Annotated in this window: 426 protein-coding genes, 10 tRNA genes, 5 pseudogenes and 1 riboswitch (2 of these 442 only partly in view); of the genes and pseudogenes, 278 read left to right on the forward strand and 163 right to left on the reverse strand. The window is 54.6% G+C overall.

Annotation, left to right across the window (positions count from 1 at the left end):
- A protein-coding gene (locus IDM49_RS00565; RefSeq protein WP_190724648.1) for a DJ-1/PfpI family protein crosses the window boundary here: on the forward strand, positions 1–204 show its end. It extends 417 nt beyond the left edge of the window; the window shows 204 of its 621 coding nt (coding positions 418–621); the start codon falls outside the window, past its left edge; the stop codon is at positions 202–204.
- Between the two features lie 83 nt (positions 205–287).
- Here the strand turns inward: IDM49_RS00565 and IDM49_RS00570 are convergent, their stop codons facing one another.
- Positions 288–2,459 (reverse strand): 5'-nucleotidase C-terminal domain-containing protein, encoded by a 2,172-nt coding sequence (locus tag IDM49_RS00570; protein ID WP_190724649.1) that lies wholly within the window; start codon positions 2,457–2,459, stop codon positions 288–290.
- A 220-nt stretch (positions 2,460–2,679) separates the two neighbouring features.
- Between IDM49_RS00570 and IDM49_RS12165 the strand changes: the two genes are divergently transcribed.
- From IDM49_RS12165 to IDM49_RS00585, 4 genes and pseudogenes are all read left to right on the forward strand, one after another.
- On the forward strand, positions 2,680–2,925 hold the full coding sequence (locus tag IDM49_RS12165; RefSeq protein WP_228008122.1) for an SDR family NAD(P)-dependent oxidoreductase: 246 nt from the start codon (positions 2,680–2,682) through the stop codon (positions 2,923–2,925).
- A 12-nt stretch (positions 2,926–2,937) separates the two neighbouring features.
- Positions 2,938–3,504, forward strand: a pseudogene (locus IDM49_RS00575) (SDR family oxidoreductase); the annotation flags it as partial.
- Positions 3,505–3,526: 22 nt separating this feature from the next.
- Complete coding sequence (locus IDM49_RS00580; protein WP_190724650.1) at positions 3,527–3,895, forward strand: nuclear transport factor 2 family protein; 369 nt, start codon at positions 3,527–3,529, stop codon at positions 3,893–3,895.
- Between the two features lie 297 nt (positions 3,896–4,192).
- Positions 4,193–4,399, forward strand: coding sequence for a cold-shock protein (locus IDM49_RS00585; RefSeq protein ID WP_168615242.1), 207 nt, complete (start codon positions 4,193–4,195; stop codon positions 4,397–4,399).
- A 263-nt stretch (positions 4,400–4,662) separates the two neighbouring features.
- Here IDM49_RS00585 and IDM49_RS00590 read toward each other — a convergent pair whose 3' ends face one another.
- Positions 4,663–5,652: a sucrase ferredoxin gene (locus tag IDM49_RS00590; RefSeq protein ID WP_190724651.1), complete on the reverse strand. Its 990-nt coding sequence runs from the start codon at positions 5,650–5,652 to the stop codon at positions 4,663–4,665.
- 181 nt (positions 5,653–5,833) lie between these two features.
- Between IDM49_RS00590 and IDM49_RS00595 the strand changes: the two genes are divergently transcribed.
- The 5 genes from IDM49_RS00595 (at position 5,834) to IDM49_RS00615 (ending at position 10,346) form a co-directional block, all read left to right on the forward strand.
- The gene (locus IDM49_RS00595; RefSeq protein WP_168615244.1) at positions 5,834–6,235 is read left to right on the forward strand and encodes an RNA-binding S4 domain-containing protein; all 402 of its coding nucleotides are present in this window, start codon (positions 5,834–5,836) and stop codon (positions 6,233–6,235) included.
- A gap of 103 nt (positions 6,236–6,338) precedes the next feature.
- Positions 6,339–6,872 (forward strand): GNAT family N-acetyltransferase, encoded by a 534-nt coding sequence (locus IDM49_RS00600; RefSeq protein ID WP_190724652.1) that lies wholly within the window; start codon positions 6,339–6,341, stop codon positions 6,870–6,872.
- Positions 6,873–6,967: 95 nt separating this feature from the next.
- On the forward strand, positions 6,968–7,444 hold the full coding sequence (locus IDM49_RS00605) for a pyridoxamine 5'-phosphate oxidase family protein (RefSeq protein ID WP_168615246.1): 477 nt from the start codon (positions 6,968–6,970) through the stop codon (positions 7,442–7,444).
- A 169-nt stretch (positions 7,445–7,613) separates the two neighbouring features.
- Positions 7,614–9,014 carry an MATE family efflux transporter gene (locus IDM49_RS00610; RefSeq protein ID WP_228008123.1) on the forward strand — a complete coding sequence of 467 codons (1,401 nt, stop codon included), beginning with the start codon at positions 7,614–7,616 and terminating at the stop codon, positions 9,012–9,014.
- Between the two features lie 174 nt (positions 9,015–9,188).
- Positions 9,189–10,346, forward strand: coding sequence for a DUF308 domain-containing protein (locus IDM49_RS00615; RefSeq protein ID WP_190724653.1), 1,158 nt, complete (start codon positions 9,189–9,191; stop codon positions 10,344–10,346).
- 145 nt (positions 10,347–10,491) lie between these two features.
- Here IDM49_RS00615 and IDM49_RS00620 read toward each other — a convergent pair whose 3' ends face one another.
- Complete coding sequence (locus IDM49_RS00620) at positions 10,492–13,386, reverse strand: YhgE/Pip domain-containing protein (protein WP_190724654.1); 2,895 nt, start codon at positions 13,384–13,386, stop codon at positions 10,492–10,494.
- A gap of 50 nt (positions 13,387–13,436) precedes the next feature.
- Positions 13,437–14,057 (reverse strand): TetR/AcrR family transcriptional regulator, encoded by a 621-nt coding sequence (locus IDM49_RS00625; RefSeq protein ID WP_190724655.1) that lies wholly within the window; start codon positions 14,055–14,057, stop codon positions 13,437–13,439.
- 275 nt (positions 14,058–14,332) lie between these two features.
- On the opposite strand from IDM49_RS00625, the gene IDM49_RS00630 reads away from it, so the two are divergent.
- The 5 genes from IDM49_RS00630 to IDM49_RS00650 all read left to right on the forward strand — a co-directional run bounded on the left by IDM49_RS00630 (position 14,333) and on the right by IDM49_RS00650 (position 19,836).
- The gene (locus IDM49_RS00630; RefSeq protein ID WP_190724656.1) at positions 14,333–14,836 is read left to right on the forward strand and encodes a mycothiol transferase; all 504 of its coding nucleotides are present in this window, start codon (positions 14,333–14,335) and stop codon (positions 14,834–14,836) included.
- A gap of 181 nt (positions 14,837–15,017) precedes the next feature.
- Positions 15,018–16,511 carry a DUF1846 domain-containing protein gene (locus tag IDM49_RS00635; protein WP_190724657.1) on the forward strand — a complete coding sequence of 498 codons (1,494 nt, stop codon included), beginning with the start codon at positions 15,018–15,020 and terminating at the stop codon, positions 16,509–16,511.
- 210 nt (positions 16,512–16,721) lie between these two features.
- Positions 16,722–17,645, forward strand: coding sequence for an SPFH domain-containing protein (locus tag IDM49_RS00640; RefSeq protein WP_190724658.1), 924 nt, complete (start codon positions 16,722–16,724; stop codon positions 17,643–17,645).
- A gap of 428 nt (positions 17,646–18,073) precedes the next feature.
- The gene (locus IDM49_RS00645; RefSeq protein ID WP_190724660.1) at positions 18,074–19,108 is read left to right on the forward strand and encodes an HNH endonuclease signature motif containing protein; all 1,035 of its coding nucleotides are present in this window, start codon (positions 18,074–18,076) and stop codon (positions 19,106–19,108) included.
- Positions 19,109–19,143: 35 nt separating this feature from the next.
- Positions 19,144–19,836, forward strand: a complete 693-nt coding sequence (locus IDM49_RS00650) for a PDDEXK family nuclease (RefSeq protein WP_190724661.1) — start codon at positions 19,144–19,146, stop codon at positions 19,834–19,836.
- Between the two features lie 4 nt (positions 19,837–19,840).
- On the opposite strand, the gene dcm is transcribed toward IDM49_RS00650, so the two are convergent.
- Both dcm and IDM49_RS00660 read right to left on the reverse strand, forming a co-directional pair.
- Complete coding sequence (gene dcm, locus IDM49_RS00655) at positions 19,841–21,118, reverse strand: DNA (cytosine-5-)-methyltransferase (RefSeq protein ID WP_190724662.1); 1,278 nt, start codon at positions 21,116–21,118, stop codon at positions 19,841–19,843.
- 106 nt (positions 21,119–21,224) lie between these two features.
- Positions 21,225–22,820 (reverse strand): Sau3AI family type II restriction endonuclease, encoded by a 1,596-nt coding sequence (locus tag IDM49_RS00660; RefSeq protein ID WP_190724663.1) that lies wholly within the window; start codon positions 22,818–22,820, stop codon positions 21,225–21,227.
- A 322-nt stretch (positions 22,821–23,142) separates the two neighbouring features.
- Here IDM49_RS00660 and IDM49_RS00665 point away from each other — a divergent pair, with 322 nt between their 5' ends.
- Complete coding sequence (locus tag IDM49_RS00665; RefSeq protein WP_190724664.1) at positions 23,143–24,717, forward strand: hypothetical protein; 1,575 nt, start codon at positions 23,143–23,145, stop codon at positions 24,715–24,717.
- Positions 24,718–24,797: 80 nt separating this feature from the next.
- Here IDM49_RS00665 and IDM49_RS00670 read toward each other — a convergent pair whose 3' ends face one another.
- The 4 genes from IDM49_RS00670 to pdxS all read right to left on the reverse strand — a co-directional run bounded on the left by IDM49_RS00670 (position 24,798) and on the right by pdxS (position 28,135).
- A complete protein-coding gene (locus tag IDM49_RS00670) occupies positions 24,798–25,397 on the reverse strand; it encodes a PIN domain-containing protein (RefSeq protein ID WP_190724665.1) in 600 nt (199 codons plus the stop codon).
- Positions 25,398–25,447: 50 nt separating this feature from the next.
- A complete protein-coding gene (locus tag IDM49_RS00675) occupies positions 25,448–25,903 on the reverse strand; it encodes a helix-turn-helix domain-containing protein (protein ID WP_190724666.1) in 456 nt (151 codons plus the stop codon).
- A 229-nt stretch (positions 25,904–26,132) separates the two neighbouring features.
- A complete protein-coding gene (gene pdxT / locus IDM49_RS00680) occupies positions 26,133–26,741 on the reverse strand; it encodes a pyridoxal 5'-phosphate synthase glutaminase subunit PdxT (RefSeq protein WP_190725365.1) in 609 nt (202 codons plus the stop codon).
- A 476-nt stretch (positions 26,742–27,217) separates the two neighbouring features.
- A complete protein-coding gene (pdxS, locus tag IDM49_RS00685) occupies positions 27,218–28,135 on the reverse strand; it encodes a pyridoxal 5'-phosphate synthase lyase subunit PdxS (protein WP_190724667.1) in 918 nt (305 codons plus the stop codon).
- Between the two features lie 154 nt (positions 28,136–28,289).
- On the opposite strand from pdxS, the gene pdxR reads away from it, so the two are divergent.
- The 3 genes from pdxR (at position 28,290) to IDM49_RS00700 (ending at position 30,960) form a co-directional block, all read left to right on the forward strand.
- Positions 28,290–29,750, forward strand: a complete 1,461-nt coding sequence (pdxR, locus tag IDM49_RS00690) for a MocR-like pyridoxine biosynthesis transcription factor PdxR (protein WP_190724668.1) — start codon at positions 28,290–28,292, stop codon at positions 29,748–29,750.
- A gap of 145 nt (positions 29,751–29,895) precedes the next feature.
- Positions 29,896–30,462, forward strand: a complete 567-nt coding sequence (locus tag IDM49_RS00695; RefSeq protein ID WP_190724669.1) for a hypothetical protein — start codon at positions 29,896–29,898, stop codon at positions 30,460–30,462.
- A gap of 48 nt (positions 30,463–30,510) precedes the next feature.
- Positions 30,511–30,960, forward strand: coding sequence for a hypothetical protein (locus IDM49_RS00700; protein ID WP_168615257.1), 450 nt, complete (start codon positions 30,511–30,513; stop codon positions 30,958–30,960).
- A gap of 96 nt (positions 30,961–31,056) precedes the next feature.
- Here IDM49_RS00700 and IDM49_RS00705 read toward each other — a convergent pair whose 3' ends face one another.
- The 7 genes from IDM49_RS00705 to IDM49_RS00735 all read right to left on the reverse strand — a co-directional run bounded on the left by IDM49_RS00705 (position 31,057) and on the right by IDM49_RS00735 (position 37,013).
- Positions 31,057–31,515, reverse strand: a complete 459-nt coding sequence (locus IDM49_RS00705) for a hypothetical protein (RefSeq protein ID WP_190724670.1) — start codon at positions 31,513–31,515, stop codon at positions 31,057–31,059.
- On the reverse strand, positions 31,505–32,119 hold the full coding sequence (locus IDM49_RS00710; protein ID WP_190724671.1) for an Asp23/Gls24 family envelope stress response protein: 615 nt from the start codon (positions 32,117–32,119) through the stop codon (positions 31,505–31,507). The genes IDM49_RS00705 and IDM49_RS00710 overlap by 11 nt, the downstream gene beginning before the upstream one ends.
- The gene (locus IDM49_RS00715) at positions 32,116–32,691 is read right to left on the reverse strand and encodes an RNA polymerase sigma factor (RefSeq protein ID WP_168615260.1); all 576 of its coding nucleotides are present in this window, start codon (positions 32,689–32,691) and stop codon (positions 32,116–32,118) included. Before IDM49_RS00715 ends, IDM49_RS00710 begins: the two co-directional genes overlap by 4 nt.
- 159 nt (positions 32,692–32,850) lie before the next feature.
- Positions 32,851–33,627 (reverse strand): Asp23/Gls24 family envelope stress response protein, encoded by a 777-nt coding sequence (locus IDM49_RS00720; protein WP_190724672.1) that lies wholly within the window; start codon positions 33,625–33,627, stop codon positions 32,851–32,853.
- Positions 33,628–33,824: 197 nt separating this feature from the next.
- Positions 33,825–36,080, reverse strand: coding sequence for a heavy metal translocating P-type ATPase (locus IDM49_RS00725; RefSeq protein WP_190724673.1), 2,256 nt, complete (start codon positions 36,078–36,080; stop codon positions 33,825–33,827).
- A 327-nt stretch (positions 36,081–36,407) separates the two neighbouring features.
- A complete protein-coding gene (locus IDM49_RS00730) occupies positions 36,408–36,626 on the reverse strand; it encodes a cation transporter (protein ID WP_190724674.1) in 219 nt (72 codons plus the stop codon).
- A gap of 57 nt (positions 36,627–36,683) precedes the next feature.
- Positions 36,684–37,013 (reverse strand): metal-sensitive transcriptional regulator, encoded by a 330-nt coding sequence (locus IDM49_RS00735; RefSeq protein ID WP_168614361.1) that lies wholly within the window; start codon positions 37,011–37,013, stop codon positions 36,684–36,686.
- Positions 37,014–37,143: 130 nt separating this feature from the next.
- Here IDM49_RS00735 and IDM49_RS00740 point away from each other — a divergent pair, with 130 nt between their 5' ends.
- Entirely contained in the window at positions 37,144–39,243 is a 2,100-nt protein-coding gene (locus tag IDM49_RS00740; protein WP_190724675.1) for a glycoside hydrolase family 15 protein, read from the forward strand.
- Between the two features lie 122 nt (positions 39,244–39,365).
- Here IDM49_RS00740 and IDM49_RS00745 read toward each other — a convergent pair whose 3' ends face one another.
- The 5 genes from IDM49_RS00745 to IDM49_RS00765 all read right to left on the reverse strand — a co-directional run bounded on the left by IDM49_RS00745 (position 39,366) and on the right by IDM49_RS00765 (position 47,045).
- The gene (locus IDM49_RS00745; RefSeq protein ID WP_190724676.1) at positions 39,366–39,728 is read right to left on the reverse strand and encodes a hypothetical protein; all 363 of its coding nucleotides are present in this window, start codon (positions 39,726–39,728) and stop codon (positions 39,366–39,368) included.
- Between the two features lie 421 nt (positions 39,729–40,149).
- Positions 40,150–41,112: a bile acid:sodium symporter family protein gene (locus IDM49_RS00750; RefSeq protein ID WP_190724677.1), complete on the reverse strand. Its 963-nt coding sequence runs from the start codon at positions 41,110–41,112 to the stop codon at positions 40,150–40,152.
- Positions 41,113–41,224: 112 nt separating this feature from the next.
- Positions 41,225–42,331 carry an ABC transporter ATP-binding protein gene (locus IDM49_RS00755; RefSeq protein WP_190724678.1) on the reverse strand — a complete coding sequence of 369 codons (1,107 nt, stop codon included), beginning with the start codon at positions 42,329–42,331 and terminating at the stop codon, positions 41,225–41,227.
- Positions 42,332–42,540: 209 nt separating this feature from the next.
- Complete coding sequence (locus IDM49_RS00760; RefSeq protein WP_190724679.1) at positions 42,541–43,950, reverse strand: MFS transporter; 1,410 nt, start codon at positions 43,948–43,950, stop codon at positions 42,541–42,543.
- Positions 43,951–43,976: 26 nt separating this feature from the next.
- Positions 43,977–47,045: a glycoside hydrolase family 2 TIM barrel-domain containing protein gene (locus IDM49_RS00765; RefSeq protein ID WP_190724680.1), complete on the reverse strand. Its 3,069-nt coding sequence runs from the start codon at positions 47,043–47,045 to the stop codon at positions 43,977–43,979.
- A 246-nt stretch (positions 47,046–47,291) separates the two neighbouring features.
- On the opposite strand from IDM49_RS00765, the gene IDM49_RS00770 reads away from it, so the two are divergent.
- From IDM49_RS00770 to galK, 3 genes are read left to right on the forward strand one after another with little or no spacing between them, the layout of a single operon-like run.
- The gene (locus IDM49_RS00770; RefSeq protein WP_190724681.1) at positions 47,292–48,059 is read left to right on the forward strand and encodes a DeoR/GlpR family DNA-binding transcription regulator; all 768 of its coding nucleotides are present in this window, start codon (positions 47,292–47,294) and stop codon (positions 48,057–48,059) included.
- Complete coding sequence (gene galT, locus IDM49_RS00775; protein WP_190724682.1) at positions 48,056–49,183, forward strand: galactose-1-phosphate uridylyltransferase; 1,128 nt, start codon at positions 48,056–48,058, stop codon at positions 49,181–49,183. The genes IDM49_RS00770 and galT overlap by 4 nt, the downstream gene beginning before the upstream one ends.
- Complete coding sequence (gene galK / locus IDM49_RS00780; RefSeq protein ID WP_190724683.1) at positions 49,180–50,487, forward strand: galactokinase; 1,308 nt, start codon at positions 49,180–49,182, stop codon at positions 50,485–50,487. Before galT ends, galK begins: the two co-directional genes overlap by 4 nt.
- Before the next feature lie 142 nt (positions 50,488–50,629).
- On the opposite strand, the gene IDM49_RS00785 is transcribed toward galK, so the two are convergent.
- The 4 genes and pseudogenes from IDM49_RS00785 to IDM49_RS00800 all read right to left on the reverse strand — a co-directional run bounded on the left by IDM49_RS00785 (position 50,630) and on the right by IDM49_RS00800 (position 52,037).
- A complete protein-coding gene (locus tag IDM49_RS00785; protein ID WP_190725366.1) occupies positions 50,630–50,923 on the reverse strand; it encodes an addiction module antidote protein in 294 nt (97 codons plus the stop codon).
- Between the two features lie 39 nt (positions 50,924–50,962).
- Positions 50,963–51,178 (reverse strand): annotated as a pseudogene (locus tag IDM49_RS12510) (type II toxin-antitoxin system RelE/ParE family toxin); the annotation flags it as partial.
- 125 nt (positions 51,179–51,303) lie between these two features.
- A pseudogene (locus tag IDM49_RS12515) lies at positions 51,304–51,552 on the reverse strand (HepT-like ribonuclease domain-containing protein); the annotation flags it as partial.
- 74 nt (positions 51,553–51,626) lie between these two features.
- Positions 51,627–52,037: a nucleotidyltransferase family protein gene (locus IDM49_RS00800; protein ID WP_228008124.1), complete on the reverse strand. Its 411-nt coding sequence runs from the start codon at positions 52,035–52,037 to the stop codon at positions 51,627–51,629.
- 285 nt (positions 52,038–52,322) lie between these two features.
- On the opposite strand from IDM49_RS00800, the gene IDM49_RS00805 reads away from it, so the two are divergent.
- Positions 52,323–53,936 (forward strand): ABC-F family ATP-binding cassette domain-containing protein, encoded by a 1,614-nt coding sequence (locus IDM49_RS00805; RefSeq protein WP_228008125.1) that lies wholly within the window; start codon positions 52,323–52,325, stop codon positions 53,934–53,936.
- A 186-nt stretch (positions 53,937–54,122) separates the two neighbouring features.
- On the opposite strand, the gene IDM49_RS00810 is transcribed toward IDM49_RS00805, so the two are convergent.
- The 5 genes from IDM49_RS00810 to IDM49_RS12375 form a co-directional block, all read right to left on the reverse strand.
- Positions 54,123–55,442, reverse strand: a complete 1,320-nt coding sequence (locus IDM49_RS00810) for a M48 family metallopeptidase (RefSeq protein WP_190724687.1) — start codon at positions 55,440–55,442, stop codon at positions 54,123–54,125.
- A 783-nt stretch (positions 55,443–56,225) separates the two neighbouring features.
- The gene (locus IDM49_RS00815; RefSeq protein WP_190724688.1) at positions 56,226–57,365 is read right to left on the reverse strand and encodes an acetate/propionate family kinase; all 1,140 of its coding nucleotides are present in this window, start codon (positions 57,363–57,365) and stop codon (positions 56,226–56,228) included.
- A gap of 455 nt (positions 57,366–57,820) precedes the next feature.
- The gene (gene pta, locus IDM49_RS00820) at positions 57,821–59,935 is read right to left on the reverse strand and encodes a phosphate acetyltransferase (RefSeq protein ID WP_168614378.1); all 2,115 of its coding nucleotides are present in this window, start codon (positions 59,933–59,935) and stop codon (positions 57,821–57,823) included.
- A gap of 319 nt (positions 59,936–60,254) precedes the next feature.
- A complete protein-coding gene (locus tag IDM49_RS00825) occupies positions 60,255–61,250 on the reverse strand; it encodes an MFS transporter (protein WP_190725503.1) in 996 nt (331 codons plus the stop codon).
- On the reverse strand, positions 61,193–61,633 hold the full coding sequence (locus IDM49_RS12375) for an MFS transporter (RefSeq protein WP_190724689.1): 441 nt from the start codon (positions 61,631–61,633) through the stop codon (positions 61,193–61,195). Before IDM49_RS12375 ends, IDM49_RS00825 begins: the two co-directional genes overlap by 58 nt.
- A 238-nt stretch (positions 61,634–61,871) precedes the next feature.
- Between IDM49_RS12375 and IDM49_RS00835 the strand changes: the two genes are divergently transcribed.
- The 3 genes from IDM49_RS00835 to IDM49_RS00845 all read left to right on the forward strand — a co-directional run bounded on the left by IDM49_RS00835 (position 61,872) and on the right by IDM49_RS00845 (position 62,856).
- Complete coding sequence (locus IDM49_RS00835) at positions 61,872–62,180, forward strand: thiamine-binding protein (protein WP_168614381.1); 309 nt, start codon at positions 61,872–61,874, stop codon at positions 62,178–62,180.
- 119 nt (positions 62,181–62,299) lie between these two features.
- Complete coding sequence (locus IDM49_RS00840; RefSeq protein ID WP_168614382.1) at positions 62,300–62,530, forward strand: YlcI/YnfO family protein; 231 nt, start codon at positions 62,300–62,302, stop codon at positions 62,528–62,530.
- 8 nt (positions 62,531–62,538) lie between these two features.
- Positions 62,539–62,856: a type II toxin-antitoxin system PemK/MazF family toxin gene (locus IDM49_RS00845; protein WP_190724690.1), complete on the forward strand. Its 318-nt coding sequence runs from the start codon at positions 62,539–62,541 to the stop codon at positions 62,854–62,856.
- Between the two features lie 50 nt (positions 62,857–62,906).
- Here IDM49_RS00845 and IDM49_RS00850 read toward each other — a convergent pair whose 3' ends face one another.
- Positions 62,907–63,551: a GNAT family N-acetyltransferase gene (locus IDM49_RS00850; protein WP_190724691.1), complete on the reverse strand. Its 645-nt coding sequence runs from the start codon at positions 63,549–63,551 to the stop codon at positions 62,907–62,909.
- 46 nt (positions 63,552–63,597) lie between these two features.
- Here IDM49_RS00850 and IDM49_RS00855 point away from each other — a divergent pair, with 46 nt between their 5' ends.
- Positions 63,598–64,494 (forward strand): spermidine synthase, encoded by an 897-nt coding sequence (locus IDM49_RS00855; protein WP_190724692.1) that lies wholly within the window; start codon positions 63,598–63,600, stop codon positions 64,492–64,494.
- 98 nt (positions 64,495–64,592) lie between these two features.
- On the opposite strand, the gene IDM49_RS12170 is transcribed toward IDM49_RS00855, so the two are convergent.
- The 3 genes from IDM49_RS12170 to IDM49_RS00865 form a co-directional block, all read right to left on the reverse strand.
- Entirely contained in the window at positions 64,593–64,898 is a 306-nt protein-coding gene (locus IDM49_RS12170; RefSeq protein WP_228008126.1) for an Ltp family lipoprotein, read from the reverse strand.
- A 5-nt stretch (positions 64,899–64,903) separates the two neighbouring features.
- A complete protein-coding gene (locus IDM49_RS00860) occupies positions 64,904–65,497 on the reverse strand; it encodes an Ltp family lipoprotein (protein WP_228008127.1) in 594 nt (197 codons plus the stop codon).
- A gap of 213 nt (positions 65,498–65,710) precedes the next feature.
- Positions 65,711–66,130 carry a YchJ family protein gene (locus IDM49_RS00865; RefSeq protein WP_190724693.1) on the reverse strand — a complete coding sequence of 140 codons (420 nt, stop codon included), beginning with the start codon at positions 66,128–66,130 and terminating at the stop codon, positions 65,711–65,713.
- 156 nt (positions 66,131–66,286) lie between these two features.
- On the opposite strand from IDM49_RS00865, the gene IDM49_RS00870 reads away from it, so the two are divergent.
- Positions 66,287–67,054 carry a fructosamine kinase family protein gene (locus IDM49_RS00870; protein WP_190724694.1) on the forward strand — a complete coding sequence of 256 codons (768 nt, stop codon included), beginning with the start codon at positions 66,287–66,289 and terminating at the stop codon, positions 67,052–67,054.
- 89 nt (positions 67,055–67,143) lie between these two features.
- Here IDM49_RS00870 and IDM49_RS00875 read toward each other — a convergent pair whose 3' ends face one another.
- The gene (locus IDM49_RS00875) at positions 67,144–68,625 is read right to left on the reverse strand and encodes an NCS2 family permease (RefSeq protein WP_190724695.1); all 1,482 of its coding nucleotides are present in this window, start codon (positions 68,623–68,625) and stop codon (positions 67,144–67,146) included.
- 336 nt (positions 68,626–68,961) lie between these two features.
- Here IDM49_RS00875 and IDM49_RS00880 point away from each other — a divergent pair, with 336 nt between their 5' ends.
- The 5 genes from IDM49_RS00880 (at position 68,962) to IDM49_RS00900 (ending at position 74,886) form a co-directional block, all read left to right on the forward strand.
- Complete coding sequence (locus IDM49_RS00880) at positions 68,962–69,339, forward strand: DUF2218 domain-containing protein (protein WP_228008128.1); 378 nt, start codon at positions 68,962–68,964, stop codon at positions 69,337–69,339.
- 288 nt (positions 69,340–69,627) lie between these two features.
- The gene (locus tag IDM49_RS00885) at positions 69,628–70,404 is read left to right on the forward strand and encodes a transposase family protein (protein WP_190724528.1); all 777 of its coding nucleotides are present in this window, start codon (positions 69,628–69,630) and stop codon (positions 70,402–70,404) included.
- Positions 70,405–70,783: 379 nt separating this feature from the next.
- The gene (locus tag IDM49_RS00890) at positions 70,784–71,926 is read left to right on the forward strand and encodes a hypothetical protein (protein ID WP_190724696.1); all 1,143 of its coding nucleotides are present in this window, start codon (positions 70,784–70,786) and stop codon (positions 71,924–71,926) included.
- Between the two features lie 78 nt (positions 71,927–72,004).
- A complete protein-coding gene (pelF, locus tag IDM49_RS00895; protein ID WP_228008129.1) occupies positions 72,005–73,717 on the forward strand; it encodes a GT4 family glycosyltransferase PelF in 1,713 nt (570 codons plus the stop codon).
- A gap of 38 nt (positions 73,718–73,755) precedes the next feature.
- A complete protein-coding gene (locus IDM49_RS00900; protein ID WP_228008130.1) occupies positions 73,756–74,886 on the forward strand; it encodes a putative glycoside hydrolase in 1,131 nt (376 codons plus the stop codon).
- Between the two features lie 148 nt (positions 74,887–75,034).
- On the opposite strand, the gene IDM49_RS00905 is transcribed toward IDM49_RS00900, so the two are convergent.
- From IDM49_RS00905 to IDM49_RS00915, 3 genes are all read right to left on the reverse strand, one after another.
- Positions 75,035–75,604: a YagU family protein gene (locus IDM49_RS00905; protein WP_168614391.1), complete on the reverse strand. Its 570-nt coding sequence runs from the start codon at positions 75,602–75,604 to the stop codon at positions 75,035–75,037.
- A gap of 374 nt (positions 75,605–75,978) precedes the next feature.
- Positions 75,979–76,248, reverse strand: a complete 270-nt coding sequence (locus IDM49_RS00910) for a hypothetical protein (protein ID WP_168614392.1) — start codon at positions 76,246–76,248, stop codon at positions 75,979–75,981.
- A gap of 225 nt (positions 76,249–76,473) precedes the next feature.
- Positions 76,474–77,040, reverse strand: coding sequence for an LGFP repeat-containing protein (locus IDM49_RS00915; RefSeq protein WP_190724698.1), 567 nt, complete (start codon positions 77,038–77,040; stop codon positions 76,474–76,476).
- 406 nt (positions 77,041–77,446) lie between these two features.
- Here IDM49_RS00915 and IDM49_RS00920 point away from each other — a divergent pair, with 406 nt between their 5' ends.
- The 4 genes from IDM49_RS00920 to IDM49_RS00935 all read left to right on the forward strand — a co-directional run bounded on the left by IDM49_RS00920 (position 77,447) and on the right by IDM49_RS00935 (position 82,232).
- Complete coding sequence (locus tag IDM49_RS00920; protein ID WP_190724699.1) at positions 77,447–78,850, forward strand: FAD-dependent oxidoreductase; 1,404 nt, start codon at positions 77,447–77,449, stop codon at positions 78,848–78,850.
- Positions 78,851–78,981: 131 nt separating this feature from the next.
- On the forward strand, positions 78,982–79,707 hold the full coding sequence (locus tag IDM49_RS00925; protein WP_190724700.1) for a class I SAM-dependent methyltransferase: 726 nt from the start codon (positions 78,982–78,984) through the stop codon (positions 79,705–79,707).
- A 493-nt stretch (positions 79,708–80,200) separates the two neighbouring features.
- Positions 80,201–81,538, forward strand: coding sequence for a TrkH family potassium uptake protein (locus tag IDM49_RS00930; protein WP_228008131.1), 1,338 nt, complete (start codon positions 80,201–80,203; stop codon positions 81,536–81,538).
- Complete coding sequence (locus IDM49_RS00935) at positions 81,531–82,232, forward strand: potassium channel family protein (protein WP_228008132.1); 702 nt, start codon at positions 81,531–81,533, stop codon at positions 82,230–82,232. The genes IDM49_RS00930 and IDM49_RS00935 overlap by 8 nt, the downstream gene beginning before the upstream one ends.
- Positions 82,233–82,323: 91 nt before the next feature.
- Here the strand turns inward: IDM49_RS00935 and IDM49_RS00940 are convergent, their stop codons facing one another.
- Entirely contained in the window at positions 82,324–83,652 is a 1,329-nt protein-coding gene (locus IDM49_RS00940) for a D-arabinono-1,4-lactone oxidase (RefSeq protein WP_190724701.1), read from the reverse strand.
- A 263-nt stretch (positions 83,653–83,915) separates the two neighbouring features.
- Here IDM49_RS00940 and IDM49_RS00945 point away from each other — a divergent pair, with 263 nt between their 5' ends.
- The 5 genes from IDM49_RS00945 (at position 83,916) to IDM49_RS00965 (ending at position 86,429) form a co-directional block, all read left to right on the forward strand.
- Positions 83,916–84,509: an LGFP repeat-containing protein gene (locus IDM49_RS00945; RefSeq protein WP_190724702.1), complete on the forward strand. Its 594-nt coding sequence runs from the start codon at positions 83,916–83,918 to the stop codon at positions 84,507–84,509.
- Between the two features lie 245 nt (positions 84,510–84,754).
- A complete protein-coding gene (locus IDM49_RS00950) occupies positions 84,755–85,765 on the forward strand; it encodes a universal stress protein (RefSeq protein ID WP_190724703.1) in 1,011 nt (336 codons plus the stop codon).
- 334 nt (positions 85,766–86,099) lie between these two features.
- A tRNA-Glu gene (locus IDM49_RS00955) sits at positions 86,100–86,172 on the forward strand.
- 53 nt (positions 86,173–86,225) lie between these two features.
- Positions 86,226–86,299: transfer RNA gene (locus tag IDM49_RS00960), tRNA-Asp, on the forward strand.
- A 57-nt stretch (positions 86,300–86,356) separates the two neighbouring features.
- Positions 86,357–86,429 (forward strand) — tRNA-Phe (locus IDM49_RS00965).
- Positions 86,430–86,701: 272 nt separating this feature from the next.
- Here the strand turns inward: IDM49_RS00965 and IDM49_RS00970 are convergent.
- Positions 86,702–87,502 carry an exodeoxyribonuclease III gene (locus tag IDM49_RS00970; RefSeq protein ID WP_190724704.1) on the reverse strand — a complete coding sequence of 267 codons (801 nt, stop codon included), beginning with the start codon at positions 87,500–87,502 and terminating at the stop codon, positions 86,702–86,704.
- Positions 87,503–87,515: 13 nt separating this feature from the next.
- Positions 87,516–87,719, reverse strand: a complete 204-nt coding sequence (locus tag IDM49_RS00975) for a DUF6440 family protein (protein ID WP_190725504.1) — start codon at positions 87,717–87,719, stop codon at positions 87,516–87,518.
- Between the two features lie 127 nt (positions 87,720–87,846).
- Here IDM49_RS00975 and IDM49_RS00980 point away from each other — a divergent pair, with 127 nt between their 5' ends.
- From IDM49_RS00980 to IDM49_RS00990, 3 genes are all read left to right on the forward strand, one after another.
- Positions 87,847–88,920, forward strand: coding sequence for an enoyl-CoA hydratase/isomerase family protein (locus IDM49_RS00980; protein WP_190724705.1), 1,074 nt, complete (start codon positions 87,847–87,849; stop codon positions 88,918–88,920).
- 168 nt (positions 88,921–89,088) lie between these two features.
- Entirely contained in the window at positions 89,089–89,469 is a 381-nt protein-coding gene (locus IDM49_RS00985) for an MmcQ/YjbR family DNA-binding protein (protein ID WP_190724706.1), read from the forward strand.
- A gap of 29 nt (positions 89,470–89,498) precedes the next feature.
- On the forward strand, positions 89,499–90,269 hold the full coding sequence (locus IDM49_RS00990) for an enoyl-CoA hydratase (protein ID WP_190725371.1): 771 nt from the start codon (positions 89,499–89,501) through the stop codon (positions 90,267–90,269).
- Between the two features lie 123 nt (positions 90,270–90,392).
- Here the strand turns inward: IDM49_RS00990 and IDM49_RS00995 are convergent, their stop codons facing one another.
- Positions 90,393–90,983, reverse strand: a complete 591-nt coding sequence (locus tag IDM49_RS00995) for a GNAT family N-acetyltransferase (RefSeq protein ID WP_168614404.1) — start codon at positions 90,981–90,983, stop codon at positions 90,393–90,395.
- Between the two features lie 89 nt (positions 90,984–91,072).
- On the opposite strand from IDM49_RS00995, the gene IDM49_RS01000 reads away from it, so the two are divergent.
- The 3 genes from IDM49_RS01000 to IDM49_RS01010 all read left to right on the forward strand — a co-directional run bounded on the left by IDM49_RS01000 (position 91,073) and on the right by IDM49_RS01010 (position 94,608).
- Positions 91,073–91,366, forward strand: coding sequence for a DUF6457 domain-containing protein (locus IDM49_RS01000; protein WP_190724707.1), 294 nt, complete (start codon positions 91,073–91,075; stop codon positions 91,364–91,366).
- On the forward strand, positions 91,366–92,199 hold the full coding sequence (fdhD, locus tag IDM49_RS01005; protein ID WP_190724708.1) for a formate dehydrogenase accessory sulfurtransferase FdhD: 834 nt from the start codon (positions 91,366–91,368) through the stop codon (positions 92,197–92,199). Before IDM49_RS01000 ends, fdhD begins: the two co-directional genes overlap by 1 nt.
- Before the next feature lie 90 nt (positions 92,200–92,289).
- Positions 92,290–94,608, forward strand: a complete 2,319-nt coding sequence (locus IDM49_RS01010) for an FdhF/YdeP family oxidoreductase (protein ID WP_281727782.1) — start codon at positions 92,290–92,292, stop codon at positions 94,606–94,608.
- Between the two features lie 166 nt (positions 94,609–94,774).
- Here IDM49_RS01010 and IDM49_RS01015 read toward each other — a convergent pair whose 3' ends face one another.
- Entirely contained in the window at positions 94,775–95,233 is a 459-nt protein-coding gene (locus tag IDM49_RS01015) for a universal stress protein (protein WP_190724709.1), read from the reverse strand.
- 4 nt (positions 95,234–95,237) lie between these two features.
- Positions 95,238–96,650: a CitMHS family transporter gene (locus IDM49_RS01020; RefSeq protein WP_190724710.1), complete on the reverse strand. Its 1,413-nt coding sequence runs from the start codon at positions 96,648–96,650 to the stop codon at positions 95,238–95,240.
- Positions 96,651–96,929: 279 nt separating this feature from the next.
- Between IDM49_RS01020 and IDM49_RS01025 the strand changes: the two genes are divergently transcribed.
- The 5 genes from IDM49_RS01025 to IDM49_RS01045 are packed head-to-tail and all read left to right on the forward strand — an operon-like array spanning position 96,930 to position 100,218.
- Entirely contained in the window at positions 96,930–97,253 is a 324-nt protein-coding gene (locus IDM49_RS01025) for a hypothetical protein (protein ID WP_190724711.1), read from the forward strand.
- Positions 97,253–98,173 carry an FAD:protein FMN transferase gene (locus IDM49_RS01030; RefSeq protein ID WP_190724712.1) on the forward strand — a complete coding sequence of 307 codons (921 nt, stop codon included), beginning with the start codon at positions 97,253–97,255 and terminating at the stop codon, positions 98,171–98,173. Before IDM49_RS01025 ends, IDM49_RS01030 begins: the two co-directional genes overlap by 1 nt.
- Positions 98,174–98,183: 10 nt before the next feature.
- On the forward strand, positions 98,184–98,747 hold the full coding sequence (locus IDM49_RS01035) for a ferric reductase-like transmembrane domain-containing protein (RefSeq protein ID WP_190724713.1): 564 nt from the start codon (positions 98,184–98,186) through the stop codon (positions 98,745–98,747).
- Entirely contained in the window at positions 98,744–100,003 is a 1,260-nt protein-coding gene (locus IDM49_RS01040) for an NADH-ubiquinone oxidoreductase-F iron-sulfur binding region domain-containing protein (protein WP_190724714.1), read from the forward strand. The genes IDM49_RS01035 and IDM49_RS01040 overlap by 4 nt, the downstream gene beginning before the upstream one ends.
- An 8-nt stretch (positions 100,004–100,011) precedes the next feature.
- Entirely contained in the window at positions 100,012–100,218 is a 207-nt protein-coding gene (locus IDM49_RS01045) for a ferredoxin (protein WP_190724715.1), read from the forward strand.
- A 98-nt stretch (positions 100,219–100,316) separates the two neighbouring features.
- On the opposite strand, the gene IDM49_RS01050 is transcribed toward IDM49_RS01045, so the two are convergent.
- Positions 100,317–101,759: a glyceraldehyde-3-phosphate dehydrogenase gene (locus IDM49_RS01050; protein ID WP_190725372.1), complete on the reverse strand. Its 1,443-nt coding sequence runs from the start codon at positions 101,757–101,759 to the stop codon at positions 100,317–100,319.
- A gap of 408 nt (positions 101,760–102,167) precedes the next feature.
- Between IDM49_RS01050 and IDM49_RS01055 the strand changes: the two genes are divergently transcribed.
- From IDM49_RS01055 to IDM49_RS01145, 19 genes are all read left to right on the forward strand, one after another.
- Positions 102,168–102,341, forward strand: a complete 174-nt coding sequence (locus IDM49_RS01055; protein ID WP_190724716.1) for a hypothetical protein — start codon at positions 102,168–102,170, stop codon at positions 102,339–102,341.
- A gap of 58 nt (positions 102,342–102,399) precedes the next feature.
- Positions 102,400–103,344, forward strand: a complete 945-nt coding sequence (locus IDM49_RS01060) for a carbohydrate kinase family protein (protein ID WP_190724717.1) — start codon at positions 102,400–102,402, stop codon at positions 103,342–103,344.
- A gap of 78 nt (positions 103,345–103,422) precedes the next feature.
- Positions 103,423–103,941: a YbhB/YbcL family Raf kinase inhibitor-like protein gene (locus IDM49_RS01065; protein ID WP_190724718.1), complete on the forward strand. Its 519-nt coding sequence runs from the start codon at positions 103,423–103,425 to the stop codon at positions 103,939–103,941.
- Positions 103,942–103,959: 18 nt separating this feature from the next.
- Complete coding sequence (locus tag IDM49_RS01070) at positions 103,960–104,802, forward strand: Cof-type HAD-IIB family hydrolase (RefSeq protein ID WP_190724719.1); 843 nt, start codon at positions 103,960–103,962, stop codon at positions 104,800–104,802.
- A gap of 128 nt (positions 104,803–104,930) precedes the next feature.
- On the forward strand, positions 104,931–105,758 hold the full coding sequence (locus IDM49_RS01075) for a glycerophosphodiester phosphodiesterase family protein (RefSeq protein WP_190724720.1): 828 nt from the start codon (positions 104,931–104,933) through the stop codon (positions 105,756–105,758).
- A 199-nt stretch (positions 105,759–105,957) separates the two neighbouring features.
- Positions 105,958–106,185 carry a hypothetical protein gene (locus IDM49_RS01080; RefSeq protein WP_190724721.1) on the forward strand — a complete coding sequence of 76 codons (228 nt, stop codon included), beginning with the start codon at positions 105,958–105,960 and terminating at the stop codon, positions 106,183–106,185.
- 13 nt (positions 106,186–106,198) lie between these two features.
- Complete coding sequence (locus IDM49_RS01085; RefSeq protein WP_193836660.1) at positions 106,199–106,609, forward strand: hypothetical protein; 411 nt, start codon at positions 106,199–106,201, stop codon at positions 106,607–106,609.
- A 373-nt stretch (positions 106,610–106,982) separates the two neighbouring features.
- Positions 106,983–107,285 carry an urease subunit gamma gene (locus IDM49_RS01090; protein WP_168614412.1) on the forward strand — a complete coding sequence of 101 codons (303 nt, stop codon included), beginning with the start codon at positions 106,983–106,985 and terminating at the stop codon, positions 107,283–107,285.
- A 9-nt stretch (positions 107,286–107,294) separates the two neighbouring features.
- Positions 107,295–107,732: an urease subunit beta gene (locus IDM49_RS01095; protein WP_190724722.1), complete on the forward strand. Its 438-nt coding sequence runs from the start codon at positions 107,295–107,297 to the stop codon at positions 107,730–107,732.
- 17 nt (positions 107,733–107,749) lie between these two features.
- A complete protein-coding gene (gene ureC, locus IDM49_RS01100; RefSeq protein ID WP_190724723.1) occupies positions 107,750–109,465 on the forward strand; it encodes an urease subunit alpha in 1,716 nt (571 codons plus the stop codon).
- 12 nt (positions 109,466–109,477) lie between these two features.
- Positions 109,478–109,969: an urease accessory protein UreE gene (gene ureE, locus IDM49_RS01105; protein ID WP_190724724.1), complete on the forward strand. Its 492-nt coding sequence runs from the start codon at positions 109,478–109,480 to the stop codon at positions 109,967–109,969.
- A 3-nt stretch (positions 109,970–109,972) separates the two neighbouring features.
- Complete coding sequence (locus IDM49_RS01110; RefSeq protein WP_190724725.1) at positions 109,973–110,662, forward strand: urease accessory protein UreF; 690 nt, start codon at positions 109,973–109,975, stop codon at positions 110,660–110,662.
- 194 nt (positions 110,663–110,856) lie between these two features.
- Positions 110,857–111,471: an urease accessory protein UreG gene (gene ureG / locus IDM49_RS01115; protein WP_168614417.1), complete on the forward strand. Its 615-nt coding sequence runs from the start codon at positions 110,857–110,859 to the stop codon at positions 111,469–111,471.
- A 6-nt stretch (positions 111,472–111,477) separates the two neighbouring features.
- Positions 111,478–112,344 (forward strand): urease accessory protein UreD, encoded by an 867-nt coding sequence (locus IDM49_RS01120; protein WP_190724726.1) that lies wholly within the window; start codon positions 111,478–111,480, stop codon positions 112,342–112,344.
- A gap of 18 nt (positions 112,345–112,362) precedes the next feature.
- On the forward strand, positions 112,363–113,244 hold the full coding sequence (locus tag IDM49_RS01125; RefSeq protein WP_190724727.1) for an urea transporter: 882 nt from the start codon (positions 112,363–112,365) through the stop codon (positions 113,242–113,244).
- Between the two features lie 22 nt (positions 113,245–113,266).
- Complete coding sequence (locus IDM49_RS01130) at positions 113,267–114,346, forward strand: FecCD family ABC transporter permease (RefSeq protein ID WP_228008134.1); 1,080 nt, start codon at positions 113,267–113,269, stop codon at positions 114,344–114,346.
- 15 nt (positions 114,347–114,361) lie between these two features.
- Positions 114,362–115,342: an ABC transporter substrate-binding protein gene (locus tag IDM49_RS01135; protein WP_190724728.1), complete on the forward strand. Its 981-nt coding sequence runs from the start codon at positions 114,362–114,364 to the stop codon at positions 115,340–115,342.
- Complete coding sequence (locus IDM49_RS01140; RefSeq protein ID WP_190724729.1) at positions 115,339–116,112, forward strand: ABC transporter ATP-binding protein; 774 nt, start codon at positions 115,339–115,341, stop codon at positions 116,110–116,112. The genes IDM49_RS01135 and IDM49_RS01140 overlap by 4 nt, the downstream gene beginning before the upstream one ends.
- A complete protein-coding gene (locus IDM49_RS01145) occupies positions 116,109–116,822 on the forward strand; it encodes a class I SAM-dependent methyltransferase (protein ID WP_190724730.1) in 714 nt (237 codons plus the stop codon). The genes IDM49_RS01140 and IDM49_RS01145 overlap by 4 nt, the downstream gene beginning before the upstream one ends.
- A gap of 95 nt (positions 116,823–116,917) precedes the next feature.
- Here the strand turns inward: IDM49_RS01145 and IDM49_RS01150 are convergent, their stop codons facing one another.
- Positions 116,918–118,261: a uracil-xanthine permease family protein gene (locus tag IDM49_RS01150; protein WP_168614423.1), complete on the reverse strand. Its 1,344-nt coding sequence runs from the start codon at positions 118,259–118,261 to the stop codon at positions 116,918–116,920.
- Positions 118,262–118,635: 374 nt separating this feature from the next.
- Here IDM49_RS01150 and IDM49_RS01155 point away from each other — a divergent pair, with 374 nt between their 5' ends.
- From IDM49_RS01155 to IDM49_RS01200, 10 genes are all read left to right on the forward strand, one after another.
- A complete protein-coding gene (locus IDM49_RS01155) occupies positions 118,636–121,701 on the forward strand; it encodes a Na+/H+ antiporter subunit A (protein WP_190724731.1) in 3,066 nt (1,021 codons plus the stop codon).
- Positions 121,698–122,297, forward strand: coding sequence for a Na(+)/H(+) antiporter subunit C (locus IDM49_RS01160; RefSeq protein ID WP_190724732.1), 600 nt, complete (start codon positions 121,698–121,700; stop codon positions 122,295–122,297). Before IDM49_RS01155 ends, IDM49_RS01160 begins: the two co-directional genes overlap by 4 nt.
- 3 nt (positions 122,298–122,300) lie before the next feature.
- Entirely contained in the window at positions 122,301–123,896 is a 1,596-nt protein-coding gene (locus IDM49_RS01165; RefSeq protein ID WP_190724733.1) for a Na+/H+ antiporter subunit D, read from the forward strand.
- Complete coding sequence (locus tag IDM49_RS01170) at positions 123,896–124,552, forward strand: Na+/H+ antiporter subunit E (RefSeq protein WP_190724734.1); 657 nt, start codon at positions 123,896–123,898, stop codon at positions 124,550–124,552. Before IDM49_RS01165 ends, IDM49_RS01170 begins: the two co-directional genes overlap by 1 nt.
- On the forward strand, positions 124,549–124,887 hold the full coding sequence (locus tag IDM49_RS01175; RefSeq protein ID WP_190724735.1) for a monovalent cation/H+ antiporter complex subunit F: 339 nt from the start codon (positions 124,549–124,551) through the stop codon (positions 124,885–124,887). The genes IDM49_RS01170 and IDM49_RS01175 overlap by 4 nt, the downstream gene beginning before the upstream one ends.
- Positions 124,888–124,890: 3 nt before the next feature.
- Positions 124,891–125,292 carry a monovalent cation/H(+) antiporter subunit G gene (mnhG, locus tag IDM49_RS01180; RefSeq protein ID WP_168614429.1) on the forward strand — a complete coding sequence of 134 codons (402 nt, stop codon included), beginning with the start codon at positions 124,891–124,893 and terminating at the stop codon, positions 125,290–125,292.
- Between the two features lie 569 nt (positions 125,293–125,861).
- Complete coding sequence (locus IDM49_RS01185) at positions 125,862–126,575, forward strand: FecCD family ABC transporter permease (RefSeq protein WP_403215226.1); 714 nt, start codon at positions 125,862–125,864, stop codon at positions 126,573–126,575.
- A 2-nt stretch (positions 126,576–126,577) separates the two neighbouring features.
- Positions 126,578–127,348 (forward strand): ABC transporter ATP-binding protein, encoded by a 771-nt coding sequence (locus IDM49_RS01190; RefSeq protein WP_190724736.1) that lies wholly within the window; start codon positions 126,578–126,580, stop codon positions 127,346–127,348.
- 17 nt (positions 127,349–127,365) lie between these two features.
- Entirely contained in the window at positions 127,366–127,653 is a 288-nt protein-coding gene (locus IDM49_RS01195; RefSeq protein ID WP_190724737.1) for an ABC transporter substrate-binding protein, read from the forward strand.
- Positions 127,607–128,434 (forward strand): ABC transporter substrate-binding protein, encoded by an 828-nt coding sequence (locus tag IDM49_RS01200; RefSeq protein WP_190724738.1) that lies wholly within the window; start codon positions 127,607–127,609, stop codon positions 128,432–128,434. Before IDM49_RS01195 ends, IDM49_RS01200 begins: the two co-directional genes overlap by 47 nt.
- A 43-nt stretch (positions 128,435–128,477) precedes the next feature.
- Here the strand turns inward: IDM49_RS01200 and IDM49_RS01205 are convergent, their stop codons facing one another.
- From IDM49_RS01205 to IDM49_RS01215, 3 genes are read right to left on the reverse strand one after another with little or no spacing between them, the layout of a single operon-like run.
- The gene (locus IDM49_RS01205) at positions 128,478–129,311 is read right to left on the reverse strand and encodes a glycosyltransferase family 2 protein (protein WP_190724739.1); all 834 of its coding nucleotides are present in this window, start codon (positions 129,309–129,311) and stop codon (positions 128,478–128,480) included.
- Entirely contained in the window at positions 129,305–130,300 is a 996-nt protein-coding gene (locus IDM49_RS01210) for a glycosyltransferase (protein ID WP_228008135.1), read from the reverse strand. Before IDM49_RS01210 ends, IDM49_RS01205 begins: the two co-directional genes overlap by 7 nt.
- Positions 130,297–132,417: a glycosyltransferase gene (locus tag IDM49_RS01215; protein ID WP_190724740.1), complete on the reverse strand. Its 2,121-nt coding sequence runs from the start codon at positions 132,415–132,417 to the stop codon at positions 130,297–130,299. The genes IDM49_RS01210 and IDM49_RS01215 overlap by 4 nt, the downstream gene beginning before the upstream one ends.
- 162 nt (positions 132,418–132,579) lie before the next feature.
- On the opposite strand from IDM49_RS01215, the gene IDM49_RS01220 reads away from it, so the two are divergent.
- On the forward strand, positions 132,580–133,572 hold the full coding sequence (locus IDM49_RS01220; RefSeq protein WP_228008136.1) for a WcbI family polysaccharide biosynthesis putative acetyltransferase: 993 nt from the start codon (positions 132,580–132,582) through the stop codon (positions 133,570–133,572).
- Positions 133,569–135,881, forward strand: a complete 2,313-nt coding sequence (locus IDM49_RS01225) for a glycosyltransferase (protein WP_190724741.1) — start codon at positions 133,569–133,571, stop codon at positions 135,879–135,881. The genes IDM49_RS01220 and IDM49_RS01225 overlap by 4 nt, the downstream gene beginning before the upstream one ends.
- Positions 135,882–135,902: 21 nt before the next feature.
- On the opposite strand, the gene IDM49_RS01230 is transcribed toward IDM49_RS01225, so the two are convergent.
- A complete protein-coding gene (locus IDM49_RS01230) occupies positions 135,903–136,694 on the reverse strand; it encodes a glycosyltransferase (RefSeq protein ID WP_190724742.1) in 792 nt (263 codons plus the stop codon).
- 305 nt (positions 136,695–136,999) lie between these two features.
- Between IDM49_RS01230 and IDM49_RS01235 the strand changes: the two are divergent.
- Both IDM49_RS01235 and IDM49_RS01240 read left to right on the forward strand, forming a co-directional pair.
- Positions 137,000–137,578: pseudogene (locus IDM49_RS01235) on the forward strand (alcohol dehydrogenase catalytic domain-containing protein); the annotation flags it as partial.
- A gap of 242 nt (positions 137,579–137,820) precedes the next feature.
- Positions 137,821–138,003 (forward strand): hypothetical protein, encoded by a 183-nt coding sequence (locus tag IDM49_RS01240; RefSeq protein WP_190724744.1) that lies wholly within the window; start codon positions 137,821–137,823, stop codon positions 138,001–138,003.
- A gap of 237 nt (positions 138,004–138,240) precedes the next feature.
- On the opposite strand, the gene IDM49_RS01245 is transcribed toward IDM49_RS01240, so the two are convergent.
- The 3 genes from IDM49_RS01245 to IDM49_RS01255 all read right to left on the reverse strand — a co-directional run bounded on the left by IDM49_RS01245 (position 138,241) and on the right by IDM49_RS01255 (position 142,693).
- Positions 138,241–139,569 (reverse strand): MFS transporter, encoded by a 1,329-nt coding sequence (locus IDM49_RS01245; protein ID WP_190724745.1) that lies wholly within the window; start codon positions 139,567–139,569, stop codon positions 138,241–138,243.
- Positions 139,570–139,841: 272 nt separating this feature from the next.
- Positions 139,842–140,825: a class 1b ribonucleoside-diphosphate reductase subunit beta gene (gene nrdF / locus IDM49_RS01250; RefSeq protein WP_228008211.1), complete on the reverse strand. Its 984-nt coding sequence runs from the start codon at positions 140,823–140,825 to the stop codon at positions 139,842–139,844.
- Positions 140,826–141,208: 383 nt separating this feature from the next.
- Positions 141,209–142,693 carry a peptide MFS transporter gene (locus IDM49_RS01255; RefSeq protein WP_190724746.1) on the reverse strand — a complete coding sequence of 495 codons (1,485 nt, stop codon included), beginning with the start codon at positions 142,691–142,693 and terminating at the stop codon, positions 141,209–141,211.
- 314 nt (positions 142,694–143,007) lie between these two features.
- Here IDM49_RS01255 and IDM49_RS01260 point away from each other — a divergent pair, with 314 nt between their 5' ends.
- Positions 143,008–143,163 carry a hypothetical protein gene (locus IDM49_RS01260; protein ID WP_168614358.1) on the forward strand — a complete coding sequence of 52 codons (156 nt, stop codon included), beginning with the start codon at positions 143,008–143,010 and terminating at the stop codon, positions 143,161–143,163.
- Between the two features lie 79 nt (positions 143,164–143,242).
- Here IDM49_RS01260 and pgm read toward each other — a convergent pair whose 3' ends face one another.
- Both pgm and IDM49_RS01270 read right to left on the reverse strand, forming a co-directional pair.
- Positions 143,243–144,880, reverse strand: coding sequence for a phosphoglucomutase (alpha-D-glucose-1,6-bisphosphate-dependent) (gene pgm, locus IDM49_RS01265; RefSeq protein ID WP_190724747.1), 1,638 nt, complete (start codon positions 144,878–144,880; stop codon positions 143,243–143,245).
- Between the two features lie 461 nt (positions 144,881–145,341).
- Positions 145,342–146,724, reverse strand: a complete 1,383-nt coding sequence (locus tag IDM49_RS01270) for an NAD-dependent succinate-semialdehyde dehydrogenase (RefSeq protein ID WP_168614446.1) — start codon at positions 146,722–146,724, stop codon at positions 145,342–145,344.
- Between the two features lie 371 nt (positions 146,725–147,095).
- On the opposite strand from IDM49_RS01270, the gene IDM49_RS01275 reads away from it, so the two are divergent.
- From IDM49_RS01275 to pabB, 3 genes are all read left to right on the forward strand, one after another.
- Positions 147,096–147,425 carry a rhodanese-like domain-containing protein gene (locus tag IDM49_RS01275; RefSeq protein WP_190724748.1) on the forward strand — a complete coding sequence of 110 codons (330 nt, stop codon included), beginning with the start codon at positions 147,096–147,098 and terminating at the stop codon, positions 147,423–147,425.
- 119 nt (positions 147,426–147,544) lie between these two features.
- Entirely contained in the window at positions 147,545–147,913 is a 369-nt protein-coding gene (locus IDM49_RS01280) for a DUF4190 domain-containing protein (protein ID WP_190724749.1), read from the forward strand.
- A gap of 221 nt (positions 147,914–148,134) precedes the next feature.
- Complete coding sequence (gene pabB / locus IDM49_RS01285) at positions 148,135–149,694, forward strand: aminodeoxychorismate synthase component I (protein WP_228008137.1); 1,560 nt, start codon at positions 148,135–148,137, stop codon at positions 149,692–149,694.
- Positions 149,695–149,789: 95 nt separating this feature from the next.
- Here the strand turns inward: pabB and IDM49_RS01290 are convergent, their stop codons facing one another.
- A complete protein-coding gene (locus IDM49_RS01290; RefSeq protein WP_228008138.1) occupies positions 149,790–150,200 on the reverse strand; it encodes a DoxX family protein in 411 nt (136 codons plus the stop codon).
- Positions 150,201–150,341: 141 nt separating this feature from the next.
- Between IDM49_RS01290 and pyrE the strand changes: the two genes are divergently transcribed.
- The 3 genes from pyrE to IDM49_RS01305 all read left to right on the forward strand — a co-directional run bounded on the left by pyrE (position 150,342) and on the right by IDM49_RS01305 (position 153,535).
- Positions 150,342–150,923: an orotate phosphoribosyltransferase gene (pyrE, locus tag IDM49_RS01295; RefSeq protein WP_168614449.1), complete on the forward strand. Its 582-nt coding sequence runs from the start codon at positions 150,342–150,344 to the stop codon at positions 150,921–150,923.
- A 68-nt stretch (positions 150,924–150,991) separates the two neighbouring features.
- Positions 150,992–151,726, forward strand: a complete 735-nt coding sequence (locus IDM49_RS01300; RefSeq protein ID WP_190724751.1) for a TrmH family RNA methyltransferase — start codon at positions 150,992–150,994, stop codon at positions 151,724–151,726.
- Positions 151,727–152,074: 348 nt separating this feature from the next.
- Complete coding sequence (locus IDM49_RS01305; protein WP_228008139.1) at positions 152,075–153,535, forward strand: MFS transporter; 1,461 nt, start codon at positions 152,075–152,077, stop codon at positions 153,533–153,535.
- A 136-nt stretch (positions 153,536–153,671) separates the two neighbouring features.
- Here the strand turns inward: IDM49_RS01305 and IDM49_RS01310 are convergent, their stop codons facing one another.
- The gene (locus IDM49_RS01310; protein WP_190724752.1) at positions 153,672–155,549 is read right to left on the reverse strand and encodes a family 43 glycosylhydrolase; all 1,878 of its coding nucleotides are present in this window, start codon (positions 155,547–155,549) and stop codon (positions 153,672–153,674) included.
- Positions 155,550–156,015: 466 nt separating this feature from the next.
- On the opposite strand from IDM49_RS01310, the gene fbaA reads away from it, so the two are divergent.
- From fbaA to IDM49_RS01330, 4 genes are all read left to right on the forward strand, one after another.
- Positions 156,016–157,041 carry a class II fructose-bisphosphate aldolase gene (fbaA, locus tag IDM49_RS01315; RefSeq protein WP_168614452.1) on the forward strand — a complete coding sequence of 342 codons (1,026 nt, stop codon included), beginning with the start codon at positions 156,016–156,018 and terminating at the stop codon, positions 157,039–157,041.
- A gap of 359 nt (positions 157,042–157,400) precedes the next feature.
- Positions 157,401–157,817, forward strand: a complete 417-nt coding sequence (locus tag IDM49_RS01320) for a DUF3151 domain-containing protein (protein ID WP_168614453.1) — start codon at positions 157,401–157,403, stop codon at positions 157,815–157,817.
- A gap of 131 nt (positions 157,818–157,948) precedes the next feature.
- Positions 157,949–158,101, forward strand: a complete 153-nt coding sequence (locus IDM49_RS01325; RefSeq protein WP_190724753.1) for a hypothetical protein — start codon at positions 157,949–157,951, stop codon at positions 158,099–158,101.
- 104 nt (positions 158,102–158,205) lie between these two features.
- Positions 158,206–158,505, forward strand: a complete 300-nt coding sequence (locus tag IDM49_RS01330) for a hypothetical protein (RefSeq protein WP_190724754.1) — start codon at positions 158,206–158,208, stop codon at positions 158,503–158,505.
- Positions 158,506–158,594: 89 nt separating this feature from the next.
- Here IDM49_RS01330 and IDM49_RS01335 read toward each other — a convergent pair whose 3' ends face one another.
- A complete protein-coding gene (locus tag IDM49_RS01335) occupies positions 158,595–159,053 on the reverse strand; it encodes a hypothetical protein (RefSeq protein ID WP_190724755.1) in 459 nt (152 codons plus the stop codon).
- Between the two features lie 205 nt (positions 159,054–159,258).
- Here IDM49_RS01335 and ald point away from each other — a divergent pair, with 205 nt between their 5' ends.
- The gene (ald, locus tag IDM49_RS01340) at positions 159,259–160,344 is read left to right on the forward strand and encodes an alanine dehydrogenase (protein ID WP_190724756.1); all 1,086 of its coding nucleotides are present in this window, start codon (positions 159,259–159,261) and stop codon (positions 160,342–160,344) included.
- Between the two features lie 183 nt (positions 160,345–160,527).
- Here ald and IDM49_RS01345 read toward each other — a convergent pair whose 3' ends face one another.
- From IDM49_RS01345 to IDM49_RS01370, 6 genes are all read right to left on the reverse strand, one after another.
- A complete protein-coding gene (locus tag IDM49_RS01345; protein ID WP_190724757.1) occupies positions 160,528–160,944 on the reverse strand; it encodes an APC family permease in 417 nt (138 codons plus the stop codon).
- A 77-nt stretch (positions 160,945–161,021) separates the two neighbouring features.
- Positions 161,022–161,483 carry a G protein-coupled receptor family protein gene (locus IDM49_RS01350; RefSeq protein WP_190724758.1) on the reverse strand — a complete coding sequence of 154 codons (462 nt, stop codon included), beginning with the start codon at positions 161,481–161,483 and terminating at the stop codon, positions 161,022–161,024.
- Positions 161,484–161,573: 90 nt separating this feature from the next.
- Complete coding sequence (locus tag IDM49_RS01355; protein ID WP_190724759.1) at positions 161,574–162,041, reverse strand: hypothetical protein; 468 nt, start codon at positions 162,039–162,041, stop codon at positions 161,574–161,576.
- Positions 162,038–162,514, reverse strand: a complete 477-nt coding sequence (locus IDM49_RS01360; RefSeq protein WP_190724760.1) for a hypothetical protein — start codon at positions 162,512–162,514, stop codon at positions 162,038–162,040. Before IDM49_RS01360 ends, IDM49_RS01355 begins: the two co-directional genes overlap by 4 nt.
- 257 nt (positions 162,515–162,771) lie before the next feature.
- Positions 162,772–163,692 (reverse strand): hypothetical protein, encoded by a 921-nt coding sequence (locus IDM49_RS01365; protein ID WP_190724761.1) that lies wholly within the window; start codon positions 163,690–163,692, stop codon positions 162,772–162,774.
- A 43-nt stretch (positions 163,693–163,735) separates the two neighbouring features.
- On the reverse strand, positions 163,736–164,527 hold the full coding sequence (locus IDM49_RS01370) for a DUF6318 family protein (RefSeq protein WP_168614462.1): 792 nt from the start codon (positions 164,525–164,527) through the stop codon (positions 163,736–163,738).
- Between the two features lie 367 nt (positions 164,528–164,894).
- On the opposite strand from IDM49_RS01370, the gene pheA reads away from it, so the two are divergent.
- The 3 genes and pseudogenes from pheA to IDM49_RS12180 all read left to right on the forward strand — a co-directional run bounded on the left by pheA (position 164,895) and on the right by IDM49_RS12180 (position 166,906).
- Positions 164,895–165,848, forward strand: a complete 954-nt coding sequence (pheA, locus tag IDM49_RS01375) for a prephenate dehydratase (RefSeq protein WP_190724762.1) — start codon at positions 164,895–164,897, stop codon at positions 165,846–165,848.
- Positions 165,849–165,994: 146 nt separating this feature from the next.
- Positions 165,995–166,105: pseudogene (locus tag IDM49_RS12520) on the forward strand (type IV toxin-antitoxin system AbiEi family antitoxin domain-containing protein); the annotation flags it as partial.
- A 444-nt stretch (positions 166,106–166,549) separates the two neighbouring features.
- A complete protein-coding gene (locus IDM49_RS12180; RefSeq protein WP_228008262.1) occupies positions 166,550–166,906 on the forward strand; it encodes a DUF559 domain-containing protein in 357 nt (118 codons plus the stop codon).
- A 77-nt stretch (positions 166,907–166,983) separates the two neighbouring features.
- Here IDM49_RS12180 and IDM49_RS01385 read toward each other — a convergent pair whose 3' ends face one another.
- Positions 166,984–168,084, reverse strand: a complete 1,101-nt coding sequence (locus IDM49_RS01385) for a diacylglycerol/lipid kinase family protein (protein ID WP_190724764.1) — start codon at positions 168,082–168,084, stop codon at positions 166,984–166,986.
- Positions 168,085–168,238: 154 nt separating this feature from the next.
- Between IDM49_RS01385 and serS the strand changes: the two genes are divergently transcribed.
- A complete protein-coding gene (gene serS, locus IDM49_RS01390) occupies positions 168,239–169,543 on the forward strand; it encodes a serine--tRNA ligase (protein WP_190724765.1) in 1,305 nt (434 codons plus the stop codon).
- Between the two features lie 240 nt (positions 169,544–169,783).
- Here serS and IDM49_RS01395 read toward each other — a convergent pair whose 3' ends face one another.
- Positions 169,784–170,983: a globin domain-containing protein gene (locus IDM49_RS01395; RefSeq protein WP_190724766.1), complete on the reverse strand. Its 1,200-nt coding sequence runs from the start codon at positions 170,981–170,983 to the stop codon at positions 169,784–169,786.
- Between the two features lie 653 nt (positions 170,984–171,636).
- Between IDM49_RS01395 and IDM49_RS01400 the strand changes: the two genes are divergently transcribed.
- Together IDM49_RS01400 and IDM49_RS01405 are read left to right on the forward strand one after the other, a co-directional pair.
- Positions 171,637–173,607, forward strand: coding sequence for a beta-glucoside-specific PTS transporter subunit IIABC (locus IDM49_RS01400; protein ID WP_190724767.1), 1,971 nt, complete (start codon positions 171,637–171,639; stop codon positions 173,605–173,607).
- 27 nt (positions 173,608–173,634) lie between these two features.
- The gene (locus tag IDM49_RS01405; protein ID WP_190724768.1) at positions 173,635–175,077 is read left to right on the forward strand and encodes a glycoside hydrolase family 1 protein; all 1,443 of its coding nucleotides are present in this window, start codon (positions 173,635–173,637) and stop codon (positions 175,075–175,077) included.
- An 85-nt stretch (positions 175,078–175,162) separates the two neighbouring features.
- Here the strand turns inward: IDM49_RS01405 and IDM49_RS01410 are convergent, their stop codons facing one another.
- The gene (locus IDM49_RS01410) at positions 175,163–176,740 is read right to left on the reverse strand and encodes an FMN-binding glutamate synthase family protein (protein ID WP_190724769.1); all 1,578 of its coding nucleotides are present in this window, start codon (positions 176,738–176,740) and stop codon (positions 175,163–175,165) included.
- 207 nt (positions 176,741–176,947) lie between these two features.
- On the opposite strand from IDM49_RS01410, the gene IDM49_RS01415 reads away from it, so the two are divergent.
- From IDM49_RS01415 to IDM49_RS01425, 3 genes are all read left to right on the forward strand, one after another.
- Positions 176,948–177,892, forward strand: a complete 945-nt coding sequence (locus IDM49_RS01415; protein WP_190724770.1) for a metal ABC transporter substrate-binding protein — start codon at positions 176,948–176,950, stop codon at positions 177,890–177,892.
- A gap of 103 nt (positions 177,893–177,995) precedes the next feature.
- On the forward strand, positions 177,996–178,724 hold the full coding sequence (locus IDM49_RS01420) for a metal ABC transporter ATP-binding protein (protein WP_190724771.1): 729 nt from the start codon (positions 177,996–177,998) through the stop codon (positions 178,722–178,724).
- Positions 178,725–178,767: 43 nt separating this feature from the next.
- On the forward strand, positions 178,768–179,592 hold the full coding sequence (locus IDM49_RS01425; protein WP_228008212.1) for a metal ABC transporter permease: 825 nt from the start codon (positions 178,768–178,770) through the stop codon (positions 179,590–179,592).
- A 157-nt stretch (positions 179,593–179,749) separates the two neighbouring features.
- Here the strand turns inward: IDM49_RS01425 and IDM49_RS01430 are convergent, their stop codons facing one another.
- The gene (locus IDM49_RS01430; protein ID WP_190724773.1) at positions 179,750–180,424 is read right to left on the reverse strand and encodes a metal-dependent transcriptional regulator; all 675 of its coding nucleotides are present in this window, start codon (positions 180,422–180,424) and stop codon (positions 179,750–179,752) included.
- Positions 180,425–180,631: 207 nt separating this feature from the next.
- Between IDM49_RS01430 and IDM49_RS01435 the strand changes: the two genes are divergently transcribed.
- The 6 genes from IDM49_RS01435 to IDM49_RS01460 all read left to right on the forward strand — a co-directional run bounded on the left by IDM49_RS01435 (position 180,632) and on the right by IDM49_RS01460 (position 187,845).
- Entirely contained in the window at positions 180,632–181,480 is an 849-nt protein-coding gene (locus tag IDM49_RS01435) for a Cof-type HAD-IIB family hydrolase (protein WP_190724774.1), read from the forward strand.
- Positions 181,481–181,661: 181 nt separating this feature from the next.
- Positions 181,662–182,630, forward strand: coding sequence for a pyridoxal-phosphate dependent enzyme (locus tag IDM49_RS01440; protein WP_190724775.1), 969 nt, complete (start codon positions 181,662–181,664; stop codon positions 182,628–182,630).
- 128 nt (positions 182,631–182,758) lie between these two features.
- Entirely contained in the window at positions 182,759–185,452 is a 2,694-nt protein-coding gene (locus IDM49_RS01445; RefSeq protein ID WP_190724776.1) for an FAD/NAD(P)-binding protein, read from the forward strand.
- A 356-nt stretch (positions 185,453–185,808) separates the two neighbouring features.
- The gene (locus tag IDM49_RS01450) at positions 185,809–186,360 is read left to right on the forward strand and encodes a CE1759 family FMN reductase (protein WP_190724777.1); all 552 of its coding nucleotides are present in this window, start codon (positions 185,809–185,811) and stop codon (positions 186,358–186,360) included.
- Entirely contained in the window at positions 186,357–186,731 is a 375-nt protein-coding gene (locus IDM49_RS01455) for a thiol-disulfide oxidoreductase DCC family protein (protein WP_190724778.1), read from the forward strand. Before IDM49_RS01450 ends, IDM49_RS01455 begins: the two co-directional genes overlap by 4 nt.
- Before the next feature lie 190 nt (positions 186,732–186,921).
- The gene (locus tag IDM49_RS01460; protein WP_190724779.1) at positions 186,922–187,845 is read left to right on the forward strand and encodes an AEC family transporter; all 924 of its coding nucleotides are present in this window, start codon (positions 186,922–186,924) and stop codon (positions 187,843–187,845) included.
- Positions 187,846–187,947: 102 nt separating this feature from the next.
- Here the strand turns inward: IDM49_RS01460 and IDM49_RS01465 are convergent, their stop codons facing one another.
- The 3 genes from IDM49_RS01465 to IDM49_RS01475 form a co-directional block, all read right to left on the reverse strand.
- Positions 187,948–188,553, reverse strand: coding sequence for a recombinase RecJ (locus IDM49_RS01465; protein ID WP_168615525.1), 606 nt, complete (start codon positions 188,551–188,553; stop codon positions 187,948–187,950).
- Positions 188,554–188,656: 103 nt separating this feature from the next.
- Complete coding sequence (locus tag IDM49_RS01470) at positions 188,657–189,376, reverse strand: hypothetical protein (protein WP_190724780.1); 720 nt, start codon at positions 189,374–189,376, stop codon at positions 188,657–188,659.
- A 68-nt stretch (positions 189,377–189,444) separates the two neighbouring features.
- Positions 189,445–193,188: a TM0106 family RecB-like putative nuclease gene (locus tag IDM49_RS01475; RefSeq protein WP_228008140.1), complete on the reverse strand. Its 3,744-nt coding sequence runs from the start codon at positions 193,186–193,188 to the stop codon at positions 189,445–189,447.
- A 1,044-nt stretch (positions 193,189–194,232) separates the two neighbouring features.
- Between IDM49_RS01475 and IDM49_RS01480 the strand changes: the two genes are divergently transcribed.
- Positions 194,233–195,345 carry a CAP domain-containing protein gene (locus tag IDM49_RS01480; protein WP_190724781.1) on the forward strand — a complete coding sequence of 371 codons (1,113 nt, stop codon included), beginning with the start codon at positions 194,233–194,235 and terminating at the stop codon, positions 195,343–195,345.
- 310 nt (positions 195,346–195,655) lie between these two features.
- Here IDM49_RS01480 and dacB read toward each other — a convergent pair whose 3' ends face one another.
- Positions 195,656–197,029 (reverse strand): D-alanyl-D-alanine carboxypeptidase/D-alanyl-D-alanine endopeptidase, encoded by a 1,374-nt coding sequence (gene dacB, locus IDM49_RS01485; protein WP_190724782.1) that lies wholly within the window; start codon positions 197,027–197,029, stop codon positions 195,656–195,658.
- A gap of 161 nt (positions 197,030–197,190) precedes the next feature.
- Between dacB and IDM49_RS01490 the strand changes: the two genes are divergently transcribed.
- The 20 genes from IDM49_RS01490 to IDM49_RS01585 all read left to right on the forward strand — a co-directional run bounded on the left by IDM49_RS01490 (position 197,191) and on the right by IDM49_RS01585 (position 218,384).
- A complete protein-coding gene (locus IDM49_RS01490; protein ID WP_190724783.1) occupies positions 197,191–198,357 on the forward strand; it encodes a zinc-dependent metalloprotease in 1,167 nt (388 codons plus the stop codon).
- Positions 198,358–199,620, forward strand: coding sequence for a tRNA lysidine(34) synthetase TilS (tilS, locus tag IDM49_RS01495; RefSeq protein ID WP_190724784.1), 1,263 nt, complete (start codon positions 198,358–198,360; stop codon positions 199,618–199,620). It begins immediately after the preceding gene.
- A gap of 128 nt (positions 199,621–199,748) precedes the next feature.
- Positions 199,749–200,300 (forward strand): hypoxanthine phosphoribosyltransferase, encoded by a 552-nt coding sequence (gene hpt / locus IDM49_RS01500; protein ID WP_190724785.1) that lies wholly within the window; start codon positions 199,749–199,751, stop codon positions 200,298–200,300.
- 368 nt (positions 200,301–200,668) lie between these two features.
- On the forward strand, positions 200,669–202,723 hold the full coding sequence (gene ftsH, locus IDM49_RS01505) for an ATP-dependent zinc metalloprotease FtsH (protein ID WP_403215231.1): 2,055 nt from the start codon (positions 200,669–200,671) through the stop codon (positions 202,721–202,723).
- On the forward strand, positions 202,723–203,313 hold the full coding sequence (gene folE / locus IDM49_RS01510; protein ID WP_190724787.1) for a GTP cyclohydrolase I FolE: 591 nt from the start codon (positions 202,723–202,725) through the stop codon (positions 203,311–203,313). The genes ftsH and folE overlap by 1 nt, the downstream gene beginning before the upstream one ends.
- 90 nt (positions 203,314–203,403) lie before the next feature.
- Positions 203,404–204,294: a dihydropteroate synthase gene (gene folP, locus IDM49_RS01515; protein ID WP_190724788.1), complete on the forward strand. Its 891-nt coding sequence runs from the start codon at positions 203,404–203,406 to the stop codon at positions 204,292–204,294.
- Positions 204,295–204,558: 264 nt separating this feature from the next.
- Positions 204,559–204,978 carry a dihydroneopterin aldolase gene (gene folB, locus IDM49_RS01520; protein ID WP_168615516.1) on the forward strand — a complete coding sequence of 140 codons (420 nt, stop codon included), beginning with the start codon at positions 204,559–204,561 and terminating at the stop codon, positions 204,976–204,978.
- Positions 204,975–205,481: a 2-amino-4-hydroxy-6-hydroxymethyldihydropteridine diphosphokinase gene (gene folK / locus IDM49_RS01525; protein WP_168615515.1), complete on the forward strand. Its 507-nt coding sequence runs from the start codon at positions 204,975–204,977 to the stop codon at positions 205,479–205,481. The genes folB and folK overlap by 4 nt, the downstream gene beginning before the upstream one ends.
- On the forward strand, positions 205,478–206,008 hold the full coding sequence (locus tag IDM49_RS01530) for a DUF3180 domain-containing protein (RefSeq protein ID WP_190724789.1): 531 nt from the start codon (positions 205,478–205,480) through the stop codon (positions 206,006–206,008). The genes folK and IDM49_RS01530 overlap by 4 nt, the downstream gene beginning before the upstream one ends.
- A gap of 68 nt (positions 206,009–206,076) precedes the next feature.
- A complete protein-coding gene (locus IDM49_RS01535; RefSeq protein ID WP_190724790.1) occupies positions 206,077–206,733 on the forward strand; it encodes a PH domain-containing protein in 657 nt (218 codons plus the stop codon).
- Positions 206,734–208,311 (forward strand): PH domain-containing protein, encoded by a 1,578-nt coding sequence (locus IDM49_RS01540; RefSeq protein WP_190724791.1) that lies wholly within the window; start codon positions 206,734–206,736, stop codon positions 208,309–208,311. It abuts the gene before it with no gap.
- A 199-nt stretch (positions 208,312–208,510) separates the two neighbouring features.
- On the forward strand, positions 208,511–209,407 hold the full coding sequence (locus tag IDM49_RS01545; protein WP_190724792.1) for a Rossmann-like and DUF2520 domain-containing protein: 897 nt from the start codon (positions 208,511–208,513) through the stop codon (positions 209,405–209,407).
- A gap of 33 nt (positions 209,408–209,440) precedes the next feature.
- Entirely contained in the window at positions 209,441–210,361 is a 921-nt protein-coding gene (gene panC / locus IDM49_RS01550) for a pantoate--beta-alanine ligase (RefSeq protein WP_228008141.1), read from the forward strand.
- A gap of 99 nt (positions 210,362–210,460) precedes the next feature.
- Positions 210,461–211,918, forward strand: coding sequence for a lysine--tRNA ligase (lysS, locus tag IDM49_RS01555; RefSeq protein WP_190725379.1), 1,458 nt, complete (start codon positions 210,461–210,463; stop codon positions 211,916–211,918).
- A gap of 108 nt (positions 211,919–212,026) precedes the next feature.
- Positions 212,027–212,224 (forward strand): hypothetical protein, encoded by a 198-nt coding sequence (locus IDM49_RS01560; protein WP_190724793.1) that lies wholly within the window; start codon positions 212,027–212,029, stop codon positions 212,222–212,224.
- Between the two features lie 199 nt (positions 212,225–212,423).
- Positions 212,424–212,783, forward strand: coding sequence for a histone-like nucleoid-structuring protein Lsr2 (locus tag IDM49_RS01565; RefSeq protein ID WP_168615509.1), 360 nt, complete (start codon positions 212,424–212,426; stop codon positions 212,781–212,783).
- A 399-nt stretch (positions 212,784–213,182) separates the two neighbouring features.
- A complete protein-coding gene (locus IDM49_RS01570) occupies positions 213,183–215,843 on the forward strand; it encodes an ATP-dependent Clp protease ATP-binding subunit (RefSeq protein ID WP_168615623.1) in 2,661 nt (886 codons plus the stop codon).
- Between the two features lie 214 nt (positions 215,844–216,057).
- Entirely contained in the window at positions 216,058–217,011 is a 954-nt protein-coding gene (locus IDM49_RS01575; RefSeq protein WP_190724794.1) for a type IV toxin-antitoxin system AbiEi family antitoxin, read from the forward strand.
- Positions 217,012–217,170: 159 nt separating this feature from the next.
- A complete protein-coding gene (locus IDM49_RS01580; RefSeq protein WP_190724795.1) occupies positions 217,171–217,794 on the forward strand; it encodes a hypothetical protein in 624 nt (207 codons plus the stop codon).
- 71 nt (positions 217,795–217,865) lie between these two features.
- Positions 217,866–218,384, forward strand: coding sequence for an amino-acid N-acetyltransferase (locus IDM49_RS01585; RefSeq protein WP_190724796.1), 519 nt, complete (start codon positions 217,866–217,868; stop codon positions 218,382–218,384).
- Positions 218,385–218,397: 13 nt separating this feature from the next.
- Here IDM49_RS01585 and IDM49_RS01590 read toward each other — a convergent pair whose 3' ends face one another.
- Entirely contained in the window at positions 218,398–219,369 is a 972-nt protein-coding gene (locus tag IDM49_RS01590) for an A/G-specific adenine glycosylase (protein WP_190724797.1), read from the reverse strand.
- Between the two features lie 69 nt (positions 219,370–219,438).
- Here IDM49_RS01590 and IDM49_RS01595 point away from each other — a divergent pair, with 69 nt between their 5' ends.
- Positions 219,439–220,278: a hypothetical protein gene (locus IDM49_RS01595; RefSeq protein WP_190724798.1), complete on the forward strand. Its 840-nt coding sequence runs from the start codon at positions 219,439–219,441 to the stop codon at positions 220,276–220,278.
- A 71-nt stretch (positions 220,279–220,349) separates the two neighbouring features.
- Here IDM49_RS01595 and disA read toward each other — a convergent pair whose 3' ends face one another.
- The 3 genes from disA to IDM49_RS01610 all read right to left on the reverse strand — a co-directional run bounded on the left by disA (position 220,350) and on the right by IDM49_RS01610 (position 224,165).
- Complete coding sequence (gene disA, locus IDM49_RS01600; protein WP_190724799.1) at positions 220,350–221,420, reverse strand: DNA integrity scanning diadenylate cyclase DisA; 1,071 nt, start codon at positions 221,418–221,420, stop codon at positions 220,350–220,352.
- 43 nt (positions 221,421–221,463) lie between these two features.
- Positions 221,464–222,867: a DNA repair protein RadA gene (radA, locus tag IDM49_RS01605; protein ID WP_190724800.1), complete on the reverse strand. Its 1,404-nt coding sequence runs from the start codon at positions 222,865–222,867 to the stop codon at positions 221,464–221,466.
- Positions 222,868–222,932: 65 nt separating this feature from the next.
- Positions 222,933–224,165 carry an FUSC family protein gene (locus tag IDM49_RS01610; RefSeq protein WP_228008143.1) on the reverse strand — a complete coding sequence of 411 codons (1,233 nt, stop codon included), beginning with the start codon at positions 224,163–224,165 and terminating at the stop codon, positions 222,933–222,935.
- Between the two features lie 341 nt (positions 224,166–224,506).
- Between IDM49_RS01610 and pstS the strand changes: the two genes are divergently transcribed.
- From pstS to pstB, 4 genes are all read left to right on the forward strand, one after another.
- On the forward strand, positions 224,507–225,622 hold the full coding sequence (gene pstS, locus IDM49_RS01615) for a phosphate ABC transporter substrate-binding protein PstS (RefSeq protein ID WP_228008144.1): 1,116 nt from the start codon (positions 224,507–224,509) through the stop codon (positions 225,620–225,622).
- Between the two features lie 114 nt (positions 225,623–225,736).
- Entirely contained in the window at positions 225,737–226,711 is a 975-nt protein-coding gene (gene pstC, locus IDM49_RS01620) for a phosphate ABC transporter permease subunit PstC (RefSeq protein ID WP_190724801.1), read from the forward strand.
- A 3-nt stretch (positions 226,712–226,714) separates the two neighbouring features.
- The gene (pstA, locus tag IDM49_RS01625) at positions 226,715–227,815 is read left to right on the forward strand and encodes a phosphate ABC transporter permease PstA (protein ID WP_168615614.1); all 1,101 of its coding nucleotides are present in this window, start codon (positions 226,715–226,717) and stop codon (positions 227,813–227,815) included.
- Between the two features lie 74 nt (positions 227,816–227,889).
- On the forward strand, positions 227,890–228,669 hold the full coding sequence (pstB, locus tag IDM49_RS01630; protein ID WP_168615613.1) for a phosphate ABC transporter ATP-binding protein PstB: 780 nt from the start codon (positions 227,890–227,892) through the stop codon (positions 228,667–228,669).
- A 227-nt stretch (positions 228,670–228,896) separates the two neighbouring features.
- On the opposite strand, the gene IDM49_RS01635 is transcribed toward pstB, so the two are convergent.
- The 3 genes from IDM49_RS01635 to IDM49_RS01645 all read right to left on the reverse strand — a co-directional run bounded on the left by IDM49_RS01635 (position 228,897) and on the right by IDM49_RS01645 (position 231,556).
- Positions 228,897–229,907 (reverse strand): inorganic phosphate transporter, encoded by a 1,011-nt coding sequence (locus tag IDM49_RS01635; protein ID WP_190724802.1) that lies wholly within the window; start codon positions 229,905–229,907, stop codon positions 228,897–228,899.
- Positions 229,908–230,525: a DUF47 domain-containing protein gene (locus tag IDM49_RS01640; protein WP_168615611.1), complete on the reverse strand. Its 618-nt coding sequence runs from the start codon at positions 230,523–230,525 to the stop codon at positions 229,908–229,910. It abuts the gene before it with no gap.
- Between the two features lie 335 nt (positions 230,526–230,860).
- Positions 230,861–231,556 carry a hypothetical protein gene (locus IDM49_RS01645; RefSeq protein ID WP_168615625.1) on the reverse strand — a complete coding sequence of 232 codons (696 nt, stop codon included), beginning with the start codon at positions 231,554–231,556 and terminating at the stop codon, positions 230,861–230,863.
- Between the two features lie 137 nt (positions 231,557–231,693).
- Between IDM49_RS01645 and IDM49_RS01650 the strand changes: the two genes are divergently transcribed.
- The 6 genes from IDM49_RS01650 (at position 231,694) to IDM49_RS01675 (ending at position 236,712) form a co-directional block, all read left to right on the forward strand.
- Positions 231,694–231,766, forward strand: a tRNA-Lys gene (locus tag IDM49_RS01650).
- Between the two features lie 193 nt (positions 231,767–231,959).
- Complete coding sequence (locus IDM49_RS01655) at positions 231,960–232,763, forward strand: MOSC domain-containing protein (protein ID WP_190724803.1); 804 nt, start codon at positions 231,960–231,962, stop codon at positions 232,761–232,763.
- A 57-nt stretch (positions 232,764–232,820) separates the two neighbouring features.
- Entirely contained in the window at positions 232,821–233,654 is an 834-nt protein-coding gene (locus tag IDM49_RS01660) for an arylamine N-acetyltransferase family protein (protein WP_190724804.1), read from the forward strand.
- Positions 233,655–233,756: 102 nt separating this feature from the next.
- A complete protein-coding gene (locus IDM49_RS01665; protein WP_228008145.1) occupies positions 233,757–234,266 on the forward strand; it encodes an asparaginase domain-containing protein in 510 nt (169 codons plus the stop codon).
- A 175-nt stretch (positions 234,267–234,441) separates the two neighbouring features.
- A complete protein-coding gene (locus IDM49_RS01670) occupies positions 234,442–235,431 on the forward strand; it encodes a hypothetical protein (protein WP_190724805.1) in 990 nt (329 codons plus the stop codon).
- A 756-nt stretch (positions 235,432–236,187) separates the two neighbouring features.
- The gene (locus tag IDM49_RS01675; RefSeq protein ID WP_190724806.1) at positions 236,188–236,712 is read left to right on the forward strand and encodes a hypothetical protein; all 525 of its coding nucleotides are present in this window, start codon (positions 236,188–236,190) and stop codon (positions 236,710–236,712) included.
- Between the two features lie 67 nt (positions 236,713–236,779).
- On the opposite strand, the gene IDM49_RS01680 is transcribed toward IDM49_RS01675, so the two are convergent.
- From IDM49_RS01680 to IDM49_RS01690, 3 genes are all read right to left on the reverse strand, one after another.
- On the reverse strand, positions 236,780–237,559 hold the full coding sequence (locus tag IDM49_RS01680) for a transposase family protein (protein ID WP_190724807.1): 780 nt from the start codon (positions 237,557–237,559) through the stop codon (positions 236,780–236,782).
- Between the two features lie 269 nt (positions 237,560–237,828).
- Positions 237,829–238,548 (reverse strand): VTT domain-containing protein, encoded by a 720-nt coding sequence (locus tag IDM49_RS01685; protein WP_228008146.1) that lies wholly within the window; start codon positions 238,546–238,548, stop codon positions 237,829–237,831.
- A gap of 108 nt (positions 238,549–238,656) precedes the next feature.
- Positions 238,657–240,183 carry an MFS transporter gene (locus IDM49_RS01690; RefSeq protein ID WP_190724808.1) on the reverse strand — a complete coding sequence of 509 codons (1,527 nt, stop codon included), beginning with the start codon at positions 240,181–240,183 and terminating at the stop codon, positions 238,657–238,659.
- Positions 240,184–240,305: 122 nt separating this feature from the next.
- Here IDM49_RS01690 and IDM49_RS01695 point away from each other — a divergent pair, with 122 nt between their 5' ends.
- The 11 genes from IDM49_RS01695 to IDM49_RS01745 all read left to right on the forward strand — a co-directional run bounded on the left by IDM49_RS01695 (position 240,306) and on the right by IDM49_RS01745 (position 251,402).
- A complete protein-coding gene (locus IDM49_RS01695) occupies positions 240,306–242,552 on the forward strand; it encodes a RecQ family ATP-dependent DNA helicase (protein ID WP_190724809.1) in 2,247 nt (748 codons plus the stop codon).
- Between the two features lie 9 nt (positions 242,553–242,561).
- Positions 242,562–243,077 carry a tRNA adenosine(34) deaminase TadA gene (tadA, locus tag IDM49_RS01700; RefSeq protein ID WP_190724810.1) on the forward strand — a complete coding sequence of 172 codons (516 nt, stop codon included), beginning with the start codon at positions 242,562–242,564 and terminating at the stop codon, positions 243,075–243,077.
- Between the two features lie 162 nt (positions 243,078–243,239).
- Positions 243,240–243,896, forward strand: coding sequence for a TetR/AcrR family transcriptional regulator (locus IDM49_RS01705; protein ID WP_190724811.1), 657 nt, complete (start codon positions 243,240–243,242; stop codon positions 243,894–243,896).
- Between the two features lie 72 nt (positions 243,897–243,968).
- A tRNA-Ser gene (locus IDM49_RS01710) sits at positions 243,969–244,056 on the forward strand.
- Positions 244,057–244,242: 186 nt separating this feature from the next.
- Positions 244,243–244,881, forward strand: coding sequence for a uracil phosphoribosyltransferase (gene upp, locus IDM49_RS01715; protein WP_168614685.1), 639 nt, complete (start codon positions 244,243–244,245; stop codon positions 244,879–244,881).
- Positions 244,882–245,373: 492 nt separating this feature from the next.
- Positions 245,374–246,165 (forward strand): winged helix-turn-helix domain-containing protein, encoded by a 792-nt coding sequence (locus IDM49_RS01720; RefSeq protein WP_190724812.1) that lies wholly within the window; start codon positions 245,374–245,376, stop codon positions 246,163–246,165.
- 93 nt (positions 246,166–246,258) lie between these two features.
- Positions 246,259–247,053, forward strand: coding sequence for an alpha/beta fold hydrolase (locus tag IDM49_RS01725; RefSeq protein WP_168614683.1), 795 nt, complete (start codon positions 246,259–246,261; stop codon positions 247,051–247,053).
- 196 nt (positions 247,054–247,249) lie between these two features.
- Positions 247,250–249,241: a BCCT family transporter gene (locus tag IDM49_RS01730; RefSeq protein ID WP_190724813.1), complete on the forward strand. Its 1,992-nt coding sequence runs from the start codon at positions 247,250–247,252 to the stop codon at positions 249,239–249,241.
- 181 nt (positions 249,242–249,422) lie between these two features.
- Positions 249,423–250,319 carry a sulfurtransferase gene (locus tag IDM49_RS01735; RefSeq protein WP_190724814.1) on the forward strand — a complete coding sequence of 299 codons (897 nt, stop codon included), beginning with the start codon at positions 249,423–249,425 and terminating at the stop codon, positions 250,317–250,319.
- Positions 250,319–250,756 (forward strand): SufE family protein, encoded by a 438-nt coding sequence (locus IDM49_RS01740; RefSeq protein ID WP_190724815.1) that lies wholly within the window; start codon positions 250,319–250,321, stop codon positions 250,754–250,756. Before IDM49_RS01735 ends, IDM49_RS01740 begins: the two co-directional genes overlap by 1 nt.
- Before the next feature lie 112 nt (positions 250,757–250,868).
- Positions 250,869–251,402 (forward strand): SixA phosphatase family protein, encoded by a 534-nt coding sequence (locus tag IDM49_RS01745; RefSeq protein ID WP_190724816.1) that lies wholly within the window; start codon positions 250,869–250,871, stop codon positions 251,400–251,402.
- A 153-nt stretch (positions 251,403–251,555) separates the two neighbouring features.
- Here IDM49_RS01745 and IDM49_RS01750 read toward each other — a convergent pair.
- The 3 genes from IDM49_RS01750 to IDM49_RS01760 form a co-directional block, all read right to left on the reverse strand.
- Positions 251,556–251,644: transfer RNA gene (locus tag IDM49_RS01750), tRNA-Ser, on the reverse strand.
- 178 nt (positions 251,645–251,822) lie between these two features.
- The gene (locus IDM49_RS01755; RefSeq protein WP_190724817.1) at positions 251,823–253,292 is read right to left on the reverse strand and encodes an FGGY-family carbohydrate kinase; all 1,470 of its coding nucleotides are present in this window, start codon (positions 253,290–253,292) and stop codon (positions 251,823–251,825) included.
- Positions 253,293–253,479: 187 nt separating this feature from the next.
- A tRNA-Ser gene (locus tag IDM49_RS01760) sits at positions 253,480–253,570 on the reverse strand.
- A 150-nt stretch (positions 253,571–253,720) separates the two neighbouring features.
- Here IDM49_RS01760 and IDM49_RS01765 point away from each other — a divergent pair.
- The 4 genes from IDM49_RS01765 to IDM49_RS01780 all read left to right on the forward strand — a co-directional run bounded on the left by IDM49_RS01765 (position 253,721) and on the right by IDM49_RS01780 (position 257,371).
- Positions 253,721–254,731 (forward strand): NAD(P)H-quinone oxidoreductase, encoded by a 1,011-nt coding sequence (locus IDM49_RS01765; protein ID WP_190724818.1) that lies wholly within the window; start codon positions 253,721–253,723, stop codon positions 254,729–254,731.
- Between the two features lie 87 nt (positions 254,732–254,818).
- Complete coding sequence (locus tag IDM49_RS01770; RefSeq protein WP_228008147.1) at positions 254,819–255,016, forward strand: YbdD/YjiX family protein; 198 nt, start codon at positions 254,819–254,821, stop codon at positions 255,014–255,016.
- Between the two features lie 326 nt (positions 255,017–255,342).
- Positions 255,343–255,828: a dehydrogenase gene (locus IDM49_RS01775; protein WP_168614675.1), complete on the forward strand. Its 486-nt coding sequence runs from the start codon at positions 255,343–255,345 to the stop codon at positions 255,826–255,828.
- Positions 255,829–256,201: 373 nt separating this feature from the next.
- Positions 256,202–257,371: an acyltransferase family protein gene (locus IDM49_RS01780; RefSeq protein ID WP_190724819.1), complete on the forward strand. Its 1,170-nt coding sequence runs from the start codon at positions 256,202–256,204 to the stop codon at positions 257,369–257,371.
- 72 nt (positions 257,372–257,443) lie between these two features.
- Here the strand turns inward: IDM49_RS01780 and IDM49_RS01785 are convergent, their stop codons facing one another.
- Both IDM49_RS01785 and IDM49_RS01790 read right to left on the reverse strand, forming a co-directional pair.
- Positions 257,444–258,079: a response regulator gene (locus IDM49_RS01785; protein WP_190724820.1), complete on the reverse strand. Its 636-nt coding sequence runs from the start codon at positions 258,077–258,079 to the stop codon at positions 257,444–257,446.
- 139 nt (positions 258,080–258,218) lie between these two features.
- Positions 258,219–259,547 carry a sensor histidine kinase gene (locus tag IDM49_RS01790; protein WP_190724821.1) on the reverse strand — a complete coding sequence of 443 codons (1,329 nt, stop codon included), beginning with the start codon at positions 259,545–259,547 and terminating at the stop codon, positions 258,219–258,221.
- A gap of 201 nt (positions 259,548–259,748) precedes the next feature.
- Here IDM49_RS01790 and IDM49_RS01795 point away from each other — a divergent pair, with 201 nt between their 5' ends.
- From IDM49_RS01795 to IDM49_RS01805, 3 genes are all read left to right on the forward strand, one after another.
- Positions 259,749–260,840, forward strand: a complete 1,092-nt coding sequence (locus IDM49_RS01795; RefSeq protein WP_190724822.1) for an ABC transporter permease — start codon at positions 259,749–259,751, stop codon at positions 260,838–260,840.
- 214 nt (positions 260,841–261,054) lie between these two features.
- Positions 261,055–261,783 carry an ABC transporter ATP-binding protein gene (locus IDM49_RS01800; RefSeq protein ID WP_190725384.1) on the forward strand — a complete coding sequence of 243 codons (729 nt, stop codon included), beginning with the start codon at positions 261,055–261,057 and terminating at the stop codon, positions 261,781–261,783.
- 202 nt (positions 261,784–261,985) lie between these two features.
- Positions 261,986–262,837, forward strand: coding sequence for an HpcH/HpaI aldolase/citrate lyase family protein (locus tag IDM49_RS01805; protein ID WP_168614670.1), 852 nt, complete (start codon positions 261,986–261,988; stop codon positions 262,835–262,837).
- A 73-nt stretch (positions 262,838–262,910) separates the two neighbouring features.
- On the opposite strand, the gene IDM49_RS01810 is transcribed toward IDM49_RS01805, so the two are convergent.
- Entirely contained in the window at positions 262,911–263,141 is a 231-nt protein-coding gene (locus IDM49_RS01810; RefSeq protein WP_168614669.1) for a hypothetical protein, read from the reverse strand.
- Positions 263,142–263,236: 95 nt separating this feature from the next.
- Positions 263,237–263,311: transfer RNA gene (locus IDM49_RS01815), tRNA-Thr, on the reverse strand.
- A gap of 225 nt (positions 263,312–263,536) precedes the next feature.
- On the opposite strand from IDM49_RS01815, the gene IDM49_RS01820 reads away from it, so the two are divergent.
- Positions 263,537–264,235 carry a DsbA family protein gene (locus IDM49_RS01820; protein ID WP_190724823.1) on the forward strand — a complete coding sequence of 233 codons (699 nt, stop codon included), beginning with the start codon at positions 263,537–263,539 and terminating at the stop codon, positions 264,233–264,235.
- A gap of 74 nt (positions 264,236–264,309) precedes the next feature.
- Here IDM49_RS01820 and IDM49_RS01825 read toward each other — a convergent pair whose 3' ends face one another.
- A complete protein-coding gene (locus IDM49_RS01825; protein ID WP_190724824.1) occupies positions 264,310–264,639 on the reverse strand; it encodes a DUF202 domain-containing protein in 330 nt (109 codons plus the stop codon).
- A gap of 5 nt (positions 264,640–264,644) precedes the next feature.
- Positions 264,645–265,019, reverse strand: a complete 375-nt coding sequence (locus IDM49_RS01830) for a YidH family protein (RefSeq protein ID WP_168614666.1) — start codon at positions 265,017–265,019, stop codon at positions 264,645–264,647.
- A 196-nt stretch (positions 265,020–265,215) separates the two neighbouring features.
- Here IDM49_RS01830 and IDM49_RS01835 point away from each other — a divergent pair, with 196 nt between their 5' ends.
- The 5 genes from IDM49_RS01835 to IDM49_RS01855 all read left to right on the forward strand — a co-directional run bounded on the left by IDM49_RS01835 (position 265,216) and on the right by IDM49_RS01855 (position 268,920).
- Positions 265,216–266,016 carry a carbon-nitrogen hydrolase family protein gene (locus tag IDM49_RS01835; RefSeq protein WP_168614665.1) on the forward strand — a complete coding sequence of 267 codons (801 nt, stop codon included), beginning with the start codon at positions 265,216–265,218 and terminating at the stop codon, positions 266,014–266,016.
- 28 nt (positions 266,017–266,044) lie between these two features.
- Positions 266,045–266,725, forward strand: a complete 681-nt coding sequence (locus IDM49_RS01840; protein WP_168614664.1) for an SDR family oxidoreductase — start codon at positions 266,045–266,047, stop codon at positions 266,723–266,725.
- Between the two features lie 84 nt (positions 266,726–266,809).
- The gene (locus tag IDM49_RS01845; RefSeq protein ID WP_190724825.1) at positions 266,810–267,130 is read left to right on the forward strand and encodes an acylphosphatase; all 321 of its coding nucleotides are present in this window, start codon (positions 266,810–266,812) and stop codon (positions 267,128–267,130) included.
- Between the two features lie 18 nt (positions 267,131–267,148).
- On the forward strand, positions 267,149–268,093 hold the full coding sequence (locus IDM49_RS01850; RefSeq protein WP_168614662.1) for a cation diffusion facilitator family transporter: 945 nt from the start codon (positions 267,149–267,151) through the stop codon (positions 268,091–268,093).
- Positions 268,094–268,119: 26 nt separating this feature from the next.
- Entirely contained in the window at positions 268,120–268,920 is an 801-nt protein-coding gene (locus tag IDM49_RS01855; RefSeq protein WP_190724826.1) for a spermidine synthase, read from the forward strand.
- 31 nt (positions 268,921–268,951) lie between these two features.
- Here the strand turns inward: IDM49_RS01855 and IDM49_RS01860 are convergent, their stop codons facing one another.
- Complete coding sequence (locus tag IDM49_RS01860; protein ID WP_190724827.1) at positions 268,952–269,206, reverse strand: hypothetical protein; 255 nt, start codon at positions 269,204–269,206, stop codon at positions 268,952–268,954.
- A 1-nt stretch (position 269,207) separates the two neighbouring features.
- Between IDM49_RS01860 and IDM49_RS01865 the strand changes: the two genes are divergently transcribed.
- Positions 269,208–269,732, forward strand: coding sequence for a hypothetical protein (locus IDM49_RS01865; protein WP_190724828.1), 525 nt, complete (start codon positions 269,208–269,210; stop codon positions 269,730–269,732).
- Between the two features lie 109 nt (positions 269,733–269,841).
- Here the strand turns inward: IDM49_RS01865 and IDM49_RS01870 are convergent, their stop codons facing one another.
- The 3 genes from IDM49_RS01870 to IDM49_RS01880 are packed head-to-tail and all read right to left on the reverse strand — an operon-like array spanning position 269,842 to position 270,882.
- Complete coding sequence (locus tag IDM49_RS01870) at positions 269,842–270,228, reverse strand: DMT family transporter (protein ID WP_168614659.1); 387 nt, start codon at positions 270,226–270,228, stop codon at positions 269,842–269,844.
- Positions 270,228–270,659: an EamA family transporter gene (locus IDM49_RS01875; RefSeq protein ID WP_190724829.1), complete on the reverse strand. Its 432-nt coding sequence runs from the start codon at positions 270,657–270,659 to the stop codon at positions 270,228–270,230. Before IDM49_RS01875 ends, IDM49_RS01870 begins: the two co-directional genes overlap by 1 nt.
- 28 nt (positions 270,660–270,687) lie before the next feature.
- Positions 270,688–270,882: a hypothetical protein gene (locus tag IDM49_RS01880; protein ID WP_168614657.1), complete on the reverse strand. Its 195-nt coding sequence runs from the start codon at positions 270,880–270,882 to the stop codon at positions 270,688–270,690.
- 357 nt (positions 270,883–271,239) lie between these two features.
- Here IDM49_RS01880 and IDM49_RS01885 point away from each other — a divergent pair, with 357 nt between their 5' ends.
- A complete protein-coding gene (locus IDM49_RS01885; protein ID WP_190724830.1) occupies positions 271,240–272,040 on the forward strand; it encodes a di- and tripeptidase in 801 nt (266 codons plus the stop codon).
- Positions 272,041–272,149: 109 nt separating this feature from the next.
- Here the strand turns inward: IDM49_RS01885 and IDM49_RS01890 are convergent, their stop codons facing one another.
- Both IDM49_RS01890 and purB read right to left on the reverse strand, forming a co-directional pair.
- The gene (locus IDM49_RS01890; RefSeq protein WP_168614655.1) at positions 272,150–273,037 is read right to left on the reverse strand and encodes a hypothetical protein; all 888 of its coding nucleotides are present in this window, start codon (positions 273,035–273,037) and stop codon (positions 272,150–272,152) included.
- Between the two features lie 88 nt (positions 273,038–273,125).
- Positions 273,126–274,568 carry an adenylosuccinate lyase gene (gene purB, locus IDM49_RS01895; protein WP_190724831.1) on the reverse strand — a complete coding sequence of 481 codons (1,443 nt, stop codon included), beginning with the start codon at positions 274,566–274,568 and terminating at the stop codon, positions 273,126–273,128.
- Positions 274,569–274,774: 206 nt separating this feature from the next.
- Here purB and IDM49_RS01900 point away from each other — a divergent pair, with 206 nt between their 5' ends.
- The 6 genes from IDM49_RS01900 to IDM49_RS01925 all read left to right on the forward strand — a co-directional run bounded on the left by IDM49_RS01900 (position 274,775) and on the right by IDM49_RS01925 (position 282,394).
- Complete coding sequence (locus IDM49_RS01900) at positions 274,775–275,302, forward strand: hypothetical protein (protein WP_190724832.1); 528 nt, start codon at positions 274,775–274,777, stop codon at positions 275,300–275,302.
- A 39-nt stretch (positions 275,303–275,341) separates the two neighbouring features.
- Positions 275,342–277,348 (forward strand): hypothetical protein, encoded by a 2,007-nt coding sequence (locus IDM49_RS01905; protein WP_190724833.1) that lies wholly within the window; start codon positions 275,342–275,344, stop codon positions 277,346–277,348.
- A gap of 41 nt (positions 277,349–277,389) precedes the next feature.
- The gene (locus IDM49_RS01910) at positions 277,390–278,517 is read left to right on the forward strand and encodes a histidinol-phosphate transaminase (RefSeq protein ID WP_168614651.1); all 1,128 of its coding nucleotides are present in this window, start codon (positions 277,390–277,392) and stop codon (positions 278,515–278,517) included.
- Positions 278,518–278,728: 211 nt separating this feature from the next.
- Entirely contained in the window at positions 278,729–279,880 is a 1,152-nt protein-coding gene (locus tag IDM49_RS01915; protein ID WP_190724834.1) for a thiamine pyrophosphate-dependent dehydrogenase E1 component subunit alpha, read from the forward strand.
- Between the two features lie 11 nt (positions 279,881–279,891).
- On the forward strand, positions 279,892–280,884 hold the full coding sequence (locus IDM49_RS01920; RefSeq protein WP_190725385.1) for an alpha-ketoacid dehydrogenase subunit beta: 993 nt from the start codon (positions 279,892–279,894) through the stop codon (positions 280,882–280,884).
- Between the two features lie 16 nt (positions 280,885–280,900).
- Positions 280,901–282,394, forward strand: a complete 1,494-nt coding sequence (locus tag IDM49_RS01925) for a dihydrolipoamide acetyltransferase family protein (protein WP_190724835.1) — start codon at positions 280,901–280,903, stop codon at positions 282,392–282,394.
- A 616-nt stretch (positions 282,395–283,010) separates the two neighbouring features.
- Here IDM49_RS01925 and IDM49_RS01930 read toward each other — a convergent pair.
- From IDM49_RS01930 to IDM49_RS01955, 6 genes are all read right to left on the reverse strand, one after another.
- Positions 283,011–284,042 (reverse strand): hypothetical protein, encoded by a 1,032-nt coding sequence (locus IDM49_RS01930; RefSeq protein ID WP_190724836.1) that lies wholly within the window; start codon positions 284,040–284,042, stop codon positions 283,011–283,013.
- A 2-nt stretch (positions 284,043–284,044) separates the two neighbouring features.
- A complete protein-coding gene (locus IDM49_RS01935; protein WP_190724837.1) occupies positions 284,045–285,322 on the reverse strand; it encodes a sensor histidine kinase in 1,278 nt (425 codons plus the stop codon).
- Between the two features lie 44 nt (positions 285,323–285,366).
- Positions 285,367–286,080, reverse strand: coding sequence for a response regulator transcription factor (locus tag IDM49_RS01940; protein WP_190724838.1), 714 nt, complete (start codon positions 286,078–286,080; stop codon positions 285,367–285,369).
- Between the two features lie 278 nt (positions 286,081–286,358).
- Positions 286,359–287,231, reverse strand: a complete 873-nt coding sequence (locus tag IDM49_RS01945) for a hypothetical protein (protein ID WP_190724839.1) — start codon at positions 287,229–287,231, stop codon at positions 286,359–286,361.
- A 7-nt stretch (positions 287,232–287,238) separates the two neighbouring features.
- Positions 287,239–287,883, reverse strand: a complete 645-nt coding sequence (locus IDM49_RS01950) for a sugar O-acetyltransferase (RefSeq protein ID WP_322745986.1) — start codon at positions 287,881–287,883, stop codon at positions 287,239–287,241.
- A 6-nt stretch (positions 287,884–287,889) separates the two neighbouring features.
- Positions 287,890–288,036 carry a hypothetical protein gene (locus tag IDM49_RS01955; protein ID WP_168614644.1) on the reverse strand — a complete coding sequence of 49 codons (147 nt, stop codon included), beginning with the start codon at positions 288,034–288,036 and terminating at the stop codon, positions 287,890–287,892.
- A gap of 118 nt (positions 288,037–288,154) precedes the next feature.
- Here IDM49_RS01955 and IDM49_RS01960 point away from each other — a divergent pair, with 118 nt between their 5' ends.
- The 4 genes from IDM49_RS01960 (at position 288,155) to IDM49_RS01975 (ending at position 292,970) form a co-directional block, all read left to right on the forward strand.
- Entirely contained in the window at positions 288,155–289,879 is a 1,725-nt protein-coding gene (locus IDM49_RS01960) for a long-chain-fatty-acid--CoA ligase (protein ID WP_190724840.1), read from the forward strand.
- A gap of 329 nt (positions 289,880–290,208) precedes the next feature.
- Positions 290,209–291,063, forward strand: coding sequence for a MetQ/NlpA family ABC transporter substrate-binding protein (locus tag IDM49_RS01965; RefSeq protein WP_168614642.1), 855 nt, complete (start codon positions 290,209–290,211; stop codon positions 291,061–291,063).
- Positions 291,064–291,240: 177 nt separating this feature from the next.
- Complete coding sequence (locus IDM49_RS01970) at positions 291,241–292,296, forward strand: methionine ABC transporter ATP-binding protein (RefSeq protein WP_228008148.1); 1,056 nt, start codon at positions 291,241–291,243, stop codon at positions 292,294–292,296.
- Complete coding sequence (locus tag IDM49_RS01975; RefSeq protein ID WP_190724841.1) at positions 292,296–292,970, forward strand: methionine ABC transporter permease; 675 nt, start codon at positions 292,296–292,298, stop codon at positions 292,968–292,970. Before IDM49_RS01970 ends, IDM49_RS01975 begins: the two co-directional genes overlap by 1 nt.
- Positions 292,971–293,073: 103 nt before the next feature.
- On the opposite strand, the gene IDM49_RS01980 is transcribed toward IDM49_RS01975, so the two are convergent.
- Both IDM49_RS01980 and IDM49_RS01985 read right to left on the reverse strand, forming a co-directional pair.
- Positions 293,074–293,781, reverse strand: coding sequence for a hypothetical protein (locus IDM49_RS01980; protein ID WP_190724842.1), 708 nt, complete (start codon positions 293,779–293,781; stop codon positions 293,074–293,076).
- 39 nt (positions 293,782–293,820) lie between these two features.
- Positions 293,821–294,537: an HAD family hydrolase gene (locus IDM49_RS01985; RefSeq protein WP_190724843.1), complete on the reverse strand. Its 717-nt coding sequence runs from the start codon at positions 294,535–294,537 to the stop codon at positions 293,821–293,823.
- A gap of 97 nt (positions 294,538–294,634) precedes the next feature.
- On the opposite strand from IDM49_RS01985, the gene IDM49_RS01990 reads away from it, so the two are divergent.
- The 11 genes from IDM49_RS01990 to IDM49_RS02040 all read left to right on the forward strand — a co-directional run bounded on the left by IDM49_RS01990 (position 294,635) and on the right by IDM49_RS02040 (position 307,912).
- Positions 294,635–295,222: a histidine phosphatase family protein gene (locus IDM49_RS01990; RefSeq protein ID WP_168614638.1), complete on the forward strand. Its 588-nt coding sequence runs from the start codon at positions 294,635–294,637 to the stop codon at positions 295,220–295,222.
- Between the two features lie 26 nt (positions 295,223–295,248).
- On the forward strand, positions 295,249–295,851 hold the full coding sequence (locus IDM49_RS01995; RefSeq protein WP_168614637.1) for a histidine phosphatase family protein: 603 nt from the start codon (positions 295,249–295,251) through the stop codon (positions 295,849–295,851).
- On the forward strand, positions 295,851–296,297 hold the full coding sequence (locus IDM49_RS02000) for a VanZ family protein (protein WP_228008149.1): 447 nt from the start codon (positions 295,851–295,853) through the stop codon (positions 296,295–296,297). The genes IDM49_RS01995 and IDM49_RS02000 overlap by 1 nt, the downstream gene beginning before the upstream one ends.
- Before the next feature lie 129 nt (positions 296,298–296,426).
- Complete coding sequence (locus IDM49_RS02005; RefSeq protein ID WP_190724844.1) at positions 296,427–297,218, forward strand: DeoR/GlpR family DNA-binding transcription regulator; 792 nt, start codon at positions 296,427–296,429, stop codon at positions 297,216–297,218.
- On the forward strand, positions 297,215–298,177 hold the full coding sequence (locus IDM49_RS02010) for a 1-phosphofructokinase family hexose kinase (protein ID WP_190724845.1): 963 nt from the start codon (positions 297,215–297,217) through the stop codon (positions 298,175–298,177). Before IDM49_RS02005 ends, IDM49_RS02010 begins: the two co-directional genes overlap by 4 nt.
- A 69-nt stretch (positions 298,178–298,246) precedes the next feature.
- Positions 298,247–300,388, forward strand: coding sequence for a PTS fructose transporter subunit IIABC (locus IDM49_RS02015; protein WP_190724846.1), 2,142 nt, complete (start codon positions 298,247–298,249; stop codon positions 300,386–300,388).
- Positions 300,389–300,435: 47 nt separating this feature from the next.
- On the forward strand, positions 300,436–302,133 hold the full coding sequence (gene ptsP / locus IDM49_RS02020; protein ID WP_190724847.1) for a phosphoenolpyruvate--protein phosphotransferase: 1,698 nt from the start codon (positions 300,436–300,438) through the stop codon (positions 302,131–302,133).
- A gap of 125 nt (positions 302,134–302,258) precedes the next feature.
- On the forward strand, positions 302,259–302,537 hold the full coding sequence (locus IDM49_RS02025; protein WP_168614631.1) for an HPr family phosphocarrier protein: 279 nt from the start codon (positions 302,259–302,261) through the stop codon (positions 302,535–302,537).
- 282 nt (positions 302,538–302,819) lie between these two features.
- Positions 302,820–303,920, forward strand: coding sequence for a lipid II:glycine glycyltransferase FemX (locus tag IDM49_RS02030; protein ID WP_190724848.1), 1,101 nt, complete (start codon positions 302,820–302,822; stop codon positions 303,918–303,920).
- A 168-nt stretch (positions 303,921–304,088) separates the two neighbouring features.
- The gene (locus tag IDM49_RS02035) at positions 304,089–306,173 is read left to right on the forward strand and encodes a threonine/serine exporter family protein (protein ID WP_190724849.1); all 2,085 of its coding nucleotides are present in this window, start codon (positions 304,089–304,091) and stop codon (positions 306,171–306,173) included.
- Positions 306,170–307,912 (forward strand): threonine/serine exporter family protein, encoded by a 1,743-nt coding sequence (locus tag IDM49_RS02040; protein WP_190724850.1) that lies wholly within the window; start codon positions 306,170–306,172, stop codon positions 307,910–307,912. Before IDM49_RS02035 ends, IDM49_RS02040 begins: the two co-directional genes overlap by 4 nt.
- Before the next feature lie 78 nt (positions 307,913–307,990).
- Here IDM49_RS02040 and IDM49_RS02045 read toward each other — a convergent pair whose 3' ends face one another.
- The gene (locus tag IDM49_RS02045; RefSeq protein ID WP_190724851.1) at positions 307,991–308,668 is read right to left on the reverse strand and encodes a uracil-DNA glycosylase; all 678 of its coding nucleotides are present in this window, start codon (positions 308,666–308,668) and stop codon (positions 307,991–307,993) included.
- A gap of 65 nt (positions 308,669–308,733) precedes the next feature.
- Between IDM49_RS02045 and IDM49_RS02050 the strand changes: the two genes are divergently transcribed.
- The 8 genes from IDM49_RS02050 to IDM49_RS02085 all read left to right on the forward strand — a co-directional run bounded on the left by IDM49_RS02050 (position 308,734) and on the right by IDM49_RS02085 (position 318,055).
- Entirely contained in the window at positions 308,734–308,982 is a 249-nt protein-coding gene (locus IDM49_RS02050) for a DUF3263 domain-containing protein (protein WP_190724852.1), read from the forward strand.
- Between the two features lie 112 nt (positions 308,983–309,094).
- Positions 309,095–309,694 (forward strand): LytR C-terminal domain-containing protein, encoded by a 600-nt coding sequence (locus tag IDM49_RS02055; RefSeq protein ID WP_190724853.1) that lies wholly within the window; start codon positions 309,095–309,097, stop codon positions 309,692–309,694.
- Between the two features lie 354 nt (positions 309,695–310,048).
- Complete coding sequence (gene groL / locus IDM49_RS02060) at positions 310,049–311,671, forward strand: chaperonin GroEL (protein WP_190724854.1); 1,623 nt, start codon at positions 310,049–310,051, stop codon at positions 311,669–311,671.
- Between the two features lie 302 nt (positions 311,672–311,973).
- Complete coding sequence (locus IDM49_RS02065; protein WP_190724855.1) at positions 311,974–313,056, forward strand: SGNH/GDSL hydrolase family protein; 1,083 nt, start codon at positions 311,974–311,976, stop codon at positions 313,054–313,056.
- A gap of 252 nt (positions 313,057–313,308) precedes the next feature.
- Complete coding sequence (uhpT, locus tag IDM49_RS02070; RefSeq protein WP_190724856.1) at positions 313,309–314,718, forward strand: hexose-6-phosphate:phosphate antiporter; 1,410 nt, start codon at positions 313,309–313,311, stop codon at positions 314,716–314,718.
- A 147-nt stretch (positions 314,719–314,865) separates the two neighbouring features.
- Positions 314,866–316,182 (forward strand): MFS transporter, encoded by a 1,317-nt coding sequence (locus tag IDM49_RS02075; protein WP_228008150.1) that lies wholly within the window; start codon positions 314,866–314,868, stop codon positions 316,180–316,182.
- Between the two features lie 11 nt (positions 316,183–316,193).
- On the forward strand, positions 316,194–317,324 hold the full coding sequence (rlmC, locus tag IDM49_RS02080) for a 23S rRNA (uracil(747)-C(5))-methyltransferase RlmC (RefSeq protein ID WP_190724857.1): 1,131 nt from the start codon (positions 316,194–316,196) through the stop codon (positions 317,322–317,324).
- Positions 317,325–317,362: 38 nt separating this feature from the next.
- A complete protein-coding gene (locus IDM49_RS02085) occupies positions 317,363–318,055 on the forward strand; it encodes a type 1 glutamine amidotransferase domain-containing protein (RefSeq protein WP_190724858.1) in 693 nt (230 codons plus the stop codon).
- Between the two features lie 103 nt (positions 318,056–318,158).
- Here IDM49_RS02085 and IDM49_RS02090 read toward each other — a convergent pair whose 3' ends face one another.
- Both IDM49_RS02090 and IDM49_RS02095 read right to left on the reverse strand, forming a co-directional pair.
- Positions 318,159–318,467 (reverse strand): cupin domain-containing protein, encoded by a 309-nt coding sequence (locus tag IDM49_RS02090; RefSeq protein ID WP_228008151.1) that lies wholly within the window; start codon positions 318,465–318,467, stop codon positions 318,159–318,161.
- A gap of 195 nt (positions 318,468–318,662) precedes the next feature.
- On the reverse strand, positions 318,663–319,349 hold the full coding sequence (locus IDM49_RS02095) for a VanW family protein (protein ID WP_228008152.1): 687 nt from the start codon (positions 319,347–319,349) through the stop codon (positions 318,663–318,665).
- A gap of 409 nt (positions 319,350–319,758) precedes the next feature.
- On the opposite strand from IDM49_RS02095, the gene IDM49_RS02100 reads away from it, so the two are divergent.
- Genes IDM49_RS02100 through IDM49_RS02110 form a run of 3 tightly spaced genes read left to right on the forward strand, consistent with a single transcriptional unit; the run spans position 319,759 to position 322,322 of the window.
- Positions 319,759–320,415 carry an isochorismatase family protein gene (locus IDM49_RS02100; protein ID WP_190724859.1) on the forward strand — a complete coding sequence of 219 codons (657 nt, stop codon included), beginning with the start codon at positions 319,759–319,761 and terminating at the stop codon, positions 320,413–320,415.
- A complete protein-coding gene (locus IDM49_RS02105; protein WP_190724860.1) occupies positions 320,412–321,179 on the forward strand; it encodes an SDR family oxidoreductase in 768 nt (255 codons plus the stop codon). The genes IDM49_RS02100 and IDM49_RS02105 overlap by 4 nt, the downstream gene beginning before the upstream one ends.
- 48 nt (positions 321,180–321,227) lie before the next feature.
- Entirely contained in the window at positions 321,228–322,322 is a 1,095-nt protein-coding gene (locus tag IDM49_RS02110) for an isochorismate synthase (protein ID WP_228008153.1), read from the forward strand.
- Between the two features lie 3 nt (positions 322,323–322,325).
- Here IDM49_RS02110 and IDM49_RS02115 read toward each other — a convergent pair whose 3' ends face one another.
- Positions 322,326–323,102: a 4'-phosphopantetheinyl transferase family protein gene (locus tag IDM49_RS02115; protein WP_190724862.1), complete on the reverse strand. Its 777-nt coding sequence runs from the start codon at positions 323,100–323,102 to the stop codon at positions 322,326–322,328.
- Positions 323,103–323,186: 84 nt separating this feature from the next.
- Between IDM49_RS02115 and IDM49_RS02120 the strand changes: the two genes are divergently transcribed.
- On the forward strand, positions 323,187–324,200 hold the full coding sequence (locus tag IDM49_RS02120) for an RNase H family protein (protein WP_168614612.1): 1,014 nt from the start codon (positions 323,187–323,189) through the stop codon (positions 324,198–324,200).
- 137 nt (positions 324,201–324,337) lie between these two features.
- On the opposite strand, the gene IDM49_RS02125 is transcribed toward IDM49_RS02120, so the two are convergent.
- The 4 genes from IDM49_RS02125 to IDM49_RS02140 form a co-directional block, all read right to left on the reverse strand.
- The gene (locus tag IDM49_RS02125; protein ID WP_168614611.1) at positions 324,338–324,628 is read right to left on the reverse strand and encodes a WXG100 family type VII secretion target; all 291 of its coding nucleotides are present in this window, start codon (positions 324,626–324,628) and stop codon (positions 324,338–324,340) included.
- A 229-nt stretch (positions 324,629–324,857) separates the two neighbouring features.
- The gene (locus IDM49_RS02130) at positions 324,858–326,321 is read right to left on the reverse strand and encodes a sensor histidine kinase (protein WP_168614695.1); all 1,464 of its coding nucleotides are present in this window, start codon (positions 326,319–326,321) and stop codon (positions 324,858–324,860) included.
- A gap of 13 nt (positions 326,322–326,334) precedes the next feature.
- Positions 326,335–327,039, reverse strand: coding sequence for a response regulator transcription factor (locus tag IDM49_RS02135; RefSeq protein ID WP_190724863.1), 705 nt, complete (start codon positions 327,037–327,039; stop codon positions 326,335–326,337).
- 98 nt (positions 327,040–327,137) lie between these two features.
- Positions 327,138–327,371 carry a hypothetical protein gene (locus IDM49_RS02140; RefSeq protein WP_168614609.1) on the reverse strand — a complete coding sequence of 78 codons (234 nt, stop codon included), beginning with the start codon at positions 327,369–327,371 and terminating at the stop codon, positions 327,138–327,140.
- Between the two features lie 131 nt (positions 327,372–327,502).
- Here IDM49_RS02140 and IDM49_RS02145 point away from each other — a divergent pair, with 131 nt between their 5' ends.
- Together IDM49_RS02145 and IDM49_RS02150 are read left to right on the forward strand one after the other, a co-directional pair.
- A complete protein-coding gene (locus tag IDM49_RS02145) occupies positions 327,503–328,057 on the forward strand; it encodes a DUF3027 domain-containing protein (RefSeq protein ID WP_190724864.1) in 555 nt (184 codons plus the stop codon).
- A gap of 180 nt (positions 328,058–328,237) precedes the next feature.
- The gene (locus IDM49_RS02150; RefSeq protein ID WP_190724865.1) at positions 328,238–329,593 is read left to right on the forward strand and encodes an MFS transporter; all 1,356 of its coding nucleotides are present in this window, start codon (positions 328,238–328,240) and stop codon (positions 329,591–329,593) included.
- 127 nt (positions 329,594–329,720) lie between these two features.
- On the opposite strand, the gene serC is transcribed toward IDM49_RS02150, so the two are convergent.
- Positions 329,721–330,842 (reverse strand): phosphoserine transaminase, encoded by a 1,122-nt coding sequence (gene serC / locus IDM49_RS02155; protein WP_403214750.1) that lies wholly within the window; start codon positions 330,840–330,842, stop codon positions 329,721–329,723.
- A 260-nt stretch (positions 330,843–331,102) separates the two neighbouring features.
- Between serC and IDM49_RS02160 the strand changes: the two genes are divergently transcribed.
- From IDM49_RS02160 to IDM49_RS02170, 3 genes are all read left to right on the forward strand, one after another.
- Entirely contained in the window at positions 331,103–331,795 is a 693-nt protein-coding gene (locus IDM49_RS02160) for a metal-dependent transcriptional regulator (RefSeq protein WP_168614605.1), read from the forward strand.
- Between the two features lie 522 nt (positions 331,796–332,317).
- A riboswitch (cyclic di-AMP (ydaO/yuaA leader) is annotated at positions 332,318–332,459 on the forward strand.
- Positions 332,460–332,464: 5 nt separating this feature from the next.
- Positions 332,465–333,067: a C40 family peptidase gene (locus tag IDM49_RS02165; protein ID WP_168614604.1), complete on the forward strand. Its 603-nt coding sequence runs from the start codon at positions 332,465–332,467 to the stop codon at positions 333,065–333,067.
- Between the two features lie 249 nt (positions 333,068–333,316).
- Complete coding sequence (locus IDM49_RS02170; RefSeq protein ID WP_190724867.1) at positions 333,317–333,553, forward strand: hypothetical protein; 237 nt, start codon at positions 333,317–333,319, stop codon at positions 333,551–333,553.
- Here IDM49_RS02170 and IDM49_RS12185 read toward each other — a convergent pair.
- Both IDM49_RS12185 and IDM49_RS12190 read right to left on the reverse strand, forming a co-directional pair.
- Positions 333,542–334,057, reverse strand: a complete 516-nt coding sequence (locus tag IDM49_RS12185; protein WP_228008154.1) for an HD domain-containing protein — start codon at positions 334,055–334,057, stop codon at positions 333,542–333,544. The two genes, IDM49_RS02170 and IDM49_RS12185, sit on opposite strands and share 12 nt — an antisense overlap.
- 99 nt (positions 334,058–334,156) lie before the next feature.
- A complete protein-coding gene (locus tag IDM49_RS12190; RefSeq protein ID WP_228008155.1) occupies positions 334,157–334,453 on the reverse strand; it encodes a DUF4031 domain-containing protein in 297 nt (98 codons plus the stop codon).
- Positions 334,454–334,653: 200 nt separating this feature from the next.
- On the opposite strand from IDM49_RS12190, the gene IDM49_RS02180 reads away from it, so the two are divergent.
- Positions 334,654–334,726 (forward strand) — tRNA-Arg (locus IDM49_RS02180).
- Positions 334,727–334,884: 158 nt separating this feature from the next.
- On the opposite strand, the gene IDM49_RS02185 is transcribed toward IDM49_RS02180, so the two are convergent.
- On the reverse strand, positions 334,885–335,553 hold the full coding sequence (locus IDM49_RS02185; protein ID WP_190724868.1) for a hypothetical protein: 669 nt from the start codon (positions 335,551–335,553) through the stop codon (positions 334,885–334,887).
- A gap of 89 nt (positions 335,554–335,642) precedes the next feature.
- Between IDM49_RS02185 and pcrA the strand changes: the two genes are divergently transcribed.
- The 4 genes from pcrA to sucD all read left to right on the forward strand — a co-directional run bounded on the left by pcrA (position 335,643) and on the right by sucD (position 341,531).
- Entirely contained in the window at positions 335,643–338,342 is a 2,700-nt protein-coding gene (gene pcrA, locus IDM49_RS02190) for a DNA helicase PcrA (RefSeq protein WP_190724869.1), read from the forward strand.
- A gap of 103 nt (positions 338,343–338,445) precedes the next feature.
- Complete coding sequence (locus IDM49_RS02195; RefSeq protein ID WP_190724870.1) at positions 338,446–339,057, forward strand: aminomethyltransferase family protein; 612 nt, start codon at positions 338,446–338,448, stop codon at positions 339,055–339,057.
- A gap of 355 nt (positions 339,058–339,412) precedes the next feature.
- A complete protein-coding gene (gene sucC, locus IDM49_RS02200) occupies positions 339,413–340,579 on the forward strand; it encodes an ADP-forming succinate--CoA ligase subunit beta (RefSeq protein ID WP_168614598.1) in 1,167 nt (388 codons plus the stop codon).
- Positions 340,580–340,613: 34 nt separating this feature from the next.
- Entirely contained in the window at positions 340,614–341,531 is a 918-nt protein-coding gene (sucD, locus tag IDM49_RS02205) for a succinate--CoA ligase subunit alpha (protein ID WP_168614597.1), read from the forward strand.
- Between the two features lie 456 nt (positions 341,532–341,987).
- On the opposite strand, the gene IDM49_RS02210 is transcribed toward sucD, so the two are convergent.
- The 5 genes from IDM49_RS02210 to IDM49_RS02230 form a co-directional block, all read right to left on the reverse strand.
- Entirely contained in the window at positions 341,988–342,482 is a 495-nt protein-coding gene (locus IDM49_RS02210; RefSeq protein ID WP_190724871.1) for a hypothetical protein, read from the reverse strand.
- 287 nt (positions 342,483–342,769) lie between these two features.
- Positions 342,770–343,399, reverse strand: coding sequence for a transposase family protein (locus tag IDM49_RS02215; protein WP_190724872.1), 630 nt, complete (start codon positions 343,397–343,399; stop codon positions 342,770–342,772).
- A gap of 360 nt (positions 343,400–343,759) precedes the next feature.
- Positions 343,760–344,497, reverse strand: a complete 738-nt coding sequence (locus tag IDM49_RS02220) for a hypothetical protein (protein ID WP_190724873.1) — start codon at positions 344,495–344,497, stop codon at positions 343,760–343,762.
- Positions 344,498–345,084: 587 nt separating this feature from the next.
- A complete protein-coding gene (locus tag IDM49_RS02225; protein WP_068169058.1) occupies positions 345,085–345,621 on the reverse strand; it encodes a type 1 glutamine amidotransferase domain-containing protein in 537 nt (178 codons plus the stop codon).
- Positions 345,622–345,865: 244 nt separating this feature from the next.
- Positions 345,866–348,538 (reverse strand): excinuclease ABC subunit UvrA, encoded by a 2,673-nt coding sequence (locus IDM49_RS02230; RefSeq protein ID WP_190724874.1) that lies wholly within the window; start codon positions 348,536–348,538, stop codon positions 345,866–345,868.
- 296 nt (positions 348,539–348,834) lie between these two features.
- Between IDM49_RS02230 and IDM49_RS02235 the strand changes: the two genes are divergently transcribed.
- Together IDM49_RS02235 and IDM49_RS02240 are read left to right on the forward strand one after the other, a co-directional pair.
- On the forward strand, positions 348,835–350,034 hold the full coding sequence (locus tag IDM49_RS02235; RefSeq protein ID WP_190724875.1) for a glutathione-independent formaldehyde dehydrogenase: 1,200 nt from the start codon (positions 348,835–348,837) through the stop codon (positions 350,032–350,034).
- 195 nt (positions 350,035–350,229) lie between these two features.
- Positions 350,230–351,309: an alkene reductase gene (locus IDM49_RS02240; RefSeq protein WP_168614590.1), complete on the forward strand. Its 1,080-nt coding sequence runs from the start codon at positions 350,230–350,232 to the stop codon at positions 351,307–351,309.
- A 126-nt stretch (positions 351,310–351,435) separates the two neighbouring features.
- Here IDM49_RS02240 and IDM49_RS02245 read toward each other — a convergent pair whose 3' ends face one another.
- Complete coding sequence (locus IDM49_RS02245; protein WP_228008217.1) at positions 351,436–352,089, reverse strand: tyrosine-type recombinase/integrase; 654 nt, start codon at positions 352,087–352,089, stop codon at positions 351,436–351,438.
- A 385-nt stretch (positions 352,090–352,474) separates the two neighbouring features.
- Between IDM49_RS02245 and IDM49_RS02250 the strand changes: the two genes are divergently transcribed.
- Positions 352,475–352,942, forward strand: a complete 468-nt coding sequence (locus tag IDM49_RS02250) for a transposase family protein (protein WP_193836668.1) — start codon at positions 352,475–352,477, stop codon at positions 352,940–352,942.
- A gap of 222 nt (positions 352,943–353,164) precedes the next feature.
- Here the strand turns inward: IDM49_RS02250 and IDM49_RS02255 are convergent, their stop codons facing one another.
- The 3 genes from IDM49_RS02255 to IDM49_RS02265 all read right to left on the reverse strand — a co-directional run bounded on the left by IDM49_RS02255 (position 353,165) and on the right by IDM49_RS02265 (position 355,954).
- A complete protein-coding gene (locus IDM49_RS02255) occupies positions 353,165–354,313 on the reverse strand; it encodes a VIT1/CCC1 transporter family protein (protein ID WP_190724878.1) in 1,149 nt (382 codons plus the stop codon).
- Positions 354,314–354,680: 367 nt separating this feature from the next.
- Entirely contained in the window at positions 354,681–355,187 is a 507-nt protein-coding gene (locus IDM49_RS02260) for a Dps family protein (protein WP_190724879.1), read from the reverse strand.
- A 104-nt stretch (positions 355,188–355,291) separates the two neighbouring features.
- Positions 355,292–355,954, reverse strand: coding sequence for an HAD family hydrolase (locus IDM49_RS02265; RefSeq protein WP_190724880.1), 663 nt, complete (start codon positions 355,952–355,954; stop codon positions 355,292–355,294).
- 82 nt (positions 355,955–356,036) lie between these two features.
- Here IDM49_RS02265 and IDM49_RS02270 point away from each other — a divergent pair, with 82 nt between their 5' ends.
- The 7 genes from IDM49_RS02270 to IDM49_RS02300 all read left to right on the forward strand — a co-directional run bounded on the left by IDM49_RS02270 (position 356,037) and on the right by IDM49_RS02300 (position 364,666).
- The gene (locus IDM49_RS02270; RefSeq protein WP_190724881.1) at positions 356,037–356,582 is read left to right on the forward strand and encodes a hypothetical protein; all 546 of its coding nucleotides are present in this window, start codon (positions 356,037–356,039) and stop codon (positions 356,580–356,582) included.
- A 349-nt stretch (positions 356,583–356,931) separates the two neighbouring features.
- Entirely contained in the window at positions 356,932–359,526 is a 2,595-nt protein-coding gene (clpB, locus tag IDM49_RS02275) for an ATP-dependent chaperone ClpB (RefSeq protein ID WP_190724882.1), read from the forward strand.
- A 169-nt stretch (positions 359,527–359,695) separates the two neighbouring features.
- Entirely contained in the window at positions 359,696–360,643 is a 948-nt protein-coding gene (locus IDM49_RS02280; protein ID WP_228008219.1) for a Sir2 family NAD-dependent protein deacetylase, read from the forward strand.
- A 210-nt stretch (positions 360,644–360,853) separates the two neighbouring features.
- Positions 360,854–361,495 (forward strand): DUF4956 domain-containing protein, encoded by a 642-nt coding sequence (locus IDM49_RS02285; protein ID WP_190724883.1) that lies wholly within the window; start codon positions 360,854–360,856, stop codon positions 361,493–361,495.
- A 54-nt stretch (positions 361,496–361,549) separates the two neighbouring features.
- Complete coding sequence (locus tag IDM49_RS02290) at positions 361,550–362,398, forward strand: polyphosphate polymerase domain-containing protein (protein ID WP_322745987.1); 849 nt, start codon at positions 361,550–361,552, stop codon at positions 362,396–362,398.
- An 88-nt stretch (positions 362,399–362,486) separates the two neighbouring features.
- Positions 362,487–364,115, forward strand: a complete 1,629-nt coding sequence (locus IDM49_RS02295) for a carbohydrate-binding domain-containing protein (protein WP_168614873.1) — start codon at positions 362,487–362,489, stop codon at positions 364,113–364,115.
- Between the two features lie 338 nt (positions 364,116–364,453).
- Positions 364,454–364,666 carry a DUF3073 domain-containing protein gene (locus tag IDM49_RS02300; protein WP_190724884.1) on the forward strand — a complete coding sequence of 71 codons (213 nt, stop codon included), beginning with the start codon at positions 364,454–364,456 and terminating at the stop codon, positions 364,664–364,666.
- Between the two features lie 230 nt (positions 364,667–364,896).
- On the opposite strand, the gene IDM49_RS02305 is transcribed toward IDM49_RS02300, so the two are convergent.
- A complete protein-coding gene (locus tag IDM49_RS02305; protein ID WP_190724885.1) occupies positions 364,897–365,892 on the reverse strand; it encodes an FAD-dependent monooxygenase in 996 nt (331 codons plus the stop codon).
- Positions 365,889–366,134 carry an FAD-binding protein gene (locus tag IDM49_RS12385; protein ID WP_190724886.1) on the reverse strand — a complete coding sequence of 82 codons (246 nt, stop codon included), beginning with the start codon at positions 366,132–366,134 and terminating at the stop codon, positions 365,889–365,891. Before IDM49_RS12385 ends, IDM49_RS02305 begins: the two co-directional genes overlap by 4 nt.
- 193 nt (positions 366,135–366,327) lie before the next feature.
- Between IDM49_RS12385 and IDM49_RS02315 the strand changes: the two genes are divergently transcribed.
- Both IDM49_RS02315 and IDM49_RS02320 read left to right on the forward strand, forming a co-directional pair.
- On the forward strand, positions 366,328–367,398 hold the full coding sequence (locus tag IDM49_RS02315) for a phosphodiester glycosidase family protein (RefSeq protein ID WP_190724887.1): 1,071 nt from the start codon (positions 366,328–366,330) through the stop codon (positions 367,396–367,398).
- 20 nt (positions 367,399–367,418) lie between these two features.
- A complete protein-coding gene (locus tag IDM49_RS02320) occupies positions 367,419–368,567 on the forward strand; it encodes a GtrA family protein (protein ID WP_190724888.1) in 1,149 nt (382 codons plus the stop codon).
- Positions 368,568–368,632: 65 nt separating this feature from the next.
- On the opposite strand, the gene purM is transcribed toward IDM49_RS02320, so the two are convergent.
- The 3 genes from purM to IDM49_RS02335 all read right to left on the reverse strand — a co-directional run bounded on the left by purM (position 368,633) and on the right by IDM49_RS02335 (position 372,101).
- Entirely contained in the window at positions 368,633–369,775 is a 1,143-nt protein-coding gene (purM, locus tag IDM49_RS02325; protein WP_190724889.1) for a phosphoribosylformylglycinamidine cyclo-ligase, read from the reverse strand.
- 35 nt (positions 369,776–369,810) lie between these two features.
- Positions 369,811–371,505 carry an amidophosphoribosyltransferase gene (gene purF / locus IDM49_RS02330; protein WP_190724890.1) on the reverse strand — a complete coding sequence of 565 codons (1,695 nt, stop codon included), beginning with the start codon at positions 371,503–371,505 and terminating at the stop codon, positions 369,811–369,813.
- A gap of 236 nt (positions 371,506–371,741) precedes the next feature.
- Positions 371,742–372,101, reverse strand: a complete 360-nt coding sequence (locus IDM49_RS02335; RefSeq protein WP_190724891.1) for a hypothetical protein — start codon at positions 372,099–372,101, stop codon at positions 371,742–371,744.
- Between the two features lie 173 nt (positions 372,102–372,274).
- Between IDM49_RS02335 and IDM49_RS02340 the strand changes: the two genes are divergently transcribed.
- Positions 372,275–372,829: a hypothetical protein gene (locus IDM49_RS02340; protein ID WP_190724892.1), complete on the forward strand. Its 555-nt coding sequence runs from the start codon at positions 372,275–372,277 to the stop codon at positions 372,827–372,829.
- Between the two features lie 119 nt (positions 372,830–372,948).
- Here the strand turns inward: IDM49_RS02340 and IDM49_RS02345 are convergent, their stop codons facing one another.
- The 4 genes from IDM49_RS02345 to IDM49_RS02360 form a co-directional block, all read right to left on the reverse strand.
- Complete coding sequence (locus IDM49_RS02345) at positions 372,949–373,332, reverse strand: sterol carrier family protein (protein WP_228008157.1); 384 nt, start codon at positions 373,330–373,332, stop codon at positions 372,949–372,951.
- On the reverse strand, positions 373,332–374,336 hold the full coding sequence (locus IDM49_RS02350) for an asparaginase (protein WP_190724893.1): 1,005 nt from the start codon (positions 374,334–374,336) through the stop codon (positions 373,332–373,334). Before IDM49_RS02350 ends, IDM49_RS02345 begins: the two co-directional genes overlap by 1 nt.
- 212 nt (positions 374,337–374,548) lie before the next feature.
- The gene (locus tag IDM49_RS02355) at positions 374,549–377,530 is read right to left on the reverse strand and encodes an MMPL family transporter (protein WP_228008158.1); all 2,982 of its coding nucleotides are present in this window, start codon (positions 377,528–377,530) and stop codon (positions 374,549–374,551) included.
- 44 nt (positions 377,531–377,574) lie between these two features.
- Positions 377,575–378,252, reverse strand: a complete 678-nt coding sequence (locus tag IDM49_RS02360; RefSeq protein WP_190724894.1) for a TetR/AcrR family transcriptional regulator — start codon at positions 378,250–378,252, stop codon at positions 377,575–377,577.
- Positions 378,253–378,485: 233 nt separating this feature from the next.
- Here IDM49_RS02360 and purD point away from each other — a divergent pair, with 233 nt between their 5' ends.
- Entirely contained in the window at positions 378,486–379,769 is a 1,284-nt protein-coding gene (gene purD / locus IDM49_RS02365; RefSeq protein ID WP_190724895.1) for a phosphoribosylamine--glycine ligase, read from the forward strand.
- Between the two features lie 85 nt (positions 379,770–379,854).
- Entirely contained in the window at positions 379,855–380,784 is a 930-nt protein-coding gene (locus tag IDM49_RS02370) for a phosphoribosylaminoimidazolesuccinocarboxamide synthase (RefSeq protein WP_168614860.1), read from the forward strand.
- A gap of 78 nt (positions 380,785–380,862) precedes the next feature.
- On the opposite strand, the gene IDM49_RS02375 is transcribed toward IDM49_RS02370, so the two are convergent.
- Positions 380,863–381,570, reverse strand: a complete 708-nt coding sequence (locus IDM49_RS02375; protein ID WP_190724896.1) for a FadR/GntR family transcriptional regulator — start codon at positions 381,568–381,570, stop codon at positions 380,863–380,865.
- 100 nt (positions 381,571–381,670) lie between these two features.
- Positions 381,671–383,350 carry an L-lactate permease gene (locus IDM49_RS02380; RefSeq protein ID WP_190724897.1) on the reverse strand — a complete coding sequence of 560 codons (1,680 nt, stop codon included), beginning with the start codon at positions 383,348–383,350 and terminating at the stop codon, positions 381,671–381,673.
- 553 nt (positions 383,351–383,903) lie between these two features.
- Here IDM49_RS02380 and IDM49_RS02385 point away from each other — a divergent pair.
- The 5 genes from IDM49_RS02385 (at position 383,904) to IDM49_RS02405 (ending at position 390,392) form a co-directional block, all read left to right on the forward strand.
- Positions 383,904–384,701 (forward strand): (Fe-S)-binding protein, encoded by a 798-nt coding sequence (locus tag IDM49_RS02385; RefSeq protein WP_190724898.1) that lies wholly within the window; start codon positions 383,904–383,906, stop codon positions 384,699–384,701.
- Positions 384,701–386,320, forward strand: coding sequence for a LutB/LldF family L-lactate oxidation iron-sulfur protein (locus IDM49_RS02390; protein ID WP_190724899.1), 1,620 nt, complete (start codon positions 384,701–384,703; stop codon positions 386,318–386,320). Before IDM49_RS02385 ends, IDM49_RS02390 begins: the two co-directional genes overlap by 1 nt.
- Positions 386,320–386,961 carry a LutC/YkgG family protein gene (locus IDM49_RS02395; RefSeq protein ID WP_190724900.1) on the forward strand — a complete coding sequence of 214 codons (642 nt, stop codon included), beginning with the start codon at positions 386,320–386,322 and terminating at the stop codon, positions 386,959–386,961. Before IDM49_RS02390 ends, IDM49_RS02395 begins: the two co-directional genes overlap by 1 nt.
- A gap of 190 nt (positions 386,962–387,151) precedes the next feature.
- The gene (locus IDM49_RS02400) at positions 387,152–388,156 is read left to right on the forward strand and encodes a hypothetical protein (RefSeq protein ID WP_190724901.1); all 1,005 of its coding nucleotides are present in this window, start codon (positions 387,152–387,154) and stop codon (positions 388,154–388,156) included.
- An 88-nt stretch (positions 388,157–388,244) separates the two neighbouring features.
- Entirely contained in the window at positions 388,245–390,392 is a 2,148-nt protein-coding gene (locus IDM49_RS02405) for an MMPL family transporter (protein WP_190724902.1), read from the forward strand.
- 221 nt (positions 390,393–390,613) lie between these two features.
- Here IDM49_RS02405 and arsB read toward each other — a convergent pair whose 3' ends face one another.
- Positions 390,614–391,669 carry an ACR3 family arsenite efflux transporter gene (gene arsB / locus IDM49_RS02410; RefSeq protein WP_168614852.1) on the reverse strand — a complete coding sequence of 352 codons (1,056 nt, stop codon included), beginning with the start codon at positions 391,667–391,669 and terminating at the stop codon, positions 390,614–390,616.
- Positions 391,670–391,828: 159 nt separating this feature from the next.
- On the opposite strand from arsB, the gene IDM49_RS02415 reads away from it, so the two are divergent.
- Both IDM49_RS02415 and IDM49_RS02420 read left to right on the forward strand, forming a co-directional pair.
- Entirely contained in the window at positions 391,829–392,161 is a 333-nt protein-coding gene (locus tag IDM49_RS02415; RefSeq protein ID WP_168614851.1) for an ArsR/SmtB family transcription factor, read from the forward strand.
- Positions 392,154–392,564, forward strand: coding sequence for an arsenate-mycothiol transferase ArsC (locus tag IDM49_RS02420; RefSeq protein WP_168614850.1), 411 nt, complete (start codon positions 392,154–392,156; stop codon positions 392,562–392,564). The genes IDM49_RS02415 and IDM49_RS02420 overlap by 8 nt, the downstream gene beginning before the upstream one ends.
- Before the next feature lie 101 nt (positions 392,565–392,665).
- On the opposite strand, the gene IDM49_RS02425 is transcribed toward IDM49_RS02420, so the two are convergent.
- The 6 genes from IDM49_RS02425 to IDM49_RS02450 all read right to left on the reverse strand — a co-directional run bounded on the left by IDM49_RS02425 (position 392,666) and on the right by IDM49_RS02450 (position 401,658).
- Positions 392,666–392,742 (reverse strand) — tRNA-Pro (locus tag IDM49_RS02425).
- Positions 392,743–392,902: 160 nt separating this feature from the next.
- Positions 392,903–394,618 (reverse strand): D-lactate dehydrogenase, encoded by a 1,716-nt coding sequence (gene dld / locus IDM49_RS02430; protein ID WP_190724903.1) that lies wholly within the window; start codon positions 394,616–394,618, stop codon positions 392,903–392,905.
- 114 nt (positions 394,619–394,732) lie between these two features.
- Positions 394,733–396,547: an ABC transporter ATP-binding protein gene (locus IDM49_RS02435; RefSeq protein WP_190724904.1), complete on the reverse strand. Its 1,815-nt coding sequence runs from the start codon at positions 396,545–396,547 to the stop codon at positions 394,733–394,735.
- On the reverse strand, positions 396,547–398,370 hold the full coding sequence (locus IDM49_RS02440) for an ABC transporter ATP-binding protein (RefSeq protein ID WP_322745988.1): 1,824 nt from the start codon (positions 398,368–398,370) through the stop codon (positions 396,547–396,549). Before IDM49_RS02440 ends, IDM49_RS02435 begins: the two co-directional genes overlap by 1 nt.
- Positions 398,371–398,571: 201 nt before the next feature.
- A complete protein-coding gene (locus tag IDM49_RS02445; RefSeq protein WP_190724906.1) occupies positions 398,572–399,525 on the reverse strand; it encodes a metallophosphoesterase in 954 nt (317 codons plus the stop codon).
- A 15-nt stretch (positions 399,526–399,540) separates the two neighbouring features.
- Positions 399,541–401,658, reverse strand: coding sequence for a transglycosylase domain-containing protein (locus tag IDM49_RS02450; RefSeq protein WP_190724907.1), 2,118 nt, complete (start codon positions 401,656–401,658; stop codon positions 399,541–399,543).
- 177 nt (positions 401,659–401,835) lie between these two features.
- On the opposite strand from IDM49_RS02450, the gene IDM49_RS02455 reads away from it, so the two are divergent.
- The 3 genes from IDM49_RS02455 to IDM49_RS02465 all read left to right on the forward strand — a co-directional run bounded on the left by IDM49_RS02455 (position 401,836) and on the right by IDM49_RS02465 (position 403,623).
- Positions 401,836–402,036, forward strand: a complete 201-nt coding sequence (locus IDM49_RS02455) for a hypothetical protein (RefSeq protein ID WP_168614844.1) — start codon at positions 401,836–401,838, stop codon at positions 402,034–402,036.
- Positions 402,037–402,140: 104 nt separating this feature from the next.
- Positions 402,141–402,617 carry a RidA family protein gene (locus tag IDM49_RS02460; RefSeq protein WP_190724908.1) on the forward strand — a complete coding sequence of 159 codons (477 nt, stop codon included), beginning with the start codon at positions 402,141–402,143 and terminating at the stop codon, positions 402,615–402,617.
- Positions 402,610–403,623 (forward strand): NUDIX hydrolase, encoded by a 1,014-nt coding sequence (locus IDM49_RS02465; protein WP_190724909.1) that lies wholly within the window; start codon positions 402,610–402,612, stop codon positions 403,621–403,623. Before IDM49_RS02460 ends, IDM49_RS02465 begins: the two co-directional genes overlap by 8 nt.
- 122 nt (positions 403,624–403,745) lie before the next feature.
- On the opposite strand, the gene IDM49_RS02470 is transcribed toward IDM49_RS02465, so the two are convergent.
- A complete protein-coding gene (locus tag IDM49_RS02470) occupies positions 403,746–404,423 on the reverse strand; it encodes a Crp/Fnr family transcriptional regulator (RefSeq protein WP_168614842.1) in 678 nt (225 codons plus the stop codon).
- Positions 404,424–404,732: 309 nt separating this feature from the next.
- On the opposite strand from IDM49_RS02470, the gene IDM49_RS02475 reads away from it, so the two are divergent.
- Positions 404,733–405,917, forward strand: a complete 1,185-nt coding sequence (locus IDM49_RS02475; protein WP_190724910.1) for a MarP family serine protease — start codon at positions 404,733–404,735, stop codon at positions 405,915–405,917.
- A gap of 11 nt (positions 405,918–405,928) precedes the next feature.
- Here IDM49_RS02475 and aroQ read toward each other — a convergent pair whose 3' ends face one another.
- Positions 405,929–406,366: a type II 3-dehydroquinate dehydratase gene (aroQ, locus tag IDM49_RS02480; protein WP_190724911.1), complete on the reverse strand. Its 438-nt coding sequence runs from the start codon at positions 406,364–406,366 to the stop codon at positions 405,929–405,931.
- A 159-nt stretch (positions 406,367–406,525) separates the two neighbouring features.
- Positions 406,526–408,457 carry an acetate--CoA ligase gene (gene acs / locus IDM49_RS02485; RefSeq protein WP_190724912.1) on the reverse strand — a complete coding sequence of 644 codons (1,932 nt, stop codon included), beginning with the start codon at positions 408,455–408,457 and terminating at the stop codon, positions 406,526–406,528.
- A gap of 227 nt (positions 408,458–408,684) precedes the next feature.
- On the opposite strand from acs, the gene nth reads away from it, so the two are divergent.
- On the forward strand, positions 408,685–409,581 hold the full coding sequence (nth, locus tag IDM49_RS02490; RefSeq protein WP_190724913.1) for an endonuclease III: 897 nt from the start codon (positions 408,685–408,687) through the stop codon (positions 409,579–409,581).
- On the forward strand, positions 409,571–410,320 hold the full coding sequence (locus IDM49_RS02495) for an NUDIX hydrolase (RefSeq protein ID WP_228008160.1): 750 nt from the start codon (positions 409,571–409,573) through the stop codon (positions 410,318–410,320). The genes nth and IDM49_RS02495 overlap by 11 nt, the downstream gene beginning before the upstream one ends.
- A 9-nt stretch (positions 410,321–410,329) precedes the next feature.
- On the opposite strand, the gene IDM49_RS02500 is transcribed toward IDM49_RS02495, so the two are convergent.
- Positions 410,330–412,093, reverse strand: coding sequence for a bifunctional 3'-5' exonuclease/DNA polymerase (locus IDM49_RS02500; protein WP_190724914.1), 1,764 nt, complete (start codon positions 412,091–412,093; stop codon positions 410,330–410,332).
- Positions 412,094–412,234: 141 nt separating this feature from the next.
- On the opposite strand from IDM49_RS02500, the gene IDM49_RS02505 reads away from it, so the two are divergent.
- The 6 genes from IDM49_RS02505 to IDM49_RS02530 all read left to right on the forward strand — a co-directional run bounded on the left by IDM49_RS02505 (position 412,235) and on the right by IDM49_RS02530 (position 416,308).
- Entirely contained in the window at positions 412,235–413,668 is a 1,434-nt protein-coding gene (locus IDM49_RS02505) for a CpaF family protein (protein WP_193836670.1), read from the forward strand.
- Positions 413,665–414,399, forward strand: a complete 735-nt coding sequence (locus tag IDM49_RS02510) for a hypothetical protein (RefSeq protein WP_190724916.1) — start codon at positions 413,665–413,667, stop codon at positions 414,397–414,399. Before IDM49_RS02505 ends, IDM49_RS02510 begins: the two co-directional genes overlap by 4 nt.
- A gap of 3 nt (positions 414,400–414,402) precedes the next feature.
- A complete protein-coding gene (locus IDM49_RS02515; protein ID WP_190724917.1) occupies positions 414,403–414,984 on the forward strand; it encodes a type II secretion system F family protein in 582 nt (193 codons plus the stop codon).
- 200 nt (positions 414,985–415,184) lie between these two features.
- Positions 415,185–415,442: a DUF4244 domain-containing protein gene (locus IDM49_RS02520; RefSeq protein WP_168614833.1), complete on the forward strand. Its 258-nt coding sequence runs from the start codon at positions 415,185–415,187 to the stop codon at positions 415,440–415,442.
- Positions 415,443–415,550: 108 nt separating this feature from the next.
- On the forward strand, positions 415,551–415,946 hold the full coding sequence (locus IDM49_RS02525; RefSeq protein WP_168614832.1) for a TadE family type IV pilus minor pilin: 396 nt from the start codon (positions 415,551–415,553) through the stop codon (positions 415,944–415,946).
- Entirely contained in the window at positions 415,943–416,308 is a 366-nt protein-coding gene (locus tag IDM49_RS02530; protein WP_168614831.1) for an Rv3654c family TadE-like protein, read from the forward strand. The genes IDM49_RS02525 and IDM49_RS02530 overlap by 4 nt, the downstream gene beginning before the upstream one ends.
- Before the next feature lie 21 nt (positions 416,309–416,329).
- Here the strand turns inward: IDM49_RS02530 and IDM49_RS02535 are convergent, their stop codons facing one another.
- Complete coding sequence (locus IDM49_RS02535; RefSeq protein WP_190724918.1) at positions 416,330–418,735, reverse strand: DEAD/DEAH box helicase; 2,406 nt, start codon at positions 418,733–418,735, stop codon at positions 416,330–416,332.
- A gap of 67 nt (positions 418,736–418,802) precedes the next feature.
- On the opposite strand from IDM49_RS02535, the gene IDM49_RS02540 reads away from it, so the two are divergent.
- Complete coding sequence (locus tag IDM49_RS02540; RefSeq protein WP_228008161.1) at positions 418,803–419,261, forward strand: pyridoxamine 5'-phosphate oxidase family protein; 459 nt, start codon at positions 418,803–418,805, stop codon at positions 419,259–419,261.
- A 91-nt stretch (positions 419,262–419,352) separates the two neighbouring features.
- Here IDM49_RS02540 and IDM49_RS02545 read toward each other — a convergent pair whose 3' ends face one another.
- Together IDM49_RS02545 and IDM49_RS02550 are read right to left on the reverse strand one after the other, a co-directional pair.
- Complete coding sequence (locus tag IDM49_RS02545; RefSeq protein ID WP_190724919.1) at positions 419,353–419,580, reverse strand: hypothetical protein; 228 nt, start codon at positions 419,578–419,580, stop codon at positions 419,353–419,355.
- Positions 419,580–420,161 (reverse strand): phospholipase A2, encoded by a 582-nt coding sequence (locus IDM49_RS02550; protein ID WP_190724920.1) that lies wholly within the window; start codon positions 420,159–420,161, stop codon positions 419,580–419,582. The genes IDM49_RS02545 and IDM49_RS02550 overlap by 1 nt, the downstream gene beginning before the upstream one ends.
- 164 nt (positions 420,162–420,325) lie before the next feature.
- Between IDM49_RS02550 and IDM49_RS02555 the strand changes: the two genes are divergently transcribed.
- The 5 genes from IDM49_RS02555 (at position 420,326) to trhO (ending at position 423,812) form a co-directional block, all read left to right on the forward strand.
- On the forward strand, positions 420,326–421,342 hold the full coding sequence (locus IDM49_RS02555; protein WP_190724921.1) for an NADP-dependent oxidoreductase: 1,017 nt from the start codon (positions 420,326–420,328) through the stop codon (positions 421,340–421,342).
- Between the two features lie 199 nt (positions 421,343–421,541).
- Positions 421,542–421,796: a type II toxin-antitoxin system Phd/YefM family antitoxin gene (locus IDM49_RS02560; protein WP_168614825.1), complete on the forward strand. Its 255-nt coding sequence runs from the start codon at positions 421,542–421,544 to the stop codon at positions 421,794–421,796.
- Position 421,797: 1 nt separating this feature from the next.
- On the forward strand, positions 421,798–422,223 hold the full coding sequence (locus tag IDM49_RS02565) for a type II toxin-antitoxin system VapC family toxin (protein WP_168614824.1): 426 nt from the start codon (positions 421,798–421,800) through the stop codon (positions 422,221–422,223).
- Positions 422,224–422,338: 115 nt separating this feature from the next.
- Complete coding sequence (locus IDM49_RS02570) at positions 422,339–422,812, forward strand: GyrI-like domain-containing protein (protein WP_190724922.1); 474 nt, start codon at positions 422,339–422,341, stop codon at positions 422,810–422,812.
- 106 nt (positions 422,813–422,918) lie between these two features.
- Positions 422,919–423,812 carry an oxygen-dependent tRNA uridine(34) hydroxylase TrhO gene (gene trhO, locus IDM49_RS02575; RefSeq protein ID WP_190724923.1) on the forward strand — a complete coding sequence of 298 codons (894 nt, stop codon included), beginning with the start codon at positions 422,919–422,921 and terminating at the stop codon, positions 423,810–423,812.
- 146 nt (positions 423,813–423,958) lie between these two features.
- On the opposite strand, the gene IDM49_RS12390 is transcribed toward trhO, so the two are convergent.
- Both IDM49_RS12390 and IDM49_RS02580 read right to left on the reverse strand, forming a co-directional pair.
- Entirely contained in the window at positions 423,959–424,093 is a 135-nt protein-coding gene (locus IDM49_RS12390) for a hypothetical protein (protein WP_265578802.1), read from the reverse strand.
- 51 nt (positions 424,094–424,144) lie between these two features.
- Entirely contained in the window at positions 424,145–424,636 is a 492-nt protein-coding gene (locus IDM49_RS02580) for a pyrimidine dimer DNA glycosylase/endonuclease V (protein WP_322745989.1), read from the reverse strand.
- Positions 424,637–424,684: 48 nt separating this feature from the next.
- On the opposite strand from IDM49_RS02580, the gene IDM49_RS02585 reads away from it, so the two are divergent.
- The 6 genes from IDM49_RS02585 (at position 424,685) to proC (ending at position 432,246) form a co-directional block, all read left to right on the forward strand.
- Positions 424,685–426,346, forward strand: a complete 1,662-nt coding sequence (locus tag IDM49_RS02585; RefSeq protein ID WP_190725395.1) for a DUF7059 domain-containing protein — start codon at positions 424,685–424,687, stop codon at positions 426,344–426,346.
- Between the two features lie 4 nt (positions 426,347–426,350).
- Positions 426,351–426,758: a pyridoxamine 5'-phosphate oxidase family protein gene (locus tag IDM49_RS02590; protein ID WP_168614821.1), complete on the forward strand. Its 408-nt coding sequence runs from the start codon at positions 426,351–426,353 to the stop codon at positions 426,756–426,758.
- Positions 426,759–426,982: 224 nt separating this feature from the next.
- Entirely contained in the window at positions 426,983–429,763 is a 2,781-nt protein-coding gene (topA, locus tag IDM49_RS02595; protein WP_190724925.1) for a type I DNA topoisomerase, read from the forward strand.
- 137 nt (positions 429,764–429,900) lie between these two features.
- Entirely contained in the window at positions 429,901–430,281 is a 381-nt protein-coding gene (locus IDM49_RS02600; protein ID WP_190724926.1) for a hypothetical protein, read from the forward strand.
- A gap of 132 nt (positions 430,282–430,413) precedes the next feature.
- Positions 430,414–431,205, forward strand: coding sequence for a sugar phosphate isomerase/epimerase family protein (locus IDM49_RS02605; RefSeq protein WP_322745990.1), 792 nt, complete (start codon positions 430,414–430,416; stop codon positions 431,203–431,205).
- A 192-nt stretch (positions 431,206–431,397) separates the two neighbouring features.
- Complete coding sequence (gene proC / locus IDM49_RS02610; RefSeq protein WP_190724927.1) at positions 431,398–432,246, forward strand: pyrroline-5-carboxylate reductase; 849 nt, start codon at positions 431,398–431,400, stop codon at positions 432,244–432,246.
- Positions 432,247–432,589: 343 nt separating this feature from the next.
- Here proC and IDM49_RS02615 read toward each other — a convergent pair whose 3' ends face one another.
- Together IDM49_RS02615 and IDM49_RS02620 are read right to left on the reverse strand one after the other, a co-directional pair.
- Positions 432,590–433,261: a potassium channel family protein gene (locus tag IDM49_RS02615; protein WP_190724928.1), complete on the reverse strand. Its 672-nt coding sequence runs from the start codon at positions 433,259–433,261 to the stop codon at positions 432,590–432,592.
- On the reverse strand, positions 433,254–434,651 hold the full coding sequence (locus IDM49_RS02620; protein ID WP_228008162.1) for a TrkH family potassium uptake protein: 1,398 nt from the start codon (positions 434,649–434,651) through the stop codon (positions 433,254–433,256). Before IDM49_RS02620 ends, IDM49_RS02615 begins: the two co-directional genes overlap by 8 nt.
- Positions 434,652–434,789: 138 nt before the next feature.
- Between IDM49_RS02620 and IDM49_RS02625 the strand changes: the two genes are divergently transcribed.
- From IDM49_RS02625 to IDM49_RS02685, 13 genes are all read left to right on the forward strand, one after another.
- The gene (locus IDM49_RS02625) at positions 434,790–435,998 is read left to right on the forward strand and encodes an acetoin utilization protein AcuC (RefSeq protein ID WP_228008163.1); all 1,209 of its coding nucleotides are present in this window, start codon (positions 434,790–434,792) and stop codon (positions 435,996–435,998) included.
- A gap of 180 nt (positions 435,999–436,178) precedes the next feature.
- Positions 436,179–437,807, forward strand: coding sequence for a metalloregulator ArsR/SmtB family transcription factor (locus IDM49_RS02630; RefSeq protein WP_190724929.1), 1,629 nt, complete (start codon positions 436,179–436,181; stop codon positions 437,805–437,807).
- A 48-nt stretch (positions 437,808–437,855) separates the two neighbouring features.
- Entirely contained in the window at positions 437,856–439,772 is a 1,917-nt protein-coding gene (locus IDM49_RS02635; protein ID WP_190724930.1) for an FCD domain-containing protein, read from the forward strand.
- Between the two features lie 269 nt (positions 439,773–440,041).
- Positions 440,042–440,137, forward strand: a complete 96-nt coding sequence (locus tag IDM49_RS02640) for a 30S ribosomal protein bS22 (RefSeq protein WP_104307205.1) — start codon at positions 440,042–440,044, stop codon at positions 440,135–440,137.
- A 126-nt stretch (positions 440,138–440,263) separates the two neighbouring features.
- On the forward strand, positions 440,264–440,524 hold the full coding sequence (locus IDM49_RS02645) for a glutaredoxin family protein (RefSeq protein ID WP_190724931.1): 261 nt from the start codon (positions 440,264–440,266) through the stop codon (positions 440,522–440,524).
- 33 nt (positions 440,525–440,557) lie between these two features.
- Entirely contained in the window at positions 440,558–441,235 is a 678-nt protein-coding gene (locus IDM49_RS02650; RefSeq protein ID WP_190724932.1) for a histidine phosphatase family protein, read from the forward strand.
- 72 nt (positions 441,236–441,307) lie between these two features.
- A complete protein-coding gene (locus IDM49_RS02655) occupies positions 441,308–441,913 on the forward strand; it encodes a TlpA family protein disulfide reductase (RefSeq protein WP_168614811.1) in 606 nt (201 codons plus the stop codon).
- A complete protein-coding gene (locus IDM49_RS02660) occupies positions 441,897–442,652 on the forward strand; it encodes a cytochrome c biogenesis CcdA family protein (RefSeq protein ID WP_403215241.1) in 756 nt (251 codons plus the stop codon). The genes IDM49_RS02655 and IDM49_RS02660 overlap by 17 nt, the downstream gene beginning before the upstream one ends.
- Positions 442,653–442,670: 18 nt before the next feature.
- The gene (resB, locus tag IDM49_RS02665) at positions 442,671–444,263 is read left to right on the forward strand and encodes a cytochrome c biogenesis protein ResB (protein WP_190724934.1); all 1,593 of its coding nucleotides are present in this window, start codon (positions 442,671–442,673) and stop codon (positions 444,261–444,263) included.
- Positions 444,264–444,333: 70 nt separating this feature from the next.
- A complete protein-coding gene (gene ccsB, locus IDM49_RS02670; protein WP_190725398.1) occupies positions 444,334–445,362 on the forward strand; it encodes a c-type cytochrome biogenesis protein CcsB in 1,029 nt (342 codons plus the stop codon).
- A gap of 253 nt (positions 445,363–445,615) precedes the next feature.
- Complete coding sequence (locus tag IDM49_RS02675) at positions 445,616–446,632, forward strand: hypothetical protein (protein WP_190724935.1); 1,017 nt, start codon at positions 445,616–445,618, stop codon at positions 446,630–446,632.
- Between the two features lie 191 nt (positions 446,633–446,823).
- On the forward strand, positions 446,824–447,921 hold the full coding sequence (locus IDM49_RS02680) for a hypothetical protein (protein WP_190724936.1): 1,098 nt from the start codon (positions 446,824–446,826) through the stop codon (positions 447,919–447,921).
- 57 nt (positions 447,922–447,978) lie between these two features.
- Positions 447,979–449,088 (forward strand): hypothetical protein, encoded by a 1,110-nt coding sequence (locus IDM49_RS02685; protein ID WP_190724937.1) that lies wholly within the window; start codon positions 447,979–447,981, stop codon positions 449,086–449,088.
- Between the two features lie 40 nt (positions 449,089–449,128).
- Here the strand turns inward: IDM49_RS02685 and IDM49_RS02690 are convergent, their stop codons facing one another.
- Positions 449,129–449,551, reverse strand: coding sequence for a PLD nuclease N-terminal domain-containing protein (locus tag IDM49_RS02690; protein WP_210729606.1), 423 nt, complete (start codon positions 449,549–449,551; stop codon positions 449,129–449,131).
- A gap of 61 nt (positions 449,552–449,612) precedes the next feature.
- Here IDM49_RS02690 and IDM49_RS02695 point away from each other — a divergent pair, with 61 nt between their 5' ends.
- Positions 449,613–449,891 carry a DUF4229 domain-containing protein gene (locus tag IDM49_RS02695; protein ID WP_168614805.1) on the forward strand — a complete coding sequence of 93 codons (279 nt, stop codon included), beginning with the start codon at positions 449,613–449,615 and terminating at the stop codon, positions 449,889–449,891.
- 79 nt (positions 449,892–449,970) lie between these two features.
- Here the strand turns inward: IDM49_RS02695 and IDM49_RS02700 are convergent, their stop codons facing one another.
- Together IDM49_RS02700 and IDM49_RS02705 are read right to left on the reverse strand one after the other, a co-directional pair.
- A complete protein-coding gene (locus IDM49_RS02700) occupies positions 449,971–450,891 on the reverse strand; it encodes a 1,4-dihydroxy-2-naphthoate polyprenyltransferase (RefSeq protein WP_190724938.1) in 921 nt (306 codons plus the stop codon).
- A gap of 126 nt (positions 450,892–451,017) precedes the next feature.
- Positions 451,018–452,208 (reverse strand): AMP-binding protein, encoded by a 1,191-nt coding sequence (locus IDM49_RS02705; protein WP_190724939.1) that lies wholly within the window; start codon positions 452,206–452,208, stop codon positions 451,018–451,020.
- Positions 452,209–452,432: 224 nt separating this feature from the next.
- Between IDM49_RS02705 and IDM49_RS02710 the strand changes: the two genes are divergently transcribed.
- Genes IDM49_RS02710 through IDM49_RS02720 form a run of 3 tightly spaced genes read left to right on the forward strand, consistent with a single transcriptional unit; the run spans position 452,433 to position 456,696 of the window.
- Positions 452,433–455,297 carry a class I SAM-dependent DNA methyltransferase gene (locus IDM49_RS02710; protein WP_228008164.1) on the forward strand — a complete coding sequence of 955 codons (2,865 nt, stop codon included), beginning with the start codon at positions 452,433–452,435 and terminating at the stop codon, positions 455,295–455,297.
- Positions 455,298–455,323: 26 nt separating this feature from the next.
- Positions 455,324–456,511 carry a hypothetical protein gene (locus IDM49_RS02715; RefSeq protein ID WP_190724940.1) on the forward strand — a complete coding sequence of 396 codons (1,188 nt, stop codon included), beginning with the start codon at positions 455,324–455,326 and terminating at the stop codon, positions 456,509–456,511.
- Positions 456,512–456,555: 44 nt separating this feature from the next.
- A complete protein-coding gene (locus IDM49_RS02720) occupies positions 456,556–456,696 on the forward strand; it encodes a hypothetical protein (protein ID WP_190724941.1) in 141 nt (46 codons plus the stop codon).
- A 117-nt stretch (positions 456,697–456,813) separates the two neighbouring features.
- On the opposite strand, the gene IDM49_RS02725 is transcribed toward IDM49_RS02720, so the two are convergent.
- The 4 genes from IDM49_RS02725 to gluQRS all read right to left on the reverse strand — a co-directional run.
- Positions 456,814–457,767, reverse strand: coding sequence for a 1,4-dihydroxy-2-naphthoyl-CoA synthase (locus tag IDM49_RS02725; RefSeq protein ID WP_190724942.1), 954 nt, complete (start codon positions 457,765–457,767; stop codon positions 456,814–456,816).
- Positions 457,768–457,915: 148 nt separating this feature from the next.
- Positions 457,916–459,412, reverse strand: a complete 1,497-nt coding sequence (gene putP, locus IDM49_RS02730) for a sodium/proline symporter PutP (RefSeq protein WP_190724943.1) — start codon at positions 459,410–459,412, stop codon at positions 457,916–457,918.
- 208 nt (positions 459,413–459,620) lie between these two features.
- Positions 459,621–460,553, reverse strand: a complete 933-nt coding sequence (locus tag IDM49_RS02735) for an EamA family transporter (protein WP_190724944.1) — start codon at positions 460,551–460,553, stop codon at positions 459,621–459,623.
- A protein-coding gene (gene gluQRS / locus IDM49_RS02740) for a tRNA glutamyl-Q(34) synthetase GluQRS (RefSeq protein WP_168614481.1) crosses the window boundary here: on the reverse strand, positions 460,546–461,373 show its 3' portion. It continues 129 nt past the right edge of the window; 828 of the gene's 957 nt are visible here — the last part of the coding sequence; its start codon lies off the right edge, out of view — the gene reads right to left on this strand; its stop codon occupies positions 460,546–460,548. Before gluQRS ends, IDM49_RS02735 begins: the two co-directional genes overlap by 8 nt.

Consider the following 461,373-nt stretch of genomic DNA (forward strand, 5'->3'; position numbering starts at 1 on the left):
TTTGGGGAAAACGTCGAATGGAAATCTTGCGCTCGCTGGGTGCACGACAGAAATCGGTGGACGTCCTCCGGTGTTGCCGCGGGTATGGATATGACGGCGGCTCTTATCGCCCATGAACAAGGGCAGGACGTTGCGGACGCCATCACGCGACGCATCGAGCTTAATGTCTCGCGGGATTCAGAGAACGACCCGTTCGCCGCCTAGAATACACGCAAGGGGTCACTCACCCTTTAAAAACAGCGGGTTTTTGAAGGGTAAGTGACCCCTCGGCGGTGTAGAAGAAAAAGCTAGGCCTTCTTGCGGCGGCTCACCATCAATGCTGCGCCACCGGTCAGGAGCAACAGGGCGGACGCGATAAGGACGCCAGCCACGTGCGCGCCGGTATGCGCCAACGCGCCACGCGAGATAGCGGAGGAACTCGCGTCCTCACGTGCCACAGTGGCGGAGTCATCCTGGTTCACAGTGACAGGCTGGGGCTGACCTGCAGCGGAATCCGCGTCACCCACAGAAACCGAAGGGTCTTTGCTTTCTGCCGATGCTGGAACAGGCGTTACAACCGAAGAATCCTCACCGGGTGCTACCTCAGACGGAGCGGGTGCAGGCTGGCTGGGGTCAACCTCGCTAGGAGCGGGCATAGGTTCGCTCGGTGCCGGCTCGCTCGGAACGGGTTCCTGTACAGCCGCGCTGGTGCCAACAGTCCAGCTCTGCTCAAAGAAGTCAGCCGGATCAATGGTCTTGTGCTCGATCGCCCAGTCAATCATGAGGTCACGAACAGCCTTCTGCTCCTCATAAACAATGGGTGCGTTCGTCACGTGCGGGTAACCCGAGCCGCCCGACCAGCGGTAGTTGTTCACGGCGAGAACCACGCGCGCATCGTCTGCCAGTTCGGTACCGTCGGCAAGAGTGAGGTTTTCAATGCGCTGCCCAACGGGCTTTGAAATGTTGATGTGATAGTTGACGCCCGAGAGAATATCGTAGGAATAATCGGGAATACCGCGGGTGTCGCCGGGATAAATCTCGTTGGTCACGGTTGACCAGTCCGCAATCTCAGCGCCGGGCTCCTGCTGCTTGTAGTAGCGGGCGGAGTACTCCAGGTAGTCCTTAATCTGCGCGCCGGTCATCTCAACACCGTAGAGGGTGTTGTCATAGATGTAGAGACCAGCCATGTCGGCAATAGTCACGTCGCCCTGATTGAACACGGCGGTGCGTGAGAACGGAGATGCTTCAGCCAGCACCGGCAGGCCCTCGTACTGGGTGCCCTTCAACGCGCGGGTAAGTTCATCGGTTTGGACGCGGTTAATAAAGTCGACAATCGCGGTGTCTTCCCACGCGCTGGTGGCCGCTGGCATCTGTTCGGTGGACTGTGCCACCACAGTCTGCACCCACTGCTGAGTCTGTGAGTGATAGGGTTCAATTGCCGCAAGAACCGCGGGATCCTGCGCAAAATCAGGGGCGTTCACAGCGGTAGCGGTGGGTTGTGCGTCATCAGACCACAGCACCTCAATATCGCCGTCAGCCTCTTTCACCAGCGGGATCTGAATATCAGAGAGAAAACGCGCCCAGTAACCGGGTTGCGTAAACAGTACGCGCTCGCCGTTCATATTGGTGAAGTACTCCTGTACCTTGTCGGTACGGTGCGAGTGCCCACCCACCACAACGTCAACGTCGGTGGACTGCTCAGCAACAGATTTTGCAACGTTTTCGGTGAGATCCGCCTGGTTGTAAACGTAACCGTCGGCGTCTAAGCCGGTGTGCGCCAGTACGATGACGACGTCCGCGCCCTCAGCCTTCACCTTCGGTGCCCACTGCGCGGCGGTGGCTGCGGCGTCCTTAAACTCGAGGTTGCCGCTGACGGTTGCCTTGTCCCAGGTACTCACGCCCGGGGTGACAACGCCAATAACGCCGACCTTGACCTCTTCACCGTTCACGGTTTTGGTGAACATTTCGTAGGGCTTGTAGGCGGGTTGACCGGTCTTGACGTCGATAACGTTTGCGCCGAGCAACGGCATATTGAGATCGTCAACGTACTGCGCCGATGCCTCGAGTCCGTAGTTGAATTCGTGGTTGCCGACCACACCCGCGTCGTAACCTAGCATGTTGAAGACGGACGCCATGGGGTCGGTGGTCTCAGCGATGCGGTGCTGCTGGTAGTAGCTCGCCAGGGGAGTGCCCTGGTTGGCGTCGCCGTTATCAAGAAGCAGGGTTGACTCGGCGCCGCGTTCGGTACGCAACTGTTTGATAGCGGTTGAAAGGTGGTCCATGCCCAGCGCCTTAGCCGAATCTTTCGCGCCGAAAGTTTGGCCGGTGAAGTAGTCGTAGTCAACGGCGTGGCTGTGGACATCCGTGGTGGCGAGAACGGTGAGATTGCCGATGCGAGTGTCACCGTCAGCGGCGTAACCGGGTGCGAGCGAGCCGGTGGCAAGGCTCAGGCCCAGAATGAAAGCAAAAGAGCGCTTCATGAAAGGTTCCTTCAGATTCCTCAAAAGTGAAAGATGTGTGCCCTTTTATTATGCCTGGTGAGGGCGGTAGATTCTTGTTTCCGCGAGGGGTCTCCACAGCTTATCTGCGCGACTAGAGCGTCTTTCCAGAGTCACCCCATCAACAAAAATATTCGTAACATCCACCTCTGCCGTAAAAATAAGAGTTGAATAAGAAAAAAGCATATTTCAAGGAGCTGCCATGAAAAACGTTTCAGTTCTTATCGGTGCAGGTTCTATTGGCGAGGCAATTATCCGCCGCATAGCTACAGGGCACACCGTCATCGTCGCAGACCTCAACCGCGATAACGCGCAACGCGTGGTAGAAACCCTGCTCAACGCTGGCTTCGATGCGCAAGCTACCACCGTAGACCTTGCGCAACGTGCATCCATTCAAGAACTCGCTGACCTCGCCAGCTCACTCGGAGCCGTCACAAACGTCATTTAGGCAGCGGGAGTCTCCCCTTCTCAGGCGCCGGTTAACACCATCTTGCGTGTTGATCTCTACGGCACCGCTGTCGTCCTAGAAATCTTTGGCAGCATTATTGCTGAAGGTGGTAACGGCATCGTTATTTCATCGCAGTCCGGGTATCGCATGCCAGCCTTGAGCGTGGAACAAGACGCTCTTTTAGCAACTACCCCCGCAGAACAACTGTTAGAACTCGACTTCGTCACCAGCGTCAACGACACCCTCCATGCCTACCAAGTATCCAAGCGCGGTAACGGTCTGCGCGTCAAAGGCGAATCACCACAGTGGGGCAAGCGCGGCGCTCGTTTGAACGCCATTAGTCCGGGCATCGTTTACACGCCGCTTGCTCGCGATGAGCTTACCGGTCCTCGTGGTGAATGCTATCGTCGCATGCTCGAATTATCGCCAGTAGGACGCGGCGGAACACCCGATGAGATTGGCGAACTAGCGGCCTTTATCTGCGGCCGCTACGGAGGATACATCTCCGGCAGTGACTTCTTGGTGGATGGCGGAGTTACCGCGTCTTGGTTCTACGGCGACCTGAAGCCTGAAAAATAAGACAACCTGTTAAGAGAAAGGTATGAACGACAAAAACGAGATTCTGCATGTTTACCGCGAATACCTTGATGCGATGGTTGCCGGGGGCACTGAAAAAATCGCTGAGTTTATTACCGACGATTTTGTGCTGGTGCATATTACCGGGTACGAACAGCCCGGTGAAGAGTGGCTTCGAGAGATGGGGCAGGGGCAATTCATTTATCACGGCGCACGTGAGCAGACTGAACCTACCCTTACCGTATCGGGGAATTCAGCTCAGCTGAGCAGTCGCATCATCACCGATGCTACCGTCTATGGCTCCCGCAACAACTGGCATCTTGCTTTCACCATTGATTTTGTGCAACAGGGCGGAAACTGGTTGCTGGCGCGCAACCAGGCTCGCACCTGGTAGGCGGATTTTGCCTGGGCAGAGAGCTAAAAACTTCCGCGAGAGGGGTCACTTATCGTTCAAAATCAGCGGGTTTTCGAACGATAAGTGACCCCTCGCGGGTACGGTGGAGGAGACATATCCCTCTTAATGCAAAGAATCCTCAAAAATAGCGTAGGCTGAGAGTGTGCCCACTGGTTGGTGTAGTAAGTCTTTGAAGCTTTTTGTTTTTTGTTTTGCGTTTCATCTTCTTGGAAAAAGATAGGGCACACCTTTCGCGTTTGAGGTTTGAGCGCACTTTTCCAAAAGGAAGAAATACATATGGCTACTGGCACCGTAAAATGGTTTAACTCCGAAAAAGGCTACGGATTTATCCAGCCCGATGACGGCTCAGAAGATTTGTTCGCGCATTTCTCCGCGATTAACTCAGGCGGTTTCCGCTCACTCGAAGAGGGCGACTCCGTAGCTTACGACGCTGAAAAGGGCGATCGTGGCATGCAGGCAGCAAATATCACTGTTCTGCGCTAAAGCATTTAGCTTTTAGGATTTCTCATGCTCGACCATCCCGCCCGGGGTGGTCGAGTTTTTTGTTTAAGGTGACCACAAAAACATCACTGTAACCACGTAAACGTCAAAATACTCCCTTAAATGCGCTGATTATGATGGTTTCGTGGTCACTTTGGACGCCGGAGCTGGGGGAGGGTATGGACGCCGGGATGCGGCGGGCGCTAGGGCCGGGGCGTGGACGCGGGTGTTCGGGGGCGTTGTGCCTGGGCCTTGCGGGTGCGGGATTATATGGGACGCACTTCGAGGACTTCCACGCTCTTGCCTGCCTTGGGTGCTTTGCCGCACGATGCGTAGACCTCTGGCAACTTCTGGACGCGGGTGCTCACCAGCCAGCGACGACCGTCGAGGTGGGTGACGCGGGAATAGGTGAGCGTCGCATCCTGTGTACTTTGATCGATCTGCGAGCCTAAGTTTGCAGAAAAACTACCTGTTGCGGTTTGCGTTTCACGTGAAACATTGAGGTGTGAAACCAGTGGGAACTCGCCGCCCTCTGCCAATAACTCGCGAACGGCAATCTCGGCAGCCTGCTCGGGTGCCGCGTACATAGAGCGCCCGCGCAGCCCGTCAAGGGCGGGAGCCTCACCTTCACGCATCGCGCCGAATGCGGCCCGCGCGTTGTCGGCCGTTAGGCGGCCGTAGGTGTACCCCGAGGGGAGCATGATAGAGACCGGCGCAAAGCGGTGACCGCCGGTGTGCGAACACTCCCAAGCATCGCCAGGATGCTCCGCGGCAAGCTCGCCGGCAATCGGGCGTCCGACAATGGCGCAGCAGCGATCACGCTTAGAATGTGCGCAAACCAAAGCTAAGGGGTTGTTTTTGACGATAATTCCGGGGATGAACTCGGGCTGATTCAATGAAAGCTCCAAGAGGTCCTCTGGTTTTTCAACCGTCATTTCGTAGAGGAGGTTCAGTTCAGCCTGCGCGATGAAGACTTTCCGCGGCGTATCCGTGGCGATTTGCCCCTCGCGTCCGGGCTTGCGGATGAGCAGAAACCGTGCGCCTGCATCCTTCATCTTTTCTGACAGGGCGGCGGAAAGTTCATCACCAAAAACACTGCCATCGAGCACGTCTTTGCCCCAGCCGCCGGGGTGCTCGAGCGCAACCCAAAGTTTCTCGGTGGACGCCGTGCCAGCAAGGGGTTCTGCGTTGAGCAGAGAGCAAGAATCTGCCGGTCGAAGGGGTGTACGGATGCTGCGCGCGGGTAGGTCAGTCATGTTTTCAGTCTAGTTCCACGAAGTAACCGGCGAAAAGTTGATCCTCAGCGGGCGGTGCTGATGCGAGCGTTGACCCGGCGTTTTTCGCTTGAACCGGCGGTTGGTTATAGCCGGTTCGCCCGAAAGCGCCGGGTCAATAATGTGCCTGCCCGCACTGTGCCGCATCCACTAGGCTTGAGGTATGGCTGAAACAACCAAGCAAAGCACTGAACCCCAAAAGCCGGCGCGCGTGGATGCGTGGCTGTGGTCCGTGCGCGTTTTTAAGACGCGCGGGTTGGCAACAGATGAGTGCAACGCCGGGCACGTGCGTGTGAACGATGAGCACGTGAAACCCTCGCAGAAACTCAAAATCGGCGATATTGTGCGCGTGCGCTACCCGGGCTGGGAGAAGGTTCTGCGCGTTGAAAAGATGATTTCTAAGCGCGTGGGCGCACCGGTTGCGGTCACCTGCTACGAGGACCTGTCGGAGCCGCGTCCTTCGTACTTCAGCGCGGGTGTTCCGCGACGCGACCGCGGCACCGGACGTCCTACCAAGAGCGAACGACGCGAGCTCGATAAGCTTCGCGGCTACGAAAAGTCATAAATTATGCTGACAGCCGGTGTGAGGTAGCCACTAGATATACCCTCACATTCTTTGTTAGTGTTGTGCGCCTTGCCCGTTACCCGGCGAATCGAAGGATGATTGAATGAACATTACCTACCGTTCCGCAACACCCGATGACGCTCTTGCTGTGAGCGAGCTGGCGCGCGAACTTTTTCCGGATGCCTGCCCGCACTTTATTCCGGTGGATGCCATTGAGGAGTTCAACGATGACAAGCTGAATGAGACCGTGTTTGCGGAATTTTTGGATCAGTCCGAGCGCATGATTATTAACCTTGCGCAGGGTGAAGACGGAAAACTGCTGGGCTACACCCTGCTTGATACTCAGCCTGATCCTGCCGAGCTGCTTGATACTGTTGATAAGAACTCTGCCTACCTCAGCAAGTTCTATGTGCACCCGGATGCGCGTGGCACCGGGGTCGCCCACGAGCTCATGGACCGCGTGGTTGACGATGCACAGCAAGCGGGTTTCGCGTCCGTTTTCTTGGGTACCAACATTTACAATGAGCGCGCTAACGCTTTCTACGCCAAAAACGGGTTTGAGATTGTGGGGGAGCGCATCTTTCCTTTTGCTCCCGGTATTGACTGCACCGATTACGTGCGCGCCCGCGTCCTTTAAATCTTTTGCGTTCTGACAAGGTGAGTCTTGCGCCGCGATGTAGTGACGCGCGGTACAGTAGGACAGTAAGCATACGTTTTATCTAAGGAGAGAACATGTCAGACCTGACTCAGAACGACGTTGTAGAAACCATGCGCGGTGAGCGCTTTGTTATGATGACCTCGGTATCCCCCAGCGGCAAGCTTGAATCGCACCCTATGGTTCCGCAACAGGTAACCGACGACGCCGATGTCTGGTTCTTTATCGGTTTGCAGGGCGAGCAGGCTCAGCAGCTTCGCCAGAACCCCTCAGCTAACCTCGCTTTCGCAGAGGCCGGCTCATGGCTGTCCGTTGCAGGCACCGTTGAGTTTGTAGACGACCGCTCAAAGATCGATGAGCTGTGGAGCGACAGCGTTGAAGCCTGGTTCGACGGTGGCAAGAGTGACCCCAACCTCGGACTGATTCGTTTCAACGGCGAATCCGCACAGTTCTGGGGCAGCCGCGGCGGCAAACTGGCGATGCTCTCATCCATCGCCAAATCTAAGATCACCGGCGAGCGTCCTTCGGGCACCAGCGGAACAGTAGAGCTCTAAAGCCACACCGCATCGGAACATAGTGAAGACCCCGCGTCCTTTATCAGATCAGGACGCGGGGTCTTTTGCATCTTGCGCTCGGTGGGATTGTCTGGGCGAAGAAGTAACGCTCCTTACGAACGCTACCGCAACAATGCACACCCGCCTCTCTTGAAACTAGAGTGGAGACGTGAGCATCAAACCCAAGACCCCGCAAAGCCAGCCCACCGCGCAAGAAGGTAGCACCGCGTCCAGCCGCACACCCGCGTCCTTCAACCGGCAGATTCTCGCCCTGGCAATCCCTGCTTTCGGCGCACTTATCGCCGAGCCGCTGTTTGTCATGGCTGACTCTGCAATTATCGGGCACCTGGGCACGCCGCAACTTGCTGGGTTGACACTGGGCTCAACCGTGGTGCAAACCGTCATCGGCTTCAGCGTTTTCTTGAGCTACTCCACCACTCCTGCGGTGGCTCGTGCCTTCGGCGCGGGCAATCTCAAGCAGGCATACACGGCAGGACGCGACGGCCTACTCACCGCCTTGCTGCTGGGCGTTCTCGTGGGCGGTATTTTGTGGATATTCGCTCCTGCAATCGTGACAATTTTGGGCGGGCAAGGCGATGTTCACGGCTTTGGCGTGGACTATTTACGCTGGTCAATGCCCGGTTTACCCGCCATGCTCGCGGTGCTCGCTGCTGTAGGCGTCCTGCGCGGAATGCAAGACACCAAAACCCCGCTTTATGTGGCAACCGCCGGTGCTGTGCTGAATGCGGCACTCAACTGGGTACTCGTGTACCCGGTAGGCATGGGCGTGGCAGGCTCAGCGCTGGGCACCTCGGTGGTGCAATGGCTCATGGCTCTGGTTCTCGGAGCAATGGTGGTTCGCGGTATGCGCGCGCACGGCGTTCCCTTCGCGCTCCACGGCAGCGGTGTGCTCGGCGTGCTGAAAGTAGGATCCTGGCTCATGTTGCGCACACTCTCCATGCGCATTGCCCTGCTCGCCACCGTCTTCGTCGCCACCGCACAGGGCGCAGAAAACCTCGCCGCCTACCAGCTCGTGCTCACCTTCTTCAACTTCCTCGCCTTCGCCCTCGACTCCCTGGCCATCGCCGCCCAAGCACTACTCGGCAAGGAACTCGGCGCTCGCGACCTCACCCTCCTTGAAGAACGCGACGCCGTAGTCCATCTCAAAAACCGACTGGTGCGCTGGGCACTCGGCTTCGGCGTGGTGACCGCGCTCCTATGCCCACTCATTGGATTCTTCGCAGCCCCACTCTTTACTGCCGACCCCGCCGTGCAATACCTCTTCGCGCGCGCCCTACTGGTGGTCGCCGTAGGGCAGCCACTCGCGTCCTACGTCTTCATTCTCGACGGCGTACTCATCGGCGCACAGGACGTACGGTACTTGGCGCTCGCATCCTTAGTGAACGCGGTGGTTTACCTGCCCATGCTGGTTGCGGTTTACCTGGTGTTCTCGGGCGATGCGACGGCGGCGGGTTTTGTGTGGCTGTGGATTAGCTACGCCATTGGCTACATGGGGATGCGTGCGCTCACCTTGGGGTATCGCGCGCGTGCGGGCGTATGGATTAAATGAGGGCGCCGCCGCGTCACTCCGTCGTAACTTTCCGTGGATTTGCGCTGTAAAAACGCCGAAATTACAACGCAAATCCACGGAAAGTGAAATGTGCGAGGTTTATTAACCCGTAAAGAATGAAAACTTTATAAAAAGCTTTCAGTTTTCTTTCAGCTTCACCCTACAATGTGAGCTATGAGCGAGAATCAGAACAACCCATTTTCTTCAGACACCCCCGATAACAGCGCGTCAGATCTAAACTCCGACACGCAACACACCACCGGCGGAAGCTACTCAGCGAACTCAGCGCAGAATTCAGCAGAGGGCTTCGGCTCATCATCCACCGAGAACCCGGCACCTAGCGAGCAGGGTTTTTCATCATCTCAGGGTGCTTACGGCCAGCAGCAGGACGCTTACTCCGGCCAGAGCCCCTACAGCAGCCAGGCATCCACCAGCCCCTACAGCTCTTACAACAGCCAGCCGAACGGTCAGTCAACCGCCGGCCAGTACGGCGCATCCGCCTATGGCGCGCAGAACACCGGCGGCCAGTACGGTAACCAGAACCCCTACGGCAATCAGTACAACGGCACTCAGGCTCCTGCAAAGAAGCAGAAGAACGTGCTCGGCATTGTCTCTATCGCACTGTCAGCTCTCGGCCTGATTCTCGGATGCGTTCCGGCTATCATGTTCCTCGGCTGGATTCTGTTGTTCGCAGGTTTTGTCACCGGCATCGTGGGTCTCTTCCAGAGATTCAAAGAAAAAGTCACCCCGATTATCGGCATTGCGCTCTCAGTTCTCGGTTCGATTATCGCGGGTATCGTTTTCTTCTTTGTCGTTGCAGGAGCAGTAGCGGACGCGACCTCATCCTCTTACGAAGAAGTTGAGTCAACGCCTTACGCATCCGAATCCTCGTACTCTTCACCCAGCGTAGCTGCGACCGAAGAACCCACTGTTCCCGAGGGCGTCCTTGCTTTTGGTAAGACCGCTGAATACAACGACGGCCTGAAAGTTACTATTTCAGAGCCCGCCGATTTTACGCCTAGCGACACCTCAGCAAGCATCGGCGATGACTCGGTGCAAAACCACCGCAAGTTCACGATCACCATTGAAAACGGCACCAAAGAAGCTTACGACCCCACCTCGGTTTATCTTTCGGGTAACTCCGGTGGCAAAGAAATGTCTAAGGTGTTCGACTCTGAACAGAACATTTCAAGCGGCCCTGAAGGCAAGATTTTGCCCGGCGACAAGGTCTCTTACGACGCTGTATTTGGGGTTGCAGATCCCGAGAACATTACTTTGGAAGTAAGTCCTGATTACGATCGTGAGAGCGTTATCTTCACCAACAAAAAGTAAGCATCTTCGCGATTATATAAAAGTGCCCCTCACGTTATAAGCGTGAGGGGCACTTTTGCGGAGGAACCAACTTTCTGTGGATTTACGCTGTTGTCTATAACGCGAATCCACACAAAGCGAGGCTGGCAACGGGCCTGTTGGGCCGCTAAGCCTTCACCAGCTTACGAGTGGTATCGGCGTTTCCAGACCACGCGCGTCGTTCTTTGCGCTGGCGAATAAATGCCGCCAGCCACAGCAGAGCAAGACCGATGAGCGACCACACTACCATTACGGTGATACCGTGAGCCACGCCGATATCGCCGCCAGCAATGAAGGAGCGGAATGCCTCAACCGCGTAGGTGAGAGGTAGCCACGGGTGCATTGCTTGGAAGAAACCGGGCGCGGTTTCAATGGGATAAGTACCGCCTGCGGAGGCCAGCTGCACTGCAGTGAGGATGAGAGCTAAGAAGCGTCCCGGAGGGCCTAGCAGTGCAACTAGTGCCTGGTTGATGGCGTAGTAGGTCACTGCGGTGAGTAGCACGAACAACATGAGACCGCCGAGATCGTGCACCTTCACATCAACTACCGAAACCAGAATGCCGACCATCACGAGACCCTGCACCAGACCCATGAGCACTGAGCGCATGTAGGAGCGCAGTGCGCCAAAGAGCGCTAGCTTGTCGTGGCGTACATGGCTTGACGTCAGCGCCGGGAACATGAGGAAGAACGCGATTGCGCCAACCCACAGCGATAGTGCCATGAAGTAGGGTGCCAAGCCGTGACCGTAGGTGGGTACCTCGTGCAGGCGGGTGGACTCAACCTTGACGGGATCGGATGCGACGCCCGAGAGATGGTCAGATTCGCTGTTGGTGTAGGTGGGTACCTGGTCTTTGCCTTCGGCGAGACCACTGGCAAGATCGTGTGAGCCACCGTTGAGATCGCCCAAGCCGGAGCTCAAATCTGCTGAGCCTTGCTCTGCATCTGATGCGCCGTCGTTCAGGCTTTGTGTGCCGTCGGCAAGGGTGTTTGCGCCGGATGCGAGGTCGCCGGTTCCTGTTGCCAGGCTGTTAGCGCCTCCGGCGAGAGTTCCTAGACCGGAGTTCAGTTCGATTGCGCCGCCTGCTACTTGTGAGGTGGCGTCCTTGAGCTTATTTGCACCGTCAGAGGCACTGGACACAGCGTCGCTGACCTGCCCCATTCCGCCGGAGAGCTGGCTGACTCCGTCGGCGAGGTTGTCAGCGCCGGTGGCGAGGTCGCCCGTGCCGGTGGAGAGCTGGTTGGCGCCAGTAAGAAGATCACCGGTTCCTGCTGAAAGCTTGTCAGCGCCGGTGGCGAGGTCGCCCGTGCCGGTGGAGAGTCGGTCTGCGCCGGAGGCGAGGTCGCCGGTTCCGCCGGCGAGCTGGTCGGCACCCGCGCGGGCAGAGGCTACGCCGTCGCCCAAGGTGTTAATACCCTCGTTGAGTGACTGTGCGCCGGTAGCTAGATTGCCTGCACCGTCGACCAGCTGACTTGTTCCTCCTGCCAACTGTTGTGCGCCACCGTTGAGGGCCGCTAAGCCAGTGCCCTGCTCTGCGGATCCGGCGAGGTCGGTTGCACCAGTGTTAAGTGCTTGCGCACCGTCGTTAACGTCTTTCGCACCATCCGCGAGCGTCTGCGTCCCTGCGGCAAGAGCTGCTACTGCAGCTTTACGCTGCTCATCGTTCATCGCATCCCAATTAGTGAGTAACGACTGCGCGCCGTCGTTGACGCCGGTTGCGCCCTTAGACAGGGTGTCCGTTCCTGTTGCTAAAGTGCCTGCGCCAGCTGCAAGTTCCTGCGAGCCGTCATAGGCAGTTTGAGTTCCGGCGGCGAGCTTCTGCGCGCCGTCATCAACACCCTGTGCGCCTTCCTTGAGAGCGTTTCCACCGTCGCTGAGTGCCTGTGCACCAGAGGTAAGAGTTTCACCCTCGGTGCCGTTGACCTTAGCGTCCATATCCTGCAGACCCTTATCGAGTGCCTGCGCTCCGTTGTTAACGTCATTGGCGCCGGTTGCCAACGATTTCGCGCCATCATCGGCTGAGTGTGCGCCGGTTGCCAGTGACTTTGCGCCATCATCGGCACTCTTCACGCCGGTTGCCAGCTGTTTCGCGCCGTCATCGACGGTGTGCGCGCCATCTGCCAGTGCCTGCGCACCATCGTTGAGCTGCTGCGCCTGTGCTGGCACCTCAGAGAGCTTGGTGTTGAGTTCACCCAAGCCGCTTGCTAAATCCGATGCGCCCTGGTTGGTTTGTGTTGCACCGTCGGCAAGAGTGGCAGAACCTGTTGCGGCATCGTTCGCGCCGGTTGCCAGCTGCTGTGCCCCATCGTTAGCGGATGCGGCACCGTCGGCGAGATCGTGTGCGCCGTCGTTTACTTGGGTTGCACCGGATGAAAGTTCACCCAAGCCAGAGTTTAGTTGTACTGCACCATCCTCTGCGCTTTGAGTGCCGTCAGCGAGCTTGTTGGCACCGTCAGAAGCGTCAGACAGGCTGCTGTGAATGTCGTTAAAACCGGTGTAAATGTTGCCCAGGTACTTCTTGGCGACCTCGGAATCCAGGTTGTTTTCAAGCGACTTAGCGATGGATGCGCTGATGCTGCCCATGACCACGTTTGAACCGTCGTTGGAAGTCACAGTAATTTGCGCAGGGGTTGCTGTCGATGGGTCATCGTTGCCAATCGACGTCGTGTTCTGTGAGAAGTTCTCCGGAATGCGCAAAACTGCGTAAACGTCACCATCCTCTAATGCCTTTTCGGCATCCTCCTCGCTCATCTGTTGCCAGTCGAGGTTGCTCTTCGAGGTGGAGTTCACGAGTTCCTCGGTGACAGTCTGGCCGAGGTTTACCTGGTCGCCTCCGTTAGGTGGAGTTACCGCACGGTCACTGTTGACTATAGCAGCGGGCACGGTATCTAGATTGTTTGTTGGATCAAAAACCGATGAAATCAGCATGGCTGAATAAATCATCGGCACCAGTGCAATAGCGAAAAGAACGATAAGTTTTTGCGCTAGACTGCGAGATTTAATCGATGAAATTTTCTTTCTCATCTCATCTCTTTTCTTACTTCTGTAAATTTTGTCTCTGTTAAAACTAAAAATTAATTGGCGTATTCGGGATAGGCAGTGTTGAAGTCTTCTTGGCTCACGCCTGCAGAATGTAGCAACAGGATTCCCACGTGGTCAGCCAGTTCTTCAGGATGAATCTCAGTGGATTCGTCGAGGATGCGTCGCGCCAACAACCAGACCACTCCGGCGCTCATAAAGTGCGCCTGTTCGAGGGGGGATACCGGACTTTTGCGTGTGCGTAGCACCGGACCCATGGGAGAGCGGTCAAGGATCTTGTTGGCAATCATTTCGAGAACATCGTTGGTTGCTGTGTATCCGCCTACTCCGCGTAGAACGTTAATGTAGAACGTCCTGTTCTTGTTCATTTCAGCGAGCATGAGGCGAAAGTTGGTGCGCGCAAACTGAGCCCATGACGTATTGAGGGTAATCGGTTGCGTGGCGTTGAATGTAGCGTTCAGGCGGTCTTGCGTTGCCGCCTGCACGAGTGCTTTCATGTCTCCGAAATGCTGGTAGAAGGTGGGTCGGCTGACGCCGGCTTCTTTCACCATGTCACTCACATTCAGTTCGGGTGAGGTTGAAGAGTCAAGGATGCGCGTCATCGCGTCAATCAGTGCTTGGCTGCTACGTGCGGTGCGAGGATCTTGACCTGTCATCGCTTTACTCTTCCTGGTTGCTCGTGATGGTTCTGTCGATTTATCAACACCACTAATTTACACCTGTAAGAAAAATGTGCAAGCTGGAGGGGTGTTGGAGCGGTAAATGAGGTCAGTTGCACAATAACCGGTGATGTAACGCGCATACGGGAGTAGGGTTGAAGAAGCTGGGTAACTCCTAGGATTCCGCTTATCTGCTGAGGTTTTAGCTACTTGTTGAGAGCGAAGCGTCAGGCGTGCCAGCTAGATATCAACGCAGACAGAAAGAACACCCCATGAATTCAACAGATATTCTGCTCGACCTGGCGTCGCGTCCCGGTCAGGCACTGGAAACGCTCGCGTCTAGCCTTACCCCCGAATTGCTTAACGCACACCCCGGCGATCACGACAACTCGGTAGCGTGGTTGCTGTGGCACACCGGGCGAGAGATTGATGTGCAGCTTTCTATGCTTTCAGGGGAGGGCGAAGTGTGGTCAGCTCAAGACTTTAAAGCCCAGTTTGACTTGGGTGAACTCGGTGACGGCGTGGGTTACAAGCACTCGCCCGAGGATGCTCGTGCCATCGTCGTGAGCGATGCTCAACCGCTTATCAAGTACGTTAACGCGACGTTGAGCGCGCTGGTCGCTTACATTAAGACCCTCTCTGAAGCTGACCTTTCCGAAGTTATCGACACCTCGTGGGATCCGGTTGTAACCCGCGGTGCGCGTCTAGTCAGCATCGTTGACGACGCTGCTCAGCACATCGCACAGGCTGCCTACATTGTGGGTATGACGCTCTAAAATCGCGCCTAGAAAGCCCTCGATGACAGTGCGCATCGCCGACCAAAATATTGCGGTGCGCACTTTTTAAACCCCAATTTAGGGTGCTGCATTAATAAGGATGCGACGCTCTCGCTCGCGTGTACAAGATAACGTCCACAGGCATTTAGCCCGTGAAAATCGCGTGCTATGCTTGAATTCCATGGTGAATAAAATTGGTTTTGACCGTGAGAAATACATCGAGATGCAGTCGGCGCATATTCAGGAGCGTCGCGAGCAGCTAGGTGGCAAGCTTTACCTCGAAATGGGTGGCAAGCTTTTTGATGATATGCACGCATCACGTGTGCTTCCGGGCTTCACTCCCGACAATAAGATCGCAATGTTGGATAACATTCGCGACGAAGTTGAAATTCTTATCTGCATTAACGCCAAGGATCTCGAGCGCCAGAAAATGCGCGCTGACTTGGGAATTTCCTACGAAGATGACGTTTTGCGTCTGGTAGATGTTTTCCGTGACCGCGGCTTCTTGGTAGAACACATCGTCCTTACCCAGATGGAAGACGATGACCGTAAGGCTGTTGCATTCAAGGAACGCCTTGAACGTCTTGGCCTCAAAGTTTCACGCCACCGCGTGATCCCCGGTTACCCCACTAACACCGATTTGATCGTGTCAGAAGAGGGCCTGGGTCGCAATGAGTTTGCTGAAACTACCCGTGACCTGGTGGTCGTTACCGCACCCGGTCCCGGCTCAGGCAAGCTCGCAACCGCACTTTCGCAGGTTTACCACGAACGCAAGCGCGGTGTTGAAGCCGGCTACGCAAAGTTCGAGACCTTCCCGATTTGGAACCTGCCGCTGGAACACCCCGTCAACCTCGCATACGAAGCTGCAACCGTTGATCTCAATGACGCCAACGTCATTGATTACTTCCACCTGACTGCGCACGGCGAATCAACCGTCAACTACAACCGCGACGTAGAAGCATTCCCGCTACTCAAGACCATGCTGGAAAAGCTCACCGGCGAAACCCCCTACCAGTCACCGACTGACATGGGCGTTAACATGGCCGGCAACTGTATTACCGACGACGAGGCATGCCGTCACGCGTCTGAACAGGAAATCATTCGCCGCTACTTCAAGGCACTCGTTGATGAGGCACGCGGTGGCTTGGACTCAACCCAGTCAGACCGTGCAGCTGTTGTCATGGCGAAGGCAGGCGTTAAGGCTACTGACCGTGTGGTTGTTGAGCCCGCTCGCAAGCGCGAAGAAGAAACCTCACTGCCCGCAGCGGCTATCGAACTGCCGGACGGTAGCGTCGTCACCGGTCGCACCACCGACCTGCTCGGTTGCTCATCCGTGATGCTGCTGAACGCTCTCAAGCACCTTGCTGGCATCGATAAGGACGCACACCTGCTCTCACCCGAGTCGATTGCACCTATTCAGGCGCTCAAGACCGACCACCTGGGTAGCGCAAACCCGCGTCTGCACACCGACGAGGTGCTGATTGCGCTCTCCGTTTCGGCATCAACCGACGAGAACGCACGCGCAGCACTCGAGCAGCTCAAGAACCTGCGCGGATGCGACGTTCACACCACCACCATCCTGGGTTCAGTGGACGAAGGTATCTTCCGCAGCCTCGGCGTGCTGGTAACGTCAGACCCGAAGTTCCAGCGCAAGAGCCTGTACCAGAAGCGCTAAGGTAGGGGCGACGCCGCTGGCTGGTTGGCAGCGCGACTAACCCACCCGCATCCGCCGAGATCCTGATTTATCGACGAGATCCTGCTTTAAAACAGGATTTCGTCGATAAACCAGGATCTCGCTGTTTAAAAGAGAGCTGACGGTTGAGGCAGTCTTAGCCGCTAGGTAGAGTTAAGAGCGTAATATGACCCTACTCACGTAAGGAAAGGCATGTTCGCAATCGCCGGTTTTACCTTTGTTTTAATCATTCTTGGCATTCTCGCTGTCCTTCTGCTGATGAGCGTGCTGGTGGTGCCGCAATCCGACGTCTACGTGATTGAGAAGCTCGGTAAGTATCACCGCACCCTGTTTTCCGGGCTGCACTTTCGCCTGCCGGTGGTGGAACGCGTCGCCTACAAGCAGACCCTGCGCATCAAAGAGCTGGATCTGATGGTCGCCACCAAAACCAAAGACAATGTTTTTGTACAGGTGCCCGTGAACGTGCAGTACTTTGTGAACGAGAACGAGCAGGACATTCGCAACTCCGTCTACCGCCTGTCAAACCCCGAGAATCAGATGCGTTCTTACATTCAGCAGAACATTGTGGGCTCGCTGTCCAAGCTTGATTTGGACGAGGCATACGGCTCCCTGCATCAGGTCGGTTTGGCGTTGCAGGGCGAACTGACCGAGAAGATTGGCGAGTACGGTTACGTCATTAAAGACACCAACGTCATCGACGTTGAGCCTGCGCCCGAGGTGAAGGACGCGATGAACCAGGTGAACACATCCGAACGCAAGCGCCAGGCGCAGATTCTTACTGCCGAAGGTAATAAGGCGGCGGCGATTCTTGAGGCAGAGGCAGAGCGTGACGCGCGCCGTCTGCGCGGTGAGGGTATCGCGCAGGAGGGTGATGAGATCGCTAAGGGTATGAAGGAACGCATCGACAAGCTCAAGGATGCGGGTCTGACCGCTGATGCTGCCGTGGAGTGGTTGAAGTTCAACGACGGTATCGCGGTGTACACTGCGCTGGCCTCCAGCAATAACGCGAAGGTCATCATGATGGACAACAACCTAGGTCCGAACTCGGGCCAGCCCATGACGTCCGAGGACATTACGCGCAGCATCATCCGCGCCGACGAGGTACAAGGCAGGTAGCCCGCTGGGCCGATGCTGACCTGCTAACCCCTGGTGTTCCGCTCATCCGCTGAGTGTTTAACTACTCGCCGTGAGCGAAACGCCAGGGGTTTGTTGTGTGCGGACGCTGGTAGTTAGGGGAGGATGCTCGGCAGTCAGGCACGCCGTCACCAGCAGTCCCTCTCGCTCTTCACTCGCGCGGGGCGCTCGGAAGCGATTCACGCCAGCCCCGAGCCAGCTGGCGACGCACGCACCTGGCTACCTCCCCCGCCTGGCCGCCTCGACCCCGCCGTCCTGCCGCGTCGCGTCCTTATCTGACCTTGAACCGGCGTTTTTCGCTTGAGCCGGCGATAACCAACCGCCGGTTCAGCCTAAAAACACCGGGTCATTTTATGCGCCGCTCGGGCTGCCGCCTGGCATCACGTCCACGAAAAACCTAAGCTGCTTGTATGAGCACGCAGTTTACATCGCACCCTGAAATCGTTTACCCGCGTATTGCGGTGCCCGTCGAGTATGAGAACCGAAACGTGTGGCTGTTTCGCGCCTTGGATGATGCCGATAACCGCCGAGCGAAATCAGGTCTCATCTACGAAGATGATGTAAACAGCCAATATTCTTATAGCAACAATGTGCCCAACAGCAAACGGGTTGCTAAGGGCGATTTGGTGCTGGTGCGTGACAACCACGTTCTTTTTGGTGCCGCTGTTATCCAAGAAATTACAGAGCAAGAAACCACTCGTGAACAGTTACGTTGCCCTATCTGCAATAGCGCGAAGCTGTATTGGCGACCCAGCAAGAATGACTGGCGATGTGACGGCACCTGTCTTCGCCTCAATGGCCTATCGGCGGACGCTCGCAGTACGACTGAGCCTATAAGAAACACCGTCGCTAATACTTCTTACACCGCCTACTACGGTGATACATGGTCGGAGCTCTCAGGTGCCATGGTCGCGGGCGAGTTTTCTACGCTTTCAGATAAGTGGAACCCTCAGAACAGCATTGTGCAGCTTAACCCTGTGAAAGTTTTGGCGTTCTTTGACCGGTTGAAATTTTCGATTCGTGAGCAAATAGACGTAAAGACGGATGGGCTACTGGCGTCCGGTGGCTTTACTGAACGTACAGTGCGGACGCGGCGTGGTCAGACTCAGTTTCGAGCGCATCTTTTTGGCCGGTTTGGCTCTACATGTGCATTTACCGGCCCTTGTTACTTGGCAGCTTTGGACGCGGCACATCTCTACTCGTATGCGCAGGTAGGGGAGCATCGAGCTGGTGGTGGTCTCTTAATGCGTAGAGACCTGCACTCCTTATTTGATAGGGGTCTGCTAGGCATTGATAATCACCAAAGAATCACTATTCACGAAGACCTAACAACAACGCAGTACCGACCACTACTTGGCGAACGACTAAAGGTAGATATCGGGGAACAAGAAAAAGCGCTCCTCGCTAGGCATTCCGAGGAGTTTAAATTAAATCTAATGGTATAATTCTAAAGTTTTTAATTAATTTATAAGGATAATATATGAAATATGTTCTGCATTCCCATCGGTACGGTTTGGAAATTATCAATAATAACGAAGAATTTTCGCCTGTTTTTGAAGAGCTCCTTCAAGTAATCAAAGACTTGGATGAGGAAAAATTTATATCTGATTTCAAGAATTGGTTAAATAAAAATAAATCTGGGAAAAGCGTCTCTACTCTTATTAACGCATATTTCAAAGAAGAACTTCCAAAGTTTGGATGGAAAAAAGAGCCCCAAATATTTAAAGACCCCCTATATCAAAAGCAAGAAGGAAGCCGAGGAAATCCATGGAGACTTGATTTTTCCTATAAAGATATATTCTCAATGGAGGTGGCTTTTAATAATTCAGGGTCAATTATGGCTAATTTGATTAAGCCTGTCTTGGCTTCTGAATTGAATCACGTGGAGAAGCAATTCCAAACTAAAATAGGGCTTGTTATTGTAGCCACGCAAAATTTCAAAAGTTTAGGTGGTTTTGATAAAGCTGTTGGCACTTTTGAAAATTACATTCTCCACCTAGCTCCGTTGATGAATCAGCTTACTGTGCCAATGGTGGTTATTGGATTAGACTCTTTTGATACTTTTAGAGTTCTACCTAAAGAAAAAGGTGTTAGAGAAATTTCCGAGGTTGTTATGTTAAAGACGAATCAGAGTATAGAGAGTACAGTGCTGGAAGAGTTGAATAATAACTGATTATCTATTTCGCTCTCAGGGTGTGACGTCTGTAAATTACCTGCCCAATAGCATGTGGAATGCCCACTACTAGTGCGTTGCCCATGCAGAACGCGCGGTGTCCATCGGTCATGCCTGTATTAGTCCACCCGCGCGGGAAGCCTTGGATCTGATCCAGTTCATCAGGTACCAAGCGGCGGTAGCGGTCAGACTCGGGTTGCTGAATGACATGCTTGAAGCGAGAAGCCCCTGCTCCACCTTCGCCGGTTAGGATTGTGCGAGCAGGACGGTCTAGAGGATCAGGGAAGGACATTCCGCCCTCGGCGTAGGTGTACTCAAACCCGGTGGCCTTATTCACACGTTTTTCTTTTTTTGCGCCCTTCAAGTACTGCCAAGATGCGACCTTCTCGGGGTTGATAAAAAATTGTTCAGGCACTTCGTGCTCGGGAATCACGATATCGCTAAGTGTCTTTACGGGGCCGTCGTAAGATGCAAAAACCTTAGCGGTGTAAACCTTGCCATCTTGCATCACGCCTGAGTCCTGGAAGCGGGAGACCTTATCGCTAATTCCAAAATGGTTGCTGACTTCATAGGGGTCAGCTCCAATTTCGAAGGCGTTAACCCGTTCAACTCTGTCAGTGATTGGGAAAGCTTCGGCGAATACACCAATGTGGTTATTTACTTCCTCAAGATCCCACTTATCTTCAGTAAGTTCAGCGTAGATATAGACTCGCTTACGCTTCTGCGCAAAACCATATTCAGCTGCGTTAATGACTCTCCACTCAACGCTGTAGCCCAACGAGTAGAAGCAGGAGAGAATAATTGCAAAGTCGCGTCCACGCTGTTTTGAAGGTGACTTCAGAAGGCGGTCAACGTTCTCAAGAACCACATAACGAGGTCTCTTCATCTCAAGCGCTCGGTGAATGTCCCACCAGAGGACGCCCTTTTTGCCTTCAATTCCGTGAGATTGGGAGAGCGGCTTGGTGACAGAGTAGTCCTGGCAAGGAAAGCCTCCGCAGAGTAAGTCTGCGTCGGGGATTTCCACAAGTCCTGCTTCTACATCGTTAAGAACTTTATTGATATCCTCGTTGACAAAGTTTTCCGAGCCAAAACGTCGAGCGTAGCAACGTGCTGCAAACTGGCGGGTAGGGGTTCCCGGTGGTTCCCACTGGTTGGCCCAAACAGTTTCAAAATCACCAGCTGCAGGGAGCTCAAAGCCATCTTTCTGGTAACCCTCGAAGCCCAAGCGGAAACCGCCAACGCCCGCAAAGAGTTCGATGATGCGGATAGGCTTCTTAGTCACTGAAGGTCCCTTTCGTAGGTGGTATTTCTAGAGTATAGATCAGAACCTGTGTTCGGATCAAGTATTTAAGGTGAGATCCTCGCCATGTTCCCTTAAAAATACAGAATCAGCGAAGCAGCCCAGAACTAGAAATTACACATTTGATGTAATCCTTGTTCAGCCAGAGAGCTTGCCGTGTCATGTACTGTCCATCTGGAAGTCGTTCGGCATCGCGCTCTACATTTCCAACCTCTTTACCGTCTGCAAATCTGTATGCCGCTTTGTTAGCACTGGGGCGTAAATGGCATACAGGGTGTTCAGATGCATTCAGAAAATTGTTTGCCCAAGAAGATTTTTGAGGAGTGAAAACCACGCCTTCATTTGCTTTTCTTGCCGCGTCTTTCCAATATCCGTAGGCGGTGAGAGTTTGGTTCTCGCTAAACGCCTCGCCTCCTACATCTGACATCGGAACGTTCCAAAACATACCGCCCCTAAGAACGTATACACCTTGTTCACTCTCTTGGAATACGATGAACATATATTTAGGCGTTGTAAGCATCTCGTACCAGTCGGTATCTTCCCACTCCATGCCATCGGCAAACTGCGAGAACGATATTGTTCCCAGCTTGATATCTTCAGCAGGCCGAGATGCTCTGTTGAGGCGAACAACGCGAACAGCGATGCCAGCTTTTTCGAACTCCTCAATTTTTCCAGTTTTCGAGCCTAAAATCCGCATAGCTAGGCTTCTATAGCCTGATTTATTAATGCCATTTTTCTCAGTCAATAGCTCGACATCTGGAGCAATTTCATCGCAAATCTGTTGTGCTTCCCAGCCCACAAATTTGTTGACTTTTGACAGAGCAATTTCTTCGAGGGAGCTATGGTCAAGGTCCGAGGGTGATTCAATAAGTTTATCCGCAGCATCTTGCTCTTCCTTAAATTTCTGAACAACAGCAGTCATGTATGACTGTTTGAAAGAAAAGGCTCTAGATTTGGCGGGGATAAATTCTTCAGTGCCATCCTTATGGGTGAAAGGGTAGAACTGCGAGCGTAGGCTTCTTTTAGCGGTTGCACCTTTAGTGCACGCTCCCAGATATTTTGTAAGACCCTCGCTCAGCTCATGAGCTCGCCCTTCTCGGATGTACGAAGAAATAATGCGATAATCATCCGCAATAATTTTTAGATCTTCGGGGGATGGTGCAAATAGGTTGACCATCTTAATTTTCTGTAGGTCTTTTGAAGGAAGCGAGCGATCCCGTTCGTAATTAACCAGCAGAATATTCTGACTTTTTGCGGCGAGGGTGGAATCCTCGTACTCCTCAGCGATTTCTTTATTGTTGGGAATCATGGAGAGCACTAAACGCTCTCCAGCCTTTAACGTTTTAATCCCTTTTTTCTCCCCGCGCTGGGGCGTATAAGGCTCAATAGGCGATACCTTAAGCTCTACTCCCGCCTCTTTGAAGTCTGGCTCAGCTAGCGAGTTCGCGGTATAGCCGAAGTAGTGTTCCTCTAAGAGATTGCCCATGCCGCCTTTGCGGTTAGCGTCGTTGTATGTGGCTTCGGGAAGCAGCGTGTGAAAGCCCAACTCTACGACCTCTTTAAAAGTGCGGTCTCGCAGAAGCTTGGCATACTCCAAAATCTCCTGAGCGTTAGCAAAGTTAGCTTTTTTAAGCTCAGTGAGCTGATTTAGCATTTGTTGCTTGAGCTTATCGTCAATCATCATTTCACCTGCCGTGAGAAAAGAACTTTTAATTCCATTCTCTATCAGTTACTTGTAGATGTCTTGAGTCTCAAAAACGCCTGTAGCGAACTGTAAATAGTTGCTGTCGATTCTCCGCGTAATCAGAGACGCCCCTCAACTTTCCGTGGATTCGCGCTGTAAAAACGCCGAAATTTTAGCGTAAATCCACGGAAAGTGGGTGAGGAGGGCATTAAGGGATCGTTACGTCCCACCTAAATCCCAGTATTTCTGCGTTACCTAATAATCTAGGATAATGAGTAAAGACGGCGGAAGCTCCCCTTGTTTATAGGCAGAAAGAGTACAGATGGATACTCAGGAAGATCCCTATCCTAAAGTATGGAACCTTAAAACCTTTAACATCGTCATGGTTTCTATAGGCTCTGTAAGTCTGATCGTAGCTTTCATTTCGCTTTTGAATCGTGCGGCTCTGGGGCTCGTAATTGGAATCTCTATCGCCTTTTATGCCTGGGTGATTTATTACTTGGTGAACAAGCCCAATAAAACACGCCGTGAAACCTGGCAGCGTCATCGCCATGAATATCTAGTTGCGCGAAACAACCTCTACCGCTTCATCGCAGCATCCGAGAACTTTGCTTTGGAGCAGCTCGTTATTCGGGGTGAAGAGAACCAGCGCAGGTTTGAACGCGCAACCTCAAAGATGATGGAAAACGCCCTTGAGCTCATCCCCCAAGACCAGGCCATCGAAACAGCTCTCGATGAGCACGACCCCTTTGTCGATGAACCACTCACATACTACCGCCGGAACGCCCAGCTCATCTGGCACCAATGGCAACATGTGAAGATGAATGCGGCGTTTTGGTCTGGAAGTTCCCACCTAGATGAGGCAATAGCTCCTTTGGGTGAAGGGCTGAAAGAAGCGAAGGTCCGCATCATGTTGCTACAGCATCACATTCCTGTTGAAGCACGGTATTTCTTCGAAGACCGTTTCGACGAGTTGAGTGCTGCCATTCGCACGATTGAGCAAGCCACCGACGCCTTGCAGCGAAAAGAGAATCGAGCTGAACACGAGAAACTCCTGGTGGCGATGGTGGATGCTTTACGCTGCGGAACCGAAGCCACCGAAGCGATTCTGTCACATCTTAAGTTGCTTAAGCACGTCCACGTGGTGTCACCTCAAAACCCTGACGGAACTATTGCGACCCTACCTGATGAACGCACGCGCCTAGAGAGCGAAGACTACGTGCGCCTGCGACAAGGACTCTATCGCATCAATGCTACCTTCGCTCAGATGAAGCCTCACCCCGACTACGATTTCACCCGTATCGACCGCGAAATATCCCCCTTTGCCCTGCGATTCAATAGGTTCTGGAGGTGGTGGCAAAAGTTTCGTGAAATCGAGGTTTTGGAAAGAATAAGCGTTCTTATGATGGCTACTTTTGCGGTCCTCTTTACCATACTCGGTATAGAGCTAATAGAAAGCGGGCCCAGTAGCAAGAACGACTTTAATATAAGCATGGTATTGACGCTGATTAATGCCGGAATATTCTTTTTTGTAGCTCGCCACTTCTCAGACCGACTTGCTGAAAGCTATATTCAGGCATCAATTTTCCGGTCAACAGACAGCGCTTTGGAACTCCTACACGGGAATCTGTCTGAGATGATGCTGGGTCTGGACGATGAGCGTCTGCGCTCCCTCGTGCTATTTCAAACATTTGAAGCTGAAGGTGAATGGCCGCGCGTATTGACCGGTGACAAGCGACAAGCCTTGAAAGAAGAGGCTTTAGCGGATGCCTGGCGCGAGACTTTAGAGCTTACATCCATGCCACAGAGCGATAAGGACTACCGCTATATCGAGCGGGTTGAAGCCTTGGACGCGCAGGTGGTTGATCTCATGCACAACCGGCCGGGGAGAATTTAAGTTTCTTCCCACTTTCCGTGGATTTGCGCTGTAAAAATGGCGAAATAACAGCGCAAATCCACGAAAAGTGCAGGGCGGGGTTAAACCAAGCGTAAATAAACTTTTGAATGGATAAATTCGGCAAATTGTGGAGCTCCTGCTAGACGAAGACTCTCGCAAAGATTGGCGTCACGCTTCCGTTTGAGCGCATATTTCTCCTGAGAGAGGTACACCTTTTCGAAAGGTACTGTCGTGGGTAAAAACTCAACCAATTGCATCAAGAAATCGTCAGCGCTCAACGTCTCGTAAGAAAGAAGGTCTTCGCCGGTATGGGAGCATCCGAAATTAATCAACTTCTTATCGTTGGTGATAAGTGCGTCAACACCGGAAAACTCAGCGGCGGCATGCACATGTAAATCGTGTTCGTCGGGGTAGCCAGCGACTGGTTCAACGGGGAAGCCCTCTACTACCTCAAAGATGCACTCCCGAATTTGCTTGACTACTACCCGTCTAGCCTCGTCAGTAGAGGCCGGGTGCTGTTTACGCCAGTGATATGAGTATTCATCGATGACACCCTGTGATGTGTAAACCCTGAAAAATTCGTTTTCTGTTTCAAGCGACAGTAAAAGAATCCAGTCGCGCAACGTTTTGCTGTGCAGAATGTTGGCGTCTAAAAACACGGTATAAACATCGAGGCTCATAGGTAAAAATCTAATACCTATGAGCCTCGCGTTGTTTTTATTACAGTGGTTTAGTTTTCTAGCTCTGCTTCAAGTTCTAGCAGGTTTTCGAAAGCCTGCTTTTGCTTCTGGGTCTTTTCCTTGAGCAGGCGCGCCCTGTACGCGTCTGCATCTTGCGTTTTAATGCGGGTGTGTGCTCCGACCTTGTGCGCGGGAATCTCGCCCTCACGAACAAGTTTCATCAATGTGGGTCGAGAAATCCCGATGCGCTTTGCTGCGACGGTTGTCGTGAGGTCATGCGGCACAGCCTGAACTTTCGCCTGTCCACCCAGGCTGATGATTGCCAGTGCGTCCTGAAGAACGGTTAGAAGTTCCGCGCTGATTTCACTGGAGCCTTTGCCTTCGATGCTGACCGTGACGGACGCGTTCTTATTGTGCTCTGTGAAAGCTAAAAGAGTTCCGGCTTCTCGTGCTGCCTTTTTGCTGGGTGCAAGAGTAGTTGTTGTGTTGAGAGCTGTGATACTCATGTCGGATCCTGCTTTCTTGTGTTAACCCCACCTTAAACAATTAAGTGCAATAAGTGCAAGACATTTCAGATATTACACTTATCTCAATTTCGACTTTCCGTGGATTTGCGCTGTAAAAACGCCGAAATTCCAGTGTGATTCCACGGAAAGTTGGTGGGTGAGTAGAGGGGGCACAGGGGTGCCAAGACGCGCTGGATGTTCGGGGCGTCGCATAGGCAGGCGTCGCGTCCTATGCCAGCCCCAGCAACTCCTCATGCACCGTGGTATCACCCGTCAGCTCGGGATGGAAGGAAATACCAATAATATTTCCCTGGCGCACGCCAACAATCTCACCGTGATAGCGCGCGGTTACCTCAACACCTTCGCCTACCGAAGACACCCGCGGCGCACGAATAAACGCCGTCTTCACGGGCAAAACCTCTCCGGCAGGAGTACGCCATTCCAGCAGAGCTTCCGCCGAATCAACCTGCGACCCAAATGCGTTGCGTCCCACCGAAATATCAAGCACACCCAGCGACTGCTGCCCCGGCGCCGGATCATCAATCTCCCGTGCCAACATAATCAGCCCGGCACACGTGCCGAGCGTTGGCAAGCCACCGGAAATTGCGCTCTTCAGAGCATCACGAACACCAAGGATGCGCGTCAACCGATCAATCGTGGACGACTCCCCGCCGGGTAGGACGAGCGCATCCAGCCCCTGCAACTGCTCCGCCTTTTTGACCAGCACAACCTCGGCACCTAACCCGCGCAGCGTCTCGGCGTGCTCAGAAACCCCGCCCTGCAAGGCGAGAACGCCGATGGTTTTGCCAGTGCCGGGAAGGTGAGATTCAGACAAGATGCCTCCAAAGGGGATGCGAAAAAACTTGGAATTACAAAAATTTTGGACGGCGCAACTTACCCGGCCGGGAGCTAGGTGGGTGTGCCGTCCTGGGCAGAGAAACGCAGACTAGCCAGAGAAAGATGAAGAGACTAGAAACTTTTTCTCTCTCCCTCTTCCCTTTCTCGGAGATGTGGCTGATGTGCCGTCCTCCGAGCTGTGACGATAGCGAAAGTAGCCAATGGGGTGGTGCCGTGAGAAACGAGCGGGCTCCGTCTGCTCACGTCGTTCAAAGGTCGCCCAGCGACCGACGACGACTGAGCAGGGGCACACCCGCGAGTTCTCACGGCACTATCACCTACCAAACCAAGCTAGAACCTTACTGTGTCAACCCACCTGTTCAGGCATTCGCTTCGCTCATAGCTTCTCGCCAGACCGCTTTGCTGTGTCTGGCGCTGGCAAAGAATTTTTATTTCCTCGCTAGCTCGGAAAATTCTTTACCAGCCACGTTCCGCCAGACGGTGCGGCGCAGGAAGATCCGCCACATTAATACCGACCATCGCCTCGCCCAGACCACGGGACGCGTCCGCCACCGCCACCGGATCATCAAACTGCGCGGTCGCTTTCACAATCGCCTTCGCGCGTGCTTCCGGGTTGCCTGACTTGAAGATGCCCGAGCCAACAAAAACGCCATCCGCGCCGAGCTGCATCATCATCGCCGCATCCGCCGGAGTAGCCACGCCACCAGCCGTAAACAGCACCACGGGTAGCTTGCCGGTGCGCGCCACCTCAAGCACGATGTCGTAGGGAGCAGCCAGTTCCTTAGCCTTCACGTAGAGCAGATCGGGTGATACCGCGTAGAGCGCCTGCAACTCAGCGATCTGAGTCTTGATGGTGCGGATGTGCTTGGTTGCCTCAGAAACGTCGCCGGTACCAGCCTCGCCCTTCGAGCGAATCATCGCGGCACCCTCAGCAATACGACGCAGCGCTTCACCCAGGTTGGTCGCGCCGCACACGAACGGCACCTTAAAGCCCTGCTTATCAATGTGGTTTACGTAATCAGCGGGGGAGAGCACCTCAGATTCGTCGATGTAATCGACCTTCAGCGCTTCAAGAATCTGCGCCTCAACAAAGTGGCCGATGCGAGCCTTCGCCATGACCGGAATGGAAACGGCATCGATGATGCCCTCGATCATATCTGGGTCACTCATGCGAGCTACACCGCCCTGCGCGCGAATATCCGCGGGAACGCGTTCCAGTGCCATGACGGCTACCGCACCCGCGTCCTCCGCAATCTTTGCCTGCTCGAGGGTTACGACGTCCATGATGACGCCGCCCTTGAGCATGTCTGCCAAGCCGCGCTTGACCAGGGGTGAGCCGGTGATGTTTTCGTTGAAATCTTTAGTCTCAGTCATGGTTTCTATTGTCTGCGCGTCAGGTGGTCTAATAATAGAGCCAGAATCGCGCAAAAATTTTAGACCAGCACCCCGAGAGAAACCACATATCCTTCAAAATTTGCCCCAAAATTGAACGATAAGTGCCCCTTCTCAAAAAGAACTAGAAAGACCCATGCCTCGCACCTCTCGCCCTGCCGAACTTCCCCTGAATATCAGCAAACACAGTGGTCAACCACTGCCTGCCCAAATCGCTGAGCAGGTGCGCGGTCATATTATTACTGGCACCCTCAAACCGGCGGATGCTTTGCCCTCCTCGCGTGCGCTCGCTACTAGGCTCGGGGTCTCGCGCGGCAGCGTTGTGGCGGCCTTTGAGCAGCTCAGTGCTGAGGGGTACGTGCAGACATCGCGGGGTGGAACCTTTGTGACGGCGGATTTGAAATTACAAAAAATCTCACCGCAATCTCCGGACCAAAGCACTGGGCCAGGCCGCGCTGAGTCTTCAACCGCGTCCTTGAATCTGCTTCCCGGAACCCCCGACACCTCGCTCCTTGCCAGTGCTGCCTGGCGTGCTGCCTGGCGAAAAGCCGCCGCTGAGCCCGGTAGCTCATACCCCGCAGTGGGCGCCACTTATCTGCAAGAACAGCTGGCGGAGCACCTGCGCGTCATGCGTTCCGTGGTGCGTGAACCGCACGAAATTCTGGTGACCGCCGGTGCCCGCGACGCCTTTCGCCTGGTGCTCTCAGCTATGCGCCGCCAGCGTCATGACCGCCCGTTGCGCATCGCTGTGGAGAACCCCGGCTACCCGTCGCTGCATAAAATCCCGGCGGCTTTCAGCCACGAGATTGTGCCCATTGACGTGGATGAACACGGCCTCAATCCCGCGCACCTGCCGCAGAACCCGCGTCCGGATATCGTGCTGGTAACGCCCAGTCACCAGTACCCTCTGGGGGCGTCCATGCCGATTGTGCGGCGTCTTGAGCTCCTGGAATGGGCTAAGAAAAATGATGCTTTTATCGTCGAAGATGACTACGATTCTGAGCTGCGCTACGTGGGCGATCCCCTGCCCGCTCTCGCAGCGCTGGACCGTCAAACCGGCCACGATTGCGTGATTACTCTGGGGTCTTTTACAAAGACTCTTACGCCCGGTCTGGGTTTGGGGTATTTACTTGCCCCGCCGTCCGTTATGGCTGAGGTTGCGCATCTTCGCGGGGTACTCGGCTCGCCGGTCTCGTCTATCACGCAGGATGCGATGGCCTCCTTTCTCACGGATGGCGGCGCCCGACGCCACATTGCCCGTATGCGCCGTGTGTATAAGGGACGCCGCGATACGCTGCTTGAGACGTTGACATCGGAGCGAACCCCGGACTGGGTCAAGGTACTACCCATGGACGGCGGTCTGCACGCGGTGCTCGAGTTCACCGGTCAACGCGCCACCCCTCTTGCGGAACGTGAGTTTCTGCGCCGCGCTGAGCAAGAGAACCTCACGGCGGCAACGCTGGGGGATTACTGGGCGCACTCTGGCGCACATCAAAGCGCGCGAAAGTTCGGCGCGGTCATTGGCTTTGGTGGCATCAGCGAACGCCACCTGCCCCGCGCACTGGAGCTGACTACCCGCGTCCTACGCTCGCTGTAAACCCCTAAACCTCTCCACTCACCAACTTTCCGTGGATTTGTGCTGTAATTTTCGCGTTTTTACAGCGCAAATCCACGGAAAGTGCGACCGAGGACGCCGCGCACCGGGGTCGCGCGCTCGCATCGTAATCACTAAGCTAGTACCCGTGACTTCTTCAAACCTTGCTCGTTCTTTGTTCGTACCCACCGTTGTGATGGCGCTGGTCAACCTTGTGTTTGGCCTGGTGACGGTCTTTTGGCAGGTGCCCACGCTCACCGGTGCGGCGATTGCGCTGGGTCTTTTCTTTATCGGTTTGGGCGCGGCTAATTTTATGACCTCAACCGCTGTCGGGGCTTTTGATGCGGAATTCGCTCCCGTGGTGCAGGCGCTCAAGTCGGTGGCGCTGCTTCAGCTTGCCGGTGGCGTGTTGACCATGATTTTGCCGCATACCTCACTGTGGGTCATTGTTGTTGGCTCGCTGGTGCTGGGTATTAGCGGTGTGCTCACCATGTTGTTGGGTTTGCGTGGCAAAGATGCTTTGCCCGTTGATAAGGACTGGCGAATCGCCGGTTTTGTGCTTACCGTTGCTGGTGCGCTCATTCCGGTCATTGGTGATCTTGGTGCGAAAGCAATTCTGGGTGTTTCTGGTGGTGGCGCGCTGATTGCTGGCATTTTCATGATGATTGGTGCCCTCACTGTGCGCAGTGACGCGAAGAAGATTGAGGCGCGCTAGCCCTGCTTTCGCTGTAGAGTAGGTTATGCACATTTTGGAGGGATTTTTGTGGTAGAGAAGCAGCGTTCAGGCGGTTTTAAAGAGCAGGTTAAGGGGCCGCTGATTATTGCGGTTGTACTGGCTGTTGTGGCGTTTTTTGGCGTCTTTATTTTTGCAACGGGCGGTACTCAGAATGCTCCGCAGTACTCGCTGTCGCTATCTGTTGCTGGTGCGGTGTTTATTGTGACGCTGGTGTTGTGCGCTACCCTCATGATGATTGAGCGCCCTAATGATGAGCACCTGGGCCAGGGCACCGGTATTAATCGTTCGTCTGCCAAGCTGTATGCTGAGGCGAAGGCTAAGCGTGAGGCTGAGGCGCGTAAGAAAGCTGTTGCTGAACGCGCTACGGGCACTGCTGATTCTGCAACTGGCGCGTCTACCGCATCTGCAACCAAAGCTACTACCCAGCAGGACGCGGCATCCGACTCACAGCCCCGCGCCAACGGGCAGGAGCGCTAGATTTACGGGCGCATCGCGTGCCTACTGCCTATAGAGAGCATAAAACCTCGGTTCTCTCATCGGTGAGAGGACCGGGGTTTTCTAGTGTAAAAAGCCTTAGTAGTTGACGGCTTCTACGTGAACGTAGCGTTCATCGTCTACATGCTGGCGTACAGCCTCGGCCACGGAGCGAACGGTGCGCGGCACATCGGCATCGGCGCTGAGCCCCACGCGCACAGCAACGGTGAGGTTCTCTGATCCTGCGCCGGACGCGCTCTCACTCACCGGAGCCTCAATCAGCGACTTCACCGCGTCCGCTACCTTGCCAACTGTCGTGGTGGCAGACTGCTGGCTCGTGTTGAAGAAGTCGCTTTCTTTGTTTCCCTTGGCGCCTTCTTGGCCCTCGCGCACAGCGGCAGCTACCGCGCGTACGGTGCCACCGATAGCTCCCTCATGCGGATATATTTGCTCCACCCCGTCTACGGCAAGAATTGATTCGCGAATCTTCACGCGCAACGAATCGGGGGCTTCACTGCCACTTTCTGCAGGTTCAATATGCAGAGTGTCATGGGGCATGGGGGCTGTCCTTGAGGTTCTTTGTGGCTTGTTCAATGTCGAAGGAGTGCATGTCTTCGACGGTGATGTTGATCTGCTCAACGTTCAATTCGCTAATACGTTCTAGTTCTTTGCGAACGCGTTCACGCAACTCGCGCGTGATGTCTGCGACGGAGCTACCTTCGCGAACGGAGGCTGTAATCTCAACGTTAATAGGTGCGCGAGGTGCTTCGACATCGCCATCAAGGCGGCAACGGCTCACCAGCGCGCCGGGTAGGGATTCACCGGCACGGCGAATGGCTGCAATCACTGAACCTTCGGTCTGCGTGAGCGTATCAAGCTCGTGGTGAGCGGTCAGCGGAATCGAGCGTCCTGCCTTGGTCTCAAGAACAAGGTTGCTCAGCATGGTATCTAACCAGCTGCTGTCGCTGGCCTGTTTGTTTACTTCCTCGGTCACGAGGTCATTGGTTACGCGTTCAAGACGTTGCAACGCTTCAAGACGTTGTGTACACGTTGGGCAGTGGTGAATATGCAATCCCGTCAGCAGGTGCTGTGGGGAGTGATTGCCGGAATGTTCATCTTCAAGCCAGTTGCTCAGGGTCTCTAACGGAATGTGGGTGTTCATGAGTCCCACCCCTCCATTTCCTGAACTAGTTTGATGCGTGCGCGGGCTAGCTTTCCGCGGACGCTCGCAGGTGAGATATCGAGTAGCTCAGCGATTTCTTGGTAGGACGAGCCACCCACCTCACGCATCACCCAAATTTCTTGCGACTGTTTGGGCAGAGTTTTGAGGGCTTTGGCAAGCGCACCGATTTCTGAGCCGGTGATGGCGCTTTGTTCGGGCGTTTGTTCCTTGGCGTGTGTTTCTGCCACGTCGTCGATGGGAACGTTGGGTTTGCGAGTACGGATAAGGTCAATAGCTTTTCGGCTGGTAAGCGTCATGAGCCAGCTTCGCACCTTCGCTGCGTCTTCGAGGGTGTCTAGCTTGCGCCAAGCTTGGATGAAAGTTTCTTGGAGTACATCGTCGGCATCTGCCGTACTTCCGGTGAGTCGAATGGCGTATGAACGCATGGCGGGTGCGTGGCGGCGAATGAGTGCCTGGAAGGCGTACTGGTCGCCTGCGACTGCACGCGCACATAACAGTGCATCGGGTAGTTCGACGCCTGTACTTGCGGTGGGTGCAGGGGAGGGTGTCATCGATGCTCCTCCTGTGCTTTTCCAGTTACGTTATGATTCGTCCTCACGAGTAAATATTTTAGCTCACGAGGTGGGCATCATGTGGGGTGTATGGGATGGGGCGGTGGGAGGTCTCGAGGATATCCGTCACTGCGGCTGCATGAAAATTAAGACGAAAGCTTATGCGGTTGGGTTTAATGTACCTCCTGACTCACCGGAGATAGTTGAAATTTTAAGCTCCACTGTGTTGGTGGCGCGTCCAAAGTTCTGGCGCAATGCAAAGGTTAGTGGGGTGCGAACACTTTCGGCGTACTTTGAAAGAGACTGTTCAAGAGCTTGAGCCTGGGTGCCGCGGGTACGGGCAAAATCTGAGATAAGAGCGTGGGCTACCGGGGTGTTTACTGTAGCTGACACTGCATCTGACGAGTCGCTGATTTTTACTTTGACGTCGCTAGCGGCGACATCCAGCATCGTGGCGACTGTATGAGAAGTGCAGTAATCCAAAACCTGCTGAGAGTACGTGATGTTCACGCGAGATGATCCCTGGCCGGCTTCTACCTGCGAGCCGTGTTTGGGCGTGTAAATCTCGCTGTCGCACGCGCTGGTTGCCGAGAATACATGAACATCTACTGCGGTAACGGGCAGCCCGGTGGTGTATTCAATGGCTTCAAGGACGCTAGTGCCCGCCTCCATTGCCACCGCGTAGGGTTTATGCGGAACAGCGACAGAGAGCTGAATATCTACAGTGAGTGCGTTATCGCCTGAGCTCACATTCACCGTGGTTGGATTATTCTCGCTGTGCTTGTTAACTAGGTCGCGGATGCGACCAAAGGCACTGGCGGTGGGGTTGGACTGACTGCTGATTCCGTGCACGTCTTTAAGCGCAAGTTCACCGATTTTTTCAAGGACGGCGTCGGGAATGTCAGTGGTTCCGCCCGAGGCGACGAGTGTAGCCATGACATGCTCCTGAAAATACTGGGGGAGTTATTGAGTACGTATATTTATAAAGGAACGGCGCTGGGAGAAGCGGTAAGTGGAAGGTGCCTGCCCCAGCGCCGTCTCTTAGTTAGACGCGACGGACTATAAAAATGTCACGAAAAAGTTAATAATTTAACTAAGTGAGCGTAGTTACGCGTTCTTTACTGTTGAGTAGCTCACGGCTTCCACCAGGTGAGGCGCAAGGAGTTGAGCACGACAAAGACCGAGCTGAATGCCATCGCCGCACCCGCAATCATGGGGTTAAGCAGGCCGAGCGCAGCAACCGGGATCGCCACTACATTGTAGATAAACGCCCAAAACAGGTTGGACTTAATCAGGCGCAGGGTGGCGCGTGAAAGCTTCAGCGCTGTGGGCACGGATGCGAGTTCGCTGCGCATCAGCGTCATGTCGGCAGCTTCCATGGCAACATCGGTGCCCGAACCCATTGCAATGCCGAGATCAGCCTGTGCCAGTGCGGCCGCGTCGTTCACGCCGTCACCCACCATGGCAACGGTCTGACCGGCATCCTGCAGTTCACGAACCTTCGTGACCTTGTCCTCGGGGCTGACCTGCGCAAAGACATCGCTCTCATCAATACCCACCTGTTGCGCTACCGCCTGAGCCACCGGCAGGGCGTCGCCAGTCAAAAGAACCGGACGCAAACCCAACGCTTTGAGCTCCGCAATGGACTGCGCAGAATCAGGCTTGGGGGCATCCTGCAAACAAATAATGCCCACAGGTTTACCGTTGACTGCCACAGCCACGGTTGTAAAACCTTCGTGTTCCTTAGCTGAGATGAGCTCTCGCTGATAATCGTTGAGAAAAGCCCGACGCTCATCCAAGAAATCTGCCTTGCCCACAACAACGGTGCGCCCATCGGCGAGAACCGCGCGCACACCGCCCCCTGCATAGGACTTGAAATCCTGCGACTCAGGGAGGGTACCTCGCGCCGAACCAGCCGCCGCAATAGCGCGCGCAATCGGATGCTCACTGCGCTGCTCAACCGCAGCCGCGGGGGCAAGAACCTCAAGATAAGGATCAGCATCAGAACTAAACGCCTCAACCTGTATGACCTCAACATCACCCGTGGTCACAGTGCCGGTTTTATCAAGAACGACGGTGTTAACACCGCGGGTATCTTCAAGCACCTGCGCGCTTTTAATGAGGATGCCCAGCTGAGAACCGCGTCCTGTACCCGCCAACAAAGCGGTAGGAGTCGCCAGCCCCAAAGCGCACGGGCAGGCGATAATCAGCACCGAAACACCGGCAATAAACGCATCAGAAATATCGGGTGAAACCAGCAACCACACGACGAAAGTCAGCGCAGCAATCGCCAAAACGATAGGAACAAAAACAGAAGAAATACGGTCAGCCAAACGAGCGATAGGAGCCTTGGAGGACTGCGCCTCAGACACCAACTTACCCATCTGCGCCAGCGTCGTCTCACTACCTACGCGAGTGGCACGCACCGTGAGTGCGCCAGAAACGTTGACCGTCGCGCCCGTAACAGAACTACCCGGGCTCACCTCAACCGGAACGGACTCACCGGTCAGAAGCGACTCATCAATCGCAGAACTACCCGAAAGCACCACGCCGTCCGTCGCAATTTTCTCGCCGGGACGAACCACAAACTCATCATCGGGCAGAAGATCCTTCACCGGAATACGGATCTCTTTGCCGTTTTGAATCACGGCGACATCCTTAGCGCCCAAGTCAAGAAGCTTACGCAGAGCCTCAGATGAGCGTCGCTGCGTGCGCGCCTCAATAAAGCGTCCCACCAGCAAGAACAGTGCGACCATCGTTGAAGAATCAAAGTACAAATTATGGTCGTGAGCGCTCATGCCATCGTGACCGGCATGAGCCGTCACATACGGGTAAGCAATGAGGCTGACCAGCGAAAACCCGTACGACGCAATGATTCCCAAAGACACCAGGGTGTCCATCGTGCCCGATAAATGACGCGCATTAATCGCCGCCGAACGGTGAAAAGGCCACGACGCCCACGTCACCACCGGTAGCGCCAGTAGCGCCACCACCCAGCCCCAGTGCGGAAACTGAAACACTGAAAACATGGTGATGCAAAAAACCGGAACCGCAAAAATTACAGCCACCCAAATACGCTTCTTCAGCATCTCAGGAGAATGCAAAGACGTCGTATCAAGCTCAGGCGACGAATCTTCATCATGCTTAACTGACGCTGAATACCCCGCCTTCTCAACGGCCTGCACAATCTGGTCATCGCTGATGCTCGCCGGCACAATCACGCGCGCCGACTCCAGCGGAAGGTTCACCGACGCGTCCACGCCCTCAAGCTTGCGCAGCTTGCGCTCCACACGCCCCACGCAGGACGCGCACGTCATGCCACCCACGTTCAGGTTAAGGACGCGGGTCTCAGGTTGTTGCAGGATGTCTTGGGGTGTCGTGCTCGACATGATTCCTTCTCACGATGCGTAGGTAGGGGAAATATCTAGGGGACGGTCTCATTAATCAGCACGCAGTCGCCAGCAGCCCCTCTCGTGGACTCGCGCTGGGCGCTCGCCACGATTCACGCCAGACCCGATGCCAGCTGGCGACGTTGCGTGCTTATTGATGCGAGAAGGTCCGGCCTTCGTCACTTATGCGGGGCGCACTTTGGTTGGCGCTCAACTGGCTCCGGTTGCCGAGGTCGCGCACTCCTTGGGCGCAGTCGTCCTAGCGTGCAAAAGCGGTGAGCCACTGCGGTTACACGCACTAGCTAACCGGTTGCCAGCGTTGTTCTGTTAGTTCTGAACGACGTCGTAGCCGGCTTCTGCGATTGCCGCGTTGATGGCGGTGTCGCTGACGGGCTCAGTGTGCTCGATGGTTACGGTTGACTCGCCGTCTTTGACGACGTCAACCACTACTGACTCAACACCTTCTACCTCTGAAACCTCTTCGGTGACGCTCAGTGCGCAGTGGTTGCAGGTGAGACCGGTTGCTTTGACGACCTTGGTAGCCATGATTTTCTCCTTCGGAGTGGGGTGCTGGCGGGTGCCAGCGTGAGTACATCTTGTGAGCTAGCTGCGCATCATGCGGGAGATTGCTGCGGTTGCTTCGGCGATTTTTTCGTCGACTGCGGCGGAGTCTCCGGTGCGTTCTGATTCGTGCGCGGCTTCAACCACACAGTGGCGTAGGTGTTCTTCAAGAAGACCGGTTGAGACTGAGTGCAGTGCCTTATTGATGGCGGCTACCTGCGTCAGAATGTCAATACAGTATTTGTCTTCTTGTACCATGCGCTCGATACCGCGCACCTGCCCCTCGATGCGACGCAGACGCTTGAGGTAGGCGTCCTTGTTGTCGCTGTAACCGTGGGGGCCGTGTTCGCAGCCGTTGTGTGTTTCGCTCATGCTTCCACGTTATACCCCCTGGGGGTATGCTTGCAAGGGCTTTACGAACTTTTCCGCTACGTGCATTCCCCACTTTATAAACACACACCGCACAATTTCGTGAATACACCCGTTTGATAGGCTTAAGAACATGGCTTCTTATATCGAGGACTACGCTCTACTGTCTGACATGAATACCGGTGCGCTCGTCTCGCGCGCCGGCTCAATTGACTGGTTCTGCGCCCCGCGTTTTGACTCCGGTGCTGTTTTCGCTGCCCTGTTGGGTGAGCGCGATAATGGGCGCTGGCTACTGGCTCCGCTGGAATCTATGAACCCCACGCCGGTTGAGGAAATCCGCATCGAGCGTAGCTATCGCGAGAACACCTTCGTACTGCAGACGGTGTGGTCTGTGGGCGATGCGAGCGTGCGCGTTACCGACTTCATGCCGCTAGCTGCCGGTACCTCGATCGTGCGAAATGTGGAGGGGCTCACCGGTGAGGTCACCATGTACAACGAAATCGCGATGCGTTTTGATAACGGTAAAACTCAGCCGTGGGTGACGCGCTACGATGGCGCGCCGGACGCCAACGGCAACACCAACCCTGAAGAATCAATGCTGGTGGGCATGGCTGGCCCGCACGCGCTGGTGTTCCGCGGCGATGCAATGCCCGACGGTGAGCCCGATCAACACGCTGGAACTTTCACCGTTACCGCAGGTCAGAACTATGTTTTCACCCTGTCATACTTTGCCTCCAACCAGAATCCGCCCGCACCGATTGATTACCCCACAGCACTGAACTACGCGCAGGAACAGTGGCGTGAATGGTCAGGTTTGTACGTGGATGAGGTTCCCGAAACTCCCGAAGCACCAGCTGAGGTGCCCGCTGTTGAAGAGAACACTCATTACGGTGACGGCGAGGACGTCGACACCAACCGCATCGCGCAGGTTGAGGCACCCGCTACCGATGTGTCGGTAGATAGCAATTCGATTGCTGTCACCCGCGAGGTAGAAACCGAAGTTCTTGAGCCTTCCACCAACACCACGTCCTTCGAAATCGATGCCGCAACCTACGAAGAATTCGCGCAGACCAGCGTCAACCCGATTGTTGAGCAAGAAGAAGATGACGCCGCCTTCGAGGCTGAGCTTCGCGAGGCACGCCTGCGTTCGCTCCTGGTGCTACGCGCTATGATTTCACGCGAAACCGGCGGCCTGGTGGCATCCGTAACGACCTCACTGCCCGAGGTCTTGGGCGGCAAGCGCAACTGGGACCACCGCTTTGCCTGGCTGCGCGATGTCGCCATGGCAATGGACGTGACCCTCGCCCACGGTCACGAACGCGAAACCGCGCAGTTACGTAACTGGCTGCTACGCGCGCTCGCCAACAACCCCTACAACCTGCACGCGGTCTACGGCGTTGCCGGTGAGAAGGACGACCTTGACCGCCGCCTTGCTCTTGCCGGTTACGAAGGTGCTCAACCGGTGCGTTCGGGTAACGGTTCGCACAGCTACTTCCAGGGCGACGCGCTGGGTCAGGTGCTGGCAACTTTCGCGAACCTGCGCCGTCACGGCGTGGGCGAAGACCACCTCTCATGGCCCTTGCAGCAGGCACTTCTCAACTCAGCTGTTGAAAAAATCGGTAGCGAAGACCGCTCTATCTGGGAGATGGCGGGCGAGCCGCACATCTTCACCCACTCACAGGCTATGCTGTGGGCTGCGTTCGACGCCGGTGTTACTGCCGTTACCGAGCACGGCATGACGGGCGATGCGCAGGCGTGGGCTGAGGCTCGCGACCGCGTGGCAGAAGAGATTTTGGAGCGCGGCTACAACGAAGAGCTGAACTCCTTTGTGCAAACCTACGACGGGGTGCACGTGGACGCGTCCCTGTTACAGCTTGCTCAGATTGGTTTTGTGGCGTGGGACGACCCTCGCATGGTGGGCACGGTAGAGCGCATTGAAGACGAACTCATGCACGAATCCGGCCTTATTTACCGCTATATCAACCGCGACAGCATCGATGGATTTGAAGGGCAGGACAACCCGCACTTCGGTGCTTCGCTGTGGTTGGCGGAGCAGTACCTGCGATCAGGACGCGCCGAAGACGGCAAACGCGTCCTGCGCACCGTGCTGGCGTTGTCTAACGACTTGGGGCTGCTCAGCGCGTCCTACGATTTTGAGGCCCAGCGCATGACGGGCAACTTCCCGCACATCATCCCGCATATCGCGCTCATTCGCGCAGTGGAAGCTGTCTAAGCTTCGTAAGCTCTCACTTTCCGTGGATTTGCGCTGTAAAAACGCGAAAATTACAGCGCAAATCCACGGAAAGTGAAAAGGCAGACCTTTTACGTGCCTCTCAGCTAAAAACTGCGCTGATTTTAGCCGTTATCATTATCTGAATCGGTGCCACCATCGGTGTCTGAGCCGTTAGCATCGTCCTTCTCAAAATCAATGGGGTCGTTATTATCGCCATCGCCATCGGTGGTGTCGTGGTCGTTAGTATCATCGCTGTCGTTAGCATCGGGTGACTCGGTTGCATCATCGCTATCGTCAGCTTCCGGTGACCCCGATGCGTCGTCGTTGTCATCGTTGGTTGCGTTGGTGGATGCGGGTGCCTGCGTGGTTTCTTTATCGTCGGGTTCGTTGGTATCTGAGTCGGACGAGCCGCACGCTGCTAAGCCGAGGCCCAGCACAGTGGTTGAAAGGGCGATCATGAGTTTGCGGGTCACTGGGTTTTGCACGGTTTCTCCTTTGAACGCGTCTGTGACTCTCTTTACACTACCGGGTGAATCGACGCGCTAACAAGGGTGCTGAGTAAATAGTCTGGGTGCTACCTGCACGCGCATCCTATTTTCTCTGACTGCCAGCACGTAGTTGTCTGTGCATGTGAGCGAGCCGCACCTTCCCCTGCCGGCAGGTGCTTACTCTAAGAAACATCAACCCGTAAGTAGGCAGGAAATCTCGTGCAAACATCATTTTTAGCAACCCTCAAGTCCGCAGTATCGAACAGCCTCCCACATCGCGCGGTGTGCCGCAAGGGTTGTGGGTCAGTGAGCCACTCGGCAAAAGAACCGTTTTCGCTGTCATCCGCAAAAGCTCAGCAACCGACCCCGCGGTCTCAACTATTTTGGATATTCTGCGGGAGATGGATCCAGCCCGGGGCTAGGCCTCCAACTGTCGCGCGTACCTGGACGCCCGCGCCGCGCAGATCATCAGCTGAACCTGGTGAAAAAGCATCAGCGGCAAAATCAGCAGACCCACGGACGCGCCGCCAAAGATAATCACTGCCATGGGCAGGCCGGTCGCCAGCGACTTCTTAGTGCCGCAGAACTGCATAGCGATGCGGTCAGGGCGGTCAAAGCCCAGCTTCTTGCCCACAAAATTAGTCAGCCACAGCATGACCTCAACCAGCACCACATTAATAATGATCAGCGCAATCAGCTGAGGAATAGAAACACGCGCCCAAATGCCGTCCACAACACCCTCCGAAAAGGCAGAGTACACCACCATCGCAATGGAGAGACGGTCAATATTCTTCGTCAGCTTATTCTTTGCAAAAGGAGCCGCCCACTTGCGCAGAAGCTGACCCAGCACAAACGGGAGCAACAACTGAACGGCAACATTAATAAAAACATCCCCCGAAATCGCAACGTGATCAGAGCGCATCAACAGCATCACCAGCAGCGGGGTAATCACCACGCCTAAGAGGTTGGACGCGCTCGCCGCCACCACCGCACCGGCAACGTTACCGCGCGCAACGGATGTAAACGTTACCGAAGACTGCACTGTAGAGGGAACGAGGCTCATAAAGAGCAGTCCGAGGTAAAGTTCCTGCCCAATCACGTGCTGTAGCGGCCACATGAGCAGCCCGACGATGGGGAACAGGACATAGGTGAAGGCAAGAATGGAGCTGTGTAGCTTCCAGTTTTTCAGACCCGCCATGGCTTCTTGGGGCGAAAGACGCGCACCGTAGAGAAAGAACAAAAACGCGATGGCGATCTTGGTGGCAACCGAGAAACCATCGGCAAACTCGCCGCGTGCAGGAACGATAATCGCGAGGATCACCGCACCGAGAATCATGAGAATCAGCGGGTCTGGTGCAGAGAGTTTAAAACGGGAAGCCATGCTTACCAGTGTAGTGATAGATCGTCAGGGCTTTAACGCGTAACCCCTAGCGTTTCGCTCACTTGCTGGGACTTTAAGTCCTTGTGGTGAGCGAAACGCTAGGGGTCGCTGTCTACAGCTCCAGGTTCGCGCCGGTTTCGGGGTCGAAGAAGTGCATCTTACCTGAAGTCGCCAGCCACACGTTGTCGTAGCGCGCCGCGCTGCGTCCGGGCACACGCAGAATTGCCTGGGCAGGACGGTCGGGCGAGGTCTGCTTGAGCGTGACGTCCTGGTGGCGGGACAACACGGCGTAAACGTAAGCATCTGCACCTAGCTCTTCGACCAGGTCAACGTGTGCGCGAATGCCTTCGCCCTCACGCGTCATCACCAGGTCTTCGGGACGCACGCCGATGCTGATGCGATCCCCGGTGAGCTTTGAGCGCATCTCGGGTGAGATCGGAACGACGCTCTTGCCAAAGTGTGCGCCCTGCTCGTCCACGGGGCAGGAGAAGATGTTCATGGACGGTGATCCGATAAAGCCTGCAACGAACTCGTTGGCGGGGTGGTCGTAGAGGTTACCCGGGGTGTCTACCTGCTGCAGGACGCCCGCGTTCAGCACTGCCACGCGATCGCCCATGGTCATTGCTTCGGTTTGGTCGTGGGTGACGTAGACGGTGGTGGTGCGCAGCTGGCGGGTGAGTTCTGAAATCTGGGTGCGCGTTTGCACGCGCAGCTTGGCGTCCAGGTTGGAGAGGGGCTCGTCCATGAGGAAGGCGCGGGGCTCGCGCACGATCGCGCGTCCCATTGCAACGCGCTGACGCTGGCCACCGGAGAGTGCCTTGGGCTTGCGGTCCAGGTATTCGGTGAGGTCCAGTAGCTTGGCGGCTTCTTCAACGCGGCGGTTGATCTTGTCTTTGGGGAACTTAGCAACCTTGAGCGAGAAGGCAATGTTCTCGCGCACGGTCATGTGCGGGTACAGCGCGTAGTTCTGGAACACCATCGCGATGTCACGGTTCTTAGGCGCGGCGTAGGTGACGTCTTCATCGCCGATGGTGATGCGTCCGGAGGTGACGTCCTCAAGGCCAGCGAGCATACGCAAGGTCGTGGACTTTCCGCAACCCGACGGGCCCACAAGCACCAGGAACTCGCCGTCAGCGATATCCAAGTTCAGGTTGCTCACCGAGGGGCGCTCCGCACCGGGGTACTGGCACACAACGTTTTCAAATTTGATTCCAGCCATGGTTCCCTTTCGCGCGAATAGTCTCTTTAGGGTATCAAGACGCGACTTCGGGTCGCCGGTTTTAGCTAAACCCTGGCGTTCCGCTCATCCGCTGGGACTTTAACTCCTTGTAGTGAGCGGAACTCTAGGGGTTAGGGCCAGGGGAGTTAGTTGGATTTAAACGAAAAGGGTGGATGTCTAGAGGAAGGCATCCACCCTTTTGTACGTTACTAGTTATCTAGCATGGTGTATTCAATGACGGGATTGTCTCGAAGTTCCTTATTTGCTTTTTCAACCTTGAGGCGAGTGAGCAAGAAGAGAATGATGAGGTTAATGCCGGCAGGAATCCAGAGATACATGATGTACAGCATGCTAATAGCTGATTCAGACTGCTCAGGAGCATTAGCTACGTAGCCACTGATAGATAGCAACCAGCCTGCAAGGGCGGTACCTACACCGCCACCAATTTTCACACCGAGTGAGGTAGCTGAGAACATGGTGCCATCAATGCGCTTCTTCTTGGAGAGGAAGGTGTACTCGGATGCCTCTGCGATGAGAGCGTTGATGGTTCCCTGCAAGGGGCTCATGCCGATGGACGCAATACCTGAGAAGACCAGCATCAGCGGGATGTTGCCCATGTAGGCTGCGACGATTACCAATGCGCGTGCGATGAATGCAACAACGTAGCCTAGGACGTTGATCTTGTACATGCCGTTGAACTTCTGAACCACCATAGGTGTGAACAAAAGACCAATAATCAACGGGACATTGATTGCCCATGCGAAGGGCCCAAGCAAGGTCGCATCGCCCAAGATGTAGGTCATGAAGTAGATGCCCATGCTGAGTGTGGTGTTGAAAATCTGGTTCAGCAAGAACACCGCAAGGATCAGCAGGTAGAACTTGTTGCTCACAAGTAGGGTGAGGGACTCTTTGAGACTGTACTTCTCAGGTACAGGGTTGTTCTTTTCTCGAATAATCGGGATTGCCTGGGTTTCCTCTTCCAGAACAGACTTGGGCAGTTCCTTGACAGAGAAAACAGAGAGGGTGTTTACAGCCAGGCCAATGAGCGCGTAGATAATAGCGATGGTTCGCCATCCTTCAGCTCCACCACCGAACATCTGGACGCCCTGCACTGTGATGCTCTGGATAAGCAAGCTGGTGCCGAATGCGAACATGAAGCGGATTGAGCCCATCTGCACGCGTTCGTTACCGTTCTTGGTAATCAGCGAGGTAAGAGCTGAATAGGCAATATTGTTCGCGGTGTAGAAAACACCGTTCAAAAGTGTGTAAGCAATGAAGAACCATGCGTACTGAGCGAACTGACCCATGGACGTGGGAATTGCGAAGATTGCGATAATCATCGCTGCGCAACCGAAGTAACCCCACAACATCCATGGACGAGCCTTACCCATACGAGTGTTGGTCTTGTCGATCATTGCACCGAAGAAAAGATCTGAGATTCCGTCAAAAATCTTCGAAGCAAGAATCAAGGTACCGATGATACCCGGGTTCAAACCGACGGTGTCGGTCAGGTAAATCATCACGAAGGATGCGAGGAACGCGTACACCACGTTGCCGGCAACGTCGCCGGAACCGTAGCCCACTACGTTGTACCACCGAAGGTATTTCTTTTCGTTCATTGTTTTGCCTTTGATTTATCCCTGTTTTATGCAGAGGGAATGAGTGTGAATTCGAAGGTGAAGTTTTCTGGATTGAGTCTGTAGGCCTCTAGAACCTCAGGGCCACAACTGTTAGAGCCGATACCGTTGTGTGCGTAATCGATGCAAAGAACAGTGGCGTTCTCTTCGCGTAGCTCAAAGTTGTGTGCCTTTGTGCTTAGCTCCTCTTGAGAGAAATGAGAAGCATTGAAGGAGAACGGATTTTTTGAAGCTACAGAGAACTTTGAGGCGTTGTTTGAGAGCTCAACATAGTCACAGTCGAAGTGACTGCCGTTCTCTTGGGGTTTGATGTAATCCTCATGTAAGTCTGAAACCGAGGCTGTGAAAACATCGTGATAACTTGCCTGGTGTTTATCGACATAGCTCTCGTGTGGTCCCATGCCGAAGTATTCAACCTGTTGTAGTGACTTATCTAAGAACAGGCGCACCCCGAAACGAGGAAGCACCGGGAACTGTGGTGATCGGTATGCTTCGAACTTGGCCGTAATTTTACCGTCGTGTGCCACATGCCAGAGGACAGTGCCCTTCACAATGGGCTGCACCGTGGGGGCAATAACCCCGAAAGCGCAACTGATGATGATGCCATTGTCGACAGGCTGATATGAGCTGAAGTAGGAGCGGGAGTACGCTTGCTCGTAGTGAGCGGCCTTCCACTTGAGCTTCAGATACATATCGTTGTCAGTGGGCGCTCGCCAAATATTGATGTTCATCGGCTCAGTAAACAAATCTTTCTCGTCTACAGTGAGCTGGCTAAATACGCCTGAGTTTCTGTCAAAAGTGTAGCTAAACCCCTCACCAACGATCACGTATTCGTTAGCGGTATCTTCTACCTTGAGATGTGGGGCGCTGGTATTTGTTTCTAAGAGCTCTAGAGCTTTGTGATGAGTTGAAACAAGTGTAGAAATTTCTACTTCTTCGCGACCGAGGAAGTGCCCTGCAGGTAGAAGCGGGAGATCCTTTTTAAGGACGTATTCTATGTGTAGGTAGCACCTGCCTGCAGTCAGTTCTGGCATATCAAGCCGAATGGTTTGTTGCTCGTGAGGCAACAGGGCAGACTCAAAGGAATAGGTGCCTTCTGAAACTACGGATCCATCGCAGACGAAGAAGTACTTAAGCTCGATTGCTTCTTTCGCGTCGGTGAAATCAAGGTAGTTCTTGAGTGTTACATGACCCGAAGCTGCGTTGAAGTCGGCGACGCGTAGTGGTCGGTACACGTTGCGGTATTCCAATAGGCCTGTGTGAGGGGTGCGATTTGGGTAAACAAGCCCATCCATGCAGAAGTTTCCGTCATGGATTTCCTCGCCGTGGTCTCCACCGTAGAGGTACATATCCTTACCGGTGTGCTCATCTTTACCCGCATATATAGCGTGGTCGCACCATTCCCAGACGAATCCACCGCACATAGCAGAGTTTTCATCGATAACCTTAAAGTAATCTTCAAAATCTCCAGGGCCGTTGCCCATCGAGTGCGCGTACTCTACAAGCAAGAAGGGCTTATCGGGTGAGCTTGCAAGGTACTTTTCAATATCCTCGAATGGAGGGTACATGCGGCTGTAAAGATCGATATTCGAGTAATCGTATTTACGGCGCTTATCGTCGTAATATGCGCTTTCGTACTGTGTGATACGTGTGTTGTCGTACTCCTTGACCCAGGCCAGGGACTTTTCGAGTGTTACACCGTAGCCACACTCATTACCTGCTGACCAAGAGATGATGCTGGGGCGGTTCTTCTCGCGGATAACGCACAGTTGTACGCGATCCATGGTGGGCTCAGTCCACTCTGGGTTATCTGATATAAGCTGATTCCAATGCTTCACCTGATTTTCGAAGGAGTCATCCTCGAGGTACTGAAGCATAGTGCCGTGACTTTCATTGTCAGCCTCGCTCATTACCAAAAAACCATACTCATCGCACATTTGGTAGAAGTAGGGTGAATTGGGGTAGTGACTACTGCGGATTGCATTGAAATTATGTTGCTTGATGATCTCAAGGTCTCGCTTGATGTGCGCGTAGTCTACGGCAGGTCCAACTACGGGATCGGAGTCGTGGCGGTTCACTCCGCGGAAAGTAATCGGCTGACCATTGAGAAGGATAACGTTGCGTTCGATGCGAACGGTGCGAATACCTACACGTTCAGTGATGATTTCATGTGGACCTTCGATGCTTAGCGTGTAGAGATAAGGATTCTCAGGGTTCCACAGGTGGGCATCTTGAATATCAAAAGTTGCAGTATGCGAGAAACCATTATTTTCTGAGGTTTCTGCTAGCTCACTATGGGCGATTTCTTGGTCTTCAGCATCCTTAAGCACGAGCTTTACAGGGGCCTCGTCGTTTAAGAATGCGGCGGAGAAGTTAATGGTCGATGCGCCGGTCTTTTCATCAATATCAGTGGTGATGAAGTAATCGAAGACTGCGTCGTGGGGTCGATTTAAGATATAGACATCGCGGAAGATTCCACTCATGCGGAATTTATCTTGGTCCTCTAAATAAGAGCCATCGCACCATTTCAGAACAAGTACGGCAAGGCGGTTGGTGCCGTCCTGCACAAGCTCTGAAATATCAAACTCGCTGGTGGCATGCGAAACCTGACTGTAGCCCACATATTCACCATTGAGCCAAACATAGAAGCATGAATCAACACCTTCGAAGTTCAGGTGAGCTAATGGAGCTGTCTCATTCTTGGAATATTCGAACTCAGTGACATAAGCGCCACAAGGGTTCTCAGCGGGAACAAAAGGTGGATTCAGTGGAAAGGTGTAGCGGATGTTGGTGTACTGGTGGGCATCATATCCCTGAGTTTGCCAAGTTCCTGGTACCTGAATGTCTTTAAAAACTGAGAGGTCTTGTTCGGTTTTATAGAAATCGAAATCAAGGTCGCGTACTGAGCCGAAGTAACGGAACTTCCATGTTCCATTGAGGCTAGTGAAACGATCGGATTTTTCTCGATGCGCAACTAGGTCATCACGGCGAGTAGATGCGGGAATGTAGTAGGCCCTCGCGTCCAGAGTATTTTCGTGAAGTGCGCGAAGATTCTCAAAGTGGTTTGGAACAATCATGGGAGCCCTTTCTCCTCTGATCTGGTGGTTCTACTCAACGGCATTCAAGAACACCAATTTGTTTATTTATGTTCACTATAGTTTAATCGTGTGGTCTTTAGTTTAAAAATGTTTAATTATGACTCGGAAAAATTTTTTCAAAGTTGGAACGTGGTCATTTTGAACAAAAATGGCGGATCTTGTGTTTGTTTATGTTCCTTTTTGTTAGACTGCGAATGTATAGATGCGTTCTGAAAGAAGGTGCACATGCTCGCTCAACAGCGCCACAACGCCATCATGGCGCAGGTTCATGCCAAGGGAACCGTTCAGGTTCAAGACCTTGCCGAGTCGCTTGATGTTTCAACCATGACCATTCGCCGCGACCTCGCTGAACTCGACGAGTTGGGCGTTCTCACCCGCGTCCACGGCGGTGCGACTCTTGTAACCTCTGCCCACGAACCGCAGTTTGCCGAAAAGATGGCAATCAATGCGGATGCGAAGACCGCCATTGCGCGCGCGGCATTGGGATTAGTGCACAGCTCGCAGTCCATCGGTATCGCGGGCGGTTCTACCTGCACCAAAATTGCCCAAGAAATTACGGCGCAACCCGAGCTCACCGACATCACCGTCGTCACCAATTCGCTGCAGGTGCTTAACATCTTCCATTCAGACCTCAAGCCCGGCGTCAAAACCCTGCTCACCGGCGGTGAGCGCACGCCCTCCGACGCCTTCGTTGGTCCCATCGCGGACGCGGCGCTCAGCACACTGTCCACCGACATCCTCTTTATGGGCGCCCACGGCATCGGCGAAAAAGGCCTCTTCACCCCCAACTTGCACGAAGGCCACACCAACCAGGTCTTTATGAAATCCGCGCGAGAAGTCGTTGCCGTCTTTGACGCCACCAAGTGGAGCGTCACCGGCCTGATGCGCTTTGCCCAATGGCGCGACGTCGACACCGTAATCACCAGCAACACCATCACCGACGAGCAGCACCGCGTGCTCGCCGACAACGTCAACAAGGTAGTAGTAGCATGAGCCACCACCCCGTACGCATCACCCGCAGCACCCTCGCCGACGGCCGCGAAATCCTGTTCTACGACGACTCAGAACCTTATGTTTCCGGCGAAAAGGTCCGCAAAATTAAAGACCCTCGCCCGCTGGATGCGCGTGAGCTACCACCGGTAGAAGCTGCGTCCATTCGTCGTGACCCGCTGACCGGCGAATCCGTTGCCATCGCCGCGCACCGCAACAACCGCACCTTCATGCCACCGGCTGATGAGGACCCGCTTGCACCTGCTGGCCGCGGTAGCGTCCCCGGCGAAATCCCCGAAGATAGCTACGATGTGGCCGTCTTTGAGAACCGCTTTCCCTCGCTACAGGGGCCGCTGGAAGTTCACCGCGATGACGATCTTTTCTTCGAAACCACCCCGGCAGGACGCTGCGAAGTCGTCTGCTTTACACCCGAAACTGAGGGGTCATTCGCGTCCTTAGGGTTCAAGCGCGCCCGCACCGTCGTTGAGGCGTGGACGCACCGTACCCGCGAACTCTCCGCCAACCCGGACATCGCGCAGGTGTTCCCCTTCGAGAACCGCGGCAAAGAGATCGGCGTGACCCTGCCGCATCCGCACGGGCAGATTTACGGCTACTCCTACCTGCCGTCCTACACTGCTGCCGTGGCGCGTCAGGCAGAAAAATACGCGGCAGATAACGGGGGAGCAGACCTGCTCGGCGACCTGCTGAATCAGGAACTGGCCGAGGGTACTCGCATCGTTGCAGAAACCGAACACTGGGTAGCATTTGTGCCTTTCGCCGCTAAGTGGCCGGTAGAGATTATGGTTTTCCCGCGCCGCGCAGCCCGCGATTTCACTGAACTCACGGACGCTGAAAAGGACGAACTCACCGAGCTCTACCTCGACATTCTGGGCCGTCTGGACCGCTTCTTCGACGGCGTCACCACCCTGCCCTACATCGCCGCCTGGCACCAGGCGCCCACCCGCGACGGCGAGCACATCTCGCGCATGTATCTGCGCGTCTTCTCGCTCATGCGCTCACCCAACAAGATGAAATTCTTGGCGGGCAGTGAATCCGCGGTCGCCGCCTGGATTTCTGACACCACACCCGAGCGCATTGCCACACGTTTTAAGGAACTCGCATCATGACTGAACTCGTTTGGAAAACCGCCCAAGAAACCGGCGCACACGTAGCGCGCGTGCGTCAGGCTTTCACCGATGAATTTGGCGTTGAGCCCGCGCGTGTTTTCTCCGCGCCCGGCCGCGTCAATCTGATTGGCGAGCACATTGACTACAACGGAGGCATCGTGATGCCTCTTGCCCTGCCGCACCGCACTTTTGTGGCTATTTCACCGCGCACCGATGGTGTTCTGCGCGTGACCTCAACTCAAGATGGTAGCGAGACCACCGAGATTGCGGCGGATGCGGTTGCCCCCGGTGCTGTGGATAGCTGGATTGCTTACGTGGTGGGCGTGCCCTGGGCCATGCGCGAACTGGGTCTTCTGGGCGAGGTAGCCGGCGCTGACATTGCGGTGGATTCGGATGTTCCACTGGGCGCTGGACTTTCGTCGTCGGCAGCTCTGGAGTGTTCCGTTGCGCTGGCGTTTGACGCTCTGGCTAGTGAAAATGACTCTGACCGCGAGTTGCTGGCTGCCACCGATGACGGACGCAAGCAGCTGGCAACCGCCTGCATCAAGGCTGAGAACGACATTGCCGGTGCGAATACCGGCGGCATGGATCAGTCAATTTCTCTGCGCGCGTCGCAGGGTTCTGTGCTGACCATCGACTGTCGTGATTTTGCGACCACCAAGGTTCCGTTGGATCTTGCCGCCGCTGGCCTCTCCCTGCTGGTGATTGATACCCGCGCACCGCACCAGCTCAACGACGGCCAGTATGCTAAGCGTCGCGCTGGTTGTGACGCGATGGCGGACGCTTTCGGTGAGGAATTTTTGAGCTCGTTGGTCACCGATGGCACTGAGATTACCGGTGACGTCGGGGGCGCTGTGGATCGCTGGCGAGAGATTGTTTCCGCTGGTGGGGTAGAGGTTCTCGGTGAATACACCGTTGAAACCGCTGAGGCTCTGTTGCGTCACGTGCTGTCTGAGCAGTTGCGCGTGGTTGAGACCATCAAGCTCTTTGAAGCCGGTGAGCCCACCGCTAGCACCTGGTCGAAGCTGGGTGAGCTGCTGACTGCCTCGCACGCGTCCTTGCGCGATGACTATCAGGTGACTTGCCCTGAGCTGGACGTCGCCGTGGATGTTGCGTTGGACGCTGGTGCGCTGGGCGCGCGCATGACGGGCGGCGGTTTTGGCGGTTCGGCGATTGCGCTGGTGCGTGCTGATGAGCAGGACGCGGTAGCCCACGCTGTGCGCGAGGCGTTCGCGTCCCGCGGTTTCAACGAGCCACACTTCCTCAGTGCAACTCCGGAAGAATCAGCCCGCGAAGAGCGCTAAAACATCGGCTAGATACCCGTCAGAATGGCTGGGTGGAGATTTTCCGAGCGAGGAAATAAAAACCTCCACCCAGAAAGCCTGTCTCAGGAACCTCGCCCACCGATTATTCGCACGGATGAGATCTTAACCGCGAGAGGAAAATTTACGCTGCCGCTCTTTCGCTAACCTCTAGTTGCAAGTCGAGGGCGTTGAAAATCTTGAGGATGGTTTTCCAAGAGGGGTTCCCTCCAGCGCTGAGTGATTTGTAAAGAGATTCTCTGCCCACGCCAGCTTTTTCAGCAATTTTAACCATGCCTTGTGAGCGCGCGATATCGCCTAGAGCCGCCTGCAGCACTGCGGATTCCCCGGTTTCGAGTGCTGCGTTTAGGTAGGCGATGATGTGTTCGCGAGTTTCGAGGTGTTCGGCAGCATCCCACGGTGAAAGATTGGTACTCATTGGCTCTCCTGGGGTTCTTGGGCTAGGTTGTAGGTCTTTGGTTTGGCTTGTTTTGCTTCCTCCAATGAGCAGAAGCATCATTTGTTGATTTTTGAGGGTGTAATAAATCCTGTAGCCGGGGCCGGCGTGAATGCGGAGTTCGCTTACTCCATTTCCTAGCGGTTTGATATCGCCAACTACCCTTCCTGCAAGTAGACATCGCGTGAGAGCGATATCTATTCGGGCTCGCCCCTTTGTGTCTTTTAGTTTCGACACCAGCGTTTGTAGGTATCGGTCTGCAGGATTTCCCTACGCTTAAATGTATCCTGTGAGATACAGTTAAACAAGGGGCTCGTGCGTCTGAAGGGGGCTGCGGATAAGAAAATCTCCCGTTGAGGAAACTAGACTTCTTCGGTCCGCTGCTTTTTCAAGATGCTGATAAGATTTGGCAACTCTTCAATAACGGTCGCTCGAATCGTAGCTGGGTCGACCACTGCATAACCGTGTGCAATACGGTTACGCATTCCTCGCATATAGTGCCAATTCTTTCCAAAGAGATTTTCTTTAGTGTTTTGGGGAAGTTTATTGAGTGAATCTAAGGCGGCCGACAGTCTCATAGAGATTGCGTCTAGGTACACTGAATCATCAAGGTTTTCCTGAGCATACTTTTCTACCTAGCTCAAATGGAGAAGAGCCTCGTTGACTATTTCTTTTTCAGTTCTGCTCATAGCCTCACTGCCTGTTGGATAATGCGGTCTTTGAGGTCGGGGCGGCTGGTGTGGTCGAAAACAAGATCCACGCGTGCGCCTACTATTTCACTCAGATGACTTTCAATCTCTGCGATTTTCATGAGGCCAAACGTGTTTGTTGTGGTCGCTAAAAGATCTATGTCTGATCCTTCATGATCTGCCCCAACTGCTAGTGAGCCGAAAACTCGTACATTGTGTATCTGGTTCTCAGCTAAATAGCTGAGAATCTGTTTGCGATGTTTCCTGAGTTTTCGTGAGAGCGGCGAAGTTCCATGAAAGTGTAGGAGGCGAAAGACTTCGGGCTGGCTAAGGTTCGCGGCCTGTGCGATAGCGCGTTGTGATAAACCATCAGCATAGGCTTCGCGGATGCTCGCAGTGAGTTGCATACGTCCTTCGGTTATTAAATCTTCGGCGGTTTGAGTTCGCTGTTCGAGGACTGGAAGCTCCATGAGTATATGAAAGCAAAACCTATCGCACGAGATAAGAGGATTCCCTAAACCCCTTGCCACTGTCTGAGACCCATGTTACTTTTGAGGTGCTTTATTCCCTACGAGAGGCAATCCCTTGGATTCACAAACGCTTTCTGCATAAGTAGCTAAAGCGTGCCCGCGCCTTAGCTGAAATCTCTAGCTGATAGGCGTTTTGTGATGTCCACTTTTAATGATTGCTCTGTGTCTTTTTCTCACCTGTCATTCACATGGCAGGACGGCACCCCTTGTTTCTCCGACCTAGCCGGCGCTTTCAGTGCACCCCTGACGGGCCTGGTTGGAGATAACGGCAGCGGTAAATCAACGTTTCTCAAGGTGCTCGCTGGGCTCATTCAGCCGACGTCGGGTGATGTGCAGCGTCCTGCGCGAGTTGCTTATCTACCGCAAGATCTCGGGCTTGATGCGAACAGCACGGTTGCCGATATTTTTGGAATTACAAAAATTCTTGACGCCCTGACCGCCCTAGAAAGCGGCGACTTTTCCAATTTTGTGTACGAGGCAATCGGCGATAAGTGGGACGCTGGTGAGCAGATCATTGTCGCGCTGGCCAGGGCAGACTTCGCCCCGGTTACAGGGCTCTCGGATGCGGAGGTCTCAGAGTTTCTCCGGCGCCCCCTCTCAACCTTCTCAGGCGGCGAGGCTGTGGCTCTCGCGCTCACCGCAACACTCGCGTCCTCACCGGACTTTCTGCTGCTCGACGAACCCACCAACAACCTCGATTCGCACGCTAAATCCAGCCTGATAGAGCAGCTGCACCACCTGCCCTGCCCGGCAGTCATCGTCAGCCACGACAGAGACCTCCTTGCGCACGTCGATGAAATCGCTGAGCTTTATCAAGGAACCCTGCGCACCTTCACCGGCAACTACGAGAGCTACGTACAGGCCCTTGAAACCGAGCAGCACGCGGTCCAACGCACAGTTCGCGACGCGAAAGCCCAGCAGCGCAAAGAAACCAAAGAACGCGCCGACATGCTCACCCGACTGGCACGCGACGAGCGACGCGGTAAAAAATTCGCTGCCTCAAAACGCAAACCCGGCATGGCAATGGGGCTCGACAAAAACTCCGCGCAGCGCACCGCGGTTAAACGCTCTCAACAACACGAGAACTCGGTGGCGGATGCGCGTCGGGCAGTTGAGTACGCGCAGAGCCAACTGCGTGAGGACGCCTCCATCTATATCGATCTACCCGAAACTACTCTGCCCACCGGAAAGAAAGTTCTTGAACTATCCCTTGCTTGCGCAAGTGAGGAGAACCTGCCCGAGAGCATCATTCTTGAAGGGCCAGAGCACCTGCGAATAACTGGTTCTAACGGCAGCGGTAAAACGACCCTGTTCAACCACATCGCTCACGAATCCGGACTCACCGCTCCAACGGACCGGCCCGCGTCCTACACTGTCGCCTACGCGCTGACATCGTGCGGGTACTTGCGTCAGTGCATCAACCTCGCGCCGGATAAGACGGTGCTAGAAACTGTCGCGCAAACCAACATCACCGCCACCGAGCAGTACCTGCGAGACCAACTGGCGCAACTGCAATTCAAACGCGACCGCGTTAACGCCTGCATCAGCGAGCTCTCGGGTGGTGAGCGTTTCCGTGTGGAGCTCGCACGCATCCCGCTGAGATGCCCCGCCCCGCAGCTACTGTTGCTCGACGAACCCACCAACAATCTCGATATTTCCTCGGTCAACTGGCTGGTGGACGCGCTGTCCAGCTACGAGGGGGCGCTGGTGCTGGTGAGCCACGACGAGGACTTTTGTAACCGCGTCCGTATTGATAGGACGTTGCACTTGCCTTAACGCGACAGGGGAGCGATGTGCCACTTTTGAGGTAAAAAGTGGTACATCGCTCCCCTCTCACGATTAAAATCTCATCCGTGCGAATAACCGGTGGGCGAGGTTCCTGAGACAGGCTTTCTGGGCAAAGATTTTTATTTCCTCGCTCACTCGGAAAATCTCCACCCAGCCCCTATTACAGCGAGTGGGCTAGCGGTTATCTACTTGCTGGTCAGGACCTCCCTGTCCCTGTTGCCCTGGGTATTCCCGGGCGCGCTGCTCGCGCAGATACGGCGGCACCCATTCGGTGTCGAGCATGTCGGCGACGCGTCGGTCGCGCTGGCTCGCCGGAACCTTCGACTCCACGCGGGCGATGCCGAAGTGCTGGTTTTCTGGGTTCTCCGGGTAGATGCTCATGTAGTCGGTTGCCTGCATGGGATCAGCCCAGGTCTCTGCGGGCTCAGCCGCGGGAACCATCGACAGCGGGTAGGGCGGGTTGCTCTTGGGACGCCAGATGATGCGGCCGGGTTCTGATCGGTCGCGCAGTGCATGTGCGCGCCATGTGTTCGAAGGATGCGAGGCGCCCAGGTTCGCGAACCAGGTGAAGAAGCCGCCCTCGTAAACCGCGCGGTTGGCGTACTCGTCGAAGTTGACCTCGTTCATCAGGTACTTGCCGGCAGCCAAAACACCGATAACTTCGCGTGAGCCCTGCGGGCAGTAGCGGTAGCCAAAGTTGTCGGCGGTGTACTCCTGAGTACGCGATAGAATCGCGCCGGCGTAGGGCAACTGAGAGAACAAAGAAGTGAAGATCAGGCGGAAATAGCTGGTGTGACCTGCGGCGATGTGTCCGACTTCGTGCCCGATAATAAAGCGCAGCGCGTTGGGATTGCGTGGAGCCCCACCGATTTCAAAGAGGTCTGAGTAGATTACGATAAAACGGCGGTGCCCGTGGCCGGACGCGAACGCGTTGATTTGCCCGTTGCCCAGCTGAATGTAGGCGTCCGGGACGCGACGTAGACCGGCTGCACGAGCTGCTTCAACTACCATCTGGTAGGCCTCGGGAAACTGCGTGGGCGTAATGCGCACACCTGTTAGGCGAATCTGCGCGTACATAACTGCGCGCGCAAAGAACAGCAGAAGCGGCAAGTAAACCGCCAGCAGAGCCAGCTGAAGCATCAGTCCAATGTTGGATGCTGAACCGGTTTCGGAGTCCACATCGATAGCCTGCAGATCAGGAATAAATGAGGTCACAAAGTACACCGCCACACCAATGTAGGCAACGAGCGTGATGCTGTACGCCGCGATCAGCCAGGGTAGCTCACCGGGGTGGCGTAGCGCCTTGATGAACTTGAAAGGCAGAAGCGTCTGAAAGCCAAACAGCTTAGGCGCCGGTAGCGGCGACATCGGGTTTTGGCGTGTGTCTTCGGGCAGCCAGCCGCGCGAAAGGTCGTTCGGCAAAGGCGTGGTGAGTTCATCGGTGTTTGCCGGGGGACGGTGGCCGCCCTGCTGGGGGCCTGGCTGGTTGCTCATGAATATCCTTAGAACAGTTTTGTGGCTGTGAAACTGGGACTAAGTCCAATCTATAGAGTGCGCGCGCAATATCCAAAGAGGTTGCCCTGATTTACTTCTTGCGGACGATATCCGAAGAACCCGGCGTCCTTATGGATCTTCAGAGCAATAGTTCTTGAGGACGAGGGGTGCTCTACGAATTGCAGTTACTTAAAAACTTTTAAAAAGTTTTTCGTTTTTGCGTCATGAAACCGGCCAAACCCGCTCTTTAAGGGTGACGGCGTCAAAACCGTCAAAAAATCGTCAATAGGGAACGTGCCCGATCTGCGGTGAGAAAAGCCTTCCTGGTCTTGGATCAACCCGGTGAAAAGCATGATGCGCTACCAAGTGCTGATGGTGGTGCATAGAGACGAACAAATGAGGATTTGCGTTAGGGGAAAATGCTGAACCTCATGTGCGCACTATATCGAGCTGGGGAACTCGATGCGCGCAAGCATAAAGCCCGCTTCTTGGGGAAGAAAGCGAGCCACATAAGCAGGCGCTATTTTGCTGGTAGTGCCTAGCACCGGTGACGAACAGCGTCGTTCGCTGCCGGTGCATCAAGTATCGGATATTTGGGAATCTACCCGATATATGGAACGCCGCAGTCTGGGGAGTCTGCGGCGTTCCGCTTTTTTAAGGCAAAAAATTACCCGGATCCGTGCTTTATACCCGATTTTTTCGGGTAATTTGCACGGATCCGGGTAATTTTTTCGTCCCGGGAGCCCTAGGTAGGACACCGGGCGCGACGCTAGTAACTAGCGACTAGCTGTTTACAACCTCAACGGTAGCCTCAGCGATAGCTTTCTCCTCGTTGGTAGGAATAACCAAAACGGGGATCGCTGAGTCCTCAGTTGAAATAATCTGAGGAGCGTCGCTACGAACCGAATTCAACTCGGGATCAAGCTTGATGCCCAAAGCACCCAGGCGCTCACCAACAAGTGCGCGGAACGGTGATGAATTCTCACCAATACCCGCGGTGAATACCAGAGCCTGTGCGCCACCAACAGCAACATGGTAGCCACCAATGTACTTAGCCAGGCGGTAAGAAGTCATATCCAGTGCGAGCTTTGCGCGTTCGTCACCTGATTCCATTGCCTCAACTACAGCGCGCATGTCGTTGTTACCAGCAATAGCGAGCAGGCCTGACTCCTTGTTAAGAATGTGGTCCATCTTTGCGGGGGTCAACTCAGGATCACGCATCATCAAGGCGGTCAGAACTGAGGGATCAATATCGCCTGAGCGTGTACCCATGACCAGGCCAGCCAAAGGAGTGTAACCCATGGAAGTATCAAGGCACTTGCCGCCCTGGACAGCGGTAATGGACGCACCGTTACCTAAGTGAGCGATAATGCCGTTGAAGTCATCACGGTTGATGCCCAAGAACTCGGCAGCGATACCGGTCACGTAATCGTGTGAAGTGCCGTGTGCGCCGTAGCGGCGTACACCGTAATCGGTGTAGAACTTCTCGGGCACAGCGTAACGGTATACGTGCTCAGGCATGGTCGAGTGGAATGCGTTATCGAAAACAGCTACCTGGGGAACACCGGGGTAGGTCTCAGTTGCAGCCTTGATACCCAAAACGTGGGCAGGGTTGTGCAGGGGAGCCAGTGGTGAGAGGTCGTCAATCTTCTGCAGAACATCTTCATCGATGAGAACGGGCTCAGTGAAGATGTCGCCACCCTGAACAACGCGGTGACCAATTGCGTCAATGGTCTTACCGTGCAGGGGCTCTTCAAGGTTCTTCGCCATGATTTCCAGAGCCTCAGTGTGGTTAGGAATCTTGGTACCGATGTTCTCAATCAGACCCTTAGCAATGACCTGGGTGTCTTCGATTGAACCTTCGGTATCACGAACCTGGTACTTCACAGATGAAGAACCGCAGTTAATAACGAGTACGAGCATGTATTTACTCCTTGATAGTTGATACCAGCCGGTAGCTGGCGGTAAAAGATTTTGGGTGAGGAAGCGGTTGAAATTCGACAGCAGCGACAAGCGCTCAAGCTCAAACATTAAACGCGGACGCGGTGGTCGAGTTTAATTTTCGGAGCGAGACAGTGCGGTGATAGTTCAGCGTCCGCGTTTAAAACTCGCAGTCGCACTTGTCGCTGCCTGTCTCACTGACCGTTGGTACCCCAATATCTTTTCCCTTGTGAGAAGAAGAGATATTGGTCTTTCTGCGCACCTAGCTGTCTCCTGTGACGGAGGCGAAGTGCGTTGCGGGGGCTCCGTCCGAGCCTGCTGACTAGGTCGCCCAGCGATCTTCATCAGCAGGCGAGGGGCACACCCCCGCAATGTACTTCGCGCAGTCAATAACCCGCGTCCTTACAGGCAAACTCTGCCCTTTGAACCACAGTTGATTAAAGGGTCTGAGCCTGAATAGCAGTAATCGCCACGGTGTTCACGATGTCCTCAACGGTACAACCGCGTGAAAGGTCGTTCACGGGCTTGCGCAGACCCTGCAAAACGGGGCCGACTGCAACTGCGCCTGAGGTCTGCTGAACGGCCTTGTAGGTGTTGTTGCCGGTGTTGAGGTCGGGGAAGATGAACACGGTTGCCTGACCCGCAACATCTGAGTCGGGCAGCTTGGACGCTGCGATGGATGCGTTGGATGCTGCGTCGAACTGGATTGGGCCTTCGAACGCGAAGTTGGGGTTTGACTCGCGCAGCTTCTCAGTTGCCTCAACGACCTGCTCAACGTCTGCGCCGGCGCCTGAGGTGCCGGTGGAGTAGGAGAGCATTGCGACCTTGGGGTCAACACCGAACTGGCGTGCAGTTTCTGCTGATGCTTTTGCGATGTCTGCGAGCTGGTCTGAGTTGGGGTTGGGGTTCACAGCGCAGTCGCCGAAGACGAGTACGCGGTCTTCCATGAGCATGAGGAAGACGGATGAAACAACCTTGACGCCTTCGCGGGTCTTGATGAATTCCAGTGAGGGGCGGATGGTGTTCGCGGTGGTGTTGACTGCACCGGAGACCATGCCGTCGACGAGGCCCTTGTAGACCATCATGGTACCGAAGTATGAGGGGTCAGACATGCGGTTGCGTGCACCTTCGAGGGTCATGCCCTTGTGTGCGCGCAGTTCTGCGTAGGTTGCTGCGAAGTCTTCAGCGTATTCGTTGTTGGTGAGGTCGATGATGCGGATGCCCTTGTCGCCTTCGTTTTCAGCGATGGGCAGGTCGATACCTTCCTTCTGGGCAACTTCGAGAATCTGCTTCTTGTCGCCGAGCAGTACGATGTCGCAGAAGTCGCGGCGCACGATGATTTCTGAGGCGCGCAGGATGCGGGGGTCCTGACCTTCGGGTAGTACGATGGCGCGGCGGTTGGAGCGTGCCTTTTCGATGAGGTTGTGCAAGAAGCGCAAGGGGGTCATGGACGCGGGGCGCTCAAGTTCGAGGCGCTCGAGCAGCTCGTGCTCGTCGACGCGTCGTGACCATTCACCGAGAGCTGCCGCTACCTTGCGGGGCTGGCCGAGTGAGAGGTTGCCGTGTACGCCTGCTACTGCGCGTCCTGACTTGAAGGTGTCGAGGTCGGTGCGGAACACGGGGAAGGGTGAGCGCTCAACGAGTGAGCCGATCACTGAGTCGGGTGAGACGGTGTCTTCGAATCCGCCGGTAAGCAGCATACCTGCCGGTGCGGGGAAGCTCGGTGACAGTGCTGATGCCAGGGTTGCAACCATGACGTCGGTGCGGTCGCCGGGAACGATGACGAAGTCGCCGTCTTCGAACTGTGCGAGGAAGTTTGAGACGGTCATCGCAGCGATCTTGATGTCGTGGATGTCGCGGTCCAGCATCTCGTCTTCGATGGTTTTGGTGTTGAGGTCGAGTGCGCTCACAACTTCGCGGACTGAGGGCTGCGCGATTTCGGGCATCTCGGGCAGGACGTAGACGGGACGCTTGGAGGGGCCGCGCTTGACGCTCTGCTCTACTTCTTCAACGAGTTCGGGTGCGCAACGGTTGACCATGATAGCCAGTACGTCGACCTTAGCGTCGTGCAACTCGGTGCGTGCAACGTCTACCGCGTTGTTGATGTCTGCAACTGATGAGTCCTGCGCGCCAACAACAGCGATGACGGGTACGCCGAGGTCGCGTGAGAACTCGGCGTTGAGGTCGAATTCTACGGTTGCTGCGTTGTGCGCCATGAGGTCAGTGCCGTCGATGATGATGACGTCGCAGTGCTCAGCCATTTCACCGTAGACGGACACAGCGATGGATGACATTTCCTCGTGGTTGCCTTCAGCGAGAAGTTCGCGGCAACGTTCCAGCGAGACACCGCCGCGTGCCTGCTTTTCGCTGAGGTTGAAGTTCTTGCGCATGAGTTTGACCATGGGGTCTTCTGATTCCACGGTGCCGTTGAAGACGGGGCGGAAGAAGCCGACGCGGTCTGCGCGCTTGATCAGTGAATCAGCAAGACCGAGCGCAACCAGGGACTTGCCTGACTGTGAGGTCATTGCGGATAGGTAAATGCCAGTAGCCATGTAAAAACATCCTCATAGCGTTGTGTGCTGCGCGTGTTTGCGTAGCCTGTGTTGCCATCGCGCCGTGAGACGTTTTTATGTAAAGACGTGAGTCAAGGCGCGAGAGCCTTCTTGTCATTGTTAATGCTACTTATACATAAGCGTCAGGTGGTAGGTTTCGGGCTGTTTGGGCGTAAAAGGTATATGGTGTTGGGCACGGTATCTACCACTGTTTTGGCAGAAGCCGGAGCGTGCAAGCACAAAAAACTGATGCCCCATATTCTTAGGAAGAGCATGAGGCACCAGTCTTTATGCAAGTAATCAGTGGTTATGCAGTCATTTAGCTACGCGGACGCACTGTGGCAATCGGCATGGTGGTGGTGTCCAGCTTGGGGTTCTCAAACTGGGTGCGCACCAGCTCGGATGCCTCTTCTTCGGACGCTACGGACGGGAAGGATCCGAGCAGGTTGCGTCCTGCGCTTTCCTTGTAGAACGTTAGGCCGATGATGCCGATGACGCAGGCAAACATCATGTAGTAGGCACCCGCGTAGTTGGTGTGCCACCAGCTTTCCAGCACGGTCACCACAGAACCAGCGGTTGCACCCAGCAGGGTCGCTGACAGGTTGAACATGAGAGCCATTGCGGCGTAGCGGTGATGCGTGGGAAAGAGTGAGGGTAGGGCGGAAGGCTGCACTGAAATCTGGAACATCAATACCAGGCTCATGAGGAACAAGCCGATGAGGGTCGTCCACACGTGTCCCAGCATCATGAGCCAGAACGCTGGAATGTCCAGAATCAGACCTAAGATGGCGCCGGTGAGCATTAGGGTCTTGCGTCCTACCTTGTCAGATAGCAAACCGAAGAACGGCAAGCATGCTGCCACCAATAAGAAGATAGGAATGAGCAAAATGTTGCCGTGCAGGGTGGCATAGCCCAGATTATCGGTGAGGTAAGAAGGCATATAGGTTGCAAAAATAAAGCCGGTGACCTGCGCACACATGACTAGCGCAGAACCAATAAGTAGCTGCGGCCAGTACTCTTTGCAGATAGTTTTCAGGCTACCGCGCTTTTCTTGCTGAAGTTCAGCGTTGTGCTCTTTGGCGGCCTCGAAGGTTGATGATTCCTTGACTCGGGTACGCAAAACCAGGCCGATGATGCCCAGCGGCAGAGCGGCCCAGAAACAGATGCGCCAGCCGAAGTCCAGCATCTGCTCGGGGGTAAGCATGAGCTCAACGATGGTCGCTAGGGCAGCCGCAGTCGCAAAACCGATGTAAGAACTCATGTCCAAGAAGGACGTCCAGAACCCGCGTCGACGATCAGGCGCGTACTCAACCACAAAAGTCGTTGCGCCCGCGTACTCACCACCGGTTGAAAAACCTGCACAAACTTGAGCAAAATCAGGGCGATAGGTGCCGCCATGCCCCAAGTTTCATAGCTGGGAATGCAACCAATCAAGAAGGTACCCAGCGCCATCATGATAATGGTGAACGCTAGAACCTTGCGTCGGCCAATTTTGTCGCCGAGCGGGCCAAGAATAAAGCCACCCAAAGGACGCACGACGAAGGTCGCCAACAGGGCGCCGTAGAAAGCGAGCTTTGCCCAGGGATCACCGAAAGGGAAGAAGAGGGCAGTCAAGGATGCGCCGAGATAGGAGTAGACGCCTACGTCGAACCACTCCATGAAGTTGCCGAGCAGAGTTGCTCGTACGGCCTTCTTCATGTCCTCGGGGTTGACGACGTTAATGTCTTCTTGCTGTAAAACAGAGGGGTGCCACCGTGGGCTGCTGTGCTCATCGAGTAGCTTTCTTTTTTACGAATAAGGACATACGGATAATACCGTGAGCGTGACGTACAACAACTATAAGCCGTGTTTATGAATCATGAATTGTCTTTTATGACCGTGAACTAGGTATTCATGAGGTGTTTACGCTACAGCCACTAGGGCATAGTCTTAGAACATGTTGTTTGCATTTTCAGTAGCGCCCATGACTACGGGCGAAGACGGTTCAGTTCACGACGCAGTTGCCGCAGCTGTGAAGGTCGTACGCGAGTCCGGTTTGCCCCACGAAACCACCTCCATGTTCACCACTATCGAAGGCGATTGGGACGAGTGCATGGACGTTATCAAGCGCGCCACCGACGCTGTGCGAGCTTTTGGTTCTCGAGTCTCACTGGTTGTGAAAGCTGATATTCGTCCCGGCCATGATTCCGGTGAAATTCAGGGCAAGGTAGACCGCCTCGAAAAGGCGATCGCTGAGTCGGAGTAGCTTATCTTTTAGCCAGCCTGGCCGACATAACGTTGAGGTAAGGACGCGGTGACACGGGTAGTCGGTTCAGCGCGTCCTTCCGCCTTTCTGGGTGAATCCCATTTTGGTATTCTTGGGTTATGACTACTCAAATTGCCGTTCGCTTGCCCGATGACCTGGTTGAGTTTCTCGACTCTGCAGTCGCACATGGTGAGGCCCCGAGCCGTGCCGCTATTGTGGCTGAGGCACTCGAGCAAGAACGTCGTAAATACGCCGCACGAGCCGATACTCAAATTCTTCAAGAACAGGGCACTGAAGATGATCTCGACGATTTAGTTGCGTGGACTGCTTCATCGGCAGTTATTGATTAGGTTTGAGCATGCGCGAAATATGTCTGGTGCACCTCGATAAGACCCGCCCTGCTCTAGTTCTGACCCGCGAGCCAACTCGATTTGTGATGTCCAAAATAACAATCGCCCCTATCACTTCAACGGTGAAGGGGCTTTCAAGCGAGGTTTTGCTAGGTTCTCAGAATGGTCTTAACCATGAGTGTGTTGCGTCAATCGATAACATTTTGACTGTTCCCGCTTCAGCTTTAGGGCGCACCATCGGCTACTTAACAGAGACTCAAGAGAAAGACTTGACGCGTGCTGTCGTTTTGGCTTTTGACCTGCGGGTTCCTTTATCTGAAGGATAGGTAGGGCGCGGTGGCACGGGTAGTCGGTTCACCGCGTCCTTACGCAACACCTACACTGTGATGCCGCGGAACATCCGCCCGGTGTGCGCGATTTTCTCTGGCGGGAGCGTGGCCGCAATTTCAGGTTCGGGTGACCACGCGCCACCGCACTCAAAGAACGTTCCCTCTAGTGAGAACCCGTTTTTCTCATAAAACCGGACGCCGCGCTCATTGCCGCGTATCACCCACAGGTAGGCGTCCTCGTCCGGGTAAATCAGCGCATCAAACATCGCCTGCCCCAACCCCGTGCCGTGGGTAGACGCCAGTGTGTAAAGCTGCGTGAGCTCGCGCGTGCCTTCGGGTACAGGCGTCACCGGCATGTAGGATTCCCAGCTCAACGGGCCGGGGCGAGACAGCCCCAAGCCCACCGGGTTCTCCCACTCCAAGCTTGCACCCACAGCGCAGGATAGCCCGCCTGACGGCGTCCACCCCGGAACCTCGTAGGCAAGCCAGGCGCGGGCACCGGGTGCGGCGATATTTTCGGCGAACTCCTCGAGTAAGTTCGCCTTGTCTGCGCGGTGACGAGCCGCGAACTCCGCGTCGGTAATATCACTGTAGGTCTCACCCAGGCAACGAATCTGCAGGTCAACGTACTTATTGGCATCCGCCTCGGTCACGGCATCGAGTACATACCTGCCGTTGCATACAAAACCCACGAGCTCTCCTTTTCCCTGGTCTTTACCTATAGCGTAGGCTTATTTCGTGGCTAAACGTAGAAGAAAACCCAAAAAGCAGCAGACTCCTGAGCACGGCCCGGTCGAAGGTACCTACCAGATTGATACCGGCGTCGCCGAACTCATCGAAGACGACTACACCCCCGACGGCTGGGTGTTAGAGATCAACGGCATGGAATCCTCACACATTGTGTTGGGACGCCCGCGCGAACTCGACTTTGAATACATGCGCTGGCTGGCTGCCGTCATTGAACCCTACGTTGATACCCACCTCGACGCCGAAAAACTACGCATCACTCACTTGGGCGGTGGCGCGTGTTCTATGGCGCGTTACCTGGCGGATGTCTACCCCAAATCGCGCAACACCGTGGTCGAGTTGGACGGCAAACTTGCCGACTACGTGCGCGAATGGTTTGAGCTACCCAAGGCACCCCTGGTGAAGATCCGTGTGGGTGAGGCACGCGCGGTGACAGAGTCTTTCGCCCCGCAATCCCGCGACATTATTATTCGCGACGTCTTCGCCGGCTACATCACCCCTGAGCCGCTGACCACTTTAGAGTTCACCCAAATTGCCGCGTCCTCACTGGCAGAGAACGGTTTGTACATTATCAACTGTGGTGACAACCGCGATCTGCAGGGCGCACGTGCTGAGGCCGCTGCGATTGCGCAGGTTTTCCCGCACACCTGCATCGTGGCTGACCCTGCCATGCTCAAGGGCAGGCGCCGCGGAAACATTATTCTGGCGGGCTCCTTCTCGCCTCTGCCGCTGGATGGGGAAGTGGCGACCGCCGCCATCGCCAAGCGACTGCTGGGCGGTGGCGTCCCCGCGCAGTACAAGGACGACGCATGGGTGCGTGATTTCGCGCGCTCCGGCAAGATGCGACGCGATCCGGCGGCAGACTTAAGCGCCGAGACTGCACTTTAACCCGGTTTTTGAGTGAAAACCCGGGTTAAAGTGCATTCTCGGCGTGGGGCTAGTCTCTAGATGTTCAGAAACGACGGTGTATTTGAACGCTAGCTGGACTAGAGATTAGCTATTGCATACTCAGCCTGTTCAGGAGTGAACTGCTCACCGTATTCACTGGTGAGCTGGTCACGAATAGCCTCGGGAGACATATTCATTTCTTTTTGATAGTTCTTGGCAGATTCCAACGCTTCAGCATTCCAGTCAGCTTTGACAGTATCAACTGCGTAACGGGCCTGCTCGGGAGTGTACTGCTCACCGTATTCACTGGTGAGCTGGTCGTACAGGCCGTTATATGAGAAAGCCATCGTGTCAAGATAATTCTCTGCGCTACCTAAAGCTTCAGCATTCCAGTCAACCTTCACATTATCTACCGCGTACTGGGCGGCTTCGGGGCTAAATTTTCACCGTATTCGCTAGTCAACTGCTTGTAAAGGCCGGCTGATGAAAAATCCATAAAGTCTATGTAATCGTTAGCTTTACCGAGAGCAGATTTGTATTCAGCTGAAACTCCTGATGAGTCCTCTGCCGCCGTAGTAGTGGGAGCTTCACTGGGTTCTGGAGTTACAGTGGTTGCTGAATCAGTTGGTGGCACAATTGCTTGAACCGGGGTTTCTGATATTTCAGCAGTTGGCTCGGTGGTTTCTTCTTCAGTTGGTTCTGCTGTCGGGAGCGAAGATTCTATTGTCTGCGAGGGGGTTACAGGAGAAAGCGAAGTAGTTGCGACACTTGATGCGGTTTCATTGTGTGAAGAACCAGCTGCTGCAATACCTAAAAGTAATAGTACGAATAAAATTGGGATAAGAACTAATACCGTCACACCAATAAGAACCCAAAACCATACTTTTTTATAAAAAGGTTTTTTCGGAGGCTTGGAACCATTGAGAAATTGAGGGTTCTGGTAGGGGTTGTACTGCTGGTTGGTGTGATTGCCGCCCAAGTTATCGGGGGATGAGTGCTCCATAGAGATTTCCTTGATGGATAAAGGGATACATTATGCATATTTATTTATACACTAGTAACTTATTTTTCTAGCGTTTTACCTCAAAAGGAATATCAAAGTCTTCACATTTGGAAATCTGCGCGGAATGATTTAATTGATAGTAAACTACCGAGGCTGCACTTTAACTCGGTTTTTGAGTGAAAACCCGGGTTAAAGTGTATTTTCGGCGTGAAACTAGTCTATATCTCCATCCACGTAGAACCACGAGCCGTTTTCCTTAACAAACCGCGAGTTCTCACGTTGCACACCCTTCACCTTTTCCTCCGCCGGAACACCCGGAACTGAGCGGTAAAAAGCGGCAAAGCGCACCGTTCCGGCGGAATCGAAAACTCCACCGGTCGCGTCCTCAATATCCAGACGGTACCAGCGCAAAGAATTATCAAGCTCAAGGTCTGCAGGACGCGTACTGGCATGCCAAGTGGCGCTCAGATAGTCAGTGTCGCCTACCGCAAACGCGGTGAAGCGGGAGCGCATCAAAGCCTCAGGAGTGGGAGCAGTGAGAGTGCCGGATTCAGCGAAAGCGGTGTGAAAACGCGCGCAACAGTTGCCGTAGGTTTCGCCCGTTCCGCAGGGGCAGCGAGTGTCTGTGTTCATACCTCTAATCTAACGCAACCGTACTAAGTGGCTTTAAACTAACTTTCCGTGGATTCGCGCTGTAACTTTTACGGTTTTACAGCGCGAATCCACGAAAAGTTTCGCGCGAGACGAGAAAACCCTGCATTGCTCACCATTCTGTAGTTCAGTGGAGATATGGAAACTTTTATCAAACACGGCTCCGAACGCGCGGTAGCCTGGGAAGCTGCCGGGCTCACCTGGCTGGCAGAAGCCACTGCTGATGGCGGCGCTCGCGTGGCGCAGGTGGTCTCGGCACAGGGAGATACTTTAGAAATCGAACGCATCCAAGAAGCAACACCGTCCAAGCGGGTTGCCGGAGACTTCGGCGCGCAACTTGCCCGCACACACGCATCCGGCGCTGATGCTTTCGGGGTGGGACCCACCGGTTGGGCGGGCGCCGGACTACAAGGCCCGGCAGGTAACCAGCTCAAACTACCGCTGGGCACTTACGAAAACTGGGGTTCCATGTGGGCGGATGCGCGCATCGCCCCGCTGGTGCAGAAAGTAAAAGATTTTGGAAAAACCGAGCAGGCAGCCTTCGACCGGCTCAGCCAGCGCCTGCGCGACGGCGACTTCGACGGATCCTACGGCAGTAACTCCCAGCCCGCCCGCATCCACGGCGATTTGTGGGCAGGCAACCTGCTGTGGACGTCCTCTGATGCCGTGCTCATTGACCCCACGCCTTACGGCGGTCACCCCGAAGATGACCTGGCAGCGCTCGCACTTTTTGGTACTCCGTACTTGCGCGAGATTATCGCGGGCTATGAGCAGGTAACCCCTTTGGACGCCGGTTGGCAGGAGCGCGTGGAGCTTCACCAGCTGCACCTGCTGCTTTTGCATGCCGTACTTTTTGGTGGCGGGTACACGGCCCAAGCCCTGAGCGCGGTTAAAAAGTACTCTTAAAACAACTTTCCGTGGATTTGCGCTGTAAAAACTCGATTTTTACAGCGCAAATCCACGGAAAGTAAGAAAACCGCACGGGGGAATCGGCTTTAGCCGTGCATCCAGCCCTCAATCACGCCCATTCCAAAGAAGATGAGGAATGCGAGTGACACGATGTACATAATCGGGTGTACTTCTTTACCGCGACCCTGAATGAGGCGGATGAAGGAGTACGCCACGAAACCCGCACCAATGCCGTCAGCAATGGAGTAGGTGAAGGGCATCATCACGATGGTCAAGAACGCGGGAATACCCAGGCCCCAGTCAGCCCAGTCAATATGGATTGCCTGGCGAACCATCAAGAAACCGACAACAACGAGTGCCGGTGCAACAGCTTCAAAGGGCACAATGTTGACCAACGGTGAGACGAAGACCGCGAGCAAGAACAGCACGCCGGTGACGATGTTGGCAAGGCCGGTGCGTGCGCCTTCACCAATGCCGGTTGCTGATTCAACGAAGATCTGGTGTGCGGAGCTGGATGCGCCACCACCGAGAACTGAACCTGCAGCGTCGATAAGAAGGACGCGGTCGATGTTCTCGATTTTGCCGTCTTCGGTCATGGTGCCGGCTTCTGCGGCGAGACCAACGGAGGTGCCCATTACGTCGAAGAATACAGCGAGCAGGATCGCGAACATGAGCATGGTTGCGCCGAGGCCGCCGAGTGCGCTGCCTGCGAATGCGCCGGTCATATCAACTGCACCGATCAGTGAAAGGTCGGGAACGCCCAGCCACTGGGTGGGAATCGCGGGAACCATGAGTGACCAGCCGGTTGCTGAATCCATGGATGAACCTGAGGGTGCTACCTTCTCGATGATGATAGCGAGAACGGTGGATGCGACCACGCCGATTAGAATCGCACCGCGCACGTTGCGGATGAACAGTGCGATGGTCAAGAAGAGACCAAACAGGAAGATGAAAATCGGCCAGCCAATGAGGTGACCGCCAGCGCCGAATGAGACGGGGACGGTGGTGCCAGCAGCATCCGGCATGCGGCGAACAACGCCAGCGTTGACCAGGCCGATGAGCGCGATGAACAGGCCAATACCCACAACAATTGCGGTCTTAAGCGACTCGGGGACAGCATCGAATACTGCGCGGCGGAAGCCGGTGAGAACCAGAATCGCCATAATAATACCTGCCCACACGACCAGACCCATGATTTGCGGCCAGGTGAGGTTGGGGTTGGTTGCAATGGTGGATGCCAGCAGCGCGTTAACGCCGAGGCCCGCAGCCATCGCGAAGGGCTGCTTAGCCCACAGACCCATGATGATGGTCAAGATGCCCGCAATCAAAGCGGTAACAGCAGCAACGCGTTCGACACCAAGGGCGTTGCCGGCAGCGTCCGGGCCCAAGCCAAGAACCAAGGGGTTGAGCACAACAATGTATGCCATTGCGAAGAAGGTTGCGAGACCGCCGCGAATTTCAGTGCCGACGGTTGAACCTCGTTCAGAGATTTTAAAGAAGCGATCCAGCCCGTTTTTGGGGGCTGGTGCTGAAGCGGAAACATGAGCCGCGGTGTTCTCAGAAGCCATTCGTGAAAATCCGTAGATACTCGTTGGGTGTGCGCCCAAAAATGAAGATAGCGTCTACCCGTGAGACCTGAGAATCAGGTGCGGCACGGTTGACGCTGTTAATTACCTGTTAATCTTACGGGCGAAGAAGGGGTGCAAGATACCGAAAAGTAGCTTATGCGGTGTGTTTGTGCTTACGTATGCGCGGTGGGAGAAGCCGGTGTTTGGCAGGCCGCATCCAAAATGTTTAGTTTTGAACTATGAGCTTTGTATCAGCTACTGAACTACCCTTTATTGGGCATCGGTACCTGCTGTAAGCTCGCTCAAGTGAATGAAGATTTACATAAGGAGCAAATCTTGAGCGATCATTCCGAGAACACCGGCGAGGTTATTGCACCCGAGGATTACCCCGCAGTTGAAGAACTTGAGTTTACGGGTGAAACAATCGTCGACACCGCGCGTCCTGAACGCTACGCAAAGCAGCTAGCATCTCACTTCGGCGCGAAGCTTCCCAGCGAAGACATCGAATACGGAACCCGTCTGACTTTTAACCGCGACGGCATTTTTACCGGCTACGCAGACGTGCTGGTAGAGCCCATCGACGGCGTTGACCATCTCAAGCTCGCGGTATACGCGGCCGATGCTGAAAAGCGCGAAAAGCTGGCGGCTATTGTGGGTGGTCACTTGGAGCGTTTTGGCGAGCGTAATCAGCTAGAAGTGCACTGGGAGTTTTAGCGAATACACCCTCGGAGTGCGGTGGACACCGACGTCCGCTTTGCCTCGGGGTGTTAAAGCAGTGGGGGCGGCAGTTATAACTGCCGCCCTTTTTTGTTCCCATATTCAGGAGGTAGCGGGCAATATGAACTATTTAGAATTATGAATCAATAAATGTCGAGTCTAATTGAGGCTTATTCAAAAGTAAGAGCACACCCCACACCCACCAACTAGACAACGGCCCCACCAGCGGCAAAAATATGAGCGTTAAATCTCTACAAATAACCTCAAGCCATACCGGAAGAACCGTTGCAACACCAGCGTACAACCGGCCTCACCGCCACGCAATTCACCACGCTCCTCACAGCCCTCACCCACCACCTCACCTGGGCAAAACCAAGCGGAAGACCACCAGCCCTCACCCAAACCCAAGCCCTCAAAATCACCTTGCTCTACCACCGCCACAACCTCACCGAAGAACTCCTCGCAGAACTTTTTACCGTCTCACAACCGACGGTTTCACGAGCTATCAACACCATTGAGAGGGCACTGGAGAAAATCCTCACCCCACTGAATCGCCCTCTGGGCGAAAGCCTCAAAGCACCAGGATCCTTGGTCATCGACGGAACCCTGATACCCACATGGAATTGGCGTTCACTAGGTAAAACAAACTTCTCAGGCAAGCATAAACGTGCTGGTTTCAACCACCAAGTTATCTGCACCCTAGGTGGTAGGCTCCTGGCAATTACCGACCCCTTACCCGGAGCGAGGCATGATGCTTACGCTTTTAGAGCCCATGGACTTGATCAGTTATTAGACTCTTCGACTCTGGCTGATAAGGGTTATGTTGGTCTGGGGTTAGCCACCCCGGTCAAGCGTAAGCCTGGACAGCGGTTTAATGCTGAAGTGAAGAGGAATAATCGGCTGCTCAATCGCCTGAGGTCAGTGGTGGAGCGGGTCATCGCTCACATTAAGACCTGGCGGGTTCTGCACATGGGTTTCAGACGGCCGTTGAGCTCGTATCAGCGGGTGTTCTCGGTAGTTCGCGGGTTGGTGTTTTTGGCGGCTGGTGGGACTTTTGAATAAGCCTCATTCAACACATGCCTTTATGTGATTTTGTCCCCTTTAGCAGAGGTTTCCGTGGGCGCTTCTGTAAAAATCCATTCCCTCAATGTGGGCTGTTTGATGTTTATTTAAAGTTTTTTCTCCAACCGCTAGAGGGTTAGAAAAAACCTAATGAAACCTCAAAGCTTTTTGTTTTTTCAAAAACAGTACCCTGTTTTTAAAGAACTTATTTTGGCAACCATCGATTGATGCCAAAACCAAGAGAGAGACCAGTATAGTGTCCACTGCTATCATTTCCGGCACTCAAAAGCCGAAATTAAGCTTTAAAAAAGCTAAGTTTTTATACCAATTTTTGCTATATCTGTCGCCGGTAATTCTTCTTACGGCTATATTTCCACTAGTGACGCCGAGAATAGCTCACATACAGATTGGTGGAATTGCCCTTTCGCAGATTATTCTTGCAGTTTCTATCACCGTTCCTTGGATGTCTCAGAGCGTATGCTTGCCTGTCTACCGCGCGATGGATGACCTCTTGGGCGAAAGAAACATGGATGCCTGCATGCGAAGGTTTGCAGAATATTGGGTCACCACTAACCTTGCAGTTATCCCGATTCTAGTTTTGTTCTCGTTGCCTTTCTTCTTCGCCCTGAACTGGAGCCTTTCAGCGTTAGCCGCATACTTGATCTTGGGCTATCTGAATATGGCGTTTAGTCAGTTGCTCGTTATCGCTAATCTCCCTACAGATAGTCGAGAAACATGGGCTTATGCTTGGGTCGCCTATGCCTTTGCGCTGTTGGTATTCCCCACAGTGTGGTTTCTTCCTCCCGTGATGGGTATCCTGGTTATGCTCTTTGTCTTGCGAGGTCAGTTTCGTTACTTAGGAGCCTTTAAGCGTCTAGATTTACGCGTTGTCTCTCGAGAAATGTTGCGTGGATTTTTGATGGGAACAGTGCTGTGGGCAGATAAATACATTCTGTTCATCGCTTTAGGCGGCACTATGGATGTCATTGCTGTCTACATGGGACTGGTCCCTGCCGTTATCGCTTATAACTACTTCTTTGCTGCTGAGGCTTCCAAGATTGACCGTTCGGTAAACCAGCTACGTTCTGTTATTGAAAATAAGGGTTACCAAGAGGTAGAAGTTCAGTCTGCTGTAGTTGAGAACCGTGTTGTTAACTCCACTCGTCGAACTTTGATTTTGGCAGCAGTGAGCTCCATTATCGTAGCGATTCTCATGTATTTTTTGACCCCTGCCTCGTTCACTCTAGCCGTTTCAGTCATTATCGCGTCATGGTTGTTCTTAGCGGTAACAATTTTCTGTTATCAAATTGACTACTTAGGGTCATACGTACCCCCTCAGGTAGTTGGGCTTGCACATCTTTTGTTATGCACTGCGGCTTTTCAGCTTATTCCGCACTCCGGAGCTTACTTCATCATCATGGCAGGGGAAGCCATGCTGGTAGCTGTGAGCTACGTGATCTTCCGTCGGACGTGGAGGACTCCGGCTTACGACCTTTTCTGGCGTCATGCGATGACTTGGTAAATCGTTACTACATAACTTCATTTTTAAATTATTGCTAAGGGGACAATAGTGACCGCGAATGTATACAAAGAGCTCAGATTGCCATCATCGGATGGTAAATACACTGACCCGAATTACCCAGACGTCGATGTTGCCATTGTTATGGAGTCAACCTATCCCTTCCTCAAAGGAGGGGTCTCTGCTGTAGTCCATGACATCATTGAGACGAACCCAGATCTAACATATGGAATTATCCATATTTGTTGGGATTCGAGCTCACCCAACAAGGATCTTTACGGCATGCCGGACAATGTTTTGTGGGTTAAGACTGTCTTCTTGAGCCTTGAGGAGCACAAAGAGGAATTCGGCTTGCCCGTGAGAGATCTTAAAATGAACTCACGCCAGCGCACGGCTGTCTCTTACGAGATTATTGACGCTTTACTAGCACTTTCTGAGAATGCGGATGTTAATCCCCTCTGGGATATCTACGACCGGATGTTTGCCGATAAGAGCCGAGAATTTCCAGGCTGGGTATTACTCGGAACTAAAGAATTTATGAAGGTTTTCTTCGAGCGTATGCCAATACCTTCGATGAGTTTCTCTGAGGTATTCTGGCTGCTGCGCACCTTCTTCTCGCTTCTGTATGCGCTTTTGCATGATCGTATGCCCTACGCCCGTGTTTACCATGCGCACACCACAGGCTATGCTTCGCTGATTAGTGCAGCAGCAGCGCGTGATAACGGTACTAGCTTCTTGCTGACCGAACATAATCTATATATTCGCGATACAGTGAATACTCTGTTGGACCGTAATATGTCTCTCCCTGTTGCCGTGGGCGATGAAGATATTTTTGATCTAACCCCAGAACAACGTGCATGGGTTATCTGGTGGATTCAATTGGGTCGTTTCTGCTACCCGAGTGCAGACCTTATTACCTATCTCTATCCCAAGGCTATTGGCGAGGCTCAAGGGCTCCACGGCATGGAAGAAAAATCCATTATTTTACCCAATGGCATGTTGCTTTCAGACGTTAATGAGGCTTACGCTCTTCGTCGTTCTGCCCGCGAGAAGATTGAATTGCAGGGCAAGAATCATCACTGGAAATTTGTTTTTATTGCCAGGGTTGTTCCTATCAAGGGGCTTATTGACCTCATCGATACAGTAGAGATGCTACGAGACGAAGGCTATAACCTACACATTGATTGTCTCGGACCAACGGAGCATGTGCCTTGGTATTACGATGAGTGCCGTGAAGCAATCGCAGCTAAGGGGCTGGAAGACTACTTCACCTTCCACGGTACTGTAAATGTGCGTGAGAAACTGGGTGAATTTGATGCATTGGTCATGCCTAGCTATAACGAAGGACAACCAATTGTGGCGTTAGAAGCAATGAGCGCGTCTATCCCAGTTATTGGTTCTGACGTAGGCGGAATGTCTCAGCTCATTGACGATATCTTGGTCGGTGATGATAACGAAATGGTAGAGCGTTGCGGTATTCTTACTCGAGCGGGAGACTCCGAAGGTTTCGCTCATGCGCTCAAGCGTGTGATGGATAACCCCGCCTTCTACGAGCAACTGTGTATTAACGCACGCGAGCGAGTATCACGCTTTTTCCAGCTTCACACCGTGATGGAACGTTATAACATGATTTACCGTGACTTAGGCAAATTACCCCCTAAACCTGAACACGAAGGAATGTCCATGGACGCTGTCCGCAGTATCCCTGCCGATGAGCGTGAGCAGCAGATTTCCCTTTTGGAAAAGTCGTCTGACTTGCATACTAGCTCTGAACGCGTCTCTGTAAGCTCATGAAACCATATCTTCCGAGCGTAGCAACAAAAGGATTATGGGTGCGCTATGGTGGTCAGCCCATTACCTCCAAGCAAATTGAGTTCGCCGCCCGTCATTACACCGTGGCTTTGCTTCAGCCTGAGTATACGGATGTAGTTGCACGCCTGAAAGAAATTAACCCAGCGATGACGGTGCTTTGCTATAAGTGCCTCTCTTCTACACGTAATTACGAAACGGAGAGTCCTTTTACATCGGGGGTTTCTTTTGCTGAGGCAGAAAAGGCTGAAGCAGAAGGACAGCAGTGGTTTGCTCGCCGTCTTTCAGGGGAACGTATTGAGTGGCAAGGATATCCAGGTCACTTTCAAATGAATGTGTGGAATCCTGAATATCGACGACGCTGGGTGAAGAATATCTGCGCTGAGCTTGAAAATTCATCTTTTGACGGGGTGTTGGCTGATAACGATATTTATGGAGACTACTACGGGATTAACGTACCTATTCGTGATGCTCGTAGTATGGACCGTTTTCATAAAGGATTAGACCTTCTTATTAGAGACGCTGGCAAAGCCCTTAACGCTCGAGGCAAGATTATCGTGCCCAATATTGCAGAGTCACGTATGGCTCCTGGTAAATGGAAACGTCATAGTGCCTACGGTGGTGGATTTGAAGAGGTCTTCTTAGGATGGTCTGCTACTGAGTTTCTGAATCAGACATCAGCTCTTGCTCAAATGAAAGAGATGATGGAAGATTTCAGCGCTGTTGAAGTTGCAACATCTTCTGGTGGGGTCGAAAAACGCCCACGTTTGACTTTATTGCGTGCATCCACTGACGGCGAGGACACACACCCTAACTTTATGGCCGCGCTTGCAGCTCTCTGGGTTTTCAGCGGCGGACAGTGGAGTGCGTTGAGCGCAGGGTCTCATGATGGTCACAATGGAACACCCTGGTTAGAAGAGTTAACTTGGGATCTTGGTGCTCCCATAGGGCACCCTCAGCCGGTTAAAGGCGCTTGGATTCGAGAACTTGAGCATGGTTGGGCGGCAATAAATTTGACCAATCACGAATCTGGTCAGATTTCAGTTCCCAAGGAGTTATTTGCCGTCGAAGGAACAGCGCCAGCGACTGTAGTTCTTCCTCCGCATGGTGGGGTTGTTTATCGGACTGAGGACGCGGGTATTGCTCTGACCTAGGTATTTTCAGGTGATAAGTGAATCAGATGAGTCGTGTTAGCACGATTGGCGTCTTGCTTTCATAAATTACAGAGAAGCAGTGGGGGCGGCAGTTATAACTGCCGCCCCCACTGCTTTAAGATTATGAAGATTTTAGTGCACGATGTCTTTAGCGAACGGACGCGCGTTCGAGGGGAACTTCAGCATCAGGTTCGTGGGTGATGCGATTGCGCAGGTCGCGGCGCACAATTTCAATGGACCACATCCACACAATGTGACCGAAGGACTCAGAGAAGTGCTCGCCGAAAGGCTGGTTCCATGGCGCGGGCACGATGCCCATTGCCGGCATGATGACTACGTGGAAGGCGATGTAAAGAACGATGCCGACTGCGGCGCCCTGCCATAGTTTGATAGCAGGCCAGTACTCAGCAATGACGCAGTATGCGATAGCAAAGAAAATCGCGAAGCCGAAGTGAATGACGAAGCTCCAGTAGGGGAGCTCATTGCCCAAGTATGAGTAGGTGGCGTGAGAGGTTTCGTGCGACATGCCGAGCATTTCCCACAGTGCCTGAGGAGGGTTGGTGGCGTTTCGCTCCGGGGTGCGCGGAGGGAACGGAATCTCCCAGCCGAACTTTACGATGGCGGAGAAGATGCCCGCGATAAGACCAACAAGTACTGCCGTTCCCAGTCGACGACGCACGGGGTCGGTAATGGTTTTGAGAGTGCATGATGACGCCATGAGTACTCCTCGCAAGCTGCGCAATAGTGCGTGATTGGTATCAAGAATAAAACAGGTGATAACCTCGAATAAAGATCAGTAGATGCCCAATATTTTATATGCATTATTTAGAATATAAACAGGTCAAAAGCTCATTAACTGCCATATTTTAGCTGGCTAGGGTGAATGGCTGAAGGGCATTATGACCTTAACTATTTTTGAGGCTAAAGGCCATTTCAGCCCTAAAACCAGTATCACATCGACATTTTTCATATAACGGACGCTGGCGTCTCTTGATGTGGCCCTATATGGCAGCGCAAAAGTTTCGGGGCGGCGGCTTAAACAAGCCACCGCCCCGAAACTTCTCAATCATCGGTTCTACTGAACCGAGCGTCCTACCAATTCATAACCTCAGACTCCACGCCCATGATGATGCGGTCGCCGTCGCGTCCTTCACGCAAAAACTGAGTCATGCGATGGGGTGCGATGGCGATGCAACCCCACGACTGGTAGGTATCGGCGGTGCTACCAGAGCCGCTGTACTTCACGGTGTGCAACATAATTGCAAAACCTGCGTTGCCCGACGGAACAGACCCATCAGGGTTGCGGTTGTAATCAATCAAAATGCCCTGACGGTACTCGCCGCGAAGGGAGAAGTTCCACATGTTCTCATTGGGGTAGCCGAGATTAATGTCTTCAATGTACTTGTTGTAGTACCAGGTAAAGCGGTCGCCGCCCCAACGGGATGTGGGGTTGAGGGTGTGGTAGCCGCTGAATCCGCTTCCGGGGTTAGAGACACCGTAGGGGTTTGAGAAACCGAAGGATCCAGTAGGAGAGTAGGCCCCTGCGGTATTGCCAGTAACACCTGCAGGCAGAAGCTCGCCGGTCTCTTAGTCATCGATGCGTTTCCCCGGTGCGAGGAAGCCGCTTTCACCATATGCCGCGGTGGTCTTCCACTTGAGCGTGTACATGCCGTAGGTGTTTTCACAGGAGTAGAAAGTGCCGTGTGAGCCTACCGGGTCATTGCGATAAGCGGAGTATCGAGGTGCTAGCGCGAGAGCAACCTGACGCGCACCTTGCGGAGAGTACTTTGAGCGTCCGTTATTGAGGGGTACACATTTTTGAGCTTCGTGACCAATCGCGCCACCGCCGAAGTTATCCCAGGTGACTACGCCGTACTGGAATTTTTGGTAGCAACGGCCGTTGGTGCAGGTCTCTTCGGATGTGGGGTAACCGTAGCGTTGCGGGGTGTCTACACCGCCAGTACGGAAGTTGCCGTTATTCGCCCAGTAGCTACCGATAGCACCACCAAAGTTGACGTAGTGAGTGCCGGTGCCCCAATTGGTCCAGTACATGGCGTCGAACTTGCCAGCGGGTGTCTTGAAGAGCTGTTCGACCGCTTGACCACCTGAGAGCGATGCTTCATCACGAACAGGTATGCCGTATGCGGAATTCATTCCACCTGCTTTTTCCTAGGTGCTACGAACGGCGCCCCGCATCCGGCAAGCGTCGTGATGGCTAGGGGCGCCTGTAGCGGCTGCAAAAAAAGGGGAGGGCGGGGCATATGGTCACCTGAGATCTAGTGAGGGGATTGACTCACATTGTCCACTAATATGGTTATAAGTGACGCACAACTCACCGATAATTCGTGTAAGAAACCCCAAGAATTTTTGAGCCGCTGACCTTATCTGAAATCGTGACTCAAGTTAACGAACGTCAAGTATTTTTACGTCAAAGTTAAGCAAACCTAAGTTTTATGTCACTGTGCCTGCAACAGGCTGACCCTCACGTGTACGTCCTAGTAAACTGGGGAGCAATTGTCTAAAGAATTCATAGCCCCATGCGGGCTTGAAAGGAATTATTGTGTCTGAAGCTCCACGCCCGTTGCGCGTTGCTGTTATTGGTTCAGGTCCTGCCGGTATTTATGCAGCCGACATCTTGACCAAGTCTGAAGAAGTAAAGAACGGCGATGTTCCCGTAGCCATCGACATTTTTGACCGCTACCCTGCACCGTTCGGCCTGATCCGCTACGGCGTGGCTCCCGATCACCCGCGTATTAAGGGCATCATCACCGCCCTGCACAAGGTGCTCGACCGCGGCGATATTCGCTTCTTCGGCAACGTGGAATACGGCAAGGATCTTTCACTTGCTGACTTCCAGGAGCACTACGACGCAATTATCTTCGCAACCGGTGCTATCAAGGACGCTTCACTGGACATTCCCGGTGTGGAACTCGACGGCTCATACGGCGCATCGGACTTCGTCTCATGGTACGACGCTCACCCCGACTACCCCCGCACCTGGCCGCTGAACGCCAAAGAAGTGGCGGTTATTGGTAACGGTAACGTAGCGTTGGACGTCGCTCGTATGCTGTCAAAGCACGCTGATGATCTGCTGGTCACCGAAATTCCCGACCACGTCTACGAGGGCCTTAAATCATCACCCGTTACTGACGTTCACGTCTTCGGACGCCGTGGCCCCGCACAAATTAAGTTCACCCCGCTGGAGTTGCGCGAGCTGGCGCACTCACGCGACGTTGACATTGTGCTCTACGAAGAAGACTTCCAGTTCGACGACGCCTCAAAGGAGGCAATGAAAACCAACGGCCAGGTGAAGGTCATGATGAAGACCCTCAACGGCTGGTTGGAGAAGCAGAAGGAAGAGGAGCAGACCGCATCACGCCGTCTGCACCTGCACTTCTTGCAGTCACCCGTTGAAATCAAGGGTGAAGACGGCAAGGTAACCGGACTGAAGATGGAACGCAACGAGCTCAACGGCAACGGTGGCGTTACCGGTACCGGTGAGTACGTTGAGTACCCCATGCAGGCTATCTACCGCGCCATCGGCTACTTCGGCTCAGAGCTGCCCGACGTTGGCTTCGACGTTGAGCGCGGCGTCATCACCAACGTTGAAGGACGCGTCATCGACGACTCCGACGTGCCCGTACCGGGCCTATACGCAACCGGTTGGATTAAGCGCGGCCCCGTTGGTCTGATTGGTTCCACCAAGTCAGACGCGCTGGAGACCGTCACCCACCTGCTTGAAGACCGCGATGACCTGTACACCGCGTCTGAACCCGATGCTGAGAAGTTCACCGAATTCTTGGACTCCAAGGGCATCAAGTACACCACCTGGGAAGGCTGGCACAAGCTGGACGAACACGAGAAGGCACTCGGTGAGCAGTCCAAGGATGCCAACGGTGAGCCCCGCAAGCGCGTGAAGGTGACCGACCGCGACGAGATGATCCGCATTTCACGCGGTGAGTAACCTCTAGGCTCGAAAACTTACTCCCAAAGTGTGTTTGTACTGACGCTAGTGTCAGTACGTTCGCACTTTGGGAGTAATTTTTTGCGCCGGACATGTTTATCCGCGCGGAAGTGCTCTGTCATACTACGCTTATGATCTATAACAATTCCCACCTCGCTGCGATTTACGACGCTGATAATCCTGACGGCGAAGATCATGATTTCTTTCGAGCAAAAGCTGAAGAGCTCACAGCCCTCCGCATCGTAGATTTAGGATGTGGAACCGGTCTTCTTACCACCACATTGGTTTCACCGGACCGCTCTGTAGTGGGGATTGACCCTGCGGACGCGATGCTTGATGTTGCACGCGCGCGTCCTGACGGTCAGCAGGTGGAATGGCTGCAGGGTACAGCAGAGCTTATCCAACCAGCATCAGTGGACTTAGCCATCATGAGTGGAAATGTCGCTATGCATATTTTGAGCGATGAATGGCATAAGACGCTGGGACATATATCGAAGGGTCTGCTGAAGGGCGGCAACCTCATTTTTGAGTCTCGTAACCCTGACGCAGAGGCCTGGAAAAATTGGAGTCACCAGGTCACCCGGGAGACACCAATAGGCTTGCTTCAAGAATCGGAAGAAACGACCGAACCGGATGAGCACGGGATAGTCACTATGAAGTGTCACTATAGGTTTCTTGAAGATAACTATGAACTTGATACGCAACAAAAGCTACAGTTTCGTTCCCATCAACAAATTGTTGAGGACCTTGAAGCTGTTGGGCTCGTCGTAACTGCATCCTATAAAAATTGGCATCGTGAGGATTTCACTGGCGGATTGGAGCAACCGCTTATGGTTTTCGCGGCAGAGAAAGAATAAAAGATGCCCTCAATATGAATTCATATTGAGGGCATTGTTCTCACCAAAACATTCAAAGAGGTGGGGCGCAGACTGGGAGCCTGCGCCCCTTTCTATCTCTAATCGTCTTTCTTGAACCAGCTACGAATGGTGTCCGCAGAACCTACAAGGTTCTTGACAATCACCGATACTGAGACAAGAATCAGAGCTAGAGATGTAATGTCGGTCCAAGACATTACGCCTCCTTTATATATTTTTAGTGAGTGCGACCCCGGTTCGAGCTGGGGCCGCATTTTTATTGTATGACTCATTGTTGAACGCTGAGAAACTTACTCCCAAAGTGTGTTTGCACTGACACTAGTGTCAGTACGTTCGCACTTTGGGAGTAATTTTTTTGCCCCGGACACGTTCACCCGGACGCGGCTCTCAGCCGACACTCAGACACGAAAATTTCTGCATCCGCAAAATCCGTGTTTTACGTGAAAACCGCGCGGGCTGCCCTAAGATATCCTCTGTGCCGATTTCACCACGAGTAAATCCTCAGCGCAGCGTCTTTCTCGGATTCCTCACCGTTATCCTTGCCGGTACGCTTCTGCTTCTTCTGCCGATTTCGCATTTGCAGCCGTCAGCGCACAGGATCATCGATAATCTTTTTACCGCAGTTTCTGCTACCTGCGTGACGGGTCTATCTACCGTCGACACCCCTAAGTATTGGTCAACTACCGGCTTGGTCATCATTATGTTGCTGATTCAGGTGGGTGGTCTGGGCGTCATGACGCTGGCAACCGCTATTGGCGCGTCCATTCAGCGTAACCATATGACGTTGAATGCCAAACTGAAGACGTCCGCCGAGGTGCGCGGTAATGGCTTGTTCAATATGCGTAAAGCTGTGTTGCGCATCATTAAAATTTCGCTCATGTTTGAGGCTGCTGGTGCTCTTATCATGTCTTTGCGCTTTTATTTCGGTTACGGAATGAGTCTCGGGGACGCCCTCTGGCACGGTGTTTTTCATGCGGTTTCGGCCTTCAATAATGCGGGTTTTGCCTTATATTCCGATAATCTGATGAGTTTCACTGACGACCCTGTGATTCTATTGACCATTAGTCTTTTGATTATTTGTGGCGGGCTGGGTTTTCCGGTTCTGATGCAGCTTCGTAAGTACGGCGCTCACCGTCACTTTTGGAATATGGGCACCAAGCTGGTTCTCTACGGCACAGCTATTTTGCTGGTAGTTGGCACTGTTGGCGTGGCTGTTATTGAGTGGAATAACCCTGCCACTCTTGGCCCCATGAACGTCTGGGAGAAGCTCCTGAACGCTTTCGCCCAGTCCGTTTCGACGCGTACTGCCGGGTTTAATAACCTCAATATGGGTGCCCTTCACCCCTCTACTCTCATGTTCATTGATTTGTTGATGTTCATCGGTGGTGGTCCGGCAGGTACTGCCGGCGGTATCAAGATCACGACTTTTGGCGTCCTCTTTTTCATTCTTCTGACTGAGATGCGCGGCGATGGCGCGGTAAACATTTTCGGCAAGCGTTTGTCGCGCTCTGTTCATCGCGAGGCGATTACTGTTGTGCTGTTGAGTGCCGCGCTAATTTTTGCCAGTGTGTTTGTGCTTCAGCTGCTGACTAATTTCACGAGCGATCAGATCGTTTTTGAGGTCGTCTCAGCCTTCGCAACCGTTGGTCTGAGCACTGGTATCACGCCCGTCATGCCCGATGCCGGGAAGATTATTCTCATTATTCTTATGGTGGTTGGACGCGTTGGCCCCGTGACCGCTGCCGCTGCTTTTGCGTTCCGTCGCAAGGCTGTCTACTACGAATTCCCTAAGGAAAGGCCGATCATTGGTTAGTAAAAAGAGACTCGCGTTCTTTAACGCCGATATGACGGGCGAGAAGAAGACCGTTGCGATTATTGGCCTGGGACGTTTTGGGCAGTCTATGGCGCTGGAGCTGATGGCGGACGGTGCTGAGGTGCTGGGTATTGATAATGACCCTAACGTTGTGCAGCAGATGAATAATCGCCTCAGCCATGTGGTGCGTGCTGATGCGACTAATCCTGAGGTGCTGGAGCAGCTCGATATTCTTGATTTTGATCGCATTGTAGTGGCGATCGGTAACCATCTAGAGTCCAGTATTTTGGTGACTTCTTACCTGTTGCGTCAGGGCGTAACGAACATCTGGGCGAAGGCTGTTTCTGAGCAGCACGGCATTATTTTGCAGCAGCTGGGCGTTGAAAAGGTTGTATTCCCTGAGCGTGATATGGGTAAGCGTGTTGCGCATCTTTTGCAGGGTGGTTTGCAGGAATACATTCAGATTGACCGTAATTGTGTGACGGTGATGTCTTCTGCACCGCGGGTATTCGTGGGCAAGGACGTCCGCCCCCGCCAGCTTTTGCAACAGTATGGTTTGGCTTTTACCGCTTTTAAGGATGCGCGTGGGCAGTGGCATCATTTGCCGGAAAGTATGCGCGTTGAGGCAACGGATACCGTGGTGTTTTCTGGGCCGCCACAGCAGGTGGAGCAGTTCGCGCGTCAGTACCTGTAGGTCTGATCTTAAAAAGTTACTCCCAAAGTGTGTTTGTACTGACGCTAGTGTCAGTACGTTCGCACTTTGGGAGTAACTTTTTGCCCCGGTATTACTGACCGAGCAACACTTTCTCCAAATAGTCGTTCAAGAAGATGCCTTGCGGGTCTAAGTGATCGCGTAGCCTGACGAACGCCTCGAAGTCGGGGTAGACCGCAGAGAGGGACGTGGCGTCCTGGGTGTGTAGCTGTCCCCAGTGTGGGCGTCCGCCGTAGTCTTTGAAGATTTCTTCGATGAAGGTGAATTCTTCAAGATAGGGTGCCCGCCAATATTCTCGAACTGAAATATAGCCGGTAGTGCGCCCGTTTGCGGGGGAGAGCGGTAAATCGTCACCCGCTGAGGTCCGTACTACCAGCGGGTAGGCGAGTTCGCCGCGCATATCGCCCAGCTTTTCGCGCAGTTCGTCGAGCACAGCCGGTAGATGTGCGATATCGAAGGCGTATTCCATGTTGTTTTGGCGGACGCGGCGACGCACGGTGAAGACCTGCGGAGCCAGATCAGCGTAACGACGGTTGCCTTTGCCCCAGTTGGCAATGACGTTGAGAGCTTTCTGCGTTGAGGGCGCTTTTGCGCCGAGCATGAGCATGCCTTCGTGTACGCCGTTATTGAGCAGTAAATCGCCGCCGTGACGACGCGCGCGGGAGAGCTGTGCGTAGTGCGGCTCGTAGCCGTCGGGCATAAGCGGCAGGCGGGTGAGGCGTCGCGTCCTAACATCGGATGCGCCGGGGAACCAGCTGAATTCGTAGTGGTCGGCGCCGCGCGAGCGTTCTTCGAAGGCGGGCACAATTTTGTTGTAGTCGTGGCCGCGTTCTGCCGCGTGCAGGCGAAAGAGCGGAACAACGTTGAAAGTTAGTTCGACGATAATGCCCAGCGATCCTAAACCGACCAGCGCGGCTCTAAAAATCTCGGGGTTTTCGTCTGCTGAGCAGTGAAGTAGTTCGCCGTTGGCCGTGACCATGCGCAGCGCAGCTACCTGCGTCGCTATAATGCCGTAGCTGATTCCGGTGCCGTGCGTGCCAGTTGCAACTGCACCCGCGAGACTCTGTTCGTCCAGGCGTCCGAGGTTTTCAAAAGCTAGACCGTAGTGCATGAGTGCTTTGTTGGCGTCGCGGACGCTGGTGCCCGCTAAGAAGGTGGCTGTGCCGGCTTCGCGGTTCACGCGGGTGATGCCGGTGAGAAAGTCTAGACGGACAAGGGTTCCTGAGGGCTGGGCGATTGCCGATGAACTGCGGGAGTAGCCAATAACTTTGATGCGGCTCTTGCGTTCGCGGGCATCTGCAACGATGCGCTGGAGTTCAGCTACAGAGCGCGGTGTAAGAATCTGGCTGACTTCGGCGGCGTGCTGTTTTCCCCAGGTAGTCCAGGTGTGTTCCGTGCTCATAGTGCCTCTCCAAAACGGCGCTGTTTGTGTACTTGTTCTCTATTGTGACACTGAAAAATCGGTACGTGTTGATGAATTTTAGGATTTCTCTATGAGTCACAATTTCGGCACGAAATGATAACGATTTGGTAACGAAACCCTGAAAATACGCTCCCTATAGAATCACAATTCAATTAATACGGTTTCACTCCTTTCAAATGTGTGATGCACTGGAGATAAGTGGAAAAGAACTTATTTGTCGATACCAAAGAAGAGAGGCAAAGATGAGCATCTTGGCACACTCCGTAAAGAACATGAAGAAAATGGCTGGCGTAGGCGCTACCGTTGTTGCTCTTTCAGTAGGTGGCTTCACCGGCGCTCAGGCTACTGAAATCGGTACCGCACCCCAACAGCAAGAGAACGTTACCGGCGTCGCTAACGTTACTTTCCAGCCCATTGATGGCGGAGCTGTTGTTTCTAATGGTTTCAGCTCTCACGCTGTTACCGGCGATATTTACAACGCGTGGATCACTGCTGGTTACCCCACCGCTTTGTCGGGTACTCCCGTGCACTTCCTGCTTCCCTACACTTATCAGGTAGCTGTGGGCGATGGCGTCAAGCAGTCGTTCTCCAGCGAGGGTGGACGCGGCGTTTTCTACGCTAACCCCACTGCAGGTGCGCACTTTGTTGATGTAGATACTGCTGCTGGTCAGTTCTACGAAATCAACGGTGGTGCTACCGCATATGGCTTCCCGACGGGTGAGGTTGTTCAGACTGAAGGTCAGACTATTTTGCCCACCGAATACGGTGCAATCAGCGCGACATTCCAGAACGGTCAGATGGTGGGAACCTTTATTCCTAACCCTGCCGGTAACTAGTTGTTACTTCGAGTAACCCCTGTGGTGGCGGATGCAAACCCCAAGTGTCCGCCACCATTTTTATATCTTCGTTTCAATGCGTGTACTAAATATTCGTGCAAATCATCGTCACTATTTGTCATAGACGTGCTTGCGCGCCCACCTCAGGGTGGACGGGACTACACTGGAATGAGATAAAAGATTCTTGCGACCGGCTAATTCGTAGAGATCGCAAGGGACAATAATCCACGGGAGGATGTCACACCATGAGTGAACTTTCATTTGGTCGCCAGGCAGTTGCAAACCGTTCTTCTGAGGCTGAGCTTTCGAAGATTTCAGGCGAGATTATTGTTGGTCTCGACGGCTCTAAGCAGAGCTACGGTGCGTTGCGCTGGGCTGCTCACGAGGCTAAATTGCGCAACATTCCTTTACGCGTGGTGACTGCTTACTCCCTTCCTGTATTCACCGGTAGCGGCTTTGATGCTGGTTATTCAGTTATTGATGAGGACGCGCTGGTAGAAGGCGTCGCTCAGATTCTTGACGAGGCAAAGGACCGCTTGGGTGCTCTCGGCGACGAAATCGATCTGCGCGTGAGCGTGCAGACCGGCGACGCATCCGCCATCTTGCTGGAACTTTCCAAGAACGCTGAGCTCGTGGTCGTTGGCTCCCGCTCGCACGGTGCATTCTTGGGACGCCTGCTGGGTACCGTCTCAACCTCACTACCGGCGCACTCACACTGTCCGACTGTAGCTGTTCCACACGCTTATGCAGACAAGATTGCTGAAAACCCAGAAATCCTCGATGAGCGTCGCCCCGTTGTCGTTGGTTCTGACGGCTCTGATCAGGCGCGTCTGGCTATTTTGAAGGCAGCTGAAGAGGCATCACGACGCGGCGCCAAACTGGTTCTGGTCAACGCGCTCGCACCGTACACCGGGGCTTTGAACTGGGTGCCGGCGGCTGTCGACTTTGAGGCAATTTACCGTGAGGTCGCCGCGCTTCAGCGTAAGGCAGCGGAATGGATTCGCGGTTACTTCCCCGAGCTTGAAATTGAGTTCAAGCTCATCGACGGTTCTGCTTCGCAGGTTCTTATCGAAGAAGGCAAGACCGCTGAGCTCATGGTGGTCGGTACCCGTGGACGCGGTGGCTTGACTGGCATGGTTCTCGGCTCAACCTCGCAGGGCGTCCTGCATCACGCACCGGTGCCGCTGATGGTTGTTCCCGAGATGGAGGACGAACGCGTCGACACCGCGCCGGAGGCAGATGTTACTTGGGGCTAATGCCTCTTTAGGCGTAAGCTGAACATAACAAGCAGGGAAGTCCCGCCGGAAAATCAAGGTTCTTGAGGCTCCGACGGCGCTTCCCTGCTGTTGTTTTAAAAACTTTGAAAATTTTTTTGAGAAAAAATTTATTTCGAAAAATATTGCTCTGACTAGGGGAAATAATTTTCTTACAGCTACGAAAAGTACGTTTTTTGTGGGCTGGCGCACTGAAAATTCACTCTTTTGGGTGGTGCTCGTTCATTTTCGATTTGCGCGATGTTTTTTTCTCCCGTAGAGTATTACTTGTTCGAGCGACGAACTGAAGAAATTCAGGGCGTCGTGAGTGAACTAGGCCCCCATCGTCTAGCGGCCTAGGACGCCGCCCTTTCACGGCGGTAACACGGGTTCAAATCCCGTTGGGGGTACTGTGAATCTTTTAGATTCACGGCCTTATTCAAAGCTTCGGTTTTGAATGTTAGGCCCCGTAGCGCAGTTGGTTAGCGCGCCGGCCTGTCACGCCGGAGGTCGCGGGTTCAAGTCCCGTCGGGGTCGCTCCGACCGCGTATTCTTCACTGAATCGCGGTTGTGGCATATCTAAGTGATGTGCCTGGCTCTGTAGCTCAGTTGGTAGAGCGTACGACTGAAAATCGTAAGGTCACCGGATCGACGCCGGTCGGAGCCACGAACCTATTCCCCAGGCTTCTACAGTGGGAATAGGTTCTTCCCATTTAACGTGGTTTTTCTTTTAGCCCTAGTGGCCGCCTGGTTGAGGTGGTGCGCCGGGGCTTTTTATTTAAGTTTCGCTCTTTTTTGCGCCGAGATCCTGATTTATCGTCGAAATCCTGATTTAAAACAGGATTTCGACGATAAATCAGGATCTCGGCGGTTTGGGGCGCGGTTTATTGGGGGGGGGTATGGTGACGGTTTAGGGTTTGGTTAAGTGCACGCGAGTAACTAGCCCAGCTCCACCACCACGGGCGTGTGGTCGGACGCGCCCGCCCCTTCGCGCTCGTCGCGGTCAATGAAAGCGCCAGTCACGCGCGAAGCCAGCGCGGGGGAGAGTAGCTGAAAGTCGATGCGCATTCCCTCATTCTTGGGAAAACGCCCCGCCTGGTAGTCCCAGTAGGTGTATTCACCGGGCGTGCGCTCACGCACGGGATCAACCAGCCCAACCTCGTCCAAGAACGCATTGAAAGCAGCTCGTTCTGGTGCAGAAATGTGGGTGAGCTCGTTATCCAAAAAGTACTGAACGTCCCACACATCTTCGTCACGCGGGGCAACATTCCAGTCGCCCACTAGGGCAAACTCTGCCGACGCGTCCTGCTTCAGCCAATCTGCAGCGTTAGCGCGCAGGGCGTCCAACCATCGCAACTTGTAGTCCATATGCGGGTCAGTGAGGCCACGCCCGTTAGGGATGTAGAGGCTCCACACGCGCACCCCGCCGCAGGTTGCGCCAATCGCGCGAGCCTCTAGCACCTCGTCCTCGCCAGGCTTGCCGAAGACGGGCTGATTCTCAAAGCCGCGCTGAACATCCTCAAGCCCCACGCGCGAGGCAATCGCCACGCCGTTCCACTGGCTCAGCCCAAAATGAGCCACCTCGTAGCCCATGAATTCAAAAATTTCTGAGGGAAAGTTGGCGTCCGTGCACTTGGTTTCTTGGATGGCGAGCACATCCACATCGCTGCGTTCTAGCCATTCTTCAACACGGTCGGCGCGTGCGCGCAGGGAATTGACGTTCCAGGTAGCAATTTTCATAGGGTTAACCCTACTAGGTGCGATCTTCGGCGCCAGCTACCAGTGGTTTACCGTCGGCGTTGAGTAGGGGAGTGACAGCAACTCCAGTATTCTCGCGTACCACTAGGTATTGCACTCCGGTGTGGGAATCGGTGAGAACGCGAAGTCCACCGGTGATTCCTTCCTGCTTATCATTCAGAATGAATCGTTTATCTGCGGAATCTGTTTTATTGAACATAGTTTCTCCTCAACGGTAAGTATTGACCACGCTACCAATCAACACGTGAGTAGCACCACCTACTTGCGCCACTTTGTCCGGTTGAAAAGCTAGTCTTGAAACAAAGAACAAATACTAAGGAGAGATAGTGTCTGATCAAGCAACGGAGCTGGTGCTCACTGAAACTCAGAGTTCACTAGGCGTTATTACCCTTAATCGTCCGCGCGCTGTCAACGCGCTGAACTATGAGATGCTCAAAGGGGTGGATGCTGCCCTCACCGAGTTTGAGAAGGACGACGCTGTCCAGGCGGTTCTGATTCGCGGCGCCGGTGAGCGCGGTTTGTGTGCCGGTGGCGACGTGGTCTCGCTCTATCGCGCCATTGAAAAAGAAGACTACGAGCAGGGTCAGGAATACTTTCGTGTGGAGTACACGCTGAACCACCGCATCGCGAATTTCTCGAAGCCTTACATTGCTTTCATGGACGGTCTGGTGCTGGGCGGTGGTGTGGGAGTTTCTGCACACGGTTCGCACCGTATCGTCACCGAAAATACTAAGGCAGGTATGCCCGAGACTGTCATTGGCTTCAGCCCTGACATTGGTGGCCTGAACATCTTGGCGCGCGCTCCGCATAATTTCGGTACGGCGATGGCGCTGACCGGCATCCATGTAGGTGCGGCGGATGCGATTGCGGTTGGCCTCGCGGACTATTTTGTTCCAGCGGATAAGCTCGAGGACCTGCAAAAGTCGTTGACCGAGGTATCCAGCGCCGAGCAGGTCACCGAGGTTATGGAGAAGTTCGCGCAGGACGCGGGTGACTCGCCGTTTGAAGAAAACAAGGAATGGATCGAGATTGCCTTTGGCGAGGAAACCCCGCAGGAAATCGTAAAAGCCCTCGAGAAGGCGGCGCAGGGTGAGTCCACCGGTCTTGCTGAAGAGCTGTTTGCCGCGATTTTGCGCAACAGCCCCACCGGAGTGAAAACCGCGCTCAAAGCCATTCGCCTGGCGGAAAAGCAGAGCCTGGCACAGACCCTCGAACAGGATTACCTGACCTCCTGCAACGCCATGCGCGCACACGATATGCGCGAGGGAATTCGCGCGCAGGTGGTCGATAAGGACCGCAACCCTGTATGGCAGCCCGCGTCCTTCGATCAGGTCAGTGACGAGCTGGTGGATAGTTTCTTTGAACCCATTGACGGTGCGAAGGAGCTGAAACTGGGGTAGCAAGGTCTTCACGAGCCGAAGAGCGGGTAAGCGTAGTGGCGGCGATCTGGCTGGGGCTGGCATGAATCGCCGTGTGAGCGAAGCGAACCTGGCGAGAAGGTTAGTTCGCCGCCGCTATGCTTACCGCTCCACTAACCTCTACCTGTCCCTGACACTGCGAAGGACATCATGCACGCAGAAGAACTCCATGAGCTATCGAGTGAGCGAGCGACTGAACTGCCCGCCACTGAGATGACGCATCCTTTTGGCGAAGACTGGGACGTGTGGAAGGTGCGCGGCAAGGTTTTTATGCTGCAGACGGAGGTAACTGGCACATCGCAGGTGATCCTCAAAGTTGACCCCTTTGACGGGCAAGCCCTGCGCTCGCAGTACGAAGATATTGCGCCGGGTTACCACATGAATAAGAAACACTGGATTTCTGTTTATCCAGGTGAGAGCGTAGATAAAGAGCTGTTGAGGGATTTGGTGACGGAGTCCTACGCGCTGGTGGTTGAGAAGCTGCCTCGTCGTGAGCGTCCTGTTGATTCCGCGTCGTTCAGAATCGAGTAGCGGCACCAGCTTGCACTGAAGGAGAGATGATGTACGAGAATATTCTGACTGAAACCCGCGGACGTGTGGGTGTTATTACCCTGAATCGCCCGAAAGCTTTGAACGCGCTCAATGAGGCGACTATGCGTGAGGTAGTGGCCGCGGCTACTGAGTTCGACGCGTCGCCTGAGGTTGGCGCAATCGTCCTGGCCGGTAGTGAGAAGGCTTTTGCGGCGGGCGCCGATATTAAGGAGATGGCTCAGCAGTCGTACACCAGCATGTACGCCTCTGATTGGTTTGCGCACTGGGATCGTCTGACGGCACTGCGCACTCCAATCGTGGCAGCAGTTCGCGGCTATGCCCTGGGCGGTGGATGCGAGCTTGCTATGATGGCGGATGTGCTGGTGGCTAGTGAAAACACTAAGTTTGGGCAGCCCGAGATTAACTTGGGCATCATTCCGGGTATGGGTGGTTCGCAGCGTTTGACGCGCGCCGTCGGCAAGGCGAAGGCAATGGACATGGTGCTGACCGGACGCATGATGGACGGCGTCGAGGCTGAGCGTGCCGGGTTGGTGTCACGCCTGGTGGATGATAAGCAGATTCTGCCTATCGCCCTCGAGATTGCCGAAACCATCGCGGGCAAGTCTAAGCACGCGTCACAGGTTGCGAAAGAGGCAGTGAACGCCGCCTTCGAGACCACGCTGACGCAGGGCGTCCTCTTTGAGCGCCGAACCTTCCACTCGCTCTTTGCCACCGAAGACCAAAAAGAGGGTATGGCTGCCTTCGTTGAGAAGCGCAAGGCGGACTTCAAGCACCGGTAGGAAAGACGAATTTACTTTTGTTTTAGCTTCAGTTGGACATCGACTGACAATATCCCTTAAACGCCAGCCCGCGCCATTGCCAGTCGACGCCCAACTTACGCAGCGCACCGTCATAAGCTAATCCTAAAGATACTTCTCTAATCGTGTGTTTAGCAGGTTTTGCACTGCGGGCCATTCGTCGCGCACGATCGAGTACTGCGCGGTGTCGCGCAGTGAGCCGTCGGGCATGCGTCGGTCATTACGCAAAATTCCGTCTAAGGACGCGCCGATAGCCTCGATGGCGGCGCGCGATTGCATGTTGAATTTGTGGGTTTTGAAGTTTACTGAAATGCACTCAAGCTCTTCAAAGCAGTGCGTGAGCAGCAGTAGCTTGGATTCAATGTTGGTGCCGGTGCGCTGGGCGCTCGCCGCATTCCAGGTATAACCGATTTCAAGGCGGGGTGCTTCGCGCAAAATATCCGCCAAGGACGTCATACCTATGACCTTGTTGTCATGCAGTCGACGCGTAGCAAAGGGAACCATCAGACCCGCGTCCAAAAGCGCCAGGCGACGTTTGATTTCCGCTTCCATCCCCTCGGGCGTGGGCACGGTGGTGTACCAGATCTTCCAGACGTCACCGTCAGCACTTGCTTCTTGTAAGTCTGCGAGGTGATCGAGTGAAAGTGGCTCAAGCTGAACAAGCGAGCCGGTGAGGGTAACGGGTCCAATTTCCATAGTCTGACACTATAAAACTCTGTCGGGCTTGGCACGCAGGTTACGCAACGTGTTTATGACTATCTAGCTTTCACAGTAAAGTAAGGTGCATGAGTAAAGATTCAAATGAGCTGGTTGAAGCACGGCTGTTCCTCACCACTGTTGCGCAGCATCTTGACCTTGATCCTAAGACTGTTCAGGACGCCATGCCCTTCCTGCTGGGTATGACCAAAAACGTGGCTCACAAGGCGATACGCCCTGCCGCGCCTTTGACGGCTTTCCTGGTGGGTTTGGCTACCGCGCAGGCATCCGACAGTAAAACCTCTATTGATGTTGAGGTGGTGCGCGCGCAGATCGTCAAGGCAGAGGCAGCTATCGAAGAGTGGATTAGCGAGCAGAACTGATGGGCAGAATTAACAAATCAGTTTCAACCACCAAGGTCACACGTAACGCTGATGGCACCTTTAACTTCAATAAGCGCGCGGACGCTGTCACCGCCGAGGAGCCGCTGGAAATCCGTCTGAGCGGTACGACGATTACCACCACCATGCGCACGCCTGGTCACGATATTGAGCTGGCGCACGGCTTTTTGCACTCCGAGGGCATGATTAAGTCTGCTGCAGAGGTTACCAATGCCCGCTACTGTGCTGGCGCAACCGGCCCTGACGGCCAGAATACCTACAACGTACTGGATGTAACGCCTATTAGCACTGTTCGTGCACCTGGCTTGGAAAACCTGCGCTTGACGGTCACTAACTCGGCCTGCGGTATCTGCGGCTCAACCTCAATCTCGCAGATTATGGATAAATCCCATCGTCCCATTGAGCCACTGGCCTTAGACCCAGGGCTCATTCTGGAACTGCCGAATATCCTGCGTGACCAGCAGAAACAGTTCAAGCGCACCGGCGGTATTCACGCGGCGGGCGTCTTCGAATCTGATGGCACGCTGATCGTTGCTCGCGAAGATATTGGACGCCACAACGCAGCAGACAAAGTCATTGGCCACCTGATGCTCGAAAACACCTTAGACAAGCCAGGACGCATCCTGGTGATGAGCTCACGCGCATCCTTTGAGCTGGTGCAAAAGGCCATCATGGCAGGATTCTCTGCCTTGATTACTGTTAGCGCGGCGTCATCACTCGCCGTTGACTTAGCGCGCGAAGCAGGTTTGACGCTGGTAGCTTTTGCCCGTGATAACCGCTTTAACCTCTACTCCGGCGAACTCATTGAACAGTAAACTGTCGCATTTTAGTAAGTCACTCTTGTAATCTTTAACAACACGCAACCAAGAAAAGTCATACCACCACAACCCTGTTAGGTTAGAGCTATGAACGCTCCACTAGAATCAAAGAATATGCCGACGGTGAGTCGCGTTAGTGCAATCGCTAACGAGTACGACCACCCCAAAGTCGGTCACCGCGTCAAAGCGGCAGCAGGCACTGGCGGTGTCTTGCATGCAATGCAGCATGCGGTGCCCGCTCGTGGCCTTTTGCCCCTGATTAATATGAACCAGCACGGTGGCATCGACTGCCCCGGCTGTGCCTGGCCCGAGCCTAACCAGCAGGAACTTAATTTTGTTGAATTCTGCGAAAACGGTGCTAAGGCTGTTGCAGAAGAAACCACCCCCGACCGTGCGGGTGCTGACTTCTGGGCAGAATACAGCGTGACCGAACTGCGCGATAAGACCGACCACTGGTTGGGCAAGCGTGGACGTATCACTGAGCCGTTGCTCTACGATCGCTCATCGGGTGATGACCACTACCGCCCTGTTTCTTGGGAAAAGGCTTTCTCGCTGATTGCTGACCAGCTCAAGCGCACCGACCCCAATAAGGCTGTTTTCTACACCTCAGGACGCGCGTCCAACGAGGCAGCATATGCCTTCCAGCTTTTGGCCCGCCGCATGGGTTCTAACAACCTGCCCGACTGTGGCAACCTCTGCCACGAGTCAACCGGTACCGCTTTGAGCCAGACTGTTGGCCTAGGCAAGGGTTCTATCACCATGAAGGATTTGGAGACCACTGATCTCTATATCTCTATTGGTCAGAACCCCGGCACCAACCACCCCCGCGCGCTGACTACCTTCAAGAAGATGAAGGAAAACGGCGGCAAAATGGTTGTTCTCAACCCCATGCCCGAGACCGGTCTGATGAAGTTCAACGAGCCTCAGTCCATTAAGGGTGGCCTTGGCATCTCAGAGAAGCTCGCTGATGAGTACCTGCAGGTTCGTCTGGACGGTGACCGCGCTTTCTTTCAGCAGCTCAGCAAGGAACTGATTAAGCGCGATGCTCTCGACTGGGTATTCCTTAACCGCTTCTGCTCAGGCTATGAAGAGACCATTGAGCACATCAAAAACCTGGACGACGCTGAACTTGAGCGCGGCTCAAACATCTCTAAGGCTGAAGTCTCAAAGATCGCTGACATGGTAGAGAAGGCCGACTCAGCAGTTGTTGGCTGGACGCTCGGCGTCACCCAGCACAAGAACGCTGTTTCAACCCTGCGCGAAGTTGTGAACTTCTTGCTGCTCACCGGCAACATGGGCAAGCCCGGCGCAGGTACCGCACCCTTCCGCGGCCACTCCAACGTACAGGGCAACCGCACCGTCGGCATCTGGGAAAAGATGCCCGACCGCTTCATGAACGCCCTGCAGGAATACTTCGGCTTTGAAGTACCCAAGGAGCACGGTCTAGATACCGTTCAGTCACTGCAGCAGATGCGCGACGGCAACAACCAGTTCTTCATGTCGCTCGGCGGCAACCTGGTGCGCGTCGCATCCGACACCACCGCCTGCGAAAACGGCATGAGCCAGCAGGAAATGACCGTTCACCTTTCCACCAAGCCCAACGGTTCACATGCGTGGCCCGGTGAAAAATCACTGATTCTGCCTGTTCGCGCTCGCACCGACCTCGACATGCAAAAGTCAGGTCCGCAGAAGGTTACCGTTGAGAACTCGGCTGGCGTGGTGTCAGCATCCATCGGTAAGCGCACCGCTAACAAGGATCTTAACCTCAAGTCAGAGGTCGATATCATCTGCTCCGTTGGCCGTGAAACCTTTGGCGATGACTTCTGGCAACCCATGATTGACGACTACGGTGTAATCCGCGATGCTATCGAAGGTACTATTCCCGGTTTTGAGCGCTACAACGAGCGCATCGAAAAACCCGGTGGCTTCTACCTGCCCAACGGCCCGCGTCAGCGTGTCTTTAACACCGATGACGGTCGCGCGCACCTGACCATTAACCAGACCAACGTTCTTGACGTTCCTGAAGGCCACCTGCTGATGTCGACCGTGCGTTCGCACGATCAGTTCAACTCAACCATCTATGGTTTGGATGACCGCTACCGTGGCGTTCGCGAGGGTCGTCGCGTGATTTTCATGAACAAGGAAGACATTCGCGAACTTGGTTTAGCTGACGGCGAGCTGGTAGACATCGTTTCGGTGTGGTCGGACGGCGAGCGTCGTGCACCTAGCTTCCGCGTGGTTGAATACGATCATGCTAAGGGCTGTACCTCAACCTATTTCCCCGAGGCAAATGTGCTTGTACCCCTGGACTCAGTTGCAGAAGAATCAAACACCCCGGTCTACAAGTCGGTTTTGATTCGCCTGGAATCCTTGGGCAAGAACGCTAAGGATCTCGAGAAGAAGTAAGCTCTTCTTGCGCTGAAAAGTGCCCCACTGCGGTATGCAGTGGGGCACTTTTGCGTTTGCCGGTGTTTTGCGCAAAAAATTACTCCTAAAATGCGTTTGTACTGACACTGGCGTCAGTACAAACGCATTTTGGGAGTAACTTTTGCGCCGGATGCGTCTCAGGACGCTAGCGCAGGCTGAGTACCGGGCATTCCGCATCCAGTAGGATGCGTTGCGCTGAGGATCCCAGGAGCATCTTGAGCATGGGGGAGCGCTTGCGAATGGAGAGCACAATCAGCTCAGCGTTGTGCTCGTTGGCGACATCGAGAACCTGCTGGCCGACGTCCGACGCCGGGCGGAAGATCTCGAATTCCAAGCCCTCAGCAATGAGCGCACGTGCCATCTTTTTGACGCCTGACACCTCAGAATAGTTGGGTGAGGTTTGGTCGTCGGCTGAGAACATCACTACGCGCACAGCAGCTTGGCGGGTCTTTGCCTCGCGTACAGTTTCTTTGACGACCCGGGCAGAGGCGTCCTCGCGGTAGCCGAGCACTACGGTTTTCTGAGCATCACCGATGCGTTCGGATGCGGCTACCTGGTAAGACGGTTCCGGTGTTTTAGCTGGTCGTGAGTAGAAATCTGGCATGGGGCTATCCTGCCATAATTACGCCGGTGAGAACACCGACAGCTAGCATGACCAGTGAGACGATAACGCCGCGCCACAGCACCTTCTTGTGGTGGTCGCCGAGCTCTACACCTGCCAGTGAAACCAGCAGGAGAATTGCCGGTACCAGCGGTGAATTCAAGTGAACGGGCTGACCGGTGATGGACGCGCGTGCCATGTCAACGGCGGGAATGCCGTAGTGTGACGCGGTTTCAGCGAGCACCGGAAGGATGCCGAAGTAGAAGGCATCGTTGCTCATGAAGAAGGTCATGGGAATGGACAGCACGCCGGTAACTACTGCCAGGTAGGGGCCCCAGCTGGTGGGGATAACGTCCACAAGCCACTGCGCCATCGCGTCCACCATGCCGGTGCCTGTCATGACGCCGGTGAGCACGCCTGCCGCCATCACCATAGCGACAACGGAGATAACAGCTGATGAGTGCGACGCGAGCTCATCTGCCTGCTCCTTGAGCGAGCGGAAGTTGACGATCAGCGCGATGGCGGTACCCATCATGAAGAGGTAGGGCAGGGGAAGGTCATCCATGATTAGCAGAACCATGATGGCCACGGTCAGGGCAAGGTTAAACCAGAAGAGTTTAGGACGCAGGGTGGGGCGGTTGGGGTCAAGCGCGGTACCCACGAATGAGTTGTGCTCAGTGGAATCCTGGTTGATAGTGAGCGCCTGGGTAGCGGGGCCGGGCTCATACGCTGCAGCAGAGCCGGCAGCCTGATTAGGAGCAATATCGGCAAGAGCCGGGTCGCTCTGCCACGGGCCATTACCGCTGGCACGCAGACGACGACGCTCCATCACGCCAAGGTGCCATGAGAAGGCCAGAACGACTAACAAGCCAACGATGAGCGACGGTACCATCGGTGTAAAAATAGAGTTCGCATCCACCTTCAGCGCGGACGCCGCACGAACAGTCGGACCACCCCACGGAACAATGTTGAGCGTACCGTTGGTCAAACCGGCAACACAGGTCAGAACCACCGGCGACATGGAAAGACGCTGGTACACAGGGAGCAAAGCAGCCGTCACCACGATGAAGGTGGTGGAGCCGTCGCCGTCCAACGACACGCATCCGGCAAGCACGGCAGTACCCACAACAACCTTGGCGGGATCATTACCCACAATCTTGATAATGAACTCAACGAGCTTATCGAACAAACCAACATCAATCATGATGCCGAAGTAAATAATGGCGAACAGCAACAGTGCTGCGGTTGACGACATGTCTTCGATGGCGTCCATGACCATATCGCCAATACCCATACCTGCCCCTGCAAAGAGGCCGAAAACGGTGGGTACGATGATGAGCGCCAAGATGGGGGAGAGCTTCTTGGTCATGATCAGCGTCATGAAGACGAGAATCATGGTAAAGCCTAGAATAACTAGCATTTTGCTAGGCCTTTCGTACGTGCGTGTAATGCGGCTCACCGAAAGTGAACTCGGGTCAGTTTATGTCAATGTGAGGTGGCGTACAACTTGCGTTAAGAATGTGGACGTAAAAAATTACTCCCAGAGTGCGTTTGTACTGACGCTAGTGTCAGTACTTTCGCACTTTGGGAGTAACTTTTGCGCGGACACCTCAGTCATAGCTAATTCATAGCTTCAACATAATGCTCATATAGCTTCGATTTTTACCCTTGAAACATACACGCGGTGTTGAAAGGGAAAATGATGAAAGTTAGGACGCGCGGCAAAGCTGCCTCGGCAGTAGCGGCAACAGGTATTACGGCACTGAGCTTGGCAGGTGCCGGTGCGCTTTCTGCTAACGCCTACGCCGACATTGTGCAGCAGGATGACACAACGCAGAGTTCGAGTGCATCGAGCTTTTCAGACCAATACTCCCAGCAGTACTCACAAGGGTCGCAGAGCACCCAAAGCGGTAGCACTGAATCTGACAGCTCTCAAAGCGGTAGCTACTCCAATTCTCAGCAGTACGTACAGGCTCCTACCACTCGTGGCGGGCAGGCTATCGGACGCAGCTCGGGGTCATAATGCTTACCCGCAACTGGATGCAGTGGACCAGCGAATGTAGCTTTGCGCTAGCTGTCGACCGCAACAATGAGTCTCTAGCAGATTCTGCGCAGGAGATTATCTCGCGTATCAGCCAGCAGGTTGAAATGACGTGCAACCGCTTTGACGCCAGTAGCGAGATGAGCCGCATCAATGCCGCAGGTACCGGTAGCTATGTGCTCAGTAGCGTCCTTGCCGACGTTATTCGTGAATCACTGGCAGCTTCGCACCTGACTGAGGGTGCTTTCGACCCCCGCGTGCAGCCTGCTCTTGAAGAGCTCGGTTACACCTCACACGGGTTGCTCGTGAAGGCAACGCATCAGGGGTGGAAGGCGACTGCTATCAGCGAAAAAACCCTTGATGAGAGCGTGCAGCTCACCGGTAACCGCCTCACCCTTGCCGAAGGCACCGCCCTCGATCTCACCGCCATGGCGAAGGCATACACCGCAGATCGTTGCGCCCGCGAAATTGCGCAGCAACTCGGTGTTCCGGTGTTCATCAATTTGGGTGGAGACATTGCCACAGCGGGGTCTAGCAATTACCCGTGGCTCATCAAAATTCAGGATTTAGACACGGACCCCTGCGAGTACGTAGAACTTATCAACAACGCCGCCATTGCAACATCGAGCACCCAAAAACGCCGGTGGGTGGCAGATGGACACGCCTGGCACCATATTATCGACCCGCGCACCGGTCTCTCGGCGCATCCTTATCTCAGAACAGCGAGCGTCATCGCAGGTTCAGCTACTGTAGCCAACGCCTTGAGCACCGCCGCCGTGGTGTGGGGTGAGGACGCCGCCGAGAACCTTGAACGCGGTGGATACTCGGCGCGGCTGATGGCCTCATCTCACGCAATAACCCGCACACACTGGCATCAGCCGGTCACAGATTTAGTTTCGTAGGAGCACAACGATGAGTAATGAGATTCTGTGGGATATTGGCCGGGGCACCGGTGTGGTTGCCAGCGTGCTCCTGACCGTAACCGTGATGCTGGGAATTTATGGACGCTCCGCCCGCACCTTCCTCGGGATTCCACGATTCGCGATGATCAGCATTCACCGCACCGCGTCCCTCTTCTCGGTAGTGTTCACCCTCGTGCACGTGCTCACGGTGACCCTTGACCAGTACACCAACCTCACCTTTATCAACGCTTTTATACCCTTCATCAGTAGCAACGAACCTCTCTGGTACGGGCTAGGCGCCATCGCCTTAGACCTTCTACTGGCAATCTCAGTCACCGGAATGTTGCGCTCTTACATCGGGGAGAAAACCTTTCACGCCGTTCACTGGCTAGCGTATGCCAGCTGGCCCATTGCCATCATTCACGGTCTCGGTGCCGGTACTGACTCAAGCTCAGCCTGGTATCTTCTGCTCACCGCAGCCTGCCTGCTAGCCGTCGGCGCAATGGCGGCCTGGCGCGTCCTACCCCGCTTTAGCGACTACTCTTACGCCCGAACAAAGGAGCGCGTACTGTGATTACCAACCTTCCGGCAAGCGTCAAAATTCGACCCAGCATCGGCGCACCTCGCCTTTTCGCAGCGGGCCTCAGGGCTGACTCCCACGCGCATGCTCGAGTTTTTGGTCAGATGCCGCAACGCTCTGCCGCTGAACTACTGGCAGAAATAGAAGCCTCAGGCCTTGACGGGCGCGGCGGCGCAGGATTCGCTGCCTACCGCAAACTAGTGTCTACAGAACCGCGCAACTCCACCGTTATTATCAACGCGGCTGAAGGTGAGTACCTCTCATATAAAGACCGGGTACTTCTCGAAAACGCTCGCCACCTTGTCTTCGACGGCGCACAGTTAGCCGCGCAAATGGTGGGAGCAACCCGCATCGTTTTGTTTGCCCGCGCCGAGTCAGTCTACGCTGTTGCCGCGGATGCGAAAGCCCGTGGAATAGAGGTTGTTGAAGCCCCCGGAACCTTCATCTCAGGTGAGGCATCTGCCGTGGTCAACGCTGTTCTCACCGGAACGCCCAAACCCTTTGACCACGTCAAACACCTCAATACCTCTGAGAAAACCGGAACGGGCTTTCGTACCCGACGCCGCGGACCGATGCTGGTACACAACGCAGAAACACTAGCGCACCTAGCGCTGATTGCCAGGTACGGTGCCGCCTGGTTCCGTGCAACCGGCGGTACCGGAACCCGCCTGTTTACTGTCTACGAACGTGCGATAACTAACGGCAACGGCAGTCACGATATCGCTCACGTGGTGGAAGCACCCGAGGGAATCACCGTGACAGCACTGTACGAGAAGCTCGGGCTCTCTTTCGCAGATAATCCCGCAGTGCTCATCGGCGGACTCCAAGGACGCTGGGCCGAACCTCACGACTACGCGCAACCGTTAGGAACAGCGGGCATCCCCACCGCCGCAGGAATCATCTACCCGCTACTACCCACCGAATGCGTGCTGACTGAAGGCACTCGCGCGGTAAACTACCTTGCTGCCCAAAACGCCCAACAGTGCGGCCCCTGCACTAATGGACTGCCCGCGCTCGCCGACGTTTTAGCTGAGATGGCGCATCCTTCGCTGAGGTATTCACCCGACCAGCTCACAGGGCGCATACAGCAACTTCAAGTTCAGCTGGCAGGACGCGGCATCTGCAAGCATCCGGACGCCACCGTGCGCTTTGCCCTGCACACCGCCCAGTTGGCTGCCCGCGAGGCAGAGCTTCACGCTCATGGGCAGTGCAGTGCCCAACAGGTTCGATCACTAGTAGCAGTCGGCTAGGAGGCCATATGTCAGCTCAGAAACTTCACATTGACTGGGGAAAATGCGCAGGACGCGGGCACTGCATCGAACTGCTAGAAGAGAAGCTACGTGCCGACGAATGGGGTTACCCTTATTCACCGGAGGGCTCAAACATCGCTATTTCTGAGGAGCTGGCGGACTCGGCTCGGGAGGCTGTGGCCATGTGCCCTATGCAGGCGTTGAAACTGGTTTAGGTTTTGCGCAAAAAGTTACTCCCAAAGTACGTTCGCACTTTGGGAGTAACTTTTAGGCAGGACGCGCCGGATGTGCCGGGCGCCTCAGAAGGCCGGCTTTACAGCTCCTCGGGCTTAGGGAAGACCGGGGTGGTGCGTCCTGACATGGTCTCAAGCACGCGGATAACCTGTGATGAGTAGCCGAACTCGTTGTCGTACCAGACGTATACGATGACGCTGACGGGGGTGACGATGGTTGCGAGGCCGTCGACGACGCCCGCTGCGCGTGAGCCTACGAAGTCGGTGGAGACAACCTCGTGTGAGTCGGTGTAATCGATCTGGCGGCGCAGTGGTGACTTAAGTGCTGCTTCGCGCAGGATGGTGTTGAGTTCGTCCTTGTCAGCGGGCAGTTTATCCAGCTGCAGGTTGAGGATTGCCATGGAAACGTCCGGGGTAGGAACGCGGATAGCGTTACCGGTGAGCTTGCCTTCAAGCTGCGGCAGGGCCTTGGATACAGCCTTCGCCGCACCGGTCTCGGTGATGACCATGTTCAGTGCTGCGGAGCGGCCGCGGCGGTCGCCCTTGTGGAAGTTGTCGATCAGGTTCTGATCGTTGGTAAAGGAGTGAACGGTCTCAACGTGGCCGTGTACTACACCGTACTCATCGTCCAGTACCTTGAGGACGGGGGTGATTGCGTTGGTGGTGCAGGATGCTGCTGAGACAACGACGTCTGAGTCTTCGATGGTGTCGTCGTTGACGCCGCAGACGATGTTCTTCATGCCCTTGCCCGGTGCGGTGAGCAGTGCGCGCTTGACGCCCTTTGACTTCAGGTGCTGGCTCAGCGACTCTTCGTCGCGCCAGCGTCCGGTGTTGTCTACAACGATTGCATCCTTGATGCCGTAGGCGGTGTAGTCAATGTCTGACGGGTCTGATGCGTAGATGAACTGGATGGGGGTGCCGTTGGCGATGATGGTGTTGGTTTCTTCATCAACGCGGATGGTGCCTTTGAAGGCGCCGTGCACGGAGTCGCGGCGAAGCAGCGAGGCACGCTTGTAGAGGTCGATGTCTGAGTTCTTGCGAACAACAACTGCGCGCAGTGCTAGGTCTGAGCCAGATGAACGCTCGAGCAGGATGCGTGCGAGCAGGCGGCCGATGCGTCCAAAACCGTAGAGAACAACGTCCTGGGCAGGCTGAGTATCGGTGCCCTTCTTGCCTACGACCTCGGAGAATTCTTCGCGCAACCAGCCTTCGAGGTCTGAGGATTTTGATGCCTCAAACTTGTGCCAGAGAGCTGCAATATCAACGGATGCTGCGCCGAGTTCGAGGCTACTGAGAACCTGCAGCATCTTGAGGGAGTCAGCCGGGTTGAGTTCAACGGTGTCAATCTGACGGGCAAAGCGGTGCGCCTTGAGAATTTGAATGACTGACTTGTTGATGAGGCTTCTGCCGTGAATGCTCACCACCACATGGTTTTCGCGGTTGAGCTTGCCAATCAGAGGGATCATTGCCTCTGCTTCTGCTTCGCTTGCAACCCACTGTTCGTGAGCGTTTGCGGTAGAAATAGTCACAGTGCGACCTTCTTCCTCGGTACCTGCCTCATTGCAGTTACCGGTAGGGCACAAAATTGGTGTGCGATTTTTTGTGTCGGCGTGCTGGTGCCAGAACAATCAGTGAGCGACCGAATCGTCCTTGAACCGAGCACTCTAGCACCAGCTTATACGGTGAGCCCGCGCGGTGCACAGTTGAAGCGCAATATGTAGCTTGGTTACAAGAGGGGGCGGGGGAGTGTGGGTGTGGTGCTGACGTTCGGACGGGGGTGAAAAAGCACTGGACCTGCGTCATAAAGCAACATACAACGTACTGGGGACGTCGCGGAGTCGGCACTTAAGAAGTCGCTCACTGTCGATGGCATCATTATCTGGCTTCTTGGCATAGCACTTGTTGTCTATCTTTACTTTAAAAAGAAGTCTTTGAGCCCAAAGATTCTGGGGTGCACGTTCGTGATTATCGCTTTACTAGCAGTGATGCTCCACTCCATTAATGAGTCTTATACCTGGCTCATGGCGAAGTATTCAATGGTGTATGGAGTGGCTTATCTTGCTGGTATGCCTCCTCGAGAAATAAAGGCGAGGGCAGAAGGCTAGTCCGACGAAATGTGTTCACTCCCGCGCCTGTTCCCACCTCCGCTGGTAAAATAGAGCCATGTTGACTGTAATTGGCGAAGCCCTCGTAGACGTTGTTAAGCGTCCTGACCAGCCCGAACACGCATACCCCGGTGGTAGCCCCATGAATGTGGCTATCGGTGTCTCTCGTTTGGGGCATAAGACCCAGTTCATTGGACGCTACGGCGATGATGAGAACGGCAAGATGATCGACGCGCACCTGCGCGGCTCCGGCGTCCTTCTGCCCGTGGGTGCTGACGATAAAAAGACCTCCACCGCTCAGGCGAACATCGGTGAAACCGGCGCCGCCGAATACGAGTTCGATCTTGACTGGTCGTTGGACGCCGCCAAAGACACCCTGCGCGAGGTTGCTGAAACAGCCACCGCAATCCACGTAGGCTCCATTGGTGCCATGCTCGAACCCGGTGCAACCACCGTCGTCGAAACCCTGCAAGCAGCAGACGGCACCGCGCTGATTACCTACGATCCCAACTGCCGTCCCACCATCATTCCCGACTCATCGGTCGCCCGCGACTGGGCGCAACGCGTCATCAAGCAGGCCGATGTTGTCAAAGCAAGCGACGAAGACCTGCTGTGGCTCTACCCCAACCGCACCCTCGAAGACACCGCGAAAGCATGGCTAGAAGCCGGCGTTAACCTCGTGATCGTGACGCGCGGTGAAATGGGCCCCTGCGCCTTCACCAAGTCAGTGGCATCCCAGGGTGTCGCAGTCCCCGCGCACAAGGTAGAGGTAGCAGACACCGTCGGCGCTGGCGACTCCCTCATGGCAGCGCTGATTACCACCCTGTTAGACCGCGGCATCGAAGGTGCAGACGCATCCACAAAAATTGAGGAACTCACCGAAGACGACCTCAAAGAAATCCTGACCTTCAGCGCAACCGCAGCGGGCATCACCGTCTCACGCGCAGGCGCTAACCCGCCCACTCGCGAAGAACTAGAGACGGTTCTCAGCAACCGCAAGTAATCGCTAGTATGGAGGGGGTACTCGAGAAATCGTGTGCACCCTCGCGGTTTCTTAGACGCATATATTCAAGGAGGAATCATGCTCAATCGTGAACCTTACGCAGACCTGCCCGAACAGCCCACCTTCACCCTGACTTCAGAGGACATTAAAGACGGCGACCAGGCACCCGACTGGATGCTCTCCAAGGCAATGGGCCTTGAGAAGGGCGAAGACACCAACCCGCAGCTGTCGTGGAGCGGATTCCCCGAAGAAACCAAGTCGTTCGTCATTACCTGCTATGACCCAGATGCGCCGACCCCCAGCGGTTTCTGGCACTGGACTGCTTCCAACATCCCGGCAGACATCACCTCTGTTGCACGCGGCGCGGCAGATGAGCTCAAGGCAGTTAAGCATACCAACGACGGCGGCACCGACTCTTTCATGGGCTTCGCACCTCCTGAAGGTCACGGCGCGCACCGCTACATCTTCTGCGTCACCGCTGTAGACACCGAAGAACTCGACATTGATGCAAGCGCCAGCCCCGCCGTCGTGAACTTCAACCTGTTCTTCCACGGCATTGCTCGCGCCTTCCTCACCGTCACCCACGAAGAAAAGTAAGAGAGCACCTGACGCACCATGATCAAACTGATCGCCAGCGATCTTGATGGCACGCTGATTGGGCACGACTTTAAGTTCCGCCCGCGCACGCTTGCCGCGCTGAAATCCGTGCAGGACGCTGGCGTCCAGGTGGTTCTGGTGACGGGGCGTCCGCACCGCTGGCTAGAAGCCGTGGTGGAGCAGATGGACGGCTACAACTCTTACGCTATTTGCTCAAACGGTGCGGTGACCTACCACTTGGGTCGCGCCGAAGTTGTTTCAACGCACACGATGGCAGGGCGTGAAATCCACCGCGTCCACCAGCTGTTAGAGAAGGAATTTCCCGAGGCTCGTTTTACCGCAGAAACGCTGGACACAGCCTACCTGCAAAATGCTGAGGACACTCCCGCGCAACCCGGTGGTCCGCTAGAGAATATCGAGCTGGTCTACGGTGCGCTAGCTGAGGTTGTACCTGCCGATGCGCAGGTGGTGAAGTACCTGATTTTCTCTGAACAATACGAAGCTGAAGCTTTATTGGAGCGAGTCCGTGAGATTGCGGGGGAGCATGTCTCGGTGACTCACGCTGTGCCGGGTAGCCCCCTGATTGAAATGTCGTTGCACGGCATGAATAAGGGCTCGGTGCTGGCTGAGTTTGCGCGCGAACGCGGTATTGCCCCCGAAGAAGTTGTTGCGTTCGGCGATATGCCCAATGACACCGAAATGTTGAGATGGGCGGGCAAGGGCTACGCTATGGCCTCTGGCGCTCCCTCACTGATCGAAGCTGTAGGACGCGTGTGCCCGGCATTCGACGAAGACGGCGTGGCACAGAAAATCGAGAAGATTCTCGAGCGCTCCGAGGGGCTGGGCAACCCTCACAGGTAGCCGTTATTCTTTCATTTTGAAGTTTTTATTCGTAATATAGGGTGAATTTCGTCCCTATTATGAGACGTATAATGCGTGACTAGGCAAAACCCTCACGAGGTTACTGACCGGTAGTGTAAGTTGAGCTTATGCCTTTATCTCAGCACACTGGCGTCACACACACCACTCGCACACACCAGCTCGAAATCTTTGCCCACCGAGGCCTCAGCCTTGACTCTCCCGAAAACACACTCGCATCCTTTAAAGCCGTAGAAGCATACGAAGGTGCTTGGGTGGAAATCGACATTCACACGACCGCAGACGGTGTCGCAGTTATCTCCCATGACCCAACACTGGATCGCGTGGCGGGCGTCCCTGGGAAAATCGCCGCCATGAGTTTTGAGCAACTACAAGAAATAGACCTGCCCGGCGGTCACAAGGTTCCCACCCTGTTGCAGGCGCTCCAAGGCTTTCCGCATCTCTCGTTCAATATCGATATGAAAGACTACGCCTCAGCTCGCACCGTCCCTCAGGTGCTGGGGCAGATCGACAACCCCGGACGCGTCCGCATCACCTCATTCTCAGAACGCACCCGGCGCCGCGCCTACAAAGAACTGCGCGCCCTCGGATTAGAGAAAATTGTGCCGCTGGGTGCATCGGAAATTCTGATGGGGCTCATCTATATCTCATCGTGGTTTGGCCCGCGCGCATGGACAAGACTAGCCCCGCTGGTGCACCGCCACCTGCCCGCTGCCGACGCCCTGCAAATCCCAGAATCCTATGAGCTTTTAGGACGCACCTGGAACATCCTCACGCCCGCGCTGCTAAAAACCGCGCATGTCAACGGCTACAAGGTGCACGTATGGACGGTCGACGAACCCTCCTGCATGCGACGCCTCTTCAACATGGGAGTCAACGGCATTGTGAGCAACCGCATTGATATTCTTGAAGGCGTGCGACGCGGATACACAGCTTAAGCATCGCCACTAAAACAGTGCCTCACTAGGGCATACGGCAGGACGCGTGACGGAACGCGTCCTGCCGCCTTTTAAGGTGCGCGAGACTAGCCCAAAAACTAAGCTCCGCCTATAATCGCCCGCTGACATTTGGGTTGATAAGGTGACTGTCACTCCATAGGGAATCCCCCACTATGTGCCCCAGAAAGATACACACTCTATGAACAATCACCTATCACGCCGCACCCTCACCAAAAGCGCGGCATGGGCGGCACCCGTAGTGCTCGCATCCTCCGCTGTGCCTGCCTATGCGGCGTCGCAGAATCCGCAGTACTACGGTGCGCAAAGCCGAAGCATTGATCCGCAATACCCCGATAGAAGCTGCTACATCTATACGGATGACTCGGGCTGTTGGTCAGGAGCCTGCAGGCTTCTCCTTGGGGTATGAGCCAGGAGAGGCCGTGGATACCACAGCAACCTTAACTTCGCTGGAATTTTGGGTTGCGATTCCGCAGAATATGGCGGATTCGGTCACTATATATAGCCCCACCAGCCAGTACTGGACACAAACGAGTAGAACCACAATCACCGAAATTGAGCACTACATGAATGGCACTTTCTCTACTGATAGCGTTAGTAGCTACTACCTCTATAAGTTCACGTTCTCCGGGCCTAAAACAAATCAAGTGCGGTACTCGGGTGACACCACTACATGGCCTAATTCGACGATCGATTTGAGGTTTCACGGAAACAGTTGTGCTTATGACACCACTGTGCCGACTATTTATAGCGGCTATGTTGCTAACTACACTACCGAGAATGGTGCGGCTGGAGAGGTTTACTTGGTAGGTAAGCAGAGCCAGCGTCCATAACTCTATACATACGAAATGCCCGAGCTGCATATGAAAATCATATGTGGCTCGGGCATTTCGTATGTGGTCACCAGTAAGGACGCCCGCCGCTGTCGTTCTATATGGTGGCGGGCGCGCGTCGGTGCGAGGGGCTGTGTTGGATTTTGCAGGAGTGTAAAAATTTTAAATACCTGCTGAACCCTTGAAAAATCAGGCAAAAACAGCCTTTTCTAGACCGCTTGGATAAGCGCATCCGCCTGTCTACTAGGAGATATTTACATAAATTTAACAGGTTTCTTCTTTGGGGTAACAACTTCTGCGGGTGTATAACGGAAGTGGAGAACCATTTGGCACTCTGTGTGTTTAAGTAGGAATTTGTGAGGTAAGGAACCCTATGCACCTACAACCCAAAGATCAAGAAAAGCTACTGGTAGTAGTTGCTGCAGATCTGGCGCGTCGTCGTCAGGCTCGAGGTCTCAAACTCAACTACCCCGAAGCTATCGCTATCATCACCTACGAACTGTTGGAAGGCGCTCGCGACGGCCGCACCGTTGCAGACCTCATGAACTGGGGCAGCACCATCCTCACTCGCGAGGACGTCATGGAGGGTGTGCCCGAAATGATTCCCGACGTGCAGGTCGAAGCCACTTTCCCCGACGGTACCAAGCTCGTGACCGTCCACCACCCCATTCGCTAGGAGCTGTCGATGATTCCCGGAGAATACATTCTTTCCAAAGACCCCGTGATCTGCAACGAAGGACGCGAGGCAATCACCCTTGAGGTGCTCAACCGTGGCGACCGCCCCGTTCAGGTAGGTTCACACTTCCATTTTGCTGAAGCTAACCGTGCCCTCGAATTTGATCGTCAGGCAGCACTAGGATGCCGCCTCGACATTCCTGCTGGCACCGCGGTTCGCTTGGAACCCGGTGATAAGACCACCGTGAGTCTGATTCCGCTGGGTGGCGATCGTATTGTGTACGGCTTCCGCGACCTTGTTGACGGTCCGCTGGATCCTCATGAAGCAACCACTTTCGACGATGAAGCTTACGAGTACAAGCAGCGTCCTCGTCGTTCATCGGTAGGTGGCGACGCGCCTCAGCCGCTCAATGAGCGCGAAGGCTATTCGAACGAGACTAACGACTAAGGCTGAGGAGCATAATAATGAGTTTTGAACTGAGCCGCGAACGCTACACCAGCCTTTACGGACCGACCACCGGCGATGCGATTCGCCTGGCAGATACCGAGCTGTTCGCAGAAGTTGAATACGACCTCACCACCCCCGGTGAAGAAGCTGTGTTCGGTGGCGGCAAGGTTGTTCGTGACGGCATGGGCCAGAACAGCCACATGGTGCGCGATATGGGTATTCCCGATCTCGTGATCACCAACGTTGTGGTCATTGACTACACCGGTATTTACAAGGCTGACGTTGCTGTCCGCGACGGTCACATTATGGCAATCGGTAAAGCAGGCAACCCGCACACCATGGATGGTGTGACCATTCCTATTGGTGTGGCAACCGATATCGTGGCAGGTGAGGGCAAGATTCTGACCGCTGGCGGTATCGACACCCACATCCACTTCATCAGCCCCGACCAGATTGAAACCGCTCTGGTTTCAGGTATCACCACCATGTTCGGTGGCGGTACCGGCCCCAGCGAATCGACCAAGGCAACCACCATCACTCCCGGTGAGCGCAACATCCACAACATGTTGCAGGCTTTTGAAGAGTTCCCCATGAACTTTGGTCTGCTGGGCAAGGGCCACGGCTCGTCCATCTCACCTATGGCTGAGCAGATTCGCGCCGGTGCTGTGGGCCTGAAGATTCACGAAGACTGGGGCGCAACCCCGTCATCCATCAACACTGCGCTTGAGGTAGCTGACCAGTACGACGTTCAGGTGGCAATTCACACTGACACCCTGAACGAGGCTGGCTTTGTTGAAGACACCCGCGCAGCAATCGCAGGACGCGTTATCCACACCTTCCACACCGAAGGTGCGGGCGGCGGTCACGCACCGGATATCATCGAGTTGGCTAGCGACGAGAACATCCTTCCCGCATCCACCAACCCGACTCTGCCCTACACCAAGAACACTCTTGAAGAGCACCTCGATATGCTCATGGTCTGCCACCACCTCAACCCCTCAATCCCTGAGGACGTTGCCTTCGCAGACTCCCGCATCCGCAAAGAAACCATTGCGGCTGAGGACGTTCTGCAGGACATGGGCGTGTTCTCCATGACCTCGTCTGACTCGCAGGCTATGGGACGCGTGGGCGAAGTAATCATGCGCACCTGGCAGGTTGCGGACTCCATGAAGAAGCAGCGCGGCCAGCTACCTGAGGACGAAGGTAAAACCGGCGATAACTTCCGCATCAAGCGCTTTATCGCTAAGTACACCATCAACCCGGCTATTGCGCACGGTATCTCGCACGTGGTGGGTTCTGTTGAGCCCGGCAAGTTCGCTGACCTGGTGCTCTGGGAACCGCAGTTCTTCGGTGTTAAGCCCGATCTGATCATCAAGGGTGGTCAGATGGTCAACAGCATCATGGGTGATCCCAACGCATCGATTCCTACCCCGCAGCCACGCTGGTACCGCAAGGCATTCGGTGCCTACGGAAGCGCTGTTCACAGCACCTCCATCACCTTCATGTCGCAAGCATCCCTGCTCAACGGCGTCTCACGCCAGCTGGGTTTGAAGAAGCACGTGCGCGCGGTCAAGGGTATTCGCGATCTCAAGAAGTCAGATCTGAAGCTCAACGGCGAAATGCCCAAGCTCAGCGTTGACCCCGAGACCTACGAAGTACGCGTGAACGGTGAAGTAATCACCGCTAAGGCTCAGGACGAGCTGCCCATGGCTCAGCGCTACTTCATGTTCTAAGAAGGAAAATTCTTGATTATTACCGAAATTCTAGGCAATACTCACGAGGCTGACGGTGCAGCGCTGGTTGAGGGACGCCACCTTGAAAAAGTCGTCCTGCCCAGTGCTGACCTGGTCAAACGCATTCAGCGTTTGACCACCGACCACAATAACGAGGTAGGTTTGCGCCTGCCCGCCAGCTCACCCGATCTCAAAGACGGCGATATTCTCGCGCTTGAAGATTCCGGTGAGCACGGCAATGCCATTGTGGTCTCGGTACTGCCCACCGACGTGCTGGTGATCGCGGCGTCCTCCATTGTAGAAATGGCGTTCGTGGCGCACTCACTGGGCAACCGTCACCTTCAGGCACAGTTCTTCGACACCGACAGCGAATATCAGGCTGAAGTCATGGTTGTGCAGTATGACCACACCGTCGAAGACTTCCTCAAGCACCACAAGGTCGCGTACTCGCGTCAAGAACGCGTCATGCCCGTGCCCTTCCGCCACGCTGAGCACACGCACTAGAACATGGTGAATACATCGCTGGCATCCATGCTGGGAATGATGCAGCTAACCGACTCAGCCCTTCCCACCGGCGCATTTAGTCACTCCCTCGGGTTTGAACCCTACATGCACCGCGAAGAGCTAGAGGACGAAGCCTCGTTCTCAGCGTGGATGCGCATGTTTGTGGAACAGCAGCTCACCTACACGGACGCGTTGGCTATTCGTATGGCCTACGCGGCGCACTCTTTCGACGACGTCGCTGACCTTGATGAGCTGGTGACCGTTCAGGCGCTACCGCAGCAGATTCGCGACGGCGGCATCACCATGGGCAAGCGTCTGCTGTCTTTGGCGTCGGCGTCATACCCCAGCGAATGGGCGGACGCTTACGCCGCCGGGGTAGCGGACGGCAGTCTCTACTCGCATCAGGCTGTTGTGTGGGGGGTGATTGCGCGTGATCTTGAGGTGCCGGTGGACGAGGCCGTGGCGTCACACCTTTATGCCACCGTTATCTCGCTGACGCAGAACGCTGTGCGCGCGATTCCGCTGGGGCAGAACACCGGTCAGCGCGTGATCCGTGCGGCTCAGGAGTGGATTGCCCGCGCCGTTGAGGAGTCTGCTGCGCTCGATGAGGAAGACCTGGGCGCTATTGCCCCCGGCCTTGAAATCGCGCAGATGCAACACGAGCGTCAGCGCGCGCGTCTGTTTATGAGTTAAGTGTAAGGCTGCTAGGGATAGAGCGATTCCGCGATGCGCTATCGCCAGCAGTCCCTCTCGCTTCACTCGCGCGGGGCGCTCGGAAGCGATTCACGCCAGCCCCGATGCCAGCTGGCGATAGTGCATCGCGGACTCGCAAGTGGTTCACTCCACTGAAGTTTTTAAACCAGAAGATTTTGAAAGAAGGTTTGACTATGGATCCGATTATTATTGGTATTGGCGGCCCCGTGGGCGCCGGCAAGACCCAGCTGATTGAACGCATTTCACGTTCTATGAGCGATGAAATTTCAATGGCTGCAATCACCAACGATATTTACACCATTGAGGACGCTAAGATTCTGGCGCGCAATTCCGTGCTCCCTGAATCTCGCATCATTGGTATTGAGACCGGCGGTTGCCCGCACACCGCTATTCGCGAAGACACCTCGATGAATGAGGCAGCTATTGAAGAGCTGAAGAAGCGTTTTGATGACCTGCAGATCATCTTCGTGGAATCCGGTGGCGATAACCTTTCGGCAACCTTCAGCCCCGAACTTGTTGACTTCTCTATTTACGTGATTGACGTGGCGCAGGGTGAGAAGATTCCGCGTAAAGCTGGTCAGGGCATGATCAAGTCAGATCTGTTCGTAATCAACAAGACCGACCTCGCACCGCACGTGGGTGCTGACCTGGACGTTATGGAAGCCGACTCCAAGGTCTTCCGCAAGAACAAGCCCTACGCTTTCACCAACCTGAAGACCGACGAAGGCCTTGAGACCGTGGAGAACTGGATTCGCCACGACGTGCTCATGCTCGACCTCGCATCCTAATTTTCGATGGCTACTGAACACGAAACCCATAACTGGGCAGGCGTGCTTAAGCTCGGTGTCACCGAACGCAATGGACGTTCGGTGGCTACGAGCCAGTACCACGAGGGCGCGCTGCGTATTCTTCGCCCGCATTACCTGGATGCGTCCGGGCAGGTCACCTACACCGCCATTAACCCCGGCGGTGCATATTTTGGCGCGGATCGCTACCTGCTGGATCTGAAGGTTGAGCAAGGCGCGTCACTACTGCTGACCACGCAGTCGGCAACCAAGGTGTACAAGACTCCGCAGGGTCCCGCCTACCAAGAGATGACGGTGGATCTTGGCCCCGGCGCTGTCTTCGAGTATGTGCCTGACCAGCTGATTGTCTACCGTGAAGGCGCGTACAAACAGCGCACACTGGTGACCATGGATCCTACCGCCTCGCTAGTGATGTCAGAAATCATCACGCCGGGCTGGGCGCCGGACGGCTCGTCCTTCAAATACCAAGAGTTGCGTATGCGCACCGAAATTCGCGTGACGGGGGAGGGCGGTGACAAGCGTCTAGCGGTTGATCAGCTGCGCCTCAAGCCCAGCGAACTCGGTGATATCCGCGGCGTCGGGCTCATGGAGGGGCATAGTCACACCGGGCAGCTACTCCTAGCGGACGCCCTCATCGACGATGCCCTCTATGACGAGCTGGCGGCAATGGTGGAAGGCTCCAATACGCTCTCTGGCATCACCCGTGCAGGACGCGACGCTCACGGTGTGCACTGCGTGGCGGTGCGCTCCCTGGCGAACTCCACCGCCGACATTGCTCAGTTGCACCAGGACATCATTAACCTCACCCGTAAAACCTGGCGTTACCAGGCGAAACTTGATCTACGAAAGCACTAAAAAGAGGAAACACGAACCATGAAGATTCAGGATGTTCTACGGGGTGTCTCCCAAATCTACTTTGCGCGAAGCTCCGCCACCGGCGTCCTGATTCTTGCAGGCGTTGCACTTTTTGATCTGCGTACTGCCGTGCTTATGGCACTCGGTGCTCTCGTGCAGACACTGACCGGTCTTGCCGTGAAGCGGCCTGAGGCTGTGACTGACGGTCTCTTTGGCTTCAACGGCGCGCTCGTTGGTGCTGCCGCCGGTGTTCAGTTGCAGAACTGGCCCATCGGTTTAGCAATGACAGTGGTCGGTGCTGCACTGTGCACCCCCGTGCAGTTTGCCTTTGAAAAGCTCTTTGCCACCAAAGCTCTGCGCGGTGCGGCACTTCCTGTCTCTACCGCACCGTTCTGCACTGTCACCGGCATCCTCATCACCCTGCTCGCAGGCTTCAAAGCAACCGGCGGTGCGTTGAGCTCCGGAACCGGCGTGAACGGGGTTTATGTGGGGCTCACCAACAACATCGCCGAGGTTGTTCTTGCTGACGGTGCGGTGACGGGCGTTCTGATTGCAGCAGGTTTGTTTGCCGCATCCCTCGTGCTTGGTGGCTTCGCCCTGTGGGGTAGCGTACTGAGCCTGCTCATCGCGTCTCTGGTGCACGGCGGTCTTGCTACCACCTCAACCGGACTCTTCGGTTACAGCGCGGTGCTCGTCTCTATCGCTATCGGTGCCACCTTCTGGAACGACCGCCCGCTATCAGCGCGCATCACCGGTGCAACCGTGGGCATCCTGCTCACCCTGTGCATCCAACCCCTGCTGGCACTGACCCCGATTCCCGTCTACACCTGGCCCTTCCTGCTCTCCATGTGGATTGTGATGCTGGTAGGCTCAAAGTTCACACCAACCGCCCAGAAATAGGCGTTACTCTATCTCAGTGACTGTGCAACAACAGAAAATTCAAGATGACCCGCTGGGGCTCAAAAGCTTGCGTACCCGCGTACTGGTATGGGCTACAGTGCTCCTGATAGCGCTCGCGGTCGCCGCTTTTCTAGGGATTACTGTAGGCGCTGTGCCGCTGACCTTGGGGGAAACTCTCAACGTTATTGCGCACCATACTCTCACCCCTCACAGCCCAATTACGTGGTCACCTTCTGTGGACGCCATCATCTGGCAGGTGCGTTTACCGCGTGTTCTGCTTGCTGTAGTTGTCGGTGCGAGTCTTGCCGTGAGCGGCATGGTCTTGCAGGCGATGGTACGCAATGTTCTGGCTGAACCATACCTGCTCGGCATTAACTCGGGTGCTTCAGCGGGTGCTGCACTGGCGATTCTCTTTGGTGCAGGCGTTGGTGCGTTTGGTGCTCATGCTCTACAAGCAACCGCTTTTCTAGGGGCGCTAGCGTCGTCCATTGCGGTCTACCTTCTAGCTCGGACGGGCGGACGCATTACCTCCCTGCGTCTGCTTTTGGCTGGTGTGGCTGTGGGCTACGCTCTCAACGCTGTTACCAGCTTCTTAATCTTTGCTAGCGGCGATGCCGAAGGTACGCGTTCTGTGATGTTCTGGTTGCTCGGTTCACTCTCGCTTGCCGCCTGGGGAACTCCGCTGACAGCAACAGTCATTATTACTGCACTTACCGGGATTATTTTCTGGGCGATGAGCAAACACCTTGACGTCCTATCTGTTGGCGATGAATCGGCGGTAAGCCTTGGTATCTCACCCGAGAAAATCCGCCTCATCCTGCTCGTTATCATCTCGCTTAACGTGGGCGTAGTGGTTGCCACAGCGGGCAGTATCGGCTTTGTTGGACTCATCATCCCGCACCTTGCCCGGCGATGCGCCGGTGCCCTACATCGCGCGTCCTTACCCATTGCCGCCCTGATGGGTGCAACCCTGCTCACCCTTGCAGACCTTGTAGCGCGCACGGTCTTAGCACCCCAAGAAATACCCATCGGCATCCTTACCGCCTTAGTGGGCACACCATTCTTGCTGGTACTGATTAAGAAAATGCGCTCGTACTCCTAGAAAGACCTAAGCTTTATGAAACACTTATTCACTGTTGTTGGTGCGCTGGCAGCTGTAGGAGCACTTGTGCTGACAGGATGCTCTAGCGCAGAAAATTCCTCGGCTGGGGCATCGGGAGAATCGGTGACCGTGCAGAACTGCGGTACTGACGTCACCTTCAATAAAACACCCGAACGCATGGTTTTGCTCAAGTCCGCAGCTGTTCCGGCATTGCACGACCTCGGTGTACTTGACCAGGTGGTAGCCCGCGCGGGCGCCTACCCAGACGCGTACTACGATCAGGCAACCCGCGATGAACTGAACAAGATTCCCATGCTGTCCGACGACTTAGATGCCGGTGGCCACCTGAACATCTCAAAAGACACGGTGATTGCCCAGCAACCAGACCTCGTACTGGGTGAAGTCGATAACCTCGACCGCGCTTCCCTTTCGCAACTTGGTATCCCGCTGATTGAAGAACCTGCTATGTGCAAAAGCGGGGCCCCCGAGCATCAAAGCTTTGACTCTATCTACGATCAGCTTGAAACGTACGGCACTATTTTTAATAAAAAAGACCGGGCGGACGTTGCAATCAGCGACCTCAAAACCCGAGTGGACGCGGTGAAAAAGCAGGTGGGTGACGGCGACGGACGCACCGCTGCCGTCCTTTACCCCACGGTGGGTGGCGGTACTACCTACGCCTACGGCAGCAAATCGATGGCAGAACCTCAGCTAGAAGCTGCCGGTTTTAAGAACGTTTTCGGTGACGTTGACCAGCGCGTTTTTGAAGTCACCGGCGAAGAACTGATTAACCGCAACCCCGACGTGCTGATTCTTCTCTACTCGGAGGGTGATGAACAGGCCGTCGCTGACGCCGTCAAAAACCTACCGGGCGCAGACTCAATCACTGCTGTGCACGACAACCAGATGCTGGTTCAACTCATGAACTTCACCGAACCCGCAACCCCTCTGGTGGTGGACGGTCTTGAACGCATTGTTGAAAGGTTCTATCAGTGATTCGCGCGCAGAACCTCACCTACGCCTACGGCACTCAGACTGTTTTACACGGTGTAAATCTTGAACAGCGAGCGGGGCGGGTGCTGGGACTGGTGGGCCCTAACGGTAGTGGAAAATCAACACTGATTCGCAACCTCAGCGGCGGTTTAAAACCGGTTGAAGGACGCGTCACCATCGGCGGAAAAGACCTAGGGTCCTACTCGGCTCAAGAACTTGCGCGGGAAGTTTCTACCGTCATTCAAGAACGAGACAGCGAACCCGGGTTAACCGTTGCGCAGATGGTGATGCTCGGTCGCACCCCTCGCCTTGGCATGTTCGCGCGACCGGGAGCGTCCGATGAAGAAAAGGTCATTCGCAGTCTTGAATCGGTCAATGCTCTGCACCTTGCCCAGCGGTTCTTTGCAGAACTCTCCGGCGGCGAAAAACAGCGCGTTCTCATCGCCCGATCGCTAGCGCAAGATACGCCCTACATCTTCTTAGATGAGCCCACCAACCACCTCGACATCAGACACCAGCACGAGCTGCTGGGACTGATTCGCACCAACTCGCGTAACACCGTGATTGTTCTGCACGATCTCAATCTCGCCGCGCAATATTGCGATGACGTGGTGCTCCTCGACTCTGGACGCGTGGTCGCACAAGGTCCCGTGGGCGACGTCTTGACGCCTGCGTATCTAGAGCCCGTTTACGACATGGCCGTTCATCGCATAGAACACCAAGGCAAAACCCACCTACTATTCGAGCCGCGTAACCCCGAAGGGAGCTCATGAGCGCACAGGAATCAATCAACGCCTACTGGGATCAGCGAGCTGAAACCTACCATCGCTTGCAACAGCGTCCAGACCGTAAAAATGTTGACCGTGAAGTATGGGGCGACATCATCCGCGATACCCTGCCCTCTCATGCGCAGAGAGTCCTTGATATCGGCACAGGCTCAGGATTTCTCGCTTTCGTGCATTCTGACGTGGGCAAACAGGTCACAGGCGTAGATTTATCAGAACAGATGCTGGAGATCGCAAGACACGAGGCTCTCAATCTACCCGAGCAGCAGCGTCCTGAATTCATCATGGCGGACGCGGTTGAGCCAGCACTCACCCTTGGTGAGCGAACCTTCGACGCGGTCACCAGCCGCTACCTCATGTGGACGCTCCGCCACCCGGTTGAAGCGTTGAAAAACTGGCGAGGGCTTTTGGTTCCCGGTGGCACACTGATCGTAATCGATGCGCCCTGGTTTCCTCGCGGTTTGGATGAGAATAAGACCGAAAACTTCGCTGAACTTTACGATGAAACCGTACGCGCAGAACTGCCGCTGGCCGAGGCGCAAAGCATCGAATCAACCGTTGCGGTCATTGAGCGGGCGGGCTTTATCGACATTCAGGTGCGCGAGCTGACCCAGGTGCTTGAACTGGACTTAGCCCAGGGCGCTACTCCCGGGCATCAGCCGACCCTGCAGTACCTAGTGAGCGCGACGCGTCCTTAGATATAACCGTTGCTACATACGAAATGCCCGAGCTACATATGATTTTCATGTGTAGCTCGGGCATTTCGTATGTGGTTGGTCGGGGCGCGAGGACGCTAGTGCGCCGCCGCTTCCGGAGATTTGGGGTCGGTCGCGTCCGGCGTGAGCGGGTCTGCCCCAGCGGCACCGGTTCCCTTATTGATAGCTGCCATGACGTGGTAGATCACCAGGGTGGCGGCGGTACCCAGGGCAATGCCCGCGAACTGCAGGTTGCTGAACTCCCAGGTGTAGTCGGCGATACCGATGATCATAGCGATGGACGCGGTGGTCAGGTTCACCTGGTTAGAGAAATCCACGCGGTTCTGCACCCAGATGCGCACACCGAGCATACCGATCATGCCGTAAAGAACGGTTGCAGCACCGCCCAGGACGCCCGCGGGCACGGTTGCCACGGCGGCACCGAAAACGGGGAAGATAGACAGCAGAATCGCGAAAATTGCAGCTACCCAGTAAGCGGCGGTGGAGTAGACCTTGGTCGCCGCCATCACGCCAATGTTCTCAGCGTAGGTGGTGGTGCCTGAACCGCCGCCCATGCCCGCAACGGTGGTTGCCAGGCCGTCAGCCATGATCGCGCGTCCTGAGTAGGCGTCCAGGTTAGTGTTGGTCATCAGCGCCACCGATTTCACGTGGCCGATGTTCTCGGCAACCAGCACGAGAATCACGGGAATAAACAGGCCAGCTAGGTTCCAGTGGAACTCAGGATGCTGAAAGTGCGGCAGACCAATCAGACCCTCGGATTCCCAGGTCTGGTGAATGGTCGTGAAGTCTACTTCGCCGCGCAGGACAGCGGTGATGTAGCCGATGATGACGCCCAGAAGAATAGACAGGCGTCCGATCATTCCCTTGAAAATGACCGAAATCAGCACGATGCTGGTGAGCGTGACCAGCGCGGTGATAGGTGCCTTCATAAAGTTGTCTTTAGCGGACGGCGCCAGGTTGAAGCCGATGAGCGCCACGATAGAGCCGGTCACCAGCGGTGGCATGAGCTTGGTCAGCCAACCCGTGCCCGCAAACTGCACAATCAAACCGATGATGAACAGCGAAATACCCGCCATCACAATGCCGCCCAGTGAGCCGCCGGGGCCGTACTGGTTGGACGCTGCCGCCAGGGGAGCGATGAAGGCGAAGGACGAGCCCAGGTAGGAGGGCACGCGTCCTGCCGTCAGAAGCAGGAAGATGATGGTGCCGATACCCGAGAAGAACAGGGTAGTCGCCGGCGGAAAACCGGTCAGCAGGGGCACAAGGAAGGTCGCACCAAACATTGCGATCACGTGCTGCGCGCCAATGCCGATAGTGCGACCCCACGAAAGACGTTCATGCGGAGCAACAACTGCGCCGGGGGCAATAGCCTTGCCGTTGCCGTGCAGCTGCCATGAAAAAGGAGAGCGAGAAGATGCCACGAGAGTTCATCCAAACCATAGAGTGCGAGATAAATCGTGGCTAGTTTACTCTGCTTGCCTTAGAGGTGACCACGTAAACACCGCAGTGGCCACAAAAGCGTCAAAACCCACGGGAAAAACGGTGTACATTGACGTTATCATGGTCACTCTGATGTTTTTGTGGTCACCTTCGAAAGGACGCGGTCGTTCGGGGTAAGTTTTGCGCCGGCGTCATAAACGTTATTTTATACCAAGGTTTGTACCGCGCGAAAAGCAGAAAAAACAGCATATTCCCATAAAAAGAGCTTTATTTTGTGGAACCCACCATAACACTCAGTGCACTTTATTAGCTAAACTGAGTAAAGATAAACCCCAGACACATGTAAGGCCCACTCGTGACCTTAATTCTTATTGCTTTCTTTCTGTGTTCGTTGGTGACTCCTGCCCTTTTTAAGAAGTTTGGCGTTAAAACCTTCTACGCACTTGCAGTCGTACCCGCACTCAGCCTTGCCGCTGTGCTGACTCAAACTTCACGCATCCTTCACGGTGAGGACGCGTGGGTTGAGTCTGTGCCGTGGATTCCTCAGCTGAACCTCTCCCTGACCTTCCGTCTTGATGTTCTGTCGTTCATCATGTGCTTGCTGGTGCTGGGCGTGGGTTCGCTGGTGCTGTTCTACTGCGCGTCCTATTTCTCGCCTAAGCAGAAGGGCGTGGGGGCGTTTGCTGCCTACCTCTTTGGCTTTGCCGGTGCGATGTTTGGTTTGGTGACCTCTGACGACGTTTTGGTGATGTTCATTTTCTGGGAGATCACCACCATTTTGTCGTATCTGCTGATTGGCTTCTCACGTACGCGTTTGTCTGCGCGTCGTTCGGCCTTGCAGGCGATGACTATTACGACCTTCGGCGGTCTTGCCATGTTCATTGGTTTGGTCATTGTTGGCCAGGCGCTGGGCAGCTACAGTTTGCACGAGTGGACGCTGCGCGGTGCTGACTGGGCTGCGGACATTCAGGCTGGTCACGGCAATATTTCTTTGGGTCTGCTGTCTACGGCAATGATATTGATTCTGGCCGGTGCCGTTTCTAAATCAGCGTTGATTCCCATGCATTTCTGGTTGCCGGGCGCGATGGCTGCACCGACCCCTGTGAGTGCTTACCTGCACGCGGCGGCAATGGTGAAGGCCGGTATCTACCTTCTGTTGCGCCTATCGCCTGCCTTTGCTCAGGTGGATGCTTGGCATTACACCCTTCTTATTTTGGGTTCTTTCACCATGATTTTTGGTGGCTATGTGGCGCTCAAGCAGTTCGACCTCAAACTCATTCTTGCCTACGGTACTGTCTCGCAGTTGGGCTTCTTAGCGCTCATTATTTCGCTGGGAACTCCGGATGCGATTTATGCGGCAATCGCTATGACACTGGCACACTCCATGTTCAAGGCTGCTCTCTTTTTGACCGTGGGCATTATCGACCATCAGGCGGGTACCCGCGATATTCGCAAGATGTCGGGTATCTACCGTCGAGCACCCAAGCTTTTTGCAGTGGGCGCGATTTCGGCGGCATCTATGGCTGGCCTACCGCTGTTTGCCGGGTTCGTGGCTAAAGAAGCTGTGCTAGAAACAGCGATTCACGACCTCTCAACCTGGGCGGGTATTTTTGCGTTTGCTTCTGTGGTGATTGGTTCTATCTTCACCTTCGCGTATTCTGCCCGCTTTGTCTGGGGCGCTTTTGCTCGTAAGCGTGAGAGCTACATGCTCGATGAAGGTGTTAAATACTGCGCCGATGTAGATTATGCGCTGGCTAAGCACGGTAAGAACCAGTACAGCCCCGATACCCAGTTCCATTCGGTTGAGGGCAGTTTCTTAGCTGCTCCTGCCGTTCTTACCTTGCTCACCGTGGTATTCGGTCTTTACCCCGAACCCTTGCACAAGCTCATTGCAGCACATGTGAAAACTGTTGGTGAGTACGGTCTTCACCTTGCTCTGTGGCACGGTCTTACCCCTGCGCTCTTTACATCGCTGGGAATCATGGTCGTAGGTCTGCTGTTTTTCCTCTTCCGCGAGCCGGTTGAGAAAATCCAGACGTCACTGCCTGAGCTGCCGCGTGCGCGTCACATTCACCGCGGTGTCATGGACGTGCTTGACCGAGTTGCCGTATGGGTCACCGCGAAAACCCAGCGTGGTTCGCTGGCGTTCTACCTCTCCGTCATTCTGGTGACGGCAGTGACCGTTCCAACCGTTGCGCTGTTTGTGCAGGAGACCCCGCCGCTCAAGGGCGTGCGCGTGACCGAATCACCGGTGCAATGGGTCATCGCAATCGTGATGATTGTGGCAGCTATTGTTGCAGCAACCGTTCGCAAGCGCTTCCTCGCTATCTTGATGGTGTCGGTTACCGGCTACGGCATGGTGCTGATTTTCGCCCTGCGTTCGGCACCCGACCTGGCTCTGACCCAGTTGCTGGTTGAGACCATCTCGATGATTGCCTTCGTGCTTGCGCTGCGCGTCCTACCCCGCGAAATGCCGCGTGAGGACGTCGGTGAGCGCAAGAACCCGCTTAACAAGACCACGCGCCTGGTGATCGCTATTGGCTTTGCCGTGCTGATGATGGCGCTGGCAATGTTCACGTTCTCATCGCGCTCGCTGGATTCCATTTCTCTTGAGATGCCCAAGCTGGCTTACGAGTACGGTCACGGTTACAACACTGTGAACGTGACACTTGTAGATATGCGTGGCTGGGATACCTTCGGCGAAATTTCCGTGCTCGCACTGGCAGCTACCGGCGTCGCGTCCTTGATCTTTATTGGCGGACGCAACGACTCGATAGGTGCGCACCCGACGACAGAGGCACTGCGCGTAGTAGAGCGCTCATACACAGAGGGTAAGCAGAGCCGACAGCGTCAAATCTCTGCCGAGTTTGCGCACGTTGAAGAAGAACGCAATCCATTTTTGCTGGCAGGACGCACACTGCCCCCCGAATCACGTTCGCTACTGATGGAAGTCATGACTCGTCTGATTTTCCACACTTTGCTGATCGTTTCGCTGTACATGCTTGTAGCTGGTCACAACCTGCCCGGCGGTGGCTTTGCCGGCGGTTTGATTGCAGGTTTGGCGTTCTCCATTCGCTACCTCGCAGGTGGTGGCACAGAGCTACGCATGGCAACGCCTTTTAGCGCTGGTACCTTCCTCGGTGCCGGTCTAGCGATTGCGGTGCTCTACGTAGTGTGGCCACTGCTCATTGGCGATGCGGCCTTTACCTCCCATGTCTATGACTTCTGGTTACCGGTGTTCGGTGACGTCCACTTCGTAACAACGATTATTTTCGACGTTGGCGTCTACCTGCTGGTTATCGGCCTGGTTCTCGATATTCTGCGCAGCCTCGGCCAGGGTGTTGACGACGCGATTGCCGACCACACCGTGAATATCGATGAAGAAGTTATTACCACACCCCACCGAAAGGCAGACTCATGATTATCGATTTGAGCCTCATTCTCGTGATGGGTGTGCTCTACGCCGTGGGCGTCTACCTGGTGCTCGCTCGCACGCTTACCCGCGTCCTGCTCGGACTCATGCTGATTTCAAACGCAACCAACCTGCTGATTGTTCACGCGGGCGGGCCTGCGCTATTACCGACCTTCTACGAGAAGGACATTCCGGCTGACCAGTACACCGATCCGCTCCCGCAGGCGCTGACGCTTACCGCCATCGTGATTGGTGCGGCAATGGTCGCCTTCGTGCTCGGCATGATTTACCGCGGCTGGGTTCTGGCACGTGCCGATGAAATTCAGGACGATGACGAAGACTTGCGCGTTGCAACCAGCGACCACTTCGACACCGAAGAGGACACCCCGATTGACGATGACGAATCAGAGTTCGAGGGCGATGAAGAAAGCCGCAAACTTCAAGAGGACAAGATCGCTGAAGAGCAAGCCCAGCTTCAGACCCAGCAAGAAAAACTACATCAGGTTCAGTCTTACACCGATAAGCCTGACGAGATGATTGACCTCGCCTACAAAGAACACCACTTGGCTGAGAAAGAATCAGCAGCACCAGGAAAGGAGAGCTAAACCGTGAATATTTTTTCTTTGGCTCCACTGTCTGTTGCGATTCTCTTTTTCGCTGCGGCACTCACCTTTATTCTGTTGCGCTTTCCGCGTGCGCAGGCGGTTATCTCGTTCGGTGCTATTGCGGTTACTCTAGCCCTCGACATTTCTTTGCTGGTGGCAGTGTGGGGACGCGAACCTCAGGCTGTGAAGTTGGGTGGCTGGAACGCTCCCTTTGGTATTGTGCTGGTTGTCGATCAGCTCTCAGCTCTTATGCTGGTAGTTTCATTGATTGTCTCCCTCGCCGTGCTCATCTTCGCAACCGGTCAGCATCTGGCAGATGAAGACGATGAAGTGCCGATTTCGGTGTATTACCCCACCTACTTGCTTCTGATTGCAGGTGTTTCAAACGCCTTCTTGGCAGGGGACCTCTTTAACCTCTACGTGGGCTTTGAGATTCTGCTGTTTGCGTCCTACGTGCTTATGACCATGAACGCGAGCACCCCGCGAATTCGCGCCGGCGTCACCTACGTGGTGGTCTCCATTGTCTCGTCCATGCTGTTCTTGATTGCTATTGCTTTCGTGTACGCATCCGTAGGTACCGTGAACATGGCTGACCTTGCCCTCAAGCTTGGCACCTTGCCCGAGGGCACACGTATGCAGTTGCACCTGATGCTTCTGATTGCTTTTGGTATTAAAGCAGCAGTCTTTCCCCTATCGCTCTGGTTGCCGGACTCCTACCCAACAGCCCCTGCACCCGTTACCGCGGTGTTTGCTGGATTGTTGACCAAGGTCGGTGTCTACTCAATTATTCGTACCGAAACCCTGCTCTTTCCCGGTGGCCACCTCAACACGCTGCTATCCATCGTGGCGATCCTGACGCTGTTCGTCGGTATCCTCGGCGCGCTGGCACAAAAAGACATCAAACGTCTGCTCTCCTTCACCCTCATCAGCCACATCGGCTACATGATTTGGGGTATCGCCTTGAATACTGAAGCCGGTCTTACCACCGTCGTCTTCTACATTGCCCACCACATCGTTATCCAGACCGCCCTATTTATGGTGGTTGGTCTGATCGAACGACGCGCGGGCACTACCAACACCGACTGTCTCGGTGGCCTCATGGCAATCTCACCGACGCTCGCAGTGCTCTACTTTGTACCCGCACTGAACCTGGGTGGCATCCCGCCGTTCTCCGGCTTCATCGGCAAAATTGGTCTGCTGCAAGCAAGCGCGAACGTTGGAACCTGGCAGGCATACACCATGGCGGGCGTCGGCGTCTTTGTCTCACTACTGACCCTCATTGCCCTGTTACGCGTATGGAACAAAGCCTTCTGGCGTCCTGCCGAACAAGCGAACAACCCCGTTGACGCTCTGGTGGAGGCAGAAGCATCCTCAAACCCCGCAGAATACGCACGCAAGCCCATTCCGCGCTCGATGAAGTTCTCAACCATCGGCTTGGTCAGCGTCAGCGTAGCCATCACTCTGCTGGCAGCCCCGCTGTACAACCTGGCGGATCACGCATCAGACAACCTCTTTGAACCCGACCGCTACGTACACGCTGTCTTCGGTGATAACGCATCGACCATTGAACAGTACTGGGCAGAAAACGGGGGCAAATAATGCGCCATATTAGAGACTTCATTCTTCATGGACTGCCGCCGCTACTCTGGCTGGTTTTGGTCTGGTGCGCGCTGTGGCAGGACTTCTCAGTGCCCAACGTTGCCTTTGGCTTACTGCTGTCGATTCTTGTCACCTACGTGTTCCGCATGCCGCGCCTCTACCTGTCTGACAGGTTTAATCTGTGGCACTCGCTGAAGTTCCTTGCGTACTTTCTCTGGGGAGTCACGGTGGCAAGTTACCAGCTGGCCAAGCTATCTTTCGCTTTCGGTAAGCCCATCAATAGCGCGATGGTTGCTGTTGAGCTGCGCACCCGCTCAGATTTGTTTATCACCGCAACCTCGCACGCGCTCTCACTGATTCCCGGCTCGCTGGTGGTAGACGTCGACCGCGCGCACTCCATTCTCTACCTGCACGTGATTGACGTGGACACCCCTGAAGGGGTCGAGGAATACCGTGTCAGCGCCCAGAAGATTGAGGCAATGATTCTGCGCGCGGCAGGTCACTCTGACGAGTACGAAGCACTGCTGCGTGAGGATGTAGAAACCGACGAAGACTACGCCCGCACCGTTACCGCCGCAGAACGCGGTGAACACGAGCTTCACGAGCAAGACGAACGCAAAACCGTTGTTAACGAGATTGGAGGGCACGACTCATGACCGCAGTAATTTGGGCGTGCGGCATTATTCTTGCCGTGGCAACTATTGGCATCCTCTACCGCCTGTGGAAGGGCCCGACTCTGCTGGACCGCGTGGTTTCATCGGACGTCCTGCTCACCATCATCGCCGCCGGTATTTGCCTGCTGGTCTTTGCCTACGACCGCTACATTTACCTGCCGATCCTCGTGGTTCTGTCCATGATCGGCTTTATCAGCTCGGTGACGGTGGCGCGCTTTGCATCCAACGCCCCGGTGAACGCTGAGATTGACCGTGTGACAGAGGTTGACCAAAAGGACGTTGAGAAAAACCTAGAAACCGGTTCTGAGGAGGGCTAACCCATGATTGATATTATTGCCGCTCTCTGCATGATTATCGGTTGCCTCATGTCGCTGGCAGCGGCTGCTGGTCTCTACCGTTTTCCGGATCTTCTGACGCGTCTGCACGCCGGCTCTAAGCCGCAGGTATTCGGTCTGATGATGTTGCTGCTGGGCATCGCCTTGGATGCGGGTACCTGGAAGGTTGTGCCGGTTCTTTTGGTCGCGCTCATCCTGCAGTTTTTGACCATTCCGATTTCAACGCACATGATGGCGCGTTCGGGCTATCGCAATAAGCACTTCCGCCGTCAGGATCTGGTGCGCGATGATTTGCGTGCCCGCGTTGAAGATGAACTAGAAACCGAACAGCGCGAGGGCGTTCCCGCCGAGGAACGCATGCCACACCAGCAAGGCGGCAGGGCATAGGCTAGCTGGGGGCTTCCCGAGTGAGCGAGGAAATAAAAATCCTCAGCTAGAAAACCCACTGTCTCTTCTTGTGAGAGGGGAGCGATGTACCACTTTTCACCCGAAAAATGGCACATCGCTCCCCTCTCGGTGTATCTGTATTCTTACTCGCATCAGTTATAAGCTGGCGGTGCGTGGCGTTGTCTAACCCGCACCCTTCCCACTATGATTGAGAATCATTATCAATAAGAATTTGGGAGGGGACGCGTTTGTCTGCTACCGCCCGTTGTCGCCTGTGGATGCTGGCTGCCACCTTGAGCATCATCGCGCTGGTGGTCGCATCCACCGCCCACGGTTCGCTGGGTACCTCACCAGCAACCGCCGCCAAAATCGTCCTCGGTCATCTACTTCCCGGCATGCTCTGGATGAGCGACGGCAGCATCCCCCTGCCCAAGACCAAGCCGTCTGGAACTCCCGCCTGCCCCGTGTTCTACTTGCTATCGTGGCCGGGGCTGCGCTCTCGCTCGCTGGCGTCATCTTGCAGGTGATTGTGCGTAATCCGCTAGCGGAACCTTACATACATCCTGGGTATTTCAGCCGGTGCGGGGCTCGGGGCCGTGGTGGCCATTGTTGCGGGATCAACGGCTCTAGCGGGCATTGCCCTGAACGTCTCAGCATTTATCGGTGCTGCCATCACCATTGCGTTGGTCTACTCACTGGCGCTCAAGCGCGGAATCATCATGCCCTCGCGCCTGATTCTGGTGGGCGTTGCGGTGGGGTCTCTCTTTGCCGCCGTGACCAACTTCTTAATCATGACCACCGATGCCCAGAACATCTACAGCATCCTGCACTTTATGCTGGGCTCTGTCTCAGCAGCGCATTGGGAGAGTCTGACGCTACCCATCCTCGCGCTGGTCATCGGACTGATGACGGTTGGCTTTAAGACTCGCGCCATGAACGCCCTGCTCGTAGGCGATGAAACCGCGACCGCGCTGGGTGTCAACGTCTCATCCCTGCGCAAAATTCTTCTGCTGGTGACTGCCATGCTGACGGCTGCCACCGTTTCTGTTGCTGGTGGCATCGGCTTTGTGGGGCTCATTATCCCGCACCTGACGCGCATGCTAGTGGGAGCCGACCACCGCCGACTCATCCCGTTGAACGCACTCGGTGGCGGTGCATTTTTGGGACTCTGCGACTTTTTAGCTCGCACCCTAGCTGAGCCGGTGGAAATCCCCATCGGCATCCTAACCGCCGTCGTTGGCGCGCCCTTCTTCCTCTGGCTGATGCGAACCAAGGACGTCTAAACATGAACTTAGAATTCAAAAATATAACCGTTGACATGGGGCAACGTCGCATCCTTGATAACGTGAGCCTGCGTGTTGAACCCGGCACCGTCACCGGATTCATCGGTCCGAATGGCAGTGGTAAGTCCACCCTGCTCAAGACCGCCTACCGCGTACAGCCGCCCACACAGGGCGCAGTGTTCGCCGGTGGGAAGGACGTGGCGTCCCTCAGTTCAGTAGAGGCCGCACGACGTATCGCTGTGATGGCGCAGGAAATCAGCTCCGACTTTCCGCTGACCGGACGCGAAGTGGCAATGCTAGGACGCGTGCCCCACCAGCGCGGATTTGGTGCGGATTCCCCCCGAGATATTGAGATTGTCGAAACCGCGCTCGTAGAAGTGGGCGCGCAGAAATTCGCTGACCGCACGTTTTCATCGCTATCTGGCGGTGAGAAGCAGAGAATCTTGCTGGCGCGTGTTTTGGCGCAGGAAAGCCCCGTTCTGATTCTGGATGAACCCACTAACCACGCCGATTTGGGCTTTCAGCACGAACTTCTGCACCTGGTCACCGCACGCGGTGGAACCACCCTGGCTGCCCTGCACGACGTCAACCTCGCTCTTGCCTACTGTGACCGGGTAGCCGTCCTCCAAGCGGGCAAGCTGGTCGCGCACGGCTCGGCAACCAGCGTCCTTGTGCCCGACCTCGTGGATGAGGTGCTGGGCGTGGAATCCGTAGCACTCGATGATCCGCGAGGCGGGCACACTCTCTCATTTAGACGACACACTCACTTATAACCCTCAAACGAGATTCCATGAAGCACACGCGTGCCACTACTTTTTACGTATCCTTGGCACTTGCTGGCTTGGTAGCGCTGACCGGCTGTGGGCAGTCCGTTACCGAAAACACCGCGCAGAGCTCGCAGTCGCAGAATGTTTCGCTTGAAAACTGCGGTGAGCCGGTGGACTTTGCCACTAATCCCGAGCGCATTGTGGCGCTGAACCCCGGACAGGCTGATCTCATGGCGCGTTTGGGCGCCGGCGATAAGGTAATCGGTGTTGCCCCAGACCAACGGCAAAGAACTGCCAGAGTCACTGACTAGCCAAGGCCATAACCCGCAGGTGATCAGTGAGGATGCGCCGCCCTCCCGCGAGGATTTGCTCAAACTCAACCCTGATCTTGTTCTTTCACCCACCACCTACGAGTTCACCGCTGAACAGGGGTATGCAACCCAGGATCAGCTGAAAGAAGCGGGTGCGGCGTCTTACGTTGCAGAAGCTGGCTGCTTTAATAACCGCTCCACCGCGAAGGTGAGCGATTTGCTGACTGACATTGAGGCATACGGCAAGATTCTGGGCAAGGAGGACGAGGCGAAGAAGCTGTCCGAGCAGGCTCAGGCTCAGCTGGATGAGGCTAAGAAGCGTTCTGAGGGAAAAGAGAAGCAGACCCTGGCGCAGCTCTATATTGAGGGTGACACTCTGACGGCTATCGGCGCTGGTGTTGAGCACAGCATGGCTGAAGCCGCCGGTGCGCAGAATGTCTTTAATCCTGAAGATTCCGGCTTCAAAGACTTCTTTGCTGCTGAAGTGTCACGCGAAGAACTGCTGAAGAAGAATCCGGATGTCATTGTATTCACCACCACCAGCGAGGAACATGAAAAGACCACTCGCGAGTGGTTAAAGAAGAACCTGAGCGGCGTCAAAGCAGTGCAGGATGACCGCCTGGTGGCAATCCCGTCCTCAGACACCTTGCCGGGAACCTGGGGCAACCTCGACACCGTCCCACCATCAGCAAGGCGCTGTACCCGGATAGCTAGTTCTAGGAATTTACATTCGCCGAGAGTGCACTTTAACCCCCTGGTTTTTACTGAAAATCGGGGTTAAAGTGCACTTTCGCCGTTGAACGGTGAAAGCTCTCTGCCCACGATTAGACCAGTTCCCACCGGTCTTTCACGCGCCGTACCGCACCGGCAGCTTCAAATTCTTTGAGCCAGTCAAGCATGGCCCACTGCCCCCATTTCTCATAGAAGGTGTTGGCATTGGCAACAATATCTGTCAGGTTTTCCCAGGGTGGCGATGAGACGGGGTGCCACACGTGGTAGGCGTGCGCACCGCCAACCCACCACAGCTCAACATCGTGCTCGCGTAGCTTCCACCCAAAATCGGTGTCTTCGCCACCGTAGCCTTTGAAGTCTTCATCGAATCCGCCCCACTCGGCACGGATTTTCTTCCATGTGCTAGCTCGAAGGGCGAAAGTGAGTGACCAAAAGACGTTGTACTGGTCGGGGGTGGTCGCGAACATGGTGCCCTCTTCGGGGTACGGACGCGCCGGATGCGGGCTGGTCACGGCGTCCAAAGTGGCAGGGCTGGCGCAGTACTTTGCTACCTGTTGCTCTGTAGAGTCCTGAGCTTCTAGATAGGTCACAGGGCCGGTGACCACCGCGTGCGGGTGTTCATCTAGTGCCTGCACATACCGCTCGATCAGGTGTTTTCCCGGTAGGCAGTCAGCATCTAGAAAAATAATGATTTCATCGTCAGAGTTTTGGGCGGCCCAGTCTCCTGCCGTGTTGCGCGCGTGGGCGAGCAGCGGCTTGTCGTCGCTCAAATGCGCAATGGTTTGAACACCGTCAACGGAGAATTCTTCGTGTTTGAGCACCACCAGGCCGTGAGAAATATCCGGGGCTGATTGTGTCAATGCTACATGCTGGTTCTGAATGCGTTGATGACGCGTGGCATCAGCCAGGGTTACGAGACTCACCATGTTTTTTCTGCCTTTTCTTCAATGATGCGCGCGGCGCGCTGGGATCCACCGACCACCTGCCAGCGGTTCCACTGTGCCGGTTTCTTGCAGGCTTGTTCTAAGATTCCTGCCCAGGTGTTCTCCTGCGGTAAATCCCACACGACGGTAGCTAATCCCAGGTTTTCAAGAACCCGGGCTGTTGCCCGCTGCTCACCGAATGCCCGCTCTTGCGGGATAAAAATCGCTGACGTTCCCGCCAGAGCTATGTCGGCTACCGAATTTTGCCCGGATGCGCTGATCACGACGTCGGCGTGCGTGAGATAGGGCATCGGATTCTCCACCCGGTTGTTTCCGCCAAGTACCGTGAAGTTCCAGCTAGGGCAGGCGAGTTCCACCGCGTCCCAGTAGTCTTGCGTCCACGCTGTTCCGCCGCGTCCTTGAAGAACTACAGCCTGCATCTTTTTAGGTTTTTCTGTATAGGGGCTTTCACTGGTCAACGATTCTTGGGCTTCAAAGCGAGAGATGCCACCGACTGCATAGAGTTTATCCGCAAAACCTTGCAGGTGCGCAGGCACGGGAGCATCAGAAGGACATGCCGCAATTAATGCTGTGGCTTGGGCATACATGGTCTGATGTGGTGTATCGGTGCGTTCACCGGGCATGGCAATAGTAATCACCGGCACTCCCATGAGCCTGACAAACTGAGCGACTTCAACGGAGACATCAACAAAGAAAACATCGGGTTTGTTGATCTGAATCCACTGGGCAATCAACGCCATTCGCTGTCTTAACCCATCCACGTGCAATGGCACCCAGTGCAAAGTATTGTCCGCTGTGAACTCGGCGTAGTTTTCAATCTCAGGGGCGGTATCTAAGGGCAGGCCGATGTCCGCATCGGGCAGTGACGACAAAATAGTGACCTGCGCGTTCAGATGCTCAGCAATCGCTCGGCAACGTTGCAGGTGCCCGGCTCCCTGATGATGCGCATACATTCCCACGGTAATGTTCACAGTACTTCACCGACCGTCTGGCTAAAGAGATTGGTGTAGCGTTTGGCGAGTTCTTTACTGCCAAAGGTGCTGTGTGCCCAGCGGGATAATTCAGCGCGACTCAGCTCTAAAGCACGAGGTACCGCGTTGGCTAAACCGGTAGCACCCTCGGCTGGGCTTACTAAAAGCTGAGGGTAATCTGCCAGAATTTCGGGAATGCCACCGCGAGCAAAGGCAACTACTGGGGTTCCGCATGCTAGCGCCTCAATGACCACCATGCCGAAGGGCTCATCCCACTGTGGAGTAACAAAGCAGATTGCCGCCTTACCTACTTGGGTGCGCAGTTCCTGCTGACTACACTCAGAAACCATCTCGACATCAGTACCTAGTCGCGGAGAAATCTCAGCGTCGAAATATTCGGGATCTCCCACTCTGCCAATGACAGTGATGCTTAGACCGGCTTGACGCGCGGCGTCAATCGCTAGATGTGGGCCTTTTTCGGGTACCACTCGACCAAACCATACGGCTCTTTGTCCACCGGGGCCGGGCGTCCATAGGTTTTCGTTCATGCTGTTAGGGATAATGTGCGCGGGAGCAGGCAAATCCCAGGTGGATGCGCTTGCCTGGCTGACCGCCGTGAAAACACCGGCACCGGTTGCGCCGTGCTGACTGACCGCCTGTGCAATGCCTTCTTGCATTTCTTCGAAGGCAGGAGTGTGCAAGGTGGTGATGAGCCGTGGATGCAAGGCGCTACCGAAGAACTCGGGGTGTAGCGAGTTGTTGTAGACCAGGTCAATAATGCCGTTGGCTAGGTCTTTTTCTAACCGCTGGCGGAGGACGCGAAATTCGGCGTCCTCTTTCTCTCGTTCACCGGGCGGGTAGGTGTGGTCGGTCATTTGATGCTCGTAACCAGTCCAGTCGATGCCCGAAAACTCAAAATTTTTGGTGTTTCCCGCTGAACCTTGAGCGGCGTAAAAATCAACGCGATGCCCAAACTCCCTCAGCGCACGCACCGTGCTGGCACAAAATGCTTCTAACCCGCCAGCATAGGGCTCCACAATCGGAAACCTGTTAGGTGCTACGAAGGCGATATTGAACTTTTGACCACTCAATTCCTCAGCCATTTGGTGGTGAAGGGAAACTGCGTTCTTAAGCTGGTGCGCTCGATTGCCTTGGTAGGGAATATGTCCGCGGGCAGCTAGGTTCGATGCTGCTTTACCGGCTAGATTGCCATCTCCCGTGGGGTAGGTGGCAACCGCGTCCGCAGAATCTGCCTGCCCACTAAAACAACCGCAATCAGGCACTGCTACGGGTACGGAAAGGTCGCGGCACATTTCCATCCATCCGGAGTGCGTGCCTCCCTGATAGGGGAGCAAGACAGCCTGGCAGCTGACGATTGCAGCAAAGAGCTGGTCGTCGGAAAATTCATCGTGCGCTCGTAGATCAATATCTGCGCAGTTCTCTAACTGTTTGAATAGTTCAGTGTCTTGTTGATCTTGATGAATAAAGACGCTCAGACGCTGACCTTGCTGTGCGCACTGCGCGGCGGCATCCTTGTAGAACTGAAAATCACTAACTACGTTAGAGCGCACGGATTTAAGAAAAGTACCCACCTGCACGGGTGGATGTGCGGGCTGTACGGTGGTCTCGGCAGGGACAACTTGGGGGTGCGCGACCACCTGAATACGGGCAGGGTCGACGTTAAATTCCTGGGTAAGTCGCTGAGATGCTAGAGGGGTAAGGGTGAGGATGCGTGCGGCGTCCTCAAGCAATACCCTCAACTGCTGGTGGTAAGAACTTTGATCGTTGAGGTGCGGGTTGTCGATATCGTGCACAGTAATAATCAGTGGGATGCGACGGCGGCGAAGTTCTGCCACAAATTCGCGGGTTTCTTGCACGCTGAGGTGTTCGAATCCAAAGTGAACATGCACCGTATCGATGGACTGTTTATCCTGCCAAGAAGTGTCGGCGGTGTCTTGTTGCCACCACTGCGGTGTGAAAGCGGGATGCGGCCACCACCGCGCGGGCTCCTGCGGGTCTAAGAGCGGATCGTCTAATACCTTTACATCATGTACAGTGAGGCGGGGGTAAATTGAGCGCACGTAAGGGTGCTGGGAGGGTATAGATAAAACTGCCACGCAGAGTTCCTTTCCAAGAACGTTACCCCGCTGTTGCCAGAAGTACATACTCTTTATCAGGGTTCTACGGCTATCTTACGGCAAGAGTTAAGTATGCTTATTAGAGGACGGTGATGTTTTCACCCCTCACCTTATTTTCGCGTCGTGGCTAGGGAAGGCACAATGAAACAACAAGAGCGTACAGAAGCTGTTTTGCCTCCTGCCGAGGAAACAATAACCGGACGGCACCACCACTACGGTGAGTTCTATCGCCTCAAACACGTAAATTCACCTGAAGATTCTGCCCACCTGCCCCGCGTCGCCGTTGTCGGTAACTGTCAGGCAGAATCCTTGCGCATCCTTCTTGACTCATCGGGTGCTGTGAGTTCCTACCGCATTCCGCCTGTTCACGAATGGACAGCAGACGATATGCGCTATGTTGGCGCTACTCTTGCTCAAACCGATGTGTTGATTTCTCAACCTATCCGCGATAACTATCGTGACTTACCCAGCGGTACTCAGCAACTAACGCAATTGCTGCCGCAAGACGCCCGAGTGATTAAATTTCCCGTTCTACGCTTTAACGGTTTGAACCCCGCCATCGCGATCGTGCGTTCACCGCAGGACCCCTCACTCAACCCGCCGGTGGTGCCCTATCACGACCTGACTCTTATTGCCGAGGTTGCCGGTATAGAAAAGACTCGACCGGTCGACTACCTTGCCTGCGCACAGCAGAGCATCCGTCAGCTCGCAAGCCGAGAGGACGCCCACGGTTGTGTACGAATCTCTGACGTTCTGGCTCATAACCCGGTCTGGCATATTCTCAACCACCCCGATAACAGCACATTGACGACGCTAGCTCAGCGCGTCCTCAAAGCTATCGACCCGCAGATTTCAGATGCGGCAGTGTCAGCTGTCGGAGCTGACCACGAACTCCTGGGAAATCTACAATCGCCCATCGACCCGCACGCTGCCGCCTTCTTTGAGATCAATGAGCGTCGCGATCAGTGGACTCTCAACGGCGAAGTTATTCCGGAGGATAAAATCCGCACCGAACAACTGGCGTTTTACAAGAAACACCCTGAAATCATCGACGCTGCCCTCACCCGTCACCGCGAACTCCTGAGCTACTTGGGGTACGACGTTCCCGCACTACCGCAAGAAAGCAATAAGTGAAGAATTCTCCTCAGCACATCGTCGTCGGCCCCGCTGAACACGGTGTAGTGACCTACGCACTTCAGCTGTGCGATGCACTGAATGTAGAACCCTTATGCTTTGAGTCCTGGCAAGACCTTGAAAGAGCGTTGCCTTTGACTCTTGAAACGCAGAGCGTTCACATCTGTTTCACCGACCATCTACTAGGCGACACCCCGGCGCGGGCTGTACAACTCATGCATCGCCTGGGTGAACAGTTTTACCTAAGCATCTCTTTTCACGATGTGCCGCAGGTACAAGAGGGTGAAGAGAGGTTTGCCTCTCGCACTCGCGCCTACGTTGAGTTAGGTGAGCGCGCCGATGTTTTGGTGGTTAATTCCGAACATGAAGCAGCTTTTTTCAGACGGCACTGCCGAAAAGCTGTGTACCCGCTAGTTCTTCCCCTACCGCTTGCCGCCGTTGAAACTCAAGGCAACTACCGGGCAAAGCCGCTCACTGAGCAGCCACTAGATATTAGTGTCATGGGTTTTCTCTACCCCGGTAAAGGGCATCAAGAATTACTGGAATCGCTGAACGGTGTTAACGCTAACGTGCGAGCCTTAGGCAAGATCTCAGAAGGCCATGACTGGTTGCTCGAAAAGTTAGAAGCAACAGCGCAAAACGCCGGGGTCGGTTTTGAAGTCACCGGCTACCTCAGCGAACCTGAATTAGAAGAGCAGATGCTGCGCACTCAAATTCCAGTGTGTGCACACCGCCATTTCTCTGCCTCGGGCTCACTGATGAAATGGATCAGCTTAGGACGACGCGTGCTGGTTTCAGACAACACGTATTCGCGTGAGCTAGCGAAAATCTGGGGCGATTTCATCACCCTGGTTCCCAACGATGAGTGGGCACGCGTCATTAAGAACCTACCCGCTGATTTTTCACGACGTTTAGAAGCCCCCACCAACTGGACCTGGGCTCATGTTGCCCAAGGCTACGAACGCGCATGGGCATCAGGGATTTTTCCTGAGCAAGACCCGCACACGCTGGTAGAACGTGAACCGAGAAACTGGCCAAGCGTGAGCGTTGTAGTTCCCTACTTTGAAAACCCTGACGGCCTCACCGCCATTTTCAGAGCACTTGAACACCAGGATTATGCCGGCAAGATCGAATGTATTGTCGCCGATGATGGCTCTGCTGATACCCCGCCGGTGCCGGACAACCTGAGCTTTCCTGTGAAAGTTGTTCGTCAAGACAACCTGGGTTTCAGGGCAGCTGCTGTTCGTAATCTCGGGGCGCAGGCGGCATCGCATGACGTTCTGGCTTTCATCGATGGCGATACCGTTCCGCGACACGACTATCTGCGCCATGCGGTTGCCTTGCTGACGCATCAGCCACACGCGCTCGTCGTTGGCACACGTGTACACGGCGATGGCAAAGAGCCAGCCTGGTTGCAGGACGCCTGGGCACAGACCAATCACCTTGCAAAGGCCGATGATTCCGCCTGGCGATTTATCATCTCTGCTGTACTCACCTGCTCCCGTGATTTCTTTAACCGCGTGGGTGGCTTTGACGAAAGCATGGTCGGTTACGGGGGAGAGGACTGGGAATTTGCCTGGCGCGCATGGAACTGCGGGGCAAGATTCTGGCATAGTGAGCTAGCGGTGGCTGATCACCCCGAGGACGATTGGGGTGAGCGGTTTACCGATGACACCGCAGCTATCGCCCAAAAGAACTGGGAATCGGTGATGCTGGCACAACGTATTACCCACCCTATGGCGCGTCCCTCGCACACGATATTTACCCGCCCAGACATCGAAATTCTTATCCCCGAAGAAGCGAAATTCTGGCAACCGGGTGTGCTCGAAACAGTGATTGAGGGGTGGCTTGCACTACCCGGTGTTCATATCATCGCGCCGTGGGTGGAAAGCGCAGCTACGGTGTTCACAGCAGACCCGCGGGTACATCTCCTCAAAAACGGTGATGCTGGTTTGCCCGGTGGCAACCATGGCACTGCTCGCCTTCGTGTGCATCTTTTGCAAGCTACTACCGTGGAAAACCTCAATGATATTTACCGCGTAGAAAACCACGACGGCAATGCCCTGCTCACAGACAGCACAGGCCGTAAAAAATTCGCCCGGGTAGATAGTGCTCGCTGGCGTAGCCGCCGAGCAAACGCTTCTGTTGCCTGTGTGGGCGCAGGGAGGGAAACCGAGGACGCATCACCTCTTGTGGCGTCCTCGGCGATGGTTCCAGCAGGTGGCAAATGCTCGACTTTCACCGTAGAAGCGCAGTGGACGATCTTTGATGAACCCGTGCGTTTAGAAGGTTTCTTCGCGGGGTGGTAGCCAAAGATTACAGGGTGTTCTCTACCAGTGAGTAGAGGGCACCCTGGGCGCCTTTAAGAGGCGTCTAACAGCAACTGTCGGTGGGAGAGGATCGTTAGCTGGCGATGCTTTTTCGGCAATGAGATCAGCCAAGTATGTGCTAAAACCGTGCACCACGCGTCCTTGTACTCGACCCGAAGTTACCGCGCGAATACGGTCGGTCTTCAGCATCTCAAACCCGGCATCCTCTACAGCTTTCACCAATGAGGAATCTTCAGAGTGTAAGAGGGGCAAGAACCCGCCAACCTGTTGGTAGGCAGATGCACGCACCCCCAAATTTGCGCCGAAAATATGCTTGTGGCCTTCGCAGAAATCGTGACGCTCTCGCCACAGATTGTAGACCTGATCTCCTAGCTCAGATTTGCGTGGTTCTACTGTGCCCACCACGCAGTCAGTGCTGTTGTTTGCGGCAGTTATTTGGTCGGTTAACCAGTTGAGCGGTACAACGGTGTCCGCATCCGTCATGGCAACCCAAGCGTTATGTGCCGGGCACGACGAGAACCGGTGAACGTAGGCAAAAAACTGTTGGATGCCGTAGTCGCGAGTGAGCCCCGGTTTGCGAAAATCCACCTGAAGAAGGTGCAGGTTATCGACGTCGGTGAAATTTTTTAGAACGATGTTCTCGGTGCCATCGGTGCAGTTATCAGCTACGCACCATATTGAAACATTTAGATGCGGATACTTTGTGCGGGCATCTTTGCGCGCTGCAACGATGGCGGTGAGGCACTGTGTGATGTCTTCGGCTTCGTTGTGCGCGGGAATAATGATTCCCACGTGTGTGATGGCTCGGTCCGCTGAGCCTGTGACTGGAAGGGTAATGAAATTTCTCCTCGATTGCACAATGAATAGGTGGATAGAAAGAGCTTTGCCTCGTCAATCTCGGGTTACTGGGGAGACGCGTCATGCTATAAGCACCCTTATGAGATAATAATAAGCGTACTGAAAGCATTCGTGTGGTTAAAAATGTGCAAACTTAAATAATTAGGATCGCTCGTACAAATAAATGCGCGAGAAATGCTCACATCTTTACTTTCCCCTGGTCGTCAGTTAATACAAACAGACATCAACAAGGAGTACTCATGCGTGCTTTAACCTGGCAAGAACCAGGGAAAGTCGAAGTCATCGACGTCCCTAAACCCACCATTCAAGATCCCACGGATGCGATTATTCGCGTCACCTCCACCGCAATCTGCGGTTCAGACTTGCACCTCTACGGCGTGCTTGGCCCCTACCTCGGCAAAGGCGATGTGCTCGGCCACGAGTTCATGGGCATCGTTGAAGAAACCGGATCGCAGGTCACCAACCTTGTTCCCGGCGACCGCGTGGTAGTTCCCTTCAATATTTCTCGCGGTAAATGCTGGATGTGCTCTCGCGGTTTCTTTGCCCAATGTGAGACTACCCAAAATACCAAGTATGACAAGGGTGCCTCTCTCTTCGGTTTCTCCAAAATGTACGGTGAAGTTCCCGGTGGGCAGGCAGAATACGTTCGCGTACCTCACGCAGACTTCGGCCCCGTGAAGGTATCTGAAGGCTTTGCAGATGAACGCGCGCTTTACCTCTCAGATATCCTGCCTACTGCTTGGCAGGGTGTGAAGTGGGCGAATGTTCCCAAGGGTGGTTCTTTAGCTATCATTGGCGCTGGCCCGGCTGACCATCTGCGGCGCATCCTTTGGCGGTCTCACGGCACTGATCTCTGCGCTCGAGGCGGATGCCCGCGGGTGCGCACTTTTTGACGGCATTGTGGTGACCTCGCCTCTACTGGAAGCCTTGCATTTAGACCGCCACCCTAACGGAGCTTTTTGGGGGGAGCGAACTGCCAGCCGATGAAGCCGCGCGCGCTGATCTCTCGCCACTGCATCGTCTGCGAAATTTTATCGGAGACACTCTGCCGCCACTGTGGTTGGCATCTACCGGGCAGGACGCCCGGCTTGCCGATGATGCACCCGAGTTTGCAGAACTCTGGTCGGCATTCGGGCAAGTGCAACATTGGCGCGACGAAGACCTCGGACACGTTGGTGCCCCGTTAAAGCGCATCGACGCGCGTGCCGCATCCCTCTTGCAATTCGCGGCGGCGGGTAGGTAGAGGGCGGTTAGGCCAGGAAAAAGACCACCGCGAGAACCACGATGAGAGCTAGGAGCCCACCTATCACAGCATTCGTAGCTGGAGAGCCTCCTGAACTTTTTGTAATTCCAAGAAAATCTAGAACGCGACGCACAAGGTCGCCCCTTTCTGTGATGTATGTGCCGAGAGGCCACTCTAAGACAGTTTTTCTCTCAAAACCTGTCTTGAATTGACCCCTCGGCATGAAATGGTCAGTGCCTAGTTCTCCAGCGCGCGTCCGCGGAACTCTGGAAGGGTGAAAGCCGCCACCGCTGCAATCATAAAAGCGGCAGCGAACACCGCAAAGAGTGCGCTCGCGCCCCAGCCTGCGAGAATGGGCGGCACGATCAGCGGGGCAATGATCGACGCGATTTTGCCAAAACCGGCGGCTGCTCCGGTGCCGCGTCCACGCAGGTGGGTGGGGTAAAGCTCCGGGCCAATGGCGTACAGCGCGCCCCACGCGCCCAAATTGAAGAATGATAGTAGGCAGCCGGCAATAATCAGCTGAGTTTCCGAGGACGCAAAACCATACAGTCCCGCCGAAAGAGCAGATCCAACCAAAAAGGTTGCGAGGGTAGAGCGGCGTCCCCACTTTTCAATGAGGTAGGCGGACACTGCGTACCCCGGTAGCTGGGCAAGCGTCATTAATAGCGTGAACGTAAATGATTTCACCAGCGTGAACCCCTGCGCGTGAAGAAGCGAGGGAATCCAGATAAACGCGCCGTAGTAGGAGAGATTGATGCAGAACCACATGGTCCACAGCGCAAAAGTACGACGCCGCAACACCGCTGACCAGAGTGAAGACGCATCCTGAACTTCATGCTGGGCAGGTGTAGAGGCTACCTGACGTTCGCGTGGTTTAGAAGGGGCGAACATCGCCGGGGACTGCTCAAAGCTACGGAAAATTTTCTGTGCCTTCTCGTGTTCGCCTCGCGATTCAAGGTAGCGCACAGACTCCGGCGTGCCCCAGCGAATCACCAGTGAATACAGTGCCGGTAAAATACCGATTGCCAGCGCCCATCGCCAGCCGTTATCCGATGCCGTCACCACGAAGGTGCCAATGCACGCGGCCGCAATCCAGCCAACAGCCCAAAAGCCTTCAAGAATAACTACGATGCGTCCGCGAATACGCGCCGGGGCAAACTCTGACATCAAAGTGGACGCCACCGGTAGCTCAGCGCCGAGACCCAGCCCCACCACAAAACGGAAAATCAATAGCATCACGAGCGATGTTGAGAGGGCGGATGCGCCGGTCGCCAGCCCGTAAATGAGCAGGGTGAGCGCAAAGATAGGACGCCTGCCGAACTTGTCGGCGAGTAGCCCGCCAAAGGTTGCCCCCAGTGCCATGCCCATAAAGCCTATTGACCCTAGCCAGGACGCCTGATGTGGGGTGAGCTGCCATTCGGCGATGAGGGCTGCCATGATGAAGGAGATGAGACCGGCATCCATAGAGTCCAGTGCCCAGCCGATGCCGGAGACCGTCAAAAGTTTGCCGTGTTTGCGGGTGAAGGGGAGTTGCTCAAGGCGTTCAGTAGTAGAGGTTTTCATGTTTTCTGTTGTGGTGAGGGAAGCCAATACTGTAAAGGTTGTTAATACCTTAAGCTTTTGACGTGGAAAAACAATGTTTTCAAAAGATATTTCTTTACCTGTGTTGAGTAACTTGATGCTAGAGAATCTTCAGCTTTTGCCTGCGGTGATAGGTTCTTCACTCGTAAAAGGTGAAAGAAAGAAGCCAGAAGGCTTTCTAGGGGTAAAAATGTATATGCTCGCTCGATATTTTCACCCCTAGCTTTTAGTCATCAGAACCAGAAAATGCGGGGTTAGAAGTCCCAGTCCGCCTCGTCCGTTTCTTCGACCTTGCCGATGATGTACGACGAGCCGGAGCCCGAGAAAAAGTCATGGTTCTCATCCGCACCGGGGGCCAGTGCCGCCAGAATCTCCGGTTTCACGCGCGTCTGCTCAGCGTCAAAATAGTTGTCGTAACCCAGGTTCATCAGCGCCTTGTTGGCGTTGTAGCGAACAAAAGTGGCAACATCATCCATGAGCCCAAATGGCTCGTACAGCTCCCCTGAATATTCCAGTTCAAGCTCGTAGAGCTCTTGCAGAAATTCAAGGGTAAAAACGCGCAATTTCTCTTGTTGTTCGGTCGTGAGCGTCTTGAGTTTTTGCTGGAATTTATACCCCGAATAGTAGCCGTGAATTGCTTTGTCGCGCAGAATTAGGCGGATCATATCCGCCGTATTAGTGAGCTGCGCGTGCGCCGAAAAGTGCAGTGGCAAGTAGAAGCCCGCATACAGCAAAAGAGAGGAAAGCAGAGTGGGCGCTATCTTCCGTTTGAACGGGTCATCGCCAAAGTAGTGCACTAGAACTTTCTTGGCGCGCGTTTGCAGTACCTGATTCTCAACAGCCCAGCGGTAGGCGCGATCAATCTCAGCAGTGTAAGAAAGCGTGGAAAACACCGATGAGTACGAACGCGCATGGACCGCCTGCATGAAAGCAATGTTGGTGTAGACGGCTTCTTCGTGCTCGGTTTGAGCGTCCTGAATCTGGCTGATTTCACCGACGCTTGCCTGCCGAGTATCGAGCAGGGTAAGACCGGTGAAGACGCGCATGGTGAGCGTCCGCTCGGTTTCAGAAAGCCTGTTCCAATCTGCAAGGTCGTTATACAGCGGCACTTTTTCGGGTAGCCAAAAGTTGGCGGTGAGGCGGTTCCAGACTTCTAAATCTATGGGGTCTTGCGGTTTGTTCCAATTGATGGGGCGTAGCGGCAGGGCTTGGTTGTGCGCGAACCCCGGCGGGGTAATCGAAATGTCGTGGATGCGGGTGGCCGGCCTGCCCAGTCTTTCCACGAATCTTTTGGTGTTTTCGGATGCGCTGGAGAAGTAGACCAGGTCGGTGCAGCTCTCGGTGGGAAGGTCGATAAACCTAAATGTTTTTTCGCGGCGGTGTTTCTGTGGGTAGTGGCATCAAAAGTATCTCTCGATAGAACTTTTTGAGGTTTTGGTGCGCGCGAGAACAGCTTATCGTTAATTATTCGTCTAGGCGAACAATTTTAATGATATTAAACGAACTTAACGGGTGGGAGAGTTCAATCCCAGAACCTCCTTAAACACCGCGAGGGGTCACCTATCATTCAAAAATCGCCTGATTTTGAACGATAAGGGACCCCTCGCGGGTCAAAGAGGACTTAGCGAACGCCTGCCATCTTGCGGGTAATCCACTTGTTAAGGCTCCACAAGATGGAGCCGACGATGATGGTGCCGATACCTAACCACAGGAAGTAGGGAACTTCAGTTTCTAGCGAGTAGAACTTACCTAGCCAGCCTGCAAGTACAGTACCCAGTGCTACTGAAGTGAAGTACAGTGCCACCATGTTTACGCGGTGACGCGCGGGTGCAAGCTTGGTTGAGAGTGAGGAACCGACCGGTGAGATCGAAAGCTCTGCCAAGGTGCACACGAAGAGGATAAGCACAATCCATCCAACGTTCACGCTCATGTTGCCTGCCTGGGTGAGGAAGATGAGGAATGCGATGCCTACGCCGATGATACCCAGCGAGAATTTTGACACTGAACCGGGCTGGCGTGAGCCTAGGCGGGTCCACATAATAGAGAACAGCGGTGCAAAGATGATGATGAAGATTGGGTTAATGGAGTTCACCAAGTTAGGGGTAAGTTCCATGCCCAAGATATGCCAGTTTAGGCGGGTATCTGAATAAACTGCCATCACGGTAAACTGCTGCTGGTAGAGTGCCCAGAAAACCGCGTTACCAATCCACATGGGGATGAATGAGACCACGCGTGAGTGTTCTTCAGGGGTAATCTGCTTATCACGCAGCATCAAGGTGAAAAGGGCAATCGCCCCAATGAAAATAAATGCCATTACCCAGCTTGCCAAATTGGTAGGGGTGATAAGGCCAGTCAAAACAAGAATGACTACGATGGCAAGAATTGCTACTGCCAACAGTGAGTACTTCTTTTTCTCGCTCGAGGAGAGGGGTGAGGAAAGTTCATGTGCTGACGCGGGAAGGTTTTTGCGAGTCAGGGCGTACTGGGTCAGACCAATTGCCATGCCGATTGCAGCCATCAAGAAGCCAGCGTGGAAACCCCAGTGATTCCAGCCCCAGCCTGTAAGGATCGGGCCAAAGAGTGAGCCGATGTTGACACCCATGTAGAAGATGGTGAAGCCAGCATCGCGACGTTCATCGGTGCGGCTGTAGAGCGATCCGACTAGAGCTGATGCGTTAGTCTTCAGGCCACCTGAACCTAATGCAACAAGAATGAGGCCGACAACAACGCCAGCTACGCCCGGGATGACAGCTAGGCCAATGTGACCGGCCATAATCAATAGCGCTGAATAGAACAAGGTACGTTCAGGACCTAGAATGCGGTCACCCACAAAGCCGCCAACGATAGCTAGCAAGTAGACCATGCCGCCGTATGCACCGATAATGCCGGTTGCGGCTGTTTGATCAATACCTAGACCACTCTCGGTGACAGAGTAGTAGAGGTAGTAAATCATAATGCCCTGCATACCGTAGTACGAGAAGCGTTCCCACATTTCTACTGAGAAGAGGTTTGCGAGCATGCGGGGGTGGCCGAAGAAGGTCTTGCCCTCGCTGTTGTGCTGAGCGTTAGGCGGGGTTGCCTGTGCGCTCTCGGAGACTGATGCCATGAGATTCTCTATATGCCGAAGTAAGCGTCCGTGTGTATGTGTGCGGGCGCATGTTTGTTTGTGTGTGAGTTTACTCCTTAAGCACAAGTATTTATTCACGTGGATATGAATAAAAATTCACTTTAAATGGGGCGCAAACCGCGTTATGACGCGGTTTTATAGGGGTGTCGTGCGGCACATAGAATTCAGGGGGTGTGGGATAAATTACTTTAAATAGGATAAAGCGCGACAATTTTTAACACGGTGAGATGACATGAAGGTAGAGATACATGGTTGGTCGGCGGAGAAACTCCACGCCGCAAGGTGCGGTGAACGTGGCGACTCCTGTGCTCTCTGACGATGACGAATTTCCCAAAGGCTTCTACCTGCGGGTGGTCGACGATGTGCCGTGGCTACGCGGGTACAGGTGCGATGATCTGTACATGCACCCGCTGGAAAGCCAGTTTCTCTTTGTGAAAACACCGGCTTAAACGTCGAAAGTGCAGTTTAACCCGGGTTTTGAGTAAAAAACCGGGTTAAACTGCACTCTCGGCGCGGGCGTCCTAGACGTTAGGCGATGACGCCGTCCACCAGTGCCTTCGCTTCCTTCTGAACCTGCGCTAGGTGGTCAGCGCCCTTGAAGGATTCAGCGTAAATTTTGTAGACATCCTCGGTGCCAGAGGGGCGAGCCGCGAACCAGGCGCTCTCGGTAGTCACCTTTAGACCGCCGATGGACGCGCCGTTACCCGGTGCCTCGGTCAGCTTGGCGGTGATGGTCTCTCCGGCAAGTTCGGACGCGGTGACGTCCGCAGGCGATAGCTTGCTCAGCTTTGCCTTCTGCTCGCGGGTGGCGGCAGCGTCCACACGGGCGTAGGCGGGCTCACCGAAGGAGCGGGTGAGCTCAGCGTATCGTTGCGAGGGGGTCTTGCCGGTAACAGCGGTCATCTCTGATGCCAGCAGAGCCAGGATGATGCCGTCCTTGTCGGTGGCCCATACCTTGCCGTCGCGCATCAAGAAGGACGCGCCAGCGGACTCTTCGCCGCCAAAACCGATGGTGCCCTTGCTCAAGCCGTCCACAAAGTACTTGAAGCCCACGGGAACCTCAACCAGCGCGCGACCCAAAGAGTCAGCCACACGGTCGATAATCGACGATGACACCAGGGTCTTGCCCACGCCAGCGTCCTGCGCCCAGCCGGTGCGGTTGCGGTAGAGATAATCGATAGCGGTTGCCAGGTAGTGGTTGGGGTTCATCAGACCGTGATCGGGGGTGACAATACCGTGGCGGTCTGAGTCGGCATCGTTACCGGTGGCGATATCGTACTTGTCGCGGTTAGCAATCAAGGACGCCATCGCGTTGGGTGAGGAGCAGTCCATGCGGATTTTCTCATCCCAGTCCAAAGTCATGAACGCCCACTGCGGGTCAACCTGCGGGTTCACAACGTCCATGTTGAGCTTGTACTGCTCGGCAATGCGTTGCCAGTAAGCCACGGACGCGCTACCCATGGGGTCCGCGCCAATCTTCAGGCCGGAGGACGCGATAGCCTCCATATCGATGACGTCACCGAGTTCGTCAACATAGGAACCCAGGTAGTCGTAGGTACCGGTGGTCTCAGCGGCCTGAGCTTTCTCAAGCGACAGACGCACGACGTCCTTGTTGCCACCTTCCAGCAACTCGTTAGCGCGATTAGCAATCCAACCGGTCGCATCAGAGTCAGCCGGGCCGCCGTGAGGAGGGTTGTACTTGAAGCCACCGTCAGCAGGCGGGTTGTGGCTAGGGGTAATCACGATGCCGTCAGCCTGCGCGGTGTTCGCGGGGTTGGCGTTGTGCACAATAATCGCGCGAGATAGCGCGGGAGTGGGCACAAAACCGTCAGCTGCATCCAGCAGAACGGTGACGCCATTAGCCGCCAAAACCTCCAGCGCGGTATCCTGTGCGGGGCCAGAAAGAGCGTGGGTGTCTTTACCCATGAAGAGCGGACCAGTAATCCCCTGACCCTTACGGTACTCAGCAATCGCCTGCGAAATAGCGGCAATGTGAGCGTCATTAAAGGAGCTCTTGAACGAGCTACCGCGGTGACCGGAGGTACCAAACGCTACACGCTGTGCAGGGTCTGACATCTCGGGAGCGAGGTCGTAATAAGCGCTGATCAGCGCATCAATATCAACAAGATCTTCTGGGGTGGCAACAGTGCCGGCACGATTAGACATACTTTAAGACTAGCCCGACAACCCTGATACGTGGGTGAGCATTGCCTGTATTAAGCCTAATTGTGGACGCGGGTGGGCGGGGTAGTGACGCGGAGCCAAGACGCCCCTCGCGCCAGAGGTCAGCCAGGTAAAAGCAGGACGCCCCTCGCGCCAGCAGTCCCTCTTGTGGTCTCGCGCGGGGCGCTCGCCCACGATTCACGCCAGCCCCGAGCCAGCTGGCGCGTACGGGCGTCCTGCTCACTCGCATCCGTTCATGCCTTGAACCGGCTTAAAACGCGTGAACCGGCGGTTGGCTACCGCCGGTTCACGTAAAAAACGCCGGGTCAGCGACGAGAAGGACGTCGGATCCAGTAGCTGGCTCGGGGCTGGCAGTTAGGGGAGGCTGCTGGCTCCGGCGTCCTGATGGGCGCGTAAGCTAGCTGGTCCCCTTTCGCGGCAGCCCTTGATACGAGCAAGCAAGGTTAGCTGAGCTTGGTTCCGCGAATCAGCTTCTCGTTGGTGAACTCGAGCAGGCCCCATTGGGTGAGCTCGCGTCCGTAACCTGACTTGTTGATGCCGCCGAACGGCAAATCAGCCTGGGTGACAACGTGTTCGTTGACCAGCACCATGCCTGCTTCAATCTGGTCGGCTACTTCAAGGCCGTGGTCCATATCGGCGGTCCATACGGATGCCTGTAGGCCGTACTCGCTGGCGTTGGCGAACTTGATGGCTGCTGCCTCGTCCTTGACCTTGTAGACAACCAGTGCAGGGCCAAAGAGTTCGTTGCATGAGAGGTCGTCGTCAAAGTCAACGTCGGTGAGCAGCGCGGGGCTCATGAACCAGCCGGGGCGATCCAGCTTCTTGCCGCCTACGTGCAGGGTTGCGCCGTCCTTGACTGCCTGCTCGATGCGCTCTACAGCGTCATCACGTGCTGATTCTGAGGACAACGGGCCCATCTGAGTCTTGGGGTCATCGGCATCGCCCACCACAAAGTTTTCAACAGCGGTTTTGGCTGCCTCAACGAACTCGTCGTAGATATCCTCAACCACGATGATGCGCTTGGGTGAGGTGCAGACCTGGCCTGCGTTGGAGAAACGCAAACCCGCGAGGGTTTCAGCTACCTTGCCAACGTTGTCAACATCGGATAGGACGATGGCGGGGTCGTTGCCGCCGAGCTCCATGACAGACTTCTTGAGGTTCTGTGCTGCTAGCTCGGCAACCGCAACACCGGCACGCTCTGAACCGGTGACGGATGCGCCCTTCACACGGAAGTCTTCCATGATCTGCTTGACGTCCTCGGTGTTGAGGTAGAGGTTCTGATAGGCGCCCTTGGTCAGACCAGCGTCCAGTAGAACTTCTTCGAAAGCTGCTGATGAAACGGGGCAGATAGATGCTTGCTTCATGAGAATAGTGTTGCCCACCAGCAGGTTGGGTGCTGCAAAGCGTGCTAGCTGGTAGTAGGGGAAGTTCCACGGCATGACGCCCAGCAGGATGCCCAGCGGGTCGTGACGCACGAAGTTTACGGGTGCGCCTTCAGCGTTGAGAGGTGAATCTTCAAGGTGCGCCGGGCCTTCGGTTGCGTACCAGTTGAAGATATCCACTACGAGCTGGATTTCTGCCAGTGCCTCTTCGCGCGGCTTACCCATTTCGCGTCCGATAATCTCAGCAAGTTCGTCCTTGCGAGCGTCGAAGCCCTTGGAAGCTGCCGAGAGAATCTTGGCGCGCTCTTCTACGGAGTTGGTCTTCCAGGAGAGGTAAGCCTCGTGTGCTGCATCGATGATGCCGGGAATGTCGCTGGACTTCAGCGAATCAAAAGTCTTCTCAACTTCACCGGTGTTGGCGTTGGTCAGTGCGTAGGTGCTCATTGCAACCTCCTTTGAATCGTGCACATTTTTATAAGCGTGCTTTTTATTAACTCTAACACGATGAGACCGCAGGTCAATGAGATCACCGGGTAAAACGGTGCGCTGACAGCATAGAAGTAGCAGACGCGTCGGACTAGGCGGACGCGGTGTTGGGCGGGTGGACGCGGCGTCCGGCCAACGCACGCGTCCGCTCACCCCTTGAACCGGCGGAAAACACTTGAACCGGCGGTTGGTTATAGCCGGGTCAGCGCCGCAACAACGCGCGTCCTTGATTTCGGTATCGGAATTTCGGTACTGGCTGAACAGCTTGTGAGCCGCGCATCATCGTGTCTAAGCTGAGACCGATAAAGCTCACGAAAGGATTTACACCCATGAACGAAGACATTCCCCAGGTAACCGTTGACCAAATTCCCCAAGGCGCAAAAATTTTGGATGTGCGCGAGGATTACGAGTGGCAAGAAGGCCACATCGAGGGCGCACAGCACCTGCCGCTGGGCGAGGTGCCCGAACGTTACGGTGAAGTTCCGCTGGACGAAGACGTCTACGTGATCTGCCGTGCCGGTGGACGCTCGCTACGTGCCGCCGCCTACCTAAACCAGTACGGTTTTGACGCCATTAACGTCCTCGGTGGCATGGGTGCGTGGCAGGACGCGGAGCTGCCCATGGTTTCTGAAAACGGAGAAACCCCGCAGGTGCGCTAAAGATCAGCATGCAAAGGTAAGCCCCTCAGCTTTCAACTGTTGAGGGGCTTAATCTTAATTTTTAGTCTTAAAAGTAAATAACCTAGAGGCCACCCGCACTGTGTGGTCTATTTATAGGTATGACTTCATACCCCGAAAATAATGTCCCCCTTCAGCCCGAGCAGAACCCCGCGCAGGGGCAGCCCTACGGTCACCCGCAGCAGAACAATGCCCCGTTGGTCGATCCCGGTATTGAAAAAGATCTGAAGAACGCTAAGCTCTACGGCATCCTCTCCATCGTTTTCAGCGCTATTTCACTTCTTATCTTTGGCTTCCTCTCACTGCCCGGTCTGATCGCGGGCATCATGGGTCTCAACCTCAGCAAGAAACTGCAGGCATCTGGTATTAACCCCGGCAATTCAAAAACTTTGAGCATTATCGGCGTTGTTCTGGGCGCTATCGCGGTAGTTTTCTGGATTATTGGTATTGTCCTCACCGTCATGAGCTAAAACCTCATCATGAGTTTCGCTGTCACCACACTTTGGTGACAGCGCGGTCTTGAACAAGGCAACAGGCACTCGAACCGGCTAGTATATTCTGGTGGCTACTTTTCCTCGTCACGCTTCTTCTCCTTGCGAGCTAAGAAGCTGGCGAGGATTTTTTATGCCTTCCACTGTGCGGCGTCAGGATGCGGGCGCGCGGGTAGAGCACGGGCAGTTAGAATTTGTGGGTGAAGTTCAACGATGGCTACTCCAGCAACGGCGTGATGTACGAGCCCTACAGCTCAACTGATTTTCCTTTCGACGCCGACTACCCCAACAGTCGCGGCGCCCAGTTGCACGCCTGCGTCCTTGAGGCTGAGATTGACTGTGCCGATGCCTACCGGCTAATCTCTGCCGGTTCTGTGTACTCGTTCTGGCTGGATTCGGCGCGTGAAGAGTCACCGATGTCACGCTACTCGTACATGGGCGTTGTGCCTGATGAGGCAACGGTTCTACTGGACCGGAACGTAGGTGAGTTCTACGGTGAAGACGCTCCGGGGGAGCACGCTATCTACGAGTTTGACGGGACGGGTAGGGAACTTTCGCGCAACACCGGTAACGCTGCGCGAACACTACGCACTTTTTTGTCGTTTGCCCCGAAGGTAGTGGATGCTCCCGCCGAACTCTCGCAGGCACTGTTGGGTGGCTACGTGGGCTACTTCGGCTATGAATTTCGCGCGCATACTGAGCCCGCCTCGCCAGTGAAGCATCGGTCAAACACCCCAGACGCGCTGTGGATGCAGGCGGTGCGCTACATGATCCACGATCATGAGAATGGAAAAAACTGGCTGGTGGGCGATGAACAGTGGCTCGATGAGATTGAGCCGGCTTTACAGACGCACGCTGAATCAGATGAAAGCGTCGTGGCGCAGGGGGATCGAAACCCCTTATCAGGGCTCGTTTTTGTTGCGCCAACGCGTGAGAGCTACACAGATGACGTCCGCGAATGTCAGCGCGAAATCTTTGAGGGCAACAGCTACGAAATCTGCCTGACCGCGCAAACCCGAGCACAGGCATCCAACCCGGTGAGCAAAGAGGACGCGCTCGCCACCTACCTTGCGCAGCGCCAGCACAACGCTGCCCCCTACGCAGCCTTTATGCACTGCAAGGATTTCTATATCCTGAGCTCATCGCCCGAACGATTTATGTCCATCAGCCCAGACAGGCAGGCAGAAACCAAGCCCATCAAGGGAACCATTGCACGTTCTGCTGATCCGGCTGAGGACGTCCGCCACGCACAGTGGCTGAAAAACGACCCCAAAACTCGCGCCGAAAACCTTATGATTGTGGACCTTCTGCGCAACGATTTATCGCGCGTGAGTTATCCAGATTCTGTGCAGGTGCCTGTGCTTATGGGCGTGGAGTCGTACTCGACCGTGCACCAGCTGGTCTCAACGGTTCGGTCACAGGTGCGACGCGACGTTCACCCAGTTGATGCTGTGCTGGCGTGTTTTCCAGGCGGTTCAATGACGGGGGCACCCAAACCGTCGACGCTGGATATTATCGACCGGCTAGAAGGGCGTGCCCGCGGCGTGTACTCCGGGGTGCTGGGCTTTTTCTCGGAAACCGGGGCGGTGAACCTTTCCATCGTTATCAGGACGCTGGTGGCCGCCGCATCCGGCGAGGTGACACTGAGTGCGGGCGGGGCAATCGTAGCTGACTCAGACCCGGACGCCGAGTACGACGAGATGGTCACCAAGTTGCGCGCCGCCCTACCGCTGGGCGTAGGGGAGGTCGCCGCGTCCTAGGTGCGGCTGGGTACCCTGGCGCTTTGTACACTCTTTCTCTCTTTGTACACGGAGAATCGGTGTACGCGGAGAGAAACAGTGTACAAAACGGTGTGCTACTTCTTTGCGACGTACAGCGCGCCGGCAATCATCGGAATCTGCATGGGCAGGCGGCGCAGGCGCTTGGCGTCGGTGTCGATAAGACCGGGAACATCAATTCCCTCGGTGTACTGGTAGACGTTGGCGGGGAAGACCGCCACGAAGAGGGCTGCGGCGCCGAGGCCGGATGCGCGTCGTGCACTAGGTGCGGTGAGCATCGCCAAACCCAGGGCGAGTTCAGCCACGCCGGATGCGTACACGGTGGTCTCGGGCTTGCCCGGCACCCACGGCGGAACGATGGATGCGAATGATGGTACGGAGTCTTTTTTGAAGTGCAGGGCACCCATGAAAGTCAGGCCTGCACCCATTCCTAGGCGGGTAAGTTTCTGACCGGTGGTCTCGGTGGGGTCTTTCTTAAAAGGATTCATGTTTTCCATGCTACGCCTACTGACTGACCTGCCAACCCCTCCGAGATGCCACTTTGACCCCGATTTCTGCCCAAAACCCGGGTTAAAGTGGCGGTCTTGGCGTCATGAAAAACACCCGTGCTACCCACTACACTAGAAAACATGACTAACCTCTCTGAAACTCTCCCCATTGAAGAAGCACGCGAACGCCTGCGCCAGCTGATCTCAGAACTCGCTGTGGTGCGCGGCAAGGTGACCCTCGCGTCCGGCAAAGAAGCTGACTACTACGTTGACCTGCGCCGCATTACTCTGCACCACGAGGCATCACGCCTGGTAGGTCAGGTCATGCTTGACCTGCTTGATCAGAACGGCATCGAGTTCGACGCTGCCGGCGGCCTCACCATGGGCGCTGACCCCGTAGGTCACGCGATTATGCGCACCGCAGGCGACCAGAACCGCGCTATCGACACTTTTGTAGTGCGTAAAGCGCAGAAGTCCTACGGTATGGGTCGCCAGGTTGAAGGCCCCTCAGTTGAAGGACGCCGCGTCGTCGCCGTTGAAGACACCTCAACCACCGGCGGTTCCGCGCTGACCGCTGTTGAAGCACTGAAGAAGGCGGGCGCAGAAGTTGTTGCCGTTGCCGTCATCGTTGACCGCGCAACCGGCGCTAAGGAGCACATCGAAGAAGTTGCGGGCGTCCCCTGCTTCTACGCGTACTCCAAGGACGACCTCGGTCTCGATTAAAGAAAATTCTTGAGTGAGAACGCTGCCGGTAAACTTATCGGTGGCGTTTTTACTTTTGGGTGAGGGTTATGAATTCAGAAAATTTTGAGCAGGACGCGGCGCAGCAGTCCGTCGAAGCACAGGCAAGCGCCGAGCAGGTTCCCGGTGAGGTCGTGGCAGAGGCATCGGAGAAGACTTCTGCTGAGGCTAACCACGTGATTGGTGTTGGCCCTTGGGAGGGCGAGTGGCCTTCAGGTGACCACTGGGATGAGGAGCTTTTGCGCGAGGGCGACCGCCGCAACGTGGTTGATAAGTACCGCTACTGGAGCATGGACGCGATTATCGCTGACCTCGACACGCAGCGTCATGAGTTTCATGTGGCAATTGAGAACTGGCAGCACGATCTGAACATTGGCACCGTGGTGCGCACCGCCAACGCGTTTTTGGCGAAAGAAGTGCACATTATTGGTAAGAAGCGCTGGAATCGACGCGGCGCTATGGTGACCGATCGTTACCAGCACGTGCGTCACCACCCCACGATTGAAGACTTTTTGGCGTGGGCTGAATCCGAGGGCGTTACCGTGATTGGTATTGATATCTTCCCGGATTCCCAGCAGCTTGAAACCTACGACCTTCCCGAAAAGTGCGTGCTGGTTTTTGGGCAGGAAGGCCCCGGTCTTTCCCCTGAAATTCATGAGGCAGCGCAGGCTACACTATCAATCGAGCAGTTCGGTTCGACGCGGTCCATGAACGCCGCGTCCGCCGCTGCTGTGGCCATGCACGCCTGGGTACGACGCCACGTCTTCGGGCAGAAGGTTAAGTAGGACGCGCGTCCGCCGCCCGGCTACTCGCAGGCAGCTTGTTGCACCCCGCAACCACCGGCGTCCTACCCGACTACCCGGGGAGACTACAAAAGTTGCACTGTGACCACAAAACTCTCAAAAACACCTCAAAAAACGGTGTACTTTGAGAGTTTCGTGGTCACTATGAAGCAAACGTGGTCACCTGCGCAGAACCGCATCATCGACAACCCCTAACCCTCATAACCGTGCATTCGACGCACGATTTTGAGGGTTTTGCTCTCATTACTGTTTTGCTCATCAAGCAAGAGGTATACCCTTGCCAAGGATGTAAATACCCGAGCCCGCCATCCAAACGAAACGAGGAAGACTGTGCCGCCTAACGCGCAAACGCATCCTAAGAAACTTTTATTTGCCCTACTCATCCCGCTGTTTATGGCACTTGTCGCGGTGTCTGTTGTCAACGTGGCGCTTACTCCCATCGGCAGTTCGCTGGGCGCATCATCAAGCCAAACGCAGTGGGTTGTCTCGGGTTACGCGCTAGCTTTTGGTGTGCCGCTGGTTGCCGCCGGACGCATCGGGGACGCGACGGGCCGCCGCCGCGTCTTTATCACCGGCATCGCTTTCTTCACCGTGGGCTCTTTGCTCAGCGGCCTCGCCCCTAACGCCGCGCTTCTCATCGCCGCACGCGTCCTGCAAGGCCTCGGCGCAGGCTTTTTGAACCCGCAAACAACCGGCATCATTCAGCAGAACTTCTCGGGGCAATCTCGCGCCCGCGCGTACGGAATGTTCGGAACCACGGTGGCGCTCGCCGTGATTGTCGGTCCGGTGCTGGGCGGATTCTTGCTTAAAATCTTTGGCGATTCACTGGGCTGGCGCATGATGTTCTTGCTCAACGTGCCTATCGGTCTGCTAGGTATCATTCTGGCTTTGCGCTGGATTCCCGCTGACCGCGCGCAACTGGCAACTACCAAAGATACCGCCACAACAGCGTCCGCCACCCCTGTTCGCAAGCGTCTGGATCTTGACCCCGTGGGCATGGTCTCCCTTGCGGTTGCGACGTTCGCGCTGCTACTGCCTTTCGTGCAACGCACCTTCACACCGGCAAGCTGGGTCATCCTGGCGGCGGGCATCGTACTGGTTCTCTTCTTCGTGTGGTGGGAAAACCGCTACAAGCGTGCAGGTAAACCGCCGATGCTTGACATGGATCTGCTCAAAGAACCTGCTTTCCGCAACGGCATTTTGATTGTGACCCTCTACTTCTTGGGCAATACGAGCGTGTGGCTGGTTATCCCGATTTATGTGCAGTCGCACCTGCACGGTAGTGCCCTGCTGGCTGCACTTATTGGCGTGCCATCGGCGCTTCTATCTGCTTTCGCCGCGCCGTGGGCTGGCAAGCGCGTGTTGGCCGCTGGCCGCCGCATGATGCTTGTTGGCTTTAGCTTTTCCATGCTCGCTATCGCGTCCACTCTCGTGCTGATTACCTGGGTTGATAACGGCACTTTGCCGGTGTGGACGCTTGCCTTCCCGCTGTCTTTGCTGGGCATCGGCGGCGGTCTGACGATTTCGCCCAACCAGACGCTGACGCTTAAATCCATGCCGCCGGAGGTGAGCGGTGTTGCCGGCGCGGTGATGTCGCTCGGTCAGCGTATGGGCACCGCTGTTGGTACGGCGCTTATTCCCAGCATCATGTTCGGACTGGTTGAGGCTGGTTATCACTGGAACATTGGTTTCATCGCGGCGTTTAGCGCGATCTTCCTGATGCTGGCAGCCGGCTTGTTCTTTACGGTCATGGATCGTCGCCGCGAGGTTCGAGAGGACGCGCGGGCTTAACCGCGTAGTGACCACAAAAGCGTCAAAATACTCCGAAAAATGGGTATATTTTGACGCTTTCGTGGTCACCTTGCCACTATGCGGGATGAGCGGAGGCGAGCAGGACGCGTGCCGGCTGGGCTACGCGTCCGCTAGATTATGCACCGGGCCAGGGCTTTGCCATAAGCGGGGTCTTTTGGGTGAGTCGGTACATGAATGCAGCCATGACGTCGCGAGTGACGGGATCACTGGGGCGGAAAGTGCCGTCACCGTAACCGCGTGTCACACTCTGATCTTTGATCCATGCAATTTCTTTTTGAAATTCAGAGGTACGAGTGTCAGGGAAGCCACTTGTGCTGTTGGTGGCGGGGCTGCCCGCTACGCGATACATGAAAGCCGCCATGGACTCACGGTTAATGGCATCTTCTGGACGGAAGGTGCCATCGCGATAACCTGTGGTGATTCCCACGGACTTCAGCCAAGTGATTTCTTTGTAGAAGACGTGGTTGGTGGGAACGTCGCTAAACGGTGACTGGGCGGGCGGTGTGAACTTGGGCGATCCCGCGAGGCGATACATGAATGCAGCCATAGCCCCTCTTTCAACGTTGGCGAGGGGACGGTACTGACGTCCTGCCGGGATTGACCAGCCAGCGGTGACACCAGTGTGTGCTAGCCACATGGTTTCGTTGTAGAAAGTGTCACCTGCTTTGAAGTCAATGAAAGATACAGGAGCTGGTTGCTTTACACTGGCAGACCACGCGAATTCGCTCTTCTTGGGCGCTGCGAGCAGGCCGTTCGGTCCGAACTTTTGCAGGGTTCCGATGTGCAAGAAACGCTGATTGCTAACGCAGGCGGTGGAGTTTTCGAAGAAGACTGCTTCTGCCTGGCAGTTGCCGTCGGCGCGGGTTTCGTAGCCTGCGCGCTCAAAGCGCCATGCTGCGGTTGCTAGGCGAAGCTGGCCGGATGCGTCCTCAAACGCGTTGGAGCCGCCGGGGCCGCCTAAGCCCCAGGTCGCATCGTTAGAAAGCACGGGGGTGTGGCTGACGCGTCGGCAGGGGCCGGTTGCGCTGTCACATTCTGCGTAGCCGGTGCGGTAGTCAAGAGTTGAGTACTGGCTACCGGAGTAGAAGAGATAGTGCTTGCCCTGCCACTGAACCATGGAGGGATTTTCAATCACGCTTTCTTCCCAGGTTTGGGTGTCCCAGGTGCCGGTCTTTTTCATGACGCTGGTTTCGAGCAAGCTACGCTGTGTTGAGCCTGCTGCCCAGCCGGTGCCCGAGGAGTTAAGCTCGCGCACCCAGAGGTTGGTCTTGGTGGCTTTGGATGCGTTGCCCTCGTTCTTCCAGTAGAGGTAGAGCTTGCCGTCGGCGTCCTTGTAGAGGTCGGGGTCGATGGCGCCGGCGGGATCGTCTGAGCAGACGAAAGGTGTTGATGAGGTGTCGAAGAAGGGGCCGGTGGGCTTATCGCCTTGAGCTAGACCAATGCAGAAGCGGTTGACGCCGTTCACTGTTGAGGTGGTGCGTGCTGCGTACGCCATTACGTACTTGCCGTTTGCTGCCTTTTCAACGGAGGGCGCCCAGATGTCGTAGCACCCTGAAACTGAGGTGTTGCATGAACCCTGGCGCATTGCCCATTTGCCGGGGAGTGCGAGGGCGTCATTGTAGTAGTAGTCGCCAGCGTTGAGAACCTGACGTCCGTCGGGGCTGGTCTTTGGCGGGGTGTAACGCTGGTTGGTGGTCCAGTTTTTGAGGTCTTTGGAGGTAATCAGCGGTACGTTGCGTCCGCCGCCGGTGGTTCCATAGGCGTAGTAGGTGCCGTTTTCTGCGTAGACGTTGGGGTCTGCGAGGTCGCCGATGGTGATGTTGTTGCCCGGTACCCACTGCCCGGTGGTTACGTAGGGTTTGTTGGGAACAATCCAGGGGCCGTCAGGGTAAGCATTTGCTGCGGGAGCTGCTGTTAGAAGGGTGAGGACGCCTGTGAGGACTGCGATGAGCCAGCGCCTGAAGGTGCGCGCGGGGGAGGCTACAGAAGACATAGGTTCTGGTCTTTCATGTATAAGTGGGGGATGTGTTGCCTGCTTTTTCGGGTCAAACCCCGATGGTGCACAGGCAACGTTTAGAGTAGCACGCGATTGTAGCCAATTCTGTGCTTTGTCCCCTATCTAGCCTATGCTTGTTGTGCATCCAGTTCGCGGTCTTTAGGTAAGAGGTGGCAGCGGCTCTCTTGGTCAAACATCCCTCAACCGCAACACTTACCACGCTGAGAATCGTTAAAAGCATCAAAAGTGTGAGTTTAGGTGCAAATAACCTGTTATACACCTGTTATTAAGTGGGTTTATGTGCGATTTTTTTGAGGAAAACCCCTTGGGTTTACCCCTAACATTGGTAGACTTGTAAACAGGCACGACGCACGCGCCCGCCACGACAGGTAAGCGCAGGCGTCCTCAACTACACAGACCCGCCACCAAAGGGCGGGCGAAAAATCCAATTCAAGGAGTCAGCATGCCTATTGCAACCCCGGAAGTCTACGCAGAAATGCTCGACAACGCGAAGAACAAGGGCTTCGCGTACCCCGCAGTTAACGTCACCTCATCACAGACCCTGAACGCTGCAATCCAGGGCTTCGCAGAAGCTGGCTCAGACGGCATCATCCAGGCTTCAACCGGTGGTGCAGCATACTGGTCAGGTTCATCCAAGAAGCACATGGTAACCGGTGCTCTTGCAATGGCAGCATACGCACGCGTTGTTGCTGAGCAGTACGACGTTAACATCGCACTGCACACCGACCACTGCCCCCAGGACAAGCTGGATGAATACCTGCTTCCCCTGCTCGCAGAGTCAGAAAAGGCTGTTGCACGCGGCGAAGACCCCATCTTCAACTCACATATGTGGGACGGTTCAGCCATCGCACTGAACGAAAACCTGAAGATCGCTGAAGACATTCTTGCTCGTACCAACAAGGCAAAGATCGTTCTCGAGGTTGAGATCGGTGCTGTTGGTGGCGAAGAAGACGGTGTTGAGGGCGCAATTGACGACTCACTGTACACCACCATTGCAGACGCTCAGCTGACCGTTGACTCACTGGGCCTCGGTGAAAACGGCCGTTACATGGCTGCACTGACCTTCGGTAACGTTCACGGTGTTTACAAGCCCGGTAACGTTCACCTGCGCCCTGAGCTCCTGAAGGAAATCCAGGACGCTATTGGTCAGAAGTACGGCAAGGATAAGCCCTTCGACCTCGTCTTCCACGGTGGTTCAGGTTCAACCGATAAGGAAATTGCTGACGCTGTTTCATACGGTGTTATCAAGATGAACATTGATACCGACACTCAGTACGCATACACCCGCCCCGTTGCAGATCACATGATGCGCAACTACGACGGTGTGCTCAAGGTTGACGGCGAAGTTGGTAACAAGAAGACCTACGATCCTCGCGTATGGGGTGCTGCTGCTGAAAAGGGTATGGCTGCACGCGTTGTTGAGGCTGCAGCTCAGCTCGGTTCAACCGGTACCTCACTCGGCAAGTAAAGCACGGGAGCCCCTACGGGGCTCGCAAGAGTGCTTTACTTGCTTCGAGCACAGCGAAGCGGCGAGAAGAGGACAGGCGGCGTAACCGCTCCTCAGATAAGCACTTAATTTGCTTTAGATCTCTGTAAAAGGGCGTTCTCCTAATTATTGGGGAGCGCCCTTTTGCATGCCCGTGTATTTGTTGCTGTGCCTGCGTCCTAGGTGCCGTAACTACGCCAGAACCTTTCAAAACTCGACACTTTGGGGTCGTGTTTTGAAGGGTTCTGACGTAGTTGTCATTGGGGGTGGAGTTTCGCTTGGTGGTGCCCTCCGAGTAGTCTGAAGGAGAGTTCTAACAACGACTAAAAGGAGCATTAACCATGTCACTTGCCGGTAAAAACCTGTTGGACGGCCCCGCGCCCACCTACCTGCCCGAAGAAGCCGAGGTAAAAACTGCTCTTGCCTCTGACGCATCCGCTGCTGAGGTGGCGCAGAAGTTCCCCAAGTCTTCGTTGGCGTGGGCAACTTTGGCTGAGCAGACGCTGGCTGAAGGACGCTTGATTGAAGGGTACGCGTTTGCGCGGGTGGGTTACCACCGCGGGTTGGACGCCCTGCGCGGCAATGGTTGGAAGGGCCACGGACCTATTCCGTTTGATCACGAGCCTAATCGCGGCTTCTTGAAGGCACTGTACTTGCTGGGCAAGGCAGCGGATGAAATTGGTGAGGCCGATGAGGCGGAGCGCATTGAGAAGTTCCTCGATGACTCTGATCCCACTGCGCGTAAACAACTTTTATAGGTTGTCTGATTTTGTTTAAAATTCGACACTTCGGTCTGACTGGGTGAAATATCCTCAATGTTGTAATTATCAAGCAAACTGATTAACTTCGTTGCTCAGTTCGCTTATGTTTGCGACGGAAAGGAAATATCATGCGTATTCAGACTAAGCTTGCAACCGCAACTGCAGTAGGTGCACTCCTGTTCACCGGCGTCCCCGCAGCAACCGCTGCCGACGCCGTGGCACCAGAGGCTCCCGCGGCAGCCCCGGCCTGTCATGCCCCAGTGCTGAAGACTTCTCACTGAGCGCACCCTCGCACACCGAGGTTGGCGGTAAGCTGCTTGATAAGCAGATTACCTTCGGCGCTTACTGGGATGGCGGTAACCTTCCTGCTGAAACTCAGGCGACCTTGACTGCAGGTCCCGCTGAGGTCACCCTGCTCAACGGGCAGACTTACACTGCTCCCGTTGTAGCTGGTGGCTCAATTAGCGGTGTGTTCCCCGGCGGTGGTGCAGCGTTTGCGCCCAGCTTCCGCCTGGACAACTCATCAGCTAAATCACTCGGCGGTGCAACCGATAAGGATCATGTCACTAAGATTTCATATCCTGTGACTGAGAGCGGCAACTTCGGTAGCTGCACCTACACCGTTGAAGGTACCGCGAACTCCAAGTTCAACGTCACCTCCATCAACTTGGTTGACAAGCAGTAATACGACTTCGCTTTCCTCCTGAGGAAAGTTGAGCCGAGAAAGGCGGGTCATCGCATACGCGGTGGCCCGCCTTTTGCGCATATTGACGGCTAACCAACCGTGCTCACGGGTACTCGCCAGGGGAAGCGGGATGTGATGAAGAATGAAAGCGCCACCAGGGCAAGCGTTGCCAGAAGAAGATTCACAAATCCCTCCACAGCCAGGAAAGTCACCAAGGAGATAATCAACAACGCGAAATACGACCACATCGCCCAGTGCTTCACCATTTCATGATCGGGCTGGTTGTTGAGCTGATTTTTGTTTTGCCCGTAAATCACCAAACCTGTAAACAGCATCGTTGTAAGAAACGCCCACGGCTGAGGGATAGGTGGAGCAAGCATAATGGCAATAACAGGGAGGGTCAAAAGCACCCTGCCAACCCAGGGCATGCCTGTGACCAGATGATACTCCCGCCCCTCAGGGGTGCGCTTAATGGAGCTCGTCAATGGCATCTGCACAAAATCACCTCTTTGTGTTGTGTCTATCCATTGTATCTTTAGAACGGCCAATAGTGCCTCTGACTAAGGCATTTACTCGTGGCACGCACCCATAAGTTTGCGCTCGCGAAAGATAATTGCCGCCCGCGCAAAAGCCTTGTTCTTCTGTACGCTGGGCCCGCAATCGCACGTTTCTTATGCATTCGTCCACTCTGCCCGCCAAGGAGTAGAGTGTACGAGGAACCTCCATCAATGGCGATAGGAAAGGAACGGTGCAATGCGCATCAGTATTCCCCGTGAAATTAAGCCCGGCGAACAGCGCGTAGGCGCAACCCCCGACGGTGTAAAAGCTCTCATCGAAGCAGGGCACGAAGTCTTTATCGAAAAGGACGCTGGCAACGGTGCCGGCTTTACCAATGAGCAGTATCAGGACGCCGGCGCGCAACTGGTATCCGCTGATGAGGCCTGGGAAAAGGCCGAGCTGCTGGTCAAGGTTAAAGAACCTATCGAATCGGAATACAAATACTTTCGCGAAGACCTCACCCTCTTCACCTACCTACACCTGGCAGCCGAAGAAAAGCTCATCAAGGCACTGCTGGACGCGAAAACCCGCTCCATTGCCTATGAAACAGTAGCTGTGGGACGCGCCCTTCCCCTTCTTCTGCCCATGTCAGAAGTTGCAGGACGCCTGGCGGCACAAGCATCCGCCCAGTACCTGCTCAATAGCCAGGGTGGCCCCGGCATGCTTCTGGGCGGCGTGCCAGGTGTTGCACCGGCACGCGTCGTTGTGCTCGGTGGCGGCAACGTCGGCACCCAGGCGGCACTGCTGTCAGTGGGACTCGGTGCTGAAGTCACTATTCTTGAAGGCTACAGCCCGCGCGTTCGCGAGCTCTCCAGGCAGTTCGGCTCAACCGCGCGCGTACTCACCAGCACCCCGGCGAATGTTGAACGCGAAATTCTGGATGCCGATGTTGTTATTGGCTCTGTGCTGGTTCCCGGCGCTAAGGCGCCTAAGCTAGTGCGTCGCGAGCACCTGTCAAAGATGAAGCCCGATACCCTGCTGATTGACGTGGCGATTGATCAGGGCGGTTGTTTTGAAACCTCGCATCCGACCACCTATGATGACCCGATCTACGAGGTAGACGGCATCCGCCACTACTGTGTTGCGAATATGCCCGGTGCCGTGCCGCGCACCTCAACCATTGCGCTGACGGATGCGACGCTCGCGTACGTTCTCAAGCTGGCAGCCGGTATTGATGAGGCACTGGCTACTCACGATGATCTGGCGAAGGGCTTGAATACCGATGCCGGTAAGATCACGCACCCCGGTGTGGCAGCGGCTTACCCGGAGCTCGCGTCCTAACCTGATTTCACACTGGGGATAGTCCGGCACGGGCTAAACTGCTCCCGAGGTGACCACAGAAACATCACTGTGACCACGAAACCGTCAAAAACCGCCTCAAAAAGGCCTGTTTTTGACGGTTTCGTGGTCACTATGAAGTAAACGTGGTCACCTTTTGCAAGGGCGCGCGGGGACGTGGCACGGCTAACGCATCCGGCATTCTTCGGTTTCGGGGACCTTCACGGCGGTGCCCATAGTCCAGGTGGCGGGTTCGGGAACATGAAAAGTCGGATTCGTGCGCGCAAAACGCTCGGGCACTGCCTTGTAAACACCCATAGCAAAGATGCCGCGCGCGGTGGGCAAGATAGTGGTTTGGCAGGTTGCCAGCGCTGAAACCGATACGGCAAGCACTAAAACCCAGCCTGGAGAGCCGAGCGTCGCATCCTTGAGGGCAAAGAAAACGTCATCGGCAATAGAGGCATTGCCGAGCCCGATAACGGTTGGTGATGCCAGCCCGAGCTTTCCCGCCGCAAGACCTTTGGAGTTTACTGATCCGTGAGCCGCCGGTGCTTGTGCAGACGCGCGAGATGAAGAAGCGTCGTGGGGCGCAAGACCGCGCATGGTGCCTCCAAGCCAAAGAGTTAATATAAAACTTCTTTTATTTTAACGGCTGTGGAGAAAATACTAACGGTAGCTTGCTACCAGAGCACCGCGTCCTTGGGCTTCTCGGCGCGGATGCGGTCTTGCTCTTGCTGTGGGACAGGATAGAACCAGGGCATTGCCTTGAGCACGATAAAGAATGTAATTACAAAAAATAAGAGTGCGGCAAGCACAGCCGACCATAGGTGACGCGGTTCAGCGAAGGACGCCAGCATCCCCACAATGAACAAGCCGACGAAGGTCATGTCGAGCGGTTTAAAGGACGAATACGAGGTGCCGCTTGCCGAAAAGTTGTCCCTGTGGCGTAAGAAATCGTAGAGGAACATAGCACCAAGCACGATAAGGGTGAGCCACCACCAGTTCAAAAAATGAGCAAGGGGGAAGGACGCAAAAACCAGCCCCATTGCCGCCGCAACATCCCACGGAGCGCCCTGTCTGCACTCCACAATCTCGTTCTTTGTCGTTTCAACATAGCGCGGGTGATTACGCATCTCTGCCATGTTTACAGGACTCCTTTCACGTGTCGTTTGAGGTTTATTTATCAGGGTTTAAAGACCCCCCCATCAGCACAGTGGCGGCAAAGTCTGCAGCTACCTAGCCTCTGCCGAGGCGTCCTCGCGCACAATCCACGGGGTATTGAACTTGGCGTTCAGGACGAGCACGACGTAAATTGCCAGAGCAAGCACTAACGCCTGGATCGTTTCGATTGCTTGGTGCCGGATGAGTAGCACAACCACCGGAATGACCACGGCAATATTGACGGCGCTCGAGAGAATGTAGCGCTTGGGATTATTGCGCCTGTCTGTAAAACGCGAATACCCAAAGAGGATGAACTGGCCGCGTTTTACCGACCACCACCACTGCACTGCAAAGCCCACCAAGAAAACAACGAACATTAGAAAGTGCGCGCCATGTTTGGGAATCACCATGAACATCAGCGCGGGAATGTGCACGGTCATGAGCGCCGCATCCAACCAGGTAGGCGCACCGGTGACGAGATACTCGTGCTGACGGCGCGGCGTGAGATTGTGTTCTGCAGAAGCATTGGCGGGTCTCATCGTGCCTCCATGCGGGGGAGTGCCGCGTCCTCGATATGCACTGACGGCACATTGAATTTAGCGTTGAGAGTGAGAATGGCGAATGATGCCACCCCGATAAGCGTCGCTGTTCCAGGGGGGACTTTAATCTGCTGGAAAGTACAGATGAGAAAAAAGGCCGTGACCGCGGAGAGGACGACATAGCACAACACAGTCCTCACGGGTTGAGTTCGCTTATCTATAACGCTACGGGTGCTGGGCTTGGGTTTGCGCACTTTGCTGAGAAAGAATAATGGGGCAAATGCGGCCATAAGAACGAGAAGCGATAGCAGCGGCGAGGCATTATCCATCATCATAATCATCATGATGAGAGGGAATAACCAATACTCTTGCGCAGCTTCGGCCCACGTCTGCGCGCCCGAGGCGATGTAGGCGTGCGGTTCTCTTTCTTTGGCGCGATCAGGGACGCGCGGGGTCGGTCCGGCGGACATCATTATCCTCCTGAGATTGGTTCTTATCTCAGTTTACCAAAGAGGTGAGGAGGCTAGCCGCGGCGGATGCGAGTGAGCGAGCGTACAAAGAGCCGCGGCTAGAAGATATACCGAACCGGCCTCTATGAATAATTGGCGGGCTGGGTTATTGCTGGGCTTTCTGACGTTGCCTCTTGTGTGCTCGCTTGCTCGCACCCGGCAACGTCAGCCCCTCTCACGTTTAACAGTCTGACCTTTACGAGTGATTGGCGGTAGCTCTGCTACTTGCCGTCCCAGCCTGCGCAACCCCACGCGTCCTGCTGGGCCGAGCAGTTAGCGTCCACCAGCCCGGCTTCGGTGCGCCACACCTGAATAGTTTGCGGTGCGGACGCGACCTCATTAACGCCGTTCACCGGCAGCCACGGGCCGCCCTCCACCGAGTAACGTCCGGTGTAAACAGTGGTTACGGATGCCTGATAGTCACCGGTCTGCGTGTACACGTGGGTGGTGGGGGTGGGAACGTCCCATTGATCCTCGCCCAGGGCATACCCCGGGTTGGTGCTGTCCAACGTCTGACCGTCGCCGTACGTGAACGCGAAGCGCGACGGCGTAGCAATAACATCAACGTTGCGACCGTTAATCTGCGTAGTAAAACGCTGCTCCTGCGGAACCGCCCACAGGTTCGTGTTGTAATTCTTGAGCGTGTGACCGTTCACCGGACCGTTCAGTGTTGAAGGCAGGACGTCCAACTTATTGAAATCATCCGCCGTAAAGACAACCGTGAGCTGCTCGGCAGGGCCATCCTCACCCGCACCATCCAGAATCGCGGAGCAGAAGGTGCCACCGCGACTCCACCCCTTCATCTCCTTGGCATTGTTGTAATCAATATGCTCGCCCGCGCCTTTCACATCGGCATCAGCATCCGCATACAAAAGGTTAAGTAGGACGCCCTCGTTCCCGCCCTTCTCACACTTCTTCAGGTTGCAGTTTGCGGACTGCTGCTGGCAAGTCTCACTGAAGGCGTACTGGTAGGGGGCCGGTTCAGACGCGGTGGCACCGGCATCAGATCTTGCAATCTGTTGTTGAACAAGACCCTGTTGCATATCAGATGTTGCCGTGCCCCCACGGACATTAATCTGATTACCTTTAGCGGAAGCATAATCTTCTTTGATGCTCTCTCTAGCCGCAGCTGGGGTAAGCATAGAGATGCCCATAAGAAAAGCAACTAAAAGGAGAGTTATCTTTTTACTCACCGTAAGTCACGCCTTCAATGCCGCTAATTAGCTTCATCTTCCACTGACCGTTTTCCCATTTCAGAGTCAAGAGCTGAGGATTTCTAGCTGTATTGAAAGACTCAATATCTTCCGATTTGGTGCCGTCTCCTTCGTATATTTCTCCAGAAGTCCTCGTGTGTACAACAATCAAATCGTAGAGATTATTGGAAACCGCTTGAAAATCTCCGTCTTGAATCTCGATATCTCTTTTACTTCCCACAGACCAAGCGCCTTCTTGGTAAGCTTCGCGGTACCCTTCGTAAATTCTTCTTTCTTCTTCCATGTCAGAACCAGTTAAAGCTTCAGTTACTGAAGCTGTTTTACCTGTTTGCGTGGCGTAATTTGCGGAATCCACCCAGTACTCCAGGAACGCCTTTGCCCCTTCGAAGGTCTGTTCCTTGGCGACCTCGGGCATGACGGGTTCGGGCACGTTCAGCGCGGGGTGCTGGGCTGTGGCTGGCACGTACTTGCCGGCGTTGAAGTCTGTGCGCTCAGCGTCGGTGAGCGTCACTTCTTGCCCGTTAGCTAGCGTGGGCAAGGCAGTGGCTGAGCTACTTGCCTCTGCGGAGCCAGAGTCTTCTGAGCTAGCTGACGTGCTGCTGGCAGTCGCATCCTTCGACGCATCCGCTGACGCAGCGGCACTGCTCGAAGTCTCAGAGGGCTGGGCCTCAGCGTTGTTCGAGTCCTTGGCGGAGCATCCGGTCAGCAGTAGAGCCGCGATGAAACCGGTGGCAATCAGGCGTGAGGGCAGAGATGAGCGCATAAGGATTCCCCTTTGTTCAGCTCGTGGTTCGAGCGGTGTTGTCAGTGATGTGCGCGTGGTTCGCATATTTGACAGTAAGATACCTCACCTTGAGAGGTTGTTTTTGCTCTAACCTTCAAACCTGTGGATAACTTTGGGGGACACGCCCATTTGCGCTAGTCACACCCCTGCGCAGGGCGGACTTTTTCGAAAAACCTTTGTAATACCGTGTCATATAGGGGCAGTGCCAGCGCTCAACCGGCATCGCACCACCCCCAATAGAAGCCCGATAACGAGGCGCTCGCATCCTGCCCACTCGCCGCCGCAGGTTTCAGAACGTGAACCCTCGCTTCGTCGCATCAACACCTGCCGCCATACACTAAAAGGTATGCATTACACCTTCCTCGGACCGTCCGGAACCTTCACCGAACAAGCTCTACTGAGCGTCGATAAAGCGGCGGAATCCACCCGCACCCCGTCAACATCTGTTCCCGCAGCCCTTGAAAAAGTGCTCGGTGGCGAGGTCGACGCCGCAATGGTTCCCATCGAAAACTCCGTTGAAGGCGGCGTAACAGCAACGCTGGATGCGATTGCTTCAGCTCAGGACGCGCGCATTATTGCCGAGGTGCTTGTGCCGATTTCGTTCGTGCTAGTGGCAGCGCCGGGCACCACCCTCGATGACATGCAAACCATCTCCACCCACACGCACGCGTGGGCGCAGGTACGCAAATGGGCCGAACAGACCGTGCCCCATGCGCACTACCTGCCGGGCTCATCCACAGCTGCCGCCGCGCTAGGGCTTCTCACCAGCGAAAACCCCGGCTACGAAGCCGCTATTTGCTCACCCATTGTCGCCGAGCAGAACCCGCAGTTGGAGGTACTCGCATCCAACATTGGCGACAACAAGCACGCCGTCACGCGCTTTGTGCTGGTGGCTCGTAACCACGAAATTCCTGCGCCCACCGGTGCCGATAAAACCACCCTCGTGGTGCCGCTACCCGAAGACCGTCCCGGAGCGCTCCTTGATCTGCTGGAGCAGTTCTCAACCCGCGGCATCAACCTCTCGCGCATTGAGTCGCGTCCAACCGGTGAATTCTTAGGCGCGTATTTCTTTTCCATTGACGTAGACGGCCACATTTACGACGCCCGTGTGCGCGATGCCCTGCGCGGACTGCACCGAGTCTCGCCCGGCATCAAGTTCATCGGCTCGTACCCGCGTGCCGACCTGCGCAACACTGTCACCGAGGACATCCACCAGGATCCTGCGTTCGACGCCGCCCGCGACTGGGTGGAATCCCTGTTCCCCGAAGGACGCCCGGAGCATCTGCGACACGGGATTTAGCCTTTCGAGGGCATCTCTGGGACGAAATCACCGTTTTAGGTGCCATTTCGCACCCAAAACGGTGATTTCATCCCATAACACTGAGTTATCCACAGCTTTTTTCGTAACCTCATCCCCGAATCCGGGAAATAGTGCAGACTGTCAGCATGAAAACAGGGGATCACATCAAAACAACAGCTGAACTCAGCCAGCTGGGAATCAGTGCAAGCACTATTTACCGTCGGGTAGAGCGAGGACGCCTTATTAAACTCCGGCACGGCGTGTACGTGGATGCTGCGATATGGAATGGGTTCAGCATTTTTCAGCGTTGCTATGCGCATCATGTAGCGGTAGCGAAAAGCCATCCCCGTTCTGTTTTAAGCCACGAATCGGCGGCGATGATGTACGATATTTCGCTCTTGAATCTTCCTGATAAAGTACATATTTCTAGTGCGACGTATGGCATAAAAAGCCGAGAGAACCTTCGGGTTCACGGGTGTTCTTCTGACGTTTTGGAGCGTACCTGGTGGATTGAAGACGCGCGGGTGACATCGCCTCTAGATACTCTTATAGATTGTGCTAAGTTTTTGCCTCATCGGGATGCTGTATGTATTGCTGACCAGTTTTTACATCGGGGACTGGTCGATAGAGTCGCGGTTCAGAGCTCGATTTTGGGGCTACGTGGGCCGGGTGCTTTACGTGTTGGCAGGGTCGTTGAGCGTATGAGCGCACACGCGGAGTCAGTGGCTGAAACATTAGTGCGAGTCTTGCTCTATGACTGGAACCTGGAGATGCCCATTGAACAGGGAGAAGTTCTCACCTCTGCGGGTGCACGCTATCGACCGGATTTTATATGGGAACACCTGCGCCTAATTCTTGAGGTCGATGGCGAGGTGAAGTATTCCGGTAAATATGGCAAGCCAGAGGACGTTATCCGAGCCGAGCATCGTCGTCAGCGCGAATTAGAGCGCGATGGTTGGAAGATTATTCGTGTGCGTTGGGGCGAAATCACGAAAAGTCCGTGGACGCTGCGGCAAGAACTCATGAAAAGCGGCGTCAAGGTGCGGCAGACGTCCTAACGTATAGAACTTATTGGGACGAAATCACCGTTTTAGGTGTCATATCGCACCCAAAACGGTGATTTCATCCCAAGAACCTAGTTCCGCCCGTAGACGTTCACGCGTAGCACCGAGGGGTGCACCACGGCGTGGACGCGTTGTGCTTCGCCGAGAATGTCCCCGTCAACTTCGACGGGCTGCGGGTGCTTGAGGAAGTCCACGGAAACTTCGGCGCCGAGCATATGGTCGATGACGGGGGTGCGTCCGCCGTAATTGCGGGTAGCGATGCGCCCCGCCAGCATCAGCCAGCCCCACAGGCTACGCGGGGTCAGCACAATGACCTCGAGTTTGCCGTCGGAGGCGGTGGTGGTTGACGCTAGGTTGATGCCGCCTTGAATTTCACCGCAGTTAGCGATTAGCACGCCGCGCATCTTTCGGGTGAAGGCTTTGCCACCGTCGATAGAGATGCGCACGCGTCGACGTCGTGCCACAAGGTGTTTGGACGCGGCGATGAAGTACGCGAGACCGCCGAGGCTGGATTTCAGGCGCGGGTTGGTGTCGGTCATGATGAGTGCGTCGAATCCGGCGCCGCCCATGACGAGGAAGTCGCGTTCGTCGTGGCTTCCGTCAATGAAGTCGGTATTCAGGCGCACTGTGTCGACCAGGCGTTCCTTGCCGAACAGGGCGGTGTTGACGCAGGCGCTGATGTCGTGCACGTTGTAACCGAGGTTGCGTGCGAGCAGGTTGCCGGTGCCCATGGGCACGATCCCCATGGGTATTTCGGTTTCGCGCATTGCCGCTGCCACGGCGCTGACGGTGCCGTCGCCGCCAACAACGAGGACGAGTTCGGCGCCTTCTTCAACTGCTTGTTCGGCCATGGAGACGCCTGGGTCTTCAATGGTGGTTTCGTAGAGGTTTGCCGGGGGCCAGCCTGCCTCGGAGAGCGCCCGGAAGATGAGGTGCAACGCGGGCTGCGCACGCGTCTTGGAGGGGTTGTAGACCACGCCCACCTGCTTGGGTTCGGTGGGTTGTAGCGGTGTGTAGAGAAGGCTCGCCATCGGAATGAGGTCGGGGCGATGGTAGAGCACCTGCTTGAGGCTGATTGCGCTCAGCGTGGTGAATCCGAGAAATGCCACGCCGGCGCCGGTGAACAAAGCTTTTTTACTTTTGAGCGAGGTGGGCAATGAAGGTGAAAACATATCTATAAGCATAGTTGGTTTTGGGTGAAAGTAATGACGCTAGCATACGTTGCACCCGAAACTAAGGGGGCTTTTCTTGGATGCTTGTGTAAAGAAGCGAGCGATAAGCCTGAACATTGGGCATACCTCATGTCCGTGCGGTAAATTTAACACCGTGATTGACATTAACCTTCTTCGTGAAAATCCTGACCTGTTCCGTAATTCTCAGCGCGCTCGCCTTGCTGACGAGTCTCTGATTGATCAGATTCTTGAGGCCGATTCAGCACGACGCAGTGCTATTGGCGAGTACGAGTCATTGCGTGCTGAGCAGAACGCTTTCGGTAAGAAGGTGGCTAAGGCTTCTGGCGATGAGAAGCAGGCGCTTCTTGCCGAGGTTAAAGAGCTGGCGAAGCGCGTTGGTGAGGCTAAGGCCGCTAACGAGAAAGCGCAGGTAACCATTGATGAGTTGCTCAACCGCGTCGGCAACCTCATTATCGACGGTGTGCCTACCGGTGGTGAGGATGACTTCAAGACTGTAAAGACCGTTGGTACTCCTCGCGACTTTGAAGCTGAAGGTTTTGAGCCCCGCGATCACCTTGAAATTGGTGAGCTTGTAGACGGTATCGATATGCAGCGCGGCGCTAAGGTTTCTGGTGCGCGTTTCTACTTCTTGAAGGGCCAGATCGCTCGCCTTGAGCAGGCTCTGATGTGGATGGCGCTCGACCAGGCAACCGCTAATGGCTTCACTATGATGACCACTCCCACCCTCGTGCGTCCTGAAGTTATGAACGGCACCGGCTTCAACGTTGCTCACGATGATGAGATTTACCGTCTTGAGCGCGATGACCTCTACCTGGTGGGTACCTCTGAGGTTGCTCTTGCTGGCTACCATGCGGACGAGATTATCGACTTCTCCAAGGGCGCTAAGAAGTACCTTGGCTGGTCATCCTGCTACCGTCGCGAAGCTGGCTCAGCGGGTAAAGATACCCGCGGTATCATTCGTGTGCACCAGTTCAACAAGGCTGAAATGTTTGTGTACTGCCCCGTTGAAGAGGCAGAAGAAATGCACCAAAAGATGCTGGCGTGGGAAGAGGAGATGCTTGCCAAGTGCGAGTTGTCCTACCGCGTCATTGATACTGCGGCCGGCGACCTCGGCTCATCAGCTGCGCGTAAGTTCGACTGTGAGGCATGGGTTCCCACCCAGGGCACTTACCGCGAACTGACCTCTACCTCTAACTGCACCACTTACCAGGCTCGTCGTCTGAACATCCGTGAGCGCATGGCAGACACCGTGGACGCTAACGGCAAGACCAAGAAGGGCGCAACCCGTACCGTTGCAACTCTGAACGGTACTCTGGCGACTACTCGTTGGTTGGTTGCAATCATGGAAACCCACCAGCAGAAGGACGGCTCCATTCGCATTCCTGAGGCTCTTCGCCCCTATATGGGTGGCGCAGAGGTTATTCCGGTAGCTGAGTAAGGACGCGATCTTCATACACTGAGCGCAAGTTTTCCGAGCGAGGAAATAAAGTTTGTGGTCAGGTGCCAAGCGTCAGTGAATCAGACGGAGATTATCCGGTAGCTACTGAGTAATTGTTTTAAAGAAACAATGCCCCTGCTTTCCCTCTCCTGCCTATCTTTTATAGACAAGCAGATCCTGGGAATAAGCAGGGGCTTTTTATGTTAGTCGCTGAAGTTAGAATGACAGCATTTTATGGGATTAGACTCTATTGCCTCGCATGGAGCGGCGCGTTGCTCGAAGTATCCACTGATCCGGGCCGAAGATTTCATACTGGATGTTCCTTCCCGGTATGCCTTGCTGAACGAGAGCAGAACGTACGCTTTGCATGTAGCTCAGTGGTCCACACATGTAGACAGAAGCGAGTCTGGGCATGTCTAGAGACTCGACGCGTACTTCACCTTGAAAATCGCCTTCGCCATCTTTGAGAAAAGAGATGGCTTTTGCATCATCTAGTTCTGCGACTAGTTTCAAGTATTCTTCGCGTAAAGGCCAGGCCTCTGAGGAACTATCTGCGTGTACGGCAACGACGCTGCGCTTTGAATGATTTTTCTTCAGCTCAGCTAAGAATGCGACCATGGGAACGATTCCGATTCCGGCAGAGAAAAGATAAAGAGGCTGTGAATCTTGATCGCTATAGCCACCGAGCACAACGTCGCCGTAGGGGTTAGAAATTTCAATGATATCCCCAACCTCTAGTTTGTGGAGCATAGGTGAAACTTCGCCGTCCTCATTCTGCTTGACCGCGATACGACGCTGGTTCTGTGCGCTGGGAAGGAGCGTATACTGACGAGGCTGACGCAGACCATCCTCGGTTTTCACGATGACGGTGACGTACTGCCCAGCAACGGCATCAGACATGACGGTACTATCTGCAGGTTCGAAAATCATGTCAAGGACGCTGGTGCCAGCTTCTTTGCGTGACACCAGCTTGAAGTTAGAGTGTATGACGTCGTTTTTCTGACCGTCGTAGAGACCCTTTTCGATTTTTACGAGGACATCTGCCATGAGCCAGTAGACCTCGGTCCAGGCTTCTGCAATTTCTGGTGTACAAGCGTCTCCCAAGTTCTCTGCAATTGCGGCAAAAAGATACTTGTAGACAATCTCGTACTGGTCAGCGGTTACCCCCAACGATGCGTGCTTGTGGGCGATTCGCGCCAGCATCTCATCGGGGTACGAATCAGGGTTAGCCAGGATGTAAGAGGCGAAAACGGGGACTGATCCTGCAAGAGCGCGAGGCTGAATGCCTTCAGCTTGATCCGCGCGAGAAAACATGCCGTCCATGAGTTCCGGGTGGTATTCAAACATCTTCCGATAAAAGATGACGGTGATGTCATTGATACGCTCAGCAATAGTTTGCAAAGTCGATTCGATAATGGGACGAGAAGACTCGGAAAGCACGCTTTTCCTCTCACGGTGAGTGGCTGGAATCTAACTATGTGAAAATGTCATAGAAACAGATGAATTATCTTCATTTCGAACATAGCGCAGTAGGGGAAGAATATTTGCATGTTAAAAACTTAATATCTTGTGTAAATTATCATAGCGACCTAAACATGCAGCACGGGTATCGTTAATGCTTTTCCCACTAGTAGGAAAGATGTGGGCTAAGGTAATATTCGCGTGTTTTGCCTTGTTGCAGCAGTTAATATTTGGGGTGTAGACCTCAGGGGGATGAACAGGTGCTGAGAAGATAACGTCAAAACAGTATTCCGCTTCTTGTTCATTGACTGTGACGGAGCTATGGTTATCTACATAACAGTTTTTAACTGGCAATCCTAGGGTTGTTACTTAGGCGGTTGTTATCTCGCGCTGACGCGGGAGCAACTGTACTGGAGGCAAGACCTAAGCACTTCATGCATTGCATGTTGCGCTTGGGTCTTTTTTGTTTCTTTGGAGCTTTCACCCAGCACTGGTAGGAGCTATCGGCAACGAAAAAGACCCCGGCACCGGATTGATTTGAACCCGCACACGGACGCAACGTCAATGCATCCTGGCGGTAGTTCAGGTTAAGTTTCGGCCCCGGGCTTGCCGTGTATTCCAAGGAGAATGCTGTGGCCTCAACGAAGGTTGACTACGCCGCTCTAGGTACCAAGGTGCTGGAGCTTGTCGGCGGGGAGAAGAACATTAATTCCCTAGCGCACTGTGCAACGCGTCTACGTTTTAACCTGCGTGACCGCGATCTTGCTCAGACCGCTGAGATTGAGAAGTTGGATGGCGTCATTACGGTGATGAAGTCTGCTGGTCTCTACCAGGTAGTTATTGGCAATAACGTTGTCTCTGCGTATGACGCGATTATGGCTCGCACATCGTTGGGTGCAGGTGAGGGTAGTGTTGCCGCTGATGAAGAAGGCAATAAGGGTTCACCGCTTAACCGCTTTATCGCCATGATTTCTGGGGTATTTAGTCCGGTAGTTTGGACGCTCGCTGCAGTTGGTCTTATCAAGGCCTTTTTGGCGCTGTTCACCGTGGGCATTCCGCTACTTGACACTGAGTCGCAGACCTATTTAATTCTGGCTGCTCTCGGCGACGGCTTAATGTTCTTCTTGCCGATTGTGCTTTCAGTATCAGCTGCTAAGCACTTCAAGGTGAACTACGCGTCATCGATGGCTATTGCTGCTTTCTTGCAAACAACTACCATCTCGGGAATGTATGAGGCAGGAGACCCCGTCCATCTGTTCGGTATTCCCGTGGTTATGGCTCCTTATTCATACTCGGTGTTTCCCATTATTGTGGCTGTCTGGTTCCAGAGCCTCATTGAGCCTCGCCTGAACAAGGTTTTGCCATCGTGGATGCGTAACTTCATGACTCCGACCATTGTTGTTTTGGTTGTTGGTCTGCTGACTCTCACCGTTATCGGTCCGATCATTAACTTCGCAACAGGTTTGGTTGCTGGTGCTCTAACCTGGATCTGGGGTCCTGCACCGTGGCTGGGTGGCGCTATTATGGGTGGTTTCTGGCAGGTCTTCGTGATGTTCGGTTTGCACTGGGGCATCTCGCCCATCATGCTAGAAGAACTTGCAAAGAACGGTTACAGCTTGCTCTTTGGTCCGTTGCCATCTGCTGTTGTCGCCCAGTGCGCTGCTTCTCTTGCGGTTGCACTTCGCACCAAAGACAAAAAGCTTCGCGATCTGGCGCTGCCCACCTCGATCTCGGCATTCTTCTCGGGTGTGACTGAACCTTTGGTCTACGGTGTTAACCTACCTCTCAAGCGTCCTTTCATCTTCGGTATTGCAGGTGGTGCTATCGGTGGTGCTATCGCGGCATCAGGTGGTTCAGCCGCTACCGCTAACGTTTTCTCATCCTTGCTGACGTTGCCTGCCTTCCTCGAAAAGGGTAATTTCGCCTTGCAGCTTGTTGGTGTGGCAACCGCTATCATCATTGGTTTCACCTTGACCTACTTCTTCGGTATGCCCAAGGCACAGATAGCCGCTGAAGAAGACCGCAAAACCTCCTTGGACGTTGACCCCAACAAGTCGGTTCTCGGTGAATCTCTTCCCGCTGATAAGAAGGTTGTGGATGCCGACGCCCAGGTTGTCCCCGCGAACGCGACCGTTATTCTGCCTGCTGAGGATGCTCACACCACTGACTTGGTGGCGGCTGCCAGCGGTGAATCAATGGCGCTTTCGCAGGTCGATGATCCCGTGTTCTCTTCCGGTGCGATGGGGCAGGGCGTAGCAATCAAGCCTGTTGATGGCAATGTTTACGCACCCATCTCGGGCAAGGTCGTTACTGCGCTGGATTCCGGTCACGCCTACGGCATTAAGTCAGACACCGGTGTTGAAGTGCTGGTTCACGTGGGTATCGATACTGTTGCGATGAACGGTGAAGGCTTTACCATGCACGTTCATAAGGGCGACGCCGTTCAGTCTGGTCAGCCGCTGGTGACCTTCGATCGTAACGCGGTTGCTACAGCGGGCTACCAAGACACCATCATCACTAACTCCGGTAGCTTCTCTACCATTCAACCGCTCACCGACAAGAACCTCACTGCCGGCGAACTCGCCGTCATCGTTGAGCGCTAAACATTTTTTAGAAAGGAATAACAAGGTATGTATCGTAAAGAACTCAAAGCTTTCCCCGAGGGATTCCTCTGGTCAGCGTCGACCTCTGCCTACCAGGTAGAAGGCGCGTGGAACGAGGACGGCCGCGGACCCATCGCCATTGACCTCAAAGAAGACATGCCCGAGGGTACCAGCGACTTCAAGGACGGCGTCGACCACTACCATCGGTTCAAAGAAGACATCGCCCTCATGGCTGAGATGGGCTTCCGCGCCTACCGCTTCTCCATTGCTTGGTCACGCATCATTCCCGACGGCGACGGTGATATTAACCAGGCGGCGATTGATCACTACCACGAGGTCATCGACGAGCTGCGCAAGCACAACATCGAGCCCATCGTCACCATGTTCCACTTCGATACCCCCGCAGCTCTTGAAGCTAAGGGCGGTTGGGCTCAGCGCGAAACCGCGGATGCCTTTGTTCGCTTTTCCGAGATTCTCTTCAAGGAATACGGAGAGAAGGTCAACTACTGGCTGACCATCAACGAGCAGAACATGATGATTCTGCACGGCCCGACCATTGGTGTCTTCCCCGCAGACACTACCGAGCAGCAACTGAACCAGTACAACCACAATATGTTCGTGGCTCAGGCTAAGACCATGGCGATGCTGCACGAAATGCACCCGCAGGCAAAGATTGGCCCCGCACCGAACATCGCTTACGTATACCCGGCATCCTCAAAGCCCGAGGATGTCATTGCGGCGGACAACTACAACGCTGTACGTAACTGGCTCTACCTCGATTTGGCGGTGCGCGGTGAATACAACTCACTGGCGTGGTCAATTATGGAAGAAAAGGGCACTACTCCCGAAATCGCTGACGGTGACATGGAGATTCTGAAGTCAGCGAAGCCCGACTTCATCGCCTTCAACTACTACAACACCGCAACCGTTGCGGACGCGCCTTTCGGCGGTGGCGCATCCGAACGTTCAGAAGCAGCTGACCAGCAGATTTCTGAAGGTGAAGAGGGCATCTACAAGGCAGTCTCAAACCCCAATTTGGGCATGACCGAGTTCGGCTGGGAAATCGACCCTGTGGGTATGCGCATGACCTACCGTGCTATCTGGGACCGCTACCACCTGCCGCTGATTGTCACCGAAAACGGACTGGGCGCTTTCGACAAGCTCACCGACGACGGACGCGTGCACGACGACTACCGCATCGACTACCTGCGTCAGCACCTTGAGCAGACCCAGGAAGCTATCAGCGATGGTGTAGACGTTCTGGGCTACTCACCGTGGAGCGCGATTGACCTGATTTCAACTCACCAGGGCATCGCTAAGCGCTACGGCTTTATCTATGTTGACCGCGATGAGTTCGACCTGAAGACTCTGGATCGTTACCGCAAGGATTCCTTCTTCTGGTATCAGGAACTTATCAAGACCAACAAGCTACCTGCTAAAGACTGGAAGCCTACCTACTCGCACAACTAACGCAGTGAGTTGGGTACCTCAACTCAAGGGGGTGTGGACTTTTGCAAAGTCCACACCCCCTTGTGATAACTATCGGTTGGCTATTTTATTTGGCGTTCTGCAAGGTGCTTGCACGCTGATGCTGCTTGTGCGAAACCGCGAAGCTTGAGGCGTCCGCGCGTTCCCACCAGCTCATCCAATCGTCGTGGGCGGTGCCGTCCAAGAACGACCCCGGTTCAAGCCAGTTGTAAATCTTTGCCAGCGACTGGCTATGGGTGACGCTGGTGCGGTGAATAACGTGCTCTGGGCTGAGCTCCTGGAACGAGTACAGGCCCATGGATGCGAGCAGACGGGTTGCCGAGTTGATGACGCCCGCGTGGTAGTTGCGTACGCGCACGCCCTTGTCATCGACGTCCACGCCGCGGGAGAGCCAGGGGTTCTGGCTGGTGACGCCGGTGGGGCAGGTGTTGAGGTTGCATTTTTGTGCCTGGATGCAGCCGGTTGCCATCATCATGCCGCGGGCGGAGTTGGTGAAGTCAGCACCGAGCGCAAGACGCTTGATGATGTCTGCGCCGCCAGCGATTTTGCCCGCTGCGCCGATGGAAATTTTATCGCGCAGACCTGCTGCCACGAGGGCGTTTTGCACAATGTAGAGGCCATCGGTGAGGGTTGCACCTACGGTGTCTTCGAACTCGATGGGCGCTGCACCGGTGCCGCCTTCAGCGCCGTCAACGGTGATCCAGTCGGGGGTGATGCCGGTTTCGAGCATTGCCTTGCAGAGTGAAAGAACCTCGATGGTGGAGCCAACACAGAACTTGATACCGATGGGCTTGCCGTTGGAAAGTTCGCGCAACTGCTTGATAAAGTGCATGAGCTCAATGGGGGTGCTGAATGCTGAGTGCGCAGCGGGGCTGATGCAGTCTTCGCCCTCGGGCACGCCGCGTGCCTCAGCAATTTCGGCGGTTACTTTGGAACCCGGTAGCACGCCGCCGAGACCCGGCTTTGCGCCCTGAGATAGCTTAATCAAAATGCCTTTGACCTGAGGATAGTTTGCTTTCTTGGCAAAAATCTCGGGGTCGAACTTGCCGTCTTCAGTGCGGCACCCGAAGTAACCAGAACCAAACTCCCAGATCAAATCTGCATTGTGCTCGAGATGATACTTGGTGAGGCCGCCCTCGCCGGTTTCTTGCGCGAAACCGCCCATAGCGGCGCCCTTATTCATTGCCAAAACCGCGTTGGCTGAAAGTGCGCCAAAGCTCATGGATGAGATGTTAAACAGCGAAATATCGTAGGGCTGAGTGCAGTCGGGACCACCCAGGCGAATAGTGGGAGCAACCTTCATCTGCTCGACAGGCATCATTGCGTGACGAATAGACTCGTAGCCTTCGGTCTGTGGCTTACGTTCGGTACCGAACGCTTTTTCACCGCCCAAATCTTTAGCGTATTCATAGATCATTGAACGGGTGTCGCGGTCGAAAGGGCGGCCGTCGTAGTTGTTCTCGATGAAGTACTGGTGCAACTCGGGGCGGATTTTCTCCATAAAATAGCGCGCGTGACCAAGCACGGGATAGTTGCGGAGAACCGCATGCTTTTTCTGCAGAATATCGTGCGCTGCAACAGCGCCGATAGCTGAACCAGAAGCTAAGGCTACCTTGCCTAACGCTACGGAGAGTTTGCTGGACATAAGTAAAAACTTTCTGCTGTATGTTTTTGGTTCTCGGCGATGAGGTACATGTGTAGGTTACTCGTTCTTGCTGGGAATTCTTTTAATGACGGTGGATGCGCGACACTTTCAAAAATTGTTCGCCTAAACGAACAATTTTGTTCTATGGTTAACCGCATCGGTTGAAAGACCGTGTTTACCCTCACCAAACGTCAGTAAAGAAAGCTCATGAAACACCGTTCACCTCGCCTTCTAGCCCTTACCAGTTTTCTTACCGTCGGTGTTCTTGCTCTGAGCGGATGCGGGCAAGCGGCACCCTCTGAAGCCGAAAAACCGCGCGTGCTCACCACCTTTACCGTTTTAGAAGATATGGCGCAGAATGTTGCCGATGACTACCTAGAGGTAGAGTCGCTGACTAAGCCCGGCGCTGAAATTCACGAATATGAGCCGACTCCCAGTGACATTCGCAAGGCGCACGATGCTGACTTGGTGCTCGATAACGGGCTGAATCTCGAGAGCTGGTTTGAGAAGTTCATTCAAGACTCCGATGCGCAGCACATCACGGTGAGCGACGGTATTGAACCCATCGCTATCGCTGAGGGGGACGCCGCATCCACCCCCAACCCGCACGCGTGGATGAGCCCCGTGAATGCGCAGGTTTACGTAGATAACATGGCGAAAGCTTTTGCTGATCTTGATCCGGCGCACGCCGACGAGTTCCGCGAGAACGCCCGAAGCTACAAGCAAGAGCTTGCAAGCGTGCATCACGATTTGCTGAATGACCTCAAGCCACTGGAAAAGTCCCAACGCACACTGGTTACCTGTGAGAGTGCATTTAGCTATCTCGCCAAGGACGCCGGACTCAACGAAGAGTACCTGTGGGCGGTGAACTCACACGCGCAGGCAACACCGAGCCAAGTCAGCCACGTCATTGATGCGGTCAAGGCAGATAAAGTTCGCGCGGTCTTCTGCGAATCAACAGTTTCTGACCACGCCATGAAGCAGGTGGTGGATGCAACCGACGCGTCCTTCGGGGGAGTGCTCTATGTGGACTCACTGTCTGAGGAAAACGGCCCCGTGCCCACCTACGTTGACCTGCTCAAACACGATGCAGAAACTATCGCGCGCGGACTAACCGGCGGTGATGCAGCTGCTGAAACACCCGAAAAATAGAGCAGATACCCCAGAACTTCCCGTGTGAGGTGCCGACAGATACCGGATGCCATGAGAAGACTCTACCGGTACCTCACGCGGGGTCTTATCCCAAGGAGAACAGGTGAACCATCCCGCCCTTGATATACGCGATGTGAGCGTGAGCTATGGAAGCGTGCGAGCTCTCAACCACGCATCCCTACAACTCTACCCCGGCGTGGTCTGCGGCCTCGTAGGCATGAACGGCTCAGGAAAATCCAGCCTCTTCAAAGCCACCATGGGCGTTGTGCCCTGCGAAACGGGTGAAGTCCGCATCGCTGGAATGACGCCTGAAAAAGCCCGCTCAGCCGGTCTAGTCAGCTATGTGCCACAAAGTGAAGAGATTGACTGGGGCTTTCCGATTTCCGTTCGCGAAGTTGTCGCAATGGGTCTCTACGGCAAGCTCGGAATCACTCGCAAGCTCAACCGCCGCCACGAACGGCACGTGGAACACGCACTCGAACAAGTTGCTCTAACTGACTACACCCACCGGCAAATCGGCGAGCTCTCCGGCGGACAGCGCAAGCGAGCGTTCGTCGCTCGCGCTATCGCCCAGCAAGCACGCGTCCTTCTGCTCGATGAACCCTTTGCAGGTGTGGATTATGCTAGCGAACAAATGCTCGGCCAGGTGCTGCGCGAACTCGCATCACACGGCGCCACCGTTTTGGTGTCATCACACGACCTTCCCTCTCTCACCCAAATGATCGATGAAGCTGCGCTCATGCGTCGCACCATCCTCATGCACGGCACACCGGAGCACGTGCTCACCTCCGAAAACATCATGCAAGCCTTTAGCGGACAGACGAAAGCGTAGGTCAACCGTGAATTTTCTGCTTGAACCGCTCACCTTCGAATTCATGCAACGAGCGCTAATCGCCACCGTCCTCATGGCAGTAACGTGCTCTTTGCTCTCTTGCTGGCTAGTTCTCATGGGGTGGTCGCTCATGGGCGATGCGATTTCCCACGCCGTACTACCGGGAGTGGTGATTGCCTACATCGTGGGGGCCCCCTTTGCCGTGGGTGCGCTAGTAGCAGCCCTCGTGGCAGTGACTCTCATGTGGGGCATCAGACGAGGGACGCGGCGCATCGCCGAAGACACCGCCATCGGCATCGTCTTCACCACCCTCTTTGCGCTGGGGCTGGTGCTCATTTCTGCCACGCCGTCGCACACCGACCTCAACCACATTCTCTTTGGCAACGTCCTAGGCATTTCAACGGCTGACGTTCTACAAATAACGGTGCTCGGACTGCTTGTTTCAGCGGTTTTGCTGATCAAACGCAAAGACTTTGTTCTCGTTGCCTTCGACCCCAACTACACGCAGGCTATCGGACTGCGCCCGCACATAATCAGCGGCGTCCTATTGGTGATGCTTGCACTTACCAACGTGCTCGCACTGCAAATTGTGGGTGTAATTCTGGTGGTTGCCATGCTCATCATTCCCGGTGCCACCGCGCGTATGCTCACAAACAAGTTCTCGCGGATGCTGATAATCGCACCAATAGTCTCTGCCATCGGATCGATTGTAGGGCTGTATCTGAGCTACTACATTGATGTTTCCCCTGGTGGTGCAGTGGTTTTGGTACAGGGGATCATCTTCACCGTTGTTTACCTTGCAAGCCCCCGCTATGGGTTAGTGAGCACTTGGGTGCGTGGCAAGAAAACGAAAACTCAGGTGATGTAGTCGACTGCATAATTTGGGAGTAATGGATTGATGGACGCCCTGAGGCGCACAATGTTGCCAGCTGGCTTGGGGCTGACGTGTATCGCATTCGAGCACCCAGCGCGAGACGGCGGGAGGGTCGGCTGGCAACTGTGCGTCTGGTGGCGTCAGTGAAAATTTACTCTTCGCATCCTGACACAAAAAGTGCGGCTGCCGCGTACCGGCCCAACGTCATGAGCTGCCCGTCTGCTTCAATGGAGAGCGAATCTGAAAAGGGCTCTGGTTCTTTGACAGTGAGCACCGCACCGGGCGCTACCTTGCGGTCGGCGAAGAAGCGCAACAGGTCAGCGTCATCGTCATCGATGCGTTCCACCTTTACCTTTGACCCCACGGGGCAGTGAAGGAGGGTGTGCGCGTCGGTGTCGCTAAATACGCCGGACGCGGTGGGGATAGGGTCGCCGTGAGGATCCTTGGTGGGGTTGTCCAACAGCTCATCAATGTGAGCAATGAATTTATCAGACACTGAGTGCTCTAGTACCTCGGCTTCATCGTGTACCTGGTCCCAGCCGTACCCGAGAGTCTCTACGAGGAAGGTCTCAATCAAGCGGTGGCGGCGCACCATTTCAACCGCGTAGGTGCGACCCTCAGCCGTGAGCTCAATGGCACTGTAGGGCTGGTGGATAACCAACCCTGCCTTGCTCAGTCGCTTGAGTGCGTCCGAAACACTCGATAAGCGCAGGCCGGTTTTCTCGGCGATGCGCGAGGTAGTGACGGACTCATCCGACCACTCGGTAAGACCCCAGATGGTCTTCAGGTAGTTCTGAGTGCTCTCGGAAAGATCTGATAAAGGCATGGGACTAACTTTAGCTTTTATAAAGACAGCCAAACGCACTTTCCGTGGATTTGCGCTGTAATTTGGACGTTTTTACAGCGCAAATCCACGGAAAGTTGCTTTTTGCGCGAGGTGCTCTGCGATTACGCCTGAGGAAAATTCACGTCGAATTTAGCCAGATTCCATCTGTAGACTAAAGAAAAAACTCACAATGAAACAGTGATACTTATGGAAAATCTGCGCGTACACCCGCCCGTTGAAGGCAACTGGCATAAAGAAGAAGGCGCAACGTACCTCATCGCTCTCGACATCGACGGCACTTTGGTCAAGCACGACGGCACTATGAACGACGCCGTCAAAGAAACCGTTCAACAGGTCATGAACGCTGGCCACCACGTCATTATCTCCACTGGACGCTCACGTCAGGCGGCGCATCCTATCGCCCAGATGCTAGGGCTAGATAAAGGCTTCATGGTCACCTCAAACGGTGCAGTCACCTACGTTTTGAGCCCTGCTTATAAAGACGGCTTGCGCGTCTTTGACTGCGTACACTTCAATCCCACACGCGCCCTCAAACTGCTCTCCGAAAAAGTTCCCTACGCCCAAATGGCAGTAGAAGTTCCCAGCGGTGAAATCTACGCAACCGCAGATTTTGAAGATGGTAACTTCGGGTCCACCGCCATTCGCGTTAACAAAGAAGAACTGTTCACCATGAATGAGGCAACCCGCGTCGTCCTCTTTGCAGAGAATGTTGATCAGGACGAGTTTCAGCAGGCTATCTACCATGCCGGTCTGCACGGTGTGAACTACTCCGTGGGCTGGAGCGCTTGGCTGGACATCGCTGCGCACGGTGTCTCAAAGGCATCCGCGCTGGAACACCTGCGTCGTAAACTCGGAGTAGACCCCGCGCATACTATCGCCATTGGCGACGGTCACAATGACAAAGAGATGATCCACTGGGCGGCGCGTGGCGTGGCAATGGGTGAGGCGCCTGACGAAGTGATCAAGGTAGCTAAGGAAGTCACGCTCAGCGTCTACGAGGACGGCGTGGCGCACACCCTCAAATCCCTGTTGTAAACCTGCGGCGCGCTGGAGCTGCTGGGCGGTATTCGCCCGTCAGGACGCCTGGTCTGCGAGAGCGGGATAGGCGTCCTGTGCTCTCGCCATGCCTAGCGTTCTTGCGGTTGCAAAATACGCTCTCAGCATGGGCAAACGTCACATCATAAGAAACCTTATTTTTGGGCGTAGAATCAGATTCATGACCCCACGCTTATACAATGGCATCGAAGAAGTTGCCGGCAACACCCCGCTCGTCCGCCTTCCCCGCTGGGAAGCTGCGCACGAGGTGAAGGGTGTAAAAATTTTCGCCAAACTTGAGAGCTTTAACCCCGGCGGGAGCGCTAAAGATCGCACCGCAGCTGCACTGGTCAAGGACGCGAAAGCATCCGGACGCCTCAAGCCCGGCACCATGGTGATTGAGTCCAGTTCCGGCAACCTGGGCATAGCCCTAGCGCGTCAGGCGATTCTCGAAGATTTTGAATTTCACTGCGTGGTTGATCCGCGCACTAACCAGTCAACTCTTGGGCTTATTCAGGCGTACGGCGGCGTTCTGCACCCCGTCACCGAGCCCGACCCCGAAACCAACGACTGGCTGACGGCGCGCAAGAACAAGGTGCGCGAACTGCTGGAAGAAAATCCCGGTTCTATCAACTTGGATCAGTACTCGAACCAAGCTGCTTTCACAGCTCACAGTGAAGGTACGATGTCAGAAATTTTTGATGCTTTGGGACATGCGCCGTCGCGCGTCTATGTGGCAGTGTCTACCACCGGCACCGTGGGAGGGTGCATCGCCGAGGTCGCCAAACGCGGGGCAGATACCCAGGTCATTGCCGTGGACGCTGAAGGCTCAGTACTCTACGGCGGTGCCCGCGGTGAACGTCTGCTTCCCGGTTACGGTGCGGGCGTCATCACCGAACTCTCCACTCGCCAAACCCCCACCGGTACGCGTCGTGTTGATGCTCTTGACGCGGTGAAAAGTGCCCGCGAGCTGGGGCAGACCGAAGCCATCGTCCCCGGTGCCTCCGGTGGTGCCGTCATGGCTGCCCTCGCTGCCGATGCGCCGTCCTTTGAGGAGGGCGAAGAAATCGTGGTGGTTTTGCACGACGGCGGTATGCCGTATGCCGGCACCATCTACAACGATGAGTGGGTTCAGGAGAACCTACATTAACCATGCGCTGAACCCACTTTACGTGGATTTGCGCTGTAATTTCGGCATTTTACAGCGCAAATCCACGGAAAGTGGGCGCTCTACTAAACTCAGTACAACTGCGATACATCTACACAGAGGAATCATTCGTGCCAATCTCAATCGCTATTATCGGTGCCGGTCCGCGCGGTCTGTGGGCTGTTGAAGAGCTGTCCCGCGTTGCCTACCTGCACCATCTGCCACTGAATATCACTGTTTTTGATGCGCGCGAGCCCGGAGTTGGTGGCGCGTACGGCGTTGACCAGCCTGAGCACGTACGCGTGAACGTGTGGTCACCGGTGATTCGCACGACGATGGGATCCCTAGACGAGTACCGCAAAGATGTGCTTGGCGAGGTGCAGCCGTTAGAGGAATTTCCACCGCGAGCTACGGTAGGACGCTTTCTGAAAGCATCCTGGGAGCACGCAGTGGCGCATCTGCCCAGCACCTGCGCTATTAACTTTGTGCGTGAAAACGCCACCGAGCTCTCCCAACTAGATGGCTTTGATCATGTGCTGGTGGTGACCGGCCACGAAGTGGCGTCGCATCCGTCGGGCATGCTTGACCCCTTTACTAATCTCGACCAGGTGGATGCCGGTAGTACCGTGCGCCTGCGCGGTGCAGCTCTCACCGCGATTGACTCAATTCTGTCGCTGACACTCGGTCGCGGTGGACGCATCGAAAACGACACCTACATTCCTTCGGGGAAAGAACCAGCGCGTATTTATCCGACTTCTCGTAGCAGTCGTTTTATTCAGCTGAAAACCCAGCCTGCAACGGATGCCGAGAAGAAGCTTCTTAAACCTTTTGTGCCGCGCATCGCTGCCCTCTCATCGGTGGATGAGCTTAAGAATCTGCTGGCTGAGGCGTCCGAGACACTGACCGGGGAGAAATTCACCTGGGAGGCACTGGAACCTGCGCCGGATGCGCTCGCTGAGTTCCGCGAATCACTGGCTCACCTGCGTCGTCCCCAGCAAACCGTGGGGTTGGTGTGGCGTGAGCTCTACACGCCGATTATTGAGCGGTTCTCTTTTGACGAGCTTTCCTTAACCGATGATTTCGCTGAGCTTGCTCGCTTGCTGGAGACCTATGCTTACGGTGCGCCTGCGGAGCAGGTAGAGCGTCTAATTGCGGTGGCAGAAGCTGGAATTTTAGATTTCTCGCACCTTGCCGATGCCTCAGATCTTTCCGCAGATTTCACGGTGGACGCGGTGTTGGCAGCCCCCGGCGCGCATCCTGAGACCTTCTGTGCCCGAGTCCTAGAGGTAGTCGCACCCGAGCAGGCACCCACTGATTCACCGGTGACTGTTTGTACCGAATCTAACGGCATGTTGCCGGGGCAGACTCGCTTTGCCTTTGCCGGTCGCATGACGGAGCCCTATGTGCTGGGGAATGACTCACTCTCTCGTAACTTGCACACCGTTATTCCGCAGTGGGCGCAGACCATTGCCTCATTGCATGCGCCCTCAGATGCCTACGCTTTACCGCCGCTGACCGGCAGGCTGGAGCCGTGGATGCGCGAGGTCGCGGATAACGCGAACCTTCTGCAGCGCGCGGTGAAAGAGCACAATAGCCCGGTCAATCTGGTGCAGTCAGATGCTATGGAACGCAACTGCATAGAACTCACCGCGCAGGGTGAAAAACACGGTGTTGACGTGCGTGTCTTCTTCGCCCGTAAGGCTAACAAGGCACTCACTTTTGTGGAACGTGCTCGCGACGCCGGGCACGGCGTAGACGTTGCTAGCCACCGCGAGCTCGGCCAGACGCTGGCCGTAGGAATGCCGGGGGAACGCATCATTCTCTCAGCAGCCATTAAGACCGATGAGCTCTTGCAGCTTGCTATTGATAACGGTGTGACAATTTCTGTTGATACCTGCGCGGAGTTCGACCGCATTATTGCTTTGGCTGGGGAGAAGACGGTGCGGGTGGCACCGCGTATTGCTCCTGACCCGGAGCGTTTTATGCCTACTCGCTTTGGTGAGCTGACCGATGTGTGGGTGGACTATTTGGCAGAACCGCATCCGCACGTGAGGGTTGCCGGTGTGCACCTGCATTTGCACGGCTACAGCGCGCAAGACCGCATTGACGCTCTGCTGGAGGCAACCGACCTAATTCAGCGTTTGAAAGCGGTGGGGCACCATCCAGAATTCATCGACATCGGTGGCGGCGTGCCTATGAACTACCTTGATAATGCTGACCAATGGACTAACTTCAAGCAAGCGCTCACCGCACAAAATAAGGGTGCTATTGCGCCCTTTACGTGGAAAGCAGACCCGCTGAAAAACTTCTATCCTTTCCACCAGGCACCCGTGCGCGGCGACTGGCTAGACCAGATTCTCACCTCGCCAGCAGGGGACGCCATTCGCGAGCTCGGCGTGCGTCTGCACCTTGAGCCGGGGCGCAGCATCCTTGATGGATGCGGCCTGATTGTCGCGCGGGTTGCTTTTATTAAAAAGCGTAGCGATGGTGTGCCGCTGGTTGGTCTTGCCATGAACCGTACCCAGTTGCGCACTACCTCCGACGACTACCTGGTGGATCCGCTGCACGTTCGCGCATCCGAACCCGCTGCTGATGCGCAACCCTACGAGGGCTATCTGGTGGGTGCCTACTGCATCGAGGATGAGGTGATCATGCGCCGCCCCATCCGTTTTCCGCAGGGCGTTCAGGTGGGTGATTTTATTGTCTTCCCCAATACCGCGGGCTACTTCATGCACATCTTGGAATCCGCGTCGCACCAGATTCCGCTGGCAAAAAACCTGGTCTATGCGGGTGGCAAGCTCGAACTGGATGCGATAGACGGCTAAAGCTCATAATGTCTACTGGGTGGGGCACGTTTGATTCAGGTGAATAAGTTGTCTTGACCAGCGGTGTCTTTACCCGGGTCTTACTCGGAAGAAGCTCTGGAAGCCAGCCCAACAGCGCGGCGCCCTAGCTGGGGCTGGCATGAATCGCCTTGTAAGCGAAGCGCACCAGGCGAGAAGGTAAGTGCGCCACCGTTGCGCTGGTGAACGGGTGATACCTTGCGTAAGTTAACTCTTGTAGCGGAGCCAGACTGCCTCATCAACCTGGTGAGCCTGTGCACCATACCCAAACAGAAGTAACTCAGGAATACTCGCCCTACCTGCTGCGTTGTGTTCACTGAGTAAGAGGTAAGGAAGTTATGACGTATTCACTTGTTGTCGTGACCGGCGGGGCGACGCGTCATTCTGTCTCCGCCATGCTGGCAGAGAAGATGCGTGAAGCTGTCACTAGCGAGCTCGAAAAGCATGGAGACGTGCGCGTTCACGCCCTGCACATCGGTAAATTCGCGTATGAGATTGCCGAGAAACTCTCCGGTGACGACGAAGATCCTGAGTTGCAAGAAACCTACGAAAAAATTTATTCGGCAGACGGAATCATCACGGTCTCACCCGTTTTCAAAGCAAGCTACTCGGGGCTTTACAAACTGTTCTGGGATTTGACCGACGAAGACGACCTCACCGACACTCCCACCTTTATCGGTGCGACCGGCGGAACACAGCGCCATTCGCTGATGCTTGACCACACTATGCGCCCGCTCTTTGGGTTCATGGGCGCGCAGGTGGCACCGACCGCTATTTACGCTACCCCCGAAGAAGTGACGGGAACAGACCAAGCAACCCTAGAGCGTCGCATCGCCCGCGGTGCTCAGCAGTTTGCCGCTCTTGTTCGCAACTATAAGGACGCGCAATGAAACCCGCTTTCACAGGAGCTCTACTCTACGACCCCGACTGCGGGTTCTGTCAAAAATGTGCATCGTTCGCGCAGCGTCACTTCGACCTAATCGCAGAGATCGCCCCCGCCTACCCCGATGACCTCGTGGCGTACCGCATTGATAGAGGACGCTTTGCCCGCGCTATCCCGTACGTAACCGAGGAGAGGCAACTCGCTTACGGGGCGCTCGCTATCGGTCTAGCTCTGAAAACCAGTCACCGCCGCCTAATTCGCGGACTGGGTGCGGTGCTGATTTCTACACCCGTGCGTCCAATCGCCGAGCGCGTTTACGACTGGGTTAGCCGCAACAGGTACAGGATGCCCGGCGCATCGGATAGTTGCGCACTCTAAACTGCGGGGTATCTTTAGGCCCTGATCTAATCAAGTGAAGCGAGTGGCAAGCTGGCTGAATCTGACATGAATCGCTGTGTAAGCGAAGCGAACCTGTAAGAAGGATTGTTTACGCCGCTACACTTGAGCCCTCTAAATACACTTTGCAGTACTGTAAAATTCCCCTCAGAATAGTAAAAGGGAGGGTTACATGCTGGGTATTTTAGAAGGATTCGCCATCATTGGCGTTGTTATCGCCATCGGCTACCTTGTTGCCCGCATCAACATCTTGCCTGAAAACGCGGGATTCACACTCAACCGCTTCGCCTTTTTCGTGGCTATGCCCGCGCTCATGTACACCACGTTAGCGCACGCCGATCTCAGCATTGTGTTCTCATCGCGTCTACCCGTTGCCGCGTGGAGTTTTATCATCGTTGCCGCGTTATACGTTCTTATCTTTGGAGTGATTTTACGGCGAGGACTGGGCCGCACCACCATGGGCGCGGTATCGTCTGCCCTGTTGAACGCTAATAATATGGGTGTTCCGGTGGCGGTCTATATCTTTGGCGATGCCGCGCAGGTAGCCCCGATTCTGCTGTTTCAGATTATTTTTGTGACTCCGGCTTTGCTGGCGATTATGGATGTCATCGCTAACGGCAAACTGCGAGTTAAAGACGTTCTGACCCAGCCTTTTCGCAATCCCCTGGTTATCGGTTCGATTTTAGGCATCGTTGCAAACGCCACGGGTTTTCATACCCCCAATATTTTTGAGCAGCCCATGGAGATCGTGGGCGGGGCAGGCATCCCGCTGGTTCTGGTGTCCTTTGGTATGTCCTTACGCGGCAGTAAGCCGCTGACGGTTGCTGACCAGAGACTTGAAACTCTGGTTGCCACGAGCTTTAAGGTTGCGTTGATGCCGCTGGCTGCCTATCTTCTGAGTAACTTTGTCTTTCATTTGGACGAAAAGGACCTTATCGCGGCGGTCATGCTCGGGGCATTGCCCACCGCGCAGAACGCCTATAACTACGCTTCGCGTTACCAGCAGTCGATGATTCTAACGCGCGATATTGTTCTGTTGACCACCTGCACATCGCTACCCGCGATGCTTGTAATTTCGTGGCTTTTGCGCATGTAAACCGGCTAGGTCAGGCCAAGAGACAACTTTCCGTGGATTCGCGCTGTAAAAACTCGAAAATTACAGCATAAATCCACGAAAAGTGCCGGCACGTGCCGGTGGCTACGCCTCTAACGCCTCAAAGAGAGCGAGCATAGCGGTGCGAGCAGCGTATTCTTCGTGCCAGTAGGAGCGGGTCAGCGTTTTACTGACTGCCTGCGATGTAATTCCTAGCGCGCGGCCGATAGCGCGCTGTTGACCGCGAACACCCGGAATAATCAGATCAAGGACGCGGTTTTCTGTCTCGGTGCGGGCAGCGACCACGCGGTAGAGCAGGCGAAGAAGTCCGGTGAGTGAATCAGCACCGTAATCATTGGATGCTCGCACCACTACTGCGCGAGCAGGAGAGCCCGACTGCGCTTTTTCACTTGCCATGCGCGAATAATCAAGGGCGTCACCCTCGCATTCTGCCAAGCTCACAGCGCCTAAAGCCCCGGCAAGACGCGGGATCTTAAGTTCGCCCACTCCAACACCAATCCAAAAACCGTTATAACGTGCGGCTTTACTGATAGCGTCTAGCACTGTGGAGGGTTGCGTGAAAGCGCCCTGGATTTCGTCTTTATAGGTTTTCTCAAATGGAACGGACGGGTTCATTTCGTTGAGGCTGGCCAGTAGCTCGTCGAGCTGGGGAAGGGTGGCGGCGCGCTGAATAAGAGTTACAACAAACATAGTGGTGGGGAGTGAGCCTTTTCGTGCGTGTGGTTCGTGGTTCTGTGCAGGGGAATGCAACGATAAAAATATAGCTGACTTGGGGATTAAGTTCACTTCAAGGTTACTCCCAAAAGAGCGTTTCGGTATCAATTCCGGCGATATACAGTTCTTCTTCGAGCGGTTGCCTGCATTCTAGGGGCAGGGCAAGGGAGCTAAAGAGCAAATCATGGCCGAGGTAGGCAGTGGTTTGCTGAAAACCTGAGCGGATGCGCGCCATCTCTAGGCAGAGTTCGTGGACGCTGGCGAGGTCTTCGGGGGAGCCAAGAACCCAGAAGGATTGGGGGTCGGTGAGCTGGAAAAGTCCGACGGGGTATCCTGCGCCGGTACGACCTCGAGTGCGTACCCATCCACCGATATTTCCTGGCCCTTGCGCGGGTGCTACGGGGTCGAACTCCCAGGCGCGGGCGTTCTGCAACCATTCGGGAAGGCTCGGTAGGTAGAGTTTTTCGTCTTGTTTGGGCCATGACATTTGGGCAAATATGGCGGCTTCGAATTTGTCCCACAGTTCGGGTTCGGTGAGGGGAGCACCTACGCTGTTAATCATGTCGCTGTTATCTTGGGCACCGACCTCCAGGAGCGAGGGGCTGGTGAATTCACCGAACTGGTTTTCCATTTGTGCCAGGTACACCTGATCCCAGTAGGTGGTTTGGGTGGGCACATCTAAAGAACGTAGCAGGGTATCAATGTATCCCAGAAAGTGCGCTTCGCCGAGAGCTACGCTTTGCTGGTCGAAGTGGAAGAGGTAGGGTGTGCGCGCCCGATGCGTGGGTGAAAGTTTCACAGCACGCCTCCTTTCAAAGTTTCGCCTAGTAAAGCGTGAAAAATGGTGTGGTTCATTATTCTATCTTTCTACTGGTGATCGGGAATGTGGGGAAATTTTCGGGCGTTTCTGCTCAGCCGTACAAATCGTCCGAGCAGATTGAGTGACTGCGGGCTGGTGGGTAGATAGTTGGTGAGCGTGGTGGAACGCAGGATGATGGCGCACCATTGGCCGCGCGAAATCGCCACGTTCAGGCGGTTGGGGGAGAGCAGGAACTCCGCACCGCGTGAGGAATCACCTGCGCTGGATGCCGCCATGGACACAATGACGACGGGCGCTTCTTGGCCTTGGAATTTGTCAACGGTGCCCACGTGTACTCCGCCGCCAATACCGTCGCTGAGGCCTGCCTGCACCAGATACTCGGTGATGAGATCAACCTGCGCGTTGTAGGCGGCGACCACCAAGATATCCTCTGGTTCGATGGGCCGGGCGGTGTCAGGTTTTCCGGTGTCAGGCGTCCATTCTTGCCCTATGAATTCGCGGGCGATGCGCACGGTTTCGCGCGCTTCTTCGGGCGAGTAAATGGTGTTTCCGGCGTGGCTGATTTCTTGAACGTAGACACCGGGGGCGCAATGCGAGAGTTCTCGATGCGCGGCGTGAGGCGCTGAGGTCAGCTTACCCTCGTATGAGAGCACTGAGACAGGTGCGCATAAGTCGGGGTGCATGCGCCAGGTAACGCCCAAAAAGTAGCCGAGATTCTCTGGCAGGGTGGGGTGCTCAGCGCTGAGCCAGCCCAGTGCTGATTCATCAACGGGGTAGGGGTGCGAGCCCTGGGTTACCTGCGGTAGCTGCTGCGGGTCGCCCAAGAGCAACATGTTTTTGGATGCGCGTGCCACCGCCAGGGTATTGGCTAGTGAGTACTGTCCAGCCTCATCGATGACCAGTAGGTCGAGGGCCTGGCCGGGGATTTTCTTGCTGTTGGCAAAATCCCACGCTGTGCCGCCAAAGAGAGTGCCCGGCTGCGCCAGAAAGCCCGGAATGTCGGCGGTGTCAAGTTCTTGCCAGCCGTGGTCGTTAGGCTGAGTGCCCTTCTTTTTGGCTTTGGCAATGCGCGCCGGGTTGAGCTTGCCATTTTTGATGCAGCCGGCGAGCATATTCTCAACCACCGCGTGAGACTGCGCCACCACGCCGATGTTCCACCCATCGTCCAAAAGCTTGGCGATAACCTGCGACCCCACAAAGGTCTTGCCAGACCCGGGAGGGCCCTGCACTGCGATGTAAGAATGGTCCAGCTCTTTGACGGCGCGGTACATCGCCTCAACAGTGGCTAGCGAACCGTGGTCCTCAACGAACTCTTCGGGGCGGGGCAGCGAGAGACCACCCGTGAGGCGCGGTGCGCGCCTGCGCAAAATATCGAGCCCCGCCAGGTGAGGTAGAGTCGGCAGGGAATTACCCACCGTTAGTGCCAGCTCAGCCAAAGACTCCTCTTGGGCAGCCGTGCGAATGGGAGACGCCGGAGTCAGCGCAATAGGCAGATGCGAAAACGGCTCGACGGTCTTCGGCAAGGACTCTTCAATCACTACGCGCACACGAGTTTCTGCACTGGTTGCAGACGGCTTTTCAACCTCTACCAGCGTGGCTTTAAAATGCCCGGAACGGTCCTGAACGCGAGGCATCGCCCCGGTTCCGTTGGACGCTGCAAAACGCTGAGCATCAGCCATCAGCATCTCTTCAAAGTACTCGGGCAGCGGGTTCTCATACATCAAGAACAAACCGCTTTCGCCCTCTTTGAAGGACGACCCATCTGCCATACGCGCGGTACCCGAGAGCCTACGCACCTGGGAACGCTTACGCGGTGGCACGTGCCAATCGTCAACCACGTCAAGACGCTCAAAAATCAGCGTATTGCGGGTGTCTTCCCAGTCTTCAACAGAGGACGACAGACGGTCAAAATGATCCCACCAAAACTGCTTGCGTTCGCGCCGGTGGTAACCGGTTGCCGAGGCGACCATCGCAATGGCCTGATCATCTGCAGAGAGTTCTTCATCGGTATCCAGCGATTCAAGATATTCCTGAAGGGCGCGTTCAGCGGGCGTGGGTTCTTCTTCATCTTTGCCACTGGCCTCTAACAACTCTTGCACCGCCAGAACCTCGGGTTCGGTAGCAAGCTCACTGGCAACATCGCGGTGAGCTAATGACAGCAACCAGTTTCGAAGTTCCAAAGTCGATACGCAGTCGTAGCGGTTGTAGTCGGCAATAGACTCAAGAATCTGAGCTGCCTCTTCAGCTCGACCAGCATCGTGCGCCTGGCAATAATTGGCGTAAGCTACTACGGACGCACCGGCGTCCTTGACCTCGCCACCGCGCAAATTTTCACCCATATACAGGGGCTCTAATTTCTTGATGCTGTACGAATTTTCGCTAATACGCAGTGAGTTACGCACCGTCTCATACAAATCAACCAGCACATTTTCGCGCAACAGCTGATCGACAGCGTCCTCGCCTACGCCATGCTTAGCCGCTAAATCGCGCAGCGCCCGCTTTTCGTAGTTGGCATAGTGGTAGATGCGCATGCTGGGGTACTGTGCACGACGCGCCTGAACATAATCCAGAAAATCAATCAGCGCCTGGCGCTCTTGTGCCCGGCTATGCGCCCAGAACGGACGAAAAACCGGCTCTTCGAACCCCAGCGGAGTTTCTACGACGCCAAAAAGATACTCGATACCCCATGAGCCATCGGTCCCTTGCCACAGCGGATCGCCCTCAAAATCAAAGAAGATATCGCCCTCATTTGCCAACGGCAGACGCTCAAGAGGAGCAGTATCGGTGACTTTATACGACACCTGGTGTGTAGAACCATCCTGGACGTATGAGCGCGTTCCATCAACCTCGCCAACACCGATCTGTACCGCCGCTTGCGCCTGCAACTTAGCTAAAGTTCCGGTGAGGTTGCCGCGCGAGCCGTTGTAGGTGGCTAGCTCGTTGATGGTTCGGATGCCGTAGCGTTCGGCAAGACGAGCGCGCTGACGAGTGCTCAACCCTGCAACTAGCAGTACATCCTGAAAACGTCGAGCCTGTTGCGTGCAGTAATCGCAGCGCCCGCACTGAGTAATGCTCGCTATCGCCTGAGAACCGTGCCACCAGTCAACAGGAGCTACACCGGGTGCACCGTGGGCCGCCACAAGAGTTTTAAAGCGTTCGCGACGCTCCCTGAAAACGTGGACAATATCGTCAATATCGAAGAGAACGTGTTCACCGGTTCCCAAGATGAGGCCTGCTTGAGGCGCAACGGGAATAGCGTTTACCTCTAACTGGTCTGCATAGGCGGCGAGCTGCAAAAGTGCGGTGACTTTAGCATGACGCGCCAGCTTGGTGTCGTAGACCGCGTAAGAACCATCTAGCTGTTTGAGAAGAAAGTCCGCGCGCCCATAAAACTCGCCATCAAAGAAGGACGCCTGAAAGACGACATCAGCCCCGCCCTTTAGCGCTGCAACGGTCTCGGCATTTTTCTCGCGAAGCTCTGCTGAGCTAAAACCGTGATCCATGGAGACTTCGTAAACACCGGTGCCGTTCTCAGCTTTATATTCACCGAATTGAGCGCGAAAGTCATCGAGCACAGCAAGCTCGTGGGCATCGCCGAGGCCGGCGGTGCGTTCGAGCATGGCATCATCCGTGATGGCTGTTTTGGGGGTTCTGCCGAGCTTTTCATCAAGAATCATCAGCGTGGCAAACTCGCAGGTGGATGCGTTGACGAGGTCACTCGCTGAGAACACCAGTGACTGGCCGGGTTTGCCGTCGAATGTTGCGGTGGTGAAACTGTCTGTAAAAAACACGGGGTACTCCTTTGCCGGTGAAATTAGCCTAGCAAGGGGGTCTGACAATATAAGGGCTGTTTCAGAAGTATTAAGCGAAAAGAGCGGGGGAGGGCGGCACGTAAATAAGAGATATGGCTGGTCAGAATTCTGGTCAATCTTCTGGTGAAAAATGCGCAGAGAGTCGGGCCCGATGGTTATTGAAGCGTTATAGAAATGGCAACCGTTAATCAATGGTTAATATTTGACCATGTCAGAGGGCTAAATGTAGCCAAAACTTAACCAAAAATCTATTGTTTAAAGTTTGAAATACTGATTAGTATAAATAGCGAAACTTCGGTTTCCGAAGCACGTAAAGGTGCGCGGGTTGGTTTCCTTGAAAAGGAGAAGACAGTGGATATTGCAGGCATCATCCAGGCCATTGGCGGTATTGGTGAGCTGATTCTTAAGATTCTTGGAATCTTTGGAATCGGAGCCTAAGTAGGTATCTAGGGTATTTGCCCTGTCTTGAATACGGTGACGCCCCGGTGAAAGCAAGGTAGCTTTCGCCGGGGAGTTGTTGTCTTCTTGCGTCCGCCGTGTGGGGTGGGATGCGTATTGCTTGCTGGTGTGCTCGCGCTAACTTTTTTCGGTGCTAAGCGATATTAGGTTTTCGAATTTATATTCGATTAAATGCTGATTTTTAGTGAGTTAAGCTTACTAATAAACCCGATAAATTTTACGTTGGCTACTAATTAAGGGGACAAATTCAGTGAAATATATAACTCATTAATCGCTTCTGGTTCCGCCCAAAACTTTACTTGAAAAATAAAATTTCTCTCGATTTTGGCTCTAAATCATCAAAAAATGCTTGATATTTCAAGGTTTTTCATCGCCCGGGGGCTGCTAGAGGTAAGTGGTTCTGGGTGTGTGAAAAAAGTAAGCGAACTTATTATATCTGTTTGATAACGAAAAATTGGTGCTCGCTTTAAAGATAACGATTCTATAAACTTCAGATGCAGAAAATATTAATGACCAGCTCACAATCTCCCCACACGTGGGTATGGCAGCAATATGGAGTATTACATGAATCTTTCACTCGCCGGCGGCACTTCAGCACATCTTAGCCGCCGCCAGGTTGGCATCTTCGCGCTTGCAGCAACCGCAACCGCAACGCTCGGCACAAGCGTTGCGAACGCATCAACCTCAGACCTGCGTTCGGTATCAAACGAACAGCGCGCAGCAGACACTCAGACCCTGCTCAACCTGATCAACCAGTTCCGCGCCGAAAACGGACTCGGCCCGCTTCGTCACTCAGCTACCCTAGCTGCTATCCAGGAACCCGAAGCTCGCCGCCAGTTCGCGCAGGGCTACGTTTCACACGGCACCGCCTTCCTTAACGATTCCCGCGCAGCCGGATACTCCTTCGCACGCGAAGTCATTGCGCTGTCATACAACGATGACCTCGGCCAGCTTCTTGCCTTCTGGAAGAGCTCACCTGCACACCGTGCAGCCGTCTTGGCTCCCGAGGCCAACGCGGCGGGCATCGGTCTCGCTTACGGCTACGGCAACGGCCTGCCCTGGCGCGTTCTCGGTAACGTAGGTATCTACCGTTACGAGAGCGGACGCGGACCCGCCGACCTCACCTCACAGGTCTCAGCAGCATCCGCTCACGAGATTAAGGGTGCAATCGGTGAACTGTTCCGCGCAGAGGGCGGCACCGCTCGCTTTGGCGAGCCCATCACCGATGAAATTTCAGACGGTATCGGCGGCGTCCACCAGCGCTTTAGCAAAGACGGTACAGTAACCCGCTTTGTCTGGTCACAGTCAACCGGTGCGCACTACCTGCGCGAAAATAGCGGCATTGGTAGCTACTGGCTGGCTAACGGCGCCGAAAAAGAACTCGGCTACCCCACCATGAACGAATCAGGCGGACTTGTAGACGGTGGCGCATACCAGCTGTTCCGCAAGAACGACGGCACCTCCAGCAAGGTGCTGTGGTCACCGGCAACCGGCACTCACCACGTTCTCGAAACCGGTGGCATCGGCTGGCAGTGGAGCCACAACGGCTTTGAAAACGGCTACGGCTACCCCGTATCTGGCGAAGAATGGTCAGGTCAGGATGTTATTCAGCGCTTCTCTAAGGGCGTTACCGTTGTGTGGGATTCCACCGACGGTGATTTGAGCGTCGTTCGCTAAGAGACTTTTATTCCACACTAAAAATCCCGCGTTGCATCACTGAGTAGGTGAGCACGCGGGATTTTTGGTGTGCTAGGGCATGCCCGTGTTATCAGCTAAAAGTAGTTATTCATAAGACGTAGGGAGGCTTTGCTACCAGAAATAGCATCAGCGAGCAGTCTCTCTCGCCGGTTCGCTTCGCTCACAGGGAGATTCACGCCAGTCCCGATGCCAGCTCGCTGAAGCTATTTCTGGCTGCAACCAATCTCAGGTATAGATGCTGAGTGTTGTTCTTGAACATCTCAACTTTCAACGACTCCACTAGCCTTAGCTAGGCGCGCCCGGCGATTGTGGTTGCTGATGAGTCCAACAGGTTTTTAGCCGCATTGGTGTCTTTCACGTCGTTGGCGATAATCGAGAACACCAGTACCTCATCCTGCGGGGTGATTGCGTAGCCGGTGAGTGAAATGACGTTATTGAGCGTGCCTGTTTTGGCGTGAACGTACCCCTGTCCGCCTGCCTCGTTCGCGTCATCAAATCGTTGGGCGAGGGTGCCGGTGCCGCCAGCCACCGGAAGGCCGGGCAGTCCCTGGCTGAATGTGGGATCGCCGGTGACCATTGTTTTGATGATAGACGTGAGCGTCTGGTTAGTGACTTTGTTGTCGGGCGATAGACCGCATAGATCAACCATGGTGAGCTTGTCGGTGGAAATCCCGCCGTCTTGCAGGCTCTGCTTGACGTGGGCAATCGCGTCTTCGATAGTGCCCTGCTTGCCTGCTTTGATGGCGGCGTTGCGGGCAAGGGTTTCTGCTAGAAAGTTGTCGGAGCGTTGCATCATGGACGCGCTTTGCTCAGTGGCGGTGGCAGATTCGATAGATGCGAGTTTTTGGGCGTCGTCGGCTGCCTGATTTTCGTTGCCCATCTTAAAGGTGAGGGTGCCATCTGAGAGCTTGTTGAGGGAGTCAACGAAGGCCTGTTGGGTGGCGGCTGCGGCATTGTCGTATCGGTGTTCGGTGGGCTGGCCGTCTTGCGGAACGGAGTGCGAGTAGAGCGCCATGGGGTAGACGTCGCCCACGAATCCTGAGGCTTTATCTGCTGGATCCCATGCAGGGTTTGCTGAGGGGCCGGTGAAGATTGAGGTGTCGCGGTCAACGGTGATTGCGCCGTGCGCGTCCTGTTGTTTGAGGGAGTCCAAGGTTTGTTGCGCGAGCGTTTCAAGCCCTGCGTGCCCGACCACCGCGGTGGGGTCTGATTTTCCGGTGCTTAGCAGGGTATCGCCGCCAGCTACGAGCGTGAGGTTTGTGCCGTCGTAGACAGCGTCTGTGCTAAAGCGGTCTGAGCTATCGAATGTTCGCAATACCGTGTAATCGGTGAGAATCTTCAGGTTAGAGGCAGGCGTGCTCGCCCTGTCAGCATTGTGTTCGTAGAGGGTTTCACCGTTGGTGGGGTTGATGACGCTGGCAGAAACTGTGCCGCCGGTAAAGCCGTTCATGAGCTGATTAAGAGCTGTAGTGAGCTCTTGTGAATCTGTTGTTCCCTGCGGGCTCAAGGACGCGGGTGCTTGGGCGGCAGGAGCCGAGTAGGTGGAAGTCGCCCCGGCTGCCAGTTGGCGGGCGTCCACTGCGCGGGGGATAGCCCAGATGCCTGCACCAACGCACAGAACCGCCATGCCTGCGGCAATCAGGGGAGAAGTTTTAGAAGCCATGACCTAAACGCACCTGCCGTTACAAAGAACATTTACTGAAGTGGGATGTGCTTATAAACCTATCAAGTGCGCGTGCTTGGTGCGATGCGGTGCTGTAAATACGCTCTGGGCGCATCGGTAGAGCGTGCGATAGTGCCTCATCTTGTGCTTGCATAGAGACTATGACTTCTCATCGTTCACCCATCAAATGGAAGACCGCCGCTAAAATCGCTGGGGCGCTGGCAGGTGCTGGCCCCAAGATGAAAGGCAACGAAGCTGCTGAGGCTGTGGCGTCGATGCGCGCCGCCGCTGAGGCATCGGTGGAGCACGTTTACAACATCACTCGTTTAGAGGCCGCTAAGGATTTGCGTGACTCCGAGGTGCTGATTGTTGACCGCGCCGGGTGGGGTAAGGCGAATGCCCAATCGTTCGATACTATTTTGAAGCCCGTTGCCGGTTCTGTGATGGGGCAGAAGCTTGAGGCGATGAATACTCGTGAGTTCGCCATTGCGCAGTACACGGGTTCTGTCGAGATGGGCGCGATTCTCGCTTTTCTGTCGTCTAAGGTGTTGGGCCAGTACGATCCTTACGCGGCACTCCATGACGGTGGCCCCGCGGGCGGTCGCCTGATGATTGTTGCGCCTAACCTCGTGGCGATGGAGCGTGAACTCAACCTGGATCCCGAGGATTTCCGCCTCTGGGTCTGCCTGCATGAGCAGACGCACCGCGTCCAGTTCGCGGCGGCTCCCTGGCTTAAGGATTACATGCTTGATCAGGTGCGTGCCTTGACCAACGAGATGGGTGAAGTGTCAGATAACCTGCTCAACCGTCTGGTGGTCTCATCTAAGGAGACCCGTGCTGAGGAGGCCGCGGTTACTCGTGCCAAGAAGAAGACTTTGGCGCCGCATCCTGCCACTCCTAACCGCGCAATGGACCGTATGCTCTCTGCCGACGGACGCAAGCGCCTGAGCCAGGTGACCGCCGTAATGAGCCTGCTTGAAGGTCACGCAAACGTTGTGATGGATAACGTGGATCGCACGATTGTTCCCACCGTTAAAACCATTCGTCAGCGCTTTGAGCGCCGTAGTTCAGTGCAGAAGATTCTGACCAAAATTATTTACAAGGCGCTGGGTATGGACGCGAAAAAGCGCCAGTACCGTGACGGCCAGAAGTTCGTGCAGTTTATTGTGGATGCTCGCGGCATGGACGCCTTCAACCGTATTTGGACCAGCCCTAACACGTTGCCCACCGAGACCGAGATTCACAATCCGCAACTGTGGATTGACCGCGTGCTTGGCGCCGAGCCGCAGCAGGGTTCCGGCAAAGCTGCTGAGAAGTCGGGGGAGTAAGTGGTTCAGCTTGCTCGTAAGGGACGCTTGCACCCGGCTGTTGGTGCGGCGCGAGTTTCTGTAGCTCGTGCTCTCAACGATGTGCTGGGGCAGGGCACGGTGCTTGCTTCGGGAAGGAAAGGCTCAGCGTCTTCGCCTCAAAAAATCGAAGACACTGGGAACACTGAGCAGAAACCGCTGGTGCTGGTGGGTTTGAGCGGCGGGTCGGATTCCCTCGCTCTGGCATCTGTAGCAGCTCATTTTGTCCGCCGCGGTGAAATTCAGGTGGGTGCTGTGGTGGTGGATCACCAGCTTCAAGAAGGTTCTGCTGAGGTGGCGCAGAAAGCTGCCGATCAGGCACGCGAGCTAGGCCTATCACCTGTGCTTGTTGAAACGGTCACCGTGGATGCGAGTAGTGGAGGCCCCGAAATGGCGGCGAGAATAGCCCGCTACGGTGCTTTTGAGCGGGCAGTTTCTGCCACCGACGCGCGAGCAGTCTTGCTGGCTCACACACTCGATGACCAAGCCGAGACGGTACTTCTGGGTCTCGCCCGCGGATCTGGCACGCGGTCGCTGGCGGGAATTCCCCGCATCCGCACCGAAGACGGCGTCACCTACCTGCGCCCCCTACTGGATCACACTCGCGCAGAGATTCAAGACATCTGCGCCGCTGAAGACCTAGAACCGTGGAACGACCCCACTAACACCGATGAGTCGCTCATGCGCGCCCGCGTGCGCCATCGCATCATGCCCTACCTCGAAGAAAACCTCGGGGGAGCCGTGGCAACCTCGCTGGCACGCACCGCCGCAATTATCGGGCCCGACAGTGAATTTCTAGAAGCCAGCGCGCGTAAAGCCTTGGCGCAGGTTTGTTTAGAAAAAACAACTCTGACCAGCGCAAACGGCCGCAACATTACGTCTGTTGAAGAACTGCTTCAGATACCCGAGAACGCTCGTGAAACCCACGAAATAGCCGTCATACTAGACCGTCAAGCGCTCGCTGAACTTCACCCCGCCATGCGACGCCGCGTCCTCGCGCTCGCCGTCACAGAAGCCGGGGGAGAAACGCCCGGCTTCGAACGCCTCAGTGCCCTCGACGATTTCGCCCTCACTTGCGCAAAGGGTGGTCCGGTGCAAATGGCAGGGCACGTGGCTGCCTACAAGACTCGCCCGCCCGTACAATCCGCGGGGTCCACCGGACGCGAAAAAGGCAAGGGTTTTTCTGCCACCGGCATCCTTGTGCTCATGTCGCGCACCGAACCAACAACTCACGGTGCGTCATAGGTGCCGCACGCCCTCATTTTGGCGTCAAAGTCACCCGCAAAATCCCGCGCGAAACCCCCACGAGATTGCCAATAAACGTTAGACTTTAAACCTAATCCGTTCCCGACCTCGCACCAAGGAAGATAACTGTGGACGCAAACGACGTACAGGGCGACATCAAGCACGTACTCTTCTCCAAAGAAGTAATCGACGCGAAAATCAAAGAACTCGCAGCTCAGATCGACGCTGACTACGAAGGCAAGGACGTCCTCCTGGTAGGCGTTCTCAAGGGCGCAATCATGGTCATGGCAGACCTCTCACGCGCGCTCAAGGGTCACTACACCCAGGATTGGATGGCTGTTTCATCCTACGGTTCTGGCACCAAGTCATCCGGTGTTGTACGTATTCTCAAGGACCTCGACACCGACCTGTCAGGTCGCGACGTTCTGATTGTTGAAGACATCATTGATTCAGGCCTGACCTTGCAGTGGCTGCAGGGCAACCTCAAGTCACGCGGCGCTAACTCCGTTGAGATCTGTACCTTGTTGCGCAAGCCCAAGTCAGTCAAGACCGATGTTCAGGTTAAGTACGTGGGCTGGGACATCGAACCCGAGTTCGTCGTGGGTTACGGCCTGGACTTTGCAGAGCGTTACCGCAACCTCGATTGCATCGTAACCCTGGCTCCGCACGTATACTCATAAACTTTCCGCACTCACAGTGCATAGAAGTTTTTGATGCGCCCGCGTCCCTTCGTTGATGAAAGGACGCGGGTGCTTTTATATAGCCCGCAATATTCTTTTTGCTTTGAGGTGAAGTCCTGAAACCAATGAGCAAATTGCCAGTTTTATTGGGTACATTGGATAGTTGCAGCTTTATATCTACGTGTAGCTCTTGCTATGGCAGGGCACGCGTTTTTACGAGATGGCGGGACGCCGCCACAAACGGAGGGTAAGAATTGGCTCAGAATTCTGAGAAGAACCCGGGTGGTAAGCCCAAAAAGGGCTTTTTCGCTAGGTTTTTTAGCGGTCCCTGGTTCTTCGTCATTGTTGCACTGGTGATTTTGGGTGGCATGTTTGCCGGCCCGCTGTTCTCTTCAACTAACCGCGTTGACACCAACGTGGGTATGAACCTGTTGAAGGATCACAAGGTTGTCAGCGCAAAAATTCACGATGGTGATCAGCGCGTAGACCTCGAATTGAAGGATGACTACACCAACCCCGAGGGCGATAATCTCGGTAAGTCACTGACCTTCTACTATGTTGAGCCGCGCGCCAACGAGGTCGTTGACACCATGAATAACGCTGACCTAGAGAGCTACACCGATCAGCCGGTGCAGAACAACTGGTTTACTTCGTTGCTCTCATTTATTGCGCCGATTCTTATTCTGATGCTGGTGTTCTGGTTCTTGATGTCCCGCATGGGTGGTGGCAGCTCCCAGATTATGAACTTTTCTAAGTCGAAGGCTAAGAAGTTCAATAAGGACAACCCCACCGTTCGCTTTGCTGATGTTGCGGGCGTCGATGAGGCTCTTGCCGAACTTGAAGAAGTTCGCGAGTTCTTGGCTGAGCCCGAGAAGTTCACCCGCCTGGGCGCAAAGATTCCTAAGGGCGTTTTGCTCTACGGCCCTCCGGGTACCGGTAAGACCCTGCTCGCTAAGGCAGTTGCAGGCGAGGCAGGCGTCCCCTTCTACTCAATTTCAGGTTCTGACTTTGTTGAAATGTTCGTTGGCGTGGGTGCATCTCGCGTCCGCGACTTGTTCAAAGAAGCTAAGCAGAACCCCGCAGCAATTATCTTTGTTGACGAGATTGACGCCGTCGGACGCCAGCGCGGCGTCGGCATGGGTGGCGGCAACGACGAGCGCGAACAGACCCTCAACCAGTTGCTCGTTGAAATGGATGGCTTCGACGGGACCTCCAACATCATCGTTATTGCTGCAACTAACCGTCCCGACGTTCTTGACCCGGCACTGTTGCGTCCTGGCCGTTTTGACCGTCAGGTGGGTGTTGACGCGCCCGATCTTAAGGGTCGTCAGCGCATCCTTGAAGTTCACGCCACCGGCAAGCCGATTGACCGCCGCGTTGATCTTGCGTCCGTTGCAAAGCGTACTCCCGGCTTTACCGGTGCGGACCTTGCAAACGTCATGAACGAATCAGCTCTGTTGACCGCTCGCGACGGCGGTAACGTCATTGATGAGCGCGCTATTGATGAGGCTATTGACCGTGTGATGGCTGGCCCGCAGCGTTCATCACGCATCATGAGTGAGCACGAGCGCAAGATTACCGCTTACCACGAGGGCGGTCACGCGCTGGTGGCTGCGGCGCTGCGCAACTCAGCACCCGTCACCAAGATTACGATTCTGCCTCGAGGTCGCGCCTTGGGCTACACCATGGTGATGCCTGAGGACGACAAGTACTCAACGACCCGCCACGAATTGCTCGACCAGATGGCGTATGCAATGGGCGGACGCGCGGCTGAAGAAATCGTCTTCCACGATCCTTCAACCGGCGCATCCAACGACATTCAGAAGGCGACCGATACCGCGCGCAAGATGGTAACCGAATACGGCATGAGCAGCCGTATTGGCTCGGTTCGCTTGACCGCGCAGGAATCTGATCCGTTCTTGGGTGGCGGTGCTGGTAACAGCAACAACTACTCCGACGAGCTGGCGTACATCGTTGACCAAGAAGTCTACGAGTTGCTCGCCGGTGCTCACGATGAGGCTCACGAGATTCTGACCGAAAACCGCGACGTTCTCGACCGCCTGGCTTTCGCGCTTCTTGAAAAAGAAACCCTGCTCGAAAAGGAACTGGCTGACATCTTCGCCGATGTGCGCAAGCGTCCTGAGCGCGTTCAGTGGCTGTCTAAGGACAACCGCACCGTCTCTGACTTGCCCCCGGTGAAGGCTCCCTCAGAGCTGGCAGCCGGTTCACGCAAGGCTGGCGACGGTGAAGAGTCTGACGACGTTATTGTTCAGCAGCCCGTGGTAGATCCGGACGCAACACCTAATGGCCCTGACACCACCATCGATCCCACTCGGGGGCACGGTGGCGCGCACCCGCATCCTGGTGCTGAGGGACCCCACGGTAACCCCGATATTAACAACCCCTTTGGCGGTGGACGCTAGTGGCTGAGCGCGACGGCGTAACCGCTGTAGACCAGCCGCGTATCGAAGCTGCTGTTCGTGAGATTCTGCTGGCTATTGGTGAGAATCCGGACCGCGACGGTTTGCAAGAGACTCCGGCGCGTGTTGCACGCGCGTATGCCGAGTTTTTCTCTGGTCTGCACGAGGATGCTGCGGATATCCTGAGCACTACCTTCGACATCGGCCACTCCGAGCTCGTGCTGGTGAAGGATATTCCCTTCTACTCAACGTGCGAGCATCATCTGGTGCCTTTTCACGGTGTAGCGCACGTTGGCTACATTCCCGGTGATGAAGGTAAGGTCACCGGGTTGAGCAAGCTGGCTCGTACCGTTGATTTGTTTGCGCGTCGTCCGCAGGTGCAGGAGCGTCTAACCACTCAGGTAGCTGAGGCTCTGGTGGATCACCTGAACCCCTTGGGCGTGATTGTGGTGGTTGAAGCTGAGCACATGTGCATGAGTATGCGCGGCGTGAAGAAGCCCGGCGCAAAGACTGTCACCAGTGCGGTGCGCGGTGCCTTGCGTGACGGGGCAACTCGTGCCGAGGCAATGAGCCTGATCATGAGCAAGCACTAAATATTATGATGTCCGCGAGAGGGGAGTTATGTTGCAGGTTTTGGCCTATCAACGCAACATAACTCCCCTCTCGCGCTAAGCGAGGTTGTTATGTCTGATGTACGCGGCTGGGGTTCTGTTGAGAACCTGCCGACCGATCGCACCCTTGTCATGGGTATTTTGAATGTCACCCCTGACTCCTTTAGCGATGGCGGTCAACACTTTGAGGTGCAGGATGCGGTAGAGCACGCCCGTGCCATGCTTGCGGCTGGTGCCGACATTATTGACGTGGGTGGTGAATCAACCCGCCCCGGTGCTACCCGTGTGAGCATCGAGGAGGAACAACGCCGCGTCTTACCTGTCATTCGTGAGCTGGCAAAAATTGGCGCGGTGATGAGCATTGATACCCTCAACTGGCAGACTGCTCGCGTGGCTATTGAGGCCGGCGCGCACATCATTAACGATGTTTCGGGTATGAGCTTGACTGACGGAATGGTTCAGGCTGCTGCTGAATTGCAGGTGCCTTATATCCTGACTCATGCGCGGGGGACCTCGCAGACCATGGACGCACAGGCGACCTACAGCGACACTGTTCAAGAGGTGAAAGCTGAACTTCTGATGCTACGTGAGCGTTTGTATAGTGCTGGCGTAAAACCTGGGAACCTTATTCTTGATCCGGGGCTGGGGTTTGCAAAGGGCGGCGTTCAGGACTGGGAGCTTATCGCGGCAACGCACGAGCTTACTCTGCTGGGGAATAAGGTGTTGGTTGCAGGGTCTCGCAAGCGCTTTATCGGCACAATGTTGGCGGAAGCCGCGAGCCAGCGTCCGGGGGGTACCGGCGAGCACGAAGCCCCGGCGGCAGAAGGACGCGACGGCGCAACGGCGGCTATCACCGCACTGGCAGCGGCTGAGGGGGCGTGGGCTGTGCGAGTGCACGATGTTGCATCTAGCGCCGACGCGGTGCAGGTTGCCAAAGCTTTTCTGCGCCATCGCCAAAGATAACTCAGGCCGATAATTAGGTAACCTAATCTGTTCTTGGGAAATATTGCACTTTATAACGCAAAAATAATGTGACCTTAACCTCTTGCCTGTGTTATCTTCCTCAGTCGGTTTTTGCGCTTATACTCGCCAAGCCTGTAAACACGCCGAACTTCCGCTGAAGTCCCCATTAATGTGCGTGCCACTACAAAATGACAATCATTTTAAAAAGCCATAATGACAGGTAAGCAGTTACTAGAGAACATCCACTAAGGGAAGGAACGCTGAATGCCCGAAATTTCAGTTTCTAATGAATCTTCGAGCACCGCTTCGCGCTATTCCTTCGCTGACCGCATCACCCTCACCGGCGTTGGATGCGTGGGCTGCCACGGCGTTCTTGATTCCGAGAAGAAAACCGGGCAGCCCTTCTTTGTGGACGTCACCATGTTCACCAGCTTTTGCGCGTCCTCAGCAAGCGATGACATCGCACAAACCGCTAACTACGCCGAAGTCGCTGAAACGATCCGCGAGGTCATTACCGGACAGTCAGTTGACCTTATTGAAACCCTCGCTGAAAAACTCGCATCCACTATTTTGAGCCGGTTTGCAATTGACGCTCTAGAACTGACTGTCCATAAACCAAACGCTCCAATCGAAGTAACGTTCTCCGATGTTTCGGTGACGATTTTTAGGGAGAAGCAGGCATGAGTGTAGAGGTTCTTTTAGCACTGGGATCTAACTTGGGTGAGAAGAAAGAAACCCTAATGCGCGCCATCGGTGATTTGTGCACGCATCCAAAAATTGAGGTTAAGAACGTTTCACCCGTCGCGGTAACTGCCCCTGTGGGCGGTCCCGCTGGTCAGCCTGACTTCGTCAACCTAGTGTTGCGCATCGAAACAACGCTCAGTCCTTTTGACCTGTTGCGTTTTACCCAGACCATTGAAGATAAGCACCATCGTACGCGCGAGGTTCATTGGGGTCCTCGTACGCTGGATATCGATATTATCCAGTACGCTTCCTTAGAAATGGATGAGCCGGATTTGACGCTGCCTCACCCGCGTGCCGCTGAGCGCGCATTTGTGCTTGAACCGTGGGCTCGCATGGAACCCGAGGCTGAGCTTGCCGGTAGCTCCGTGCGCAACCTCGCCGAGATAGCGGATGATGCAGACGGTATACGCGAATTCTTTCCCGCCCCGGTGGTGTGCGGATGAGCCAGCTCAGAGCGCGTGCCCTGATTCTGTGCCTCTCCCTGGCTTTGCTAGCGGGAGCAATTTTCAACGGTATTTCTGTCTCTGCTGGTGGCCCCGAGCTGGGTCTGCCGCCTGCCACGCTACTGATCGCTGTTATTGCGGGCGCTTTAGCTCTGTACTTCGGATCGCAGGTGGCTAAATTTCAAGACCGCGACCGCCGTTCTCAAGTGCCTAATATGACCCCGATTTTTGCTGCGCGCGTGGCAATTTTCGCTCAGGCGTGCGCTCTTTCCGGTGTCCTGATCGCGGGATGGCACGTTGCTATCACCGGTTTTCAGCTCACTCTTTTAAGTGCCCGAGGATCATGGGAACCCGTCCTTTTTGCCGTATTGGGTATCGTAACCGGCATTATTTTGCTGGTGTGCGGGTTGATCGCCGAGAACATGTGCAAGATCCCGCCACAGGACGGGGACGACGCGTCCGACCCAGGCACGCCTGCGCCGCGAACCGACACGGGGTACGCACGAAATGACTCATCTCGTCCGTAATGGCGATGAAAACAGCATCTATCTTTGAGAATATGGGGTAAAGCTATACCCGTTTCAAGGAAGATACGATGACTGAACCGCAGCTACCGCCCTCTACAGAACCGGCGTATCCCGATTCTCGTGATGCCGCACCGTGGAATTCACCCTGCGAGGCCTCCTTAGTTACTACGCCACCCACCTTCGCGGCAACCTTGCCACCGCTTGAACTCGACGGTCTGAAAACAGCCAAAATCGATCCTTCGGGCGTTGACTGGAAGCGCGTCCAACCGCGCTACGCGAAAGCACGCCTTATCACGGGGCTAATCTGGGCACTTATTCTTGTGGCACTTGCGGCTCTCCCCCTGATCTTCACGGAGATTCTGCACTGGTGGAACTGGGCGCCCTGGGTCTGCTGGGGAATTCTTGGAATCGTTGCTGCCCTCGAAATCTGGTATTTGACGATCATCCAACGGCAGGTAAGAGCACTCGGCTACAGCGAGCGTCAAGACCACCTGCTCACCTGTAGCGGCATCATGTTTCACGAAGTGCGGGCCATTCCCTACGGACGCATCCAGTACGTCGACGTGAAATCCGGGCCTATCGAATCCAAGCTGAACCTCGCATCCGTAGAAGTAAAAACGGCGTCTTCGGCAAGTGCGACCATTCCCGGTCTTGAAAAGGTTGATGCGCAACGACTGCGCGAAACTCTGACAGAACTCAGCGACGCTAAAATGGTGGGCCTGTAAATGAGCGAAGAAAAGATCGATACTTTCAACGCAGCGTCAAGAGATAAAACGCGGCAAGAACTGCGCTGGCGCAGGGCGCATATTCTCTCGCCCTTTGTGAATGCCTGGCTGATTATCTTCGTTTTTATTTTTACTGTCGGACGCGAGTTCTTTGAAATCGGCACTCAAAATGACCGCGAAATTCCCGACTTTTCGCAGGCTCCGGAGTTGCCTGGCGTCCTTTCGATTTTTGAAAACTTTGGGATGCTGTGGCTACCGGCGCTACTACTGGTAGGTTTTGCGGTTCTGCTGATTCCCTACTTTGTCAGCTGGTACTCCTACTTTTTCGCAGTGGACGCCCACAACGTTTACGTGCGCAGCGGCATCCTGTCGAAAACCGAGCGTAAAGCCCGGTTAGACCGTGTGCAATCTATCGATATTAACCGGTCGCTGATGGCTCGTTTGCTAGGGCTGGCTGAGCTTAAGTTCGATGTTGCTGACGGTTCACATTCGGCGCTGGCGGTGAAGTTTCTCAAATATAAGGATGCTCGTGCGTTGCGCGCTCAACTGCTGAGCCAGGTGCGTGCGCTGAAAGAGGCAGACTCGGGGGAGAACTTGGCCCCGGTAACGGACGCGGTTTCCTCACTGGGTGATGGGGAGCCCGAGCACACGGAACCCACCAGGCGGGAGCGTCTTCGCGAACACGTTGCCACCAACCTCGGGTCGGGACTCAAAGATGCCGATGAAACACCGGTGCTCAAGATCCCGGTTGCGCGTCTTATCGCGTCCGTTCTGTTGAGTTTTACTACCTGCGTAACAGTGCTGGGAATGGCGTTCTTTGTGGGGCTTTCCCTCTTTACCGGGGCGTCGCTGGTGAGTATTCTCTTTGCGAATTTTGCGCTGATTGCAGGTTTGGGCTCGGCACTGTGGAAGAAGTTCAACACCGGTTATAACTTCAGGCTTTCCACCAGCCCCGTCGGGCTGAAAACCCGTTACGGGTTCACCGACACCACCACGCAGACCGTGCCTGCGGGGCGCGTCCAATCTATTACTGTCACCCAGCCATTACTGTGGCGTCTGAAAGGCTGGTATCAGGTGAGGGTGGCGCTTGCCGGTAAAGGCGGCACCGAGAACACTTTTACGGGGTACCTGCTGCCCGTGGGCACTGCTGATGATCTAGCCCGCGTCCTGCCGCTGGTGGTTCCCGGCACTGGTTCTGGTGGCGCGGACGCTGAGGCTCTACGAGCTGGCCTGGTGGGCAGTGGATCTGCTGGTGGGTTTACGGTGTCGCCGCGGCGTGCTCGCGTCTTTAATTGGCTGACCTATAAACGCAATGGGTTCGCGATTCTCCCCGCACTGTTGATGATTCGTGGCGGCTGGGCGGTGCGCCGTCTAGTTCTAGTACCGCACGGCAAGGTTCAGGGTATCCGGGTGAGTCAGGGGCCGTTTGCTCGACACCGGTCGGTGGCGCACTTGAGCGTGGATGTTGCCGGACATTCTGCCACCTACCCTGCCACGGTGCAGAACGCGGACGCGGCCGTTGCGCGCGCACTGTTTGTGCGGCAGGCGCAGCTGGGTGTGCGTCCGGCGTCCCTCTAACCCCTTACCCCGTGCGAAATCACCGTTTTGGGTGCGATATCCCACCCAAAACGGCGATTTCATCCCAAGCGGCGTCATAACTACGCCGGAAACCTTCGAAATGAGACCTTTTTTGACCCCTGGTTTGAGAGTTTCGGGCGTAGTTATGCAACTCTGTTCCCCGTAAGTCGTTCAGCCCACCCGTGTAAACTGGTGCCCCATGAGCAATTACCTCAAACCTGCCCGCCTCGGCATCGGAATTATTAGCGCTGGCAAAGTTGGCGCGGTGCTCGGTGCGGCTCTGCGAAGCGCCGGTCACGCCATCGTCGGCGTGTACGCAAAATCTGAGGCATCGCAGGAGCGCGCGCAGTCCCTTCTCGACGGTGTTCCGCTCATGGAGATTACGGAAATCGTCGAAAAATCAGAAGTAATTTTGCTCGCAGTTCCCGACGATTCTTTGCCGCCTTTGGTGTCGTGGATCGCTGAACACGCGCAGCTACAGTCGGGGCAGATTCTCATTCACACGTCAGGACGCTACGGTGTGGGCGTGCTTGAACCCGCGAGAAATCGCGGCGCAATTGGGCTTGCTATTCACCCGGCGATGACCTTCACCGGGCTCTCACTTGACCTCGCCCGACTGCAAAACACGAGTTTTGGCGTGACGGGACCCGCCCCATTTTTGCCCATAGCGCAGGCACTGTCTGTGGAAATGGGCGGTGAACCCGTTATTATTGCTGAAGGTGATAGACCGCTTTACCATGCGGCTTTAGCCCACGCATCGAACCATCTCGTGACCATTACGGGACAGTCGATGCAAATTCTGGCATCGCTGGGAATCGAAGACCCAGCGCGCTACCTTGAGCCGCTGGTGCGTGCATCGTTAGATAACGCACTGGCGTCCGGTGAATCAGCACTCACTGGGCCGGTGGTGCGCGGTGATTCCCGCACGGTTGAGTCTCACACCGAGGTTTTGACCGGCTTTGCTATGGAAGAAAACGCGAAGGATATCTTGGACTCCTACCGTGCTTTAGCACGCGCAACTGCGCAACGCGCACACGCGAAGGGAGCTCTTAACGATGAGCAGTACTCGCGCATTGTTGAGGCCTTAGATAGCTAACGCACACTCATCTTTGAAAGGACCGTTCACATCGTGACGAGCCAACCCGTGATTACCCGGACCACGGAAGAATTTCAGACCGCTGTAACCCGCGCTTTGTCTGCGGCGCAGGACGCTTTTGATGCGTCTGCAACCGAGGAGGAGCCCGCGCAGGCTGCCCGTCTTGGTTTTATCCCCACTATGGGTGCGTTGCATGATGGGCACGCGACCTTGATGCGTCGCGCTCGCGAGCAGAACGCTGTGGTTGCGGTATCGATTTTTGTGAATCCGCTTCAGTTTGGTCCTAACGAAGATTTTGAGACCTACCCTCGTACGCTTGAGGCCGACGCAAAGGTGGCGGCTGAGGCTGGCGTTGATATCATTTTTGCGCCTTCTGTTGATGAGATGTACCCCGGTGGTTCTCCTCTGATTACTGTGTCGAGTGGCGAGTTGGGCAACCTGTTTGAAGGTAAGACCCGCCCCGGACATTTTGACGGCGCTCTGACCGTTGTGAATAAGTTCTTCAATATTCTTGAAGGATGCGTGGGCACCCACGAGATCCTTGCGTACTTTGGTCAGAAGGACGCTCAGCAGCTGTCTTTGATGCAGCGTATGGTGGCTGATTTCAACCATCCTGTGACTATCAAGCCTGTGGCTATTGTTCGTGAGGATAACGGTCTTGCGCTGTCATCTCGCAATCAGTACCTTTCAGATGAAGACCGCGAAGCGGCGCTGGTGCTTTCACGCACGCTGGCATTGCTGCGTGAGCAGAGCATCTCTCGCGGCTTTGACCGTCTCGACCTCAAATCGGCGCGTGACTACATCAACGGTCAAGACAACGTGCGATTGGATTACCTTGAGATCGTAGATCCCGAAAACTTTGCAGCCCCCACCGAGGACTCCAAGCGAGCTCTGGCACTGGTGGCAGCGTACGTCGGTGAAACCCGCCTCATCGACAACATGGAACTAAGCTAAAGATTCGTTACCCTACCGTTAGGTTCATAGGTGAGTACACAAGAAGAAATCACTGCAGCACCGCAGAATACTAAGACTTTCTCAGAAGTTTCAGAGCAGATGCAGATTCGCATGGAAAAGCGTGCGAAGCTCATTGAATCTGGCCGCGAGGCGTACCCCGTTGGTGTGCCTGTAACTCACAGCATCGATGAGATTCGTGCCAAGTACGAAGATAAGCTTGAGGCTGGCGATGAAACCGGTGAGATCGTTGGTATATCCGGTCGTATTGTGTTCGTTCGTAACACCGGTAAGCTCTGCTTTGCTACCGTGCAGGCTGGTAATGGTACTCGCATTCAGGCCATGATTTCTTTGGCTGCTGTTGGTGAGGACGCTTTGGCCGACTGGAAGGCACTCGTTGACTTGGGTGACTTCGTGTTTGTTCACGGTGAGGTTATTTCGTCACGACGCGGTGAGCTGTCGATTATGGCTGATAGCTGGCAGATGGCGTCTAAGTCTCTGCGTCCTTTGCCTACTTTGCATAAGGATTTGAACGAAGAGACCCGTGTACGCCAGCGTTACCTTGATTTGATGGTGCGCGATGAGGCTCGTGAGACTGTGCTACGTCGTGCGAAGATTACCCGCACCGTGCGTAGGGTTCTTGAGGATCGCGGTTACATTGAGGTTGAGACCCCGATTTTGCAGCTGATTCACGGTGGTGCGGCGGCGCGTCCGTTCGAGACTCACTTGAATGCTTTTGATCAGGACATGACGCTGCGTATTGCAACTGAGCTTTACCTCAAGCGTGCTGTTGTGGGCGGTATTGACCGCGTGTACGAGATTGGACGCGTGTTCCGCAACGAGGGCGTCGATTCAACTCACAGCCCCGAGTTCACCACTTTGGAAGCTTACGAGGCGTACGCTGATCAGTTCGTGATGGCAGAGCGCATCAAGGAAATTATCCTTGCCTGCGCTGATGAGCTGGGCATACACCAGATTGAAACTGACAAGGGCACTATCGACCTGTCAGGCGAATGGAAGTGGGTTGGCGTCTACCCCGGACTGTCTGAGGCTGTTGGTCAGGAGATCACTCCTGCTACTTCGCTGTCTGATTTGCAGGCTATTGCGAACAATCACGAGGTTGATTTTGATCCCAAGTGGGATGCGGAGAAGCTGGTTGTTGAGCTCTTTGGCGAAATCGTTGAACCGACCCTGATTAACCCCACCTTCGTGTACGATTACCCGCCGTCAGCGCAGCCGCTGGCCCGCCCGCATCGTGATGATGATTCAATCATCGAGGCGTGGGACCTCATCATTGGCGGTATGGAGCGCGGTACTGCGTTCTCCGAACTGATTGACCCCGTGATTCAGCGTGAGCGTCTCACCGAGCAGTCTAAGCTGGCTGCAGGTGGCGATGACGAAGCGATGCAGCTTGATGATGACTTCTTGCGCGCTCTTGAGCACGGTGCACCTCCCATGGGTGGTCTGGGCTTGGGCATCGACCGTTTGATTATGCTCTTTACCAACCTGGGTATTCGCGAGACTATTTTGTTCCCGCTGATGAAGCCCGAGGCTGAGTAAGGCTTTAGAGGAACGCCGCTATCCACTGTGTGGGTGGCGGCGTTTTTGTTTGCACTGGACGCGGGGCTATCGTAGATAAGAGCTATCTGATGTGAAGGAAGAATTTTCGTGGAGTACCTGATTGCACTGATTCCCTCGGTTTTTGCGGGCGTTATTCTTTATCTGATTCTGCGCTGGATTAGTAGCGCTGATCGTGCCGAGCGTAAGGCTCAGAAGGACGCACAGGACGATGCGGCGGCTTGGTATGAGTCGGTGAAGAATTCAAAAGGCACCCTTCGTCCTTTTGAAGAGCGGAAATCTAAATAAAATAATTTAATTCTTTCCTGCGTAATAGAATTGTAAATTGTGGATTTTCTAATTCTATTGTTACTATGGAATTACGTTTTAAATGCGGTCTATAGACTTTGAGCTAATTTGTTGTGACGTTGCTTGAAGAATCAGCACCTTGAAGCTTGTGTTGCCCTGTGCCAAACGATATGGATTTTATTACCAGGAGGAAGCTGTAATGGCTCAAAAGGTTAAGATCATTCTTGAAGATGATCTCGACGGCGGTCCCGCAGACGAAACTGTACGTTTTGGTCTTGACGGTGGTCAGTACGAAATCGATTTGTCGAGCGCGAACGCTGCTCGCTTGCGCGATGCTGTGCGTCCTTTCGCTGCAAAGGCACGTCGTGTGCAGGGTAACCGTGCACCCGGCCGTCCCGCAGGCTCACGCACCACTAACACCAGCGCTGCTAAGCGTAACCCTGATACTGCGGCTATCCGCACTTGGGCTAAGGAAAATGGCTACGATGTTTCTGATCGCGGTCGTATCCACCAGGATATTCAGGATGCGTACTACGCAGCTATGAAGGGTGAAAACTAAACTAGGTTAGTTTTTTAAAATCGGGGATACTTGCTGAGTAGCCCCGATTTTTTATTTAATGTTTTTTTGCGCGGTAATCTAATTAATAACTACCAAATGGTGTACAAAACCTAACATATATGGGTACAGGAGAAAAAAACTGGTTGGGTTCGTCGGGCTGATGCCTGACATGGGTTTTTAATGCTCATATATTGAAAGATGTACTGCATACACGAAAGCAACTTTTGTAGGTTGCTTAAAACTGCGGTGTTTGTCGGCTGTTTAGTGTGAGGTCTTTTGCGGGATAAACATAGGGGTTCATCATCGGCGTAGCCGTTCACTCTCTAGCGAACACCCGCGAAATGCCGCCCTTAACTGCGTAGGCTTGAAGGTAAGAAATACTGTCAAAGGGAGAGTTCTATGTTTGAACGATTTACCGACCGTGCCCGGCGCGTAGTGGTTCTTGCGCAGGAAGAAGCGCGTATGCTGAACCACAGCTACATCGGCACAGAGCACCTACTGCTCGGTCTGATTCACGAGGGCGAGGGCATTGCGGCTCGCGCGCTCGAATCATTGGGCGTCACCCTTACTGCTGTTCGTGAGCAGGTTCAGGACATCATTGGTTCTGGTCAGCAGGCGCCCAGCGGTCACATTCCGTTTACCCCGCGCGCTAAGAAGGTTCTTGAGCTTTCAATGCGCGAGGCAATTCAGCTCAACCACGGTTACATTGGTACCGAGCACATTCTGTTGGGGATGGTGCGCGCGAACGAGGGCGTGGCTAACCAGGTTCTCGGCAACTTGGGTGCTGATCAGGCACGCATCCGCCAGACCGTCACCGATATGATTTCCGGTTACCCCGGTGCCGGTGAAAACAAGGAAGCCGCTGGCGTTGGTGCTGGTAACTCCAAGGAAGGCACCCCCGCGGGCTCAGCCATCCTCGATCAGTTCGGCACTAACCTCACCGCTGCTGCTCGTGAGGCAAAGATTGACCCTGTGATTGGTCGCCAGCGCGAGATGGAACGCGTGATGCAGGTTCTCTCACGCCGCACCAAGAACAACCCTGTGCTCATTGGCGAGCCCGGTGTTGGTAAGACCGCTGTCGTTGAGGGTCTGGCGCAGGCAATTGTTGCAGGTAACGTACCTGAAACCCTTAAAGATAAGCACCTCTACACCCTTGATTTGGGTTCTTTGGTTGCGGGTTCACGCTACCGCGGTGACTTCGAAGAGCGCCTGAAGAAGGTTCTCAAAGAAATCCGCACCCGTGGCGATATCATCCTCTTCATCGACGAAATTCACACCCTGGTTGGTGCGGGCGCCGCTGAGGGCGCAATCGACGCGGCATCAATCCTCAAGCCCATGCTGGCTCGCGGTGAACTGCAGACCATCGGTGCAACCACCTTGGACGAATACCGCAAGCACATCGAGAAGGACGCCGCACTTGAGCGCCGCTTCCAGCCCATTCAGGTTGATGAGCCCTCAATCGCGATGGCAATCGACATCCTCAAGGGTGTGCGCGACAAGTACGAGGCTCACCACCGCGTCACTATCTCAGATGACGCTATCGAGTCGGCTGTTAACCTCTCAGCACGTTACATCTCAGACCGCTTCTTGCCCGATAAGGCAGTGGATCTCATCGACGAGGCCGGTGCGCGCCTGCGCATTCAGCGTATGACCGCTCCGCCGGAAATCAAGGTTCTTGAAGAACGCATCTCCACGATGCGCGGCGAAAAAGAAGCAGCAATCGCGGGTCAGGACTTCGAAAAGGCAGCATCCTTGCGCGATAAAGAGCAGAAGCTCATCGCAGAAAAGGAAGAAGCTGAGAAAGCATGGCGCGAAGGTGGCGATGCTTTCGGCGAGGTAACCCCCGACGTTATCTCAGAGGTTCTGGCGATCTCAACCGGTGTTCCCGTCTACAAGATCACCGAAGAAGAGACCAGCCGTCTGCTCAAGATGGAAGACGAGCTGCACAAGCGCGTCATTGGCCAGGACAACGCAATTAAGGCGCTGTCACGCTCCATCCGTCGTACCCGTGCTGGCCTGAAGGACCCCAACCGCCCCGGCGGCTCGTTCATCTTCGCTGGTCCCACCGGCGTTGGTAAGACTGAGCTTGCTAAGGCGCTGGCTGAATTCTTGTTCGGCGATGAGTCAGCTCTGATTACTCTCGATATGTCTGAGTACCAAGAGAAGCACACCGTTTCACGACTGTTCGGTGCTCCTCCGGGATACGTCGGCTACGAAGAGGGCGGCCAGCTCACCGAGAAGGTACGCCGCAAGCCCTTCTCCGTAGTTCTGTTCGATGAGGTTGAAAAGGCTCACGCTGACCTGTTCAACTCACTGTTGCAGATTCTCGAAGACGGACGCCTCACCGACTCACAGGGTCGCGTCGTTGACTTCAAGAACACTGTTATCATCATGACCACCAACCTCGGCTCACGCGACCTAGCTCGCAAGGTTCCCGTTGGTTTCCAGTCAACTGGTGATGTTGATGGCTCATACGAGCGTATGCAGCTGCGTGTCATGGAGGACCTGAAGGAGCACTTCCGCCCCGAGTTCCTCAACCGCGTTGATGACATCATCGTCTTCCCGCAGCTCACCGAAACCGAGATCCTCGAAATCGTTGACCTCTTTGTTGGACGCCTGGCTAAGCGTCTTGCTGAGCAGGATATGAGCATTGAGCTCACCAACTCAGCGAAGGCTCTGATGGCTGCTAAGGGCTACGATCCCTCTATGGGTGCTCGTCCTTTGCGTCGCGAAATGCAGCGCAATATCGAGGACGCCCTGTCAGAAAAAATTCTCTTTGGCGAGGTAAAGCCCGGCGAGAAGATTACCGTGGATACCCAGGGCGAAGGCGATCTTGCTAAGTTCACCTTCTCATCACAGCCGATGACTGAGATGGAAGCTAATGAGCTTGAGGCATGGGTTAACGATTCTGATGATTCACAGGACGACGCTCCTGCTGAGCCCGAGTCAGCTATCGCAAATGCATCCGCTGAGCACGGTGTAGATGCTGAGAACGCTGGTCATGACAACGACGCGTCCATCGCGCAGTCAGAACCGCGTACTGATAACGACACCTTGTAATATCAGTCGTTTATAGCGGCAGACTCCGCGAGTCTCCGCGAGAGGGGAGGGATGGACCGTTTTTCACCAGAAAAACGGTCCATCCCTCCCCTCTCACGGTTTAAAAATGTGCTTACTAGAAATACCCTCGCTTGGAAGCGGCCCATCAGCGACTTTGGGGCGGGTTAAGACGGGCTGTGTTCACAAAAATACTTTGTTCACATATTATGAACATATGAAAAATGTGAACACGTCAGTACTCTTTAAAGGCTATGGGCTGAACGTTAACGATAACCAGGTCAAAATACCTGGTGAAAATCAGCAACGCACTATTCTTATGACACCTGCTGGCGAAGCGTCGGTACGTAATGTTCTGATGATGCATTCCCCGGAAACGGTTATTTTTCTATTCCCTCATGTTTCTCGAAACCTTGGAGAATGGATGCGAGAGCGTAATTATTTTTATATGGACTACGCGGGTAACGCTTGGATTGAGGGGGAGAGCTACTATCTGAGGGTCGAGGGGCTACCGAAAATACCTATAGCACGTGATGAAGAAACTAAAACATCGCGCGCTTTTACTGCCACCGGATTACGTGTTCTTTTCATCATTCTTGTGAATTCTGACCTTCTCAACGCCCCAATTAGAACTATCGCGGATGCCTCTGGTACTTCTGTTGGCGCTGTAGCCAATGCCTTGAGGGATTTAGAAAGAGATGGATATCTGATAGTAAACGGGCGAAAGCGTTTTCTGACCAAACAGCCAAAGCTTATTCAACGGTGGGTGGAGCTGTACGCCAGTATTTTAAAACCAAAGCTGAAAACCAGAACATGTGAGGGGGCTGAGCCCCAAGAAATCGTTGCTAATCCTGAACTGTGGGAAAAATTCGCTCAGCTGGGCGGTGAAGCTGCGATGCTGAGTAAAGGTTTTGGTATCCGTCCGGTTGAAACACGGTTTTACAGTGAGTATCCGTGGCAGGATGTGACCCGATTCCTTAAACTGCGACCAGCTGAAGATGGAAATGTAGTACTCACAGAGAGGTTCTGGAACCCGCACTACCTGCCAGCTTCACCATTAGTGCCGTCTTTACTAGTTTTTGCTGATGAGTTTACAGACGGAGATGAACGCCAAGCGATGATTGCTCAAGAGATGTGGAACCATGATGAAGACCTTCAACAATTCCAGTAGAGAAGATGTATTTTCATTTCTTGAAGACAAGATAAAAGAGGCCGATGCTCTACTAGGACACCATGAATATATGATGATTGGTTCCTACGTTCGCGATATTCATTTGAGAAGAGCTGGTATAAAAAGTCCTCGAGGTACGCAAGACTTAGATCTTAGTTTGTGGCACGAGAATTTGCTGATTTTGAAAGAGCTTTAGACAGTTTTGGGCCTCCTCGCGGTGTCATTACACGTAGAAAATTGGGCGAGGTTCCTGTTGATATCATCCCCTTCGGTCCTATTGCGAGAGGTGGTCATCTAGAGCATGGAGATAGCCACTGGGAACTCAGGGGGCTGCAAGAAGCTTATGACTCTGCTGAGCTTTGCATAATTGGTGATTCCAGCGTAAAAATTCCGCAGATTTATGCCATGATGGGTCTAAAAATTATTGTGTGGGGAGAACGTGCGTTTCCGACGGATTGCACTGACTTCCATCATCTACTTGTTGCTTCTTGCAAAATTTTGGATGAGTCCGGGGAGCTGTGGGAGTCTCCGTTATGGGAGGACGAGGATGTCATCGAACAGTGTGAAGGGAATCCGGAACTTTTAGCTGCCTATAGTGCAGGACGGAAACTTGCTGTTCTTTTTGCCGGTGTGGCGCTAGAACGCTGCATCGAGATTCTTGCAGATCCTGGGAATCGTGAGGTATTTGTGATTACAGCTTTGCGCGATTACAGAGATCCTAGAACAAATAGTAATTACAAGAAAATGTACGAGGTGTTTTTCCTAGGAATTCGGACTATCTAAAAACCGTCCACCATCCGACATCTTGCGCAGGGGCTGTGACCAGCTCTTATTGTGCGGGCTACAGTGAGAACGTGACTGATTTGATTTTGCGCCCCGCAACCGTTAATGATGTGCCTGCTATTCAAGAGCTGGTGTCGCCGCTTGCGGAGCAGAAAGTGCTGATTGCAAAAGAAACCGTTACGTACTACGAAAGCATCCAGGAGTTTTTGGTGGTCGATGAGGTGTTAGAGGACGGTATGCGTCAGACGGTTGCTTGCGGTGCTTTGCACGTGATGTGGCGTGATATCGCTGAAGTTCGAACGCTTGCGGCGCGGTCTTCTCATCGGGGACGCGGCTTGGGCAGGATGCTCGTTGATGCTCTCTTGCACCGTGCGCGTACTTTGCGCGTCAAACAGGTGTTCTGCCTGACTTTTGAGGTGAATTTCTTTGAGCGGATGGGCTTTCAAGTGATGTCGGATCAGAGCCAGCTTGACCCTCAAATTTTTGCGGAGTTGCTACGTTCGCCCGATGAAGGTATCGCAGAGTTCTTGGAGCTTGCTCGCGTGAAACCCAATACTTTGGGTAATACGCGCATGATTATTGACCTTTAGCGGTACAAATTTTCTACAGTGTCACGAAACCGTCTGCCTCATGCGCTAGACCATCCTTGAGTAAGCCAGTGTAACAGCGCTCAATTTGCTCGGGCTCAGGGTTCAGCGCAGCCAGCTTTTTCACAGCGGGTACTAGCTCTTCGGGTATAGCGATATCCACGCGTCCTGCCTGTTTGAGTATCTGATAGGGGATGGGCGCCACCGCTGCCCGCAGAACAGCCATCATAGCGCCGCGTAACTGGCGGTCGGTGCCGTACCATGACTGACCAGTTGGAACGTAGTCAGCCTCGGGCTTACCTGCGGCAACCCACGCGCACATATCCTGTACCGGACAAGCTTCGCACTTGGGTGATTTAGCAGTGCAGATGAGCGCACCGAGTTCCATAGTGGCGGCATTCCACACTACGGAGGTCTCAAGATCAGCTGGCATGAGCTCTTCTGCTAGTCGGGTTTCTGCCGCGTTCAGCGACTTATTCGGTAGCGCCTTACCCGATATAAGACGGGCATGCACGCGTCTGATATTGGTATCAATAACGGTGGCTCGCTTGCCAAAAGCAAACACAGAAATAGCCGCTGCGGTATATGAGCCGACCCCGGGCAAGGCCAGCAACTCATCATAATGTTGAGGGACTTCGCCGCCGTGACGCTCTACAATCGCCTGCGCAGCGGCATGAAGGCGCAATGCACGACGCGGGTAACCCAAACGCCCCCACGCGCGTACAGCTTCACCGGAATCAACGGACGCGAGATCAGCGGCAGTCGGCCAACGGTCCATCCACGCCTCAAAAACAGGCAGAACCCGCACCACCGGGGTTTGTTGCAACATGAACTCACTGACCATCACCTGCCAACCGGTTCTATCAGCCGCGCGCCACGGAAGATCGCGAGCATGAGCTAAAAACCAGGTATTGATGCGTTCGTGAAGTTGCGAAAGAGTCTGCGCTGAAAGCGCTGAAGAAGTAACCACGTCCACACTGTAAACCATTTTCTTCAGATACAACAAAGTAAAGCTTTGAAAGAGTGTTTTACACCCAAAAACCGGTACTCTATATACATGTCTGAAAACGGTTACGAAGAATTCAACGGCTCAGAAGCCGCGGAACCATCATCTGAGGTATACCGCCGCCGCCGTATAGTTGCTGCCCTTATCGCTCTTCTTGCTATCTTGCTCCTTATCTGGGGTCTGACCTGGGTATTTGGCAAGATCGGCGGATCAAACGATGACAACGCAAGCTCAGCTGCGTCAACTTCAGAATCTTCAGAACCGTTCGATAGTTTTAGCGCGCGTCCTTCAGAAAGTGACAGCGCATCCGCAGACGCCAGTGAGTCCGCTGATCCGAGCGATTCAGCGTCACCGAGCGACGAAGCATCGGCGAGTGAATCAGCTGATCCTTCAGCATCCGCATCAGCTGAAGCAACCGATACCCCTGAGGCAACTGACAGCGCTACTCCTAGCGAGTCAGCTGAGCCCACTCAGACTCCCGAACCTACTCCCACCGAGGCTCAGCCTCTTGCCTGCGGTGCAAGCAACATGAACGTTGTTCTTTCAGCAAGCCAGCCTTCATACGGTAAGGGCCAGAACCCCTCATTGGCACTGACCTACACCAACACCTCGCAGAACCCCTGCGATATTCCGGCAGATGCTCAGAACGTAGTTATCAACATTACTTCTGGCTCAGCTCAGGTCTACAACACCGCAACCTGCCAGGTTTCACCCGCCGCAGTTGCACAGCTGGCTCCCGGCCAGGTTGGGCAGACCGCTTTCACCTGGGACCGTAAGCTGAACTCACTGGGTTGCAACAACCTGCGTGACATTCAGCCCGGCTACTACTGGGCAACCGCTACCGTCAACGGCGTGACCTCAGAACCGGCACGCATCATCATCAGTGGCTAAGCGTTAGAAGAGCCGTAAAAAGCGGGGCTTCCTTGAGAGAAGGAAGCCCCGCTTTTGATGTCTAAGAATACTTACATAAATCGTTCGAGCAGTGATGATTCAGCCATGCGGGAGAGCGACTCACGAATGATGCGTGCACGCTGCTCACCGATGCCGTCTACCGCGCGGAGCTCGTCAATGGACGCCGCCATGAGGGAGGGCAGCCCGTCAAACTGCGCAACGAGGCGGTCTGCAATAGCGCCCGGCATCGACTTGATGCCCGCCAGCAGACGGTAGCCGTGCGGAGATAAAGAGTCTTCCATATCGAGCGTTCCAAAACCGCAGGCACGGGCAATCTCCGTGAGGTCAATACTGTCTTTGTCTTCGAGAGCGGCAAGGGCGGCAATGGATTCGCTAATAGTTGCCTGGTCGACGGACGCAGGCATGTAGTCGCGCAAGATGACGTCGGCCCCGGGTAGGGTATGGCTTCGCAACTCTTCAAGTTGAAGTGCGACCAAGCGTCCGTGGGTGCCAAGTTCAAGCACGTAGTACTCAGCTTCGATTGAGATGCGACGCACCATTTCCATGCGCTGAACAGCTGACACGACATCGCGTAGCGTCACGGAGCCTTCGATTTCAAGGGATGAGAGACTGCTGAGTACCTGTTCAAGGCGGCTCATGTAGCTCTCTAGCGTCTGAATAGCCTGGTTGGCGCGGCTCATCAGCGATTGGGTGTTTTCGATGGTGTAGCGCTGACCGTCCACATACACAGAAATCATCTGGGTTGAGGCACTGACAGCGATGACGGGAAAACCTGTTTGCTGGGCGACGCGGTGGGCAGTGCGGTGTCGCGTGCCTGACTCATTGGTCGGCAATGATGCGTCTGGCATGAGCTGCACGCCAGCGTTGAGTAGCATTTTGACGTCTTTATCGCAGACGATGGCGCCGTCCATCTTGGCTAGCTCGCGCAGATTAGTGGGCGTGAAATCAGCGTTGATTTCAAAGCCGCCTGAGGACAGCGCAGAAACCGTTTTGTCGGAGCCCAACACGATAAGAGCGCCGGTGCGTCCGCGCATGATGCGCTCGAGGCCTTCGCGCAGCTCTGTTCCGGGCGCGATGCGGGCGATGGCTTTGAGCAACTGCTCACTGTAAACGGTTAACACGTCTCTATTCTATGTGTGAGGTGCGCTAGATAAAATTCATGGCTTACTGATTGGGAAACAGTAGCGCGATTGCCTCTTGCAAGGATGCTACTTGGCGTACGGCAACACCGGCTGGTACTTCGCCTACACCGGCGGGTGATGCTGGCACAATAACGTGTGTAAAGCCTAGGCGGGCTACCTCAGCAATGCGCTGGCGGATGCCTGGTACAGCGCGGACTTCACCTGCGAGACCGACCTCACCAAAGACTGCCAGCTTGCGGGGGAGTGGCTTATCTTGGGCGGCAGATGCCAGCGCCATGACAGCGGCGAGGTCAACAGCGGGTTCTGAGATTTTTGCGCCGCCCACGGTTGAGATGTAACAGTCGAGTTTGCCCACGCCAAAGCCCGCGCGTTTTTGAAGTACAGCCAGCAACATGGCGATGCGGGCAGAATCTAGTCCAGAAGTGGCGCGTCGTGGCTGCGGGGTTGCCGACTGGTCAAGCAAGGCCTGAATCTCAGCCAGTAGCGGGCGACGTCCTTCCATAGTGACTGTTACACAGGTGCCCGAGACAGGGTGCGCGGTGCGTGAGACAAAGAGCCCTGAAGGGTCGGTGACAGGGGCTATACCGTCTTCGTGCATATCAAAGCAGCCGACCTCATCGGTGGGGCCAAAACGGTTTTTGATAGCGCGCAACATACGAATAGCTGAGTGTTTATCGCCCTCAAACTGACAGACCACATCTACCAAGTGTTCAAGCAGACGCGGGCCCGCGATGGTGCCCTCTTTGGTCACGTGACCCACGAGCAAGGTGCACATATTGCGTGCTTTAGCGGCGGCAATAATGGACGCGGCAACCTCGCGCACCTGAGTTACACCGCCTGCGCTGCCTTCAACTTCGGTGGACGCGAGCGTCTGCACAGAGTCGACAATCAGCAGGGACGGAGTGACGTCTTCGATATGCGCCAGCGCGGTGCCCAGATCGGTTTCGCTGGTGAGGTAGAGAGTTTGCGCAACAGCGCCAATGCGGTCCGCACGTAGTTTCACCTGTGCCGCAGATTCCTCGCCGGTAACGTAGAGGACGTTGTGGTGGCGTCCCTCGTGTGCTGTGCGGGCAAAAGTCGCAGCAACATCTAGAAGAAGGGTGGATTTACCGACGCCGGGTTCACCCGCCATAAGAATGACGGCACCGGGCACCAGCCCACCGCCGAGCACGCGGTCAAACTCCGGGTTGCCCGTTGACAGGTAACGCGCGACCGTGGAATCAACCTCGGCGATAGGCTTTGCGGGGGTCTGAACCTTAGAAGCCACCGTTGTTTTCGCGGTAACTGCACCGCCTGCTTCTTCGATAGTTCCCCACGACTGACATTCGCCGCAGCGCCCTACCCATTTAGCCGTCGTCCAGCCGCACTCGGTGCACTTATAGGCGTTGGTAGAACGAGAACGTTTAGTTGTTGCGCGAGGAGTCATAGAACAACCATAAGCCCAAGGACTGACAATATAAGAGGGTTTTGCGAAGGGCTGAGCGGAAAACTTTAGCGGGGCTCGGTGACTTCTTCGATGCTGACAGACCCGTGTTCACCACCGGCAGCAACCACCGGCATCACGTTAGTTTTCGGAGCATGTTCTGTAATGGATGCACCGAGCGGAATCAACAGATCTACAGATTCTTCGTGCCCCAACCCGGTTGCCTCTAGAAGGTCAACAACCAGAGGACGGGTCATCAGCACCAGTGCCTCACCCTCCATGGTTTTGACTTTCAACAGGTGGGGTTCGAGGACCGACGCAATTTCCTTCAGCTCGTTCTGCGCTTCTTTGACCATGAGCTTGCGAATCTCGCGTTCTTTGGCAGAAAGTCCGTCACCCAGTTTTTGAATGGCGTTACCAATATCGACGAAAACTTCAGACAGCGAATCAACGGCGGTTTGAGAAAGTTGCACATGCTCAATAGTGGACGCCATACGCCGGTTAAGCACGCGCGTATTGCGGATCGCTAGGTCGATGGATGAGAGCCTGTCAGAGAGCTGTTGTAGCTCAGCCTGCGGTGACTTACCGATAATAGAGAGCTTTGCCATGCCAATGGACGTGACAACATCCCCTTCACAGGCGTTGTAGAGCGGCTGCAGCCGTCGTGATTCAGAAAGGGCAAGCCACGCTTTGTCATGGTCGTATTCCTTGACGGCACGCGCTGACGAAAAGAAAACGTCGGCAAACGCGTTCATGAGTACCTGGGCGTTACGACGCGGCTCCTTGCGCGGATCTTTTGGGAAGATGAACATGAGCAAGAAGGCACACAAACCACCGACGATGGCGTCAAGACTGCGGGAGAAAATGCCGTCCGGGCTGGGCGGTAGCAAAACTACCAGCGTGGACTGCAAGCCCATCTGAATGGTGAATATAATGCCCTTATCTAAAAAGCGCGCGACCTGAATAGAAATGAAGAGAACTAGCGCTGCCTGCCACATACCGCGTCCGAGCAGAAGCATCAGCACATCGCCAATGATAATACCCAGAACAACGCCGGCTGAGACCTCTAAGATGCGGCGCGCGTGCGTTGAACCGCGTACGTAACCCAGCGAGACGATGGCTGCAGTCGCCGCGAAGATGGGCTGATGATGTCCCAGAACCTTCTCCGAGACTATATATGCCACAAGTACAGAAACCACGATTTGGAGGGACTGAAAGAAGTCTTTATGGACGCGTGCTGACCGGGTGCGTAGCTCGTAACGGACGCGTTGTTTCATGGTTTCAGAACTGGTGGCAGGCATATCTTTAAGTCTACCGGCGTATCCTCAAAAACGGGATGATGAGTGGTTGTGATTGCCATCGTGCAAGACCTGTACGGTACGCGCACAGGTTGTTTCTCTTAACCTTTAGCTTGTCCCCAAAATACCTGACTCAAACTCTCTCAGGTTGAAAAACCGTGATATGAGCCCGGTTGTTCGCTTGAACTAAGCCCACTGTTAACTCTTCGTTTACCCGTTAAAAGCCGTCGCGTCACCTTGCGCTCGTAGAGTCAAACATGAAGGTGGCAAGAAGTCATCATTTTTCATGCACACACCGCGACAAGCGGAAAAGCACAGTTTTGTACAGCGAAGGAAACAGTTTCGTGAAAGCTTTGGGTATGGCGCGCTGGGGCGCATTGGCAGCAGTAGGCGCACTGGCACTTACCGGTTGCGGTAGCGACAATGCAACCGGCACTTCCAGTGAAGGTAACTCAGGTTCTGGTAACTCATCAGTGTCAGGTACCCTCTCCGGCGTTGGTGCATCATCACAGCAGGCAGCTATCACTGCGTGGCAGTCAGGCTTCTCCTCTGTAGCATCAGGCGCAAATATGCAGTACTCACCTGACGGCTCTGGCGCAGGACGTAAGGCTCTGTTGGCTGGCGCAGCTGACTTCGCAGGATCAGATGCACACCTCAAAGAAGAGGAATACACCAAGTCTAAAGAGGTCTGTGGCCCCGAAGGCGCAATTGACGTTCCCGTTTACATCTCACCTATTGCAGTAGCGTTCAACATCCCCGGGGTGAAGGATCTCAACCTGGATGGCGAGACCATCGCAAAGATCTTCAAGGGCGAGATCAAGAACTGGAACGACGAGGCAATCAAGGCTCAGAACGAAGGCGTTGAGTTGCCCGATACTAAGATCACCGTGGTGCACCGCTCCGATGACTCAGGTACCACCGAGAACTTCACCGAGTACCTGAAGGCAGCTTCAAACGGCGCATGGGACAAGGAACCGGACGGCAACTGGCCTGGCGACTACTCAGCAGAAGCTAACAAGGGTACCAGCGGTGTTGTTTCAACTACCAGCTCCACCGAGGGTGCAATCACCTACGCTGACGCGTCAGCAACCGGTGATTTGGGCAAGGCAAAGATCAAGTCAGGTGACGGCTCATACGCAGAGCTCTCAGCAGAGACCGCAGCTAAGACCGTTGAAAGTTCAGAACGTGTAGGCGGAATGAACGAGCACGACATGTCACTGGACCTCAACCGCACCCCCGAGACCTCAGACTCATACCCTATTGTTCTGGTTTCATATCACATCGTATGCTCCAGCTACGACTCACAGGAAAAGGTCGATTTGGTCAAGGAATTCGGTAAGTACGTAGTGAGCGAGAAGGGCCAGCAGGACGCAGCCGACGCAGCATCCTCAGCACCCCTGACCGCATCCTTGCGCGATGAAGCAACTAAGGCATACGACTCAATTACCGTCAAGAAATAATACTTGACCCGTAGATAATGCGGTCGGCTACCCGTTCACGGTAGGCGACCGCATTCCCTACGAAACCACTATTTTGAATACCTGTACACAACCATAAGAGGCGGCAGCTAAAACATGTCTATTACCTCAGAACAGTCCACCGGGCCCGGTTCAACTCGCGCCACAACGACTGCTCTAGCGAACACCAGCGGTCACGGAAGCCCCGCAACAGACAAGATTTTCTCGGGAATCTCCCTGGCAGCGGGCGTCCTTATTCTGGTGGTTCTTGCGGCGGTTGCGATTTTCTTGGTTGCAATGGCATCAGATACTTTCGCGGCTGACCCCACTGAACTGACCGGCGGAAAGGGCTTCGCGTCCTACATCTGGCCGCTTGTAGTAGGCACGCTGATTGCTGCGACTATTGCGCTTTTGCTCGCAACCCCTGTTGGTATTGGCGTGGCACTGTTTATCTCGCATTATGCGCCGGCAAAGTTCGCTAAGCCCGTGGGCTACGTGATTGACCTATTGGCAGCAATTCCCTCCGTTATTTTCGGTGCGTGGGGTGCCTCAGTTCTAGCACCGCATGTGGTGCCCTTCTACAACTGGTTAGGCAAGCACTTCGGTTTTCTGCCGATCTTCGAGGGCCCCGCATCGCAAACAGGTAAAACCATTCTCACCGCAGGCATCGTGCTTGCGATCATGATTCTGCCGATTATCACCGCAATGTGCCGCGAGATTTTCTTGCAGACCCCCAAGCTCCAAGAAGAAGCAGCACTCGGACTGGGCGCTACCCGCTGGGAAATGATCCGCATGACGGTCTTTCCCTTCGCTCGCGCAGGCATCATCTCATCGGTCATGCTCGCACTCGGTCGAGCACTGGGCGAAACCATGGCAGTCACCCTGGTCCTGGCAGGTGGCCCGTTCAACCCGTCACTGATTCAGTCAGGTAACCAGACCGTCGCATCCGAAATCGCGCTGAACTTCCCCGAAGCATACGGAATCCGTATGTCAGAGCTCATCGCCGCTGGTTTGGTACTGTTCGTCATTACCTTGCTGGTGAATGTTCTGGCACGCTTTATCGTGAGCCGCTACAACACAGGAGTCGAATAAACCATGAGCGTAGTTGCTACTCGCCCCTCTCGCCTGACGTCAGGGCAGACCCCCAAATGGCTGGTTCCTGTCATCGCGTTAGTAGCCGTCATTCTCGGTGCAGCGATTGCCGCCCTCATCGGATTCTCGGTGGGACTCTGGGCAATCTTCGCCTTCCTACTCTTTGTGATCGCAGGCCCTATCGTTATCGGCATGATCGAAGGCTCCCGCAAAGGCAAGGACGCATTCGCCCGCTTTCTCGTCTACGGCTCGTTCCTGCTGGCTCTAATCCCGCTGGTATCAGTGCTGTACGTGGTCATTGCAAAAGGCGTTCCGGGGCTCTCCGGAAACCTGCTCCTGACCTCCATGAACGGTGTGACCGGCGTCCACGATAACGCCGCAGCTAAGGGTACCGAACCCATCCTCGGCGGTATCTACCACGCGATCATCGGTACGCTCGAAACCACTATCCTCGCAACCCTGATCTCCGTACCCGTTGGACTGCTCACCGCAATCTACCTGGTTGAATACGGACGCGGCGGAATCCTCTCCCGCGCCATCACCTTCTTCGTGGACGTCATGACGGGCATCCCCTCCATCGTTGCCGGCCTGTTCGCAGCGTCCTTCTTCGCCTGGGCATTCAAAGACCCCTCAATGCGCATGGGTTTTGTGGCAGCCGTTGCGCTGTCCGTTCTCATGATTCCCACTGTGGTTCGCAACGCAGAAGAAATGCTGCGCATCGTGCCTAACGAGCTGCGCGAAGCATCCTACGCATTAGGTGTTCGTAAATGGCGCACCATCACCAAGGTCGTCATCCCCACCGCGATCTCGGGTATCGCATCCGGTGTCACACTGGCAATCGCCCGCGTCATCGGTGAAACCGCGCCCATCCTGGTCACCGCAGGCTTTGCAACCGCCATCAACTGGAACGCATTCAGCGGATGGATGGCAACCCTGCCCACCTACATCTACTACCAGATCATGACGCCGACCTCACCCACGGCAGCCGCGGTTTCAGAAACCCGCGCATGGGCAGCAGCACTCGTCCTCATTGTGATTGTCATGCTGCTCAACCTCATCGCACGAGTAGTCGCAAAGATATTCGCGCCCAAGACCGGACGCTAAACCTCCCAGACCGACTACACCAAAAACTTTTCACAGGGCCTCATCGGCCCCACACCACCTAAGGAAAAATTCACGTGTCAAAGCGCATCGATGTAGAAAACCTGAACGTCTACTACGGCGACTTCCTCGCAGTAGAGAACATCAACATGGCGATTGAACCGCGCTCCGTTACCGCTTTCATTGGCCCATCAGGCTGCGGTAAGTCAACCTTCTTGCGCACTCTCAACCGTATGCACGAGGTTCTGCCGGGCGCTCGCGTTGAAGGCAAGGTTCTGTTGGACGGTGAGGATCTCTACGGTAAGGGTGTTGACCCTGTTGCTGTGCGAACCCATGTGGGCATGGTGTTCCAGCGTCCGAACCCCTTCCCGACCATGTCTATTCGCGAGAATGTGTTGGCGGGCGTGAAGCTGAATAATAAGAAGATTTCTCGTACTGATGCTGATGATTTGGTGGAGAAGTCTTTGCGCGGCGCTAACCTGTGGAACGAGGTGAAGGACCGCTTGGATAAGCCTGGTGCTGGTCTTTCGGGTGGTCAGCAGCAGCGTCTGTGCATCGCGCGCACTATTGCGGTGAAGCCTGAGGTTATTTTGATGGATGAGCCGTGTTCGGCGCTTGACCCGATTTCTACGCTGGCGGTTGAGGATTTGATTAACGAGTTGAAGGAGGAGTTTACTGTCGTGATTGTGACGCACAATATGCAGCAGGCGGCTCGTGTTTCTGATAAGACGGCGTTTTTCAATATTGCGGGTACGGGTAAGCCGGGTAAGTTGATTGAGTATGCGCCGACGCAGGAGATTTTTAATAATCCGAGTGAGAAGGCGACGGAAGACTACGTTTCAGGACGTTTTGGCTAAACAAAGCGGGAGCCCCTTAGCTTCGAACGCAGCTCATACCGCGAGAGGGGAGGGATGTACCGTTTTTCAGGTGAAAAACGGTACATCCCTCCCCTCTCGCGTATTAGGATTCTTTCCGTTGTTAATGCGGCGGGGCGGGGTGGTCGGTGGGCTTTCTAGCCGTAGCTCTTTGCATGCTCGCTAGCTCGCATCCGCCACGGCTAGCTCCTCGCGATTAAAGAGTGTGCTTACAGCACCGGCGACAGCGCGAGGAAGAAGATTGCCGCTAGGCAGAATGACGCGGGGACGGTGAAGATCCAGGTCCAGAGTACTTGGCGCACGATGGGTGTGCTGACGGCGCTGAATCGCTGGTTGACGCCTGCGCCGAGTACTGAGGATGCTGCTACGTGCGATGACGAGAGCGGCGCGTTGAGTGCCAGCCCGCCGAAGAGCATGACTCCGGCGGTCACGATTTGTGCGATTGCTCCGCGGAACGGGTCGATGCGCACCATGCGTTCGGCAAACGTCCTACCGATGCGCCAGCCGCCAAGGAGTGTGCCCGCTGCAAGGATAGCGCCCATCCCGATGAAAGCGATGGAAAGAGTCCCGGAGCTGAGCGTCATTTGTGCGCTTGCGTATGCGAGTACTACCAGGACTGAGATTTTTTGGCCGACCTCTATGCCGTGTCCCAGTGATATCGCTGAGTTGGAGAGCGAAAGCACGTTGCGTGAGATGTTGTTGACGGTGCGCGGGTAGGCGCGTCGAATTAGGGCGTAGCAGGGAAAAACGAGTAGCCAGGCCATCAGAAAAACGACGATGGGGCTCACCAACAGGGGGAGGGCTACAGTCGTCCAGAATGAGGGCGCGAAGTTGCCGCCGGATTCTAGACCGACTGCTCCAGCCGCCCAGACAGCGCCCATTAACCCGCCCAATAGCGCGTGGGTTGACGATGACGGCATCCGCAGCCACCAGGTCAGTAGGTTCCAGAGAATTGCGGCTAAAAGTGAGGTGGCAAGCGTCGCTAACCCCGTGGGGCCAACCGGCACTGAGACCCAGTGCGCGGTGTAACCTATGAGCGCAAAACCCGAGAGCAGGACGCCGATAAAGTTGAAGATTGCGCTGATAGTAACCGCCCGTTTAGCGGTGAGCGCACGTGATCGCACAGCTACAGCGAGGGCGTTGGGCGCGTCGTGAAAACCAATAACGAAAAGGTAGCCAGCGGTCAGCACCAGTACGCTGATGAAGAGACCTAGAACCACTTAGGACTCCTGAACGATGATGCGCCCAATTTCTGTTGAGACATCACGCATAGAGTTTGAGGATGCGACAAGCTCGTCAATGAATTTTGTGGTTTTTTGGTAGCGGTCGCGTTTGTATGAGTCCACGATTTCAGCGTCGTAGACTTCAGCTGTTCGGATTGCTTGCTTGGAGATGCGCAGCATGTCGATCCAGTATTCGTCGAGGCCGTGAAGCTCGCCCATGCGTGGAATGATTGCGGCGGTCATCACAGATTCACGCTGGATGATGTCGAGCATGGTGGTGGCGTGTTGCGTGAAACGGTCAATTTTGTGTAGATATAGGATGTGCGCCGCGCTGGTGAGGTGCTCAACAGCGGTGTTGAGGTGCAAGGCAAGGTTGTACATGTCTTCGCGCGGAATAGGGGTGGCGAACGAGCTACGTGTGGCAGTCATCGTCTCAAAAAATTTGTGCCCGGTCTGAGTCTCTTGATCGAGCATGCGGTCAAAGAGCTCTGAATACTGATCCGGGGTAGAACCCATCATCTCTGACAAAAGCGCCGCAGCATCCGCCACCATTTTGGCGAGCTCTGCCAGTGCAGAGAGCGCGGTGTTTTGCTGCGGAAAAAGGCGCTGAAGCATGAACTTTCCTCTAGATTGATCAACAATTGGTGTGGGTTCGTCTTTACGATAGCCCATAGAGGTTAACAACCCCGGTTTTTGGGTGCTCTTCACCGGCGATGATGTGGGGACAACAAAACCCCACCCGAAATTCGAGTGGGGTTTTAGAGAAAGCTAACGGTGTCGGACTGGGAGCGCCTCTCGGCGGAAGGCCGCTCGTAGCGGCTAAAAAATGGAGCCCGGGGCTACCTATTAGCAGCCCGACACCTGTTAACCAGTTTTGTAGTTTTTGGTGAAGCTGTCAAACGCAGAACCCGCTGTACCGGTGTGAGAATGAACGCCACTTTTTAGTGCGGTTAGTCCAGGGTTCCCTCTCGCCATTTTTCGGCGGATGCTTCTAGCTCCTGCGCGATGGTGGTGAGTCGTTGTGCTCCTGCGCGGAGCTCGTGTGCCCGACGCGCGCCCTCGCGTCGTACCTCTGCCGACGGTTCATTTTTGGGATGCTGCACCGAGGTTTCTAGCTGACCGAACTGCACGGAGTGGGCAACAGCGTCCTGCCCGAGAGCTACGACGCGGCAGAAAGCTGCAAAGCGTTCGAGCGCGATATCGAATTCGCCGGTGTACGCGCCCGTCAAAATGGCGTTAACGGTGGCGATAATTTCGCTTTCGGTGGGTGGATCTGCCACACCGGCAACGATGCGGGAAACCTGGTCAGACTCCATGCCCAGCCCGTAGAAGTAGCTGATGCGCTCAGGATTTTTGCGGATGGTATCGCGCAGTGCGTACATACGCCACAGGGAACCGGGGAGGGAAACACCCGCCGAGTGCGACCACATTTCAGCGATAGCTTCTAGCCCGTAGTGATCGGTGAACTCCACCAGACGCGCCGTGACTGCAGGGTCGGTGTTGGCGCGGCCGCGTCCGAGGATAGCTTGCGCTGACTCATGCGCCGCCTGAGAGAGCACCGCGGGGTCTTCACCGCCCACACGGTTTTGGATTTTGGCGGGAGCGAACTTAATAGGCTTGTGATGACGAGGTAGGTCAGAAGGCATGCTTACCAGTGTAAAACTCGCGGGCGCGCGAGGGAACCTTAATCGCGCTGAGACAAACCACCCGCCCTGCGTCGTGCTTTTGAATTGTGGGGGACGATTGTGTATAGTTGAATCCGCTGGACTAAGTTTCAGTGGATGCGCCTTTAGCTCAGTTGGTAGAGCATCGGACTTTTAATCCGTGGGTCGTGGGTTCGAGCCCCACAGGGCGCACAAACAATCCCGCTTCTGGCTTTTGCCGGGGCGGGATTTTTTGTTGCGCGGACGGCGTGGCGGGTGCGGGAGGACGCGGCGGCGCGTCCTCGCATCCGGCAACCCTGGCGTTCCGCTCACGGCAAAGTGTCAAAGTGCCAGCGGATGAGCGAAACGCTAGGGGTTTGCCCGGTGAAGACCCTAGACTGAAACCATGAACGAGATACACAAGGCAACGACGCCGCAAACCCTCAACGTGCTCTCTGCGGGGTTCGCACTCCTAAAGGGCACTCGCCACGAGCCGCGCGCGGGCGTCCGGCTTACCTCAACAGGCGTTGAGAATGACCGACGCTTGTGCCTGGTCGATGCCACCAAGCGGCAGGTTCTGCGCACCGTTCAACACCAGTCGCTCATGGCCGTGCGTAGTGAACTCGACGGTGAGAATCTGCGCGTGACCTTCCCTGACGGTAAGCAGTACAGCTCGCCGCTAACCCTCACGGGTGAGCGCCTGACGTGTGAGTACTGGGGTAGACCAGAGGATGTTGATCTTATCTCCGGTCCCTTGTCTGAGGTCTTTACGTATTACCTGCGTAAGCCGGTGCAACTGGCGCAGGCGACCCGCAACGTTGTTTATAGTGAGCCGCTGTCGCTGGTGGGCACCGCCTCGTTGAAGGCTGCAAGTAAGGATGCTGGGCGTGACCTTGTGCGCGAATACGCGCGTTTTCGTTCGGCGCTGTTAGTAGAAACTGATGAGCCCTATGTTGAAGAAACGTGGGCTGGCCAGGTCTTTAGTCTTGTTGATGCGTCCGCTCGTGCTTCTGAGTATGGGCTGGTGGGTGGCAGTTTGGCTGAGCGGTACAGTATTCGTGTGGGCGCGCCGATTCCCCGTTGTGCCGTGATTGATGCCAACCCAGAAACCGGTAAGAAGGATGCGCGCGTCCTGAAGTCGCTGGCGAAGTCTCGCCCGTTGAATGCCGATAATGAGCCCTGTTTTGGTGTGTATGCTCAGCTTGCCTGAAGGTCTGCGGCGTAGGGTGGCACCGACAAACCTGTCCTCAGGTTGAAAGGCATTATTGTGTTTAGACTGACCAGTAAATTGCATAACACCAGCTCCTGGTATACGGAAGATTTTGATATTCCCGCGTATTTGCGGGCGTTGAGTGTTGAGCCGGCACCGGCGAGTTATGAGCTGTTGGCGCAGTTGCATCGTGCGCACGTTGAGACTTTTCCGTTCACGAATGTTGATGTGGTTCTTGAGATGCATCCGGGGATTAATCCTTCGACTGCGCAGGATCAGCTGATGAATAAGAATCGTGGTGGTTATTGTTTTGAGCATGCTCAGATTTTTGCGGCTGCCACTGAGTATCTGGGTTTTGAGGTGCGTCGTCATCTTGGGCGTGTGAAGTCGTTGAATCTTTCGCGTACTCATATGAGCGTGGTAGTTACGGTAGATGGCACTGATTACCTGTGCGATCCGGGTTTTGGTTTCAGCATCTATGAGCCTGTTGAGTTGAGGGACGGCGCCACCGGCGTCTCTGTTGGGCAGACTTTCACTCTTGAGCAGGGGGTGGATGGTTCCACGGAGATCTGGTCGCTTACTCGTAAGGGCGAGGTCGAGCATATTGTTGATATGGCTCCTTTCCGTCCAGAGGATGCGCGTACCGGTCACTTCTTGTTGTCGGCTGACCCGGCGTCCGTCTTTAAGAACCATCTGATGTATATGCGTCATTTTGGGGATCATCATCTCACGGTGACTGAGCAGCCGGTGACGGTACGACGCGAGGGGCAGCAGACTGAGCATCGTGAGGTGAGTGCGCTACAGGCTGCGCGGAAGATTCAGCAACTGGGGTTGAACGTGAGTGATGATGAGGTGCGCCGCATCGCTGATTTGTTCCGCGATAAGGAATAACCTGGGCAGCCCGGCCCTTTGCTGAACCGGTGATCTGGGGCTTAGGTGCTGTCTACGCTGTACTCTTGTGCTGAAGAAACTATTGAAAGGCGGGGCGTTGTAGTGACTATTAAGAACGCTGACAACATCTCTATTCTGACGACTGGCGGCACTATCGATAAGGTGTATTCCGTTGCTGGTGAGCTTGAAATTGGTGAGCCTTCGGTGCGCGAGTTGCTGAGCTATGTGCTGACCGATGTTGAGTTTGAGGTTACTGAGGTTTTGGCGGTTGACAGCTTTGATATGACTGATGCTGATCGTGCTCAGTTGGTGAAGGCGCTGGATGCTACCGATAATGAGCACATTATTATTACCCACGGTACTGACACCATGCCTGAGACTGCCCGTTACCTGTTGGAGCACGCGTCTTTGGGTAATAAAACTGTGGTGCTGACGGGTGCTATGCAGCCGGCGTCTATGCGTAAGTCTGATGCGGGTTTCAATGTGGGCGCGGCGGTTGCGGCTCTTAACCTGTTAGACCCGGGTGTATATGTGAGTATGTCGGGAAAGGTGTTCAATGGTGCGACCGTGGTGAAGGATCGTTCACGCGGAATTTTTGAAGATCAGGCGTAAGAAGAAAATGCCGGGTGGTGGTAAGACTGCCCGGCATTTTTGTGTCTGTTTCGCGTAGGCGGCCTCGTCCTCGTGGACTATATCTTGGGTGGGAATCATATAAACCCTTCGCCATTACTCTGTGAGCAAGTACAGTGGTGTCTAAGATGCTCGATCACTCACAAAGAGGTGCACTATGACGGAGAACCATACGTCGAATTCTTATCAACCGCCGCAGTATTTCGGTCAGTCTGCGGATGCGTCTGAGACTGATAAGCCGGTGGTGCCGCGTACCGTGCGCGCGGCGTTTATTACTATCTGCGTGCTGGGTGCTATTTACCTGGCTAACCAGGTGTTCTCGCTGTTTGCGCTTCCTCAGTCGGCTACGTCGGTTGAGGGCATTGATCCTGAGATGTCCGGTGCTATGGGCACATTCACCACGGTCTTTACAATCATTATCGCGCTGGTGATGACTGCGACGTTCTTTGTGGTGGCTTTCTTTGTGAAAGCTGGTCACCAGTGGGCGCGTATTCTTGCGATTGTGCTATCGTCGCTGTCGGTGTTGAGCCATGCTGTTTCGTTGATCGCTTTGCCCCTGTTGATGTCTTTCATTGACAGCATGTCTGGGTGGTCTGAGATTGATTCTGCAACGCGTCAGCAGCTTGAGGATTCTAAGGCGCTGATGGTGCACCCCGTTGCGATTATGATGACGGTGCTTTCGCTGGTGCTGTACATTTTTGTGATTGTTTTGCTGTCATTGCGCCCGAGTAGCCGTTTTTACCGTGAGATGCGTGAGCGTAAGATGGCGCATCTTCGCGCGTCGCATCAGTATGCGTACAACGATGCGTCGGTGCAGAACGGTGCGCCCGTGGGATACGGTGCGGGTTACCATGATTTTTCTGCGCAGGGTTATGCGGCTTACCAGCAGGGTTCGACGCCGACGTATGGCGCCGGCTATCAGCAGGGTGGCAATCACGTGCAGGGGAACTACGGATACTCGGCGCCGGGTGCTTCTCCGTTTGGTGGGCAGATCGACTCGCAGAGTGCTCAGCAGTCTTCGTCGCAAGGTACTAGTCGAGTTTCTCGAGAGGCAAACGAGCATTCTGCTCACTTAAACAGTGAACATGAACAGCGTTTGTCCGATGGGAAAAATGAGCTCTTCAAAAATGAGAAATCTCCCGAATAGCTAGGACTTTTAGCAAAGTAACAACGCCGATGGGAGCCTAAAAAGGCTTCCATCGGCGTTTTTGTGTTCAATATTGAAATGTTATGACGGAATACTAAGTAATGATTGCTAAACGGCCCACATGAGTACGGTACTCTGGCTACAGAGTGGAAATAAACACATACCCCCAGCTCGCTACTTTCCACCACGCACACACCATGAAAATACTTGTACTCACGCATTATTATGAGCCTGAAATCGGTGCACCTCAGCGTCGATGGTCAGCGATGGTCTCTCGCTGGCAACAGGCAGGACATCAAGTAACTGTTTACTGTCCTCTATACTCCAGGGAAGTAAAAGGTGTTTATGATGTTCTGGAAAATTATAACGCTCTTTGCCGAGGACGATTCGCAATGAAAATAAGATGTGCTTTAGGCTGGTTGCTAGGAAATATAGCTTCCAGTTTATTACTAATTATTCCATCTTTTATACTAGTGCAATATTATATAGAATATATAGGCCCTATGAGTGGTTACTATGTATCTGAGAGGTTGGAGAATCCTGTTTTATATGTCTTCGTATTTTTTTTACCTACTCTTTTACTATCGGTGAGCATTTTTTATATCACCAACAGAAAGATTTATAAAATACATCGTAAGCTATTTTTAAAATTACTAGCTTATATAATATTTCTAACTCCCTCAATTTTCCTTATTTTCAAAGGTGTTGTAAGCATTTATCAAGTATTTAGATCGTAGACAATTTATTACGGGTTCATTGGCTATTGCAATATGCCCAGTTGTTTCTTCTCAGCCAACTGCTCTAGCAAGTGAGTTGAACCAAGAAGTTTACGGGTATTCACTCAATGGGTGGCCGATACATAATCCAGCTGATGATGTTTCTACAGTTGAAAAATGTGATATTTCCGGGATTAGTTCCAGTTGTGAGATGAGAATCTGGGATGTGAATATCGTTCTTTCGGATTTGGTTCGTCAAATGCATTATCGTGTGAAAGATATTAGATCTGGGGAAATTTCGGGATGGAAAGATGTGACCGAGGCTGCAATTCAAACCCCTTATTCTAATTTATCATCTGGTACTGCACTCCAAATTAGACCCTCTATGCCTCTCGATTCTTGCTTTGCATATGAAATTCAGATACTTGAGGAAGTGCTCAAAGACTATGAAGGGGTAGTTTCCTGGGGTGGTGTCATGGATAAGAAAGACGAATCTCTCTTTTATATAAATACATCCCCAAACGAGCCTTTGTTCATAAAGGTTGCTGAAAAGGTGAGAGTGTGAAACTTTGCCGACGTGAGAATTAATTAATTCTCAGATTATCTCAATGTAGACCTTTTGCTCTTGAAGCTTATTCAAAAGTCCCCCCCCAGCAGCATAAAACACCAACCCCCGCACCAGAAGAAAACACCCGCGAATACGAGCCCAGCGGACGACTGAACCCCGTATGCAAAATACGCCAGGTCTTCACCTGAGCAATCACCCGCTCCACCACCGCCCTGCGTGAATTAATGAACCTGTTTACCGCCTTCATATCCGCAGCTATCCTACGGGTCTTACTACGCCGTCCCGGGCTGGCCAGCCCCAACCCGATATAACCCTTATCAGCTAAAGTGCTCTCATCAAGATACTTCTGCAGGTCATGATGTTTGAAGGCATAAGCATCATGCCTAGCCCCGGGCACCGGGTCAGTGATGGCCAGCAGTTTCCCGTCCAGGGTGCAGATGACTTGGTGGTTAACCCCGGTACGTTTGTGTTTTCCTGAGAAGTTTGTTGCACCTAGTGAGCGCCAGTTCCAGGTGGGAATTAGGGTGCCGTCGATAACCAGTGAACCAGGGATTTTCAGGCTGTTTTCTATAGACTGTTCTAGCGGTCTGAGGGCTTTCTCAAGTGCTTTTTCAATGCTGGTGATGGTTCTGGAAACTGTTGGCTGGGATACGCTGAAGATGCTTGCAAGCAGTTCTTCGGTGACGTTGTGCCGATGGTAGATTAGCGTCATTTTGAGTGCTTGAGTCAGGGTGAGTTTGTGTGGTTTTTCGGCTGGTTTATTCCAAGTGAGGTGGTTTTTTAGGGCGGTGAGCAGTGTGGCGAATTGTTCGCTGTTCAGCCCGGTTATACGCTGGTTGGGCAACGGTCTTTCCGGTATGGCTTGAGGTTATTTCTGGTGATTTAATCCTCTTATTTTGCCACTGGTGGGGTCGTTGTCTCTTGGTGGGGTGGGTTTGCCCCTTATGAATAAGCCTCTATGCCTTTATCCGCGCAGAGATCGAAAAATTCTTCGACGCACGCGGGCAATAAGCGCTACCGGGCGCATGCGAGTAACCCGCATCCTTAACACACCTTAAACAAAAAAACTGGCGACGCCCTCTTCAAAGAGCGTCGCCGGTTTTGTATAAAAACTTATGCGTTGCGCTTGTTCTTTGCGCGCTCGCGCAGAACCTCGATAACAATCGGGATGAGCGATACGAACACGATGATCAGCGCGATGGCTTCAACGTTGTTCTTGATGATGTCGATGCCACCCAAGAAGACGCCGCCGAGAGTCATCAAGAATACCCACAGTATTGCGCCGGTGATATTCCAGGTTGCAAACTTTGAATAGCGGTAGTTAGCGATGCCCGCAGCCAGTGGCACGAAGGTGCGCACAACCGGCACAAAACGCGCCAGAATCAGGGCTTTGCCACCGTACTTGTTGAAGAAGATATTCGCCTTATCAAGGTTTGCGTAGCTCAAAACTTTCGCGTCTTCCTTGAACAGACGGCGCCCAAAGGTGCGACCCAGCCAGTAGCCTACCTGATCGCCCAGAATAGCTGCGAGGCTGAACACCAGAAGCATCACAAACACGTTGAGATTCAGCTGCTGGTGCAGCAGGCCGGTGGTGAACAGCAGGGAGTCACCGGGCAAGAAAGGAAAGAGAACACCGGATTCGATGAACACCATCAACGCCACCAAGCCCAAAACCCAGGGGCCAGCATTGATGAGAATTTCTTCGATGTTCATGCCCAGCAGGGCGACAGGCAAGTGAGCATGTAGATCTACCGCATGCGCCATCAAGATGTTCATATCCTCGTATCCAGTTCGTTCGGGCAACGCTTGAGCCACCGTCGGTGTGCGATGCACAGCGGTGCACCTTCACAAATGATAAAGCGAAACCCTATGTTTTTGCTTAATACGGGCTAGTGGCTTCCTTCACGTGCCCTGATAGACAAGTTAACGATGAAGGTCAGGCTAGGACGCTTTGGGCAGGCTCTTGAGGAGCGTCAAAGCGGTGACCACACCCGTTGCACACAGTAACACTGCAACTGCTGACGAGAAACCAACACCCGACGAGAACGCCTGCTGCGCACTGTCCACTAGAGCAGTAGCGGTATCACCCGAGTAGCGGGTGGCGACATCCAACGCACCGCCCAGCGTCTCACCCGCAACATTCGCGTCCTCACCAGAAACGCCCGGCGGCACAACAATCTGAGCACGGAAAACAGCAGTTAGCACCGTGCCCAGCAGAGCGGCGCCCAGAACACTACCCAGCTCATACGCGGTTTCAGACACCGCGGATGCCGCGCCCGCCTTGCTGATATCAACGCCGCCAATAATCGCGTCGTTCGCGAGGGTTTGCGCGGCGCCGTTGCCCACGCCGAGCATCATAAAGCCAGCCATAAACAGGGCAAAGGACGCGCCGGTAAAGCCACCGAACGAAATCAGCGCGTAGCCCAAAACGTTGAGTGCTAGAGCCAGAGCAACCGCTAACCCGGGACGAACAAACTTAGCTACTCGCACCACCAGCAGCCCAGAAATGATAGTGCAAATAACTGCGGGCAGCATCGATAAACCAGCGGTAATTGGCGAGAGTCCCACTACCAGCTGCACATACTGCGAGTAGAAAATCATAAAGCCTGTAAAGCTCGTCATTGTGATGAGGTTACTCAGCAGGCCACCGGTAAAGACGCGACTGTGGAAGAGCGTCATATCCAGCATGGGGTGCTCAAGGCGGTTCTGCCTGCGCACAAACAAAACCCCGGTGACCAGGCCGGCCACCAGCGCCACGTAAATACTGAGGTGCCCCAGCCCCTCAGTAGCGCCAATCTTCAGCGCATAAATAATGCCGAACATAGCCGTCATAATCAGCAGGATGCTAGGAACGTCAATGCGCCCACCAGTGCGGTTATACGATTCAGGCACGAGCATCGGCAGGCAAATAAGCGCCGGCGCAAGAATGAGCGTGGCAATCAAAAAGATAGAGCCCCACCAAAAATGCTCCAACAAAAACCCGCCCATAATCGGGCCGATGACAGCACCGGCAGAAAAGCCTGACGCCCAGATGGCCAACGCCACGCGTCGCTGATTGGGGTTGAGAAAGATATTGCGAATAAGCGCCAGCGTTGAGGGCATGAGCATAGCACCAAAAAAGCCCAGCGTACCGCGAGCGGCAATCAACCAGCTAGCACTCGGCGCGAATCCCGCCAGAGCAGAGACCACACCAAAACCCGTGCAACCAATCAAGAGCAGTCGACGGCGTCCGATCTTATCGCCCAGCGAACCCATGGGAACCAGTAGAGCCGCCAGCACCAGCGGGTACAGATCAACCATCCACAAAAGCTGAGTGCCGGTGGGGCGCATGACGCGAGAGATCTCGGGCAGCGCGAAACTCAACACGGTGTTGTCAACAGAAATCAATAGGACAGGCAACATCAACACAGCAAGGGCAAGCCACTGCATTTTGCCAGCGTTCAGCGGAATGGAATTGGTTACGGGCATACCATCCAGTCTAGTTAACGGGGGCAAATCGTGGGTTGAGACGATGAGCACGCTCAGGGAATAAGCTTTTGTAGTCTGTCACCCCTCACGTACCTAGCGCGCAGATATGCCATGCTAGAGACATGACTTCAGCACCCGGCACCGAGCCCGCCAGCCACCTGCACGCATCAGCCCTTGAGCTGTTGCACAAACTCACCGGCAATCCCGGCGCGCACTTTCATCCTGGACAGTTCGAGGCTATCGAGGCACTCGTGGCGCACCGCCGCCGCGCACTCGTTATTCAACGCACGGGCTGGGGCAAGTCGGCGGTGTACTTTCTCTCAGCCCTTCTGATGCGCCAGGCAGGTAGCGGCGTGACGCTGATTGTCTCGCCCCTACTCGCTCTCATGCGTGATCAGGTGGACGCTGCCGCCCGCGCCGGTGTGCGCGCCGCAATGGTGAATTCATCCAACGTGACAGAGTGGGATTCGATTGCCGCTCAAATCGCAGCGAACGAGCTGGACGTTCTACTCATCGGCCCCGAGCGCCTGAACAACCCTGCCTTCCGCGAGAACTGGCTGCCGCGCATCCTCCCTAACCTGGGCATGCTCGTAATCGATGAGGCGCACTGCATCTCTGACTGGGGGCACGACTTCCGCCCCGACTACCGGCGTATTCGCACGCTGATTGCTCAACTGCCCGCAGGCGTGCCTATTCTTGCGACCACCGCAACCGCGAACGAGCGCGTGGTGCAGGACGTCGCCGAACAGTTAGGCGCGAACTCAGGGACGCCTGCCGGTGAGCCTTCGCCGGGGCAAGGCATGCAACCGACTCAGCCTGAGCAATCGGGGGAGTCTCACCTCGCCTCCGACGTTTTCATTCTGCGTGGCCCGCTCACCCGTGATTCTCTACGACTGGGCGTGCTGAACTTACCTGATTCTACCCAGCGTCTAGGCTGGTTACTCACGCACCTGGGCTCTTTCAACGGCTCTGGCATTATCTACTCGCTCACCGTCTCTGCCGCCGAAGACACCGCCGCAGCCCTTCGCGATGCCGGGTACAACGTCGCCGCCTACACCGGACGCACCGATGCCGACGAGCGTCAAGAACTCGAAGCCGCACTGAAAGAAAACCGCGTGAAAGCCCTCGTTGCTACCAGCGCGCTCGGCATGGGCTTTGATAAACCAGACCTCGGATTCGTGGTACACCTGGGCGCGCCGTCCTCGGCCGTGGCTTACTACCAGCAAGTAGGACGCGCCGGACGCGGTGCAATCAACGCGGACGTCCTTCTGCTACCCGGTACCGAAGATCAAGAAATCTGGGAGTACTTTGCAACCGCGTCCATGCCCACCCAAGAGAACACCCACGCCCTGCTAAATGCTTTGCGCGAGGCAACAGAGCAGGGGCAACCTCTGAGCGTGCCCGCCCTTGAAACCCGTGTAGACGTCAAACGAAACTCCATCGAGCTTCTGCTGAAAGTGCTCGCCGTTGAAGGTGCCACCGAACGCGTTGACAAGGGCTGGATTGCCACCGGCAACCCGTGGACCTACGATGCGCAACGCTACAGCCGCGTTGCGCAAACCCGACGCAACGAGCAGAACGCTATGCTGGACTACGAACGCACCACCACCTGCCGTATGCAGTTTCTCGCCTTCGAACTCGATGACCGCACCGCGCAACCCTGCGGCCAGTGCGACACCTGCGCCGCTCCCTGGTTCGCCACCAACATCAACGACAACGCTGCGCAGGCTGCACGCGGGGCACTGGTATCCGTAGGCGTGGAGATTGAACCGCGCGGCATGTGGCCCACCGGTCTCGACCGCCTAGGCGTGAGCGAAAACGGCAAACCTCTCAAAGGTAAAATTCCAGCTGATCTGCGACCTGAGACAGGACGCGCGCTCGCCCGCCTCACCGACCTCGGCTGGGGCAACCGCCTGCGCGAGCTCTTCACAAACGCCGAAAATACCCCTGAGATTGATGCGCCCATCAGCCCCGACTTGGGCAAAGCCTGCGTGCAGGTACTTGCCGATTGGCAGTGGCAGCAGCGTCCTCAAGCGGTGGTTTATATCCCCTCACCAGTGCGTCCGCAGCTTACACAATCCCTAGCCCACGGCCTTGCCGTCACCGGAAAACTGGTCGACCTCGGCCCCCTCACACAGGTGCAGGACGCCGCACACTTTGGCGGCAACAGCGTCTTTCGATGCGCCGCCACAGTGCACGCCTGGGACGCCCCCGACGAGATGAAGAACTACCTGCAAGAACAGCAACCGACAGTTCTTCTCGTGACAGACCTCGTCGACTCACGATGGAGCATCACCGCCGCAACCCGCCTGCTCAAACAAGCCGGGGCGGCGCACGTTCTACCGTTCGCGCTCGCAAGCACACACTAGGGGAGAGCTATGAGCCAACTTCAACCCTCAACCCCCGGTGCTACGCGCACTCATGACCTTCCTGCTTCCCCTCAGCATCGGGCCTGGATGGAGTATGCCCTTGACCAGGCGAAACTCGCTCTGGCAAGCGACGATGTGCCTATTGGGGCTGTCGTCGTTGACGCTGATGGCACCGTCATAGGACGCGGGCATAACGAGCGCGAGGCGACGAAAGACCCCACCTCGCACGCTGAGGTTCTGGCAATTCGCGAGGCAGCGGATCGCCTGGGTACCTGGCGTCTTGACGGATGCACGCTGGTGGTCACGCTGGAACCCTGCCTGATGTGCGCCGGTGCCATTTTGCTGGCTCGAATACCAGTGGTTGTCATGGGCGCGTGGGAAGAAAAAACAGGGGCTGCCGGTAGCGTTTACGATGTCTTGCGCGATGGACGCGTGAACCACTGGGTAGAGGTTTATGCAGGAGTGTGCGAGGAGGAATGCGCTCACTTGCTCACCTCATTCTTCGCTGACAAGCGCGAACGCTAGACGGCACATCCGGCTATGTAACCGGACGGTAACTTAATGTGTATACTTGAACACTCGCCCGTAAATTTTTTGAAAAAATAAGCAGATTATTTCAAAAACTAGAATGTATATTAGATGTTCTGTCTAGTTAGTTCATTGTTCTCATCTCAAAGGTAGCGCCCCATGACTGATCACTCGCCGCGCTCATCAGCAGAGCCCTACGCATACCAAAGCCCCTACGCACAGGCGTCCACCCGTCGCCCCGGACGGACCAATAAAACCCAGCTCAAACTCTTTGAAGCTGCCCTGCTCATCATGAGCGAAAAAGGCTCAATCGCTACCACTGTTGACGAAGTTGCCGAACGTGCGGGAGTCTCTAAAGGCACCGTCTACTACAACTTCGGTTCTAAAAAGACAATGGTCGATCAGCTCTTGCAGTACGGCGCTAAACTCTTGATTTCAGAGATTGATAAAGGACGCGCCCAGCGAGACCCGCGCGAGGCTATTCGCTTGGCCTGCTACTCGGCGTTCAAGTACTTAGAGGCGCATCCTGGCTTTGCGCGCCTGTGGATTTCAGAAGTGTGGAAAAACCCCGAAACCTGGTCACCCACCATGCGTGAGGTGCGCCTGGAGCTCATCGGCGCTATCAAAGACATCATTGACGGCATTCCGTTGCTCTACAAGGTCGATACCAACCAGAGCACCGAGGCAGTAGCTGTCGCGCTCTTTGGTGCGGTGTTCATGCTGACTATGGACCGCGAAATTCACTCCTCAGAGCGTGCCGCTGAGGATGCCACTCGCACCGCAATGCTCATCATCGACGGCTATATCTCTTCTTAGCGTCTTTGTGGGTGCTATGAGTGGGCGTAGTATTTGAGTATTGACGGGCTTTTGGGTAAGCTCGTAAACGCTGGTGACGTGTCCGAGCGGCCGAAGGTGCAACACTCGAAATGTTGTGTACGGTAACCCCGTACCGAGGGTTCAAATCCCTCCGTCACCGCTCATATAAAGCCCGGTTTGAATTTTTAAACCGGGCTTTTTTATTTCGTGGGTATCGTGGGACGAAATCACCGTTTGGGGTGTGAAATCACACCCTTTTGGGTGATTTCGTCCCATAAACGCCTCTTTTCGTGAGGATGCGGCCGCTTTAGGCTCTGAGTAGGTGGTCAGTGGTAGCGTTTAACTCATGCGTATTAAAGTTTTGGACCACCCGCTGGTCGACCATAAAATCACTGTTCTTCGTGATAAGAACACTCCGTCACCTATTTTCCGTCAGCTCGTTGATGAGCTGGTGACATTGCTGGCTTACGAGGCAACCCGTGAGATTCGCGTGGAAGAGCGCGAGGTTGAAACTCCCATCACCAAAACCGTTGGTACCTACATTTCTTCACCGCGTCCGCTCGTAGTGCCTATTCTGCGCGCAGGTTTGGGCATGCTTGAAGGCATGACCCGTTTGATTCCCACCGCTGAGGTTGGATTCTTGGGCATGGCACGTAACGAAGAAACTTTGGATATCGTGACCTACGCTGAGCGTCTACCCGAAGATTTGACGGGACGCCAGGTGTACCTTCTTGATCCCATGCTGGCGACCGGTGGCACGTTGATCGAGGCCATTAAGTTCTTGCGCAAGCGTGGAGCTGAACATATTACGTGCGTGTGTATCTTGGGCGCTCCCGAAGGTATTGAAGCGCTCAAGGCTGGCGTGGAAGGTCTTGAGAATGTTGATCTTTTCTTGGCTGCTCAGGATGAGCGCCTGAACGAGAAGTCTTACATTGTTCCCGGCTTGGGCGATGCTGGTGACCGCCTGTACGGTGTAGCCGAGTAAGGCTCTTACTGAGAACACTGAATACCGCTCTCATCACCGCATCAATATGTTGCGGAGAGGGCGGTATTTTTCTGCCCGATTTACCAACCGTGAAATGTTGATTATGGACTGCAAGATAGAATTTTAGAACTTTCTTGTAAATCAACCTTGACATTTGAAGGGTAAATGCTCAGTTTCTTTGATGTTCCATTTTTCTGAAAATTTTTACTGCTCGACCTAGCAGATGGGCGGATGCGAGATGTCAAACATGCATATCTATACATTTTTTATACAGTGAAATATTTTGTAACACAGGTAAATTTCGAGAAAAAGATTATATTTTTTGAAAAATCACAAATATTACTTGATTTATTTACTTATTCAGAGTTCCATAAAAGGACTACCCCGGTAAAAATCGCGCGTCCTTATACACGCCGTGGATTTTTACCCGTCGCAAGAACATCACACACACGCTTGTTGCGGGGCAACACAGGCCAGAGAGCAGGTTAGAAAATGTCAGGTGCACCTGGATACGTTCACATTTCCCAGCGAAACCGACCTCAGGCGATTAAACAGTCAGCTGCAGCGCCTCACCATGCTCCTGCCTCAAAGCAGTACCCCGCCAACCTGCGTCCCATGACTGCCCGCGTTGCGCCGGAACCCGTCGCGCGCCAGGTGCCCGATTCTGAGGCTCGCGGCTTCGTGATTTACGTAGGTTTGAGCGAAGAAGCCGCTGCGAGTAGCGGTACCTCGTTGGTGCGCATTGTTCAGGATCTTCGCGCATACGCCCACAATCTTGCTCCCGAAGCCGAGTCTTACGCAGCTGTTGCGCTGGCACCTGCGGGGGCAGAGGGCACCGACCTTGAAGTTGTGCGCAATGCTTTGGGCGATCCCACCGCAGTGCATCACCAGCCCGAACCCGCTGCGCAGAGCGCTCACACCGGCGGCAGCGTCTTCTCATCAGATTCCAAGCCCACCCACACCACCGGCGTCCTGATTGATCTTTCCCGCCGCGAAGTGTTCTTGGACGGCGAGATTCTGAATCTTACTTTCAAAGAATTTGAGCTTCTCAACTACCTCGTTGAAAACGGCGCCCGTACTGTAGGGCGCGACGAGCTACTAAATAGCCTGTGGCACGACGCTGAAGAAGTACCTAACGAGCGCACCATTGACGTTCATATTCGACGCCTGCGTTCTAAGCTGGGACGCCTTTCAAACACCGTGCGCACCGTGCGCGGCCAGGGTTACCGCTTCTACGAGCATCCCGAGGTTGTTATCTGGGCAGCCCCGGAATACTCCATCTAAATCTTTGCTATCAGCGCAAGGCTCCATTTCCCGCAAGGGGAGTGGAGCCTTCTGCTTTGAGCGCTCGTTGACTAACTCGGTACTCTAGAGAACATGGGTACTCAAGAGTTTTCGATTGAATCATCAACAGTTGGTAGCGGTGCGCAGAAGGTCGCTTTTCTGCACGGTCTGATGGGACGCGGCAAGAACTTCACGCGGATCGCGCGAGGGCTTGGCGATGACTACCAGGTGCTCCTGATGGATATGCCTAACCACGGCGCATCGGACTGGACGGATTCTTTCGACTACGCTGACATGGCAGATCTTGTGGCGCGAGATCTTGAGAACGGCTTTGCCGCTGACGGGCCTGTGGACGTTATTGGACACTCTATGGGCGGCAAAATCGCGATGCTTCTGGCGCTCAGACATCCGCACCTGGTGAATAAGTTAGTGATTATGGATATCGCTCCTAATGACTCAAAGGGTAGTTTCACCGTTTTGTTGGATTCGCTGCTGAGCCTTGATTTGGCAACTCTCAAGTCTCGCAGTGCAGCGAGCGACGAAATTGCGGACCGTGTGCCCGATGCGGGTGTCCGCGGCTTTTTGCTACAGAATCTTGCGCGCGGTAAGGACGGCTTTTACTGGGAGCCTAACCTTCCCATGCTGCGCAAGAATTTGGATGCGATAATGGGCTGGGAACCTGTGGATGCGCAGCCCTTTGAAAACCCTGTGCTGTGGGTGGCTGGTGCGAACTCCAATTACATTCAGCCAGAAGATACCCCCGTGATGCGTCAGCTGTTTCCGCGCGTGCGCAAAATTAGTGTTAAGGGTGCCGGGCACTGGGTGCACGCTGATAAGCCAGAAGAAGTGACCTACATTCTCAATTCTTTTCTTCAGCAAGAAAGCTAGGGGCGTGGGACTCTGAGGTGTCGGCTGCCGCTGGTTCTGTAGAGATTCCTACCTCTCTGGCTGAGTAGGCTTTTGTGCCGCCAGTACCTGATAAGTAATCGAAGTAATGAGGCAAAAAGGCTCTCAGCTCCCGAAAGTAAGTGTGCGTACCTATAAACTACGTGGTTGATACGTTAACTCTCACTTTGAGGTATACATGAGCACACAACAGCCCCAGACTCCCCAGGAGCCTCGACCTACGAACAAGCCTTCGCTGGTTCGAGCACCCGGTGGAGCACGGCAGATGATCAAAAAAGTCATCTACCCTCACGACACCCACCCGGCTCTAGTGCCCGGTATCTCTATCGACGATCAGCGCGTCAAATACGGCGTTGACAAGCCCATTCTCTTCACCGTTGGTGCACTGATTATCGCCTTCGTGATCTGGGGCGTCATCAACCCCAACCAAGTCTTCGCGGTATCAACTACCGCGCTCAACTGGGTCATGACCAACCTCGGCTGGCTCTTCACTATCGTTGCAGCCGGCATGATGCTGTTCCTGCTCGCCCTCGCCTTTAGCCGCTACGGCAAAATCCCGCTGGGCATGGACGGCGAAAAACCCGAATTCTCCACCGGCTCATGGGCAGCGATGCTCTTCGGTGCAGGCATCGGCATCGGCATCATCTTCTTCGGCCCCTTCGAACCGCTGACCTACTACCTCAGCCCGCGTCCTGGCGCCTACGAAGCCGCATCGCCCGAAGCAATCACCGGCGCAATGGCACAGGCAGCAATGCACTGGGGTATTAGCGCCTGGGCTATCTACGCTATCGTCGGCCTAGCAGTAGCGTACGTTTCTTACCGTCGCGGACGCGTGCCCCTGATGAGCTCCATCCTCGCACCGCTGTTCAAAAGCCACAGCAACGACTCCGTGGGTTCGCGCATCATTGACGCCCTGGCAATTATCACCACCCTCTTCGGCACCGCAGCGTCACTCGGTATCGGTGCACTTCAGATTGGACGCGGCGTCGAGCTCGTCTCTGGCTGGAGCCCCGAAGGCAACACACTGGCATTGATCATCATTACCCTGCTGACCATTGGCACCATCATCTCGGCGGTCTCAGGTGTTTCAAAGGGCATCCGTCTGCTCTCAAACATCAACATGGCAATGGCAATCGGTCTGGCGATCTTCTTCTTTATTGCAGGCCCCACCGCCTTCTTGCTGAATATCATTCCGGCAACCATCATCGAATACGTTTCGTCAATGCCCGATATGCTCAGCGCCAACATGGCAGAGTCGGACGAGATGAAAACCTTCCTCTCATCATGGACCACCTTCTACTGGGCATGGTGGGTGAGCTGGGCGCCCTTCGTCGGTGTCTTCACCGCAAAGATCTCACGCGGTCGCACCATCCGACAGTTCGTCTTTGGTGTGCTGTTCATTCCGTCAACCATCATCATTTTGGCGTTCACTATTCTCGGCGGCACCACCATCTGGATGCAGCGCGAACACCAGTCCATCGCGACCGACGGAACTATCGCGTCCATGCCTAAACCGCAAGAAATCTTCTTTGTGGTGCTGGATCAGCTCCCCGGTGCGCAGTTCATTGCGCCTCTCGTGCTGATTATGTTGGCTATCTTCTTTATCACCACCTCTGACTCAGCGTCACTGGTTAACTCGCAACTATCCCAGCGCGGTAACCCCAACCCCAATAAGCTGATTACCACCTTCTGGGCAATCTGCATGGCGGGTATTGCCGTTGTTATTCTGCTGGCAGGTAGCGACAACGCCTTGCAGGGTCTGCAGAACCTCGTGACGGTGACGGCGCTTCCGTTCGCCGCGATTTTGATCATCATGTGCGTGGCTCTGCTCAAAGAACTGCGTAATGATCCGTTCACCATTCGACGTGACTTTGCAAAGACCGCGGTCGAAAACGCGGTGGTGCACGGTGTGAGTGAGCACGGCGATAACTTCAAGATCGCTATCGAACCCACCGAGCCCACTAGCGAGTACGCAACCGGCGCGGACTTCGACTCCACCTCAGGTGAACACACCGAGTGGTACACCCGTACAGACGAAGAAGGCAATCCCGTGAACTTCGACTACTCACAGGGTGTCTACCTCAACGACGACGGCCAGCCCGTCACCAAAGAAAATGAGGTGCTCACCGCTGAGCAGCTAGAAGAACACCGTAACCGCTATAAGGGCTAAGAAACCTTAGAACCCGGTTGAACGAAAAGCCTTGGGCGGTTCAGAAGATACTTTCTGAACCGCCCAAGGCTTTTTGATAGCTAATAGATGTATCAAGTTCTCAGAAAGATTATTTGCCCACAGCTCACGGTTGTGGTGGAGTTGATAGCAGAAAACTTCTGTAACGAAAGGACGTTGAAACATGAGCATTGCCGCTGATACCAACGAAAAATTTGCCCAGTACGCGCACGGTGAGAACCTGGTCTCCACCGACTGGGTTGCACAGAACCTCAACACTGACGGCGTCGTCATCCTTGAATCTGACGAAGACGTTTTACTGTACGAAACCGGGCACATTCCCGGCGCCGTCAAGATTGACTGGCACACCGAACTCAACGACCGCGTCACCCGCGATTACCTTGATGGCGAGGGCTTCGCATCCTTGATGAAAGCTAAGGGCATCTCTCGCGATTCAACCGTGGTGATTTACGGCGATAAGTCCAACTGGTGGGCTGCCTACGCGCTGTGGGTTTTCAAGCTCTTTGGTCACGAGGACGTTCGCCTGATGGACGGCGGCCGCGCTAAGTGGATTGAAGAAGGACGCGAAACCACCACCGAGAAGCCTGCAGTTGAGGCAACTGACTACCCTGTGGCTGAGCGTAGGGACGCGGCTATCCGCGCTTTCTTGCCCGAGGTGAAGGCGAACATCGGCGTCACTCCGCTGATCGACGTCCGCAGCCCCGATGAGTACACCGGCCGTCGTACTCACATGGAAGGTTACCCCGAAGAAGGTGCTCTGCGTGGCGGTCATATTCCTACCGCTCGTTCCGTGCCCTGGGCAAAGGCAGCAAATGAAGACGGCACTTTCAAGGGCTTCGACGAGCTCAAGGCACTGTACATCGACGAGCTGGGTCTGGCAGGCGCAAATGACATCATCGCCTACTGTCGTATCGGGGAGCGTTCATCGCACACCTGGTTCGTCCTCAAGTACCTGCTGGGCATTGATTCCGTACGCAACTACGACGGCTCATGGACCGAATGGGGCAACGCTGTTGCAGCTCCCATCGTCAAGGGCGAAGAGCCGGGTGAGTGGAAGTAATGAGCCAGAACCAGGATCTTCCCGCAAAACTTCAGGACATCGCGAACGAGTTCGCTGAAGTTCCCGATTCCGACCGCTTGCAGCTGCTTCTTGAATTCAGCCAGTCGCTCCCTGAGCTACCGGAGCGCTATGCCGAACACCCCGAGCTACTAGAACCCGTACCCGAGTGCCAGTCACCGATCTTCTTGGTGACCGAAGTTGAGGACGGCATCGTCAACCTCTTCTTCTCAGCACCACAAGAAGCACCGACCACCCGCGGATTCGCATCCATCCTGCACGAGGGCCTCAACGGTGAAAGCGTTGAAACCGTGCTCTCAACACCGTCAGACGTCGCCATGCGCCTGTCAATGACAGACCAGGTCAGCCCGCTACGCCTCAACGGTATGAGCGGTATGCTGGCGCGCGTCCAGCGTCAGGTCAAAGAAGCAACCGCGTAATACCTTTCGCGCATAGATGCCCATATTTCGGCGTCCCTGAGCGGGGGCTCCGTGATATGGGTGTCTTATTTTAAGGACGCTGGCGATTGGACCGGCGCGATAGGATAGGGATATGTCTGAAACTTTCGCATCAACACCGCGTCACGACGCGAAAAAGCTGATCATCATGCGCCATGCAGAAGCTGACTGGGGCTTGGACGATTTCAACCGTCCACTCACCAAACACGGCCATGCGCAGGCGCCGCAGGTGGGACGCTGGCTCGCAGACAATGGGCATATTCCTGAGATGATTATTTCCTCGGCGGCTCTGCGCACCCGTCAGACCACCACCTGGGTTTCTGAAGGGCTGGGGGAGAAGGCACCCACCGCGTCCTTGAGCAAGGAGCTGTACAACGCGCCGGCATCACGCATCATTTCAGCGATTAATGGCGCACCTGAGTCAGTGCGTTCGCTCATGATCGTGGCTCATCTGCCCGGTGTGCAGGACGCGTCGCTGCAGCTTGCGCGCCCCGACTCTGACTACGAGGCGCTGATGGACGCGTCGTACGGTTTCGCCCCGGCATCCGTAGCCGTGTTTGATGTACTGGACGACTGGGCGGCGCTTGATACCGCCGACGCCTTGCTGAAGGCGTTCAAAGCGTTCTAGTTTTCCCCGCGAACTCTACCCACGAGAGGGGAGCGATGTGCCGTTTTTGAGCGCAAAAACGGCACATCGCTCCCCTCTCGCGACTAATAGAGGTGGTTTAAGCAAAAAAGGAGCCCCGCGTTTTCTTTCGAAAGCGCGGGGCTCCTTATCTTGCGGAGACGGGGGGATTTGAACCCCCGGTCGAGTTTAATCCCGACCCTTCATTAGCAGTGAAGTCCATTCGGCCGCTCTGGCACGTCTCCTCGCTGTATCGGTCTAAGCGTTCGTCAACTTATTGCTCAATCGCAACACAGCGCTATCAACGATACCGCATCGGTGGGGTGAGGTCAAAGCGTGGTCGGTAGATATATCGGTGTGGCGCTGTACGAATACATAGAACTAACGAAAAATTGGGATCTTCTACTCGCCGGCTACTCTCTGCTACCTCTGTAGCGTCCTCAACCGGTGCTGAATATCAGCTGTTGCGGTGTAGAGCGTGCGGTAGCTTGCGTAGAGGTCATCGTAAACGGGTAGATCCTGCGGCTCAATCACCTTAGCAACAGGGTTCCATTCATCCAGCGACTCAACATCGCCCAGTGCCTGCGCCACCATAAACGCATCGCCGTAGGACGCTCCCACCGACTCGCGGCGAAGCTCCTGCGCGCGCCCGGTCACATCAGAAACAATCTGCGGCCACAGATCAGACGTCACGCCGCCACCGGCAGCCGAAATGCTCTCAATAGAAGCACCGGCGTCCTCCATGACCTCAATGTTGTGGCGTACCGCAAACGCGGTTGCCTCAAGTAACGAGCGGTACATGTGGCCGCGGCCGTGGTGCAAACTGAGGCCAATCATCACACCGCGCGCGTCGGGATCCTGCAGGGGAGTACGCTCGCCGGCGAAATAGGGTAGCGTTAGCAAACCCTCGGAACCAGCAGGTACACCCTGCGCTGCCTCGACCAGCTTGGCGTAGTCGCGTTCGCCTGAAATCTCGCGGAACCAGTTGGTCAACGCACCAGAAGTCGCCAAGCCACCGGCCATGTTAAAGGTGCCTTCGCGTGTGCCCGTGGTACCCCACATCGATGCGTGACGCACACGCTGTTGCGAATTAGCCACCAAAAACAGGGTGGTGCCATACATCAAGAACAGCTGATTATTTTTGATAGCACCTACCGATTCCTGCTCAGCCCAGGCGTCCACGGTGCCAAAAATAACGGGGATGCCCGACGCCAGTTCCGGCACCTCTGCAACCTCAACGGTTTCACCGCATATCTCATGGCTCCACCCCAGACGGGGAAGCTCTGTGCCCGGCGCAATCTTCTGCACCATGTCAGCATTCCATTCACGGGTTTCGGGGCTGTATAGCGGGGTGCACTGGCTCGCCGAGTGGCGGTCGAGAACATACTCACCGGTGATGTGCTTGATAATCCAGGACGCGGGCATGTAGAACCGCGCGCCGGATGCGAAAACCTGCGGGTAGCGTTTAGCGAACCAGCGAAGCTTGGGACCACCTGCCTGGGTGGTGAGCTGCGAGTCGTAGCGTTCGAGCAAGAAATCTTGCCCAAACGCGTCCGCGAGTTCGTCAATCTCTTCTCGTGCGCGCTGATCTACGCCGTAGAGAGCTGCGGGGGCGACGGGCTCATCATTGGTATCGGTGACGGCAATGCACGGTCCCATACCCGAGATGCCGATTCCTTTCACGCGCACATCGTTGCGGTTCAAAAGCGCGGGGTAGAGTGTTTTGAACTCGTCCCACCAGATGCGCATATCCATCTCAACAAGGCCGTGATCACCACGGGTTACTGAATGTTCTTGTACCTGCGAGTCGATGACGGTTCCGTCCGGTGCCACGAGCACTGCCTTAGTGCTTGAGGTGCCGACGTCCAGGCCGAAGTATGCAAAAGTTTCCATACTTCCATTGTGCCTTGGGACACCTACGGTGTCTGGTAGATATCCGGCGCCCTTAAGAGGTGACCACAAAACTCTCAAAGTACACTCTTTTTGCGGCGGTTTTTGACAGTTTCGTGGTCACTATGAGAAAACGCGGTCACTATAAACCAAAAGCCTCACTTCTCTTTCGAAAAGCGAGGCTTTATTTTGGCGGATGGTAAGGGATTTGAACCCTTGAGACGGGGTTGCCGCCTACTGGTTTTCAAGACCAGCTCCTTCGGCCGCTCGGACAACCATCCAAGTGTTGTGCTCAAAGCACTTGAAATAGTATTACACACCTGCGCTGGGTATTGCAAAGCAAAACTGTTGAGCGTGGTGAATGACACGTCATTGTCGGCTTCTCCTGGGGTGGGTAGGGTTGAAATATCAACAATCGAAGGGAGAAGGCTGTGAAAGCAGTTGTAGAAAAAGAGCATGGGGATGCTGGCGTCCTAGAAATTACTGAGCAGCAGCGTCCTACGCCTCAGGCGGGGCAGATACTTATTAAAGTTATGGCGGCGGGGCTCAACCGCGCGGACGTCCTGCAACGTCAGGGGCATTACCCGCCACCTGCCGGTGAAAGCAGCGTCTATGGCCTTGAAGCGTCGGGTGTTGTTGAAGAAATCGGCGAGGGCGTTCACGCTATTAGCCCAGGCCAAGAGGTAATGGCGCTTCTCGCATCGGGCGGCTACGCAGAGTATGTGGCAGTGGATGCGCGTCAGACTCTGCCAGTGCCTCACGGGGTTTCGCTGGTTGAGGCTGCCGGTATTCCCGAGGTGGTTGCCACCGTATATTCCAACCTCTGTATGGTCGCAGGGGTGGGGGAGGACCCAGCTGACAACCAGGGTAAATCTATTCTGATTCACGGTGGTAGCGGCGGCATCGGTGCGCACGCTATTGAACTGTGTGTTGCCTTGGGGCTGCGCGTGTTCGCCACCGCGTCCACCGCGCAAAAGTGCGATTTTATTCGCTCGATGGGCGCACACCCGATTAACTATCGCGATGAAGATTTCGTTGAGGTTATCGAGCGCGAGACCGACGGCGCGGGCGTGAACTACATTTTGGACGTCGTGGGTGGCTCATACCTTGATGCCAACACTCGTGCGCTGGCAGTTGAGGGGGCTATGGTCACTATTGCGGTGCAAGGTGGCGCAAAGGGTGAGCTGAATATGGCGCGCATGATGCAAAAGCGTCTGAGCCTGCACGGTCGCACCTTGCGAGCGCAAAGTGCACACGCTAAAGCGGAGGTGATGCAGGGGGTGCAGCGCGTGGTTGTTCCATTGATTTCTAGCGGTGCGGTGTCTGTTCATGTGGATCGCGTATTTGATTTGGATGATGTGGCTTCGGCGCATGAGTATTTTGATTCTGGGCAGCATACCGGCAAGGTTCTGCTAAAAATGTCGGAAGGCATTTCTTCCTAGACCCGACTTGATGCGCGCAAGCCTTCTGGCGCTGTACTTGCAAGGGATAAGGGCGTCCTGTGTTCTTGAGTAATGTTGCAGGATACCTTGGATAACTTTTTCCCGAGGTTCCGTTTCTCATCCGCGGCATACTTCTGGAACGGCGTTACCGGCGCCGATAAATACCAGAAGTACCTGGCGTACCATCGATCTACCGGATGCTCATCTGCACCCATGAGTGAGCGGGAATTCTGGCGCGACTACACAGACCGCCAAGACAAGAACCCGAAAGGACGCTGCTGCTAGCTAGGCGCAGATTTTCCCTCGCCTACTGAGGCTTCGCGAGAGGGACTGGACGCTGATTTTCCGAGCGAGCGAGGAAATAAAGATCAGCGATCAGAAAGCTACATAATGACTCTGCCACCGACCTACTTATAAGGTCAGACTGAAGAGGTGTGAGAGGGAGCGATGGACCGTTTTTATCCGAAAAACGGTCCATCGCTCCCTCTTATGGTTATGTAGGCTCTCGCATCATCAACGGATTGAGGAGACACACAGAACCTTGACAGCCTGTCACTAAAAAATTTAGGGTAACCTAAGTAAACTAGGAGAGGGAAAGGGGTGCACATCGCATGGGAATCAAAGACTACCTTCAAAAACGACGCGATGAAGCCGAGCTCGGGCACGGTATTTGGCGTCGCAACCACGATAGGTTTGTGCGCGGCCTTGACCGTTTTCACCAGATTCTAGAGCGCATGCCCTCTGCTGACATGATCGATGTGATGGTGCCTGCGGCTAATTCACTTGCCGACCTTCTGCCGCGCGTCCGCGCCATTGCAGAGGAGGCGCAACAGCTGGCTCCCAGCGACGGCACGGATATTCCCTACTCCACTCAAGGCACCTACTCGGATCTCAACCGCGCACTTTCAAAAGCCGGCAACTCGGTAGCCCTGTGTGCTGAAGCTCTCGCCATGCTGCGCTGCTCCGGCGAATGTGCCGCCGCCTGCACCGGTAAAATTTCAGTAGAACGACGCGTCGCCACCGTCGAAGAACACATTGTCCGAGCCGAAGAGCTCATTGTGCAGGCGCGCGAAGAAGCGGCACAAAAAGCATTCTAAGCTACTTGCCGTTGCGTGATGCGTTGGCTTCCCCTCTCTTTATCCAGAGGTTTTTGACTCCGGCGAATAAACGTTAATATATGTGAAGTGTTCCGCTACTTGTTATCAATAAAGTAACTTGGCTTATCTATAAAAGGGCGGTGCTTTGAAAATGCTCGCCTACAAATAGTTGTGGGGCAAAGTGTGCTTTTATAAAAACAATGCTCTGACTAGTCCAAACACATAAAATATTCAAAGATGTGAGCTAGATATACTCAGCGGTTTCATGCAATTGTGTTAGCTTGAAAATTACTGTGCATTTTTATCTAGCTGTTTTACGCATAAAATGCGGACGCAAATGGGGAGCGTCACAGCACAAATCGGGGGAGAATTCTTGAATCGTTACGGGCATATCGATGCCATGCGCGCTTTTGCCGTTCTGCTGGTGGTGTTCTCACACGCAGGACTCACCTTTGTACCCGGTGGATCCGGCGTCACCATCTTCTTTGTGATTTCCGGCTTCATCATCACCTACCTGCTGTTGCGCGAACGCGAAAAAACAGGCGGATTCGACGTGGGCGGGTTCTACATGCGACGCCTCATCAAAATCGCGCCGCCACTGTTCCTGATTATCGTGATACCCACGCTCATTTACATGGCGCTGGGTCACAGCGTCAATATCGTCGACTTCTTGGGGCAGATTTTCTTCTTCCTCAACTGGCGTTATCTTGACTCAGACATCAACGTGCTACCCGGTAGCCACGTGACCTGGAGCCTCTCCATTGAAGAACAGTTCTACCTGGTCTTCGCTATCATCTGGCTGTTTGCCGTCAAGAGCAAGCACTATCTCAAGGTTGTTTCAGCGCTGGCAGGCATCGTAGTGGTGTACTCGTTCATCGCCCGCATCGTGCTGTACTTCGGCGGCGCTACTAACGACCGCATCTACTTCGGCACCGATACCCGCGTTGAAGCAATCGGCATTGGCACCCTGGTCGCAATCTGGTACTTCACCCACCGTACCTCCCCGCGCATCACTGGCAACCAGTACAGCGCGCGTCACAGCCACGCTGCAGGTAAAAATGTAGTTGCAGCTAGCGATCAACGCACCGTACCCACCCTGGGTAAAACCTACATTCCTGTCACTGCCTTGGTGCTTTACCTGTTCTCGCTGGTAGTGCGCGATGAAACTTTCCGCGAAACTATCCGCTACTCCATTCAGGCAATTGCTACGGCAATGGTTATTCTCTGGGGCTTGACCGAAGTGCGTTCACCGCTGGGACAGAAGTTCCACGACTTCTTGCAGTGGCGCTTCTTGCAGGTGCTGGGTCTTGCGTCCTACAGCATCTACCTCTTGCACGACGTGCTGAATAAGGCACTCGAACCCCTCTTTGAGCACCTGCCGCGCCTAGTATCCCTGCCGATTCTGGTGGTGCTGGGTATCGCCGGTGGCGTTGCAATCTGGAAGTTCATTGAGCTACCCGCACAGCGCTTTAAAGACCGCCACTTTGCATCAGCTAACGCTAAGTCAGAGAGGGCTAAGTTAGAGCGTCGCGAAGCTCCCTAAACAGCGTCAACACAGTAAAAGCCCGCCTGTTCTTACACAAGAGCAGGCGGGCTTTTTTTTGCGTTGGGCCGGCTAAGAAATCAGACCTTCTTCGCGAGCCTGTGCAATAGCGGACGTCCGGTTATCAACGCCCAGCTTAGAGTAAATATGCACCAGATGCGTTTTGACGGTTGCCTCTGAAATAAACAGTTGCTGAGCGAGTTTCTTGTTGGTAGCTCCTGTGGCAAGAAGGCTCAATAACTCTTGTTCGCGTGCGCTGAGTGTTACTTGCGAGCGCTGCATGCGCGTGATGAGTGCAGCTGCGATATCCGGCGCTAGCGTGTTCTTTCCGGCGGCGGTATCAAGGACGGCGGTGTGCACCTGCTCCGGTGGCGCGTCCTTGAGAAGGTAGCCGAGAGCTCCTGCCTCAATGGCGGCAACAATATCTGACTGGGTATCGAAGGTGGTGAGAATCAGGACGGGTGGGCCGCCTGCGGCTTTGAACCGTGCGGTAGCGGTGATTCCGTCCATGGGTTTCATTTGAATGTCCATCACGACTACATCAAGCGCGGTGCCTTGTTGCGTGAGACTGCGCGCTATATCGAGCGCTTCAGATCCGTCTGATGCTTCGGCTACGACGGTGATGTCGTCAAACCCGCTGAGTACCGCGCGCAGACCGGCGCGCACAATGGGGTGGTCATCGACCAGCAAAATATTGAGCGGTTGCATAAAGCCTACTTTACGTGGGTTAGAGGTATAGCACCGCACATTGTGATGCTACCTGTTCGGAGTGAAGGTGGAATGCGCTGGACCAACTGGCTCGGTGCTGGCATTTGAGGGAAGTCGGGCCAGCACATTTCGTCTGAACTTAACTCCTATCCACGAGCGGAATGTGCGCGCTCAGCACCGTGCCGTTACCTGGCGCTGACTCTACGCTGAGGGTACCGCCAACGGCGTCCACGCGTGCTCGAAGAGAAGTGAGCCCGTAACCGGTGTGACCGCCGGGGGAGGCAGAGCGTGTCGCATCGGGTATAAAACCAACGCCGTCGTCGAAAATATCGAGGGTGACAGCATCCTGCCACAGCCCTACGGTCACTGCGGCGGTGCGGGCGGATGCATGTGCCGCCACGTTGGCGAGCGCCCCCTGAGCCACACGCAGTAGGGCTTCTTGTATCTGGTCGGGCAGATGCTCAGCCCGCGAGTACTCACCGTCTGTTCCGTCGATGCGGAGCAAACAGGTCAGTGGTGTGCCTTTGGCGGTTTCTTGCGCCTGGGTGTCTGCGCACAAGCGTCGTAGGGCCGGCACCAGCGCGCTGTCGAGGGCTGGCGATGAGAGATCGTGAATAAAGCGCCTAGCTTCTGCCAGGTTCTCGCTGGCACTGGTTTCAATGAGTTCAAGCGAACGCGCGGTTTCATCGACCTTGCCGTGTGCAAGGGCCTGAGCTGATGCGCGGGACATGAGCACGATGGATGAGAGCCCCTGCGCTAGCGTGTCGTGGATTTCGCGGGCTAGGCGCTCGCGTTCTTCGGTGCGTCCGGCTTCGTGTTCTTTTTGAATGAGCTCTGCCTGCACCGCGCGCAGTTGCTCAGCCACGCGGGCGTGGTGCTGGGCGTCCTTATGGAGGGCGCTGTAGGCAAAGCTGATGATGACCGAAAGCAGCGCACCCATGACCGGGCCGATCACCATGCCGGGATTGAGTTCGGTTGCCAGCGCGGAGTCTGGGCGGTAGAGCGGAAACAGAATAGAAAACGCGGTCAACAGTGCCACAGCGAGTAGGGCTGGGAAAACCGGGAGCAGGTAGAGCACCAGGAACATGATGGGGAAAACCAGCCAGGTGAAACCCGCGCTCATGTACATCAGCACCGCCCACAGAATCACTACCACGCACAGCCAGAGCGGCGCGAACACTCGAGGGTTTTTAGCCGGTACTCCGCGCGATACCTTGCGGGCGTAACGGTTTTCAAGCACCGTGCCAAGCATATAAATCACGCCGAGAGTCAACGCGCCGTGCACCGCTCCCACCTTAGCGAAGGTGCTCAGCGAATCTTCACGCACGGCAATGACCATGCCGGTGCACAGCAAAAGAGCGAACATCACGTGCAAAGAAACGCGAAGGGTCTGCAGCACAGACTGCCCCGTAGTAGAAGGGCTAATCTGCGCGGCGGACGCGTCCTGCGCCCTAAAATTTTTCGCCATGACTCTCCTTCACGGACCTTACCTGATGGCTTTCATCCTATGCTCTTAGCCCGGTCTACCAGAAGTCGTCAGCTACTACCATCTTCTCCTATCAACCAAACGGTTGATTCCCTTTTCAACCTTTCCCGCGATGTATCAACCGCCCTTTTCCCGAAGAATTGAACATGTAAGAAAAAGGAAACTTCGAAAGGTCTCGTCATCATGTTTTTGGGCATCAGAGACATTCTTTTTGCAAAGGGACGCTTTGCGCTGATTGGTTCGGTCGTTGGTCTGATTACCCTTTTGCTGGTCATGCTCACCGGACTCACCGGTGGACTGGGCAGCCAGAACACCAAAGCGATTGAAGACTTGCACGCTACCCGCATGGTCTTTGGCACCTCGGGAACATCAGAACCTGAAGTCTCCTACACTAACTCCACGATTACCGATGCGCAGGCACAGCAGTGGGCGGACGCTCCCGGCGTGAACAGCTCAACCCCCGTGGGCTTCACCCAGGGCAACCTCGAAGCTAACTCCGCAACCGGCATCGCCGTGATGGGAATTCCCACCGACTCATCACTGGTGGCAGATAACATCGGTAGCGATACCGGCGACAGCCTAAAAGTTGAAGAAGGCAAGCTGATCATCAGCCACGCCATCGCCGACAAAACCGGCGCTAAAGTAGGCGACACCGTAACCGTCAGCGGCCAACAACTGACTGTTCAAGCGATTTCTCACGACACCTTCTACTCCCACACCCCCGTGGCATGGACGTCCACCGGCACCTGGCAGCAACTGGCCCACGTAGCCCCCAACGTAGTGGGAACCGCCCTTGCTGTTACCGGCGATGCTGACTATGACGCACTCGCATCCGCCACCCATGCCGTCACCGCAACCCCCAAAGAATCCTTTACCGGGTTAGCAGCCTACTCATCCGAGAACAAGTCACTGGTCACCATGCAGGGCTTTCTCTACGGCATCTCAGCCCTCGTCACCGTCTCATTCCTGACCGTGTGGACTATCCAGCGCACCCGCGACATCGCGGTTATGCGAGCACTGGGCGCATCCGGCAAATACCTGGTGAAGGACGCGATTTTTCAGGCAGCCGTTGTTCTGGCAGTCGGCGCCGCTCTCGGCGCGCTGGTGGGCTGGGTGCTAGGAGCTTTAGCGGCAGGAGCAGTGCCCTTTCAGCTCGAAGCGCTCACCATCGCCGGCCCCGCCTTTGGCATCTGGGTGCTGGGCATCGCCGGAGCTTTCGTTGCCGTCCGCCGAGTCTCAAAGATAGACCCCATAATCGCGTTGGGCGGCAACTAATAAGAGGCGAGTATGGCACGCTCCGACGTCAGCTGGCATCGGGGCTGGCGTGAATCACGGGCGAGTGCCCCGCGCGAGCTCGTGAGAGGGACTGCTGACGTCGAGTGTGCCTGCGAGCCTCGAACCTTCACGCTTACCCCGCCCCCACAGTTTTTAGTTTTTAGGAAAAGAGACCATGAGCATTTCAGCATCAGAGCGCATTACTACCGGCGCTATGGATACTTTTGAAAACCAGTTCACCAGCGTGCTTGAGCTACGCGATGTCACCTTGGAGTACCCGGACGGTGTTGACGCATCAGGCAACCCCACTACTGTGCGCGCCTTGGACGGCGTGAACTTCACCGCTGAGCAGGGTGCCTTGACCGCACTTATTGGTCAGTCGGGTTCTGGTAAGTCGTCCATGCTGTCGGTGGCTTCAGCCCTTATTACCCCAACCTCGGGGCAGGTATTAGTGGGTGGACGCGACATCACGGGCTTCAGCGACAAGCAACTGGCTGCCCTGCGCCGCGATGAAATCGGCATCATCTTTCAGCAACCCAATCTGATTGAGTCCCTCACCGCCGTCGAACAACTGGTGCTCGCGGAACATATTCGTGGAAAGCGCGGTAAAGAGCTGAAGGCAGCGCGCGTGCACGCTAAGGAACTGCTCGAGCTTGTGGGGCTTGAGGGCGCTGCTAACCGCCGCGTGCACCAGCTGTCCGGCGGTCAGCGTCAGCGCGTGAATATTGCCCGCGCGCTCATGGGCAATCCCCGCGTCCTGCTGGCTGACGAGCCGACCAGTGCGCTGGATCATGACCGTTCGGTGGCTATTGTTGAGCTGTTGCAGCGTGTGACGCGCGAGTTCAACCTGGCCTCCATTATGGTCACACACGATGTCGAGTTCGCAGACGCCGCCGACCGTGTAGCGGTGATGGCTGATGGCCGCCTTACCTTGACCAAGTGACTACGATAATTTCCTTGTGACCACAAAAGTCTCAAAAACCACCCCAAAATGCCGTGTTTTTGAGATTTTTGTGGTCACCTGTAGCAAGATCGTGTGCGGCGGAAAGTTTTTAGTGGGCATGTGACCTAGCGTCTACGCATGTTTATGCGCACCCACTATGCTTAAAGGTGCTTCAAACACTAACTAACGATTCAGGTGCATTATGGTTACTTTTCACCGCAACGAACGTGCGGCTTCCCTCCCTGCCCGACTCTCACGCTCATGGATGCTGATTACCGCAGCAGCTGATGAAGAACGCCTGGCAGCAGCCCTCGAATCAGAAGCCGATTCCATTTTGATTGACCTCGAGGACGGCACCCCCGCCGACCAGAAGACCGAGGCACGCGAGCGCGTCATGCACTGGTTGAACAACGGTGTTGAGGCGTGGGTTCGCATTAACAAGTTCGGCACTGAAGAGTGGCATAAAGACGTTGAAGAGTTGCCCAAGGCTAAGGGCCTGCGCGGTGTGATGCTGGCTGAGGTTGAGGACGCTGCGATGGTGACTCGCACCGCGATGATGCTTCCTCCCGGCACCCCGATTATTGCGCTCATTGAATCGGCTATCGGCATTGTGAACGCTGTTGATATTGCGCGTGCACCCGGTGTTTTCCGCTTGGCTTTTGGCATTGGTGACTTCCGTAAAGACACCGGTATGGCGGCGGACGCGCTGTCGCTGGCGTATGTACGCTCGCAGCTGGTGCTCGCATCCCGCGTGGGCGAGTTGCCCGGCCCGATTGACGGCCCTTCGGTGGGTAAGCACGGCGTTGATTTGATGAAGGACTGCTCTATTACATCCGCTGCCGGTATGACGGGTAAGCTCACTCTTGATCCCGCGCAGGTAGACACCATCAACATCTCGCTGGCACCGAGCGAGGATGAAATCCAGTGGGCACGTGATCTTCTGCAGAAGCAGGACGGCGATGCTATGCCCAAGGACGGCTCGTACCTGCCGCGTCTGGCTCGCGCTAAGAAGGTATCTCAGCTGGCTAAGACTTACGGTCTGTGGCGTAGCTAAAACTGTAGATTCAAGGACGCGCCCGCCTACTTTCACTGCGAAAGTGGGCGGGCGCGTCCTTTGGTTTTAAAGCTTAGTCGCGGGTGTGCGTGTCTTTGCCGTAGCCGATGAGGTAGGCAATAATCCAGGACGTGCCGAGTGAGATCACGAGCATCGCGAAGATTGAGGCGGAGTCGTTGAAAATCCAGCGGTAGAAAAACCACAGTGCCGTCATAGGGATGAAGACGATGACGAACAGTGCAAGAAAGCGCGGGGTGATGGTGGAGCCGCTACCGCGTCCTATTCCGAAGTAATCTTTGAGCATAGTTCTAAGTGTAGTGGCGGTAAAAGTGCTTGTGCGCAGAAATAGTGCTCGAGTATAAGAAAACCCCGGTTTCGTGCGTGAAACCGGGCTTTTAGTGGAGCCCCCAGTCGGATTTGAACCGACGACCTTTTCTTTACGAGGGAAATGCTCTACCCCTGAGCTATGGAGGCGGACGCTTGTGCGAACGGTGTCACTTTATCAGATTCACGGGTGCTGATGCCAGTTAGCGCCCGCGAGCTGAATGCTTAGGTGGCTGCTGGTGTGCCCGCGCACCGAGACACGGCATCTAGTTCTGGTCATTTAAACCCCATTCGCGGTCTTTGTGAGTGTGCCAGTATGGGTGTACACGGACTATTTGTTGTAGTTATCTATAAGAGATGTAAAGGAACCTTCCCATGCGTTCTTCGACAATCACCCGCCGTAGCTTTTTCACTGCTGGTGCGGCGCTGAGTGCCGTTGTTTTGGCGGCGTGCGGCGCGCAGAATAATGATAATCAGGCATCCGGGCAGGGCAGCTCAGAGTCTTCGACGCCGCGTCCTACCGGCGAGGGCGTGTACACCCGCGATTCTGACGGCTTTCACCTGAACTCAAAGTCGCAGACACCCACCGTCACCCTGTACAGCGATTTCCAGTGCCCTTACTGCGCTAAGGCTGACCCCACCTACATGCAGGTGGCGAACGAGCTTGATGGTGTTATGAACGTGACCGTCAAGAACTTCCCGCTGCCGATGCACGCTAATGCGGTACCGGCTGCTCAGGCTGTTGAGGCCGCTGAAATTCAGGGTAAGCATATTGAGATGGGCGAAAAGATTTTCCAGACCCAGCAGGATTGGGAAGAAAAGTCGCAGGCCGATGCCGTCAAGGTTTATGAGGGCTATGCCGAAGAACTGGGGTTGGATCTTGAGAAGTTCCGCACCGATGCTAATAGCGATGCGGTCAAGCAGATCATCGAAAGGGATTTCCAGGCAGGACGCAACGCCGGCGTGAGCGGCACCCCGCAGTGGGTTGTGGGCGGCAAGGTTGTTGAGGGCGTGGAATCTTCAACGTCTAAAGACGATATGATTTCGGCTTTCAAGAAGGCAGCCGGTATCTAAAATAGCTGGCCTGCTACCGGCGGTGGATGCGTGCTCTTTCCCTAGTGAGGGGAGGGTGCCGCGTCCACCTGTGTTTAAGCGGCTTGGATGAGCAGCACAATGCTTGCTAAGAAAACTACAGCACCTAAGCCCAGCACCGCGGCAGTGTTGGGTGGATAATGCTCCTGCAAAATGCCGCGTGATTGCCTTTCATAGCGGGCCGTCGCCGTTGAAAAGAGCACCGCCACTAGCGCAAAGAGTAGCAAAGTGACCGCAGGCGAAAAATGCCCGAACCTCAGTTGCACGAGAACCAACACAAACAGCGAGAGACAGGTGCGCGTCCACGATAGTGAAGTGCGTTCGGGCTGCAGCCCCTTATCTGAAAGAGAATCCAAACGCGATGGCCGAGAAAAGAAACGAGCCATGACGTTTAAAGGACGTCCAAACTAATGGCAACGGCGGCAACAGCAAAGATAACGAAAATCAGCAGAGGAGCCGCCAAAGGAGCCGGAAGCGGACGCGAGTTGCGGATAGCGCGTTCCACCCGTACCCAGCGCACGATCGCTAAAAGAGCAAGAGCGGCAGCCGCTGCAGGCATCAGAACGGAGACAGCCCGCCAGATGGATGCGTCTGCTCCCGAGGAGTCCGCAAAAGCATAGGCTGCCAGCCCGCCCGCTAAAAAGGCGAGTGCGGTGCGAATCCATGCTAAGAAGGTGCGTTCGTTGGCCAGCGTGAAGCGAGGGTCCGGTTCGGTGCCGTGCGGAAAGAACACGCGCGTGAGTCGATTACGGTGATTTTTACTCATGACTAGCGCATTCCTTTTCTTCCGGGCCGGGTTTTCTCGTCATATCGTGCTGATTTTTTCGCTCTGAAGAGTAGAGTAAAGAGTAATACTAAGCGTAGATAGTATCGGGGCGGGGTGATGCCGCATCCTAACTATCTGCATCAACAATCTTATATCCCATCGTTGGATCACCTGCCTGCCCCAGAAAGGACCACCCATGCGCATTGCGTTAGCCCAGATTTCTAGTACTCGAGATGTCGCCCAGAACATTGAACTTCTCCGTGAGAATGTTGCTACTGCGGCTCAGCACGACGCTGATCTTGTGGTCTTTCCCGAAGCTAGCATGCTGAGCTTTGAAGGTCCGCTGCCCGATGAAACCGCCGCCCACCAGGGTGAATGGGAAAAAGCTGTCAAGGACGCAGCGCAGCAGCACGGTATCGCTATCGCGGCAGGCGGCTTCAAGACCGCGGGGGAGCGCGTCTACAACCAGCTTCTGCTGGCATACCCTGACGGTAGCGAGAAGATTTACAACAAGATGCACCTCTTTGACGCTTACGGTTTTGAGGAATCAGAAAACGTTGCACCCGGTGATGAACTGGTACTTGCCGAGGTCGCCGGCACCAAGCTGGGTCTTACTGTTTGCTATGACGTGCGCTTTCCTAAGCTCTACGCCGAGTACTCGCGTGCGGGTGCTCAGGTCATGCTGGTCATCGCGTCGTGGGGCGAGGGTAGCGGCAAGGTTGATCAGTGGCGCGCACTCACCACTGCCCGCGCACTGGATTCCAACAGCTACGTGGTAGCGGTTGGTCAGGCTCACCCGCTGACTGTGGGTTCTGACCCCGATGAGTCACCCGCCCCGCTGGGTATCGGCCGCAGCCGCGTCATTGATCCCTTTGGACGCGAGTTGGTGGAGCTCGGCGAATCTCCCGACCTTCGCCTAGTAGAGCTGGATCTAGAGCTGGTTGAAGAAGCCCACCAGAAGCTCCCGGTGCTAGAGAACGCAAAACTCGGTTACTAAAGATTTACTCAAGAGAGGAAAAGAAATCATGAATCGTATTGCTATTATTGGCGGTCACGGCAAAGTTGCTTTGCTGGCTGAGCCCCTGCTCGTTGAGGCCGGCCACGAGGTGCACGCGATTATCCGCAACCCGGAACACCGCGCAGAGGTTGAGAAAACCGGCGCGAACGCGATTGTCGCAGATATTCAGCAACTCAGCACTGATGACATCAGCGAGTTGTTAACCGAACGCAACATCGACACCGTGGTGTGGAGTGCAGGCGCAGGTGGCGGCGACCCCGAACGCACCTACGCAGTGGATCGCGATGCCGCTATTCGTTCTATGGACGCGGCGCAGGCCTCCGGTGCGCAGCGCTACATCATGGTGTCCTACAACGGCGCAGGCCAGAACCACGGCGTTCCCGAAGATAATTCTTTCTACGCCTACGCACAGTCCAAGGCAGATGCCGATGATCACCTGCGCGCAAGCTCGCTAGATTTCACTATTCTGGGCCCCGGCCATCTGACGGAGGACGCTGTAGGCGGCGTCACCATCGGCCACGATTTGAGCGAAGAGCAGATGAAGACTCCGCGTGCGACCGTTGCTGCAGCTATCGTAGCGTCCGTTAATGACGCAACCACGGCGGGTAAAGCAATTGCCTTTGGTAGCGGTGATACCGAGGTGACCGAGGCATTCGGCACCGCCCCCGATACCACCAGCTTGCAGTAAAACTACTGACCACAAGCACCACGCGCGGTACACTTGCGATAGGCGCAGGTAGTACCGCGCGTGCTTTATCTTCAAGGAGAAAGAATGGGATTCTTCGATATGTTCAATGATGAAAAAGTAGAACCCGGCCCTCGCGAGGCTCAGCTCAACGCGACTATTTCAGGACGCGTGCAGGGCGTTGGCTTCCGCTGGTGGACCGCCGGCGAGGCCAAGACTTTGGGTCTTGTAGGGTACGCTAAGAATCTTGATAACGGTGATGTCGAGGTCGTAGCGCAGGGCTCTCGCGAGTCATGCGAAAAACTGCAGACCATCTTCGAATCGGGTAACACAGCCGGTCACGTTGAGAACGTGGACGCTGAAATCACCCAGCCCACCGGATCATACAAAGGATTTGGCACCTATTAAGAAAGGACCGCGCACTCAATGGGACACAGCCACGCAGGGCACTCACATTCTGGGCATGACCACTCGCACAATACCAATAACCTGCCGCGTTTAGCACTCGCATGCGCTGTTGCGGTGGCGGTACTGGTGGCTCAGTGCATCGGTGCACTAGTCACAGGCTCGCTAGCCTTGCTTGTTGATACCGTGCACGTTTTCACGGACTCGTTGGGTCTAGTGATCGCGCTGGTCGCCGCCGTGCTGGCGCGGCGTCCGGCTAACCCGCGTCGTACCTGGGGCTGGAAGCGCATAGAGGTACTCTCTGCCATCTTCCAGTCAGCTGCCCTGCTAGCGGTTGGCGTTTTCGTGCTGATTGAAGCCGTACAGCGTCTCTTTACAACCCCTGAAATTCCCGGTCGCGAGCTTCTTACCTTCGGCGTTATAGGCCTGGTGGGTAACGTGCTGATGCTGGTGATTCTGCTCGGCGGCGACCGCACCAACTTCAACATGCGCGCGGCCTTTCTTGAGGTTGCTAACGATGCGCTGGGTTCCGTGGCGGTCATTATCGGCGCACTGGTGCTACGCTACACCGGCTGGAGCTTTATCGACACCGTACTGGCGCTATTCATCGGCGCGCTCATTATTCCGCGCACCATCACGCTCTTTCGCGAAACCGCCAGCGTCCTCATGGAAAATACGCCTGCCTGTATTGACGTGAACGCGCTCAAAAAGCACATTGAAGATAAAAACGAGCACGTGATTGAAGTGCACGATCTTCACGTCAGCCAGATTTCATCGGACCTGCCCGTTCTCACCGCGCACGTGATTCTTGACGACACCTGCTTTCACGACGGCCACTCTGTAGAGATTCTCAAAGACCTACACCACTGCGTTGCCGAGCACTTTGAAATCAGCATCAAACACTCCACCTTCCAGCTGGAGCCCGTGAGCATGTACCGCGGCGAGCACTACCACAACCTGCCCTAACTTCTTCTTGAGCCGAAAGGACGCCCGTGAGCGAATTTTCCAAAACCGTACAGCTCTCCGTATCCGGGGCAAGCGCTCGCATTCTTCCCGACGGATTTAGCGACCGCGGCTATGTGCTTGAAATCGGGGGAGCGGAGCAGTCGCACGTTGATTTGAGCGACCCCTCCTATATCTTCTATGAGTACCTCAGGCGTATTGGCAACGTGATTGATGTGCTGGCACCTGCAGGCGAGACAATTACAGCTGCCCATTTGGGCGCCGGTGCCTTTACACTGGTGCGCTATATTCAGGCAACTCGCCCCGGCTCTGCCCAAATTGCGGTAGATATTGAACGCGAGTTGCCTTCACTGGTCATGGAGTACCTGCCGCTACCTTCCGGTACTAACTGCCAGGTAATTATTGACGATGCGCGTGCCGCCACCGGCGAGCTACCTGCCCGCCTCGGAACTGAAGCGGTGGATGCCATCATTCTCGATATCTTCTCGGGATGGAGCGCACCCGAGCACCTAGCCGAACAGTCCTATTACAGTGAAATCAAAGACGTGCTGGCACCCGGCGGTGCTTTGATCGTCAACGTCGGTGATGATGCCGGACTGACGTTCTTTACTGCGCAAGCGCAATCACTGCTCAATGTGTACGAACACGTCTGGTGCCTGGCTCCCACCGATATGCTCACCGGTAAGAACGCCGGAAACCTCGTGCTCGTTGCCACCGACCAGCCGCTCACCGACGAGACTCGTGCACATTTGCTGGGCGCAGGACCGCATCCCGCGGCAGTGCTCGACACCCACGAGGTGCAAGACTTAATCGAAGATTTACGCGCTTAAGCTCGCTTGCGACAGAGTGCTAAACGTAGAATCAAAGCATGAAGCGCTTCTCGTACTCTTTGACCGCATTGACCCTGCTTGCCCTGGTGACCGCCTGCGGCGGAACCGAAGAAACCGCTCCTGCGCCCGAGGCACCGGCGTCCAGTGCAGCGGCGAGCGCGGCATCATCGTCCAGCAACTCCGCTAGTCCCAGCGCATCTGCGACCCCATCAACGACCGCTAGCGCAACTACCAGCGCAAGCGCAACGCCAACTCCCACGCCCAGCCACACCGTGAAAAAACCCACGGTGACCGAAACTAATATTCCCACCACCCCTGCGCCCACTAAACCGGGCAACACGCGCCCGACCAATGCACCCAACGGGACAACTGCAAGCGGTGAAAAGGCAGCGGGAATTCCCGCAGGAGCCAGCGAACTTACTCCGCGAGAACTGGGTGAAAATAAGCAAGTTGCCACAGCCCTGAGCCCTACCGGCAATATCGGTTGCGAAATCTTTTCTAAGTCTGCCCAGTGTTCAGTAATGTCACTCAGCGGGCAGGCCCTCAAAAATGCTCAAACTAATGGTGACACTGACGGTCTTCGAGGGTGGTCCTACGGGGTGGATACCCAGGGCAACGTTTTTGATACGAAGCGAGCAGAGGCTCCGCTATCAGTGATTGACGGTGAATACAAAGGCCAAACAATCCCCTATGGCACCACTGTCTACTACGGACAATTCACCCTCAAAAGTGAAGAGGATGGCATGACGCTGACCGATACCGAAAGCGGGCACGGCGCGCACTATAGCCGCGCAGGTATTCAGACTTTCTAGAAGGTGATGACCGTAAATCTGCGACGGCGTGGGCTTACTAAGGCAGGACGCTGGCGATGTAGATACCTACACCGCCAGCGTCCTTTCTTGCAATACAACGGCTCAGCGACTACCGGATGCGTTCTTCTTCTACCTGCTCATCGAGTTCGATATGGGCATGATCTGCAAGAGAATCGTGTTCTTCAATCTCGGTTTCTTGCGGGTGCTGAATAATAATCGGAATTGCACCGGTAGCGGGCATGGATTCGAGCATCATCTCGTTATCATCGAACTCAGCCTCAGCGGACTTGGTGCGGTGCGTGAGTGTAACGCCCACGGACGCTGCCACGAGGATTGCGATGGCTGCCCAGCGGATTGCGCCGGTTGACTGGTGCAACAGAAGCATTCCACCCAGAGCCGCGAAAACAGGTTCGAGCGAAAGCAGAATACTGAAGACGTTACGCGGCATACGGCGCAGCGCGTCAAGCTCAAGTACTGAAGGTACGAGCGACGACATTAGGCCTGTAATGACCGCCCCAGCAGATGGATGTCGGTGAAAGCAACCGTCGCACCCTTTGCGCCCAACGGCAAAGTGACGAGCAAAGCCACCACCAGACCAACTGACAGCCCTTCGGCGTCGTGAAAGACGCGTCCAACTTTCTCGCTGGCAAGAATGTAGCAAGCCCAGAAAAAGCCCGCCAGTAAGGCGAGAAAAATGCCGTAAACGTTAATGCCTTCAGAGCGGCTATCGAGGCCGAGCAAGGCCATACCCACAACGGCAAGAGAGATCCAGACAGCGTCGATAGCGCGACGCGACAAAACAATCGCGAGAACGAGCGGGCCCACAAACTCAAAAGCCACCGCCAAACCCAGCGGGAGCTTAGCCAAGGAACTGTAAAACACGCCATTCATCATGCCCAGGGCTAGACCGAGGACGATAGATGACATCCACTGCTCGCGCGTCCACTTCCAAAATTTAGGGCGAACCGCACACACCGTCACTAGCGCTGCTACTCCGATGCGCAGGCCACTGGTGCCCCCACGGGCCGAGTGCAGGGAACAGGTGCACAGCGAAGGCTGCACCAAACTGCACGGAGATACATACGATCAAAATTAAGACGACGCCAGTGCCAAGATCGCTCTTGGATGCGTGCGCTGAAGTGGGCGACATATAGCTCCTTTTCGCGGGGGGGGCAAGCGGCGACAAGTTTTTATATCGAATAGGGGTAGAGAAAACAACTGGTCTATACAAACTAGTTAAGGGGACGAGCCTAAGCAGCTGCCTGAAATGATAGTTTCCCCACGTCAGAGGTGGAGTTTGTGAAAATGTGAGTATACTCGCCCTGCCTGTTTAGGTGGCTCACACAGCCTCGTTTTTTGAGCGTTCTGTTTTTTGAAAAAATTTGTATTTACAGTGACGCCTATAGCGCTTTCACCGTCTTATATGTAAATAGCTTCAATGTGCTGTTGGCGTACATTGAACGCGTCCTCTGTAGCTTACGAGCAAGAAAGTGGTTCACTGGTAAGTATGTTTAACAACTTTTTTGATGCAAAAAATGCTTTCGACGAAAATGGTCAGCCCAAGCCGGCTGTCACCAAGGTCCTAGACAATGTGTTGCGTCTTCAGCGTCCGCTCGTCATCGGTATAGTGAAGAAGCTTCACGAAAAGTACCCTAACGAAACTCCCGCACAGATCGCGGAGCGTCTAGAGAAGACCTACCTGCGCGATATCACCGTGGGTGGTGGCGCTGTGGGTGCATCAGCATTTGTTCCCGGTATCGGTACCGCAACTTCTGTTGTTCTCTCATTCCTTGCAGTGGGTGGCTACCTTGAGCGCACCGCAATCTACGCTCAGGCAATGGCAGAGCTACACGGCGTGCACGTTGACGACCCTGTAAAGGGGCGCATGATGGTTATGGCTCTCATGCTGGGCGAAGACGGCTCAAACCTCATGAGCTCACTGATGGCGCAGAGCACCAAGTCCAGCGGCATCACTAACAAGTGGGGCATGATGATGGGCAAGGGTAGCAAGGACGACGGTAAGCTGTTCAGCGTTGAACGCACCATCCGCAACATGTTCATCAAGCGCTCCTTGACCAAGCAGTCCGGTGCTTTGCTCGGACGCGCGCTGCCCTTCGGCATCGGTGCAGTGGTTGGCGGCGGCGCTAACCTCGCCTTGGGCAAGAAGGTTGTTGAAGAAGTTGAGAAGGCATTCGGTACTCCTCCGGCAGTATTCCCCGAGGCTGTCTCAAACCGTGCACCCAAGTTTGTAGATAACGCAAACGCGTCAGAGACTTCAGATAAGCCCGCAGGCGAAGTAACTGCGTAAGCTATTACGGCTAGTTTTCTAGCGTTGAGAAAAATCCCGTTGCTCCCTTACTGAGGGGCGCAACGGGATTTTTGTGTGCTCTGGGTGGTTTTCTCATTGCTGTAGGGTGTTATTTTCTGAAGCGGCTGGATGCTTTCATAAAGGCTTTTGCCGCAAAACGAGCACCGGCAGCGTGGGCACCTGTGGCGGTTTGAGGGTCAAAGCTCTCACTGGTTTCAAGGTGTGAGGAATCAATAGGTGCTGGCTCCGCTGAAGGTGCGGTATCGCCGGTGGCTGGGATGGCGTGGGTTGCCGTGTCCTGCCCATTTTTTGTAATTTCATCTTTCGCTGGGAATTCAGCAGGAAAATCACCTAGATTTTCATGCGCCTGTTTGATGATCTGCTGGGCGAATTCCTTGCGAGCTTTAGTAGTGGACGCGACGGCGCCACCGGCCCGCGCGATTTGTTCGCCGGCTTTCACCAGCACCGTGGTTTTAGGGTTGCGGGCGGCAAACACCCCAACCGCGCCAAAGACGTTCACCGAAGGGGCGCCTTTGCGCTCTTGAACATCGATAGTGGTGAGTAACTCGTTGATATCTGTACCGAGTATTTGTTGAGCGGCGTCCGTGCTGTCTGTAACGGACATGCCGTGTAGAAGAGCCAGGCCGTGAACGTAGGCTTTGACACTTTGCGCTGAGCCAACATGAGCAGCGGTATCGACTCCTTGACGCGCTGCAGCATCTGCCTGCGAAATTTTCTGACCGGCGTTGCCCAGGTGCGCCGCCGCGCGGGTTGCCATCGCAATTTTAGGGTTGCTGGTGAGGCGTCCTAAGGCACCCGGCGTCAACTCTTGCGCACTGGCACTGGCACCGCCGACCAGTACGAAGTCACGGATAAAGAGTTCACCGAGGCGCTGCGCAACTTGCGCGGGAGTTTCGGCGGGGTAGGACGCACGGAGCTTGCGGATGCGACGCTGCGCGAGGGACTCTCGTGACTGATCGGGAGGTGTCTGGCTCATGGTTTTAGTGTACCTAGTGCCTAAAGCGCAGTTGAACCCCTGTCTTGAGCCAAAACAGGGGTTCACTGCGCTTTAGGCAGGACGCTAGTTACTTTGCGTAACGCTCAGTCGCGTAACCGAGCAGCTGCGGTGCTAGACCGATGTAGGTGTGCGGGGTGAGCTCGCTCAGTCGCTTCTCAGCATCCTGTGAGAGACCCAGCTCAGCAACAAATTCCTTCAGACGAGCAGCGTCCACACGGTGGCCGCGGGTGAGTTCTTTCAGGCGCTCGTAGGGGTTTTCCATACCCTCAACGCCGGCGATTGCCTCGGCGCGCATGACCATCTGAATAGCCTCAGCAAGAACTTCCCAGTTCTGATCCAGGTCTTCAGCGATAACATCAGCCGCGATATCAAGACGCTCAAGACCCTTGATAACGTTTGAAATCGCCAGCACGGAGTGACCAAACGCTACACCGATGTTGCGCTGCGAGGACGAGTCGGTAAGGTCGCGCTGCCAACGTGACTGAATCAGGGTTGCACCCAAGGTGTTCAGCAGTGAGTTGGAGATCTCGAGGTTAGCCTCAGCGTTCTCAAAACGGATGGGGTTGACCTTGTGCGGCATGGTGGATGAGCCGGTTGCGCCAGCCACAGGAATCTGACGGAAGAAGCGGATGGAGATGTAGCTCCAAACATCGGTGCAGAGGTTGTGCAATACCTGGTTGAAGTGCGCGATGGATGAGTAGAGCTCTGCCTGCCAGTCGTGGTTTTCAATCTGGGTGGTCAGCGGGTTCCAATCCAAGCCCAAACCGGTCACAAATTCTTCTGAAACCTTCTGCCAGTCAGCGCCGGGCACTGAAACCATGTGAGCGGAGTAAGTACCGGTTGCACCGTTAATCTTGCCCAAGAACTCGGTGTTTTCAATGTGCTTAATCTGACGGTTCAAACGGTACGCGAAGACGGCCAGCTCCTTGCCCAGAGTTGAGGGGGTAGCAGGCTGACCGTGGGTGCGAGAAAGCATGGGAACCTCGCGTGCTTCTTCGGCAAGCTTCATAATCTGCTCAACCAAAGCGCGGGCCGCAGGCAACCAGACGTTGGTGACAGCGTCCTTAATACCCAGCGCGTAAGAGAGGTTGTTGATGTCTTCTGAGGTGCAGCCAAAGTGAACCAGGGGCTTGAGGTGAGCCAAACCCAGGCCTTCAAGGCGGTTACCAATGTAGTATTCAACAGCCTTCACATCGTGAACGGTAACGGCCTCAATCTCAGCCAGTTCTTTGATGGAATCTTCGTTGAAATCAGTGACGATGGCGCGCAAGCCAGCCTGCTGCTCATCGGTCAACGGCTTGAGACCGGGCAGAACCTCGTTGTTGCACAGGTAGATGAACCATTCAATTTCAACGTGGACGCGGTCGCGGTTGAGCGCTGCCTCTGAGAGGTAGTCGACGAGGGGAACAGTTGCTGACTTGTAGCGGCCGTCGAGAGCACCAAGTGCAATGTCGGCGGAGGCCAAAGAAATGCGGCCTGAGGGCAAAGTGTTGTTATCGCTGTGAGACATAGTTTCTATTGTGACATGAAGCGTCGTGCAAGCTCGCCCCCGAGCCTGTGGATAGCGAAAATCTGACACAAAAACCTGTGGATAAGGACGAAAAGAGGGAGCTTATCCACAGATTTAGCTGTTTCTCTTGGCTACGCGGATGCTTGGTTTTACGGTAAAGACATCGTTCGTTGTTGTATCTATATTTCGACCGAAAGAACCACACCATGTCTTTGCTTCACCTCGCCTTGCAGCACGCGGCCGCATCGGGAATGGGCTCATCTGCGGCATCCGGCGCGGCTGAGAAAGTTTGTGCCTTGGCGCAGGATGTGCGTGATTACGCCGAGTCTATCTGCGCCGATCTTCGCATCCAGTGCCTTGCCTTGCACCGGGCTGAAACTTCTATAGCGCACAGTACCCAGCCACAATGGCAGTCTCGCACGGCCGATCTTTACCTCAAAGCCGTGCAAAATCACTGGGCCGCAAACGCAGGATTTCAGCGTCGTCTTGAAAATACACAGGCTGAGGTGACCGCCACGGGCGCCGCAGTTGCCCAGCGACTTGAAGAGCTGGCGGCCATGATTGCAGCTGCGGGGCAGACAGTAGATGCAACCATTGGCGCTGTTGCCTCTAACAACCTCATCGAAGAAGTCGCCGACGTCTTTTTAGACGCCAGCGTCACCGCCGCACAAGGGGCACTAGATGACTTGATGGCGAGCCCGCTTATTCTCGCCGCCGAACGTATGGTGCGCTAGCGCACCGTGTAATGACAGATTTGTGAAGAAAGAACCACCGTGACGCTCACTAGCATCCGCATCGTGACAGAAGATTTAGAGCAGTGCTCCCGTTCCTTGGGGCAGGTCTGTTCTGAGTACGATAACGTCATTTTTTCCTTGGTCAGTATTGCCGCACGTTTTGCCCCGCTTGCTGCGGCAGATTCTTCAGGATGTGGCGCGCAGACTCTCGTGGATCTTGGGGAGATTGGTACGGCAATCGGTGCCGATGCGGCTGCGCTAACTGCTACTGCCCGTAGCGTGCGGTTTGCCAGTGATAATTATCAGCGTGCCGAAGAAGCCGCTAATCACCTGCTCAATAGCCTGTTCGGTCATCACCTTTCAACGGAAGAAACCACGTACGTACTTGACCGCACGTTGCTGAGCGAGCAAGAGTACATTAAGCGTCATATTGGGCAGTACTCGTATGTGGGGGCCTATGCCCTCTACGCGACGTCAGGACATTTATCTGAAGCTGGGCACCCTGAGATTGCGGGAATTGGCTATATAACAGCCGTGGCAATGTTTGGGTTCGGTTATTACCTAGATACCAAACTCAACGGTGGCGCCTTCGCTAATCGACGCCTGAAGAATAATCTCGAAACAATCTTTGGTCACGAAGTTGATGACCTTACTCAAACGACCGATGAGATTCTGCGTCAAGCTGGCGCCTATGGCACGCTCGATCACGCTCAAGCAGTAGATCCCAGCGTCCTCGGCAAAGAATACGAAACCGACCTCAACGACCCTGCCGTATTAGCCCGTAACCTGCAGCTCACCAGTAATGCCGCAGAGAATTTTGATACCTTCCAAGCAGAACACGGCGCTATAGAAATGTACTCGAGCATCGGTATTCAAAAAGTTGTCGATAGCGCCACCGGAGAAACTAAGGTCGTGGTGTACTTACCGGGCACTGATTTCGGTTCAGCACCTGTGAAAGGTGAGGTATTAGGAACCGAACAAACCATTCAACAAACCCAAATGGACACCGGAACCACCTACGAGGACGCTTTTGCCAGCACCCAACTCATTGAGCAGGCACTGCGTCAGGCAGGGATTGATCCGGGAACATCGCTCATGATGGTGGGGCATAGCCAGGGTGCAATGGCTGCTTTCAACGCCGCATCCAGTCCTTTTCTCAGCCAAAAATATAAGGTGCAACAGGTCTACGGTTTTGGCGGCCCAACCGGCAGCATGCATAGGGCACCCGGTACAACCTACACAGAAATTCGTCAGGTCGATGACTCCGTTCCTATTCTGCAGGGCAACAGCGCCGAACATGAAAATGGCACTGATGACCGCATGATCTACGTTGACTCGATAGAAGAAACCACCTTTAACCCCGTGGAAGCTCACGACATGAGTCAGTACATCGCGGCGGTTGAAAACCCCGATAGTTCGCTGGTTGCCGGACGGATGCAGGATGCGCGACCTTTTCTTACCGGCGCGGCAGCGTCGTCAGCGTCCTCACTGACCGCCGGTAGCACGATGCCGGTGCACTCCACGCCAGAAAGCATTCGTAACCGTCGAGTAGAGGTGGGTCTATCGGTTGCAGACCAATCCGTTCAGTACGGTGCTGATTCAGCGGTGAATTTTCATGCCGATGAAATAAAAGCAGATGCCAAAGAGAAAATGGAAGGTACCTCGTCAGCATACGCAAACCCTCACCAGGAACCTGCCGTCTCTCTGGACTCAGGCATTGAAAAGCTCAAAGATTTTCAAGGAAAGGTTGATAAAACAAGCGGTATCGTAGGAGAAGTTTCTACTGGGTTTGACCTTATCACTGAAGATAACGACGGGCTTGAGGACGCCGCGCCTGAAACTCAGCAGGTGCTCAAGGCATACAACGTTCAAGAAACCCTGCGGTTTACCGGCGATAAAGTATCTGAAGAGATTGCCGATAGCCTGCCTAAGCCACGAGTGGATGCGGGGGCACCTATCGCTATGAATTGCGATGTTCCGGCCGACTCGTGGTGGGCAGCGTGGAATACTCCGACGCGCCCCCCAACCCCCGCACCAGCGTCATAAATGTTGCGCACAACACTCTTGAAAGACTTACAATCAAAGTTATGACTCAGAATCCACATTCACCTGCCCCTCAGCCGCGCCCTGTCTTCAGCCAGCTTCCGGCATATTCTGCTGGCAAGCCCGCCGCTAAGGTAGAGGGCCTCGAACAGTACAAACTTTCTTCCAACGAAAACCCGTTCGGACCTGTAGCTTCTGTTGCCGAGGTTCTCTCTAGCTTTGACCAGGTGCACCGTTACCCCGACCCTCTCTCTACCGAGCTTCGCACCAAGCTTTCAGAGCAGTTAGGTGTAGATGCCGAAGATATCGTGACAGGTGCCGGTAGCTTGGGCGCCCTTCAGCAGATGATGGCAACCTTTGCTGGTGGCAACCCCGACGGCACTCAGGACGAGGTCATTTACGCGTGGCGCTCCTTTGAGGCATACCCCATTGTGGTAGGTCTGGCGGGCGCTAAGAGCGTGCAGATTCCTAACCTGGCAGATGGTTCACACGACTTGGATGCGATGGCGGCGGCTATTACCGACCGCACCCGCGTCATTCTGCTGTGCACCCCCAACAATCCCACCGGCCCCGCTCTCACCGAAGACCAGGTGCGCAAATTCTTGGTGAAGGTGCCCAAGAACGTCGTTGTTGTTATTGACGAGGCATACTTTGAATTCTGCGCTGTCTCACCCCTTGATGCGAACGAGCAGCCCCCCGTTAACGGCCTGGATGTTTACCCTGACTACAACAACGTGGTTATTCTGCGCACCTTCTCTAAGGCACAGGGGCTGGCAGGCCTGCGCGTTGGCTACTCAATCTCGCATCCCGAGCTCACTCAGCACCTGCGCGTAGGCGCTACCCCCTTTGCGGTTAGCCGCCTTGCAGAGCGAGCAGCAATTGCGTCCATCGATCACAGTGACGAGGTTATGAACCGCGTTGAGCATCTGGTGGAAGAGCGAGAAAAAATGGTGAAACGTTTGAAGGAACTAGGCTATGACGTTCCTAAAACGCGAGCGAACTTTGTGTGGCTACCGCTGGGGGAGCGCACCCCTGAATTCAGTGCACTCGCCGATGCGAATGCCCTGAGCGTTCGTGCTTTCGGCACCGAGGGCGTGCGCGTGAGCGTTGGCGAAGACGAAGCTAACGCGCGATTGCTTCAAGTCTGCGAAGAATTTATCTCAGCGAACTAGAAGCTAGCTGTAGCACTTTCGCCCCGGCAAGGAGCCCATTCTATGGTGTGGGTAACCTCGCCGGGGCGGATATCGCTATTTTTGAAAAGATAGGCTAATTTTTTTAAAAGAGAAACATCTGCAAAAGCGCCAGTACTCCCGCGAACGCACCTGTCGTAGCGCGTCACCGCGTCTTTTGCGTCTATAAAATTTATATCTATACGGAGGGTTTATGCCCGAGCAACAAACAACCGTTGAGGTGCCATCTAACCCGTGGGGAATCCCCGCTCGGTTACAGCTTCTCAACGAAGAAGCACAGCTTCAGCACGATGATAAGTTCAGCCCTTACGTAGAAGATATAGATCGTGAAACTCTGCAACAGGTGTACCGCACCATGATGCTCACCCGCCGTTTTGACGATGAAGCAACAGCACTTCAGCGTCAGGGACAGCTTGCCCTGTGGGCACCGTGCAAGGGTCAGGAAGCTGCGCAGGTGGGTTCTGCATTTGCTACTCGCCCCGAAGACTTTATTTTTCCTTCATACCGCGAACACGGTGTTGCCATTAGCCGCGGTATCGATCCCGGCGAACTGCTGGCGCTGTTCCGCGGTGTTAATACCTGCGGCTGGAAGCCCCAAGACTATAACTTTCAGGCTTACACGCTGGTGCTCGCGGCGCAGGTTCCGCATGCAACCGGCTATGCTATGGGCTTGAACTTCGACGCTGATTTCGGTGATGAACGCGATCCGAACAGCGATGAAAAACCCGCCGTGCTGGCGTACTTCGGCGATGGCTCATCCACCGAAGGCGAAGTTCACGAGTCAATGGTGTTTGCCGCATCCTATAACGCACCGGTGCTCTTCTTTGTTCAGAACAACCAATGGGCTATCTCTGCGCCGTTCTCTACACAGTCTCGCGTGCCTATCGCTACCCGCGCAGCCGGCTACGGTTTTGAAGGCCTGCGAGTGGACGGCAACGACATCTTGGCCGTTGTAGCAGCAACTCGCTACGCCCTAGAGAAAATTCGTGCGGGCGAAGGCCCCGTGCTGATTGAAGCAGAAACCTACCGTCTAGGTGCTCACACCACGGCGGATGATCCCACCAAGTACCGCACCAACGAGGAACTTGAGAGCCGCACTCTTCACGAGCCCATCGGACGCCTGGAAAAGTATCTGCGTGCGCAAGGCACACCGGATTCTTTCTTCGAAGAACTCATGGCAGAGGTCAAAGAATACGGCGCATCCGTTCGCAACAGTGCTCTTAACCTGCAGAACCCCCGTTTTGAAGATTTCTTTGAGCGCGTATACGCGTCGGCGCATCCGCTGGTTCAAGAAGAAGCGCAGTGGTTCCAGGAATACCAAGAAGGCTTTGAGGAGCAGAACTAATGACAACTGAAATGAATGAAGCTCCCGCCGTTGAAACCCTGACGATGGCTAAAGCTATCAATCGCGCGCTTCGCGATGCCATGAGCGAGAGCAACAAGGTTGTGCTGATGGGTGAGGACATCGGCAAGCTCGGCGGCGTCTTTCGCGTGACCGAGGGGCTGAGCGCTGAATTTGGTGAAAAGCGCGTGATGGACTCACCTTTAGGTGAGGCCGGTATTATCGGCACCTCCATCGGTCTTGCGATGAAGGGTTACCGTCCTGTACCTGAAATTCAGTTCGACGGTTTTGTTTTTCCCGCCTTCAACCAGATCACCTCGCAGCTGTCTAAAATGCACGGACGCACGGGTAAGAATTTTGAAGTGCCCGTGACCATTCGTATTCCCTTTGGCGGCGTGATTGGCTCTGTTGAGCACCACTCCGAGTCACCCGAGGCTCTCTTTGCCCATACTCCGGGTTTGCGCGTTGTAACCGCGTCCTCACCGCACGACGCCTACTGGGGCTTGCGTAAAAGCATTGAGTCACCCGACCCCGTCATCTTCTTCGAACCCAAGCGTCGCTACTGGATGAAGGGCGCCGTCAACTTTGGGTACACCAACTTTGATCCCTTTACCGCTGAAGTGGTGCGCGCGGGTAAAGACCTCACCATCGCCACCTACGGAGCACTGGTGCCGGTAGCTTTGGCCGCTGCGCAGGCTGCTCAAGAAGGTGGCTACAGCGTAGAAGTTATCGACCTTCGATCTATCTCACCGCTAGATGTTGAGACCGTGGCTGAATCCGTGAACAAGACAGGACGCCTGGTCATCGCCCACGAGGCACCCACCTTCGGCGGCATGGGCGGCGAACTTTCTGCCAGCATCACCGAGCGCTGCTTCTACTCCCTCGAAGCTCCGGTGCTCCGCGTGGGTGGCTTCCATATGCCGTACCCCGTTGCCAAGGTCGAAGAAGAATATGTGCCGGGCATTGACCGTATTCTCGAAGCCATCGAACGTTCATTCACCTACTAAAGAGGTAAGAGAAAAGATGTCACAAATTTTTGAGCTACCCGATGTCGGTGAAGGCCTCACCGAAGCCGATATTCTCTCGTGGAAAGTTGCTGAGGGTGACAGCGTTGAGGTCAACGATGTCATTGTAGAAATCGAAACCGCAAAGTCAGTGGTCGAGCTACCTTCCCCGTATTCAGGAACCGTAGAATCACTGCTGGTGGCAGAGGGCGAAACCGTAGAAACCGGCACCCCCATCATCGCGATTTCCGGTGGCGATGAGAGCGGCGATGACCACAAGCAGCGGACGCGCGTTCCATCTGAGGCAGCAGAAGACGAAGCTGAACCTGATGATGAGCCCGCACCGCAAGCACTCGTTGGCTCAGGGCCTAAAGCTGACTCCGTCAAGCGTCGCGCGCGCAAGCGTCCCGCGCCTGCGCCGCGTCCTGCACCGCAAGAACCTGAACGCGCCCCTCAGCCTGCGCAACCGGGCGAGAAGAAGGGCCTGCTCAAGGGCAGTCTGCCCAACTGGCAAGAACTGCAGGGCCGTGCCACCAAGTTAGTTGAAGAAGGACGCGAAGCTATCCGTCGGATGCCCGCCAACGGTCGCAACGAGGTAGCGGGGGAGCCTACCGGTTCGATTCCGCACCGCCCCACTCTCGCAAAACCTCCTGTGCGCAAAGCGGCACAGGATTTGGGTGTTGATCTTGCCGACGTAAAACCGACTGGCGATAACGGGCAGGTCACCAAGCAAGACCTGATGAACTACGTGGCTCATATTGCTGAGTCCACCGCGCACAGCGAAGATGGCGATTTCTGGAACGCTGAGAGCATCGGCGATGACCGCATCGAGCGTATCAAGGTAAAGGGCGTGCGTAAGGCGACTGCCCGCGCTATGTCGCAGTCAGCGTTTACCGCACCGCACGTCTCAATCTTTGTTGATGTTGATGCCACCCGCACCATGGAGTTCGTCAAGCGTCTCAAGAAGTCACCCAAGTACGAAGGCGTGAAAGTCACTCCGCTACTGATTCTTGCAAAGGCAGTCATCTACGCGGCTGCCCGAAACCCGCAGGTTAACGCTACGTGGACTGACTCAGAGATTCTGATTAAGCACTACATGAACCTGGGTATCGCGGCTGCAACACCGCGCGGCTTGCTGGTGCCTAACATCAAGAACGCTCAGGATCTTACATTGCGCGAGCTTGCGGTAGCGCTCAACGATCTGACGGCCACTGCACGCGAAGGCAAGACTCAACCCTCCGATATGTCTGGCGGCACATTCACCATTACCAACATCGGTGTGCTGGGTATCGATACCGGTACCCCGATCTTGAACCCCGGTGAGGTCGGCATTCTGGCGTTCGGCACCATCAAACAGAAGCCCTGGGTTGTTGATGGTGAAGTTATCCCACGCTGGGTGACCACTCTGGGTGGTTCGTTTGACCACCGTGCTGTAGACGGCGATCTGTCGGCGCGCTTCATGGCGGATGTCGCGGCGATTCTCGAAGAGCCCGCTTTACTGTTGGATATGTAACGACCCTTCCACAACGTGTTGCCGATGCGTCCCTATCTGCCTCTTGAACAAGAGCGCAGGTAAGGGCGCCTTTTATTTTTCTAGAATTCTCTTTCTCCACGAAAAGGAGAGCCTTTCAGTGGGGCATAAGCGCACTGCACTTGTCTTTCCGGCTCCTCCCCGGTGAGAGCAAAAGGTGAGTAGAAACTTGACGGGTAGCTATGCGGCGCGCGAAAAAGAGCCTGAGGCTTTCTATGCGGCATCGTGACAGCATTTAGATATAAAAAATGAAGGCTCTCATCATGAGAGCCTTCATTTGAAGATAAAGGTGCAATCCGCAATGTGCACGAAACTTCCCCAAGCTCGTAGCACTCTTTGGCGAAATTTCGCACAAAGGTTGCGGTTGCAAATATCTTACGTTCAAGAGCTACGGTTCTAGATCCGTCCCCCAACATCACTAGAACAACACAAAGAGTCCCCCGACTCGTGTTCCCTTGAACTCTTACTATTGTGCCTTAGTCGAAAATAAAAGTATGTCCCCATACCTGTTTACACGGGGTTAAATACCACCCTTTAGAGGTTGAATAATGGCTTTGACTAGGGTTTTCTTTGTGGGTCACTCTGAAAAAAGTTTTTCTTAGAAACGATCGATATTTCCCGTATTCCGGTCAATTTCAATAGCAATCGGGTTCTCTTCATCGACACCACCATCATAGACAACCATAACGGCAATAGGATCGGACTGCGGGAAGGCTCGAATCGTCACTGTTCCGCCTGTTGCCACGGAGAGAACTTCTAGGGCACTTTCGGTGAGCGGCTGAATAATGTACTCCGGTAGCTTGCTGCCTAACTCGTCCAAAATATCGACGCGTGTGCCGCGGCTTCGAGCTTCCCACGTAGCTTTAAGAATGTCTTTATTGACAATGTGGCGTCCACGAATGGTGTCGCGCAACTGCGCCTCGGTCAGCCTGAACTGGTTGGTCTCTTCGGCAGTCACGGGAGTTGGGTCATAGGCTATGCGCTTGAGCATATCGACGGTGAGGGCGCGTACCTCTTCAACGCGCTGGGATGCGACGTTACCCAGGCCCTCTTCTTCTTCGTGGCCGTGATGCGCGGTTTTTAGTAGCTGTGCAGATTCTTCTGCCTGTTGAAAGGCGGAGTCTGAAAGACCGTTCATGGTGTGCGCGGTAGCAAGCACGATGGCGGGAACCAGGAATAGCGTTAGAAAGTCCGTGAGAGGACGCGAGAATGGCTGATACCAGTGCGAAATCTGCAAAAGCATGAAGAGGAAGACCATCCACCCCGCGATAGAGCGTTTGCGGAAGATAAGAGCCAGACAGATCGCCTGGATAGGCAGAGCCACCATGAGAGCGCTACCGTGCGGGAGAGAGTGGGGCAGTACTTCCAGCGTGGTCTCGAGGTTGTACATGGACAGTAGCGCGATGATGGGAACGTAAATCTCGGGTAGGCGCGGTTTACTGGGTTCTGCAAAGGCGAGGAGAAAAGCTAGCGAGAAACTGGTGAATGACCAGAATGAAAAAGCGCCGATATGGGTTATCAACGGATGCGAGTATGACCAGATGACGGTGGTGATGAGTACGGTGAGGATGTAGGCAATAATCGCTGATTTGAAGTATTTGCTATGAACAAAGTCAAAATTTACGTTCACGGTTATTCTTCTCCCGGCCACTGCACGGTAACTTTGGTTCCTCTGCCGGGAGCCGATTCAATGCGTACTTCGCCGCCTGCTTCTTTCATAGAGTGCATCATTGATACACGGACGCCCATGCGGCGGATGTCGATGTCTTTCATCTGAAAGCCTGCACCGCGGTCGGTGACGGTGCAGATAATAAATGATCGCGGTTCTGCGGAGCGGCTTTCGCGGAAAGGACGGCGGTACTCGGTGAGCAGGTTGATGTGGGTGGTGCGGGTGCCTGAGTGGCGGGCGCTGTTGGAGACAGCCTCGGTGACGGCGTGCACGAAGGCTCGTGCCGCTGGCGAGGGGATTACTGATTCAGCGTCTGCCGGCGGGTATGCCTGGCGCGCTTCAATATCGCTGAAGCGTAAACGGCTGTTCCACGGCGAAACACCTTCCGCTACCTGCTCCGTTAGTCCTTGGAAGGTCAGCGGTAGCTCAAACTGTGTTTTCGCGCTTTCCTCATCGAGCACGCCAAGTGCGCGCTCGGCAAGCCGCTTGGTACGTTCCGCTAGCGGACCTTGCTGGCGGGACGCGTCCAACAAAGTTGCCATCACGTTATCGTGCACGAGCTTATCGAACTCTTGAAGCTGGTTCGAAAGATCGCGCGTGCGGTACATACGAAGCTGGGCGCCGAGAGTCTCGTTGTAGAGGGTGTCAGCGTCGTGCGCGGAGTCGATAATGAGCCCGATAAAGCCTGCTAAGAGTACGCAGGAGCCGATAAGGTAGCCGAGGTAGAGACTCATGAGATCGCCCTGCAACGGTGTATCTGTGAGAAGGTGAGCCACTATCAAAGAGGCGGTATACAGCCCCGCGAAACCTACAATGTGCAATACCAGCCCCACAGCGCTGTACAGCGTCAGGGGAGTGAGCATGCCGTACAGCGCCAGCGCCCAAATCCAAGAATACGGAGATTCCCCGGGCGAAAGTGCTAGTGGCCACAAAAGATAGGCGGCGGTAGTCAAGATGGATGCCGGTCGCATCAAACTGGGCGAAAAGCTTTTACGCAACCCGTAAAACATTAAAAGGGTTGCATGAACCACCATTACAAGCCCCACCACGTTGAACCACGCGGCATAACCACCCGATGTTGCCGCCATCTGTACGACAATAACCAGGGCTAAAACCGCATACAGAACTTCAATGCGACAAAAAAGCTCAAAGGTAATCGGACCAATAAAATTCTTACGATTACCTCGCTGAGAATTCAGAGATCGCGCTAAGTCCTTAGTGACATCTGTATGAGTAGTCAATTCTTCTCTCGTGGGGGAACGGCGCTATGCGGCTACCTCAATAATTAGAGGTAGCGCTCAGCGCTTTTGACGTCTTCCATGGTGTCTACGAGACCGTCTTCGATAGCACGGATGCGCAGATCAATCTTGGTGGGCGCGGGGCGTCCAACGCGTGCATATTTTTCGCGGATGCGGTCGATGTTGGTCTTTACCGCGGACTGCTTGATGCCCATGCGGCGGGCAACCTGTACCTGTGCAAAGCCTGATGCGTAAAGACGCAGAGTTTCCTGCTCACGAGGAGAAAGGTTCGCCTTGGAGAACTCCGGGTCTGAATCGATAGCAGCTGCTAGTTCTTTGGTGACAACAGCCTTGCCGTCGGCAATGTTTCGAGCCTCGTGAAGAGCGTGCTCAAGCGGTTCTGACTTGCGGACAAGGCCGAGTGCGCCCTGCTTGAGAGCCTCGCGAATGAGTGCGGGGTTTTCACCGATGCTGAAAATAAGAACCTTAATGCCGGCTTGCTGAAGCAGTTCAACGTTTTCACCGGGGCGTGAGCGATCCTGAAGGGAAAGGTCGAGCAGGACGACATCGCACTCGCGCTTGACTTTTCCGAGGTCTGCCACAGCGGGGTCACGGGGGTTGCGTCCGAGGGCAATCAGCAAATCAAGGACGGTGGGTGCGGCGGCAACGAGCTCAACGTCGTCTCGCTGAAGAGCTACAGCGCGAAGTCCTTCGCGAACTACTTCGTGATCATCAACAATTGCGACTTTAGTGACTGTCATATCTCTTTCCCCTTGGTGTTATGCGTACCGTTCATACGCGGTGTTAGCGAATTGGTGGGGCGATGAAAACACCATCTATGGAGGTACCGATGCACTGTTATGTGCCCCCAAATCGGTCGCAAATAATGTTCTCACTGCCTACAGGGCATCTATATTCTATCGTTATAGCCCACAAAGTAGACCAAAAAGTTTACACAAAAAGCATAATTTTTGGGCTGTTTGAATAGATTTTTATCATATTTGGTTTTGAAATAAGCGTGCTGAGTAATAAGGACCTTTTAGTGATAAACAGAATTTTCTTTAGAAAGTTTTTGCCCGTAGCTTTTGCCCATAAGTGAGCCCAATAACACGCCGCCGAGTGCTGCGAGAATAATAGCTAAAAGACCTAAAACGTTGTTGCTCACCGACGCATCTGCCAACCGCATCCACGAGAAAAAGGGCTCGGACGGCAGCAAATTTTTCCAGAGGAAGCTGACCATAGTAGAGAGCGCACTGGCAAGAATGAACCAGAGAAAGACCGCTAATCCCTGTTTGGGAGCAACAAAGCGGGCAAGCCTGGCCGCTGTATAGCCACCGAGGCCGAAAGCGCAGGCCCAGAGCGCAAGAAGCACACCGAAATTAATCCAGTGCGTGGGGGCGGAAGCCGCGTCCTGCGTAAGGGCGCGTTCTATGGCAACAGGTACAGAAATGGCATGATCTAACCCCGCACCACGGATGATGAGCTGATACATCCAGAGAATACCCTGCAGCGCTGTAGCGGACGCGAGGAAACCCAGAAAACCGGGCCACAACTGCATCCTGGCAAACCGTGAAGGCACCCTGGGCGCCTGCGACTGGAAGGCCGGTGAACGTGTCTCAACGGGGGCCTCACGTTCTTCAGAAGCCTTTCTGCCCCGTTTTTTCTCCCGTCGAGAGGCAACCGGTTGCTCTTCGTGGGCAGCTTGAACTGATGCTGGAGTTGCCGGACGCGGTGCACGCATCGGACGCTCGGCGCTGATGGATGCTAAGTGCTCAGTAGAAGATTCCTGCTGAGAAGAAAATTCGGTAGATTCCTGCGGCTGATAACTGAGGACCTTCGTGGCCTCGTCATCATCTGCCAAGATATCGTCCCAAATATCTGCATCGCTTGATGAACGCGGTGAACGGGGCATAGGCATCCTATTCTTCTTGCGCTAGTGCCTCAGCGCTGAACTGGTGAGGGGCGGCGGGGCGGTCATCGGCGGTAACAGTTTTAATGACGCGGGCGGGGTTGCCAACTGCTACCGAGTGCGCCGGAATATCCTTGGTGACCACAGAACCGGCACCAATCACACAGTTATCACCGACGGTGACGCCCGGGCAGAAAATCACTCCGCCACCTGCCCACACATTATTGCCAATGGTGATGGGCTGACCGCCTTCCCACAGCGCCTGACGGTCCTCAGGGTTGAGCGGGTGAGTGGGCGTTAAAAACTGAACGTTAGGCCCTGCCATAAAGAAATCACCGATGCGCACCTCAGCGACGTCCAAAATCATGGCGCCGTAGTTGAAGAAACAGTGATCGCCAATAAAGGTGTTGACGCCGTAATCAAAGTTGAGCGGCGGGCGGAACGTCACATCCTCGCCCACTGCGCCAAGCAAGCCGGTGAGAGTTTTCTTCATACCTTCTTTATCGCGCTCGCGGTACTGCTGGGTGTACACCTGAATCAGATCTTCACCGCGGCGGGTCATCGCAGAACAGTACTTATCGGGGCGGTATGCCTTGCCGGAAACCATTTTGTTAAAGGTTACCGAAGGCTTGTTGCGGTCAACATTCTCTACCATTTGTACCTACTTTCCCCACACCAGCAGCGCGATAACAATCAAAAAACCAAAAGCAGCAACCGCGAGACCAGCGATCATAAAACGCTTAATAATCTCCCGCATCAGCTCGCTAAACTCTTCGGGTGTGATGTCCCGCGATTTCTTTTTAGCCATAAGACTTAGTATGTCAGCAATACGTCCCGCACAACACCTCTCGAGACGCCTGCCTGGGGGAAGAAAACAAAGCACACATACCTCTCACGCTCGCTGAGACTATGGCACAATCAAAGACATGCATTCAGCGCAAGACAATACTTCACCTCAGTACCCCCTCTCGACGCGTCCCTGGATTCAGAATTACCACCCGGGCGTAGAACGCGATATTCAACTGCCCGAGACCTCACTCAGCCACCTCATGGAACACGCTGTGCGAAGCGCCCCCGACCGCATCGCCCTCGATTTCTTTGGCGCAACCACCACTTACGGTCAGCTCGGCGACCAGATTCGCCGCGTGGCAGAAGGCCTTCGCCAAGCCGGAGTTCAAGCCGGCGACCGCGTCGCTATCGTCCTTCCCAACTGCCCGCAACACGTTGTCGCTTTTTACGCAGCTTTTAGGCTCGGCGCAGTGGTCGTTGAGCACAACCCGCTGTATACAGCGGCAGAGCTCCGCCATATGTTCGAAGACCACGGCGCTAAAGTCGCTATCGTCTGGGACAAAGCGCTCGCTAACGTGCTTGATTTACCCTTCGACGTGCGTCCTTCTACTGTGGTTTCTGTCAACCTCATCGAAGCCATGCCGTTGGTGATGCGCACGGCGCTGAAGATGCCCGTCAAGAGCATGAAAGAGTCACGCGAAAAACTTGAAGGACGCGTGGCATCCCGCGGTGCCATTAGCTGGAAGAGCCTGCTGAAAAATCAGCCTATCGATGCCGGCCACCACCGCCCGACGGCTCATGATATTGCGATTTTGCAGTACACCTCAGGCACTACTGGAAAGCCCAAGGGTGTTATGCTCACTCACCGCAACTTGGAGTCTAACGCTCGAATGGGTAAGGCGTGGATTCAGCCCAAGGGCAACGACATTATTTACGGTGTTCTGCCGCTCTTTCACGCGTACGGTTTGACGCTGGGGCTGACTATTTCTGTGCTTATTCAAGCCAAGTTGGTGCTCTTTCCCACCGTGGATATCGATTTGATTCTCAAGGCGATGAAGAAGAACACCCCCACCATTTTGCCTGCAGTGCCTCCGGTCTACCGTCGACTCCTTGATACCGCTAAGGAGCGCGGCCAGCTACACCTGCTCAAAGGCGTGGACTACGCCGTATCGGGTGCAATGAACCTTCCGCCGGAACTCGTTGCTGAATGGGAAGAGCAAAGCGGTGGCTACCTGGTTGAAGGCTACGGGCTGACCGAGTGCGGCCCCTTGGTGAGCTGCAACCCGCTGAGTACCAACCGTAAGGCGGGCTCCATCGGCTTACCGTTCCCCTCAACCGACTTGCGCATCGTTAACCCCGAGACGCTGGAGGACATTGAGCTTGGCGAAGAAGGTGAGTTGCTCGTCAAAGGTCCTCAGCGTTTCAAGGGTTACTGGAAGCTAGAGGAAGAAACGCACAGCACCCTCATCGACGGTGGCTGGTTGCGTACCGGCGATATCGTCACTATGGACGAGGGCGGATTCCTTTACGTTGTTGACCGCATTAAAGAAGTCATTATTACAGGCGGTTTCAACGTTTCGCCCACCGAGGTTGAGACAGCGCTGAAACAGCACGACTCTGTGTCCGATGCTGCCGTTGTTGGTTTAGCGAATCCTCGCGGCGGCGAGGACGTCGTTGCGGCTATCATTCCGACTCCCGGCCACGCGCTTGATGAGCAGGCTTTGAAGGATCACATGTACAGCAAGGTCACTCGTTATAAAGTGCCCCGCCGCTACATCGCTGTTGATGATCTACCCCGCACCATGCTGGGCAAGACGCAGCGTCGTCAGGTGCGTGAAATGTTACAAGAGAAGAGCAAATAAGTTCTCTGTGTCTAGCTAAAAGTTGCGTGTGGATGCTGGGCTGCAGCCCGGTATCCGCACGCAACTTGTGTATAAGGGGGGTTCACAGCTCAGTATCAACCGCTATCAGTTTGTATTGGCGTCATCCGTTAGTGTTACAAAGTGTTACGAGGTGACGCCATGTTGCTGAAAAAGAGTTTAAGTTTTCCTCAAAAATCGTGAAAGCCCAGTGCTCATGTTGTAATTGAAGAACGCACAAAAATACTGCGTCAGCCACGAAAAAATCAGTGTCATCTGCATGAAAACGTGGTCGCATTTTCACACTTCTTACAACAGAAAGATTCATAGCCGTGAAGAAATTTGTTGCCACTTTGGCTCTCGTACCGCTCGCATTCGGTCTGACAGCCTGCGGCTCATCAGATTCAGCAGAAACCGTTAAGATCGGCGTTGTCGGTTCTGACGAGGTTAACGACAAGCTCGTTGAGGTCGCTAAGAACGAGGGCATTAACATCGAGCTCGTTGAGTTCTCCGACTACAACCAGCCCAACCCCGCTCTCAAAGACGGCGAAGTAGACCTGAACTGGTTCCAGCACATCGCATATCTGTCAAACTACAACGTAGAAGCTGATGACAACCTGCAGATTGTTGGCCCCACCGTTATCTACCCGATGGCACTGTTCTCCAAGCAGCATGACTCCGTAGAGTCAATTCCTCAGGGTGGCGAAATCGCAATACCTAACGACACCGTGAACGAAGCTCGCGCACTGCAGCTGCTGAAGGCAAACGGCCTCATCGAATTCAAGACTGAAAAAGACACCCCCACCGTTGACGACGTCGATACCGACAAGTCAAAGGTGAAGGTTACCCCGGTTGACGCAACCCAGACCGTGATCTCCATGGAGTCAGTAGACGGCTCAGTCATCAACAATGACTTCATCAAGGACGCTGGTCTGAACCCCAACGACGCTTTGGCTCAGGACGACCCCGCTAACGCATCCGCTCGCCCCTACGTCAACCTCTTCGTCTCACGCTCCGGTGATGAAGACAACGAAACCTACAAGAAGATCGTTGAGCTTTACCACACCCAGGAAGTTCAGGACGTTGTCAAGGACGTCACCGGTGGCACCGCAGTTGAGGTAAACACCGACGTTTCAGAGTTGCGCGATACCCAAAAGCAGCTCGAAGAATCAAAGAAGAACTCCTAATTCTTTCAACTACGCAATGATGCGGTAGCCGGAAAACACAGCCTTCATACCAGTTTCTGACATGGCGAAAGACTGACCGGCTACCGCCTTTTGCTGTCATTGGCTTACGCGCTGAGATACAGGTAAGCTAGCGCGGGTACGCCCGCTATGAGACCCCAACACATGTGAAGGTAATAAATGAGCCAAGTACCTCAGACCGCTTCTCGCGGCGCAACCGAAATGGTTGAGCTCAAAAACGTCACTAAAGAATTTAAGGTCGGAAAAAACCTGGTCACGGCCGTCAACGACGTATCGCTGACCATCAATCGCGGTGAAATTTTTGCGATTATCGGCTACTCGGGCGCAGGCAAGTCAACCCTTGTACGTCTTATCAACGGTTTGGAAGAAACTACCAGCGGCAACCTGATTGTTGATGGTTTTGAAGTCTCCGGCAAGCGCGAATCTCAGTTGCGCGAGGCTCGCACTAACATCGGTATGATCTTTCAGCAGTTCAACCTGATGAACTCTCGCACAGTAGCTGCCAACGTCGAATTCCCGCTGAAGGTAGCTGGCTGGGATAAGGCAAAGCGCAAGGCACGCGTCGCTGAGATGCTGCAGTTCGTTGGTCTTGCTGATAAAGCTAAGAATTACCCTGATCAGCTTTCCGGCGGTCAGAAGCAACGCGTTGGTATTGCACGCGCGCTGGCAACTTCACCCACCCTTTTGCTGGCTGATGAGTCAACCTCAGCGCTTGACCCCGAAACCACTCAAGAGGTCCTTGAGCTTCTCAAGCGCGTCAACAACGAACTCGGCATCACTATCGTGGTCATTACGCACGAGATGGACGTTGTCTCATCGATTGCCGACCGCGTTGCCGTTATGGAGAAGGGCCGTGTAGTCGAACTCGGTAACGTCTACGACGTCTTCTCAGCCCCGCAAACCGCAACAGCTCAGCGCTTTGTTGCTACCACGGTCAAGACCTCACCTACCGGTGAAGAAGCAAATGATCTCAAGCAGCGTCATAAGGGCTACCTCATCAACGTTGAAATCACCGAGGGCAACGATCGACTCGGTCAGGTGCTCTCTCGACTCAACGAGCGACGCGTCCGCTTCAACATCGTCCAAGGCGGCCTTGAAACTCTGCAAGGTAAAACATATGGCACCCTCACCCTTGAACTCATCGGCGACATCATCAACATCGATGCTGTTGTCGCTGAACTCCAAACCGTAACCCGAGTACAGGTGGTTCGTTAATGTCACTCTCAGACGTCAACTGGGATACCTTCATTCCCAATAAGCTGATTCCGGCGTTGCAAGAAACCCTGTTCATGGTTTCAATGACCATGCTCATCGCGGGTCTGATCGGCTTGGTGCTCGGCGCTTTGCTGTACACCACGCGTCAGGGCAATATTCTTGCTAACCGTCCCATCAACATTGTTCTGAATTTCTTGGTGAACGTTGTTCGCCCCATTCCGTTCATCATTTTGCTGGCGGCTCTGGGGCCGGTAACCTCTGCTGTGGTCGGTACCCGTTTGGGCACTAACGCCGCGATTTTTGCGATGTGTGTTGGTGCTGTCTTTGCCATTGCTCGCATCGTTGAGCAGAACATGGTATCGATTGACCCGGGTGTTGTAGAAGCTGCCCGCGCAATGGGCGCGTCTAAGTCACGCATCCTCTTCAACGTCATGATCCCCGAGGCTCTTGGCCCACTGATTCTGGGTTACACCTTCTTGGTGATTGGCGTTGTCGATATGTCTGCAATGGCGGGCTACATCGGCGGTGGCGGCTTGGGTAAGCTCGCGCTTGTCGATGGCTACCAGCGCTTCAACGACATGATTACCTGGACTGTTGTGGCAGTCATTATTGTGCTGGTGCAGCTGGTTCAGCTCATCGGTAACCTGCTGGCACGCAAGGTCATGCGCCGATAAAAAACACCTCTTACACAAAGTGACCACGTAACCATCAAAATACTGCCGAAAAGCAGCGGATTTTGACGGTTACGTGATCACTTTGTTATTAACGAGGTCTTAGCTAGCGTCGTTTGCCGGTAATCCAGTCTGAATCGTAGAAATCATCGCCGCTTCTTTTTCGCAAATCCTTTTCAAGCATCTGCTCGGCGTAGTCGGTAGGACGCATGATGCGCTCATCATCGTCGTGTTTTGAATACGCGGCAAGAGCAATCAGGCCATACATGAGCGCCGCCACCAACAGACCGAAGAAGCCGAATTCGGCGAAGAAAATGCTCCACGCACGCTGGTGTAGCTCATCCAGGTGAGTTACAAACTGGGGAACCACCGCAAAGCTTGCCACCATACACAGCACTGAGATGATGACGATTGTGTGGGGTAGCCAGAACCAGCGCGCCTTCTTGTTCCTGGTAGGCGGTGAAGAACCTGGCACACGTAACCACGCGAACAAGCGTCGTCGAACAGCAACCAGCCCAAAGAGACCTAGCCCCGCTACAACGACGCTTGCCCCCGCCAACAACGGTAGCTGAGAGGCAGCGAGCGCGAGGGTGAGCAGTATTCCAACCAGAACCAGGGTGAAACTGAGCCCCGTTGCCATGCGGACGCGGGCACGCACCAGGTTCTCATCGTGTACTACAAAGTTGGGGTGCGGTTCTGGCTCTTGCCAGAAAGGTCTGAAGAACTCGCGGTCTTCGTCGCTCAAATCTTCATAGCGCAACCCGTACTTAGTTGCCGGGCGTGGGTTGGCGTTGGCATCTTTATCAGAGCTCATGTTTCACCTCCTTGTGAAAAATAAAAGCGTAGCCTAGTGCTACTTGTTAGCTTCGGACTTTTCCAACCACTCATCAATCTGAGCCTGGAAGTCGGGGTCGTTGAACGCACTGAAGATACCGTTACCTTGCGCACCGGTCTCGCCGTGCCCCACGTAAATCATGGTCTGAGTTCCAGCACCCTGCGCAGCGCGTGCACCGGCTTTGGAATCTTCAACGGTGAGCGCGTACTGAGGATCTCCGCCCAGGCGTCGTACCGCTTCAAGGTACATATCGGGGGAGGGCTTGGGGTTTTTTACGTCATCTGCCGAAACCCAGGTGGTGAGGTACTGATCGAAACCGAAGGTCTGCATCTTCTGAGTCAGGAGTTCACCCGATGAGTTAGAAGCAACTGCCACCGGAATGATGCGCGATAGCTTAGCAATAGTTTCGAGTGAACCTTCGACAGGGTCAATATCGCGCTTGAGCATTTCTGATTCGACCTCAAACACGTGGTCAATCACGCTCTTTTCATGAGCTTTTTTCTCTTCGGCGCTGGCACCTTCGGGCTGAGAAAATTCAGCGAGGGTTTTGGCGAAGTCAATCGCTGCTGAGCCGACGAGAGCGTCCTCAGTTTCTGCGTCAAAGGTGACGTTATAGTGAGCGCACAGCTCATCTTGTACTTCTTGCCATTTGGATTCTGAGTCAAGGAGAACACCGTCGCAATCAAAGACTGCGCAGGTGGGGTACCAGTCAGAGGGAGTAGAAAGCTCAAACATAGTCTCTATTGTTTCATGTTTACGCGAGGAGAATAGAGGTATAGGTTACGCTCTGCGCTGTATGCGGTGGATATAACTTAAATGCGATAATGCTTGTATGCCTCAATTCCACGAGAAAACTCACGTATTTATTCGTCACGGTCAAACCAACTGGAATCTCGAACATCGTTTTCAGGGACAGTCTGATATTCCTTTGAATGCTACGGGACGGGAGCAGGCTGCTGAGGCTGCCGCTCACTTGAGTGATTTTGCGCTGATGCGGGCACAGAGCGAGCCTGATTTTGCGTGGGATGCTGTTCTCACCTCGCCGTTATCGCGGGCAGCTGAGACCGGGCAGATTATTGCTGAGTCTCTTGAGCTTCCTGTCATCGGTACTCATGATGGTTTGATGGAGCGCTTCTTTGGCGAGGCTGAAGGGCAGGTGGTAACGCCCGAGAACTGGCAACACATGGATGAAAATTTTGCTGACATTGAGCCGATGGACGCCTTCGTGCAACGAAACCTTGAGGCTCTGCGTCAGGTTCTTGAGCAACATGGCGACAAGAACCTGATTATCGTCACCCACGGCATGTGGATTGCCAAAACAATGAGTTCGCTGGTGGGTGAGGTCTTCGAGGTTCCCGCGAACGCCAGCGTCACTGAGCTCACCGCAGAATCTAAAAAACAGCTATTGAACGGTCAATAAGCCACGCGCGTAGAAGGAAAGAACACATGGTACGAGCTGAAGAACTGACCAAAGATTTAGGCGGCGGCGCCCTGCTAGTGATTCGCCACGGTCAGACAGACTGGAACAAAGCGAAGAAGATGCAGGGCTCCAGCGATATCCCGCTGAATGATCGAGGACGCGAACAAGCCCATGAAACCGGCAAAAAGCTGGTTGAAGAGGGTTTTGAATTCGATGTGCTGGTTTCTTCACCGCTGTCTCGTGCATACGAAACCGCGCAGGTTATTGGCAGCTACTTCGGGCTAGAAGTTGACCGCACTTACCCCGGTCTTGAAGAGCGTTCCTACGGCGAGGCGGAGGGGCTTGATATTCCCGCTGAGCAACGCGCGCATCCAGAAAAGTTCTACAGCGGCGTTGAGCCAGAACGCGATGTCTTTACCCGCGGCGTTCGCACCCTGCGCCAAATCGTGCGTGACTACCCGGGAAAACGCGTCATTGCTGTATCGCACGGCAGCCTAATTCGTCGTACTCTCTCAGCAGCCCGCGGAGCAGAAGTACCTTCGCCCATCGAAAACGCGATTCCTCATGATATGCCGCTGGACGGTCTGTTCGCGTGGGACGTCGATAACGAACCGATGCTGAAGGTCTAGTGGCAGCGTCGTTACCTCGACCTCAAAAAATGCTTCATCTAGCGTTATCGCTCTATGCGATAGCGCTAGTTTTTGTCGTGTTCTGGCCAGCTCACGTCGATGACAATGCCGCTGGCGGTGCGCTGGTTGATTTTATCGATCGAGGACGCGCCGAAGGATTTTTACCGGGATGGGTGGACTATTCGAGTATCGAATGGCTCTCCAACGTGGTGATGTTCGTTCCGTTTGGTTTCTTGTTGTTTTTTGTGTTGCCCGCGCGGTTGCGTTTTATAGCCGCCGTGTGTGGTTTTTGTGCTTCTGCATTTATCGAGTCAGTACAGTTTTTTATGCCGGAGCGAACAAGTTCCTGGTGGGATATCATGGCCAATACTTTGGGTGCGCTCGTAGGAGCTTTATTGGCGTGGGTGCTCAATAGCTTAAGAACTCGAGTGAAAAAAACAACATAATCCGCGAAAAACGCAACCAAGAAAAGGTTAAATCAGCGCGCTTCGCATTGACTGAACAACAAAAACCCACATAAAATCAAATGTATAAGGACCGCTCTAAAGGTCAAACTCCACACAAAAGGTAGTTTCATGTTCGCTGAAGAACGCCGTGCTGAAATAGCGAAGCTCGTAGCTTCCGCTCGACGCGTTAACGGTGCTGATTTGGCACGACGATACGAAGTCACGATGGAAACCGTGCGTCGTGACTTGGCCGCTTTAGAGTCTGAGGGCAAGTTACGTCGTGTGCATGGTGGTGCTGTAACTGTTGAACAGTCCACCTCGGTTGAATCTTCAATAGCTCTACGCCAGAGCATGAACACACCCGAGAAGCAGCGTATCGCTCATAAGGCATACGAGCTGTTGCGAGACTCAGATGCTGGCGCTGTTGTCTTGGACGCCGGTACCACTATCGAAATTCTTGCCGACCGTATCGCGAGTGAAAATTTCAGTTTAAAGTCAGGTGCTGATCGCCTGATTATTACCCACGCTCTGCACATTGCTGTCAAGCTTGCAGAGGCGGACGGCGTCGTCCTTGACCTCGTGGGCGGGCAACTACGCAAGATGACGTGGGCAGCAGTGGGCGCGCGCGCTGCTGAGCATTTTTCAACGATTCGACCCGACATCGCTTTCATCGGCGTGAACGGTCTCGATCCCGAATTTGGTCTTAGCACCCCGGGATTGAACGAGGCAATCGTGAAAACAGCAATCGTAAAATCAGCGCGCCGAGTTGTTCTTCTGTGCGATTCTGCCAAGTTCGCTCAAGAGTCACTCGTTCGTTTTGCAGGTCTTGAGGATATCGATACCCTCATCACCGATAAAGCCCCGGAGGGCGAGCTTGCTGCTGCCCTCGAAGAATCAAATGTAGAGGTGCTCATCGCATGATTGTTACACTAACCGCGAATCCGAGCATGGACCGCACTGTAGAGATTCCCGGCGTTCTCACCCGCGATGCAGTTATCCGTGCTGAGCGTGCTGTTGAAGACCCGGGTGGCAAGGGCGTCAATATTTCTCGTGCGCTTCAGAACTCAGGGTTTGAAACCACCGCCGTTTTGCCCGGTGATGATACCGACGCTGTGTTGGTGCGCCTGGCTGAAGACAATGTTGCGTGCAAGAACTTGCCAACTGGCGAGCCCATTCGCTCCAACATCACCATTGTTGAGCCCGATGGCACCACCACCAAGATCAATGCGCCGGGTACTCCGCTGAATGATGTTGCCCAGCAGCAGCTCACTCGTCTTCTGATTCAGGAGACTCAGGACGCATCGTGGCTGGTTCTAGCTGGCTCCTTGCCTCCCGGTATCCCGAGCGATTACTACTCCGTTGTTGGTCGCGCTATCCGCGAGGCACTGGGGGAGAAGGCACCCTCTATTGCTGTTGATACCTCTGGCGCTGCGTTGCGCGATGCGGTCAACGGTCAGGACGGTATGCCCAACCTCATCAAGCCCAACGCTGAGGAGCTTGCGGAGCTCGTTGGCCGTCCCGAGGCAGCCGATGAGCTAGAAGGCAACCCTGAACTTACTGCCCGCACTGCGCGCGAACTTGTGGAGCGCGGCATCGATGTTGTCTTGGCGACCTTGGGCGGCAAGGGCGCAGTTCTGGTGACTAAAGACGGTGCTTGGCACGCTCAGCACGCTCCCGTAAAGGTGCGTTCCACTGTGGGCGCGGGCGATTCATCGTTGGCAGGTTACCTGATTGCAAGCGAGCAGGGTAAAGCTCCCGTGGATTGCCTGATTCAGGCAGTTGCACACGGCTCAGCTGCTGCATCTTTGCCCGGCACTCAGGTGCCCCCCCTTGCCCAGACAACTCCCGAGGCCGTCACGGTACGCGAGCTGTCGCTGTAAAACTTCAATCTTTCGCGCGTCTTTGTGCGCGCACCACCCCTATGAGAGACATCTTCTAAGGAGGAGCACATGTCTGCACTTATCACTGCGGATCTTGTCACGCTCGACAAGAACCTCGGTGAATCACGTTTTAACGTGATTGAACACCTGGTGACATCCGTTGTGAATGCTGGTCGCGCGCACAGTTTTGAAACACTGTACTCGGACGCAAAAGCACGTGAATCAAAGACCGATACCGGTATTCCCGGTGGTATTGCGATTCCTCACTGCCGTAGCGAGGCAGTTACCGAACCGACACTGGCGATGGCCCGTCCTAACCCCGGCGTTGATTTTGGTGCTAAGGACGGCGCAGCCGACCTTATTTTCTTCATTGCTGCTCCTGCAGATGGCGATCAGGCTCACCTGAAAATTCTGTCGAAGATGGCTCGCTCACTGATGAAGAAGTCTTTCACTAAGGCTTTACGCGAAGCTCAGACTGAGCAGGAAGTCGTAGATTTGGTGAATGATGCCCTCGGCGTTAACGCTGATGGTTCTGGGCGCACCGCTGAGCAGGCAGCTGCCCAGCAGTCACCCTCAACTACCTCGGCTGGCGCTGCTACTGCCGGTGCCGCATCTGTGGCTGCGGGTTCTGTTGCAGCAGGTGCTAACGCAGATACTCACACTGCCGATAACACCGCGGGCGTAGCATCCACCGAGGCGAACGCAACCCCCGTAGCTTCTGGCGCACGCCGTAAGGTTGTAGCTATCACCGCATGCCCCACCGGCATCGCGCACACCTACATGGCAGCAGACGGCCTGACATATGCCGCTGAAGACATGGGCGTTGACTTCAAGGTAGAGCCGCAGGGTTCTTCCGGTGGTGACAAGCTCACTCAGGCTGACATTGACGCTGCTGACGCCGTTGTCTTCGCTGTTGACGTTCCCGTTCGTGGACGCGAGCGTTTTGCGGGCAAGCCCTACGTTGAAGTACCCGTCAAGCGCGGTATCGATGAACCCGAGCAGCTCATTAAGAACGCTCTAGCAGAAGCCGATAACCCCTCAGGTCGTCGTGTATCGGGCGCGGGTGCTGTCTCAGAAACCGCTGATTCCGCTGATGAAAACGGTTCATGGGGCAAGCGCATCTACAAGGCACTGATGTCCGGTGTCTCTTACATGATTCCCTTCGTTGCTGCGGCAGGTATCATCTTGGCAATCGGCTTCATGCTCGAGGCCATCACCATGCCTAACTTGGGCGAAGTAGACCCCAAGGCAATCCTTGACCTCAACGGTGAATCAGGCCGTAGTCTGTTCAACCTGCAGGGTGTTCCGCTGAGCCTCTACCTGGGTGCAGCTTTGCACACCATCGGTTCAACCGGCCTTGGCCTCATGATTCCGGCACTCGCTGCTTACATCGCATACGGTTTGGCACAGCGTCCCGGTATTGCACCCGGTTTCATCGCCGGTTCTATCGCTGTTACCGTTGGTGGCGGCTTCATTGGCGGTATCGTCGCCGGTCTTCTTGCTGGTCTTTGCGCTTACTGGTTGCAGCAGCTCAAGCTGCCGCGCTGGCTCGGCTCTATGATGCCCGTTGTTATTATTCCGCTGATTGCAACCCTGTTCTCAGCAGGTCTGATGCTTCTGATTCTCGGTGGCCCCATCGCGTGGATTACCACCTCACTGAACAACTGGCTGACCTCCATGAGCGGCACCAGCGCAGTTCTTCTGGGTATCATCCTCGGCCTCATGATGGGCTTCGACCTGGGTGGACCCGTCAACAAGGCAGCCTACCTCTTTGCAACCGCTGGTCTTGCAGCTAACACCGATGCATCACGCGAAATCATGGCAGCCGTTATTATCGCCGGCATGACCCCTCCGCTGGGTATGGCACTTGCTACCACCCTGCGCGGTAAGCTCTTCACCCAACCCGAACGCGAAAACGGCAAGGCAGCATGGTTGCTCGGCGCATCCTTCATCTCTGAAGGCGCGATCCCCTTCATGACTGCAGACCCCGCTCGCGTTATCCCCGCATCCATGGCAGGCTCAGCTATAGCTGGCGCAATCTCCATGGCATCGGGCGTTGCATCACCTGCACCGCACGGTGGTATCTGGATTATCGGTCTTGCAACCAACATTCCTATGTTCCTTGTATCGGTCATCGCCGGTACTGTTGTCACCGCTCTTGTGTACATCGCACTCAAGAGTGCACGCTCCAAGAACAAAGTAGACGCCTAAATCTCTTGTAGAATTTAGGCAACGACAATCTGTCAAAGGATAAGCACATGACTACTTATAAAGGCGTAGGCGTCTACGCAGGCCGCGTTATTGGCCCCGTTCTTCAGATGCCCGAGCCCATCGGCGAACCGGCAGCTAACCTCAAGCTCAACCCGAACGAAACCGGTGAGCAGGCTGCAGAACGCATCAAGGCAGCAGCTGAGGCTGTAAAGGCTGATCTGCTGGATCGTGCTGAACACGCTTCTCGCGACGGTAAAGCTGTTTTGAAGTCAACTTCTCAGATGGCAACCGACCGCGCACTGCTCAAGGGCGCTATCAAGCTCGTTGAGAACCAGGGTGTAGCTCCCGAGCGCGCTATTTGGGAAGCAGCGACTTCATTCGCAGACCAGATGCAGGCACTGGGCGGCTACATGGCTGAGCGCGTGACCGATATCTACGACGTTCGCGCACGCATCGTTGCAGAGCTGACCGGCCAGCCCACCCCCGGTATTCCTACCTCAGATGAGCCTTTCGTTCTGGCAGCGATTGATCTTGCTCCGGCAGATACCGCAACCTTGAACCCCGAGCAGGTTATCGCTTTGATTACCTCAGACGGTGGCCCTCAGGCTCACACCGCAATTCTTGCTCGCGGCCTTGGTCTGCCTGCAATCGTTGCGGCAAAGGGTGTTACTGAAATTGAAAACGGCACCGTTGTTTACGTTGACTCCAACGAGGGCGTTGTTAACACTGAGCCCACCGACGAAGACCGCGAAGCTGCTGAAAAGTACGCTAACCGCAAGCCCCTAGCTGACTTCGACGGCGAAGGCGTTCTGGCAGATGGCACCCACGTGCCGCTGTACGCAAACGTTGGCGACGGCAAGTCCGCTGAAAAGGCTGCCGGCCTTAAGGCTGAAGGTGTTGGTCTGCTCCGCACCGAGTTCGGCTTCTTGGGCTACGACGCTGAGCCTTCAGTGGAAACCCAGGCTGAAACCTACAAGTCAGTCTTTGACGCTTTCCCCGGTAAGCACATTGTCGTTCGTACCCTGGACGCTGGTGCTGACAAGCCCCTGCCGTTCTTGAACACTAAGGAAGAAGAGAACCCCGCACTCGGTGTTCGTGGCTTCCGTACCGACTGGACCGTTCCCGGTGTTCTGACCCGCCAGCTTGAGGCAATCAAGAAGGCATCAGAGGGTTCAGACGCTGACATCTGGGTTATGGCTCCGATGATTTCAACCACCTCCGAGGCTCGCAACTTTGCGAACATGCTCAAGGAAGTTGGCTTGGAAACCCGCGGTGTTATGGTTGAGACCCCGGCTGCAGCTGTCAACGCTGAAGCTATCTTGGGCGAAGTTGACTTCGTGTCAATCGGTACCAACGACCTCACCCAGTACACCATGGCAGCAGACCGACTGCTCGGCGATCTTGCTCACCTGAACAACCCCTGGCAGCCCGCTGTTCTCAAGATGATCAAGCTGACTGTTGAGGGTGCACGCCGCGCATCCACCGCAACCGGTACCAAGAAGTACGTTTCGGTCTGTGGTGAAGCTGCAGCTGATCCGGCTCTGGCAGTTGTTCTGGTTGGTCTTGGTGTAGATACCCTCTCGATGAACGCTGGCGCTATCGCAGCGGTTTCAGCGGTTCTCAAGAGCGTTACCAAGGAAAAGGCGCAGCAGATTGCGGTTGAGGCTCTGTCACAGATCTCATCAGCTGAGGCTAAGGCAGCAGCTCGCGACATGCTCCCTGTTCTGGATGAACTCGGTCTGTAAACACTAAAAACACTTTGTAATGTGAGTCAAAAAGGCGTGGTTTCGTACCCAAAATGTGCGAAACCTGCTTTAGACTCGATAGTGGAAGAACATATTCCACAACATTCCCATAAAGGAGAATCATCATGGCAGAACGTATTGCCACCATCGCAAGCCGCGTTGGCCTGCACGCACGCCCCGCAGCTATCTTCGCAGAAGCAGCAGGCGACCTGCCCGTTGAGGTAACCATCGCAGCTGAAGGCGAGCCCGCAGACGAGGCTATGGACGCAGCGTCAATCCTCTCACTAATGTCGCTCGGTGCAAAGCACGGCGACAAGGTTGTTCTGCGCGCTGAAGGTGAAGGTGCTGAAGAAGCACTTGACTCCCTCGTCAAGATCCTCGAAACCGACCACGACGCTGAGTAATTCTTAGCTCTATCGGTTAGTATCGCCCCGGCTCCCGCAAGGATGTGAGAGCCGGGGCGATATTTTTATGCCCAAGCTTGGCCGCACTACAGCGGTGCTGCGTACGGTATCTAGCGAACCCGCCAATCCGCATCCACAGGACGCCAAAAGTAAGGGGTATGAACGATAACGTGTAGCTCACGCGCGTGAAAACTGTAAACCTGCCGGTATCATCGCTAAACTTGTGGGAGAGCAAATGTACCGCGCATTGAGAGTGCGCCTGAAAGATAGAGTTGAGGCTCCTTGCGAGAATTTACCGCACGCTTTGCAACCGCAGAAGAAATCGCGGAGTGGGATTCCCACGTCACCGCGAACCCTAATGGCGGCAACCTGCTGCAGTCGGCGTCCTTCGCAGCAGTAAAAGCTAAGCACGGCTGGAAGCCGCTGTACCTTGTCTACGAGGGCACTACTGTACGTGAAGGTGAACAGGTGCCTTTCACCAGCTACAACCTGGTGCTTGAAAAAGCTGTTCCCGGTGTCGGCAAAATCTGGTACATGATTAAGGGCCCCGACGTATACAGCGTTGAGGAAATCCCCGAGATTTTGGATGCGAACAAGAAGTTCATTGAAGAGAACAAGCTTGGCGTATTTGCAGTAAAGATCGAGCCGGATATCGTGGCTTCTGAGTCAACGAACGCGTTCTTGGCACGCACCGGCTTGGTGAAGTCATTCAACATTCAGCCCAATGATTCCACCGCGATTCTTGATACCAACAAGAGTGAAGACGACGTTTTGAAGTCGTTGAGCTCACGCGGCCGCAATGCTGTGCGCCGTTCACTGCGCGAAGGTTGCGAAGTAACCCGCGTCGAGCTGACCGAAGAGAACATGCGCAAGATGTACGCTCTCATGGACACCGTCGGCCAGGGTACTGCTAATGTGAACCTGCGTTCATTCGACTACTACCGTGATTTCTGGACCACCTTCGAAAAGGCTGGCCAGGGACGCCTGTACTTCACCTACGAAGACGGTGAGCCTTCAGTGGGCGCCTACGTTATTAACTACGGCAATAAGGGCACCTACAAGGATGGCGGTTCAAAGCCGCGTCGTAAGCAGTACGGCGATTCGCACCAGGTTCAGTGGACCGCTCTGACCGACCTTATGAAGGAACACGGAATCGTAGAATATGATTTCTGCGGTACTCCGCCGAGCGATCAGCTGAAGAACAAGGAGCACAACTACTACGGTTTGGGCCTGTTCAAGACATCATTCACTAAGAACGTTGTGGATTTTGTGGGTGTCTACGATCAGGTTATTTCACCCGCTAAGTACAAACTGTGGACCAACTTCGCTGAGAAGGTTATGCGCCAGCTGTGGGTTCGTAAGACTGGTCAGCCTTTCTACTAAGCAAAGATCTAAGCGCTTGCTGTGCAGGTGAATCAAAGTATCTTAGAAATAGGCTTCGGCGGTTGCGTCTTCATCTTTTATATTGATAAAAGATAAGTACGGCAACCGTCGGAGTCATTTTTTCAACCGTGTGAGGCGTTGCGTCAGCAGAAGGAGGCCGGCAACATCGTGAGTCCTGCAGAAAAGACTGAACTGCAGCAAAAAGCGTACCCTTCTGCTTTTGAGCAGAGTACGAGCGCTTCTACCTCTGCATTCGGTGCTTTTGGGTCTACCGATGTTTTGCCACGTCAGCTGGTAACTGAGCCCGCCCCAGCGGCTGTAGAGCCTTCGCCTGCTGTAACGAGCGAGGACGCGACTGATGCGTTTGCTCCTGCAGATAGTGATTCGGTCTCGGCGGCGGATGCGTTTGGGCAAGGACTGCCCGCGATCTCAATGTCGCAGGTCAAAGATCCTTCACTGCGAGAGTACCTGCTCACGCAAACGGAGACTGAAAAGCCTGCAGAAGACACCACGCAGGCTTTCGGTACGGCGCCTGAGCTACCTGTTAGTCCCACCGCACCAGCTGAGCCTGTCTCCAGCCCCTTCGAACCCGCAGCGAGCCCGGTCAACGAAATAGCACCGCTGACATCCGCAATTCCGCTGGCAACCACTACGCTACCGGTTGCCTCATCGCAGGGCATCCAGCAAGCGTCCTACCCCTCTGTCGCTCCCGCGACCATCAGCATCCCCACGGTCACTCCCGCGCACAAGCCGGTGTCCCGTGTTAAATCTTCGCTGAAGTCCTTTGTTCAGGCAGATAAGTCGCTAACCCGCCCCATTCGTGGGTTGGAGCGCATTTCGCAGCGTCAATTTGCGCTGTCTTCGCGTCGTCACCGCGAACGCTATGTTCGTGAGAAAGAAGAAGCCCGCGAAGTACTGAACTTTACTCTGCGCCTGTCAGAGATCATGTTCCATTATGGCGCAGACGCCATGGACGTTGACTCCGCCATTGTTGCAGTTTGTGCCGCCTACGGTTTGGACGATGTCGAAGTGGATATCACTAACCAGTCAGTGATTATCAACTACGTCTCAGACATCGATGACGTCTTTAGCTCCGAGGGCGTCAACGCTCGATCCTCTGCGTCCATCGAACGCTTTAGCCACACCGTGGTGCGCGTGGTGCGTTCGTGGTCTGAGAACTACGCGGCGCTTGCCGATATTTACAAGCTTATTCATTCGATTACCGAAGAAGGCCTGACGCGTGAGCAGGCCGATAAACAGCTGCAAAAGATTAACAACGCGAAAAAGCTGTACCCGCCGCTGGTTGTTCTGTTAGGCAACGCGGTTGCCGCTGGTGCGTTGACCATCGGTATTGGTGGTAGCTGGCGAGCCGGTGTTGTGTCGCTGATTCTCTTCTTGTGCGTCTATTTTCTTGATCAGTTCTTGAGCAAGCTACAGATGCCGAGCTTCTTCCATATGGCCGCTAGCGCCGCCTTTATTACCTTTGCGGCTATATCTTTAGGTGATGAGAATTCGTTCTTGACGAGGGTTGGCCTGCCGGTTTCGGCGCCGCATATTGTGGCTGCCGGTTTGATTATGCTGGTGCCCACCTTCAAATTGGTGTCGTCGGTGCAGGACGCTATCAACGGGTTCCCGCTGACGGCTGCAGGTAGGTTGGTTTCTACCGGTATGTCCTTCTTAGGGCTTGTGGTTGGTCTTGCAACGGGCGTGACGGCGTTGGGGTTTGTGGGCGCACAGCCTCTGGATGTTTCGCAAAGTGCTTTTGAATTTCCTGCCCCGCTGATCAACATTACCTTCATGATGATTGGTACGTTGGCAATAGGTATTACCACGCAGGCACGTAAGAGTACTTTGATGTGGATTATGGCTGTTACATTGGCTGGCCTGCTAACGTACCACGGTTTCACCGCCGTCTTCGGTACGGGTAGCGGACGCGGTAATACTGCTGTTGCTGCCTTTGTGGTCGGTCTTTTGAGTATGTATCTCGCGCATCGCTTTCATGCCCCGCAGGCTATATTTTCAATTCCGTCACTGACCTTCCTGTTGCCCGGTCTTTCAATCTTCCGCGGTTTGTATTCGTTTACCGTGGAATCCAATTCGTCGCTGGGCGTTCCCGGAATTATCGCGGCAATGGCAATTATCCTGTCGATGGCATCGGGTGTTGTGCTGGGCGGCTACATCACCCAGTACCTCGTTCAAACCTTTAAACCTGCCCGAACCAACGAAGAAAACACCCAGGTTCTTGATCGATGAGCTCACACCCGTCGGCTCATCCCTTTGAGAACTCACCTCAGAACGCCGGCCCCGTGTCTGCGTTCGGTCAAGAGGTTTCTCTGCCGCTGGCTCAGGGGATTTCCGCAACGGCTGATGAGGTAGCAGAAGCGGCCGCGGAATTTGAGACTCCGGTAGCTCTTCACGAGTTTTCAACACCGTCCGTCACCACTGAGGGCGAGTTGCCGCAGGCGTCCTACCCCTCGGCTGTGCCTGCGCCCGTCCCGGCCCGTAAACCTCGATCACAGTTTGCGCAGTGGATGAGGGGTGACCAAACACCGACAGCGCCGATTCGAGGGCTGGCTCGTGTTGCTCAAAAACAGTTTTCGGTGCGCGCGCAGATTCGTCGCGAAGGCTTTGTCCAAGAAAAAGAACAGGCTCGCGACGTTTTGAACTTTACGGTTCGCCTTGCCGAGACCATGTTTCATTACGGTGCCGATGCGATGGACGTTGACGCTGCCATCGTAGGTGTTTGCGCGGCCTACGGGCTCGAGAACGTCGAAGCAAACGTGACGAACCAGTCGATTATTCTCAACTATGTGTCTGACGTGGATCGCGGTAGCTACTCGCCGTTTACTCAGACCACCGATGATCTTAGGTTTAGCCACACTGCGGTGCGCGTGATGCGCTCGATGTCTGAAAACTACGCCGCGCTGTCTCAGGTCTACAAACTGATTCACAGCATCACCGAGCAGGGATTGCCGCGTGAGAAAGCGCAGAAGCGTTTACAAGAAATTAATGACACTCCCAAGTTGAACTCGCCGTTTAAGGGATTGCTGTTCAACCTGCTAATGGCTGCGAGTTTTACCTTTGGTGTGGGTGGTAGCTGGCGCGGTGCACTGGTTGCCGTGTTCGTATTTCTTGTTTTACATACGACGGGGCAGTGGGCCGCTAAATTCGGGTTGCCTGGATTTTTCCGTATGATTATCAACGCCAGTGTGATGACGGGTCTAGCACTGTATATCAGTGACTATTCATCGTTCTTTGGTGATATAGGCTTTGTGGTTTCTGCCCCGCACGTCATCGGTGGTGGGCTGATGATGTTTATGCCGACCTTCTTTTTGGTGTCATCGGTTCAGGACGCGATTAACGGTTTTCCGCTGACCTCTGCCGGTAAAATGGTTTCAACCGCGATGACCTTTTTGGGACTGATTATCGGCATTGCCACGGCTACCGAGGTGATGGGGTATTTGGGTGCCACCGAGATTGACGTGCAGGCTGTAGTGTTTAATCCACCGCCTCTATGGATGAGTATTGCCGGCATGATTATTGGTAGCGTCATGTGTGCCTCTGTGGTGCATGGGACGCTTGCCAACATGGGCTGGGTCGTTGTGATTTCGGGCTTGGGGCAGGCTGTTTATTATGGTTACAGCACGTTTACAGGAGCTGAGATGAGCCGAGTCAATACGGTTCTTGCGGCGTTGACGGTGGGTGCTGTAAGTGCTTATCTTGCCAACAGGTTACATTCCCCGAGAGCTATATTTGCGGTTCCCGGCATTATGTTTCTGCTCCCCGGCCTGACCTTCTTCAAGGGCTTCTATGCCTTTAGCGTCTCATCTGATCCCACTGCCGGTGTTGCGGGAATTGTCTCTGCTTTATCGACGATTGTTGCTCTAGCCGGCGGTGTTGTGTTGGGCGGCTACCTGATGCAGTACCTCATTCAATGGCGAGCCGCTAGAGACAGTGCGCGCGCTGTGCGGCTGGCTACCTTCGACCGCTAACAATGCGGGGAGGCAAGAGGGCGGACGCTCGGTGGGAGCGTCCGCCCTCTTGTACGCCGTCTATGTGCTGCTTGCTCTCTAACTCAGCTGCCAGTTCACCGGCTGAGCGCCCTGTTGCACGAGTAGCTCGTTGGTGCGTGAGAACGGCTTTGAGCCGAAGAATCCGCGGGATGCGCTGAGCGGCGAAGGATGCGCCGATTCAACCACCGGATAGTTGCTGATGAGCTGGCGGCAGTTGCGGGCGTCGCGTCCCCACAAAATACCGACGAGGGGAGTGCCGCGTTCAGCGAGGGCTGAGATCGCGCAGGTGGTGATGGTTTCCCAGCCTTTATTGCGGTGTGAGCCGGCGTTGCCTGATTCGACGGAGAGAACTCTGTTGAGCAGCATGATGCCCTGGTCGCTCCACGCACTGAGGTCGCCGTGCTCAGCAACATTGATGTCCAGGTCAGACTGAAGTTCTTTGTAAATATTCTGCAGCGAACGCGGTACGGGACGAACATGGCGTTCGACCGAGAATGACAGCCCAACAGCGTGGCCCGGGGTAGGGTAGGGATCCTGTCCGATGATGAGGACTTTAACGTCTTTCATGGGGCGTTCAAAGGCTCTGAAAATGTTGGACGCCGGTGGGAGCGTTTGGCGTCCGGCGGCATGTTCTGCGCGGAGAAAGTTGCCCATTACCCGAATGTTCTCTTCGACGGGGGCGAGTGCCTGCGCCCAGTCTTCTGCCATGATGTCGGTAAGCGGTTGTGCTGGCATGGAAAAAACTTTTACCTTTCGTACTACAGTAAGTATGCACACGATCATACCTAGATGAGGTTCCCTTGAGCGAAGACGCTACCCCGAACGAGCCGAAAAATCCGCTCACCGAACAAGAGCAGAAAATTATTTCTATTGAGAAACGACGCTGGAAGTATCAGGGCGCTAAGGAGCAGGCTGTCCGTAGCGAACTGGGCATGAGCGCAGTTTCGTACTACCAGCAGCTTAACCGGCTAATTGATAATCCGCGCGTTATCGAACAAGAACCCGCCCTTACGCGTCGATTGCGCGAGCACCGCGACTCCGAGGTATAGCAACGGGGCGAAGGCGCAAGACACTCTCTGCGCGCTATGAGAATGTGGATTTAAACCCGAGGTCAACCGTGTAGCCTAGAAACATCCATTAGTCGATTTGAGGAGAAAACGCGTGAATAAGTACCCGCACGATGAGTTTGACGATGTCGATGAAGACTCAAAACGACGTGGCGTTTATCGCGCAATAAACCCAAACGCTGCTCGGGACAAGCGCTCAATTTTAGCGCTGATTGGCGCGGGTTTGGCCGCGCTGATTCTGGGCGGCTTCATGTACGTATTTTCACCGCAAAACGCCTCACCCGAGGCAGCTACCCAAGCAACCGCGTCCTCAACTCCCAGCGCCTCTGAAACTGCATCTGCCGAACCTATAGGTGAACCCTATGTTGTAGAGATTTACAACTCCGGTGGCGTGACCGGGGCGGCGTCGGACGCCATGAACCTGCTGATGAACTCGGAGCAGAATGTTGAGATTACCCAGGTAGGTAACTGGCACGGTGTGCCCGTCAATGTTTCCACCATCTACTACACTGCTGGCAACGAGCAGAAAGCTACGGCCGTCGCTGAAATTCTCGGGGTGGACTACACCGAAGAATCCACAGAGCAAGATAGCCCCGTTGTCGCCGTGCTCGGCCCTGAATACGTGCTTTCATCACTGCGTACCGACGAGGCAACAGACCCCTCAGCAACCGCATCTGCAACAGATTATCAGTAGTACGCTCTCTTCTGTATTCAGCGCTACTTTTTGCCGTAATAACCTGCAAACACGCATCCGTACTGAGCTGCGCGCACCTCTAAATGCGCTGTAGGCGATTAACCGGTACCAAAAACCGTAAGACGTTTGCGCTCGCTGTGCCATAGTGCCAAGATTGTAATTAGCACTTGATGCCGCCAACTGCTAAACATAGTGCTAGTTTTGTGGTTCTGGTGGCTCACTCAAGTAAAACTTTTCGTTTATCGGTGAGGTGCACGCATCCGGCTAAAAGAGACGCCGGACGCTCGATGCACCGTCCGTCGCGGGCACCGGTACTACGAACACCGACAATACGTCCAGGAGGGCGAAACACCAATGGCAAAGTTGATTGCTTTTGATGAAGAAGCACGCCGCGGTCTTGAAAAGGGTCTGAACACCCTTGCAGACGCAGTCAAGGTAACCCTTGGCCCGCGCGGTCGTAACGTTGTATTGGAAAAGGCTTGGGGCGCACCCACCATCACCAACGACGGCGTTTCAATCGCTAAGGAAATCGAGCTCGAGGATCCTTACGAAAAGATCGGCGCAGAGCTGGTTAAGGAAGTCGCTAAGAAGACTGACGACATCGCAGGTGACGGCACCACCACAGCAACCGTTCTGGCACAGGCACTCGTACGTGAAGGCCTGCGCAACGTTGCAGCTGGCGCTGACCCGCTGAGCCTCAAGCGCGGAATCGAAAAGGCTGTTGAAGCTGTTACCGCTGAGCTTCTCAACTCCGCTAAGGAAGTTGAAACCGAGGAAGAAATCGCTGCTACCGCATCAATCTCAGCGGGCGATAAGGAAATCGGTAAGCTTATTGCTCAGGCAATGGAGAAGGTCGGCAAAGAAGGCGTTATCACCGTTGAGGAATCAAACACCTTCGGTCTTGACCTTGAACTGACCGAGGGTATGCGCTTTGATAAGGGCTTCCTCTCAGGTTACTTCGTGACCGATCCCGATCGTCAGGAAGCTGTTCTTGAAGATCCCTACATCCTGATCGTTAACTCAAAGATCTCAAACGTGAAGGATCTCGTTCCCGTACTCGAGAAGGTCATGCAGTCAGGTAAGCCCCTGCTGATCGTTGCTGAGGACGTCGAGGGCGAAGCTCTTGCATTGCTGGTTCTGAATAAGATGCGCGGTTCCATCAAGTCTGTTGCTGTTAAGGCTCCCGGCTTTGGCGACCGTCGTAAGGCTCAGATGGCTGATATCGCTATCCTGACCGGCGGCCAGGTTATTACCGAAGAAGTAGGTCTATCACTGGATCAGGCAACCATCGACCTGCTGGGTTCAGCACGCAAGGTTGTTGTGACCAAGGACGAGACCACCATTATTGAGGGTTCTGGCGATGCAGCATCCATCGAGGGTCGCGTAGCTCAGATCCGTGGCGAAATCGCTAACTCAGATTCAGACTACGACCGCGAAAAGCTGCAGGAGCGTCTGGCTAAGCTGGCTGGCGGCGTTGCAGTTCTTAAGGCTGGCGCAGCTACCGAGGTTGAGCTCAAGGAACGTAAGCACCGCATTGAGGACGCTGTCCGCAACGCGAAGGCTGCTGTTGAAGAGGGTATCGTCCCCGGCGGTGGCGTTGCTTTGATTCAGGCTGGCGTAACCGCATTTGAGAAGCTTCAGCTTGAAGGCGACGAGGCTACCGGCGCGAACATCGTCAAGGTTGCTATCGACGCACCCCTCAAGCAGATCGCTACCAACGCAGGTCTCGAGCCCGGCGTTGTTGTTGATAAGGTACGTGGCCTGCCCGTTGGTACCGGTCTCAACGCAGCAACCGGCGAATACGAAGATCTCATGGCAGCTGGCATTAACGACCCCGTGAAGGTAACCCGTTCAGCTTTGCAGAACGCGGCATCCATCGCTGGTCTATTCTTGACCACCGAAGCTGTTGTTGCTGACAAGCCCGAGCCCGCAGGTGCAGCACCTGCAATGGATCCCGGCATGGGCGGTATGATGTAATCACGTGAAATAGCGGTGAGAGGCTAAAACTTTTCACCTCATTCACGCGATATGCGAAGGACGCGACGTCCCTCTTGGTGAGGGGCGCCGCGTCCTTTTTTTGTACCGGTTACGCAGAATAAAAGAATTCGTATGATGTAAACCATAAACTAAAAGAAAGTCGGCAGGCTTTTGACCTTATTTAAGCCTACAAACAGTCTTATGCTCTGTAAATATAAAAATAAACTCGCTAGGTTTATAACTCAATATTTATTCGGCTCTTCGATGAGGAGCCAATCTATTTTCGCGATTTAGGGGAAGACGTGAAAAAGACTATCGCTCTATCTATGGGCACTCTCGCTCTGCTGGCATCTGGGTTTGTACCTGCTCACGCTGCAGAGGCAGATACACCGGCACCTGCCGCTCAGGTTGCTGTTGCTGAGGACACCGCAACTAAGATGGATGCTGAAGCAGCTCGCCATTGGTTGGGCAAGCGTATGGGAAGCGCTATTGAGCTTGACTCTAAGGCAAGAGCGCAGAAGTACGAACGCGGTTACGTGGTGAACTATACCGATGGCAATACTTCGTACCAGAGCGCCATGAGCCCGCAAGTTTATGATTTCTGGACGGGTGCTAACAGCCCCGCTATCTCTTTTGAGGCTCAGGTTGCGCGCTACGGTTATCCCACCGGAACCGAGACTGCTAACCATTACTGGCGTCATATGAGCCAGGGGCCTCTCACTCGTTTTTACCGCGAGTCGGGCGATGACATGTACGGTTCGACTCTCGCCTACACTCCTTCTGCAGGTAAGGTCATGGACCGCTCATGGTGGCAGTACGCAGATGACGCTATCGACTGGGATGAGTCTGTTGTGCTGGGTGATTCCGCTGTTATTCCTAGCTGGAACACCGGTTATGTTGCGCAGGGTCTGCAGGCTGCCGGTTACTCTGCCAACGAATACACTGCAGCTGGTGCGGGTATCTCAGCTACCGGTGCAGATGGTTTGTCCATCAAGAACATGGTGGTTGATAACGCAGTGGCTCTGGGTATCGGTACTCCTTGGATCGTGGATATTCAGGCGTCGGCGGCTGATGCTGATGTTGACCCTGCAACGCTGGAATCCGATTTGCGTGAGACCATTGCGACCTTGCAGAAGGTTTACCCGAATGCGCGCATCGTGGTCAGCGATGTTCCTTCCACTAGCGACGACGCGAAGCTCAACGATTTGAGCCAGCGACTTGAGGCTGTTGCGGGTAACTCCGGTGCTCGTTTTGTGTCTACTCGGGGCTGGGTGAGCACGTACGGTCTTCAGGCTCAGGTAAACCCCGATGGCACCTTGTCAGCCTCGGCGCAGGATCAGCTTGTTACTCCGCTCAAGTGGGCGCTACGCAACGCTGTTAAGTAAATAGATCTCAAAAATCCCCTCACTTCGGTGAGGGGATTTTTGTTTCCCTAGAAATAAAAAGCGCGGGGGGAAATTTCTATTTATTTTCGTGGTTGCATCGAATGTTTAGAAAGTATTTTCACTCCTTTATCGCCAAAATTTGGAACAAAATCCAGAAGCAGGAAAGTGAACCGTTTGGTATAAATTCGGGTCTAAGCTGGCAGTAAGAACAGTTGTTCTCACACACCATTCACATTCATAGGGAGTGCTATCGTGCTTCAATTCTTTGAATTTAACAAGGTTCCCAATAAGGGAATCCCTCTTTCTGTACAACGTAAGCAGTGGCTCGGTCAGTTTCTTAAAGCCTTTTTCGTTGTGTTCTTCGTGTACATGTCCATGTACCTTATCCGTAACAATTTCAAGGCCGCTCAGCCTCTGCTCAAAGAAGAATATGGTCTTAGCACCCTAGAGCTGGGTTATATCGGTCTTGCCTTTTCTATTACCTATGGCCTGGGCAAGACTCTGGTCGGATACTTCGTCGACGGTAAGAATTCCAAAAAGCTGGTCTCAGCACTGCTGATTCTCGCCTCGCTCATGGTTCTTACCATGGGGCTTTTGCTCAGCGCGTTCGGCTCAGTTATCGGCATTTTTATCGTGCTGTGGGGATTGAACGGCCTGTTCCAGGCTGCGGGTGGCCCGGCGTCCTACTCAACTATTTCTCGGTGGGCGCCGCGTACCAAACGCGGACGCTTCTTGGGCTTCTGGAACGCCTCGCACAACGTCGGTGGCGCAATCGCCGGTGGTCTTGCGCTGTGGGGAGCTAACGTCTTCTTCAACGGCCACGTGGTCGGTATGTTTATTTTCCCCGCGCTGATCGGTTTGACTATCGGTATCGCAGGCCTATTTATCGGTAAGGACGATCCCGAGGAGCTGGGCTGGAACCGCAGCGAAGAAATCTGGGGCGAAGCTATTGAAGCTGAGAATACCGAAGCTGAGTCGCTGACTAAGTGGCAGATTTTCACCACCTATGTTCTCAAGAACCCGTGGATTTGGTTGCTGTGCGTTTCAAATATCTTCGTGTACATTGTGCGCATCGGCATTGATAACTGGGCACCGCTTTACGTCACTGAGGCACTGCACTTTGATAAGAGCGATGCCGTTAACACGATTTTCTACTTTGAAATCGGTGCGCTGGTTGCCAGCTTGCTGTGGGGTTACATCTCTGACCTTCTCAAGGGACGCCGCGCAGTGGTTGCTGTCGGTTGTATGCTGCTTATTTTCTTCGCGGTTGACATGTACAAGAACGCAACCAACGTGATGACCGTGAACATTGCGCTCTTCTGCCTGGGCGCGCTGATCTTTGGCCCGCAGCTACTGATCGGTGTCTCGCTGGTTGGCTTTGTTCCCAAGCGAGCGGTGAGCGTTGCAAACGGTATGACCGGTACTTTCGGTTACCTTTTCGGTGACTCCATGGCGAAGGTTGGTCTGGCAGCCATTGCAGACCCCGAGCGCGACGGTCTCACTGTGTTTGGGCATCTTCTGCACGGCTGGGGCGCGGTATTCACCGTTTTCTACGCAGCGCTGGTGCTGGGCATCATTTGCCTGCTCATTGTGGCGTACGGTGAAGAGCGACGCATCCGCCGTTTGCAGGCAGCGGAAGAACGTAACGAATTGATTGCTTAAGCCGCTGTCTGCCTACCGAGGGTAAAACCACCGGTGACTAGAAGAACCTTCTATAGGTTCTTGACCATCTAGTCGCCGGTGGTTTTCGTTACGGGGTATACCCTGGGTAATCGCGCACAGAAAAATTTAGCCTGCCTAGGAGCCGCTGTGAATTACTCATCCGCCGCATCAGCATCCAGGCCTCAAGCATGGCTGTGGACTCTCGTTGCTTTCTCGCTGACCTCGCAAACCGCCTTGAATATGGTACGTCCGCAGATGAGCTATAAGCTCATTGAGCTGGGTGCTAGCGAGGCGTTGATCGGTGCATTGACGGCTCTATACGCGCTGGTTCCTGTCTTTCTGGCGATTTGGTTTGGACGCTACACCGAGCGGGTCAAAAATCTGCGGCATACCGTGATGGCTGGTGGCCTGCTCATCGGTGTTGGTGCGGCGCTGATGGCGCTGGTGCCATCCATTTTTGGTGTTGCGTGTGCGAGCGTCCTGCTGGGCTTTGGTCATCTTATCTTTGTGATTTCATCGCAGGCATCGGTAACCCGTTACTCTACGGATGCGACGCTTGATAAAGGTTTTGGCTGGCAGACAGCCGGCATTGCTGCCGGGCAGTTGCTGGGCCCCTTGCTAGGCGGCTTATTGCTGGGTGATAGTCCAGGTGGTGATCGTATGCACCTGATTAATCTTGCTTTGTGGCTGGGCGCTGTGTTCGCGATAGTATCGGTGCCGCTCATGCTCTGGCCTGTGCGTTTGAAAGAAATGCCAGCACTGACCTCGGAAATTCCGATAACGGCGCAGGTCGAAGAGGTGCCGCAAGAGTCCACAGCGGAGGTTCTGGGCGAGAAGCCTCTTGCCGGTGCCTCGGATAGCAATCCTGGCAAGGCGACCACTCTCAAAATTATGCGTCGGCACGGTGTTGTCTCAAATATGTTTGCCTCGTTGGGCATGCTGTCGGTAACCGATATCTTGATCTCCTTCATGCCGCTGGTGGGTGAGGCGGCCGGAGTTTCGCCCGCGTGGATCGGCCTCCTGCTAGCTATTCGTTCTGCTGCCACGATCGTTTCTCGTTTTTCACTGTCGTCCTTGAGTCGTCGATGGAATCGAAGTCAGCTAGTGATTACATCTTTGCTCGTGAGCGCCGTGCTCATCGCGCTGATTCCACCCACCATCAACAATGTGATTATTTCGGTGATTGTGATGCTCATCGGTGGTTTCTTTGTAGGAATTGCCCAACCGCTGACGATGACCATGATTGTCAAAGAGGTTCCTGTTTCTTGGCGCTCGCCGGCCCTTGCCGTGCGTCTGCTGGGTAACCGTCTTGGGCAGGTCACTATCCCGCTGATTGCCGGTGCCGTGGCATCGCCATTGGGGCCAGCTGGCGCTATCTGGTTTACCTGCGTGCTCATCGGTGTCTCGGGCATAGAAAAGACCATCAACTATGCCCGCACGGGACCGACTGCGATGGACCGGTAGAATGGTGCCCTATGCAGTGTGACTATTTTGATGCCGGTGTGTGCCGCTCGTGCACCCAAATTCGTGTGCCCTACGCTACGCAACTTGAGTCTAAGGATGCGGATGCGAAAGCACTGCTTCACGAGCACGCTCAGTTGCGCTGGCTCTCGCCGGTAGCCAGTAAAGAATCAGCTTTCCGTAACAAGGCAAAAATTGTTGTTTCTGGCACACATCAGAACCCTGTCTTGGGCATTCTTAATCGGGAGGGCAACGGTGTTGATCTGAGCGAATGTCCGCTGTATACCTTCGATATTCTGGCGCTGATGCCGGTTCTTCGCGAGCTGATTCAGCGGGCATCCTTAACGCCCTATAGCGTGCCCGCACGAAAAGGCGAGCTGAAAAATATTCTGGTAACAGCCAGCCCCAGCGGTGAGCTGATGCTCCGTTTTGTGTTGCGCTCTAAAAAACTTCTGGTGCCTATTCGTCGCGAAATCTCGTGGTTGCAACAACGGAATCCGGCAATTAGCGTAGTTTCTATCAACCTTTTGCGCGAGCATAAAGCGGTGGTTGAGGGTGGGGAAGAAATTATTCTGACCGAGCAGCAAACCCTGCCGATGCAGGTTAACGGCATGGATTTGCACCTGCGCCCACAAAGCTTCTTTCAGACAAATACCGCTATTGCCGAGGCGCTTTATGCTCAAGGTGCGCAGTGGGTAGCGGATGCCGCACCGCACACGCTGTGGGATCTCTATTGCGGGGTTGGCGGTTTTGCCCTGCATAGCGCGCAGGCTTTACCTGACGCGTCCATTACCGGTATTGAAATTAGTGAAGAAGCCATTGCTTCTGCGCAACGCACTGTGGATGAAAAAGGGCTTGATAACCTGACTTTCATTGCGCAGGACGCCACGACTTTTGCCGTTGATGCTCAAGAGTTACCCGAGTGCGTTGTTGTCAATCCGCCGCGACGCGGTATTGGTGAGCAGTTAGCGCAGTGGCTGGAGCACTCGGGAATTCAAACGGTTGTTTACTCCAGCTGTAATGCGCGCTCGCTGGTGAAAGATCTTGAGAAGATGCCCTCGCTGAAGCCTGTGGAGGGGCGTGTTTTTGATATGTTCCCGCATACGAATCACTATGAAGTGGCGGTATTGTTGCAACGCGCGTAAATTGGTAAGTGTAATTACTAATTGTTGCAAGGAGAAAAATGAAACCGGTTCTCGCGGTGGTTACCAACACCGAAAAATACGAAAAGTTTGATACTCCCACCGGCCTGTGGTTTAGCGAACTGACGCATTTCTATGATGAAGTGAATGCTGAAATTCCCGTAGTGATCGCCAGCCCGCAGGGTGGAAACACTCCTTTCGACCCGGTGAGCCTGCGCAAAATGTTTGTGGACGGAAAAACCGAAAAACACTTCAAAGATCCCGCCTTCCGCAAGGCGTTGCGCGAAACAGCTAAGCTCTCAGACCTCAACCCCGATGACTTTAGCGCTATTTACTTCACCGGTGGCCACGGCACCATGTTTGACTTTGTGGGCAATCCCGAGCTCGATGCTTTCACCGCGAAAATTTACAGTAACGGCGGACTCGTCTCGGCCGTGTGCCACGGTGTTGGTGCGTTGAGCACGGTCAGCATCAATGGCCGCGCTCTTATTGCTGGTAAGACCATCACAGGTTTCTCAAACACTGAAGAGAAGCTGGCTATGCGAACCAAGCATGTGCCGTTCCTGCTTGAAGATCGCCTCAAAGAAGTGGGTGCCAACTACACCAAGGCGGCGCTTCCTTACACCTCGTTCACTCAGGTTGATGGACGCATCATCACCGGCCAAAATCCGCAGTCGGCACGCGCGGTGGGACAGATTGTTCGTGAGGCACTGCTGAACAAACCTGCGTCCTAAAGGCGCAGCTCAAATAAAAATGCCCCGCCCGATATTGCTGCCGAGGATGCAAACCGCATACGTAAGAGCAATATCGGGCGGGGCTATTCTGCGGGGAAGGTCTTTAGCCTTCTAGAGCGTTGTAGTGCTCATCGTCAACGGGCTCAAGCCATTCACCTTCGCCAGCGGTAATGGCAACGTGGTTGAACCACGAATCCTTGGTTGCGCCGTGCCAGTGCTTGACACCGTCCTTGGTCACAACGACGTCGCCTGCGGTGAGTTTACGAGCTGCCTGGCCGTCCTCCTGATACCAGCCTTCACCTTCGGTCACCAGCAGAATCTGGTAGCCGCCCACATGTTTGTGCCAGTTATTGCGGCAACCGGGTTCAAAGCTGACGTTTGCGACCATGACGTCCACGTCGTCTTCATTCACTAGTCATTTGAGGAAGCTCTGACCGATAAAGTACTGGCCAAAAGCCTCATTGGGCTCACCGAAACCGAAAAGACTGTTCTTAACTTCTTGTTCGTTTTTGCCTGCCATGGTTACTCCTTTGTCGTAGAGGCCGGTACTTTCACCCTACTCCTTGAGGTGCGAATCGACGAGCACTGCGGTAATACGCGGTCGTACCTACATCTCTATAATCTCAAGGTTGCTCGTATCGTAGAGTACCTTTGCGTGGTTGGTTTTGATGAGCTGTTTTTCGACATCATTGCCGGAGGCGCGGTCGATGGTTCGCTTGTAAATTTTGGAGTTGCGGTAGACCGTGCCGTTTTCTTTGCTGAAGAACTCGTCTTCGACTTTGATGCGGTATTTGAAGTCTTGGTGCTCGGTGGAACGCAATTCACCGTAGAGGTATTCGTCATCGGTGTAGGTGATGAGCTGGTAGGTCTTATCGGTGGTGTTGCGGAACCTGTAATCGAGGTAGTTGTAAACAATCGAGGTGTCGGTGCCGAAAGGGACTTTGCGACCAAAATCAGGGAACATATCAACACCGTCATGGTGGTGGTGTTCCACGATCTCAAAGGGGGTGTGTAGAACCATCCAGTGGATAAGTTTTGAGAACTGGCACATGCCGCCGCCAATACCGGACTGGGCGTCCTCCTCGCGTCCAACCATCAGCCCTTCTTTATAGCCTTTCTTCGGTGTGCATTCACCAACGAGCTTCCAGAGTGAAAAGACTTCGCCGGGCTTGATAAGCACGCCGTTGACGAGCGGAGTGCAGATTTTGAGGTTTTGCGCCTTGTTTTCTTGAAGGTCCATGCGCGTATTGCCGAGCTGGCGGCGAATCAGAGAATTGTGCTTGTAGATCACCACCGGCAGTTTTTCATCGCTTTTAGCGGTTGCAAAAATGTTCTTTACTGAGGCGGTCTTTGATCTGTCGGGTGAGGATGCTTTTGCGGCGGGAGATTTGGTAGGTGAGCGGAGAGATCTCGCAGAAGAGCTTGCGGGGCATGGCGGTACTTTCTAAAAGTGTGGTTCGAAAAATAAGTGAATGTATACCGTCATGGTATGTGCCTCACTTCACTAAATGAGGTTATGTGGGGCTGTGTAAAAAACGTGTCTAGCGTAAGCCGTTCCAATTCGCAGTGTAGGAACATTTTAATAAGGTTCCACTTAAAGCTAATTTCATTAAGCCTAATCAATTAATTAGGTAAACCTAAGTTTGAGTGTGTTAGTGTTTTCTCTGGTCACCGGTACAAAACCACAGTCTCTAGGAGAAAGCATGGCTCTACCTCAGATTTCCGGCTATCGATATACGCCCGCAAACCTCACCAACACCGTTGAGTGGACGCTGGATCCTGCCCGCGCCGTGTTGCTTGTGCACGATATGCAGCAGTACTTCATCAACGCATTCGATCGCTCCGATTCTTCTGCTCAAATCAACGTTGCTATTAATTCCATCGCAGCGCTTATTGCCGCCGCACGCGAGCAAGATATTCCCGTAGTTTTTTCAGCTCAACCACCGCGTCAAACGGCAGAAAAACGCGCGCTACTGACAGATTTTTGGGGAACAGGCCTTCAAAGCGATGAAGCCGCTGCCATCATTGAAGAGCTACAGGCACAAGAAGCGGAGATCTTGACCAAGTGGCGTTACTCAGCCTTCGCGCACACCGATCTTCGTGAGCAGATGAAGAGCTGGGGTCGCGATCAGCTTTTGATTACCGGTGTGTACGCTCATATCGGTTGCATGACGACCGCTCTTGACGCGTTCATGCACGAGACCCAGCCCTTCTTTATCCACGATGCGCTCGCTGATTTCAGCCTTGAAAAGCATCAGATGGCCTGCGACTATGTTGCCTCACGATGCGGTCTTGTGTGCTCTACCCAGCAAGCACTGGATCAGCTCGGTAGAGGAACTCGCGTAAGGGGCGCCGCATGAAATATGTTCTTGTGACGGGCGCTGCCGGGGGAGTAGGACGCGCCACCACCGAGGCTCTCCGTTTAGCTGGCTACGGGGTAGTCGCAACAGATGTGCTGAGCGCTCAGCAGTGGAAAGAGAACTTTGGTGAAGAGCCGAATACTCACTACTTCCCAGCCGATATGAGCCGGGCAGACAGCATCCTCGCTCTTAGAACTTCGGTTCAATCACTAGGAGTAGAATTGCAAGGGCTTGCGCTGTGCGCCGGCATCGCTCACAGCCAGCCGCTACTAGAAACCTCGCTCGAAAGCTGGCAGCAGGTGCACGCAGTGAACTCCACCGGAGTCTTTCTTGTGATCCGCGAATTTGCGCAGCTCATGATTGACCAGAATCCGAAAGATAGCACTAACGCACGCGGTATCGTCACGGTGAGTTCTAACGCCTCACACACGCCCAGAGCGGAATTCGGTGCATACGGTGCCTCTAAAGCATCCGCATCGAGTGTAAGTTTAAGTTTTGGTTTGCAACTGGCACAGTACGGTATTCGAGTGAACACCGTGTGCCCGGGAACCACACGCACACCAATGGTTACCGACGCCTGGTGCGGTGAAGACTTATCTCACCAGCCGGTTGAAGGTAACAGCAAGAATTTCAGGCTCGGTATTCCGCTCGGACGCATCGCTGAGCCTGAGGACATTGCAGCTGTCATCGAGTTTCTCGTAGATTCACGCTCCCGTCACATGACGATGCAGGAGCTAACAGTCGATGGTGGTGCAACGTTTTAGATGAGTACACTAACAACGAATGCGCTTCGAGAAAGAAAGTTTTCGCCCGTGAGTATTGAGCAACCGTTTGCTGATTTTGTGATGAGTGTGGGCCACCAGAGCATCACCAGCGCCGGTGCGCTAACTGCTGTTACTGAAGAAACAGCGCTTGAAACCGCGCGCGCACAGAAATCTATTGTGATGGGGCTGGTGCCGTTTGATCCGTCTCGTCCTGCAACCCTGTGGGTTCCGCAAAGTTACACGGTCGAAGAGCGAAAGGACGCTGGCACTGCTACCGACGGCTCGCATAACTTCCCAGCTCCCAGCCGCGTCGAGGGCATTGATAACCCGCGCTATCGTCAGGCTGTAGGGGATGCGGTTGCGCGCATGAACAACGGCGAGTTCGACAAGGTCGTGCTGGCACGCACCCTCACCGCCCACTACGACCAGCCGCTTAACATCGCTGATGTTTACGATAACCTGACCCTGCAACAGCCTCGCGCCTACACGTTCTCCGTAAAATTGCCGGATTCCGATGAGTACCTCATGGGAGCTTCTCCCGAACTCGTGTTTAAGACAGAAGCCGGCGGACGCTTCAACACGCATCCTTTGGCCGGTTCGGCTCAGCGTTCTGCGCACCCCGGCGACCTTGAAGATATGCAAATTGGTGAGCAGTTGATGCGCTCCGCTAAAGACCGCGCCGAACACGCCACCGTCATTGATGATATCCGCTCGCGTCTTGCCCCTTTAACAGAGGAACTTGATGCTCCCGCTGTTCCCGAGCTCATGACCACCCCGCAGCTCTGGCACCTGGGAACCAAAATTACCGGCGTCCTCAAAGGGCATCTGAGCTCGCTAGATGGTGCTCGGGCTATCCACCCCACGCCAGCGATTTGCGGTACTCCGCGCGATATTGCGCTAGAGAGCATCCGCGAGTACGAGGACTTTGACCGCGGCTATTTTGGTGGCTTAGTGGGCTACATGGATGCGGACGGCAATGGCTCGTGGGCGCTGGTGCTACGTTGCGCCCGAGTGAGCCCGCATCGTGCAACTCTTTTCGCGGGTGCAGGTATTGTGCGCGCATCGCAACCTGAGAGCGAGCACGCTGAAACCGCTACCAAGCTGGGTACTTTCGGCAAGGTGCTGGGAATCAGTACCCGCTAAGTCTTAGGGCGCTAGAAGATCGCGCACCATTTTGGGTGTTGTTACCCGATGCATAGCAACAGATACAGGGGCGGACGCTGCAACGCAGATGTAGTGTTCGCCCTTCGTGTACCAGTGCACGTCAAAGCTATATTTACAGTTGGTCGAGGGGTCTGCGAAGGACGCGTGTGCGCGGCTAAAGGGCGCACTGTCATCGCTCATTGTTACCACGACGCTTCGCGGGTCTACCGAGAGACCGTGGCCGGTTGCTTTGAGCACCGCCTCTTTAGCATTCCACAAAAGCATACGCACCAGCTGCGCTGACTGGGAGTCAAGGGTAGCAAGGAACTCTCTTTCGCTGGGAGCCAGGGCGATGCGATCAAAGCCGTTGTGAAGAGATCCGCGAGATTTCTCAACGTCAATGCCGAGTAGCAACTGGTGGTCGCGGGTGAAACCTCCAATGACTAAGCCCTGTGTGCGGCTCATGTTGAGGTTGACGCCCTCAATGGTGGGCTTACCGTGCTGAGCGCCGCTGTCGCATAAAGAACACGAACGATCCACCGGGATTGCTGCCGCACCAGTGGGGAGCACTCCGAGGGTGGTGGCCGCAATCGTACGCATCAGGGCGTGTTGCGCCGCGTAGGTCATGGCATCGTCAGGGTGAGTAAATTCAGCGGCTCGGCGTTGTTCCTCGAAGCCTACGTAGGCAAGCCAACTCACGCCGTACCCGGAACGTAGCATCTCAGGATCAAGCAGAAAAAGCTCCACCGCGGTAGCGGGCTGCTGCGTCATATTACTCATGAACGCAATTCTACTGAAGTTTTATGAATGCGGTTCTTGCACTGAAATACAGGTCAGAGCTACTTATTCGCTAAGGTTAGTTGCATGGGAACTAAAGAACCAATTATTGCCGCCGCTGACGGCTCTGCGCTGGGCAACCCCGGCCCTGCAGGCTGGGCATGGTATATCGATGATGATACGTGGGCTGCCGGTGGATGGAAGCACGGCACCAACAACATGGGCGAGCTCAAAGCAGTGCTCGATCTTTTCGAAGCAACGGCGCATGTTCCCGAGAGAAAACTTGAGGTGCTGTGCGATAGCCAGTACACCATCAACTCTTTGACTAAGTGGATGCCCGGTTGGAAGAAGAAAGGGTGGAAGAAATCCGACGGTAAGCCTGTGCAGAACCAGGATTTGATGAAGGCGCTGGACGCTGCTTTGTCAGGGCGAAATTACGAGTTCAAGTGGGTGAAAGGCCACGCGGGCCACGCACTGAACGAAGCCGCTGATGAGCGTGCACGTGCGGCGGCAACAGCCTACCGCGATGGGAAAAAGCCTAACTCAGGCCCCGGTTTTACCGATGATGCTGACAGCATCGAATCAGACGAACACACTGTGGTGGATTTGTTCCCGTCACCGCAAAACCGTATGAGCGAAGCCGAAGCAGAGGCACGGCGCGCGCATCCTACAAACTATCGTTCCGGCGATGCCTTAGAAGAACAGGACCGTGCCGAGGAAGAAGCGCACAGCGCGCGCATTGCCCAGATTGGGCCTGACCGCCTGGCCGCTCACCAAGAAGAGCTTCTCTTGCGCGCCGAGAATTACGCGGATGCGCACAAGCTGGAATCTTTTCTAGCTCCCGAATTTTCGTGGGTGACACCTCGCGGCGTCATTGTGTCTCGTCAAGAAGTCATTGAGCACCGCGAGAGAGCTTTCCATGTGGAAGGCACTCCCGAGATTATCGAGACCGATATGCTCAATGAGTCGACGGCGCTAGTGGTGTCACGAGTCTTTACTAAACGCGGTCAAGTGGTGCGCACCAGCTGGTGGGTTCGCGAGAACTACCGCAATGAAATTGGCGCTTGGCTCCTGCGTTTTCGTCAAGAGAGCGCAACGTAGATAAGTTTCTAGGCGTAACAGGTGCAGGCGCTGAGCTTCCTTGCTGGTGCCGAGAGCCGGTCTTCGCGCTGGTCGCTGCACAAAGGACGCTTGGTACAAGCCTACAGACCTACACCTGTGTACCGCCGTGCGCCGATCTAGCCTAAGAACATCGCTGCGTTAGCGGACTCGGTGTCGTCGTAGTTCATACCTGCCTTGGAAAGGGCATCGTTAATCTGCGCGATAGCCTCTTCAACCTGACGTTGAGTAGCACGCCAGTTACTCAAAACGCCCTGAAAATTCACGGACGCAGAGCCGGTCCACGAGTTCTGCAAATCCTGCAGAGAACTCGTCATACCGTTGACCTCGGCAATAATCGAATCGACGTGGGCGCGTGCCTGAGCGCTCTTTGAAGCAATGAGGTCTGAGTCAACAACAAACTGTGCCATGGTGGTTCCTTTTCAAAAGAGTTGGGATTGATGCAGAGGTTAACACGCTGTTTAGGCTGAGAAATCCTACGCTGAAAAGTTGCGAGCTAACCTCCTGACACTACGGTATGTCTTGGGCACTCCGGAAAACTACTTAAAGAAAAAATCTGTGGATAAGTAGCCCTCAAACTACGATATCCACAGATTTTTCTGTCCTCAGTTGGCGTGTGTCCACATTCCTAACGTCTCTTTAACGCTCCGTGAGCGCTTCTGCCGACGCCGGAATCTTCAACACAAAGGTCGCGCCACCACCGGGAGTTTCTTCAATATCGATGGTTCCATCGTGCTGCGCAATAATAGCCGCCACAATCGCCAGCCCCAGACCGGTGCCGCCGGTCTCTCGCGTCCTTGACGTATCTGCGCGGTAGAAACGCTGGAAGACGCGCTCGCGGTCTTCGCCGTGGATACCGGGGCCGTGGTCGCGTACTTTGAGCACCGACAGCAGCCCGTTGGGGCCTCGGTCAGTTCCCACAGCGATTTCGAGGGGAGAGCCCTCGGGCGTGTAGCGGATAGCGTTGGTCATCAGGTTAGCTACCACCTGACGCAAGCGCGATTCATCGCCCATGACAGGGGCAGTGGTGCCGTCGCTGTCGGGATCCTGCAAGCCCACCACAATAACTTCGCGATCGGGTGCGATGGCAAAGGCGTCGGCAGCAGCGTCCTGAGCGAGCTTGAGCAAATCAACGTTTGTATTTTCGTTGACGCGACGCTCATCGATGCGGGCAAGCGTCAGCAAATCTTCAACCAGCTGGCCCATGCGCTTAGATTCTGCCTCGATGCGCGCCATCGCCTTGCCAACGTCCTCCGGAGTTTGTAGGGCACCGTGACGGTAGAGCTCTGAATACCCGCGAATTGAAACCAGAGGTGTGCGCAACTCGTGCGATGCATCGCCCACAAAGCGGCGCATCTTTTCTTCAGAGCGCTTGCGGGTATCGAAGGCCTCTTCAATGTGCGCCAGCATCTGGTTGAGTGAGTTTGAGAGGTGCCCCAGCTCGGTGTAGGGATTGTAATTGACGATGCGCTGAGAGAGGTCGCCCGAGGCGATTTTGGCTGCTGTTTGTTCGACGCGGGCGAGCGGCTCGAAGGCTCTGGTAACGAGTACCCAGCTCATGGCGATAGCCGCGAACAGCGTCGCCATACCGAAGGCGATTGTCAGCATACCCACCAGCGCCACCGTTGAATTAGTTTGCGTTAGCGGGGTTGCGATGATGACGGAGTACTGGTCAGAATCCGTTGAAAAGGGCATGATGCGCCACTGTGTGTGCCCCGATACCGACGGCACGGTAAAGCCCGTTGCTGATAGCTTTTCTACGCGATCTCGCGGCCACGTGCCCGTCAGAGGGGTGGACTCACTTTCATCGGCGGTGGAGAACTGGTGCACCACGTTGCCCTCAGAATCTAACAGGAAAGCGGTGTAAGCCAGCCGCGGCGTCGAATTAATCTCACTGCCGGAAGGCAGAAGATTGCTGGTAATCACGCCGGCATTGGACTGAATTTCTTCATCCAACTGGCTAGTGAGGTGGCTACGCATCGCTGAAATAGCAACGAGCGCTGTCACCGCAATAGCAAGAGCAATAAGGAGCGAGCTTAAAACAACCAACTGGGTTCGCAATGACAGCGAACCCAGTCGGGAGCGAAGAATACGTTGACGCATCATCTACTAAAAATTACTTCTTAGACGTGCGGAGCAGGTAGCCCACACCGCGCTTGGTGTGAATGAGCGAGGGGAGCTCCGGATTGTTATCAATCTTGCGGCGCAGGTACGAGATGTAGGATTCCACGATTGAGGCGTCGCCGTTGAAATCGTATTCCCAAACATGGTCAAGAATCTGAGCCTTGGACAGCACACGGTTGGGATTGAGCATGAGGTAACGCAAGAGCTTGAACTCGGTGGGCGAAAGGTCAATTTCGCGGTCGCCACGGAACACCTCGTGCGCGTCGTCATCGAGAATAAGATCGTCAACGCGCAGGCGTGAATCTTCTTCTTCGTGAGCTGCGGTGCGGCGTAGAACAGCGCGGATGCGCGCTACAACCTCATCCAAGCTAAAGGGCTTGGTCACGTAATCGTCGCCGCCAACGGTCAAGCCTGTGACCTTATCTTCGGTGTCGTCTTTAGCCGTTAAGAAGAGTACCGGGAACAGGCGCCCTGATGCGCGGAGCTTGCGGGTGACGGTAAAGCCGTCCATATCGGGCAACATGACATCGAGTACAGCGAGATCGGGAGATTCACTCTGTGCTTTGTCGAGTGCTTCGCGCCCGTTCGATGCGGTCACTACTTCAAAGCCTGCAAAACGCAGGGAGGTAGCGAGCAATTCAAGAATGTTGGGCTCGTCGTCTACTACTAGTAGTTTTGCTTCAGTCTGCTTTTTCACGGTTTAATAATCTCCCTTTTAGCTGAAAGTTTGCTGTGACAATCTCTACCGTCTGCTGATTTTCTCCCTTGACTCAATGGCAGGACGCGGTGTTATGGCTACAGCGCGCGACGCTGAAGGACGAGGAACACCATGGCAATCATCAGTGCGATGAATGCGAGGGGGAAGAGAAGCAGCGGAATCTGCGTCAAAATGTTTGGGGTGGATGCTCCGGTCCACTTCATCCAGAGCATGAGAACTCCACTGATGGTGCTGATAATGGCAAGAATTGCGCCGGTTACACCGAGCGCACGAATGGTGCCGGCGTAGGGCAGTACGTCTTTTGTAGTCATGTACTTACCGTATCAAGGCCTTCTCGATACCGGATTCCTACAGGTAAAATCGGGAATCTTTCTTCGACATATATGACTTATCTAAAAGGCCGAGTTAAACGTTTGAGCGATTTTCACGCTTTAATAGGAGTATGTCAGAATTTGCTCCCGAGGCTATCGATACTTCGACGCCTGAGAACGCCGTATCGACCTTCGACTCTACAGAGAGCACCGATGAGCATCCTTCGCTGGGTGTGCCGGTGCGTCGTCGCCGTACCGAAAAGGTCGATGAGGTTATTGCTGCAGCTAAAGATCTTGCGCTGACTGGGATTCTTGAAATTACAAATTCTGAGTCAGTTGGTCCTGTTCATCACGTGCGCAGTGAAGAAGAGCGATTGAGCACTCATCTATTTGAGTGTGCTCTGCCCGGTTACCGCGGGTGGTTCTGGTTTGCTACCCTTGCCCGCGCACCCCGTTCCAAGCACGTTACTGTTTGCGAAGTTGGTTTGTTGCCCGGTGACGACGCTTTACTGGCCCCTGAGTGGGTTCCATGGTCCGACCGAGTTCGCCCTGAAGACACCGAGAGCGATGACGATTACGACACTACCGATATCGTAGATGCCGAGGACGTTGATGAAGATGCGCCGGTAAACCAGCTAGAAACCAAGAGCTCAGAACAAGAAGCCCGTGAATCAGAGGCCGAATAGCACAAATAGCTAGAGATAAAGCGCTCGCCCGTAAAGGGGGAGCGCTTTACTTTATCCTCTGCTAGTGAGCTATCAGCGCATTTGTTAAATATTGCGTGACTTTAAGTGAACAAAAAAGCATAGTAAAACTTTAGATACAACAGCAGATGGATGGTGAGCGCAACGAGTCAGGTACAGAGTATGCAAGGCCCGCAACCGGTGGTAGATAAATCTACGACCTTTAGATCCTTGTGGATTATGAACTACCGCATTTGGTTTGTCGGTGCGTTAGTTTCAAATATCGGCACATGGATGCAACGCATTGCTCAGGACTGGTTAGTGTTCAATGAGCTGAGCGACCAGGATTCTACCCAGATGGGTATTGTCATGGCGTTGCAGTTCGCTCCTCAGCTTCTGATTGCCCCTTATGCGGGTGTGGTTGCTGATCGTTATGACCGCCGTAAGGTGCTGTTGTGGACGCAAAGCGGCATGGGTCTTTTGAGCTTGGGGCTGGGGTTGCTGACCATTTCGGGGCTAGCTCAACTGTGGCATGTTTACTTCTTTGCGTTAGCCTTGGGCGTGGTAACTGCTCTTGATTCGCCGGTGCGTCAAACCTTTGTCTCGGAGCTGGTTTCTGACCAAGACCTGCCTAACGCGGTGGCTCTTAACTCAATGTCATTCAACTCCGCCCGCATGATAGGTCCGGCTATCGCTGGCGTTATGGTGGCAGCTGTTGGCTCCGGACCGGTCTTTCTGATTAACACCGTAACGTTTGTGGCGATGATTGCCGCTATTCTTCTGATTCGCATCGAGCAACTCAGGTATTTTGAACGCGCGTCCAAAGCTAAAAGTCGTCTGCGTGATGGGCTGAGCTACTTGAAAACCCGGCCGGACATCCTCGCCGTTATGGTGGCGGTTTTTCTCGTGGGCACTTTCGGCTTGAACTCAGCGATGAACATTGCTGCTATGGCAACCACCGAGTTCGGTCACGGTGCCGGTGAGTTTGGCTTCCTCAACTCGATTCTTGCTATCGGCTCGGTGACGGGCACGCTCTTAGCAGCACGACGCGAAGTGCCGCGTCTACGCTATATCTTCGGCGCCTGCGCGGGCTTTGGTCTTGCGTGCTTCTTCGCCGCACTTTCACCCAATATGTGGTTCTTTGCAATTGCGCTTGTGCCTATGGGGCTCATGGCGCTCACCCTCATCACTAGCGCCAACGCCTATGTGCAGGTCACGACAGAGCCGCTGATGCGCGGTCGCGTCATGAGTCTTTACATGGCTGTTTTCATGGGAGGAACGCCCATTGGTGCACCACTGGTGGGTATGGTCAATGATGTTTTCGGTGCTCGTTGGGGCTTAGGCGTAGCCGTGATTGCCAGTTTGCTTGCCGCCGCTATCGGCGTCGGCTGGTATATGCGCTCACAACAGCTCCACGTTGTCTTTGACCGTTCTGCTAGCACCAAATTTGTTCTGCGTAAGCGCGAAGAGGGTGCTACGGATAATGACAACGAACCGCCTGCGGTTACAGCGGCTATCGATGTACAAGAGCCACGCTAAACGCCACCACTACATAAGAACCGGGCAGGGATGCTGACCGTTAGTCTCTCATGACGCTAGTCCCCGAGCCAGCTAACAGTTAGCATCCCTGCCCGGTGCAATGAGGCAAGAATAGCGATAATTGAAACTACAGATTCTCCACCACGTAGTCGATACAACGTAGAAGTGCTGAAACATCGTCAGGTTCAATGGCCGTAAAGGTGGCGATGCGCAACTGGTTGCGCCCGAGCTTGCGATACGGTTCGGTATCAACCACGCCGTTAGCGCGCAAGGTTTGGGCGATGAGGGATGCGTCGATGCTTTCGTCAAAATCGATGGTAGTTATGACATTGGAACGCTCGCTTGCATCGGTAACAAACGGTTGTACATACGAGGATGCTTTGGCCCACTGATAGACGCGTGCTGCTGAATCCGCGGTGCGTTCAGCGGCGAAGGTAAGCCCGCCGTTGGCGTTCAACCATTTCACCTGCTCATTGAGCATGATGAGGGTAGTAAGGGCAGGCGTGTTGTAGGTCTGGTTTTTCAGCGAGTTATCAACCGCCGTAGCCAGCGACAGAGAATCTGGAATCCAGCGTCCTGACTCTGCAATTTTCTGTACACGCTCGAGTGCTTTCGGGGAGAACAGAGCAAACCAGAGGCCACCGTCGGAGGCAAAATTCTTTTGAGGCGAGAAATAGTAGACATCGCACTGGGAAATATCTACGTCCAAACCGCCCGCCGCACTTGTGGCATCGACCACTACCAGCGCATTCTCGTCAATGCCGACAGGACGCTGCACCGGAGCAAAGACGCCGGTTGATGTTTCATTGTGCGGCCACGCGTACACATCAACACCCTCCTCGGCTACAGGAGACGGGCGTGTTCCGGGCTCCGAAGAAATAATAGATGAGCGCTCTAGATGAGGGGTCTTATCAGTGGCCGATGCGAATTTAGAACCGAACTCACCGAACACCAGGTGCTGGGCTTTAGATTCCACAAGACCAAAAGCCGCCGCGTCCCAAAAAGCTGTAGCGCCACCGTTGCCGAGAATTACCTCGTAGCCATCAGGAGCTTGGTAGAAAGTTTTGATGCCTTCGCGAATCTCAGCCACCAAGTTTTTAACGGGCGCCTGACGGTGAGACGTGCCTAAAAGTTTTTTGCCTGCCGCTACTACAGCTTCAACTTGCTCAGCACGAACCTTCGAAGGCCCTGCCCCAAATCGACCATCGGCAGGAATCAAATCAGCGGGAATGGTGAGAAAATCAGTCACAATACACTCCATTTATGGTTGTGAGCCCAGCGTAAAGGGTGAGGGAACGGGCTCGAATACTCTCTATTGTGCCTGTGAAAGCGACGAAGGCAGAGCAAACCGGCAAATTTTCGAATGGTGAGATAAAAGAGTGTAACGCAAACACACAATCTCGTACGCTCACAAAGTAAGCTGACCATGAAAATAAAAATCAGCATTAGAATAAATATCTAAAGAAACCCCACGTGCCGGTGCACGTATCTGGATAAGAGAGCACAGACATGACAGATCTTATTGATACTACTGAAATGTACTTGCGCACGATTCTTGAACTTGAAGAAGAAGAAATTGTGCCTATGCGCGCTCGCATTGCTGAGCGCCTGGACCATTCTGGACCCACTGTTTCGCAGACTGTTGCGCGCATGGAGCGTCACGGGTTGGTTGAGGTCGCTAAAGATCGTTCTTTGCAGTTGACCAAGGACGGTCGTCACAAGGCTGTTGAAGTGATGCGTAAGCACCGCCTAGCTGAGCGCCTACTGTCGGACGTTATCGGGCTTGAATTTGAATATATTCACGACGAAGCCTGCCGGTGGGAGCATGTAATGAGCGAGCGAGTAGAGCGTCGCCTGCTCGAGCTACTCGATAATCCTAAGTATTCGCCGTACGGTAACGCGATCCCCGGTCTTGAAGATCTAGGGGATAGTAGCGAACGCAATGATACGCGCACCGTGTCAATGACTATTGCCGCTAAAGACTCAGATGAGGATGACCGCTTTACTATTTCTCGTCTCTCAGAGTTTGTACAGACCGATATGGACTTGCTGGGTAAGCTAGCGGCGGCTGGAATCGTCTACGGTGCTGAAGTATCAATTCTTCCGACGCCTCGCGGAGTGCGAGTTACGGCTGAAGGGCAGCAGTCCGGGCTGGAGCTTATCGAAGAGATTGCTGATTCGATTGTGGTCAAGCGTCACTAGGGCGCTACGTATTTTTATAAAGTTTTATCTGGGCAACCCGTCTGCGGTAGGCAGGCGGGTTGTTGTTTTAAAGAAAACCGGCGTTGAATGCTTTATCCAAAGGGCGGCGAATCGGAGTGCGAGACCGTATATGCTCCGTTACCTAATCGTGACTTTATGAGGTATAGACACCTTAAAGGGGACGATAGGACTGTTTTAAGTAGTCTCTGGGCGACGAATCTCATGAGTGTGATTAAGCTTGCTTAAAATAGGTATGAAGGGTGCTTATTTATGATGCTTTTTGTAAAGATGCTAGTCAGAAGCTCTTTTCGCTAGTTGCTTTTCAAGGTAAAAATGTATCACATCACTTAAAATCCTCATCGCCCGCCGGTGGATTTATCTAGAATTTATATTTTCGTGACCAAAACGTGACAATTCCTAAAAACGTGTGTAATGTCTTCTTCTGTGCCAATCACTGGTCGGATCGGCACCCCTGAGAACAGCACGCCTAGTTCTGCCACTGTTCGCAGCAATCAGGGTCTCATTCATAAAACACTGCTTGGCAGAAGCGGGGGAACCAAATTTTGGGCTTCACATCAAAGCCCTTGGGGTTAAGTTGCACTACGCAACCGAGTGACTTCCTACTCGAACCCGACAGCTCACCTCGTTAGGCACTGGAGGAAAACTAAAATGGCTTCAAAGACTGTACGCAACGCGTCAATCGCGGCAATCGCAACCGCAGCAGTTGCAGGCTCAGCACTCCCCGCTAACGCATACGCAGAGGCAGCACCCGCTGCGGTAAACACCACTTACTCAGCACCTTCACTATCAAGCTTTGACTCAGCTACCACCGAGTTCAGCTACTCATACGACAACGGTTCACAGCAGCTTGCTTCAACTTCATCTGTAAAGCCTCAGTCACAGGAAATCAAGAACGTTGAAGGTTCACGTGCAGCTGTGGTTGCAGCGGCGTATGACGGTATCGGTGGCGCATATGTTTGGGGCGGTGACTCCTACAAGGCTTGGGATTGCTCAGGCTTCGTTGCTAACGTTCTTGCTCGTAGCGGTGTTAACGTAGATTCTTACACATACACTATGAAAGACCAGCTCACCCCCACCTCAAACCCCCAGCCCGGTGACATCGTATTCACCAACGGTTACGCCCACGTAGGTATCTACGTTGGTAACGGTCAGATGATCTCAGCTCTCAACCCCGGTCAGGGCACCCAGCTGACTTCAGTTGACGGCGGCGGCTTCATGCCCGTTGACGGTTACTACACCGCAGGTCTCTAAGACTTAATTTTTGAGAGTACAGCGATAATAAGTTGAGCTTGCATAGCGTTCTGGTCTTTATAAGCGTTATCTGAGCTTCTCACCTAAAACTTGATTTCTTGACGGTGATGCGTCTTGAAATTGCTGATCGATAATTTATCGATGGATGCGGCCCCAGTACGACCAGCACGGGCCGCATTTTTTATGCCCTTTTGTCTCAACAGCGAACATGCAAAGCATCCGAGGTTCGGGGTGGGTAGAATCAGTTGTATGCCTACACAGTTTGAATCTCCCACATCCAGCTCTGACGAAGAATTCAAGTACATGGCAATCGGCATGATTGCCGGTGCCATCCCCGGAATCATTATCGGATTGCTCGTTGCTATTCCACTCGGTCACGCTGCCATGTGGGTATCCATTGTCGGTGGTCTTGGCGTGGTGATTGGTCTTATTGCCTCACGCATAGCTTTCAAGAAAAAGACCAAGAACCATCGCTCACAAGTATAGACTTTGTAGTTCTCGACGCATGTTATTGCGCGCTTGCTCCTCAAAGAGCCGGCGCGCTTTTTCTGTATAAAAAAGCCGCTCACGCTGGGTCGCATCCGCAAGAAACTGTTTGCGACCACGCCTAAAATCTTCATCGCTGAAATGAGAAAACTCTTGGCGGACGCCCGCGCTATAGCGGTCGTACCTCGGAGTCTTTGCGCCGAGGATTGCCATATCGGCATCAAAAAATGCGTGGACCTCGTGAGATGAAAAGGCCTGAGCGATTTCAGGCGGCAACTGGTCAACAGTATGAGCGGCGGTTGCCTCTATGAGCCCTGCAACCGCGTCCATCTGTTGCTGGGAAATCGCGTCCTGATGGATAAGAGGCGCACCCACGTCTCTGGCAAAACGAGCTGACGCCTCTTCATCTTTACCGGGTTGCGCGTCGTACACGATATCGTGAAGCCACGTCGCCAGAACTAGCTCCGCGGTAAGGGGTGTAAGTTTCTCTAGAACAGTCAGCATTTCAAGCAGATGCGCGCTGTTATGGTAGGCACGATGAGGCTGTCCCCACTGCTCTAGAAGGTGCTCTCCTAAATCAGTGAAGTAAGGAAAATACTCGCTTCACTGACGGAGCAGGGTGTTTCGAATCTTCTCCGGGCGCTCCTTCAACGGTACTCGTAGCCCGGATGCGATAAGAGCGCGGGTTAGCTCACCACCGGTTACCGGGGTCGCTCCACCGGAGACCAGCCGGCTGTAAAGGTCATCGGGCACATCGTAGTGGTCGCGATCGAAAGCCCTGAGCGAGATTGAGTGATTCCGCGCGAAAGCGTGCAACTCAGCGTAACTGGTGTCTGACACCATGTGCGAGAACAGGCGTCCGTGAGCCGGCCACGCCGGGGGATCAATCAAAATAGCCATACTCTATAGTTTTTCACACCTGGTTTGGGTGAAAAAATGAAAACACATATACTGGTGAGAGTCTTGAAAAAGATAAGCACTCGTAGCTCAGCTACGCGTCAATTTTCCGAGCGTGCGAGGAGATAAAAATTGAGGTGTAGAAGCGAGCGCAAGCGAGTAATCCCCTGAGGCTATGACGGGGGAGTAAAAATAAAATATAAGCCCTCGTAGCTCAGGGGATAGAGCACCGCTCTCCTAAAGCGGGTGTCGATGGTTCGAATCCATTCGAGGGCACTAATAAACCCACCTGCTTTTGTCAGTAGGTGGGTTTTTGTTGCCCTCCCTCTAACGCCGAGATCCTGATTTATCGACGAAATCCTGATTTAAAACAGGATCTCGTCGACAAATCAGGATCTCGGCGGATATGTATAGGACGCAGGTAGGGCAACCACCTAGCGTCGCTGTTCGGGTAGCTCGCCGCGGGAGAACGCATCTACTTTGCCGCGTACCAGTCGCACTGCAAGGTAGAGCAACTGGGCGAGCATCGCGAAAAAGAGAACCCAGCGCAAGGTAACGAGCAAGGACGCGAGTGCTACAGCACCGCTGTTGGGGTTGGTGACAGCTGCATTGAGCACAAAACCGCCGATGATGTATACCAGGGCAAATAGCACGGGAATGATGAGGTGCAGGTTGCGTGCCTTAGCGCGTAGGTGTGCCGCGAAGATGAAGCATACCCATGTTCCAGCGAAGAGTACCGGGAAGACAAGGGCTGATACGCGGTGGTATGCCTTGTACTGCTCGAGGTAATCGGGGCCAATGTTGTTGGCAAAGGCGGCAACGTGGTCGCGTCCAAAAGTGAACATGAGCTCGGGGACGGTGTTGCCCGCAAAGTTAGAGAACTGTGGGAGCAGCCAAAAATAGTTGTAAGCGCCTAAAAGCACCGCGACGGCAAGCGCCACGTACAGGTACATATTGGATGAGGATTTGGTGGGCTCTGCATATAGCTGGCCGCTGGGGTAGCGAGAGGCGCGTGCAGCCGGGGGAGTAGGATGCGAATCAACCGGGGCGTGCGTGTTGTCTTTGCCGTACAGACGTTCTTTTTGACCTTTAGAGAGACCCATGCTTTCTATTATCGTCAATTTCACCGTGAGTGCACGCTGAGAGTGAAGTCTAACGTTCGAACACATCTTCGGTTTACACTGGAATAACGATGGATCACTTGTTTGACGATGACTTTATGCCCGCCCGTTCACAGAACTCGCGCCAGCCCGCTGGCGATTCGGTGCCTGTAGAAGAGCCGCCGTACGACCCTTTCTACGATGCTACCGCGCCGGACGCTGCGTATGAGCAGGAGCCGACGCCCAATCTTGAGGTGCCGGCTGATATTGTTGCGCTAGATGATGCGTTCTCTGACTTTATGCCGCCCAGCTACCAAGTAGGGCGTCACGAGGAGTTTGCTGAGCCGTCCGTCGCCCCGTCTGCTGCGCGTTTAACGGAAGGGCTGAACGAGCAGCAGAAAGAGGCCGTCATTCATGCTGGTTCGCCCCTGCTTATTGTTGCGGGTGCGGGCTCGGGCAAAACCCGCGTCCTGACCCACCGTATTGCCTATCTTCTGGCAACTGGACGCGCGCATCAGGGGCAGATTCTTGCGATCACCTTTACGAATAAGGCGGCTGCTGAGATGCGTGAACGTATTCAGCAACTGGTGGGGCCGCGCGCTCAGCATATGTGGATTTCTACCTTCCACTCTTTCTGTGTGCGAGTGTTGCGTCGTGAAGCTAAAACTCTGGGTCTTAAAACAACATTCTCGATTTATGACTCCGCTGATTCACTGCGCCTGATCACCTTGATCGCTAAGCAACATAACTTGGATTCTAAGAAGTTCGCACCGCGTTCTATTGCCAACAAGATCTCCGGGTTGAAGAATGAGCTGGTTTCTGCTGATCAGTACGCCATGCAGGTCAGCGAATCTAACCCGTGGGAATCGGCGATTTCAAAGGTGTACACCGATTACACTGCTCGTTTGCGCGCAGCTAATTCTTTGGACTTCGACGATTTGATTGCGCAGACCGTGCACCTCTTGCGAGCATTCCCGCAGGTCGCTGAATACTACCGCCGCCGCTTCCGCCATATTCTGGTGGACGAGTACCAGGACACCAACCACGCACAGTACGCGCTGGTTCGCGAACTGGTGGGCGCGCATCGCCGCAACGATGAGCAAGGCCCGTACCCTGGCGTCGTTGAACCTGCAGAACTCACCGTTGTGGGTGACTCTGACCAGTCCATTTATGCCTTCCGCGGTGCAGATATTCGCAATATCACCGACTTCGAGAGCGACTACAAGAACGCTCGCACCATTTTGCTGGAACAGAACTACCGGTCAACACAGAATATTTTGAGCGCAGCCAACGCGGTGATTGAGCGCAACAAGGATCGTCGACCCAAAAAACTGTGGACGGCGTCCGGCGACGGCGCAAAAATTACCGGTTACGTAGCTGATTCTGAGTACCTTGAAGCCCGCTATATTGCTCAAGAAATCGACCGTCTGCGCGATGAACACGAGACACTGCCCGGCGATATCGCGGTCTTTTACCGCACTAACGCGCAGTCACGAACACTTGAAGAAGCTCTCATGAAGGTGGGCCTGCCCTACCGCGTCGTGGGCGGCACACGCTTCTACGAACGTAAGGAAATCAAGGACGCTCTGAGCTACCTGCGCGTACTTGTGAACCCTGACGACGATATCAACGTACGCCGCATCCTCAACGAACCTAAACGCGGTATTGGTACTAAATCTGAGGGTGTTGTTGCTGATTATGCATCCCGTGAGCGCACCTCATTTATGACTGCGGCGCGAGCAGCTACCGATATTCCCGGGCTGGGCGCTGCAGGAGCTAAAAAAATCGTCGGTTTTGTTCAGCTCATCGACGATCTCGCGCAGATTGCTGAAACCGAGGATGCCGCCACCTGCCTTGAAGCAGTACTGGAGCAGACCGGCTACCTGCAAGCACTGCGGGAATCCAACGATATTCAGGACGAATCACGCGTGGAAAACCTCTCCGAGTTGGTCGAAGCGGTACGTGAGTTCCAGACCGATAACCCAGAAGCAGGTCTTGAAGACTTCCTCGAACACGTTGCGCTGGTCGCCGACGCTGACCAGATCCCTAACAAACCCAAGGTAGGGGAGGACGGCGAAGGCCCCACCGCTGCGCAGATTGCGGCGGAAGTTGCTGAGGCGCGCTCGCAGGGTGTGATTACTTTGATGACCTTGCATACCGCGAAGGGACTAGAGTTCCCCGTGGTCTTCTTGACCGGTCTTGAACACGGGCTCTTCCCGCATCAGCGCGCACTGACCGATGATAGCGAGATGAGCGAAGAGCGCCGCCTGGCCTACGTGGGGCTGACGCGCGCGATGGAACGCCTCTACATTACGCGCGCCGAGATGCGGTCTATGTGGGGCAAGAGCCAGTACAACCCGCCCTCACCATTTATCGAAGAGATTCCCGAAGAACTCATTGAATGGAAGCGGCGCGGTGGTGCCCAGTCAGGAGGTTGGGGCTCAACCGGTTTCTCTGGCGGTTACGGTAACTCCGTCTACACCGATCGCTTTAGCGGGGGAGCGAAGTCATCGTACGCGTCCTACGGCACCGAAGAACGCGGTGACCGTTTTGGTCGCAGCAGCACTGCCGACGTCTCTGGCTTTAAAGCCGCAGCAAAGAACGTCTCCCGTGTTCAGCAGAACAAAGAGATTCCTGCGCTGTCAGTGGGTGACAAAGTCAAGCATGCGAAATTCGGCGAAGGCACCGTTATTGCTGTGGAAGGTAGCGGCGATAAGACGGTTGCTAAAGCACGATTTGGCACCGACGAGAAACGTCTGATGCTTCGCTACGCGCCGCTTACTAAAATCTAGCTATTTCTGTGAAGCGAAGAAATAAATTAACTCTTCACATATAATCGTTAGTCATTAGCAAGGGCGCTGATAGTAAAGCCCATGACATACATAGGTGAAATTTATGCATGAAGACGCAGTAGCATCGCCGGCTGACGAATTTTCTGAGGCGATGGACGCGGCTACAGATACCACAGTCCAAATCAGCGAGATTACAGATCTCACCTTGTTTCGCATTGAGATCGACCCCGATTCTGAGGGCGCTCAGCGAATGACGAAGGTGCTGGGCACTGAATTCCCTCGCTACAGTGGCGAAGTCAATGGTGATGCTTTGGCGCAGGAAATTCTGTACGGTACCCGCCAGGTGGTTGCTACTTTGAATGTAGAACCTCACGTATTTTTGGTGGTCAGCCGTGTAGATCCGATTAAGCTGGGGCGAGCTCTTGATACCGCTCTTGGTAACCACGATGGTTTTGTGGTGGACGTTTCCGCTAACCGTACGGTCATTAACCTCAGTGGTTCTGGCGCGCCCAAGGTGCTGGATGCGAATGCAACTTTCGAGGACGCATCGCCCAAGTATTTTGAGCCCGGCATGGCTTTTCGCGTGCGCGTAGGTGATTCTGCGCTGATGCTGTGGAAGCTGAGCAAGCAGGAGTACCTGATGGTGCCCCGTAAATCTGATACCGCGCCTTTCGTCATTAATATGCTCGACGCGATTGAGGACTACCGTTCTTAGTTTACAAAGAAAATAATTCCAGAACCCGGCACAACTGAGTTTAAGACTGATCATTCTCAGATGCGCCGGGTTTTTCTTTATCTACTTTCCCGGAAAATCAGGGGTACAGGGGCGACCGCACATCGGCTTTACTCGCGTCCTGCCCACACATTGCAAGCGCATATTTACTTTGTGGCGCTATATTTCATCTTTTTCGCCAGCGAGTTAGGGTGTCATCGCTCATATCAGCTAAAGTGGGTTGTGGAGAATCACACTGTGCTTCAGCTCTCGCTCTCGCGAGAGATGCCAGTGTGCTTCAAGGTAAGAAGCTTGGGACGCCCCCGAGCATGAACTTCGAAGAAGAAGGACAAAACCTGTGGACCTGTTTGAATACCAGGCACGCGATCTCTTCGAGAAGCACGGCGTACCCGTGCTTCAGGGCATCGTGGCCACTACTCCCGAAGAAGCGAAGGCAGCTGCTGAGAAGATTGGCGGCGTCACCGTCGTCAAGGCTCAGGTCAAGGTTGGCGGACGCGGTAAGGCTGGCGGCGTCAAGGTCGCAAAGACCGCCGATGAGGCTTTTGAATATGCACAGCAGATCCTCGGTATGGACATCAAGGGCCACACCGTAAAGCGCGTCATGATCGCCCAGGGCGCTGACATCGCTGAAGAATACTACTTCTCAATCCTGCTCGACCGCTCAAACCGTACCTACCTCGCAATGTGCTCCGTCGAAGGCGGCATGGACATCGAGACCCTCGCAGCTGAGCGTCCTGAAGCACTCGCTAAGGTAGAGGTAAACCCCGCTGAAGGCCTGAACGAGGCTAAGGCTAAGGAAATCGTTGAGGCTGCTGGCTTCCCCGCAGACATCCAGGACGACGTCGCAGCTGTTCTGGTTAAGCTCGGCGAAGTCTACGACAAGGAAGACGCAACCCTCGTTGAGGTCAACCCGCTGGTCAAGACCGGCGACGGCACGATCCTCGCACTCGACGGCAAGGTCTCACTCGACGACAACGCAGAATTCCGCCAGTCAGAGCACGAAGCTCTCGTTGACAAGTCAGCTGAGAACCCGCTCGAAGCTAAGGCTAAGGAAAACGACCTCAACTACGTCAAGCTCGACGGTGAAGTCGGCATCATCGGTAACGGCGCAGGTCTGGTCATGTCCACCCTCGACGTTGTTGCATACGCGGGCGAAAACCACGGCAACGTCAAGCCCGCAAACTTCCTCGACATCGGCGGCGGCGCATCAGCTGAAGTCATGGCAGCAGGCCTCGACATCATCCTCAACGACGAGCAGGTCAAGTCTGTATTCGTCAACGTCTTCGGCGGCATCACCGCATGCGACGCTGTAGCAAACGGTATCATCAAGGCTCTTGAAATCTTGGGCGACAAGGCAACCAAGCCCCTCGTCGTACGTCTCGACGGCAACAACGTTGAAGAAGGCCGCAAGATCCTCAACGAAGCTAACCACCCGCTGGTACACCAGGCAGAGACCATGGACTCAGGTGCCGACAAGGCAGCTGAACTGGCTCACACCGCATAAGACCGCCGTTAGATATTTTTAGAAGGTAAAAACTATGTCTATCTTTTTGAACAAAGACTCAAAGGTCATCGTTCAGGGCATCACCGGCGGCGAAGGCTCAAAGCACACCGCACGCATGCTCGCATACGGCACCAACATTGTTGGTGGCGTGAACGCACGCAAGGCTGGCACCACTGTTACCCACACCAACAAGGACGGCCAAGAAGTAGAGCTGGACGTCTTCGGTTCAGTATCAGAAGCTGTAGAAAAGACCGGTGCGAACGTCTCCATCGTTTTCGTTCCGCCGGCATTCACCAAGGACGCAGTCATCGAAGCTATCGACGCTGAAGTTCCCCTGGTAGTAGTCATCACCGAAGGCATTCCCGTACAGGATTCAGCTGAATTCTGGGCACACGCAAAGTCAAAGGTCGACGCTAACGGCAAGCAGATTACCCGCATCATCGGACCCAACTGCCCCGGTATCATCACCCCCGGCGAAGCCAACGTAGGCATCACCCCCGGCAACATCACCGGCAAGGGCAAGATTGGTCTGGTCTCAAAGTCAGGTACCCTGACCTACCAGATGATGTTCGAACTGCGTGACATCGGATTCACCACCGCAATCGGCATCGGCGGTGACCCCGTCATCGGCACCACCCACATCGACGCTCTCGAAGCATTCGAAGCTGACCCTGAAACTGAAGCCATCGTCATGATCGGTGAAATCGGTGGCGACGCTGAGGAACGCGCAGCAGAGTTCATCAAGGCAAACGTCACCAAGCCCGTTGTCGGCTACGTTGCAGGCTTCACCGCTCCCGAAGGCAAGACCATGGGTCACGCAGGCGCAATCGTCTCAGGCTCATCAGGTACCGCAGCCGCTAAGAAGGAAGCTCTCGAAGCAGCAGGCGTGAAGGTCGGCAAGACCCCGTCAGAAGCAGCTCAGCTCATGCGCGACATCTTCGCAGCTAAGTAAACCAGCTTCTACACAGCGAAAAGGTGGGGCGTCCTCGTCAAGAGGGCGCCCCACCTTTTTGTATTGCTTTACTCTAAAACATTGCTGTGGGTTGTTTGCTGTAATTCTACGGCGCTAATCCTGCTTTAGAATGCGGATGCTGGTTTTTAGGTTCGTGGGTGAGGGCGCGCTAGCGGACGCCGTGCGCCAACTTCCCCTTAAACGCCAACCCCGAGCCAGTTGGCTACGACGCCCGCTAGCTTCGCAGGAAGTCTTTACACACAAAAACGGGGCGTCGCCCTAAAGAAACGCCCCGCCTATATTAGGTAATAGATGACTATATGAAGCTGGTTTCTAACCAACCACGGTCGAGATCTTTGGTTACACCGTTATCTGTTGTGAAGCTACCGGTATAGCGGATGTAGTAGCTTTCGCCGCCGTTCGGCACACAGACGTCATTGTAGTAACTTACGTCGGTTACAAGTTAGAGCCCGGCCAAGTTGTGTTTGTGGGGGAAGTTGTGCCGGTGTTTTGCCCTGTGAAGGTGAAAGTGAAGACATCGTACTGGTTATAAGGTGCCCCAGGCATCGTAATAGTTGTCGGACCTGAAACCGTGTAGTCTCCCTGAACTACGGTCAAACGGGTAATTAGGTTTGCAGGAAACGCTACCTGCATCTGAACATTATTCAGAGTTACTCCGGTAGTGGGAGAATTATTAAGCTCAGTTACGCCAAATCCGGGTGCTTCGCCGTTGAAACTAGCATCAGTGTAAAAAGTAAAATAATCAACATAACCAGAGCCGATATCACACTGCCCATTGTTGAAAGTTTCGTATTCATAGAACCAAGATGCCGTAAAAGTGTAGTCCTTGGGCCAAGACGCATACGCCGGCCCCGCCGCCGTCGCCATTACTGCCGGGGTTGCCCCGGCGACGCCCTTCGCGAGCGAACGGCGTGAAATGTGTGATCTCATTATTTCCCTAATTTTTCTAGTGCGGGGGAAAGCGCCAGTGAACTACAGTGACCCATATTTTCCTTGCCACGAATTCACACACGCTAATAGTTCGAAAAACCAGGATCTCGTGCACAAAAATCATAAAAACCAAAGAGGCTTATTCAAAAGTCCTCCCAGCCGCATAAAACACCAGACCCCGCACCAGAAGAAAACACCCGCCGATACAAACTCAACGGCCGCCTAAACCCCGAATAAAGAACCCGCCAGGTCTTCACTTGAGCGATAACCCGCTCCACCACAGCCCGTCATCTATTGATAATGCGATTATTATCCTTGACACCCTGAGGCACTTTCACACCAGGCTTACGCCTGGTCGGGGTTGCTAACCCCAGGCCAATATAGCCCTTATCAGCCAGAGTCGAGGAATCCAGTAGCTGATCTAGCCCGTGAGCTCTGAAAGCATGAGCATCATGCCTTGCCCCGGGTAGCGGGTCAGTGATGACTAGGAGCCTGCCATCGAGGGTGCAGATAACTTGGTGGTTGAAACCGGTTCGTTTATGTTTGCCCGAAAAATTTGTTTTTCCTAGTGAACGGCAGTTCCAGGTGGGTACAAGAGTTCCATCGACAACCAAAGAACCTGGTACGTCCAGGCTCATTTTCAAAGGCTGTTCTAGAGGTTTGAAGACCTTTGCAAGCGCCTTTTCGATAGTGTTGATGGTTCGTGAGATGGTGGGCTGGGAGGTGTTGAAGATTTCTGCCAGGAGTTCTTCGGTGAGGTTATGTCGGTGGTAGAGCAGAGTGGTTTTGAGTGCCTGAGCTGGAGTGAGGGCTGGTGGTCTTCCTCCTGGTTTACCCCAGATGAGTTGGTTGGTCAGGGCTGTCAGTAGAGTGGCAAATTGCGTGGCGGTAAGGCCGGTTGTACGCTGGTGGTGCAACGGTTCTTCCTGGTGCGGTTTGAGAATATTTGTGGTTATTTATCCTCAATTTTTTGCCACTGGTGGGGCCGTTGTCTAGTGGGTGGGTGTGGGGTGTGTGCCTACTTTTGAATAAGCCTCAATGATCGTCTCCAGGATTTTTCTATAACTATAAATGGTTTTAATCTTAAAATATGAAGATGCACGAGATTTCCTTAATAGGGCTCTCGTGCATCTCAATATAAAAGTCAGTAGACGGCTTAGATGGTGTGCATGGGTGATGGAATCCATAAAGTTCCAAAGCTTAGGTTACTCTGTTCGCCCAGAACGCCAGGTATGGTCTACCAGAATTTCCTGCGCTTTCAGAAGTTGGCCTCACCTTTAAGTAATATTTTTGACTACCCCATGGATAGAATCATTATTGAGAATGTATTCTTGGTAAACAATGGTATTACCCTTTGAGGTTGTCGCTGTATAAGTAATTACTTGGGTAACGATGATATTTCCTGGGCCTCCAGAAAATGCCACCATATTAGGGTATTGGAGCGCGTATCCTGCAGTTCGGGTAACGATATCGCTAGAAACAAATGTCTTGCAACCGTTAGCATCAGTTGAATATGAACCGCTAGAGAGTGGATCATTTGTGAAAGTTACAGACCACATATTGCGAGTGGTTGTTCCTCCATCTTCTAGATTGATGGTAGTGGTGCGTGCGCTGGTTGCACTTGTCTGGGTCCATCCAGGACCCATGCCGGAATCGTCAACATTTACTGTATTTTGTGTAGGATCATCAAAACCTTGATTATCTCCTGCAGTACGGGTGGAGTTAGCATTTTCAACGCTAAGAGTGACTGAAAGGGAAGTGACGGTTTCATCCGCATCAAGACCATAAACGTCCATGCCGCCTTTATCAAGAGTGAAGAGCTCAGTGGTGCGGTTAGTGTTTGCATCGACAATTTCCTCGCCATACTCAAAGCCCGTGGCAAGCGACGCTCCTGCATCCAAGGCACAGATGTCCTTAGAAGCCGCATAGGCAGGAACCGCAGCGGTAGTAACAACAACGGGAGTTGCCCAGACAGCGCCTTTGGCAACCTGGCGACGGGTAAGGGAGGGGGACATAGGTATTCCTATTCTTCGGGGAGGGGGATGAGGGATGCTGAAGGAAGTTACCTGCGAGTGCGGGTAGAATCTGTTAGCTTACTGCGACAGTCTAAATAATAAAAATGATTAAATCTACATTTGAATGGATTATTGTTCATTAAATTCAAAAATATGAGGCTTATTCGTTTTGATTGAAGCCCTCAAAATCGCCCTCCCAGCTGGGGCTGGCAGAGAAAGCATACTACGGGTTGAGGCTGCTGGCTCCGACTAAAACGGAAGGCCTCAGCGAAGATGAGAGTTGCGGTGAAATAGGATAATCATCGGATTAACAGATTGCATTCGATGGTTCAGCGGAACGTTGCCCAGAATAAAACCTGGCGGGTTTTGCATACAGATTGTCCGGCACCCGTCGATCTTTGAAGAGACGGTGTTTTCTTTCCCAAGCCTACCGAACTACTCCGTTATGGAGTTCAAACGCACTGAGCGTCAGGTGAATAAGTCAAGCCCCGAGGCACATGTATCAGTGCGCTCGGGGCTTGACATTACTGTCCTCGCAACCGTAGAAGCGATATCAACAAGGAAAGTTCTGGCTTATCATTCAGGAATTAGCTCAACTTCGCGATAATCGCCTTGTTGAAAGCCTCAAGATCGCCGGGGTTACGGCTGGTAATGAGATTGCCGTCTTCCACAACTTCTTCATCAACCCATTCGGCACCAGCGTTTTGAAGGTCCAGCTTCACCGAAGTGTAGGAGGTTAGCTTTTTGCCTTCAACCTTCTTGGAATCGATGAGCAACCAGGGTGCATGGCAGATTGCCGCAACGGGCTTCTCTGCCTCAAAGAACTGAACGGTAATGGAGCGAGCCTCAGGGTTGATACGCATTGCATCGGCGTTGAGGGTACCGCCGGCGAGAACAAGCGCATCGAAGTCTTCAACGTTGACATCTGCCAATGCGAGGTCAGGGGTAAAAGTATCTGCCTTTTCCCAGTCGCCATTCATGCCCTGGAATTCCTTGCCTTCAGGGGCTGCTAGTGAAACTTGCGCGCCGGCGTCCTTGAGTGCATCACGGGGTGAGGTAAGTTCAATCTGCTCTACGCCCTGGCTAGCGAGAATAAGAACTTTTTTATTGCTGAGGTCAGCCATGGTTACTCCTTGAATCTAGTGATACTAAGAAAACTTACTGTTCTAACTGTAGTGGAGAGATGAATATCTACAAAATTCTTTCGAAGTTACCGAATCGGTCTACCGCAATCAAAAGATGCTACCCCCCCCCTATAAGATCACCAGATGAGCCAGGGGAGGGAGGGCGAAAGGTAGCCCATAAAGTTCAATACGTTACTTAATTTAGAAGGATTATAAATAACTCTTCCAAACCATGAATACATTCTTACTTCAAGGCCGCCGCTAAAAAGGGAGCCGAAGCACTTTCCGTTGAAGTAGCAACCTCCGCCGGTGTACCAACCGCCACGATCTGACCGCCTTCTTCTCCTGCACCAGGGCCCATATCAATCACATAATCAGCCGCTGCAATAATTCGCATATCCAACTCGACCATCACTACCGTATTACCAGCATCAACCAGAGTCTGAAGATGCGATATCAAACGGTCAGCATCTGAGCAGTGCAGACCGGTAGTGGGTTCATCAAGTACATACAGAGTGTCGCCGCGTTGTGCCCGTTGCAATTCCGTGGCTAGTTTGACGCGCTGCGCTTCACCACCAGATAGCTCAGTAGCAGGCTGACCCAAACGCAGGTACCCCAAGCCGGCATCTCTCAGCGCAGCCAGTGAACGCTTAATATCTGATTCGCCGTCGAAAAAGCCGAGAGCTTCCTCTACACTCATTTCTAAAATTTGGGACACGTTCTTACCGCGCCAGAGAATTTCTAAAGTGCTTGACTGGTAGCGGGTTCCTTGGCAGTCTGGACACTTTGTGTATACCGAAGGTAAGAAGAGTAGCTCTACCATCACTGACCCTTCACCTTCGCAGGTGGGGCAGCGTCCGCCCGCTACATTAAAGGAGAATCTGCCTGGTTTGTATCCCCGGCGTTTGGCCTCAGCGGTATCGGCAAAACGACGGCGTACATGGTCAAAGAGCCCTGTGTAGGTTGCAATATTTGAACGAGGTGTTCGCCCAATAGGTTTCTGATCGATGGCAACCACGCGGCGTATCCCGCTGAAATCACCTTCAACAGTTCCCCTCGTTTCGGGGGTCTGCTCGGCCCTTAGAATTTCATCTCCCTCAACGGGTGATTCATCTACCTGCGCCGTTTTACCTAGGCGATGCCCTATCAGTTGAGGTAGGCACTGGCTGACTAAGCTAGATTTCCCCGAACCTGAAACACCTGTGACCACAGTGAGAATACCTAGAGGAATTTGTACATCTACGTTATGGAGATTATTTCGGCTCACTCCAGAAAGTTTTATCCACTGCTCGGGTTTCCGCGGAGTATGTGGCGCGAGCCCACTGTCTCCAAAGAGGTAACCGCGGGTAAGAGATTCCTGGACGTGGGCTAAACCATCAACTTCACCGCTGTAAAGAACTCGACCACCATGTTCTCCAGCTCCTGGTCCTACATCCACAATCCAGTCAGCATGTTTCATTACTTCAATAGAATGCTCCACCACAAACAAACTATTTCCTCGTGCTTTGAGCCCGTCAAGAACGCCTAGAAGAGCACGGGTGTCTTGAGGGTGAAGCCCAGCAGAGGGTTCATCTAACACGTAGACCACACCAAAAAGTTCAGAGGTCAGCTGAGTAGCTAAGCGCAAACGTTGCAGTTCGCCCCCGGAAAGGGTGGGGGTCATCCGATCGAGAGAAAGATAGCCTAAGCCGAGGTCAATAATGGGGCGAAGACGCTCAATGAGGCCAGTGGCCAGCCGAGAGGTAGCGGCGAGTTTTTCAGTAGGCTGAGGGGGAGCCTTACGAGCTTCCGGTTCTATCTCAGTGGTAAGTCCATTTGCGGGAGTGCCGGGCTCTGTAGCTTCTTCTCCCGTTTTTTGGTGCAAGCCTTGCCCCAGCGCTTCTTCCTCCCTTGCATTTAGGGGTATTTTGCGGGAAGCATCTTCAACAGCTTTTTCAAGAAGACTGGTTAGCTCATGGAGAGGCAGGTGGGAGAAATCAGCTATATCTAACCCTGCAAAGGTGACGGAGAGAGCCTCTGATTTGATGCGTTTACCGTGGCAGGCTGGGCACGGGATGGATGTGAGAAACTGCGCCACCTTGCGCTTCATGGAGGCACTTTTAGTGTTGGCAAAAGTATCCAGTACATAGCGTTTTGCGCCCACATAGGTGCCGCTGTAAGAAGGCTCAGCACCTGCTTTTTTGGCTGCTTGAGCTTCGGCAAGCGTCATTCGCGAGTAGACCGGTACGTGCGGGGTTTCGTCCGTATAAAGAATCCAGTCGCGATCTTTTTTCGGAAGATCTTTCCAAGGGACGTCCACATCGTAGCCAAGTGCCACTAAAACGTCTCGAAGTTGATGCCCGTGCCAGGCGGTAGGCCAAGAAGCTATGGCCCGTTCACGGATGGTCTTGGTGGGATCGGGAACCATGCGATCTTCGGGAACTTCATAGACTCTGCCAATTCCATAGCATTGAGGGCATGCACCCTGCGGGGTGTTGGCAGAGAAATCCTCAGCATAGAGCATGCTCTGATGCTCTGGATATTGACCGGCGCGTGAAAACAACATACGAACCAGACTTGAGATGGTAGTGATGCTACCAACGGTCGATCGTGAGTTTTGTCCACCTCGCTGTTGCTGTAGGGCTACGGCTGGAGGCATCCCGGTAATGGAGTCGACGTCGGGCACTCCTGCCTGATCGATAAGACGGCGGGCATAGGGTGCTACCGACTCTAGATAACGGCGCTGTGATTCTGCATAGAGGGTTCCAAAGGCAAGAGAGGATTTCCCCGATCCCGAAACACCGGTGAAAACGACGAGAGCATCTCGCGGTACAGAAAGATCGACGTTTTGCAGGTTGTTCTGGCGTGCTCCCAGTACTCGAACATCTGGTTGAATGTGAGTTTCGTTGTCTGTGATGCGTTCGTGTAAATAGCTCATAGATAAATCTGACCAATCGCTTCTGTGTAAGGCGCAGGGAGCCTCAAAATCGGTGTGATTTCTTGTCGTTTGCAACTTTACTGCCTATCCCGTCGATTCGTAACAACGATTTTTTGTTCTCTTTCAATGGGTAGGTGAAGATCTTGTTTTACCCTCCCCTCTGCTAAGCTTACGAAGAAGTTAAAAGCCCCTTGAGATGAATAAAACACTCCCTCTTCTGAGGGGTTATTCTCATCAAGAGTTTTAGCTTCAACCCTAAGAGCTTCCTCAAAGAAGAAAGCAGTGAGGAAAAAATCATGGCAGATAAAAATCGCGCAGTAGTATTCCACGGCGTCAAAGATATGCGCGTGGATACCCTTGACTTTCCCAAGCTAGAAATGCCCAACGGCAAAAAAGCCCCCCATGGCGTTATCGTCAAGCTGATTGCTACCAATATCTGTGGCAGTGACTTGCACATCTACCGTGGCTCCTTCCCTGTACCCGAAGGTATGGTGATGGGCCATGAAATGACCGGTGAAGTTGTAGAAGTCGGTTCAGATGTTGAGTTCCTCAAGCCCGGTGACATCGTTTCTGTACCCTTTAACGTAGCGTGTGGTCGTTGCCGCAACTGCCGCAACGGACGCACCGAGGTTTGCGAAACTACTAACCCTGAGGTTTCCTGTGCAGCATACGGTTTCAACCTTGGTGGCTTCGCAGGCGGCCAGGCAGAATACATGTTCGTGCCCTACGCTGACTTCCAGCTTCTTCGTTTCCCTGACAAGGATCAGGCAATGGAGAGAATTCTAGACCTTGCAGTGCTTTCCGATATTTTGCCCACTGCTTACCATGGTCTGGTCGAAGCAGGTGTGAAGCCTGGTTCTACTGTTTATATTGCAGGTGCTGGTCCGGTAGGTCGTTGTGGTGCTGCTGCTGCTCGCCTCATGGGCGCATCTTGCATCATCGTGGGTGATTACTATGAGGATCGTTTGGAACTGGTTCGCCAGAATGGTTGCGAGACCATCAACCTTTCCAAGGTTGACTCCATCAATGATGCGATTGAAGCTATCCTTGGCACTCCCTATGTTGACTGCGCAGTTGATTATGTAGGCAACGAAGCACACGGTCTGGGCGAAGAGGCTGAGAAGACCAAATCGTCTTACGCTATCAATCAGGTTCTGGATGCAACCCGTCCCGGTGGAGCAACCGGCATCATCGGTGTTTATGGTGCTAACCCTATTTCTCCTGTTCCTGCTGAGCGTGAGGGTGTTTACTCTCTCAACTTCGGTGATGCTTGGATTAAATCGCCTCGTATTGCCGGTGGTCAGGCGCCTATCATGCATTACAACCGCGAGTTGATGATGTCGATTCTGTGGGATCGTATGCCTTATCTTTCAGATATGCTCAACATCAAGGTCATTAGCCTTGATGAGGCACCTCAGGCATACGCGGACTTCGATAAGGGTTCATCATTGAAGTATGTTATTGATCCGCACGGTAGCATTCCTACCGCTAAGTAAATAAATTCTCCGAGAAGAATTAGGGGGAGGGGATTGGTTTGACCGATTCCCTCCCTTTTTTCTGTGAATGAGAAGGGCCTTGAGAGGGCCCGATTAATCTGTGGGGAAATTTTAATACCGCAGGGGAAATATTTTTTCCCGAATCTGTGTTGTACATCCAGTTAGACGATATTTTCTACCGAAAGTAAGAGAAGAATGACGGGTCTTTTTGATTCTGCCCAGGTAGGTGCGATCCACCTCAATAACCGTATTATTATGGCACCCTTGACACGCTCACGCGCGGCTCAAGACGGTATTCCTACCGATATGCACATCGAATATTACAAACAGCGGGCAGACAACGGTTTGATTGTTACCGAGGGTACATTCTTTGAAGACATCAACCGTGCATTTTTGGGGCAGCCCGGCATCGCCACTGCCGAACAACAAGAAGGATGGCGTAAAGTTGCCCAGGCTGTTCATGAACAGGGTAGCGAGATCGTTATGCAGATTATGCATGGAGGCCGTCTCACTCTTCCCTCCATTAACGGATTCGACCAGGGTGAATCTTCTAGCGCAATTGCTCCAGGCGTTACTCTGCATGGTGCGGAAGGGCGAGAAGAGGTACCTACTCCTGTAGCTCTCGATAGCGAGGGCATTGAGCGGGTCGTGAGAAAATTTACTGAAGGCGCTCGACGTGCCATTGACGCAGGTATGGATGGGGTTGAAGTGCATGGAGCCAACGGTTACCTTCTTCATCAGTTCCTTGCCCCCAGTTCCAATCACCGTACAGATGAGTATGGTGGGAGCCCCGAAAATCGTGCTCGTTTAGCTATCGAAGTTATTCGCTCTATTGCAGATGAAATTGGAGCTGACCGGCTGGGCCTGCGTATTTCACCTATGCATAACATCCAAGGTTGCATGGAAGAGGATGAAAATGACGTACGGGCTACTTATAAGGCTTTACTAGACGGCATCGCTGATTTGAATATCGCTTATCTCTCCGTTTTGTATCAGGACGCGGAGAGCGACCTCGTTGCCTTTTTGCGGGAGTCTTTTGGCGGTTTTATGATTCTCAATACAGGTTTTGGTACGGAGACCGAATTGGACGAGGCTCGTCATATCGTGGAGGATGACCTGGCTGATGGGGTAGCGGTTGGGCGCGAGATTATTGCTAATCCGGATCTTTCTTACCGTTGGAAGAATGATCTTCCGTTGAATCCTATAGATTCGGATACCTTCTATACCCCGGGTCCTCATGGTTACATTGATTACCCTATGGCAGGTCAGGAATAACTTGCTGAATGGATAGATAGTCCGTGTACTTTCTCTAATTTTATTGAGGGAGTGGACTTATCTATTTGCTTCCACCTTTTGATATGAATAGCCCCCTGTCTTGTAGCACGGCAGGGGGCTATCTTTTTATTTTCTTTTGTAGGCTACGCCGTTGTAATCATTCTCTGGACCTGGAGAATCTCCCGGGCTACCTGTGCAGAGGAATGTGGCGTCAGCAGCTTGGACTGGGTACAGTGAACAAATGTAATAAGAGACCCCACCATTTTCTTGAGTCTCTGCTTCTAACCCTGTTGCCCGAGTCAGATCCCTCAGGTTCCGCAGCGTATACTCGGGTAGGTAGACCGATGATTTTTTACCGCCTTTGCGGGTGATGAGTAGATGCCCCTGCGATATGTCGGATTCCCTCATATTTAAGGCTTCGCTGATGCGCAGACCCGTGCTCAGCAACAAATCCACCAGTGTCTGAGCACGCAGGGAGTGCTCGGTTGCTGTATCGAGCAACCGTAGTGCTTCTCGTTGGGTGAGGGCTTGGGTGGCGGTGAAATCTGGGTCAACCGGTGGTCTGCGGATATAGTCAGCGGGGGATTTGTCAATCACCTCATCCAGCAAGAGGAATCGGTAGAAAGCTGAGATGGCAGCTAACCGCCGTGCGACTGATGCATTCGAATCGGTGTACTTTTCGTGGACTCGGGAGAACACATCTAGATGAGTGCGTCGCACCTGCAGAAGATCGATGCTTGCTTCGTCCAAAAAAGTGCAGAACATCTTCAGATCATTCAGGTAGGCCTATTGAGTGTTGGCTGAGGTGTATGAGAGTACCCAGGGGGTGATGTACTCGCGGTGTTTGATGAAATTGGGCAGGGTTGAGTCAGTTTCTATCAACTCTGATTATTGGCTGTTGATTACTTCAAGTTCACTGGGCATTAACGAGACACTTTCTGGGCAAAACACGTTTTTGAGACCCGCATCACCGAAAAGCCGCTGCTAGGCCCGTCCAACCCACTTTATGGTAGATAACCTCACTGAAGAGGTCCTAACCGAAGCATTTGAGGTTTCTCAATCCACGTTTTCCAGAACCATCACCAGCATTGAAAAAGCACTAGCCAGGGTACTCAAACCTCTGATGAAACCCATGGAATCAGCGCTAAAGACGCCTGGATCTTTAGTGATCGATGGAACACTTATACCTACCTGGAACTGGCGCTCACTAGGTGCAACAAACTTCTCAGGAAAACACAAACGTGCCGGGGTTAACCACCAAGTCATCTGCACCTTGGATGGAAAGTTGCTGGCTATCACAGACCCGGTGCCCGGGGCCAGGCATGATGCTTACGCCTTCAAACATCATGGCTTGGAAAGATATTTTGATGAGAGCACTTTGGCTGATAAGGGCTATATCGGGTTGGGGTTGGCTACTCCGTCCAAGCGTAACAAAACCCGCAGGACACCTGCAGATGTGAAGGCGGTGAACAGGTTCATTAATTCACGCCGGGCGGTGGTGGAGCGGATGATTGCTCAGGTGAAGGCCTGGCGTATTTTGCACACGGGTTTCCGGCGACCGTTGGGCTCGTATTCGCGGGTGTTTTCGGTGGTGCGAGGATTGGTGTTTTTGGCTGCTGGTCACCCCTTATGAATAATCCTCATTGGTAGTCGCACACTGTCATAGTCTTGTTCATCTATGGGGTGTTTGCTGGTCTTTAGGGGTTAGCTAATACGCCTATACGACTTGGGGGGGGATGTATAGACGAGCAATGACGCTGTGCAAACATTGAGTACAAAAAAGACCGGCACCGGTGTGCATTATTGGGGCGTGCACCGGTGCCGGCATTTTTATGTATTGATGAGTTACCGCAGATTAGCCGACTGTCGCTCCAAAGAGTAGACCCAGAAGATAGGTTGCCAGTGCCGCGCCGTAGCCAATAGCAAGCTGTCGCACGCCACGTTTGAAAGGCGATGCACCAGAGAGTAAGCCAACAATCGCACCTGTTCCCATGAGGGCAATGCCAACCAGTACCAGTGAAAGAATCATCGCGAAGGTGCCGCCCAAACCAAAGATATAGGGCAGGATCGGAATGAGTGCGCCGGATGCGAAGAAGCAGAAGCTGGAGGCTGCCGCGCCAATATCGCTACCGAGCGCACCGTGCTCCTGCGGTGCATCCTCTTCTTCCATAGCGGGGTTGTAAGATAGCGAAGGATCGCAGTCGCAGTCCAGGCGTCCAAAGCGTTCCATGGCGCGGTGATGGGCGGCCTCATCGCTCATGCCGCGTGCCTTATAAATCAGTACAAGTTCGTTCTCGTTGATATCGAGATCCTGCGCGACGCTGAGTGTCACCTGTGTGGGGCGGGATGCGTCCAACATCTCGCGCTGTGAACGAACGGATACAAATTCGCCGGCGGCCATTGAAAGCGCGCCTGCAAGGAGGCCGGCAATACCGCTCAGAAGTACCATGCTGCTTGAGGCACCCGATGCGCCGATACCCATAATCAGCGCGACGTTTGAAACCAGACCATCGTTAGCGCCAAACACCGCCGCACGAAAGTTGCCCGAAAGCTTCTCGCGTCCTGACGTTGAAAGGGCGCGAATGATTTCCTCATGGATTGCTTCATCTGCCGCCATAGCCTCGGTCGCATCAGGGTCCTCCGCGTAGGGGGAGCGTCCTTCAGTGCGCTGGGCAAGAGCCAGCACAAAAACGGTGCCAAAGTTTTTAGCAAGCAACTGCAACATGCGAGCTGATGCTGACGGACGAGGTTCAGGATGCGCGTGCTCACCCAAAAGAGCGCGCCAATGGTTCTGGTGGCGCAATTCGGCGTTGGCTACTTCTTGAAGGATCTCAGCCTCTTTACCCGATGAACGTCGCGCGAGAACAGAGTAGATGTGAGCTTCTGAAATTTCTTCTGCGAGATAGCGGCGCCAGCGGCGAATTTGAGCTTTAGAAGGATGTGCAACGGTTTTATGCATGCTTGTATCGGTTGCAATCACCGATGATGGTGCGTTTCGGTCCATAACTCACTTCCGTGTGTTGCATATGGCCGAGTTCTAAGAAAAGAGACTTCGGCCAAGAACTGTGTCTAATGGGCCGAAGGTCTCGCTCGCCTCGAATCCTGTAAAAACGAGGTGGTTTACCGGGTGCATCGCGCAACCAGTATGTCGATAAACCGCTTTGGCTAGTGTTGTTCAAACCTAGCCGGTGGGAACTACTCCCCTTCGTATGCATTTCAGTGTAGTGCGGTGCATAGCGTGTTTATAAGAAATAATCGGGTGAGTGTAACCACCGAATTCTAAAAGTTCGTCTTGCTGAATTTTTCGATTTTGGGCACTAAAAAGGACGACGCGCGGCGGGCGCATCGTCCTTTTGTAAAAATGTGAGTGATTAGCTCAGCTCGCCTGAACCGTTTTCGAGGTGAGCACGCAAGAACCACTGGAACTTCTCAAGTTCAGCGGTCTGACCGATGAGGAGGTCCTCGGTGATGGGGTCGACGTCGCCAACCTTGGCGATTGCTGCGCGGTGATCCTCGATAACGCCGGTGTAGACGTCGTTGAGTGCGCGGATGTGGTCAATTGCGCCAGCGCGGTCAACGGAGTAGTCGCTCCAAGTGCGTGCTTCTACCAATGCGCCGGGAACGCCGCTGGGTGAAACGCCCATAGCTGCCATGCGTTCGGCAATCTCATCTGCGAAGCCGCGAACGAGGTCAACCTGGGGGTCAAGCATTTCGTGTACTGCAATGAAGTTGAGGCCAACAACGTTCCAGTGAGCGTGCTTGAGAGTGAGGTGTAGGTCGTTCATTGCGTGCAAGCGCAACTGCAAGGTCTCGCCTACGTGGTGGCCGGTTTCTTCGGTGAGACCGGGGACAGTAAATGATGCATTCTTGTTCGACATTGTTGATTTTTCCTTTCGCGACGCGCGGGGCTCGGATATAAAACCCTGCGTTGATTTGGAAGCTTACTTAACACTGTACTCTGGAACGCTCATTAAATCTAGTGTTATTTTGAATTATTCAATTTAAGGATTTGGTCAAAGCTGAGATCCTCATGCTTGATACGAAGATCTCCCTTACCTTCGGGAACCGGCTGCATACCCGGCACGACAACAACTTTCAACCCGGCAGCTGTCGCACTTGCAACACCGCTCGGGGAATCTTCAACAGCTACGCACTTGGTAGGATCTACACCCAGGCGCTGAGCCGCCAGAAGGTAGGGCTCGGGATCAGGCTTAGCATTTTTGACATCATCGTTGGTGACAATAGTTTTGAAAAGTCCCTCGGGAGCCAGGGACGCAGTTACCTCGGCAATGTGGCGGGTAGCGTTAGTGACAATCGCACAGGGAATACCGGCGTCTGCTACTTCCTGGAACAAGCCGGCGACGCCGGGAAGAAGCTCAACGCTCTCATTTTTAGCGTGCTCAATCGCGTGGTTCACCAGCGCGTCGTAAATCTCTTCATCGCTCAGCGGCACACCGTTGCGACGCAGAATATCGTAGGTAACCTGCATCGGCTGGCCCAACGCATCCAAGGTATCCTGCTCGCTCCACTCCTTACCGTACTTGTGAGAAATTGCCTCTTTAGCCTCAGCCCACACCGGTTCAGTGTCAACAAGAGTGCCGTCGTGGTCGAACAAAATAGCTTCGGGATATACGTAATCGCTCATGTTTTAAGCCTACCGGTCAGTTTTGCCCGCGTTGAAGTTGAGAGAAGTGCATGACGCAAAATGACTTTCGTAAAATGGTGACGTGCAAAAAATTACTGCCTCAAACAGATCATCGAACGTCTTTACCCGCGGTGTGCCCGCGGTGGGTTATGTGCTGGCGCTGGTGGCGGCACTGTGGATAGTTGCCGGACGCGCGCTCTTTGGCGCGGGCGGAACGCTGGTGCCTATCTTTGCGGTTAGTTTTGGGCCGATGCTGTTTATCGTGATGGCATGCGCCGTGTGGCTGATGCGCAAGGACGCCAAGATGCACGGGGGTGCGACGACACCGCTGATTGTTCTGGTGTACTGCGGGGCGTTCGTGCTGGCTCTGATTTTCGGTTTCTTAGTGCCCGACAGGAAGGATGGGCAGATCGTTTCGGCGGCATCGCGGGTTTTTGGTGACTCGTTTGTGGGGTTGTCCGCCGGCTTTGGTAACACCTTCGGCATCCTGACCATGTGCCTGGCTGTCGCATCCTTAATTCTGGCTCTGATAGAGAAGCGCAAGACTGAGCGCGCCTTGGCTGGTGTTGATGAGGACGCCGAAGAAGCGCGGGCACGCGAAAACTACACGTATGAGTTCCTGGAGTAGTGTCGCGTCCTGACCCTTATCTCGCCCCGCAAACCCCTCATCGCGCCAAGGTGACCACGTAAACATCATTGTGACCACGTAAACGTCAGATTCCTATACTTTTCGGGAGTAATTTGACGTTTACGTGGTCACTTTGACGTTCGGGTGGTCACTTTGGGTATGGGGTGAGCGCGGACGCGGGATGGGGCTTTGGTGCGGGCGTGCAGAAAATGTTGGGGTAAAAGATGCTTTACAAACCAAAGTTGAGTGTAGTAGACTCAAGTTAGCTAAAAGAGCTGGAAGCAAGGTTGCGGGTAAATCAAGATACTCGCGGACGCCAGCATCCTACGAGCTAAGACAAGGAGAAAACATGAACCCGAAATTCACCACTAAAACTCAAGAAGCCTTATCCGGCGCGAACATGAACGCGCAAACGGCAGGCAACCCCAACATTGAACCGGCGCACATGCTCAAAGCGCTCATGGACCAGCGCGAAGGCGTCGCCGTCGCAGTGCTCAAAGCGGCAGGCGTAAACATCGACGCGGTCTCAACCGCAGCATCCGCCGCTATCAAGAAACTGCCCAGTGTGCAGGGTGCATCAGCTGGCCAAGCGCAGTTCTCACGCACAGCACTGACCGCCATCCAAACCGCGCAGCAAAAAGCAGAACAGTTTGGTGACGAGTACGTCTCCACCGAAATGCTATTGCTGGGCATCGCATCCGGCACCGACGATGCCGCCCGCGCGCTCCACGACAACGGCGCAACCGCCGAAACTATTGAAGCTACTATTCCGAGTGTGAGAGGAGACCGCACCGTGAATACCCCTGACCCCGAGGGTACTTTCCAGGCCCTTGAAAAGTACGGCACCGACCTCACCGCCGTTGCGCGCGAAGGCAAGCTTGACCCCGTGATCGGTCGTGATGGCGAGATTCGCCGCGTCATTCAGGTGCTCTCACGCCGCACCAAGAACAACCCGGTGCTCATCGGTGAGCCCGGCGTCGGTAAGACCGCTGTGGTTGAAGGCCTGGCACAGCGCATGGTTTCGGGCGACGTTCCCGAGTCTCTGCGCGGTAAGACACTCATCTCGCTGGACCTCGGCTCAATGGTTGCGGGCGCTAAGTACCGCGGCGAGTTCGAGGAACGCCTGAAGGCTGTGCTTGAGGAAATCAAGAAGTCTGAGGGGCAGATTGTTACCTTCATCGACGAGATTCACACCGTGGTGGGCGCTGGCGCTACCGAAGGTTCTATGGACGCGGGCAACATGCTCAAGCCTATGCTGGCTCGCGGCGAGCTGCGCCTGATTGGTGCTACCACCCTCGACGAGTACCGCGAAAACATTGAGAAGGACGCCGCACTGGAGCGCCGCTTCCAGCAGGTCTATGTGGGCGAGCCGAGCGTGGATGACACCATCGGTATTTTGCGCGGACTCAAGGAACGCTACGAGGCACACCACAAGGTCTCGATTGCTGACTCCGCACTAGTGGCAGCGGCTAACCTGTCGAACCGCTACATTCCCTCGCGTCAGCTGCCCGATAAGGCGATTGACCTGATTGATGAGGCAGCTAGCCGCCTGCGCATGGAAATCGACTCGGCGCCCGAGGAAATCGACCAGCTACGTCGCGCGGTTGACCGCCTGACCATGGAAGAGCTGGCGCTGTCGAATGAGACCGACCCCGCGTCCGTCGAACGCCTTGAGGCTCTTCGCGCTGACATGGCTGATAAGAAAGAACAGCTGGATGCCCTCAATGCGCGTTGGGAGGCTGAGAAGGCTGGGCTCAACCGCGTCGGTGATCTTAAGTCTGAGATTGATGAGTTGCGCTCTAAGGCTGAGGTCGCTCAGCGCGAGGGCAACCTGGCGGATGCCTCCCGCATCCTCTACGGCGAAATTCCTTCGCTGGAGGCTCAGCTGGCTGAAGCTCAGCGCGCAGAAGCCGCCGTGGCAGAGACCGAAACTATGGTTTCTGAAGAAGTTACTGCCGATGACATCGCCGAGGTTATCTCAGCCTGGACAGGTATTCCTGCCGGACGCATGTTGCAGGGCGAGTCCGAGAAGTTGCTGCACATGGAAGAAGAACTTGGCAAACGTCTGATCGGTCAGCGTAAGGCTGTCACAGCTGTTGCGGATGCGGTGCGCCGTTCCCGCGCGGGCATCTCAGACCCCGACCGTCCCATTGGTTCCTTCATGTTCCTGGGTCCCACCGGCGTCGGCAAGACTGAGCTTGCGAAGGCTTTGGCTGAGTTCCAGTTCGATGATGAGCGTGCACTGGTTCGCATTGATATGAGCGAGTACGCCGAGAAGCATTCGGTAGCGCGTTTGGTCGGTGCTCCTCCGGGATACGTGGGTTACGAAGAAGGTGGTCAGCTGACCGAAGCTGTACGCCGTCGTCCCTACTCGGTGGTTTTGCTGGACGAGGTTGAAAAGGCTCATCCTGAGGTCTTCGACATCCTTTTGCAGGTGCTCGATGATGGTCGCCTGACCGATGGACAGGGTCGCACCGTGGACTTCCGCAACGTCATTCTGATTCTGACCTCGAACATGGGCTCACAGTTCTTGATTGATCAGAATCTTGCTGAGGATGCGCGCCAGTCAGCTGTGATGGGCGTGGTGAATGCGTCCTTCAAGCCGGAGTTCCTCAATCGCCTGGACGACATCATCATGTTCGAACCGCTCAGTGCGGAGGACCTTGGCAAGATTGTCGGACTGCAGATTGACTCCATGGCTCAGCGTCTGGTTGACCGCCGCTTGAACCTGGATGTCACCGATGCCGCTATCGAATGGCTGGGACTTGCCGGTTACGATCCGAGCTACGGTGCGCGTCCGCTACGCCGCTTGGTTCAGCGCGAAATCGGCGACCGCCTGGCTAAGGGAATTCTCGCTGGCGAAGTACGCGACGGTGACACCGTGACCGTGGACGTCAACCCCGATGTGTCCATGGACGGACTGACCGTCACCGCTAGCCGCTAAACCGGTATCTCAACAGTAGCTCCCTCGTGCAGCGCACGGGGGAGCTACTACCTTTAAGGAACTTTCCCTCAGCGCAAACACCCGTGCGAGGCCACTGCAAACGCGCCATAATGAAAACGTGCACAGTACATCTGAAACTTTCGCAAACTCTGGTTCCGCTCATTCTGCTATTCGCTACGCTGACGAACAGTCTCTTCAACGCGCTGACATCGCTGCTACCCACGCGGCGGCGCTGCGCTCGATTGCCCGCGTCGTTGAAGATGCCGGATTCGTGCAGGATGCTGCTGAGGCGTCCGCGGGAATTACCGATATGTTGCGTACCGGCAATGTTCTGGTGCTAACAGGCGCGGGTGTTTCTACTGATTCAGGCATTCCCGATTATCGCGGCCCTAACGGGTCTTTGCGCCGTCATCGGCCCATGACCTACCAAGAGTTTAAGTACGACGCCGGTGCCCGGCACCGCTACTGGGCGCGCTCGTACGTGGGCTGGCGGCAGATGAAGCTGGCTGCGCCCAACGTCGTGCATTTTGCGCTCGCTGAACTTGAGGAAGCTGGTGCGATGAGCGGCGTCATTACCCAAAACGTTGACGGTCTGCATAATGCTGCCGGTAGCCAGAACGTGGTGACCTTGCACGGCGACCTTTCTAAAATTGAGTGTTTAGATTGCGGTTTTATTGAAAACCGTACCTCGCTCGATGACCGGTTAGAGGCCGCAAACCCCGGCTACCTTGAGCGTCTCAACGACCAGGAACTTCAGGTCAACCCCGATGGCGATGTCGATCTCAGCGACTCTTTCATCGCTGACTTTCAGATGGTTGGATGCTTGAGCTGCGGTTCAGAAAAACTCAAACCCAATGTGGTGTATTTTGGCGAGAACGTACCCGTCGCGCGTAAAGAAACCATGCGTCAGATGCTGGCGGATGCGCGTTCGCTACTGATTGTGGGATCTTCGGTCGCGGTGATGAGCGGTTACAAGCTGGTGCTGGATGCCCTGCGTTCCGGTAAGCCTGTAGGCATTATCAATGCTGGTCCCACGCGCGCTGACCACAAAGCAACCTATGTGTGGCGCACCGACGCCCGTAGCGCCCTCGAAAACCTCATCGACGAGCTCTTGTAGGTACTCGCATCCTTCACCGAATGCTAGGTAGGCTCTCGCAATACGGTCACAGACGGCAAAGAATCCTTCTCGCCGGTTCTCTTAAGCTGCCTTTTAAGCGGGACTTAAAGGCTCATAAGTTAGGGCTAAGTTAAACATAGGGTAAACACAGCTTGAACTTTCACAGTAGTTAATGCAATCAATCGCAAACAACCGTGAAAGAACCCAAGCATGAACCCCACCGACATTCTCTTCGTCGCTTTTGCCGATATCATCGCCATTGCACTTTTGTGCGCCATGTACCTCTCCCGCCACAAGCGCCGTGACCTCGTGGTGTCATACCTCGTCATCAACGTCGGTGTCTTCGCAGTCACTGTGGCTCTCGCTAACGCTGATGCCACCAGCGCCGGCATGGGCATGGGACTGTTCGGTGTTCTTTCAATCATCCGACTGCGCTCAACCGAACTTGATCAGCGCGAAGTCGCCTACTACTTCTGCGCACTCGCCATCGGCCTGCTCGCCGGAATCGGCCTAGAACCTGTCGGCCTCATGCTTGGCCTCATGGTTCTCATCCTAGCAGTTATGGGCATCAGCGATTCTCGCTCCGTCATGAAAACCCTGCGCCAGCAAACCGTCACCGTCGATCGCGCTATCAGCAACGACGAAGACCTCAAAGCGTACCTGGGCAAAAAACTCGGTTACTCAATCGAAACCGTCACCATCTTGGATCTCGACCTCGTCAACGACAAAACTCTGGTCGATATTCGCTACAGCACCAAGGACGCGGTAATCCCCAACCGCTCAATGCAGGGACTGGTCCCCGATACCGCTGCCGAGCTGACCAGCCACATCCCCGTGCACTCCTCCCACTGATCTCTCAGCTCCTTACACCCGCCCCAACGCCAGCTATCAGAAACGAGAAAACACGTGAACAGCCTGTCACCCGTATCAGCGCAAAACCCGCAAAGTCTTCTACCTGAAACCTGCACGGGCATTTCGCTCGAAGAACTCAACGCCAAGGCAGCTATGCAAACCCGCATCGACCGCAAGTACATTGTGGATGCGCTGACCGCCTCACGCATCCTGCAAGAACTGCCAGCTAACGCGCAGGTACTTGAAATCAACGGTGCACGAGAGTTCGCCTACGACTCGGTTTACTTCGACACCCCCAAGCTCTCAAGTTACATGCTGGCGGCCTTGGGCAGGCGCAACCGTTATAAGGTGCGCACGCGTAGCTACCTTGATACAGGTGCCACCTACCTGGAGGTAAAAACCGAAGGCGCCCGCGCGGTCACGGTCAAAGAACGCATCGAATACCCGACGCGAGATCGAGCCCGGCTCAACGCTGAAGGCCTCGCTTACGTGGGCGAATCGCTGACCGGACTGCTCGATGAAGACCCCTCACGCTTCTCGCCCGTGCTGACCACCGGATACCGCCGCACCACTGTTTTCCTCCCTGAATCAGCGAACAACCCCATCGACGCCCGCATGACCATCGACACCTCACTCACGTGGACGCCCATGAGCGAGTTCGCACTGAGCTCACACCTGCCCTACAGGGAAGGTACCGAATACACGGCACCGGGCATGGTCATCATCGAAACCAAATCGGGAACAGCCCCCTCGATCGCCGATAAAATACTCTGGCGCGGGGGAGTGCGACCCACCAAAATCTCTAAATTCGCCACCGGAATGGCAGCACTCAACCCTTACCTTCCCTCCAACAAATGGCACCGCACCATCGCGCGTTCCATGCAACTGGTACCCCGCGAATAAGCCGTCGTAGCGAAAGCCGCCTAAACACCCGCGTCCTTACAGCACGACCCAAAATTTCAAAACCCCGCCTCAACCGAAAGAAAACATCATGAAGTTCTCCACTAAAATCAGCAAAGCAGCAACCTCAGTAGCCCTCATGGCGTCCCTCGCGCTCGCAGGCTGCTCCGCAAACACTACGAACGCGTCAAGCACCAGCACCGTCAGCAGTTCAACCAGTGCATCGGCAACGGCTAGCGCAAGCGCCTCAGAGTCACAGACCGCAACTACCGCCAGCGCAATTTCTTACGACACCCACTACAGCGAAGACGATCTCAGCTGGGACTCATCCACCGAGAAAACCATTGATCTTTCAAACCCCACTGCAACCGACGGCGTCACCGTTGAGAACGGCGTCATTACCATCACTGCCGCGGGCAACTACCGACTCACCGGAACCCTTGAAGACGGTCAGGTTGTCGTCAACACAGGGGACCAAGACCAGGTACGCCTGATTTTGGATAATGCGTCAATCACCAACAAAGGCGGCGCCGCGATTGTGGGTCAGAGCGCCGATGAACTCATCGTCTACACAGAATCCGGTACTACTAACACCGTGACCGACGGTTCAGAATACGCAGCCACCGGCGAAGAGGATCCCAGCGCTGCCCTGTTCTCTAAGACAGACCTGACGCTGGCAGGTGAAGGCTCCCTGAAGGTTACCGGTAACTACAGTGACGGCATCGCAAGTAGCGACGGTCTGGTGATCGCAAGCGGAACCTATGACGTCACCGCAGCCGATGACGGTATTCGCGGTAAAGATTACGTGGACATCCTAGACGGTACTATCACCGTTGATGCCAAGCAGGACGGCATCAAGTCAACGAACGCCACCGACGAGGAGCGCGGCTGGACTCGCCTGACCAACGGCACCGTGACCATTACCGCCGGTGACGACGGTTTCAAGAGCGAGAAGGAACTTGAAATTGCTGGCGGTAAGCTCACCGTTGAGTCTTCGGTAGAGGGTATTGAAGGCCAGTACATCACCGTCAGCGGCGGCGAAACCTCCATTACCTCGTCGGACGACGGCATCAACGCAACCGTCGCTGATACCACCTCTGACACTGAGGACGAAAACACCGCCTCTACGGATTCCACCGCTACCGATACCCAGGCAGCAAATACAACTGATCAGCAGGCAGGCGGCGGCGCACCTGCAGACATGGGCCAGATGCCCGCTGACATGGGTCAGGCACCCGGCGGTCAGATGGGCGGCGGTATGCCCGGCGGCGGCATGGATGAGGTCGTGGACGCTTACATTCATGTGACCGGCGGTGCATTAACTATCACTGCTGAGGGCGACGGCTTTGACTCGAACGGTACGGCCGAGCTTTCCGGCGGCACTGTGACTGTCAACGGACCTTCACAGGGCGGTAACGGCTCAACCGACGTAGCTGGTGACTTTGTACTCAGCGGCGGAACCCTACTGACCGGCGGTACTGCAGACATGTTCGTGGCTCCCACCGGCCAGGCATACGTTTCAACCACCGATCTTGCCTCGACGGTGAGCACCGGTGACGTTCTGGAACTGCAGGACTCATCAGGAAAGACGGTAGCCACCTACACCGTCAGCGATAAGGGCGCGCAGCTGATCCTGTTCTCCACCGCGTCCATGGTTTCTGGCGATACCTACAAGATTGTGAAGGACGGCGAGACTTTGGGCGAGTACACAGCCCAGTAAATATGTAGCCACTCATCATGAGATAAGCTGAGCAACTATATATTTCGGGGTAAAAGATAAGCGAAGGTCGTAGCGATACCGCTACGACCTTCGTCGCATAAAAGAGCAAATGCCTGCACGGTGATGTCTTTTAAGTATGCTCAGAGTGCAATAAACAGTTAAAAACCCAACGAAACCCACCAATTCACTGTGGTTTATAGCAATTTAGCGTAACTGGGCGAGCATATAAGAAAAAAACCATGTACCCTTAACAGACGAAAGACATAAACTGGATTCTGGCTAGAGGTGTGTGCGTCGCACATTTAGCTGGACGCGATGGATAAAGAGGGGGTCACGCCATGGGGCGCGGCCGTCAGAAGGCTAAAGCAACACGGCAGGCTCGGGAGATGAAGTACTTCAGCCCCGAGACCGATTACTCCGCGCTTGAGCGCGAGCTGAGTAATGCCAAGAGTAGTTACTCCAGTAAGTCGTCATCTTCTTACTATGATGACGACGATGATTATTCAGAGTACGTTGACAAGTACGCCGACGATTACTCAGATGAGAGCTAACCCCTTATAGGGTTTATTTCTCGTACCCTCACTTATAACCCCGCACCGTGCACGGTGCGGGGTTAAAGTTTCTTAAAATGCGGGTGGAATCTTATCCTCTATGCCAGAGACAGTGAGCAGCGAGCTGGCATCGGGGCTGGCGTGAATCGCTTTGTGAGCGAAGCGAACCAAGCGAGAGGGACTGCTCGCTGCAGCTGTTTCTGGTGAGATAATAGCCCCTCACCCCTCTTCTAAATCTTGTCGAAGTCGCCGTGGGCGTAGGCTTCTTGAATTTCGTCCATGCGGCCGTTGTGCGCCATTTCTTCTAGTTTTTCTTGTGAGAGGTTGGCGAGTTTACGTTCGGTCTGGTTGAGTTTGCGGTTGGCCTCGACGACGGTGGTGGTTGCGGGAATACGTTCTGTCTCGTAGTCGCGAAGTGCCTGTACCAAATCGCCGTCTACTGCCGTGTCGCCCATGTAGGTGGCTAAGGTGACGGCATCGCGAATAGCCTGCGAGCCACCGTTAGCGCCAATGGGGTACATCGGATGCGCGGTGTCACCGAGGAGGGTCACGCGTCCTTGTCCCCACGAGGCGAGCGATTCGCGGTCAACCATGGGATATGACAGCACATCTTCTGCTCCTGAAATCATGGTCTTGATATCGAGCCAGTCAAAGCCCCAATCATCGAAGTAGGGGAGCACATTGCTGGGGTCGGTAGGAACGTTCTGCGTTTCTTTCTCACTGACCGTCTTACCTTTTGACTGCGGGACCATAGCAACCCAGTTGATGAGCGACTGACCTTCTTGTTCTGCCTCGCGAGAGATGGGATAGGTCAAAAATCGTTTGGCATCTTCACCGTAAACGAGAACCATGGAACGTCCGGTTAAGAAGGGTTTTTGAGCGCGGTAAGTTCCGCGGAACATGGTGGTACCTTCCCAGTTATTGGTGTTCACGTCCGGGTGGAAATTCTTGCGCACTTTGGAGTGGACTCCGTCGGCACCGATGAGTACCTTGGCGGCGTAGGTGACCGTGCGGTCATCGTGGTGGCGGTCGGTGACCTCAACGAGTACGCGTTCGGCATCTTCAGTAAGGCTTTCAACCTGCTGACCTGTCAGGACGCTGTCTTGGGGCAGACGCTGTTGCACGGCGTCGAAAAGCATCATCTGTAACTTGCTACGATGAACGGAGAACTGCTGCTCATTTTCTGAAAAATGACGATGCGCCAAGGTCGTTTCTGATGTGGTCATATACAAAGATTCTGCGGTGGGATTGCAATGTTTTCTAGTTGCTCACGCAGGTTCATCTCGGTGAGAGCATCCGCGGCTTGCAGCTGAAGATTGATGCCCACGCCCAAAGGTTTGAGCTCACGAGTGCTTTCAAGCACCAACGCGTTGATACCGTGCTCGTGAAGAGCGAGAGCTGCAGTTAAACCGCCGATTCCAGCACCGGCAATAATGACATCTGCTTGACGAATAATGTTCTCAGCCACGATAAAACCTTTCAGTATGAGGGCATTTGTCTTCTCGAACGCTACTCCGTTCACAATCAGTAAAAGTGGGGTATCACGGGATTCTGCAGAAAATAGGGTAGCCAATGCACAGTTCTGGTTCAGGACGCGCTTACACAGTTGAAACATAGGTTTATCTAGTGTCAGACATGGGTTGCCCCGCGAATCTATAGATATGACTTCGCAGAACAACTTCTCAGACCCTTCACAGACCCCCTCAAACGCGCATCCAGCAGCCGAACAGCCCTCATCCGGATCACAGGCCGCAGGCGCCAAGAAAGGTTTGTGGCAGAAAAAGACCACTCGTCGCACCGCTTTATTTGGCGGACTCGGTGTACTGGGCGTCGCCGGTGTGGGTGGCGGCTGGGCTTATAACCGATACCTCGCCGAGCACACCGAAATCTCAGACGTTGCAGCCTACGAAGCGCAGCAGGCATCGGTTACTACCTCAGCAACCGCGTCCAGCACCGAGCTTACCGGCGTAGCACTCACTGAAAACGGTCTCACCGCTGATCAGGGATCAATTACCCTCAACACCATCGTGACGGGTAGCGGTAGCGATCAAATCACAGCGTATTCCGTAGAAATCATTCTCGATGACCAAACACTGCTGCGCTCCGCTTTTGCCAATAACCAGTTTGGTCTCAACATCATCGACGTACCCTCAAGCATCGCCTCTGAGCACAACGGAATCTGGGCTGTCAACGGTGACTACTACGGATTTAGAGAGACCGGCATCGTGGTGCGCAACGGCGTGGTCTACCGTGACTCACCGGCGCGTGAAGGCCTCGCCTTCTATAAGGATGGCACCGTAAAGGTCTACGACGAAACCACCACCTCAGCTCAGACTCTGGTCGATGAAGGCGTATGGAACACCCTCTCCTTCGGTCCGTCGCTGCTGAACAACGGTGAAATTATCGACGGTATCGATTCAGTAGAGGTCGACACCAACTTTGGTAACCACTCAATCCAGGGCGAGCAGCCCCGCACAGCTATCGGCGTCAAAGACAAAAACCACCTCATCTTCTTAGTGGTGGACGGCCGCTCAGAAGGCTATTCGCGCGGCGCAACCATGCCCGAACTGGCACAGATGCTCAAAGACCTCGGATGCACCACCGGGTACAACATCGATGGCGGCGGCTCGTCCGTCATGGTGTTCAACGGCTCGCTCGTCAACAACCCCCTGGGCAAGGGCGAAGAACGCGGCACCTCAGACATCCTCTATATCGCTGGCTCAGTAGCCTAAAGAAGCCGGAGGGAAAACCCATGATTATTATGATCCCAGCCTACAAACCAGACCATTCATTGGTAGCGCTGTGCACCGAACTTGCCGATGAAGCGCAGAGCAGAGGCGCCTGCATCGAACTTTTGGTCATTGACGATGGATCAGGCGCTGAATTCGCGCCGATCTTTGACCGCGTTCGAAACACCGCAAGAACCCCCGTGACGGTGCTTAAACTACCTGAAAATCGGGGCAAAGGCGGGGCACTGCGGGCTGGGTTCGAGTGGGTACAGCTACATCATCCCGGTCAAAGCGTCGTCACCGCGGATGCTGACGGCCAGCACCTTCCTGCCGACATCCTGACGGTGGGGGCGGCAACGGAAAGCTACAAACTCGTAGGAACCAGCGCCATCGTGCTGGGCGTACGCACCCTCGACGACCAGAAAACAAAGGGACAAAAGGTACCCTTGCGCTCGCGCATCGGAAACACCGCAACCATTGGTTTTTTCGCCCTTGCAACAGGACGCAAAATAGCCGATACGCAGACAGGCCTGCGCGGTTTTACTCCCGACGTGCTCGACTGGGTGATTAGCGTTCCCGGTAACCGCTACGAGTACGAGTTCAGCACCCTGCTGCGAGTCACCCGTACCGATATTGTGCTCGACCAAGTACCCATCGTGAAGGTCTACGAGCCGGGCAACCCCACCAGCCATTTTCGCCCCGTACGAGACTCCCTGCGAATCTACGCTCCGCTGTTTATCTTCCTCGCCGCATCCTTTGCCGGTTTTATCACCGATACCCTGGCGCTACTCTTTTTGGTCTCGTGCGGTCTGAACATTATTGCGGCTGTTGTGGGTGCGCGCATCTTCTCTGCCAGCATCAACTTTGCCATCAACCGCTGGGCGATGCACGACGGCGGCAAACGCCCCAGCACACGCTCATCGGTGGTGCGGTACAGCGTTCTAGCGCTAATGCTACTTGCCCTGAACGCTGGCCTGCTCGAGGCTCTTACCTGGGCTGGTATTCACCTGCTCGTTGCAAAAATCCTGGTAGAACTTACCCTCATCCCGGTCAGCTTCGCCGTACAAAAACGCTGGGTCTTCAGCGCCGCATCCTCGGTGCAGGCAAAGCCAAAGAAGCTTACGCAGCAGCCTGAGCACCAACGTATCAAGGTGAGCGTTTATCCCCTCTAAAAACGTGAAAGCCCCGCTGACAATGGTGTCAGCGGGGCTTTCATACTTTTGAGCGGCGAAAGGGGTTACTTGTACTGGTTGAGCAGCACTGCAGCGCCGCCGTCTACGCCCTTAGCACCCTGAACGTAGTCAGAGTTATTCTTGTGCTCACCGTTATCAGCCTCAACAGTGCCCAAAATCCATGAGGGCAAACCACGCTTGTTGAGGCGCTCAACAGCAGCATCTGCAACTGAAGGATCAACAACAGCGATCATGCCAACCCCCAAGTTCAGGGTGCGCTCAAGGTCAGCCTGAGGTACTGAACCGAGATCACCAATCAGCTTGAAGATTGCCGGGATTTCCCAGGTCGAGCGGTCAACAAGACCAACAGTGCCCTGGGGCAGGACGCGAGCCAGGTTAGCTGCCAGGCCACCACCGGTGACGTGCGAGAAGCCGCGGATACCTGAACCGGTCTGACCGTCTTCACCGTTGACTGGGAAAGCTTCAATAAGATCGAGGCAGTCAGCGGTGTAGATGCGGGTGGGAACGAGCAGCTCTTCGCCGATGGAACGGTCAAAGTCTTCAACATGGCGCTCGTAATCCCAACCAGCAACAGAAAGTACCTTGCGAACCAGCGAGTAGCCGTTGGAGTGGATGCCGGAGGATGCCATAGCGATCAGAACATCGCCTTCGTGCACGCGCTCGGGGCCAAGCAACTCGTCAGCCTCAACGATGCCGGTAGCAGCACCAGCTACGTCGTACTCGTCCTCAGCCAAAAGACCGGGATGCTCAGCGGTCTCTCCACCGACCAGCGCGGTACCTGCCAAAGAGCAACCTTCTGCAACGCCGCGAACGATATCCGCGATGCGCTCGGGCACAACCTTGCCGGTTGCAATGTAGTCGGTCATGAACAGGGGCTTAGCACCGGTGACAACGATGTCATCAACCACCATGCCCACCAAATCCTGGCCGATAGTGTGGTGGATATCGAGCTTCTGCGCGATAGCAACCTTAGTGCCCACACCGTCGGTTGAAGTAGCCAGGTAAGGCTTCTTGTATTCCTTCAGCGCGGTGAGATTAAAGAGGCCCGCAAAGCCGCCTACGCCACCAACAACACCGGTACCGTGGGTCGCCTTGATAGCGTCCTTCATCAGCTCTACTGCGCGGTCGCCGGCTTCAACATCAACACCTGCACCCGCGTAGGTTACAGCGTTTGAGTTTTCAGTCATTACTAATAGTTCCTTTGAAATGTGGTGGGTGGTAGTTAGCGTTTGTCTTCGGGAAGAACCAGTGACTCAAGGTCTGAATCAGGGCCCGGATCGCAGGAACCGTGCTCTTCTTGTTCTTCTACCCCTGCCTCGTGCACCTTGTCTTCAAGAGCCTCGGTTCCGGGGCGGGTATCGATGGAAACCGCGTGAGCGTGCTCGGGCTTGTGCGGTAGCGGACGCTCGACAGTGACCTCAGCGGCGGTGCCTGAGAGAGGACCACCTGCCTTATCGCCATCAAAAACGTTCTTGCCACGCTCGTGCGTCGGAATTTCTACCGGGTATTTGCCGGTGAAGCACGCGGTGCACAGGTTCTCGCGGGGCTGCTCGGTAGCGGCAATCATGCCGTCTTCTGAGATGTAACCCAGCGAATCTGCGCCCAGCGACTCACGAATTTCATCGATTGCCAGGCCGTTAGCGATCAGCTCTGAACGGGATGCAAAGTCAATGCCGTAGAAGCAGGGCCACTTAACAGGCGGTGAAGAGATACGAACGTGTACTTCTTTAGCGCCGGCTTCGCGCAACATGCGCACCATCGCGCGCTGGGTGTTGCCGCGAACAATGGAGTCATCAATAACAACCAGACGCTTGCCCGCAATCACAGACTTGAGCGGGTTGAGCTTGAGGCGGATGCCCAGCTGACGGATAGTCTGTGACGGCTGGATAAAGGTACGGCCAACATACGCGTTCTTCACAACGCCGTTACCGAAAGGAATACCTGATTCTTCGGCGTAACCAATAGCTGCCGGGGTACCTGATTCGGGAGTGGGCATGACCAAATCAGCTTCTACATGGTGCTCACGCGCCAACTGGCGTCCCATCTCAACGCGGGACGCATAAACGCTGCGTCCGCTAATGGTGGTATCAGGACGAGCCAAGTACACGTACTCGAACACGCATCCGGCAGGCTTAGCCTCAGCAAAACGCTGGGTGCGCAGACCGTCCTCATCGATGGTAATAAACTCACCGGGCTCAACTTCACGAACGTAGGACGCGCCCACAATATCGAGTGCCGCGGTTTCGGATGCGACAACCCAGCCGCGCTCCAAACGTCCCAGAACCAAAGGGCGAATACCCTGCGGGTCACGGGCTGCGTACAGGGTGTTTTCGTCCATGAAGGTCAAGCAGAAAGCGCCTTTGAGAATGGGCAACAAGTCGAGCATTGCTTCTTCAAGAGAGTCAAAATCGTGCTCAGCCAGAAGCGAGGTTACCAGCGCGGTATCGGTGGTGTTACCCTGCGCAATCTCACCACGAGTAGGAGCCTCGCCACCATTCTTTTCAAGAACGCGCTCGTAAAGCTCAGCAGAGTTGGTGATGTTACCGTTGTGCGCAAGTGCCAGGGTTCCGTGCGGGGTAGCGCCAAGCGTCGGCTGTGCATTAGCCCAGTGCGAAGCGCCGGTCGTGGAGTAACGGCAGTGACCGATAGCCATGTGACCGGTCAATACATTGAGTGTTGATTCATCAAAAACCTGAGACACAAGACCCATGTCTTTGTAGATGCTGATGTTGCTACCGTTGCTGGTTGCAATACCCGCAGATTCCTGGCCTCGATGCTGAAGAGCGTACAGACCGTAGTAGGTCAGTTTCGCAACGTCTTCACCGGGTGCCCACACGCCAAAGACGCCGCATTCATCTTTGGGGCCGTGGTCAATAGGGTCAAGGTCGAGGGAGAGTTTTCCATCAGGACGAGCCAATTGTTGCCATCTTTTCGCTGTTGGGGTGCAGATTTTGAACTAGACGTGAGAACTTTCTTTCCTCCTCAGTAAGAAGGTGAAGTGTTCTACAGCTCATGATTGAGTGTACCGGCTGTTGCCGGTGTTGCCGTGTAGCCACTTGAGCCGTGACACGTAGCGTCATGAGCTTACGTGACTACGCGGAAGAATCTATTAAAACAAAAAGCCTCGGCGTAGGGGTACGACGAGGCTGATGCTTAGTCTTCGGGTACGGCGCGGTAGGTTCGTGCTCGCTTGAGAGAAATTTTGTCGAGCACGAGCGCCAAGAGTGCGCCAAGAGTTGCGCCGATAGTGCAACACACGAAAGCCATGACTCCGAAAATTGCGGAGAACGTGTATTTTTCTGACCCTGGACCAAACCAGGTAAGCAAAAATGCTGCGATGAGACCGAGAAGCACACCGGTGATAATGAATGCCGCGATGGACGGTGCCACACGGTAGCTGACGGTGCGCTCAGATGCGCCCTGTGTTGCGGGGCGGGATGATGAGGACGCCTGCGCAGAGTTCTCCGCAGAAACGGATGCTGGCGCAGAGGAATTAGTGGGCGAAGTGCTCATGCATACAAGGATAACAGGTGAGCGTAGCGCCAGGCATCTGGGATGCGGGTGGATCTTGCTCTTAGCTTTGACGATGCGCGAGAGGGGATTTGTGTTGCACTTTTCAGGTAAAAAGTGCAACACAAATCCCCTCTCGCGAGTTAAAAGGGAAAAGTTAGCGGTACATTGAACATATGAGCCACGCATCACATGAACCTGAATCACTTCAAGAGCCCTTCGAACGCGATGGGCCACTGGACCTCAACCCGTGGGAAGCGAACGACCCAAAAGGTACTTATGCGCGTCCCGACGCTGAACCAGCACCGGCGCATATTCGCAGGCTACGACTGCTCGTTGCGGCCGTCGTTGTGTTGAGCGCAGTTGCGCGGGCCTTCCTCACAACACCGGGAGATCTTCATACCGACAGCCTTTTTGCCAGCTTGTTTCCTCTCATCCCGTTGCTGATGTCTACCGCACCGATCGTCAAGAACACCACCCAAATTCAGGTGGCAGCCGGCGACTTAGGTAAACGAGGCTGGCAGAAAATGTACAACAAGTTCCGCATTTTCTATATTCTTTTTGCCCTCGGCGTGACGCTCATGATGTTGGTCTTCTGGCTTCTGAGCGGAACCGGGCAGCCGATAGGTAAGGTGCTGTTTTCGGTGTTTAGCCTGGGATCGATGATTCTCATGTTCATCGGTGTGCGCGCTCTGCAGAAATCAGCGCAGAAGTACTCAGATGAGCTGTGAGAGACAAGCCGCCGGAGGCAACAAAAGACGAGCCTGGCTAAAATTTACCCGGTTTTGTGCAAGTTACCCGAGAAAATCAGGTACAAAGCACGAAACCGGGTAACTTTTTACCTGAGTAGCTAAATCACCGGCAAAAAATCGCTCAGGTCACTTCGCAAGCCCGATGCCGAGACTTTCGCGCTCGCGTCCTGCCAGCTTATAGTGCCTAAAGCCAGTGAGCACCACGTCAAAGCGTCAGTCTCCACAACATTCGGGGGAGTGCCGCGCGTATGACGCGGGCCCTCCACACACTGCGTGACGCCAAAGGGCGGCACACGCACTTCCACCGAGTTGCCCGGCGCTAAAGTGGCAAGCTCCTCCAGCAAAAACCTGACGGCAGTAGCACGCACAGGACGCGATAGCTCAGCAAAAGAGGTCGCCGCGTCCTCGCTTTTCAGTGCTGCACGAACAGCGTGGACAGCGGCAACGCCATCGTCCATAGGTACCTTGCGCTTAATTGCCACTAGCCCACCTCCAGCTCATCGAACGCTGAGCCCAGGCGAATCTCACCGACTGCCTGCGAGCCACCGAGTACCGGGTGCATGACGATGCCAGCAATACGATCCGCCTCAGACCGTTCCACAAAGCCCGCGCGCGCCAGTAGCTCTAGGGCAACCAGTGCAGTGGGACGCGATGAACCATCCAGCATCTTTACAGCCACTGATGCGCCAGAACGCAACCCGATGCACAGCACGCCTTCAGCGCCGCCTTTGACGATGCCGTCCAGCTGCTCGCTCATCACAGTATTAGGCTTGCCAGGGCCCTGCACATACTCGGGGTAGTCCACCATTGCGGTGGCAACGGTTGCCACGCGAGCATCAGCGCGAATATTCTCAATACCTGCGCCAAGAGTTGAATAAGCCCTCGCCAGTCCCGTCAGCGAAACTGCTGCCAGAGGAGCGCCGCATCCATCAACGCCAACGTGTGCAACTGGCTCGCCGGCGAACTCCGCAATGGTTTCTAGAACTAGTTTCTGCAAGGGGTGCTCTGGCGAAAGGTAGGACGCGGTGTCCCACCCGCTTTTTACGCATCCCCAGAGAAATGCTGCATGCTTACCGGAGCAGTTAAAGGCCAAACGCTGCTTGTCATGACCGGCGCGCAATAGGGCGTGGAAGCTCGGCTCATCGGCTGGCCACGCAGGCGGGCACTGAAGGGCATCGGCGGTGAGGGAGGCTTCTTCTAAAATCGCCTGAGCAATTTTCATGTGCTCAAAAGAGCCGGTGTGAGAGCCGGATGCGAGTGCGATTTGCGCGCCCTGAAGCTCGGCTCCGGCGTTCATTGAGGCAATAGTCTGAAAGGGGTTGAGCGTGGAACGCGGAAAAATCGGCGTCTCAATATCTCCCACAGCAAGTGCCACCGAACCATCCGGTGCCATAACAATGGCTGACCCCACATGGCGGGACTCAACGAAACCGCTACGTTCTACGGTGGCAAGTTCTACGGCTGATTCGGGGGTAAAAGTCTGCATAAAACCAGTATTCCACGAGCGGTGTTCAAAAGCGCATTTGATGATTTACAGATTCGGTAACAGCGCAACTCACAGGATGCCGGCACGCGGCGTGTTCTTGCGAGGTCTAGAGAATTGAGGGAGATAGAAAAGCGTCCGTCCACCTTTGTATAAGGTGGACGGACGCTTTCAATTCGGTTTCAGCTAGAGCTTTCTAGCTGAGGAGCTGATGCTTAGGCGCGTACTGAACCGTTAGGCTCATCGGTTGCAGACTCACCGGTGAGGTGCTTACCACCTGCGGGGTAAGTAGCATCCGCTGCGTTTTCGTGTTCAGCTTCTTCTTCGAGCTTGGTGCCCTCGACATCGAGATCGGGAATGATCTTATCGAGCCACTTCGGGAACCACCATGCCTTTTTGCCGAGCAGATACATGAGCGCGGGAATCAGCGTCATGCGGACGATAAAAGCATCGAAGAGGACGCCTGCCGCCAGCGCGAAACCGATGGACGCGATCATCGCTTCACCTGAGAAGACGAAGCCGAGGAAGACGCCGGTCATAATCAGTGCAGCTGCCACCACAACCTTGGAATTGTGGTTGAAGCCGATGATAACTGACTTCTTAGCGTCGCGTCCGTGGGCGTAGGCTTCGCGCATGCCTGAGACCAAGAAGACCTGGTAGTCCATAGCGAGGCCGAAGAGGATGCCCACTGCCAGAATCGGCAGGAACGCGAGGATCGGTCCGGGGGTGTGCACGCCGAAGAGTGAGCCCATCCAACCCCACTGGAAGATCGCGGTGGCTGCGCCGAGCGATGCCAGCAGTGAGAAGAGGAAGCCGATGGTTGCAGTGAGCGGCACCAGAATGGAGCGGAAGACCAGAATCAGCACGATGAGTGACAGACCCATCACAATGCCAACGTAAATCGGCAGAACCTTGAAGAGGTTCTCAGAGATATCGACTGCCATTGCGGTCTGGCCGGTTACGCCGAAGGTGATGTCACCGTTGTCTGATGAGACCTTGAGATCGCGCAGGTTGTGCACGAGCTCGGTGGTCGACTCCGCGTTGGGGCCTTCTGTGGGCGTGATCTGGTAGAGCAGCATGGAGTTGTCATCAGCAATCTTTGCGGGAATAACTGCATCAACGTTGGGCTGCTGTGCCAATTCTTGGGCTACTGAAACCTGCAGGTCCTTAGCCTGTTCAGCGGTGGTGCCGTCGGGCAAATCTGCTGCTGCAACAATCGGGCCGTTGACGCCTTCACCAAATTCGTCTGCAAGGGTGACGTATGAGGTGTAGGCGGTGGAGTCCTGCGATTCGCTGGTTGCATCGGGTAGACCGAGTCGCATGGACGCAACCGGTACCGCTACCAAGCCGAGCAACGCGATGGACGCGAGAATAGTGGCAATCGGTGACTTCAGGATGAACTTCAGCCAGCCGGTCGGCTTTTCTTCGCGAGCCTGCGCAGCTACATGAGCTTCTTCGAGCTCGGCCGCGGTGTAGTTTTCGCGGTCTGCATTGTGACGCTGAATTTCTGCCCATCGCTTCTTGCTGACGATGCGGCGTCCTGCCAGCGACAGGACGGCGGGGCCAAGCGTGATAGCAACGGCTACCGCCATGAAGACTGCGAATGCTGCGGCGTTACCCATAACCGAGAGGAAAGGAATGCCCACAACGTTCAGCGCAAGCAGAGCGATAATGACGGTGATGCCCGCGAAGACAACTGCGCTACCTGAGGTTCCCACTGCCATTGCGATGGACTTGCGCATGGGCATGCCCTTGGCAAGGTTGTTGCGGTGGCGGTTGAGAATGAACAGGGTGTAGTCGATGCCAACAGCCAGACCCAGCATGGTGCCCAAGGTCGGGGTGGTTGAGGTCATCTCAACGGCGCCTGAGAGAGCCAAAGTGCCCAGGGTTGCAGCGCCAACACCAACGATAGCCATCAGAATCGGCAGACCAGCTGCGACCATAGAGCCGAGCATAATCACAAGAATAATCAGTGCAATCAGAATACCGATGATTTCGCCCGTGGGCTTCATATTCGGCATCTGCTCTTCCATGTTCTGGTCGTAGCTAACCTTGAGACCAGCATCAGACAGAGTGTCGAATGAGGAACGTGCATCGCTGAGAGTCTCGGCGGGAACAGATCCTACCTTGGCGTCAAAGGTTACGCCTACAACACCGGTAGAAGAATCATCATTGACCATGACGGCGTCAGATGACATATCCATCAGAGCCTTGTTGCGGTCAATCTCTTTCTGGCCGTTATCCAGCTCAGTCTTACCGGCCTCAAGCTTCTCGCGGTTCTGGTCAATCTCAGTCTGACCAGCATCCAGCTCAGCCCACTGTTCCTCAGTGGGAACAAAGTTTTCTAGCTGCTCGCGAGCCTGATCCAGCTGCTTCTGACCATCGTCCAGCTTCTGCTTGCCCTCATCGAGCTGCTTCTGGCCGTCGTCAATCTGCTGCTGACCGGCTTCAAGCTCAGCGCGCTTAGCATCGATTTCCTGCTGTGTAGCGTCTACCTCTGCGTACGCCTCTTGGGGTGCGTTAGCTTCTTCAAGCTGCTTGCGGCCTTCATCAGCCTGACGCTGAGCGTCCTCTAGCTGAGTCTTACCGTCCTCAAGCTCCTGCTTTTTAGCGTCGAGCTCGTCCTGCTTTTGATTCAGCTCATCACGGTTTTTATTCAGCTCGTCCTGGTTCTTATTGAACTCATCCCACGCTTCTTGAGGAGCTTCGCCAGCTTCAAACTTTGCGCGGGTTTCATCAATTTTCGCCTGGGCTTCATCCAGCTGCTTTTCGCCGTTAGCGGTCTCGGTGCGGCCCTGGTCAATCTTTGCCTGGCCGTCCTCCATCTGCTTTTGGCCATCAGCCATTTGCTGCTGGGTTGCAAAAGGATCGCTGACGCTGGAGACGCCATCGATGTTGCCTGTCTGTGTGGCGGCGTCTGCTACAGCTTTCTTCTGCTCATCGGTGAAGGCGGAGCCGTCTTCAGTCTGAACGATGACCTTACCATTGGCGGAGTTAGCGTCGATATCAAAGACGTCTTTGAGCTGCTCCTGGACGAGTGCAGCTTCGGTGCCCGGAATTGTGATTTCATCGGTGGTCTCACCCTTGAACGCCGCGAAAGCGCCGCCGATACCGGCGAGGATGAGAGCCCAGATGAGTACCACTGCCCAGGCACGGCGAGCTGCGAAGTCGCCGATCTTGTATAAGAATTTAGCCATTGAGTATCTAGTTTCTTCGTGTACTTGTAGTTAAAAACTTGGGTTTACAGGGTGGGTTTACCCTGGTTGACCTGCTGGATCGCCCACTTGAAATGCGGGATGAACTCTTCGATATCCGGCATTGAAAGGGGGTTGTCGGTATCGCAGAGGGTTTCAACTCCGCGGCCAAAACCAGCTCCCAGCGCGAAGGTGAGGTTGTGCAGGTAAATGCCGATTTTGTAGCGCTGATCCACTGTGAGTTGGGGGAACTCTTTTTCAAGGCGTTCCATTCCGACGACCGATGCACGCATCAGCAACTGGAAAATGTTCTCTGCTAAGAGCCGATGGTTCTGCTGAGCCATTGCCGAGGCCAGCGTGAAGAACTTATTGGGCGCGCTTTGCACCTCGGGTTCAAGGATGCTCGCTAAGAACTTTGCTTCGATTGCATCGGGCAGATCTTCTACCTTTTCAACGTGGAGTTGTTCTTCGTGTGAAAAGCAGTCCGAGTTGAAGAGTGGGGTTATATACTCGGTAATTCGAGCAATGAGGATGTGATCGATATGACTGAAGTGGTTGAAGATGGTGCGTTCTGAGACGCCTGCTTTTTCAACCAGTGCCTTGGTGGTGAGTGCCCCGATACCGTCTTCGGTGACGAGAGCTTCTGCCGCATCCAAGATTGCCGTGCGCGTAGCAAGAGTGCGCGCTCTGCGTTTGTCGAGGGTGTGGGACGGTGGTTTAAGCATGTATTTACAGTAACTGCAATTATGCAGAAACTGCAAAAAGTTTGTGGGTGCGCTTTGTCACTGACAAAACCAAAGAGCAGAACTTATCAGCCCAGCCCCTAAATCCCAATGGCTTCATGCCGGGTGCTCCCGGCGTCACACCGAGCGCATCCACCCCGATTTTAAGGGGATAAATCCACACTCACGGCGTGCAAAAGTTACTAAATCGTGACCCCACCCGGTAGCCTAGAAAAATGAAAGTTTTGGTACTTGGCCCCGGCGGGCGAGAACACGCAATTATCCGAGCACTTAAAGCAGATTCAGCGGTCACCGAGGTGCATGCGGCACCCGGCAACGCAGGTATTGCTCAGGACGTAACCACCCACGCAATCGACGCTAACAACCCCCAAGAGGCAACCAAACTTGCTCAAGAACTCGCAGTAGATCTTGTGGTTGTTGGCCCCGAGGCTCCGCTTGTAGCTGGCGTATCAGACGCACTGCGAGACGCCGGCTTTGCTGTCTTCGGCCCCTCCAAAGCAGCAGCAACTCTTGAAGGTTCTAAGGCATTTGCCAAAGAAATCATGGCGGCGGCTGAGGTTCCCACTGCGCTCGCACACGTTGCAACCACCGAAGAAGAAGCAATCGCTGCGCTGGATGCCTTTGGCGCGCCCTATGTGGTGAAGGACGACGGTCTGGCAGCCGGCAAGGGCGTTGTGGTGACTGAAGATCGCGATGCCGCAACCGCTCATGCCAACGCTTGCTTTGCAGCTGGTGGCTCTGTTGTCATCGAAGAATACCTAGACGGCCCCGAGGTTTCTCTCTTTGCGCTCTCTGATGGCACTAACGTCCTTCCGCTGTCACCGGCGCAGGACTTCAAGCGCATCTTTGATAACGACGAAGGCCCTAACACCGGTGGCATGGGTGCATACACCCCGCTCCCGTGGCTACCCGAAGGCTTTGTCGAAGAAGTTGTTGAACGCGTAGCTCGACCCACCATCACTGAAATGGCTCGACGCGGCACCCCCTTTGTCGGTGTACTGTTCTGCGGTCTTGCTGTGACCAAGCGCGGCGTTCGCGTCATCGAGTTCAACGCTCGTTTTGGCGACCCCGAAACTCAGGCTGTTCTGGCTCGCCTGCGCACCGGACTGGGCCAGTTGCTCATGGCTGCTGCTAAGAACGAGCTGGCAGAAGATATCGCCCTCGACTGGGACCCGCGTACCGCTGTTGATGTTGTCATGGCAGCGGAAAACTACCCCGATACTCCCCGCAAGGGCGATGTTATCTCGGGCCTTGATGCCGCTAACGCGTTGGACGGTGTTCACGTTGCTCACGCTGGCACCGCAGAAAAAGACGGTGAAATCATCACCGCAGGCGGACGCGTCCTGGCAGTTGTAGCGCTCGGTGATGACCTCGCATCCGCGCGCGAGCTCGCCTACAAGGGTATTGACGCTATCTCATGGGACGGCGCTCAGTACCGTAAGGACATAGCACTGGCAGCGGCTGAAAACCGCATCACTGTACCGTCAGCAGACTCATAAAACTTTGCACCCGGTGGCTTCAGGCTCATGCTTGAAGCCACCTTTTGATTCCCCGCACCAAAACATCATTTTCAGGAGAAACCCCATGCCCCACAATCAGTCCATCGAGATCGCAGGCTGGAAGCACATCTATTCCGGCAAAGTACGCGATCTCTACGTGCCCAACGAAGACCGCCTTGAAGCAACCGGCACCGTCATTGACGACGACGCCGAGTTGCGCGCCGGCTCTGTCATGGTTGTCGCATCCGACCGCATTAGCGCGTTCGATAAGGTTCTGCCCACCGCTATCCCCGACAAGGGCAAGATCCTTACCCAGATGTCGCTGTGGTGGTTCGATCAGCTGAAAGACGTTCCCAACCACGTGCTTTCAACCGACGTGCCCGAAGAAGTCGCAGGCCGCGCGATGATCTGCAAGTCGTTGAACATGTTCCCGATTGAGTGCATTGCGCGCGGTTACCTGACCGGTTCTGGTCTGGCCGAGTACAAGAAGACCGGTGAAGTCTACGGCCACCCGCTTCCTGATGGACTGGTTGACGGTTCACGCCTAGAGACCCCGCTGTTTACCCCCACAGGTAAGGCAGAAGTGGGTGAACACGACGAGCCCATCACCTACGAAGAAATGTACGCGCAGGTGGGACAGCCCATCGGTGAGCGCCTCACCGAACTCACCCTGCACGTTTACTCAACCGCTGAAAAAATCGCTCGCGAACGCGGTATCATTCTGGCTGATACTAAGGTTGAGTTCGGCTTGGATTCCTACCGCGGTGAAATCACCTTGGGCGATGAAGTTCTTACCCCTGATTCATCTCGTTTCTGGGATGCGGAAGCGTGGGAACCCGGTAAGTCGCAGGCAAGCTTTGACAAGCAGTTCATCCGTGACTGGCTGAAGTCAGACGCATCGGGCTGGGACGGCCACTCAGCACTGCCTCAAGCGCCCGAGGATATTGTTGAAAAGACCCGTCAGCGCTACGTTGAAGCATACGAGCGTCTGACCGGAGAAAAGTTCAGCGCATAACTCTTTTCTCATACCCGCGAGGGGTCAGTTATCGTTCAAAAACCCTGATTTTTGAACGATAACTGACCCCTCGCGGTCTTAAAATTTGAGTGATTTTTTGTAGAACCACATGATGTGCTCTTCGAGCAACTGGCGGGCGTCATTCCCGCGACGCTTCACTACCGCATCCAAAATTCCGTGATGCTGCTTTTGCAGCTCTTCTTTGACAGACACCCAATCATCAAGACGAGGTACGGCTTCTTGCACATAGCTAATTGTGGCAAGACGCAAAGAATCAATCACGGTTTTCATCACGAGATTGCTACCCAGCGCAGCGATCTCAAAATGAAAACGGGTGTCGCAAAAGTGAAAAAGGTCATCGCTGATGGTTGGCGAAGCCATCTCGTTCAGGTAGTCGCGTGCCCGATCTAAAGCCGCGTCGCGTTCTGGCGAGTCAGGTGCCTGGGCGGCCTCAATAATGGCAGGGCCTTCAAGGTGCAGACGCGTGTTGATGACGTCTATAACCGGTAGCGACTGAGTGGCAATATGCATACGAATAGCCCATCCCAAAGCGGCAGAAGGCTCTGAAATAACCACAGCACCGGACTTCGGCCCGGATCCCACACCGCTGCGAATCAGCCCTACCGCATCCAGCACTCGTAAGGCCTCACGCACGGACGCGCGCGAAATACCGTACTGCTCAGCTAGGATGCGTTCGCCCGGCAATCTGTCGCCAACACTGAGATCGCCGCTGCGCAACCGGCGTTCCACGGACTCCAGTAGCAGGGTAAAGGACTTTTCCTTCAAATCGTCACACTCACTTTTATTATCGCCATCAAAAAATCGGCGCCTCCTGAAATATTCCAGAAAGCGCCGATCAACTCAAATTTTACCTAGCGGTGAGGTCTTAGAGAGTAACCATCCAGTGAAGAACGTTGCTCTGCAAGAAGACGAGAACACAGGTAGCTGCAAGCAGTACCAATGACCACGGTAGAACTGACTTGAAAATCTCTGACTCTTTGCCTTCCATCTCAACGGAGGTAGCGGCGATAGCCAGTGACTGCGGTGAGATCATCTTGCCGACAACACCACCGGTGGTGTTAGCAGCCAGAAGTAGCTCGGGAGTTGCACCTGAAACACCATTGGACTGCAGGTGCTCTGCTGCGGTGACCTGAAGCTTGGAGAACAGTGCGTTCGCTGAGGTGTCAGAACCGGTAACAGCGGTGCCAACCCAACCCAGAACGGGCGCGAGCAGGGCGTAAATGGTGCCCAACGATGCAACGTACTCACCGATAGCAACGGTCTGACCGGAGTAGTTCATGACGTACGCCAGAGCCAGCACGCATGCAATGGTCAGAGCAGTCCAACGCATACGGTATGCGGTGGTAAAGATTTCTTTAATAGCATCGCCGAAGGTGAAAGCGTAGCGACCCTTTTCATTGAAGATCAGGTACAAGACAGTCACAATCAGACCGGCAATCAGAAGCAGGGTGCCGGGGTTGTTGAGCCACGCGAAAGAATATGAAGAATCAACAGGCTTACCTGCGCCGTTGATCAGGCGCTCTTTCAACAGGGGCATCTGAATCTTCACGTTAGTTGACTTGAGAGCCGCAGGAATTGCCTTGCCCAGATTAGCCAAGCCGAAGATCGCCACAACGATTGCATAAGGCATCAGCGCCATCCAAATACGCATACCGGTGAGTTCACCAACGGACGCAGGAGTAGCCGCACCCAGGCCGTAGCGCTCGCGAACGCCCTCAACACCGCGGGGCTTCCAGAAGCGCAAGAAGGCAACAGCTACACCGAGCGAAACAATGCAAGCAATGACGTCGGTGAGCTGGTATGCAAAGTGAACCGCTGCCCACCACTGAGCAATCGCAAATGAGCCGCCAATAACAGCTGCGGGAACCCAGGCGTCCTTGAGGCCGCGAACGCCATCAAGAATCCAGAGCAGGATGAAGGGAACAAAGAACGCGAGGAAGGGAGCTTGGTGTCCAACAACCGCAGCGATGTGCGCAGCATCCTTGCCGCCGACCTCACCAGCGGTGGTGATTGGAATAGCCACAGCGCCGAAAGCAACGGGCGCGGTGTTAGCAATAAGAACAGTGGTAGCTGCCTTAAGCGGCTTAACACCCAGTGCCAGAATCATGGTTGCGGTAATCGCAACGGGTGCACCAAAACCTGCCAGTGCTTCGAGCAGACCACCAAAGCAGAAAGCAATCAGAATTGCCTGGATGCGAAGATCGCCGCCGCCGATGCGGTCAAAGGTGCGTCGCAGGTCTTCAAAACGACCCGATACAACGGTGACCTGGTAGAACCAGATTGCCATGAGAATAACCCAGACAATGGGGAACAGGCCGTAGATACCGCCGCGGACTGCGGACATTAAAGAAAGATCCAGCGGCATCTTGAAGCCGATGACAGCAACCAAGATAGCGACAGCGAGCGAAACGATTGCTGAGGTGTGGGCGCGTGCTTTAACGCCGAGCAGCATGATAAAGAACGCGAGCAGCGGCAAAACTGCCACCAGTGCGCTCAATGCGAGGCTTCCGCCCACCGCATCGGTATGCGCGGTGAAAGTATTCATCGTAGGTACTCCTGAAGTGGAACGTTGCACTCTCTTAGCTTCTGAGCGTTACCGCAGTGCTTCGTCGCGCTGAAGTTTGTGAGGTGCACACGGGTTGGTCTTCACAACTGTGGTCAGACCAATAACAACTAACCAAACAATACATGATGCAGCTCACGATGCGAAAGCTAGGGTAAAGAAAACTTTTACCGATTTGTGACACCTGCTCTGAGGGCGCAGAGGGAGTGGGATTGCCTATACAACCTAGCTTCCGGCGGCTTTTGAAGAGATGCTGGATATTTTTCAAAGAAAATATTCCTACGGTGGTAACTTGTGGCGTGAGCGTTGATTCAGGCATAAAAATATGCGCTAATCCGATGGCCTTAAATTCCCTTCTTTAGTGTTAAATTAAAATTAGAAATTATATTTTTTTGTATGTATTGTGTGTTCTTTCCATAGATTTTTTTCACGGGGTCAGTAGATTTTGTGAACCTGAAGCCTGCCGAGCATCGGTAGTGAAGAAGCAATCAAAAGATACAGGACGCGCAACACCAGATGAACGGAAGAGGCGAACATGCGTATTGCACTATTTTCAACGTGCATTGTTGATGGCATGTATCCGAAGGTTGCCAAAGCAACCGTAGATATTCTTGAGCGTTTGGGGCATGAGGTTGTTTACCCGCAGGGCCAGACCTGCTGCTCGCAGATGCACGTTAACTCGGGATACTTCGACGATGCCTACCCGATTGTTAAAAACCACGTGGAATCCTTCGAAGAATGGGATTTCGACGTAGCTGTTGCGCCCTCGGGCTCATGCGTCGCATCCTTGGGCCACCAACAGCCGATGATTGCAGAGCGCAAGGGCGATGACGACCTAGCACGACGCGCAAACCAGCTGGCATCACGCACCTTTGAGCTCTCAGAACTTCTCATTGACGTTCTGGGCATTACCAATGCAGCCGAGCAGCTTGGCTCGTACTTCCCAGAGCACGTAACCTACCACAGCTCATGTCACGGTATGCGTCTGCTGGGTCTGGGTACTCGTCAGTCTGACCTCGTGCGCACCGTTGAAGGCATTCAGTATACCCAGGTTGAAGGCCTTGACCAGTGCTGCGGCTTTGGCGGCACCTTCTCATTCAAGAACGCTGATACATCAGGCGCGATGGTCGAAGACAAGGTCGCGAACATTGAGAAGACCGGCGCATCCGTATGCACCGGCGGCGACGTCTCATGCCTGATGAACATTGGCGGCGCGCTCTCTCGCAAGAACTCAGACGTGCAGACCATTCACTTCGCTGAAATTCTCGCGTCCACCAAAGAAAACCCCCTGAAAGTCAACGGTCCCGTATCACTGACCGGAGGTAGCAAATAATGTCTGTAACTCAGCTCGGTATGCCCCAGGTGCGCCACGGCGTCGGCAACATCTTCGAAACCGAACCCTTCCCCAAGTACGCAGAACGCGAGCTCAAGAATGAGCAGCTTCGCGCGAACCTGGGCTTTGCTACCCACAAGATTCGCGACAAGCGCGCGGCTGTCACCGGTGAGCTTCCTGACTGGCAGGATCTGCGCACCGCGGGTTCAATGATCAAGCAAAAGGTCATGGCTAACCTTGACACCTACCTCGAAGAATTTGAGCGTAACTTCACCGCTCGCGGTGGCCACGTGCACTGGGCACGCGATGCGCACGAAGCTAACGAGATTGCACTCAAGCTCATTCAGGCTGAAGGCGTTGACGAAATCATCAAGATCAAGTCGATGGCAACCGCTGAATCAGGTTTGAACGAGTACCTCGAAGAAAACGGTATCAACGCCATCGAAACCGACCTCGCTGAAGAGATTGTGCAGCTGGGCGATAACGACCGTCCTTCGCACATTCTGGTGCCCGCAATTCACCGCAACCGCACTGAAATCCGCGATATCTTCCGCAAGAAGATTGAGGGTGTAGACCCCAACCTGTCGGACGACCCCGCAGAGCTGGCAGAGGCATCACGCTTCCGTCTGCGCGAGAAATTCCTCTCCACCAAGGTCGCTGTCTCAGGTGTTAACTTCGGTATTGCTGATACCGGCACCATGACCATCGTCGAATCGGAAGGTAATGGCCGCATGTGCCTGACCCTTCCCGAAACCCTGATTACTTTCATGGGTATCGAGAAGATTCTGCCGACCGTAGAAGACTACGAAGTGTTCTTGCAGCTTCTGCCCCGTTCATCAACCGGTGAGCGCATGAACCCCTACACTTCTACCTGGACTGGCGTTACCCCCGGCGACGGTCCCCAGAACCTGCACGTGATTCTTATGGACAACGGCCGTACCGCGGCTTTGGCTGATGAGGTCGGACGCCAGGCACTGCACTGCATCCGTTGCTCGGCATGTATGAACGTCTGCCCCGTCTACGAGCGCGCGGGCGGTCACGCGTACGGCTCAACCTACCCCGGCCCCATCGGTGCGATTCTCTCACCGCAGCTGGGCGGCATCGAGAACGAGTTCAACTCAACTCTGCCCTACGCATCATCACTGTGCGGCGCCTGCTACGACGCTTGCCCCGTCAAAATCAACATCCCCGAGGTGCTCGTGCACCTGCGCGGTAAGGATATTGACGCGAAGAAAGCAAAGAAGAAGCAGATTCCTACCGAGATGGACGGCCTGATGTTCGGCGCTAAGAAGCTGTTCTCATCGGGCAAGCTCATGGCACTGGCAGAAAAGGGTCTGCCGATGTCCAAGCTGGTCACCGGTAAGGATCACAAGATTTCTAAGCTTCCCGGCTTGGTAGGCGGCTGGACGGACTACCGTGATATTCCGGAGCCCCCGGCACAGTCCTTCCGTAACTGGTACAAGAAGGAGCGTCCTTCAGAGACCAAGCGCGTTGCCGGTGAACGCGTTGATATTGATGCGTTGATCGCGCAGAACAAGAACAAGGTTGCAGAAGCACATGCTGCAGCTGAAGTTGCTGCTACCGATAAGCCCGCACCGAAGACTGAGGAGACCAAGTAATGTCTGATGCAAAGGCAGAAATCCTAGGCCGTATTCGTTCTTCGCTGTCTGATCATCCGCAGCCTGCTGAGCCTATTCGTAATTATCGTAAGGTTTCAGATAAGAGCCAAGCTGAGGTTCTTGAGATGCTGATTGACCGTTTGGTTGATTACAAGGCGAACGTTTTTGAAGAGACTGAGGAAACCATTGCGCAGCGCATTGCTGAGCAGCTGGGTAAGTCTTCTCACTACGTTGTTCCTACCGGACTGAAGAATGAGTGGCTGCCTGAAGATACCGCGGCTCGCACCCGCATGGTGGATTCTGGCAACGACCAAAAGTCGGGTGCGTTGAGCCTTCGCGAGCTGGACGCTGTTGATGCGGTTGTTACCTCATCCACCGTCTCCTGCGCTGAAACCGGCACGATTTTCTTGACATCTCAGGAAGATGAAGGACGCCGCGCTATTACCCTGGTGCCCGATCACCATATCTGCGTGGTGCCGCTGGATACCGTGGTTGAGCTGATTCCTGAGTCGATGCGACGCGTGGATTTCAACAAGCCGGTGACCATGATTTCCGGCCCGTCAGCGACCTCCGATATTGAGCTGATTCGTGTTGAGGGCGTGCACGGTCCGCGTACTTTGGACGTCATTATCCTCAAGTAATTCTTGAGCATGTAAAACCCGTCCCTTGTCTGTTGTTGCAGATCAGGGGCGGGTTTTTTCTTAAAAACGCGAGCAGTACAACCCGGTTTGAAAAGATTCACAGGCGCCTTATCTACATTTCGAGCAGCGGGCTGTATACGCTTAAAGCTCCTAATAGCTCCTCTTCTTGAGATAAGAAAGAAGCCAGTCTATGAAGTACGCTACCGGCCGTATTATCGGTATTGACCTTGCGCGTTTTGTGGCGCTTGTGTCTATGTTTGTGGCGCATACAGCGCCGAGTGCCGGGCCGGGCGGTGTACTAACTCTGAGTGAGTTTTTGACGATGCCGCTGTTCGCGGCTTTGCTGGGTGCCTCGGCATACCTGTCGTTACAGCACATGAACATGACCTTTTTGTTCGCGTCCTCTGTAGTACGAGGAATTGTGCTGATCGCGCTGGGTATGTGGCTGGACACCTGGGGTGCTTCCGTTGACATTATTTTGCAATACTTTGGTGTGCTCAGCATTGTGGTGGTGCCGCTGGTGCTTGCTCCCTCCTGGGTTCTAGCTGTTATTGCCGCTGTAATTACGCTGGTAAACCCCTACGTGCTGACGTGGGGGAGTAACCTCAACCGCGAACTCGTTCTTGAAGGATCGTGGCTGCAATACCTAGCGAACTGGACAGTCGCAGGCTCTCATTACCGCGTCTTTACCATGGTGTGCTGGGCAGCCGTGGGGATCATCATTGCCCGCGGGATGCAGCGCTGGGGAGTTTGGGGCGACCTCGGTCTTGCACTGGTGGCAAGTGCGGGCGCCATCGCAATTTACCTATACACGCGTCCTACCAGCTCACTGATGGTGTACTCGGGTGCCCGACTCGAGGTTTTCTTCAACATTCTTGCCGCGGCAGCAGCTATGGGATGGTGCGCTCTGGTTGCTCGTGCTTTCAGAGCTAAACCGCAGGTGCTGCAGCCCTTGACCGATACCGGGTCGATGACGCTGTCACTGTACGTGCTGCAAATCGGTATTCTCGCTGCCTACATGCAGTACGCGCCAAGGTACGGTCTGCCGCTGAGCGATGACTCCTGGTGGGTGATGAGCCTTCTCATCGTTGTAGCAATTCTCTTTGCGGTTCTGTGGAAGCGCTTGCTAGGTGCAACCCCTCTGCACCGCGGACCTTTTGAAAGCATCCTTGCTGCCTTGACGGGACGCGGCTAACCACCAAACTAGTTGACTAACCTAACCATTCGTATACTTTCTGCTAGTGTCGAAGTACACCTACAGACATGCGCACGAAAGAATCATCATGGCATCGGTTAAAGACAGCTCTCAATCGCGTAAAAAATCCTGGCTCCGCGTGTTTCTCCCAGCACTTTTAGTGTTGCTCTGGGTAGCCGTTGCAGGCGTCGGTGGCCCATACTTCGGCAAAATTTCAGAGGTTTCCACGAACTCATCTACAGACTTTTTGCCGCAGAGTGCTGAATCTACTCAGGTAGTCCAGCAACAGGGCGACTTCTACGACGGCAACACCATTCCCGCCATCGCTGTGTTCGAAGCCGAGGGCGAGCTCACCGGCGAGCAACGCGCCTACCTCGATGCCCTGCCCGGGCAGCTGAAAGACACCGGCGTAGTAGAAGGTCAGACCTCTCCCGTTATCTATTCCGAAGACGGTCAAGCCGCTGAAATCGTGGTTCCTTTGCCCGGCGATGATACTCCCTCGGACGCTGTTGAAACTATTTCCTCGCACCTTCAGAACACACCCGACGGGCTGAACGCCTACGTCACCGGCCCTGCAGGTTTTGCAGCGGCACTCGGCGAGGCATTTAGCGGAATCGACGGAGTTCTGCTGCTGGTAGCACTGGCTGTTGTCTTCGTTATTCTGCTGGTTGTTTACCGTTCACCGATTCTCCCCTTTGTCGTTTTGCTGACTTCGATTGTGGCTTTGTCAGGTTCAATCTTCATCATCTGGCACATGGCTAATGCCGGCTGGGTACAGATCAACGGGCAGGTACAGGGCATCTTACTGATTCTCGTGGTGGGCGCCGCCACCGACTACTCGCTGCTCTACGTGGCCCGTTACCGCGAAGCCCTCACGCATCACCGCTCACGCTTTGACGCAACCGCCAATGCCCTGCGCGGAAGCTGGGAGCCCATCGTCGCATCCGGCGGTACTGTCATCGCCGGCCTGCTGTGTTTACTACTTTCCGAACTGTCCTCGAACAAAGCGCTCGGCCCCGTAGCCGCCACCGGCATCGTGCTGTCCATGCTTGCGGCTCTAACTTTCCTGCCCGCAGCTCTTGCTCTGGGCGGACGCGCGGTCTTCTGGCCTGCACGCCCCAAGTACCGTGAAAACACTAAGCCAACAAAACCCGGCCTATGGTCCAAAATCGCGGATTTCGTGGCGGCTAAACCGCGCAAGGTATGGATCTTTACCGCTGTAGGCTTGGCAATCTGCGCAGCCTTCGCGCCAACCCTCAGTGCTGACGGTATTCGCCAGTCAGACCTCATCGTCGGACAGTCGGACGCCCGCGACGGACAAAACGTTCTAGCTGAGCACTTTCCCGGCGGCTCCGGCTCACCGGCAAACATCATTGTTTCTGAGGCGACTTTAGACCGAGCAGTTCAGGCTATCGAATCGGTCGATGGCGTTGATTCCATCGCCGCAATTTCTGCTGACTCACCATCAGGCACCGTCCCCGTAGGCGCATCCGCCCAAGGACTACCGCCCATGTTCGCTGACGCTAAGCCTACCGTCTCAAACGGACGCGTCCTACTGCAAGTAACCCTGAGCGACCCGGCAGACTCACCCGCGGCTGAAGACACCGTGGAGAACATTCGCCAGGCGCTCGATGATGCCGACCCCGCTGCTCTGGTGGGCGGAGAAACCGCAACAGACATTGACACGAACACCGGTGCACTGCGCGATTTGAAAGTCATCATCCCATCGGTGCTACTTGTGATTACGCTGATTCTCATGCTTCTGCTGCGTTCTCTTGCCGCGCCGCTCATGCTGGTGTGCGCGACCGTTCTATCATTCCTGGCCGCCATCGGTGTCTCAGCGCTAGTGTTCAACCATGTGCTGCACTTTCCCGGCGCAGACCCCTCCGTACCGCTCTATGGCTTCGTGTTCCTCGTGGCGCTCGGTATCGATTACACAATCTTCCTGATGACGCGTGTGCGCGAGGAAACCAAGAAAGTCGGCACCCGCGAAGGCATGCGCAAGGCTCTTGTCGTCACCGGCGGCGTCATCACCTCAGCAGGCATCGTGCTGGCGGCAACCTTTGCGGCACTGGCTGTCATTCCGTTGGTCTTTATGGTTCAGCTGGCGTTTATTGTGGCGTTCGGTGTTTTGCTGGATGCGACCATCGTGCGCGCGCTTCTGATTCCCGCGCTGGTTGAGGACGCGGGGAAGAAGGTCTGGTGGCCGTCCAAGCTGGCGAAAAGGGACGTTTAGCTAACGTACACCGGAGTTCTACTTCGTGCATCAAATCTCCATGTATGAGTAGATGACGGGTGCGCGTTAGAAGACTGCCACGCACAAGGCCTCGTCTACCGTTGAGGTAGGCGGGGCCTATTGGCGTGCGGTATCTTCAGTTGTTACATACGCGGTTCGCTTCGAACACCGATTGTTGATGTACAGGCAGAGAGCAAAGCTGTGTGGATGTTGTTGCGCGCTTATGCCTCGACGCGAGTAGTATTTTTCTGACGGGCGAAGAACTTGCGAGCCCACAGTGCCACATAGACAAGTGCCACAAGCACAGGGACTTCAACCAGAGGGCCGATAGTGCCTGCAAGAGCTTGAGGACTGTTGGCACCAAAGGTTGCGATGGCAACAGCAATTGCCAATTCGAAGTTATTGCCGGATGCGGTGAATGACAGGGTAGTAGTCTTCTCGTAACCCAGTTTGAGTGCTCCACCGAGAATCATGCTCGCCACAAACGTCACTAAGAAGTAAAGGACGAGTGGAATAGCTACTCGTACAACGTCCATGGGGTTAGACGTTACTGCCTCACCCTGAAGAGCAAAGAGAATCACAATTGTGAACAGCAGACCGTATAGTGCCCAGGGGCTAACGGTGGGGATGAATTTGGTTTCGTACCAGTCAAGTCCCTTGGTCTTTTCACCAATCAGACGGGAAAGGAAGCCCAGAAGCAACGGTACGCCTAGGAAGACCAGTACGGAAAGGACGATGGAGGTGATTGAGAATTCCGCGCTGGCAGTGGGCAGACCCAACCAGTGAGGCAGAATCTGAAGATAGAACCAACCCAATGCACCGTAGGCGAGAACCTGAAAGATTGAGTTGATGGCAACGAGTACTGCTGCTGCCTCGCGGTCACCGCATGCTAGGTCGTTCCAGATGAGGACCATCGCGATGCATCGTGCTAGGCCCACGATAATCAGCCCGGTTCGGTATTCGGGGAGATCCGGTAAGAAAATCCATGCCAGTGCAAACATGAAGGCGGGGGCGACAATCCAATTGATCACCAATGAGGTAACCATGAGCTTTTTATCAGTCAGGACGTCGCCGGTTTGTGAGTAGCGAATTTTCGAGAGAACTGGATACATCATGATCAGCAAGCCAATAGCGATGGGCAGAGAGACCCCGGCGATTTGGATGGATTCCAGAACCTGGGAAAGCTCAGGGACAAAACGTCCCAGAAATAGACCTACTACCATGGCGGCGATGATCCATACGGGCAAAAAGCGGTCGAGTACGGAGAGCTTAGCCATGACTTGCTCTGTGCCGTGCGGACGGGTGTGTGTGGGAGCTGTGCTCACAGCGCACCTTCTTTCATCGATAAAATTCGATACATACCGTCTTTATTGTATATTGAAGTTTGTCGATATATGTGGAATCCTTAGGGAATATTAGGGAAAGTAGTGTTGTTTATGACCGATTCAAACTGCTGTACTCCGGCGCAGACCAACCAGCCTCCGCAGAAACTTATTAGAAAAACAGCGCAGTTCCTCAAGGCACTCGGCGATGAACGGCGCCTCACTCTTGTCTACTTTATCGACTCATCCGCAGAAAAAAGTGTCTGCGTTTGCGACCTGGTGGAGCCCCTCGGTCTCAAACAATCTACTGTCTCACACCACCTGAAAATTCTGGTGGACGCAGGCGTCTTACACCGTGAACAACGAGGCACCTGGGCGCACTACTCTATTGAACCCACTGCACAACCTTTCATCACCACTCTCTGGAAAGAAGAAAATCATGACTGAAACAAAACCCACTGTCTTGTTCGTCTGCAATTCCAACAAGGGCAAGTCTCAAATGGCCGCCGCCCTGCTGGAGCACGAAGCACCGGGCAAGTTTACCGTTGAATCTGCCGGCGTGAAAGCTAGCGTCGGCGAGCCTGTGAACCAGCAGGCCGCCGCGTCCCTAGCTGAGATAGGTGCAGATATGAGTACAGGCACTCCTACACAACTCAACGAGGATGCTATGCGCGCTGCTACACGTGTCATTGTGGTAGGTGGTGCTCAGTTGCCGGAGGTTGACGGCGTTGAGGTGGAACGTTGGGAAACTGACGAACCTTCAGAGCGCGGCATCGAAGGTGAAGAACGCATGAACCTGATCCGCGACGACATCCATGCTCGCGTGCAGAACTTGGTACAGCAGTTCTAAGCTCCTACCGCTTTCGTACACAAAGAAAATGAGGGTACGTTGCACAAAGTCAGAACACACAAAAGCCCCGCTCACTAACAACAGTGAGCGGGGCTTTTGACTGGTCGGGATGACAGGATTTGAACCTGCGACCTCGTCGTCCCGAACGACGCGCGCTACCAAGCTGCGCCACATCCCGGTGTTAACTTTTCAGGTAGAACCCTGCAAGCAACTCATCCAGTGTAACGCTAGAGGCACAGAAAACGCAAAATGAGGCTGATAACAGCGCGTGTTTTGAGAGGGCGCGCAGGCGGATAATTCGCGCTGGTCGGCGTCCTGCGATGTACTTACCTGACTGGTTAAGCCCAATTCTTTTTCGGTGAAGTACCGCCAATGCCCGCGTTGAAGGTGTTAGTGGGATCCAAGCGTTTGAAGTGCTCTACCATCGCGTCGGGCATACGATACAGCCTGCCGTAGTTGTGTTCTGCCGGTAGTTTGGCGCCGCGAGCTTCAAGTAGCTCCTGGATCTCGTCATGCAACTTATGCGGATCGACACCCTTCTTCGCCACATAATCCTGGTGCATGACGTGACAGAAGAAATGACCGTAATAAGCCGCCACATCTAGCTGGTCGGCAATCTCAGGTGGCAGAGTCTCTAACCAATCCCAATCATCCCGGCACAGGGCAACATCAATAGGAATCAGCTCGCCCAGCTCCTTACGCTTAACCCCGGCATAACGGGTTGCAGCACTTGCCGCACCGAAGCGGTTCAGGTTAGCGCTCTTCTCCTCATCAGCAGTGCAGATAAAGAAATCGCCCAGGTTCTTCTCACTGGTAAAGAAGTCCTTCAGTAGAGCTTCGCTCTCAGCCCGCTGAGCATCACTCACCGTCAGAATCAGGTGGTGCTCAAAACGGTTGCGGTAGTCCATCAGACGTTTGGGCAACTGAGCCGGGAAGCGATCAAAAATAAACTGAGACACCGTATCCGCAAAGGTGAGACCGACGCCCGGAACCTTACTAAAGACTCCGTTAGCCCAGGTCTTGAAAGCAAACATGCGGGTTTGGACGGCGGGGCTCAGGTACTTGAGGAAGACGAAGGTATCTTTGCCGTACTTTTCAGCTAGGTCGAAAGCACTGCGTCCCATATACTCAGCGGCAATGGGTAGCGGCATATCAGCGCTCAAGAAACGACGGCGAATCTCTTCTAGAGCACGGGGTGTATGAGTGCCAATGTAGAACGTGGTGGGGCTCTTCTCGAGCGGGAAAGTGCGGGTGCGCACCGCAAAGACCATGACTTTACCCGCTGAACCGGATGCTTCAAAGAGGTACTTAGGGTTGGAATTGTAGCGAGCCGGGCTGGGCTCAATCTGCCGCAGATACTCGGCGTACTCGGTCTCTTTGCTGTCTTCCGGCGCTGCGGTGACATCAGCAGGTGACCAGTCACCGCGCTGCAGGCGGTCGAGAGCTACCTCAGGGTCATCGCCCAGAGAAATACCCAGGTGGTTCACCAGTTCTAGGGAACCCTGCTCATTAACCCGGGCATAAATAGCCTCACGGGTAAACGCCGGGCCCTTGCGAATCTGACTACCACCAGAATTATTGGCAATACCGCCAATCACGGATGCGCCAATAGAAGTAGAACCAATCACCGAGTGCGGTTCGCGCTCGTGCGGCTTCAGCGCATCGGTGAGCTGAATCAGCGTTGTACCGGCTAGAGAAATAGCTTCCTGCGCATTATTAATCAGATGCACCCGATTAATCAGGTGGGTTGAAATCAGAACGATGGGGCGGTCATAATCTTGGAAGCCGGGGCCAGAACCACCGGTGAGGCCGGTGTTTGATGCCTGCGGAATCACCATGAAATCATGCTCAAGACAGACTTGCAGAGCTTTCCAGATTTCTACCAGGGACGTGGGGCGGAGCACCGCAAACAGCGCACCGCCACCAAAACGGTACCCTTTACTGAAAGGGCGGGTAGCATGCTCCGCGTGGAGCACCTTATCGGCTCCCATGATGGCTTTAAACTCATCAAGGGCCTTTTGCTGAGATTCTGTCACGGGCTGTGAGGAAGGCATATTCTTTCCTGTTCTCTGCTCGGCTTTCGCGCTTTGTTATTAACGATAAGCAGATCACAAATAGGGTGGCAATGACGGGTAAGAATATGTCTGCCGTCCTGTCACCTCTCAGATCTAGTTACCCATCGCCTGATCCCACGCCTTCACCATCTCGGCAAAGACCCCGCCGCTCTGCACCAGAGCCGTCGGGGAGCCATCCTCAATAATTCTGCCCTCATCAACCACCAGCACTCGGTCGGAATCCAACACTGTTGAGAGTCGGTGGGCGATGATGATGGTGGTACGACCTGCCGAGAGCTGAGCTAGTCCTCTCTGCACCAGCTTCTCTGAAGGTATATCGAGGGACGCGGTCGCCTCATCAAGGACGAGCACGGTGGGGTCTACGAGGAAGGCACGCGCAAAGGAAATCAGCTGTCTCTGCCCGGATGACAGGCGTCCGCCGCGGGTTGCGAGGTCGGTGTCGTACCCCTCGGGTAGCTGCGCGATGAAATCGTGTACTCCAACGGCTTTAGCTGCCTCAAGAACTTCATTGTCACTGGCAGAAGGCCTAGCCAGGCGGATATTATCGGCAACTGTGCCTGAAAAGAGGAAGGCCTCCTGCGTTACCATCACGACCTCACGGCGCAACTGCTCTTCGGAGAGATCGCGGATGTCCACGCCGTCCAACAATAGTTTGCCGGAGGAAACGTCGTAGAAACGCGCCACCAGCTTAGCCAGAGTAGATTTGCCCGCACCTGTCTTACCCACCAGCGCTAACTGCTGCCCGGCGGGAACCTCTAGGTTAGTGCGGTGCAGGGCCGGGCGCCCTGAAATGTAGCTGAACTCGACGTCTTTGAACACCACAGAGCCATCTGCCTCAGCGGTGCGTACAACCGGATGCGCGGGTTCAGCAACCCCCGGTTCTTCGGCTAAGAAGCCAGAAACCTTCTCGAGGGCAGAGACCGCTGACTGGAACTGGTTATAGAAATCTGAAAGCGAGAAAATTGGCTCAAAAACGCGCGTGGCGTAGATGGTAAGCGCCAGCAAAACACCAACTTCCATGTGGCCATTGAGAACCGCGAAACCGCCGATGGTCAGCACCACGCCAAGATACACGTTGCCGATAGCCCCGAGCGTTGGCATATAGATGCCCAGAAGCTTGATGGCGTCCATGACCTTCACACGGTAGTCCTCGGCGATGTCACCGTAACGTTCACGCGAGACTGATTCGTAGCGGAAGGCCTTGACCGCTCGGATGCCGGTGAACGTTTCGACGAAGCGGCCGATGAGCTGGGCGTTGACAACGCGTTGCGCGCGAAAAGCTACGGCGGAGCGTCGACGAAACCACGCGGTCAAGAACCAGATAGGAATGAGCATCACTAGCAGGGCAAGACCAGACTTCCAGTCCAACAGAACAAGGGCAACCGCCGTAAACACCATGCTCAAAATGGTTGACGCCAGCTGCGAAAGACCGGAATCAAGAAAGGATTTGAGCGTTTCAAGGTCTGAGGTAAGACGTGAAACTACTCTTCCCGACGTGTAGGTTTCGTGAAAACCAACGGGCAGTTTTTGGGCATGCTCAAACATGCGAGCTCTCAAGCCGTAGAGCGCTTTTTGCGAAATTGAGGTGGTGAGAACGACGTTAGCGTAGGTAGTTATTGAGGCGCATACAGCTAACCCAACGTACAGTAGCGCCATCTGTGCAAGCAGTGACGCATCGCCGTTGACTAATGGCGCCACTGCGTGGTCAATAGCGTAGGAGAGCAAAAGCGGCATGAATGTGCTGATAGCCGTTGCCACAACCACGAGAACCACTGTTGCCAGAATCCTCCACCGTACGGGTGTCAGTATTTCTTTCAACAGCTTTAGTGACCGTGCGCGTACTTCGCGTTGTTCTTCAGGGCTGAGGTCTACCTTGTCTTCAGCTAGCGGGGGAGCGTGCCTTGGCATTATGCCACCTCGCCTTTCTGCTCATCCAGCATCATCAGCCGGGCATAGCTGGGATTGCGCATCATCTGCTGGTGCGTACCAATAGCCGTAATTTTTCCGTTTTCGAGCAAGGCGACGCGGTCAGCCAACGCCACTGTCGACGGGCGGTGGGCTGTGAGTAGAGTCGTGGTGTGCCTTAGATGTTCTTTGAGCATGCTCACTACAGCTTCTTCGGTGCGCACATCCAGCGCTGAGAGCGGATCGTCAAGAAGCAGGATGCGCGGGTGCGCAGCGATGGCGCGAGCCAGCGAGAGACGCTGCCGCTGACCGCCAGATAGCGAAAGCCCCTCTTCACCAATCAAAGTATCTACACCCTCGGGCAACTGAGCCGCAAAATCAGAAGACGAAACCCGCAGAGCATCACGAAGAATCTGCTCCTGTTCAGCCTCGCTCATGCGCTCGCGATTGACTCCCAGCAAGACGTTATCTCTGACAGAGGATGAGAAAAGCACGGGCTCCTCAAAAGCAATGCTCATGGCTGAGCGTAGCTCGGGTAAATCCATCTGCGCGATGTCTTGCTCGTCCAGAAAAATGCTTCCAGAATCGAGCTCATACAGCCGGGGGAGCAACTGCAAAAGGGTTGATTTACCGCTACCGGTGGGACCTACCAGTGCAAGAATCTCACCAGGGCGCACGTCCAGCGAAATATCAGAAAGAACCGGAGCTGCCGCGTCCTCATACGCAAAAGTAGCGTGTTCAAAGGTAAGGGATGCTGCCTCACCAGAAGATACTGCGGGCACGGTAGCACCGTTTACCAGCACTATATTTTCACCTGCAGGAGTGCTCATGACTTCGCGGTGACGGTCTACCGCAACGCGGGCGTCCAACCACATGCCCATGAGCTGGCTGGCACGCTCAACGTGGGGCGAAAGCAGGGCAATGGTGGCGAAGAAAGCGGTCAGCTCACCCACGCTCAAAGACCCTGATGCAACCTGGCGAAGTCCTACCCAGAGAGAAATAGCGAGGGTGATAGCGGTAATGGTGGACGTCGCCACGAAGGTTGAGCCCTGAGCACGGGAACGTGCCATTTCGGTATCCATGAGCTCAGCAGCCCCGGTTTTGAACCTGTCGAGCGCGTTAGAACCCTGCCCCAGAGCCTTGAGTACGCGAATACCCTGAACTGATTCTTCAACTTTGGTGGCAAGGTCGCCGGACTGCTGCTGGGATTTTCGGGTCAGAGCCTTCATCTTCTTCTGAAAACGCCACAGAACAACGAGAGTAACGGGCACAGAAGCAAGAAAGATCAGCGCCAGTAATCCCGAACCGTGGGAGAGGTAGAAGATACCTACACAGAGGGCAGCGCCAGAGGTGATCGCTTGGACTGATCCAAAGGAGACCCAGCGGCGAATTAGGGCAAGGTCAGAGGTTGAACGGGTCAGCAGCTGGCCAGAGCCCCAGGCATCGTGAAATGAAAGCGGCAGTCGCATCAGCTGATCGAAAAGACGCATGCGCATGGTCATCTCAACAGTCGTGGAGGTGTCAATAATCAGCATGCGGCGCAGGAACATGAGCCCGGATTGAAGAAGACCTAGCGCAATCATGATGGCGCCACCCAGCAGAACCTGCCTGCGGCTAGGGGAATCTGAGCCGACGAGGTGGTCGATGACCCACGCCAGCACCTGCGGAATGGAGAGCGCTACCGAAGTCGAAGAAATAGCCACGAGAACACCTAGTAGCCATTTGGCGCGAATAGGCCTCATATATTGCCAGAGCCCGACGTCAGCCGTGGTGTCGTTCTCTAATGGAGGCGGAACGGGCACACGGCGACTTCGGATAAGGCTCATGTTTCTAAAATATACCCGGACGGAAACAAAAAAGTGCAACAGGTCATATAAACCTGTTGCACTTTGAAGAACAGATAGATGGGAAAGCGAAAGTTAGTCGGGACAGGGCCGGACGCAACTGCAGCCAGCTGACGTCGGTTGGCGTTTATAGGGTGCTGGCAAAGTGCGTCCGACTCTGATTCAAGACCTATTATCTAGAGACTACTTATCGCTTGCCGTCAGTGTCACCACGATTGCTTCGGGCGGGCAGAAGAGGCGCACCGCCGCGTAACGTGAGGTTCCCAGCCCCGCAGAAATCTGAACGGGAACACCGTTTTGCAGGCTAACGCCCTTAGCGCGTGACGGCTCAATATCGCAGTTAGATACCAGTGCGCGTCCGCCGGGTAGGCAGACCTGACCACCGTGCGTGTGACCGGCAAAAATTGCCTGTGCGCCGTCGTCTACAAATGCATTGAGTGTACGCAGGTAGGGAGCGTGAGCCACACCTAAACGCACGGACGGCTCATCAGTAATCTGCGTAGCGGAAGGCGCGAAACCCGGATGCTCGTCGTACCCGATGTGCGGATCGTCGACACCCGAGAACTCAAGGCGCAGTCCGTTGATGGATAGGGTCTCATAGCGGTTAATCAAATCAATCCAGCCGCGCGCGTTGAAGGCGTCGTGCATCTTCTGCGTGGGCAGTGCCTGCGGTTCTTCTTCTGGACCGCGTTTTGAGGGGCCTTTGAAGTAGCGCAAGGGATTCTTCAGCTCGGGGGCGAAGTAGCAGTTTGAGCCGGGTACGTATACGCCGGGGAAATCAAAGAGCGGGTCGAGCGCATCCACCAGTGAGGGGAGCGCACCCATGTGCGAGAGATTATCGCCGGTGTTAATCACGAGGTCGGGTTGGATCGCAGCCAGCGAATGCATGAAATTGTGCTTCTTAGTTTGCCCGGGAATCATGTGCATATCCGAGATATGCAAAATCGTGAAGTCCGGAGTTCCCGCCGGGAGAACGGGCAGGGTCTCGTGGCGAACCTTGAAGTTGTTGAGTTCGTAAAAATGAGCATATGCGGCTGTGGCAGCCCCCGCCACAACACCCGCGGCGGCAACCGAACCGGTTACCTTTGCGAGAGTTGCGGCAGACGCTGCCACAGTCGATGAAGAAGAGGTCTTCATAAAATTATTCAACCTTTAGTTAGTCACGTTAGCCGGTGGCTGAGCGAACTGATCGGTATTGTAACGGCGAGCAGTTTCTTGCATGAAGGTCTGCCACTGCTTACCTGCGTAGGTAGCACCGTCAACATAATCACGAGACTGGCCATTGATGGACAGGTTGTTCAGTGAACGTGAACCCTGAGCCAAGTTACCAACCCATGAGGCGGTTGCTAGACCCTTGGTGTAGCCAACAGTCCAGGTCTGGGTTGAGTTATCGGTAGTACCGGTCTTCGCAGCGGATGCGTCGGGCAAGCCGATGCCGCGCTGGTAGCCGGAGCCATCGACCAGAACCTGCTTGAGCACGTAGCTCACACCGTTCGCAACGTCCTTAGAAATGGCCTGCGAACAATCGGGCTTGTATTCCTTTTTCACGTCGCCCTTGCGGTCAAGCACCTTGGTGGTTGAACGGGGTTCGCAGTACTTACCCTCGTTAGCGAAGGTAGCGTAAGCGGACGCCATAGTCAGGGGCGCGACTTCTACAGAACCGATGTTGGACGCCAGCTGGTTGGGGCGGTATGCCACGTTACCCTGGTAGTCCTTGATTTGCAGTTTGCCTGCCATGTCTTGAATGTCGCAGAGGTCAAGCTGGTTGACCATGCTGTACAAGAAGGAGTTAATTGAGTTCTTCAGACCGAACGCTACGGTGCCCCACTGCTGGTAGCCGCCTTCAGCGTTTTGGAAGGTCCAGCCCTGAGGCTTCTCGTTGTAGTAGTAGGCACCGCCGTCGAGGCATCGAGCGCTCCAACGGGTATCAGCGGGGTAGTTCAAGCGGGTGCCGTCGATGACCTGGTTGACGGACTTGCCGGAGTTAATCCACTGAGCCAAAACAACGGGCTTGAAGGTTGAACCGGGCTGGAAGCCAGCGGTACCACCATCAGCGGCATTGACGTTGTAGTTATACAGCGAGGTGGAGTTGTCGTCCTGAGCATCACCGTAGTTGGAGTTCTGAGCCATTGCCACAACGCTACCGTTCTTGGGTTCTACTGAAACCAAGGAGGTGTTAACGTCGTCGGGGTTGTTGGTGGAGGGCTGAGTTGCTTCAACAACGTTCTTAGCTGACTTCTGCGCGTTCATATCGAGGGTGGAAACAATCTTGTAGCCACCGCGGTAGATGTTAGCTACGCGGTCTTCGTAAGTAGCACCGAAGCTCTCATCCTGGTACAGCTTGGTCATCGCGTAGTTACAGAAGTATGCGTTATCGCCCGCTGCTGAACAGCCGCTGTCGGTCTCATGAATATCGAGATCGAGCTCTGAATTCACGGCGTCATCGTATTCAGCCTGAGTAATTTTGCCGTCGCGAAGCATGGTGCCAAGAACAACGTTGCGACGTTCTTTGGAGTACTCGGGGTTAACATCGGGGCGGTACAGGTTAGGTGCCTGAACCATGCCTGCGAGGGTAGCCGCCTGAGCAGGGTTGAGCTTGGACGCGGGAATACCCCAGTAGTACTGCGATGCAGCTTCAACACCGTAGTTGGTGCCACCGAGGTTAACGACGTTGAGGTAGCCCTCAAGAATCTCGTCTTTCGACTTGTTTTCTTCCATAGAAATCGCAAGCTTCATTTCCATGATTTTGTCGATGTAGCCCTTGTTTGCACCGATGGTTGCGTTCGCGTCGCCACCTGACTGTTCAGCGGCGTCGATCAAGAGGTTGTTGACGTACTGCTGGGTGAGGGTGGACGCGCCCTGACGGTTACCGGGACGCATAAAGTTATTGACGAGAGCACGCGCAATACCAATCGGTGAGACTGCGCCGTGATCGTAGAAGGTACGGTCTTCCACCGCAATAATCGCGTCCTGCATGTTCTGCGAAATCTTGTTCAGCGGAACTTCAGTACGGTTCTGCGAGTAGAAGGTAGCCAGTTTGGTCTTACCGTCGTTCGCGTACAAGGTGGAGGGCTTAGACAAAGGACCGTCTGACATGTTGTCTGGCAGTCCCTTAAACCAGTTAATAGAAGAAGTTGCTGCAATACCAGCGGCTGCCGTTGGCGGCACCAACAGTCCAGCAGTTACAAAGCCAGCAATAATTGACAGTGCAAGGAATTGCAGAAAATCACTGGGCTTGCGCTTTTTACGAGCATTCTTGGATGAGGCCATTGCTTTAGTTTACAAGCCCAACCTGAAAATCAAAGCGTAAAAAGTTTCACGAAAGCTCAAAATAGGGGTGTTTCAACTCGCACTGTTGAGATTGCGCCTTAAAAACTAAAGTTCATTTAGCCACAATCTTGAGATGGACTGTGAGAAACACCCGTCTGATGCACTAGGCTAGTGCACATGGATAAATGGGAATACGCAACTGTGCCCTTGATGATTCACGCGACTAAGCAGATCCTCGATAGCTGGGGTGAAGACGGCTGGGAGCTCGTAACCGTGCTTCCCGGTGCGCCTGCTGCAGCTGGTAGCGCGCCTGCCGGCAATATGGTCGCACCGACTCAGGGCAACCCGATTGCATACTTTAAGCGTAAGAAAAGCTAAATAATCTTATAACCGATAACGGCCGAAGCCTCACCGATCAGTGAGGGTTCGGTCGTTATTTACCCCTGCACATACTTGTATCTCTTTGTAAAGAAGTCTCAATCATGAGTGTAAATCGCGTTGAAAACCGCCTCGCAGAATTAGGGTTTACCCTTCCTGAGGTTGCTGCCCCCGTCGCGTCGTATGTTCCTGCTGTTACTAGCGGTAACTACGTGTACACCTCCGGTCAGTTGCCTTTCGTTGAAGGCGCGTTGCCTGAAACCGGTAAGGTCAATGAGGGCGAGGGCTTTGTGAGCCCTGAGGACGCTAAAAAGTACGCCGCTATCTCTGCGCTGAATGCGTTGGCTGCTGTTAAGTCTGTTATTGGCGATCTTGACCGCGTGACCAAGGTGGTTAAGGTTGTAGGTTTTGTGTCTTCAGATCCTTCATTTACCGCCCAGCCCGCCGTTATTAACGGTGCTTCTGAGCTGTTGGGTGATGTTTTTGGCGATGCTGGTCGTCATGCTCGCAGCGCTGTTGGTGTTCCGGTACTACCGCTGGATTCACCGGTTGAGGTAGAAATCATCGTTGAGTATGTCTAACCCCGCCCTCTACACCGGTGCGCTGAAGACGGTGCGTCCGCGTAAAGAGACTAAGCTGAGCCCGCGCGGTGCGCAGGCTGAACGCCACTACTCTATTCCTGAGTCGCAGCAGGATTCTGCTCGTTCGTGGATTGAAGAGGGCGCTGAGGTGGTGTGTAACTCTAAGCCGGCGGCTATCGTCATTTTTGTGCGCGATGGCTCTAACGGCGTTGAGACGTACATGACCTACCGCTGTAAGTCGCCGATGGGACGCGTTGCGTTCCCCGGTGGTCTTGCTATTTACGACGATGCGAATATGCAGCCCTGGGTTGGCCCGAGTGAGACTCAGTGGGCTGAGAAATTCGGCGAGCATAATCCAAAGACTGCGCGCGCAGCTGTCACCGCTGCTATCCGTGAGGTCTTTGAAGAAACCGGTTTGCTTCTGGCAGGTGTTGATGACACCAGTACTGTCGAGACTCTCAATACTCACGAGAACATGAGTTCTCGCGTGGCTATTGCTAGTCAAAGCAAGGACTTCAACGACTTTTTGAGCAAGCGTAATCTCAAGTTGCGTGCCGATTTGCTCAAGCCTATTGCCCGTTGGCAGTCACCGGATTACTTCCACAAGCGCTACGATGTTCACTACTTCGCTGCCGCTGTGCCGGTTGGACAAAATCCTACGCTACTTGAAGGCAAGGGCATTTGGGGGCAGTGGCTTTCAGCGCAGGAACTTTTGGATCACCGTGCAACCACAGAACTGGGTGACGCAATCGGTCAGCCCGACACCGTTGGCAAGACCTTGGAAGAGCTAGTGAACCCGGGCGTCCTGTGCGTTTTGGAATCCATTGCTAAAGCTCCGAGCGCCATTGCCTTCCTGTCTAAGAAACGCGTCATTGATCTCAAGAAACCGGAGACCAAGATGGCAGCCAACGGTAAGTGCTACCTGTCTTTTAGCGAGCCAGGTGTGCAGGACGCGCGGTCCACGCGAACATTCCCTGCAACGGCTGCGGTTGTTCCTAGCGAGTAAAACAGGTTCACTCTCAAGGGAATTCTTGCAAGCTGAAAAGACCGAGGGGGCGGAGAAGACTTGAAGTCTTCTCCGCCCCCCTCTCGGCATTTAAAACTATGCGCTGATGCGCTAGCTTATGCTTAGCGTGAGCGGTTGCGCAGACGCTGCAGGTCGAGAATAACGACCGCGCGTGCTTCCAAGCGAATCCAGCCGCGTGAAACGAATTCAGCAAGAGCCTTGTTCACGGTTTCGCGTGATGCGCCAACCAGCTGAGCCAGCTCTTCCTGAGTCAGTTCGTGTGCAACGAGAACACCGTCGGTTGCGGGGCGACCGAAGCGGTCAGCCAAGTCGAGCAGTGCCTTTGCAACGCGACCGGGAACGTCTGAGAAGACCAGGTCTGCGAGGTTTTCGTTGGTGCGGCGCAGGCGGCGAGCAAGAGCCTGGAGAACCTGAGCTGAGATGCTCGGTGACTTCTCCATTGCCTTGCGCAGTGACTCGTGCTTTACACCAGCCAGACGGGTTTCTGACACAGCGGTTGCGCTGGTTGAACGCGGTGAAGGATCGAACAGAGCCATTTCACCGAAGATTTCGCCGGGGCCGAGAATAGCAACGAGGTTCTCGCGTCCGTCCGATGCGGTGCGGCCGAGCTTGATCTTGCCTGAGACGACGAAGTAGAGCTGATCGCCGGGATCGCCTTCGTAGAAAAGGGTTGCGCCGCGGGTCAAATCAACCTCGGTAATGTCTTCGGTCAAAGCTGCAAATGCTTCGTCATCGAGCTGTGCGAACAGCGGTGCGCGACGCAGTACTTCAATATCCATTGTTCTCCTTAAATCAATTTCAGTGTGTTTGAAAAACTGTGTAAATGGTACGCGTGGTTCAGCTAAACCTCGTAGCCACCTACCACTAAAAATCTTTGTGACATATTCAACTACTATCGAGCCTACATCAAATTGAGGCTAGATACATCACTCGTAACCTGATATTTGCCTAAGAGCGCACTGAATTTTTCTTCGTTACCCTCACTTTTTGGAGTGATTCGGCTTAGTATGAAATTTCATCTCTACGTATCTTAGGAACGATGTAGTGTGTAGCTGCCTGTTGCTGTAGATACCTTACCCGGGAGCTGTATGCTACAACAATTTACTCTGCTTGATGCTGTGCTCGCCATCGTGATTTTGCTGTACGTTATTTCCGGTATTAGCAAGGGGTTCTTTATTTCTCTGGGAACTCTTGCTGGCTTTATTGCTGGTGTAGCGGCGGCTGTTATTGTGGCGCCTTGGGCGGCTACGCAGGTGCCGGATAACTGGTATATCTTTGCCATTGTTATCGCGGTGATTGTGTGTTTGAGTCTGGGGCAGTGGCTGGGCTTTTTAGTGGGACGCTGGATGCGTTCGGTCAGCGATCGTACGCCCTTGAAGACGGTGGAACGACTGCTGGGCGGACTTCTCAATTTTGTGATTGCGGTTTTGTTAATCGTGGTTCTTTCACTGACGCTCAAACCGCTGGGGATGCCCGCGGTGTCCCACGCGTTGAGCGATTCAAAAATCGTGAGCACCCTTGAACGCAACGTTCCGCAGAGTTGGAAGAACACTATTAACGGCGTGCGTAACGATGTGTTGACCGATGCCCGTATTCCTGAAATTACATCTTTGATGTATCCGCAGGCCCAGGCACCTACACAGCAGCTAGAGAACGCGGCACTTGAGCAAGCGTCGCAGTCGGTGGTGCAGATTCTGGGTGCTGCCGAACAGTGCGGCTACACTTCTGAAGGTTCCGGCTTTGTGATTGATGATGCGCTTGTCGCCACCAACGCACACGTTGTAGCTGGCGTCACTGAGCCCGTGGTGCAAGATCGTGAGGGCAATACGTACCAGGGCACTGTGGTGTACGCGAACCAGGCTCAGGACATTGCCTTTATTCGCATCAATGAAGATTTCTCGCTGACGCCTTTGCCCCTTGGTCAGGAGGTCGCCTCGGGTACGGACGTCTCGTTCATGGGTTACCCGGCGGGCGGTCCGTTTGATGCGCGTCCTGCCACCGTTCAGGGTCTTGGCTACAGCCGTACCGTTGACTCGACAACCGGCAGGGAGAACCCCTCGCGACTGGTCTACCAGCTAGCTGCTCACGTTGAGCAGGGAAACTCTGGTGGGCCAGTGCTCGATGAAAACGGTGCAGTCGTGGCGCAAATCTTCGCGAAGTCAACCGAGGGCGAGAGCGGGTACGCAATTCCTGCATCGGTTATCAGTGATGCTCTGACCGCTGCTCAAGGTCTTACCCAGCCTGTCGATACCGGCCAGTGCCCCGCTCACTAGGTAGCTGTTCGCTAGGCGAGGTGTTGCGCTAGGAAATCTACCGCCATAGTGTAGCCAAACGCTCCGGCACCAGCGATAATCGCGGTTGCCTGCGGCGATACAAATGAGTGGTGGCGGAACACCTCACGCTTGTGAATGTTCGACAGGTGCACCTCAACTACGGGTAGCTCACCGGCTTCTAAAGCGTCGTGGAGAGCAACAGAAGTGTGCGTGTACGCAGCAGGGTTGATGATCATGGCGCAAGCCTGCGTACGGGCTCGTTGAATTTCATCGACCAACGCGCCTTCATGGTTTGACTGAAAAAACTCAATCTCAAAACCGTGAGAGGACGCACGCTCACGAACCTGCTGCTCAATGTCGCTCAAGGTTGTGGAGCCGTAAATTTCGGGCTTGCGATGCCCCAGCAAATTAAGGTTGGGGCCGTTAAGTACAAAAATAGTGCGTGCCATAGCCTCAAGTTTTCACCAAAAAACAATCAATAGCAAAGATGCCCGGTAGCCTTGTTGCTACCGGGCATCTTCATGGTTCACCGTGCGTGGATTAGAAAGCTCACCACAAACTTTTCAATCACTAGAGGCAGGGTGAAATCTTGGGGAAAAGCGCAGGGTCTATGCCTTGTACTTTTCGACGATGACGTCCATGACTGATGAATCAGCCAGGGTGGTGACGTCACCTACGGGACGGTTCTCTGCAACGTCCTTGAGCAGACGACGCATGATCTTGCCGGAGCGAGTCTTAGGTAGCTCGGGCACAATGAGAACCTTCTTGGGCTTTGCAATCGGTGAGATTTCAACGCCCACGTGAGCACGGATGTCTTCGGGCAGGGTAGCTTCGTCGTAGCCTTCTGAGACAGCCTCATCAGACAGGATGACGAAAGCAATAACAGCCTGGCCGGTGGTCTCATCGGGCGCACCAACAACTGCAGCCTCAGCAACCTTCGGATGCGATACCAAAGCGGACTCAATTTCGGGGGTTGAGAGGCGGTGACCAGAGACGTTCATGACGTCGTCCACGCGTCCCAGAACCCACACGTCGCCGTCTGCATCGCGCTTAGCGCCGTCACCTGCAAAGTACATGGAGTCAAAACGTGACCAGTAGGTGTCAACAAAGCGATCATCGTCGCCCCAAATGGTGCGAACCATAGACGGCCACGGCTCACGTACCACTAGGAAGCCGGACTGCTCATTGCCGAGGGTCTCGCCCAAATCGTCCACCACATCAACCTTGATGCCGGGCAGTGGCTGCTGCGCTGAACCGGGTTTAGCAACGGTGACGCCGGGGAGCTGAGAAATCATGATGGCGCCGGTTTCGGTCTGCCACCAGGTGTCAACAATGGGGCACTTGCCGCCACCGATGACGCGGTGGAACCAGGTCCATGCCTCGGGGTTGATGGCCTCGCCCACGGTGCCCAGCACGCGAAGTGATGAGAGATCGTATTCGGCGGGAATGTCTTCGCCCCACTTCATCATGGTGCGGATAGCAGTCGGCGAGGTGTAGAGAATGGTGACGCCGTACTTCTGAACAATCTCCCAGAAGCGTCCGCGGTGCGGGGAATCAGGGGTGCCTTCGTAAATGACCTGGGTAGCGCCATTAACCAGCGGTGCGTAAGCAACGTAGGAGTGGCCGGTGACCCAACCGACGTCTGCGGTGCACCAGTACACGTCGGTTTCGGGCTTGAGGTCAAAGACGTTCTTGTGGGTGTATGCGCCCTGAGTCAGGTAGCCGCCGGTGGTGTGCAAAATGCCCTTGGGCTTACCGGTGGTACCCGAGGTGTAGAGAATGAACAGCGGGTCTTCAGCGTTCTGAACGCTCGGGGTGTGCTCGGTTGAAGCAGCCTCGAGAACCTCCTGCCACCAGACATCGCGTCCTTCAACCCAGTCAATGTCTTCGCCGTTGCGCTTGACCACAACAACGTTCTGCACGGTGTTCTCACCGGACAGTGCCTTGTCAACAGCGGGCTTGAGCATAGAGGGCTTGCCGCGGCGGAAGGAACCGTCGGCGGTGACCAACAACTTAGCCTGGCCATCTTCAACACGTGAGCGCACAGCATCTGCTGAGAAACCGCCGAAAATAACGGAGTGAACAGCGCCGATGCGAGCGCACGCCAGCATGGTGATAACAGCCTCTGAAATCATGGGCAGGTAGACGGCAACGCGGTCGCCCTTGGTCACGCCCAAAGCCTCAAATGCGTTGGCTGCGCGGGAAACCTCGTCCTTGAGCTGTGCGTAGGTGTAGGTTTTGGTGTCGCCGGGCTCGCCCTCAAAGTGGATAGCGATGCGGTCGCCGTTGCCGGCTTCAACGTGACGGTCTACGGCGTTGTAGCAGGCGTTGAGCTCGCCGTCGGCAAACCACTTGGCAAAAGGCGGGTTTGACCAGTCGAGAGTTTCGGTAAAGGGCTTTGACCAGGTCAAAAGCTCGCGAGCCTGCTCAGCCCAAAACTCGGTGCCTTTTTCGGTTGCCTCGTCGTAGAGCGCTGCGGTTGCATTCGCCTGTGCTGAAAATTCTTCGCTGGGTGCAAAAGTCTGCGGGGTATCAGCCATTGATCTCCCTTTCGTGGTGAGAGGACGCGTCTTTATGATGTGCGTCACGATAAACTTCTGTGACTACCTTAGAGAAAATAGTGTCGTGTGTCATAGTGTTACGAGGCGTGTTGCACAAAAAGGTGAGGTGCAAGCTGGCGACCGAACCTCTTACGCCAGGAGCGCATTGACTCACGTCAGCCTGCAAATGTGCGTCGCTCAGCATCGTCCCCGGGTAATGTTGAACCATGGCAAACTCTCCCTCACATCCCGCGTCCGCACTGACAAGCGACGACAGAAAACTGCTTGAAATTCGCGTGATCCCGCCCTTCAAAGCGGCGCAGGCGAAAGCGCGACGCGAGAAAAATGGTGAAACCGAGATCGGTCTTAAACGACGCGTGCGTAAAGCCAATACGATTTTGGGGGAGACCTACCCGTACGCCGTTGCTGAACTAGATTTTGAGAGCCCCTACCAACTACTGGTTGCCACGGTGCTCTCTGCACAAACTACCGATGTGCGCGTCAACTCGGTAACGCCCACGCTCTTTCGCCGCTATCCCACATCGGAAGATTTGGCGCAGGCGAGGGCGGAGGACGTTGAAGATTTGATTCAGCCCCTCGGGTTTTACCGCGCTAAAACCCGCTCCATCAGGAACCTTGCAGGGCAGCTTGTTGACGAGTTTGACGGTGAGGTGCCTTCAACCTTTGAGGAGCTCATCAAGCTTGCGGGGGTAGGGCGCAAGACCGCCAACGTGGTGCTGGGTAACGCCTTTGATGTTCCGGGACTCACCGTTGATACTCATTTTGGCCGCCTAGCCCGCCGTCTGGGAATGACGCGCGAAGAAGACCCCGTGAAGGTGGAGCGCGACGTCGCTCAGCTTTTTGAACCCAAAGACTGGACGATGCTTTCTCACCGCCTGATCTACCACGGTCGTCGCATCTGCCACTCCCGCAAACCTGCCTGCGGCGTGTGCCCTATTGCCGATTTGTGCCCCTCATACGGTGCGGGGGAAACCGATGAGGCTAAGGCTCGAAAACTTATGAAGTACGAGATGGCGCCGGGACGCGAAGACCTGCACCTGAAATTCGTGCAGGGTGCTAGCCGCCGTCAATTGCAAGCAGAAGGGTACCCTCTTGGCGCCTAAAACTAAGCAGCAGATTTTAAATCAAGCACGTGCTGACCTGCTGAAACTTGTTCAGAATGATGTCACTGATTTCTCGGATCGCGAGCGCTGGAAAGTCGGCGAGGTTGATCCCGCGTTGAGTAAGAGGGCGGCTGTTCTGATTTTGTTTGGCGCGCTGGATTCTCAGCCTGCGCAGAGCACGGACTGCCCTGAGAGCGTCGGCGCTTTCTTGGATGTGCTGATTTTGGTGCGTGCCGCGTCCTTGCGTTCGCATGCGGGGCAGCCGGCTTTCCCTGGCGGCAAGGTTGACCCTGAGGATTATGAGCAGGTGAAAGCGCAGGGCGTGCCCGTATCGCATATTGCGGCTTTGCGGGAGGCTGTTGAAGAAACCGGGCTGGACCCTGCCGGAGTGGAGGTTTTGGGCGCTATCAAGGATGTGCCGCTGCCTGTTTCTAACTTTGAGGTAAGCCCCGTTATTGGCTGGTGGACTAAACCCAGTGATGTTGATGTGGTTGATCGCGATGAATCATCGCTGGTGTTGCGTGTTCCGGTGGCCGACCTCGTCGATCCCGCTCACCGCCTGTACGTAACGGTTGAGCGCGGGGGAGTGAAACATAAGTCCCCGGCTTTTGATGTTTCGCAAGACGGCGAAACCTTCCGCATTTGGGGTTTTACCGGCGTTATTCTCGACCGCGTGCTGGACGCGCTGGGTTGGTCGCAGGAGTGGGATAGGACGCGAAGCGAGGCGGCGCCGATTTAGCGTTCTACTTTACTTAGCTTTCGCATAGTTATCGGTCACCACGATGCTCACGGGAAAATCCACCGGAATCTCTCCGAAGAGCATACGCGCGGCGGTTTCTGCTGATTCTTTGACGATGCGCTCGCACAGCTTGGTCTCGCGTTCCGGGCCGTAAAGCATGACCTCATCATGTAAAAAGTAGACGAGGTGAGTTTTCAACGGGAACCCAAAAAGTTTTTCGCTCCTTAGGCGCTTGCGAATCTGACCCATCCAACACAGTGCCCACTCCGCGGCGGTTCCCTGCACCACAAAATTGCGGGTAAACCGCCCCTGCGAGCGCGCCAATGTCTTCGCCCGCCGCTCCGCTTCGGCAGTGAACACATCGCGCTGCGTCTCAAACCAGGCGGTATCCGGCGCAGGCGAGGTTCTGCCCAAGTGCGTGATCACCTGCCCGCCGCGCTCACCGATAGCCGCCGCGTCCTCGGTGAACTGCATAGCCTGCGGAAAGAGCTTGCGGAAGTGGGGCAGCAGCTTGCCCGAATCACCTGTGGTCGCGCCGTACATAGCACCGAGCATCACAATTTTTGCCGCAGACCTACTCGCCAGCGGCGAGCCAGTGCGCTCACCAATTTCAGCAATGCCCGCGTACAGGTCGGTTCCACGGGCGGCGATAGCAAGAGCGCGATCCCCGCTCATCGCGGCAAGGATGCGCGGCTCAACCTGCGCCGCGTCGGCGACAATCAGGCGCATACCGTCCTCAGCTTGCACTGCGTGGCGAACGTCCTTGGGAATCTGCATGGCACCGCCGCCGTGCGCACCCCATCTGCCGGTTGCGGCTGTGCCCACCTCGTAGGCGGGGTAGAAACGGTCATTGTGCACCCACGCATCGAGCCATGCCCAGCCGTTGGCGGTGAAGAGCCGGTAGAGCTTCTTATACTCCAGAATAGGGGTGACGATTTCTTCTCGTCGATACCGTTCTTCTTGGTGAGGTGCCTGTTCCACCCAGCTGAGCAACTCCCACTTGCGGGTGGAACCCACGCGCATGCCAGCATTTTGCATGGCTTTGAGCAGGTGCGCAGGAGAATCAGGGTTGAGGTTGGGCGCGCCCAGGCGTTGGCTGATAACAGCCGCTAATTTTTGTAATTCATAGGGACGCTCATAGGCAGCCGGACGAGGGCCAAGCTTTTGCGCCAGCATCGACTCGTGCACGCTCTTGTTCCACGGCATTCCCCAGTGCTTCATCTCAGCGGCAATGAGAGCGCCTTGCGATTCAGCGGCTGCCAGAAGTGAAAGCCGACCGGGCGCAGGCGCGGACGCGATAGCTTGGAGTTGCGCGTGAAGCTCGTCCATGAGTTCGCGGGCTGTAGGGGACTGGTCGTTATTCTCATCGGGGGTCTCGAACAGAGAATCCTGCCCCGGTGCCGGAGCAGAGGGCAGAAGGTGCCCGGCAGGTTCTTCGGATGCTGCTAAGACGACTTGCGGTGTGTAAGACAGCTTATTCTGCGCTCTCGTGGCAGCCGTGCGCAAAATACGCTGCACCAAAAAGAGGTCGTGGCAGCTGGCAACACTCACCCCCGCATCCAACAGCATGGGATAAACATTCTTCGTATGATCCCACGTCCACCGGATAATTTGAGAGCGGTTCTTGCTCATGACCAGCTTGATAAACTCAGGCAGTTGCTCACGCGTAAAACTGCGTTCAGTACCTTGACCGCCGGGTACGTAGGTTATCGCATCCCACTGCTCAGGCGCGTTCGTGCCGTGAGCAGGGCGGGGAGCAATCACAATGTACATACCCTCATTATGGCGGTTTATGACGCACCATGAGAACCATATAACCGCTCAATGTGGACATCTTCGCTGTTTGAGAGCAGTTATCCACAGGTTTGAGAGCACACGGTTGTGTGCCGCTGAAAATCTGGTGCAATGGCAAGCATGAACCATCCCAACGCCACTATCTCACCCGCGTCCTTACCTCGGTTCGATGACGAAGCAGTTGAACCTGATGCCACGACGCGTGCGCAGACCCCACCGACTCTTTTTCAGCTAGCCGGTAAGTACCCGCCGAAATTTTCAACGGGACTCAAAGACAGCGCAAGGTATCAGAGGTCGCCTCAACAACCAGAGGCCTCTGATACTCAACCTGATGAGGACCAGCTGCACACCGCGGAGGTCTTTGACGTTGCTGAACCCCCCGCCGCTTACCGGGCACCATCGAACGAAGTTGATACTGCTGGCATTGCTCGCGCCATCATGGACGCTTCTTTGCTGGCATCGGCGGAGTTCTCCACTGAAAGTTGCGCTCGACTTCTTGAAGAAGAACACGCAGATCTCACACCTGAACAGAAGCATGACGTACAGAAAATAATCGCCGCGCACCTTGAGGGGCTAGGGCCACTAGAACCCCTACTGGAGCTTGACGGGATTACCGACATCTACGTCAACTCACCGGCAGACGTATGGGTGGACGGTAGCTTCGGCATGCACAAAACCGACCTGCAATTCGATCATGAGGACGCGGTGCGCTCGCTGGCAACCCGGCTAGTGACCTCGTGCGGTGCTCGGCTCGATGAATCGGTTCCTGCTAATGACGTTCAGACCGAACGCGGCCAACGCGTCCACGCTGTGCTGCCGCCGGTAGCGGGCGAGAATACCGTGCTCTCTATTCGCGTTCAACCCGCTAGGCGGCTGACGCTCGAACAGTGGTTAGCACACAGCAACCCCCAGCTGATGCCGGTGCTCATCTCAATGATGAAAACCCGCGCTAATTTTGTGATTAGCGGTGGTACTGGCAGTGGCAAAACAACACTCCTCAACGCCCTGTTAGGGTTATGCGCTGAAGAAGAACGACTGGTCACCCTTGAAGATTCACCGGAACTAGCGCCGGCTCACGCACACACTGTAGCTCTCACCAGCCGCGCAGCAAACGCAGAAGGACGCGGCGCCATCACCCTACAAATGCTGATTCAGCAGGCGCTTCGCATGGGCCCGGACCGGCTGATTCTGGGTGAAAGCCGCGGCGCTGAAATTATTGACCTGCTCATGGCAATGAACACCGGACACAGCGGTTCTGGCTCCACCGTGCACGCGAACTCGGCGGATGCGACGCCCGCCCGCATCATCGCGATGGGAGCGTTGGCAGGACTGACACCGCAAGCTACTTCGCTGCAGGCCGCCACCGCCCTGGACTACGTCATTCACTGCCAAAAAGTCGGTGGTCACCGCATCATTACGCAGATTTCACGGTTTGAGCTGAACAACCACGAACTACAAACCGTGCCCTGTTGCAGCGTGAACCCTACGACCGGGCGGCTCAAATGGCACACCGGCGGAATCCACCTGCGCGAAGCAATGGAGCAAGCACTATGACGCGTCAAACCACTAGCAACGGTGTGGGGTTGCTGGCTCAGCTCATCAGGTGGTTGTACACTGTTCGCGACGCCACTCGATACCGCTGGGCTAAGTTGCGCCTCGAACGCACCGCTCACAGCGACGAAATGGAACTCTGGCCCGCCCTGATCTGGCAACTCGCCGCCCTGCTTCGTGCCGGATGCAACGTCCGCACCGCCTTTGAATACCTTGTGGCGGACTACGATTCAGAAATCGATGAGAGACACGATTTTTCAGATCCCTTAGCCGTAGTACGAGCACGCAATGACCAACGGTTGCTCCTTCGCGCCTGCCTCTCACGGCTTCGGGTAGGGCACTCCTTGACAGGTATAGAGCGCAGTTGCACCTTCACACGCGAGCACTCCGCTGACCGAGCGCACCAGTTGTTGGCCTGCTGGCAGATCAGCGATTCTACGGGTGCTGCGCTCGTAACCCTTCTAGAACACTACGCCGCGCACTGCGAGAACGACATGGATGCTTTCGAAGCTCGAACCTCTGCGCTTGCCGGACCTAAAGCAACCGGGAGCATCCTCTCGTGGTTACCCTTACTGGGGCTTGGCCTGGGCGTTCTCATGGGAACGAACCCTCTGGGACTGCTCTTCGGATCAATACCCGGTGCGCTCGTGGGAATTCTCGGAATTGGTCTGGCGCTCTACGGCAGAAAATGGACCACTCGGCTTGTGACCTGCGCCGAGAAAATGGAGCTGTAACCGGTGGATACCCTACTGATTATTTTCTTTAGTTGCTGTTTATGTGCCGCCGGTGCGCTGGTGATGCTGCGGCGTCTGCGACAGCGCGCCGATTCTGAGCCTAAGGGCGCTGCTATGGGGCTGTCGACTGCCGAAAGTGGCTTAGGGCTCGATGCTTCTCTACTGCTAGAACTGATCGCCACTCTGCAAGAAACCGGGTTGTCCCTGAGCGCATCGTTGATGCATCTGGCTGAGGTAGACACCGCGCACAGTGCAGTATTGAAGGCGGTTTCTCAGCGTCTTTCTGCCGGTCTGCCCTGGAAGGACGCGTGGGCGTGGGCGGATGCGACCGCGCTTGATCCTGCCATGGTGCAGCTTAAAGACACGCTGGCTGTGGTGACTGTTGCCGGTGCGCCGAGCGCCGATATTCTCCGTGCGGCAGCCGCTAGGGCGCGTCGCACCGAGTTTCGACGGGCAGAACAATCCGCTGCCAAGCTAGCGGTAAAACTCGTGGTGCCGTTGGGCGTGTGTTCCTTGCCGGCCTTTATCTGTCTGGGGGTTTTGCCGGTACTGATGTCGCTGATACCCACGATGCTCGGGCGGTGACCGAGTGTGGATAACCGGCTTTTTGATGAAGATTGAGGTTGTGGATAGCGAAAATTGTTATCCACAGGCCTCACAAACGGCTGGTTTATCCACAGATTTTGGGTTTTGCTGTACAGCCGTGCGCCACCGGTGCACTCTGGAATTAGCCGCTTCACCCAGCGGCCCCTCACTTACACCAGTCTTATCTTAGGAGAACCACCGTGGGACATTTTCAGAACCTCGAACCAATCTCAGCCCAGCGTTCAGTGCACGATTCAGAGCTCGTTCTTGAAGGGGACGTCGTGGAACACAACGCCTTAGTGCATGATCCGGAGGCAGGCGCGACCACCGCTGAGTACGGCATCGTCATGTTGGCTGCCGTCGGCTTCGCCGGACTGCTCGTTGTGATCTTGAAATCCGACGAAGTACGCGAGCTACTCATGGGCATTGTGCGCAACGCTTTGAGCACCGGTATGTAAAGAAGAATCACCGTGAACCTGAAGCGTGCATCTACCGGCGTTATTTCTTGAAAAGGTAGATGCGCGCTTTAGGTTTTTATACGGATAGCCCGCGAGCAAGGAACCACCATGACCCCTGAAAATACCCGTCTCAACTTCTGCCTATCGTCAGAAGACCACCGCGAAAGCGGTACCACCACCGCAGAGTTCGCGCTCATGCTACCGGCTGTTGTTTTTATTCTCGCCCTGGTGCTCGGCGCCTGTGCCGTGGGCGCCACCCAAATCAAACTCGAAGAATCAGCCCGGCTGGGTGCCCGCGCGGCGGCACGCGGTGAAACAGCAGAAACCGTCAGCAGAATAGCCGGTGACATCGACTCTGATTTTGCCGTGCACGTGATGGATGACGGCACCATGATGACGGTTGTCGCCACCACCCGCGCACCGGGCGTCATCGGAACCCTCGGAAGCATCGAGCAACAGGCACGCGCATCCGTACCTAAAGAGCAAGGAGGCGGTGCTGAATGAGCGAGAACCAGCGCGGCAGCGGAACCATCGTAGTGCTCGGAATTATCGCCGTTCTGCTCATCTTTTTGGGCGTGATCGCAGGACTCATCTCAGTGTCATCGGCTAATCACAGAGCAACCACCGCCGCCGATTTGAGCGCGCTCGCCGCGGCGGACGCCGCACGCGGTTTACGAAGCGGCGACCCCTGCGACGTTGCCGAGCAGGTGGCCACTGCCAATAAAGCACAGCTGGTAGGATGCGCGTCCCCGGCTGAAGATAGCGAAGTCATGGACGTGCGCGTTCAGGTTACTGTGGCAGGGCCGTTCGTCTTTATAGGCCCGGCTGAATCAGTATCAAGGGCGGGACCACCGAACGGTAAGTGATGCTGAAGATTCTGTTGAACACTAGATCGTGGAGTTCAAGGCTCCCGAGTGTATCAACAGCGCCTGAAGCACACGGGCGGCAGCGTCCTTATCCAAAGGCTCGTTACGGTTACCGCACTTGGGGGACTGCACGCAGGATGGGCATCCGCTCTCGCACTCACACGCCTCAATGGTATCTAGGGTTGCCTGCAACCACTTGCGTGCGGCAACAAAACCGCGTTCAGCGCATCCCGAGCCGCCCTGATAGCCGTCATAGACAAAAATGGTGGGCATCTCGGTATCAATGTGCAGTGCCGTTGACAGCCCACCAATATCCCAGCGATCACAGGTAGCAATCAGTGGCAATAGGCCGATGGACGCATGTTCGGCGGCATGAAGCGCACCGGGAAAGTCCTTCTCTTCAACACCGGCGCCGGTCATGACGGTGGGCGGAATCGTAAACCACACAGCACTCGTCATCAGATTCTGCGGTGATAAATCCAGCGGCTCTTCGCCCAGAACTTCTTGCCCAATCAAAGACTTCCGCTGATACGAGACCACCTGGTTACGCACCCGCACCTTACCGTAATGCACGGTCACCGGGCCCCACTGTTCGGATTCTTCCTCAGCCAAAACGCTGACCTCGGTAATATCTCGAGCCTGCGTATAAAAATCAGGAAAAGCGCGAGACACCGCAATCACACCGTTTTCTTCATCCAAATCTTCAACCACAAAGGTTGCGCCCTGGTGCGTATAAATAGCTCCCGGATGAGCCTGTGCATGCGACTGCGCAGCACCCATCGTGCCCACTACCGCACCGCTTTCAACATCAATAATCTGCAGGGGAGAACCACCGCCGCCTCGCAAATCAACCAGGTCAGAAGCACTTTCAGGGTGCGTCCAGAACCAACCCGTAGCGCGCGCTCGTAGGTAACCCTGGGCAACCAGGCGGTCAACGAGGGCGCGTGCAGTCTCACCAAATAGCGCTAGCTCTTCGGTGCGCAGGGGAACCTCGGCAGCCGCAGCGCACAGGTGAGGCGAAAGAATATAGGGGTTGGTGGGATCAAAAACGGTTGCTTCAACACCGTTATCAAAAATGTCTTCCGGGTGGTGCACCAGATAGGTATCAAGCGGATCTTCGGAGGCGATAAACACCGACATGGATTCCTGGCCTGCTCGCCCCGCTCTACCAATTTGCTGGAAGAAGGACGCGCGTGTGCCCGGCCAGCCGCCGACCAGCACCGCGTCCAAGCCCGCAATATCAATACCCAGCTCAAGGGCGTTGGTACTAGCCACAGCCAGTAACTCGCCCGAACGCATACCCTGCTCTAAGGCGCGTCGTTCTTCGGGAAGATAACCCGAGCGATAGGCCTGCACACGGTGTGCAAGCCCCACTTCAACTTCGTCCAAGTATTGACCGGTACGCTGGGCAATAGCCTCAGCCGCGCGTCGTGATTTCACAAAAGCAATGCTGCGGGTGCGATCAACGACTAGGTCAGTCAGCATTTCAGAGGCTTGTTCGATCACGCTCTTGCGCACCGGAGCACCGTTTTCGCCGCCGCTGGCAGGTTTGGCGGCTAACTTATCGTTGACCTTCTCTTTGAGCTCCGGCTCCCACAGAACGACCGTGGACTCGCCGTGCGGTGCAGTATCTTGCGTAATGGCGGTAACGGCTGACTCATCCACGCCGAGAAGCCGGGCAAAAGAAGCGCCGGGTGTTGCCGACGTAGCAGACGCCCCGATAAAGACCGGCTTTGCCCCGTACTGGCGGCACACGCGTCGCAACCTGCGCATCAAGTTAGCCACGTTAGAGCCGAATACCCCGCGGTAACTGTGGGCTTCATCAATAATCACGTATTTGAGTTTGCGTAAGAACGAGCCCCAGCGCGCGTGATTCGGCAGAATACCAAAGTGCAACATGTCAGGGTTGCACAGAATAATGTTGGCGTGATCACGAATCCACCGGCGGGTGACAACGTCCGTGTCGCCGTCGTAGGTTTCAGCGCGAACGGTGGAAAGTCCGAGCGACCGCAGAGACGCGAGCTGGTCAGCAGCCAGTGCCTTGGTGGGGGAGAAGTAGAGAACGGTGGCTTCATTGCGGTCGAATCCCGCACCGGGGTCTAGCTCTCCACGATGCACTGCATCCAATGCAGGAATCTGGTAGGCAAGCGATTTACCCGAGGCCGTACCGGTTGCCACGATGACGTGCTCTTTGCCGCTCGAGTCGTGCGCCGCCTGAGCCGCCTGAACCTGGTGCAGATAGGGCTCATCAATGCCAAGACCTCGAAAAACACCGGCAACATCTTCATGAACCCACTGCGGCCACGGCGTGGTCACAGCATCCCGCGCCGCAATGGTTCGCACGTGAGTTACCTCGGGCGGCACCGAAGAAAATCCGAGGCGGCGCATGAGCTCAAGAAACTGCGGGTCTGAAGAAAAAGAAGCCATGTTCATATTGTGCCTGAGAAACGATAACCCCGTGCATCTGCCATGTGTTCTGGTGCACAATAGAGGTATGAGTATTCCCATGAACATCAGCAAAGACGCTAATGAACACAGCGCCGGCGTACCCGAAAAACCTGTCACCGTGTTGACTGACGATGAGATTTGGGCACTTGCCGAGCACCAGCGCTTTGCCCGCTTGGGCACAGCCGACGAAGGCGTTGTGCACATTACCCCGCTGAATATCGCGGTAGCAGACCGTAAGTTCTATTTTCAGACCGCGCCGGGTTCAAAGCTGACCCAGTTGATCCTCAACGATAAAGCCACCCTGCAGTTCGATAACATCACCGGCGGCGAGGCATACTCGGTGAACGTCTTTGGTACAGCGCGTCTGCTGACAGATACCGCTGACATTGAACGCGCATCCACCCTCGGTATTCGACCCTGGCTCAATACCGTCAAACTGGAATTCGTAGAAATTACACCCGATGAGCTGGTAGGACGCCGGTTTGTACTGGGTACCAACGGCTAGTTAGTCTCTCGCAGGTTGCGAGATGAACTAAAAAATCCCCTGTCACGTGCGCGTTTGAGCAACACATGGCAGGGGAGTTTTTGTTGGTAAGCTACTGACGATTCCGACGCTTTTTAGCACGTTCGTAGAGTGCGAAGCCCGCCCACAGCACGGCAAAAATAACCGTCAGAGCAATCGATAGCAACAAGAGGATTCCGCCGCCGATATTGGGATCTGACGAGCCGAGAACGGTGCCTTCCACATAGATCCACAGGAATAGTCCCAGCGCGATAACACCGCTAAGGCTCGTCAGCAAAGCGAAGACCGAGCTAATTTTCATTAGGCAGCCGAACCTTGACCCTCGTAGAAGCTACCGCCTACGGTACGCACCGCGGTGTAGTAGGTATTAGCTACCACGTTGCAGGTAGAACGCTTGATACCGGTGTAAACGCGGCTACACTCAGCAAGAAGTCCTTGAAGGAAGGTTTTATCGCAGCCAATGCGGTCGGTGGTGCTGAAATCTGAGTAGCACAAATCGTGGGCATCGCAGGTGGGTTTAAAGTTAGCTGACCCAAAGCTGTCGGGTGAGTACGAGCATCCGTTCGGCGCAGAACTTGCATAGGTTGCCACCATGAGCCGAGGCTGGTTGACCGTTTCAACTGCCGCGTTCGGGTTCTGAATAACGGCAACGAGCTGGCTAATTTCTTGGTCTGTCGCCATAGAATCAAGTGCGTTAATCTGCTGACCGGTGAAGTTCTTTTTCAGCACCTTGTACTCGTACGAATTTATCTTTTTGAGCGATGAGACGTTAGAAACGGCAGGGGCAGCTGAGGCGAGGCTGGATGCGCCAAGCGCCATAAACAGGGCGATAAAGAGGCTGATGACAAACTTCGCCGGTTGGTTTTTAGAAAGCAGAGACATGAGTTCCCCTCATAATGGTTGTGGTTGACCGTACAAAAATACACGGGGAACGCATTTTTATATTTAGTTTGCAGGAGCTTTTGGAAAATACACCTTCAGCGGTTGTTGTATGTCAGGTGCGTCACTCAAGAAATATCCGCGGCGGAGGTAGCGTTCTACCTTTTATGAGTGAAAACAAAAGTACACAGATTCAGCTTGTCCGCCGTCCGGCCGGTATGCCCGTAGCCGAGGATTTTCGAACCGTGACCGTTGAGCTTCCCGACCTTGGCGAAAACCAGGTGCGCGTGCGCAACGAGTTCATCTCGGTAGACCCGTACATGCGCGGACGCATGAACGACTCAAAGTCCTACATTCCGCCCTTTGAACTGGGCGAAACCATGCAAGGCTCGGCGGTAGGACGCGTTATCGAAAGCACCTCCCCGGAGTTCAGTGAAGGCGACCTCGTCACCCATTTCTTGGGCTGGCGCGATATCGCGCAGGCAGATGCCCAGGCCTTCACACAGGCGCAGGAACTGGGCGATGTCGCCTCCTCCGTTTACCTCGGCGCACTGGGACTAACCGGCATGACCGCCTACATGGGCTTAATGAAGGTAGCCGAGCTCAAAGAAGGCGACAACGTCTTTATCTCGGGTGCCGCGGGTGCTGTGGGCTCGATGGTCGGCCAAATCGCAAAACTCAAAGGAGCTCGCGAAATTATTGGTTCGGCGGGCGGATCTGAGAAGACAGCTCTTCTCACTCAGCGTTTTGGCTTCACCCAGGGCATTGACTACAAAGCCGCGCCGATTCTCACCCAGCTTGAAGAAGCAGCACCCAACGGCATCGATGTCTACTTCGACAACGTCGGCGGCGACCACCTAGAAGCGGCCCTCAACAGCTTTAACCGTTACGGACGCGCAGCCCTCTGCGGAGCGATTTCGGTCTACAACGAAAAAGACCCCAACAGCATCCCCGGCCCGCGTTTTATGACCAATATTGTGACGCGCTCGCTGAGCATGAAGGGCTTTGTTCTGCAGGACTACCTACAGTTCGCTCAGGAATTCCGCGAAGAAATCGCACCGCACTTTATCTCCGGCGAGATTACCTACGACGAAACCGTGGTTGAAGGGCTTCACAACGCGCTGGACGCTTTCTTCGGCTTGTTCTCGGGCAAAAACACCGGAAAGATGGTCGTAGAAATCTAGCGTTAGTGGCTGGCTTCTCGCGGCTTTCAGCGGTGAACCGCGTCCGCGACGTATCAGCGACCGGGGCTTAAACTTGGTGGTTTAAGCCCCGGTTTTCACGTGCAGCGTGAGCAGGCGCAGTTAGCTGAAGTAATGAAACCTTGCCATCTTGTACCGGCAGGTTGATACTTGTAGGTAAGATCCTACAAAGGAGGTTGGAATGACCACTTTAGTGTCGGCCCGAGAATTCAACCAGGACGTTAGCGCGGCAAAACGTGCGGCGCAAGAAGGACCCGTTGTCGTGACCGATCGAGGTACTCCCGCTTACGTCCTTCTGTCATACGAACAGTACAACAAGCTCACAAAACCTGCGCACGCTGACGGGCACAAGCTCATTGAGGCACTTTCAATGGAAGAGGACATCGACATTGACTTTGCACCGGTGGAAATCACCGTGCAAGACCCGGAATTTTAAGATGTATGTTTTAGATACAAACGTGGTCAGTGAGATCCGCAAACCTGCCTCGAAAATCGACGCCAATGTAAAAGCATGGATTGAAAACCACTATCTGAGCGATTTATACATCACGGCTCTTACAGTATTCGAGGTCGAAATAGGCGTCCGAAGAATGCTCCGCAAAGATCAACAGCAGGGGCAGAAGCTGGAAAAGTGGTACCGGCATCAGCTGCTCCCGATGTTTGACGGAAGGATTCTTCCGTTAGATTCTCGTTCTGCTCAGGTATCAGCGGCTTTCCAGGTTCCAGACCCGCGTCCTGAACGCGACTGCTTTATCGCTGCAATTGCTGTTAATCACCGGATGAAGCTTGTGACGAGAAATGAAAAAGACTTTCACGCTATTGATGTTTCGCTCATTAATCCGTGGAAAATATCGGATGCTTGAGGGTTAGCATTCGTGAACCTATGTGAGGATGAATCGACTAACGGGGCTTAAACTTGGTGGTTTAGGCCCCGGTTTTGTAGTTTGGGTGAAGAAGGACGAAGGGCAGAGACACATTATGGAAACAGCACTAATCGAGTACGGCAATTTTTTGGTCGCGGGCGTGACCGTGAACGCCACCGAGAGCACCGATTTCGCGGCAGTTTGGGACGAGCTTTTGGAGCGTGTAAGCGACGAGCAAAAAACAGCCACCGCCAAACTGCAAAAAGTGGGTGTGCTCATGCCGGACGCTGCCGATGAAGGCTTTACCTACACCGCAGGTTTTATTGTGCAGGGCATCCCTGCCGTGGCGGCTTTGGGCCTCACAGGTGTCGTTGTACCTGCTGCCATGTACGCAACCGTGCTGGTGGAAGGCCCGGCAGCTGACTCCATCAAACCCGGCTTCGAGTACCTGCACTCCACCTTCATTCCGGAGAAGGACGTTACCCCCACCGGCGTCAACCTTGAGGTCTACGGCCCGGGTGACGTCACCGCATCCAACTACCGCATGTACTGCTGGTCTGCCGTAGATGGCGTGGAATCGCCGATCTAAAACGTGGGACGAAGTCACCGTTTTGGGTGTAATTTCCCACCCAAAACGGCGATTTGACCCCAATAAAGTTCAGGGCGGCAACCGGCTGAGAGCTTAGAATAGTTACGTGGCTCTTAACCGAATTGTTTTGTATTACCAGTTTGCTCCGATTTCAGACCCTACCGCAGTGATGCTTTGGCAGCGTGCACTGTGCGAAAAGCTGGGTCTGCGCGGACGCATCATCGTCTCTAAGCACGGCATCAACGGCACCGTCGGTGGCGAGATTGACGCCGTCAAGCAGTACACCAAAGAAACCCGCCAGTACCCCGGCTTCAAGGGTATGGAGTTCAAGTGGTCCGAGGGCGGTGCAGAAGACTTCCCGCGTCTGTCTGTTAAAGCTCGCGACGAAATCGTTGCCTTCGGTGCTCCCGACGAACTGCAGGTGGACGAAAACGGCGTAGTGGGCGGCGGCGTCCACCTCAAGCCCGAAGAAGTGAACAAGCTCGTTGAAGAACGCGGCGACGAGGTCGTCTTCTTTGATGGACGCAACGCGTTTGAGGCGAAGATCGGCAAGTTCAAGAACGCGATTGTTCCGGACGTTCGCACCACCCACGACTTCATTAAAGAAATCGAGTCGGGCAAGTACGACGACCTCAAAGACAAGCCCGTTGTTACTTACTGCACCGGCGGCATCCGCTGCGAGATTCTCTCAGCTCTCATGAAGAACCGCGGCTTCAAAGAGATTTACCAGATTGACGGCGGCATTGTGCGCTACGGCGAAAAGTACGGCGACAAGGAACTCTGGGAAGGCTCACTGTACGTTTTTGATAAGCGTATGCACATGGAGTTCACCCCTGACACCGTGACTATCGGCAAGTGCGAGCAGTGCGGCGCTCCCTCAAATAAGTTTGAGAACTGCGCTAATGAGGACTGCCGAGAGCTGATTCTGCTGTGCCCGGAATGCGCGGCTGACGATTCCAAGCGCGTCTGCCCGGACGGTTGCGCGACGGTAGCAGCCTAACCCGGTAGCTTTCGTACACTCTTTCTTCCTATGTACTGCGACAATCGTTGTGCCCAGGGATAAAGAGTGTACACAAAGTAAAAAGAGCCCCGCAGGTTCCCATACCTGCGGGGCTCTTCTGGCGCTGAGCGCGAAGACGCTTAGCCTTAAATCTCAGCTAGCTCAGCCTTGAGCTTACCGATGATTTCCTCGACGATTGCGGGATCTGCGCCTGCGTCCAGGCGTCCCTGCCATTCGTCGATGGATTGCTGAATCTCTGCACTCTTTTGTTCGTTAGCCATGGTTAAAATCTTCACATATTTGGGGTGCTAAGTACTAACCAGTCACAAAGATTACTTAGTAATGTTTTTGACGTGTTCCCACTCTTCAATGTCGCCGGGAATAACATAAAACAGCGGGTGAGCTTCAGGACGCGCGTCCTTGGCAAAGTGCGTAGCGAACCATTTTTCGTCGCGGGCTTCTACCTTCTGGCGTAGAAAGTCGAACTCGTAGTCGAGCTGTCCCTGCGTCACAGGCATGAGAGCTTCAACCGTTTTAGGCCTGGAACTTACGATGCGGGTGCGGTCAAAGTTGTAGCCGCGGGAGTCCGCCTCATCGGCAATGATATGTAGGTAGGTGGCTACTGCTTGCACGGGATCAGCGCACAGGCGAAAACGTTTGAGCTGCGGGTGATTGGTGTACCCCTTCGTCAGGCCCTGTAGAACCTTTTGTGCAAGGAGTGTCTCGCGCCAGCAGGCAACAAGGCCTTTGGCGTCGAGCTGGGAGGGGTGAACAGACCAAATTCTCATAGGTTCAGTGTAGAGGGTCAGCATGACCAATGGCACGGGGCGCCGCCCTCTGTGAACCGCACCTTTTCAGCCCGGTTTTGTACCATGGATGCTGTGTTTGATTTTTCTTCTGTACCTAACGCCCCGAAAAGCTGCGATATTGATGCGTTGAGCCGGTTACGCGAGGCCTTGCGCGCCGTGAACTTTACCTACGACGGTGTTAAGCAACTTCTCGGCGAACGTGCGTTCGAGGCGATGGCTCGCGATATGGTGGTGCCCGGCACCTACCGTTTGCGTCAGATTCAAGAGTCTGACGCGTCCGCTGAGCAGAAGAACCTTGCAACCGTGGTGGCGTTCTTTTTGCTGGCGCATAGCGTGAGCGAGAAAAACCTTAATACTGCTTTGCACCCCGTTACTTTCGCAGGCCTCAAAGACTTGGGGCTGGCTGAGAGCCACGAGGGGCTGGTACGTGCCACCGTCGACCTTCGTCCACATTCAGCTGATGATGGCACCGAGCTGTGGGTGGCATCCGATCTCGGCGCGCACCAGCGTCCCGGTGTGTTGCGCAAGGACCATGTGCTGGGCATCGGTCACGCATCCTTAACCCTGGCTCAGATTACCGAGCGCACCGCCGTACAAAAGGCACTGGACCTCGGTACCGGTTGCGGTATTCAGACCTTCCACCTGCTGGCGCACGCGCAGCACGTGACTGCCACTGATATTTCTGAGCGTGCATTGGCCTTTACCCGCTTCAACCTGGTGCTGAACGCGCCGACTCTCGACATCAATCCGCAGAATCTGGACGCCCGCGTCAGCTTGCGTCTGGGAAGCCTGCTTGAGCCCGTTGCGGGTGAAAAGTTTGACCTTGTGATCTCTAACCCGCCTTTTGTGATTACCCCGCGCAAGAGCGAGGAAACCCCGGCTGACCAGTACACCTACCGCGACGGCGGTATGGCTGGTGACGGTATAGTCTCAACCTTGGTTCAGCAGCTTCCGACCGTGCTCAACGAGGGTGGACGCGCGCAGATGCTGGGTAACTGGGAGATTCCGGTGGACGGTGAGAGCTGGGCAGACCGCCCGCGTCAGTGGGTAGGGGAGAACACCGAAGCGTGGTTTATTCAGCGCGAAGTACTCACCCCCGAGCAGTACGCTGAAACCTGGCTCAAGGACGCCAGTGAGAACCGCGATCCGCAGCTTTTTGAGAGCGCCTACATGGACTACCTCAGGGACTTCAGCGCACGCGGTGTGGACTCCATTGGCTTCGGTATGATTTGGCTGCGCAAACCGACCGCCGCCGCGCTGGATGCTCACCGTCAGAACCCGCACGCACAGGTTCTGTTGCAACGCTTTGAAGAAATCACCTACCCCGTTCAGCAGCCGTTGGCGCCTTTTATGACGCAGGCAGTGGCGCGTCATGACGCCCTGGCGCAGCTCGACGACTCAGAGCTGGCATCCTTGTACCTGACCGCGGCTGAAGACGTCACCGAAGAACGCCACGCGGAACCCGGAGCTGAACACCCCAGCGTCATTATTCTGCGCCAGGGAGCGGGACTGCGACGCACTGTCGTCGAAACCAGTGAAACCAGCGGCTTTGTCAGTGCCTGCGACGGTGAACTCGCCGCCGGGCAAATTATCAATGCGCTCGCGTCCATTCTGGAGTGGGATGAACTCCCGGCAGACCAGAACCCAAAATTCGCTTTGTTACTGCATATTCGTGAGCTGGTGCGAGACGGATTCTTGGTCTTTGATGAGGACGAAATAAACTAGGCGCATGAGTACACACCTAACCGAAATGACTACCGAGCAGTGCTGGGAATTTTTGCACCATAACCAGCAGCACTACGGACGCATAGCCCTCAGCATTGGGGCTGAGGTCGATATCTACCCCGTGAGCTACGTAATTGCGGATGGCAAAATCTTCTTCAGAACTTCGGAGCAAGTAAAGTTTGCCTCTGTGACTATCAGCCGCAAAGCTGCCTTTGAAGTAGATGAGGTGGTTGACGGTGTAGCCCGCTGCGTTGTTGTCAAAGGCACCGCCAGCTGGATTAGTCCCGAGGACGCCGCAGAGCGGGCTGATATCGCGCAGCTTGCTACCGACGCATCCGGCGCCGCCACCAACTGGGTAGAAATCGCACCCGAACGAGTGCGCGGTAGCCAATTCGCCGTTGTCTCTCATTAGAGAACCTGACACCGAAATATAGCGAATACTTTCTGAGGACTATCAATGCCTCGATACTGCACCGAGAGTACAAGTTTTCTGTGTGTCTCAGCTCAGTTTGGTAGAACAGTGAGCGTAACTTACTTCTTTCTGGGCTATTGTGGTGAAGTAGTAGAGACACGATAGTATATTTCACCTATCGCAGTACCCCTCCAGATTTAAGCACAGACCGCACAAGGAGCAACGTGCCCACCAAGGCTAAGACTAATCATGGCAAGTCCCTGCTGATTGTAGAGTCACCGTCTAAGGTGAAAACTATCAGCGGCTACCTCGGCGATGCCTACGAGGTTGAGTCATCGATGGGTCATATTCGAGATCTTCCTCAGCCGTCGGAGTTACCTGAGGAACTCAAGAAGTCACCCGTGGGTAAGTTCGCGGTTGACCTTGAGAATGATTTTGAGCCTTACTACGTTGTCAACACTGACAAAAAGAAGAAGGTTACCGAGCTCAAGCGCAAGCTCAAAGAGGCTGATGCTCTCTATCTGGCAACCGATGGTGACCGCGAGGGTGAAGCTATCGCGTGGCACCTGCTTGAGGTGCTCAAACCCAAGGTGCCGGTGTATCGTCTGACCTTCCCCGAAATTACGCGTGAGGCTATTGAGCGTGCTTTCGGCGAGTTGCGTGAAATCGACAGCAACATGGTTAATGCGCAGGAGACCCGCCGCGTGCTGGATCGCCTGTACGGTTACGAGATTTCGCCGGTACTCTGGCGTAAGGTGTCTCGCGGTCTGTCGGCAGGACGCGTGCAGTCAGTTGCTACTCGCCTGGTCGTGGAGCGTGAGCGTGAGCGTATGGCTTTCACCAGCGCTAACTACTGGAATCTTTCTGGACTTTTCACCACCGGCTCCAACGAATCTTTCACCGCTAAGCTCTCAGCTGTCGATGGTGTTCGCGTAGCTTCGGGTAAAGACTTTGCTGATAACGGTCAGCTCAAATCATCGGCTAAGGTCGCGCACCTGGATGAAGCTGCAGCTACCTCTTTGGCATCCGGACTAGAGAACGCAACCTTCAGCGTCCGCTCCGTTGAGACCAAGCCTTACACCCGCCGCCCGGCTGCTCCTTTCACCACCTCGACCCTGCAGCAGGAAGCGGCACGTAAACTCCGTTTCTCGTCGCGTTCCACCATGCAGGTAGCGCAGCGCCTCTACGAAAACGGTTACATCACCTATATGCGTACCGATTCGGTTGCACTGTCAAACCAGGCAATCAACGCAGCGCGCAAGCAGGCAAACGAGCTCTACGGCGCTGACTTTGTGCCCGATAAGCCCCGCGTGTACGCATCCAAGTCTAAGAACGCTCAGGAAGCTCACGAAGCAATCCGCCCCGCGGGTGACTCCTTCCGCACACCCTCTGCCGTAAAGTCCGCGCTCAGCGCCGATGAGTTCCGCCTCTACGAGCTGATCTGGAAGCGCACCGTGGCATCACAGATGGCAGATGCTAAGGGCTCCACCGCGTCCATCAAACTCGGTGGTACTTCAACCGACGGACGCGACGCTGAATTCAGCGCATCCGGTACCGTGATTACCTTCCGCGGCTTCTTGGCTGCCTACGAAGAAGGCACCGATGCGGGACGCTGGGACGAAAACGCAAAGAAGAGCGAAGCCAAGGACGGCGACAAGCGTCTGCCTCAGATGGCTGAAGGGGATCAGCTCACCGGCACCGATATTGAGGCCGCCTCGCACCAGACCACACCTCCGCCGCGCTACACCGAAGCATCGCTGGTCAAGGTTCTCGATGAGCTGGGCATCGGCCGCCCCTCAACCTACGCGGCAACCATCTCAACCATCATGGACCGCGGCTACGTGAACGTCCGCGGTGGCGCTCTCGTGCCCTCATGGACGGCCTTCTCGGTGGTCCGTCTGCTCGAAGAACACTTTGAAAAGTACGTTGACTACGAGTTCACCGCAGCCATGGAAGAAGACCTCGACCGCATCGCACGCGGTGAACAGGCACGCACCACCTGGCTCTCTGACTTCTACTTCGGTGGCAATGAAAAGCGCGGTCTCAAGTCCATCGTCGATAACCTGGGCGATATTGACGCGCGCGCCATCAACTCCATCGAGATAGCTCCCGGTGTTAACCTCCGCGTCGGCAAGTTCGGCCCCTACCTTGAAACCGGCGGCGGTGTTGACACCGAAACCGGCGAAATCACCGACCCCATCCGCGCCAACGTCCCCGCTGACTTGGCACCCGATGAACTCACCGCAGAGATGGCCGCTGAGCTCATCGAAAAGGGCAAGAACGACGGACGCGAACTCGGCGTAGACCCCGAAACCGGACACACCATCGTCGCGCGTGACGGCCGTTTTGGCCCCTACGTCACCGAAGTCATCCCCGAGATGACCGAGGAAGAAATCCAGGCGTGGATGGACGCGCAGCCCACCGAGTACTACAAGAACGGTCGCGCGAAGCCCAAGAAGAAGCCCAAGCCCGAGAAGCCTCGCACCTCGTCCCTGTTCAAGTCCATGGACCTGGCAACCGTCTCCCTGGAGCAGGCGCTGCAGCTGATGACTCTGCCGCGTGTCGTAGGCAAGGACGAAGAAGGCACCGAAATCACCGCGCAGAACGGTCGCTTTGGTCCCTACCTGAAGAAGGGTACCGACTCGCGCTCGCTGGAGACCGAGGAGCAGATCTTCTCGATTACTCAGGAGCAGGCGTTGGAGATTTACGCGCAGCCTAAGCAACGTGGACGCGGTACCGCTAAGCCACCGCTGGCTGAATTCGGCATTGACCCGGTGTCCGAGAAGAAGATTGTGGTCAAGGACGGTCGTTTTGGTCCCTACATCACGGACGGCACCACCAATATCACCGTGCCGCGTAGCGAGACCATTGAGTCGCTGACGCACGAACGCGCGGTGGAGTTGCTGGCAGAAAAGCGCGCCAAGGGGCCGGTTAAGCGTAAGACGGCGGCGAAAAAGCCTGCTGCTAAGAAGACTACGGCTAAGAAACCGGCCGCCAAGAAGTAGCCTACTAACCTCTAGCGTTTTGCTCATCTGCTGGGACTTTAAGTCCTTGCGGTGAGCGGAACTCTAGGGGTTTCGTGCACTTGCGCCCGTCACCAGTGCTATGGTAAAGACACACATCAAAGACGATGGGAGCCACCATGAAAACCACACCGCAGAACATCCCGGCTCACGAAAGCCACCCGGTAGCTACTGAAAACGCGCATCCGGACGCGGTCACTCACTCAGAGCCAGCGGCACGTGAGTCGCGCTTTAGCTGGCGTATGCACGACGAGCTGCCGATCCCGTCCATGACGGCGCTACTGCTACTCACCATCGGTATTGGGCTCGCTATTCACACGCATACCTCCATGTACAAAAGCATGGCGTCCACCATCATTCTGCTCATTATCAGCCTCGGTGCGCTCATCTCGAGCCGCCTGGCAAAGAACTACTGGCTGGTGTACTTCAGCGTTGTACTGGCAGCAACCGCGCTATACCCAATTTTTGTTCTCATTTTCGGTAGCCCACGCTTCTTCTAAACCTGACACTCAACGCGCCAAATACCCTGTAAATTCAGGGTTTTTGGCGCGTTCGCGCGTCCTACCGCCAAACATTCAGGTAAACCCTATAGCGTTGAAATAACAGTCAAGCGTAGATACACAAGTGAGGCGATGATGAGCGAGAAACATCAGATTCCTGTGGGACTATCAACGTCATGCATTTTTCCGCCCAATGTGGAGAGCACCTTTGCGACCGCCGTAAACCTAGGGTACGACAGCATTGAGCTGATGATTACCGGTAACGCGCTGAGCCAAGAACCGCATGATCTGCTGCAACTGGTACAGAAATATCAGATGCCAATCTCATCCATTCACGCCCCAACTCTTCTGCTGACCCAGCAGGTGTGGGGACGCGCGTGGAACAAGATGCAGATGGCAGCAAAAATGACCAAAGCGGTGGGTGCTGACGTTATTGTGGCGCATCCGCCTTTCCGCTGGCAGCGTCAGTACGCCAAAAACTTTGTGGACGGTGTGCGCGAAATCAGCCACCAAGAAGGCGTAAAAATCGCGGTGGAAAATATGTACCCGTGGGAGGCAGCGGGCAAGAGCGTTGAGATGTACCTGCCGCACTGGGATCCCACGCGCTTTGACTACGAATGGATCACCTGGGACTTCTCGCATGCGGCGGCTGCGCACGTGGATTCCTATGAGTACATCAAAAAAATTGGCTCTAGGCTGGGCCATGTTCACCTCACCGACGGCATGGGTGAGAAAGTCATGGACGAGCACCTACTCCCCGGGCACGGACGTCAGCGGGTAGCCGAAAGCCTGCAGTACCTTGCCGAAACTCAGTGGGACGGTGTGGTCTGCGCCGAAATTGACACCAAAGGCAAGAAAACCGGCGAGCGAGACGAAATGCTTCTTGAAACACTTCAGTTCGCTCACCGGCATCTTGGAAGATAAGTTGCACATCTTATCTTTATCATCAATCACTCGCACCTATGGAGGTAAATCCCATGAGGTACTTCAAGCATAAGCACGATTGTTTTGAGGCTTCTCAAAGGTGGCTGGGTGCAAGCTGGCAAATCGGTTGCGTTTTGATAACGATTTTAGATTTTCAGTGAAAATACGCTCTGACAAGGAAAGAAGGAAAATATGTCGAACAAGGTTGTAGCTTTTTGTGGCACCGGTTCAATGAACGGTGCGATTCTCAGCGGTTTGCTAGCAAGCGGTTTTGACGCCTCTGCTGTCCGTGCAACGACGCACTCCCAGGACAGCGCCGATCAGCTAAAAAAGTCGCTGGGTGACAACGGCGAAAAAGTGCAGATCCTCGCTTCTGAAACCGAATCTGACGCAAACGCGCAGGCAGTGGCCGATGCTGACGTTGTGCTACTGGGCGTCAAGCCCTACGGCATCGTTGAGCTTGCCCAGGAGATCGCAGAGCACGTCAGAAAGGACGCGGTGGTCATCTCAGTTGCTGCCGGCATCAACCTGGATGCTCTCACCCGAGCGCTCAACGGCGGGCAGCCCGTGGTGCGTTGCATGCCCAACACCCCGTCCAAGGTGGGCAAGGGCGTCCTCGCCATTTCGGTGGGGGAGCACGTGAGCGATGAACAGCGCAAGGACGTCACCGAGATTCTCTCTAGCGTCGGTGAGGTCATCGAGGTCGAAGAATACCAGATGGACGCCGTTGTAGCTGTTTCAGGCTCAGGCCCCGCCTACGCCTACCTGCTGGCTGAATCGATGGCGGATGCAGGCGTCAAGCTCGGCCTTGATGAGGCAACCGCGAAGAAACTCGCATCCCTCACTGTGGCTGGTGCTGGCGCAATGCTCTTTGAAGACCAGGACGCTGAATCCTTGCGTAAAGCAGTGATGAGCCCCAACGGAACCACAGAGCGCGGCGTTCAGGCCTTTATTGATGGTGGCCAGTTTGAGCTGACCGAAAAAGGTATGCGCGCGTGCGCTGAGCGTTCAGCTGAGATGACTGAAGAGTTCAGCAAATAACCTCTTACGCAAATAGCCCCGTGAAAATGTTGGTTTTCACGGGGCTATTTTTTGTATATATGGGTGGCACGTCAGCAATAGGATGCCGGCGGTCAACATTCATCTGAGGATAAGCAGGTTTAGCCTGCTCGCTACTGCACATGCAGTCGCCAGCAGTCCCTCTCGCATGGCTCGCTGACGCTCACGGCGCGATTCACGCCAGTCCCGATGCCAGCTGGCGACGTCGCGTGCACAGCAGCTTCGGCAGGGTGGTGGCGGTCAACTGGTCGGGTCTGGCGTTAGGGATGTTGACCGCCACCGACTACCGAAGCGCAAGGCCTACCAAAGCTGAATATTTGACTTATTATGGCCTCATCGCAAAACGCTCAATGAGGTCAACCTGGCCGGAGACAATCAGCAGGTCTCGTGATGACACCTTGGTGTCGGGTGCCGCGTAGGTGAAATCCTCGCCGGGGGATTTCACACCGACAACTGAGACGCCGTACTTGGAACGCACATTGGATTCAGCCAGGGTAAAGCCGTGGGTTTCTTTGGGCGGGTACATTTTGACGATGGCAAAGTCATCGTCGAATTCGATGTAGTCCAGCAGGCGTCCTGAGACGAGGTGGGCGGCGCGACGTCCTGCGTCGGCTTCGGGAAAGACCACGTGGTGTGCGCCGATGCGCGAGAGGATTTTACCGTGCGACGGGGTAATTGCTTTTGCCCAGATGCGTTCGATGCCGAGGTCTACCAGGTTGGCTGTAATCAGCACGGACGCCTCAACTGAGGTGCCTACGCCGACGACTGCGGAGGTAAAGTCGCTTGCACCGAGCTGACGCAGCGCGTCGATGTCGGTTGCGTCCGCCTCAACGACGTGAGTGAGTAGACCCGCCCATTTTTGCACGAGCACGGGGTCTTTTTCGATGGCGAGTACCTCTTTGTTTTGTTCGCGTAGCTGTGCGGCGGTTGCGGTGCCAAAGCGTCCGAGGCCGATAACGAGAACGGGTGCGTTGTGATCGATGCGTGTATCAGCCAATGATCGGCCTTTCTTCGGGGTACTTGTAGAGTCTGCGGCGGGAGCGCAATGCTAGACCGGTTGCGACGGTGTTGGTGCCGATGCGTCCGACGAACATGAGCAGTGAAAGCACGTAGATGCCGGACGGCGGAAGCTTGGGCGAGAGGCCTACGGACAGTCCGCAGGTGGCGTAGGCGGAGATGACTTCGAAGAGGATGTGGTCGAAGGGCTCTTGCGTGATATAGACCAGCACGGCGCATCCGAAGAGCACGAAGAAAGCGCTCATGGAGATCACGGAAATTGCGATGCGCAGGATGGAATCGGGAATGGAACGGCCGAAGGCGATGACGTGCTGGTCGCCGCGTGCTTCTGCCAGGATTGCGAGGAAGACGACGCAGATGGTGGTGACTTTGACGCCGCCTGCGGTGGACGCTGATCCGCCGCCGATGAACATGAGAACGTCGGTGAGCAGGTAGGTAATGGGGTTCATGTCTGTCATGTTGACGAGGTTGAACCCGCCGGAGCGCGTCATGATGGATGCGAAGAAGGAATGCAGAATTTTTTCTGAGAAACCTTCGTTGCCGATGGTTCCGGGATTGTTCCACTCAAAGAATGCCCAGGCGAACATGCCGATAAAGAGCATGAGCGTGGTGCCGATGATGGTGAGTTTGGTGGTGAGGTTCCAGGCTCTAAAGTGCCAGAGGTTGCGCTGAAGTGTGAGGATAACGGGAAAGCCGAGAGCTCCCACGTAGACGCCGAGGCAGATAGGAAGCAGAATCCAGAGGTCGTGGCCGTAGGGTACGATGCCGTCGGAGTGCGGGGTAAAGCCTGCGTTGTTGAAGGCTGAGGCGGAGTAGAAAATTCCGTGCCACAGTCCTTCACCAAAGCTTTCGCCCAGAATCCAGAAACGAGGGGTCAAGATGAGCGCGATGGCTGCTTCTAGCGATATGGATGTGATTGCCACGGTTTGCAGGATGGAGCCGACTTCGCCCAAGCGTCCAATGTTCATGGCTTCCTGAGCGATCATTTTGGAGCGCAGACCCATTTTTCGACCGACCGCAATTGCCAAAAGAGAAGTCATGGTGAGCGTGCCCAGACCACCGATCTGGAAGGCAAAGAGGATCATCAGCTGGCCAAAGAATGACCACTGGTCAGCTGTTGAAACGGTGGTCAGGCCGGTCACGGTGACAGCACTGGTTGCCGTAAAAAATGCGTGGTGAAAGGCTACGGGATGTCCGTTCTGCGACGAGAAGGGCATGTAAAGCATGAGCGAGAAGAAAAGAATCACCAGAGCGAACGCGGTAATAGCGATGCGCGAGGGTGATGAGCCGACTGTTCTATCGACGAGCGCGCGAAGGCGAGCTAGCCGCGTCGCATCGGCGTCCTCAATCGTAGAAAACTGTGGGCTCACGCTTGTGACTCCTTGAGAAGAAAAGCTCTGACTGTATTAGCCTAGCCGTCAAGACATATTAGTGCGATATATCCGCCTTAAATTGATCGGCGTGGTCTAATAGTTTGTGACGGTCATTACTTTCAAAGGCGGGTATTCATGAAGGCAGTCGAAAAGCTTCACCCCATTCCAACCACTGTGGTGTGGGATGCGAATATGACAGCTTATTATTTTGGCGACTATCACCCCATGAATCCTGCGCGCCTGGACGCGACGGCTCGTCTTGCCCGAGACTTAGGTGTTTTTAATCTGCCGCAGATTGATATTGAGATGCCGGAGATCGCCACCGATGCACAGTTGGAGCTGGCTCATGCGCCAGAGTATATTGCGGCGGTGCGGGCTGTCAGCGAAAACCCTGAGCTTGAGCGTCCTGAAAGTGGGTTGGGTACGGAGGATACGCCGGGGTATGCGGGTATCCATGAGGCATCTGCTCGTCTTGCCGGCGGTAGCTATCAGGCAGCCGAGGCGATCTTGGGGGAACGAGTGCCGCACGTGGTGAATTTTGGTGGTGGTATGCACCATGCTGCCCGCAATAAGGCCAGCGGGTTTTGTGTGTATAACGATTGCGCTGTGGCTATCGCTCGTTTGTTAGAGCAGGGCGTCAAACGCGTGGCGTACATTGATGTTGATGCCCACCATGGAGACGGTACTCAGAGCATTTTCTGGGAAGATCCTCGCGTCATGACAATTTCTCTGCATGAGTCAGGTATGACGCTGTTTCCAGGTACCGGTTACGCGAACGAGTGGGGTCCTGAAGGTTTGGCGTCTGGTACCAGCGTCAATATCGCGCTTCCGGCTGAAACAGCTGATTCCGGTTGGGTTCGTGCCTTCGATGCTGTGGTGCCGCCGCTGTTGCGTGAATTTCAGCCCGAGGTGATTGTGAGTCAGCACGGTTGTGACTCTCATTTTCGTGATGAGATGTCGCATTTGAAAATTTCAATTGATGCGCAGCGTGAGGTCGCTGCAATGGTGTCGAATCTTGCCCATGAGCTGTGCGAGGACCGCTGGATCGCAACCGGCGGTGGCGGGTATAACCTGTACGATGCGGTACCCCGCTCGTGGACGCATCTGATAAGCGTTGTTGCCGGTAGCCCTCTAGAGCTTGATACAGCTGTTCCCGAATCGTGGCAACAGTACATGTTGCGTAAGTACGGCACCAAGGTACCTCAGCTGATGGGGGATGAGGTAGATTTTTGGTGGCGATCATGGGAGCTGGGTTTTGACCCGGCTGATCAGGTGGATCGCACGATTATGGCAACCCGTAAAGAAGTCTTTCCTCATTGGGGGTTGGACCCCTGGTATGACTAGCTTTGTGCTGTCATGAACGAAAGCATTCATGTAATACTCTGCGCGGAATACATGCAAAACGTGCTCTTGAGAGCATAAAACCAAGTGGCAAAAGTGCTCGCTCTACACTTCGTGACCGAAAAATTTCGAACTGAGAAGTGTTAATACATATGAGTCAAAGATTATATGTAAGATTGAGGCATGATTGATGACGTATTTGCTGTTATCGCAGACCCCACCCGACGACAAATTTTGCGTGTTCTAGCAGAGGGCGAATCCCCCGTAGGTGCTCTTGTTGCAGAACTCGGAGTCAGCCAGCCAACAGTTTCAAAGCACTTGAAAGTTTTGCGTACTGCTGGTCTTGTGAGCACTCGAGCTCAAGGGCAGCGACGCCTCTATTCTTTGATTCCTGAGCCTCTTGTGGCAGTGACGGAATGGGTAGAAACCCTTACCTCGCGTGCCGGTGTTGAGGCGGACGCGCAGCCCGCGTCATCACCTGAACCTGCGGTAGCTACGGTGCCACCGGCGTCCGGGGAATCTGCGGAGGGTGCTAACGGCGAGATTATCGCTGACACCGCGGTATCTGAGGAAACTGCTGAGCAAATCGCTGATCTTACCTCATCAGATGCTCCTGAAGGGGCAGTAGATAACAGTGCGGCTGAAGCGTCATCGAGCGAAGAAGTTATCATTGCAGATAGTGCAGAAGCGCCTGAGCCTGCCATCCAACAGTCTGTAATTTCTCAGCCTGTCATCGATCAAAATCGCGGTATTAAGCCCAGCCCCGTTGTCGAAGACGCTCACGAAGATCCTGTGAGCGAGCCCGCTGAGTCCGAGGCAGTTGAGTCCGAGGCCGCTGAACACACCGAAACTACAGATCTACCTGCAAACACCCCGGTGTTTGGTGCTGCATCTGATGATTCCTCAGACATTCCAGAGTCCGCTGAAACATCAACCGATGATACTGAAGACACCGTCGAAGAACCCGGTGCTGAGTACAACGAAAGCACCGAAGACGCCTTGCAAAACCTGATTGCTAGCGTTGAGGCCCGACTGGCGTCATCCGGTGATTTTGCGGGCAGAGAATTCACTGATTTTTCGGATGAGACCGAGCAGGATGCTCACGCTGGTTCTGATGTTGAAGAAGCAGCTGAAACCTATGAGCCCACCGCGGACGATTCGGCGGACGATACTCTGCACCAGATTGAATCTCATGTTGTAGAGGCTGAAACCTCTGAACCGGCCACGGACGCGGTTGCCGACGTGCCTGCGAACCATGAAACTGCAGAGGGCACTGAGGATGCTGTCACCACCGCAGATGTCGATGAGTTGGTAACTCCGGCAGTAGAGACTGCTGATCCAGTGGATTCTATTGACGCGGTAGAACCTGAGAACCATGAAATTGCAGAGGGCACCGAGACCGCTGTTTCAGAAACTGAACTCGATGAGCTCATTGAAGAAACCTCTGGTCAGAGTGAATCCGCCCCCGCACAGCACGCCGTGCATTTCACGCCGCTGACTCCTTTTACGCCGTCTGCTATTACCTCGGATACCGCTGAAACTGCTTCCGCTGAAGATTCTGAAGAAGTTGCCGAAGATGCCCATACCAGCGTCGTTGAGTCTGCACAGCCGTCTGAGACAGATTCTGATTCAGCGGTAACTGATGCTCCTACTCTTGCCGAGGGCGAGAGCGCCGGTGAAAGCTCTGAGACCGGGGCTGAATTTGCCCCGGCACCGCTCCTGCCTTCTGTTCCGACTGAATCTGAGCAGGACGAAGAGAACCAGCGCGGATTGCTTGCGGTCATTAGTCGTTGGGGACGTCGTCGTCGTTAACTTTCATTCTGTCGGCATCTGAAGAATCACGGAAAATAGTATCTAGTTATGGCTGTACACAGCACTATCCTTGAATGGCTTGAAAAAGAGCTGTTCGAAGGGCGCCTGCAATTGGGGCAGGACTTGCCCGATGATAAAGAAATTGCTGAGGCTGTTGGGGCAACTCATTCCAGCACGCGTGAGGCTTTGAAGCACCTTGAAGATATGGGCGTTGTGCGCCTGTACGAGGGTCGCAAGAAAACCATTATTACCCAGTTAGTGAAAGAACCTGCAGCTTCTGCCGGGCCTGCTTTGCGGTTGCATATGGCCAACGCTAAGTATCCCGTTCGAGATATGGTTCAGACCCGCCTTGTGGTTGAGGGGTGGGCTCTTCAAAATGCTGACCCGCAGCATCCTGCTATGCAAGAGCTCGCCGGGCTTCAGAAAGAAATGAGCCGGGAGAATATTTCTCTCAAGGAATTTCATGATCTTGAGGTTTCTTTCCACATTGCACTGGTCAAAATTGGTGGCAATGAGCTGCTGACCGGTCTGATGACTGCCCTGCGCGAGCCCTTGTTCGAGTACATGATGTCGCTGGTTGGACGCGGCGGGTTGTGGAGCACTACCGCTGCGCGTACCCGTGCGCAGCATAAGGCTATTGTGGATGCGATTGCCTCGGGCGACAACGCGCTGGCATCTATGCTCGTGATAGCACATATCCGTGAGCAGTATGAAGAAGCCGGGCTGGACCTGGATGCCCCTCGTATTCCAGATACGGAACATGAGCCTGCTCTTGAAATGACTCCGGTGGAGGACGAAGACCAGGATCTTATTCCTGAGAACCCTGATTTTGAACCGTCAGCTGATTTGCTGAACGCTTTGAACTCCATTGCACCGGCACGTAGTGCTTACCGTCCGCAGACTGCAGCAGCGCAGCAGGTAGGCTCTCAGAACACCCCCGAAAAGGTCACTGTGCCGCACCACGAGTCGGCTGTTCACAGTGCCCGTTTAACTAACGATTCTCGAGAGGCATATGCGAAGGTAGAAGGCCGTCGCCGTCGTAGCGGCACTGTTTCTGTTCCCGTGCACGCCACCGTCATTAAGCCGGTTAACCGTTCAACGCCCACGGGTGTGATTTCTGGCCAGGTGCGTCCGCGTACCGAGGACGCGCGTGCTGAAGACACCGCCGCACCCGCTTCTGCTAAGCCGTCGTGGGCGCATACTGCGGATCACGACACTGTGCGAGCAACCCCGCGTCCTGCACAGCAGAATGAGGACGCAGCACAGCCTGCACCCGAGCGGGTTGAAGAGACTGAAACCCAGCACAATGGCATCGCGGCATCTCTTCGCGATAAAGCGCGGTTGAGCTGGCGCCGTAAGTCCCGCAGTGAGCAGGTAGAACAGGGCACTCAACAGGTCGAAGACTCAGACGCGGTTGCCGCTGACATTGAGCAGCCCGTTGAGTCTGAGGCGTACCATGAGACTGTTACCAAGGTGCAGGTTCCTGCCGAAGATAGCCAGAAAGACGCACAACAACTGAACGATGGCACTGCCACGTCAGATGAAGGCATCGCTTCTGCCGAAGAGAAGACTTCTCATGGGGCCGGCCGCATCAAGCAGTTCTTCGGCTGGGGTGCTTCATCTTCAAAGCGAGATAAAGAACCCGAGCGGGTTGCGCTTAAAAATACGGGTGTCGCATCGGCGCAGTATGTAGCTGAGGGTGAAGGCTCAGCAGACGGTGACGAGCCCACGGCAGAGGTAAATTCAGCTACGTTGAGCGAGTCTGCAGAGACGCCGGTTCAGTCCAATCAGGACGCTGGCGATCTCGTGCAGGAGCGCGAGACTGAAACAGCTCTTGAAGATGCTGAACAGGCTCACGCGCTGACAGCCGATGAAACCGAAAGCGACGCCGCAAATCCGCTGGCTGGCGCAGGCAACGTTGTCGTCAAATCAAAGTCCAAGAAGAAAAAGCGTAAACGCCGCTAGAAACATGGCGCACAAAGGGTGAATAACAGCAAAATGTGAGCAATACACCGCTCAAAGTTTGCCCAAGATTACAGAAAACACCCCTATACCTTGTACTCTATTATGAGAACGTTTAACGACCGTTGATAGTTGTACGTTGAAAAATGTACGTATCAACGGTTGTTTGTTTGAGCGTCTATACCGGTATAACGCACCCGGGTAGCTACCGGAGATTCTTGGCTCTCAAGAAGATTTGGCCGGGTATCTAGCAAATAAGTGAGGTGAATCCAATGGGTTCAGTTATCAAGAAGCGCCGCAAGCGTATGTCAAAGAAGAAGCACCGTAAGCTTCTTCGCAAGACTCGCCACCAGCGTCGCAACAAGTAGTTAATACTTGCTTCATCGGGCTCCACATCCTTGAAATCTTCAAGGATGTGGAGCCTGTTTTGCGAAAGAACCACTTGCCTTTTTTCCCTGAAGGCTTTATAGATTTTTGACAGAAGGACTATTTTCATGAGTGCTGCATCAAATATTTCGCTGGAGCTTCTGACTCGCCCCGGTTGTCACCTGTGTGAGGACGCGCGTGCCACCGTGAGCAAGGTTGCCGGTGAATTCGGGCTGGGTTTCGATGAGGTCAACATCGAAGAGCACCCGGAGCTTGAAAAGCAGCACTCCGTTGAAATTCCGGTTCTGAAGATTAACGGCCGCGTCCACGATTTTTGGCAGATTAATCCCAAACGCCTGTCAAAGGCTTTGGCTAAGTTATCCGCCTAGTTTTACGCACGTTTGCGCGAAGGAGCGAGAATTATGAGTGCAAATATTACTGTTCATCTGATGCGTCACGGCGAGGTTCATAACCCGCAGCGCATTGTGTACGGACGCTTGCCGAACTATCACCTGTCTGAGAAGGGGCAGCAGATGGTGCGTCTGAGCGCGGAGGAATTCAAGCGTCGTGCCGATGCTGGTTCTCGCTTTGTGTATTTGGCGTGTTCACCGCTGACTCGTACGCAGGAATCTGCTGCTCCCATTACTGAGTTGCTGGGTCTTGAAGCTCATCACGATGAGCGCGTGATTGAGGCTGACAACTACTTTGAGGGTATGCACGTTGATGCCAAGGAACTGGCAACCAACCCTCGCCATTGGAAGCACCTTCTGAACCCGCTGCGTCCTTCGTGGGGTGAGCCCTACCAGGAGCAGGTTGAGCGCATGGTGGGTGCTGTTCGCGATACAGCGCGTAAAGCGTATGAGCTCGGGGGAGAGGGAGCAGAGGCAATTATTGTCTCTCACCAGCTACCCATTTGGTTGACTCGTCTGAGCGCAGAAGGCAAGGCATACCCGCACGATCCTCGCACTCGTGAATGCAACCTGGCATCTATTACCAGCTTCCACTTTGATGAGCTCGATGGTAGCCAGCGACCGACTCTGAGCTACACCGAGCCCGCCGCTCCACTGTACTCAGGTGTTATTCAGCTCCCGGGGTCATAATAGAAAATATTTGCGCTTAAAACTTATGCGCACGCACAGATACCCACCACATATCTCCACGAAAGAGTCGATATGAACCTATTGCGCAGAACTGTGACCCGCCGTCAAGGTCTTTCACTGTCGATTGCTGCAGCAGGGCTGATGCTCGCTGGTTGCTCAAGCGAAAACGATGCTTTGGCTGATCAGGCGAACGCTGGCGACAATAAGGGCTATATCGCAGGTGATGGCTCAGTGACCGAGTGGAAAAAAGAAGAACGTGAAGCTCCTGTGGAGTTCACCGGCGATCTTTTTGACGGGGGTACGTTAAGTGCTTCTGATTTGCGTGGTAAACCGGCAATGTTGAACTTCTGGTATGCAGGTTGCGCGCCCTGCCGTGCCGAGGCACCGCACCTGATTGAACTCCACGATAAGTTCGGTAAGGACATCGCTTTTTGGGGTGTGAATGTTCGCGATGAGGCGGGCACGGCAGAGGCTTTTGAACGCAATTTTAAGATTCCTTACAAGTCGATGAAGGACGCTAGCGGCAAGGTGCTACTTGCATTGAGTAAGACGGTTCCTGCGCAGGCGGTGCCGACCACTTTGTTGCTGGATAAAGAAGGACGCGTCGCTGCCCGCGTACTGGGTGAGATTGACTCGTCCATCATGAAAACGATGATGCAGGATTTGCTCGGTGAATAGCTTCGGAAGCATCATTTTTGATGGCTCCTTGTGGGTTGCTCTACCGCTTGCGGCTCTTGCCGGGCTGGTATCTTTCGCATCCCCCTGTGTGCTGCCGCTTGTGCCCGGTTATCTGGGCTATGTTGCGGGACTGAGTGGAACAGATGATCGACGACGCACCTGGCGAGTATTCACCGGTATCGGTCTGTTCATTCTGGGGTTCTCGCTGATTTTTGTGCTGATGTCAGCGGTCTTGGCTCAGCTTGGCTCCGCTGCTTGGCTGCGCGGTCAAAGCTGGATCAACGTGGTGCTCGGTATTTTGGTGATTCTCATGGGCCTGGTGTTCATGGGGCGTTTTTCGTTCTTTCAGACCGAACGCAAAATTCACCGTAAACCTCCTGCCGGTCTGTGGGGTGCACCTTTTCTGGGCATTACATTTGGCTTGGGCTGGGCGCCCTGTATTGGCCCCACGTTCGCGGCGGTCCAGACTCTCGTTTACACCTCAGGTGCTGGCAATACCAAAGCGATGGCGTTGACTCTTGCCTACTGCTTAGGGCTTGGCATTCCTTTTATGCTGGTGGCATTGGGTCTGAGTCGAGGCGTCAATACTATGGGCTGGGCAAAGCGTCACCGGTTGGCATTGCAACGAGCCGGCGGTGTCATGCTCATGGTGATTGGTTTTCTCATCGCCACCGGCATCTGGACTCAATTCATCTCGTGGACCCAGGCAGTCATGCCGGTTTATGAACTTCCCATCTAACCTTTAGTAAGGCAAAGCATGTCATCTGAAAAGCAGTCTGCTCCCGCACTTGGTTTTATGGGAATGCTTCGCTGGGCGTGGACTCAGCTCACCAAAATGAACACCGCAATGTTCTTGCTTCTTATGGTTGCAATTGCTGCGGTGCCGGGTTCAATCTACCCTCAGCGCATCCAAGACACCGCGAAAGTCACCGACTATATCAATGCGCATCCTACCTGGGGGCCTATCGCAGATAAGCTGCAGCTCTTCGATGTGTTTTCATCGGTGTGGTTCTCTGCGATTTATCTGTTGCTGTTTATTTCGCTCATTGGATGCGTGCTGCCGCGCGCCACAAAGCATTTTAAAGCGATGAAGGCAGCGCCAGCGCGTACCCCTAAAACTCTTTCTCGTTTGCCGCAATACCGTAGCATCACGCTACCGGCGAGCACTCAGAAACTGCCGATGTCACAGGCCATTGAGGACGCTGCGGAGATTCTGAAGAAACGCGGCTACCGCGTAGAAATTCGAGATGAAGGCAAGAGCTCATCGGTAGGTGCCGAACGCGGCTACCTGCGCGAAGTGGGCAATATTCTCTTTCACACCGCGATGATTGGTGTGCTGATTGGCGTAGCTATCGGCTCGCTGTTTGGTTACTCCGGCCAGAAAATCATGGTTGAAGGCGATACCTTTGTGAACTCGCTGATTAGCTATGACATGTTCTCACCCGGTACTAACTACAATCAGGACTGGCTGAAGCCGTACTCAGCTACTTTAGAAAAAATGGACGTCACCTACGACCGTCAAAAGAGTAGCCCCACCTACGGTAAAGACATTGACTACGCAGCTCAGGTGAAGGTGGACCCTCAAAACGGTGAGGCTCCCTACACTCAGGAGCTGAAGGTCAACAAGCCGATTCGCATAAACGGAGCGAGCCTGTACTTAATCGGTAACGGTTACGCACCGATTATCAAAGTAGAAGACGGCGAAGGAAACATCGCCTACGAAGGTCCGGTTGTCTCTCTCTTTGCTGGCGACCCAAACTACACATCCTCGGTTATTCTCAAAGTGCCTGATTCTGAGCCCGACCAGCTGGCGTTTGTGGGAATGTTCTTGCCCACCGGCGTCGAGCAGGAAGGCGCGCCGCCGTATTCAGCGGACCCTGCACCTGCTAACCCCATGCTGGTATTGCAAAGCTACACCGGCGATCTTGGGTTAGATAACGGCGTGCCGCAGAACGTGTACGTGGTAGACACCGAAAAAATGACTCCGCTGAACACCATGGCAATGGGCAACGGTATTATTTTGGATACCCAAAACACCCAGGCAAAATTGCCCGATGGAAAAGGCACTATTACATTTGAGGGCCTCAAGCGTTATGTTGGTATGGACATTCACTACGATCCGGGCAAACCAATTGTTCTGATCTCAGCTATTCTCGCTTTCCTCGGCCTGATCATCTCGCTGTACGTACCCCGCCGACGCGTGTGGGTGCGTGCGCACGAAGACGCTGACGGTCTCAAAATCGAATACGCTCTTCTTGCCCGCGGTGAGGACCCCCGCCTGATTGATGAGGCCGATAAGCTCACCGAGCTCTTTGCTCGCCGGTGGGATCTAGAATTCGTAGAACAATAATTCGAGTAACAATCTGAAATGAGTAGCAGTGGAAATTAATGAAACTCTCGCCCAGTGGAGCGAGATTCTCATGGTGGTTGCAGGCTTTGCCTACACCTTTGCTTTTATCGCGTTCACTTGGGACCTGGCGGTAAATTCTCGCGCTACAGTGCAGGCTGAAGAAAACACTGTTCAGGATCGTGAGCTCGTGGGAGCCGGTGCGCGCACTCGTACCGCTAGCTCCGCTCGCATGGCCGGTGTAGAGCAGGGAACCGGTGCCCGCGGTGCCGGCTATAAGGCGTCGGCTATGGCTAAAATCAACGAGCACGTAGCCGATGCCGATATGCGCTATGACGGGCCGCGTCGCCCGGCGGCTCGCATCGGTGTAGCCCTGATGGCTGTTGCGGCTATCATTCACGCAGGTGGTGTGCTCTCACGCGGTTTCGCAGCTCATCGTGTGCCTTGGGGCAACATGTATGAGTTCTTGACTACCGGCGCATTTTTGGTGGCCATCATCTTCTTGCTGGTTCTGGTTTTCCGCGACATTCGTTTTGTGGGAACTATCGTCTCTGGTCTTGCAACGTTGATGATGACGGTAGCCTCCGTCGTGTACCCGACGCCTGTTGGTCACCTGGTGCCCGCCTTGCAGTCGTACTGGCTGGTTATTCACGTTTCTATTGCGGTGCTGGCTTCGGCTATTTTCACCATTACGTTCTCGATGGCGGTTCTGCAGCTCATTCAGGATCGCCGTGAACGTATGATCCTTGAAGAGGGTAAGACCGGTTGGGCTTTTATGCGTCTGGTACCCAGTGCTCAGACTCTTGAGAACTTCGCTTTCCGTCTGAACGCTGTTGCCTTTGTGATGTGGACCTTTACCCTAGCCGCTGGCGCTATTTGGGCTGAGGTGGCGTGGGGACGCTACTGGGGCTGGGACACCAAAGAGGTGTGGACCTTCATCATTTGGGTTGTGTACGCTGCCTATTTGCACGCGCGCGCTACTCGCGGCTGGACGGGCACTCGATCCGCTTGGTTGTCGATTGTGGGTTATCTCTGCGTGATTTTCAACTTCTCAGTGGTCAACGTATTTTTCTCGGGTTTGCACTCATACTCGGGTCTGTAAATAGCTACTTTTGATATATTCTCTTGGTGGGAGTCGGCGATGCCGGCTCCCACCTTTTATGCTTGCGACCTGGGTAAATTCCTGTTGTACTTAAAACACAGAGCTGTTTCTTGGCTGAACGTACAAGATTCAGCTGGTAGCAGGTTACAAAGGAGTCACCATAAGCCGCACAGTCGCACCGGCACAGATTGTTCACCGAGAATTTAATCGGCATGGAGCAGACAGTAGCGATCGCGCGTGGGCAGATACTGCCATGGCGCAGTTCTTTTTGACTGACGGAGTGCGGTTTAGTGCCGGGGTGAATGCTCTGACTCATGTTGCGCATGAGGTGGGTGAAACCGGGCGTAGTGCGCAAGAGTTGCACGGTGATGCCACAGCGTGGGCGCAGACGCAGGTGCAACAGTGGCAAGAGACCGGCGCGGACGCTTTCGTGAGTCCGGCAGCAGATGCTAACCTGCGTCATTTCTTGATTTACGGCGCGGTGGCATCGTGCGTTATCGCCTTGCTTTTTATTCCGGGAACCTGGCTGAATGGAAGCGCAAGTACCCATATTTCGTTTTTGATAACCCCGGTGATGATGGGGTTTATTACCGTTGGGTTTTCATTAATCTTCCAGCGTCTTAACGCAACCCGCGGCTTTGGAATAGGCGTGGCAGCCGCAGTGGGCGTCATTGTGGTGGGCGCTGTGCTGACCGCTTTGATGCTCTTTCAACTACAAAAGCTCACCGCAACTACTGTCTCAGTGTGGTGGCTAGTGCCTGTAGCGATAGCGTGCGTCGCCCTGGCATGGGTGCTCGACCGCGTCCTGCCTGATCAGCAGCATCAACGGGAGCTCGCGCTGATAAATACCTCTGCTGAAGGCATCACCAAGACAGCGGTACCTGTAGAAAAGTCTTCTGCTTTTGATCCCAACGACGCCCGCGCCTGGGAAACCCTATTTACGGGGGAGTTGCGCAGTTCAGGGCATTTCTCGGAGACCAGAGTTCAGCAAGAAGTAACGCGTACGCGTGAGCAAAGCGAAGAAGCGCACCGGCATCCGTACGAGCTTTTCGGGCATCCGGTGGCGTATGCGCGCTCCTTGCATGGTAATCCCCAGCTAAAGAGTAAGCGTACCGGCATTTTCTTTACCGTGATTTGTGCGCTGTGGGCGTCCTTACTGGTGTATGGCGGCATGAGGAGAGCGTGGGACTGGTCAACGCCTGAACTTTATCTTTACCTCGTGCTAGTGGTGCTGAGTGCATGGCGGGCAGTGAGCTACCTGCGAAAATAGCGTAGATGCCCAGCCTGTGGGGCGTTGTGAGGAACGATGTGTCAATTTGCCCACTTTTAAGTGGGCAATAAGTAGGCTTATGCTTCATAATATATAGTGCCGGTATAGGATATTACTTTCTAGTAACCACATCGGAAGTTTTCCCCTGAAAATACTTCTGACTATCGTCCAAGGAGCAGCGAGCTAGCGCTATGCCTATCTATTTTCATGATACTTTGCAAGCTGCTTTGCACGAAGTCCGCGACGACGAACGCTCCACGGAGTGGTTGCACAACGCCTATTTACGCCTGGTATCTCGTAACGTCAAAAACATCAACATCGGTCATACGCTTCGCGGCACTATCGATGAAATCCGTACCAAAAATACGGCTCCGTACGATCTTTACGGCGATCCCGAGGACTGGGCAGACAGCACTGCCATCCGTCTCAAACAAAACGGCAACAGAGCCTTCGACCGTCAGCCGGATAACCACTACACCCCCATCTTTTGGGGTCTTCTGATAACGGCAACGTTTACTCTGTGCATTGCGCTGAGAGACACCATACGCGAGTACGCTACTGATTACCTCTGGTGGATGCTGTCGCCTCTTTTCTTAGGAACCGTCGCAACCACAACCTATATGGCGTATATAGCCGTGCTGCGACGGGCAGGCTTCGCAAGAGCATGTGTGACTATCATCCCCTCCATGCTTGTGATCTATGTTGCTTGGTGGATGAGCATCAACCCCAGCGGTGTTCTTGCCACCTCGGTCTCTACCAGCTGGCACGCCATCGCCATCTTCATCTACTTCGCGTTAGCTGCCCTGGTGTATTGGCGACGCAACGAATTACGCGAGCAAGAAGCCGACCTGGACTTCGTTATTTCCCCAGAAGAGTGGGAAGAAGAATTTGTTTCCACTCTGTACGAACGAGGCTCACTCGGCGACCGCGGCGCTAAAGAACAAATTAACCAGGTGCATCAAAAAATTGAGCGCACCGGTGAGAGTCCCATCGACCTGTGGGGCAACCCAGTTTCGTATGCGCGCGCACTTGACCGTGACCCGTCCTTACCTATTCTCCGTCAGGTTATTTTGCTGGGCATCCTCACCCTACACTGCGCAGTATTCGCCTGGATTGTTCACGATTTCAACAAAGGACAGCTCGAGAAAGTTGCCTCCGGGCCGGTGACAATAGCGTTTCTTCTCCTCAGTGCGCTCGTCATTGTGACAGCTTATAGAGCGGTTATCTGGTGGAGAGCGAGAAAGAGCCCGCGTGCTCATACTCTCGATGGAATCGAATACTTCTTTTAGAAAACAAGCCCTATCTAGAGAAGTCCCACCTCTGGATCTAACCCTGCAAAGCCCCCAATGCATACCAAATTTTTTAGTACTCTTTTACATGAACTGGAAGATGCCAGTACGCATCCTGAATCGGATGTTCACTGGATTCAAGTCGCTGCCTACGATATGTTCAGTAGTCAAGTCAAAAATATTTATATTGAAAATGAATTACGTAATTTACTGTATGAAATTCAGACAACAGGCAAGAGCCTAGAGGATTTGCACGGCGATCCGCACGTTTGGACGCGTAATGCTGTACTCGACCTTCAGACATACGGGCGACGCGCTTTCGATAAACTCTCTGACGGACTCTATCTGCCGCTGACGATAGGAACGGCAGCTACAGCCGCGCTCAGTGCTCTTTTCGTGTTATTGGACATTATCGAAAGATACGATGCCTCGGTTATCACCTGGGCAATTATTCCCCTTTACGCCGGAAGCGTGGTCACCAGCGCCTATATCGCCTATATCGCCATTTTGCGACGGTTTGGATTCAATCCTGCGTTGATAGTTTTTCTGCCTATGATTTTGGCTGTCTACCTCTTAGATGAAGCTATTGACTATGATGCTGGAATCTTCAATATAGGTATTCCCACTGTTGCTCATTCCATATCTATTTTTGTGTGCGGAATTGTCTGTTTCTGGGCTTATAGACACTATGAAGAGAATAAATTATGGGATTTGTCGACGAGCAAGCAATTAACAGTAGAACAATGGGAAGACCGGTTTATCGCTACGCTGTATGAACGGGCCTTGTTTTCAGATAAGAAAACCAAAGCAATCGTGAATATGACGCTAGATATCATTGAAGTCTCAGAAGAGACACCCATGAGAATGTGGGGGAACCCTGTCTCATACGCTCGTTCATTGAGCCACAATACTTCTCGAGCTATCGGACGCCAAGTCTTCTTTATCGCGATTGCAAATGTGCTACTCATTGGCTATGGTGTCTGGGTTTCTCTTTTCTTTTCTTCAACACAGACACCAACGATCGTTATAGGCATTTTAATTACCGTGTTATCAGGTCTGCTGGTGAGCCGTATTAAGCTGATGCAAAGAGAGAAGACTGAAGAAAAACGACGCGAAATCCAAGAAGCTCAGAGCCACGGCCAGGGCGTATTTTTGGCCAAACGCTAAATACAAAAAGAACCCGCTCCTGAGCGGGTTCTTTGCATATTTAGGATTCCGGAATCTCGGTATCGGTAGTGTCTGTTGGGTTCTCGTCGGTGGGTTTTTGACGCGGTTTTTTGCGTTCTTGGGGATTTTGCTGTGCAGAACGCTGATTCTCTTGCGAGGCGCGCTGTCGTTTAGTTTTGGCGTCTAAAAAGCGCAGGTATTCTTCGTCATCATCGGGTGCTTTGAAGGTCTGCGAAGACGCGGTGCGAGAACCCAAGGTTGCGCCGCCAGCGGTGCGCGGGCGTCCTATCAAGAGCCAAAGAAGAGCACCAATAACAGGAAAAAGCAGAATAATCGCAAGCCAGGCAGGTTTTGGCAGTGAACGCGCGTGCGGTGCAGGTGTTCGAGCGCAGTCAATGAGCGCGTAAATAATAATGCCGATCAGCGCGGCGCCTGCACCAATAATCAAAATAGCTCTACCCATAGTCTCAAGTGTGGCATAGACGGCACGCCCTGAAAACTGCAAAACCGCTAAACTGATAAGCGTGAATCTTCTCAAATACACTTTGCTACGTTTTGGAATCATGCTACTGGTCTTTATCCTGTGCATGTTCCTGAAAATCGGTCTGGTCTTCTCAGCTATTTTTGCTGTCATTATCGCGTTGGCGGCGTGCTACTTGGGGTTCCCGCGTCTGCACGTGGCGGCGGGCGAAGACATGGCTCGTTTGTTCAAGCGTAAGAAGAGCTCAACCAAGCGCTCTGAAGAAGAAACCAACCGAGAGATTGAAGACGCCTACGTGGATTCAAAGTTCTCTCAGGAATAAGATGTAGCGTTCTGACGCAGATACAAAAAGGTCGCTCCCGGAGCACTTGCCGGAGCGACCTTTTTATATATGAGGTGCCTTAGCCGATGGAGTAGGGATCTACGACGGGATCAGCGAAAAGATCAAAGGTTCCTAAATAGACAGCAACAGCTACAAGGAGGCTGAAGATAAGAGCAATGAAACCAGCCTGTTTGAGAACCGGAATCAGTGCCGGACCGGTGGAACCTGAGAGCACCACGATGCAAGAGTGCACAATGGGCGCAACCAAGATAAACACCAGCATGTACCAGGGATTCTGCGGCACCAAGAAGAGCACGAGAGCAAGCGCAATAATAACTTCGGCAGCGTAGGTAAGACGCGAGTTGCGATCGCCTAAGCGCACCGCCAGCGTCAACTTGTTCGCCTCAATATCGGTGGGAATATCGCGCACATTGTTAGCCATCAGCAGGGCACAAGAAATCAGACCCAGCGAAAACGCAAAAACAATACCGCTCAGCGTCAGATGCGCCGTCTGCGTGTACAGCGTACCTAGGGTTGCCACAAGACCAAAGTAGATAAAGACAAAAACATCGCCCAAGCCCATGTAGCCGTAAGGACGCTTGCCGCCGGTATAACCCCACGCCGCAAAAACGCTGGAGGCACCAATAGCTAAGAACCACCACTGATTCGAGAGCACTACCAGCCACAGGCCAGCCAGCATCGCCAAACCAAAGCAGAGAAAAGCAGCCATCTTAACGGACTTAGGAGAGGCAACTCCCGAACCCACCAGGCGCAACGGACCTACACGAACCTCATCAGTGCCCTTGATGCCGTCCGAATAATCGTTGGCGTAATTGACGCCCACCTGCAAGAAGAACGCCACTAAGAAAGCAAGAAAAGCACGCGCAAAATCGAACCTGCCGATCTCGTACGCGGCAGCAGATCCCGCGATAATAGGGGCAACTGCAAGGGGCAAAGTGCGCAGTCGCGCCCCCTCAATCCATTGAGCCGGTGTTGCCACTAAGCGCGTCCTTCCTGAATAAAAACTTTACGGGTATACCAAACTTTTAGCTTACACCGTTGCTACTTTGAACGGGATAGCGTGCAGGGTATCGAGGAGCGTGATATCGCGCTAGTTTCGGTGCTCTTAGAGCTGATCTTTTGCTGCGGCAGCCTGCGCCAGCATCTGGTGAATCGCGCGCCGATCAGGCTTGCCTGTGGACGCTACCGGAAAGCGCTCGCAGACCTTAATAACTTTGGGCGCGGCTGGCTTGCCGAGGGCGGACGCCACAAAATCGGTGAACTCTTGGATCTGCGGGGCTGATGCGCCGGGGGTTAGAGTCACCATCGCCGCCACCATCTGACCCCATTTAGGGTGGGGGATACCCGCCACGATTGCCTCACGGATGGCAGCATGCTCTTCGAGTCGCTCGGTGATTTTTCGGGCAGAAACCTTGATGCCGCCGGTAATCAGCACATCGTCGGCGCGTCCTTCAATGGTCAGTACGCCGTTGGTGAGAGAGCCGCGGTCATCGGTGCGGTACCACCGGTTGTCGTGGGTATCTTGAAAGAAACTGGCTGAGGTTTTCTCGGCGTCATTGAGGTAGCCGCTGGCGAGGGTATCGCCGCCTAACCACACGCGTCCTGTCCCGTGTTCATCGGGCTCTTGAATATGGATGCGGACGCCGGTGAGCGGGCGGGAGTTGTAGACGCATCCGCCAGCGGTTTCGGCGCTGCCGTATGTGGTGACTACGTTGACGTTGAGGTCTTTGCACTGTTTGAGCAGGCACGCGGACGCCGGTGCCCCGCCGAGCAGAAGAGCGGTGAAGGATTGGAGTTCTGACAGCACCTGTTCGTTATGAGAGTCAAGGAGCGTATGTAGTTGCGCGGGCACGAGCGAGAGCATCCGCGCGCCGGGGTGCATGCGCTGGGCAGCGGCTAGAAAGTCTTCGGGTGTGAACGGTGTGTGGCGCGTGATGGAGCGCGTTATAACAGGGCGGACGCCGGCGAAAGCACTGCGCGCTACCACCTGAGCGCCCGCTACGTAGTGCAGGGGGAGCGCGAGCATCCACTGCGCGCCCTGGGAACTGGTGGCGTCGGCGGTTGCCTGCGCGGACGCTTGCAGGGCGCCTGCGGTGAGCACGGTCTGCTTGGGCTTGCCGGTAGACCCGGAGGTGGTGACCACGAGGGCAGGCTCGTCGAGTGTGTCTGCGGCAAAGGCGCGGGTGAACGCGTCGTACATGGCATCCGCATCGGCGGGCAGATTCTCACCCACAACCACGGCGGTACTGGGAACAGCGCGCGGGGCAGGTGTGGGAGTAAGCGTTGAGAAGTCCATGGTTTTAGTTTAGGGGTGAAGACTATGCGGTGTTAACCGAAGATGCGGTGACAGGGAGTTATGAGCGAGTTACCCATAGCGATGAAGTCATAACCAGAACAGCAGGTAAGACACCGCCAAAATATAAGAAATGTATTGAAGACTCTCGTCATAAACATAATAAGTATGACGCGTATAACTAAACTTATGCTTGCTATTCCAATTCTTGTGAGAGGCTCCCACCTGTGATTACCCATTTGTTTAACCGTTCCTACACGAAAAGCGAGTTGCAGAAGTTCGCGAATTCGTGGGTGGCGAGGCTCGATGAGGTCGCAGCAAGCGGCGGAGGAGCCACCGAAAAGCAGTTCACTCAGCAGTTCTGGATAGGCTTGCTCAAATGCTTTGGTATTTCTGACGAACGCACATTGTTGTTTGAGCGTGAAGCTAAGCGCGCATCCACCAACAATCGCGGGTGGGTGGATGTTTTCTGGCCGGGCATGCTGTTGGTTGAGCAGAAGTCTGTCAATAAAGATTTGGCTAAGGCCGCTGCTCAGGCTGATGATTACCTTGCCGGTGGAACTATTGCCGAACATGAGTGGCCAAAATTCATTATTACTTGTAATTTTTGGTCTTTTATTCTGACCAATTCGGCAACTAATGAAACGTGGGAATTTACTCTCGAAGAATTGCCAGATTATGTTGATCAGCTCAAGTTCATTGCTGGTCAGGAGACGGTTGAAAAGCGTGAAGAGGTAGAGGCGACTATTCAGGCGTCTAAGATTATGGCTCGCCTGTATCAGTCTTTGGTGGGGGATGACGCTGATAACCCGGTAGGGGAGGACGCCGCAGATAACCGTGGTGAAGAAGAAGCGGCTGTTGAGCGTGCATCTATCTTTCTGACGCGTGTTCTCTTTCTGCTTTTTGGCGATGATGCCGGACTCTGGGAGAACGATCTTTTCTACCGTTTTATTGAGGGACGCACACAGCCTGATGGTTCTGATTTGGGCACGCAGATTTCAGCTCTCTTTGATTATTTGAATACTCCTGACTCTGAGCGTCGGCGTATGAGCGACAATGTGCCGGAGCTTATTCAGAAATTCCCTTACGTGAATGGTGGGCTATTCGCTGAGCGCACTCGCGTTGAGTATTTTGACGCTGAAATGCGCGAAGCCTTGTTGGATGCGTGTCGTTTCCGTTGGACTCGTATTTCAACCGCGATTTTCGGTTCGATGTTCCAGCTGGTGAAGTCCCGTGAAGCTCGTCGTGCAGCCGGTGAGCATTACACCACCGAAGCGGATATTCTGCGTACAATTGGTCCTCTCTTTCTCGATGAGTTGCGTTCTGAGGCTGACCGTCTAATTGCTTCTAAATCCACCTCGCGTAAGGCTTTCGCAGAGTTCTTGGACTCTTTGACGGAGATGCGCTTTGTTGACCCTGCTTGCGGTTCAGGTAATTTCTTGCAAGTTGCCTATGCCAAGCTGCGTGAGATTGAGACTGACGTGTTGGCTGAGATGAACCGCCGCGAAGGTGGCGAGACTCAGTTGCTCGGTACTTTGGGCACCCGTTTATCTATTGAGCAGTTCTACGGGTTTGAGATTAACTGGTGGCCGTCGCGTATCGCTGAGGTTGCTATGTTCTTAACCGAGTTCCAGGCTGATCGTTATCTCGAAAAGCAGCTGGGTGATGCCCCTGTACGTCTGCCTATTAAGACCACGGCGCGTATTGTGCATGCGGATGCGCTCGCGTTGGATTGGCGTAAGGAGGTTCCTGAAACTTCCGGTAAGACTTTTATCTTTGGTAATCCGCCTTTTATTGGGCAGTTCACTAAGACTAAAGAGCAGACGGCTGCGATGAAGGCTGTCTGGGGCAAGGACTATGACGGTTACTTGGACTTTGTGACGGCATGGTTTAAGAAAGCTGCCGACTTCTTCAAGACAGGGGCTGACCGCTCGCACGACCGTGAGGGCGAGTTCGCGTTTGTGTCTACTAATTCAATTTCTCAGGGTCAGGCTGTCCCGGCGCTTTTTGGTCCTTTGTTCCGTGATGGGTGGCGCATCAAGTTTGCTTACCGTACTTTCCCGTGGAGTTCGGACGCGCCCGGCAAGGCTGCGGTGCACTGTGTGATTACTGGTTATACACGCGATGAGACTGTACGCCAGAGACTCTTTGAATACGATTGGTCTACTCGAGAGACCAACGAGCTCAAGGTAAAAACTGGTATCAACGCGTATTTGCTGGACGCAGCGAACGTGCTGATAACGAAGAGGTCAGAACCACTTAGTCCCGAACTCGCACCAGCTCGGTTCGGATATAAACCTGCAGACCATGGATATTTAATCGTGGAACCTGAAAATTATCAGGAAGTTGTCGCCGACCCTATCGCTGCAAAATATGTGCGCCCATATCGTATGGGAAAAGAACTTGTCCGGGGACTGGATCGGTGGTGCTTGTGGCTAGAAGACGCTGACCCTAAAGATATTATGTCTAGCTCAATTCTCCGATCCCGAGTAGAAAGCAACCATAAGTGGCGTTCTGAACAAAGTCCTTCTGGAGATGCCTTTAAACTGAAGGACACTCCACATCTAATGAGACCGAATCCTGGAGCACCTAAAACGAACTACGTTGGAATTCCCAGAGTTGTATCTGAAACTCGTTCATTTTATACGGCAACGCACTATAGCCCTGATGTTATTGCTGCAGATTCAGTTTTCACGGTCGAAGATCCTGACGGGTTTCAATTTGCCATAGTCAGTTCTTCCATGTTTATAGCTTGGCAAAAAGCTGTCGGAGGTCGTATGAAATCTGATTTGCGATTCTCTAACTCTATTGTTTGGAATAATCTTCCCTTGCCTGCTGTGGAGCCTAAATTGCGTCAGCAGATTATTGAGGCGGGTATGGGAGTGCTAGCTGCTCGTGAGACTATTGCTGAGCGTGCGGGTGGTACACGGTCGTTGGCGGATATGTATAACCCGTTTGCGATGGACAAAGGTCTATTAGATGCCCATAAGAAGCTGGACCGTCTAGTAGACAAGGCGTTCGGCGCCCCGAAGCTCTGCACATCGGAGACCCAGCGCCTCGAAATCTTATTTTCAAAATCTATTTATGGATGAAATAACTTTAAGGATAAAATCGCGGCATGAAAATTTTTAAAAATTTTAATGTAAATATCGAAAATATGACATATTGGGACAATTTCAGAGATGAAGATATAGATTGTTCATCTATTCCTGAGTATACTGATGATCAAATCTTGCTTGAGAGGAAAAGAAAATTAGTTAGGGCAACTGTCGGGGTTCCAATTGGGATATCTTTCCTTGCAGCATTTTTTATGTTAATAATAATCGATATTATATACTTAATAAATAAAATTAATGATAAATCTTTTAGCTTCCTAGATGGCGTGAATAAACTGAGGGAGATTGAGCCTTCTCAATATGGGTTTGCAATAGTTGCTCTTGCGGCTCTTCAGGCTACAATTTTTATTGGTGCTCAAAATCGAGCACACTCTAAAGACCTTCCCTTAGGTCTATCGATATTATCGGCCTCGTTTAATTCATTTTCAAAAATTTTTAGTTTCTTAACTGCAATGCTGCTAATGATTATTACGATAATTAGTTTTGGTGACTTCACGGCCTATATTTGTATTTTTCTATTTTGGACATCGGCGTCAATTTGTGGTCTATTCTCTGATGACTTGGCTGTAGTTCGAAAAAATTTAACAACTCTGGAATTTGATAAGAAGTACTATGAAGGCGAAAAAGATAATAAGAATATTTCAGATGGATCGCTAGAAAGGGTATGGAAGTATGTTAAGGAAAAAATAAATAGCTTTTGTGAATCTCATGAATTCAGTGCATATAAAATGATATTTTCTCTGGTTTTTTGGAGAAAAAACACACTGATTCAATTTTTTCTTTATGTTACCTTGGGGATGATCTTTAGGTATTTGAATGATTATGAAATGCCAAAATGGCTTTTTCTAGTTATCGCTACTTTTGTGGTTTATTTGTTGGGTTCAGCGTTTACTCTTATTCTTTATCTATCTCTCATGAGCTTAAGGGAAAAATCAAAATTTGAATTAATTATATTTAAATTTTCTTATTATGTTATTCCTGTGTTTACCTTAATAAATCTACCTTTTAATTATATTATTATAACCTTTGCGATTGTTAATATAATATTTTCTATATTTAGAATGCGCAGTTTTGTGAAAAGTGAAGTGGGCGAGAAAATTTTGAATAAATTCTACTTGATGCGATTGGAGGAGACTGAAAGGGCGATTAACATAAATAGAAAAATTGAAAACTTAAATAGTATTAAATAGAATTTTTAATATAGTTTTTGTTAGTTCTCGGAAAACAGGTGCCGATGAAGCTTGGAGCTACTTTGGGAGGGGCAGGAAATGGTCTTTTCGGCTGGTTTGTTATTAAGGCTGGTAAAGAAATTCTAGGTCCTGCACCAGAACAATGGGCGGAAGATGTAGCTTCTGACCTGCAATCTACCAATTAATTCTTTATCAAAAATCGAGAAACCAATACGTTTCTGTGATTCCTTTAAACTCTTAGACTTATAAGAAAAGCGCCGAGCGTTTTGCCGCCCGGCGCTTTTTATGCCACGCAGTGAACTTTAGAAGTAATACGGGTACTCATCCCAGTTCGGGTCGCGCTTCTGCAAGAAGGCATCGCGTCCTTCCACTGCCTCATCGGTCATGTAGGCCATGCGGGTTGCCTCGCCGGCGAAGACCTGCTGGCCGACCATGCCGTCGTCCGGCAGGTTGAACGCGAACTTGAGCATACGGATAGCCTGCGGTGACTGACGCGCAATATGAGCCGCGTACTCCAGACCCTTCTTCTCCAGCTCTTCGTGGGGCACAACGTCGTTCACAGCACCCATCTCGTACATACGCTGAGCGTCGTACTCCCTAGCCAAGAAGAAAATCTCGCGCGCGAACTTCTGACCCACCTGGCGCGCCAGCAGCGCAGAACCATAGCCCGCATCAAAAGAGCCAACGGTCGCGTCGGTCTGCTTAAACTTGCCGTACTCCTCGGACGCAATGGTCAAATCGGCGACCACATGCAAGGAATGCCCGCCACCAGCAGCCCAACCAGAAACAAGCGCCACAACCACCTTCGGCATGGTGCGAATCAAGCGCTGCACCTCAAGAATGTGCAGGCGTCCCGCGCGCGCAGGGTCAATAGTCTCAGCGGTCTCACCGTCCGCGTAGTGGTAGCCGTCGCGGCCTCGAATACGCTGGTCGCCACCGGAACAAAACGCCCAGCCACCGTCCTTAGGAGAGGGGCCGTTACCGGTGAGCAGAACAGTACCCACGTTGGACGTCATACGCGCGTGATCAAGCGCGCGGTACAGCTCATCAACGGTGCCGGGGCGGAAAGCGTTACGCACCTCCGGGCGGTCAAAAGCGATGCGAACGGTCGGCAAATCGCGCACAATCTTGCCGGTTTCGTCGCGCTCTACCTGGCGGTGGTAGGTGATGTCCTGAAAATCCTCGAAACCCTCAACAACTCGCCACGAGTTGGGGTCAAAGATATCTGAAACTTTTTCGGGAAGCTCAATAGTCATACCCCCATCTTAAACGCCGAGATCCTGTTTTATCGTCGAGATCCTGATTTAAAACAGGATCTCGACGATAAAACAGGATCTCGGTGCAAAGGTGCGTGCGGTGAGCACACCCGTGCTAGATGCTCGAGGCGCCTACCACCCGATGCATCTAGCGCTTGAGCGCACGCATCTGAGCCTGGGTTTCTTCAAACTCAGCCTCAATTTCGGGGTTGTGCTTGTAGGTAACCAGCGAGACCACCACAGCGAGCACGATGTTCACGATAAATCCGGGAACAATTTCGTACATGGTGGAGTGCAGAGCCTCGTTGGTGCCCCACACGAAAACGGTGATGGTTGCGGCAATCAGACCAACGATTGCACCCCAGTTGGTGAGTTTCTTCCAGAACAGGGAGAGCAGAACCAGCGGGCCAAACGCTGCGCCAAAGCCAGCCCACGCGAAGGAGACCAGTTCGAGCACGGAGCTGTCGGGGTTCCACGCCAGTACGCCTGCAATCAACGAGATCACGAGGACGCCGGCGCGTCCTAACCACAGACCCTCAGAGTTGGAGAGCTTGCGGCTTGAGACCACACCAAAGAGGTCTTCTGCCAAAGCCGATGAACATACGACCAGCTGTGATGACAGGGTAGACATCACTGCCGCAAGAACAGCGGAAAGAATAAAGCCCGAGATGAAGGGGTGCAGAAGAATCTGTGAAAGATCCAAGAAGACTGATTCAGCGGCGTCGGTGTCGGTCAGGGTAGCTTCGGGGTGCTTAGCAAAGAACGCGATACCAATGAGACCTGCTGAACAAGCGCCGACCACGGTGAGAACCATCCAGCCGATGCCGATGCGACGGCCGGTAGGTGCATCTGCTGCCGAACGCAGCGCCATGAATCGGGTGATGATGTGCGGCTGACCGAAGTAGCCCAAGCCCCATGCGGCAGCTGAAATGATGCCCAGGAACGAGGTGCCTGCGAACCACGACAGCGCGGTGGGGTTCACCTGCTGAATGGTTTCAACTGCACCGGCGGGACCGCCCACGTAGAAAAGCGCCATGATGGGCAGGAGCAACAGTGCCGCGAGCATGAGCAGGCCCTGCACCATGTCGGTGTAGGACGCGCCGAGAAAGCCACCGAAGAGGGTGTAAAGAACGGTGATGCCCGCGATCAGCAGCATGCCCCAGTGGAAGTCCAGAGCGAAGGAGGACTGGAAGAACTTGCCGCCTGCAACCATGCCTGAGGATGCGTAGAAGGTGAAGAAGATGAGCGTAATCAAAGAGGTGAGAACGCGCAAAAGCTTGGTGTTATCGCGTAGGCGGTTGTGGAAGAAAACGGGAACCGTTACCGCGTTTTTGGTGACTTCAGTGTAGATGCGCAGGCGGGGAGCAACGAGTTTCCAGTTGACCCACGCGCCGATGGTGAGGCCGATGGCCATCCATGCTTCGGCGAAACCTGTCATGTAGAGCGCACCGGGCAGGCCCATGAGGAGCCAACCCGACATGTCTGCTGCGCCTGCAGAGAGCGCTGCGGTTGCGGGGGAGAGACTGCGTCCGCCGAGAACGTAGTCATCGAGGTTTTCGTTTTTACCTTTAGCCCAGAAACCGATGGCAATCATGCCAGCGAAGTAGATGGCAAGTGCAATGAGCTGCCATGTTGAAGAAGCCATGCGTGCTCCTAGAAGTAGTGAATAAAAATGTTGTAGTGTGCTAGCTCATAATGATACGTCACAGTTTGCGTATTAAGGTGCTAGACACTTTAAGTTTGAACGGAGATTCTTATTTGCCGCTGCTGTGCTTGTCTAAGGTATCTCAGCCCTCAGGAAGAAGCCTCTCTGAATCAAGATTCTTTGCAGAAGCCTTTGTTAGCGTCGAGCGCTAAGCGAGGTTGGACGCTTGTGGTAGGGCGCCGGTGTGCGTGGTAATCGCGATAGCTGACCGGTTGGTTTTCCACGCTAGAAGTGCGCCTGAAAGCGCGATCAACGCAATACCCAGGTAGGCCCAGAACGAGAGTACCTGCCCCATCAGCAGAGTACCCACTAGGGCGCCAATGACCGGGTCAAGACTGAAAAATACGCCAATCACGGCTGAGGACGTCAGGCGTCCGGCCATCGAGTCAGCGGAGAAAGCAAGAGCGACGCCGACGATACCGGCCACTGCGGCGCGAAGCCAACCTTCAGCATCCAGCTGGCCTAGATGAGGTGCTGAGAAAGGCAAGAGCAAAAGAGCAGAGATACACACCGAAATGCTGATGCCTTTGAGCCCCGCCGTTGCATCGGATCCACCGCCCATGCGAGCAGAGAGCAGAGTGTACGAGCCCATGCAGGTGGCACCCAGTGCGGCAAAAACGTAACCTAGCCAGTTGGAACTTGAGAACGTAGGCCCGGCAATCAATATGACGCCGGTGAGCGCCACAATTGCAAACAGCGAGTCCTTCAGCTTCCTCACTCCGAGCAAAGACACGACGAAAGCGCCGAGGTACTCAATAGTCACCGCGATGCCCAGCGGTATGCGATCTACCGCCAGATAGAAAAAGACGTTCATCAGCGATGCCACTACCGCATAGATCAGCACCTGAGGCCAATCATTTCTTGTCAGTCGCATGACGCGAGGACGCACCAGGACAGCCAAGAAAATACCGGCGATGAGCATGCGAAACCCAGAGACAGTCACCGGTGAAAAATCTTCAAACAAAGAAGCAGCGACTGCCGTTGAAATCTGAATACCCAGGCTTCCTGCCATCACCAAGAAGAAAGCGGCTGTTCCCCGGTGATGATGCGGGACTTTTGCGATCACAGAACCGCTAGCCACAGCAGATACTTTCTAAGTCGGTGGGAATCACCGTCCACGGCTCCCGCGAAATGGTGTCGGGGTTAAAGACCTCCAGCATTTGCTGGGCGGTCTCGGGCAGATGCGGGCCGCCCTCACCGCGCCAGGGCGCAAGCGGCATCGAAGCGGCAATCATGCGCATCACCTGAGCAGTGCTCACACCTCCAGCACGCAACTGAGCAAGCGTCACCGCGCCGTCACGCTTTGCCAGACGCTTTCCCTCAGTATTCAACGCCAGCGGAACATGCACGTACTCGGGAATATCGATACCCAATAGAGTTGCAAGATAAGCCTGACGCGGCGCAGAGAATAAAAGGTCATCACCGCGCACTACCTGCTGAACGTTCTGAAAACCGTCATCGACAACCACGGCAAGATTGTAGGCGGGCTTTCCATCATTGCGCACCAATACAAAGTCATCGACAGCGCCCGTGTAGTCACCGGCAAAACGGTCGTACACCGTAAATTCAGCGGTATCAGCGGCAAGACGGAGGGCAGGCGGACGCACCTGACGACGTTCCTGCCTCTCCGCATCCGTGAGGTGACGGCAAGTGCCCGGGTAAGCGCCGGGAGCTGCATGCGGCGCGCTCGCCGCCTGCTGAATCTCCTTGCGGGTGCAGAAGCACTCGTAAACCATACCTGCATCACGTAGTTTTTGGACCGCGTCCATATGCTGCGGGATGCGGGTGGACTGCACAAGCACCTCGCCGTCCCAATCCGTACCTAAGGACGCCAGATCATCAAGCTGGCGTTGTGCCGCTCCTTCTTGAACGCGGTCAAGATCCTCAACACGCATCACAAA

The sequence above is a fragment of the Rothia terrae genome (assembly GCF_014705925.2).
Classification (GTDB): Bacteria; Actinomycetota; Actinomycetes; order Actinomycetales; family Micrococcaceae; genus Rothia; species Rothia terrae.

Coding starts and splice junctions, on each gene's coding strand:
- IDM49_RS00605 (WP_168615246.1), top strand. CDS start 6,968: ATGTCAGACCTGACTCAGAACGACGTTGTAGAAACCATGCGCGGTGAG.
- IDM49_RS01435 (WP_190724774.1), top strand. CDS start 180,632: ATGGAAAATCTGCGCGTACACCCGCCCGTTGAAGGCAACTGGCATAAA.
- IDM49_RS02645 (WP_190724931.1), top strand. CDS start 440,264: ATGAGTGCTGCATCAAATATTTCGCTGGAGCTTCTGACTCGCCCCGGT.
- IDM49_RS02555 (WP_190724921.1), top strand. CDS start 420,326: ATGAGTGAAAACAAAAGTACACAGATTCAGCTTGTCCGCCGTCCGGCC.
- purB (WP_190724831.1), bottom strand. CDS start 274,568: ATGTCTCACAGCGATAACAACACTTTGCCCTCAGGCCGCATTTCTTTG.
- IDM49_RS02725 (WP_190724942.1), bottom strand. CDS start 457,767: ATGACTATTGAGCTTCCCGAAAAAGTTTCAGATATCTTTGACCCCAAC.
- IDM49_RS02385 (WP_190724898.1), top strand. CDS start 383,904: ATGCGTATTGCACTATTTTCAACGTGCATTGTTGATGGCATGTATCCG.
- IDM49_RS02420 (WP_168614850.1), top strand. CDS start 392,154: ATGACTGAAACAAAACCCACTGTCTTGTTCGTCTGCAATTCCAACAAG.
- IDM49_RS02305 (WP_190724885.1), bottom strand. CDS start 365,892: ATGACCACATCAGAAACGACCTTGGCGCATCGTCATTTTTCAGAAAAT.
- IDM49_RS00595 (WP_168615244.1), top strand. CDS start 5,834: ATGGCTGAAACAACCAAGCAAAGCACTGAACCCCAAAAGCCGGCGCGC.
- IDM49_RS00765 (WP_190724680.1), bottom strand. CDS start 47,045: ATGATTGTTCCAAACCACTTTGAGAATCTTCGCGCACTTCACGAAAAT.
- IDM49_RS01090 (WP_168614412.1), top strand. CDS start 106,983: ATGCACCTACAACCCAAAGATCAAGAAAAGCTACTGGTAGTAGTTGCT.
- IDM49_RS02265 (WP_190724880.1), bottom strand. CDS start 355,954: ATGAGCGATTACGTATATCCCGAAGCTATTTTGTTCGACCACGACGGC.
- IDM49_RS00580 (WP_190724650.1), top strand. CDS start 3,527: ATGAACGACAAAAACGAGATTCTGCATGTTTACCGCGAATACCTTGAT.
- IDM49_RS02115 (WP_190724862.1), bottom strand. CDS start 323,102: ATGAGTAATATGACGCAGCAGCCCGCTACCGCGGTGGAGCTTTTTCTG.
- IDM49_RS00705 (WP_190724670.1), bottom strand. CDS start 31,515: ATGCCCCATGACACTCTGCATATTGAACCTGCAGAAAGTGGCAGTGAA.
- tadA (WP_190724810.1), top strand. CDS start 242,562: ATGAGCCAACTTCAACCCTCAACCCCCGGTGCTACGCGCACTCATGAC.
- IDM49_RS02025 (WP_168614631.1), top strand. CDS start 302,259: ATGGCAGAACGTATTGCCACCATCGCAAGCCGCGTTGGCCTGCACGCA.
- IDM49_RS01775 (WP_168614675.1), top strand. CDS start 255,343: ATGGGAATCAAAGACTACCTTCAAAAACGACGCGATGAAGCCGAGCTC.
- IDM49_RS00670 (WP_190724665.1), bottom strand. CDS start 25,397: ATGAGCCTCGATGTTTATACCGTGTTTTTAGACGCCAACATTCTGCAC.
- IDM49_RS02505 (WP_193836670.1), top strand. CDS start 412,235: ATGAACCATCCCAACGCCACTATCTCACCCGCGTCCTTACCTCGGTTC.
- IDM49_RS01145 (WP_190724730.1), top strand. CDS start 116,109: ATGAGCGCACAGGAATCAATCAACGCCTACTGGGATCAGCGAGCTGAA.
- IDM49_RS01730 (WP_190724813.1), top strand. CDS start 247,250: ATGAGCACACAACAGCCCCAGACTCCCCAGGAGCCTCGACCTACGAAC.
- IDM49_RS00590 (WP_190724651.1), bottom strand. CDS start 5,652: ATGACTGACCTACCCGCGCGCAGCATCCGTACACCCCTTCGACCGGCA.
- IDM49_RS00715 (WP_168615260.1), bottom strand. CDS start 32,691: ATGACACCCTCCCCTGCACCCACCGCAAGTACAGGCGTCGAACTACCC.
- IDM49_RS02435 (WP_190724904.1), bottom strand. CDS start 396,547: ATGCCAAGGCACGCTCCCCCGCTAGCTGAAGACAAGGTAGACCTCAGC.
- upp (WP_168614685.1), top strand. CDS start 244,243: ATGCGTATTAAAGTTTTGGACCACCCGCTGGTCGACCATAAAATCACT.
- IDM49_RS00600 (WP_190724652.1), top strand. CDS start 6,339: ATGAACATTACCTACCGTTCCGCAACACCCGATGACGCTCTTGCTGTG.
- aroQ (WP_190724911.1), bottom strand. CDS start 406,366: ATGGCACGCACTATTTTTGTACTTAACGGCCCCAACCTTAATTTGCTG.
- sucD (WP_168614597.1), top strand. CDS start 340,614: ATGTCTATCTTTTTGAACAAAGACTCAAAGGTCATCGTTCAGGGCATC.
- pyrE (WP_168614449.1), top strand. CDS start 150,342: ATGACTAACCTCTCTGAAACTCTCCCCATTGAAGAAGCACGCGAACGC.
- IDM49_RS01350 (WP_190724758.1), bottom strand. CDS start 161,483: ATGGCAGAGATGCGTAATCACCCGCGCTATGTTGAAACGACAAAGAAC.
- IDM49_RS02045 (WP_190724851.1), bottom strand. CDS start 308,668: ATGCCAGCACAACCGCTTACCGACATCATGGCAGAAGACTGGGCGCAG.
- IDM49_RS01975 (WP_190724841.1), top strand. CDS start 292,296: ATGTCACTCTCAGACGTCAACTGGGATACCTTCATTCCCAATAAGCTG.
- dacB (WP_190724782.1), bottom strand. CDS start 197,029: ATGGCTTCTAAAACTTCTCCCCTGATTGCCGCAGGCATGGCGGTTCTG.
- IDM49_RS00975 (WP_190725504.1), bottom strand. CDS start 87,719: ATGTTCAATAAAACAGATTCCGCAGATAAACGATTCATTCTGAATGAT.
- IDM49_RS01840 (WP_168614664.1), top strand. CDS start 266,045: ATGAATCGTATTGCTATTATTGGCGGTCACGGCAAAGTTGCTTTGCTG.
- IDM49_RS01610 (WP_228008143.1), bottom strand. CDS start 224,165: ATGCCTGCCACCAGTTCTGAAACCATGAAACAACGCGTCCGTTACGAG.
- mnhG (WP_168614429.1), top strand. CDS start 124,891: ATGATTGATATTATTGCCGCTCTCTGCATGATTATCGGTTGCCTCATG.
- IDM49_RS02635 (WP_190724930.1), top strand. CDS start 437,856: ATGGCTGTACACAGCACTATCCTTGAATGGCTTGAAAAAGAGCTGTTC.
- IDM49_RS01900 (WP_190724832.1), top strand. CDS start 274,775: ATGTCTTTGCTTCACCTCGCCTTGCAGCACGCGGCCGCATCGGGAATG.
- IDM49_RS12190 (WP_228008155.1), bottom strand. CDS start 334,453: ATGGCTATTTTGATTGATCCCCCGGCGTGGCCGGCTCACGGACGCCTG.
- fdhD (WP_190724708.1), top strand. CDS start 91,366: ATGGGCAGAATTAACAAATCAGTTTCAACCACCAAGGTCACACGTAAC.
- IDM49_RS00925 (WP_190724700.1), top strand. CDS start 78,982: ATGATCTATAACAATTCCCACCTCGCTGCGATTTACGACGCTGATAAT.
- IDM49_RS01720 (WP_190724812.1), top strand. CDS start 245,374: ATGTCAGGTGCACCTGGATACGTTCACATTTCCCAGCGAAACCGACCT.
- ftsH (WP_403215231.1), top strand. CDS start 200,669: ATGTTTGCCGGCCCGCTGTTCTCTTCAACTAACCGCGTTGACACCAAC.
- IDM49_RS01060 (WP_190724717.1), top strand. CDS start 102,400: ATGTTGACTGTAATTGGCGAAGCCCTCGTAGACGTTGTTAAGCGTCCT.
- IDM49_RS01910 (WP_168614651.1), top strand. CDS start 277,390: ATGACTCAGAATCCACATTCACCTGCCCCTCAGCCGCGCCCTGTCTTC.
- IDM49_RS01365 (WP_190724761.1), bottom strand. CDS start 163,692: ATGCTTACCCCAGCTGCGGCTAGAGAGAGCATCAAAGAAGATTATGCT.
- IDM49_RS01885 (WP_190724830.1), top strand. CDS start 271,240: ATGTTTAACAACTTTTTTGATGCAAAAAATGCTTTCGACGAAAATGGT.
- IDM49_RS12165 (WP_228008122.1), top strand. CDS start 2,680: ATGAAAAACGTTTCAGTTCTTATCGGTGCAGGTTCTATTGGCGAGGCA.
- IDM49_RS00640 (WP_190724658.1), top strand. CDS start 16,722: ATGTTCGCAATCGCCGGTTTTACCTTTGTTTTAATCATTCTTGGCATT.
- IDM49_RS02415 (WP_168614851.1), top strand. CDS start 391,829: ATGACCGATTCAAACTGCTGTACTCCGGCGCAGACCAACCAGCCTCCG.
- IDM49_RS01690 (WP_190724808.1), bottom strand. CDS start 240,183: ATGCCCGTAACCAATTCCATTCCGCTGAACGCTGGCAAAATGCAGTGG.
- IDM49_RS00750 (WP_190724677.1), bottom strand. CDS start 41,112: ATGGCTTCCCGTTTTAAACTCTCTGCACCAGACCCGCTGATTCTCATG.
- IDM49_RS02010 (WP_190724845.1), top strand. CDS start 297,215: ATGATTGTTACACTAACCGCGAATCCGAGCATGGACCGCACTGTAGAG.
- IDM49_RS01545 (WP_190724792.1), top strand. CDS start 208,511: ATGAGCAATTACCTCAAACCTGCCCGCCTCGGCATCGGAATTATTAGC.
- IDM49_RS01160 (WP_190724732.1), top strand. CDS start 121,698: ATGATTATCGATTTGAGCCTCATTCTCGTGATGGGTGTGCTCTACGCC.
- IDM49_RS02705 (WP_190724939.1), bottom strand. CDS start 452,208: ATGGACTTCTCAACGCTTACTCCCACACCTGCCCCGCGCGCTGTTCCC.
- pta (WP_168614378.1), bottom strand. CDS start 59,935: ATGGCTACTGGCATTTACCTATCCGCAATGACCTCACAGTCAGGCAAG.
- IDM49_RS00905 (WP_168614391.1), bottom strand. CDS start 75,604: ATGGCGTCATCATGCACTCTCAAAACCATTACCGACCCCGTGCGTCGT.
- IDM49_RS01195 (WP_190724737.1), top strand. CDS start 127,366: ATGAAGCACACGCGTGCCACTACTTTTTACGTATCCTTGGCACTTGCT.
- IDM49_RS01740 (WP_190724815.1), top strand. CDS start 250,319: ATGAGCCAGAACCAGGATCTTCCCGCAAAACTTCAGGACATCGCGAAC.
- IDM49_RS00585 (WP_168615242.1), top strand. CDS start 4,193: ATGGCTACTGGCACCGTAAAATGGTTTAACTCCGAAAAAGGCTACGGA.
- IDM49_RS00740 (WP_190724675.1), top strand. CDS start 37,144: ATGGCTTCTTATATCGAGGACTACGCTCTACTGTCTGACATGAATACC.
- IDM49_RS02220 (WP_190724873.1), bottom strand. CDS start 344,497: ATGTCCCCCTCCCTTACCCGTCGCCAGGTTGCCAAAGGCGCTGTCTGG.
- IDM49_RS01000 (WP_190724707.1), top strand. CDS start 91,073: ATGAGTAAAGATTCAAATGAGCTGGTTGAAGCACGGCTGTTCCTCACC.
- IDM49_RS01220 (WP_228008136.1), top strand. CDS start 132,580: ATGAAACAACAAGAGCGTACAGAAGCTGTTTTGCCTCCTGCCGAGGAA.
- IDM49_RS00845 (WP_190724690.1), top strand. CDS start 62,539: ATGCGCGAAATATGTCTGGTGCACCTCGATAAGACCCGCCCTGCTCTA.
- pstC (WP_190724801.1), top strand. CDS start 225,737: ATGTCTATTACCTCAGAACAGTCCACCGGGCCCGGTTCAACTCGCGCC.
- IDM49_RS02460 (WP_190724908.1), top strand. CDS start 402,141: ATGAGTGTAAATCGCGTTGAAAACCGCCTCGCAGAATTAGGGTTTACC.
- IDM49_RS01845 (WP_190724825.1), top strand. CDS start 266,810: ATGGGATTCTTCGATATGTTCAATGATGAAAAAGTAGAACCCGGCCCT.
- IDM49_RS02120 (WP_168614612.1), top strand. CDS start 323,187: ATGGGAACTAAAGAACCAATTATTGCCGCCGCTGACGGCTCTGCGCTG.
- IDM49_RS01785 (WP_190724820.1), bottom strand. CDS start 258,079: ATGCAACCGCTCAATATTTTGCTGGTCGATGACCACCCCATTGTGCGC.
- ald (WP_190724756.1), top strand. CDS start 159,259: ATGCGCATCAGTATTCCCCGTGAAATTAAGCCCGGCGAACAGCGCGTA.
- IDM49_RS01325 (WP_190724753.1), top strand. CDS start 157,949: ATGCGTATTCAGACTAAGCTTGCAACCGCAACTGCAGTAGGTGCACTC.
- IDM49_RS02130 (WP_168614695.1), bottom strand. CDS start 326,321: ATGCGTCAACGTATTCTTCGCTCCCGACTGGGTTCGCTGTCATTGCGA.
- IDM49_RS00815 (WP_190724688.1), bottom strand. CDS start 57,365: ATGCTCGTACTCGTTATTAACTGCGGTTCTTCATCTGTGAAGTACCAG.
- IDM49_RS02465 (WP_190724909.1), top strand. CDS start 402,610: ATGTCTAACCCCGCCCTCTACACCGGTGCGCTGAAGACGGTGCGTCCG.
- IDM49_RS01255 (WP_190724746.1), bottom strand. CDS start 142,693: ATGGCATCAGTCTCCGAGAGCGCACAGGCAACCCCGCCTAACGCTCAG.
- dld (WP_190724903.1), bottom strand. CDS start 394,618: ATGCCTTCCTCACAGCCCGTGACAGAATCTCAGCAAAAGGCCCTTGAT.
- IDM49_RS02390 (WP_190724899.1), top strand. CDS start 384,701: ATGTCTGTAACTCAGCTCGGTATGCCCCAGGTGCGCCACGGCGTCGGC.
- IDM49_RS01170 (WP_190724734.1), top strand. CDS start 123,896: ATGCGCCATATTAGAGACTTCATTCTTCATGGACTGCCGCCGCTACTC.
- IDM49_RS02560 (WP_168614825.1), top strand. CDS start 421,542: ATGACCACTTTAGTGTCGGCCCGAGAATTCAACCAGGACGTTAGCGCG.
- IDM49_RS01870 (WP_168614659.1), bottom strand. CDS start 270,228: ATGTCGTCGCTCGTACCTTCAGTACTTGAGCTTGACGCGCTGCGCCGT.
- IDM49_RS02525 (WP_168614832.1), top strand. CDS start 415,551: ATGACCCCTGAAAATACCCGTCTCAACTTCTGCCTATCGTCAGAAGAC.
- IDM49_RS01920 (WP_190725385.1), top strand. CDS start 279,892: ATGAATGAAGCTCCCGCCGTTGAAACCCTGACGATGGCTAAAGCTATC.
- IDM49_RS01820 (WP_190724823.1), top strand. CDS start 263,537: ATGCGTTCTTCGACAATCACCCGCCGTAGCTTTTTCACTGCTGGTGCG.
- putP (WP_190724943.1), bottom strand. CDS start 459,412: ATGGCTTCTTCAACATGGCAGCTCATTGCACTTGCCATCTACTTCGCT.
- pcrA (WP_190724869.1), top strand. CDS start 335,643: ATGGATCACTTGTTTGACGATGACTTTATGCCCGCCCGTTCACAGAAC.
- IDM49_RS01575 (WP_190724794.1), top strand. CDS start 216,058: ATGAAAAATGTGAACACGTCAGTACTCTTTAAAGGCTATGGGCTGAAC.
- IDM49_RS02535 (WP_190724918.1), bottom strand. CDS start 418,735: ATGGCTTCTTTTTCTTCAGACCCGCAGTTTCTTGAGCTCATGCGCCGC.
- IDM49_RS01025 (WP_190724711.1), top strand. CDS start 96,930: ATGATGAAAGTTAGGACGCGCGGCAAAGCTGCCTCGGCAGTAGCGGCA.
- IDM49_RS02015 (WP_190724846.1), top strand. CDS start 298,247: ATGTCTGCACTTATCACTGCGGATCTTGTCACGCTCGACAAGAACCTC.
- IDM49_RS01280 (WP_190724749.1), top strand. CDS start 147,545: ATGACTTCATACCCCGAAAATAATGTCCCCCTTCAGCCCGAGCAGAAC.
- IDM49_RS02655 (WP_168614811.1), top strand. CDS start 441,308: ATGAACCTATTGCGCAGAACTGTGACCCGCCGTCAAGGTCTTTCACTG.
- IDM49_RS01755 (WP_190724817.1), bottom strand. CDS start 253,292: ATGGAAACTTTTGCATACTTCGGCCTGGACGTCGGCACCTCAAGCACT.
- IDM49_RS01135 (WP_190724728.1), top strand. CDS start 114,362: ATGAAACACTTATTCACTGTTGTTGGTGCGCTGGCAGCTGTAGGAGCA.
- IDM49_RS01875 (WP_190724829.1), bottom strand. CDS start 270,659: ATGTCATCTATCGTCCTCGGTCTAGCCCTGGGCATGATGAATGGCGTG.
- IDM49_RS00865 (WP_190724693.1), bottom strand. CDS start 66,130: ATGAACACAGACACTCGCTGCCCCTGCGGAACGGGCGAAACCTACGGC.
- IDM49_RS01790 (WP_190724821.1), bottom strand. CDS start 259,547: ATGGCGAAAAATTTTAGGGCGCAGGACGCGTCCGCCGCGCAGATTAGC.
- IDM49_RS02150 (WP_190724865.1), top strand. CDS start 328,238: ATGCAAGGCCCGCAACCGGTGGTAGATAAATCTACGACCTTTAGATCC.
- IDM49_RS02625 (WP_228008163.1), top strand. CDS start 434,790: ATGAAGGCAGTCGAAAAGCTTCACCCCATTCCAACCACTGTGGTGTGG.
- IDM49_RS02640 (WP_104307205.1), top strand. CDS start 440,042: ATGGGTTCAGTTATCAAGAAGCGCCGCAAGCGTATGTCAAAGAAGAAG.
- IDM49_RS02255 (WP_190724878.1), bottom strand. CDS start 354,313: ATGGACCGAAACGCACCATCATCGGTGATTGCAACCGATACAAGCATG.
- IDM49_RS02350 (WP_190724893.1), bottom strand. CDS start 374,336: ATGCAGACTTTTACCCCCGAATCAGCCGTAGAACTTGCCACCGTAGAA.
- IDM49_RS01645 (WP_168615625.1), bottom strand. CDS start 231,556: ATGCCTTCTGACCTACCTCGTCATCACAAGCCTATTAAGTTCGCTCCC.
- IDM49_RS02510 (WP_190724916.1), top strand. CDS start 413,665: ATGACGCGTCAAACCACTAGCAACGGTGTGGGGTTGCTGGCTCAGCTC.
- IDM49_RS02100 (WP_190724859.1), top strand. CDS start 319,759: ATGGCTCTACCTCAGATTTCCGGCTATCGATATACGCCCGCAAACCTC.
- IDM49_RS00870 (WP_190724694.1), top strand. CDS start 66,287: ATGGAAACTTTTATCAAACACGGCTCCGAACGCGCGGTAGCCTGGGAA.
- IDM49_RS00660 (WP_190724663.1), bottom strand. CDS start 22,820: ATGATGATTGACGATAAGCTCAAGCAACAAATGCTAAATCAGCTCACT.
- IDM49_RS01565 (WP_168615509.1), top strand. CDS start 212,424: ATGGCTCAAAAGGTTAAGATCATTCTTGAAGATGATCTCGACGGCGGT.
- pdxS (WP_190724667.1), bottom strand. CDS start 28,135: ATGACTGAGACTAAAGATTTCAACGAAAACATCACCGGCTCACCCCTG.
- IDM49_RS01735 (WP_190724814.1), top strand. CDS start 249,423: ATGAGCATTGCCGCTGATACCAACGAAAAATTTGCCCAGTACGCGCAC.
- IDM49_RS01020 (WP_190724710.1), bottom strand. CDS start 96,650: ATGCTAGTTATTCTAGGCTTTACCATGATTCTCGTCTTCATGACGCTG.
- pstA (WP_168615614.1), top strand. CDS start 226,715: ATGAGCGTAGTTGCTACTCGCCCCTCTCGCCTGACGTCAGGGCAGACC.
- IDM49_RS02600 (WP_190724926.1), top strand. CDS start 429,901: ATGAAAACCACACCGCAGAACATCCCGGCTCACGAAAGCCACCCGGTA.
- IDM49_RS01030 (WP_190724712.1), top strand. CDS start 97,253: ATGCTTACCCGCAACTGGATGCAGTGGACCAGCGAATGTAGCTTTGCG.
- IDM49_RS02545 (WP_190724919.1), bottom strand. CDS start 419,580: ATGAAAATTAGCTCGGTCTTCGCTTTGCTGACGAGCCTTAGCGGTGTT.
- IDM49_RS02605 (WP_322745990.1), top strand. CDS start 430,414: ATGATGAGCGAGAAACATCAGATTCCTGTGGGACTATCAACGTCATGC.
- IDM49_RS01110 (WP_190724725.1), top strand. CDS start 109,973: ATGGTGAATACATCGCTGGCATCCATGCTGGGAATGATGCAGCTAACC.
- IDM49_RS01310 (WP_190724752.1), bottom strand. CDS start 155,549: ATGTCTTCTGTAGCCTCCCCCGCGCGCACCTTCAGGCGCTGGCTCATC.
- IDM49_RS02040 (WP_190724850.1), top strand. CDS start 306,170: ATGAGCTCACACCCGTCGGCTCATCCCTTTGAGAACTCACCTCAGAAC.
- IDM49_RS02585 (WP_190725395.1), top strand. CDS start 424,685: ATGGATGCTGTGTTTGATTTTTCTTCTGTACCTAACGCCCCGAAAAGC.
- arsB (WP_168614852.1), bottom strand. CDS start 391,669: ATGGCTAAGCTCTCCGTACTCGACCGCTTTTTGCCCGTATGGATCATC.
- IDM49_RS00800 (WP_228008124.1), bottom strand. CDS start 52,037: ATGCAACTCACTGCGAGCATCCGCGAAGCCTATGCTGATGGTTTATCA.
- IDM49_RS02285 (WP_190724883.1), top strand. CDS start 360,854: ATGAACCCCACCGACATTCTCTTCGTCGCTTTTGCCGATATCATCGCC.
- IDM49_RS02440 (WP_322745988.1), bottom strand. CDS start 398,370: ATGAGCCTTATCCGAAGTCGCCGTGTGCCCGTTCCGCCTCCATTAGAG.
- IDM49_RS00990 (WP_190725371.1), top strand. CDS start 89,499: ATGTACGAGAATATTCTGACTGAAACCCGCGGACGTGTGGGTGTTATT.
- IDM49_RS00710 (WP_190724671.1), bottom strand. CDS start 32,119: ATGAACACCCACATTCCGTTAGAGACCCTGAGCAACTGGCTTGAAGAT.
- IDM49_RS00910 (WP_168614392.1), bottom strand. CDS start 76,248: ATGTGGAACTTCTCCCTTCGCGGCGAGTACCGTCAGGGCATTTTGATT.
- IDM49_RS01800 (WP_190725384.1), top strand. CDS start 261,055: ATGGATACTTTTGAAAACCAGTTCACCAGCGTGCTTGAGCTACGCGAT.
- IDM49_RS01465 (WP_168615525.1), bottom strand. CDS start 188,553: ATGTTTGTTGTAACTCTTATTCAGCGCGCCGCCACCCTTCCCCAGCTC.
- IDM49_RS01970 (WP_228008148.1), top strand. CDS start 291,241: ATGAGCCAAGTACCTCAGACCGCTTCTCGCGGCGCAACCGAAATGGTT.
- IDM49_RS01275 (WP_190724748.1), top strand. CDS start 147,096: ATGAACGAAGACATTCCCCAGGTAACCGTTGACCAAATTCCCCAAGGC.
- lysS (WP_190725379.1), top strand. CDS start 210,461: ATGCAGATTCGCATGGAAAAGCGTGCGAAGCTCATTGAATCTGGCCGC.
- IDM49_RS02680 (WP_190724936.1), top strand. CDS start 446,824: ATGCCTATCTATTTTCATGATACTTTGCAAGCTGCTTTGCACGAAGTC.
- IDM49_RS02715 (WP_190724940.1), top strand. CDS start 455,324: ATGAAAATTTTTAAAAATTTTAATGTAAATATCGAAAATATGACATAT.
- IDM49_RS01070 (WP_190724719.1), top strand. CDS start 103,960: ATGATCAAACTGATCGCCAGCGATCTTGATGGCACGCTGATTGGGCAC.
- IDM49_RS01825 (WP_190724824.1), bottom strand. CDS start 264,639: ATGGCTCGTTTCTTTTCTCGGCCATCGCGTTTGGATTCTCTTTCAGAT.
- IDM49_RS01810 (WP_168614669.1), bottom strand. CDS start 263,141: ATGCTCAAAGATTACTTCGGAATAGGACGCGGTAGCGGCTCCACCATC.
- IDM49_RS02230 (WP_190724874.1), bottom strand. CDS start 348,538: ATGAGCTATTTACACGAACGCATCACAGACAACGAAACTCACATTCAA.
- IDM49_RS12185 (WP_228008154.1), bottom strand. CDS start 334,057: ATGCTGACTGTTCTAGAGAAACTTACACCCCTTACCGCGGAGCTAGTT.
- folK (WP_168615515.1), top strand. CDS start 204,975: ATGAGTGTAGAGGTTCTTTTAGCACTGGGATCTAACTTGGGTGAGAAG.
- IDM49_RS01175 (WP_190724735.1), top strand. CDS start 124,549: ATGACCGCAGTAATTTGGGCGTGCGGCATTATTCTTGCCGTGGCAACT.
- IDM49_RS01455 (WP_190724778.1), top strand. CDS start 186,357: ATGAAACCCGCTTTCACAGGAGCTCTACTCTACGACCCCGACTGCGGG.
- IDM49_RS02360 (WP_190724894.1), bottom strand. CDS start 378,252: ATGCTTAAACCACCGTCCCACACCCTCGACAAACGCAGAGCGCGCACT.
- IDM49_RS01440 (WP_190724775.1), top strand. CDS start 181,662: ATGACCCCACGCTTATACAATGGCATCGAAGAAGTTGCCGGCAACACC.
- IDM49_RS01360 (WP_190724760.1), bottom strand. CDS start 162,514: ATGATGTCCGCCGGACCGACCCCGCGCGTCCCTGATCGCGCCAAAGAA.
- IDM49_RS01950 (WP_322745986.1), bottom strand. CDS start 287,883: ATGGTAGAGAATGTTGACCGCAACAAGCCTTCGGTAACCTTTAACAAA.
- IDM49_RS01795 (WP_190724822.1), top strand. CDS start 259,749: ATGTTTTTGGGCATCAGAGACATTCTTTTTGCAAAGGGACGCTTTGCG.
- IDM49_RS12390 (WP_265578802.1), bottom strand. CDS start 424,093: ATGGCTAACGAACAAAAGAGTGCAGAGATTCAGCAATCCATCGACGAA.
- IDM49_RS02565 (WP_168614824.1), top strand. CDS start 421,798: ATGTATGTTTTAGATACAAACGTGGTCAGTGAGATCCGCAAACCTGCC.
- IDM49_RS02105 (WP_190724860.1), top strand. CDS start 320,412: ATGAAATATGTTCTTGTGACGGGCGCTGCCGGGGGAGTAGGACGCGCC.
- IDM49_RS01830 (WP_168614666.1), bottom strand. CDS start 265,019: ATGAGTAAAAATCACCGTAATCGACTCACGCGCGTGTTCTTTCCGCAC.
- IDM49_RS01540 (WP_190724791.1), top strand. CDS start 206,734: ATGAGCGAAGAAAAGATCGATACTTTCAACGCAGCGTCAAGAGATAAA.
- IDM49_RS02210 (WP_190724871.1), bottom strand. CDS start 342,482: ATGAGATCACACATTTCACGCCGTTCGCTCGCGAAGGGCGTCGCCGGG.
- fbaA (WP_168614452.1), top strand. CDS start 156,016: ATGCCTATTGCAACCCCGGAAGTCTACGCAGAAATGCTCGACAACGCG.
- IDM49_RS02170 (WP_190724867.1), top strand. CDS start 333,317: ATGCCTACACAGTTTGAATCTCCCACATCCAGCTCTGACGAAGAATTC.
- IDM49_RS01490 (WP_190724783.1), top strand. CDS start 197,191: ATGACTTCTCATCGTTCACCCATCAAATGGAAGACCGCCGCTAAAATC.
- IDM49_RS01290 (WP_228008138.1), bottom strand. CDS start 150,200: ATGAATCCTTTTAAGAAAGACCCCACCGAGACCACCGGTCAGAAACTT.
- IDM49_RS01655 (WP_190724803.1), top strand. CDS start 231,960: ATGAACGAGATACACAAGGCAACGACGCCGCAAACCCTCAACGTGCTC.
- IDM49_RS02720 (WP_190724941.1), top strand. CDS start 456,556: ATGAAGCTTGGAGCTACTTTGGGAGGGGCAGGAAATGGTCTTTTCGGC.
- IDM49_RS02570 (WP_190724922.1), top strand. CDS start 422,339: ATGGAAACAGCACTAATCGAGTACGGCAATTTTTTGGTCGCGGGCGTG.
- IDM49_RS02590 (WP_168614821.1), top strand. CDS start 426,351: ATGAGTACACACCTAACCGAAATGACTACCGAGCAGTGCTGGGAATTT.
- IDM49_RS02235 (WP_190724875.1), top strand. CDS start 348,835: ATGGCAGATAAAAATCGCGCAGTAGTATTCCACGGCGTCAAAGATATG.
- IDM49_RS01805 (WP_168614670.1), top strand. CDS start 261,986: ATGGTTACTTTTCACCGCAACGAACGTGCGGCTTCCCTCCCTGCCCGA.
- IDM49_RS01345 (WP_190724757.1), bottom strand. CDS start 160,944: ATGCGCGGTCTTGCGCCCCACGACGCTTCTTCATCTCGCGCGTCTGCA.
- IDM49_RS00940 (WP_190724701.1), bottom strand. CDS start 83,652: ATGAGCACGGAACACACCTGGACTACCTGGGGAAAACAGCACGCCGCC.
- IDM49_RS01595 (WP_190724798.1), top strand. CDS start 219,439: ATGTCTGAAAACGGTTACGAAGAATTCAACGGCTCAGAAGCCGCGGAA.
- IDM49_RS02340 (WP_190724892.1), top strand. CDS start 372,275: ATGAGCCACGCATCACATGAACCTGAATCACTTCAAGAGCCCTTCGAA.
- IDM49_RS00860 (WP_228008127.1), bottom strand. CDS start 65,497: ATGGAGCACTCATCCCCCGATAACTTGGGCGGCAATCACACCAACCAG.
- IDM49_RS02315 (WP_190724887.1), top strand. CDS start 366,328: ATGACTTCGCAGAACAACTTCTCAGACCCTTCACAGACCCCCTCAAAC.
- IDM49_RS00730 (WP_190724674.1), bottom strand. CDS start 36,626: ATGGCTACCAAGGTCGTCAAAGCAACCGGTCTCACCTGCAACCACTGC.
- IDM49_RS02455 (WP_168614844.1), top strand. CDS start 401,836: ATGGATAAATGGGAATACGCAACTGTGCCCTTGATGATTCACGCGACT.
- ureG (WP_168614417.1), top strand. CDS start 110,857: ATGGATCCGATTATTATTGGTATTGGCGGCCCCGTGGGCGCCGGCAAG.
- IDM49_RS12375 (WP_190724689.1), bottom strand. CDS start 61,633: ATGAAGAAGGCCGTACGAGCAACTCTGCTCGGCAACTTCATGGAGTGG.
- pdxR (WP_190724668.1), top strand. CDS start 28,290: ATGCCTCGCACCTCTCGCCCTGCCGAACTTCCCCTGAATATCAGCAAA.
- IDM49_RS01035 (WP_190724713.1), top strand. CDS start 98,184: ATGAGTAATGAGATTCTGTGGGATATTGGCCGGGGCACCGGTGTGGTT.
- IDM49_RS00755 (WP_190724678.1), bottom strand. CDS start 42,331: ATGGCTGGAATCAAATTTGAAAACGTTGTGTGCCAGTACCCCGGTGCG.
- IDM49_RS02320 (WP_190724888.1), top strand. CDS start 367,419: ATGATTATTATGATCCCAGCCTACAAACCAGACCATTCATTGGTAGCG.
- IDM49_RS01120 (WP_190724726.1), top strand. CDS start 111,478: ATGGCTACTGAACACGAAACCCATAACTGGGCAGGCGTGCTTAAGCTC.
- IDM49_RS01300 (WP_190724751.1), top strand. CDS start 150,992: ATGAATTCAGAAAATTTTGAGCAGGACGCGGCGCAGCAGTCCGTCGAA.
- IDM49_RS00875 (WP_190724695.1), bottom strand. CDS start 68,625: ATGGCTTCTGAGAACACCGCGGCTCATGTTTCCGCTTCAGCACCAGCC.
- IDM49_RS01640 (WP_168615611.1), bottom strand. CDS start 230,525: ATGCTTCAGCGCCTTTTTCCGCAGCAAAACACCGCGCTCTCTGCACTG.
- IDM49_RS01405 (WP_190724768.1), top strand. CDS start 173,635: ATGTATCGTAAAGAACTCAAAGCTTTCCCCGAGGGATTCCTCTGGTCA.
- IDM49_RS01205 (WP_190724739.1), bottom strand. CDS start 129,311: ATGGTGAGTCTCGTAACCCTGGCTGATGCCACGCGTCATCAACGCATT.
- IDM49_RS01940 (WP_190724838.1), bottom strand. CDS start 286,080: ATGACAGTCACTAAAGTCGCAATTGTTGATGATCACGAAGTAGTTCGC.
- IDM49_RS01695 (WP_190724809.1), top strand. CDS start 240,306: ATGACTTCAGCACCCGGCACCGAGCCCGCCAGCCACCTGCACGCATCA.
- folB (WP_168615516.1), top strand. CDS start 204,559: ATGCCCGAAATTTCAGTTTCTAATGAATCTTCGAGCACCGCTTCGCGC.
- IDM49_RS01925 (WP_190724835.1), top strand. CDS start 280,901: ATGTCACAAATTTTTGAGCTACCCGATGTCGGTGAAGGCCTCACCGAA.
- IDM49_RS01015 (WP_190724709.1), bottom strand. CDS start 95,233: ATGCCAGATTTCTACTCACGACCAGCTAAAACACCGGAACCGTCTTAC.
- IDM49_RS02260 (WP_190724879.1), bottom strand. CDS start 355,187: ATGTCGAACAAGAATGCATCATTTACTGTCCCCGGTCTCACCGAAGAA.
- IDM49_RS02530 (WP_168614831.1), top strand. CDS start 415,943: ATGAGCGAGAACCAGCGCGGCAGCGGAACCATCGTAGTGCTCGGAATT.
- IDM49_RS00950 (WP_190724703.1), top strand. CDS start 84,755: ATGAGTGAACTTTCATTTGGTCGCCAGGCAGTTGCAAACCGTTCTTCT.
- pgm (WP_190724747.1), bottom strand. CDS start 144,880: ATGTCTAATCGTGCCGGCACTGTTGCCACCCCAGAAGATCTTGTTGAT.
- IDM49_RS01245 (WP_190724745.1), bottom strand. CDS start 139,569: ATGAAAACCTCTACTACTGAACGCCTTGAGCAACTCCCCTTCACCCGC.
- IDM49_RS01990 (WP_168614638.1), top strand. CDS start 294,635: ATGCCTCAATTCCACGAGAAAACTCACGTATTTATTCGTCACGGTCAA.
- IDM49_RS02405 (WP_190724902.1), top strand. CDS start 388,245: ATGGCATCGGTTAAAGACAGCTCTCAATCGCGTAAAAAATCCTGGCTC.
- IDM49_RS01410 (WP_190724769.1), bottom strand. CDS start 176,740: ATGTCCAGCAAACTCTCCGTAGCGTTAGGCAAGGTAGCCTTAGCTTCT.
- IDM49_RS01415 (WP_190724770.1), top strand. CDS start 176,948: ATGAAACACCGTTCACCTCGCCTTCTAGCCCTTACCAGTTTTCTTACC.
- IDM49_RS01045 (WP_190724715.1), top strand. CDS start 100,012: ATGTCAGCTCAGAAACTTCACATTGACTGGGGAAAATGCGCAGGACGC.
- IDM49_RS01980 (WP_190724842.1), bottom strand. CDS start 293,781: ATGAGCTCTGATAAAGATGCCAACGCCAACCCACGCCCGGCAACTAAG.
- IDM49_RS01850 (WP_168614662.1), top strand. CDS start 267,149: ATGGGACACAGCCACGCAGGGCACTCACATTCTGGGCATGACCACTCG.
- IDM49_RS01075 (WP_190724720.1), top strand. CDS start 104,931: ATGCCTTTATCTCAGCACACTGGCGTCACACACACCACTCGCACACAC.
- IDM49_RS01890 (WP_168614655.1), bottom strand. CDS start 273,037: ATGAGCCAGACACCTCCCGATCAGTCACGAGAGTCCCTCGCGCAGCGT.
- IDM49_RS12180 (WP_228008262.1), top strand. CDS start 166,550: ATGAGCGCACACGCGGAGTCAGTGGCTGAAACATTAGTGCGAGTCTTG.
- nth (WP_190724913.1), top strand. CDS start 408,685: ATGGCAAACTCTCCCTCACATCCCGCGTCCGCACTGACAAGCGACGAC.
- IDM49_RS02650 (WP_190724932.1), top strand. CDS start 440,558: ATGAGTGCAAATATTACTGTTCATCTGATGCGTCACGGCGAGGTTCAT.
- IDM49_RS01125 (WP_190724727.1), top strand. CDS start 112,363: ATGAAGATTCAGGATGTTCTACGGGGTGTCTCCCAAATCTACTTTGCG.
- IDM49_RS01725 (WP_168614683.1), top strand. CDS start 246,259: ATGGGTACTCAAGAGTTTTCGATTGAATCATCAACAGTTGGTAGCGGT.
- IDM49_RS01945 (WP_190724839.1), bottom strand. CDS start 287,231: ATGCCCCGTTCACCGCGTTCATCAAGCGATGCAGATATTTGGGACGAT.
- IDM49_RS01320 (WP_168614453.1), top strand. CDS start 157,401: ATGTCACTTGCCGGTAAAAACCTGTTGGACGGCCCCGCGCCCACCTAC.
- IDM49_RS01370 (WP_168614462.1), bottom strand. CDS start 164,527: ATGCGCTCATCTCTGCCCTCACGCCTGATTGCCACCGGTTTCATCGCG.
- IDM49_RS02165 (WP_168614604.1), top strand. CDS start 332,465: ATGGCTTCAAAGACTGTACGCAACGCGTCAATCGCGGCAATCGCAACC.
- purD (WP_190724895.1), top strand. CDS start 378,486: ATGAAAGTTTTGGTACTTGGCCCCGGCGGGCGAGAACACGCAATTATC.
- IDM49_RS01010 (WP_281727782.1), top strand. CDS start 92,290: ATGAACGCTCCACTAGAATCAAAGAATATGCCGACGGTGAGTCGCGTT.
- IDM49_RS01530 (WP_190724789.1), top strand. CDS start 205,478: ATGAGCCAGCTCAGAGCGCGTGCCCTGATTCTGTGCCTCTCCCTGGCT.
- IDM49_RS02300 (WP_190724884.1), top strand. CDS start 364,454: ATGGGGCGCGGCCGTCAGAAGGCTAAAGCAACACGGCAGGCTCGGGAG.
- groL (WP_190724854.1), top strand. CDS start 310,049: ATGGCAAAGTTGATTGCTTTTGATGAAGAAGCACGCCGCGGTCTTGAA.
- ureC (WP_190724723.1), top strand. CDS start 107,750: ATGAGTTTTGAACTGAGCCGCGAACGCTACACCAGCCTTTACGGACCG.
- IDM49_RS01425 (WP_228008212.1), top strand. CDS start 178,768: ATGCAACGAGCGCTAATCGCCACCGTCCTCATGGCAGTAACGTGCTCT.
- IDM49_RS01080 (WP_190724721.1), top strand. CDS start 105,958: ATGAACAATCACCTATCACGCCGCACCCTCACCAAAAGCGCGGCATGG.
- IDM49_RS01985 (WP_190724843.1), bottom strand. CDS start 294,537: ATGTTTGAGCTTTCTACTCCCTCTGACTGGTACCCCACCTGCGCAGTC.
- IDM49_RS00985 (WP_190724706.1), top strand. CDS start 89,089: ATGCACGCAGAAGAACTCCATGAGCTATCGAGTGAGCGAGCGACTGAA.
- galK (WP_190724683.1), top strand. CDS start 49,180: ATGACTGAACTCGTTTGGAAAACCGCCCAAGAAACCGGCGCACACGTA.
- IDM49_RS01705 (WP_190724811.1), top strand. CDS start 243,240: ATGACTGATCACTCGCCGCGCTCATCAGCAGAGCCCTACGCATACCAA.
- IDM49_RS00675 (WP_190724666.1), bottom strand. CDS start 25,903: ATGAGTATCACAGCTCTCAACACAACAACTACTCTTGCACCCAGCAAA.
- IDM49_RS00840 (WP_168614382.1), top strand. CDS start 62,300: ATGACTACTCAAATTGCCGTTCGCTTGCCCGATGACCTGGTTGAGTTT.
- IDM49_RS00770 (WP_190724681.1), top strand. CDS start 47,292: ATGCTCGCTCAACAGCGCCACAACGCCATCATGGCGCAGGTTCATGCC.
- IDM49_RS01570 (WP_168615623.1), top strand. CDS start 213,183: ATGTTTGAACGATTTACCGACCGTGCCCGGCGCGTAGTGGTTCTTGCG.
- IDM49_RS02470 (WP_168614842.1), bottom strand. CDS start 404,423: ATGGATATTGAAGTACTGCGTCGCGCACCGCTGTTCGCACAGCTCGAT.
- IDM49_RS01835 (WP_168614665.1), top strand. CDS start 265,216: ATGCGCATTGCGTTAGCCCAGATTTCTAGTACTCGAGATGTCGCCCAG.
- IDM49_RS02355 (WP_228008158.1), bottom strand. CDS start 377,530: ATGGCTAAATTCTTATACAAGATCGGCGACTTCGCAGCTCGCCGTGCC.
- IDM49_RS00945 (WP_190724702.1), top strand. CDS start 83,916: ATGAGCATCTTGGCACACTCCGTAAAGAACATGAAGAAAATGGCTGGC.
- IDM49_RS01670 (WP_190724805.1), top strand. CDS start 234,442: ATGACGGAGAACCATACGTCGAATTCTTATCAACCGCCGCAGTATTTC.
- IDM49_RS02145 (WP_190724864.1), top strand. CDS start 327,503: ATGTCAGAATTTGCTCCCGAGGCTATCGATACTTCGACGCCTGAGAAC.
- IDM49_RS00620 (WP_190724654.1), bottom strand. CDS start 13,386: ATGAGAAAGAAAATTTCATCGATTAAATCTCGCAGTCTAGCGCAAAAA.
- acs (WP_190724912.1), bottom strand. CDS start 408,457: ATGGCTGATACCCCGCAGACTTTTGCACCCAGCGAAGAATTTTCAGCA.
- IDM49_RS01190 (WP_190724736.1), top strand. CDS start 126,578: ATGAACTTAGAATTCAAAAATATAACCGTTGACATGGGGCAACGTCGC.
- IDM49_RS02690 (WP_210729606.1), bottom strand. CDS start 449,551: ATGGGTAGAGCTATTTTGATTATTGGTGCAGGCGCCGCGCTGATCGGC.
- IDM49_RS00835 (WP_168614381.1), top strand. CDS start 61,872: ATGTTGTTTGCATTTTCAGTAGCGCCCATGACTACGGGCGAAGACGGT.
- IDM49_RS02370 (WP_168614860.1), top strand. CDS start 379,855: ATGCCCCACAATCAGTCCATCGAGATCGCAGGCTGGAAGCACATCTAT.
- ptsP (WP_190724847.1), top strand. CDS start 300,436: ATGACTACTTATAAAGGCGTAGGCGTCTACGCAGGCCGCGTTATTGGC.
- IDM49_RS01955 (WP_168614644.1), bottom strand. CDS start 288,036: ATGGCTAAAAAGAAATCGCGGGACATCACACCCGAAGAGTTTAGCGAG.
- ccsB (WP_190725398.1), top strand. CDS start 444,334: ATGGTGGTTGCAGGCTTTGCCTACACCTTTGCTTTTATCGCGTTCACT.
- IDM49_RS00720 (WP_190724672.1), bottom strand. CDS start 33,627: ATGGCTACACTCGTCGCCTCGGGCGGAACCACTGACATTCCCGACGCC.
- IDM49_RS01535 (WP_190724790.1), top strand. CDS start 206,077: ATGACTGAACCGCAGCTACCGCCCTCTACAGAACCGGCGTATCCCGAT.
- IDM49_RS01270 (WP_168614446.1), bottom strand. CDS start 146,724: ATGAGCACCTACGCACTGACCAACGCCAACACCGGTGAAGTTGAGAAG.
- purM (WP_190724889.1), bottom strand. CDS start 369,775: ATGACTGAAAACTCAAACGCTGTAACCTACGCGGGTGCAGGTGTTGAT.
- IDM49_RS01460 (WP_190724779.1), top strand. CDS start 186,922: ATGCTGGGTATTTTAGAAGGATTCGCCATCATTGGCGTTGTTATCGCC.
- IDM49_RS00995 (WP_168614404.1), bottom strand. CDS start 90,983: ATGGAAATTGGACCCGTTACCCTCACCGGCTCGCTTGTTCAGCTTGAG.
- clpB (WP_190724882.1), top strand. CDS start 356,932: ATGAACCCGAAATTCACCACTAAAACTCAAGAAGCCTTATCCGGCGCG.
- resB (WP_190724934.1), top strand. CDS start 442,671: ATGTCATCTGAAAAGCAGTCTGCTCCCGCACTTGGTTTTATGGGAATG.
- IDM49_RS01745 (WP_190724816.1), top strand. CDS start 250,869: ATGTCTGAAACTTTCGCATCAACACCGCGTCACGACGCGAAAAAGCTG.
- IDM49_RS00760 (WP_190724679.1), bottom strand. CDS start 43,950: ATGAACGAAAAGAAATACCTTCGGTGGTACAACGTAGTGGGCTACGGT.
- IDM49_RS02140 (WP_168614609.1), bottom strand. CDS start 327,371: ATGACTACAAAAGACGTACTGCCCTACGCCGGCACCATTCGTGCGCTC.
- IDM49_RS02005 (WP_190724844.1), top strand. CDS start 296,427: ATGTTCGCTGAAGAACGCCGTGCTGAAATAGCGAAGCTCGTAGCTTCC.
- pheA (WP_190724762.1), top strand. CDS start 164,895: ATGCATTACACCTTCCTCGGACCGTCCGGAACCTTCACCGAACAAGCT.
- IDM49_RS00970 (WP_190724704.1), bottom strand. CDS start 87,502: ATGAAAATTGCTACCTGGAACGTCAATTCCCTGCGCGCACGCGCCGAC.
- IDM49_RS02685 (WP_190724937.1), top strand. CDS start 447,979: ATGCATACCAAATTTTTTAGTACTCTTTTACATGAACTGGAAGATGCC.
- IDM49_RS00615 (WP_190724653.1), top strand. CDS start 9,189: ATGAGCGAGAATCAGAACAACCCATTTTCTTCAGACACCCCCGATAAC.
- IDM49_RS02335 (WP_190724891.1), bottom strand. CDS start 372,101: ATGAGCACTTCGCCCACTAATTCCTCTGCGCCAGCATCCGTTTCTGCG.
- IDM49_RS01915 (WP_190724834.1), top strand. CDS start 278,729: ATGCCCGAGCAACAAACAACCGTTGAGGTGCCATCTAACCCGTGGGGA.
- IDM49_RS00725 (WP_190724673.1), bottom strand. CDS start 36,080: ATGTCGAGCACGACACCCCAAGACATCCTGCAACAACCTGAGACCCGC.
- IDM49_RS02540 (WP_228008161.1), top strand. CDS start 418,803: ATGAGTATTCCCATGAACATCAGCAAAGACGCTAATGAACACAGCGCC.
- IDM49_RS00645 (WP_190724660.1), top strand. CDS start 18,074: ATGAGCACGCAGTTTACATCGCACCCTGAAATCGTTTACCCGCGTATT.
- IDM49_RS00735 (WP_168614361.1), bottom strand. CDS start 37,013: ATGAGCGAAACACACAACGGCTGCGAACACGGCCCCCACGGTTACAGC.
- IDM49_RS02450 (WP_190724907.1), bottom strand. CDS start 401,658: ATGGCCTCATCCAAGAATGCTCGTAAAAAGCGCAAGCCCAGTGATTTT.
- IDM49_RS02225 (WP_068169058.1), bottom strand. CDS start 345,621: ATGGCTGACCTCAGCAATAAAAAAGTTCTTATTCTCGCTAGCCAGGGC.
- IDM49_RS01590 (WP_190724797.1), bottom strand. CDS start 219,369: ATGGTTTACAGTGTGGACGTGGTTACTTCTTCAGCGCTTTCAGCGCAG.
- IDM49_RS02675 (WP_190724935.1), top strand. CDS start 445,616: ATGGCGCAGTTCTTTTTGACTGACGGAGTGCGGTTTAGTGCCGGGGTG.
- IDM49_RS00810 (WP_190724687.1), bottom strand. CDS start 55,442: ATGAGCAACCAGCCAGGCCCCCAGCAGGGCGGCCACCGTCCCCCGGCA.
- IDM49_RS01880 (WP_168614657.1), bottom strand. CDS start 270,882: ATGTCGCCCACTTCAGCGCACGCATCCAAGAGCGATCTTGGCACTGGC.
- IDM49_RS02085 (WP_190724858.1), top strand. CDS start 317,363: ATGAAACCGGTTCTCGCGGTGGTTACCAACACCGAAAAATACGAAAAG.
- IDM49_RS01480 (WP_190724781.1), top strand. CDS start 194,233: ATGAATCTTTCACTCGCCGGCGGCACTTCAGCACATCTTAGCCGCCGC.
- IDM49_RS00635 (WP_190724657.1), top strand. CDS start 15,018: ATGGTGAATAAAATTGGTTTTGACCGTGAGAAATACATCGAGATGCAG.
- IDM49_RS00570 (WP_190724649.1), bottom strand. CDS start 2,459: ATGAAGCGCTCTTTTGCTTTCATTCTGGGCCTGAGCCTTGCCACCGGC.
- IDM49_RS02160 (WP_168614605.1), top strand. CDS start 331,103: ATGACAGATCTTATTGATACTACTGAAATGTACTTGCGCACGATTCTT.
- IDM49_RS02195 (WP_190724870.1), top strand. CDS start 338,446: ATGCATGAAGACGCAGTAGCATCGCCGGCTGACGAATTTTCTGAGGCG.
- rlmC (WP_190724857.1), top strand. CDS start 316,194: ATGCAGTGTGACTATTTTGATGCCGGTGTGTGCCGCTCGTGCACCCAA.
- IDM49_RS01960 (WP_190724840.1), top strand. CDS start 288,155: ATGCATTCAGCGCAAGACAATACTTCACCTCAGTACCCCCTCTCGACG.
- IDM49_RS01095 (WP_190724722.1), top strand. CDS start 107,295: ATGATTCCCGGAGAATACATTCTTTCCAAAGACCCCGTGATCTGCAAC.
- proC (WP_190724927.1), top strand. CDS start 431,398: ATGTCGAACAAGGTTGTAGCTTTTTGTGGCACCGGTTCAATGAACGGT.
- IDM49_RS00625 (WP_190724655.1), bottom strand. CDS start 14,057: ATGACAGGTCAAGATCCTCGCACCGCACGTAGCAGCCAAGCACTGATT.
- IDM49_RS00785 (WP_190725366.1), bottom strand. CDS start 50,923: ATGAGTACCAATCTTTCACCGTGGGATGCTGCCGAACACCTCGAAACT.
- IDM49_RS02400 (WP_190724901.1), top strand. CDS start 387,152: ATGAAGTACGCTACCGGCCGTATTATCGGTATTGACCTTGCGCGTTTT.
- IDM49_RS00665 (WP_190724664.1), top strand. CDS start 23,143: ATGGATACTCAGGAAGATCCCTATCCTAAAGTATGGAACCTTAAAACC.
- IDM49_RS01355 (WP_190724759.1), bottom strand. CDS start 162,041: ATGAGACCCGCCAATGCTTCTGCAGAACACAATCTCACGCCGCGCCGT.
- IDM49_RS02295 (WP_168614873.1), top strand. CDS start 362,487: ATGAAGTTCTCCACTAAAATCAGCAAAGCAGCAACCTCAGTAGCCCTC.
- IDM49_RS01430 (WP_190724773.1), bottom strand. CDS start 180,424: ATGCCTTTATCAGATCTTTCCGAGAGCACTCAGAACTACCTGAAGACC.
- IDM49_RS01385 (WP_190724764.1), bottom strand. CDS start 168,084: ATGTTTTCACCTTCATTGCCCACCTCGCTCAAAAGTAAAAAAGCTTTG.
- IDM49_RS01065 (WP_190724718.1), top strand. CDS start 103,423: ATGCTCAATCGTGAACCTTACGCAGACCTGCCCGAACAGCCCACCTTC.
- IDM49_RS00630 (WP_190724656.1), top strand. CDS start 14,333: ATGAATTCAACAGATATTCTGCTCGACCTGGCGTCGCGTCCCGGTCAG.
- IDM49_RS02445 (WP_190724906.1), bottom strand. CDS start 399,525: ATGAAGACCTCTTCTTCATCGACTGTGGCAGCGTCTGCCGCAACTCTC.
- IDM49_RS02395 (WP_190724900.1), top strand. CDS start 386,320: ATGTCTGATGCAAAGGCAGAAATCCTAGGCCGTATTCGTTCTTCGCTG.
- galT (WP_190724682.1), top strand. CDS start 48,056: ATGAGCCACCACCCCGTACGCATCACCCGCAGCACCCTCGCCGACGGC.
- IDM49_RS02550 (WP_190724920.1), bottom strand. CDS start 420,161: ATGTCTCTGCTTTCTAAAAACCAACCGGCGAAGTTTGTCATCAGCCTC.
- IDM49_RS02185 (WP_190724868.1), bottom strand. CDS start 335,553: ATGGGTCTCTCTAAAGGTCAAAAAGAACGTCTGTACGGCAAAGACAAC.
- IDM49_RS02500 (WP_190724914.1), bottom strand. CDS start 412,093: ATGTACATTGTGATTGCTCCCCGCCCTGCTCACGGCACGAACGCGCCT.
- radA (WP_190724800.1), bottom strand. CDS start 222,867: ATGACTCCTCGCGCAACAACTAAACGTTCTCGTTCTACCAACGCCTAT.
- IDM49_RS00915 (WP_190724698.1), bottom strand. CDS start 77,040: ATGAATTCCGCATACGGCATACCTGTTCGTGATGAAGCATCGCTCTCA.
- IDM49_RS00650 (WP_190724661.1), top strand. CDS start 19,144: ATGAAATATGTTCTGCATTCCCATCGGTACGGTTTGGAAATTATCAAT.
- IDM49_RS02475 (WP_190724910.1), top strand. CDS start 404,733: ATGCTACAACAATTTACTCTGCTTGATGCTGTGCTCGCCATCGTGATT.
- IDM49_RS01450 (WP_190724777.1), top strand. CDS start 185,809: ATGACGTATTCACTTGTTGTCGTGACCGGCGGGGCGACGCGTCATTCT.
- IDM49_RS01995 (WP_168614637.1), top strand. CDS start 295,249: ATGGTACGAGCTGAAGAACTGACCAAAGATTTAGGCGGCGGCGCCCTG.
- IDM49_RS02630 (WP_190724929.1), top strand. CDS start 436,179: ATGATTGATGACGTATTTGCTGTTATCGCAGACCCCACCCGACGACAA.
- IDM49_RS02125 (WP_168614611.1), bottom strand. CDS start 324,628: ATGGCACAGTTTGTTGTTGACTCAGACCTCATTGCTTCAAAGAGCGCT.
- IDM49_RS02380 (WP_190724897.1), bottom strand. CDS start 383,350: ATGAATACTTTCACCGCGCATACCGATGCGGTGGGCGGAAGCCTCGCA.
- IDM49_RS02240 (WP_168614590.1), top strand. CDS start 350,230: ATGACGGGTCTTTTTGATTCTGCCCAGGTAGGTGCGATCCACCTCAAT.
- folP (WP_190724788.1), top strand. CDS start 203,404: ATGTCTGATGTACGCGGCTGGGGTTCTGTTGAGAACCTGCCGACCGAT.